The following is a 384,227-nucleotide window of genomic DNA, read 5'->3' on the forward strand; positions in this document are numbered from 1 at the left end:
AAAATCTTGTGCTGTCACTGGTGCATACTCTTCACCATCTGCTGTATACCATTTGGCGTCCTTACGAAGTTTGTAAGTATAAGTCAAACCATCTTGGGAAACTGTCCAATCCTCAGCTAATGAAGGAATGTAGTTCCCGTATTGGTCATTTTCCATCAAACCGTCTACCAAGTTTGTCACAACATCACCTGTTGTTGCACGATTCTCTAAGAGATAGTTTAGACTAGATGGATCGCTACTGTATACATAATTATATGTTTTAGTAGAACTAGCTGAGTTGCTACAAGCCGCCAATAGCAGACCTGCACTTAGGACAACGCCTGCTAACGTCAGATATTTTGCCTTAGACTTTTTCATAAACAGAACCTCCAAATTTAAATATTTGTATCATTATACAGCTATTGTTTTTTTTAGTCAAGTGATTTTATCTAATTTTTACCAAATTATAGATTTTTTTCTACTAATTTTATATTTTATCCTATTTTTTAAATAAAAAATGAACAATTTAAACTTTTTCGGATAGAAAAGTTCAAATTATTCATTTTATTTATAAATTTTTATGATAATTTTAATCGTGCTCGTAACTGATTTGCTTTTTCCTGTCCAATAACCTTATCCAAGAGACGAGTATAGAGACACATAACTCCGTAAAGCCCGCCACCGATTGTACCAATTAAGGCGACATATAGGAAACTCCAGAAACGTCCAGTTGGTTGGAAGACAAATCCAATAATCCATTGCAAGAGTCCTACTAGAATAAACATAACTAGAGTCAAAATAGTAACTAAGATTATTCTCTTCAGAATAATCTTTCGGCGAACACCTGTAATCTGACAGATCTCGCGATACATTAAAACAATTGGAATGATAAGTCCGATGGTCGTTGAAATGAGAGGACCATAGCTATGGAAAATCGCTATTGATGGTATTTGTAAGACGAGCTTGGCAATGGAACCGTAGAAAAAGTAAAGGATTGCCTTGCGGTTACGGAACATAGCCTGAAGCATTGGTGACAAGACCATGTACAAGCCTAGAATTGTTGATTGCAAGACCGCAAAGATAAATAAGCCCATAGCCAAGCCATCTGGCTTACCGTAAAAGACTGTATAGAGTGGTTCTCCTACCATAACTACTCCAACTGTTGCAGGTAATAGGAATAGGAAGAGCATGGTGATACTATCTTGCACCAAGCGAGAAGCTGCTGGTAAATCACCCTTTACATAGTTCTCAGTCAAGAGAGGCAAACCAACGCTACCGATTGATACTCCAACCGAAATCAAAATCATAGTGATTTTATTCGGATTGGCAGAGAAATAAGAGAACATGACAACAAGATCTTCATTACTATAGTTGGTAAACCACTTCATGCTATTGATGAAAGTCATCTGGTCCAAGATTTGGAAAAGCTGAATGGCAGAACCAGTTATGATAAAAGGAATAGCTTCCTTAATCGTATCAATTAGAAGACTCTTACTATCAATCTTATCTCGTGTTTCAAAAACTTTTTGGAGCAATCCTTCCTTATAAAGGAAATAAAGCAAGACTGCAAAACTAGCTACCATTCCCACAAAAGCAGCAAAAGTTGATTGGGTAACCGCTGATAGATAATCTTTTGAACCGAGCTTCATGATGATAAAGGTTGCTAAGAGCATCCAAATCACACGGATAACCTGCTCAGCAATTTGACTCATGGCATAAGGTTTAAGATTATTCATCCCTTGGAAAAATCCACGGATAACACTCATAGACGGGAAAATCAAGACAGCCCAAGCTAAACTCTGCATAATGGGAATCAAGTCCTTACCGACACCCGAAAGATCCGCTAACCAAGGCGCAAAGAGATATAAGATCAAAGCAAAGGCAAGTCCCAATACCGTCATAAAGCCTAGGAAACTCCGAATCAGGGCAAAACTATGCTCTTCCTCATGCATGGTATTGTATTTAGCGACCTGCTTAGCAACTGCAACTGGAATACCTGCTGTCGAAATCAACAAGAACCAGGCGTAGATATTATACCCCATGGTAAAGAGACCGTTAGCCGTTGCAGCATAAGTCCCCATCCAGATATACCAGGGAATAATGTAAATAGCCCCGAGCAAGCGACTGATAAAGTTACTAGCTGTAAGCCAGGCAGTCCCGCGTAACATCTGGGCCTGCTGATGATTATTTTCGTTAGACATAACTTCCTCATTCATTTTTAATAACTAGGAAATGTTCCTTACCTTCCATTATAAACTTTTCCTTGTTACTTGTAAAATTCAGACTTTCAGTTTACAATAGAAAGTATGATAAAGATTGAAACCGTATTAAATATTTTGAAGAAAGACGATCTCTTCCGTGAGATTATCGACCAAGGACATTACCATTATTATTACAGTGATGTCGTTTTTGATAGCATCTGCTATGATAGCCGAAAAGCAAAAGATAATAGCCTCTTTTTTGTCAAAGGAGCTGCTTTTAAGAAGGAATTTCTTCTTTCGGCAATCTCACAAGGACTCGGTTGGTATGTAGCCGAGCAGGACTACGAAGTAGGCATTCCTGTTATTGTCGTTAGCGATATTAAGAAGGCCATGAGTTTGATTGCCATGGAGTTTTATGGCAACCCTCAGGAGAAATTAAAATTACTTGCTTTCACTGGTACTAAAGGAAAAACTACGGCAGCTTACTTCGCTTACAATATCTTAAATCAGCAACATCGTCCAGCTATGTTATCAACTATGAATACGACTTTGGACGGAAAAACTTTCTTCAAATCTACTCTGACAACACCTGAAAGCATCGATCTCTTTGACATGATGGCCCAGGCTGTTAAGAATGGAAGAAGCCACCTTATTATGGAAGTTTCCAGTCAAGCCTACTTGGTGAAACGAGTCTACGGCCTCACTTTTGATGTAGGAGTGTTCCTCAATATCAGTCCTGACCATATTGGTCCTATTGAGCATCCAACCTTTGAAGACTACTTCTACCATAAACGTCTCTTGATGAAAAATAGCCGAGCAGTTGTCATTAATAGCGATATGGACCACTTCTCTGTCTTAAAAGAACAAGTAGAAAATCAAGAACATGACTTCTACGGTAGCAAATCTGATAACCAAATCGAGAACTCTAAAGCCTTTAGCTTCTCAGCTACTGGTAAATTAGCTGGCGATTATGATATCCAGTTGATTGGACATTTTAACCAAGAAAATGCCGTGGCTGCTGGACTTGCCTGCCTTCGTTTAGGTGCTAGTCTTGAAGACATTAAAAAAGGGATTGCTACAACACGCGTTCCTGGCCGTATGGAAGTTCTCACTCAGAAAAATGGCGCAAAAGTTTTCATCGACTACGCCCATAATGGTGATAGCTTGAAGAAATTGATCTCAGTCGTTGAAACACATCAGACTGGAAAGATTGCTTTAGTACTCGGATCAACAGGAAACAAGGGAGAAAGCCGTCGCAAGGACTTTGGACTTCTCCTCAATCAACATCCTGAAATTCAAGTATTCCTTACGGCTGACGATCCAAACTATGAAGATCCGATGGCCATTGCAGATGAAATTAGTAGCTACATCCATCGTCCTGTTGAAAAAATTGCTGACCGTGAGCAAGCTATCAAAACTGCGATGTCAGTTACAAGTCAAGAACTGGATGCGGTCATTATCGCTGGTAAAGGAGCTGACTGCTACCAAATCATCAACGGGATAAAGGAGGACTATCCTGGAGATGCAGCCGTCGCAGAACGTTATCTATAGTATATTTAAAGAAGGCTAGGAAATTCCTAGCCTTCTTCTATTATTTTATAAAGATGAGTCTTTCCTTATCAAATTCTACAGCTAACTCATATTTCCCATCTTCATTTTGAACAATATAACCTAACAAGACTAAACTATCAACAAAGATATCACGACGTTTCTGCATAAGCTGGTCTTTTTTGAGAAATTTGAGCAAAAATGTTGTCATGTACTTGAGAGCATACTCAGGATTGACATCCCCTAAAATTTCATACAGTCTCTGCTGTTCTTCCGTCAGTGGATACTGGAACTTGACCTTGTAAAAGTAATTAGACAAGGTCATCTTTTCCCTTGCAAAATCGGTGTGCTCTTCTAGGATAGCTGCATTTGTTTGATTGCGCAATACAGTTTGAAAATGTTTCTCCAGGATTTCTTGATAGATGGGGCTATCATCCCTCACAAAGACTTCTTGGTCTAGTTCAAGAGATTCTGTAGATTCTAGAAAGGGAAGATTGAGATAATAGCGTTTGTTTTCTCTCAAAATCAAACCCGCTTTAATATATTCCTCCAAATACTTGTCAACTAGAACCTCTGGAAACTTAGCTTTAATTTCGCGTAGAATAACTTCATCATGCTGATCAAGATAGTCCACCAAGTCCCTAAAAAATGGCTGTCGCGTTAAGCGAGATGGATTAAAAATCTGAATCATGAAGATTCCTTTCTTTACATACTAAAAGTGGAGAGGCTGCCAACTGACTGGGATTGGTCCCCGGCTGGTTCAGAGGCACAGGAAGTTCGAGTTTCTGGTAATACTCCCTCCAAAAATCACTGATTTCCTGTATATTATCCCCAAATTTCATGGGAATGGTCTCAGAGGATTTCTGCTACAAACTGGGAGCAATAGAAACCATCTCCATCTGGGTAAAAGGAAGCATTGTAGGGAGCCCCTAGAAAGCTCTCTGCCAGCCTTTTGACTTCTTTATGATTAAGCTTCGCATAGCAATAAAGGTCATAGACTTTTCCAGCTTCAAAGAAGTTCTCAGAAGCCTGAGCAAGGACGCCAACTTCCACCGTAGCATGATAGACCTGTCCGTCCAAAAAGATGGCCACATGGCTATAGTGACCAGTAGATTCCTGGATGGCCTGTCCTATATCCGAATCATCTTTCACAAAAATTAAATCGCCATTTTCTAACATACTTCTCTCCTAGCAAAAAAGGAGCCGAAACTCCTTTTTAACAATGGGCTTTCCCATCTATGATTATGCATTAAAGCTTTCAGTCAATTGTGGTACCACTTGTTTCTTACGTGAAACAGCACCTGGAAGGAAAGCGTGGTTGTTTTCAAGTTTGAAGTTGAAAGCTGCTTCTACCTTGTCCATATTAGCACCAAGAGCCAAAATTTCTGAGTTTGAGTTGACAATATCAGTAATCATCAAGACAAAGTCAGAGTAGCCGTTAGCTGCATTTGTGGCTTGGATAGCTGCTTCGATTTCAGATTGGCGTTCCAAGACTTCAGCAATATCAACTGTGTTCACTTGAGCCACACGAACATTGTTTCCGTTGAGTTCAAATGTCTTAGCATCGATATCAATCAATTCTTCAGCAGATTTGCTTGCCAAGTTTGTACCAGCCTTGAGCATGGCAAGACCGTATTCTTCCAAGTTCACACCAGCCAATTCAGCCAATTCAGGAGCAATGACTTTATCTGATGGGTGAGTGGTTGGTGATTTCAAAAGAAGGGTATCTGAAATCAAACCTGATAGCATCAAACCTGCGATTTCTTTTGGAACAGCTACACCATGTTCTTTGAACATGCGGTAAACGATAGATGATGCGGATCCAACTGGTTCCAAACGCATGTAAAGTGGGCTTGCAGTTTCAAAGTTAGCCACACGGTGGTGGTCCACCACACCGTAAACTTCTACTTCAGCGATATCTGAAACAGATTGTTGGAATTCATTGTGGTCTGTTAAGATGACTTGTTCTGCACCTTCTGCTTTAGCAGATGTGATCACGCGCGGTGCGTCTACACCAAAATAGTTCAAGACGAAAGCTGTTTCTTCATTTGGAGTTCCAAGAGCCACCGCTTCTGTGTCCAAACCGTATGCTTCTTTTGCAAGATAAGCAAAAGCTACAGATGAACCAATAGCATCTGAGTCTGGATTTTGGTGACCAAATACTAGAATCTTAGACATGATAATACCTCGTTTCTTTATTCTCTTTATTGTAGCATTTTTTTCAATTTTTGACAAAAATAAGAGGAGCCAAAGGACTCCTCATTACATATCAAAAGCATCGACTAAATTCTTATTTTGACACTCTTTGAGATAATGTTCTTTTTGCATGCGTGTCTTGCGCTTGAAAAGAGCTTCAGCAGACATGGCCTCTTCCTTGCTGTCAAAACCTTCTGCAAAGATGAGTTTTACTGGCAAACGAGCGCGTGTATACTTGGCACCTTTACCGCTATTATGCACGGCGATTCGTTTCTTCACATCTGTTGTATAGCCTGTATAGTAGGAACCATCACGGCACTCTACCACATACATATAAGCCTTATGATCCATAGTAAATCTTTTGAATTTCTGGTGTATAAGTACCATCACTATTATGAACAATGAGTGGTGGTAAAACCTTAAAGCCACTAGTGGAGCCGTCCTTGATAGCTTCAATCAAAAGCATATTAGCTTCCTTCTCCCGTTTAGGATAAACAAATTGCAGACGTTTTGGAGCCAGATTATGCTGTTGGAGCGTATCTAAGATATCTAATAATCGATCAGGACGATGAACCATTGCCAAACGTCCATTTGATTTGAGAATACTCTGGGCACTACGACAGATTTCCTTAAGATTGGTTGTAATTTCATGCCGAGCTAAAAGGTAATGCTCACTTTCGTTCAGATTAGAATTTGGATCCACTTTAAAATAAGGCGGATTGCATAAAATCAAATCAACCTTGCTCCCCTGAATGTGACTAGGCATATTCTTCAAATCATCACAGATGACCTGCATCTGTCCGTCCAGCCCATTTAAACGCACTGAGCGTTCAGCCATATCAGCAAGACGTTCCTGAATTTCTACAGATAGAATTTTAGCCTTGGTCCGGCTACTGGCAAACAGTCCAACAGCTCCATTGCCCGCACAGAAATCTACTATCAAACCATTTTTCGGGAAACGAGGGAAACGCGACAGGAGAACACTATCCACTGAATAGCTGAAAACCTCTCTATTTTGAATAATCTTGATATCTGTAGAGAAGAGTTGATTAATGCGCTCTCCTGATTTTAATAATTGTTCTTCGTTCATACTTCTATTATAGCAAAATATAATAACATCACAATGATTTGAGGGATATCAATTACTGTTTTTCTTTAAATGTTCCAAGGCTTCTCTTGTCCAAACAGGCATCATGCGACCAAGCGGCGCGAATCCATGTTTGATGCGATCATTCGAAAAACGTCTCCGTCTAGGAAGTTGATGTTTTTCTTCTTCCAAGGTACGAATGGAAAGGCTAGCCTTCCCTGTATATTCGTCAAAATCTACTACTTGTACCTGGACTTCATCACCGATTTTTAAAACCTCGTAAATATTTTCGATAAATCCTGTCCGAATCTCCGAAATATGAATTAGGCCTGTCACTCCTGTTTCTAACTCAACAAAAGCTCCATAGGGCTGAATCCCAGTAATACGGCCATTTAGCTTATCACCGATTTTCATTTTAGTCCTCAATTTCAATAGTTTCAATTACGACATCTTCAACTGGCTTGTCCATTGCACCTGTTTCGACACCTGCAATTGCATCCAGAACTTCATAAGAAGCTTCATCCGCAAGTTGACCGAATACAGTATGACGACGGTCTAGGTGAGGAGTTCCACCTTGTTCTGCATAAATCTCCGCAATTGGCTCTGGCCAACCACCACGAGCGATTTCTTTCTTAGAATATGGCAAGTGTTGATTCTGCACGATAAAGAACTGGCTACCATTTGTATTTGGCCCAGCATTAGCCATAGAAAGTGCTCCACGGACATTGTAAAGTTCTTCTGAAAACTCATCCTCAAATGACTCACCATAGATAGATTCACCACCCATACCGGTTCCAGTTGGGTCTCCACCTTGAATCATAAAATCTTTAATAATACGGTGGAAAATCACACCGTCATAGTAACCATCTTTTGACAGAGCAATAAAGTTGGCTACTGTTTTTGGTGCGTGATTAGGGAAAAGTTTGATACGCATATCCCCATGATTTGTCTTAATAGTCGCAATTGGACCTTCTACTGCTTCAATGTCTACTTGTGGAAAATGTAATTCTTTTTCTACCATACCGAATCCTTCTAAGGCATCAAAGATGCCATCTTCTTCTAATGTTTTTGTAATATAATCTGCTTTTTCTTTTATTTTGTCATGAGAAACACCCATGGCAATACTAATACCTGCATAATCAAAGAGTTCTAAATCGTTAAGTCCGTCCCCAAAAACCATCACATTTTCAGGTTTAAGACCTAATTGGTCTACCACTTTGGCAACTCCAGCTGCTTTAGAACCGGAAATCGGCACAACATCTGATGAATGTTCATGCCAACGTACCATACGTAAAGTCGATGCTAAAGCATCAGGCAATCTCAGGTCATCTCCCAGGTCCTCAAAGGTCCACATCTGATAAATATCTTCTTTTTGGTAAAAATCAGGGTCCACCTCTAAATCAGGATAAATCGGGTCAATCGCCTGGCTAATCATCTCTGTTCGCCTTGATAGTTTAGCAGCATAACTTCCCACCAAACCATAATCAATCCCAACTTCTTTGGTCCAAGTAATATACTCTTCAACCTTATCTTTAGCAATTTTGTTACTATAAATGACATTGCCCTTTTTGTCCTCAATATAAGCACCATTCAAGGTTACAAAGAAATCAGGTTTGAGGGCTTTAATCTCTGGGACGACACCAAAAATACCTCGACCAGTCGCAATTCCTGTCAAGATTCCTTTTTCGCGTAATTGTTTAAAAATCGTTGGAATAGTGCTTGGAATAAAGCCAGTCTTTGAATTTCGTAAAGTATCATCTATATCAAAAAAGATAATCTTAATCTTCTTAGCCTTGTATCTTAACTTGGCATCCATTATAATACCTCCTTCAATTCACTCTTTCCATTATACCATAAAGTAGAGAAATCCCACATCCCCAATAAAATCCTTGTCTCTTATCCGAATTCCTTTACTAGATACAAAACCAAATCATCATTATTTTGGCTAGTTGCATTTATTTCCAAAGGTTGATTTCGATACCAGACACCTGTCCCATCTGGAATGTAGCCCCGTCTGATATACAATCTCTGGGCAGGGCCATAGCCTAAGTGCAAACCTACACCAAGAGTGAGCTTACTCGAAACAAACTTGACTCGTTGTTCTGCTTCTTCTAGCAGTTGATTCCCAATCCCTTGATTTCGAAAAGGCTCAAACACATTAAAATCTGATAATTCTGGATAGACTTCTGCAAAAGGACCATGTTTAGCAGAGGGCAAAATGGTAACGTAGCCCGCTACAACACCATCAATCTCTGCAACTAAGACTTCTCTCTCCCCCCTTTCCTGTTCCAGAAAATATCTAGCCAAAATTTCCTCTCTACCAGGCCAACCCTGATTGATAAAACCTTGGGAGAGGTGTTTGATATCCGATTCAATCATTTTTCTAATAAAAGCGTTTCCCTTCATAAGATACTCCTTTAGAATTACTACTATCATTATAGCACGTTTTAGAGAAAGAAAAAAACAGCCGGATCTTGACTCGCTGAGCTCATGAAAAAGTGGGGCACCGGACCTCAACTCGCTCTCACATTACAATTCTCGTAAAAAAAAAAAGACCCAACCGGGTCTTAATTCGCTTTCTTATTTCCGAGCACATGAAAAAGTGGGCCACTAGACCTGAAAAAAAGACCCAACCGGGTCTTAATTCGCTTTCTTATTTTCAAGCTCATGAAAAAGAGGTCCCCCGGACCTCTTTTTTAATCTTCGTTTACGAAAGGCATCAAAGCCATTACGCGAGCGCGTTTGATAGCTGTTGTTACTTTACGTTGGTTTTTAGCTGAAGTTCCAGTTACACGACGTGGAAGGATTTTCCCACGTTCTGAAACGAAACGGCTAAGAAGCTCAGTATCTTTGTAATCAACATATTCAATTTTGTTTGCTGCGATGTAATCAACTTTTTTACGGCGTTTGAATCCGCCACGACGTTGTTGAGCCATGTTTTTTCTCCTTTATAGTATTAATTGTCCATTAGAATGGTAAATCATCATCTGAAATATCCAAAGGATTGGTTGATCCAAATGGATTTTCATCACGTGAAAAGTCTGGTACTGAATTTGTAGGTGCTGCATGACTAGCAGTTGGTGCAGAATAAGCTCCACCACTTTGTCCTTCACGAGCACTACGGCTTTCCAACATTTGGAAATTCTCAGCTACGACTTCTGTCACGTAGACACGTTGTCCTTGCTGGTTATCGTAACTACGAGTCTGAATTCGACCTGTAATCCCGACAAGAGAGCCTTTTTTAGCCCAGTTAGCAAGATTTTCAGCCTGTTGGCGCCACATAACGACATTGATAAAATCAGCCTCACGTTCGCCATTTTGACTCTTGAATGTACGGTTTACTGCAAGAGTAAAAGTCGCAACTGCTACATTTGATGGGGTATAACGTAACTCAGCGTCACGTGTCATACGCCCTACAAGTACAACATTGTTAATCATAATCTACCTTCTTACGCGTCAAGTTTGACGATCATGTGACGAAGAATGTCAGCGTTGATTTTTGAAAGACGGTCAAACTCTTTAAGAGCTGCGTCATCGTTTGCTTCAACGTTAACGATGTGGTAAAGTCCTTCACGGAAATCTTGGATTTCGTATGCAAGACGACGTTTTTCCCAATCTTTTGATTCAACAACAGTTGCACCGTTGTCAGTCAAGATAGAGTCAAAACGTGCTACCAAAGCGTTTTTCGCTTCTTCTTCAATGTTTGGACGAATGATATAAAGAATTTCGTATTTAGCCATTGATATGTTCCTCCTTTTGGTCTAATGACCCCAAGCCTTTGCAAGGGGTAAGTGAGGTTTGCTCACAATAAACTATTATACTAGAAAAAAGTTTTTTTCGCAAGCTTAAAGTAAGTTATATTTTTCTTTTTAGAGTTTTTTTGCAGAAGTTTTTGTAATTTCATCTACGAGAATATTTTCATCCTCGAATTTCTTTTTCAACGATGAAAGGTCAATGCTTCCCTCAATTTGTACTTCAATAACAATTTTACCATCCTTACGTGGAATGTTAACAGTGTGAGAGATATTAAGATTTTCCTCAACGATTAAAGAAACAATCTTACCTAAAACTCCAACTTCATTTTCTGTGATAAAACGAACACGGATTCCCTCTTCACCATAACCAGCGATTTCAAGAAAGGCACTGAATACATCACGATCTGTAATGACTCCATACAATTGTCCGTTGTCAACAACTGGCAAAATACCAATCTTATTTTTAAGCATGAGATAAGTTGCATCTTCTAAACTTGCATAGCCTGAGACAGTAACAACATCTCGAATCATGACGTCTTTTACTTTTGTCTTATTAAGTAGATAATTCATCTCGAAGATTGAAAGACTAGTCGCTTTTGAAGGACTAGCTTCAGCGATTGTCCCTTCTGTTACCAAGCCTACTAATTTATCATTCTCAATAACAGGGAGACGGTGCAAGCCTTGTTCGCGCATCAAATCTGCTGCGTGTGCAACAGTTGTATCAGGACTGATATAAACGACCTTGCGTGTCATAAAATCTTTAACTGCCATAGGAAATCTCCTTTATGTTTATAGTTTTATTATACACTTTTTACGGAAAGCTATCAAACGCTTTCATTTCTTTTTCAAGATTCAGAAAAATCTGAACGACTTTACGAAAAAGAGCTCAACTTAGAGCCCTTAATCTTATACTTATGTAGATTGTATGATTGCTTTGCAATCTTTATCCGCCGACTAAAAAGGTCCCCCAGACTAGATGTTAATTGCTGACGCAATTTTTATCCGCCGACTAAAAAGGTCCCCCAGACCTTTTTAGCCACCTAGATATGCTTTTCTGACTTCGTCTGATGCTGCGAGTTCTTTTCCTGTTCCTGATAGGACAATCTTTCCTGTCTCAAGAACATATCCTCGGTCAGCGATAGCTAGTGCTTTATTAGCATTTTGCTCAATCAAGAGAACTGTTGTTCCTTGTTTTTGAATATCTTGGATGATATCAAAAATTTCTTGGATAAAAATCGGAGCAAGTCCCATTGATGGTTCATCTAATAAAAGAAGTTTAGGCGTTGACATGAGTGCACGTCCCATGGCAAGCATCTGCTGTTCTCCACCAGATAGAGTAGCCGCATCTTGGTTTTTACGTTCTTCCAAACGAGGGAAACGAGAGAAGACTTTCTTCAAATTTGCTTGATTCTCTTCACGATTTTTCTTAAGAAAAGCTCCCATCTCCAAGTTTTCCATAACAGTCAAACCAGAGAAAACATGACGTCCTTCTGGAACTTGTGAAAGACCTGATGCCACAATCTTCTGTGCAGGCATTTTTTGGATTTCTTGTCCCAAAAATTCAATCTTACCAGAACTTGGACGTACAAGGCCTGATAATGTTCGAAGAATAGTAGTTTTACCAGCACCGTTGGCACCGATAAGTGAAACAACTTCCCCTTCATTAACTTCAAAGCTCACATCACGTACAGCTTGAATCATACCGTAGTGAACTGAGAGGTTTTCAACTTTTAACATAGACATCAGGCTTCACCTCCAAGATAAGCTTCGATAACACGTTTATTGCTCTTGATTTCATCTGGTGTCCCATGAGCAATCAAACGACCGTACTCTAGAACATAGATTCGCTCCGTAACTTCCATAACCAAGTTCATATCATGTTCAATCAGCATGATGGTGATCTTGAATTCATCCTTAATGCGACGGATCAACTTAGTCAATTCTGCAGTCTCTTGGGGATTCATACCAGCTGCAGGCTCATCCAAGAAAAGAATTTTAGGTTCTGTAGCAAGAGCACGAACAATTTCCAAACGACGTTGTTGGCCATAGGCTAAGTTTTTAGCTAAGGTTTCAGCATCACCATCTAAATCAAAGATTTTTAGTAATTCTAAGGCTTTAGCTTTTAATTCTTTTTCATTCTTATAAAAAGCTGGTAAGCGCAAGAAACTTGCAAAAACATGTTGTTTGTGATGGTTACTAAATGCAATAAGAACGTTATCCAAAACTGTCAAGTCTTTAAAGAGGCGGATGTTTTGGAAGGTACGTCCTAAACCAAGAGCGGCAATTTTATAGGGTTGCTTGCCATTTAATAAGTGACCATCCAAGGTTACTGTTCCTTCGCTTGGTTCATAAACTCCTGTCAGCAAGTTGAAGAGAGTTGTTTTCCCAGCTCCGTTAGGTCCAATCAAGCCAACAAGTTCACCTTCGTTCAATTCAAGAGTGACATCCCCAACAGCAGTCAGGCCACCAAAATGCTTGGTTAACTGTTTTACTTCAAGTAATGCCATTAGTTTTGTCCCTCCTTCTTACCTTTTTTAAAGAGTCTTGATAGACTCAATTCCCATGTTCCTAGAAGGCCTCCTGGTCTGAAGATCATAACAAGTACCAAGGCCAAAGCATAGATAATCATACGAACGCTGGCCACGTCTTGAAGAAGCATGTTCAAAATACCAAGAACAATCGCAGCAACAATTGCTCCTGTAATTGATCCCAAACCACCAAATACAACGATAATTAAAACGTTGATAGAATTGATAAAGCTATAATCCTTAGGCACAACAGAACCGATAAATCCTGCTTGAAGGGAACCTGCAATACTTGCAGTCATAGCTCCAAAGACAAATGCGATAATTTTGATTTTTGTTGTATTGACCCCGACAGATTCAGCTGCAATTTCATCTTCACGAACAGACAAGGTTAAACGACCGATTGGACTACGAAGGAAATTCAGCGTTGCAATCGTTGTAATCACGGAAAAAATGTATACCATTTGCCAATTAGTAAAGTTTGGAATACCAAGGATACCAGCAGCTCCATTTGTTAGGCTACCACCATTGACAATCAAGATACGAATAATCTCAGCAACCCCAAGTGTCGCAACTGCAAGGTAGTCCCCCTTCAAACGAAGGGTAGGAATTCCAACGACCAAAGCAACCAAACCAGCAATGATAGCACCAAGCAACATAGCTCCAAAAAAGGCACCATAAGTTGGAGATTTAGAACCAATAATGGCTGCTGCATAGGCACCGATAGCCATGAACCCAGCATGTCCAAGAGAAAATTGACCAGAAAAACCAACAATAAGGTTAAGTCCTACTGCAAGAATAATATTGATACCGATTTGTTCTAGAATCTGAATATGGAAAAGGTTTAAAATACCAAACGAAACTAATAAGCTAATCACACCATATCCAAGCAACAAAAGGAGCAACCAGAGAATATTAACTTTTAAATTTTCTTTCATTGTTTACACCTTCTCTTTCACATTCTTACCAAGGATACCAGCTGGACGAACAATCAAGATCAATAGCAAGATTCCGTACACGATAGCATCACGGAAATCTGACATTCCGAAGGCTGTTGCAAAAGTTTCCAATAGTCCAATTACAAAACCTCCAAGAGCTGCACCAGGAATAATACCGATACCACCTAAAACGGCAGCCACGAATGATTTAATACCCGGAGTCATTCCCATCAATGGTTCAAGAGAGTTGTAGTAAAGGGCAATCAAGACACCTGCTGCACCAGCAAGAGCTGATCCTAAGGCAAAGGTGAAACTGATTGTACGGTTTACGTTGATCCCCATCAACTGAGCTGCATCACTATCTACTGATACAGCACGCATTGCTTTCCCCATTTTTGTTTTTTGCACGATGAGTTGCAAAAGAATCATCAAAACAATTGAAACAGTCAAAATCAACAATTGAATATTTGTTAGACTGATCGGACCCAAGTCATAACGAACTGTTTGGATTGCTTGAGGGAAGGCACGTGTATTGGCACCTACTAGATAGACCATTCCATACTCAAGTAAGAAGGATACCCCAATAGCAGTAATCAATACAGAGATACGAGTTGAATGACGGAGTGGACGGTAAGCTAGAAACTCGATGATTACGCCGAGAATAGCTGAACCAATCATGGACAAAATTAAGGCTAAAAAGAAATTTAAATGGAGGGCATTAATCAAGAAATAACCCATGAAAGCACCCATCATATAGATATCACCATGGGCAAAGTTAATAAGCTTGATAATTCCATAAACCATAGTATAACCCAGGGCTAGCAAGGCATAGACACTACCCAAGATTAAACCATTGACAAGTTGTTGAAGCATATGGTTCACTCTTTCTAAGTTTTATTTTTAGGATTTTATAAAAAAATAATCCCTTTATAAATACCGAAACAGGGAGTGAGTAAAAGCTCATTCCCCATTTACGATATCTATAAAATTAAGGTTTTACGACTTCTGCCGCATCTACTTTACCATTATTCATGGTCATCATGAAGGCTGTTTTCACAGTGTTATGATCTGCATCAAAGCTTGTTTGACCTGTAACACCTTCGAAGTTTTGTGTTTTAGCAAGATTGTTCTTGATATCAACTGAAGTTTTTGCTCCTTTTGCTGCATTAGCTACAAGGTAAACTGAGTCATAAGCAAGAGCTGCAAATGTTGAAGGATCTTCGTTATATTTTGCACGATAAGCTTCAAGGAAGGCTTTTGCTTTATCTGAAACATCAACAGTAGTTGAGAATCCTGAGATGAAGTAGATATTTGATGCGCGTTCAGCAGTTGCTTGTTGAACAAATTCTGCACCGTTAAATCCGTCACCACCGATGATTGGTTTATCAATTCCCATACCACGAGCTTGGTTTACAATCTTACCAGCTTCTGTGTAGTAACCTGGCAATACGATTGCATCAAAGTCTTTATCTTTGATTTTTGTCAAAGCTGCTTGGAAGTCTGTATCTCCTGATACAAATGTTTCGTCTGCTACGATTTCACCTGTGAATGAATCACGGAAAGATTTTGCAATACCTTTAGCGTAGTCACTTGAGTTATCTGTATACAAGACCACTTTCTTAGCGTTCAATTTGTTTGAAACGTAGTTTGAGATGATTTTTCCTTGGAAACTATCTTGGAATGTTCCGATGAAGAGGAAATCTTGACCTTTTGTCAAACCATCTTGAGTAGCACTTGGAGAAATCAATGGAACTCCAGCTTGTGTAGCATTTGCTACTGCTGCTGCAGTCGCACCTGAAGTCGCAGGTCCTACGATAGCTGCTACCTTAGATTGAGTCACAAGGTTTGTTGAAACAGAAGCAGCTTCAGCAGTTTCAGATTTGTTATCTTTGTCGACTACTTCGATTTGTTTTCCATCGATACCACCTGCTGCGTTGATTTCATCAACTGCAAGTTGAGCACCCTTTTGCTCAGAAGTACCGTAAGATGCTACAGCACCAGTTTCTTCGAAGTTGAAACCAATTTTTACAACTTTTTCATCAATTGGGTTACCAGTTGTGTTTGAAGCTCCTGACTTCACTTCCCCACAAGCTGCTAAAAGAGCTGTACTTGCAAGAGCTACAAGTGACAATGCAAATTTTTTCTTCATGTTTATCTCCTTTTAATGTTCAATTTAAATTACATGTTAAGAATATACCGAATTATCAGAAAATTGTCAACAAGTTTCTCTCACTTTTTTAAATGATAACGTTTTCGCTTGTTTTATATAGGTTTCCAACGAAAGGAGTTTCCAATTCTTGGATATGACAAACTCTCACTTTCTTGATAAATTTCTCTTTTCCTAGACGGTTTACCAGCTCTTCTACTTCCTCTGTTGGGACATAAAGTTGTAGGTAACGATGTTTTTTTGAGTGGTAACAAATATCACCATAATTTGCGAGTTTTTTAGCATCGCGATTATAGTATAAATAGATAATCAGACCAGACCGATTCTCTTTTTGAAACATAATTCAACTTCCTTCTAACAATCTTCCTTCTATTATATCAAAAAAAACAAGCTCAGTCGAGCTTGCTTTAGTAGTTTAATTCAAAGAATTATTAGCCATAATTTCGTCAATAAAACCGTAGTCAAGAGTTTCTTGAGCGCTCATCCAGTAATCACGTTCAGCATCTTTATGAATTTGCTCAACAGATTTGCCAGAATTATCTGCTAGGATTTGCTCCAAAGTCTTACGGGTTTTAAGTAAGTGTTCAGCAGCGATGGCCATATCAGTCTGCTGAGTACCACCACCTGTACCACCCATTGGTTGGTGAATCATGTATTCTGCATTTGGAAGCATGAAACGTTTGCCCTTTGCTCCACTTGATGCAATGACAGTCCCCATTGAGGCTGCCATTCCCATAACGATAGTTTGGACATCTGCCTTGATAAAGTTCATAGTATCAACGATTGCCAAACCAGCTGATACAGAACCTCCAGGCGTGTTTACATAAAGGTAAATATCTTTTGTACTATCTTGGGCATCCAAGAAAAGTAATTGGGCGATAACTGAGTTTGCCATATTGTCTTCGACTGGTCCAGTCAACATGATAATGCGGTCTTTAAGAAGACGTGAGTAAATATCATACGAGCGTTCTCCACGACTTGTTTGTTCAATAACTACAGGAATCATTCATTTCTCCTTTTGATTTCTAATTTCTTTGTTAATAGGATTATTATATATCCTTGGTCAAAAAAGGTCAAATTTTTGCTCTATCCTACTAACAGATACAAAAATTTAACCTCCTTTCAAAACTAAGACTAGGCTTTAGTCTCAATATCACTTTAGAATCTTATTTTGTTCCGAACAAGCGGTCTCCAGCATCTCCAAGACCTGGAACGATGTAACCATGTTCGTTCAAGCGTTCATCCAAAGCTGCTGTAAAGATTTCTACATCAGGGTGTGCTGCTTGAAGTGCCTTCACACCTTCTGGAGCTGATACAAGGCAGACAAACTTGATGTTTGAAGCTCCACGTTTTTTGAGGGAGTCAACAGCCAAAATCGCTGATCCACCTGTTGCAAGCATAGGATCAACTACAAAAATTTGACGTTGGTCAATATCTTCAGGTAATTTTACCAAGTATTCTACTGGTTGAAGGGTTTCTTCGTCACGGTACATACCAATGTGACCAACTTTTGCTGCTGGAACCAAACTCAATAGTCCATCAACCATACCAATACCTGCACGCAAGATTGGGACAATCGCCAATTTTTTACCAGCCAACTGTTTTTGAACTGTTTTTGTGATCGGTGTTTCGATTTCTACATCTTCAAGTGGAAGATCACGAAGCACTTCATATCCCATCAACATTGCAATCTCGTCTACTAGTTCACGAAAAGCTTTTGTAGAAGTGTCAGTGCGACGCAAGATTGATAATTTGTGTTGAATCAGTGGATGATTAATAACTTCAAGTTTTCCCATTTTCAGAATTCCTTCTTTCAATTTATTCTTCTTATTATATCAAAAAATGGTTTAAAAAGCTTTCTAAACCATTTATTTTTTTATAATTTCTAGATTAGGTGAGCCTCTTGGAGAGCTGCCTGCACTGTTTCAAGTGGTAGGTGAGTTAATTCTGTTCCCTTTTCTTGATAAAGGTGTTGGGCATAGTCGTCCATACGGTATTGGTTGATATAAACAACACGCTCACAACCTACCTGAAGCAGTTGTTTTGTACAGTTGAGGCATGGAAAATGAGTAACGTAAGCTGTAAAGCCTCTAGGAACTCCACGTTCGGCTCCTTGCAGTATAGCATTCACTTCTGCATGAAGAGTGCGGACACAGTGGCCTTCAATCACCAGACAGTCATGATCGATACAATGCTCTGTTCCTGATACAGAACCATTATAGCCTGTTGAAATAACCTTGTTATCCTTGACTAAAACAGCTCCTACCTTGGCACGTTTACAGGTTGAGCGATTGGCAATCAATAGGGCTTGAGCAGCAAAATACTCATCCCAAGCTAGTCTTTTTTCTGTCATAGCATTTCTCCTCATGTTTTATTTTTTGAAAAATGGCAGGCGTAGATCTGCGATTTTTTCAGCAGGAACCTTCATCCCATCCTTGATCCATTTAAGCAAGACCGATACGATGGCCGAACTCCAAAAAGAATGCAGGTAAGAACTGACACCTTTTGATTTCCCATAGTATTTTTCTAGAAATTCTTGCATGGCTTGCACAAAGATTTTTTCTAAGTGATAGTCTAGGGCAAGCTGAATAACCTTGGCTTCTTTCTTGGCTTCTCTAAAGAGGTGAACCCATACGAGATAAAGGTCTGTTTTAACATCGTAATGACTCAATTGCTCCATGATATTATGGACGCTACGTTTAAAGACACTTTCTAAAATCTCTTCTTTTGAATCATAGTTTCGATAAAAAGCTGCACGAGAAACGCCAGCACGCTTGACTAACTCAGAAATGCTAATCTTAGCCAACTCCTTTTTCTCCAAGAGTTGCAAAAGAGCTGTTTCAATCGCTTCTCTGGTTAGCAAATTAGATTCTTGATTTGATTTTCTAAGGTTTTCAAGCGATTTTTCAGATATTTTGCGTTCAGACATAACAATTTCTTTCTACTTGTGACAACAGAGAGGTACTACTTTTGTTTCAAGGGCTTTCATGATATAATTGTAAAAAAAGACAGAACCTTTGTCAATGTATAAGTGATAAAGATGGAGAATTTCTATGACTTGGAAGATTGTAGCTGACTCTGGTTGTGATTATCGCCAACTGGCAAACCCCGCTTTTGATACTGAATTTGTCAGTGTTCCCTTAAAGATTCAGGTAGCAGATCAAGTCTTTGTCGATGATGCCAATCTGGATATCAATAAGATGATGGAAACTATGTATGCGACTTCTGAAGCTTCAAAATCAGCCTGCCCTAGTCCTGATGATTACTTACGAGCATTCGAAGGCGCCAAACATATTTTTGTAGTGACTATCACTGGAACTCTCTCTGGTAGCCACAATAGTGCTCAATTAGCTAAGAATATCTATCTCGAAGAACACCCTGATACTCAGATTCATGTCATCGATAGCTTATCAGCTGGTGGGGAAGTTGACCTAATCGTCGAAAAGATCAATGATTTGATCAACCAAGGACTTTCTTTTGATGAAGTCGTTGAAGTGATTACTACTTATCAAGAAAAAACGAAGTTGCTGTTCGTTCTTGCTAAAGTGGATAACTTGGTTAAAAACGGTCGATTGAGTAAGCTTATTGGTACAGTTGTCGGACTCCTCAATATTCGTATGGTTGGGGAAGCAAGTGAAACCGGAACCTTAGAACTCCTCCAAAAGGCTCGTGGTGCTAAAAAGTCTCTTCAGGCTGCTTATGAAGAGTTAATCAAAGCTGGCTACGCTGGTGGGCGTATCGTCATGGCTCACCGCAGCAATGAAAAATTCTGCCAACAGCTCTCAGAGCTCTTACGAGAAAAATACCCACAAGCTGACATTAGAATCATCCCAACTTCTGGACTCTGCAGTTTCTATGCGGAAGAAGGTGGGCTCCTCATGGGATACGAAATCAACTAATAAATCTGACAAGAGATGTCTAATCATCTCTTGTTTTTTTATGGTACAATACTCTTATGAAACATTTTGATACTATTGTCATCGGAGGTGGCCCTGCTGGTATGATGGCTACGATTTCCAGTAGCTTTTACGGGCAGAAAACCCTTCTCATTGAAAAAAATCGGAAACTTGGAAAAAAATTAGCTGGAACTGGTGGTGGTCGTTGCAATGTAACTAACAACAGCACTTTAGACGACCTACTAGCTGGAATCCCAGGCAATGGGCGATTTCTTTACAGTGTCTTCTCCCAGTTTGATAACCATGATATCATTAATTTTTTCACGGAAAATGGTGTTAAACTCAAGGTTGAAGACCACGGACGTGTCTTCCCAGCCAGCGATAAATCGCGAACCATAATCGAAGCCTTGGAAAAGAAAATCATTGAACTAGGCGGGCAAATTGCTACTCAAACAGAGATTGTTTCTGTTAAAAAGATAGACGACCAGTTTGTCCTTAAGTCCGCAGACCAGACCTTTACTTGTGATAAACTCATCGTCACAACTGGTGGCAAATCCTATCCTTCTACTGGTTCAACTGGTTTTGGCCACGAGATTGCCCGTCATTTCAAACACACCATTACCGAACTTGAGGCTGCTGAAAGTCCCTTATTGACTGATTTCCCGCATAAGGCCTTGCAGGGAATTTCCCTAGACGATGTAACTCTTAGCTGTGGTAAGCATGTTATTACCCATGACCTGCTCTTTACCCACTTTGGTTTATCTGGTCCCGCTGCTCTGCGTATGTCAAGCTTTGTCAAGGGTGGCGAAATCCTATCTTTAGATGTCTTGCCACAACTTTCTGAAGGCGACTTAATAAATTTTCTAGAAGAAAACCGTGAAAAATCCTTAAAAAATGCCTTGAAATCTTTGTTGCCAGAACGCTTGGCAGAATTCTTTGTCCAAGGATACCCTGAAAAAGTTAAACAGCTAACTGAAAAAGAACGGGACCAACTTATCCAGTCTATCAAGTCCCTCAAGATTCCTGTAACAGGGAAGATGTCCCTTGCCAAGTCCTTTGTGACTAAGGGAGGGGTCAGCCTCAAGGAAATCAATCCTAAAACGCTAGAAAGTAAATTGGTTCCTGGACTCCACTTTGCTGGCGAAGTACTAGATATCAATGCCCACACGGGTGGCTTTAACATCACTTCTGCCCTCTGTACTGGCTGGGTGGCAGGCTCAAACTTAATCTATAAATGATTTAGTATCTAAGGATGTTAGATAAGAAAGGAACTACTTTGGAACATATTATCTTACTAAGGGGAGTTACTCCTAATGGAAAAAATGCTATCCCTAAAATGTCTTATCTAGTAGATATCTTGATAGAGGCTGATTTTCAACACGTTCGAACCTATATTCAAAGTGGGAATATCATTCTTGAAAGTGACTTATCTCTGGAAGAAATACGAGAACAGGTTCACACTCTAATAAAGGAAAAAATTGGTGCTGATTTAAAAATGGTAATCAAGAACAAAAATGATTTTGCAAAAATTGTCCAAGAAAACCCATTTGGAAAACACTATCTTTTTGACCGAATACATGTGATCCTTTTTCAAAATGATATCCAAAGTCTACCATTAGAAAAATTGGATGGTGACTATGGGGAAGAAGAAATTTGTATAGGCAACCATTGTCTTTACCTCTATCTCCCTAGAACTGCAAAACGAAAAAAACTTAATACCAACTATCTTGAAAAGCTATTCGGCGTTGATCTGACCATGCGAAAATTAAACGTGGTAGAAAAATTACTAACAAAATAGGAAAAATAATATGATCAGAAGAGAATCAGTCGAATTTGTCAACATGTGCTTGATTAAAAATGGGGACAAGGTCCTAGTTCAAGACCGAGTTAGTCCTAACTGGCCTGGCATTACTTTTCCTGGTGGTCATGTTGAACGTGGCGAATTCTTTGTCGATGCTGTCATTCGCGAAGTGAAGGAAGAAACTGGTCTGACCATTTCTAAGCCTCAACTCTGTGGTATCAAAGATTGGTATGATGACGAGGACTTTCGTTATGTTGTCCTCTTTTACAAAACAGAACACTTTACTGGTGAGCTCCAATCTTCAGACGAAGGAAAAGTCTGGTGGGAGGCTTTTGAAAATCTATCTCATCTTAAACTGGCTACTGAGGATATGTCTGATATGCTTCGTGTTTTTCTTGAAGAAGATCTCAGTGAGTTCTTTTACTATAAGGATGGGGAAGACTGGTCTTACCAACTCAAATAACAGTAAATCGGCAGAGGTATCTCCGCCGATTTTTAGCTTGTCTAATCTTCAAGCTAGGTCTGTGTCCTCCAATTAAAATTCTGTTACTGGCTTTTTCAGTTCTAGCTTGGTCTTTGAGTTTTATCGAGTTTGTGTGCCTACATAGTGGGCAATAACATCTGAAGTGTATTGAGCTGTTCCCTTTCCAAACTTATCAATGTTTTCCTTGAACTCTGGATTATAGACATAGCCTTGGCCGATATAACCGAAGACCTCGATAGAGCAGTCAAATCCATAAGTACGAATAGCTTGTAAGAGCTTGGCTGCTTCCTCTTGATTTTCAGATTCTGTTATCGGTAGACCAGCTTTGAGATTTTGAGCCAAGGCTTGAAAGACTTGATTAAAGGCTGATGTAACCTCATCCTCTCGTCCTTTTTGACGATCAAGGGCTTGATCCATGACTTCTTGGCCATACTTGTCTACCGCCTCTTGGTGGTATTTTTGATTGTCTTGGTAGCTAAATCCAGTGAATTTTTCTTGAATGGTCATTTTTATTTCTCCTTTTTGTTCTTGAATGGTTTTTTGTAAGGTTGAAATTAAGGTATCCAGATGTTGCCTCTCCTGGGTTAAATAATCCAACTGTCTAGTTAAATGTGACAATATATCTGTCGTATCTTCCTTCAATAACTCTGCTATTTTTTCTAAAGAAAAGCCTAGATACTTGTAATAGAGGATAACCTGAAGTCGTTCTAAATCCTCTTGACTGTAAATTCGATAGCCATTTTCTGACTTTAACGGAACTAAGAGTCCTATCTTATCATAATGGTAGAGGGTCTTTACGGAGACACCTGAAAGTTGCGCAGCTTCTTTAATATGGTACATGATTTCCTCCTCACATGAATAGTATATCCCCTTACCTTAGGGTAGAGTCAAGTATTTTATCATATTTTTTATGAAAACTTGAAAATCGCTTTCTTGACAGGCTTCAGAAAACATGATAGGATAATCAAGTCTATCAATCAAATAAAAGGCTCTTAGAGAGCAATTGAGAGAGGGCTATTTGACAATTCAAGTAGCCTTTTCTTATTTTAAAAATAGATTGGAGTTTTAACGATGTCTGAAAAATCGCAATGGGGATCAAAACTGGGCTTCATCCTTGCATCTGCTGGTTCTGCTATTGGTCTTGGGGCTGTTTGGAAGTTCCCTTATATGACCGCTGCCAATGGTGGGGGAGGTTTCTTACTGGTCTTTCTTATCTCGACAATTTTAATTGGTTTCCCTCTTCTACTGGCTGAGTTTGCCCTTGGTCGAAGCGCTGGCGTGTCAGCAATCAAAACCTTTGGCAAGCTTGGAAACAATCAAAAGTACAACTTTATTGGTTGGATTGGTGCCTTTGCTCTTTTCATCCTTCTCTCCTTTTATAGTGTCATTGGGGGTTGGATTCTGGTATACCTTGGTATCGAGATTGGAAGATTATTCCACCTAATCGGAAATGGAGATTATGCCCAGCAATTCTCTTCCATCATTTCTAATCCAGTTATTGCTTTAGGAGCTCAAGCAGCCTTTATCTTCTTGAACATTTTCATTGTTTCACACGGCGTTCAAAAAGGTATTGAAAGAGCATCTAAGGTTATGATGCCCCTACTTTTTATCATCTTTATTGTTATTATCGGGCGTTCTCTCAGTTTGCCAAATGCCATGGAAGGCGTCGTTTACTTCCTCAAACCTGAGTTTTCAAAACTAACAAGTGCTGGACTTCTCTATGCACTGGGTCAATCTTTCTTTGCCCTATCCCTTGGAGTTACAGCCATGCTGACCTACGCTTCCTACCTAGACAAGAAGACCAAGCTGGTCCAATCAGGAATGTCCATTGTAGCCTTGAACATCTCAGTTTCTATCATGGCGGGACTTGCGATTTTCCCTGCGATGTCAGCCTTTAATATCCAATCTGAAGGTGGACCAAGTCTCCTCTTTATTGTCTTGCCGCAACTCTTTGATAATATGCCTTTTGGTACTATTTTCTATATTCTCTTTCTCTTGCTTTTCCTCTTTGCGACGATAACTTCCTCAGTCGTTATGCTTGAGATCAATGTTGGAAATATCACCAACCAAAACAATCGTAAGCGTGCTAAGTGGAGTATGATTTTAGGGGTATTGACTTTTGTCTTTGGTATCCCTTCGGCCCTATCCTATGGTGTGATGGCTGATGTCCATATCTTTGGAAAGACCTTCTTTGACGCCATGGATTTCTTGGTTTCCAACCTCCTCATGCCTTTCGGTGCTCTCTGCTTGTCCCTTTTTACAGGCTATATTTTTAAGAAAACACTGGCAATGGAGGAACTTCATCTTGATGAAACACCTTGGAAACAAGGACTTTTCCAAGTCTGGCTTTTCCTTCTTCGTTTCATCATTCCAATTATCATTATCGTGGTCTTTATCGCCCAATTTATGTAAATACAAAAAAGGACTTGAGAATATCTCTCAAGTCTTTTCTTTTTATGGATGGCTTACAATCAATTCTAGACCTTGCCCTTCCAAGGTCCAAGCTTCAACATCACTTGGTAAGATAAAGTGACTACCTTTTTGAATTGGATAATCTTTTCCGTCTACAGTCAGTTTCCCTTGACCAGCCAAGACGCTGAACAAGCTGTAATCAGCTGTCTTCTCAAATTCAACTTTTCCTGTGATTTCCCACTTGTAAACAGCAAAGAAATCATTAGAAACAAGTATAGTTGAACGCAAATCATCTACTTTGACAGTCACAGGACGGCTGTTTGCAGGCTCACCAATATTCAATACATCGATTGATTTTTCGAGGTGAAGTTCACGCAAGTTACCATTATCATCCTTACGGTCAAAGTCATAAACTCGGTAGGTAGTATCACTAGACTGTTGCGTTTCAAGGATTAAGATACCTGCACCGATAGCGTGCATGGTTCCACTTGGTACATAGAAGAAATCTCCGGCCTTAACAGGTACCTTTGTCAGCAAGGCATCCCAGTTCTTGTCTTCGATTTGCTGGCGGAGTTCTTCTTTTGACTTAGCATTGTGACCGTAAATAATCTCTGAGCCTTCATCTGCAGCGATGATATACCAACATTCTGTTTTTCCAAGTTCGCCTTCGTGCTCTAGTCCATAAGCATCGTCTGGGTGAACTTGAACACTGAGCCAGTCATTGGCATCAAGGATTTTTGTCAAGAGCGGAAATACAGGCTCTGGACGGTTGCCAAATAACTCACGATGTTCTGCATACAAAGTAGCTAGGTCTGTTCCCTCAAAACGCCCATTAGCTATCTTAGAAACACCATTTGGGTGAGCTGATATTGCCCAATACTCACCAATCTTTTCGCTTGGAATGTCGTAGCCAAACTCATCACGAAGTTTAGTACCACCCCAGATTTTTTCTTGCATTACAGAATTTAAAAATAACGGTTCTGACATGTTACATCTCCTGTCTAATTTTTCACCCTCATTATAGCAAAAAAAGAGTCCTAATTGAACTCTTTTTCTTATCTTATAAAGTAGGGAGAAGATTTTATAAAAATAGTAACGATATTGTTTTTATGCTTTAAAAAATCTACAAAAAACTATTAGTTCACAAGATTTGGAAGAATGAACACGATAAAGAAAGCTAGAGCAACCATCAGAAAAACAAGGAAATAAGCTAAACATTTAGTCAACCATGCATAACGACCTGGTTTTAGCGGTCTTTCTACGTAGGAATGTTTTGGTTTTTTAGGATCATAATAAACAGTTACCTTTCCTCCAATTGGAAATCGTTCCATTAAAGGTGATTTTGTTAAAGAGATGAAACTGTTCCTATAAATCTTGTATCTTAAAACCTGAGGAATTTCCCCATCTTCAAAATTATCCATTTTGACATCAGATACGATCGAACCCAAGGGAGTACTGATTGTATTTGAAATCGCATATAGAAATTTCGGTCCTAAAACCTTGTATTGGTTCCCATCAACAGTGTACTCGACAACTGGCAGGCTAATTCCATTATAAAGAGCATAGGAATATCGGATAATAACTCCTTCCGTTCTTTCGGTGCATCTCTTGGCATTTCTGTAATTACTAAAGATAAAAATGTCGAACATAAAATAGGTGAAGGCAGCAAAGCCTAACGACATTAAGCCAAATAATAGAAAGAATGTTGTTGGCATCTTTTTCTCCTTCAAACATGATGATGACTCTATTTTAACAGAAAAGATGGGAGAAAAAAAGACCGGATTGCTCCGATCTTTTAATAGTTCATATTCTCACATTCTGTTTTAAGAATCATTAAGGTTAATTTCAAATGACTAAGCATCCTATTTCATACAATAAAAATCAATGACTAGACCAGCAGGGCCTTCAACTAACAGGGATTCTGTTCCCCAATCCGTTTCACAAGGACCGTGTAAAATCTCGACACCAATCTCTTTTAACCGCTTTTGGTTCTGGTCGACATCCTCAACCTCAATGTGTAGAATGATTCCTGACTGAAAATTTTCCAAAGGAATCAAATGATTTTGGGATAACATGAGACAGTGACTGCCAATCGTGAACTGAGCAAAACTGTTATCAACATAGTCCGCCTTTTTATCCAAGATACACTCTAATTCAGCACAGACTTGGGGAACATCTGACACGATAATATCTAATTGATTTAAATTCATTTACTGTCCTCCACAAAAAGACCGGATTGCTCCGATCTTTTCAAGTTCCACTCTTTGAAAACCAAAGAATAAAATCTACAAAATTTACATGTGATTTTCGACGAGAGGAATTATTTAATTGCGCGTGATTGCAACCCTTCTTCTTCCAAGAAGAGGCGGAATGGTACAAGCTCTTCAGCTTCGTATTTTTCCTTGAAGGCTTTGATTGCTTCTTCTGAGTAAAGTTTTGGATCCAATTCAAGTACTTCTACTGGAAGTGGACGGTCTGGTGTGATGCGGGCATCGATTACAACAGTTTTACCTTCTTTGTTCAATTTAACAGCTTCTGCAACAACTGCATCGATGTCTTCGATACGGTCAACTGTAATTCCTACAGCACCTTGCGCTTCAGCGATTTTCGCATAGTCAGCATTAGGGAAGTCACAACCAAACAAGTGTTTGTTTGTGTCTTCGTATTTGTCCTTGATGAAGGCATATTTACCATTTGAGAAGACAACGTTGATAACTGGAAGGTCGTATTGAACGTTTGTGATAACGTCTGGGTAGCACATGTTGAATGCACCGTCACCCATGATGTTCCATACTTGGCGATCTGGATTGTCTTTCTTAGCAGCGATACCACCAGGAAGGGCAATACCCATTGTCGCAAAGAGTGGAGATGTACGCCACATGTTCTTAGGTGTCATGTGAAGGTGACGAGTAGATGTTTGAGTAGTGTCACCTACGTCGATTGAGTAGATAGCGTCTTGATCAGCATGTTTGTTGATTGCATTGTAAACTTGATACAATTGCAATTCACCCTCAGTTTTACCTTCGAGTTTGTTCATGTAATCGCGCCAGTTTTGGTTGTTCTTCACGTTTGCACGCCACCATGGAGTAGACTCAACTGGGTTTACTCTATCAAGGATAGCTTTCGCTGCTTGACCTGCGTCACCAAGGATTGAAGCGTCAAGGGCGTGACGTTTACCAAGTTTGTAAGGGTCGATATCGACTTGGATGAATTTTTCAGTGTTTTTGAATGCTTCGTAAACTTCAGCAAATGGGAAGTTTGAACCAAGGAAAAGAACTGTGTCTGCTTCAAAGACCACTTCGTTGGCTGGTTTCCAACCAACACGGTAAGCAGAACCTGTCAAACCTTCGTAGTTCCATTCGAAAGCTTCGAAGTTTTTACCAGTTGTGATGATTGGTGCTTTGATTTTACGTGACAATTCAGTAATCACTTCACCAGCTTTAACACCACCGTAACCAGCGTAGATCACTGGGCGTTCAGCGTTGTTCAAAATTTCAACAGCTTTGTCGATTTCAACTTCGTTCAAAGCAGGAGCGATGAATGAACGCTCGTATGAACCTGAACCGTAGTATGAGTTTTCGTCGATTTCTTGGAAACCAAAGTTTACTGGAATTTCAACAACAGCTGGACCTTTTTTAGAAACGGCAGCACGGCAAGCTTCGTCAATCACTTTTGGCAATTGCTCTGCGTAAGCTACACGTTTGTTGTAAACAGCGATACCGTTGTACATTGGGTTTTGGTTCAATTCTTGGAAGGCATCCATGTTCAATTCGTTAACTGGACGTGATCCAAGGATAGCAAGGAATGGAGTGTTATCCATAGCTGCATCGTAAACACCATTGATCAAGTGAGTTGCACCAGGTCCACCTGAACCAACTGCAACACCGATAGATCCGCCAAATTTAGCTTGCATAACCGCTGCAAGAGCACCTGTTTCTTCGTGACGAACTTGCAAGAAACGGATATCTTTGTCTTCAGCCAAAGCGTCCATCAATGAGCTGAGTGTTCCTGATGGGATACCGTAGATAGTGTCTACGCCCCATGTTTTCAATACGTTGAGCATTGCTGCAGATGCAGTAATTTTCCCTTGAGTCATAATGATAACTCTCCTTCAAAATAATTTCATATATTTACAAAAAACGCTTTTATATGTTATTTGAAAACGATTCAGTAAATTTACAATCCTAATTTATCACATTTGTTTTCAGATTCATAAGAATGTGCTCAGAAACTTTCATTCTCTATTACAGTACAGTTTGGAAGCGTTTTGAAAATCTGTTTTAGAATAGAAAAAAGCGGTTAAGACCGCCTTTTTAATCGACTTTAGTAAAATTAAGCATGAGAGAACTGATTAAAACAGATACTGAACTAAATGCCATGGCCAATCCTGCAAGTTCTGGATTGAGTACCAAACCAAGACCAGAAAACACTCCTGCTGCAATCGGAATACCAATGAGGTTATAGATAGAAGCCCAGAAAAGATTGAGTAGAATACGATTAAAGGTCTTCTTACTCATATCAAAAGCACGTGCCAATCCTAGTAAATTGTTGGTTGTAAGGACAAGATCTGCTGATTCGATGGCAATATCTGTCCCAGAGCCCATTGCAATTCCGACATCCGCTACACTGAGGGCCGGCGCATCATTGATACCATCTCCAACAAAGGCAAGTTTACCATTCTTTTGAAGCTTGTGAATTTCATGTGCCTTTTCCTCTGGCAAGACATTTGCGATCACTTCTTCGATCCCAATTTGCTCTGCAATCGCATGGGCTACTCCAGCATTATCTCCGGTAAGCATAACAGTTCTAAGGCCACGTTTTTTCAATTTGGCAATAGCTTCTTTGGCATTTTCCTTAGGGACATCCTGCAAGGCAATTAAGCCTTTTAACTGACCATCTACGGATAGGAAGACAACTGTTTTTGCTTCTTTCTCAAGCAAATCAAATCGTTCTTGATAATCATGTGGAATAGCAAGGTCAGCTAAAAGTTTGGCATTCCCCAGCAAGACTTGTTTATCATTAATAATCCCAGTCACACCTTTTCCATGCAAGGCTTGGAAGTTTTCCACTGGGTAAAGGCTAATTCCTAGTTCAGATGCACGATTAACAATAGCTTGAGCTAGCGGGTGTTGAGATACATCTTCCAGTGAAGCAGCCAAACTTAGCACTTTTCCTTCATCTCCGACAACATCTGTTACCACTGGCTTCCCTTCGGTCAAGGTTCCTGTCTTATCAAAAACAACTGTTTGGACTTTTTGGATTTCCTGTAAAACTGTACCATTTTTGAGAAGAATCCCCATCTTGGCACTTCGTCCTGTTCCAACCATGAGTGCTGTCGGTGTCGCGAGTCCTAGTGCACAAGGACAGGCAATTATCAAAACTGCTACTCCATAGAGGAGCGACGTCACAAAGCTTTCTCCTAAGAAAACAAACCAGATCCAAAAAGTAAGAAGTCCTAAAATGACAACTGCTGGTACAAAAATCCCAGAAATCTTGTCTGTCAAATCTTGAATAGGAGCACGACTCGTTTGCGCTTTTTTCACAAAGTCCACAATCTGAGCCAACATAGTCTCAGAGCCCACTTTTTCGGCTCTAAAAATGATCGTACCACTATTATTGATGGTTGAACCAATGACAGCATCTCCAACTGATTTATCGACTGGAATACTTTCCCCAGTCACCATTGATTCATCAATACTCGTTTCACCTTCTAAGACAATACCATCAACGGCAATTTTTTCACCTGGTCGAACGCGAATGAGATCCCCAACTTTGACTTGTTCTAGAGGTATTTGAACATAAACATCATCACGCAAAACCTCTGCTGTTTTTGCTTGTAGGTCTAATAATTTTTCGACTGCCTGCGAAGTATTTTTTCGCATTTTTTCCTCAAAAACTGCTCCCAAAAGAATGAAGAAGAGGATAAACGCAGCACTTTCAAAGTAAACGGGCAGACCAGTGAAGAGGGCTACTAAGCTATAGAAATAGGCCACTAGGGTTCCCAGAGCAACCAAGGTATCCATGTTGGAATTGTGCTTTTTAAAACTAGCCCAGGCGCTTCTGATATATGGAACTCCAGCTACCAGCATAATGGGTGTTGTGGCTAAAAAGGTGCCCCAACGCATGACTTGGTGACTAATTCCTCCTGTAGACATCCCAATCATGAGAATCACAAGAGGCACAGTAAAGATACTAGTAATCCAAAAACGTTGTAAAAGACTGAGAGACTTTTTAGTTTTTTCAACAACGGTGTAGGTCCCCTTTTGCATCTTCATGCCGCATGAAAATTCATGCTCGCCCAAGTCTTGAGGCGTAAAGCGAATGACTTTTTCCTCGTCTTGAGCGATTGGTTCTAGAATCCCTTCTTCTTCGAAGAGAATTTCCTTATAGCAGTTTGATGGTGTCACACGGTGAAAGGTAATCTCAGCAGGAATCCCTTTTTGCAGTTGAATGTGGGCTGGATGGTAGCCTTTGTCTGCCGTGATACGGATTTTTTGAACGCCATTTTCAAGGCTTGCTTTTACAATTTCTGTCATATCATTCTCCTATTCTACAATCATCTTACCGTGCATCATATTCATGCCACAAGAGAAACCATACTCACCTGCTTCTTCAGGAGTGATTTCAACCACATATTGGTCTCCCATAGGTAGATCTGCATGCACTCCAAAGTCTGGAAAAACGATTTGGTCCAAGCAAGGTGAAGGATCTTTTCGATCAAAAATAATGCGAGCAGGTTGCGATTTTTTGAGGATAATAGTTCCTGGAGTGTATCCCCCCATGACTTCCACTCGAATTTCTTGATAGCCATTTTTTTGCTGGGCTCTCTTAGCATCTTCTTGCGGTTTCTTGAAAAACCAAAAGAGGATAAAAGCAATCATTCCTAAAACAACAATAGATACAAATAGATTTAACATAGCGTCTCCTTTACATACAATTACATCTTACTTCTGTTACAGCACTTGCTTTTTTCTTTGAAATCACTTCTTCCAAGCCTTCCAAGTCAGCTAGGGTAAAGTCACATTCTTTGATCAAATCAGCAAGTAACTGCTTCATCCTGCGAGAACAAAGCTTATATTTGATATCCTGGACAAGTAACTTCCTACTATCTTCCTGCGTCAACAACGCTGAATAGATAAAGGACTTGCCCTGCTTTTCTCGAGTCAAACATTCTTTCTCCACCAAACGTGCCAAGAGTGTCTGGATCGTGGATTTGGACCAACTGAACCTTTTCTCTAATACTTTTATGAGATCAGTACTAGTCTGTTCTCCCTGCATCCAGATAATCTTCATGACCTGCCATTCTGCATCCGAAATCTGCATCAGCACACCTCCAAAATCTACATTTGTCAATTACAATTATCAGTATACTCTTAAAATCTACATTTGTCAACTAAATTTCCTAAATTTTTTTAAATTTCTCTTTCCAATAGATTTTGTCTATCATTGTGATAAAAAATACATATTATTCAAAGCTCTATTTTAATGCTACAATAACTGTATTATTTTCCTAGATAGGAGGTTCTACTTTTGGATTGGTCCATTGTTGAACAATATCTACCACTCTATCAAAAGGCTTTTTTTCTGACCTTGCATATTGCAGTTTGGGGAATTCTAGGTTCTTTTTTGCTGGGGCTCATCGTCAGCGTTATCCGACATTACCGCGTTCCTGTTTTCTCCCAACTGGCAACAGCCTATATAGAATTGTCACGAAATACTCCCCTTTTGATACAACTTTTCTTTCTCTACTTCGGTCTACCTCGAATAGGGATTGTTCTCTCTTCAGAAGTCTGTGCAACAATCGGGCTCATCTTCTTAGGTGGTTCCTACATGGCAGAATCCTTCCGTAGCGGGCTAGAAGCAGTCAGTCGAACCCAGCATGAAATCGGTTTAGCCATTGGGCTTACTCCATTTCAGGTATTTCGCTACGTGGCCCTTCCACAAGCGACTGCGGTGGCTCTACCATCTTTTAGCGCCAATGTTATTTTCCTCATCAAGGAAACTTCTGTCTTTTCGGCAGTCGCCCTTGCTGACCTAATGTATGTTGCTAAGGATTTGATTGGACTCTACTATGAAACAGATATCGCACTAGCCATGTTGGTGGTTGCTTACCTTATCATGCTTCTACCTATTTCACTAGTCTTTAGTTGGATAGAAAGGAGGCTCCGTCATGCAGGATTCGGGAATGCAAGTACTCTTTCAGGGAAATAATCTCCTGAGAATTTTACAGGGATTGGGCGTCACAATTGGGATTTCTATCCTGTCTGTCTTCTTATCCATGATTTTCGGAACGGTTATGGGAATTATCATGACCTCTCATTCTAGATTGATTCGCTTATTGACACGCTTATATCTAGAATTTATCCGGATTATGCCGCAGCTAGTACTCCTTTTCATCGTTTACTTTGGCTTAGCTCGAAACTTTAATATCAATATCTCTGGGGAGACTTCTGCTATTATCGTTTTCACCCTCTGGGGAACAGCTGAGATGGGGGACTTGGTTCGTGGAGCTATCACTTCCTTGCCTAAACATCAGTTTGAGAGCGGACAAGCGCTTGGCTTAACTAAAGTGCAACTCTACTACCATATTATTATCCCTCAAGTTTTGAGAAGGCTTCTACCGCAAGCCATCAATCTTGTCACTCGTATGATCAAAACGACTTCCTTGGTTGTTTTGATTGGAGTTGTTGAGGTTACCAAGGTTGGACAACAAATCATTGATAGCAATCGCTTAACCATCCCAACCGCTTCCTTTTGGATATATGGAACCATCCTAGTCTTGTATTTCGCAGTTTGCTTCCCTATTTCCAAACTATCTACTCATCTAGAAAAACATTGGAGGAACTAAATGTCTGAAACTATTTTAGAAATCAAGGAACTAAAAAAATCCTTCGGAGACAATCCAATCCTCCGAGGACTTTCCCTAGATATTAAAAAGGGAGAAGTCGTCGTCATCCTAGGACCATCTGGTTGTGGTAAAAGTACGCTACTTCGTTGCCTCAATGGCTTAGAAAGTATTCAAGGAGGAGATATCCTGCTTGATGGTCAGTCCATCGTTGAAAATAAAAAAGATTTTCACCTGGTTCGCCAAAAGATCGGTATGGTCTTTCAAAGTTATGAACTCTTTCCTCACCTAGATGTCCTTCAAAACCTCATCCTAGGACCTATCAAGGCTCAGGGAAGAGACAAAAAAGAAGTCACTGAAGAAGCTCTGCAACTACTGGAACGTGTCGGACTTCTAGACAAAAAACATAGCTTCGCTCGTCAATTATCTGGTGGACAAAAGCAACGGGTAGCCATCGTCCGTGCACTTCTCATGCATCCAGAAATTATCCTCTTTGACGAAGTAACTGCTTCACTAGATCCAGAAATGGTGCGTGAGGTCCTAGAGCTTATCAATGACTTGGCACAAGAAGGGCGTACCATGATACTGGTAACCCATGAAATGCAGTTTGCCCAAGCAATTGCGGATCGCATCATCTTCCTTGACCAAGGGAAGATTGCTGAAGAAGGAACTGCCCAAGAATTCTTCACAAATCCACAAACCAAACGAGCACAAGAATTTTTAAACGTCTTTGACTTTAGCCAGTTTGGCTCATATCTATAATCAACAAAGGAGATTATTATGAAACTACTTAAACCAATTCTAACTGTTTTTGCTCTAGCATTTGCACTTATCTTCGTCACAGCTTGTAGTTCAAGTGGAAGCTCTGATACTTCATCTACAAAGACAACTGCCAAAGCTCGTACTATTGATGAAATTAAGAAAAGTGGTGAACTTCGAATTGCGGTATTTGGAGACAAAAAACCATTTGGTTATGTTGACAACGACGGTTCTTACCAAGGTTATGATATCGAACTAGGTAACCAATTAGCACAAGACCTTGGTGTAAAGGTCAAATACGTTTCTGTCGATGCTGCCAACCGTGCTGAATACTTGATTTCAAACAAGGTTGATATCACCCTGGCTAACTTTACAGTTACTGACGAACGTAAGAAACAAGTTGACTTTGCCCTTCCTTACATGAAAGTTTCTCTCGGTGTTGTGTCACCAAAAGATAAAGTCATCAAGGACGTTAAAGAACTTGAAGGAAAAACCTTGATTGTTACAAAAGGAACCACTGCTGAAACTTACTTTGAGAAAAATCACCCAGAAGTAAAACTCCAAAAATACGATCAATATAGCGATGCCTACCAAGCCCTTCTTGATGGACGTGGAGATGCCTTCTCTACTGACAATACTGAAGTTCTAGCTTGGGCGCTTGAAAATAAAGGATATGAGGTAGGAATTTCTTCTCTAGGTAACCCAGATACCATTGCACCCGCAGTTCAAAAAGGTAACCAAGAACTACTTGACTACATCAACCAAGAAATCGAAAAATTAGGCAAAGAAAACTTCTTCCACAAGGCTTATGAAAAAACACTTCACCCAACTTACGGTGATGCTGCTAAAGCAGATGACCTAGTTGTTGAAGGTGGAAAAGTTGACTAACATCTAATAAATGTAACAAAAAAAATCAGGTAACCCTAATGATTACCTGATTTTTATATACCTTAAGCATTTTGCCAATTTTCTTGGTCTTCTTTAAAGCGTTTTAGGAGAGCAAGTCCTTCTGGTGTAATGTAGCCTTCTTCTTGGGCTAGGTGGATGAGCTCGCTGTAGTTTGAAAGAGTCACTAGTTTGACACCAGCATCTGCAAAATTCTTATCTGCTTTTGGTAATTGATAGCTGAAAATGGCAACAACACCAAGAACATCTGCTCCTTCACGTTTAGCAGCTGCTACAGCTTCAAGCACAGAACCACCAGTTGAAATCAAATCTTCCACAACGACCATTTTTTGTCCTTGAGCTACACGACCTTCGATTTGGTTTCCAGCACCATGATCTTTAGGTTTGCTACGGATATAAGCAAATGGCAGATTCATCTTATCAGCGATGATGGCACCGTGTGGGATACCCGCAGTCGCTGTTCCTGCAATCACTTCTACCTCTGGGAATTCTGACTTGATGGCTTCTACAAAACCATTCTCAATCAAGGTACGTGTCTCTGGGTAGGCAAGTGTTACACGATTATCCGTATAAATCGGTGACTTGATACCTGAGGCCCAAGTGAAAGGCTCTTCTGGTTTGAGGTAAACAGCTTGAATTTTCAATAGATGGCTAGCAATGTTTTTAGCAAGTGTCATGGGATTCTCCTTTGTATTTTATACTTTATTCTTATTTCCAGTCTTGTGTCCATTCATCCTTGATAGCATGATAAGCTACTACTGGATCAGTGGCTTGAGTGATTGGGCGACCGACAACGATGTAGTCACTACCAATATGATAAGCATCTGCAGGTGTCATCACTCGTTTTTGATCTCCAACTGCAGCCCCTGCTGGTCGAATACCTGGTGTCAGGCAAATAAATTCTGGACTGGTAGCTTCTTTGATGAGTTTTACTTCTTGAGCTGAACAAACCACACCATCTAATTCCGCTTCAGCAGTTTTCTTGGCATAGTGAATAACCGATTCTTGAAGACTGGTTTGAATATTTTGAAAGTCTCTCATTTGTTCTTCAGAAGTTGAAGTCAACTGGGTAACAGCAATCAATTTGGCTTCTTTTCCAAGACCTTCACGCGCAGCCTTCATCATCTCTACACCACCTGCGGCATGAACATTGGTCATATCAACGCCCAGATGAGACAAGACCTTCATGGCTGATTTGACTGTATTTGGAATATCATGGAGTTTAAGATCCAGAAAGACACTATGTCCCAAACCTTTCAGATAAGAAACAATCTCAGGTCCTGTAGCATAATAGAGTTCCATACCTACCTTTAGATAGAGGCTCTCTCCTGCTGGAAAAAGAGCTAAAAATTGCTTGACTGCCTCAAAACTTGGAAAATCAAGAGCAATAACTGGACGGGCTTCGCGCATACTTTTCTCCTTTTACCTTTGTTAGCTAGAGAGCATGAAAAAAGGAACCTGCCTACAGCAAGGTTCCACGAAAAATGGGCAGTCTCCACCCTTTCACCGTCTAACCTTAGCTGCCTCTCTGGACTGCTTTAAAGGTTTTTTACTATTCTATTATTTAAAGTGGTACTTGTCAAGTAAAAACAAGTAACTGTCTTCATCAACAAGAGGAGCAATCATCAAACTAAGTCATTTGAAGCTTAGTGACTCTGTGTCGTTTGAGTGGTTTGTGTCGTTTGATCCTGACTTCCTTGCTCAGTTTGTTTTTTCTTCTCTTCTTCCTGTTTTTTCTTTTCCTCTTCCTTGGCTTTGATTCTTTCGTCATCCAGAGCCTTATCCACTAGACTATAGCTATAGATACCAACCTCCATGTCAATTCCACTAGGCACTGTTAACTGTGGTTTTATCTTACTATAGTAGGGTAATTTCTTCCCTAGTTCAGATAAAGGAACCAAAATCTCATCCGTATCATACATGGTAATCTTTAGAAGGTCACTTGTTACCTTACTTGGTGCAAGTTCAATCTTCTCAATCTCTTGCTTAATTTCTGGACTAACTTCATTTAACTGAGAAATCAAACTTTTGATCTGTTCCTCATCGTTAAATAAAACAGATATATATTTCTCAGGTAAAGTATCAGCATTAACGGCTGTTGATTCAACGCTTCCACTAGATAAGATTGGATAATAGCTATCTCCAGAAACAGAGTAGGCTACAATTTCAAATTCTTTCACTTCAATAGTAAAGTGAACTGGGAATTGATAAAATATCTTAGCCGATTCAATCCAGTGATTTGATTTGACCATTTCCGCATGCTTATCTTTATTTAAGAGCAAACTGATTGTATAGTCGCTGTCACGAATGCCAGACGCTTCTCTAACTTGGTCTGCACTTGTCTGAACCGTCCCTGTAACTTCAATATGTTTCATTGTAGCTAGAGGGCTTAGAAGATAAATAGACAAGAATAAGATTATAAAACTTGGGACGAGGATTGTAACTGCTCGCCAGATATGTATAGAAGGAATGGGAGGTTTAGGAGCTTTACTCTTGGTTTTTACCTTTTTCTGTTTCTTAACCTTTTCGTCAGCTTTTTCTTTCTCTACTTGATCCTGACTCTTAGAGTCTTCTTGAGGAGTTTCCTCCGAATCTTTCTCTTCATTTGAAGTCTCATCGCTAGTATCCGAATCCTTCTCTTCAGATTTTTCGGATTCTTCGTCCTCTTCTTCAGAACTCGTAGATTTTTCTTCCGTTTTTTTACTCAAATACTCCTGGTGTTGTTTTTGCCATTCTGACACTTCTTGAGCGCTTTCAGAAGACTCTGATACTTGTTCTTCTTTTTCACGAGCTTCTTCGGCACGTTTCGCCTCTTCTTCAGCTTTTTTTTGAAGATATTCTTGATTTCGTTTTTGCCACTCTGACAATTCCTTGCCTTGAGTGTGCTGATTCTTTTTATCCTTTGACATCAATTTTCCTTATGATAAATCTTTTTTTAGTAACTCATAAAAATCTGCCACAGATTTTAATTCCTGAGAATTCTTCATCTTGTTTTGGTAAATCTCTTTGTTTGTCAAGAGTTGATTTACTTTTTCTTCTAAAGTTGACAAAGTCAAATCGCTCTCTTGCAACTCCTCAGCATAGCCTTTCTTCACAAAATAGGCTGCATTTTCAATCTGGTCTCCACGACTGGCTTCACGACCCAGTGGCACAATGACGTGCAATTTAGCCATAGCAAGGAGTTCAAAAATCGTATTGGCACCACCACGAGTGATGACCACATCAGCCATATTCATGAGTGGTTGATAGAGTTCCGTCGCATAGTCAACACGGTAGAGGTTTGAACTTAGTTCATTTAAACTAGCATCACCTGTCAGGTTAATGATATTATAGCGACTAGTCAGCTCTTCCTTGTGGTCTGTGACTAATTGGTTAAAGACACGCGCACCAGCAGAACCTCCGACGAAAAGAAGAGTTGGTAATTTGTCGTTGAAAGAAGTTCGGATATCCACCATTTCTTCAGGTTCTTCCATAACTGGACCAGAAACCTTGGTCACAGCTCCTACATGTTCTACCTTAGTGAGACTAGATGCTTGCTCGAAAGTAGAGTACATCTTAGTCGCAAACTTATAGGCAATTTTATTGGCCAATCCCATAGAGAGATCAGACTCGTGGATGAAGACTGGTACTCTGCATACTCGCGCTGCGATAACAGGCGGAACAGATACAAATCCACCCTTAGAAAAGAGGGCTTGTGGACGAACTCGAAGCATGATAAAGAGCGATTGAAGAATTCCAAAAGCAACCTTAAAGACGTCAACCATATTTTGCCATGAGAAATATCGACGTAATTTCCCTGTTGCAATCGAATGGAAGGTAACATCTAAACCTGACTTGAGAATTTCATGATGCTCAATCCCATTTTTATCACCAATATAGTGGACTTCCCAGCCATCTTCAATGAACTTAGGCATTAACAAAAGGTTGAGGGTAACGTGTCCAACCGTTCCCCCACCAGTAAATACAATTTTTTTCATATTATCCCTTTAACTCCGCTACAGTGTCGATGAAAAGATCTCCACGTACTTCAAAGTTAGCATACATATCCCAGCTTGCATTGGCAGGACTGAGGAGAACCACATCTCCTTCTTCTGCAAGTTCATAAGCCTTACGAGTCGCATCTGCAATATCAGTCGCGTCGACATAAGCCACACCAGCTTTATCCGCTGCACGTTTGACACGTTCTGCAGATTGACCGAGGATGACCATTTTCTTAAGTCCAGTAATATCAGGAACCAATTCGTCAAACTCATTGCCACGGTCCAACCCACCAGCAATCAAGATAACCTTGCTATTATCAAATCCTGACAAGGCTTTTTGAGTTGCTAAGATATTGGTTGACTTACTATCGTTATAAAATTTAACGCCATTGATTTGGTCTACAAACTGGAGACGGTGTTTAACTCCACCAAAGGCAGACAAGGTTTCCTTGATGGTTTCATTATCAACGCCACGCAGTTTAGCAACGGCAATGGTTGCAAGAGCATTTTCTACATTGTGGCTACCTGGAACACCAATTTCATCAGCTGCCATGACTTTTTCACCACGGAAGTAAAGAAGACCATCTTCAAGATAAGCACCGTCAACCTTTTCAAGTGTTGAGAATGGTACTACAGTCGCGTTTGTCTTTGTCGCAAGTTCTTTAGCTAATTTCTGGTTGAAGTTCAATACTAGGTAATCAGCTACTGTCATATTGCTTTGGATATTCCACTTGGCTGCCACATAGGCTTCAAAAGAACCGTGATAGTCAATATGTGTTGGCATCAGGTTGGTGATAACAGCAATTTCAGGATGGAATTCCTGGATTCCCATTAATTGGAAAGAAGAAAGTTCCATGACAAGGGTGTCCTTAGCTGTTGCAGTTTGAGCCACTTGACTAGCAGGATAACCAATGTTACCTGATAAAAGCCCATTTTGTCCTGCAGCAGTCAGAACTTCTCCAATCATAGTTGTGGTCGTAGTCTTACCATTTGAACCAGTAATACCAATAATCGGTGCATCAGAAATCAAGTAGGCCAACTCAACCTCTGTCAAGACTGGAATGCCTTTTTCTAGAGCTTTTTTAATCATAGGATGGCTATAAGGAATTCCTGGATTTTTTACCATGAGAGCAAAATCTTCATCCAACAATTCCAAAGGATGTCCACCAGTGACAACCTTGATGCCCTCTTCCAAAAGACTTTGCGCAGCTGGATTTTCCTCAAAGGGCTTACCATCATTCACCGTTACGATGGCTCCTAGCTTGTCCAAGAGACGAGCTGCAGACTCACCTGATTTAGCTAAACCTAGGACTAATACTTTCTTATTTTCAAATTGATCAATTCGTTTCATATCTAGAACTCCATTTCTACTCTTACTATTTTACCATTTTTATGAAAATAAAAAAGCCACAAAGGGCTTTCTTATTTGTTTTTTGTGTAAAAAACTATTCTACCGACTTGAGGGCTTCTAACATATCCACCTTTCTCAGATAATGATTGACAAAAACTCCTAGGATGGTCAAAATGACACTGACAGCTAGAACTGGAATGAGATAAACTTCCCAGCCGACCTTTGGTTGAAAACGGAAGGTACCGGGTGCAATCATCTGAATGAGAAATTGATGGAGATAAAAGCCTGATACCAATCCTACAATCATTCCAATTAGTGACAATAGGATAGTTTCCCGATAGATGTAAAGGGTCACTTCTTTGTTATGAAAACCAAGAACCTTGATGGTTGAGAGTTCCCGAATCCGTTCAGCAACATTGATATTGGTCAAATTATAGAGAATCACAATAGCTAGTAGCACCGATACCAGCACCAAAATCGCCATGGTATGATTTAGAGAATTAGCAAAACTTTCAAAGAGCTGAATGGTGGAGGCGTTTTGAACGAGGCCACTGACAGCTACCTGGTCCATAAATTCTCCTGCGACTCTTTCAGTATTCCCTTCACTTTTATCCTTAAGTTGGACCAGATAGGTGTTCATCTTGGGAGCTTGACCATATATCTCCTCATAGGTCGCCTGATTCATATAAACAAAGTGACCTACATAGTGCTCAGTAATAGCACCTACTTTAAAGGTTTTCCCATCTATTGTAAAGTTGTCACCAACAGAAACTCCAGCCAACTGAGCTAATTTATCTGTTAGGATGACTCCACCTGATAAGCTCAGTTTTTCTCCATTTTTTTCTAAATGGACAAAAGGTTCCAGGTCATCCTTATCCGTTACCATGATGGTCACTGTCTGAACTCCAGCCTTGCCTACATACTTTTCCTCAACCTGTTTGAAAGAAATTAAACGATAGTTTTCAACTACATCACTCTGCAATTTTTCTTCTAGTTTGGCCTTATCAGAATCTGAAGCTCGAGAATTGACAGAGAGAATCATCTGATATTGTTGCAGATCCTTAAACTGCCTATCAGCAACTCCTACCACAGAGGATTGAATACCAAGTCCTGCAAAGAGGAGGGCTACTGAACCTGCAACCCCAAAAATGGTCATCAGCATGCGTTGTTTGTAACGGAAAATATTGCGGGCAGTTACCTTTTGGGTAAAGCTCAAATAAGACCAGATAAAGGTTATCCGCTCCAAGAGAATCTTTGAGCCCTTGACTGGTGGCTTGGGTAGTAATAATTGTGCTGCTTCTTCATGCAATTCTCTGCGAGATACAAGGTAGGCAGGTAAAACGCTAGTTATTAAACTTAGTCCCAGAGCTAAACAACTATAGGTCCAGTAGAAATGCTGCTGACTCTCACCAACAATCATTCGCTCGGTGATGATATGTGAGATTGTGGGTGCTAAGACATAATGACCAATCAGAATTCCTAGAAGGGTGCCAAGAGTACCAGCAACCAGACCATAAATTACAAACTTAGCAATGATATCCTTGCTATGGTAGCCTAGAGCTTTGAAAATCCCAGCATTTGTTCTTTCCTCATCTACAAATCGAGTCATGGTGGTAAAGGTAACCATAGCTGCGACGGCATAGAGAACAACTGGAAAGATATTTCCCACGGCACGAATACTCATGGCTGAGTTACTATACATGAGATAACCTTGACCAGTAGGAGAGCTTTTTCGATTGTAAACATGATAGGTTGGCTCTGTCAGAGCATTGACTTCATCCTGACTGGTCTGCCATTTAGCCTTTTCATTAGTAAGATCTGTTTCGGCTTGGCTCAGCTTTTCCTTTTCTTGTTTCAGTTGTTCTTTTGCTTGTTCTATCTGGCTCGAAATTTGACTCTGCTGTGGTTCTGGAAATTGGCTTAACCGTGCCTCTTGACCTTGAAGCTTAGTATCGGTTTCCTGTAGACGTTTCTTGCCAGCTACCAGGTTGGTCTCTGCCTGGTCCAGTTGCTTCTTGCCCTCATCAAGGGACTCTTGGGCATCCTTCTTCATTTTCTCTAGCCGCGCTTGTCCATTATCAGCAACTAGTTCCTTTAAAGTCTCCTCTTCTTCCTCTAGCTTCTTTTCGTAATCACTAGAGAAAGGATTGACATCTGTTAGGCTAGCAAAACGCAGGCGGGCAATCGTGTAAACAGAGCTCTTAAAATTTTCTTCAGTTACAACACCATATGCTACTAAGTTCCCATTACCACTGGCTGAACTCCCCATATCTGATTTTGAAAAAATATCTGGAGAGTGGACAAAGCCTGTAATGGTATAACTATCCCGCTTTAATTGAGAATTACTGCCCTTTTTTTGACTCAAATAAATGACTTGACCAATCTGATAGCGATCTTTCCAAAAGTCCGCCAAGGCCAATTCATCCTCTTGCTCAGGCAAGCGCCCTTGGGTCACCTCAAATTTTGAAATCTTCTCTGTCTTGGAAAATATCCTTATAGCATCTTGGCTACCTTCTAGAGTTAAATCTGTCATATAACCAAACTCGACATCTGCTCCTGATAGAGTTTGCAATTCTGCCTGGTCTGCCTGATCAAGCCCATAATCTCCTATGACGGTCACATCTGCCGTATTAGTATCTTTCAGATAAGCCCAAGCTGTTAGCTCCATATTGGGACTAGCTACTTTGAGACCAAGCACGGCTAAAGAACCTAACATCATCAGAGTTAGGATGGATAAAAACCGTCCCTTTGAACCTGTGAAAGACTGGAGCAGGTCTTTCCAATATGTCTTTCTTTTCATCTTAATACTCCAAATCATCAATATCCTGTGGTTGAGGATTGATAACAACACTCTTGACACCAGCATCATGCATCTGAATCACGCGATCAGCTATAGGAGCAAGGGAAGCATTATGGGTCACGATGATAACGGTGGCCCCTTTTTTACGTGACATATCTTGAAGAATCTTTAGAACCTGCTTACCAGTCTGGTAGTCCAAGGCTCCCGTCGGTTCATCACAGAGGAGAATTTTAGGATTTTTAGCCACAGCTCTTGCAATAGAAACTCGTTGTTGCTCACCACCTGATAGCTGGGCTGGAAAATTATTGAGACGATGGCCTAGACCTACGTCCTTTAGAACTTGCTCAGGATCTAAGGCATCTAAGACAATTTCTGATGCCAACTCGACATTTTCTTTAGCAGTCAAGTTAGCAACCAAGTTATAAAACTGAAAGACAAAACCAACGTCATTTCTACGATAGTTGGTTCTCTGATGAGAAGTGAAATTCGAGATATTGATTCCGTCAATCCAAACTTGTCCTTCATCATTGGTATCCATTCCACCTAGAATATTTAAGACCGTTGACTTTCCTGCTCCAGATGAACCAAGGATAATGACCAGTTCTCCCTTTTCAATCTCGAAGTTGACGTCACGATTGGCTACAATTTCTGTTTCTCCAGTATGATATCTCTTATAGCTATTTTTCATTTCAATGTAAGCCATCCTATCTCCTCCTCTTCTATCCCTATTTTCATCTTTATTATAACTCTTTTAATAATAGAAAGAAAGTTAAGCCCTAAATATAAAACATAAAAAAGCGGACAAGATCTAGTTCTGTTTCTTGAAACTAGTTTGTCCACTTTTTATAGTTGAGATTGTTTTCTTGTCCAATCTCTATAATCTAAATACTGTCAGATTATTTTATTCTTCGTCTTTCTTCTTTCCCATTGCAAAGAGTCCAAGAAGCGCTCCCACAACACCTGCTGTTGCAAGGGTTGCATTTTCCTTAGTACCTGTTTCAGGGAGAATATGTTGACGGCTTGCAGGTACCTGATAAGTCTTGTCTTGTGACATAGCAAGGGCTACAATCGACTGCTCATCTTTGTACTCTGGTACTTCATTGACCGCTGCTTCGGCTGCGTTCACGCCACCAGTATATTCTGGAACTTCGTTCACCGCTGCAAAGACTGCATTGGCACCACCTTTGTATTCTGGCACATCATTGACTTCTGCTTCGGCTGCGTTCACGCCACCAGTATATTCTGGAACTTCGTTCACCGCTGCAAAGACTGCATTGGCACCACCTTTGTATTCTGGCACATCGTTAACCGCTGCCTCGACTGCATTCACACCACCAGTGTATTCTGGTACTTCGTTCACCGCTGCTTCAACTCCATTCACGCCTCCAGTGTATTCTGGTACTTCGTGAACTGCTGCTTCAACTCCATTCACGCCTCCAGTGTATTCTGGAATTTCGTGAACTGCTGGTTCTTCCCCATTCACACCGCCTGTGAACTCTGGAACTTCATGTATAGTCGGTTCTTCTCCATTCACGCCACCTATGAACTCTGGAACTTCGTGTACAGCTGGTTCTGTCTTAGCGCTTTCAGCATCTGCCTTAGTCAATTGAATGCGGTATTCCTTAATATGTTTACCACTTTCTGAAACAAGATGAATCAAGACTGGAAGTTTATCATCACCACTATCAACAATAGTTGCTGCTACGTTTTCGCCAGCTTCAACTGTTACTTGAGGACGATTTCCACTATAGGTTACTTGGTAATCTACACGATCTTCAGAGAAGTCAGCAATCTCTTTACCATCCACAAGAAGTTTTGCAGCTGTACTATCCTTAGGTTCTTCACTTGGAGCAATGAAGGTCATTTCTGTAATAGCTACACCCTTGGTATCAGCTTTTCTATCTATGCGCCATCTCATAGCCTTAGCTTTAACTGGAGCAAAGGTTACATGGATATCAGTACCTGCTTGAATCTCTTGATCCGCACGGTATTCAACTTTCTCCCAGTTAGAAGGAGTGTTGAATGGATGTTCTGGATCGTATGGTTGGTAGTTAGAGTAATATTCTGGCGAGTCAAATTCTGGTCCCACATAGCGCTCTAAGACTAGTTTAGAAGGTGCATCTGTACCACCATCTGAAAAGAATCGAATGCTTCCTTCAGCGACTGTACGTTCAACAATCTTGCCAGCTTCTCTAAAGATAACCCCTACTGAAACTTCTGGATTATCAGATGGAGTTGGAGACCAGTTGGTCCAACGACGGGTTTCATCATCAGAACCATCGTTAACATAGTCCACACGGTCATGAGAGTTTGGATCAATATCGTTAGTTGCTGAGGCAAATGAACGGTTGCTATCGTCGTCGAAGTCTGGGTTGTCTGATAGGTTTTCACCGAGTTTATCAGTCACACGTACTGCTACTTCGGCATTCAAATCAGTACCTAAAACGCGGCCACGAACTGTAAATTCACCTGCATTCGCTAGATTTTCAGCTGGAACTTCATCCCATTCAACTGCCAAGTCTTTGACTTCATAGCCATCTTTACCTGTGAAGTAAACAGCGACTTTCGCAGGTAACTCAAGAGTATGGCCCATAGCAACCAAGCGTGATGATTTCACAGCAACAACAGGTTTACTTGCTAGCAAGTCTTTATCATTTGTAAAGTGGAGACGGTATTCACCTAGAATATCTCCGTTTTCAGCCTTAACGACAACACGAACTGGATCCCCTTCACGCACGCTTGGAATCACTGTAGCAATACCATTATCTGATACACTTGCTGTTACAGTTGGTGCTTGGTCTTCTTTAGCTTCTAGATAATAGTCAGTCAAGCCAGGGTTAAAGTTTGGCAAATCTTTTCCATCTACTTGGATTTGAGCTTGGGCTTTCTTAGCTGCAGCTACTTGTTTAGAGAAGATTTGAATTTCTGTAATGGAAGTACCCCATTTACCATCTGGTCTAACCATACGGATACGAACCGCATAGGTATTGACTTTATCAAAGCTAAAGTGAGTCATTTCTCCAGCTCTCACTTGGTCTGGAGCTTTAAGATTTGTCACTTGTTTCCAGTTATTGTCATCGTTAAAGACGTGGTCTTCACTAGCTACAAAGCTTGGGTTCTTAGGAACTGTTGGAACATCTTTTCCTACATAGTATTCGATGACATAAGACTTAGGTGCACCAACACCGTGGTCTTCGTGGAAGGCAACATTGAGATTGTCAACCGAACGTTTAGACAGGATACCAGAATCACCAAAGAGGATTCCTACTGATGCTTCACTTGTACGTTTCCAGTTTGTCCAGCGGTTTGCCGGTTGATCATTAAATGAGATTAGTTTATCATTAACATTTGCTACCGAGTCACTTGGATTTGAGTCTGATGCAAAGGCAAGTGGTAACTCTGAACCTGTCCACTGGTCAGAAATATTGGCACCAGTTTCTGTCTGAGCAGATACACGAACATGAAGTTTTGTTGGTAACTGAGTACCTTCCACATGTCCTGTCACTGTAAAGCTACCTTCGTGTGCATACTGGCTTGGATCAATAGCATCCCAAGTCACTTTAGCTGAAGATACTTGTCCATTTGAATGGTAAGTACGGACGCTCTCTGGTAATTGAGGAGCTTCTGAAACTGGAGTTGTTGTAGTCACTTCTTCGACTGCAATGATACCTTCTACAGAAACTTTAGCATGAGCTTCGTTTTCAATTCCTTCTACTTTACCAAGAATATCAAAGCTATGGTATTTAGCAAGGTCTTCCTTAGCAACTGCTTGCCAAGTTACCTTGTGAACTTTTGGAAATCCTTTATCGTACTCTACCGTTACTGTATCAGGTAGACTTGGTTCTTGGTTCAAACCTGTCACGACACTTACTGGACGAATGGCCTGGACAACTTTATTTTCAGTATTTGCCTGAATGTTCAAGTCAATCTGACCTTCAGCTCCTTCAAATTGAGCTTTCAAAGTTACTTGACCAGGTTTATGCAATTCAAGCATACCTTTACGAACAGCTACGTCTCCTTCACCTGATGTTGAGAAGGTTACCTTGTCAGCTTTTAATACGGCCTGAGTTCCATCTTGATAATGAGCCAAGACTTTGATACCAACTGTTTGGTCTTCTTTCAGTGCGTCTGCATTTTCAACTTCTAGGCTTAAACGTTCAATCTGAGGAGCTTCTTGTAAGAATTGGATAGCATAAGTCTGAAGTGCTCCACCATCATTTGGTTGAACATAAATACTAGCACGCATACCATTTGCTTCGTTAGCTTGAATAACAGTAACTTGCGCATTTTCAGCTAAAGCTTTGACTTCAGGCAAAGTAGCTCCATAGGCAAGTTTATGATATAGAACTGGTTGGTCAGTTGAGAGCCCTTCTACAGGCTGGTCTGCAACAGTTACAGTCGGTACTACTGGTGAAGCCGCTTGACCTTCGGCGACCACAAAGGTCGCAGTGATTTCATCATCACCTGAAATTCCTTTAACTTGGATACGAGAGCCTAGGATAGTTAATTTAGCTTGATCTTCAGCTGCAACTTCCCACCTATCAACGTCATAGCTTCCTAGAGTACCATCTGACAATACATAGCTAACAGATGGATCAACCGTACTCAGGTCTGTAGTTGGTGCAATTCTCTTAACCACAGGCAATTCTGTTTGAAGAGCCAAGACTTCAACACGCGCTTCTACATCGCGACCGTCTGCCACACCTTTAACAGTAAAAATACCAGGTTGGTTGACATCAACTGCTGACCATTCTACTGGAAGTTTTGCACGACTGCCATCACTGTAGATAAATCCTACTTTTGAAGGCATTTTCGCTGCTTGACCGATTACTGTACGTACTTTAGGCACCTCTGTACCTAAAACAGTTTTTTCAGCTTGGTCTTTCTTACCTGTGAAGATAGTTGTTTGACCAGATTTCAAGAAATCAGAGTGAGCAGTCAAGGTGAATTTACCTGCTTGCTCAGTTGATTTAACAATCACAACACCCTTACCATTAAAGGCTTTGCGAATCCATGAACCATCTGCTTGTTCTTTGTAACGTTCACGGCTAGCTTGTTCCCCATTGTCCACCCCAACAATCTGACCTTGACCATGTAACTGGAAGCGAACAAGGTTATTGGCTGTAGGAACTACGTTACCTTTACTGTCAACAATTTCGTAATAGATATAAGTAAGGTCTTTTCCATCAGCTGCGATAGCATTTTCTTCCTTGACCAAACGAACTCCTGCAGGTTCTCCAGCAGTCACAATCTTATCACGAGCAACAATATTCCCAGCTTCGTCACGAGCTACTGCTTCTAATGTACCTGGTTCAAAAGCAACCTTCCATTCAAGGTAAAGTTCATTAGCGTTGGCACCTTCTTGGTAAGTGCGCCCATCGCTTGTTTGTTTTTTAGTAAATGTCTTCTTGCCTAGAGTTTCACCATTCAAATATAGTTCTACACTTGCAGCGTTAGAATAGGCACGAACAGGAATTTTACCATCTGCATCCGCTACATTCGCTTTTAGAGTAGGATTTTCCCAGTTCCAGTGAGGAAGCAAGTGAACCATTGGTTTCTTCTCAGCAGAAACCCATTGGCTTTGGTACAAGTAGTAATCATTCTTTGGAATACCAGCTGTATCTACGATACCAAAGTAAGAGCTTTTAACCGGTGTTTGGTTTTGGTTGTGCCATGGAGTAGGTTCACCGATATAGTCCGTACCTGTCCAGATGAACTGACCTGCATAACCAGCATTGTCACGGTCAAAAGTCCAAGATGCAGTAGCTGTTTTACCCCAACCAACACGGTCGTTACCGTAGTCTGATTGCTCATAATGTCGGTAAGCTTGATTGCTGTGGACCAATTCACGTTCTGGGCGGAAATAGCTTCCACGTGTACGAGTAGCTGAAGACGTTTCAGATCCGTAAATCAACCAATTTGGATGTTTTGCACGAAGTTTCTTGTAGTTGTCTTCTGAATAGTTAAATCCAACCGCGTCAAGTTCATTGGCAATCTTTTCATGATCACCACTACCATCACCAAAACGGAACTTATCTGCTCCCATAGTGACATAGCGTGTCTTATCAACAGCCTTAATAACTTGAACCAAGCGTTTAACAGTTGCTAAAGAACGAGGTTTCCCGTCTGCTTCACCGATTTCATTACCGATAGACCACATAACGATAGCAGGGTTATTTTTCCCTCTTTCAACCATGGTACGAAGGTCGAAATCAGACCATTTTTCACCTTTCTTAGCATCTGGGTGAGTGGCATCTTTGTCAAAGAAGCGACCGTAGTCATACTGTTTCTTACCACCATACCAAGTATCGAAAGCTTCTTCTTGGACCAACAAACCAAGCTCAGCAGCGATCTGCAAGGTCTGCTCACTAGCTGGGTTGTGGGTTGTACGGATAGAGTTGACACCCATATCCTTCATCTGTTTAAGACGACGGTATTCTGCTTTATAGTTTTCTTCAGCACCCAGAGCCCCGTGGTCATGGTGAAGAGAAACACCATGGAATTTAATGCGTTCACCATTCAAAGAGAAGCCTTCATTTGGTGTCCAGTTGTAGTAACGGTAACCAAACAAGTCCTTCTTAGCATCGACCAATTGACCATCACGATAGACACGAGTCACCAATTCGTAAAGAGCTGGTTTGTCGCTATGAACTGTCCAAAGTTTTGGTTTATCAACTTGTAAAATAGCATTCAAGCTGGCTGATTGATGAGCTTTCAAGACTTGACTAGCGGTACGAACTAGATCCGTTACAGCTTGACCATTACGTTCAATGATTTGATACTCAGCAAGAATTTCATGATCTTTATCATCAGTATTGACGATCTTACTTGTTACATGAGTATCTACCTTACCATTCTGTTGTTTTTCAAGGTCTGGAGTTAAGATAGTTGTTCCATTTTTCTCAGTATGGACCTTATCTGTGACTTGAAGGGTAACATCACGGTAAATCCCGCTTCCTGAGTACCAACGGCTACTTGGTTGTTTGTTGATGGCATGCACTGCTACGACATTCTCGCGACCGTCTTTATGGAGATAGTCAGTGATGTCATATGAGAATTGATTGTAACCATTTGGATAGTGACCAACTAGCTGTCCATTTACATAAACCTGAGAATCCATGTAAACCCCATCAAATGTGATACGAACATTCTTATTGAGGTCTTCTTCATCGAGTTTAAAGGTCTTACGATACCAAGCATCACCACCATTGAGTTGCCCACCTTCGTTTTGGGCAGGTGAGTCATGGTCAAAGTCATTGTAGATACTCCAGTCATGAGGAAGGTCTAATTTCTTCCAACTAGAAACATCGGCATCTGGCTTGACCGCATCTTTAGCATTGGCATTGAGCTTGAAATGCCAGTTTTGGTTGAATTCTACTTTTCTATCCTCAATCAACTGTTTTACCTCATCATTAGTTGCAGGTTTGAGCTCTGGTTTTTCTGTTTGAGCAGATTGATCCTGAGTCACAGCTGGAGCTTGCTTTTCTACATCAGAGGTTTCTTTTTTCTCAGGAGAAGTCTCAGTAGTTGGGGCTTCCACTTTTTTCTCTACTTCATGCTTAGCTTCTACTGCTTCACTGTTAACAGTTTCTGTTGTTACAGGTTGTTCAGAAGCTTTTGAATCTACAGCCTCCTCTTTAGGAGTTTCTTTCTCCACTTTTTCTGTAGCAACAGCGACTGGAGTTTCATCCGCAGATACAGTACTTGCACTAGCTAGATTTGCTCCAAATAAAATAGAGCAAGTCCCGATAAGTACCGAGCACGTTCCGACCGTAAATTTACGGATGCTATAGATACTTTTGCGATTCCAATAATCTTTTCCCATAGGGTTCTCCTTGTTAAGTAACCGCTTCCATTTTTATTGAAAGCGCTATACTTTTTTTTTGTAATGATTACTTCTATTTTATAAAATAATATAGGAAACTTCAATACTATGACTGTAAAAATCATACTTTTGATTGTTTTTTCTATATTTTGTAGAAAATAATAAAAATCTGAATGTACATTTAGAAAAATACGTCAAAACAGCTGTTTCTATAAGTGAAACAGCTGTTACTGAAAAACTATTCTGAATTTACCTTCGATTACTGATTATCCTTCTTTTAACATCTTGACCATCTCATTTTTACGCTCTTCTAGCTCGGCAATTTGATGGAGTAAAAGTTCTGAAAAATCACATTCAAGCTCTTCCGATTCGCCACTATTATACCAATCTAGAGCTACAATATGACTGTCCTTATCAAAGCAAAAAACCACATCTCCATCCCCGATGATAGACAGAAATGGAATATAATCCACAAAACCCAGAGCGTGTAATTCCTTGGTTTTAAGACGAATGTCTAAGAAATCTGGGATGCCATTTGCAATTCCCAAGACTTTAATACCTCGACAGAAGGTCCAAAATGGTGCTACATCGTAAGCCTTGGCTCTTGGCCATAGCTCTTCTCTGACTTCCATAAAGAGGCCTCCAAGAGCTGACATGGTGAATTCTCTAAAATCTTCTGGCAGAGAAATGCCGTATTGGTTTTCAAAATCCTGAACATCTTCTTCCGATGGTTCATTGCCCATGCAGGCGACAACTTGATAAGTTTCCTTATCATAGTGACGAAAATAATCATAAACTTCCTTGAGTGCCATTATTTTAATCCTTTTTTACTCAGAAATATAGACCACAAATCCATCTGGTAAGATGATTTGTTGTCCCTCCTTAACCTGACAATGACTAGACAAATCAACTGAATCTCTGTCCAAGACAAAATTTTCCTTAGACTGATTAAAGATAGCTTGAACTTCTTTTCGTTCGTAGGTCCATTCCAAGACAATAACATCTGGTTTCACTTCTTGCAAGCTATATGAACCATGCTGAATAATGCTTGCAACTTCCTTACGGACTTGGATTAATTTCTTCATGAAATTCAGCATATCATTGTCCTCAGACACGCGGTCCCAAGGCATGACACGACGGCAGTCAGGGTCTGGTCCACCTTTTAGTGCCAGCTCTGTTCCATAATAGATACATGGAGTTCCTCGCTGAAGGAAGAGGAAGGTTAGGGCAGCCTTAACATGCTGAATATTCCCATTGGCAGTTGTAAGGATACGCTCTGTATCATGAGAATCCAGAAGGTTAAACATCACTTCAGCAATTTGTTGCTTGTAGTACATAGACTGGCTGTTGATTTCTGAAATAAACTGCTCTGTCTTTTTACGCTGACGCAAGAAATAATCCTTAATACTTTCAGAGAGCGGGTAGTTCATGACCGCATGGAACTCATCCCCTTTTAGCCAAGGCTGAGACGTATGCCAGATTTCACCTAAAATATACAAATCAGGTTTTTTAGCTAGAACTGCCTTTCTAAAATCTTTCCAGAACTGATGGTCAATTTCATTGGCAACGTCCAAGCGCCAAGCATCAATATCAAAATTCTCAATCCAGTAAGTTGCAACGTTGAGGAGATAGTCCCTTACCTCCGGATTAGCTGTATTCAACTTAGGCATGTAGCTAGCAAAGGCAAAGGTATGATAAGGGAGTTGTCTTGGATTCTGAAGTTTATCCTCAGTAACTGGAAATTCTTGGATATGGAACCAATCTTTATATGGTGATTTTTCTCCGTTCTTTAGAACATCCTGCCATTGGGCAGACTGGTAGCCGATATGATTGAAAACAGCATCTAGCATAATCTTGATGCCACGTTTATGAGCTTCATCGACTAGATTACGAAAGACTTCCTTATCTCCAAAATGACGATCAATTTCAAAATAATCCGTTGTATCATACTTGTGATTGGTCGTCGCTTCAAAAATCGGACATAGGTAAAATCCTGTGATTCCCAAGTCTTTTAGATAGTCTAGGTGGTCGATAATTCCTTGCAAATCTCCACCAAAAAAGTCATCTCTACCCGGGGAAATCTCTGCATCCCACTCTCTAGCTCCATCTGGAGTTAGGTTAGGATTTCCATTTGCAAATCGTTCTGGGAAAATCTGATACCAAACGGTATTTGAAACCCAGTTAGGAACCTGACATCCGTCGATTTCGTGAATATAAGGAAGCTTAAAGCCGTTTCCATCAGCATCTAAGTTTTCCTGAGTATATTCTACACAACCCTTATCGCCATAGTAGACACCCTGACCTTCTGTATCAAGAAGTTCAAAGAGATACTGAATGCGAGCAAAATCAACTGATACCGTAACCTGCCAATAGTCAAATAGGGCATCTGAGGTTACTTTGGTCATTTCTTTCTTGGCTTCATACTTATCCTCAATGAAAATAAAGGGATCTCCATAGTGTAAGATAACCTTCTGGACATCATTTTTCTTTGTTCTAATTCGGATATGTAGCTGACCTTCTTTGTAAAGATAAGCATACTCTGATTCTGGTCTATGATAAATGGCTGTCAATTCCATGTCTTGTCTCCTAAATAATCATCATCAACAAAAACGCAAACGTTTTCATAACTAACAGAACTAGTATACTATTTTAAGATTCGATTTGCAATACTTGGTCAAATTTAACGAGAAAACAACTCAAAATAAATTCTGTAGACTAATCAAGAAATATCAGCACCTATCAATAAAAAGCTCCCAAATTCAGCCTCACAGCCTAGTCAATCTGACAAAGGGCAAGTTCTTTTAATCCTCTGTCGTAGAGGAAGGTTAAACAAAAGTTGTCTGTCATATTTTGAAGCTTGTGTTTACTCATTCCTCTAGGCAAGGCTATATCGCACCATTCTCTCGTTGCCAGAGAAAATAGCTTTTGCTTGCCCTTCCAATCATCATTCTTAAATAGGGGGTTCAGGATAAGATAAGGCGAATCTGTAAAAATTCCATTGACACCAGCTTTTTTACCTGAAGCCTTTAAATGTTCAGATTCTAATAACTTTTCGATAATACGACCATCACTAGAGATTTTAACAAGAGCATAATAGTCCATGCCCCATTTATTGACAGAGGTTTGACTTTCTCCAGAGGTAAAGGCATAGAGCTCTTGCTTCCAAGATTTCATACTATCGATTTTAGGACAAGCATCTGAGCTCATATCGTGGTGGCTTAAATCTTTTTTATCGATATGCGAATAAGTGGTCCACTTAGCCTGCTTGTTCTCTCTATCAAACTCTAAAAGGGCAAAGTTTCTGGCATGATTTGTATAAACTTGATCTTCAAAACACACGGGTATCTGGTCGCTATCTGATACTATTTGAAAATATCTCTCTTGTGCCTTTTTAGGAAGTATACCTTGCGGATCCTTTATATCAATGATTTCTGGATGAGAAAAATCACCAGCATAATAGACTATTTCCTTGCCAGACTTGATGATGCCAATATTTTGTCCATCTTTATAGAGCAGAGGCTCTTCCTCCCAAACATGGTCACAATTCCAAGCATCTATCTCCTTCACACCCAAAGGCGATACTTCAAGCAGACAGTAGCGATTGAAAGCTTCCTTCTCACTGGTCAAGACAACGGCTCGACCATCATGTAGCATGGCTGAGCTTAGGACAATACTATAATTCTTGTCAAGTTCCCATTTGTTCAATAGGCTTAACTTTAGCTTCCTCATTTTCTCTCTCCTAATCCATCACCACTCGTTGATGGCAAATAGAATGGCTAATCTAATATTTCTTAGCAACTGATCCGAAAGGTCATCGTATTGTTGACCAAGTCCCTTATCTTGTGCCAGCCATCCAGGTTCATCATTCCAGGAGCCCATTGCTCCAAAAACATCCGCTGCACTTGCAGCTCTAAATATGCTTAGATGTTGCGGTGGAATTTGAGGTTCTGCCAGTCCTTTACCAGATTCTGGGTCTAGCAAAAAGTTTCTAGCAGAGTGAAAGACTTTGGCAAAGTTGTCACATTCAATTTTAATTGCTAGATCTTCTATACGAGCCAATATGCCCTTAAATTCTTCGATATTATCTTCATAGTGGGGAATGTCTTGAGAAGACCTTTCCCATTCATACTCAGTGTAGGTCACATCCCAGCCCCTACCTGCGGAAGCAGATTCCCAATTTGGTAGGAAATAACTTGCCTTCCCATCTTTATAAAAACAGAGAATTGAACTCTGTGTCGTATTGGAAAAGCCTAAAATCCCTCTGTCTTCAACTGAAATAGGACAAAATAATTGTAAGTCCTTTAGACCTTTTTTCTTAAGGTTTTCAAACCAATCAGATACAGAAAGTTCTGTAGCTTCCCCATTTTCTGACGGCAAAATTTGAAAGCTCAACTTATTTGTATATTTTTCAGGCTTATAACATATTTCTTTACCACTTTTTAAAGCCTTCCTAGCTGCTGCCACGATACAGGCTATCTGATACATTTGTCCATTCATATGATTTCTTCCATTATCCCTTCAATCAGTTTTGTAAGACTTTCTACTACATAGATAATTTCATCAGGGTCATGGATGTAGCAAATAACCTGTCCTTCTTGACCCTCCTGGTCTGGATCAAAATCCAGCATAAGATAACAAGAGTCACAATACTGGGCAAAAGGAAGCCATTTTTTATTAAAAAGATAAGGCTTAATCCTGCTATCACGCATATTTTCCAGGTCTTGACTAGAAAAATAGTCGGGAAATTCGGTTAACAGAGCATCTCTATTTTGAAAGTACTTTTTACAAGTCTCAATTTCCTGTAGACTCATGAGAGAAAAAGTCAGATCTCTCTGGTCAATCACACAAGGTAAAATAGAGAGGTATTTACTCCCATTCTTATAGCTATAAAGCTCTTTGAAGTCACTAGGTAGACGAATACCAAATCTTTCCTCAAAGCCTTGAAGCTCTTCCTCGGAAGCACCAGAAATATCCTGATAATCTTCCAGATATCCTTCCTCTACAGGGTCATCCAAATCCCAGTCTTCAAAATACTCACAAATATAAGTTTCTATTTTTTTAACTTGGTCAATTAGTTGCATAAGAGCCCCCCTTTTTGATTTCTCTTAACCTTCAAGAATTTCTTGTAAGTGTCTAGACATATTGCAGATAAATTCTTTAAAGCTACAAATATCACTTATAGTTTCGTGTTCCTCATCGTAAAAAGCTACTTTATTTGTCTTTGGATGCCAAATGATATAGATATGAGTATAATCTCCGGTTGACCGTGAAATACGGAGAAATTTTTTACGACCTTTTTTTAAGGGAATTGTTTGCATGAGAGGGAAAAACTCTATCCACTTAAAATCACAGTTAGTAAGTTCAAAATATAAGTCTTGACTCATAAGAAAATCGGTAAGTTCCCGAGGCAGTTTAAATGGTTTTAGTTCATCCAATTTATTGCGTAAATTATGAAATTCTACTGGCTCTAGTTTTTGAAAGTATTCTGCCATCTCTTGATCCCCCTTTTCGATAGCGATACTATAAGGTCTCATACCATCTTTTTCAGTGAGAGTCACGTCCGCCCCGTGCTCTACAAGGTATTTACACATATCTAGGTCAACATATCTTGCAGCTACACAGAGAGGCGTTGGCTTAAAGGGATAAACCGAGTCGGAGGCATTATAGTTTATATCAACTCCATTTTTAATAAAAAAATCTAGCACCTGATAATTTCTATCTGCAACGGCTCTCCTAAATGCTTTTCCGCCATATTTTTCGACACTATGTCCTAATGCATGGATAATAGCTAGATTATCAAACTTATTTCCAAATAAGGCTTCTTGAAAGGCTTCCGACTTTACAGCATTTACACTATGAATCTTTGCTCCATGTTCCATAAGATACTTGATGAACGTACCATCACAATACCTGACAGCCAACAAAAATGAAGGGTTATTTTTTACATTTAAATGAGCCCCCTTTTCCACTAGCCATTTTAGGGAGTCAAAATTTCCTGTAATCAAGGATAAATCAATTGGGCTTAGAGAGGTATACTTGCTGATTTCTATTTCTTGGTCAATATCCCAACCACTTGCAAGATATTGGTCTAAGGCCAAGGTGTCTCCCTCTATGATGTCCTTAACAAGTTGTGGAACCGATTTAAATTCTCCAATATTTTTTAATGTAATCATTGTCAAACTCTTATTCTTTTTACCGATTATAACTTGGTTCTTTTAAGTCAATTGGGTTAGGATTTTGCTTAATCCATGCAAGAGCCAATTGGCAGAGGCGGTCCAGGCGAGGCTCGTCATCAAAATCTTTCCCATGAACTTGAGCAATAAGCTCTTTAGTCTCTGCTAATTCTTGATCTGAAAGAGAGATTCCTAGAGACAAGTATTGAGGCATAGCCTGAAGCATTTTTCTATAGTCCCTGTCCCAGTTGACCCCACCATTGCGATCCAGTTCATCTCGGACTCGACCTGGTATACGGATAACTTCTCCCTGAACAGTTTTGGCTGCTCCACTTGAAGGAATCAAGAAGGACCAAAGTTCCTCATACCGCTCCTCCCAGCTACCTTCTTTTACGAGAATCGGTGAAACTCCATCGTGGGTTATTCGTTTGGCTACCGGCTTGACATCAAAGAGCTCATAGAGCTTCGCTAAGCCTTTATCTGCTCCCTCGATGTAGTCTGGGTGGATACTTTCTCTATGAAATTCAAAATCCTTGCCGATTTGCTCAACTCTTTCCTTCATTTTAGAGGTTTTCTTAGCACCAGCATCCAGAAGCATAGATGCGATTTCAGCAGTTTGGGCAATATAAATCCCCCGACAAACCATCAAGACTGAAGCTAGTGGGGTTCTTCCCATATCATTTTTAGCATTGACATTTGCTCCCTTGTCAATTAAAAATTTGACAGTCTTAGGATGAAAAAATTCAGCTGCCATATGTAGAGGGGTATCGCCATAGGTATTGGGCTTTTCAATGTCTGCCCCCAATTCACACAAGAGTTTTACTGTATCTCTACCCAAGATTGCTTGACGGTATAAAGGAGTCGCTCCATAATAATCAGGGATATTGATATCCAAGCCCTGTTCGACAAGCCAGATAACCAATTCATCCGGGACTCCTCCCATATGCAGAGGTGTACATAAGCTAAATCTTCCATCATGAGCGGTTAATTCACAACGGTCATAGACTGCTTTAAGGGCTTCAATATTTCCTTCATCCATTAAATCCTTAAACTCTTTTGGTAATGTAACTCTTTTCTTTGCCATATTTAGTTCCTTTCTTCTGATTCAGCATCTAGGGCAAGCCAATGAAGTTTGTCAACAGTTTTCAAAGTCCGGACTTGTCCATCGTAATCATTTTTCAACTCAAGACCGTTTTGCTCAATAGATATATGATTGTACCAGTGGTCTAGACTGGCGTATTCCCCCATATGAATATTGATGAGTATACTGGTTATCGGATCCCACGTTCCTTTCTTAACAGTTTCAGCTAAAAGGTAGTAAGCATCTAAGAATATGAGATTTCTCCCATAGATCCAAAAGGGTAGTTCAAGCTCTAACAAAGGCAACTTGGCAGAAAAAATCTCATCACCGTGTGGTGGAACGGTTTCATAATGAAATTCTATCTCACTGCCATAATAGGCAATCAAGGCTCCCTGACATCCGATATTTTGAGGAATTCCCTCCTCAGCTACTATAAATTCCATGACCTGCTCCTTCTATTTTCAATCATAAAATCCGACCAGACTCTGCCAGAATATCAAACTGGACTCATGGCCTTTTCTAGTCATCAAGTGGATGAAGTCACTTTCACAATCCTTCCAAACTGCAGATTGAGCCGTTCCCATGGCTCTAACAAATGCTAGAAAATCTGGTGCCAGCCATATTTTTTCATCATAGGTCATCTCTGCATCAAGAGCATAGACAGTCCCAGATTGACAATCCAGCAAAATAGTGTAGGGATCTCCATTTGCAATGATGATCAAGCCACTTTCTTGTAGAGTCGAGTAATCATGGTATTCCAAATTGCGATTGATCAGCCAAGTAAGACTAGTGCCGTCCCCATATCCAAACTGGTAACTTAAAAAACCTATCTGCCCCCAGTTATAGGCCAGAATATTTTTCCTAAAAATCGGATCCAAATCTTGGATTTGAAGTTGGCTTTTCAAACGATCTAATTCGGACACTGGCAAATCTGTTTTATTCAGGACAATTCCTTCTCTTATCTCAGGGTCAAGCCCTTGTGTTACTTCTTCAATAATGGAAATGATTTGGTCAATTGTCAATAATTCCATTGTCGACCTCCGACTATAAATAATCCATTTTCTACAGCAAACTAGCTAGTTTAGGTCTTCTTTTTCCGATGAACTTTCTTATCACAATTATACTACAAAGCTATCAAATAGTGATAAACTACCAGTATTTTCAGGGATTATTTTTGACGAACAACTTCTCCGAATTAAAACAAAAAACCATTCCTCAAGGGAACAGCTTTTTCACTTATAATTAAAAGTTTCCCCAGCCAACTTATCGGCTAACTTGGGAAAGAGGGTATAAAATTTATGAGCTAAATTTAGCAAGGCTGGGAGATTGAGCTCGCGTTTGTTTTTGCCTATGGTCTTAACAATTTTTTTAGCTACTGCATCTGGCTCGAGTAGGAAGCTGTCGACCGATTTGAGGTAGGTCCCATCTGGGTCTGCCTGGTCAAAAAATCCTGTACGGATAGGTCCTGGATTAACAGTTGTCACATAGACACCATAAGGCATGAGCTCAAGGCGAAGAGCATTTGAAAAACCAATGGCCGCAAACTTGGTCGCAGAGTATAGACTAGACTTAGCAGTCGCAATCAAACCTGCTATACTAACGATATTGATGATATGGCCTTTTCGAATCTCCTTCATACGAGAAGCAACCAAACGTGATAGATTCATAAGAGCAAAGGTGTTAACCTCAAACATTTGATGAATGTCTTGATTAGAAATCTTGTTAAAATCTTCAAAAATTCCGTAACCAGCGTTGTTAATTAAAACATCAATCTTGCCATAACGCTGATAGAGTTCAGCAACTAGTTCCTCTAAGGCTTGAACGTCGGTAATATCAATTTCAATCAATTCTGCCTGAGGATGATTTCCGTATAGTTGAACTAGTTTTTCCTTATTTCTACCTAGCAAAATAAGTTGGTCTTGAGGTAAGAGTTTGACCATTTCTTGGGCTAGACCCCCGCTAGCACCTGTAATGAGAATGGTTCGCATGATTCTCCTTTCTCTAGTAACTAGATTTCCACTTCTTCCAAGTCTTTGACCACATGGACGTTTTCAAAAATCGTTGCAGCATCTTTCTTAAGCTGGCTGATATCTTTTGAAAGAAAACGGGCGCTGATATGGTTGAGCAAGAGTCGTTTGGCTCCCGCTTCTACTGCAACTTGAGCAGCCTGCATATTGGTTGAGTGACCATGATTGCGGGCAATTTTCTCATCACCTTTACCATAAGTGGACTCATGGACAAGGACATCTGCATTGACAGCCAGACGCACACTGGCATTGGTTTTTCGAGTGTCACCTAAGATAGTGATAATCTTACCTGGACGTGGAGCTGAGATGTAGTCTGCTGCCTTAATCTCAGTTCCGTCTTCTAGGATGACATCCTGCCCGTTTTTGATTTTACCAAAAAGCGGTCCAAATGGTACGCCGGCAGCCTTTAATTTTTCAGCATCCAGAGTGCCTTCTAGATCCTTTTGCATGACACGGTAGCCCACACAGAAAATAGTGTGATCCAACTCTTCCGCATATACTGTAAATTTATCGGTTTCAAGAATTTTCCCTAGAGAATCTTGGTCGAACTCATGGAAATGAATCTTATAGGGCAGGCGTGAACCTGACACTCGTAGACTGGTCAAGACAAAAGATTTAATGCCTTGGGGACCATAGATTTCCAAATCTGTCTGCTCTTCATTGGCTTGAAAGGCACGACTAGAGAGAAAACCAGGCAATCCAAAGATATGATCTCCATGTAAGTGGGTGATAAAGATTTTGCTGACCTTTCGTGGTCGAATCGTGGTTTCCAGGATGCGATTTTGCGTTCCTTCTCCACAGTCAAAGAGCCAGACTTCGTTAATCTCGTCCAAGAGTTTCAGGGCGAGACTTGAAACGTTGCGGGCTTTAGAGGGCTGACCAGCCCCCGTTCCTAAAAATTGAATATCCATTCGATACTTTCTAATTAATCAATATATAACATAGCAGTGCGATTTTCTGAGCGATAATAAAGCTTGCCAGAAAAAGCTCTAGCTTCTTGTAGTAAATCCTCTTGGCTATATCCCTTAAGTCGCTTTCTTCCATCTGCTAAATTTTCCAAATCTGTCAAAGCTGTGAGATTTTCCAGGCTGACTACTTCCTCTTCACCAATCGCCTTCATGTAAATCTTACCAGACTCTACAAAAACTAACTGATGGGGAAAAATTTGCGCAATCTCAAAGAGTAATTCATCCGTAATTGCTTCCTCGTGTTCTGAGAAAATGCGAGCTAGTCCTTCTTTCTCGTAGCAAAATCCAAAGGATTTACCAGATAGATTGAGGCGAATAAAGGGCTTGCTTTCTTCCGTGAAACTTGGTTCAACATTGTAAAGATTTAGTTCTTGGCTGACTTCTGCAAAATAATCGGTCGCAGCTTGAGGACTTTTTTTCTGGTAAAGCTCGGCAAAATAGGCATTCACTACGCTGGGTGGAGGTGTAATGAGAGCTAGTTGCTCCTCTTCAGACCTACCAGCTAAAAGTTGGTCCAGATAGACCTTGTCTAGACTTGTATAGCCAGCATACTTGAGTGCCAAAGTTTTGATATCAGTCATAAAATTCTTCTAATCTCCATTTATTTTTCTCAGAAATGTAGCCTCTGATGACCTCACAGTCATCTTGGTAGTCACGTTCTTCAAGAATCGCAACACTTTCCAAATCATGAATCTTGTAAGATTTAGAAAACGGCACGCGCAGGGTAAAGGGGTCAAAAATTTCCTTGATCTTATCTAGCAATAAAGCTTGCAACTGTTCTCGACTATCCTTGGACTTTGCCGAAATCAAGGCATAAGGCGTTTGAGTAGGCGTAAAGTCTTCCACCAAATCTGCTTTATTATAAAGGGTCAAGCGAGGAATATCCTCCATGTCCAAGTCTTTCATAATGGAGAGGACCGTTTTTTCATGTTCCTCATGATAAGGATTGCTGGCATCGATGACATGGACCAGGAGATCTACATGCTTGCTTTCTTCTAGGGTTGATTTAAAACTCGACACCAACTCTGTCGGTAGGTCTTGGATAAATCCAACGGTATCTGTCAAGGTTACCTGTAGATTGCCCCCCAGATGGATGCTCTTAGTCGTCGCATCCAAAGTCGCAAATAATTCATCTGCTTCATACTGGGTCTTGCTGGTCAAGGTGTTCATAATAGTTGACTTCCCAGCATTGGTGTAACCAATCAAACCAATCTTAAAGGTACTTGACTCCAAGCGTTTTTCTCGAACTGTCGCTCGATTTTTCTCAACTACCTTGAGTTGACGTTCGATATCTGTAATCTGATTTCGAACGCTACGACGGTTAAGCTCCAGCTGACTCTCACCTGGACCACGGGAACCAATTCCCCCTGCCTGACGGCTGAGCATAATCCCCTGACCAACCAAACGAGGCAAGAGATACTTGAGTTGTGCAAGATGAACTTGTAGCTTACCTTCATGGCTTCGAGCTCTCATAGCAAAGATATCCAAAATCAACTGCATACGGTCAATAACTTTAACACCTAAGACTTCCTCTAAATTGACATTTTGTCGAGGTGTCAGACGGTTATTGACGATGACTGTCGTGATTTCTTCTGCGTCCACCATTTGAGCAATTTCTTCCAACTTACCAGATCCGACGAAGGTCTTGGAATCGTATTTTTCACGTTTTTGTCTGTAACTATCGACTACAACTGCCCCTGCTGTTTTAGCTAGATTAGCCAGTTCTTCCATGGAGAGATCAAAATTATCCATGCCCTGGAGTTCAACACCAATCAGCAGGACTCGCTCCTCTTTTTTCTCCGTTTCAATCATTTAAAAACTCCTCAATCTGGCTTAAAATACGGTCTTTTACACCAGATTCTCCTATCTGATAAAAGGTCACCTGCATGCGATTGCGGAACCAGGTTAGCTGGCGCTTGGCAAATCGACGAGTCGCCTGCTTGAGACTATCGCTAGCCTCCTCCAAACTTTGCTCCCCTCTAAAATAAGGAAAAAGTTCCTTGTATCCAATACCTTTGGCTGCCTGCACATCTGGATAATGGTCAAACAACCACTTGGCCTCATCCAATAGTCCAGCTTCAAACATGAAATCCACACGATGGTTAATCCGTTCATACAATTGACTGCGCTCATCGTCCAAACAAATAACCAGTGGCTCATATAAAGTCTCTTGATTTTCCAAATCTTGAGCAAAATGGGCAATTTCCAAGGCACGCATAGCACGGCGACGATTAAATTGGGGAATTTCAAGGCCTGCTTGATCCACCAGATGTGCTAACTCCTCATCTGAAAAAGGTTCTAGACTAGCACGATAAGCTAAAATATCCTCATGGGGTGTCTCCCCACCAAGATGATAGCCTTCTAGCAGACTCTGGATATAAAGTCCAGTCCCACCAGCAATAATTGCAAGCTTACCTCGGCTTTGAATATCCTCAATAGCTGTCTTGGCCTCTGAAACAAAATCAAAAGCCGAGTAAGACTCGGTTACATCTCTCACATCAATCAAGTGATGAGGGACAGTTGCCTGCTCCTCTGGACTAGCCTTGGCCGTTCCAATATCTAGCCCTCGGTAGACTTGTTGGCTATCTCCACTGACTACTTCGCCATTAAATCGCTGAGCAACTTCAATGGCTAGTGCAGTCTTTCCAACAGCTGTTGGACCAACAATCACAATTATTTTTGTTTTCATCGTTTTTCCTTGAAAAATTCCCATTTTTTCGTTACTATTATTATATCACAAAATGGACAGGCAGAAAAATGCTATCTCTTAAGCTATTTCCGTCTGATTTATAAATAAAAGGAGGAAGACTCATGGCTAAAGGATTTGCTAAAGGTCTCGTAACAGGTGTTGCAGGAACTGTGGCTGCTGTTGCAGGTGCAGTATACGCATTCAAAAAGAAAGTGATTGAACCAGAAGAACAAAAAGCAGCTTTCATCGAAGAAAACCGTAAAAAAGCAGCTCGCCGTCGCGTATCACGCTAATAAACAAAAAGAAGTTGGAAATTCCAACTTCTTTTGTTGTTCTTAAATAGCCAAATCAAATTTCAATTGCGGTTTCACTGGATCATAGTCAACCAACTCAAAATCTTCTGCTTTAATATCAAAGAAGTTGGTCTTGTCTGGTACATTCAAGACCAAACGTGGTTGGCAATTTGAAGGTTCACGACGGAGCAATTCCTGAGCTTGTTCAAATTGATTGTCATAGATATGAAGGTTATTGATAAAATAGAAGAATTTTCCAACTTTCCAACCAAAGTGTTTGGCAATCATCATTTGAAGAGCTACATACTGCATGGCATTGATGTGATGAGCAACCAGCATATCGTTAGAACGCTGGGTCAAGGTTGCATCCAGGTAAATTTCCCCATCTACTCGACGGACATCAAACATGGTCTGGAAGGCACACGGAAGAAGGCCATCTGTTTCTTCGAAGGCTTGGTAGTCCCAGAGAGAGATGATATTACGACGGTTCCAAGGATTAGCTTCCAACTGTTTGAGAATCTTGTTAATGATGTCATGCTTCTTAACAACAGCCCCGTAACGCTCACCGATTGTCCCTGTATCTCCTACTTCCCAGTCATTCCAGTAGTGAACATTGTACTTATCATTGAGAACTTCCAGGCTATTTGATTGATCTTGGTAAATCCAGAGCACTTCTTTAATGGCTGATTTGATAGCAATTGGACGCAAGGTTGTAATTGGAAATTCACCCTTAGACAAATCATACTCTGCAAAAGCACCTGTAATGTACTTGGAGTTGGCAACTGTTCCATCCTTATACTTGGGACGAGCTTGTTCTGAAAAGACTCCTTCATTGAGAATTCGCTCAATATTTTCTTTAAAAATCTTATCTGCTTTTGTCATTTACTCTCTCCTCAACGTTTATTCTTAACTAGTATAGCATAAAAAAAGAAAGGAGGAAAATCACTCGCTTCAAGATAGTGATTTTCTCCTTCTTTTGTTTCTTATTGCAAGACAAGAGATGCTGCTCCGATAACTCCAGCGTCATTTCCTAGAGTCGCAAGAGCTAATTTCGTTGTTGTACGAACTTGTGGGAAGGTATTTTCATCATAAACCTTTTGCACACCTTGGAGAAGGAATTCCCCAGCAGCTGAAACTCCACCACCGATAACGATTGTTGATGGATTTAGGATAGAACCGATGTTGGCACATGCAATACCCAAGTAACGTGAGAAGTTACGGTAAACGATCAAAGCGAGGTCGTCCCCTTCTTTTGCCAAATCAAAGACGGTTTTAGCAGTTACTTCTTCTCCGTCATCAATCAAGCGTTTTAAGGCTGCATCACCTTCATACTCATCTGCATAACGACGAGTCAAGTTGACAATACCTGTTGCTGAAGCTACTGTCTCAAGACAGCCTTTTTTACCACAAGTACATGGGATTGGTTGGTCAAAGTCAACTGTGATATGTCCAAGTTCACCTGCAGCACCTGCAACACCGTGAAGCAATTTGCCTTCTGCCACGATACCGCCACCAACACCTGTACCAAGAGTCATAAAGACAACGTCTGGTTGGTTTTCACCAGCACCCATCCAACGCTCACCAAGAGCAGCTACGTTGGCATCATTATCAATGAAGAATGGAATACCCAAGGCTTTTTCAATCTTTTCTTTAATTGGTTGAAGGGTTTTCCAGTTGAGGTTGTAGGCACCGATAACAGTCCCTTTTTCACGGTCAACCACACCAGGTGATCCCATTCCAATGCCTCGGAAATCCGTAGCTGACAATCCAAGCAAGTTCAAACGATGTTGAATTGATTCAATCATATCGTCTACGATATGGCTCCCTTCATCCAAAATGTTAGTCTTAATAGACCATTTTTCTTGGATTTCTCCTTCTTGAGTTAAAATTGCAAACTTGACAGAAGTTCCACCAAGGTCAATTCCAATAATCTTTTGACTCATCTTTTTCTCCTTTATGATAATATCAACTTCCATATTATTTTATCAAACTTATTTCAGCAATTCAAGAAAACTTCTAGTTATTTCTGCAAACTCTTTTGGTTTTGCCCTATTTAGGACATGAGGTCCCTCAGAGATGATCTGAAACTGGGAATTTGGCATCAGTTCTTGAATAGCTTTCATTGAACTGAGATTAGGCTTATCCTGACTACCACAAATTAACAAGCTTGGATAGGGACAATTCCGTGCAATCTCTCTTAAATCAAGTGTTTTTAATTCTTCAGAAACTCCAACCATAAGAGCTTTATCTGCTCCCTGTTTCTCAAATATCCTTTTGGGGAGTAGTTTAAATATCAGCAACTGAATATAAAAAGGAATGTTACCAGCTAGTTTCAATGGACAACCTGACAAGACCAAGGCCTGAAGATTTGCCAAATCGTAACTTGAAAGCTCCAGTGCAAGTGCAGCACCTAAGGATAAGCCGATTAAGACAAAAGGTCCTGTCTCCTCTGACAAGTGCTGATAAATGCGCTCCTTAGCTTCTTGGTAGGTAGCAACTCCGGGAGGAAATAACTCTAGGGCTTCAGAGGGATAATCTGCAAGAAAATCCTGAACTTCTTTCCAACTATCTGCTGACTGACCTAGGCCATGTAAAAATATTAATTTCATTTAGTTCTCCTTTACTGACAACTCATACAAGCCTCTCACTGCATTACAGCCATAGATGACTTCTGCTTGCTTCAAATCTTCTACGGTCAAGACCTTCTCTTCTACCTGCCCGATTTCAAGTAAATGCTGACGATAAATCCCTGGTAAAATGCCAAGACTACTAGGTGGGGTATAGAGCTTGCTATTCATTTTTAAGACCAGATTACCAATAGAGGTTTCAAGCAATTTTCCATCAGCAGTGTGATAGATGATTTCCTGCTCTCCCACTGTCAAATGTGGTCGGTGTGTCGTCTTAAAGTAGGTAAAGGCCTGCTCCAAATCAGCTTCTTGCAGACAAAGTTTAGCCTGACAGAAGCTAGAACTAAGTGGTGTCAATACTTGTCGTTCAATTTCAATCTCTCCAGATTTGCTGAGACTGATTCGCAAACGGTAGTCTTGATGGAAGTCACAAGCTTGACACTCTTTCTCTATCTCTTGTTTCAGAACTTCTGGGTCAAATGGAAAGGCAAAATAACGACTAGCCTTTCGCAATCTTTCTAGATGTTGCTTTTCAAAGAGCAATTTTTTCTGGCTGATTTTCCCTGTCGTAATCAGCTGAAAACGAGGTTGTTTTTGGTAAAGAACAGCTGCCTTTTGATGGACTTCACGGTATTCTGACTCCCAAGTACTATCCCAAGTGATGCCACCTCCGACACCATAGATAGCTTGCCCTCCATGCAGTTGAATGGTTCGAATAGCCACATTGAAAATCCGTCGCCCATTGGGCAGTAAGAGACCAACAGTCCCACAGTAAACGCCACGCGCATGTGGCTCCAAGTTCTTGATAATTTCCATGGTCGCTATCTTGGGAGCTCCTGTGATGGAGCCACATGGAAAGAGCGAACGGAAGATTTCTACTAGATCAACATCCGGTCGTAACTGACTGTTGATAGTCGAAGTCATCTGCCAAACTGTAGAATACTGCTCAACTTGGCATAAACGCTCCACATGCTCAATACCAACCTCAGAAATACGATTCATGTCATTTCGCAAGAGGTCCACTATCATCATGTTTTCTGAACGATTTTTGGGATCCTGTTCCAACCAAGCCGCCTCTTTCAAGTCGTCATCGTTATCCAAACCACGTTTAGTTGTGCCCTTCATAGGACGAGTCGTCAATTCACGACCATTTTGCTCAAAAAAGAGTTCTGGACTCATGGAAATCACTGCCATGTCGTCATGCTCTACGTAAGCATTGTACCCCGCTTCCTGCTCGACAACCATACGATTGTAGATAGCAAAAGGATTGGCAGACAACTCCTGCTTGAGTTGAACAGTATAATTGACCTGATAGGTATCCCCTTGTCTTAAATGATGGTGAATTTGGGCAATTGCCTTTTCATAGTCCTCAGCAGATGTTAGTTCCTGCCAGTTTGATGGCAAATCCACCTCCTCATAAGCTATAGGAATGCTGGATGTTTCAACGCTGTCATGAACGGTGAAATAGAGGAGATACTCTCCTAACAAGGGACCTGAGCGTACTGCTAACTTCTCCTCAAAAGCAGGTGCAGCCTCATAGCTGACATAGCCTACCACATAATAGCCTTGCTCTTGGTAGCTTTCAACTTGTGCTAACAAGTCTGCCACTTCTGCTAAATCTCTGGTTTTTAACTCTTTAATAGGCTGGGTAAAGGTATATCTCTCGCCCAAAGACCTAAAATCAATCACTGTTTTTCTATGCATAACCTAAGTATACCATAAAAGCCAGATCCCAAACAGGAGATCTGGCTTTTAAACTTACATGGTTGAAAAAAATCATTCAACATAATCTAACAAATACCCATAACCCTTTTCTTCCATTTGATCCTTAGGAATAAAACGGATAGACAGGCTGTTAATACAATAGCGAAGCCCTCCCTTGTCCTGAGGTCCGTCTGTAAAGACATGTCCTAAGTGTGAATCACCAGTTCGGCTTCTGACTTCTGTTCTGACCATATTATAAGACTTGTCTTCCTTGTAGGTCGCAACATCTGGACTGATAGGCTGGGTAAAACTTGGCCAACCACAACCCGATTCAAATTTATCTTTCGAAGAAAAGAGTGGTTCACCAGTTGCTACATCTATATAAATTCCTGATTCAAATTTATCCCAGTAACGATTTGAAAAGGCCCGTTCTGTTTGACTATTTTGAGTCACTGCATATTCCTCAGGAGAGAGGAGTTTTTTCAATTCATCGTCACTCGGTTTTGGATATTTACTCGCATCAATAACAGGATAGGATGCTTGATTGACATTGATATGGCAATATCCATTTGGATTTTTCTGGAGATAATCTTGGTGATAGTCCTCAGCCACAATAAAATTTCTTAAGGTTTCCTTTTCAACCGCTAGAGGCTGGTCATACTTTTGAGCAACTTGCTCAAAGACTTGATTGATGACTTCTAGGTCCTGGTCGTCCTTATAGTAGACTCCAGTCCTATACTGGGTTCCCACATCATTACCCTGCTTATTCTTGCTGATTGGATTAATAATCCGGAAATAATGAAGCAAGATTTCTTTTAAAGAGATTTGATTGGCATCATAGGTCACATGAACAGTCTCAGCATGCCCCGTTTGGCCGATCAATTCATACTGGGTTGTTTCTCCTCTGCCATTCGCATAGCCAGAAACAGCATCTGTCACACCTGCTACTCTTGAAAAATACTCTTCAACTCCCCAGAAACAGCCTCCCGCTAGATAGATATCATGTAAGTCAGCATCTTTATCTGGCACAGTTTTTTTCGTGACCTTTTGCCCTTGACTAACTGCTACCTTCTCAATTTGAGAGGTATCGGTGTAGCTAGCGCTTCTTCTTTCCAAAAGAAACAAAATTCCGATGATGATGCAAATGATCACTCCAATTAAGAGTATTGTTTTTAATTTATCATTCATAATAAGCCTCTAATTCATAGTCTTTAAATTCTCTAAAATAGTTTCCTTGTCCATAAAGCCTGGCTGGGTCTTAACTAGTTTACCTTCTTTATCAATAAAAGCCTGGGTCGGATAAGAACGGACTCCGTAACTTGCTAAGAGTTTTCCCGAAGGGTCTAGAAGGACAGGGAGACTTCTATAGTCTAAACCTTGATACCATTTTTTGAAGGACTCTTCAGCTTGTTCTCCTTTTTGACCAGGAGAAACAACTGTCAAGATGACAAAGTCATCGCCAGCTTCTTTTGCCAGTTCATCGGTATCAGGGAGGCTGGCTAGACAAATAGAGCACCAAGATGCCCAAAATTTGAGATAGACTTTTTTGCCTTTATAATCTGATAGGCGATAAGTTTTACCATCAACTCCCGTAAGCTCAAAGTCTGGAACTTCTTCTCCTTTTTTTGCAGTTTGAGAGCTAACTTGTGCATTTTTGTCTCCATTTTGCTTATCAGCTTGATTCTCCATCTGATTGTTACAAGCCGATAGACAGACCAGACTAGCGCAGACCAATACAGTTGCTTGCCATTTTTTCATTTTCATCACCTTTCTCGCTCATCATATGAATATAGATATTGTATTATAGCTCTATTATATACCGATCACCCTAAAAAAACTTGAAATCTGTTTGGAAAATAAGGCATCTTTTGGGATACAAAAAACTCCCACCTGCTTAGCAGGTGAGAGTTGTCTACTTTTTATCTATATTTTTCTTATAAAATCTTGTGGATATTGAGCACGCGCCCCTCCAATCAGTTTTGGACGACTAGCGAGGGCAGTTACGTGGGCTTGACCGATTGATCTCAAAACTGGACGTATCGGTACTTGAACATGTTTGATATGCATCCCAATAGCCGTATCTCCAATATCGAGTCCTGCATCAGCTTTGATAAATTCGACCTCAACTGGGTCTTTCATATAGCGAAAGGCCGCCAATTGACCTGATCCTCCAGCATGCAAAGTCGGTAGAACACTAACAATCTCAAGATTGTATTTGATTGCAACCTCTCGTTCTACTACCAAGGCCCGATTGACATGTTCACATCCCTGAACTGCTAGGTGGATTCCTCTAGCTGATAAGATTTCTAAGATTCTTTTAACAATTAATTCGCCAATTTCTTGACTAGAGGCTTTCCCAATGTGGCCTCCTATCACCTCACTGGAAGATAAGCCCAAAACAAAGAGAGCTCCCTCATGGAGAGAAGCTTTTGTTAATACATCTTCAAGGATTTCCTCTACCTCTTTTTGTAATTGTCCTTGGTCCATACTTTACCTCACTTACTCCTTTCTATGATATCGTTTTTTCATCATTTTAGCAAGCTAGGGACATGGTTTCACTTCTTATCAACTGTTCACTATTTCTTTTAAAATTAAAAAAGACAGAGAATCTACCTCTCTGTCTCATTTATATATCTATTTATACTTTTTGGAGTCCTTGGACGGCATCGTGATTGATGATGACTTGACCGTATTCTTGGAGAACTGAACGGCTGATATCACTATCATCTGCAAATTCACGCATGCGAGCCAATAACCAAGCCGGATAAAGACTTGGATGATCCTCTACATCAACCAAGACAGTTAGATAGTATTGGTCGTTCATTTTGTAAAGTTCTGAAGTCTCCATCTGGTAATCAACTGTTTTCGCAAAAGAAACCAAACTAGTTAAGTCGTCAAAGCGTAGGATGTAGTAGATATAAGGTTCTCTTTTTCCTTCATCCACCTCAGCAATTTCATCAATCGCTGCTTCTTCCTCTTTTTCAACCTGCTCTAAAGATTGAATAGCTTCAATATCCTCTTTAGTTTTCTCTGCCATGGTTTTTTCTAATGTTTTCAAAAACTCATCTGGAGACATTTTCGCCAATTCATCCATATCTGGAAGGTCTGCCAAGTCCTCAAAATCCAAATTTTGGTCAATCTTAGACTTGGTTACAAAGACATCAACCTTATCAGGCTTCGGTGTCACTCGGAAGCTAAGCATACCTGTATCCAAGAAACTGTCTGGCATCTCTAACTCATCCAGAATGGCATAGAAGAACTCTTCTGTTTTTTCTTGTGGAACGAGAAAGTCTGCGATTTCCATTCCACGATCCATCAAATCTTCTAAAGACATAGTGATTTTTAAAGTCGTATCACTGATTTGTTTCATTTTCATAGTTCGTAACCTCATACTTTCAGTTCTATCTATTATACAAGATTTAAATGATTTTATCAAAAGAATGGCGTTGGAATTGGTTCTAAATATGCCCACTTGATGAATCAAGCGAGCATATTTACATCATCTGTTTATTCTACAAACTGACTATTTTCGATAGGCTTTTATACTATGGCTATACCACTCCTGCATTTCTTTTGATGGCGGAGTCATGTAATCACCATACATTTGTATCAAAAAAACATCATAGTTCTTTGGAATTGGCATCATTCTTCCTTCAAACTCTGTTACAATTAATTCTTTACAAGTATCTATTGGAAAAACACCCTTCATTCCCTCTTTGTCAACTCCAATAGCTCCTTCATAAGTAGGATTATCTGTCACACTATTTTTAACTAACTCATCTATTTTCTTATAGAAATATCTCGGATTAACTAGTCTAAGAGGATACCAAGTACACAAGCGAAGGAAATCTTTTAATTTGCTATCTCCGTGAACCGCACGTTCTTTTTTGATATAGGCAAGCTGACGCAAGGCAACATATTTATAACTCTTGTCAACGATGCTCAAATCTGAAAATTGATCAATCGGAAAGACATCAATGAACAAACTTGTATCATGACGCTTGTATTTTACGTTATCTTCAATAACTGTTGTTGTATCTAAAATAGCTGCAAAATTATGGAAATACCATGAAGAGGTATCGTAGGAAAGAACTCGATATACAGGATGTTGATCTTCCTCAATCGCTTTTAATAGACGCTCATAGTCTTTTCTATACAGTGAAATATCGATATCATCATCCCAAGGAATCATTCCCTTATGACGAACAGCTCCCAACATGGTTCCATAGCTAAGGAAATAAGGAATGTCATTTTTTTTACAAATTTCATCAACATAGTCCAAAATACCTAGTTGAATTTCTTTAATCTCATTTTTTTCTAAGTACTGCATTTAATCCTCCAATTTATAGGCTTCAAATTCGTGACTATAAAACTGTTTTTCTTTTGGTGGGAGAGTCATATAATCACCATAATATTGTTTTAAGACAGCATCAAATTGCTTGGGAGCTGGAAGAAGAAGATTTTCAAAAGGTATTTCAATCAGTTCATTAAATAAATCACTTGGAAAAACTTCCTTTTCCTTAGCTTTTGATGGTATAAAAGCTACGTGTTTCCCTTCTTCTACCCTATATTTTTTAATTTGCTTTTCGATTTGATTCGCGAAAAATCGCGGAGAAATCGGACGCACAAGAAGCCAGAAGAAGGTACGAATTAGGTCTTTTAACTTACTATCTCCATAAACAATATTCTTGTGCTTACTGAAAGACAATAATTTAAAACTTTCCAACTTATAGCAAACATCGATAACCTTAAGATCGTTGAATGAATCCATTGGAAAAATATCAATGAAAATACCAGAATCATACGTTTTTGTATTTCGTGTATCCACTATTTTCGTTGTCGAATCTATAACCTTAATAAAATTATTATAATATCGATCATTAGTTTCTAGGGCTAAAATCTTATATTTAGATTGTTCTAGATGAAATAACTGGATAAAACGTTCGTAGTTTTCACGTGTCATAGAAAGGTCTATATCATCATCCCAGGGGATAAAACCCTTGTGACGAATAGCTCCAATCAAGGTGCCATAATTAATAAAATAATCAATATCATGCTTCTTACAAAACGAATCAATAAAAGCTAAAATATCAAGTTCAATCTGCTTAGCTTCTTCAATACTTAATCTTCTCATCTAATCCTCCTAAGATTTTTTTATACGTCTTTTAAGAGAAACAAAATGTCCTAAAAATTCATAAAAGACACTATCTTTTGTCCAAACCAACAATCCAATATAACTAATGGCTGATAAAACCATGATAATCAGCATATTGACCAAGAAAGGTAGGTTGACAACCATTTTGACCGGATAAACAAAATTGACTAAAAAGTAGATCGGAACAAATGTCAATGCGAAAAGTGAATAACGCACCGTATATTTGAAGATATTTCCTAGGTTAATGAGCTTGGTCTTATGAATAAAGATAACATAAAGTATTAGTAGAAAACTTTCTGATATCATAGTTGTGATCAGATAATACTCGGGTGTAATGACGTTTTTTAAATAGAGTAGACTATCCAGAACTAGGTTCAATCCACCAGCAAATAAGGTATAAACTGTAATTCTTTTTTCAAATCCATTTGTAAAGAGAATTTGAGATCCTAAAATAGTTTCTAAAGCAAGAATAATGGTACGAAAAGCAAAGAGGGAGGTCAAGATTCCACCACCAATATATTTCTCACTACCATACAGAAGTATTGCATAGGGACCTAAAATCATCAAACCAAAACTAAGAGGGATGATGAAGAAGGTAAAAATGCGACTTCCCCGATTCACCAGATATACATACTCTTCTTTTTTTCCAATACCTAGATAGTAGCTCAATCGAGGAACACTGACTCCAATCGCACCAGTAACAACACCTGCGATAACAGTTACAATCCGTTGTGCCATCGTATAGTAACTGACATTTACATCAACTCCAGTTTTTACCAAAAAGAGACGATCCAGGAAGGTAAATAACATATTGGCATTTGCAAAGATCAGCATGGCTGTCAAAGGTAGGAAAAGAGGTTTAAATTCTTCTAATGTAACCTTAACAAACTGGATATCTCTTTTAATCCAAAAATAACTAATGAGATAATTGATGAGAGTTGAAAGACTCATAATCAATGTATAGGCAACAATATCATGCTCATTTTTCACAAAGAAAAAGATGGATACCAGCATGAGAATACGAATGAAGGCTGTTTTATAAAATAAAAAGCTATAATTCTCAAGCGCTTCATTCACCCATTCGATTGAGAAGATTTGTGCAATCAATTGGACTCCCATTACTAAAAAAATCTTTTTGATGACAGGATTACTATTAAAGAATAAGGGATAGGAGAAAAGATATACGATACTTGTAATAATCGTACAAGTGACACACAAATAAAAAAGACATGAAAAGACTTTATTTAATTCCTTCTTATTATCTTTTACATTACTAATAGCTCGAAGTCCGTAATTATAAACTCCATAGGTTGCAAAGGGCAAGAAAAAAGACAGAATGGTATCAACAGAGTTGAAATAACCATAGTCTGTTCGATCTAGAACACGTGCAACATAGGTACCCGTCAAAATTGGGAAAATAATATTTAAAACACGAATTCCCATATAAGCCAGGGCATTTAATTTTATACTTTTCATTCAATTTACCTCGTTGATTTATTATATCATAAAGTTAGTTAAAAAACCTATTTAACTGGGAAATCTGTTCCTCAGACCATATTTGTTCTCCCTGACGAAATCTTATCCAAATCATCTAGGAAATCTTTTCTACAGCATTCTTTTAAATCTGAATTTTTCACAAAGATAAAGAAGGACCATTCGAGTCCTCCTTTGTCTTGGATGATTTTTAATTCTTTATGTAAATCAAATCATTAGAGTGCAAAAGCAATAACACCTAAAACAGAACGATTGAGATTTCTTACTTCTTGCAAACTTTCCTCAAATTTCTTATAGCGAGTAAGACCATATTCTTCTACGAAAAGTACATTTTCAAATGCTAAAAGTTCTTTGATGTTTTGCAAATTGACAAAATGAACTCCTTCAAGATTCAACTTATACTCAGCTTTCAATTTATTCAAGATATGCTTATCTGAACTTACAATTGCTAATGGTTGGCCTTGGCACACATAACTTAGGAGTTCAGAAAGATTTTCAAGAGTTGTGATAGTTGAAACAAAATCTACTTGATAAGCAGAAAAATCACCTGCACGATTGATAGTTGGATTAAAGAGATATACTAGGATATTTGCTAAAATAACTAAGACTACACAGAGGACACCAATAATCACTAAGCGTAAAATAAGATTTTTCAAGTTAAATCCAAGAGCAACTTCTCCATTCGGAGTCAATTCTGTAGAGTTGACCGTTTCAAGTTTCTCAATCTTAACATCTGTAAAAGTAGACTTAAACTTATCAATCAAAGAGTCAAATTTACTCTCAAGGAAATCATTTACTTCCTTACTTGGAGTTAAAATTTTAACAGTTACACCTGCATCATCAATTAATGGATTGATCGTTAATTTTTTTGTCCAATAGTCACTTGCAGAATTCTTCAATGCTGTTTCTGTAGTATCTAAATCTTTTGCGATTTCTTTCATCTTATCAGAATCAACATCATTAAACAGAAAGGCACCATTGAGATTACCATCAATTAGTTTTGCATAGAAGTCACTATAGCCACCAACTTGATGATTTAAAATTGTCTTTGATGATTCTTCTGGAGCAGTTATCTTATAGGTAATATAAGTTGAATAGCTAGTAGAATCTTTGACTGTATTTTTACTTTTAACAGCTTTTAAAGTAAATGGTACAGCTATGAGAGCAAATAAGGCTAGTAAAGCTAGCAAATTTACTTTACGTTTTTTATAAAGATTTGCGAACAAATCAGCTACAGAATAATGTTCAAACATGTATTTCCCCTTTTTTGATTAAGTGATGATTTTCTTTTGTAAGCATTTTTGCCACGAAAATGATAATAAGAACAATTCCCCAGAATTGCATTGTAAAAAGATTAAAGAAACTTTCTGAGAAGCTACTTCTAGGCATAAAGAATAAATTATTCAAGATTAGCAAAGATAATGCAAATAAGATTGTTCTTGAGCGATATGCCACTTGCAACATAGCTATAAAGAGCATACCAAGTAAGATACTTAGTAGAAATAGTCCCAACATACCATAATCAGTATACAATTCCATGATATAACTACTTCCAATACCATGGCCTCTTAAATATTCTTTATTTAGAACAAGATAAGATAAATTGTGGGCATAACTATTACTGTCAATCGCTAGTTCAATACTATTTGTCGTATGTTCAAATGGTTTGGCACCAAATATGATTCCGATACTACCTCTCGCAAAATAGTCAACAACCGGACCAAAAGTGAAATTTCGGAAGTCTCTATAAGGAAGACTACTATTGTACAGGAATCCTCTAGCTAAAACTCCAAAACTAGTTCCTTGTTTATAAATGAAATCGAGTAATAAATCAAAAACTCCACTATGGGACACTTGAGCATTATCACGAACATAGTTTAATGCTCCCATCGCAAGCATGAGAACAGGTGTTCCAAGATAAATAGCCATTTTTTCTTTGAAACCGATCCATTTACCTTTCTCCGTTTGTTCACGCATAAAGTAGTAAACAAAGGCAAAAATCAAACTTAGAATAAAGGGATTTCTGGTACCAATTACTAAGTGAATCAAGTTAGCCGCGATATAGGCAACTAAAACCATTGTCGCATGTGACTTTTTAGGTTTGGTTGCTAAGTAAACACACATGGCATAAACCGTGAAAGTCGATAAGATATAGGTAAAGTAGGGCAATTGACTTTCAAAATTTGCATAATAATTGTAATAAGAAGTTTGCAAACGGTATAGCAAGCGCTCAAATAATCTAAGGAAATAAAATGGATAGGTGAGCAGAAATACACTCAATGAAACAAAGCGTAATTTTTTTATATAATTGACATTCGCTGTTTTTTCCACTTTTATAGGAGCTTTGCTTTTCCGAACAAGATAATAATTGGCTATAAAACCACCTATTGTTAGTCCTAAAATGGATACGATGACAGCTAGGAAAGCAAATCGATAAGCAATTGGTTGGTAAGTGTCAAGTGCTCCATCTCTGAAATAATCAATGGTGGGTCTGGATACCAAAAATATAAAAATTGTGATAAAGAATATAAAGTGAATCAAATAGTATTTGATATTATTCCAGCAAAGTAGCAGACTGCTAATTAAGAGCAAAAGCAAAGTTGTCAGAAGTCCTACGTTGTTACTGGTAAACAAATAAGTGATTCCACTTATTATGGTTACGATATAGCTTAGAATCGTAACCGTTAGCAACATTCGTTTGCCATCAATCATCTCAGCCCTCCTTTTCTAATTAATTTTTTTCGACTGCTCAATATTTTTAAACAATAATATTCTATACAATCTTACATTTACAAATAAGGCTAAAGCACTAATACGTCTTCCTTTTCTAAAAATGGTATTTTTGAAAATAGCAAAGGCATGTTTTTTCAAGTAGCCATAAATCCTTGGATAGTCTTTAAACTCTTTGAAATTATCATCTAGAAGCATTTTATCCAAGATAAAGAAATGTGCATATGCAAGTCTAAAAAAAGCTACTTCTGTTAAGTTTGGATATTCCTTAACGACTTCAGTATAAAATTTTTGATAAATATCAATGTAAGCCAAGTCTTTTTCCGCATATGGTTTGGTAGTAATACTATCTCCTCGATGGAAATAATAATAGTATGGATTGGTATTAACAACATACTTTTTAGCTACTTTAATGAGATCAAAATGATAGTAGGCATCTTCATAAATCAAACCTTTTGGAAAAGTTAACTGTGCTGCAACTTCCTTTTTGATGAGTTTGTTACAAATAGTACCAGGTATTTTCTCACCAATTAAATATTCTCTAAGGAATGTTTCGGTATCACATACAAAATAATCATCCTGATTTTCAGTTTGCGGACTCTCACTATTGGCATAGACATTCATAACACCACAGCTGGAAACATCCGCATCTTCTTTGACTAATTGTTGATATAAGCTAGCAATCATTTCAGAATGTATATAATCATCCGAATCTATAAAAATAACATAGTCTCCATGGGCTTGCTTCAATCCATCATTTCGAGCTTGAGACAAGCCTTCATTTTCCTTGTGATAAACCAAAACTCGTTCATCTTGCTCAGCAATTTGTTCACACAAGCGACCACTTTCATCTGTCGCCCCATCATCAACGAGAATGATTTCAAGATTTTGATAGGTTTGTTGCTGAATGGATGCTATTGATTTTTCAAGGTATTGCGCCACATTATAGACTGGAACAATGACACTAATTAATGCAGTTTCCATGCTACTCCTCTATTAGTTTTTCTACTTGTTCAATTTGTTTAGCAATCGTAAATTGCTGAATAAATTGACTGGCTTCATTGACATCAAAGCTTGATGTAGCTGTCATGTAGTTATCAATTGCTTGAGCTGCTTCTTGATTGCTTTCAATGATTTTACCAAATCGTCCTTCCTGAGATAATTCTTCTGCTCCGCCAACCTCGGTAGACACAAAGGGGACACCCAGACTCAAGGCTTCAACATAGACTCCAGGAAAACCCTCCTGTTTGGACATGGATAAAAGAACTTGCATCTTAGAAAGATACTGATATGGATTTTTTTGATAACCAAGGAAATGAACGTAATCCTCAAGTTGATACTCTTTGACTTGTTTTTTCAACTCCTCTTCCATGTCCCCAGCCCCTATAAAGTAGTGATGGTATTTCTTGCCTTGCTGGTGCAACAGTCGTATAACTTCTACTACTCGGTCAGAGCCCTTATTCTCTTCAATACGTCCAATAGTGCAGATACTCTGAGGAGCTATCTCAATAGCAATCTTTTCTTTTGATTTTTCCAAAATACTTTCAAAATCGTAACCATTATAGACTGTTACTAATTTCTGTGAGTAATCTGGATAAACTTCTTTGATAGAATTGCTGGTTTTCTTTGAAATTCCTACTATCCTATCAGCAGCATCCAATTGTCGTCTATGAGAATCACGCTTCGAACTATCTGTTAAAAATTCTTCAATACTTCCATGAATCCAAGAAATCTTCTTCACTTCTTGTCGTTTAGAATATAAAAGAGGAGGATTCATAATAGTAAAGGAAACCTCTGCATCATAGTGATCTTTTATAAGTAAGCGTCTTGTTAACCTTGGAAAATAAATTCTCAATCTCCATAAAAGCGCTCTTAACCATCTTGGTTGACGATAATCTTGAAAAGCTTTTAAAATTCTCACATTTTCAGGCACAGGTTCGTATCCTTTATCAAAATGTTCCATTTCAAGGATATCAATATCATACTTTTCCGGATCCAAGTTTGAAACAATCGTAGAAAGGATTTTTTCGGCACCGCCTCCTAGGGAGAAAGACCACATAAAAAATAAAATTTTCTTCTTATCCACCATATTCTCCCTTATATTCAGTGTAACTCTTATCCATATCTGCTATAAGGGCATCGTGGTGAGGCACTTGCTTGTCAGCTGGTGGTGGTGTCATGTAGTCACCAAAAGCTGTACTGAGATAGGCATCATAACCAACTGGAATAGGCATTTCTGTTCCTTCGAAAGGTAAGAAAATGTTGTCTTCAAAGGCTTGAATTGGGTATTTCTTCTTCATGTAACCTGGACCTGAGCATAACTCTGTGATGCCATCACTTTCAGCTGGTCCATACTTGGTCATTTCTTTCTCAGCCTTTTTCCAGATACGATAGCGAAGGGCTTTAGGAGTCAATCCTAGTAAAATGGTACTACCCCACTTCATGAGAGCTCCGTGCTTTTCTGGAATGGTTTGTGCACAAAAGAGAGAATAAATCAAAGCCCAACGTACCTGCTTCTTACGTTCAGCTGGGTTTTTAGGGTAGTAATCCAAGGGAAGAACATCCAAGGCCAAGCCGTGTGGTAAATCCAAATCTTGTTGATAAGGCTTGATACAAGTCGTCTCCTTGTCTCGAATAGTGATAAAGAGATTGCGGTCAACAAAGTCTCTATCACTTTTTGATAGGAAGTAACGCTCGTCCGCATAACGAGGCCATAGCTCTGCTAGTTTTTCATAATCCTTGCGAGGCATAAAGAAGTCTAAATCATCATCCCAAGGGATAAAACCTTTATTTCGTAGAGCTCCAATAGCTCCTCCACCACACAAATAACAGAGTAAATCGTGTTCTTTACAAAAGGCGACAAAATATTCAGCCATCTCTAGGCTACGAGCTTGAATTGCCTTTAAATCACTCATATCATTCTCTTCCTCTTCTATAGAATACATCATTCTATTATACCATAAAAATAGTTTATAAATCCATCTGACCATGTGAAAAATCAAAGCCCACGATACCCATTTTCATAGGTACCTCAAGCTCTGATTCATTTTACATTTTATCTAAATCCCATTTGGGCCAATTTATTTTGGTAAGCTTTTTGGTCCACTCGAAGGGATTGACCGCCGTATACGTCAAAGTCGTCTACCCAGTCTCCAAGTTCTGGGACTGTCAATCTTTCAATACCATTCTGCGCTCCTTCAAGGACTGATAAACCGTTGGTCAATAAGAAGGTATATGGAAGATTTGTAGAGGTCATGGCAAATACTTTTCCTAGTGCTTCTGAGCCTGTGAAAAGTTTTGTCGGGTCTTTAATTTGCTGTAAAACAGCTGTCATGACCTGCTGTTGTCGACGAGTACGACCATAATCCCCTTCATCATCATCACGGAAACGTGCATAGTTCAGAAGAGTTGACCCATTCATCTGTTGTTTTCCAGCTCGAATGGTTTGAGTCGGTGACTCAGTTTCCGTTGCATGCAAGTCATCGCCTACAGTCGCTTCTGTCACAGGAACCCCGTTTAGGGTTGAAAACTGGGCATCAATAGTCACACCGTCAGGGAAAAGCGTATCAATGGCTGTCGCAAAGGCTTGGAAATCGACAAGGGCATAGTACTTAATATCTAGACCAAAATTATCCTTGAGGACCTTGCGGACCATTTCAGCTCCTTGTTTACCTTCTTGTTCCCCTAATTCATAGGCCAAGTTTAATTTATGGTCGGTCTGTTTTTGACCATTGATGACTTGGCTATACCCATCAATATAGACTAGGTTATCACGCATAAAGCTAACGAGCTTCAATTTTTTATCTTTACCACTTACATTCAAAACCATAATGGAATCTGTCCGTGTTTCTGCACTATTCTGTCCAATACGGCCATCCGTACCCAAAATAAGAATATTAACCCCATCACGCGTATCTTGTCCATTGAAGACTTCAACCTGAGCAGCTTTGGCATCTTTGGGCCCATTTGAACTATTAGGGTTCGCCGATTGGAAGCCTTTTAAGAACATGACGATCATTCCTACTGCTACACAAAGCAATATCATTCCTAACCAAGCAAATAAGCGTTTAAAACGAAAACCTCTTTTTTTCTTTGGTTTCTTCTGCTTAGGAATCTTAGCTTTTGGTTGAGGCAGACTAGTACGTCGACTAGCACGGCTGCGATTCGTATAACTCGGAAGACCTGTGTTCAATTCAGTGTATTCTTGATTTTCTACTTCTTCTTGGACAACGGAGCGCACTTCTTGTTGACCATCCAGCTTAGCTTGTAAAAAAGCAAACTCTCGCTTTTCTTTATCATTTAGATAGTGGATGTTTTTTAATAGATAGTCGTAACGTAGTTTTTCATGGTGTGTCAGAGGATTTTCTCTAGTCATTCCTTCTCCTTCCCTTTATCCTGTATGGTATAGATAGGATAAGCACCTAGTACTTTATACTGGATTCCAATCGTTTCTAATTCTTTTTGAGCAAAGTGGACCAGTTCTTTATCAGCATAGTCCACATCAATGATGAAAAAGTATTCTCCCAGTGCTGTTTTTAAAGGACGGCTTTCAATCTTAGTCAGGTCAATTCCCCGCCAAGCAAAGGTGGAAAGAGCCTTATACAATGCACCAGGTAGATTATCTGGCAAGGTCAAGGCTAAGCTCATCTTTTCAGAATCTGCATTCAAGGGAATTTGTGGTAAGTTAGGTCCCAAAACCCAAAAACGCGTGAAATTAGCTTCCATTTCTTGAATATCTTGAGCGACTAATTCTAGTCCATATTCCTCAGCAGAGCTCTTGGGAGCAATAGCCGCAAAAGGCTGATCTGGATGCTCGGAAACATAGCGCGCAGCATAGGCTGTACTAGCAGTGACTTCTAGTTGAGTGTCTGGATAATGCTCATCAATAAATTTCTTCCCCTGCGCCAAGGCCTGCGGATGAGAAAAGATTTTCTCAATTTTAACTTGCCCTGGCACCGCCATCAACTGTTGATGAATTGGCTGCACAATCTCCGCCACAGCTTGAATTCGAGCCTGGTGGAAAAGATAGTCTAAGGTCTCATGAACACTACCTTCAATAGAATTTTCAACTGGCACTACTGAATAGTCAACCAAACCTTGTTCATATGCTTTGATAACGTCTGTAATATTTGAAAAAGGCTCTAGTTCCTCTTGAGGAAAAGCCGTTTGCACCACATGGTGCGAAAAAGATCCTTTAGGACCTAGATAGGCAATTTTCATCTCAGTTCCTCTATAATTTCTTCTGGGCTTAATCTTGCCACATCTACAACTCGACTAGCTACTTCCTCATACCAGGCCTGTCTTTCGTTAAAAATCGCAGCTAAACCTTCCTTGCTATTCTTTAAAAATAGTGGGCGTTGATTGTCCTTATCAGCTGAAATTCGCTGGTAAAGTGTCTCAAAATCTGCTTTAAGGTAAATGTTGTCTGGATTTTGCTTGAGCAAGGCACGATTACGTGGCGAAATAACAATCCCTCCGCCTGTAGAAATAACTTTATCTGTCTTTAGCAAGTCAGCTAGAACTTCTTCTTCTAGCTGGCGGAAGGCAGCCTCTCCTTTTTCTTCAAAGAAACGAGCAATCGGCATCCCCATTCGGCCTTCCAGCAAGGCATCCATATCTACGAAGTCAGAATCCAGCTTTCTAGCAATAGTAGTTTTTCCTGAACCCATAAAACCTAGTAAAACCTTAGCCATGAATCAAAGTCTCCAAATCATCAAAGAAGCTTGGGTAGCTTGTGTTAATAGCTTCAGCTCGATCCAATTCAACTTCTCCATCTGCAACTAAGAGAGCTGCAATGGCTGTCATCATACCGATACGGTGGTCTCCAAAGGTGTTGACTTTGGCTCCATGGAGGGTAGATTTCCCTTTGATAATCATTCCGTCTGCTGTAGGAGTAATAGATGCTCCCATGCTATTTAAAGCGTCTGCCACAACCTGAATGCGGTCTGTTTCTTTGACTTTAAGTTCCTCAGCATCCTTGATAACTGTTACACCATGTGCTTGGGTAGCAAGAAGAGCAATAATGGGCAATTCATCAATCAAGCGTGGAATCAAAGCGCCACCAATCTCTGTTCCTTTCAAATCAGAAGACTCAACAATCAAGGTAGCAGATTTAGCGACTGGATCAATTTCAGTTATTTCTAGTTTTCCATTCATGGCACGAATGACATCAATAATACCGGTACGCGTTTCGTTGATGCCGACATTCTTAAGCACCACTCGAGAGTTTGGCACAATCAAACCTGCTACCAACCAAAATGCTGCACTAGAAATATCTCCTGGTACGACAACCGTTTGTTCACTTAGTTTCTGTGGCCCTTGGACTGTGATTTTCTTGCCATCCACACTTAAATGACCACCAAATTGTTGTAACATATCTTCCGTATGATTACGAGTGCACTCTTTTTCGATAATAACAGACTCCCCCTGAGCCTGCAAGGCCGCAAACATCAAGGCTGACTTAACCTGGGCAGATGCAATTGGCAACTCATAATGAATAGGTCTTAGGTTTTTCGTCCCTTTTAAATGAAGGGGAGGCAAGTCTCGCTCAGTTTGCCCTGAAATTGTAACTCCCATTTTTTTCAAAGGAAGGGTCACACGATCCATGGGGCGTTTAGAAAGACTATCATCTCCAAACATCTCTACTTCAAAGTTTGCGCCAGCAAGGACACCTGAAATCAAACGAATAGATGTCCCAGAATTCCCCATATCCAGAGCTTTCTTAGGTGCTTTCAATCCATTCATCCCAACACCTTGAATGGTAACGACACCGTCCTTATCCTCAATCTCTACGCCGAGGTCACGAAATACCTGCATGGTTGACAAGACATCTTCACCACGCAAGATATCATAAACCTTCGTTTCACCCTCAGCCAAGCTTCCAAAAATGATAGAGCGATGACTGATGGACTTATCCCCAGGTACGCGAATACTACCATTTAAGTGCTTAATGTTTGTTTTTAATTTCATACCGGCCCTCATACTGACAATACTTTTTCTTATTTTATCATAAAAAGTCAGAAATTTCTTAAAAATTCCTGACTTTATGATAGTTAATAATATTTTTTCAATACACTTTTACCTTTTTGATTTATTTCAACTGAAGCTTTTTAATAGCAATTCTTTTTCACTTTCAATTTACCAGCTATCTGAAGAGCCACCACCATCAAATCCTCCGCCATCCCAATCATCAGAAGACCAAGATGAACTAGAACTACCAGTATCATATCTAGATGTAGAAGAATCTAATCTACCATAAGAACTTGACTGTACTCTTTGTGAAGCATAGTAGCTTTTTTTGAGCTCGGGAGTCCAAGAATCATTCTTCACAAAATCTTTATCGTTTGGATAGAGTTTTCCCTTCCCATTATAAGAGTATTGAGAGCGGTTCAGCCTATCTAGTTGCTTTCTTTTAACTTCTGCGTAGTATGCTTCTATCAGTAATGTAGTCCAAGTATCATTAGGCAGAAAACCTTTTGAGTCTGGATAGAGTTTGTTATATCCTGCGTAGTTATATTGAGACCTAATTAAACGCTTATTTTTTTTATAGTAAGATTTACGTTCTTCAGTCCACGTATCGTTAGGTACAAAGTCAGGAAAATCTGGATACAGTTTCCCCTTCCCCTCGTACTCATACTTAGAAAAGCGACATCTTTTTAAGTACCTGAACCACGTTACTAAACTCAGTAAAAGAAAGAACATTAGATAGAACAATATCGGAAACGGAATGTAATTGAAATACTTACTAAGTCCTTCATTATTTTTTAATAATTTTTCATCGATTTTTGGAAGCCAACTATTCTTATTCTCTTTCTTGTTTATGATTTCAGCTTTTCCAGATTCGGCTTTAGAGATACCTACTAGAATTCTGTTAAGAGCATCAGTGTATTTCCCTTCTTTCATGTAAGGCTTCGAATCATTTAGTAAAGAACGAGCCTTCGAGTCAGTAAGCCAAATTGCTGCTTCGTTGGATGTTTCAATACGAAACTTCCTATCCTTTATAGCAATAGCGATTAAAATTCCACTGTTAGAATCTTGTTTCCCAATTTTCCATTTGCGTGCAACCTCATTGGCTACCTCTTCGATACTGGAACCGTCCAGGGTATCTACAATGTAAATACCTACTTGGGTTTCACTTCCAGCATTCATACTCTCTAACGTTTCTGCAACACTAGTGGTTAAATAACCATTAGGATCGTATATACCATTTAAAGGCCGATCTGGAACAACCATATTAGCCGCCACTAGAGGCATAAAAAAGAATAAAGGGATAATTAAGAGTAAAATTAACTTTTTCATAGGAGATCCCCCACAAGACTAATCAGTTAAATTGATTTTAGGTACAAACTTTGCATCTTTATCTGCTCCAATTAACTCAGCTCTATAGTTAGAAACTTTCAAATTTGTTTTTCATTTTGTTTATTAGTATAGACAATCATTCCCACAGTCATTATTAAACAGTCTGGGCTAATAATTCTAGCTTACACAGTAGTTACCGATAATAAAAATACGATTGAAAAAATGCCAATAAATCATATACAAAATAATTTTTTTATTTTAGCAATTCTGAAATTGGTTCAAAGACAATTTTTTCAATATCAGAAAGGTAAATAGAAAGTTGTTGCTGTTTGGCAAAGAATTCTGACAAGAGAGAGTTTCCTTGAATCTGCTTGCCAAAGTCTTCCATTTTTTCTTGGAAAGAAGCATCTGGAATTTGACCAGTTTGTGCCATGATTTGGATTTCATGTTGAAAAGCAATATAATCTGCAAAAATTTTGCTTGCTTCTGCATCCGCTTGGATGGCATCTCTAGCTTCTTTAACTGCCTTGTATTCAGGCAATTTGCGTAGTCCACGACTTAGTGCATTTGCACTATCATAAATATTTGACATAATTGTCCTCCTTATTTAATAACGACTGTGTAGTCTGTATTTTCTGTAATGACTTGCTCAGCACGTTTTAAATCCTGAGCATTCTTAAAGGAAATTTGCAGAATCCCGTGAACATCCTCACGGTTTTCCTCATTGATATGGATATTGACCAAAGAAGTTCCGCGTAGCAATTCCAAGATGCGTAAAATCACATCTTCCTCATCGGGAACATCTACATAAAGGTCATAAGAACTATCTACACCACCACGTTTATGGATTTCCATAGCCTGTCGTTGTTCACGCGCTTGATTGAAAAAGTTCCAGATTTGGCTTTCATCACCCTTACTGATAGCTTGTCCAATTTCGTCCAAACGGTCCTTGAAGTCCTCGATGCGTTCAATAATGGTATCTCGATTGGATAAGAGGATAGAAGTCCACATACCTGGCTCGCTTTCGGCAATCCGAGTCATATCTCGAAATCCACCGGCCGCAAAGCGTCGCGCCATTTCATGCTCTTCAGCATAACTTGCAGTTTGTTCCATCAGGCCTGATGCTAAGATATGCGGAAAATGGCTAATCTGAGAAGTCACTCGGTCATGCTCTTCAGCATCGATTTCAATGAAACGAGCATGAAGACCTGATAGCAAGTCTCTCATTTCTTCGAGCGTATCCGGAGTTGTCAGACTAGATGGCGTCAAGATATAATAGGCATTTTCAAAGAGGTTGACATCGGCAGAGGCAGCTCCTGTCTTGTGGCTCCCTGCCATAGGATGAGCTCCAACAAAGCGAACAGACTTATCAGCAAAACACTTTTCAGCTGTAGCCACGATAGCTGACTTGGTCGAGCCACCATCAGAAATAATGACACCTTCTTTCAAGTCAAAGTTGGCCAATTCCTTAATAAAGGTAATGGTTTGCTTGATTGGCAGGGTAAGAATGATGACGTCTGCAAGTGGAGCAAAACTGGCAAAGTCATCCGTCGCTCGGTCAATCATTCCTCTCTCCAAGGCAATATCTCTAGACACTTGACTACGATTGTATCCTAAAATTTCATAATCAGGATGATCCCGCTTGATTCCGAGTGCCATGGAAGCACCAATCAAACCTAGTCCTGCGATATAGATGGTTTTTGCCATAAGAACTCCTTAATAATTCTTTGTATACTCCCGATGTTTCGCAACAGCTTCTTTTAATTCTTCCAGATTATCAGAGGAGAATTTCTCTAAGATTTCTTGAGCCAAAACCGTTGCTACGACTGCTTCCATAACGACACCTGCTGCTGGAAGAGCAGTAGGATCACTTCTCTCTACTGTTGCTTTATAAGGTTCATGAGTTTCAATATCGACACTCATCAACGGCTTGTAGAGAGTCGGAATTGGCTTCATAACTCCACGAACGATAATCGGTTGTCCGTTAGTCATACCACCTTCGAAACCTCCAAGGTTATTAGTCCGACGAGTATAGCCATCTTCTGATGACCAGAGGATTTCATCCATGACTTGGCTACCCTTAAGATGGCCTGCTTTGAAACCAAGACCAAACTCCACACCCTTAAAGGCGTTGATTGAAACAACTGCTTGAGCTAGTCTCGCATCTAGCTTCCGATCCCATTGGACATAAGAACCAAGACCAACTGGAACACCTCCGACAACTGTTTCCACAACACCTCCGATGGTATCCCCATCTCGCTTAATCTGGTCAATATAGTCCTTAATCTCCTGCTCACGTTCTTGGTTGACGATAGAAACTTCAGACTGGGCAGCCAGTTTCTTAATCTCTGAGACTGTTAAGTTTTCTGGAACATTGATTTCCTTACCACCAAAGACAACAACATGGTTAGCAATTTCGATATCAAGCTCAGCTAAAAGCCGCTTGGCTACTGCTCCAACTGCAACCCGCATAGTTGTTTCACGGGCAGATGAACGTTCCAAAGAATTTCGCAAATCATCAAAGCGGTATTTGATGCCCCCAACCAAGTCTGCGTGACCTGGACGAGGATGTGTGATTTTTCGTTTACTTTTGAGTTTGTCCTCAATATCCTCGGCAGACATGATATCTAGCCATTTTTGATGATCCTTGTTAATGACATCCATGGTGATAGGAGCCCCTGTCGTCTTCCCGTGGCGAACACCAGAAGTAAAGACAACTTGGTCACTTTCAATCTTCATACGTCCACCACGCCCGTAACCGCCTTGGCGACGTTTGAGATCCTCATTGATATCTTCTGCAGTCAAAGGCAGTCCTGCTGGAATTCCTTCAATAATTGCTGTCAGACGAGGACCATGTGATTCTCCTGCTGTTAAATATCTCATACATTCTCCTTATTTTACTAAGTAATCTTTCATTTCTTCGAGAGAAACTGGGTGAATCATCGCTGAACTAAGTTCTGGTACCAAAACTAACTTCATGGTATTACCACGCGCTTTTTTGTCATGAGTCAAAGCCTGATAGAGCTTGTCAACATCCCAGTTTTCATAATCAACAGGAAGACCAAATTTCTGACACATCTCTCGGATAGACTGGGTTATTCCCACTGGCATGAGGCCTTTTTCTTCTGCTACCTTAGAGACCTGAACCATTCCCATAGCTACTGCCTCACCGTGCATGACTTTTCCGTAACCAGCAGTTGCTTCGATGGCATGGCCAATTGTGTGACCAAAGTTGAGATATAAACGAATGCCATTATCCAACTCATCCTCAACCACCATCTTGCGCTTCACCTGGCAAGAATGCTCAATCAAACTCTCGGAATGTTCCAAAATGCTTTCCACAGAACCATCCATTTTAGATAATAGGTCCCAAAGCTCAGGATCTTCGATGAGGCCATACTTGATGACTTCACCCATTCCTTCAATCAACTCTCTCTTACCCAAGGTCTCAAGAACAGTTGGGTCAATCAAAACACCAGCCGGCTGAGCAAAAGTCCCCACCATATTCTTGGCAAAAGGGGTGTTTACACCCGTCTTACCACCGATAGAGGAATCAACCTGGGCAGTCAAACTAGTCGGAATTTGAACAAAGTGAATACCTCGCATGTAGGTTGAAGCCACAAAACCAGCCAAATCACCAACTACACCACCACCTAAAGCTACGATTCCGTCACTGCGAGTCAAGTCTTGCTTAACTAGAAATTCATAAGCCTTTTGAACCGTGGTTAGATTTTTTCGCTCTTCACCCTCTAGAAAGTCAAAAACTGCCACTTGAAAACCAGCATCCTCTAAGCTCAATTTAACCTTTTCTGCATAGAGTGAAGCCACACGGTTATCCGTTATGATAACAATCTTTTGTGGTTGCCAAAGTTCGCGCAACCATTTTCCTGCTTGAGACAAGCATCCTTTTTCAATCTGAATATCGTAAGGATGATGTGGAAGGTCTATTCTAATTTTCATAGCAGGTCTCCTTTTTATTTATTGGTACTTTTGTTTTAATAATTCCCAGATTTGATCTGTTGGCATTTCCTTGCCTGTCCATAACTCAAAAGCTTCAGCAGCTTGGTAAAGCAGCATGCCAAGGCCATTGATAGATTGATTTCCCTGGTTTCTTGCCCATTTTAAAAACGGTGTTTCAAAGGGTTGATAAATCACATCTGCTACCAAGAGCTTGTCTGGTAAAACGATGCTAGATGGGATTGGCTGAGAGGTTCCATCCATACCCACACTGGTCGCATTGACTAAGAGATCAGCATGAGTGATGCTGTCTTGAAGGTCTTGACGATCTTCTAAAGCAAATAAATCTACTCTAAATCCAGTCGCATTCTGTATTTTTTCTAAGTAAGGTCTTGTTTTTTCCATGGATGAAGAACGAACAAAGACAGAAATCTGACTCACTCCATCCAAGATTGCCTGTGCCAAAATTGCCTTGGCTGCACCGCCTGCACCTAACAAAACCAGTCTTTTCCTTGATATTTTAAAAGAAGGCAAGCTCTTAAAGAATCCCTTGCCATCTGTGTTATATCCAATTAATGTTCCTTCTCGATTCACAACTGTATTAACTGCACCAATTAAACAAGCCTCTTCGCTCAACTGGTCCAGATAAGGAATCACTTGTTCCTTGTAAGGCATGGAAAGATTGATTCCATACATCTGGTAGCGACGAATATTAGCAACTGTTTCTGCTAGTTCAGCCGCATCTACTTCCCAAGCAAGATAAACTCCATTGGTATTGGTTGCCTCAAAAGCGCTATTGTGAATAAAGGGAGAAATGGAGTGTTTGATAGGATTTGCGACTACAGCTGCTAAACGTGTGTAGCCATCAATCTTCATTTAGTATCTCCCGAATTTTTTTCATGCTAGATAGTGAAATTTGTCCTGGAGCACTAGCTTCATCTAGACTTGCAAAAGACCAACTAGAACCGGTCACATCTGAAGTAATACGAGAGACCTTGCCCACTTTTCCCATAGAAATCGTTACATATTCTTGTTCAGGATTCAGTGTTTTAAAGCCACGTGTAAAGTTCATCAGATCCAACACATCTTGTTCTGTATTAGCCATAACAGCTATTTTCACAACCTTAGGATTTAAACTTGTTAACTCAGACAAGATTTCCATTAGATTCTCAGGTGTTTCTTGGAAGTTATGGTAGCTCAAGACGAGATTTGGAAAGTCCAACATCTGATCAAAAACATCCTTGTAGCTAAAATACTCAAAATCAATATAATCTGGTTGATAAAGCTGTGCCACTTCCTTGATCATTTGAACATACTCTTCTGAAGAGAGCTCAATTTGACCACCCTCGGCACGAGTACGTAAAGTGAAAACAAGCTCACGACCTGCAAATTTTTCAAAAATAGCTGGCGCTACCTGCAAGATAGCTTCCTTGGGTAAGAAGTCTGCTCTCCACTCAATGATATCTGCATCATGATACCGCATAACATCAATAGCCTGAGCCTCTTCTATACTTCTTGGCATGACAGAAACAATTAATTTCATTTACTAACCTTCATGGTAATCACTTTGAGGTAATTACTACTTTCATCTTTTTCATTGTAGACAAAGTCTGCTGGAAGTCCATATTTATGAAGGACCTGATACTTTCTACCTGCAAATCCTTTGTCGATTTGTTCTGTGAATTTTTGACGGGAAACATTAGCCGCATTGGTACTAGCAATAATGATTCCACCTGGGTTTAAAATCTCTAGACTTTGGGAAATCAACTTATGATAATCCTTAGCTACAGAGAATGTTTGTTTTTTATTTCGGGCAAAGCTAGGCGGATCCAGAACAATCACGTCATAGCTTAAACCTTTTCTTTTAGCACATTTAAAATATTCAAAGACATCCTTGACAAGCAGTCGATGATTGTCTAGACTCAAACCATTGGCATGAAAATGAGCTTCTGATAGTTCTCTTGAACGTTTGGCTAGGTCTACAGAGGTTGTTTCACTAGCTCCTCCCATAGCTGCAGCGACTGAGAAGGCCGCTGTGTAGGAAAACATATTGAGTAAGGATTTCCCCATAGCCAGACCATCAACCAAACTCCCACGAACTTCATGCTGATCCAAGAAAATTCCTGTCATAAGACCGTCATTCATAAAGACTTGGTACAAGACTCCATTCTCAAGAACAGTGAAATATTCAGCTGCTTCTTGACCATAGATATGAGCAGACTCATAGTCTAGACCTTTAAAGCGAATCTTTTCATAGGCACCTAGGACTTCTGGAAAAACTTGATTAAAGGCTGCAATAATCTCTTGACGAATTCCATAGATATAGGAGTTATACCAGGAAAAGACAACATAATCTCCATAGAGATCCAGCGTCATTCCACCAAATCCATCGCCTTCTTGATTAAACAAACGAAAGGCAGTTGTCAACTCATCTTGATAGTAGGAAGAACGTTTTTGTTTGGCTTTTTCAAACAAGCTTTCAAAGAAGGTTTGTTTAAAAGAAATGTTCTGGTTAGATATAAACCAGCCAATTCCCTTATTTTGACGGGATAAATAAGCCTTTCCTAAAAATTCTTTGCTTTGGCTGAAAAGTTCAACTTCTTGATCAGTTTCAGATAAGTCTGAAAAATCAACTTCTTCCAAAAGAACCTGACCTTTGCGGAGCTTTTTTTCGACACGCCGACTAACGAATACTTTATTCATAGATACAATTATATCAAATTTGTTGAAAATTCACAAAGTAGAAAGTGATTTCTCCATTGATGTCATAGGAACTATCCAAACTTTTCGTTTCTGCTGATGATTTCTAAATGAGAATGGTCATTTGTGTTGAGAAATTTCATTCTATTACCGTAAAAATAGACATCCACATCCTAAGGTCTATTTTTGTAGCGCAAACGTTTGCTCATTTGCTTGCTTTGTGGTAAAATTATTCTCAAATTGTTAAGTATGAGGACTATCTATGAAAAATCAAACCCTAATACAATATTTTGAGTGGTACCTTCCCCACGATGGACAACACTGGACGCGACTTACAGATGATGCTGAGCACCTTGCAAATCTAGGAATTAGCCACGTCTGGATGCCACCTGCCTTTAAAGCTACCAACGAAAAAGATGTCGGTTATGGTGTCTATGACCTTTTTGACCTCGGTGAATTTGACCAAAAAGGAACTGTGCGTACCAAGTACGGCTTTAAAGAAGACTATCTTCAAGCCATTCAAACACTTAAATCACATGGGATTCAACCTATGGCTGACGTCGTCTTAAACCACAAGGCAGCTGCAGACCGTTTAGAATCCTTCCAGGTTATTGAAGTCGACCCAGAAGATCGCACAATTGAACTTGGAGAACCTTTTACCATCAATGGTTGGACAAACTTTACTTTTGATGGAAGACAAAACACCTACAATGATTTCCACTGGCACTGGTACCATTTCACTGGAACTGACTACGATGCCAAAAGACGGAAGTCTGGCATCTATCTCATTCAGGGAGAAAACAAAGGTTGGGCTCATGAAGAATTAGTCGATAACGAAAATGGTAACTATGACTATCTCATGTACGCAGACCTGGATTTCAAACACCCCGAAGTCATCCAGAATATCTATGACTGGGCAAATTGGTTTATCGAAACGACTGGTGTATCAGGCTTTCGCTTAGATGCAGTTAAGCACATTGACTCTTTCTTTATGCGCAATTTCATACGCGATATCAAGGAAAAATATGGTCAAGACTTCTATGTTTTCGGAGAATTCTGGAATCCTGATAAGGAAGCTAATCTGGATTATCTTGAAAAGATTGAAGAACGCTTTGATCTTGTTGATGTTCGCCTTCATATGAATCTCTTTGAGGCAAGCCAGGCAGGAGCTGACTATGATTTAACAACTATTTTTGATGATAGTCTGGCTCAAATCAATCCGGATCGAGCTGTGACCTTTGTCGAAAACCATGATACACAACGCGGTCAAGCCCTCGAATCTACTGTTGAAGAATGGTTTAAGCCAGCAGCCTATGCTCTTATTCTTTTGCGTGAACAGGGTCTTCCCTGTGTCTTTTACGGAGACTACTACGGTATTTCTGGTCAATTTGCCCAGCAAGACTTTAAAGATGTCCTTAACCGTTTGCTAGCTATCCGAAAAGAGTTAGCTTACGGTGAGCAAACGGACTACTTTGATGACCCTAATTGTATCGGTTGGGTCCGTTCTGGCACTGACAACCAATCACCTATCGCCGTTCTTATCTCAAATGCTCAAGAAAATTACAAAACCATGTATGTCGGTCAAGAGTGGGCAAATCGAACATTTGTTGATTTGCTTGGGAACCATCCAGAACAAGTAACTATTACTGCCGAAGGATACGGCGACTTCCCAGTTGCTGAGCGTTCAGTCAGTGTTTGGGGGATTACTTATTAAGAGCACAAAAAAACTTGCCTATGGCAAGTTTTTTCATTGCTAAATATTAGTCTTTCCAAAGGTCCATGGCATTTTTAAAATCAGATGAAACTTGAACATTTTGAGGGTTTGTTGCCTCTCTCTCCTGACGTTTCGCTTCTACCTGGGCTACACTCTTAATACCCTCATGTCGCCAGTTTCGTAGGATTGCTTGGATATATTTCCAGTTTGGTTTTCCATTCAAAACAGCTTCACGTAGAGCTTCTTTTATCAAATCCGCACTCGTCCCATCTTCTTTCAAACTCTTTTCCAAATCTTCGATTTCAAAGGGACTCAAGAGACGACCTAGCTCCTGTTGGAAAGTTTCCACCAAGCTCTTCAAGTCATTCTGAGCTGGTTTCACTTGATTTGGAGCTTGTTTTTCAAATAGTTGGTCTAGGCGCTCCAAGGCAAGGGTTGCGTCAAAAATAACTTCAATCTCTCCATTTAGCTCAATTGTACGATATTGGAGTAATCCTTTATCGGTCAATCGTGAAATGGCTTGATTGACTTCAGTGACCTCTTTGCCAATTTTTTCAGCGATTTGACTTGGCGACAACTCACCCAAAGCCGTTGTATTTTGTAGGTAAAAGAATTGCCAAATCAAGAAATCATCGCTTGACGAGAAGAGTTGATTGTAATTCAAAAGCAGATCACTCGGTAACACCAAGTTCCCTGATTTAAAAGCATCTAAATATGTCATAATTCCTCTTATAAATATCCAAAATGAGACACATCTTCTTCCGCACTTTTCCACTCAAAAGGCGTTTCTTGGTAAACTGCATAATTTACCCAGTTACTGAAAAAGAGGGCTGCAGATGAACTCCAGCGCATGCATGGAAGTTCGTGAATGTCATCATTTTTGAAATAATTTTCTGGTATATGTGGATCTAAACCAGCATCTAGATCTCTAAAATATTCCTTTGCAAGCGTATCGCGATCATACTCTAAATGCCCAAAGCTATATACTTCTCTCAAATCTCGACTCGCAAGGATAGAGATTCCCACCTCTTTTCCTGATGCTAAAATCTCCAGATTTGTTTTATTCAGGATATCTTCTTTGTGGACTTCTGTATGGCGAGAATGAGGGGATACATATAAATCATCAAAACCTCTCAGTAGAAGATGACCTTCTTTCAAAACATCTTGAGAATAAATCCCAGAAAGCTTCTGGTCCATCTGGTATTTATCTACGCCATAGCGATAGTATAGACCCGCTTGTGCTCCCCAGCAAATATACAGGGTTGAAAAGACATGAGTCTTAGACCAATCGATAACCTTAGTAAATTCCTCCCAATAGTCCACTTCTTCAAAAGGGAGATGTTCAACTGGAGCACCTGTAATAATCAAGCCATCAAAATACTGGTCTTGAACTTCTGAGAAGGTCTTATAAAAAGTCTTCATATGCTCAGAACGAGTTGTTTTCGACTGATGACTTTCCATATATAAAAATTCAATATCTAACTGCAAAGGAGTATTGGCTAAATGGCGTAAAAGCTGAGTTTCTGTAACCATTTTCAGTGGCATCAAGTTTAAAATCAGAATTTTCAGTGGTCGAATATCCTGATGAGCCGCCCTCTGGTCATCCATGACGAAAATATTTTCCGTTCGTAAAATCTCAACTGCTGGTAATTTTTTATCAATTCGAATCGGCATAGAAATCTCCTTACTGTATCATATTGGACTCAAGTAAACATGGTATCGTCAACGGGGAAAAATGCTGACGTTTCTCTTTCCCTTTATTATACTGTATGAAGATATAGTTTTCAATTATAGTTTTTCTCTAACTAGATATAGCTTATTTTTATATCAAATGAAGAGAAAACAGCCCTAGGGACTGTTTTTCATTAATAATGCATCAGCACTTTATAGTCGTAATCTCCGATAGCTTCACGACCTTTGAGTTCATCCAGTTCGATCAAGAAGGCACAACCTGCTACGACTCCACCCAATTTTTCAATCATTTCGATGGTTGCTTTAACAGTACCACCTGTTGCCAAGAGGTCATCTACGATAAGAACACGTTGACCTGGTTTGATAGCATCTGCGTGCATGGTCAAAGTATCAACACCATATTCTTTTTCGTAGTCAGCTGAAATAACTTCGCGTGGCAATTTTCCTGGTTTACGCACAGGTGCAAAACCAATTCCCAACTCAAAAGCGACTGGACATCCAACGATAAATCCACGCGCTTCTGGTCCTACGATCATATCGATCTTTTTGTCAGTAGCATATTGAACAATTTCACGAACAGCGTAGCTGTAGGCATTTCCATCTGCCATCAATGGGCTAATATCACGGAAAGTAATTCCTTCTTGTGGATAATTTTCAATACTTGCAATGTAGTCTTTTAAGTTCATAGCGTTTCTTTCTTTTAAAGTTTTTACTCCCTATTATACCATAATTCCTAGAAAAGCAAAATAGAAAGAAGCCTTGGAATATCCTTCCAAAGCCTCTCAGCCCTTCATAAAATTCGGAGATTCGCTCGCTCAATGAAATCTTTACTTCTTTTTGCTTTTAGAAGTTTGATTCCGTTGACGATTCTGTTGGATGCGCCACTCTCGCTCAAAGTAAGACATGGTTTCAAATACTCTCTCTGGCAAACCAACATCCAGCAAATAGATTGGGATTTTCAAAACGTTAGAATGTTTTGAACTTGTAAATCTACTTCGAAGACGATACCAGAAAGAGTTGGATTTTAAAAGTTCCTTGTCATAAAACCGAACCTCAATCATATAAAAATCCCTTGCATTTCTACTACCCTTAATTCTCGTGAGAGCAAACTTTTCTACCTGTCCCCAGGAATAAAACTGCCAGTCTTTCTTTGGATATGGTTTATAGGAAAATCCTTGAGCCGTACATTTCAAATACTCTTTATCAGAAAAAAGCCGTCGCAAATGTTGATACAAAATGAAGCCAACGATGATGATTAAGAAACCAATAAAGAGAATTAAAGCCACCAATCCCGCAGGTGCTTCTTCGGGATAGCTCATCAAAAACGAAAAAATCCAAAGTAGAAGAGCCAATTCTAGTAGGTAAAGAATAAGGCTCAAGACGATTTTCTTACTACTCCATTTAATAATTGTTTCTTCCATTATACTAACTCACTTAAATATTCATAGCGTTCATATTTTTCCAGCAAGTCTTCATTTTTCTCGTCTAATTCTTTTTGAAGGGTAGCTAGTTTCCCAAAGTCAGAACCATTTGCTAGCATTTCTTCCTCTATAGAAGAGATGCGGTTTTCCAAGGCTTCGATGTCACCTTCAATACTTGCCCATTCCTGCTTTTCTTGGTAAGTCATCCGTTTCTTCTCTTCACGGACTTTGACGACTTTTTCCTTGTCAGCCTTTTGGATTTGAGTTACTGCTTCTGCTTCAAAGGCCTTTTCATCTAGATAATCTGTATAATGGCCAAAGAAAGGACGGATGGTTCCATCTTCAAAAGCAAGAATCTTAGTTGCTACCTTATCAAGGAAATAGCGATCGTGACTAACTGTCAAGACTGGTCCTGCAAAACCTTGTAAGAAATTTTCTAGAACTGTTAAGGTCGCAATGTCTAGGTCATTTGTTGGTTCATCCAAGAGAAGCACATTGGGTTTTTCAAGGAGTAATTTGAGGAGGTACAGACGCTTCTTCTCTCCACCTGACAGCTTATCAATCAAGGTGCCGTGCGTTGAACGAGGGAAGAGAAATTGTTCTAGTAACTCAGCGATTGAAGTCGTAGTACCACCGCTAGTCTTAACCTCTTCTGCAACTTCCTGCAGGTAATTGATAACCCGCTTACTTTCATCTAAACCTTCGATTTGTTGAGAGAAATAAGCGATACGAACTGTTTCACCGATGATAACTTGTCCTTCAGTAGCTTCAAGTCTTCCTGCAATAAGGTTAAGAAGGGTTGACTTCCCAACACCATTGTCCCCGACGATTCCGATACGGTCTTTGGCTTGTACCAAAAGATTAAAATGTTTCAGAATTGGTTTATCGTCATAGGCAAAGGAAACATCCTTAAACTCGATAACTTTTTTACCGATACGGCTAGTTTCAAAATTCATGCTCAAGTCTGTCTCAAGGCTAGTATCTGAAACTTCCTTTTTCAAGTCATGGAATCGATTGATACGAGCTTGTTGCTTGGTCGCACGAGCTTGAGGTTGCCGTCTCATCCAAGCTAATTCTTGTTTGTAAAGTTGTTCCTTTTTGTGAAGAAGTGCTGCATCACGCTCATCCTGTTCAGCCTTGAGACGGACATAATCTTGGTAATTCCCCTGATACTCTGTTAATCCACCTCTATCCAATTCAAAAATTCGCGTAGAAAGAGCATCCAGAAAATAACGATCGTGGGTGATGAAGAGGACGGTCTTCTTGGAATTCTTCAAGAAAAGTGTCAGCCACTCGATGGTCGCAATGTCCAGATGGTTGGTTGGCTCATCAAGAAGCAAGAGATCATGGTTACCCAAAAGCACTTGTGCCAATTGAACCCGTCTACGAAGACCACCCGACAAAGCTCCAACAGGAGTTGATAATTCTTGAATGCCTAGTTTACTGAGAACAGTCTTGACTTGACTTTCGATTTCCCATGCTTGGAGAGAATCCATCTCCGCCATGACCCGTTCTAAACGAGCCTGCTTATCCTCACTATAGTTAAGCATGAGCAGTTCATACTCACGTATTAACTGGATTTCCTTGAGGTCACTGGATAAAACAGTATCCAAGACAGTCTTGCTATCATCAAATTCCGGATTCTGGGTCAAATAACCAATCTTGTAATCACTCTTTGCTGAAAATGGGCTTACGTCACCATCAAAACCTGAAACACCTGAAAGCACATCTAGAAGGGTCGTTTTCCCAGTTCCGTTGACACCGATAAGACCGATTCTATCCAGGTCATGGATGATAAAGGAAATATCCTTAAAGACAGTCTTGTCACCAACTGATTTGCTTAGTTTTTCAACGATAAAATCACTCATTTTCTCTCCCTTAAGTATGCATGAATGGCTTCCACTTCATTATCTAGATTACCATCCACAATAGCGTACTCAATTTCCTCTAAAACATCTCCTAATTCTGGACCTGGATGATAGCCATATTCCTTGATGAGAATGCCACCATTAATTTGCATTTCTTTCTTATCATGAATAGTCAAGCTCTCGTAGGTTTCTGTGATCGCTTGTGGATTGACTTCCTTCCCTTGAGCACTGCGAAGATTTTCAGCCTGCAGAAGCAAGTCCAAATCAAAACGGTAACAATCACGTTTACTTAATTTACCCTCTTCACGCAATTCCAAAATAGTTAGTAAATCCTGTACCTGCTTGGCAAATTGGCGTGAAGTCTTCCAATGTTTCAAAAATTGTTGAGCATCTTCCACTTCTAAAACCCATAAAAGTGCTGCCCAAGCTTGCTCAGAAGATTCAAAAGTAAAATCTTTTTCTAAATCAAACAAAGACCGGAGTTTCTCCTGACTGCCTACCATATCTGGAAGATAATCATAAGCTTGACTCTCAATCATAGATGATAAACCTACTCGCCAATAGGGAGCCAGTAAAAGCTTATCAAACTCGACAAAGGTGCGCTCCACAGAGATTTTATCTAAGAGTGGCGTTAAGGCCTTCATCGCTTCAAACGTTTCTTGCTCGAGTTCAAAACCAAGACTAGCTTGGAAACGAAAGCCACGCATGATGCGTAGCGCGTCTTCATTGAAACGTTCACTAGCTACACCAACAGCTCGCAGGACTTGATTTTCTAAATCTGTGAGACCATCAAATAAATCGACGATTTCCCCTGTCTCATCCAAGGCAAAGGCATTGACTGTGAAATCTCGGCGTTTGAGATCTTCTTCGAGTGAACGAACAAAAGAAACAGAACTTGGTCTCCGATAGTCTACATAGACATCCTCTGTTCGAAAAGTGGTTACTTCGTACTCTTCATCTCCATCTAAAACCAAAACGGTCCCATGCTCAATGCCGATATCAGCTGTGCGTGGAAAAATCTGCTTAGTCTCTTCAGGATAAGATGAAGTCGCGATATCCACATCATGGATGGGACGACTGAGTAGGGCATCCCTAACAGAGCCACCAACAAAATAAGCCTCAAATCCTGCTTCTTTAATTTTTTCTAATACTGGTAAAGCCTTCTGAAATTCAGAAGGCATTTTTGTTAATTTCATAGTAAGTGTTCTAATCCATAGACAAGCTCATGACGCTTGACAACTTCTTTGATTCCCAAATTCACCCCTGTCATGAAGGAGCTACGATCATAGGAGTCATGACGCAGGGTCAATCCTTCTCCTTGATTTCCAAAAATGACCTCTTGATGGGCTACCAATCCTGGTAGACGAACCGAATGGATACGCATACCATCAAAGTTAGCTCCACGTGCTCCCGCAATGAGTTCTTCCTCATCGCTAGCACCTTGTTGAATAGACTCACGAACTTGTGCCATCAACTCAGCTGTTTTGATTGCTGTCCCGCTCGGAGCATCTTTTTTCTTATCATGGTGAAGCTCAATAATCTCCACATTTGGGAAGTATTTAGCTGCCTGTGCTGCAAATTGCATCAGTAAGACAGCACCCAAGGCAAAGTTAGGAGCAATCAAGCCACCCAAGCCTTTGGAACGAGACAATTCTTTTAATTCTTCGATTTCTTGACTGGTGAAACCTGTCGTTCCTACTACTGGAGCAAAGCCATTTTCAAGAGCAAAGCGTGTATTCTCATAGGCGACAGCTGGTGTAGTAAAGTCTACCCAAACATGGGCATCAAAGCCTGCTAAGGCATTTTTATCATTGAATACTGGAATTCCTTGCCATTCAGATGCAGACTCAAAAGGATCCAAAACAGCTACTAGTTCAAGTTCAGGATTAGACAAAACCATCTGACAAGCAGATTGCCCCATTCTTCCCTTAAAACCAGCAATAATCACTCGAATACTCATCTTTACTCCTATCTAAGATACAAAGGACGTTAGCTGCCCATGAAAAATAGGGAATGGCGCCGACTTTCCATAAAAGGCAAGACTGGCATCTTTTTTCAAGAGGCAGATAGTCCGTGTTCAATTTTAAGATACAAAGCCTGTAAGAACAATCTAGACAATTGGTGTGTATGCCAAAGCGATGCTTCCTTCTCCCAGGTGGGTTCCAATAACACTACCAAAGGTTGCAATCTCAACATCTGTAGCTACTCCACTATCTAGCAATAGCTGACGTAAATCGGATGCTTTTTGAGAGGCATTCCCATGAATTACCATAATCTGGTAGTTTCCGTTACTTGTCACATCTTTGACAATTTCAACTAGACGTTTTGTTGCTTTCTTCTCTGTACGAACCTTCTCATAAACTTCGATAACACCTTGGTCATTGAAATATAGAATTGGTTTAATGTTAAGAAGATTCCCTAAAATAGCTGCGCCATTTGATAAACGACCACCTTTAACCAGATGATCAAGGTCATCTACCATGATAAAGGCAGAAGTATTTTCAATCTGTTCGGTTAACTTATCTAGTATAGACTGGAAATCATCTCCCTGATCAGACCATTGAAACACACTTTCCACCATAAATCCTAGGGGCGCACTTGTAATGCGAGTATCAGGAAAAGCAATGGTTAAATCTTCGAACTCATCCGTCATATACTGGATATTCTGGTGAAATCCTGAGATTCCAGAAGAAAGGAAGAGACCCAAAACATGAGTATAGCCTTTTTCTTTTAATGATGATAAAATTTCATCCAACTTTGCAATACTTGGTTGACTTGTTTTAGGTAGTTCAGATGAACGAGCCATTTTTTCATAAAATTCTTGAGCGGTTAGATTTACACCTTCAACATACTCCTGTCCGTCGATATTCACAGGAATGTCAAGCATAAATAAATCTTCTTTCCGCAAGGTTTCCGCTTGTAGAAAAGCAGATGAGTCTGTTATGACCGCTAATTTCATTCTTTTAAAACTCCAAATTAATTCCTGGTAAGTCTAGTGCAATTTCCGTTACTTCATAAGTCAAACGGTTTAGCATATCCAAAGAAGGACGAGCAAGCGTCTCAACTTCTTCTTGACTAAAGTCACTTGGTTGATCTACGATACGACCTTCAACGTGGTTCACTTGAGAAATAGTACCGCTGATAACAAATTTATCAAAGACAATCATAAAGCTCAAAACAACTACGAGAGAAGTCACTTGATTTTCTTGGTCATGTTGAAGTAGTTGGAAGTTCACATCAACCTTTGTTTCAGGAATTCCGTTCTCATTTTCCCATTCAAAATTACGCGCATCAAAGTGATACTGACTAACAAATTCTTGTTCACGTTTTAAATTCATCATATTCTCCATGGTTACAATTTACTTTGACATTGTAACATATTTTCTTATTTTCTGCTAACTTTCCTAAATTCCGATTTCTGCTTTCACAACTTCAGCAATGGTATCCACATAGTAATCTACTTCTTCAGTTGTTGGTGCTTCAGCCATGACACGCAAGAGTGGCTCAGTTCCACTTGGGCGAACGAGAATACGTCCATTACCTGCCATCTCTTCTTCCATCTTATCGATAATAGCCTTGATAGCTGGTACTTCCATGGCTTTGTCTTTCATGGTGTTTTCCACACGGATATTAACCAATTTTTGTGGGTAAATTGTTACTTCTGAAGCCAATTGAGATAAGCTCTTACCTGTTTCTTGCATGATCTTAGTCAATTGAACTGCTGACAACTGACCATCACCAGTTGTATTGTAGTCCATCAAGATAACGTGACCTGACTGTTCTCCACCGAGATTGTAGCCCGATTTTCTCATTTCTTCAACGACATAGCGGTCTCCAACAGCAGTGACAGCTTTATTAATGCCTTCACGATCCAAGGCTTTATGGAAACCAAGGTTGGACATAACTGTTGTTACAATTGTATTTTGTGCCAATTGACCTTTTTCAGAAAGGTATTTACCGATGATATACATAATCTTATCACCGTCGACAATTTCACCATTTTCATCAACAGCAATCAAACGGTCGCTATCACCATCAAAGGCTAAACCAATGGCAGATTGACTTTCTTTGACAAGTTCTTGCAAGGCTTCTGGGTGAGTCGAACCAACATTCAAGTTAATGTTCAAACCATCTGGATTTTCTCCAATGACAGTGATTTGGGCACCCAAATCTGCAAAAATTTGACGAGCACTTGTAGAAGCTGCTCCATTAGCAGTATCCAAGGCTACCTTCATCCCTTCAAGAGCTGTTCCAGTTGAAACCAGGTAGGCTTCATACTTGCGTAATCCTTCTGGGTAATCAACAACAGTACCTAATCCTTCAGCACTTGGACGTGGGAGAGTATCTTCACTGGCGTCAAGCAAGGCTTCGATTTCTGCTTCTTTGTCATCGTCTAGCTTAAAGCCATCTCCACCAAAGAATTTAATCCCGTTATCAAGGGCTGGGTTGTGGCTAGCTGAAATCATGACACCTGCGCTCGCTCCTTCAGTTTTCACCAAATATGCTACTGCAGGTGTAGCAAGTACACCAAGTTTATAAACGTGAATTCCGACTGAAAGGAGGCCAGCAATCAAAGCTGCTTCTAGCATTTGACCTGAAATACGAGTGTCACGTCCAACAAAAACCTTAGGCGCTTCTGTCGCATGTTGACTGAGGACATATCCTCCAAAGCGACCCAATTTAAAGGCCAATTCTGGCGTTAATTCTACGTTTGCTTCTCCACGGACTCCGTCCGTTCCAAAATATTTACCCATTTTATCATTCCTTTTCTAGTTTAATGTTTATTTTAAGATTCTGACTTCGTTTCTGCTGCTGTCGTTGAAGAGTTTTCGGTAGACGAACCATTACTTGTTGAGGTTGTACTACTTGTTGTTCTTACAGCTTTGGTCGTTACTTTCATAGTAGTTTCAAAAGGTGTAATCACTGTTGGTAAGACAGCTCCATTTTTATCAACAGCTTGCAAAGGAACTGATCCAGAATAGTTCCCTGTAATCTGTTCACTCGTTGGTAAAACTGCAACAATCCGATCAATCTTAGATAGTGTATCCGCATCACTAGTTACTGAAACTTTTTCATCAGAAACAGTCACACGTTCGATTATAATCTTCTCATCAATTTGACTAGAATTAATTTGAGGTACAACAGGTACATTATCTCGAGTAACTTTCTTACCAATCTTGACTGTGATCTTTTGTGGTGTTGCTACAGCTGTCAAACCACTTGGAAGATTTTCAATGGTCAAGGGAACTTCAATCGTTCCTTCTGTAGCCTGGGTCAAATCAGCAGTCACTTTAAATTTACGAGTGCTTTCCTGCATCTCACTAGCCAAGGCCACCCGATTTGAACCCGTTAGAAACACTGTCACTTCTGAGCTAAAACCACTGATAAAATACTGCTCACTATCATACTGAATATCAATCGGTACATTGACTACCGTATTGGTATAGGTTTCAGTTTTAGTTTGTCTTGCGTTGGTATTGTTTTGATAATTGATTGATGTTGCATAGATAAACAGGACACATGCAAAGAGGAGCGAGGAGATGATATAAAGACTATTTCTTTTCATTATTCCAGCCTCCTAATAGACGTTCTTTTAAGCTTGGTTCTTGTGCATCCTTAGGTATCAGAATACGACGTAGTTCTTCCTCGAATTCTTCCAAACTTAGATCATGTTTGAAGACACCGTTATAGGTGATGGATATACCTCCAGTTTCCTCAGATACAACAAAAGTAAGGGCATCTGAAACTTCTGATAAACCTATGGCTGCACGGTGACGAGTTCCGAACTCTTTGGAAATACCAGTGTTTTCAGTCAGTGGTAAATAGGCAGAAGTTACTGCAATCCGATCTCCACTGATAATGACTGCACCGTCATGGAGAGGCGTATTAGGGATAAAGATGTTAATTAATAACTCAGCAGAAATCTTAGCATCCAAAGGAATTCCTGTAACGATATACTCCTGTAAGGTTCTCACACGTTGAACAGCTACTAAAGCTCCAATCTTTCGCGGGCTCATATACTCAACCGATTTTACAAAAGCCTGGACCATTTTCTCTTCTGAACTCATAGGAGTATTTGAAAAGAAGTCCGTAGCTCGACCTAATCGTTCCAAACCTGTCCGAATTTCTGGAGAAAAGATAACAACCGCTGCGATAACTCCATAGGTAATCAATTGGTTAATCAACCAGGAAATAGTCGTCAAGCCCAAAAAATTAGCCGCAATCTGAGCTAAGATAAAAACTAAAACGCCTCGAACCAAAATCATAATCTTGGTTCCTGCAATTGATTTTGTAAATTGATATAAGATATAAGCGACGATTAGAATATCAATCACATTTATCGCAATACTCCAAGGACTGGAAAACAAACTAGACCAGTATTGAAGATTAGATAATTGCTGAAAATTCATCCTGTGTCCCCTCTCCAAAAAAGCTTCTCTTCATTATACCATTTTTAATGGAAATTTTCTCCCCCCTACCTCATTTTAAATTAGTAGAAAATATGATAGAATAAAATGATAAAAATGAAATAAGGAGAAACCATGTCTGAATTATATGATATTACCATCATAGGGGGTGGCCCAGTTGGTCTTTTCGCAGCCTTTTATGCAAATTTACGTCAAGCTAAAGTACAAATCATTGACTCTCTTCCTCAATTAGGTGGCCAACCTGCCATTCTTTATCCTGAAAAACAAATTCTTGATGTCCCAGGTTTCCCAAATCTCACTGGCGAAGAACTAACTAATCGCCTCTTAGAACAACTAAAAGGTTTTGATACACCAGCACATCTCAATGAAACTGTTCTTGACATTGAAAAAGAGAATGATGTATTTAAGATAACAACTACTAAAGGAATTCATAGTAGTAAAGCTGTCATTATCGCTATGGGTGGAGGTGCCTTTAAACCGCGTCCACTTGAATTGGATGGTGTTGATAGTTATGAAAATATCCATTACCACGTTTCTAATATTCAACAATATGCTGGCAAGAAAGTAACCATCCTGGGTGGAGGAGACTCTGCTGTGGACTGGGCCTTAGCTTTTGAAAAGATTGCTCCAACTACACTTGTTCACCGTCGAGACAACTTCCGGGCCCTCGAACATAGTGTCCAAACCCTTCAAGAATCATCTGTTAGCATCAAAACACCATTTGTACCAAGTCAACTTCTTGGAGATGGAAAAACTCTTGACAAGCTTGAAATCGCAAAAGTCAAATCCGATGAGACCGAAACTATTGAACTCGACCACCTCTTTGTCAACTATGGCTTCAAATCATCAGTTGGTAATCTTAAAAACTGGGGACTTGACCTTAACCGTCACAAGATTATCGTTAATAGCAAGCAAGAATCAAGCCAAGCTGGAATTTACGCTATCGGTGACTGCTGCTACTACGATGGTAAGATTGACTTGATTGCAACAGGTCTTGGTGAAGCACCAACTGCTGTCAACAATGCCATTAACTACATCGACCCTCAACAAAAAGTACAACCAAAACACTCTACAAGTCTATAAGAAAAGAACCACGAATCCTAGGATTCGTGGTTTTAAAGTTCTTGAGCACTTTGATGCAATCTTTCTGGTCTTGTATATCGTATTTATCTTTAGTATTGGTCAGCTTGATTATGTTCTCAGTTGCTTTCTGATTGCCTTTTACAGCTTGCTGAAAGATTGCAAAGGCTAGTAACGCCTCATTGTTGCCAGCCATACCTATTTCTTCAAGTTGTTTCTTGATTTTACTATCCGTCACATCCGAAGATAAGAGGGTTTCAAATGCTTTTTTAGATCAGCTTTTTCTCTTCTAGCTACGCTAGACGCTTTGCCTCCTTTTGAGCTAATAGCTCTTATTTAATCTTTGCTTCGTTCTGTAACTGGTTTTAAATTTTTAATCCCATCTCTAGATAATTTTCACCCTCCTTTCAAACAAAAAAATCACAAGCATTTTATACTTATGATTTCATTGTATATGGTAAAAAGAGGGTATGTTTACGCTATTCCTAACAACTTTTCAATTTTATTGAGCAAATCTCTATATTTTGTGTTGTCACTTTCATTATTGACAAGATATTCGTTTGCGACAATATTTAATGATTGATATAACCCGCCCATAATTCCGGATTGTTTCTCAGTCAGTTCAATCTTCTTAGCGTATTCATCATAATACATCTTGCAATTCTCATATATACGCTCATTCAACTTATTATAAAGATTAGTCATTTTCTATTGTACCTATCTATAGTTCATCAGCAATTTTATTGATCTTTCGCAATCTATGGTTGACACCGCTTTTGGTGAGTGGATTTGTCAAACTGTCAGCCAATTGCTGGATAGAGTAGTCCGGATGTTGGATACGCAAATGTGCTACTTCTTGCAAATCCACTGGTAGGCTATCTAGACCTACGGTATCAATGATTTTACTGATATTGTTGATGGTTTTCATGCTCGCAGAAACCGTACGAGCGATATTTGCTGTCTCTGCATTATTAGCACGATTGAGATCATTCCGAGTTTCTCGGAGAATCTTGACGCCTTCAAAAGTATCTCTCGCCTCCATGGCTCCCACCAAAATCAGGAAATCCATAATATCTTCCGCTCGCTGAAGATAGGTCACTGCCCCCTTTTTTCGTTCGATAACTTTAGCATCTAGCAAGAACTGCTGCAAGAGCGAAGCAATCCCTTGGGCGTGGTCTAGATAAACAGAACTAATTTCCAACTGATACTTGCCTGACTCAGGATCCCGAATACTCCCATTTGCTAAAAATGCACCACAGAGATAGGCACGACCTGCTTCCTCATCTCCTAAAATATCTGGATCAATCCCTGTTTCCAAACCAAAGAAAGAATCTGCTAAGCGTAAATCTGCTAAAAGTTCTTGGACTCGCTCATCCGTAAAAACAGTATAGACGCGATTTTTCCGTAGATTACTTCTCTGGTGGTGACGAATCTCAGACTTGATGCCGTAAAAGTGCAAGAAAGATTCATAGAGATGACGAGCCAATTTAGCATTTTCTGTAATGACGGACAAGGTCAAACCAGAGCTCGATAAACCAATACTACCCGACATCTTGATAATAGCTGACAATTCATGACGACTCAGGTGATGCTGACTTAAAATTTCTTCTTTTACTGCTACTGTAAAACTCATTTTCTCACCTTTATGATCCGCATGAGCTCATCTACGATTAAATCACCATCGTGAAAGGCTCCCCCATTTTCCAAACGTAGAAAGTTGGATGAAATGACACGTGGGACTTGCTTACGCAAACCTTCAAAATCATGCTCAACCTGCACCAAATACTCATCAAAACGGTTGGTATCCATATAGTCCCTCGGAACCTTTTCGATATTAACAAGGACAGTATCGATAAATGGACGGCCCAAATGACGATGCAAGACTGCTACGTGATCACTATCTGAGAAATGCTCCGTTTCTCCACGTTGAGTCATAATATTGCAGACATAGGCAATCTCCGCCTTAGTCTCTAGAAGAGCCTGTCCAATTTCTTCAATAACAATGTTTGGTAAGATGGATGTAAAGAGCGATCCCGGTCCCAAAACAATCATATCACTCTCAAGAATGGTATTGACAACACGACGGCTAGCCTGCGGTTTCTCATCGTCTAGAGTGTTTGTCACATAGACATGGTCAATCATACCTGGATGATCTGCAATGTGACTTTCCCCAGCTACTTCTGAACCATCTTTAAAGACAGCATGGAGTGTCAAAGGATGGTCACTTGATGGGAAAATCTTCCCTGTAGTATGGAAGAATTTACTCAGCAATTGCATGGCATTATAGGTCGAACCCTGCATTTCAGATAATCCAGCTATGATAATGTTTCCTAATGGATGACCTGCAAAAGCACCTGCATCCTCTGAAAAACGGTATTGAAAGACCTTTTCATAGAATTTTGGCATATCTGACATGGCTACAAGGACATTACGTAAATCCCCTGGAGGTGTCAACTGTTGAATATTTTTTCTTAGTTCACCAGAAGAACCACCATCATCCGCAACGGTTACTATGGCTGCAATTTCGACGTCTTTTTCCCGTAGACTATTTAAAATAACAGGGATTCCGGTTCCTCCACCAATTACCGTAATTTTGGGTTTTCTCATGAACGGTTTACCGTTTCCTTTCTTCGGTCTTTATCACGATGACTTTCATTTACAGGCCAACTTTTAGATAGGTCATTCGCTAAACGCTTGGCAAAAGCAACACTTCGGTGTTGGCCACCAGTACAACCAATCGCAATAGTTAAGACTGATTTGCCTTCTTTTTTATAGCCTGGTAGGATTGGTTCAACCAAGGCTAACAAATGACGGTAAAAATCTTCAGATTCTTCATGGTTCATGACATAGTCATAAACTGCCTGGTCCTCACCTGTCTGATTACGAAGTTCTGGCAAATAGTATGGGTTTGGTAAAAAGCGAACATCAAATACCAAATCGGCATCAATTGGAATGCCGTATTTAAACCCAAATGACATGACCTCGATACGGAAAGACTGCGTTTGTTCTTGGTCCGAAAATTGCTCTGCAATAGTCTTGCGAAGTTCACGAGGAGTTAACTCTGTTGTGTCAACCACATTTTGGCTCATGTTTTTTAATGGAGCCAAGAGTTCACGTTCCAGCTTGATACCGTCCAAGATACGACCATCAGCTGCTAGAGGGTGACTTCTTCTAGTTTCCTTATAACGTGCTACCAATTCCTTATCAGCCGCATCCAAAAAGAGAATCTTGAAGTCAAGATCATCTTGGTTTTCCAATTCATCCAAGACAGCCTGAATCTCTGAGAAGAAAGAGCGACTTCGCATATCCACCACTAGGGCTAACTTGTGGTCGTCATCCTTAGTCTCTACCAACTGCAAAAACTTTGGCAAGAGAGCTGGTGGCATATTATCAATCGTAAAATACCCTAAATCTTCAAAGGATTGAATGGCTACAGTTTTCCCTGCACCACTCATCCCTGTTACAATCACCAGGTGAAGTTGTTTCATTGTCATCATAGTCTCCTTATATCAAAAGAAGTTTGGAAGAACCAAACTTCAACTCGCTTATCCAATCTCTGCGATGACTTCAATTTCGACTTTTACATCGCGAGGAAGACGAGCCACTTCCACAGCTGAACGAGCTGGAAATTCCTTGTTAAAGGCTGTTTGGTATACCTCATTGAAAGGTACAAAGTCGTTCATATCGCTCAAGAAACAAGTCGTTTTAACAACATGGTCAAAATCTGTTCCCGCTTCTGCTAAAATCGCTCCAATGTTTTTCAAGACTTGTTCTGTCTGTTCTTGAATCGTTTCTCCTACGATTTCTCCAGTTTCAGGAGATAGAGGAACTTGACCGCTAGCAAACAAAAGATTGCCAACGATTTTTCCTTGAACGTAAGGCCCGATTGCCTTTGGAGCTTTATCTGTATGAATTGTTTTTGCCATATGTATTCCTCACAATTTACCTAAAATAGCATCCCAAGCTTGGTCCATTCCTGCTTTTGTTACGGATGAAAAGAGGATAAAATCATCACTTGGATCAAAGTTTAATTTCTTTTTAATAGCTGATTCGTGCTTGTTCCATTTTCCACGCGGAATCTTGTCTGCCTTAGTCGCCACAATGATGACAGGAATCTCATAATACTTAAGAAATTCGTACATCTGCACATCATCTGCTGACGGATCATGACGAAGGTCAACGAGACTGACAACTGCTCGAAGATTTTCACGAGTGGTCAAGTACTCCTCAATCATACGACCCCATTTTTCACGTTCCTTTTTGGAAACACGGGCATAACCATAACCAGGCACATCCACAAAACGCATCTTATCATCAATGTTAAAGAAATTAAGTAGTTGTGTTTTTCCTGGTTTTCCAGAGGTACGAGCTAGATTTTTACGATTGAGCATGGTATTGATAAAACTTGATTTACCAACATTTGAGCGTCCTGCAAGAGCAATTTCAGGAAGTTCATCCTGCGGATAGTGGGACTTATTGGCTGCACTCAGTAAAATCTCAGCATTGTGTGTATTGATTTCCATAGTCACCTCTAGGCTGTCTCTAGGATTGGCTTAGCCGTACCGTCAACCGCTTCTTTTGTGATACGAACTGTTTTCACATTTTCTTGACTTGGAACTTCAAACATAACGTCTAGCATAGTTTCTTCGATGATTGAGCGAAGACCACGCGCACCCGTTTTACGTTCGATGGCTTTATTGGCAATTTCCTGGAGTGCTTCGTCATCAAATTCAAGCTCAACATCATCATAAGAAAGCAAGGTCTGGTATTGTTTGACCAAGGCATTTCTTGGTTCCTTCAAAATGCGAACCAAATCATCTACAGTCAACTGCTCCAAGGCTGCAAAGACAGGCAAGCGTCCAATTAACTCAGGAATAATCCCGAACTTTTGAATATCTTCTGCGATGATTTCTTGCATATAAGAGCTGTTTTCGTCAATAGCCTTGTTGTTTTGTCCAAAGCCGATAACTTTTTCACCAAGACGCTGTTTGACAATCTCTTCGATGCCATCGAAGGCACCACCCACGATAAAGAGGATATTCTTAGTGTCCACTTGAATCATTTCTTGTTGTGGATGTTTGCGTCCGCCTTGAGGTGGCACGCTAGCTACAGTTCCCTCGATAATCTTGAGGAGGGCTTGTTGCACACCTTCACCCGAAACGTCACGTGTGATAGACACGTTCTCGCTCTTCTTAGCAATCTTGTCAATCTCATCGACGTAGATAATCCCACGTTCTGCACGTTCGATGTTAAAGTCAGCAGCTTGCAAGAGTTTGAGGAGGATATTTTCCACGTCCTCACCTACATAACCAGCCTCAGTAAGAGCTGTTGCATCTGCAATGGCAAAAGGTACATTCAAACTTCTAGCAAGTGTTTGAGCAAGGAAAGTCTTCCCTGAACCTGTTGGGCCAATCATCAAAATGTTTGATTTTTGCAAGTCCACATCTTCTGACTCTTCACGAGTGTCATGGAAATTGATGCGTTTGTAGTGGTTATATACAGCCACTGCCAAGGCACGTTTGGCACGATCTTGACCGATCACATAGTGGTTCAAGATGTTTAAGAGTTCGATTGGTTTTGGTACTTCAGACAAGTCTGCTAGAACTTCCTCTGCCAACTCCTCACGAATGATTTCCTGGGCTAACTCCACACACTCATTACAGATAAAAGCGTTGTTCCCAGCGATTATTTTTTTAACTTCTTCTTGGCTTTTGCCACAAAATGAGCAATAAACCATCATATCATTTTTCCTATTTGTAGGCATGATTCCCTTCCATTCTAATTATTCATTCTCTCTAAAATAAGGTCATATAAAAAGCATGAATGCTATTCACCAAGTTTGTAAAGGCATTTAGCCAAAGTAGAGTAGCAAGTCCAAAGCGCTTTTTACGAAAAGCGTGTGTTCCAGCTACAAGACAGACAGCACACAAAAGAGCTGTGAAAAATCCAAAAATACTACGCTCCATTAGACTTCCTTTCTCTTTCTATATTCGATGGTAAAATCATAGGCATTTTTCTCATCTCTAGTATAAGATTTGCTTGCAAGAGTCTCAAAAACAGTCAAGTCAAAATCTGCTGGGAAATAAGTATCCCCTTCAACTTGAGCATGGATTTGTGTCACAATAATCTCATCGAGATAAGGTTCAAAAAGCTGAAAAATCTGCTTGCCCCCGATGATATAGAGATTTTTATCCTGGTTCTGATACCAGTCTAAAACGTCCTCAACATTTTGGAAAACCAGAGCACCCTCAATTGACTCTTCAGGGTTGCGCGTCAAAATCAGGGTCTCACGTCCTGGAAGCAATCGTCGTCCCATTCCATCAAAGGTGACACGTCCCATCAAGATGGCATGATTCAAGGTTGTTTCTTTAAAATGTTTTAACTCTGCTGGCAAATGCCATGGTAAGCAATCCTCTTTTCCGATTACACCCTTTTCATCTTGTGCCCAGATGGCTACGATTTTCTTTGTCATGCTTTCATCCTTTTTATTGATAGTTCTATTTTATCAAAAATCTTGAAAAAAGACTGTTTTGGAACGCCCTCCGAAATAGAAAAAATCCGTAGAAAACTTCTACGGATTTTTAGAAAAATTCAGTATCTTACAAACCAGGTGCTTGTCCCAATTCTGCTGCAAGCATCCAGACAGTTTTTTCAAGATCTGCCTTAGCACCAACGAAGATATCGTTTGTTACATCATCACCTTCTTCATCAGTAACATCCAATGCTTTTTGGAAGAGTGTGATGAGGTAACGATAGATAGATAGAACACGCTCTAAACTTTCTTCTACGTTACGGAATTCTCCAACTTCTTCTTCGATTTCACTGTGTTGAAGGAATTCTGTCAAAGTAGAGTAAGGTTTGCCACCAAGAGTGATCAAGCGTTCGCTGATTTCATCTAGGTAACCATCAAGGCTATCCATGTATTCATCCATCTTAGGATGCCATACCATAAAACCACGTCCACGCATATACCAGTGTACTTGATGTAGAGCAATATGTGCTACGTACAAGTCAGCTACAGCTTGATTCAAAACTTCCTTTGTATTTACTAGCGCTTCTGCCGCTGGTTTAGATAATGTTGCTACGTCTTTTAATGCATCTTTTTTCAATTCTACCATTTTTCTCACCTCATAATATTATTTTTGCAACCATATTTATTGATTACTATCTCAGTATACTACACCTAGTAGACAAAAGCAAGAAAATTAACCCATATTAAAAAAGTTGTAATAGACTGATAATTTAAGAAAATGAGCAGATATCTTTTTAGTTATTTTCAGTATCTTTCCGAGAGAATTGGCTTTGATAAAGGTCATAATAAAATCCTTTTGCAGCCAAGAGGCTTACATGATTTCCCTGTTCAATTATCTGTCCATCTTTAAGTACCAAAATCTTATCAGCTTCCTGAATTGTCGAAAGACGGTGAGCAATGACAAAGCTTGTTCTTCCCTTCATCAAACGCTTCATAGCTTTTTGAATCAAGAGTTCTAAACGGGTGTCAACTGATGATGTCGCTTCATCAAGGATTAGAATTTTTGGATTGGCTAAGAGGGCACGCGCAATGGTTAAAAGCTGTTTCTGACCAAGAGAAATATTACTTGACTCTTGGTTCATCTCCATGTTATAGCCCCCAGGAAGAGTGCGGATAAAGTGGTCTACATTAGCAGCCTTAGCTGCTTCAACGATTTCCTCATCTGTTGCTTCAAGGTTCCCAAATCGAAGATTTTCCTTGATACTGCCTTCATAGAGCCAGGCATCCTGTAAGACCATACCAAACTGGCGACGATAGTCCTGACGAGACAGGTCACGAATATCTTGACCGTCGACTAAAATAGCACCCGCTGTTACATCATAAAAACGCATGAGCAGGTTGATTAAGGTAGTTTTACCGGCTCCAGTTGGCCCTACGATGGCTACCATCTCTCCAGGTTCAACATCTAGGTTGAAATTGCGAATCAATGGTTTATTTTCCACGTATTGGAAATCAACATTCTTGAAGCTAACCTGTCCTGTTAATGGTGGCAGTTCTTTTACTTTAGCAGTTTGAACTTCTTCCTGTTCATCCAAAACTTCAAAGACACGGTCAAGCGAAGATTTAGCACTTTGCATTTGTCCTGCTAACTGGGTGATGTTTTGGATAGGCTGGCTAACTTGCCAGACGTATTGGACAAAGGCCTGCATATTACCAATGGTTAAGCGTCCTGCAATAACCTGCAATCCTCCTAGGACAGCGACTATCAAATAAGTTAAGTCAGATACAATGTGTAAGGCAGGCATCATCAAACCTGAAATGAAGCTAGCCTTGAATCCAATTTGTTGCAATTCATCCGTAATTTTTTCAAATCCCTCTTGAGATTTCTCTTCACGTCCGAAAAGTTTAAGAACATTGAAACCAGTCAAGCTTTCCTGTACAAATCCATTCATTTGTCCCAGAATAGCTGCTTGCTGTTTAAAGTATGGTTGGGAGCGATTTAGAATGGTTTTAGCCCCAAAGTAAGTCACTGGAATCGACAAGATGACAACAATAGCCAACTGAAGATTTAGATAGAGGACCATTCCCATAACAAAAAGAATGGTAAAGACTGCATTGACAATCTGTAGGAAGGATTGTTGAAGAGCGTTTGAAACAGTTTCAACATCACTGGTAAAACGACCTAACAAATCTCCAAACTGGTGTTTGTCAAAGTAGGACACAGAGATGCGATTGATTTTTTCGCTCATTTCATTTCGCAAATCCTGTATCATGGACTGCACCGCATTGGTCATAAAGTAGTTTGAATAATATGACCCCAACTCATAGAGAAGACCACGCAAGAGATAGATAACCAGAATCATTGCGATATAAGGGGTATTAATACCTGCTCCTGCAACACCATTTGCCATGGCAAGGAGGTTGCTGGTTAACTCAGTGATAGCAAGCCCCAATACGAATGGCTCGATAACACTCATAATGACGCTGACTATTTTCAAAAAGACTGCAAAGAAAACAGAAAAACGGTAGGCTTTCAAATAGCTCCATAGACGAGCTAGACTAGATTGTTGTTTCATCCTTTACCTCCTATTCTTCTGTCAGAGACGCATTTTTCAACTGCGACTCAGCAATTTCTCGATAGATGTCATTGGTTTCCATCAATTCTTCATGACGGCCACGACCAACGATTTCACCTTTATCAAGGACGATAATCTGGTCAGCATCCATGATGGTTCCAACACGCTGCGCAACAATCAATACCGTAGCATCTTGCGTCACTTCCTTGAGACGACGGCGTAAGATTGCATCTGTACGATAGTCCAAGGCTGAGAAGGAATCATCAAAGATGTAGATATCTGGACCCTTGATAACCGCTCGTGCAATCGACAAACGTTGTTTCTGACCACCTGATAGGTTGCTTCCCCCTTCAGCCAGATGCGTCGCAAAACCTTCTTCTCGACTTTCGATAAAGTCTTTGGCTTGGGCTACATCAGCTGCTTGGTGCAAATCCTCATGACTGGCGTCCTCTTTTCCGTAACGGAGATTGTCTGCGATAGTCCCTGTAAAGAGCAAGGCTTTTTGTGGAATAAATCCAATCTTTTGACGGAGTGATTTGAGACGGTAATCCCGTACATCAACACCATCGACCTTGATTTTCCCTAGTGTAACATCGTAGAATCGAGGAATCAATTGAACCAGAGTAGACTTACCTGACCCAGTCGAACCGATAAAAGCAATGGTTTCTCCCGGTTTAGCAGTAAAGGAAATGTTGTGTAAGACAGGGCTTTCTGTTTCCCCAGGATAAGCAAAGGTCACATTATCAAATTCTAAGTAACCATGTGTTTCTGTTTCTTGAATTCCGTCCTCATTTGGATCAATGGAAATAGGCATATCCATGATTTCCTTCAAACGTTCACTGGATACGGCGGTTCTAGGATACATGGTAAAGAGGTTTGACAAGAAGAGGAAGGATAAGAGAGCGTGGAAACTATACTCGATAAAGGCAACCAAATCCCCAATCTGCAAATTTCCATGCTTCAGTGGATCAAGGGCAAACCAAACGATAGCCACAATCATGGCAATAATAATTTGCACAAAAAGCGGTTCCGTCAAACCAGTTAATTTAAACAAGCGATTCGAATTATCCGCATAGATTGCATTTTTCTCTTCAAAACGTTTTTCTTGGAAGTCTTCACGAGCAAAGGCACGAATCACTCTCAAACCCATCAAATTTTCACGGACATACTGATTAATCTTGTCCAGTGTTTTTTGTTGTTTTTCAGATAAGGGGCGCGTTTTTACAGCTACATAGACAACAACGACTGCTAAGAAAGGTACTGAAAAAGCTACAATCCAGGCCAGTGAAGGACTCGTCAAGAAAATCATGAGAATACTCGACAGCATCATCATGGGTGTGATAACACCCAACTTAAGCGTTTGTTCTGCAAACTGCATGAGGACAAAGGCATCACTGGTAATACGAGTAACTAGTGAAGATACACCGATTTGTTCATATTCGTGATGAGAATACTCTTGTAATTTAGCATAAACATCATTTCGCATGTCCTTAACCATATTGGTGGTCAGTTTACTAGCAGCGTAGGCTAGAACAATCCGCCCACATGTTCCCAGGACAATAATAACCAACATGATGATAGCCCAAAAATAGAGCTTATCCTTGTCTCCTTGGTTGATTCCCTGGTCAATCATGCGGGCCAGAACAGTCGGTAGACCCAGATTGACAATAACAAAGAAAATAGCTCCTAGGAAGTCTAAAACTAGCCATTTGGGATAACGCTTGAGATATGACCAAATATAAAGCATAATTCTCCTTTCTTTTTCTATTGAAACGTAGAAAAGAGCGTGCTTTCGCACGCCATTTTACCAAAAAGAAGACAGGCAGTCATAATCTCAAGAGAGGAAACTGTCTGTCTCAGATATTTGAGGCTTATTTTACAAAGTCAAGCAATGCCAAGAAGCTTTCTGGATCAAGTGATGCACCACCAACAAGAGCTCCATCAACGTCTGGACAAGCCATGTATTCTGCAACGTTTTCAGGTTTAACTGAACCACCGTATTGGACACGTACTTTGTCAGCTACTTCTTGACCGAAGTCAGCAGCTACAACGTCACGAACCACTTTACACATTTTTTGTGCGTCGTCTTGTGAAGCTGATTTACCAGTACCGATAGCCCAGATTGGCTCATAAGCGATAACTGTTGAAGCGACTTGTTCTGCAGTCAATCCAGCAAGAGCAGCTGAAACTTGAGCACCTACGAATTCTGCTGCTTTACCAGCTTCGTAAGTTTCAAGTGACTCACCACAACAGATGATTGGAAGCATACCGTTAGCAAAGATTGCTTTTGCTTTTTTGTTGATGTCTTCATCTGTTTCGTGGAAGTAGTCACGGCGTTCTGAGTGACCGATAACAACATAGTCAGTACCGATTTCTTTCAAAACTTGTGGGCTAGTTTCACCTGTGAAAGCACCTGCATTTTCAAAGTAGCAGTTTTGAGCAGCAACTTTAAGGTTTGAACCTTTAGCAGCAGCAAGAACAGTTGTCAAGTCAACTGCAGGAGCTGCAATACCTGCTTCAACAAGGTCTGATGAAGGAAGTTTTGATGCTACAGCTTCAACGAATGCTTTTGCTTCTTCTGGGTTTTTGTTCATTTTCCAGTTACCAGCGATAAATGGTTTACGTGACATTTCACATACCTCTTTTTTCATTTTATTTTCTACTTATTTTATCATAAATATAGGGAGCTTGCAAATCTTACTCTGTAACTAAAAGTCTTCTTTTCAAAAACTTTCCAGTTGTTCTTTCTATTTAGAAGCTGACTTACGCCTCGTTAATTTGACCACTGCTTCTGTTCTAGCCGTGTGTGGAAACATATCAACGGACTGGATATAATGTAAGTCATAAACCTCTAGCAAACGGACTAAATCACGCGCCAAGGTAGATACATTGCAGGATACATAAACCATCTTTTCAGGAGCGTATTTGACGATGGTATCCAAGAGCTTGTCATCTAAACCTGTACGCGGTGGATCAACAATCAAGGCGTCGGCACGATAGCCTTCCTTGTACCATCTAGGAATAATCTCTTCTGCTGTCCCTGCCTCATAGTGGGTATTACTATACCCCATACGCTGGGCATTTGCTTTGGCATCCTCAATAGCTTCTGGAATAATATCCATTCCTCTTAAGCTTTTGACCTTCTTGGCAAAGGCAAAACCAATGGTTCCAACACCACAATAGGCATCAATCAGATGGTCATTCTCATTTACGTCCAAGGCTTTAACGGCTTCACTATAGAGGATTTCAGTCTGTTCAGGATTGAGTTGGTAAAAAGCTCGTGGTGAGAGAGAAAACTCATAGTCTAATACACCCTCACGAATACTATCCTGTCCCCAAATAATCTCAGTCTTGTCCCCATAAATCTCACTAGTTTTAGCAGTATTGGTATTGACTGCGACAGTCACTACTTCAGGATAATCCTTGACTAGGTCTTTCACAAATTGAGTCAGATTTAATTGACGATTGGTCACAATGATAATCTGAACTTGCCCAGTTTTCCGTGCTCGACGAACCATGATGGTTCGAACCCCAAGGATTTTCCGTTCATCTGTAATTGGAATTTGATGATAGGTCAAGAGTTCAGCAATGCGATTGGCAATCGCTTGCGTTTCCTTGTCTTGAACCAGACAGTCTTTTAATTCAACCAGATAATGCGAATTCTGAGCATACAAACCTGCCTTGACTTGGCTTTTAAACTTTCGTGTCTGAAATTGTAGTTTAGCCCGATAATACTTTGGTTTCTGCATGCCAATGGTTGGTCTGATTTCAAAGTTTTCATAGCCAGCAGGGGCAAATTTCTTCAGTGCTTGATGGAGAAGATCTGTCTTGAACTCTAGCTGCTTGTCATAATGTAGGTGCATGATCTGACAGCCACCACACTCATTATAAATAGTACAGTCTGGAACCACTCGAAACTTAGATTTTTTATTGACCTCAAGGAGTTTAGCCTCAACGTAGTTACGCTTAACGGAAGTCACCTGACAATAGATATCTTCACCCTTGAGGGCGCCTGGAACAAAAACAAGGGTTTTCTGGAAAAATCCGATACCTTCCCCGTTGATCCCCATGCGCTTGATTTTTAATGGAATTTTTTGTTTGACTTTAAGATTCATATCCCTATCTTATCACAAAATACGCTATAATAGAAACATGAAAATCACAAAACTAGAAAAGAAAAAAAGACTCTATCTGCTAGAGCTTGATAGCGACAAAACTTGCTACATTACCGAGGATACCATTGTTCGCTTTATGTTGACCAAAGATAAGGACATTAGTCCCGAAGAGTTTGCAGAAATTCAATCCTTTGCACAATTTTCTTACGGAAAAAACTTGGCACTCTACCACTTATCCTTCAAGGCTCGTACTGAAAAAGAAGTCCGAGATTATCTAAGTAAACATGAAATCGATGAGAACATCATCCCCAAAGTCATCCAATCTCTAAAAGATGACAACTGGATAAATGACCGACAATATGCCTATACTATTATCAACTCTAATCAGCTATCAGGAGATAAGGGAAGCTATATGCTGATGCAGAAGATTTCTCAAAAAGGTGTTGCCAAATCCATTATCCAAGAAGTCTTACAAGAATTTGATCTGGCGGAAGTGGCAGAGCGTACAGCCGAAAAACTACTGAAAAAATATCAGGGTAAATTACCTGCCCGCGCTCTACAAGATAAGATTATTCAAAGCCTAACCAATAAAGGATTCTCATACTCAGAGGCCAAAACAGCCTTTGATCAACTGGATAGTCAGGTAGAAGAGGAAACTGTTCAGGAACTTATTTTTAAAGAGTTGGATAAGCAATATCGGAAATATTCACGAAAGTATGAAGGATACGAACTGAAACAACGTTTGACACAAGTTTTAGCAAGAAAAGGCTACGATTTTTCGGATATAGCCAGCGCTCTCAGAGAATATCTTTAATTTTTTCATGGAAAAACTAAGAACTTTAAACAAAAATATGATACAATAGTAAACGATAAACTTATAAATTGTAGAAAGTTGGTTAGTTATGAAACTTCCAAAAGAAGGCGACTTTATTACAATTCAAAGTTATAAGCATGATGGGAGTCTCCACCGCACTTGGCGAGACACCATGGTACTAAAAACAACAGAGAACGCTATTATCGGCGTCAACGACCACACACTTGTTACCGAAAGTGACGGTCGTCGTTGGGTGACTCGAGAACCGGCTATTGTTTACTTTCACAAAAAATATTGGTTTAATATCATCGCCATGATTCGTGATAATGGGATTTCCTACTATTGCAACATGGCTAGCCCTTATTATCTAGACGAAGAAGCTTTAAAATACATCGACTATGATTTAGATGTTAAAGTTTTTACAGATGGTGAGAAACGCCTCTTGGACGTCGAAGAGTATGAGCGTCATAAGCGTAAGATGAATTATCCTGATGATTTAGACTATATTTTGAAAGAGCATGTTAAGATTCTTGTTGACTGGATCAACAATGAACGAGGCCCCTTCTCAGAAGCCTATGTCAACATTTGGTACAAACGCTACGTAGAACTAAAGAATCGGTAAAGTTGTCAGAGGTCAGGAACAAAATCCTGACCTCGTTTTTTTATAAGCAAAAAACCTGCCTTGAGGCAGGTTTTCCTTTAAATATCTAACTTTGTAACAGTAAATTTGATGTGAGAATAATCTTTCTCGATATCCTTATCAACCATAAAGGCGGTTGCATCCTTCTTGACCTGTACCAAGTCAATATTTTGAGCTTGAGCTGCATAGACACAGCCACAGTAACATTGGCGATAAATGTCGTACTCTTCACACATTTCTACAGAGCGTTTATAACCTTGATTTTTCTTAAAATCACTCGGAAGATAGTGAGTGGTGTAGATTTTCTGCACATCAATTCCAATACTATTAATCGTTTGCGAATTTTTGTGAGGACTGATGGTTAGGGCTGAGCCAAAGTAGTCAAAGCCTAAGTCCATAGCCACTTGCGCTGTCTTGTCCAAGCGATAGTCAAAACAAACCTTGCAGCGATCGCCACCTTCAGGTTCTTCTTCCAAACCTCTGACCAGCTGACGGTATTCGTTGGGTTCATAGGGTGCTTCTAGATATTGAACCTTGTTGCCAGTTCGTTCATTGAAATCACTGACAAACTTTTTTGTCACATAGGCACGCTTATGATACTCAGCTTTTGGATGGATATTTGAATTTGCAAAATAGATGGTCACATCCGCATACTTGGTCAAATACTCTAGAGTGTAAGTGCTACAGGGAGCACAACAGACGTGCATGAGAATAGTTGGTCTCTCTTCATTTTTTTCCCAAACTTGAACCATCTTTTGCATGACACGGTCATAGTTGATCTTTTGATTGGGATTCATCTTACTTAGAATTTCTTCTACATCAATCATGCTCTTCTCCTTTTCTTCTTGCTATTGTACCACAGGATCTTTCTTTGGGCAAATAGGGTTTCGTGCTTTATTCAGTTTTTAAGTCCTGATTTAATAGCTTGCCCATCCTTTTTAGACCAATTCTTAAGATAGGATAGGTTAATAGTAAAATAAGACCTAGAACTAAAAAGACAGCTACCAGACCCCAACGATCAATCAACCAACCTGTCAATGGGAAAATGACAATCATAGATAAACTAAAGAGCATAGAATTGATACTAAGCATAGTTGCTCTTACACTGGACGGTAAATAGCCTTGTAAGTCATTAAAATAGATTGGTTGATAAACTGCATAGAGTGTATCGGTTAAAAGATATACGAGAAGAAAAGCAAAGGGAGTTCCAAAAAACACCAATAGCAAGGCTAAACCCGTTAGTGCAACAAGAGTCGGAAAAACTCGATTGCTATTCCATTTTTCACCAATTTGACTAGCTACATAAACTGCTATAAGATTTAAGCCACTACCAATAAGCATGACCAGCGATACCTGCCATCCTGCTAAGTCACTTATTTTCTGCTGATAGTAAAAGTAAAACATGCACATGAGTGTCCCGACTAGCTGATAAGTCAGCATCCAGTAAAAGAGTACTGGTTTTTCATTCCATTCTTTTCGAACTTGCAGGACAATCGTTTTAAAGGTTAAGGCTTCATTTTTTTCTCTCTTATCCATTGGTTCTTTCATCAAATAAATCAAGATTATAGAAAGAAAAGACAATCCAATAGCAATTAGATAAGTCCAAGCCAAGGCTCCGTGAATAAAGAAGCCTGCCACAACTGTACCTAGGGTTCGGGTAACTTCGGCCACACCAGACAAAAAGCTAGAAATTTGAAGATAACGTTCTTTTTGACCTGCTTCAACTGCTGAATCATATAAGAAAGCGGTGCTGGTCCCCGAATCAAAATTATAGGACCAAGCATTGACCATCATAGCTAGCGCATAGATCCAAAAATTCCCCTGACCAAACAAAATCAAGATAGAGGATACAATACTGGCCAAGCGAGCCAAATAGAGATTGGTCTTGTAGCTAAATCGATCGGCCAACATACCAGATGGGATTTCACATAAGAGACTTGTCCCATGAAAGATACTTTCTAGTAAACCGATTTGAAGTAAGGAAAGACCATTTTGGATAAAAAACAAAATCCAAAAACTGGTGATTCCAAAATAAGAAGTGAATTCCAGACCTGCTAGGAGTGGAATGTTGCGTTTGTAAGTTCTTTTAAACATCGTTTTCTCTCTTTCAATATATAATATGAGTTTTTCTAAAAGACTTACTTAGAGTTGCCTACATTTTCTCTACCTCTTTCATTTAAAGTAATACTCAATGAAAATCAAAGAGCAAACTAGGAAGCTAGCCGCAGGCTGTACTTGAGTACGGCAAGGTGAAGCTGACGTAGTTTGAATTTGATTTTCGAAGAGTATAAAAACGCCAGACGGCGTTTTTATGGCTATTAAGGTTTGATACGGTGCAACATACGTGGGAATGGAATGGCTTCACGGATGTGTTTTGTACCAGCTGCGAAGGTTACCATACGTTCGATACCGATACCAAATCCACCGTGTGGTACTGTACCGTATTTACGAAGGTCAAGGTAGAATTCATATTCTGTACGATCCATACCAAGTGATTCCATCTTCGCTACAAGGGCATCGTAATCTTCCTCACGCATGGAACCACCGATGATTTCTCCGTAACCTTCTGGTGCGAGCAAATCTGCACAAAGCACGCGCTCTGGATTTCCAGGAACTGGTTTCATGTAGAAGGCCTTGATATCTGCTGGGTAGTTCATGACAAAGGTTGGTACACCAAAGTGGTTTGAAATCCAAGTCTCGTGTGGTGAGCCGAAGTCATCTCCATGTTCCAAATGTTCGTAGTCCGCATCTTCATCGTTTTCATGCTCTTGCAAGAGATCAATCGCTTCATCGTAAGTGATGCGTTTGAATGGCTCTGCAATGTAGCGTTTCAAAAGCTCAGTATCACGTTCCAATGTTTCCAATGCTTGTGGAGCACGGTCAAGAACACCTTGAAGAAGAGCTTTGACATAAGCTTCTTGCAAGTCAAGTGACTCATCATGTGTCAAGTATGAATACTCAGCATCCATCATCCAGAACTCAGTCAAGTGACGGCGAGTTTTTGATTTTTCAGCACGGAATACTGGACCAAAGTCGAAGACACGACCAAGGGCCATAGCACCAGCTTCAAGGTAAAGCTGACCAGATTGACTCAAGTAGGCTGGTGTTCCGAAGTAGTCTGTTTCAAAAAGTTCTGTAGAATCTTCTGCAGCATTTCCTGAAAGAATTGGGCTATCAAACTTCATGAAGCCATTTTTATCAAAGAACTCATAAGTTGCATAGATGATAGCATTACGGATTTGCATAACAGCAACTTGTTTGCGTGAACGCAACCACAAGTGACGGTTGTCCATCAAGAAGTCTGTTCCGTGTTCTTTTGGAGTGATTGGGTAATCTTGAGACTCACCGATCACTTCAATATCTGTGATATCAAGCTCATAACCAAATTTTGAGCGTTCGTCTTCTTTGACAATCCCTGTCACAAAGACAGATGTTTCTTGGCTTAGGCGTTTGATGGTGTCAAATTTTTCAAGACCTACTTCTTCGCCGAATTTTTCGATAAAGTTTGGTTTAAAAGCCACACCTTGGAAAAAGGCAGTCCCGTCACGCAATTGCAAGAAAGCAATTTTTCCTTTACCTGATTTGTTGGCCACCCAAGCACCGATGGTCACTTCTTGACCAACGTAGTCTTTTACTTCGATAATTGTTACACGTTTTGTCATCATTTATCTTCCTTTTTCGTTTAACTTGTCCAAAGACATTATTACCCATTATTGTACCACAAATAATGGCTGATAGCTAGCTTGTTTGATAGAAATTCATAAGTTTTTAGCTACAAAAACCTCCGCCAAAAGGACGGAGGTTTAACTTCTTATTTTTCCATAAATTGGTGCAAACGACGAATGGCTTCTTTAAGTGTATCTAGATCTGTCGCATAGCTGAGACGAACATTCTCTGGTGCTCCAAATCCGGCTCCTGTAATCAATGCTAGACCAACTTCCTCAAGGATAGCCGTTGTAAATGCTGTTACATCGCTATAACCTTTCATTTCCATGGCTTTTTTAACATTTGGGAAGAGGTAGAAAGCTCCTTGTGGTTTAACAACCTCAAAGCCAGGGACTTCACACAAGAGTGGATAGATGGTATTCAAACGTTCTTCAAATGCTTGACGCATGACTTCTACAGAATCTTGCGGTCCAGTTAGTGCCTCGATTGTTGCGTATTGTGAAACAGCGGTTAGGTTAGAAGTTGTTTGACCAGTCAATTTGCTCATGGCAGCGATGATTGCTGGATCACCCACTGCATAACCTACACGCCAACCTGTCATTGCGTAGGCTTTTGATACCCCGTTAATGACAATGGTTTGCTTGCGAATCGCTTCTGATAGACTAGAGATTGGCACAAACTCATTTCCGTTATAGACCAAACGACCATAAATATCATCTGCTAGGATGAGAATATCATGCTCAACAGCCCAATTCCCAATGGCCAAGAGTTCCTCACGAGAATAAATCATCCCAGTCGGATTAGATGGTGAGTTAAGAACCAAGACCTTGGTCTTATCTGTACGAGCTGCTTCTAATTGCTCAACAGTCACTTTAAAGTGATTGTCTTCTTTGGTTTGGACAAAGACTGGAACACCTTCTGCCATCTTAACCTGATCCCCATAGCTAACCCAGTAAGGTGTTGGAATAATAACCTCATCTCCAGGATTAACCACAGCCATAAAGAAAGTGTAGAGTGAGAATTTTGCACCTGTAGCAAAAGTGACTTCGTTAGCCGCTACGGAATAACCATAATAACGCTCAAAATAGGTATTGACTGCTGCTTTTAACTCAGGCAAACCTGAAGCTACCGTATAGAAAGAAGCACGTCCATCTCGAATGGCTGCAACAGCGGCATCTTGAATATTTTCAGGAGTATGAAAATCAGGCTGACCTAAAGTTAAGAAAAGAACATCTTTTCCTTCAGCCTTTAACTTCTTTGCTCTTGCATCACTAGCCAGAGTGACACTTTCTTCCATTTCTAATACACGCTTGGATAGTTTCATAGCTTCTCCTTTTCGATTAAGGTACCAGATTCAAAATCTACTAGATAATAGTTTCCTCCAGACTTGATTTCCCAGACGGGCTTATCAGCGTACCGTCCAAAAGTAATCTTGTCAATTTCAGTTGCTCCTTTTTCCTTGACAACTGCTTCTGCTTTTTCTTGAGAAGTTCCATTTTCTAGTTGATATACGTAAATATTGTTGCTACTTTTCTCTATTAAGACAGCAACTGGTTTCTGGTTCTTATCTTGGCCAAGAACACTATAATAGCTTTCTAAACCATTGAAGATATCAATCTGGCTAACCGTTTCTAGATTTGCATACTGCTTAGCGAGTCTCTCACCTTCAACCTTTGCAGTTTGATAAGGCTTCATGCTGAGCCATACCAAGTAGAGAAAGGAAGAAGTGATGACTAGAGTTAACAAAGTTATACCAATAATGTACTGAAATAATAGGGAATTTTTTTCTTTTTTCTGTCTCTTTTTCACTCGTCTATTTTACCATCTATCCTAGTGAATTACAAGTGAAGTTAGGGGAGGAATCTGGATTTTCAATACGTTTTTAGGATATCATTACATAACTTCAAGCCGTGTTTTTATAGACTTTTCTACAGTCTTCATTTTTAATTAAAAACTTAGATTCTATTGATTTTATTTTCTGAGCATATCCCTTGCAAATGATTTTATCGTGTTGTAACATATATTATAACAACAGAGTGATTCTGATTAAAAGATTGAAATTTAAAGGAGACTCCCTATGTCTAAAAAAATATTGTTTATCGTTGGTTCACTTCGTGAAGGTTCATTCAACCACCAAATGGCACTAGAAGCTGAAAAGGCACTTGCTGGCAAAGCCGAGGTAAGTTACCTTGACTACTCAGCCATTCCTCTCTTTAGCCAAGACCTTGAAGTTCCTACACTTCCAGCTGTTGCAGCGGCTCGCGAAGCTGTTCAAGCTACTGATGCTATCTGGATCTTCTCTCCAGTCTACAATTTCTCAATTCCAGGGACTGTGAAAAACTTACTTGACTGGCTTTCACGCGCCATTGACTTATCTGACACTCGTGGAGCATCTGCTCTTCAAGATAAGATTGTTACAGTTTCATCTGTAGCAAATGCAGGACACGATCAACTCTTTGCGATTTACAAAGACCTCTTGCCATTTATCCGTACACAGGTTGTTGGTGATTTTACCGCAGCTCGTGTTAATGATTCTGCCTGGGCAGATGGTCAATTAGTCCTTGAAGATAGCGTTGCTGCTTCTCTAGAAAAACAAGCTGAAGACTTACTTCAAGCTATTCAATAATAAAAAAGATAGTAGAAAATCTCATTTCTACTATCTTTTTGTTTATTCAACAAATTCTCCAATCATACTATGTTTTAATGGTAAACTACACATTACTAAAAGGAAAATGAAGGAGGATTGAATCCAAAAGAGTGCCAAATCAAAAATTCCATGCACAGCAACTACTGTTAAGAATGAAAGATAAAGACCAACAATTGGACGCTTGCTCGGCTCCTGACTCATATCAATCAACATTCGAATTGGACCAGAAGAAGCTATTCCTAACAATACCGTTCCTACCACACCGTAACTCAATATCGTATCAATGTATATACTATGAGCATGTTCGTGATAAGGAGCAAAAATACGGGGATAGGAATGCATATAAGTTAGTGGACCTTCTCCCCAGAAGGGATTTTGTTTGAATAAGGTCATACCAGCATTCCAGATCGACACTCGTTCTTCCATAGACGAATCGAGCGTCCCCATTCGAACTCCCAAATCGCTCGAGAAGAGAAAGGCTAGACCAACACCGAAGACTCCGATACTGAGCCAGAAGGCACGCCAGTTCTTAATGGTAGTGAAAAGATAAATAATCGCACCAAAGATAATAGCTGGAAAAGCTGTTCTATTTTGGGTGAAATTCAAGCCAAACAAATTTGCAAAGATCGCAATGAGAGAGAAAATTCTCAACCATCTCAATCTAGTCGTACTAATTAGGTAAAATCCAATCATAATACAGAAGCAACAGATAATCCCATAATAATTAGGATTAAAGAAAGCTACCTCTGCACGGTTCTGATGCCAGACCTGCATCTTAGGTGATAAGAAAGTATAATCAAATTTCTTTACAATCTGAAAGTGCTCTAAAGCTGCAAAAACTGATGCTAGCACACTAAGCGACATAACCGATTGCAATACTAATCTGAAAAACTTAGGGGTTAAATGGGCTTGGTAATAATAAAAGAAAATTGCAAAGAGGAACATTCCTAAAGTGGAAACCATCCCCATCACATTTTTTGCTAAAAGAGAGATAACGCCACTATATCCGATAAATAAAAGTAAGATAGAATGGTGGGATAATCGTTTTAATATCCCCTTCATCTCTCCTGTAAATATTAAACCTATTAAGTAGGCGATAAAAATAATAACGAAAATATAAAAAGGCAAGAAAATACTTAGAATAACAGCTAGTAAGACTAGCTCTTGCTTGGATAAGCCTTTCAATTTTTCAATGATACCTATTGATTTCACAACAGTTCCTTTCTCTCTGCGCTATAAAGCTCAGATAAATAAACTATTAAAACATTTTACCATTTTTCAAATGATTTGAAAACCACTTTGTCCATGTCATCCTGACTAAAACTAGGTAAAATTTTATAGCGAGCTAAGATATCTCTCAAAGCGCGCATCCTTTTTTAAAAATATGGTACAATAAATCTAGTTGTTCCAGAAAGGACCTAGTATGAAATCCTACCAAGAAGTTTACAAAATCTTAGCTCATGAAACAGATTATTTAAGCGGAGAGAAAATCGCTGAAATATTAAACCTCTCTCGCACCTCTGTTTGGAAGGCTATCCAACGCCTCCAGCAGGAAGGTTTAGAAATTGACAGCATCAAAAACCGTGGCTACAAACTTCTTCACGGTGACCTAATCTTACCTCAAGAAATAGAAGCCAACAGCCCAATCTCAGTTCAATTTAAACCTATCACCAAATCAACCCAGAGTGATGCTAAGGAGGCCATGGAAGCTGGTGCCAAAGGAGACACACTCTACCTATCAACAGGCCAAACTATGGGACGTGGTCGATTTCAACGCCCCTACTATTCTCCAGAACAAGGTGGGATTTACATGTCTCTCCACCTCAAGCCCAATCTCTCTTATCTAGATCTACCAGCTTATACACTCCTGACTGCAGCCGCAATTTATAAGGCTGTTAAAAACCTTTGTCTGATTGATTTAGATATCAAATGGGTAAATGATTTATACCTAAATCATAAAAAAATAGCCGGTATTCTAACCGAAGCCATCACTTCTGTCGAAACCGGCCTTGTCACAGATGTTATTATTGGTGTTGGTATCAACTTTTCTATCGCTGATTTTCCAAAAAACCTACAAGGGAAAGCTGGAAGTCTCTTCTCTCAAAACAGCCCAATCACTCGCAACGAGCTGATTGCAGAAATCTGGAAATGTTTCTACGAAACTGAGGCCGATGAGCTGCTTTACCTTTATAAAAAACAATCAATTGTTTTAGGCAAAGAAATTTCCTTTAGGAAAGATCAAGAAATCATCTCAGGAAAAGCTTGTGATATCTCTGACCAGGGTCAACTACAGATCCAATTAGCTACTGGTGAGAAAATTTGGCTCAATAGTGGCGAAGTTTCGCTCACTAAATGGTGAAGATTTTTTAAAAATAAAAATCGACCTCTCTTTCGAGAAGGTCGATTTTCTTATCATTTATTTTTTCAAACGCTCCACATCACGCGCAATCACAAGTTCTTCATCAGTTGGGATGACAAGTACACGAAGTGTCGCAGCATCTGTAGAAATGTCTCCAGTTACTCCAAAGACATTTTTCTCTGGGTCTAGATCACAACCAAACCAAGAGATACCTGAAATAACTTTCTCACGCACAAGAGTTGCATTTTCACCAACACCAGCAGTAAAGATAATAGCATCTGCCCCGTTTAGAACTGCCAAGTATTGTCCAATGTATTTTTGGATACGGTCAACATACATTTCAAAGGCAAGAATAGCATCGTGATTGCCTTCGTTCACACCATTCTGAACATCACGCATGTCACTTGATAAGCCTGAAACTGCCTGAAGACCAGATTCACGGTTTAGAATACGACTAATATCGTCTGGAGTCTTGAAGTCCTCTGTATATTGCATTAAATAAGGAATGATGGCTGGATCAATATCCCCTGTACGAGTTCCCATCATAACACCACCAAGTGGAGTGAATCCCATTGATGTATCGATTGATTGACCACCTTTAACAGCTGTGATAGAAGCACCATTACCAATATGGCAAGTGATTAATTTCAATTCTTCTAGTGGGCGACCCAATAGTTTTGCTGCTTCTTGAGCAACATATTGGTGACTTGTACCGTGAGCACCGTATTTACGAACCTTGTTCTCTGTATAGTACTTAGTTGGTAATGGATAACGGTATGCTTTTTCTGGCATTGTTGTGTGGAATGATGTATCAAAGACAGCTACGCTTGTGATATCTGGCAACAATTCTTTGAAGGCACGAATACCAGCAGCATTTGCAGGGTTGTGCAATGGAGCAAGAAGTCCTAGTTCTTCAATTTTTTCCAAGACATCGCCTTCAACAACTGTAGACTCTTTGAAGTACTCACCACCTGCAACGACACGGTGTCCAACACCAGTAATCTCATCATAAGATTTAATAATTTCAAAACGAATCAAGTCATCAAGTAAAATCTTAACTGCCAAGGTATGGTTTTCAATATCAAGAACTTGTTCTTCAGAACGACCATCAAACTTAACTGTTGAAACAGAATCCTTCAATCCGATTCGCTCAATCAAACCTTTTGCAAGCACCTTTTCTTCTGGCATTTGATAAAGTTGCCATTTCAAGCTAGAGCTTCCAGCGTTAATTGCAATGGTTTTTGTCATAAATTTATTCCCCTTTTTAAGCGTTTTCAACTATTATATCAAAATTTACACTAGATTTCATGCCCTTGACACCAATTTTGAAAATTTTCCTTAAATTCCATCAAAATTTCAGGGTCGCGAAGACTGGTAAGTGGATAAACAAACGGTTCAACTCCTTCTCCCGTCTTCTTCTGGAGGACAAAAATGGTCTTAGATTGGGCTCCTTGAGCGAAGAGATCCTCTGGTAAGGCAATAATTGCCACTAGTTGAGCCTGCTCTGTCAGCCAGGATTTCAAAAGTTCACTCTGAGGACTTGTCAGGAGATCTGTTGGAGCTAGAAAAATCGCATAGCCTCCTGTTCTGAGATACTTGAGAGATTGTTCCATTAACAAATGATGAGCATAAGTATGTTCATTCTTAGCCGCTACTTGATAACGTGAGGCTGTCTGATCATCTGGATAGTAACCGACAGGCAGGTCGCTCACAATGATATCACTTTCTTTTAATACTTGTGGACGTACTGCATCTCCTTGGACAAAGCCCATTTGAAGATCCATTACTTCCGCCATGCTTGCCGCCAAGTCAATCAGGAGGTCATCAAGTTCTATTCCCAGGTAATCTACCTTTTTGTTCATGGACGTTAAGAAGCTAGCACCCAGAATTCCCATCCCAGAACCCAACTCTAATAGACTCACATTTTCAGCAGGAAAAAGTTGCTCTATGATAAAAATCATCAAGTGACCAACCGCATCCGGTGTGAACTGGTGGTTGGCTTGAAGAGGTTCTGTTTGCGCTGCCTTCATTAACAAAAATTGATAGGTCCGTAACCACTCCTCTTTTCGAAGTGCCAAACGTTTTATGGCCTGGTTATTTTTTTTGACTTGCTCCAGATTGGTTTGACTATCGAGATAGATCCCATTTTGTTCTATCAAGGCGTCATAAAAGCTAGTCGCCAAATCATTTTGAACGATTTGGACATTTTCTAATAAATAAGTATATGCTTGTTCAATTTTTTCAAAATCCATAATCTTATCTTACCAAATTCAGAGCTGATTTTCCAGATTTTCATAATACTGAAAACAAATTAAAAACCTCTGAGATGATTCTCAAAGGTTTATTCTACTATTTACTATTTTCAACAGCTGCTGTTACAAATGCAGTGTAGAGTTCTTCTGGACGATTTGGACGACTTGAAAGTTCTGGATGGTACTGACAAGCCACAAAGAATTTATTTTCTGGGATTTCAACAATTTCGACCAAGCGATTGTCTGGTGAAACACCTGAGAAAACAAATCCTGCTCCTTCAAACTGTTCACGGAAGGCATTGTTAAACTCATAACGGTGGCGGTGACGGCGTTGTACAACTTCTTTGTTATGATAAGCTGCCGCTGCCTTAGAACCACGTTTTAACTTAGAAGGATAAAGTCCCAAACGAAGGGTTCCACCCATGTCCTCAACATCAATCTGATCACGCATGATATCGATGATCGGATATTTTGTATCAGGATCAAGCTCTGCTGAATTAGCTCCTTCAAGTCCCAAAACATGACGGGCAAACTCGATACAGGTCAATTGCATTCCCAAGCAGACCCCCAACATTGGTACATCATTTTCTCGAGCATAGCGAATTGCTTGAATCTTACCCTCAGTGCCACGTTGACCAAAACCACCTGGAACGATGATTCCGTCAGCATCAGCTAGGAGTTCTGCTACATTGTCAGCTGTCACATCGTTAGCATTGACCCAATCAATCTTGACTTCTGTATCATTGGCATAACCAGAGTGTTTCAAGGCCTCTACGACAGAAATGTAGGCATCTTGCAGCTCGACATACTTACCAACAAGAGCAATTTTGACTTGTTTTTTGAAATTCATAACCTTATCAACCATAACTGACCACTCTGTCATATCTGCTGCCGGTGCGTCAATCTTCAAATGGTCACAGACGATTTGATCCATGCCTTGTGCTTGCAGATTAAGCGGGATTTGGTAAAGATGTTCGACATCCAATGACTCGATAACTGCTTCTGGCGCCACATCACAGAACTGGGCTAGTTTGTTTTTAATCCCTTGTCCTGCTGTTTTTTCTGTACGAATGACTAACATATTTGGCTGGATTCCCAAACCACGCAATTCTTTGACAGAGTGTTGAGTCGGCTTGGTCTTCATTTCTCCAGCCGCCTTGAGGTAAGGAAGCAAGGTTGTATGGATATACATGACATTTTCTGCTCCGACATCAGACTTCATCTGACGGAGCGCTTCTAAGAATGGAAGGGATTCAATATCGCCGACTGTTCCCCCAACCTCTGTAATAATAACATCAGAGTCAGTTGTTAGGGCAGCACGCTTGATTTTTTCTTTCAAGGCATCTGTAATATGAGGAATGACTTGGACAGTTGCACCGAGGTACTCCCCACGACGTTCCTTACGAAGAACTTCGCTGTAGATTTTACCAGTTGTCACGTTTGAGTATTTATTGAGATTGATATCAATAAAACGTTCATAGTGACCCAAGTCCAAATCTGTCTCAGCCCCATCATCTGTTACAAAGACTTCCCCGTGCTGGTAAGGGCTCATGGTCCCTGGATCGATATTGATATAAGGGTCAAATTTTTGGATGGTTACCTTCAAACCACGATTTTTCAAGAGCCGTCCTAGGCTCGCCGCAACAATCCCTTTCCCAATAGACGACACCACACCACCAGTTACAAAAATATATTTCGTAGACATAGATTCCTCTTTCTAAAATCCTCAAGATCTTGTTCACTAGAGGGGGACTAAGAAAACAAGACCTTCATCGACAACTACAATCAAGGATGATTATTTCCCTGGAAAAACAAAAATAGCTCCCTAGTAACTAGGAAGCTCCGACCTCAAAAAGAGGTGCCCGAACAATATCTTACCTCAATTTGGTACATTTGTCAAATGTCATTCTTTACTAGATTTATAGTTCTAATGCAGAAAAGAAAAACAACAAGGGAATTCCCTTGTTGTTTGGTATTATTCTTCTTCTTCCTCAGAATCTTCATCATCTTCTTCAACGAGTTCGACATCTTCCCCAAGATCATCTGGTGCGATTTCGTTGATTTCAGCGTCGTAGGCTTCTACTTCGTTCTTCTCATCGTCTGGATTTTCATCATCATAAGAAAGAGCTGGATCTTCTTCGTAGGCATCCTCATCCTCTGGATCATCTGCACCATAATCAATGGCATCCGTATCTCCATCCATAAAGGCATTAACACGTTTTTTCTTAGCCTTAGGTGCTACTTCTTCATCGTCACTTTCTTCAAGAGCAATGATTTCTTCGTCAATTTCATCTACTCCATACCATGAACGAAGGCCCCACTTGTTATCTCCAAGAGAGATGAAGCTACCATCAAAGTTCAACTCTGTATAGAACAAAGATAGTGCTTCGCGAATATCGCTATTAGAGGTACCAAGATAGTTTTGGATTTCATTAACCAAATCGCTAAAATGCATTTCGTGATCGCGACCACGGAGTTCCAAGATGGCACGAGCCACCTCAATCATAGATAGTTCACTTTTTTCTTGCCCAGCAAATACTTCTAATTCCAAAGCGTTTCTCCTCTTTTTTTACTACTAACGCCAGAGCAAATAAACTCTGGTCTCATTTTATCACGTACTCTTTATTGTACGATAATTTTCTTTATTAGTCAAAGGTTTAGAAGAAATTATTGTGAAATATTTCAGCTAAACGAAAGACCTGGGAGATACACTCACAGGTCTATTGATTTATTTATGACACAAGACCACAGCCCAATGCCAACCACAAACTGCCAGAGGATCCCTACAGAGATAAAGGACCATTTATTGCGCCAGATTAAGTAAAAGGCCCCTTTCAGGTCCTGCTAGTAACTCCGTTTCATCTCAATCCCTTTCCTTTCCTTTTCTTTCATTCCCCTAGAATAGCGGAAAAGCCTCCCTTGTCAATGCGTTTCAAAAGAAAAAGGCTGGGTAAGCCAACCTTTTCTATTTATTCAGCTAAGAGCACTTCTTTGATGGTTTGTTTTTGGAGTTTTCTGTTGGATAGATAAAAGAGACTTTCATAAACCACAGCAAAAACGATCAAAGTCCAAAAGCACACATTCCAGTCAAAGTTATGCTCAATCTTTTCAGGAACGGTGTCTTTGATCACACCAATCAAGATTTCCATGATGCCATATTGATAAGCCGTCCCAAGAACAAATCCTAGATAGGCCCAGAAACGATAGGGAGCGAGAATATGACTTTGGCATTCACGATCGGTGTAGCCAAAAGCCTTCATCAAGGCCAAGGTTTCGCGACTTTCTGAAACGACAATTCCCAATGACAACAAGAGAATAGAGAAAGAAAGGATCAAACCAATCATAATCATCATCGTTTGGATGATGTCATCTGTGTAGTCCCTTAGCCCAAAAGACAATTGAACCATGGCCGCGAAACACATGGAGCCAAAGACCACAAAAAACAGGATCGATTTTCTCCCCCAAATCAGCGACGAAGACAGCTCTTTTAGGAAGTCTTTCTCTTTCTTAGGAGCACTTTTTTTTCTTTTGACCTTAATCGGTGTTGGGTATTTTTTCAATAGGCGAAGGGCCGGCGTTTGTAGTTGTCTTCTAGCATAGCCAATCGCAAGAACCATAAAGAAAGTCGTTGGCAGTATCACTAAAGCGACCAGGAGCTGCCAGTGAAAATGAATGGTAATGTCTGGCAAAATCCCCTTCTCATTGCGAAAGTCATAAAAATGCCCCATCATAAGAAAAGAACCGAAATAGCCAAGAAGCGCTCCAACTCCAAAACTGAGCCCAAAAGCCCAAAATCGTTTCGCCAACTGGCCATTGCTATACCCCAAAGCCTTTAAAATTCCTAATTGTTCCTTGTGGTCATCGACAAATTGTTTGATATAAAAACACATGAGAAGGATCGACGTCAAGGACAAGACAACCCCACTGACCATGGCCACCATCCAAGATAGCGAAACCTGGGCATCATAGTAGGTCTGAATCATCGGATTGGTTTTAGAAATCTCCAACTGCTCGATATCCAGATAAAAATTCAAGAAGAGATTGGCCACAAAGACTGCACAAGCCCCAATGATACTGACGACAACTAATTTTCGAATATCTTTTACTGAAAACATGGCTTACCATCCAATCTCATAAGCTGTCTGTGGCTGATCATTGGTCACAACTTGAGTAATCTTGCCACTATTGACGCGAATGACGGTTCTGGCCATATCCGCAATATTTTGGTTGTGCGTCACCATGATGAGGGTAAAACCAAGCTTTTCCTTTAACTTCCAGATATAGTCGAGAATCTTGCGCCCTGTTTCTTCATCCAGGGCCCCCGTCGGCTCATCTAAGAAAAGAATCTCTGGCTTTTTGGCCAGGGCACGTGCAATGGAGACTCTCTGCTGTTCCCCACCAGACAATTCACTTGGATACTTGTCTAGCTTATCGCCAAGACCCAAATCTTCGATAATTTGCAAAAAATCATGATTGTTTGCCAGGTCAGCTCCCATCTTTACATTTTGTCTGACCGTCAAATTAAGCAATAAATAATACTGCTGAAAAATAAAGGCAATTTTTTCACGTCTAAAGGCTGTCAATTGAGCATCTGTGAGCTGCGATAAATCCTGTCCTTGAATGAGAATATGCCCCTCATCTACCTTTTCTAATCCCGACAATACGTTTAAGAGGGTTGACTTTCCTGATCCAGAAGGACCTAGGATAACTACATCATCCTGGTCTTGAATCTGCAAATCAATACCTTTTAAGACCTTGCTTTGGCCGTAGCCTTTGTGAACATTTTCTAGTTGAATCATTTCTTTCCTACCATTTCTTTGATGAGAGATTGACAAACTTCTGTCAATAAATCAATCACTTCTTCCATGCTGAACTGATAAATACCAGAAGCAACCATAGAGGCCATGCCGTGCGAGTAAATAAATAGATGCTGGTACAGGCGACTAGCCTCCACTAACGTCAACGGATAATCTGCGACAATCGAATCCAGAACCAATTGGTAACTATGATCCTTCATGGGAAGAAAATCTTGAAAGCGACGAATCGGATCTTTGCTATGATTTTGGAAAAGCAATTGAAAAAGTTGGGGCTCTTTTGAGGCGAACAGGATATAAGCAACCCCGACAGATCGAAAAGGCTTCTCATCTTCTAAAGCCTTTCGTATATACTCCACCACTACCATTTCCGCAGCAACAATAACCTCTGCTTGTAACTCAGCCATATTTGCAAATTGCCCAAAAATGACTCTTGGTGTGGCTCCCAGTTTTTCCGCTAATGCTCGAGCCGTCAAACTAGCTATTCCCTCTTCTCTCACCAATTGTAAAGCTGTCCCAATCATAGCCTCTTTACTAAATTTAACTTTTGGTGGCATACGACTCCTTTCGCGCAACGATTGTTGCGCAACACTTGTTACCTAAAAGTTTACCATAACAAAGAAAACTTGTCAAGAAAAATTTGTAAAGCATAGAACAAAAAAGCCAGCTAACTGATACAAGTGAAATCTGGTCTACTAAATCTGGTCCCTAAGATTAGAACAGTGCTTGAAAACTTTACCCAGCAGGACCTCACACTGGCCATAGCCATAGATATCCGTTAGGTCAAGGTGTTGATGCCAATCGACAAGGCCGCCTCCACCTCATCTTCACTCATCTGGATGATCAGCATCATCCTAAGGACAATGATTAACAAATGCTCATTTTCAGCAACATCCATATAGTTCATGGCCGCCTCCTTTTCATTCTTCTTTCATTATAAAGTAAAGAAGACCAGACAGCAATGAATTCGTAAAGCAAAAACACCTCCAGTATTCACTGAAGGTGTCTCTTTTAGTGATAGCTTAAAGCTCGTTTGAAGGTTTTCCAGATGCCTAAATCATCCGTTTGAAGGACTAGGCTGGCATACATACGTCCGATAAAGGCTGTTGCAGTCACAGCAAATACAACTGTTATCGCAAGAGAAATCCAAGCCTCGATACTATTTGCATAACCATTAATAGCTCTGAAAGGCATAAAGAAGGTAGAAATGAATGGGATATATGAGCCAATCCTCAAAACCAAATTATCGCCAGAAGTTCCTAAGGCGGTTACCCCAATAAAACCTACCATAATTAAAAGCATCAAAGGCGACAAGGCTTTACCAGAGTCTTCAGGTCGAGAAACCATTGAGCCCAGAAAGGCAGCCAAGACCACATACATAAAGAGACTGACCAAGACAAATAACAAGGTATTGACCGAAAAGGCTTCTCCCAAGTGGTTTAAAACACCTGAATTTGCTAATAAGGGCATATCTTTAAAGAATAAGAGAGCTCCAAATCCTCCAATGACGTAAATGCCAATATGGGTCAAAATGACAAGAAGTAAAGCAATCATACGTGCGTAAAAGTAATGGCTAGCTCGAATACTTGAGAAGACCACTTCCATGATTTTTGTACCTTTTTCACTGGCTACTTCTTGAGCGGTGACACTAGCATAAGTAATCAAAATCATATAGAGGAAGAAGCCTAGTCCTGCAGCCGCATAGGTTTGGACCATTTTTTTATTTTCCTTAGCTTCATCAATCTGCTCTGAGAATTGAATCGTTTGCGCCAAGTGTTGTTCCTGTTCCTGAGACAAATTTGCTTCTGAACGGTTGAGTTGGGATTGAAGTTCATTCAACTTAGCAGTCACAGCTAATTTAATACCACTCTCTAGTGAAGTCTCTCCATGATAGACCGCCTTTAACACACTATCTTCTTGATTAATAGTCAGATAACCTTTTATTTTCTCATCCTTGATGGCTTCTTGGGCACTTGCTTCATCCTTATAGTCAAAGTTAATGCCATTGGTCGACTTGAGCCCCTCTGTTACAGCAGGTATCGAACTAACCACTGCTACCTTATTATTTTGAGCTAGAGAAGAACCTTGGAGATACCCAATTCCTCCAGATAACCCGATAAAGAGAAATGGCGAGATTACCATAAAGAAGAAACTCCAGGATTTGACATGACGTAGATAGGTTTCTTTGATTACAACCAACATATTTCTCATACTTCCACCCCTGATTCTAGTTTAAAGATTTCATCAATTGTCGGAGCTTGCTGATCAAAGGTCGCGATATAGTGTCCTTGAGTCAAGATAGCAAAGAGCTCCTGTCCAGCATTTTCATCATCTAGGATGAGCTTCCAAATTCCCTGCTTGGTCAAGCTAGCATGAATGACATGTGGGAGTTTTTCCAAGTCTTCCTGACTCTTTTCACTTGCGACAAAGAGTCGCGTTTTGCCGTATTGATTACGAACATCTTGGACTGGTCCATGCAAGACGACACGCCCATCACGAATCATAAGAATATCATCACATAGCTCTTCGACATTGGTCATGACGTGGTCTGAAAAGATAATGGTTGCACCACGTTCTTTTTCTTTGAGGATAACCTGCTTGAGCAATTCGGTATTGACTGGATCCAGACCACTAAAAGGTTCATCTAGGATAATCAAATCTGGTTCATGCATTAAAGTAATGATTAGCTGAATCTTTTGTTGATTCCCTTTTGAGAGACTCTTAATCTTGTCTGTCAGTTTCCCCTTGACTTCCAGTTTTTCCATCCATTGAGGGAGTTTTTCTTTGACTTCTTTGGCATCCATGCCTTTTAAGGTTGCAAGATAGCGTACTTGTTCAAGAACTGTCAATTTAGGCATGAGACTACGTTCTTCGGGTAGATAGCCAATCCGAGCATAGGTTTCCTGACGAATTTCCTGACCATCAAACTGAATCTCGCCCTGATATTCTAAAAATTTCAAAATACTATGAAAAATGGTTGTTTTCCCAGCTCCATTTTTCCCAACTAGACCTAAAATTCTTCCAGGCTGAGCTTGAAAGTCAACTCCAAACAAGACTTGTTTGGGACCAAAATTTTTTTCAAGATTGCGGACTTCTAACATAATCCACCTCCTACTAATCTTATCCTCATTATACTCCTTTTTTGGGGCATTACAAGGATTTATGTACATTTTTATTAGTAGAATTTGCTTGGGTTTTTTCATACCAAAAATAATAAAATTTACATTTATTTATCTTTCCAATATTCGGCATTTGCAAAGATAAAAAATCCACCCCTAGGGATGGATTTTAGACTTTTAACGCACTTCTGCATGCACTTTTTCTTCGAGTGATGCTTGGATTTTTTCCATATAGCGTGCGACTTCTTCGTCGGTCAAGCTATCTTCTGGATTTTGGAAGGTCAAGCTGTAGGCCATTGACTTCATACCAAGTCCTAGTTTTTCACCTGAGAATACGTCAAAGAGTTTGATGTCTGTCAAACGTTTCACGCCCGCAGATTTGATAGCATCAACTACATCTTGGTGAGTCACTTCTGCTTTGAGAAGAAGAGCAATATCACGGCTAACTGCTGGGAATTTAGTGATTTCCACAAATGGAGCGGCTGGTTTAAGAGCTGTCTCAATAGCTGAAAGGTTGAGCTCTGCTACATACGTTTCTGGAATATCGTAAGCCTTAGCTGTAACAGGATGTACTTGACCGAGGAAACCAAGGACTTGGTCACCGAGTGAGATCAAGGCTGTACGTCCTGGATGAAGACTAGCAATTTCAGAGGTTGCTGTATAAGTCACTTCAAGACCCAAGCGAGCAAAGAGGGCTTCCAAAATTCCCTTAGCATAGAAGAAGTCAACAGGAACTGCTGCTGTTTGGAAGTCTTTTTCAGCAACTAAGCCAGTCAAGGCAAAGGCAAAGCTATTGATTTCGTTTGGCAATTCTTCTTTTGGATTACCAGTTTGCTCGAAGACTTTTCCAATCTCATAAAGAGCCAAGTTTTTGTTCTTACGCGCTACGTTGTAGGCAACTGTATCAAGGATACCAGAAACCATATTTTGACGGAGGACCGAACGATCCACGGTCATTGGCCACATGAGCTCTGTTAAATGACTTGGCTGAATCGTAAACTCAACCGCTTTTTCAGGAGTTGTAAGAGCGTAGGTGATGATTTCAGTCAATCCAGCCCCTTCAGCAATAGTCCGAACTTGACGACGGAGTTTTTGTGTCGCTGTTAACTCACCTGCTGTCCCATCGTCTTTTGGAAGACTAGTTGGCAAGCGGTCATAACCGTAGATACGAGCGATTTCTTCAAAGAGATCCGCTTCGATAGTGATATCCCAACGGCGACGTGGAACTCTTACTGTGAAGCTGTCAGCATTTCCAGAAAGGCCAAATCCAAGACGACGGAAGACATCTTCTACATCGGCGTAGGAAAGCTCTGTACCGAGGACACGGTTGACGTCAACAAGAGTTGAAGAAACTTCCACATCAGAAGTGTCAAGCTCACCTGCTGAAACGATCCCCTTACGAACAGTTGCTCCTGAAAGCTCTGCAATCATGCTCGCTGCCGCATCAAGGGCTTCATTGACAGTTGCCACGTTGATGCCTTTTTCAAAGCGAGAAGAAGATTCTGAACGAAGGTTGAGGCGACCACTAGTCTTACGGATAGATTTGCCATTGAAAACAGCAGCTTCAAGGACGACACGACTAGATTTTTCAGAGATTTCTGTAGCTTGACCACCCATAACACCTGCAAGGGCTACTGGTTTATCAGCGACAGTGATTACGAGGTCATTTATTTCTAACTCACGCTCTTCACCATCCAAGGTTACTAATTTTTCACCAGCACGCGCTTCACGCACACGGATGTCAGTCCCTTCAAAGGTATCCAAGTCAAAGGCATGCATTGGTTGACCAAAGTAAAGCAAGATATAGTTGGTCACGTCGACGACATTATTAATCGGACGGATGCCCTCGTTCATGAGGAGGTTTTGCAACCATTGTGGACTTGGTGCGATGGTCACATTGTCCAAGATACGAGTTGCATAATAAGGCGCCTTGTCTGTGTCAATGCTGACAGAAAGAGCATCAGTTGCAGCTTGATCAGTTTCAGTCAAAGTAAAGTCTTTAAAGTTGACTGCCTTGTCATAGATAGCGGCTACTTCATACGCCACTCCACGCATAGAAAGAGCATCTGCACGGTTTGGAGTGATGGAAAGCTCGATGATTTCATCATCCAAGTCTAGATAGGAGAAGACTTCCTCACCTGGAACAGCAGTTGCTGGCAAGATTTGGATCCCATCTGCAAATTCTTTCGGTACAACGGAGTCAGAAATCCCTAATTCACCAAGTGAGCAGATCATTCCGAGAGATTCCAAACCACGGATTTTCCCTTTTTTGATCTTGTAGTTGTCCGCGATGCGAGCACCTGGAAGAGCCACCATGACCTTGATGCCAGCGCGCACATTTGGTGCTCCACAGACGATTTGACGGGCTTCTTCTTTACCTACATTGACTTGGCAGACATGCAAGTGTGTTTCTGGCACATCTTCACAAGACAAGACCTCACCGACAACAATTTTTGAGAGACCAGTAGCTGGTGATTCCACACCTTCTACTTCGATCCCTGTGGTTGACATTTTTTCAGCCAACTCTTGTGATGGCACATCAATGTCCACCAATTCTTTTAACCATTTATAACTAACTAACATATGTAAGATACCAAGGGCCAAACTGAAATCTAGATGACTTTCCTAGATGTCTTTAAGCCCTAGTTTAGATCCTTTCATTTTGTGTTTTCCAGCTCGAGGCTGTCTTAGGAAGAGCTCTTATCTCTTACCATCTCTATAGAATAAAAGTTTTTAGCCACAACTCTGTGAACAAACTCTTTCTATAAAGTTACATTTAAATAGTAAAACTTAATTTCCCAATTAAGAACTATCTCATTTAACCTTCATAGAATGCTCAACTATTTTTTCACAACCACCTTGAATTAATTTTTTTAAATTTTGATAACCAGGATGATAAACAGCATAAAAACTAAGCTCAACGTTTAAATCTGAGTTTTCTGAAACTTCTTCTATTAATTCTTCTATAAAAAAAATAAAATCTTTACGCTTACTCTTCGACAAAGCACCACAAACATATATATTTAATTTATCTTCTTTTGAATCCTGGGACAATATTTCTAATTGTTCGATTAATTTTTTATATGATTGTTTTCTGTAGTCCTTTTTATTATCATCCTTTACTGCAGAAATTAAATTATTCATTACAGATTCAACAACATCAGAAAATAGATCAGTTACATATGATCCGTATAGATTTCTCCAAAATGTACTTGTTTTCATAGTTAAAAATCTTAAATGACGATCATTAATATTTGAATGATGAAATGAAGAAAAATTACTATCAGGAGATTGTTCTCTTTTAGCAGAGGGGTTTACCATAAGTATTATATTTGAAGGATTTATGCAGTCTTTTTGATGATTTTCAATAGCTTCTTCATAGGATATATTTTCAGATGTTGCTTTATCATTATTTTTAGATTCTTTATAAATCGCAAATGAAGATATATCACCAAACTTCTCTAAAAGTTTGTTATAGTTTTGTTCCGAAATCATAAAATATCCTCGCGTTTCAATCTTATTTAAACTGTTCTGAGAAGCGGACATCCCCTTGGTAGAATCCACGGATATCATTGATTCCGTAACGAAGCATAGCTACACGCTCTTGACCAAGACCAAAGGCAAAACCAGAGTAAACAGTTGCATCGATACCACTCATCTCAAGGACACGTGGGTGAACCATACCGGCACCCATAATCTCGATCCAACCTGTTTTCTTACATACGTTACAGCCGGCTCCTCCACACTTGAAGCATGAAACATCCACCTCAACAGATGGCTCAGTGAATGGGAAATAAGATGGGCGTAAACGAATTTGACGCTCTTCACCAAACATTTTTTGTACAATCAACTGGAGGGTTCCTTGAAGGTCAGCCATAGAGATATTTTTCCCAACAACCAAACCTTCGATTTGGTGGAACTGGTGACTGTGGGTTGCATCATCCGTATCACGACGGAATACACGTCCTGGTGAAATCATCTTCAAAGGACCTTTTGAAAAATCATGGGCATCCATAGCACGCGCCTGAACTGGAGACGTGTGAGTACGAAGCAAGATTTCTTCTGTGATGTAGAAAGTATCCTGCATATCACGGGCTGGGTGGTCTTTTGGAAGGTTCATACGTTCGAAGTTGTAGTAGTCTTGCTCCACTTCAAATCCATCCACGACTTGGTAACCCATACCGATGAAGATATCTTCGATTTCTTCACTAGTTTGTGTGAGGACGTGACGGTGACCAGTCGCAACTGGACGACCTGGAAGTGTCACATCGATGCTCTCACTTGCTAGTTGAGCTTCTACTTTCTTTTCTTCCAAGAGCTTAGCCGTTTCTTCAAAAGCAGCTGTTAAGACATCACGAGCCTCATTTACGTGTTTTCCAATAACTGGTCGCATTTTAGCTGATACGTCCTTCATCCCTTTAAGGATTTCAGTCAGTGACCCTTTTTTTCCAAGGACTGAGACACGCAATTCTTGCATCTCTTTTTCATTTTCAGCAGTAATCTGCTTCAAGCTAGCTAGCGTTTCTTCACGAAGCGCTTTTAATTGTTCTTCAATAGTTGACATAATTCCTCCACCAGTCACTCGTAAGATAAAAAGAAAACCACATGTCAAAAACCCCACTCGGAGCGTTGACACGCGGTACCATCCGTTTTCATCTGACAAGTCAGACCTTTATTTCTGAATCCATAAGCAAGTGAATTCACCCAGATTTCATATAGAGAGCTTTCAGTCACGGCTCTCCTCCCTGATATACTTCCCCTGAGATACTAGTCTTGCAGATTCCTATTTAATTATTATTCATTTTATCAAATTTTAAGTAATCTTGCAAGATGTTTTGCGACTAATCAACATAGTCCCCACCTTCAAAGCCGTAATACTCTTCCAAACTGAGGCCACTTGCTGCAATTTCTTTGGCTTCTTTACCAACATAGCGAAGGTGCCATTCCTCAGCCATATAACCCGTCTCCTTTTCCTTACCTTTGAGGTAACGAACGACAAAACCATAGTCTGCAGCATGGTCCAATAGCCATTGGGCAGCCTTTTCTTCTGTCACTAAGTTTCCATTTGTGCCGATAAGGTCAAATGCTAGTCCAGTTTGGTGTTCACTATATCCAGGTCGTGCAGAATAGCGGTCAGCCTCTGCCTTTCCGTCTTTGTTGACATAGTCCTGATAAAGTTGAGTTTGAGTTTCATAACTTCTGAAACCACTATAGTGGTCGCTGATTGGGAAACCTGCTTCCTGCATAGCAGCAATAAGCTTCAACAACTCAGCCTTTGCTGTAGGATTTTCTCCAGGATTATAGTCTTTAGACAAGGGATAATGCTTATTAGCGATAACAATCTCATCGTACTTCCCTTGAACGCTATAGTAATCTCCCTTATTAACTACTTCTGCCTTTTTCTGGCTTGCTTCCTGAGATTTACTACCGACAGTCCCTTCTTGGACGGTTTTTTCTTCAGTTGAAGTCTGCGTTTCTGAAGTCGCTGGCTTTTCTTGCGAACAAGCTGCCAATGTCAAGGCTAGCAATCCTGATAATACAAGGTATCTTTTTTTCATTGTTTATCCTTTCATTTCTATCATTTGGTCCAAAGTTTCAGATAAGCTTTCAACCAAACCTTCTAATTTGATTCCCTTAACCTGATATTCTTCAGCGACCATTTCTTCCCAAGGAACCCACCAAACTGGACCACGACCATTAAGACCGTGTCCCTTCATATCACCCTCTCGTCTTGGAAAAATATGCCAGTGGGCATGTGAATCTCCATTTCCCAATAACTTTACATTCATCTTTTGAGCAGAAAAAGCCTTAGAGACAGCTTCCTGAACTAGGCTCATTTCCTCTAGAAAGCGAAGTTTAACGTTTGGATCTAGTTGGTGTAGTTCTGTGACATGTTCCTTAGCTAAGAATAGAGTGTAACCTTCAAAATACTGGTGATCTCCAATGACAACATAGCCTGTTTCTAATTCCTTGACAAAGTAGGGATTTTCCCCTGCCTTAATCAATTCAATTCGTTGGCAAATCAAGCACATCTTAGTCTACCAATCCACTCTTGAGGTAAGCGTCCACCATACGCTCAGTAGCAACTACAGAATCAATATGAGTTCGCTCATAAGAGTGACTAGACTCGATACCCGCTCCTAGAAGAGCGTGTTTGACTTCTGCTCCAGCTGACATGGCTGCAGAAGCATCCGAACCGTAAAATGGATAGATATCGAGTTTAAATGGAATGTCCTGCTCTTTTGCTAGAGCAACCATATGTTGACGGAATTCATAGTGATAAGGACCTGAAGCATCTTTAACACAGATAGACACTGTGTACTCATCCGTCTGCTGGTCATCTCCCATCGCTCCCATATCTACTGCTAGATATTCAACAACTTGACTTGGGATACTTGAGTTAGCACCATGGCCCACTTCTTCAAAGACCGAGAAGGCAAAATGCGTAGTGACAGGAAGTTCAATCCCTTCTTCCTTGTACACCTTGAGGAGATTTAGAAGGATAGCTGCACTGACCTTATCATCTAAATGACGTGATTTGATAAAGCCTGTCTCAGTTACGACAGTTCGTGGGTCAAAGCTGATAAAGTCACCAACCTCAATACCAAGTGCGCGTGTTTCTTTTTCATTGGTCACTTTTTCATCCAAACGCACTTCCATATTGTCCTGCGTGCGTTCAGCAGTGCCAGCGTCCTTGTATACATGACAAGAAGTCTGGTGGATCAAAATCGTTCCAGATACCGTTTTACCTGTGCTAGCCACATGAACTGTACAGTTTTCGCCTTCAATCATATTCCAAGGGTAGCCACCAATACGGTCCATTTTAATACGACCATCTGGTTTAACAGCGCGAACGATAGCTCCCAAGGTATCCACATGGGCGGTCACATAACGCTGTTGCTCGTCATTTTTACCTTTGACAGTAACGTTGACGCCACCTTTGGCAGTACGGATTGGTTGATAACCTAGTTTTTCAAGAGTCTCAACCAAATAATTCGTAATTTCACGTGTAAAACCTGTTGGCGATGCGATAGCAGTTAGTTCTTTGATATATTCTACAGTTTGATTCATTTCTTCACCTCTTCCTAATATTATATCACTTTTCCCATTTTAGTATGTGTAAAAAGGAAAATCGAATATACTTTGATTGCAAAAGTATTTTATGATATAATGAAAAAAGTTCTTATGATGAAAGGAAAAAATATGAACAGATATTTCAAAATGACGCTTCTCTTAGCCTTACCTTTGGCATTCTTGTTGGGATGTTCAAAACAATCCACAACCACTTCTTCTAGCTCTTCTACACCAGAAACGACTGAGGTAAAAGCTTCTGAATCTAGCACTACTGAAAAGAAATCAGAATTAAAAACTGCTACCTTTGTGAACGATTCTCAGCCTGGTGTCGTATCAACCTTAACATATACGGTTGACGGTGATAATGTTGTCAAACAAACTGCTCATAATGTCGCTGATCCTGAAGTACTCAATAATACTGCAGATGCTGTAAAAAGTATTCTTGAAGAAACCTACAAAGGCTATAAGGGACTTAAAGGGGTAACTTTCTCAATCGAAGTTAAAGATGGTAAAGTCGTTCAAGATCTTGAAATCGATCTTTCAGTTGCAAGCATTGACGAACTTAGAAAAGCTTTACCAGAAGAATACTCAGGTGTTGGGAAAAACGTTAGCTTTAAAGCCTCTAAGAAAATGTTAACAGACCTCGGTTATAAGGAAAAAACGAACTAAGAGTAATAGAAAAAACTTGGCCAACGCCAAGTTTTTTTATTCCATTTCAAACGCTTCACTTTCTTGTTTATTTGGAAGGACAAGAGAAAGTAGAATACCAATAATAGCTGGTACTAACCATGGTAAGGAAGCCTTAGCAAATGGTAGAGCATTCACAATATTGGCAAGGAAGGTCACTTCAAATGAACTTCCCAAGACACTAGCTACGGCAATAGCTGTAACAAGACCCATCGTCAATTGCATGCCTGGTTTTGAAAGTGGTACAAACTTGTTCACAATCACAATCATAACAATCACAATGGTAATTGGATACAAGATAACTAGGACAGGGATAGAATATTTGATGATTGCATCAAGACCGAGGTTGGCAATTGCAAAACCAATCAAGGTAAAGACAGTCGCATAAACCTTATAGCTGAGTTGTGGGAAACGTCCGTTAAAGAATTCAGCAGTTGAAACAATCAAACCTACAGTCGTTGTGAAGCAAGTTACTGTTACCATGGCAGCTAGGAATAATTGAGCTGTTGAACCAAAGATTTCTTGGGTCGCTTGTGACAAGATATAAACCCCTGGAGTTCCACCCTTCATCGCTTCTTCTGTCATCGGGAAGTGATTTCCAAGGAAACCTAGGCCGATGTATAGAGCACTAAAGCCAAGCGCTACGACAATTCCGACTACCCAAATGGTTGAGATGTACTCTTTTTTACTCGAAAATCCAAGTTGTTTCAAGGTTTCAACCGCGATTACACTAAAGGCAACAGATGCGAGAGCATCTAGAGTATTATATCCTTCAAGGAATCCTGCTCCAAATGCTGAAGCTTGATAAGCTGCTGTAGCTGCTTGCGGTGCATTTCCACCATATTTGAGGGCTCCAAGAATTACCAAGATGATAATTAAGAGGGCAAAAACTGGTGTCAAAACACGACCGATACGATCCAAAATCTTTGAAGGATTAAGCGCGATTAAGAATGCTGCAACAAAGTAGATAAGGGTAAAGATAATCAAGCCTAGACCTTTGTCAGCATCTGCCAAGAGGGGACTAATCCCTACTGCATAAGAAGTTGTTGCAGTACGTGGAATGGCAAAGAATGGACCAATCGACAAGTACAAAACTGCTAGATAAATCGTTGCAAACCAAGGGGAAATCTTTGTAGAAATCTCATAGATATATCCCTTAGGATTTAAGGTCCCGATGATCAAGGTCAAGACGGCAAGTCCGACACCTGAAAGTACAAATCCTGCAATGGCAGGGAGAAAGTGTTCCCCAGATTGAGCACCTAGGGTAGGGGGGAAAATCAAATTACCCGCACCAAAAAATATTCCAAACAGGAGTAATCCTGTTAATGCACCTTTTTTAGCCATAAACTCTCCTTATAAAAAATAAAATACTTTCTTAGTATAACATGATTAAAGGCTTGAAAAGGCTATCTCGGAAAAATTTTAAAATGTTTTCAATTTTCTGATTTTTAGAGCAAATAAACTCCCTTTAAAACCTTTCTTATTTTCGGTCTTAAAGGGAGTTTTTTCTTATTCTAAAGCATCCATGCAACCTAGGACATTGATAACCTCATATCCTTGTTCTGCTAAAAATTGACAAGCGCGTGCTGAACGCATTCCTGATTTACAAATCACGTAGTAAAGATTATCCTTATCTAGTTGTTTATAAGTATCAGCTAATTGGCTGAGAGGTAAATTACGAGCGCCTTCTAAATGAAGAGTCTCAAATTCCTCTACTTCTCTCACATCTAATACAGAAAGCGACTCTTTCTGGTATAGTTGGTAAAAATCATTAAAAGTAATTTCTTTCATTTTTCTTCTCCGAGAATTTTTTGAATTCTTTCTTTCAAGTCAGGCAAAACATCTGCTTCAAACCAAGGATTTTTTTTCATCCAGATTTGGTTCCGAGGTGACGGGTGCACCAAAGGGTAATAATCTGGCAAATAATCCTTAAAGCGATGCACACGGTCTGTTACCTTGCCACTGACTTTCTCATGCAGATAGTAAGCCTGAGCATACTGACCAATCAAGAGCGTTAATTGAATATCAGGTAACTCTTTCAAGAGTTTTGGATGCCATTTTTCTGCAAAACTGGGTCTGGGCGGCAGGTCACCAGATTTCCCATGTCCCGGAAAATAGAAATCCATGGGCATGACTGCAAAGTAACCTGAATTGTAAAAGGTATCCTCATCCACACCTAACCACTCTCGCAAGCGGTCGCCACTTTTATCCTTCCAGTATAGCCCTGCTTCTTGGGTTTTGAGACCTGGCGCCTGCCCAATGATATTGATACGAGCTGTTTTTGGTGCTGCAAAGAGTGGCTCGATGCCTTGCTCGGTATAGCCGGCATTCTGTGGATCCGCCATGATAGCTTGCTTGATTTTTTCGATTTGAGACATCTGTTTCCCTCCAAAAAGAAGTCCAAGCATAGAATCTCAGACTTCTAGATCATTATTTGATCAATTCATAAATAGCTTCAGCGTAGATGGCTGCTGCACGGAAAAGATCGTCCAAGGCGATAAATTCATTGGCCTGGTGCATAGTATCGATAGAATCTGGGAACATAGCACCGTAGGCTACACCACGCTCTAATAGACGTCCAAAAGTTCCTCCACCGATGACTTGTTCGTGACCTTGAAGACCTGTTTGTTTTTCGTAAACATTCAACAAGGTTTGAACGAGTGGATCTTCCATTGGCACATAGTGAGGAGTGTGACCATGTTCAGAAAGGCTGACTGAAGCAACTGGCAAGGTTTCAAGAACTGACTTGATTTGCTCTGGACTTGTTCCTTTTGGATAACGGAAGTTAAGGGCAATGGTATTGTCAGCACTTGTTTCATCAAAGCGGAAGACACCAGCATTCATAGAAAGGGCACCCATCTTTTCATCCACATGAGCCACTTTCAAGTTTTTGCCTTCATGGTCATTTAAGAGAATCTTACCAGCAATGTCAAGGAAGTCTTTTGCAGGTCCTTCAAAGTCAAATTGGCTGAGGAAGAGAGCAAGGTAAGTCGCACCGTTGACACCTGAAGCAGGCATAGCACCATGAGCAGATTTACCAATTACAGTCACCTTGTATTGACCATTCTCTTCTTGAATGTCTCCTCTAAGTTTGTGCTCTGCAACAAAGGCATCTAGTTTCGCTTGCAAATCAGCCAAGTCCCCTGAAACAACTGCTGTTGCTGATTCTGGCACCATATTTTCACGCAAACCGCCTGTGAAACTGTGAAGACGAGCTGCACCCTTGTTTTCACCAGCAAAGTGGAGGTATTCTGTGATATTTCCTTTTTCACCATTAATAATAGGGAATTCAGCATCTGGAGAGAATCCAAAGTCTGGCTTTGCTAGTCCTACATGTTCAAAATAGTAGTCCATATCTGCCCAACCTGATTCTTCATCAGTTCCGACGATAAAGCGAACTTTCTTAGAAGTTGGAAGTCCCAATTCTTTGATGATTTTCAAACCATAGTAACAAGCCGTTGTAGGACCCTTGTCATCTGAAGCACCACGCGCATAAAGACGACCATCTTTGATAGTTGGAGTGTAAGGGTCCGTGTCCCAACCACTACCTGCTGGCACTACGTCCATGTGAGCAAAGATTCCGAGAACTTCTTCTCCTTGACCAAACTCGAAATGACCTGCATAGTTGTCGACATTTTTTGTTGGGTAGCCATCACGGTCTGCGATTTCGAGGAATTTCTCCAAGGCTTTTACTGGACCAGGTCCAAATGGATGCTGCGCATCTGCCTTGCTGTCATCACGTTCTGAGTTGATTTCCAAAAGGCTAAACAAGTCAGCCAAGAGGTCTTCTTTACGTTTTTCTACTTCTGCTGTAAAATCAATAACTGTCATTTTTACTTCCTATCTTTTCTCGATAATTTCATCTACTGGCAAGCGGTAGCTTGGTTCCAATTTCTCATCTGTGTATCCTACTGTAATCAAAAGCTCTGGACGGAAGCGTTCTTCAATTTCCAAAACTTCATTAGCTTTTGATTTGTCAAAACCAAGGATAATGTTTGAACCAATTCCCTGGTCAGTCAATGCAAGGACCAAGTTCATCGCAACTAATCCTGCATTAAGAGCCAAGTAGTCACTGACTTGTTGTTCATTGTAACGTGCATACTCAGCTGGAAGATTTTTCATAAAGTACTGAAGTTGTTCTTCTGAGAAGTTCTTTGCTCCACCAACACGGGCAATCTTGCGAGCTCGTTTAGCTAGGTCAGTATCTGTAAACAAGGCAATGGTTACAGGGGCAGATGCTACTTGCTCAAAGTTTGAACCGTAAGCCAATTTTGCTAGTTCAGCATTTCTCTCACGAACCACAACAAACTTCCAAGGCTGACTGTTGTGAGCGCTTGGTGCCAAGGTTGCGATTTCAATAGCAGTACGAACATCCTTGGGATCAACAGGTTTATCAATAAAATGCTTTGTCGCATGACGTTTTTTATTTAACTCAAGAAATTTCATAAGCAAGTTCCTTTTCTAATTCTACTGCTTCCATTTTACCACATTTTGAAAGAGCTTGCAGAGATTTTTCATAAGTAGAGACCTTTATCCCATCTCTTAACCAGGAATTACAAGCTTTTCGATTTAGTTGTAAGCTATAATAAAAACTTTCTGCACAAGAAAAAGTAGACGATTAGTCGCCTACTTTACTCATATTATTGCGCTGATACAATTTTACTTGCAGATTCAATCGCTTGTTTCATAGCATCACGTGCAGTCTTCAATTGTTGAAGGAAAACAGTACGTGCTTCTGCAGGCATTTCTGTATCGTCAGAACCTGCGCTTGACAAGCCATCATTAAATGCCTTTCTTGAAGTTTCTAGTGAGTTAAGAGCAGGTTCCACTTGTTGTTTATAAGCATCTTTTTGAGCCTCAGGAACTTTGTCACCGATTTCTTCAACATATTTCTTATAGTTGTCAATCAACTTACCAAAAAGAGTTTTCATATCTCCAATTGTTTTAGCGTTGTCAATTTCTTCATCTGTTAGAAGAGTAACTTCAGATGTGTTTGTCTTTGAGTTATCTGTTTTTGATGAAGCTGATGTTTGTTCAGTCGTGCTTGAAACTTTACTTGCAGAATCAGAAGATTTATTTCCACAAGCTGCTAAAGTTGCAACTGATAAGAGCACAAGGCCCGCAGTAAGAAGTTTTTTCATGACTATCTCCTTTAAATAGTTTTATGATACCTATATTTTAAAATAAAATAATTTTATTGTCAAACATTTACCGAATTATTGAAGCTAAAAAGCTCATTGAGTTCACTATTTTTAAAATCTATATTAAATTTATCGAAAATGTTCAAAAGATTATCCAAGACCGAGGTTTAGACTTGAACGTAGTCGACTTGGAAAGCAATGATAATCCAAATAACTACATTATCTTCTCAAGCGATGGAAAAGAAATTAAAGAACAATTTGACAAGGTCCTCAAAGAACTCTACCAAGACGGAACCCTTGAAAAACTCAGCAAAACCTATCTCGGTGGTTCCTACCTACCAGATCAATCTCAATTACAATAAGATATATTAAAAACGATTGGCTAGTCCAATCGTTTATTTAGTATCTGTTAATCAAAGCAACTCTTACAAAAAATCAAAATAATTCTTCACATCCTCCACATAGCCATGCTTTTCAATTAAACTAGCTAACAAATCTCTATTATGGCCTTGATAGTTGTCCTCTCGCCGCAATTCTTCATACATTTCGATAAAGGGAAGGCCCTTGGTCTTAGCTGATTCTAGCTCTGCTTCATAGTCATAAACAACCTTACGAAATTGGATATTGACTAATTCACCATTTTCAACCTCAAGTAAGGCATACTGGGCACGGTGATTTTTCAGCCCTACCCAGTCAAAATAAGGCATACCAATCGAACCTGGATTGATGATTTGTTGACCTTGGCTACCATAACGAAGCAACTGCTTGTGAACATGACCATAGACGGCTACATCAGTAGTTTCATCAAGTAGCTGGTCAAATTTTTCGGTATCATTTTCAACCAGCAAATCACCACCATAATTTTTCTCAGGTAAATTATGTGAAAGAGAAAAGCGCAAGCCTTCCACTTCTTTCTTGGCTACCATAGGTAGATTTCTCAACCAATCAATATGCTCTGGGTTTAGACGCTCCATCAGATACTGGGTCAATCGCATAAGCTGGATTTCTTGGGGATCCTCTAAACCATATTGCCCATCTAAAGCCTCTAACACACAATCATCCCAGTTGCCTCGAACAGATGCTGTAATGGGAAGGTCTTTCAAAAGAGCCACCAAGTCATTTGCTCCCGGCCCAGGAAGAAAAATATCTCCCAGAAGCCAATATTCAGTCGCTCCCAACTTTTTAGCGTCCTCAAGCACTCCAGCTAAGGCTGTCGTGTTACCATGAATGTCTGATAAAATTGCAATCTTATGGTTCATTTTCTGCTCTTTCTTTATTGGATAGCATTCAGGGTATCCAAATCACTCTTATTTTTCTTCATTATAGCATAAAATCGTAGAAGATTTTCACATAGAAATATTATCACCAAGATTCTTTTAAAAATATGTCAAAAATAGTTGACATTTTATTTTTTAAAAGATATACTATAGTCAAATATATGTGACATAATCAAATAAGGAGGAAGCATGAATCGTGTGAAAGAATTTCGCAAGGAATTGGGCATATCCCAGCTCGAACTTGCCAAAGATATCGGTGTCTCTAGACAAACCATCAACATGATTGAGAATGACAAGTACAATCCTACCCTGGAACTCTGTCTCAATCTCGCTCATAGCCTCCAAACAGACCTCAACAGTCTCTTTTGGGAGGACGAATTTTAATAAGGAGAAGAAAAATGAAAAAAGAAACTCTCACTGAAAAACTAATCAAACGCACATACGGCATTTCTGGACCACTTGATGAACACAAACAACGTGAGGCTGACCGCATCGGAAATAAACTCTTTATGGTTCTCTTCTACCTCATGGTTTTTGGCAATCTCATTCCCTTTGTCCTCGCTTATAAATATCCCCAAGTGGTCGCTTTCGGATATCCAATCATTATTTTTCTGGTTTCTATGGCTTGTGCTATCTATGTTTCCACTCAAACTAAAAAAACAGGTATTACTACTATTGATCCTGAAATGTTGACTTGTAAAGAAAAGAAACAATTGCACTACCCTGGACTTAAGGCTGGTCTAGTCTATGGAGTTTTTATGTTCTTTGGCATGCCACTTCTCAATGTCTTAACGGATAATGGCAAGAACTATTTCACCTCTCTTTTCAATTTCGGTCATTTCACATCAATTCTTTTCGCAGCATTCTTTTTCGGATTAATAATGCAACTTGTCGTCTGGCTTCGCATTCGAAAAGCCAAGGAAGATCAAGACGACTATTAGGAGGAATCATATGAAATCATTACAAACTTTAATTCTCAGTCATATTTTGGTCAGTATCTTTATGACCTTTTTCCTAGTTTATGGCTATATTACACGTCCTTTTCTGATCATCTTCCTGCTAGCCCTTCCTGTCTTGAACAAAGGACAAAGGTTTCAGAAAATCACATCAAAAAAAATACGCCTCTTAAACGCATCTCTCTGCTTTATCCTCGTATCTCTCCCACAACTAATTACGAATTCTATGGATTGGAGATATCTCCTATTTCTAACCATCTGTATAATTTTTAGTTTGGTCTACTTCTATACTCTCTATCAACTCTTTAAAGAAGTTAAGCAAAAAGAATGTTATTAATCGCTCTAAAAAACACCCCCCTAACACTTCTCAGTGCTAGGGGATTTGTTATTTTCTTAAATATCTCACATATTCTACTAATACGTAGATGAGGATTGTTAAACAAATGATAGTTTCTATCCAAACGAGTAGGTTAAGGGTTGGAAACTGTAGGATTCCCTGGGCCATTTTCAAGGAAGTTGCCGTGATGATGGTTGGGAAAGTTAGAGCTGAAAAGGATGGTTGAAATCCCTGTTTTAGAATTCTCGGCAAGCGACTAAGGACAAAGAAAAAGAAAGCCTGTGATGCAAGAATCATGACTAGCAAAATCCAGCTAGGAAGGTCTGGACCTCCTACTCTCACTAGTGCTGCTAATAGGAGAGAAAATGGAGCGCAATAGATCCCTTCTTGCCCTAGTAAAGGCAGTGGCAATGGATCTATTTTCAAATCTTTATAGATCAGAGGGTACAGGATAAGGGTTAAGATAAAACCAAAAATCCAAGCTCCATAGGCAATCCCAACAATGCCCACCACGGGGTAGGTCAAGCTTGCTACTGCTATTCCTACATAAAGAACAGTCCAGGTCGGTGTAGCACTAGCCCTTGGTTTAGCCTGAACGTAATTGATAGTAAAGTAAATGATTAAACCGACATCCAGTAGAAAGGCAAACCACCAGAGAACTTGCGCAATGATACTCAAGCTCATAGGTAACACGCGCAACAAATAAGTCGATAAAATCATCCCTGCCATGGGAAAGGTCGCCATTCCTGACAAGACGGGCGCTTTCTTCAGTTCTTGCTTACTTTCTTGCCAATCACTAAGATGACTGTAAAGAAAATAAAACCATAGAATCAAGCCTGACAAACTAAGCAAATGAGAAAGAAATGGGAAGGTATCTAAGATAAGATTTCCTGCACCAGCTAATCCCAATAAGCAACCTGAAAAGGCTAAGGGGAGTTTCTTCATGTTAACCTCCGAAAATAACGTTACTATCAGTATAGCATAATTAAAGCTCAGCTAGACAAGCCTTCATCAATTTTTTTTTGGCTATAAAACGATTGTCCCCTTTTAAAATACTCACTAACAATAATGATTAAAATAAATTCATCAAAAGAGTACCTATCACTTGATAGGTACTCTTTTAACATTTCATTCTATAGCTTGGTTAGCCTTTAAAGGTAACGATAGTCGCTCCAGAACCACCTGCATTTTGTGGCGCATAGCCAAAGCTCTTGACTTGCTTGTTTCTTTGGAGATATTTAGTTACTCCTTCACGGATGACTCCTGTACCAATACCATGGATGATGTCTACTTGAGCCATGTTGTTGAGCAGGGCTTGGTCGATAAAGGCATCCAAGGCTTCCATAGCCTCCTCATAGCGTTTGCCACGAAGGTCTAGTCGAGCCTGTGGACCTTTACCACCTGCCCGTTTAACAACGTTGACTTGTTTCTTCTTGACTGGTGCTTCTTGCTGAGCTTGTACCAAATCAAACTCTTTTTCCTCAAGTGTCATCTTGATCAAGCCAACCTGAGCTTCCCAACGACCGTCCTTGAGTTGATTGGTCAAGGTACCTCGTTGACCATAGCTTAAAACGATAATATCATCTCCGACTTTTGGAGCTCGTTTTTTCTTGGCCTTTTGAAGGACCTTATTTTTAGAAAGATCAACTTTTTCAGGTGCTAACTTCTTGAGTTTGGCCTTGGCTTCGATAATTTCATGTGGTTTTAGTTGAGATTTACTGTGAAGATTTTTAAGAATATCATCACTTTCAGCCAGAGCCAATTCAACGATTTCGGCAGCTTGCTCACGCGCCTTATTGAGTTCAGTCTCCTTCTCACGATTGAGTTCATTGTAGAGTTTTTTAAGCGCGCGGTTCATCTTGAGGTTTTCTTGCTCGACTTGGCGAATATTCTCAAGACGTTTGCGGCTTTCAAGTGTCTGCTCTTCCAACTGCTCTATGATGCGATTGACATCATTGTCTTGATTAATCTGCTTGCTAGCGTCACCTACAATGACATCCGACAAGCCTAGACGTTTAGCAATCTCAAAGGCATTGCTTCGACCTGGAACTCCCTGCATAAAACGATAGGTTGGGCGCAGGCTAGCTGTATCAAACTCCATGCTGGCATTTTGAACATAGGCAGTTTCAATTCCGTATGCTTTGAGTTCAGGATAGTGAGTGGTTGCCATAGTCTTGACCTGACGCAAACGCAAGTCTTCTAGGATAGACATGGCAAGAGCAGCCCCTTCTTGGGGATCTGTACCTGCTCCAAGCTCATCCAGTAGCAAAAGCGAGTTTTGGTTGACCTTACCAAGAATATCTACAATATTAGTCATGTGACTAGAGAAGGTTGAAAGACTTTGTTCGATGGATTGTTCGTCTCCGATATCCGCAAAGACCTCTTCAAAAATCCCTACACGACTTCCCTTATCGGCCAAAATCGGCAAACCTGACTGAGCCATCAATTGCGTCAAACCTAAGGTTTTAAGCATAATGGTCTTACCACCCGTATTGGGACCAGTGATGACGATGGCTGTTAGATCTTTACCAAAGTGTACATCATTAGCAACAGCATTTTGCACCAAGGGATGACGAACATGGAGGAGTTGAATCTCCTGGTCCTCAGAGACTTGAGGAACTACTGCTCCAGTCTCTTGGATAAAGCGAACCTTAGCACGAATCAAGTCCAAATGTCCAATAATCCAGGCATCATTTGCGATTTCAACTGCGTGCGGTCTTACTCGTTCAGAGAGTTCCTGAAGGATACGCATCATCTCATAGCGTTCGTCTGCACGAAGACTAGCGATTTCTTCACTCAGCTTGACTACTTCACGTGGTTCGATATAGACAGTGTTCCCGCTGGCAGAAATATCATGAACCACACCGGCAATCTTATTACGATAAGTGTTTTTGACAGGAAGAACCTGGCGACCATTTCTACTAGCGATGATGCCTTCTGTTAACATCTGAGCCTTTTGTTTGAGGAGGTCTTGCAAGACATCACGAACTTGGCTCTCGCTATCATGGATTTTACGGCGAATCCGTGCTAATTCTTCACTGGCAAAATTCTCGATAAAGCCTGCTTCATTGATAGCTTGGAGATTACCTTGTAGATGTGGGAAGTCGTGAAGTTTCTCAAACCAATATGCCAAGTGGTCCAAGCGTACATTTTCAAGATTATCATAGAAATTTTTCAGTTCACGGCTAGCAAAGATGACACGTTTGAGAAGGAGAAATTCCTCGATGTTGAGGTCAGCACCCATCTCCAAGCGTTTGCAGGTAGCCGCAATATCTTTTGTCCCCGAAATGCTGAAATGAGGATACTCGACAAAGAGTTCTTGCATCTCCTTCATCTCTGCAAAGGCTTGTCTAATTTTATCAGCTTTATCTGTTGGGACTAGCTCTTTTAACTGCTCTAGTCCTTGTTCCGTTAAAAGATGTGGCTCAAATAGAGCCTTGACCTTATTAAATTCTAACGTTTCTAGTATTTTTGTATTCATCTAATTTCCTTAGTAAATAAGTTATGACTTTTCTTATTTTCAACTTTTTTAATTCAATCTCTTACTTTTCGAAATTGTAAACAAAAGGCTAGGAATAGTTCCCGCCCTTTTTATCCGATTAATTTGGTAACCCAAAGCTGCTTAATCAAACTGGTTGTGAATGGAATGCTTTGGATGATATGTCTAGCTACAAAGCTATTTTCAAGTGAATTTTGAACAATTTGTAATGGCACAGTAGCGAGAATCGTTAGCATCATCTGGAGGACAAACAAGGTCACACCGACTGATAGCACACCCGCACCGATACGGTAGTATTTCCCATCAAGTATCTTACTTGGTACTAGGTTTAGAAAAAGACCAAGCAAACGGCCGATGCAGTAAAAAATCGTAAAGGCTAAGAGGAAGCCGACACCTGCATAAAAAACCTTATCTAGTTGGAAAAGTTGATTGGATGGGAAAAAGAATGTTCCCTGTCCTTCCTGCGGATTAGCATAAGGAATTAATAAATTGAACTTCTGCCCTAAAGATAGGTAATATTTGCTTGCAAAATAAGCAGAGACAATCGTTGCTACAAGATAATATGCTTGCAAAATAATTCCTCTGCGGTAGCCAATATAAAAGCTCCAAGCAAGGATTAATAAGAGTAGAATGGAAATCATAGGGAATCCTCAATCTTACTCTGCTCTTGTTTAGCCGCAACCACTTTATAACGGAGCGATTCTAACTCTTGCTCCTTATCATCAAATTCAATCTCACGGCTAAGCTGTGTTGACAAGCAGTTAACTGCTAAGAGAATAGCTACTGTCTCATCATCAGCTCCAGGCATTTGTTCTTTGATTGCTTCATACTTTTCCGTCGCAACTTTAGCAATCTCCTCCATGAAAAGATTGTCATGTTCAGTTGTCAGCGTTAATGTTTTTTTCCCAAATGTAAACTTGAATCGATTTAAATTTGCCATAAAATTCACCTCACGATATTATACCAAATTTCACTAAGTTTGTCAGTTTTTACCAATTCTAGCGCTTTTATGGTACAATAGAGACTATGGCAAGTATCACATTAACTCCGAGTGAAAAGGAAATTCAGGCTTTTGTTCAAAAGCATGAGCATGCCCTCACTCCTAGTAAAAATCCTTATATTCGCTACTTTTTAAAACTTCCTCAAGCCAGTGTTTCCGTCTATACATCTGGGAAAGTCCTCTTGCAAGGGGAAGCTGCTGAAAGCTATGCTAGCTTTTTTGGCTATCAAGTAGCGCAAGTTGTTAGCGGACAAGATTTCCCTTTGATTGGAACAGATGAAGTCGGAAATGGTTCCTACTTTGGTGGCCTGGCTGTAGTGGCGTCATTTGTAACTCCTGATCAGCATGACTTTTTACGAAAACTTGGGGTTGGAGATTCTAAAACACTAACTGACCGAAAGATTCGTCAGATTGCTCCCCTTCTTAAGGAGAGGATTCAGCATCAAGCACTCCTTCTTTCGCCAAGTAAGTATAACGAAGTCATTGGGGAACGTTATAATGCTGTTTCGGTCAAGGTAGCTCTTCACAATCAAGCAATCTATCTCCTCCTTCAAAAGGGAGTTGAACCTGAAAAAATTGTTATTGACGCCTTTACCAGCTCACAAAATTATGAAAAGTATCTAAAAAATGAAGCCAATCATTTTCCTAATCCAGTCACGCTAGAGGAAAAAGCTGAGGGCAAGTACTTGGCTGTTGCAGTTAGCTCCATCATTGCGCGTGATCTCTTCCTAGAAAATCTTGAAAACCTGGGACGAGAGTTAGGCTATCAACTTCCAAGTGGTGCTGGAGCTGCTTCTGATAAGGTAGCTAGCCAAATCCTTCAAGCATATGGAATGAAAGGGCTCGGCTTCTGTGCAAAGCTGCATTTTAAAAACACAGAAAAAGCTAAGCAACTTCTAGAAAGGTAAAAGTATGAATTATTTTAAAATATTTTTAAAAGAGTGGGGAATTTTCTTCCTGATTATTGCATTAATAGGTCTCAGCCGTCTCTTTCTCTGGAGCAATGTTCGTGTAGAAGGACACTCTATGGACCCTACTCTAGCTGATGGAGAAATTCTCTTCGTTGTCAAACATCTCCCTATCGATCGCTTTGATATAGTTGTCGCTCATGAGGATGAAGGGAATAAAGATATCGTGAAGCGAGTCATCGGATTGCCAGGTGATACCATCCGTTACGAAAATGATAAGCTCTACATCAACAATCAAGAAACCGATGAGCCTTACCTGGCAGATTATCTCAAACGCTTTAAAGAGGATAAACTCCAATCAACCTATACCGGAGATAGCTGGGATGGGAAAAAAGGCGAGTACTTCAAAAGTCTTGCTGAAAAAGCTGATGCCTTTACCTTAGATGTTAACTTCAATACTAGCTTTACCTTCACTGTTCCAGAGGGACAATACCTCCTACTTGGTGATGACCGTCTGGTATCTAGTGACAGTCGACATGTTGGTACTTTTAAAGCAAAAGATATTATTGGAGAGGCGAAATTCCGTTTCTGGCCACTCAAACGTATCGGAACATTTTAAGAACACTAAGAGGCCGAGAAATATAAATCTCAGCCTCTTCTCATTCTATTCTGAATGATAGATTGCATTCAGGAATGTAAAGGAATTATATGGAAGTCTATTTTACAGGTACGATTGAACGTATTGTTTTTGAAAATGTCAGCAACTTTTACCGTATTCTCCTTTTAGATATAGAGGATACCAATGCTGAGGACTTTGATGATTTCGAGATCATTGTTACAGGGACCATGGCTGATGTTATCGAAGGAGAAGAATACACTTTCTGGGGGCAGATTGTCCAACACTCCAAATACGGAGAACAACTGCAGATTTCCCGTTACGAAAGAGCAAAACCAACTAGTAAGGGATTGGTCAAATATTTCTCTAGCAGCCATTTCAAAGGGATTGGTCTCAAAACTGCCCAAAAGATTGTGGAACTCTATGGGGAAAATACTATCGATGAAATCCTAGAACATCCTGAAAAACTTGAGACTATCTCAGGGCTGTCTTCTAAAAGTCGTGAGGCCTTTGTATCTACACTCCGTCTCAACTACGGGACTGAAATGGTCTTGGCCAAACTTGCCAACTACGGAATCCCTAATAAATTAGCTATTCAAATTCAGGATACCTACAAAGAGGAAACTATCGATATCGTTGAAAATTATCCCTACCAGTTGGTAGAAGATATCAAGGGATTGGGTTTTACCATCGCTGACCAATTGGCGCAAGAATTGGGCATTGAAAGCCAGGCACCTGAACGTTTCCGAGCAGGACTCATTCATAGCCTTTTAAACGCTTGTATGGAAAGTGGGGATACTTATGTTGAAGCTAGAGACTTATTAGAAAAGACTCTAAATCTACTGGAATCCTCACGTCCTGTAGAACTGGAACCAAGTCAACTTGCTCAAGAATTGTCCAATCTCATTGAAGAAGAAAAAGTCCAACAAGTTGACACCAAAATCTTTGATAACAGTCTCTTTTTCGCAGAAGAAGGAATTCATAATCACCTCATTCGAATCCTTGAAAAAGAAGAAACTGATAAACAAGAAACAGAAATCATCCAGGAGCAGATCGCAATTGTTGAGGAAGAATTAGGCATTCAATACGATGTCATTCAAAAACAGGCAATCTGCGATGCTATCCAAAACAAGGTCTTTATCCTGACCGGCGGACCTGGTACTGGAAAAACCACTGTTATCAATGGGATTATTGCCGTCTATGCTCTATTAGAAGGACTGGATCTTCGAAAGAAAAGTAATCTACCGATTCTCCTTGCTGCTCCAACTGGTCGTGCGGCTCGTCGCATGAATGAACTAACAGGCTTGCCAAGTGCAACGATTCACCGCCACTTGGGTATGACTGGTGACGACGACACAAGCCATTTAGAAGATTATCTAGATGCTGACTTTATCATCGTAGACGAGTTCTCTATGGTAGATACTTGGCTAGCCAATCAACTCTTCTCAAATATTTCCTCTACTAGTAAAATTCTCATCGTTGGAGATAGTGATCAGTTGCCTTCGGTTAGCCCAGGTCAAGTTCTGGCTGACTTACTCCAGATTCCAAGTATTCCGCAAACACGCTTGGAAAGAATCTACCGCCAGAGCGAAGAATCAACCATTGTCACACTTGCGAGTCAGATTCGTCAGGGAATTCTACCTGCTGATTTCACTCAGAAAAAAGCAGACCGTTCCTACTTTGAAATCGCTAGTAACCAGATCCCAGCTACTATTGAAAAAATCCTAGACGCTGCCATCAGAAGTGGCATCCCCGCACGAGACATCCAAGTTCTAGCTCCTATGTATCGTGGAGCAGCAGGAATCGATGCCATCAATCAACTCATGCAAGAACTGCTCAATCCTCTTCAAAAGGGACAGATTAGTTTTGAAGCAAGTCAGTTTCAGTATCGTAGTGGAGATAAGGTCATTCATTTGGTTAACGATGCAGAAGTCAACGTTTTTAACGGAGACCTAGGCTACATCACGGACCTCATCCCTGGAAAATACACTGAATCTAAACAAGATGAAATGATGATTGATTTTGATGGGAACGAAGTCGTCTATCCACGCAACGAATGGTATAAAATTCGTCTTGCCTACGCCATGAGTATCCATAAATCTCAAGGAAGTGAATTCCCAGTTGTGTTTCTTCCCATCACCAGTGCTAGCAAGCGTATGCTGGAGCGTAACCTCATCTACACTGCTATTACTCGGGCTAAAAGCAAACTCATTCTACTCGGTGAACTTCAAGCCTTTGATTATGCGACTAAACATATCGGAACAGCTCGAAAAACCTATCTGATTGAACGTTTCAGCGACTTAACTGAAATCTCTGCGGAACTAAATGAGCCAATTCTTGAAACAGAAAATCAGATTAACCCTCATCAACCTTACATCCTAACTGAAGATAACTGGACTAGTATCCCAGCCATGATTGGGATTAGCCAAGATGATCTTGATGAGTTTTTCGGAAAATAAAGCACCAAAAAACCACCGAATCCGGTGGTTTTTTTATCTTTTCAGATTATTTTACTGTTGCAGTGCTTGTGATCAATTCAACAGCTTTTTTGATTGTGATATCGTGTTTCAACATGTCAGCTGAAAGCAAGCTTTGTACTTGGGCAACTTCCATGTTGTAATCTGCAGCCAATTGCTCGATTTCTTTTTGGATTTCTTCTTCAGTAGCGTCAAATCCTTCAGCTTTAGCAACTGCTTCGATAACAAGATTAGTCTTAGTACGTGACTCAGCTTCTGCTTCGTATTGTTTGTGAAGGTCTTCTTGAGTAGTTCCAGTGATTTGGAAGTACATGTCAGGGTTGATACCTTGACGTTGCAAGTTTCCAAGGAACTCATTTACTGAGCGGTGAACTTCTTCGTGGATCATTTCTTCTGGAAGTTCTACGATTTCAGCGTTTTCAACTGCTTTATCGATTGCTGCACCTTCAACGGCATCATTGTATGCTTCTTCTTTAGCAGCCGCCAATTCTTTGCGGTATTTTTCTTTCAATTCATCAAGAGTTTCAACTTCTTCGTCGATATCTTTTGCAAGTTCATCGTCAAGAGCTGGAACTTCTTTAGCTTTAACTTCGTGGATAGTTGTTACGAATTTAGCTTCTTTACCTGCAAGGTCTTCTGCTTGGTAGTCTTCTGGGAATGTTACGATAACATCAACAGTTTCACCAGCTGAATGTCCAACTAATTGGTCTTCAAATCCAGGGATGAATTGACCTGAACCAAGTCCGAGTGAGAAGTTTTCACCTTTTCCGCCGTCAAATTCAACACCGTCGATAGAACCAACAAAGTCGATAACAACAGTGTCTCCGTTTTCAGCAGCACCTTCTTTGATCACCAATTCAGCCAAGTTGTTGCGTTCACGTTCGATACGCTCTTCAACATCAGCGTCAGTTACTTCTTTATCTACATCAACTGATACTTCAAGGTTTTTATATTCACCCAATTTTACTTCAGGTTTTGTAACAACTTCAGCAGTGATAACCCAATCTTGACCTTTTTCCATAGAAGTTACGTCAATTTTTGGTTGAGCAACTACTTCAAGACCAGCTTCTTTAACTGCTGCTTCATAAGCGTCTGGTAAAAGAGCGTTCATTGCATCTTGGTAAAGTGCTTCTTCACCAAATTTTTGGTCGAAGATAGGACGTGGAAGGTGACCTTTACGGAAACCTGGAACGTTAAGAGTTTTCTTTACTGAGTTAAATACACGGTCCAATTCTGGTTTGATTTGGTCTTGAGAGATAGTGAAAGTCAAGACACCACGGTTTGTTTCTTTGTTTTCAAATGATACAGACATTCTGTCATTTCTCCTTAAAATTTTTAATACAGTCCATTATACCACATAGTAGCGAACTTTTTCAAGTAATGGATGCGCTTTTCGTCCATGCTTCAGTTATATCCTATGTCCCCTAAAATTCATCAGAACCCACCAGATGATGTTGAAAAGCATAAACTACTGCCTGGGTACGATCACTAACTTCAAGTTTTGCTAGGATATTGGAGACATGGGTCTTGACTGTCTTAAGGGAGATAAAGAGCTCATCTGCAATGCGCTGATTTTCATAGCCCTTGGCAATCAGTTGAAGGACATCGCGTTCTCGCGCAGTTAATTCTTCGTGAAGTTCCATATGATTGCGGTGATATTCTACTTTCTTACTCACCTCTTGTTCGATAGCTAGCTCTCCAGCTGCCACCTTTTGAACAGCATGGAACAATTCATCGGCACTTGATGTCTTGAGCATATAGCCTTTAGCCCCAGCATTCAAGACTGGCATGATTTTTTCATTGTCTAGATAAGAAGTCACAATCAAGATTTTAGCCTCCGGCCATTCTTTGAGAATAGCTAGAGTTGCGTCAATTCCGTTGACTTCAGGCATAACAATATCCATGACGATCACATCTGGACGAAGCTCCAAGGCCATGGAAATCCCTTCAGCTCCATTAGTTGCTTCTCCAACAACCTCTACATCATCTTGTAGTTCAAAATAACTTTTTAATCCAAGACGCACCATTTGGTGGTCATCTACTAATAATAATTTCATTTTATTTCCTTTTGTTAGTCAATCAAGCAAGGGGATCCGAATATCCACTGCCAAACCCTGCTTGGGTGCTGTTAATAGTTGTATGCTCCCTGCCATATCTTCCACTCGTTCTTTGATATTGCGCAGTCCATAACTTAGTTCATCAACATTATCTAACTGAAAACCACGGCCGTTGTCTACTACCTTTAACTGCAAGCCTGTTTCCGTTTGATAAAGGTAAACATCTAAACAAGAAGCTTGCGCATGGCGAAGGGTATTACTAATCAATTCTTGTACAATACGAAAAATATGCTCTTCAATTTTTTTAGGTAAAACTGTTACCTGATATTTAAAGCTTACCTTCAGATCACTTTTTTCTTCTAACTCTTTGAGGAGTACCTGAATCCCCTCCACCAAACTCTTTTGTTCGAGTTCAATAGGACGCAAATGCAAAAGTAGAATACGCAAGTCTCGTTGGGCTGTCTCTAAAATGGCAGTCACGCTTTGGAGTTGTGTTTGCATCTTCTCTTTGTCTAATCTGGAAGCTTGTTGACTGAGTCCTGATAAAATCATATGGGCAGCAAAAATTTCTTGGCTAACCGTATCATGCAAGTCACGCGCGATTCGCTTGCGCTCCTTTTCAACTATCTCTTCTTCTTTGACTAAAACCTGATTGTCCGCTTTTTGAATGGCTTCTGTCAGTAAACCAAGCTTGCCTGACAGGTTTCTAAAACTTGCGTCTAAATCAGCATCTCCAAGGCTTTTAATATCTTTACCAGTTAGCAGACGTTTAAGATTTGCTTGGATTCTTCTTCTTGAAATTTCATCAACCATTGTCCAAAATAGGACCAATAAAAAAGCAAGGGCAAGACTAAACATCAAAGCTAGAAATAGGACTTTTTCTGTCTTTTCTAAATCTTGGAAGAGAGAAGTCCATTCCAAATCTAAGACCTTAAAAATGCTTCGAAATAGAAAAGCAACAAAGAGAAATGAGGTGAGACCAATTAAAATATAGGGTTGCTTTTTCATCCTCTCACCACCTCAACATCTCCAACCATAGTTGTCAAAAGAATCTTAACACTCTTTGGACTCTTGAGATAATCTCTGGTTTCTTGATGAAATTGCTCATTACGCAAAGCACGTTTAGGCTGGTCAAAAAAGGTTAAATCTCCGTACAGAGAATTGACGCTTAGACTGACTTCAACATCCACTGGTACGATAATTCTAGTCGTACCCACCAGTTTTCTCAAGATGATGACATTATCATGATTGCTCAAAATCACGTGCTCTAGATGAATGGTATCCTTCCCCATAAGGCGAAAGAGATTGATATCATCAAAACGACAGGTCTGATAGCTAGAGAAGTGATGAAGATTTCCAAACCAGCGATTTTTCTCCCTCTTTACCGTCACTACTTCCTCAAAAACCAGATTGGTATCTTCTCTTTCCTGGTTCATCATAGGGTAAAGCAGGAACAGGCTGTATATCAAGGCAACAAAGATGGCTAAAATGACAAAGGGATTGAGCATGATGATAAAGAAAAATAAGATGCTCACCGCCACTAAAATAAAGTTATTTCCTTGTTTTCCAGTATAATAGCGAATCAGCAGTAAAAACAAGAGCAATATCAGTAGAAAACGGGAAAAATGCTCTGATACCATCATAATCAGAGCTCCTGTTAATAAACAAGCTTCAATAAATAGAAAAATTTGAAATTTTCGCATGTAACCGACCTCTCTATTTAATTGTATCACAAATCCCAAAAGTCACATCCGTCTGAGGAATGATAAAGAGGTCGGGACTAAAATCCTGACCTCTTTCTTTACATTTGTTCTTTTGCTTCTTTTAATTTTCCATAAAGGAGATAGTCGACCTCTTGCAAATCTTCAATTCTTTTACAATTAAGGGCACACATAATCAAGCGTAGGTCTTCCTTCCAGCTTTCAACAATGGAAATAACGACGTCAACAGAGTAATTTTCAACCAGCTCTAACATAGTGCGTGATAGACCAACTGCCTTGGCTCCAAACACCAAGCATTTGATGATATCTAGTGGATTGCGAACTCCTCCACTCACCAAAAGTTCCATCTTGTCTTTCCAGTCTTGGGCATTCAGAAGAGCTTGCATGGTTGATTGCCCCCAATCATTGAGGTAGTCACGTTGACCGCTACGACGATTTTCGATATAGGCAAAGCTAGTTCCGCCACGGCCAGATAAATCAACCGTACGTATCCCCATCTCGTATGCCTTAGCAATGGTCTTCACATCCATGCCAAAGCCGACTTCTTTTAAAACAAGAGGTACAGAAATCTGATCAGCATAATCTTTCAGATTATGCTGCCATAATCTAAATTGACGTTCACCTTCTGGCATGAGCAATTCTTGCATGACATTAACATGAACTTGTAAGAGGAGAGGATTCATCTCTTTCACTGTTTGTAATCCTAGTTCTACAGGTTTGTCTAAGCCAATATTGGTTCCAAGAAGGAGGTCAGGGTAACTAGTTTTGACTGAAAAAGAGTCATCTGAAGGATCCTTAAGAGCAGCACTGTAAGAACCTGTTACAAATAAAATCCCACAGGATTCAGCCACCTGAGCCAGCTTTTGATTGATTTCTCTCCCCTTATCGCTTCCACCCGTCATGGCATTGATATAAAAAGGAAAGTCCCATTTTCGCCCTGCAAATTCTGTCGAAAGATCAATTTCATCTAAGTCATATAAGGGTAGCGAAGAATGAATCAGTTCAACTTCATCAAAACTATTATAAGTACTGCTTTGTTCAAGGGCATAGCGGATGTGTTCATCCTTCCGATTTGTCGTCATGTCCTATCCTTTCTTGATATAAGAGCTCAATTCCTAGATCAGCCCATCGTTTTTTCAGTAGTGTGGTCGAATCTTGGTCAAAACTGAGGGATATACCACAGTCTCCACCACCAGCACCACTGCTCTTAGCAACAGCTTTCAAGTCTTGGCTGGCATTTTTTAATTGCCTGAGCGAAGGTGTGTAAATATCTGAACTCAAGCTTTCTAAAAGTTGGCTGGCTTGTTCCAGCAAGTCAATAATGGTTTCTTCTTGACCTACCTCCAAAGCCTTTACCAAGTTAGCTACTGTTTCTTTTGAAGCCTGTAAAAAGCTAGAGTTCATATTATCCTTGATTTGCTTGACCATATAACTTGATACAGCCACTTCCTTGGTCCAACCAACCAGAAAGTCAAATGTCAAGACCGGTTCAACACTCCTAATAGAAAATCCCCAGTCACGTGCTAATACAGCTTGCAAGTCTTCTTTTTCTAGCCAATCTGCCACTTTCTCACGGTCAAATGACTGATAGAGGACGAGGTCTTCTGATACGATACAGGCAATGTCCCCCATGGAGCCATTGTCCCCACGTTTAAGAAGTACAGCACTCGCCAATTTAAACAAGAGTTCTCTATCAGCTAATCTTTCATAGAAGGCAAGCATGGCCTTGATGACCAAGACAACTACACTACCACTAGAACCCAGACCAAACTTCTTGCCCTCGCGCTCCATTTTCCCACGAATCTCTAAAGAAAAAGGCTGCAGTTCAACTCCTTGGGTAGTTAGATACTCCTCCACCAAAGCTACTGTTTCTTGAATCAAGGCATATGAAGAATCCGGTCGCAAGTCTACACTATAGGAATACATATCTGAGTAGAGTCGATAATTATTAGACGCTTTAATCTCAGCCGTCATATAGATGGGAATAGCCTTGATCAAGGCCAACTGCCCCGGCTCTAAAATAGCATATTCACCAGCCCAATAGAGCTTTCCACAAGTTTTAACAAGCGTCATCTTGGCTCAAGTCCTTTGTCTTTGATACGATCAAGCGATAGCGTTGACCTAAAAGTTCTGATAAATGTTCCAAGTCCTCTTCCAAGCAAAGAACCTTGACATTAGGGCCCGCATCCATGGTAAAGTAGCAAGATTCTCCTTGTTCTCTAAGCTGACGAACAAAATCCATAGCCTCATAACTAGCATCTGTCAGATAAGAGAAGGAGGGAGTGGCTGTTTTTGTCGTAGCATGCATAGCCAAGGCGTTCTTCTCTGTCAATTCTCCAACTTTCTTAAAGTCATTCTCCTTGAGGTAGACTAACATATCCTTGTAATCTTGTTCAGATTGACGAATCCACTCATCAAAAGTCGTAGAAGTTTCGACACAAAGTTTCATCCCATCTCGACTGGAAATTGGTTTTTTCTGGTCTTCCAAGACCAACATAATCATAGCTAGTTTCAAGTCAGTTTCAACAGGATAAATCTCTCCACTATCCTTGTCCCAGGCTGCCAAGGGGCCATAAAAACTACGAGATGAAGAACCCGATGCAAACTTAGCTTCCAAGGCCAATTCTCTGCGATTCAGCCCAAGTTGGAAAAATGCGTTACAAGCTTTGACCAAGGCAGATAAACCACTGGAACTTGAAGAAAGGCCTGCTGCTGTTGGCATATTGTTCTTAGTATCGATACGAACAAAACCTGCTCCTTCAGGACGGTAGCGGTCAATGATTTTACTCATCTTGTCATGCTCAGCTTCGTTTTGCAACTGACCATTGATGTAAAAGGCATCCGCCTTTGCATCTGTTGGTAAAGGAGAAAGTGTCGTCTCCGTATACATATTTTCTAAAGTCAGAGAGATACTGCTAGTCGCAGGAACCATCTCTTTTTCTGCTTTCTTTCCCCAATATTTAATAATAGCAATATTGGCATAGGAACGTACTGTTACAGGCTTTCGATCCATGTCTGAACAGCTCCTTTCTCTTCTAATCTTTCAGCTAAATCTTGAGCTTGGTGATAGTCGGCTACTAAGGCTATGATACAGCCACCTAAACCACCACCACTCATCTTAGCACCTAAAGCACCATGTTGAAGAGCAGTTTCAACCAAGGCATCAGCCTCAAGGCTACTAACTCCTATTTCTTTTAGATTCTCATGTGCTTTTGTTAAAATCTCTCCCAGCTTCACGGCATCTTTTGTCTTTATTGCTTCTTCTGCTTGCTGGGTCAACTCTCCAAGTGCATACAAGAAAGGTAAAGCTTCCTTACCCTTGCTCTCTACAACTTGAATAGCTTCACGAGTGTGTCCATAGACTCCTGTATCTGCAATGACCAGATAAGCCGACAAGTCCATGGCTAGTTCTTCAAAACCAACATTCTTGATAAAACGAATAGGCTGGTCACTAAGACAGGTCTTAGCATCCAATCCGCTAGGATTCATATGAGCAATCATCTCTGCCCGATTGACTAGGATTTCTAGCACATCATGTGGAAGTTCTGCTTGGTAATAACCAAAAACCGCTCGAATGGCTGCAATGCTAATAGCTGCCGAAGAACCCATTCCCCGTTTTTCTGGGATAGCCGAGTCAATTTGACAACGGATGCAAGCATCTTTGATATTCAGATACTCGAGGGAAGCATAAACTGCCATGGACAAGGTGTCCTCTTCAAAAAGACGCCATGGTGTTGCTGCCGGTACAACCCGACAAGTCACCTCTACCTCTAAAAGAGGCAAAGAGATGGCTGGATAGCCGTAAACGACTGCATGCTCCCCTATTAAAATAATTTTACTATGTGCCTGACCGACACCAACTTCTTTTGTCATTTAATCCTACTATCAGACGAAAAGCGTCTGTTTCTAGATAAAATTTTAGAACTTTATTCCATTCTATTTTATTATATTTTCACAAAAAAAGCGATTGTTTCCTTTCAGTTTCACCAAGCAAGAAATATATTTATAATTTGACTTTAAAAAAAGGATTGACCTTGATTAGATATTAAAAAAGCAGTTACACAAGGTAACTGCTTTTCTATTCTTGCATGGTGTAACCCACACCGCGCACGGTTTTAATGTAACTTTTTTGACCTTTTACGTCAAGTTTGCTACGTAGATAACGGATATAAACATCCACGATATTGGTTTCGGTCGCACTTTCATACTTCCAAACACTTTCCAGCAACTGCTCTCGAGTTAAAACCTTCTTGCTTCCCATAAGGGTAGCCAAAAGGTCATATTCACGACGTGTGAGGGCGATCATTTCCTCACCACGATAGACAGTATGATGTTCTACGTCCATACGCAGATTGCGATAGGATGTCGGAACCTTCATTTGACTACAGTGTTGGTCGATAAAATCCCGACCTCGGAAAATTGCTGCAATACGAGCCACCAAATCATCAATAATGACTGGCTTGTAGATATATGAAACAGCGAAACGCTGGATTGTTTCAAGTTGGTCTTGCAATTCTTCTCGATGGTCCAAGACTATAATAACCGAAGCTGGCTTAGTCCGACTCAACTGTTCTGCAAAACCCTGGGCTGTCATATCCCCTAGATGAGCATTTAGTAAAATCAAGTCATAGTCAGTCTGAAGAGCCATGGAGAGGGCTTTTTGACCCTCTTCTACCAGATCAACTCGGTATTGCTCTTTTTGGAGTTCCAGACTTAAAAAATGAGCTAGATTTCTTTCTTTCTCAAGTAATAAAATCCGTTTCCCCATGGCTGACCTACTTATTTTTCGTCATACCAAGAGTAGTGGAATGTTCCTTCTTTGTCTTTACGTTGGTATGTGTGGGCACCAAAGTAATCACGTTGTGCTTGGATCAAGTTTGCTGGAAGGTCAGCTGAACGGTAGCTATCAAAGTAAGTGATGGCTGCTGAGAAGGTTGGTACTGGTACACCTGCTTGAACAGCAAGAGCTACGATATCACGAACAGATTGTTGGTACTTAGCTGTTACATCCAAGAAGTACTCATCCAAAAGAAGGTTAGCAAGATCTGCATCACGGTTGTAAGCATCTGTAATCTTTTGCAAGAAACGCGAACGGATGATACAGCCATCTCGCCAGATAGATGCAATATCTGCAAATGGCAAGTTCCAGTTATTTTCTTTAGAAGCTACACGCAATTGCGCAAAACCTTGTGCGTATGAGATGATTTTTGAGAAGTAAAGAGCTTGACGGATTTTCTCAATCAATTCAGCCTTGTCGCCTTCAAATTTGAAAGCAGCTGGTTTTGGAAGCACCTTGCTAGCGTGTACACGTTCTTCTTTGTAAGTTGAGATGTAACGTGCAAATACTGACTCAGTAATGAGTGACAATGGAACACCAAGGTCAAGAGCTGATTGGCTAGTCCATTTACCAGTTCCTTTGTTTCCTGCAGCATCCAAGATGTAGTCTACGATTGGTCCATCTTGACCTTCATCATCTTTACGGCTCAAGATATCAGCTGTGATTTCAATCAAGTAGCTGTCCAATTCACCCTTGTTCCACTCAGTAAAGATTTCAGCCATGTCTTCTGCTGAAAGACCAAGCAAATGTTGCATAAGATCGTAGCTTTCTGCGATCAATTGCATATCACCGTACTCGATACCATTGTGGACCATTTTCACGTAGTGACCTGCTCCATCAGGACCGATGTAAGTCACACATGGTTTTCCATCTTCTGGTGCTTTTGCAGAGATCTCTTCAAGAACATCTGCTACCAAGTCATAAGCTTCTTTTTGTCCACCAGGCATGATAGAAGGACCTTCAAGGGCACCTTTTTCACCACCAGAAACACCTGTACCGATAAAGTTGATACCTGAGTTCGCCAATTCTTCATTACGACGAATGGTATCTTTGTAGAAAGTGTTTCCTCCGTCGATCAAGATGTCGCCTTTATCCAAATGTGGAAGAAGGGCTTGAATCGTTGCGTCTGTACCAGGTCCTGCTTGAACCATGAGCATGATACGACGTGGTTTTTCAATTGAGTTTACGAAGCTTTCAATATCATAGCTTGGCACAAAGTTTTTATCAGGGTGGCAAGCAATCACATCTTCAGTTTTCTCTTTACTACGGTTATAGATAGCAACTGTGTATCCACGAGATTCAATATTAAGGGCAAGGTTACGACCCATTACGGCCATACCAACAACACCAAAGTTTGCTTTTGTCATGTGACACTCCTCTTATTTAATATGTTTTATTTTATCACGTTTATCTGTGAAAAGAAAGAATTTTATAACAATTTGACTAGTAGTCTAAATCATCCGCATGGCCAGAACCATTCCCAACAAAGTAACCTGTCTTACAGTTAAGGGTGAAGAGATAAGTTCCATCTGGTTTGTAAAGATTATAATAACCATTGCCATTAACGATATTTACAGGTTCCAAGATATATTGGTTTCCAGTGATATATCCACGTGCACGGGATGTCTCAAGAATTCTTTCAAGGACACCATCTGCAAATGTCCAAGCAGGGTTACTGCTGTCATTAACAGCTGATTGATTGTACGGTACTCGGCTCACACCTCTTTGCAAATTAACGCCTTCACTCGATAAGCCACCATTAGTAGATGCAGAAGAATCGCTTATTGAAGTAGAGGGACTGCTTTCTGTAGTTGGACTTGACACTTCCTGGCTAGCTGCTGTTGTCGAATCTGTCGTCGTACTTGCTAGTTGACTCTTACCAAGACTGATTGCTTTATCTAGCAATTTATCAATTTCTGTATTTCCAGTTTTGATATCTGTAAATTTCGCGTCTGCTTTGATTTTTGCGTTTGTATCCAAGACACCATCTGTAATAGCTGGAGTTTCAAATTGAGAATTAACTTCTTGAATTGCTTTTATCTGAGTTTCCAAGCTATCATATTTTGATTTGGCAAGAGTATATTCTCTCGCTCCCTCAAGTTTATCCAGAAGTTCCTTCAATTGATTAAGTTGACTAAACTGGCTATTTTTAAGAGCCGTTTTGTTTTCATCGGTATAGAATGTATCATAGAGAGTATTAAATTGTTCCAAAACTGACTGATTACTTACCAGACCTGAATCTGCCGCTTTCGTTTGAATTTCTTGAGAAGAACGAGAAATTTGGCGATAAACGTAATATGAACCTCCCAAAATTAAGAGGAAGAATAAAATAATGACTGACAGGATTGCCAATTTTTTCTTACTTTTTGGCTTCTCAATAGGCTGAACAGAACGAGACAAGAGTTGCAGTTGTTCGTCAGTTTCTTCATCAACTACTGCAGCTTGCGAATTAGCAACTTCAGCCATTTCAACAGCATCCAATTCGTCTTTAAAAGGTTGCTCGAGAACTTTTGTTTCTTCAGCATCAACTTCTTGAGCTACAATCTCCGTGGTCTCTGCAGCTACTGCGTCTGCAATTGTTTCCCCTTCTGAACTTGATGTATTTTCTTGTTCAGTCGTTTCTCTCACTTCTTGAATCATATCATCCAAGCTTTGAGCAGGCTGGTCTTTTTTTGTTTGTAAATTTTCAAACTTATCAGCTTCGATTTCTTCACGATGTTGTTTAATATATTTGTCCAAGACCGTATCTTCCGGAGTTACACCTGCCTCAACTTCTTCGTTCTTACGAATGGCCTGACCAACCGTTAAATCTTTCGCTTCTTCAAATTCAAATTTAGGTTCTTGCTCACCCTTATGATGGTGGTTACGTCTTTTCTTACTCATTTGCATTCCTTTCTAATTTGACATCTTGTCTTTTCACTCGTTGACCAAAATATTGATATAAATCAACTTTCAAGGTACCGTTATAGAGTTTCCGTTTTTTATCTGCCTGACTACCATATTTACTTTCAAAAGCTTCATCACTAGTCAGGATAAATTTACTCCATGTTTTAAGGGGGGCAAATACTTTTCCCATCTCAGTATAGAGCTTGGTTACTCCTGCATCATCTGACAAGCGTTCTCCATACGGTGGATTCGAAATAATAACTCCATTGATCTTGTCCGTTCGCAAATCCTGCACGCGCATCTGCTTAAAGTGGATATCCTTAGAAACTCCCGCAGCATGAGCATTTGCCTTCGCAATTTCTACCATACGACCATCAATATCGCAGCCCATGATATCTAGCTCAATCTCACGATTAATCTTCTTGCTAGCTTCCGTACGAATCTCCTGAATCAAACGATCACTAACCCAATTCCATTCTTCGAAAGCAAAGGAACGGCGTAAGCCTGGCGCCATATTACGAGCAATCATAGCCGCCTCAATACAGAAGGTTCCTGAACCACAGGTTGGATCAATCAAAGGTTTATCTGGATACCAGTTTGATAATTGCAGAATTGCTGCTGCCATGTTCTCTTTAATAGGAGCACCACCTTTTTCAGTACGATAACCTCGTTTGAAAAGACTAGAGCCACTTGTGTCAATCATGATAGTCGCAACATCTTTAAGAATTGAAACTTCTATTTTAAACTCTGGACCATTTTCCATCAGCGGAACACCTTCTGGTCGAGCATAATGTTTCTGCAATTTCTTGACAACTGCCTTTTTAGAAATAGCTTGAACACTGGGTTCATTATGAAGTTTTGATTTGACACACTTAGCCTTAGAGATTGGGAAACGCGCTCCGAGTGGAAGATAGTTTTCCCAATCTAAGGCAAAAACTCCTTGAAAAAGTTCTTCAAATGTTTTAGCGGGAAAAGTCCCAACAACAATCTTAATCCTATCTGCAGCTCTTAGCCACAAATTAGTTTCAATAATTGCCTTTACATCCCCTTCAAAGCGAACGCGACCATTCTCAACTTGACAATCATAGCCAAGTGCACGTACTTCACGACCTACAACAGCCTCTAAACCCGCTGCAGCAGTCGCTATTATATTAAATGTTTGTTTCATGTCAGTCTTTAAAGACCTTTCTCTTGTTCACCTTTAAAAAATGAGGTTGAGAAAATTTCTCAGCCCCAACCTATATGCAATTTTCTATAAGCCATGTTTTGTTCCAGAAGTGACTAGGACCACTTCTTTCGATAATCATCTGTCTACCACTAACAGCTAGAAGCTGCTAGCAGTCAGAGTACTACGTTCGTTTCCGCGCACTCCATGCCCCGACCAAAATTTGGGTTGCTAGCTTGAGGGGTTTACCGCGTTCCACTCTCTCTGTTTCCAGAAAGACTACGTCACTGTGGCACTTTCAGAGCTACTAAAACATATCCGAAAACTTAGTCTCTTCACTCGCCGTAACGATCTCTCGTCCCTAGGCTTATGGTTTCGCCTAGCACAAACACTACAGGCATCACAGCCTGTGCTAGCATGGACTTTCCTCATGAAAAGATAAACTTTCCACGCGATTATCCAAAAATTGCACTACTGAATGATTCTTAGAAATCTGAGTTTTCTACGATTTGTTTACCAAATACTTCTTTTTCAAGACGATTCAAGCGTTTCAAGATATCAAAGTTAGTCATAGAAGTCGTACTTCCAAGCTCAGCAGGTTCAGACGTTACAGATACAGGTGCCGCCTGAGGTTTGTTCGCCAATTCTTCTTTCAATTCTGCGACTTCCAAGCGTAGTGATTTAACCAACGCTGCATAGGTTTCATAATCCTTGATAACATCATCTAAGAATTCATCTACCTCTGCTTTACTGTATCCACGTACTTCTCTTCCGAAATCCTGCTCAAAAATATCCTTTGCTGTAAAAATAATACTTGCCATGTCTCTCTCCATTCTCAGTTACTAGTATTATTATATAAAAAAAGGCAAACAAAAAGCAAGGTCAAAGCCTCAATTTTCGGAAAAATTTTCTGCTATTTCGTTTAAATCCTCAAATGTTAATCTTTTTGTCATATAGTTGTCTTTCTTTTTCATCAGTTCGTAAAAAAATCTCAGTTTTGTTTCGTTTTCTTCATCGTAAAAAAGATAGGCTCCATCTGTATTTTCGAGTAAAAAAGTCTGATAATCTCTCAATTGGCCTTTGTGTTCATAGTTCGGATAGGCGTATTTAACAAAATCAACTTGTTTAAATCCACTAAGTTTGACCCGATTCCCCTCATTCCAGTTTTCCCCATGAGTCTCAAAATCAAAGATAGTCGCAAGTTGGAAACCAAAGTCATCTTTCATATCTCTGGCCACCTCCAAAACCCAGTGTTCAAATCCCAGGGTTCCCGTAAACACCAACCATTTCAACCCTTCGTCAGCCATTTTTTCCAAATCTCTACGAATGGCTTTTTTAATAATTTTTAAACGAATATCTTTGTCATTAAACAATCCTAAATCAAAGCTAGAATAGCCTAAAACCAAGACTGTATGCATTTTTTCACCCTTTCTGTTGACCTTTGTGGTATAATAGAGTGATGTTATTGTACCAATAAGGAGGACTATGGTCAACTATCCACATAAACTTTCATCTAAACAAAGTAAAACTTCTCTACCTCAAACTAAAAATTTCGCAAATCGAGGTATGAGCTTTGAAAAGATGATTAATGCTACCAATGACTACTATCTATCACATGGAGTAGCAGTTATTCACAAAAAGCCAACCCCAGTTCAGATTGTTCGGGTCGACTACCCTCAACGAAGTCGCGCTAAAATTGTTGAAGCTTATTTTAGACAAGCTTCAACCACTGACTACTCGGGTGTTTATGATGGATTCTACATAGATTTTGAAGCAAAGGAAACCAGACAAAAAAATGCTTTCCCGATGAAGAACTTCCATTCTCATCAGATTCAGCATATGGAACAGGTTCTCGAACAAAAGGGGATTTGCTTCGTCCTAATCCATTTTTCTTCTTATCAGGAGACATATTTATTACCGGCGATTGACCTCATCCGTTTTTATCATCAGGATATGGGGAAAAAATCAATGCCGCTTGATTATATTCGAGAGCACGGTTTTGTAGTTGAACAACAAGCTTTTCCTCAAATACCCTACCTCGATATCGTCAAACAACATTTACTAGGTGGTAAAACAATATGAACAAACAACTTATCTGGCGTATCGCTAAATATCTAGGAATTGGATTTTTAGCAGCCTTTATTGCTGCAATATTGATTGGTGGGAGTGTCTTCTTTTATTATGTATCTAAAGCACCAGAACTTTCGGAAAGCAAACTAGTCGCAACAACTTCAAGTAAAATTTACGACAGTAAAAACGAATTGATTGCTGACTTAGGAGCCGAGCGTCGTGTCAATGCTCAAAGCAGTGATATTCCTATTGAATTGGTCAATGCAATTGTCTCTATCGAGGATCACCGCTTTTTTAACCATAGAGGGATTGATAGTATCCGTATCTTGGGTGCTTTCTTACGCAACTTAACTAGTAGAGGTGGTCTTCAAGGTGGTTCAACCTTGACGCAACAGTTGATTAAGCTAACTTATTTTTCAACTTCTTCGTCAGACCAAACTATATCTCGTAAGGCCCAAGAAGCTTGGCTAGCTATTCAGTTAGAAAGAACTGCGACCAAACAGGAAATTTTGACATATTACATCAATAAGGTCTACATGTCAAATGGTAACTATGGTATGCGAACTGCAGCTCAAAGTTACTATGGTAAAGATTTAAAAGACCTATCAATTCCACAACTTGCTCTTCTAGCCGGAATGCCACAGGCACCTAACCAATACGATCCTTATTCTCATCCAGAAGAAGCAACAGAACGTCGTAATCTAGTCCTATCAGAGATGCAAAAGCAAGGCTATTTAACAGCTGAGCAATATGAAACAGCTATCAACACACCAATCACTGATGGTTTACAAAGTCTCAAAGGAAGCAACAGCTACCCTCCATATTTAGACAATTATCTCAAAGAAGTCATTGAACAAGTTGAAACAGAGACAGGCTACAACCTTTTAACTACTGGAATGGATGTCTACACTAACGTAGACCAAGACGTTCAAAAACGACTTTGGGATGTATACAACACGGATGAATATGTAAACTATCCAGATGATGAAATCCAAGCAGCTTCTACTATTATTGATGTATCAAATGGTAAGGTTATTGCTCAACTCGGCTCTCGCCACCAAGCTAGTAACGTATCTTTCGGTATTAACCAAGCTGTTGAAACTAACCGTGACTGGGGTTCTACCATGAAACCAATCACAGACTATGCCCCCGCATTAGAGTATGACATTTATGACTCTACTGCCTACATGCTGAAGGATGTACCATATAACTTCCCAGGCACCAGCACTCCAGTCTACAACTGGGATCGTGGCTATTATGGTAACATCACTCTTCAAACTGCTATCCAACAATCTCGTAACGTACCAGCAGTTGAGACTCTCGATAGAGTTGGACTCGATAAAGCCAAAAAATTCTTAAACGGACTTGGCATTGATTATCCAACCATGGTATATGCAAACGCAATTTCAAGTAATACGACTGAATCAGGTAAACAGTACGGTGCAAGTAGTGAAAAAATGGCTGCCGCCTATGCTGCATTTGCTAACGGTGGTATCTATCACAAACCAATGTATATCAATAAAATTGTCTTTAGCGACGGTAGTTCAAAAGAGTTTTCTGATCAAGGTACTCGTGCTATGAAAGAAACAACCGCCTATATGATGACAGAAATGATGAAAACAGTATTATACTCTGGTACAGGTCGAGACGCTTATATTTCATGGCTTCTACAAGCAGGTAAAACTGGTACATCAAACTACACTGATGAAGAGATTGAAAACCACATTAAAACAAGTCAATTTGTTGCTCCGGATGAAATGTTTGTTGGTTATACCCGTAAATATTCAATGGCAGTCTGGACCGGTTACTCAAACCGCCTTACTCCAATCGTTGGTGATGGCTTTACTGTTGCCACTAGCATCTATCGTTCTATGATGCAATATCTAGCAGAGGACGATCACCCTGGTGATTGGACAATGCCAGAAGGACTTTATAGAAGCGGTGATTATGTCTTTAAGAATGGGGCACGTAGCAACTGGGTTCAACAAACAACTCAACAATCCTCAACAACAGCTTCCAGCTCAACAACTGAAAATCAAACTTCAGTAGCTGAAACTACTAGCCCAAATACCGCTCAGAATCCAAATACTCCAAATACAAATCAAAACCCTCAACAAAATTCAAATCCGCAAGGACAACAATAATCATAAAAGACCTAGGAAGATTTTTCCTAGGTCTTTTTCTATCAAAAAAAGTGGAGTTAATCTCTAACTCCACCTTCTTTTATTTAACATGGTTTGCAAGATCTTCTTGCGCTTTTTTATTAGATTCTTCTTTTTCTTTCTTCCATTTATCTTGAGCTTTTTGATAGTCATCAGCAGTTACTGGTTTATCTTGAAGTTCAAGGTATTTGTACAAGAGAGCTTCACTTGTCCCCTTGTTACCTGAGTAAGCAAATGGAAGAGTGTATGGCACCATCTTAGACAACATTGGACGCCCAGTTTGAGAAGTTGTTGGAATAATCAATGCACTATCTGTCAACCAAGCTTGGGCAGCAGCATATTTATCATAACGTTTTGAAACGTCAGTGTCTTCGTTTCCAGCTTCAACAACCATCTTTTCGTAATCTTCCAAACCAACTTGTTTGGCAGCAGCATTGTTTGTTCCTGAATCAAATCCTAGGTAAGTCTTAGTATTTTCACCTACTGATGGCTTGATGATGTCAAGGTAAGTAGATGGGTCAATGTAGTCTGGAGACCAACCAACGTTATCTGAAAGGTCCCAATCTTCTCCAGCAGCCGTTTCAGCAAAGTAGGTAACATTGAGCACTTCATCTTTTTGAAGTTGTTGGACATCAACAACTACGTTATCAGCTCCTAATGTTGCTTCAAGTGATTGTTTTAACGATTGAACACGTTGTACTTTTGTAGTACTTGTTTGGTCAACAGGCATATCCAAGTGGATTGGGAATTGAACGCCTTCTGCTTGGAGTGCTGTCTTAGCTTTTGCAAATTCTGCTTTCGCTTTTTCAGGATTGTAAAGACCATCTTGAGCGTCGTCTAGATTAACATCTTTCCACTCGTCTCCATAGGTCACCAATTTTTCTTTAACTAATTCACCAAAGTTTTTACCGTCTGCTTGAACAAATGTTGGTGGTACGAACAAGTTACGAAGGAGTTTTGTTGCTCCACTTTCTCCATTAACTTGTGAAGCATAAGCTGTTCTATCAAAACCAAAGGCAAGGGCTTGACGGAAATCTTTGTTAAGGAGAGCTTTCTTAGTCGATGTCTTTTGTTCATCTGTAGTCTTAGAAGTGTACTTGTAAGATTGACGATCAATATTGGTACCAATCAAGTACGTTGAAGAATCTTGTGGTGTATAAACGATGTTGTCTTTAAACTCTTTTTCGAGTTCAGGATAACTTGCACTTGTTGGGAAGAGACGAGCCATTGAAAAGCTTCCATCTTTGAAGTTTTCTGCAAGTTTGTTATTGTCTTGACCATCCCAGAAAGATAGTTTTACTTTATCGATGTGAACATTGTCCTTATCCCAGTAATTTGGATTTTTCTCAAATTCTACTGAAGATTTAGCTACCAATGATTTCAACAAGAAAGGACCGTTGTAAAGAATACTGCTTGGATCAGTTGCTTTGGCAAAATCACTTCCTTTTGAAGTAAGGAATTCTTCATTGACCGGTGCAAGAACACCCATAGTTGTTTTAGAGTTCCAGAAACTTTCAGGTTTGTTCAAAGTGTATTGAACTGTCTGATCATCAATTGCCTTGATTCCAACTTCAGAAAAGTCTTTAACTTCACCTTTCACATATGCATCCAGACCCTTAATAGAATCTTGAACGAGATAAAGAGCTTCTGACTTGTTATCAGCTGCATATTTAAGACCTGTTACAAAGTCTTGAGCTTTCACAGCTGCGTACTCTTCACCTTCAGAAGTATACCATTTAGCATCTTTACGGATTTTGTAAGTGTAAGTCAAACCGTCTTGAGATACAGACCAGTCTTCTGCCATTGATGGCACAAAGTTCCCATAGCGGTCATTTTCCATCAAACCATCAATGACGTTACTAGTGATATTAGCAGTTGCAGCTTTACCAGTTGTCAAATAGTTGAGGTTGTCTGGGTCTGTTTCATAAACGTAAGAAAAAGTTTTCTCACCTTTTGCACTGGATCCTGAGCTTGAACAAGCTGCCAAAACACCTGACGCTAACAGAGTCACTCCTGCTAGGGCCATTACTTTTGAAAATTTCATAATAAACTCCTTTTTGACTTTTTATACATTATAGTCCCTTTTCAGCCAAGTGTCAATACAATTTTCAGAATTTTTCAAATTAATTTGAAAATATTTTATTCCTAGATTTCTAATGTGAAAATCTTTTTAGTAAAAATGCTATTATAGACATTTATCAAATATATCTTTATGATATAATGAAAGGAGAAAGTTGAAAGGAAATATCATGTCAAAAGAAGTTATTGTTGAAAGTTTTGAACTTGATCACACCATTGTCAAAGCACCTTATGTCCGTTTAATCGGAGAAGAAACAGGTCCTAAGGGAGATATCATTTCTAACTTTGATATTCGCTTGGTTCAACCAAATGAGGACTCTATCCCTACTGCTGGACTTCATACTATTGAGCACCTCTTGGCTAAGCTCATCCGTACTCGCATTGACGGTATGATTGATTGTTCCCCATTTGGTTGTCGTACAGGTTTCCATATGATTATGTGGGGACGTCATACTAGCGCTGAAATTGCTGCTGTCATCAAGGATTCACTAAAGGAAATCGCTGAAACAACAACTTGGGAAGATGTCCCAGGAACAACTATTGAATCTTGCGGAAACTACAAGGATCACAGCCTCTTTTCTGCTAAGGAATGGGCAAAATTGATTCTCCAACAAGGAATCTCAGACGATGCCTTTGAACGTCATGTCATCTAATAATAAAAAAAGGAACCAGCTTTTGAACTGGTTCCTTTTTTATACTCAAAATTTTAATTTAGGCTTTTTCACGAATGACCAAAACCCCATCTTCCATGTCAGCTTCAAGGTGTTTAGCATCAAGATTATCCAAGTGGAAATCTGTCACTTTATCACGGATTTGTTGTTCAACCACACGACGGAGAGGACGAACACCCATGACTTCATCATAACCTTCTTCAGTCATGTATTCTTTGGCAGCTTCGCTCACTGCCAAGTCGATTTCTTTCTTAGCAAGTGTCTTATTAACATCAATCAACATCAAATCTACAATCTTAGAAAGATCTTCCTTACTCAAGTGTGAGAATTCAATCACAGCGTTGAAACGGTTGAGGAATTCTGGACGGAAGTAAGGTTTCAAACGATCCATCAATTCTGGTTTGTCTGCATCTTCTGTCAAGTTTGCTTCATAACCAAAGCCAGCGTTTGAAGTTGCGATAATCACAGTATTCTTGAAGTTTACAGTGTTACCTTGACCATCTGTCAAACGACCATCATCCAATACTTGAAGAAGAAGAGTAATCACTTGAGGGTCAGCCTTTTCAATTTCGTCGAGAAGGACGATTGAGTAAGGGTTACGGCGAACACGTTCTGTCAAAGTATTGCTGTTGTCATCGTAACCAACATAACCAGCTGTTGTACCAATCAATTTAGAAACGGCTGTGCGGTCGCTATATTCTGACATATCTAAACGGATGATAGCATCTTTCGTTCCGAACATATCAAGAGCCAATTGTTTAGCCAACTCAGTTTTACCAACACCAGTTGGACCTACAAAGAGGAAGCTACCGATTGGGCGATTTCCTTCATCAAAACCTGCACGGTTCCGACGGATCGCTTTGGCAACGGCTTCAACAGCCTTGTCTTGACCGATAACTTTCGTTTGCAAACGATGACCCATATCTTTCAATCGTTCGATATCGGTTGCACCCATTTGTGAAACAGGAATACCTGTCATACGTTCTACAGACTCAGCTACGTCATTGACAGTCGCTGTCACCTTGTGATCTTCTGTATGGTTAGCAATTTGCTTTTCAAGTTCTTCGATACGAACTTTTGCATTTAAAGCTGCTTCATAATCTTCTTTAGCAGCCGCAGCTTCTTGTTTAGCTTTTTCTTCTTCAATTTCATGTTCCACAGCATGTACATCTGTTACTGGATGTTGTGCAGCTAAGTGAGCAGCTGTCACATCGACAAGGTCGATAGCCTTATCAGGCAAGCTACGTTGTGGAATGTATTGAACAGAGTAATCAACAGCTGCTTTCAATACTTCATCTGGCAAGATGACGTTGTGGTGTTGTTGATAAAGATCACGAATCCCTTGGAGAATCTTGAAAGTATCTTCAGCAGATGGAGCATTAACTTTTACTTCGTTGAAACGACGAGCAAGGGCTGCGTTTTTCAAGATGGTATTACGGTATTCATCTTGAGTTGTTGCACCAATCACTGTCAATTCCCCACGTGAAAGAGCAGGCTTCAAGATATCCGCAAGTCCTTTAGATCCTTGACCATCACCTGTGCTACCAGCACCAAGAATTTGATGAATTTCATCGAAGAAGAGGATAATATTCCCAGCTTCTTTGACTTCGTTTACCAAGTTTTGAATATTTTCTTCAAAGCTACCACGGTATTGCGTACCAGCTTCAAGACCTGAAATATCAATAGAGATAATTTCTTTGTTCTTGATTGCTGCTGGAACATCACCATTCACAATAGCTTGTGCAAGGCCTTCTACTACAGCAGTTTTACCAACACCAGCATCACCGACAAGAACTGGGTTATTCTTTGTACGACGAGAAAGGATTTCAGATGTTTCTTGAATTTCCTTGTTACGTCCAATAACCGGATCTAGCTTCCCTTCACGAGCTTCAGCAGTTAAATTACGTCCAAGTTTAGCAAGAATACCGTCTTGTTTCATACCTTTCCCTTGAACGTACTGAGCTTGATCACTTCCTTCGCTAGGAAGTTGACCTGTTTGACGGTAAATCGCGAATTCTTCAGGTGTTACTTCACGACCGTTAATCAAATAACGACGATTTTCAGAACTGTATCCACGCATACCACCCATCAATTGGTTAAACAAATCATCCATGTTGTTAAAGTTATTAAAGTTGTTATTCATATTTCATACCTCGTTAAATTCAAAATTAGTTAGTCAAATTAATTTGACTTTCTCTGACCTTTGTTTTAAAAATTTTAGACTAGCAATTTGCTACTCTACGTATAATTTCAGGTTTCTCTTTATCCAATACAGATTTTGTAATTGGATTTTCTAAAATACTAATGGTAAACATAGGTTGCACCTCTTTCTAGGTTTTACCCATACTTTAATCTTAAGATAAATTACACAATCACCTTAAAATCAAGGTTTTCTAAGGATTTTCTCATCCTTATGCTCTTAGTATATCACTTTGGTCAGTATTAGTCAAGAGATTTGACCAAAATTGACTAATTTTTTTAAAAAATTTTTTTATACCAAAAAACCAGTCAAAATGACTGGTTTTTATTTACTATTTGTGAATCTTAGCTCAATGCATCATCCATTGAAAGAACTTCGTGGAAGACACGTTGTGTTAATTCAGTTTTTTGTTCTGGAGTGAGGTATTTAGTGTTTACACAGTATCCAGAGATACGAACGATTACGTCTTCACCTGACATGATCTTTTCGTAAACATCGTTCAAGTCCATAACGTTCAAGTTAACGTGTTGTCCACCGTTTTCGAAGTAACCATCAAGGATTGTTACCAAGTTATCAACTTGTTCGTCACGAGTCTTACCAAGAGCACGTGGTGAAACTTGAGTTGTCAATGAGATACCATCAGCTGCGTAACCAAAGTCAAGGCTAGCAAGTGAGTTCAAGTTTTGCAACCATCCACCTTTAGCTTTGTTAGATGGGTTAGCACCTGGTGAGAAGAATTCAAGTTTAGACAAGTTCACTGAACCATCTTCGTTGAGGTATACACCTTTGTGGACTGGTGAGTTACCAGTTTGTTTAGAGTAAGCAACGTTAGATGTGATTGTCAAAAGTGATACAGTAGCTTCTGCGTCTTTGTAAAGTTTGTGGCTACGTAGACGAGTTGTGTAAGCTTCGATCAACCATTCTGCCAATTCGTTTGAACGTGGGTCATCTTCACCCCAACGTGGGTATTCACCGATTGTTTCATAATCGTAGATGTAGCCATTTTCGTCACGGATTGGTTTAACTGTAGCGTACTTGATAGCTGACAATGTGTCAACAGTGTTGGCGAATCCACAGATACCGAATCCCATGTTAGCACGTTGTTTAGTTGGCAAGAAGGCCATTTGAACAGCTTCGTAGTTGTACTTGTCAGTCATGTAGTGGATGATGTTCAAAGCATCTACATAAGTGTCAGTCAACCAGTCAAGAGATTTTTCGAAGTTAGCTTTAACTGATTCGAATTCAAGAACTTCGTCACGGATTGGTTCGATATCAAATACTTTGTAGTCTTTATGAACATCGTCATAACCACCGTTCAAACCAGTAAGAAGAGCTTTAAGAACGTTAACGCGAGCACCGAAGTACTGGATGTTGTGACGTTGTTCTTCGTTTTCTGGATCAAGTGGAGACACACAACATGAGATACAGCTCATTTCACCGTATCCATCTTTAGCCATTGTTGTAACACCTTCGTATTGGATTGAAGAGTGTTTGTGGCTCATGTGCATACAGTAGCGACGGAAGTTGTATGGCAATTTATCAGTCCAAAGAACTGTCAAGTTTGGTTCTGGAGAGTTACCGATATTGTCAAGAGTATTCAAGAAACGGTAGTCCATCTTAGTAACACGGTGACGACCATCGTTACCCATACCAGCCATAGAAGTTGTGATGAAGGTTGGGTCACCTGAGTACAATTGGTCGTAAGCTTTTGTACGAGCAAATTTAACTGTACGAAGTTTCATAACGAAATCATCAACAAATTCTTGGATTTCTGATTCAGTAAATGTACCACGAGCAAGGTCACGTTCTGCAAAAATATCCAATACGATTGGCACACGTCCAAGAGATGTAGCGGCACCGTTGATAACACGGCAGACAGCCATGAAGGCAATGTTTACCCATTGGATAGCTTCTTTAACGTTCATCGCTGGCTTACGAACATCAACTCCGTAAAGGTCACCCAAGCGAACAACTTGTTGCAATGCTTGGTATTGAAGGTTAATTTCTTCACGAAGACGGATTGTTTCTTCATCGATTTCTTCAATTGAGTTCCAGTCGTTTACTTTTTCTTGCATCAAGTAGTCTGCACCGTAAAGAGCAAGACGAGCGTAAACACCAATGATACGTCCACGTGAGTATGCATCTGGAAGACCAGTTACAGTGTGAGCGTGACGAGCGCGACGAATGTTTGAAGTGTAAGCGCGGAAGATACCGTCGTTAACAGTTGTTACGTATTTAGTGAAAATTTCGTGAACAGCTGGATCTGGTTCGTATCCATTTTCTTTCAAAGTAGTTTCAGCCATACGGATACCACCTTTTGGCATGAAGTTCAATTTGAAGAGTTCGTCGTTTTGGATACCATAAATCAATTCGTTTTCTTTGTCGATGAATCCTGCAGGGATGTCAGCGATAGAAGTTGGACGAGTGTCCATTGGGAAACGAGTTTCTTCGTAGTGTGCTTTAGTTTCTTCTACGATTTTTTTGATGTGAAGTGAACGTTCTGTTGGTCCTGCAAGGAAGCTTTCATCTCCATCATAAGGTGTGTAGTTAGCTTGTACAAAGCGTGATACACTTGCTTTTTCTTTCCAGTCAACACCTTTAAAGCCTTCCCAGGCTTTGTCAAAAATGTCCTGTGCTTCAACAACTGTCTTAACAACCATGTTAATGTCCTCTTTTATCTTTCTAGTAACAGTCATCTGTTACATTCATGTATTCAGTATACCACACAGTAAACGATTTCAACAAGTGAAATCACCTTTTTTTAACACTTTCTTTTATAATACAGTTGTTGTTTTCGCGATAACTGTATTATAGTTTTGAAAAAGATTTACTTATTTTCTATTTTTTCTGAAAAAGGTTATAATATAGCTAGTAATTCTATCAAAGAAAGGTCATTACATGCTCATATTTCCACTGATGAATGATTTATCTCGTAAAATCATCCATATTGACATGGATGCCTTTTTTGCTGCGGTAGAAATTCGAGACAATCCCAAACTAAAAGGGAAACCCGTTGTTATCGGTAGTGACCCAAGAAAAACAGGAGGTCGCGGAGTTGTTTCGACTTGTAGTTATGAAGCGAGAACCTTTGGCATCCACTCAGCTATGAGTTCCAAAGAGGCCTATGAACGTTGTCCACAAGCCGTTTTCATTTCCGGAAACTACGAAAAATATACTGCTATTGGTCAACAGATTCGAGCTATTTTTAAACGTTATACGGATAGGATTGAACCTATGAGTATCGACGAAGCCTATCTAGATGTGACTGAAAATAAGCTCGGTATCAAGTCTGCTGTCAAGATTGCTCGCTTAATTCAGCAGGATATTTGGCAAGAACTCCATCTGACCGCTTCTGCCGGTGTATCTTATAATAAGTTTTTAGCTAAAATGGCTAGTGACTATCAAAAACCTCGTGGTTTGACGGTCATTCTTCCTGATGAAGCCGTAGATTTTCTCCAACAAATGGATATCGCTAAATTTCACGGTGTTGGCAAGAAAACAGTTGAAAAACTCCATCAAATGGGTGTATATACGGGTACTGACCTTTTAGAGATTTCTGAAATCACTCTCATTGATCGTTTCGGAAGACTCGGTTTTGACCTTTATCGTAAAGCTCGAGGTATAGATAACTCTCCCGTTAAATCAAATCGTATCCGTAAGTCTATTGGTAAAGAAAAAACTTACAGTAAGATTCTAAGTCTAGATGAAGATATAAAAAAAGAGCTAACTCTCCTTTCGGAAAAAGTGGCCCTTAGTCTTCAAAAACATGAAAAAAGTGGTAAAATCGTCATTTTGAAAATCCGCTATGCTGACTTTTCTACTTTGACAAAACGAAAAACACTGAGCCAACAAACACAAGACTCTGAAGAAATCGCACAAAGCATTATCCAACTTTACGAAACACTTAGCGATAAAGACAAGGGTGTTCGCTTATTGGGAGTCACTATGACAGGATTTTAAAAACCTTGAAGGATCTTCCTTCAGGGTTTCTTTCTTATACAAATAATCGAACAAAGCTATAAAGTAGTAAGACACTACCAAGAACAATACGGTATTTACCAAACACTGTAAAGTCGTGTTTTTTGACATAGCTGGTTAAGAAACGAATAGAAACCATGCTGACTGCAAAAGCTACTACCATGGCTACCAAGAGTAAGAAGAATTGGCCAAAAGTCAAGACTTCTCCAGCCTTGATGAATTTAAAAATCTTCAAAGCGCTGGCTCCAAACATAACTGGAATTCCTAGATAGAAGGTAAATTCTGTTACCACTGAACGACTAGTTCCATTTAACAAACCACCTACGATAGTTGCTCCGGAACGGCTAGTCCCTGGTAGAAGGGCCAAGACTTGGAAAAGACCGATATACAATGCTGTTTTATAAGGTAATTTATCTAAATCAGTGACTGTTGGCTCAATCGCTTGCGCTTTATTACGTTTTTCAAGATATATGAAAGCAACCCCATAAACAATCAACATGATGGCTACTGAAACTTTGTTATAGAAATGGGTTTCAAACCAATCATCAAATTTAAAAACAGCTAATAAAGGAAGTGTCGCCACAAATACTTTGGACCATAATTGCCAAGTTCTACGAACTTGAACTTTATCCTTGCCTGGTTTAAAGGGATTAAGCTTGTTAAAGTAGATAACCATAACTGCTAAGATTGCACCCAGTTGAATGACGACATTAAACATAGACATAAAAGTTTCATTTTGATCTTTAAACTGGATAAACTCTTGTGCTAAAATCAAGTGGCCAGTACTTGAAATCGGCAGCCACTCCGTGATTCCTTCAACAATTCCAAAAAAGATAGCTTTTAAAATTTCAAAAAAATACATAGATTACTCCTTTTTTCTATCCTCCATTATATCATACTTTTAAAGGATGTGTTTAGTTTTCTTTAGAAAGCACCAACACTTCCACCACCGCCACCGCCTGAGAAACCACCCCCAGAGCTACCGCTTCCGGATGATACAGAAAAGGTACTTGCTGTATTTGCGACTGTTGCATAATGGTTTATATGAGAAGCTGATGCATGAAAGTTGGTATCCAATCCACAATATACATAAAGATTCATATCTGCATTTCTAAGCTGTATGTTATGGAGTTTCATGATTTTGTTCACTTTCTTGGCACATCCGTATAGAGTTGCATAAACCAAAAGTCGATTCCAAACAACAATACTCTCTAGTTCAGCCTTATCTAAATGGGCAATATCCCGAAGCATATTTTCAAAACTTGTCCAGAGATAAAATGCTTCTGCTCCTTCTTCATTTAAGACACCATCACGAGATGGCCCTCGTGTCGCAAAATGAACTAAGGCACTAGCAAGTAACCCCAGTAAACCGAGGGAAAGTAAAGGAATTGAGAAATAGCCACAGGTTCTTAGACTATAGTAAAAAATGAGAAGGCCGATAAGTCCTGTTACAGCTGAACAGACTTTCATTTTCTTCACAAGATTATTTTCTGTATCTGTCAAAGGGCGATAGTAGCTCGGAAGTCGTAAAATTTTTACCTTGTCTCGAACACAACTTTGCATACGTTGAAGTCGTCTCTCGAAAGAACGTTTTAGATGTAATCCGAATTCTCGAATATGTTTCTCATCAGCTTCCTTAGCACCATGGAACAAAGTTGAAGAAACTTGATATTCAAGGAAAAGGTCAGATAAAGCAATTTCTTTCTTAGTTGAAAGAGTCATGCGTAAACATTCCTTCTCAAAATTAGACAAGCCTTTTTCACTGTTAATTTTGATCCAAGGCTCTTCTTCACCTTGAAAAATGGATAAATGCCCTCGATCGACTAAATCTAACAAGGTTGCCTGGATTAGTTGTTCAAAGCTGAACTTACCAAACTTCTGCTTATTTAGAGGGCTAATTTCCTCTAAGGATGTTGAATAGATTGCTTCTGCCAAAACCATTGGAGGTAGGTCCATTGGGGGTTCGTAGAGACGATGATTCTTTGGATATACCTTTTTAAGAGTCGTATGCTGACGAAATTCTCTATAATAGTTGATTGTTAGTAGTAAGAGAGCCATAAAGAAGATTGGAAAAATCCATTTTATCATGACCTTGGCGTGCACTTTATCGGCTTTTATTTCTATCTCAACTCTTTTGAAGTTACTTAAATCATCTTCATTCAACCCTTGACTTGGAGCACTCGAGAAAGCTTCTCTCGGCCAATAGGCATGTAGTTCAACTTGACGTTTTTTAGGAAGATCCTTCATCTTCACCCAGTAGATATCATTGACTTTTTCGACACTTCCCTCATTGAGGAGTTCACCAGTATGGAAAAATAGTTTCTCTGCCGGACTATCTGAAGTTACTCGAAATTCCAGATCTTTGATATCCCCTGAACTATCTGTCAGTGGTTGCCAATTCAGCTCAGCAATATCCTGATATAAGAAAAGAAGATTTTTAAGTTGCCAAGTAACAGTCACACGAACAGTATCTCCTGCGTTTCCCGGATTAAAAATGGTGACCTTGTAGCCATCCTCTTCTTCCTTAGTATATGAGAGGACGTCTTGAACAATCTGGCCATTTTTGGATACTAAAACAGTTGGATCATCATCAATTTCAAATCCCTTCGGCATTTTCCCTGCTTTTCCGAGTCCAATCAATTGACCATTAAAATCATCATTAAAGTGGTAGGTGATTGTTTCTTTGAAAACCGCTGTATTATCTGCATGAATATTCAAATCACCCTTATAGGATAGAATATCGAAGTCTACTGCAAAAACTAGACGAGGCACAAATAGCAAACAGGTAAATACCAGAGCAAGAACCCATCTCTTTTTCATTTTACATTCCCTTTCATGTTTTTTCACTATTATATCATTTTTTAGAAGTTAAGGTTTACTTGTATTGAAAATCTTACCATTTTTAGATACAATAGAGGGAGCCATTTTTAGACTAGAAATAGGAGAAAACATGAAAAAATTATGCTTATCTATCCTTGCTAGCTTAGCCCTTACTTTAGGACTAGTTAGCCAGGTCCAAGCCGATGAATATTTACGCATCGGAATGGAGGCAGCTTACGCACCATTTAACTGGACTCAAGATGACGACAGTAACGGCGCTGTCAAGATTGATGGAACAAACCAATATGCTAACGGTTACGATGTTCAAATTGCAAAAAAAATCGCTAAAGATCTGGGTAAAGAACCACTCATTGTAAAAACAAAATGGGAGGGACTTGTTCCAGCTCTGACCTCTGGCAAGATCGATATGATTATTGCAGGTATGAGTCCAACCGCTGAACGTAAGCAAGAAATTGCCTTCTCAAGCAGTTACTATACCAGTGAACCAGTACTTTTAGTCAAAAAAGATTCTGCCTATGCAAACGCCAAAACACTAGATGATTTTAAAGATGCAAAAATCACTTCTCAACAAGGGGTTTACCTTTACGACTTGATTTCTCAAATTCCAAGCGCTAAAAAAGAAACTGCCATGGGTGATTTCGCACAAATGCGTCAAGCTCTTGAAGCTGGTGTCATTGACGCCTATGTTTCTGAACGACCAGAAGCCCTAACTGCTGAGTCAGCAAATGCAAAGTTCAAAATGATTCAGCCTGAACCTGGTTTTAAAACCGGGGAAGAAGATACCTCTATCGCTATCGGTCTTCGCAAGGATGACGAACGTATCAGCCAAATCAATGCTAGCATTGAAACCATTTCTAAAGATGAACAAGTTGCCCTAATGGATCGTATGATTAAAGAGCAACCTGTAGAAGCTACAACTACTGAAGAAAACAGCAGTAATTTCTTTAGCCAAGTTGCTAAAATTCTAACTGAAAACTGGCAACAACTCTTGCGAGGTGCTGGAATCACACTTTTAATTTCAATTATCGGTACCATCGTTGGTCTCGTTATCGGTCTTGCTATCGGAGTTTTCCGTACTGCGCCTCAATCTGAAAATCAATTTATCTACGTCATTCAAAATATAGTTGGTTGGATTCTCAATATCTATATTGAAATTTTCCGTGGAACTCCTATGATTGTACAATCTATGGTTATCTACTATGGAACTGCCCAGGCTTTCGGAATCAACCTAGACCGTACTCTCGCTGCTATCTTTATCGTTTCTATCAATACCGGTGCCTACATGACCGAAATCGTTCGTGGTGGTATCCTGGCAGTTGACAAGGGACAATTTGAAGCAGCTACTGCACTTGGTATGACTCATAATCAAACCATGCGTAAGATTGTTTTACCTCAGGTAGTTCGAAATATCCTACCTGCTACTGGTAATGAGTTCGTTATCAACATCAAGGATACTTCTGTATTGAATGTTATCTCTGTTGTAGAACTTTACTTCTCAGGAAATACAGTAGCAACACAGACTTACCAGTACTTCCAAACCTTTACTATTATCGCAGTTATCTACTTTGTCCTCACCTTTACAGTAACACGTATCCTACGCTATATCGAAAAGCGGATGGATATGGATACTTACACTACAGGTGCTAACCAAATGCAAACGGAGGATTTGAAATAATGAATCAACCCATTCTTGAAATCAAACACCTCAAAAAATCCTATGGTCAAAACGAGGTCCTAAAAGATATTTCCCTTACTATCCATAAAGGAGAAGTTATTTCTATTATCGGTAGTTCTGGTAGTGGTAAATCAACCTTCCTACGTTCGATCAACTTACTTGAAACACCCACTGAAGGTGAAATCCTTTATCACGGTGAAAATGTCCTCGAAAAAGGATATAACCTCACTCACTATCGAGAAAAACTAGGAATGGTCTTCCAGTCCTTCAACCTTTTTGAAAATCTAAACGTGCTTGAAAATACAATCGTTGCCCAAACAACTGTACTCAAACGTGATCGTTCAGAAGCAGAGAAAGTTGCTAAAGAGAACCTTGAAAAAGTTGGCATGGGAGAACGTTACTGGCAAGCCAAACCTAAACAACTTTCTGGTGGGCAAAAGCAACGTGTCGCTATTGCTCGTGCACTTTCCATGAATCCTGATGCCATTCTCTTTGATGAGCCTACATCAGCCCTTGACCCTGAAATGGTCGGTGAAGTTCTCAAAATCATGCAAGATTTAGCTCAAGAAGGCTTGACCATGATCGTCGTAACCCACGAAATGGAATTTGCTCGCGATGTATCACACCGTGTTATCTTTATGGATAAGGGTGTCATTGCAGAAGAAGGCAAACCAGAAGATCTATTTACTAATCCCAAAGAAGAACGTACAAGAGAATTTTTACAACGCTATCTTCGATAAGAAAAAGACTGCCATTGCAGTCTTTTTTTATATTCCAAAAAAATTAAAAGGCAGATTCTTTTCGAACCTGCCTATATCCAAAGACTAATCTTCAAATTTTTCATGATTTTTATTGTAGAAATCAATTAAGCCGAGGGCTGTTTCAAAGGAAATGTTTTTAACTTTTGCACGTCCTTGAGCCAAAGCAATGATAGACATCTCACGCGCATTCGTTTCCTTAGAAATACGATACCCTGTGATTTTCTTATCACGAACCCAGCTAACAACTGCTTCTACTTTTTCAAAGTTAGACTTAGCCATGTTATTCTCCTATTTTTTTCTTTACGCAACTTCATTCTATATGTTTTAATAGTATTTGTCAATTGAAACACATATATTAATAAAGTTATTGCGTTAAGATTATAATTATTTAGCTTTCAAAGCTGATAATATATGGGTTCGAATATCTTCAACTCCATTAGGATTTGCTGGCAAGAATATTGTATTATTTCCTTGTTTATCTGCAAAATTATTCAATGTATCCAAATACTGATTGGTTAATAGGATTGACATAATTTGTTCTTCAGTTAATTCGACATTGGCTCCTTTTAACTCTTTAATAGAATCAGCAAGTCCATCAACAATTGCTTTCCGCTGCTCTGCGATCCCCACACCATGGAGGCGATCTTTTTCTGCCTCAGCTTCTGCCGCTGTAACGATCTTAATTTTATCTGCTTCAGCCAATTCTTGAGCTGCCACTCTCTTACGTTGGGCAGCATTAATTTCGTTCATTGATTGTTTGACTTCTGCATCCGGCTCAACTTTGGTAATGAGCGTCTTAACGATAATATACCCATACGTTGACATTTCTTCCGCTACTTGCTTTTGAACTTCTAATGCAATTTCATCTTTTTTCTCAAACAATTCATCCAAAGTTAACTTAGGAACAGATGAGCGCAATGCATCTTCAATATAAGATTTGATTTGAGCTTCAGGTCTCATCAATTTATAGTAAGCGTCTGTAACGTTTAACTCATTTACACGATACTGAGTTGCGACATTCATAGTCACAAAAACGTTATCTTGGGTTTTGGTTTCAACCACGATCTCACTTTGTAAAAGGCGTAGCTGCACACGAGCTGCAATTTTGTCAATGCCAAATGGTGCCCGTAGATGAATACCACTATTACTTAACTTTTGATACTTACCAAATCGTTCGATAATTGCAACAGATTGTTGACGAACGACATAAACAGAGCTCACTAACACAGCTCCTACAATAAGCATTAGAATCACTAGAACAAGTAAAACTTGTAAAACCATGGGAATCTCCCCCTTTCTTCACTTACATTATAGCACTCATATATAGGTTAGGCAAATGATATGATAAAAATTTTATAGGATATTAAACAAGCATATTATATAGAGTTTCATTCCCATTCAAGTTAATATAAGACGGATCAAATTTCTCCATTCGGTGAATCAAGCCCGCATAATCGTGCTTGTTAGCAAGAGCAATCCCGATTAAGACTGGTCCTGTTCCCTTGCTGGCACGTTTAATATACTCAAAACGAGTGATATCATCATTTGGCCCCAAGATATCATTTACAAATTCTCGAAGAGCCCCTGGACGTTGTGGGAAGTTTACCACAAAGTAATGCTTGATGCCATCATAAATCAAGGCACGCTCTTCCATCTCTGGCATACGGTTGATATCGTTATTTCCTCCAGAGATAATACAACAAATGGTCTTTCCTTTTATATAGTCTGACAGTACTTCCAGAGCCGCCACACTAGCAGCACCAGCAGGCTCAGCTACAATTCCTTGTTTAGAATAAAGATCAATCAAGGTCTCAGAGATTAAGCCTTCGTCCACTCCGATAAGCGTTTCAACATTTTTACGGGTTGCTTCATAGGTCAACTGTCCAACCTTCTGCACAGCGATTCCGTCTGCAAACTTATCAATTTCTTTGAGTTTAACGGGACCTCCAGCCTCAAATGCCGCCTTCATGGAACGAGCTCCGTTAGCTTCTACACCAAGAACTTCAATAGCAGGATTCGTTTCCTTTATATAAGTAGAAACTCCTGCAATGAGTCCTCCACCGCCTACAGGCACCAAGACAGTATCAAAATCAATGGATTCTTTTCGCGCTTCTTCTAAAATTTCATAGGCTACCGTACCCTGACCAGCTTGAACATAAGGATCATCAAAAGGATCAATAAAGGTACGATTTTCAGCGACTGTAAACTCTTGAGCAGCCTTGGCAGATGCATCAAAGGTATCTCCTACCAATTTGATAGTTACAAAATCTCCACCAAAAAAACGAACCTGACCAATTTTCTGTTGAGGCGTTGTAATTGGCATAAAGATTGTTGCAGGAATCTTCATCTCATTACAAGTGTAGGCAACACCTTGAGCGTGATTTCCCGCTGACGCACAGACAACTCCACGCTCACGTTCTTCCTTAGTCAATTGTGAGATGGCATAATAAGCTCCTCGAATCTTAAACGATCGAACTCGTTGAGCATTTTCTTTTTTGAGATAAATTTTAGCTCCGTATTTTTCTGATAAGTAATGATCATATTCTAGTGGTGTATTGACTACTACACCACTCAGAACCTTGTGGGCCTTCACCACATCTTTTGCACTAAGCATAATCTTCTCCTTGATTCTTTTTCAAGATAAAAAGCGGGTTAGGTACCCCCCAACTCGCCTTCTATTTTTATTCTCAAAAATTAGTTGTAGATTTTGAATGCGTCATCGTCGTTTTTACCAACAAATGGCATTGCTTTACGCAATTCTGCACCAACCTTTTCAATTTCGAGGTTAGCTGCTTGTTCACGGTAAGCAGTCAATTTTGGACGTCCAGCTTTGTAGTCGTTGACAAAGTCGTTAGCAAATGTACCATTTTGGATATCAGCAAGAACTGCTTTCATATTTTCTTTCACTTGTTCAGTAATCACACGTGGACCTGACACGTAGTCACCGTATTCAGCTGTGTTAGAAATTGATTGACGCATTTTCTTGAATCCACCCTCGTAGATCAAGTCAACGATGAGTTTCATTTCGTGAAGCACTTCAAAGTAAGCCAATTCTGGAGCATATCCAGCTTCAGTCAAGACTTCAAAACCAGCTTCAATAAGGGCAGTCAAACCACCACAAAGAACTGCTTGTTCACCAAACAAATCTTCTTCGGTTTCTTCTTTGTAAGTTGTTTCCAAAAGACCAACGCGTGCTGCGCCAACACCTTTACACCAGTCCATAGCGATGTTTTTAGCATTTCCTGTTGCATCTTGGTAGACAGCGTAAAGTGCTGGAACACCAAAGCCTTCTTCGTAAGTACGACGTACCAAGTGTCCTGGCCCTTTAGGAGCACACATGAAGACATCTACGTCTGCAGGAACTTTGATGAATTCGAAGTGGATATTGAAACCATGCGCAAATCCAACTGCATTCCCACCTTCCAAGTTTGGAGCAATTTCTGCTTCGTACAATTCTTGTTGGATTTCGTCTGGTGCCAAAATCATGATAACATCAGCCAATTTAGTTGCTTCTGCTACTGTATAAGTATCAAAACCATCTTCTTTTGCCTTATCAAAAGATTTACCTGGACGAACACCGATAATCACATCGTGACCTGAATCACGCAAGTTTTGAGCGTGAGCATGACCTTGTGAACCATAACCGATAACAGCGATTTTTTTACCATCAAGTGCTGCTACTTTTACATCTTTTTCGTATTCCATTTGAACTGCCATAGTTTTTCTCTCTTTTCTATATTTATTGCCGGATAGGCTAGATTAACAAATTTAGGTTGGATTCTTTTACTCAATGAAAATCAAAGAGCAAACTAGGAAGCTAGCTACAGGCTGTACTTGAGTACGGCAAAGCGACGCTAACGTAGTTTGAATTTGATTTACGAAGAGTATTAATCGCGGGTAAAGCCAGTTGCACCAGTCCGTGCGATATTCTTGATACCGTATGGTCGAATAACCCGAATCAAGGCTTCAATCTTTTCTGCATTCCCAGTCATCTGAACAGTAATGGAGCTCGGAGCCACATCAACAACAGTTGCACGGAAAGGCTGGATAATAGCTAAAATTTCTGCTCGCTTCTCAGCTGGTGCTGCAACCTTTACCAAAATAACTTCGCGCTCGAGGTGCGGTTTATCTGTGATATCACGGACACGAATAACGTCGACCTGACGGTTGAGTTGTTTGATGATTTGCTCCACTTCATCGTGAGATGCAACATCAATGATAATGGTGATCCGTGACACATTAGGATTTTCTGTCGCCCCTACCGAGATACTCTCAATATTGACTTGGCGTCTAGACAAGACACCGGTAAAGCGATTGAGAACTCCTGACCGGTTTTGAAGTTTGGCTGTTAACATTCTACGCATTAAACTTCACCCCCAACATCTCATGATTACTCTTACCAGCTGGTACCATCGGTAAAACATGCTCTTTACGAGAAATATCTACCTCGATAAACATTGGTACATCTTCCAAGATGACTTCCAAATCCTTCTCCAAGGTTTCAGGATTATCAAATTTATAATTCTTAATCCCGTAAGCCTGCGCCATCAATTGGAAATCTGGAAGGCTATCAAAGACTGACTCTGATGTCCGACCATCGTAGAAGGCTTCTTGCCATTGACGCACCATCCCAAGTGAATGGTTATTAAGCATGATGACCTTGATTGGAATCTTGTAGATGTTCAAGATTGCCAATTCCTGATTGGTCATTTGGAAACCACCATCACCGACAAAGAGCACGACCTCCTTATCTGGATTAGCAATTTTTGCTCCAATGGCTGCAGGAACTCCAAATCCCATGGTTCCTAGTCCACCTGAAGTTACGAGTTGACGCTCGTTTTGGTATGGATAGTATTGAGCTGTCCACATTTGGTGTTGGCCGACGTCAGTTACGACAATAGCATCACCCTTAGTCAATTCGCCTATACGTTCAATAACTGCTTGTGGTTGGACGACACGCTCCTTCTTATCATAAGAACGAACACGATTCTTATCTTTGGTAACTTTTTCAATCCATTTTTCAGTATTGTTACGAACGATTGGCTCAGCTAGCAACTGCTGCAAGGCCTTTTTCGCATCTCCAACAACTGGGATATCAACAGCGATAATCTTACCAATCTCTGCTGGATCGATATCGATATGCGCTACTTTGGCACTCTTCGCAAATGTCTTAGGATTACCAGTCAAACGATCATCAAAACGACAACCAATCGAAATCATAAAATCAGCTTCTGTCATTGCGATATTAGCTGCAAAGGAACCATGCATTCCACCCATTCCCAAAAATAGTGGATGGCTAGTTGCAATTGTACCCTGTCCCAAAAGACTGGTAACAACAGGAATTTGATAACGCTCTGCAAATTCATTTAACTCCGCAGCGGCTTCAGCATAACTAATACCACCACCAGCTAGTAAAACAGGTTTTTTAGCCTTAGAGAGTTGTTTCAAGATTTTCTTGATTTGCATCTCATTAGGCTCAAGAGTTGGTTGATAACTTGGTAAATCTATTTCTGTTGAATAGACGAAGTCCGTTTCAAGAGCCGAAACATCTTTTGGTAAGTCAATAACAACTGGACCTGGACGACCCGTAGTTGCAATGTGCACAGCCTCTGTAATTACACGTGGAATATCAGCCGTCTCACGAACCTGGTAGTTGTACTTGGTAATCGGCATGGTAATTCCGACAATATCTGCCTCTTGGAAAGCATCCTTACCGATTCCCGCTCTTGCTACCTGACCTGTGAAGACCAAAAGGGGAACACTGTCACTCATAGCATCTGCAATACCTGTAATAGCATTCGTAGCTCCTGGTCCACTTGTGACAACTGCGACACCAAGTTTCCCTGTTGACTTAGCATAACCTTCTGCTTCATGAAGACAACCTTGTTCATGCCGACCTAGAATATGGCGAATGCCTTTAAAATTATAAATAGCATCATATAAAGGCAATACAGCCCCGCCTGGATAACCAAAAATCGTATCGATTCCTAGGTCACGGAGCGTTTCCAAAACGAGTTCCGAACCTGACTTTGGTGAGTCTAAAATGATTTTCTCCATCGTTCCCCTTTCTCTTCTCAATAAAATGACTTGTTTCTATAATACCATTTTTTCAAAAATTTTCAAGACAAAAGAAACAATTTTCTGAATTTTCTATCTAGATACTTTACAATATTAAATGAATTAGAAAGTTTATACGTATTTTTACCTTTTAATAGAAAAAGGTTGAGACAAAATGTCTCAACCTTTCGATTATTTACTGATTAAAGTGAGTTAACGTCAACCTTGATACCAACACCTTGAGTAGTTGTGATTGTCAAGCTTGTTACGTAAGTTCCTTTTGCTGTAGCTGGTTTAGATTTTTGGATTGTTTCGTTGAATGCTTTGAAGTTTTCAACTAACTTGTCAGCTTCAAATGAAACTTTACCGATGATAGCTTGTACGATACCTGCACGGTCAGCACGGTAAGTGATTTTACCACCTTTAGACTCTTCAACTGCTTTAGCAACATCCATTGTTACAGTACCAGTTTTAGGGTTTGGCATCAAGTTACGTGGTCCAAGGACACGTCCAAGACGTCCAACAAGAGCCATCATGTCAGGTGTAGCGATAACTACGTCGAAGTCCAACCAACCGTCGTTGATTTTAGCAACAAGGTCGTCTTCCCCAACGAAGTCTGCACCAGCTGCTTTAGCTTCTTCAGCTTTTGCACCACGTGCAAATACAAGAACGCGAGATGTTTTACCAGTACCGTTTGGCAATACCATTGCTCCACGGATTTGTTGATCAGCTTTTTTCACGTCGATGTTCAAGTTGTATGCAACTTCTACAGTTGCGTCAAATTTTGCAAAGTTAGTTTCTTTTGCAAGAGCTACAGCTTCTTCTACGCTGTATGCTTTTGTGCTGTCGATTTTCTCAAGAGCAGCACGAAGTTGTTTGCTTTTTTTAGCCATTTTCTATTCTCCTTGTAAGTGGTTCAATCGATTTTCATCTCCCACGTCACTTCTCGAAATGATGAAGTCTTGCGGGTTATATAGGGAAGTTATTGATTAGTCAACAACAGTGAATCCCATAGAACGAGCAGTACCTTCGATCATACGCATTGCAGACTCAATGTTTGCAGCGTTCAAATCTGGCATCTTAGTTTCTGCAATTTCTTGTACTTGTGCACGAGTAACTGTAGCAACTTTAGTTTTGTTAGGTGTACCTGATCCTTTTTCAACACCTGCAGCTTTTTTCAAAAGAACAGCAGCTGGTGGTGTTTTAGTAACGAAAGTAAATGATTTATCTTCGTATACTGAGATAACAACTGGAATGATCATACCAGCTTGATCAGCTGTACGAGCGTTGAACTCTTTTGTGAATCCCATGATGTTGATACCAGCTTGACCAAGAGCAGGTCCAACCGGTGGAGCTGGTGTAGCTTTACCAGCAGGGATTTGCAATTTTACAAGTTTTTCGACTTTTTTAGCCATTTTTAAATCCTCCTTTGTGGTTTTGGCGGTAATTTAGAGATTTTTACCTCCCACAAGTATGTTTTACACATACCCTACTATTATACACTAATCTATCTCAAATGCAAGAGAAAAATCCTATTTTTAGAGAAATTTTATTACTGAATTTGGCTATTATTTCTTTCGTGAAAGAGTTCTGAACTACAAACAAAAAACCGCTCTGTTTTGAGCGATTATAAGAAATAATAAAGTTTAGTAGGAATCCAGTTTTAAGAGCAGGCTTTTCCCTTTTTCAGTACTTCCACTTTCCACGAATCCAAGGGACTCAAAACATCTTCTAGAAATCTGATTAAAAGTGTAGATTTCCTGAACTTTCAACTGTTTCCACCCCTTTTGCTGGGCTAGATCAATTAAAGCCCTTAAAACCTTGCGTCCAATACCTTGATGCTGATAAGCTGGATTGCCAATCACAATAGGAAGATTCTCCTGAGATAAGGCTACATCACCAATTGGAAGCCACTCTCCCTTTTCTCGAAACTCAATCCAGAACAAATCCCCGTGTTCCTCTAAATAGGAATACATGGCATTTAATTTTTCCAAACTATAGGGAATTCTAATACCATCTACCAGTTCCACCAAATCCACATCTTGATACTAGGATAAAGCTGCATCACGATGATCTGCTAAAAAATAGGGAACTAGACGTAGGGAATCATCTATCTGAATAATCTTTGGCATCTTTTTTTACTCCTAACAACTGCTTCGCCGCCTGATTAAAACCATCACACCAGTTATACCATTTTGCTTCATACTCATCTTGGGTTAAGATACGATTTTTTAAATCCAGAATAGAATAAATCTTTCTTTCCTCGCAAGCTTGCGCATAGAGATGATATAGTTCATCACCACCATCTTTATCCCACTCAGCAGAAATCGTATTTTGACCTGCTAACAAAGCTTGGTAAGCTCTGTGATGCCCATCTGTAATCAGCAAGCGATCTCCAAATGCAAGAATACTAATTGGATCCATATTGATGATTTCAGCCGACTGATAAAGCATCTGGATATCTTGCAACTTCTTTTCTGATAAGTATAGTTGAGTCGGATGAAGATCTTTTATCTTGACTTCCATTTTTATCTCCTCAAGAAGGGCTAAACCCTACTTTTGTTTGCCTGTAAAGCGCCATTGAAAGCGAAGTTTGTCATAAAATGGAAATTCAATGAATAGAATTCCAAGACCCAGACAGAGACTGGCAAGAACATCTGATGGGTAATGAACTCCCAGATAGACTCTGGAAATGATTACACTTACTAGATAAATTCCCAGTAAAAACTGGAGAATGAGCTTTACAGTCCTATCTTTCACTCTCTGTCCCACAATGATAATTAGAGAACCGATTAGGAGGGTTACTGCTAGCGAGTGACCACTAGGGAAAGAAAATCCTTTTTCTTCGACCAAGTGTAAAATTTCAGGTCGGGGACGTTGATAGATGTGTTTTAAGGACACAATTAAAATTCCAGCCAAACTAAGATTGCCAGCTACTAAAAGGCTTTCTGACTTCCACTTTTTCAGATAAAAAATAGCAGTCAATAGAATTGCCCAAGAAATAACGATTGGTAAGTCAATCAGACGAGTAATCCCTCGAAAGATAGTTGTCAATATAGCTGGTAAATCTCCACGGATTGCTGTCTGGATAGACGAATCAAATGGTATCAATTGTTCCGGATAAAACTTAACGACATAACCCAGAATGACAAATAGTAAAAGGGCAAAAGAGCCCTTTGTTAAAAATGTTTGTTTATTTTTCATAGCGTTTCAAAGTTGGTTTTAGAAGGACAAATAATAACCAGAATGAGATGGCAAAAATAAGACCTTCAATCAAATTAAATGGCAAGACCATTGTCAACAAGTAATTACTAAGTCCTAAAATATTCTCAATATCGAAGTTAGCAAATTTTGCATACAAAGGTACAGCATAAACGTAGTTTAGAACGAGCATCGCTATAGTAAGACCAATCGTTCCGGCTAATGAAGCTAGGACAAAACGCATGGTTGTACGCTCTTTTTTCCAAATCAGACCAAAAGCAAGAACAAAGACTCCTAAGGCTACGATATTCATCGGCAAACCAATGTAGGTACTAACTCCTTGGTTGTTCAGAAGGATTTTCAGCAAGGACCGAAGGAATAGCACTCCTAAAGCTGCTGGTAAATCCAAGACCACCAAGCCCACAAGGACAGGTAAGATACTGAATTCAATCCTCAAAAAGGACGCCGCAGGCAAGAGCGGAAAGTCAAAGTACATCAACACAAATGAAAGTGCTGATAAAATTGCAATGGTCGAAAGTCGACGTGTGTTTGTCATAACAGGTTCCTCCAATTTTCTATAAAATCAGAAGAAGTTGGAAAGTTTCTCTCTATCTACTCTCTTAACTATCTCAAAAAATAACCTAGATTTCTAACAAAACCGGTTTTGTTTCTATTGTATGTTGAAGCAGAATAGACAAAGCTATCCTTTCGTCTTCTCCCATCCAGACTATACTGTCGGTTGTGGAATCTCACCACATCAGCTTGCGCTCGCGGACTTATTTGGCTAAGATATTTTAGATTTATCTAGATGTCTCAGTCGAAGATAATACTTAAAGTATATCGAGACAAGACAACGAAGAGAAAGCTAAAATAGCTAGTCAAATTTACCGCCGGTCGGGAATCACACCCTGCCCTGAAGACCCTTTTATGATAACAAAAAAAGCATGCAAGCGCAAGCTTTTGATATCTTATAACTATTTTATTTCAACTTATCTGTTTCATAGGTGTGAACCAATTCAAGACCTGCAAAGTTTTGATGACGGAGAGCCTCGTAGACAATCATACATACTGTATTAGATACATTTAGGCTACGAACATGTTCATCATTCATAGGAATTCTGAGAGCTTTTTCTGGATGTTCACGCATAAAATCTTCAGGCAAGCCCTTATCTTCGCGTCCAAAGAGAAAATAGTGACTCCCTTCTGCCGTAAAGTCTGCATCTGAGTAGACCTTTTCTGCAAATTTGGAAATCAGGTAAAGTTGACCATTCATTTTTTCCATGAATTCATCTAAACTATCATAGAAATAAATCTCAAGCTTGTCCCAATAGTCGAGCCCAGCTCGCTTCATTTTACGATCATCAATTGGGAATCCCATAGGTCTAATAATATGAAGGGGTGCATTCGTCGCTGCACAGGTACGAGCAATATTACCTGTATTTTGTGGTATCTGGGGTTCAAATAGTACAATGTGATTTGTCATGCCTTGCTTCCTCTCACTGGTGCAAAAAAATAGCCACACTGCCCGGAGTCAAGCTCAGCAAACAGCGTGGTTAAGGCATCGTTAACTTACCTCACAACAGGTTTGAAGTAAATCAGCGAAACTACTGTTTTAGTATATCACTTTCAGCCTGATTGTCAATAGAAATGACTTGATTTTTTTCATTTTTTTTACAAGCATATTTACAAAAGTTAAAAATTTAACTTTAAGGCAGCTATATCCTTGAATTTACCTAGATTGAGAATTTTCGGAACAAATTTTTTCATAAATAGATTTTGTATAAAGCAAAATATTCCTTCAAATCCACCGAATCCCTTTATTAAAGAAAGAAACAGTCGGTTGTTGAGTGCATTTTTTTCTAAAAAAAGGTATGATAAAGACATATTGAAAAAGTAGGTTTACTAACTATGAAGATTATTCTTGTCGGAGGGGGAAAAGTAGGTTCTGCCCTCTGTCGTTCACTTGTTGCTGACAACCATGATGTTGTCTTAATTGAACAGAACGAAACTGTTCTAAAATACTTGACTAGCCGTTTTGATATTATGGGAATCGCAGGTAACGGAGCTGACTTTGCTATGTTAGAAGCAGCCAATGTTCAAGATTGTGATATTTTCATTGCCATGACTCAATACGACGAGGTCAACATGGTTTCGGCTGTTCTCGCTAAAAAAATGGGAGCAAAAGAAACCATTGTTCGTGTCCGTAATCCTGAATATTCCAACCCTTACTTTAAAGAAAAAAATATTCTTGGATTTTCAGTCATTGTAAACCCAGAACTCCTAGCAGCTCGTGCTATCGCTAATATTATAGACTTCCCCAATGCTCTTTCTGTTGAGCGTTTTGCAGGCGGATTGGTCAGTTTGATGGAATTTAAAGTTCGAAATAATAGCAATATTTGTCAGATGTCTATTGCAGATTTTCGTAAAAAGTTTGGTAATGTTATTGTCTGTGCTATCGAACGCGACCATAAACTGATGATCCCTAGTGGAGATATGATTTTAGAAGATAAAGACCGTATCTTTGTGACAGGAAGTCGTGTCGATATGATGCTCTTCCACAACTATATTAAGTCCAGAGTTGTTAAGAGTTTACTCATCATAGGAGCTGGGAAAATTGCTTACTATCTCTTAGGTATGTTAAAAGACAGTCGTATCGATACCAAGGTTATTGAGGTCAATCCTGAAAGAGCTGCCTTTTTCAGTGAGAAATTCCCTAAACTCTACATCGTACAAGGAGATGGAACAACTAAGGATACGCTTTTAGAAGAAAGTGCCCAAAACTACGATGCCGTTGCAACTCTTACAGGCGTTGATGAAGAGAATATTATTACCTCTATGTTCTTGGATAGCGTAGGTGTTCAGAAAAACATCACCAAAGTAAACCGCACTAGCTTGTTAGAAATAATCCACGCAACAGATTTCTCAAGTATCATCACCCCTAAAACAATCGCTGTTGATACCATCATGCACTTTATCCATGGTCGTGTAAATGCGCAATATTCTGACCTTCAAGCTATGCACCACCTTGCAAACGGACAGGTAGAAACTCTTCAATTCCTAATCAAGGAAGCCAATAAAATGACTGGCAAGCCTTTATCTCAATTGAAGCTCAAAAAAGATGTCTTGATTGCGGCTATTATCCGCAATGGAAAAACGATCTTCCCAACGGGAGAAGATATACTCCAGGTCGGTGATAAGTTAGTGGTTATCACTTTGCTTTCAAATATCACCAAGATTTATGACTTGTTAGAGAGGTAAGCTATGAATAGAAGTATGGTACGCTTTCTTCTTGCAAAACTACTCTTGATTGAAGCCGGACTGCTATTAGTTCCAGTTGGTATCGCTCTTTACTATCGAGAATCTAGTCAAGTTTTTACAGCTCTTTTCTCTACCATCGGGATTCTTGTTGTCCTAGGTCTACTTGGAATCATCCGTAAACCTAAAAAACAACGTATCTATGCCAAAGAAGGAGTCTTAATTGTAGCTCTATGTTGGATCCTCTGGTCTTTCTTTGGTTCCCTTCCCTTTGTCTTTTCAGGTCAAATCCCCAATTTTATAGATGCCTTCTTCGAAACTAGTTCCGGCTTCACTACTACGGGAGCAACTATCTTAAATGACGTTTCTGTACTAAGTCGTTCGCTTCTATTTTGGCGGAGCTTTACCCACCTCATTGGAGGGATGGGGGTGCTAGTTTTTGCCCTAGCTATTATGGACAATGCAAAAAATAGTCACCTTGAGGTTATGAAGGCTGAGGTTCCTGGACCAGTATTTGGTAAGGTAGTGTCTAAGCTAAAAAATACAGCCCAAATCCTCTACATCCTGTATCTGGCAATGTTTGCCCTTTTTGTAGTGATCTATTACCTCGCTGGTATGCCACTCTACGATAGTTTTGTTATCGCTATGGGAACTGCTGGGACTGGTGGCTTCACTGTTTATAATGATGGCATCGCCCACTATCACAGTTCTCTCATTACCTATCTAACGAGTATTGGGGTTTTGATGTTTGGTATCAATTTCAACCTCTACTACTACCTCATGATTCGTCGTTTTAAAGAATTCTTTTTCGATGAGGAACTTCGGGCTTATCTCTTGATTGTAATCATTTCAACTGGCCTCATTACTCTTAACACACTTCACCTATATAGTGGGGTTTCGCAAAGCTTTGAGATGGCCTTCTTCCATGTTTCTAATATCATTACGACAACTGGTTTCGGTTACGGAAACATAACCAATTGGCCTTTATTTTCTCAATATATCTTACTGATGCTGATGGCCATTGGTGGTTCTGCCGGTTCTACTGCTGGTGGTCTCAAAGTTATGCGTGGAGTCATTCTAGCTAAAATTGCTAAAAATCAGTTTTTGTCCACCATTTCCCCCCACCGTGTTTTAACTCTCCATGTTAACCAAACGGTAATTGATAAGGACACCCAACACAAGATTCTCAAGTACTTTGTAGTTTACGTCATGATTCTACTCAGCTTAATTTTCATTATCAGTTTAGATGCTGACAATTTAATGATTGTTACGAGTGCCGTTTTCAGTTGCTTTAACAATATCGGCCCAATTCTCGGAACAACTGCAAGTTTCTCAATTTTTAGTCCATTTTCAAAACTCCTCCTATCCTTTGCAATGATTGCAGGACGTCTTGAAATTTATCCAATCATATTACTCTTTATGAAGCGAACCTGGTCTAAGCGTTAGCAATGTTATTATCAAAAAGCACATCCTTCAAAAAATGAGGGATGTTTTTTTCTGTTGATAAGATTTTTAAAAGACAGTTGAGAGTCAAAAAATAACACTTGGGAAAAAGATAATTTTTCATGAATCATTTTAGTTATAATTTTAAAAAAACGTAGGGGTTTTATATGGAAAAAATGAACAAATCAATCCAACTTCTTTTATTGATTTCCTTGGTCTACTTAGGCTGCTGTAGTTGCTTAGTTTGGCCTGGTATTGCTTTAACACTCAAACAATCCTGCTTTTACTTTTTACTCCTCTTAATGTTATTAGCAGGTATCTGTACATTTATCCACTATCTTTCAGGACATGATCACGTGAATAGACAGCTACACAATCGTAGTCGATCCTTCTTTTTATTGTATAGCAGCATGGTTATCATTAACGTTGCTGGAGTATGTTTTATTTTATTTGAAAGCATAAGCACTGACACTCTACTACAAAAAGAAATCGTTGACTTGTTACTCATCTCTTTCTTTTTCCTTTTCGGACTTGATATTGCTACCTTTCTGCCGTTAAACAAATGGAGAAAATTACCAACTCATAAAAAGACAGGCAGGCTAACAACCCTTATCTTTCTTAGTTTATTTTTTCTGCACAATCCTTTAACCATATTTTCTGTCAGTTTTTATATCCTTTTGGGAGTCAGCTTTCTAAACTTTTTATTTCCTAAAACCTTAAGACAAGATTTATCTTTCTATAGTCATTTAATTCGAAACATCTTACTTATTTTATCTACGCTTATGTTCTGGTAATTAATAGAATTCCTATCCAAAGTATGCTATAATGAAATAAATTTTTTAGGAGATATATGAATGAATTTTTTTAAAGATTATCGTAAACGATTGATTTGGCTAGGAATCTTTCTTGTGGCAATGGCCCTATCACAAGTTCCTATCGTGACTTTAATGTTACTTCAAAGAACTCAACTTGGATCCATCTGGTCATCTCTAATAGTGGGGCTTGTCTCTACCGCTATTGTTACACTCTTTTTATACGGTGCTCACAAAAGTAAGTTATTAAATTTAAAATCGAAACTCTTTACTATCAATGATGCTCCTCGAATCGCCCTTAGTTATGTAGCCATTGTCGCTGGAAATATGATTGGTGCGATTTGGTTGCAACTTCTGAAGCAAACAACTACTTCGAATCAAGAAGCTATTAATAGCATTATGTCAGGAAGTTCTCTAATTTCCAGCATTTTCGTGGTTGCAATCGTGGCACCTATTTGTGAGGAAATTATCTGTCGAGGTATTATTCCTAAAAAGCTCTTCGAAGGATACGAAAAAATTGGATATGTTTTCGGTTGGCTTCTTTTCACTATAGCGCATATTCCAAATAATCTCCCTTCATTCTTAATCTATGGCTGGATGTCTGCTGTACTAACTTGGACTGCTTATCGCACCAAACGCCTTGAGATGTCTATCTTACTGCATCTAGTGAATAATGGAGTCAGCATTCTATTGCTTATCCTCCTTACATTTCTTATCAAGGTTGTTGGTCTAGATGTTATTCAATAAATGAAGGTTCCACTACTAATAAAAAGACTAGGAATTAAATCGTTTCCTAGTCTTTTTTGCTTATCTACTATCAAAAACTTGATAACTTTGAGTATTTCCAAACTACGTTAGCAAGACCGCTTTCTTACTGTTACAACAGAAAAGCCCACGAATCTATACCATTCGTGGACCTTTCCTAGCGATGTGTTTAGGTAAACCGATTTTTACACTACGACACGGAGTTTGGCAAATCGATTCTATTTGCCAAACGTAGCTAGTAAGGCAGTTAGCTAGTTCGCCGAATAGCGACTAGCGTCCAACAATTAGGAACTTTAGTTCCAATTGTTGGTACTGAGTTACATTTTTTCTTCCAACTCCACGTCTGGATACTTGTCCGCAAACCAGCGGAGGGCAAAGTCGTTTTCAAAGAGGAAGACAGGCTGGTCAAAGCGATCCTTCGCCAAGATATTTCGACTTGAAGACATGCGCTCATCTAAGTCTTCTGGTTTGATCCAGCGAACGGTCTTTTTACCCATTGGACTCATAACCACTTCTGCATTGTACTCATTTTCCATCCGGTGCTTGAAGACTTCAAACTGCAATTGACCAACGGCACCTAGCATGTATTCACCTGTTTGGTAGTTGGTATAGAGCTGAATAGCTCCTTCTTGTACTAATTGCTCGATTCCCTTGTGGAAGGATTTTTGCTTCATGACGTTCTTAGCAGATACCTTCATGAAGATTTCAGGGGTAAAGGTTGGCAGTGGTTCAAATTCGAATTTGTTTTTGCCAACTGTCAAAGTATCTCCCACCTGATAAGTACCAGTATCGTAAACCCCGATGATATCTCCTGCTACGGCATTAGTGACATTCTCTCGACTTTCCGCCATAAACTGAGTAACATTAGAGAGTTTAGCTCCCTTACCGGTACGAGGGAGATTAACACTCATACCACGCTCGAATTCACCAGAGACGATACGGACAAAGGCGATGCGGTCACGGTGACGAGGATCCATGTTGGCTTGGATTTTAAAGACAAAGCCTGAGAAATCCTTATCATAAGGATCGACAAGTTCACCGTCTGTCTTCTTGTGGCCATGTGGCTCCGGAGCAAATTTGAGGAAAGTCTCAAGGAAAGTCTGTACCCCAAAGTTAGTAAGAGCTGAACCGAAGAATACTGGAGTTAATCCACCAGCTAAAATAGCTTCTTCTGAAAATTCATTTCCAGCTTCTTGCAAGAGTTCGATATCCTCTTTCACTTGTTCGTAGAATGGGTTGCTAGCAAAGAGCTTGTCTCCATCTTCTAGACTGGCAAAGCGTTCATCCCCTTTGTAGAGTTCCAAGCGTTGGTTATAAAGGTCATAGAGTCCTTCAAAGGCTTTCCCCATCCCGATTGGCCAGTTCATTGGATAACTTGCAATGCCCAACACTTCTTCCAATTCTTGCAAGAGGTCCAGCGGCTCTCGACCGTCACGGTCCAGCTTATTCATAAAAGTGAAGACTGGAATACCACGGTGTTTGACAACCTCAAACAATTTCTTGGTCTGGGCCTCAATACCCTTGGCTGAGTCCACAACCATGACGGCAGCGTCTACCGCCATCAAGGTACGGTAAGTATCTTCTGAGAAGTCCTCGTGCCCTGGTGTATCTAGGATATTGACCCGTTTTCCATCGTAGTCAAACTGCATGACAGATGAGGTTACCGAAATCCCACGTTGTTTCTCGATATCCATCCAGTCGGATTTAGCAAAGTTTCCTGTTTTCTTCCCTTTTACGGTACCAGCTTCTCGAATTTCTCCCCCAAAGTAGAGCAACTGCTCTGTAATCGTCGTTTTCCCCGCGTCCGGGTGGGAGATAATGGCAAAGGTACGGCGTTTTTTAATTTCTTCTTGAATACTCATAACTTCTCTTTCTTTTTTCTTTTTATTTTCAATGATTTCAATAGATAATCACTCTTTGTTACATTGGACTCTTAAATTCCTTTCAACACTCCATTATATCGGATTTTAGGGAGTTTTTCAATTGCTGATATCAGAAAAAGCAGGCCTATATACTAGACTTGCTTTTAAATAATGGATGTCTCAATTTATGCTTTACAATCGAATCTGTATTTTTTTAACTTACATTGGTTTTACGAAAGAGCTGATTCTAAAGCCATTTTCTTTTGCCAGCGTTTCTTAAACAAGATATCAAAGAGCACCAAGGCTGAAGAAAGAATGATTGAAACCAAAAGATACTTGATCCAAATAGGAGCATCTGGGATAAAAGGCGTGGTATTCAAAAGCCCGTAATTCCCACCCGTTACATGATTAACTCCGACTAGAAAAAGATTAAGAACAAAAGTGTAAGCGATGATGCGATACTTTTTCAGCAAGGTCTTATCGTAGTGATTCATGAGATAAACCAAGGAATTAACCAAAAGGGCATAATGACCAATCAAGAAAGAAAAGCTGGTAATATGTGGAAAATCATAGGGGTCGAAAACAGGGTAGCCCAAGGCAAATACTGCTCCACTAGCTCCCATAAGGGCAAAATACTGCTTGGTTTTCCATCTGTCTGGTAGGAAGACAACCGCGAACATAGCTAAACGACAATGGTAAAGAGGCAGACTATTTGAAAATGGAATGCTAAAACCAATATACCAAGTATAAAGAGCTAGCAGTTGCGCTATTTGAATCCACTTAAACAATCGAACAAATTTGGGATTTTTGTAGTAAGTAAGAGAAGCATAAATAGACAAAGCAAGAAGGCCTATCATGACTCCATACCAAAAAATGGAAATGGGAGGCGGTGTGGTTTGGGTTCTTGTGATAAAATGATGCATAAAATCTCCTTAAGGCAACGAATTCAGTTGTACATTAACTTTTCTTATGTTTGTATTTAACAAGTTGATTGATGAGTATGATAACTCCTGTCATCAAACTAGTTACTATCAAATAATTAACTAAGGCGCCATGATCCCCAATCACAGGGGGCTTACTCAGAAAGCCATAATTCCCTCCTGTCAAAAGATTAGCTAAAAAGATAATGGCATTAACTCCAAGAGTCATCCAGCATATTTTCCAAGTATCTCCTTTTTCAACTTTATAATATCTAACAAGATAAATCAAGCAGTTAGTCAAGAGGGCCCAGTGCCCGAAAACATTGTTCACAGACGAAACATGAGGGAAAGGAAAAGGATAAAAGACTGGATAAACCAAGGCCATGATGGAACCAAAGACTCCCAACAAGGCAAAATATTGCTTGAAGAAGGTCTTATTAGGGGCAAAAAGAATCATCCACATAGCCATGCGACTATGGTAAAAAGGGAGAGCCTCAGATAGGGGCAGACGTGCAGCAATATACCAAGTGTTGATAATGAGCAACTGAATCAATTGTCCCCAATACCAAAAGTTTCTGTAACCTTTAGATGATGCAAAACGAATCGATAAAACAGCTATGATTACCAAAGAAGTCGGTAATAAAAAGTACCATGTCCCCAAATGAGGAGGGACTGTCTTTTTACTGGTAAAAAGTAACTCCCAAAGCGTCATGTGTCATCCTTAACGTCTTCTAGTTGGGTTAATGATACATCCTTTTTACCAACTAAAAACGACTATTATTCTTTCTTCTAATTTTAACCATTATATCGAAATAAAAAGTATTTTTCAATTTCTGTTTCTTTTTAGCTTGACTTGCCTTATTTATAGGAAAATATGGTAAAATAGAACAGATAAAGAATCATCATTTCACGAAAGGATATCCGATGAAAATTACGCAAGAAGAGGTAACTCACGTTGCCAATCTTTCTAAATTAAAATTCACTGAAAATGAAACAGCTGAGTTTGCGACAACACTCTCAAAAATTGTTGATATGGTCGAATTGTTAAGTGAAGTTGACACAACTAGTGTCGCACCTACTACAACTATGGCTGACCGTAAAACTGTTCTCCGACCTGATGTGGCCGAAGAAGGAACAAACCGTGACCGCTTATTTAAAAATGTACCTGAAAAAGAAAACTACTATATCAAGGTACCAGCTATCCTAGACGACGGAGGAGATGCCTAATGACTTTTAATCATAAAACCATTGAAGAGTTGCACAACCTCCTTGTTTCTAAGGAAATTTCAGCAACAGAACTAACACAAGCAACTCTTGAAGATATCAAATCACGCGAAGAGGCTATCAATGCCTTCGTTACGATTGCTGAGGACCAAGCTCTTGCTCAAGCTAAGGCTATTGATGAAGCTGGAATTGACGCCGATAATGTCCTTTCAGGAATTCCACTGGCAGTTAAGGATAATATCTCTACTGACGGTATCCTCACAACCGCTGCCTCTAAAATGCTCTACAACTACGAGCCTATCTTTGATGCAACAGCTGTTGCCAATGCAAAATCTAAGGGTATGATTGTTGTCGGAAAAACCAATATGGACGAGTTTGCCATGGGTGGGTCTGGTGAAACATCTTACTACGGTACAACTAAAAATGCTTGGGACCACAGCAAGGTTCCCGGTGGTTCATCTAGCGGATCTGCTGCTTCTGTAGCTTCAGGACAAGTCCGCTTGTCACTTGGGTCTGATACTGGTGGTTCTATTCGCCAACCGGCTGCCTTCAACGGGATCGTTGGTCTCAAACCAACCTACGGAACAGTTTCACGTTTCGGTCTGATTGCCTTTGGTAGTTCATTAGACCAGATTGGACCTTTCGCACCAACCGTTAAAGAAAATGCGCTCTTGCTCAATGCAATTGCCAGCGAAGATGCCAAAGACTCTACTTCTGCTCCTGTTCGTGTAGCAGACTTTACTTCAAAAATCGGTCAAGACATCAAGGGCATGAGAATTGCTTTGCCTAAGGAATACCTTGGTGAAGGGATTGACCCAGAGGTAAAGGAATCTATCCTCAAGGCTGCTAAGCACTTTGAAAAACTCGGCGCTATCGTTGAAGAAGTGAGCCTTCCTCACTCTAAATACGGTGTAGCGGTTTACTACATCATCGCTTCATCAGAAGCTTCATCAAACTTGCAACGCTTTGACGGTATCCGTTATGGCTACCGTGCAGAAAATGCTACAAACCTTGATGAAATCTATGTAAATAGTCGTAGCCAAGGTTTCGGTGACGAAGTAAAACGTCGGATCATGCTTGGTACTTTCAGTCTTTCATCAGGTTACTACGATGCCTACTACAAGAAAGCTGGTCAAGTTCGTACCCTTATTATCCAAGATTTCGAAAAAGTATTTGCAGATTATGACCTCATCCTTGGTCCAACAGCTCCAAGTGTGGCCTTTGACTTGGATTCACTAAACCACGACCCAGTAGCTATGTACTTGGCTGACCTTTTGACCATCCCTGTCAACTTGGCTGGACTTCCAGGAATTTCCATTCCTGCAGGATTTGTCCAAGGTCTCCCTGTCGGTCTGCAATTGATCGGTCCTAAGTACTCAGAAGAGTCCATTTATCAAGCTGCTGCTGCTTTTGAAGCGACAACAGACTACCACAAACAACAACCCGTGATTTTTGGAGGTGACAACTAATGAACTTTGAAACAGTCATTGGACTTGAAGTCCACGTAGAGCTCAACACCAATTCAAAAATCTTCTCACCTACTTCTGCCCACTTTGGAAATGACCAAAATGCCAACACTAACGTGATTGACTGGTCTTTCCCAGGCGTACTGCCAGTTCTCAATAAAGGTGTTGTCGATGCTGGTATCAAGGCTGCACTCGCTCTTAACATGGACATCCATAAGAAGATGCACTTTGACCGCAAGAACTACTTCTACCCTGATAATCCTAAAGCCTATCAAATTTCTCAGTTTGATGAACCAATAGGTTACAATGGATGGATTGAAGTGGAACTAGAAGACGGAACAACTAAGAAAATCGGTATCGAACGCGCCCACCTAGAGGAAGACGCTGGTAAAAACACCCACGGTACAGACGGCTACTCTTATGTTGACCTCAACCGCCAAGGGGTGCCTTTGATTGAAATTGTATCTGAAGCAGATATGCGTTCACCAGAAGAAGCTTATGCTTATCTAACAGCCCTCAAGGAAGTTATCCAATACGCTGGCATTTCTGACGTTAAAATGGAAGAAGGTTCTATGCGTGTGGATGCCAACATCTCGCTTCGTCCTTATGGTCAAGAGAAATTCGGTACCAAGACTGAGTTAAAAAACCTCAATTCCTTCTCAAACGTTCGTAAGGGGCTTGAATACGAAGTCCAACGCCAGGCTGAAATCCTTCGCTCAGGTGGTCAAATCCGCCAAGAAACACGTCGTTACGATGAAGCCAACAAGGCAACCATCCTCATGCGTGTTAAAGAAGGTGCTGCAGACTACCGCTACTTCCCAGAGCCAGACCTACCACTCTTTGAAATCTCTGATGAGTGGATTGAAGAAATGCGTACGGAATTACCAGAGTTTCCAAAAGAGCGCCGTGCTCGCTATGTCTCTCAACTCGGATTATCAGACTACGATGCTAGCCAGTTGACTGCCAATAAAGTCACTTCTGACTTCTTTGAGAAAGCTGTTGCCCTCGGTGGTGATGCCAAACAAGTCTCTAACTGGCTCCAAGGTGAAGTCGCTCAATTCTTGAACGCTGAAGGCAAGACACTGGAACAAATCGAGTTGACTCCAGAAAACTTGGTCGAAATGATCGCCATCATCGAAGACGGCACTATCTCTTCTAAAATTGCTAAAAAAGTCTTTGTCCACCTTGCTAAAAATGGTGGAGGCGCTCGTGAATACGTTGAAAAAGCTGGTTTAGTTCAAATTTCAGATCCTGATGTTTTGATTCCAATTATCCACCAAGTCTTTGCCGATAACGAAGCTGCTGTTGCCGACTTCAAGTCAGGAAAACGCAACGCCGACAAGGCCTTCACAGGATTCCTCATGAAAGCAACCAAAGGCCAAGCCAACCCACAAGTAGCCCTCAAACTGCTTGCCCAAGAATTGGCTAAGTTGAAAGAGAACGAGTAAATATACTTTCGCTAATAGACTTTTCTACTAAAAAATAGAAAAGGAGAATAAATGAACAAATTTTTACGAGTACTATTTATTTTAGTTATCGTCGCCATGTTGGGTGCTTCTATTCTACAAATCTTTCTCCCATCATATATGGGAGAGCATTCTGGTTACGGTGTTTCTGCAGGATGGCAAAGAGAAATTGGAATTTGGAATCTAGCTGTCTTAATTATTATTCTTGCCGTTAATATTAAGTACGATTGGTTTTACCTGAGAATTGCCCTTCTTGCCCTCATTATTGGTGGTATAGGAATAGGAACAAATCATTTGTTAAATTTTATTGAATATCATTCTCCTGTTAATGCGATTGGTGCTATCGAGAATTATATACTCGTATTTGGTTGGATTATAGGGTGGTTTATTGAAAATAAAACTATAAAACTCCAAAACTCTTTATAGACATAAAATTTAGCAAAAACTATTTTTGTACTCACATAGTTAGGAGACATATGAAAAAGTTATATACTCTTATCGCTACTTGCTTGCTTCTTCTCTTTGTGACACCCCTACAATCCATCGATGCAGGTGTCGGACATTCTCGAAGTGGTAGCTCTAGTCGCAGTAGCTCACGAAGTAGTAGCAGTTCTCGCAGTAGTAGCTCTAGCCGAAGTCGTTCAAGTGGTAGTTCTTCTTCTAGAAGCAGCTATCGTTCTGGCGGTAGTTACTCAAGTTCAGACGGTTCTCTAGGGACAGGAATGACCATTCTGATCATGTTTGGTGTCGGAGCTTTCTTACTCTTCATGCTTATCAAATATCTGAATGACCAGAATTCATCATCTGGTAAATCTTATGAAAGTTCGACTAGCTACAATGCTGAACCAACACTTCACCGTCGAGTGATAAACAACACCTTGGCTATCGATCGTGTCCGTTCTGGGGACCCAAACTTTGATGCAGACACTTTCACTTCATGGGTTAAAGAAGTCTATATCCAATTACAGGCAGCCTGGACTAAAAAAGATTGGAATTTGGTGCGTTCTCTTGAAAGTGCCAGCCTCTACTCTCAACATAGTGCCCAACTGGAAGACTATATCCAATCTCAAACAACGAATATTTTGGAACGAGTTTATGTCGAGAATGTTCGAATCAAAGATTTCTACGAAAATCCAGATGGAAATGATACTCTAGTTGTTATCCTTTCATCTACTTTGAGAGACTATGTCATCGAAGATAAGACTCGTAAGGTTATTGAGGGAGACCCTCAAAAAGATTTATTTACAGTTTATCAAATGAACTTCATCCGCAAACATGGCAGTCAAACCGAAAGCTCTGTCCAAGATGAAGCCGTTAGCGACCGCTGTCCAAACTGTGGCGCTCCACTGAAAATATCAGCTATCAGCAAATGTGACTATTGCGGATCTGATATCACCCGTAGTCCAAACCAATGGGTTCTTGATACCTATGAAGTTGTGGATGAAGACGAACTATATAATTAGGAGGAAATTATGGGATTTATTCGTATGGCCAAAGAGCAAATTAAGGGAGTTGTTGATGTTGCCAAATCTGCTGGAATTAATAGTCTTAATGACAGTAAATTTAAGGAAGCCGTTGTACTTCCAGAACACGTATCATCAGAAGCATTAGCTGTTAAAGGAATTCTTCTTACAAAAGACCCTGACGGAGTTTCTAGACAAGGTAATCAACATACAGGACTTTTAACAGATGGTTCTGTCGTAATTGTGCCACAAGGTTATGTTGCTATCCTTGTAAATAACGGTACTTTCCTTGGTGATGTTTTAGAAGCTGGTAGCCATGAATGGCGCTCTGGCGAAAACGCTTGGCTTCTAGAAAAAGGGGGAATTAAGGGCACTTGGGAAAACTTCAAGCACCGCTTTTCATTCGCTGGTCAAGTCGTTACTCAACAAGAAATCATCTTTGTCCGTATCCAACCGATTGCGGGTAATAAATTTGGTACCCAAAACGCTGTAGAATACTTCAGTGAACGTTACCAACAATTGCTCAACATCCGTTTCTATGGTTTATTTGATATCAAGATTTCTGATCCAGTCCTTTTCTACGTTAGCTCAATCAGTCAACAAATTGAGGAACATAAACCATTTACACTCCAAGATATTGCTCAAGGAACACTTCGACAAAATATCTCTCCTAAAATCGCAATTGCTATCGCTAAGTATACCAATGAAAACAGAGTTGATATCTATAGCCTCAATGCCAACCAAGATACTTTCAATGAACTTGCTAAGCAAGAAGTCAACAAGGTATGGACAGGACTTTACGGTATTGAAGCAACCAATATCCTTCTTGAGGATTTGAGCTACGACCAAGAAAGCATGGAGATTGTACGTAAACTTGACAGCGAACTCGTTGCTATGAAATACAATACCATCGAGATTGAAGAACGTCGTGCTCGTAACGAAGCTCTTATTGCTGCAGCCAATAACGAAGGTAATGGCAATGGTATGAACATGATTATGGGTATGAACCTAGGACAAACACTTGGTGGTCAATTAAACCAACAAGCTCAACCTGTTAGTCCAAATCAAACTGTTCCCCCAGTACAACCTGCTGATCCAAACCAAGCATTTACTCCGGCCCAAACTGCAAGTCCTGAGCAAGTTGCTAGCCCAGTAGAAACTGTTATCCCTGAACAACCCGCTAACTCAGTAGAAACTACTAATCCAGAAGTAACAACTCCTGTTCAAGAATCTACAACTCAAGAAGTAACAACTCCTGCAGAAGAAACTACTAGTCAAGAAAAACCAACTAATAAAAACTTCTACATCGAAGTAGATGGTAAATATGTCTTGGTAACCAGAAATGAAAATGGGGATATTGTACCCGTCAACTAGGTCATCTTCTCTGATATTTGAGAATTCTAGGCTATTATGATACAATAAAGAGTAAACTATTTATAAAAGAGGTATAAACATGATTGAAGCAAGTAAATTAAAGGCTGGTATGACCTTTGAAACAGCTGACGGAAAATTGATCCGCGTTTTGGAAGCTAGCCACCACAAACCAGGTAAAGGAAACACTATCATGCGTATGAAATTGCGTGATGTCCGTACTGGTTCAACATTTGAAACTAGCTACCGCCCAGAGGAAAAATTTGAACAAGCGATTATCGAAACTGTACCAGCACAATACTTGTACAAAATGGATGAAACAGCTTACTTCATGAACACTGAAACTTACGACCAATACGAAATTCCTGTTGTAAATGTTGAAAACGAATTGCTTTACATCCTTGAAAATTCTGAAGTTAAAATTCAATTTTACGGAACTGAAGTCATCGGTGTAACAGTTCCTACAACTGTTGAATTGACAGTTGCTGAAACTCAACCATCTATTAAAGGTGCTACTGTTACCGGTTCTGGTAAACCAGCTACAATGGAAACTGGACTTGTCGTTAACGTTCCAGACTTCATCGAAGCAGGACAAAAACTCGTTATCAACACTGCAGAAGGAACTTACGTTTCTCGTGCCTAATCTCTAGAAAGAGGTCATTCTATGGGAATTGAAGAACAATTAGGCGAAATCGTTATCGCCCCACGTGTACTTGAAAAAATCATTGCTATCGCTACAGCTAAAGTTGATGGTGTCCACTCTTTTTCAAACAAATCAGTATCTGACACCCTTTCAAAACTTTCACTCGGCCGTGGTGTCTATCTAAAAGAATCTGAAGAAGAGCTAACAGCTGATATCTATCTCTATCTTGAGTATGGTGTCAAGGTTCCTAAGGTTGCAATGGCTATTCAAAAAGCTGTAAAAGATGCCGTTCGTAATATGGCTGATGTTGAACTCAATGCTGTGAATATTCACGTTGCTGGTATTGCACCAGATAAGACACCAAAACCAGCATTAAAAGATTTGTTTGATGAGGACTTCCTCAATGACTAGTCCATTATTAGAATCCAGACGCGAACTAAGAAAATGTGCCTTCCAAGCACTGATGAGTCTTGAATATGGTTCTGATATTGAAACAGCTTGTCGCTTCGCTTATACTCATGATCGAGAAGACGACGAGGTAAAACTCCCTAGCTTCCTAATCGATCTTGTATCTGGTGTTCAAGCTCAAAAAGAGGAACTAGACAAACAAATCACTCAGCATTTAAAGTCTGGTTGGACGATTGAACGTTTAACCTTAGTTGAAAAGAATTTATTGCGTTTGGGAGTTTTCGAAATCACTTCATTTGATACTCCTCAACTCGTAGCTGTGAATGAAGCTATTGAACTTGCAAAAAGCTTTTCAGATCAAAAATCAGCCCGTTTCATCAACGGACTGCTCAGCCAGTTTGTAACTGAAGAAAACTAACTATAGAAAAAGTGTTTGACTATTATCAAACACTTTTTTATGTTTTTAATATTTTCTAAAGCGTTGGTAACGATCTTCAATGAGTTGATCTAGTGGCAGTTTACCAAGTTCATCAAGTTCTGCTCGGAGTTGTTCTTTGACTTGCTTGATTAAATCTTTGCTTGATAGGCCCACCTCAGAAATAACCTTATCTACAATCTTCATATCTAGCAATTCGAAAGAAGTAATTTTCATCAACTCTGCAGCTTCCATGGCACGACTGCCATCCTTCCAAAGGATAGAAGCAAAACCTTCAGGACTGAGAACTGCATAGATCGAGTTTTCTAACATCCAAACACGGTCAGCTACGGCAAGAGCGAGGGCTCCACCAGAACCACCTTCACCAATAATAATAGCGATTATCGGCACCTTAAGATCGCTCATCTCCATGAGGTTACGAGCAATAGCTTCACCTTGACCACGCTCCTCTGCTCCGACACCAGGATAGGCACCTGCCGTGTTGATAAAAGTTACAACAGGACGGCCAAATTTTTCAGCCTGCTTCATCAAGCGAAGGGCTTTTCGATAGCCTTCTGGATGAGGTTGACCAAAGTTACGGTTAAGATTGTCTTGTAAACTTTTACCTTTTTGAATCCCAACAACAGTTACTGCTTGGTTTCCCAACCAACCGATACCACCAATAACAGCACCATCATCTCGGAAAGAGCGATCACCATGGAGCTCTACAAAGTCATCAAATATTCCTGTTGCGAAGTCCAAGGCAGTTAAGCGGGTTTGTTCACGTGCTTCTCTGACGATTTTTGCAATATTCATCAACAATCCCCCTTATGTAACCTTACTAATCGAGCAATCATATCTGGCAGTTCTCTCCGTTTAACAATCGCATCCACAAAGCCATGTTCTAACAAAAACTCTGCCTTCTGGAAATCCTCTGGCAAATCTTCCCTTACGGTATTTTCAATGACACGACGTCCAGCAAATCCTACCAAACTTTGAGGCTCTGCCAAGATAATATCACCTTCCATGGCAAAGGAAGCTGTAACACCTCCGGTTGTTGGATCTGTTAGGATAGTCAGATAAAAGAGACCTGCATTGGAATGACGTTTAACTGCTGCAGAGATTTTAGCCATCTGCATCAAACTCATGATTCCTTCTTGCATACGTGCTCCACCAGATGCTGTAAACAAGACGACTGGTAATTTTTCAGCTGTCGCGTATTCAAACAATCGGGTGATTTTCTCACCAACGACCGTTCCCATAGACGCCATGATAAAGTTGGAATCCATGATTCCGAGGGCTACCTTTTCCCCCTTGATCAAAGCAGTTCCTGTAACAACAGCCTCATCAAGCCCTGTTTTTTCACGCATAGAGGCTAATTTTTTCTGGTAGCCTGGAAATTCCAATGGATCCTGCGTCTCAATCCCAGTAAACATCTCTAAGAAGCTTCCCATATCGATGGTCAAAGAAAGACGCTCTTGAGCTGAGATACGGAAGGTATAGCCACAGTGAGGACAAATACGCTCACTCCCTAGATCTTTTTGGTAAATGGTGTGTTTACAACCTGGACATTTTGAGAAGAGTTCGTCTGGAACCTCAGGTTTAGCTTGGGGCTTTTCTCTAAGTGAACGATTGGGATTAATTCGTATATATTTATCTTTTTTACTAAATAGAGCCATACATCCCCCTTTTCAGTCTCATACTCTTTTTATATTATTCTTTTTCTTGATAGTGTGGTAAGAAAGTTTCCATCAAGAATGAAGTATCGTAGTCTCCTGCTATCACTCGACGATCAGAAATCAAATCGAGCTGAAAATCAGCATTGGTGACAACCCCTTCAATTTCGAGTTCATAAAGAGCTCGTTGCATTTTCATGAGTGCATCAAATCGATTTTCACCATGAACAATAATTTTAGCAATCATACTATCATAGTATGGCGGAATGCTATAACCAGGATAAACTGCTGAGTCAACACGCAAGCCCACACCACCACTTGGTAGATAAAGATTGGTAATCTTCCCTGGGCTTGGTGCAAAATTAAAGACTGGGTTTTCTGCATTGATACGGCACTCAATGGAATGTCCTTTTAGAACAATGTCTTCTTGTTTCAAAGTCAATGGTTGACCCGCTGCGATACGGATTTGTTCCTTGACAATATCTACACCTGAAACAAATTCGGTTACCGGGTGTTCCACTTGGACACGCGTATTCATCTCCATAAAGTAGAATTTGCCACTTGCTTCATCTAGTAGGAATTCAATCGTACCAGCATTTTCGTAGCCTACAGACTCCGCTGCACGAACTGCCGCAGCACCAATTTCATTACGAAGGGTTTTTCCAATAGCAATCGAAGGACTTTCTTCTAAAACCTTTTGGTTATTCCGTTGAAGCGAACAGTCACGCTCACCAAGGTGAATAACATGTCCCATTTGGTCAGCAAGAATCTGTACTTCAATATGGCGAGCAGGATAAATCACACGCTCAAGGTACATAGCTCCATTACCAAAGTTGGCTTTGGCTTCTCTAGAGGCTGTTTCAAAGGCTGACACGAGATCTTCTGCTTTTTCAACCTTACGAATCCCTTTTCCACCACCTCCAGCTGAAGCTTTCAGCATAACTGGATAACCAATTTTTTCAGCAATAGCAAGAGCCTCTTCTGCTGTATGGACCTCTCCATCTGATCCTGGAATGACAGGCACATTGGCCTTAATCATTTGAGCACGGGCGTTAATTTTATCTCCCATGACATCCATGACACGAGCTGATGGTCCGATAAATTTGATCCCAACTTCTTCACACATGGTTGCAAATTTGGAATTTTCACTTAAAAAACCAAATCCAGGGTGAATAGCTTCAGCTTCAGTCAAGACTGCAGCTGATAGGATGGCATTGATGTTCAGATAAGATTCTGTAGCCTTCCCAGGGCCGATACAGATAGCCTCATCAGCCAAAAGCGTGTGGAGAGCTTCCTTGTCAGCAGTCGAATAGACAGCGACTGTTGCAATTCCTAATTCTCGTGCCGCACGAATAATACGAACAGCGATTTCACCACGATTGGCAATTAAAATCTTACGAAACATGGAAAACCTCCCTAGTTTCCAATAGCAAAGGTTAGAGTACCGCTTGCTGCAAGCTTACCATCTACTTCTGCCTTCGCTTCTACTACGGCGATGGTGCCACGACGCTTGACAAAAGTTGCTGTCATGACAAGCTGATCACCAGGAACAACTTGTTTCTTAAATTTCACTTTGTCCATACCAGCATAGAAAACAAGCTTCCCTTTGTTTTCAGGTTTTGATAATTCCAAGACACCTGCTGTTTGTGCCAAAGCTTCCATGATCAAGACACCTGGCATTACAGGATAGGCTGGAAAGTGTCCGTTGAAGAAAGGTTCATTAATCGTTACATTTTTAATAGCAACGATTGTATCTTCACTGACTTCCAAGACACGATCCACTAAGAGCATCGGATAGCGGTGGGGCAAAGCTTCTTTAATTCCTTGAATATCAATCATTTGATACGTACCAAGCCTTTCCCGAACTCAACCATTTCTTCATTGGCAACAAGAATTTCTGTTACGACACCATCTTTAGGTGCTGGAATTTCGTTCATGACCTTCATAGCTTCGATGATGACCAAGGTTTGGCCTTTTTTAACAGTATCACCAACTGAAACAAAATTAGGTTTATCAGGTCCGGCAGCCAAATAAGCAACTCCGACAAGTGGACTTTCTACAAGGTCTCCTTCAGCTACAGACTCAGTAACACTTGATTCTGAAGCTGCTTCTGCAGCTGGTGTTGTAGTTGGAGCTTGTGGTGCAACTGTTGGTGCAGCTGCTGAAACCACTGGTTGAGATGCTGGACTTGTTTCTGCCACAAGTTTCGCTTCATTCTTACTGAAGACCAACTCGTCCGTTCCATTTTTATAAGAAAATTCTTTCAAGCTTGACTGGTCAAATTGTGCCATCAAGTCTTTGATTTCATTTAAATTCATTTTTACTTATTCTCCCAACGTTTGAAAGCAAGAACTGCATTATGCCCACCAAATCCAAAAGTATTTGAGATAGCATAAGGAATTTCACGTTCCAAGCCTTGTCCATAAATAACGTTTGCTTCAATGTAGTCTGACACTTCTGTGGTTCCGGCTGTCATTGGAACATAGTTGTTACGGATTGCTTCAATTGTTGCAATAGCCTCAACTGCGCCTGCTGCACCGAGCAAGTGTCCTGTAAATGACTTGGTTGAAGATACAGGTACTTCCTTACCAAGAACCGCTACAATCGCTCCACTTTCTCCTTTTTCATTAGCTGGAGTTGATGTACCGTGGGCATTGACATAGGCTACTTGGTCTGGTGTAATCTCAGCTTCATCCAAGGCAAGTTTGATAGCTTTAATAGCCCCTTGACCTTCTGGATGTGGTGAAGTCATGTGGTAAGCATCACAAGTGTTACCATAACCAACAACTTCGGCAAGGATAGTTGCTCCACGTTTTTCTGCGTGCTCTAAGCTTTCAAGAACCAACATACCTGATCCTTCACCCATGACAAATCCATTACGGTCTTTGTCAAATGGAATAGAAGCACGAGTTGGATCTTCTGTTGTTGAAAGAGCTGTTAAGGCTTGGAAACCTGCAATCGCAAATGGAGTAATAGATGATTCTGAACCACCAACCAACATGATATCTTGGAAGCCAAACTTGATAGAACGGAAGGCATCTCCGATAGCATCATTTGATGAAGCGCAAGCAGTATTGATAGATTTACAGATACCATTTGCACCAAAGCGCATAGCAACATTTCCTGCTGCCATATTTGGCAAAGCTTTTGGAAGTGTCAATGGTTTTACACGTTTTGGACCTTTTTCGTGAAGACGAAGCACTTGGTCTTCGATTTCTCTGATTCCACCGATACCTGATGCAACAATGACACCAAAGCGATCTTTATCAAGCGCTTCTACGTCAAGATTTGCATTGTTCACCGCTTCTTGAGCTGCATACAAGGCATATAAAGAATAATCATCGAAACGATTGGTATCTTTTTTTACAAAGTATTTGTCAAACGGAAAATCGTTAATTTCTGCTGCATTATGAACATCAAAAGCACTGTGATCAAATTTGGTGATTTCACCAATTCCAATATTTCCATTTTTAAGACTGTTCCAAAATTCTTCTGGTGTGTTACCGATTGGAGATGTTAATCCATAACCTGTTACTACTACTCGATTTAGTTTCATTTTCATACCTCTATTTTAACTCTTATTGCATGGTTAGTCCACCATCAATTGCAATGACCTGTCCCGTTAGATAATCTTGGCTTGCAAGAAAGGCTGTGACCTCTGCGACCTGCTCAGCTTGGCCAAATTGTTTCATCGGAATTTGTGCTAACATAGCATCTTTCACCTTATCAGATAGGACTGCAGTCATATCTGATTCAATCATTCCTGGTGCAATAGCATTGACACGCACATTACGATTGGCAACTTCACGTGCTACTGATTTAGTAAATCCAATTAAACCAGCTTTAGAAGCAGCGTAGTTTGCTTGACCGATATTTCCCATCAAACCAACAACACTCGACATGTTGATAATAGCACCTTCACGTGCTTTTATCATCTGTTTCAAAACAGCTTGTGTCATATTGAAGGCACCTGTCAAATTGATTTTCAAGACCTTCTCAAAATCTTCTTCTGTCATCTTCAGCATGAGGGTGTCTTGAGTAATCCCAGCATTATTCACTAGGACATCGACTGATCCTAGTTCTTTAATCGCTTGATCCACCATGCGTTTTGCATCTGTGAAGTCTGAGACATCACCAGAAATAGCAAGTACCTTCACACCATATGGTTTAAACTCGTTTAGAAGCTCCTCGGAGATTTCACCACGACTATTCAAGACAACGTTAGCTCCCAAGCTAGCAAATTTATGAGCAATGGCAAGACCAATTCCTCGACTTGAGCCTGTAATAAAGACATTTTTCTGTTTTAGTTTCATTTTTCTCCTTTCAGAACTTCTACCACATTAGTCTAATTTTCTAAGAGTGCTTGTAGACTCGCTTGATCTTCCACATTAGCAAGTTGAGCTGTTTTATCAATTTTTTTGACAAATCCTGACAAGACTTTCCCAGGGCCAATCTCGATAAAACGAGTTACACCAGCTTCTTGCATGACTGCAATGCTTTCATAAAAACGAACAGGTTCCTTAACTTGACGAGTCAAGAGTTCTGCAATTCGTTCTTTTTCCATGACCTTTGCTTCTGTATTACCAACAAGTGGACAAGCAAAGTCATTAAACTCAACATCTTCTAGGACTTGAGCTAATTTTTGACTAGCAGATTCCAATAAAGCTGTATGGAAAGGTCCAGAAACATTTAGCGGAATCAAGCGTTTTGCTCCCGCTTCCTGCAAAAGTTCAACTGCACAATCTACTGCAGCTACCTCACCACCGATAACAATCTGGCTTGGAGTATTGTAGTTAGCTGGAGTCACAACACCAAGTTGAGAAGCTTCTTGACAAGCTTGTTCAATAACTTCAACTGGAGTATTGAGTACGGCTACCATTTTACCAGACCCAGCAGGTGCCGCTTCTTCCATATAAGATCCACGCTTAGCAACTAGAGCCACCGCATCCTCAAAATCCAAAGCACCACTAGCTACGAGGGCAGAATATTCACCAAGAGACAGACCTGCCACCATATCTGGTTGGTAACCCTTCTCCTTTAGTAGTCGGTAAATGGAAACGGATGTAGCCAAAATAGCTGGTTGTGTGTAACGAGTCTGATTTAGCTTCGTTTCATCGTTATCAATCAAGTCACGAAGATCATAACCTAAGACCTGGCTAGCTTGGTCGATTGTTTCCTTGACGATAGCATATTGGTCGTATAGTTCACGTCCCATTCCAAGGTACTGGGCTCCTTGACCTGCAAATAGAAAGGCTGTTTTAGTCATTTCTTGTAACTCCTGCCCAACGAGCGGCTTCTTTTTGAATTTTCTCAGCTGCACCATAGTAGATATCTTTTAAGATTTCTTCAACAGTTTCTTCTTTCGATACCAAACCTGCAATCTGACCGGCCATTACTGAACCACCATCCACGTCACCATGGACAACAGCCTTAGCTAAGGCTCCAGCGCCCATTTGTTCAAAGATTTCCAAATCTGGATTTTCTTGTTTAAAGGCATCTTTTTCAGCTTGCTCGAAATCACGAGTCAATTGGTTTTTGATAGCACGAACTGCGTGTCCAAAATGTTGTGCTGAAATCGTTGTATCAATATCTCGGGCTTTTAAAATTTTAGCTTTATAGTTTGGATGAGCATTAGATTCTTTAGCAACTACAAAACGAGTTCCTACTTGAACAGCTTCAGCACCAAGCATAAATCCAGCTGCAGCTCCCTCGCCGTCTGCAATACCACCTGCAGCGATAACAGGAATTGAAACAGCCGCCGCAACTTGGCGAACCAAGGTCATAGTTGTTAATTTACCAATATGTCCGCCGGCTTCCATACCTTCAGCAATGACAGCATCCGCACCGATTTTTTCCATACGTTTAGCCAAAGCAACACTTGGAACTACAGGAATAACGGTAATCCCCGCTTCATGGAATCGCTCCATGTATTTACTTGGGTTTCCTGCACCAGTTGTGACTACCTTAACCCCTTCTTCAATAACGAGGTCAACAATATCATCAACAAATGGAGACAAGAGCATAATGTTTACACCAAAAGGCTTGTCTGTTAAAGATTTAATCTTATCGATATTGGCTTTAACTACTTCTTTAGGTGCATTTCCCCCACCAATGATACCAAGCCCACCAGCTTTTGAAACAGCTCCAGCCAAATCTCCATCTGCCACCCAGGCCATTCCACCTTGGAAGATAGGATATTTAATATTTAATAGTTCAGTGATACGTGTTTTCATAGTGCCTCCATAAGTCTTGCTTACGTAATAGTTCGACTTTATTATAATTTGACGGTCAAACTATTACCTAAACAAGAGGGAGCGGGTCTCCCCTACTCCTTCTTTATTTATTCTAATTATTTTGTTTGCTCTTCAACGTAAGCAACCAAGTCGCCAACTGTTTTCAAGTTGTCTTCAGCTTCGATTTGGATATCAAAAGCATCTTCGATTTCTGAAATAACTTGGAACAAGTCCAATGAATCTGCATCCAAATCATCAAAAGTAGATTCAAGTGTTACTTCTGATGCATCTTTTCCAAGTTCTTCAACGATAATTTCTTGTACTTTTTCAAATACTGCCATGATAGACTCCTTTAAAATAAATAGTTTTTTTATAACAATGTGATCGCCACATGATTACCTAAATTGTAACAATAAGTGTGCCCCATGTCAAACCTCCACCGAAACCTGACAAGAGAATTTTTTGGCTACCATCCAAATGGATGAGCCCTTCTTCTACACACTCAGAAAGTAAAATCGGAATACTTGCCGCACTGGTATTTCCATACTTCGTCATATTAGCAGGAAGTTTGTCACGATCGACACCGATTTTTCTAGCCATCTTATCTAAAATTCGAATATTAGCTTGATGAAGTAATAGATAATCGAGTTCATCTGCTGATATTGGACTTTTTTCGATGGTCTGTTTAATAGATTTAGCCACGTCTCGAATTGCGAAGTCGAAAACTGCTCTCCCATCCATTTTCAAGAAAACATCTGGTTCTTCTTGAATAGAAAATGGTGAAATCAATCCTGTCTTTCCATAGGTGAGACACTCACCACGAGAACCATCGCTATTGAGACTTTCTGATAAGAAATGTTCTTGATCACTTGCCTCAAGTAGCACTCCGCCAGCTCCATCTCCAAACAAGACAGCTGTTGAGCGGTCAGACCAGTCCAAAGATTTTGACATGGTCTCACTACCGATAACAAGACCTTTTCGATATGTTCCTGAAGAAATGAACTTCTCTGCCGTTGATAGAGCAAAGACAAATCCACTGCAAGCGGCTGTTAAATCATAGGCAAAAGCCTTATGAGCACCAATCCTTGCCTGAACACGAGCTGCGGTTGAAGGCATCATCGAGTCAGGTGTCATAGTAGCCAGAATAATAAAATCTAACTCTTCAGCAGAAATCCCTGCCTTGTCCAGAAGTTGTCTTGCAACCTCTGTAGCCAAATCTCCTGTTGATTCTGTTTTAGAAATATGACGTTCTTTAATCCCTGTCCGACTTGAGATCCATTCATCACTCGTATCCATGACCTGAGCCAAGTCTTCGTTAGTGATAATCTGCTCTGGAGCATAATGAGCGACCTGGCTTATTTTTGCAAAAGCCATTACTTCAAATCCTCCAAAAAGTGATAAAGATTAGTCAACCCTTTACCCATAACTTCCATCTCTTCAGGACTCATGCCTTCGATAATTCTTTCGACCATGGCCTTATGGAAACGTTTATGGAGACGATGTACAAGGCGACCTCTCTTTGTCAAATGAAGATGTACTACACGACGATCCTGATCTGAACGAATCCGTTCGATGTATCCTTTTCGCTCCAGATTGTTTAAGCTCGTTGTCACAGTCCCTAGTGTTACCATCAACTCTTTGGAAACTTGACTTGGAGTCACTTCTGGATACTTACCGATAACATCAATCGTGTGCATTTCTTTGATAGAGATATCTTTGAAACGACTACCTCGCAAACTTACTTCCTCGATCACTAGGACGTTGTTAAAAATTGATGTTAAATAGTCATTGACTTGTTGGTAGTCCATTTCTCTTCCCTCCTTACCAAAAAAAGTTTTATAATCAAAACATTTGACTAGAAAAGTATATCAAACTTCAAAGAATTGTGCAAGCATTTTTTTATTTCCCGACAAATTTTGGACGTCTTCTCTCAGAATGTGCACGTACACCTTCTTTAAAATCTTCTGTGTAGGATAGTGATTCTTGCAATTCTAATTCAAGTTTAGCGTATTCATGCCACTGTTTAAACTCACTTTCCCAAACAAGTTTCTTAATCGCAGCATAGGAATTTGAAGAACCACGTCTCAACTTCTTCAACAATTGTTCTCTTGTTTTTTCTAATTGTTCACTAGTACATAGACGATATAGAGCTCCTGCCTCCATTGCTTTTTCAGCGGTAAAGGCTTCACCTGTCATAGCTAATTGCGTTGCACGAGTTGCACCAAGTGATCTTGTAAGCAAGAATAAGCCGCCCGCGTCAGGAGCTAAGCCCACACCTACAAAAGCCTGGATGAATTTAGCTTTGTCAGATGCGATACAGAAATCAACTGCCAAGGCCATATTGGCTGCAGCTCCAGCAACTGCTCCATCAACTTCCATGATAACAGGTTTAGGAATCTGTTTAATCTTATAAGAAATAGTATTGACCAATTCAGCAATTCGAGTTAAGGAAGCAATATCATCCTCATCAACAGCACGTTTCATTTCAACTAAATCGCCACCGACAGAAAACACCTTACCAGCAGCATTGATTAGAATAAATGAAACTGAATTGTCTTTTTCAGCTAATTCCAGTGCTTCTAAAATTTCTTCACACATAGGAATATGGAAACCATTTGCCACCTCGGGACGATTTAATGTAATCACCGCTAAATCGTTTTGAATTTGAAAGATAATATGATTCATAGCCACTCCTTTAATTTAAATAGCTGATTAAATTGTTTTATCTTCAAAGTATATCTTTTTATTTCCATTTACACAAGCAAAAATCGATTAAAAGTGTATCAGCCGATTTTTAAAGAATTTTTTCTATACTTAAAATAGTTAGGTTAAGATAATCACGTTCATACCTCTAATATGATATAGCCTTTCCTATTGCAGATTGAAAAAAGCCCTTCTTTCTGCTATAATCGTATAAAATACTAACTGAGGAGTTTTTATGAAGGTTGTAAAATTTGGGGGAAGTTCACTCGCCTCTGCAAGCCAATTGAAGAAGGTTTTAAACATTGTAAAAAGTGACCCCGAACGTCGTTTTGTAGTTGTATCTGCACCAGGAAAGCGCGATGCTAAAGATACCAAAGTTACGGATGCTTTGATTAAATATTATCGTGATTATGTAGCGGGAAATGATATCAGTGCTAGTCAAAATTGGATTATCGATCGTTACGCTGCAATGGTTAGCGAACTAGGGCTTAAACCTGCTGTTTTAGAACGAATCTCTAAAAGCATCCGAACTCTCGCTACCCTTCCAATTGAAAACAATGAATTTCTTTACGATACCTTCCTTGCTGCAGGTGAAAATAACAACGCTAAACTGATTGCAGCTTACTTTAACCAAAATGGTTTAGAAGCGCGCTATGTTCATCCACGAGAGGCTGGGATTGTTGTTACAAGCGAACCTGGAAATGCTCGTATCATTCCTTCAAGTTATGATAAAATCGAAGAGCTCAATAATGGAACGGAAGTTCTGGTTATTCCCGGATTCTTCGGTGTGACTAAAGAGAATCAAATCTGTACCTTCTCACGTGGTGGATCTGATATCACTGGTTCAATTATCGCAGCTGGAGTTAAAGCTGACCTTTATGAAAATTTTACTGATGTTGACGGAATTTTTGCTGCCCACCCTGGTATCATTCACAAACCACACTCAATCCCTGAATTGACTTACCGTGAAATGCGAGAATTGGCCTATGCAGGTTTCTCTGTACTACATGACGAAGCTCTCCTTCCGGCCTACCGCGGGAAAATTCCTCTTGTTATCAAAAATACCAATAATCCTGAACATCCGGGTACTCGCATCGTTCTAAAACACAGCAGTGATGAATTCCCAGTAGTGGGGATTGCTGGTGATTCTGGTTTTGTCAGCATCAATATGTCTAAATACCTGATGAACCGCGAAGTTGGTTTTGGTCGTAAAGTGCTTCAAATTCTAGAAGACCTGAATATTGGTTGGGAACATATGCCAACTGGTATCGATGACCTATCTATCATTCTACGTTCACGAGAATTAACTCCTATTAAAGAAGAAGAAATCCTTCGTCAATTAGTTCAAAAAGCTGAAGTTGACCATGCTGAAATCGAACATGACCTCTCTATCATAATGATTGTTGGCGAAAAAATGAAGCGCCATATCGGGGTAACTGCTACAGCCACTCGCGCCTTGTCTGAAAATAATATCAACATTCAAATGATGTCACAAGGTTCTAGTGAAGTTTCGATCATGTTCGTTGTCCACAAAGACCAAGAAAAAGCGGCTCTAAAGGCTCTATACCATGCCTTTTTCGGTGAAAGTAAGGAAGACTAAACATGGCACAATCTCTCAACAAAGTCATTGACCTACAAACTACTGGAACCTCCTATCTTTCCATTTCAGGAAAGGTTGGAAAATTTCTGGTTGGAGATCAGGCTTTAGAATTTTACGCAGACCGTAATGTTGAGGATTACATTCAGATTCCCTGGTCCAGCGTTAACCAAATCGGAGCCAATGTCTCTAGGCGCAAGGTTAGTCGTCATTTCGAAGTCTTCACTGACCAAGGAAAATTCCTCTTTGCTTCAAAAGATTCTGGAAAAATTCTTAAAATTGCTCGTGAAAAGCTAGGTAATGATAAGGTCATTAAGCTTCCAACCTTACTCCAAATCATCGGTCATAAAATCAAAAATCTATTTGCAAAAAAATAGAAAGTTTAGTATAATCATAGAAACGGATAAGTAGGTTATCCTCTTCTTCCAGAAAGTCTGCGGATGCTGCGAGCAGATAGGAGAGATAGGTGAAATTCTACCGTTATTTCAAATCAAATACAGAATCAAGTGCACACCTGTGAAGTTGGATGGAACCGTGGCCCTGCCACTCCAACGCTTTGTCAGGTGTGCTTTTTTCATAAAGGAGTTCTTATGTTAGATATCAAACGTATTCGTACAGACTTTGATGCTGTCGCTGAAAAATTAGCTACACGTGGTGTAGATGCTACTATCTTGAATGAAATGAAGGAAATCGACGCAAAACGTCGTGACATCTTAGTCAAGGTTGAAACCCTCAAGGCAGAGCGTAACACGGTTTCTGCTGAAATTGCTCAAGCTAAGCGCAACAAGGAAAATGCAGACGATAAGATTACTGCCATGCAAACCCTCTCTGCAGAGGTAAAAGCTCTGGATGCTGAATTAGCTGAAATTGATGCTAAATTGACAGAATTTACCACTACTCTTCCAAACATTCCAGCTGATAGTGTCCCTATTGGTGCTGACGAGGATGATAACGTAGAAGTTCGCCGTTGGGGAACTCCTCGTGAGTTTGACTTTGAACCAAAAGCCCACTGGGATCTCGGAGAAGACCTTGGTATCCTTGACTGGGAACGTGGTGGAAAAGTTACTGGAGCTCGATTCCTCTTCTATAAAGGCCTCGGAGCTCGCTTGGAACGTGCTATCTACAACTTCATGTTGGATGAGCATGGTAAAGAAGGCTATACTGAAGTCATCACACCTTACATGGTCAACCATGATTCTATGTTTGGTACTGGTCAATATCCAAAATTCAAGGAAGATACTTTTGAGCTCAGTGATACCAACTATGTCCTCATTCCTACAGCTGAAGTACCTTTGACTAACTACTACCGTGATGAAATCATTGATGGTAAGGAACTGCCAATCTACTTTACTGCTATGAGTCCATCATTCCGTTCTGAAGCTGGTTCAGCTGGTCGCGATACTCGCGGTTTGATCCGTTTGCACCAATTCCACAAGGTTGAAATGGTGAAATTTGCTAAACCTGAAGAATCATACGAAGAATTGGAAAAGATGACAGCCAACGCTGAAAACATCCTTCAAAAACTCAACCTTCCATACCGTGTGGTTGCTCTCTCTACTGGAGATATGGGCTTCTCAGCTGCGAAAACTTATGACTTGGAAGTGTGGATTCCTGCACAAAATACTTATCGTGAAATCTCAAGCTGTTCAAATACAGAAGATTTCCAAGCTCGTCGTGCCCAAATCCGTTACCGTGATGAAGCTGATGGCAAAGTAAAACTCCTTCACACTTTGAATGGTTCTGGACTTGCTGTTGGACGTACCGTTGCTGCAATTCTTGAAAACTATCAAAATGAAGATGGTTCTGTCACTATTCCAGAAGTCCTTCGTCCATACATGGGTGGCGCTGAAGTCATCGCACCATAATAAAATAAACATAAAAAGAGGAAGCTCGACTTCCTCTTTTGCATTTCATGTAAAAAAACAGGTAGAACATCTTTCATTTCTACCTGTTATTTTTATCTTCTCTAGTAACCACCCATCATTGATGGATCCATAGCTGGTGCTGGGGCTACTGGTTCTGGTTTATTAGCCACAACTGCTTCTGTTGTCAAGATAAGACTTGCTACTGAAGCTGCGTTTTGAAGGGCCGAACGGCTAACCTTAACAGGATCGATAATCCCTGCCTCAATCATGTTGACCCATTCACCTGTTGCAGCGTTGAAGCCTGTACCAGCTTCTGCATTTTTCAAACGATCGATAACGATTGAACCTTCATAGCCTGCATTGTAGGCAATTTGGCGAACCGGCTCTTCTAAGGCACGAAGAACAATGCTACGTCCTGTTGCTTCGTCACCTGTCAATTCTAAAGCTTCAACAGCTGGAATGACATTCACTAAGGCAGTACCACCACCTGCAACAATACCTTCTTCCACTGCTGCACGGGTAGCGTTAAGGGCATCTTCGATGCGGAGTTTCATTTCTTTCAATTCAGTTTCAGTTGCAGCACCGACCTTGATAACTGCTACTCCACCTGATAATTTAGCCAAGCGTTCTTGGAGTTTTTCTCGGTCGAATTCTGAAGTTGTTGTTTCGATTTGAGACTTGATGACAGCTACACGGTTAGCAATCGCTTCAGGATTTCCTGCACCTTCAACAATGACTGTGCTATCTTTATCTACAGACACTTTAGCTGCTTGCCCTAAAGCTTCGATGGTAGCATCTTTCAACTCAAGTCCAAGGTCTTCAGTAATAACGGTACCACCTGTCAAGATTGCGATATCTTCAAGCATAGCTTTACGTCGGTCACCAAATCCTGGTGCCTTAACAGCAACTACGTTGAAAGTCCCACGAATCTTGTTCAAAACAAGGGTTGGCAGAGCTTCACCATCAACATCATCTGCAATAATCAAGAGTGGACGGCTACTTTGAAGAATACTTTCTAGAAGTGGCAAAATTTCTTGGATATTTGAGATTTTCTTATCAGTGATTAAAATGTATGGATTTTCAAGGTCTGCAACCATTTTTTCATTGTCAGTGACCATGTACTGTGATAGATAACCACGATCGAATTGCATTCCTTCTACAACTTCAAGCTCTGTTTCCATACCACGTGATTCTTCAATAGTGATAACACCATCTTTACCAACTTTTTCCATAGCTTCAGAGATGTACTCACCGACTTTTTCAGAACGAGATGAAACGGCAGCTACCTGCGCAATCGCTTCTTTGTTAGCAACAGGAATGGCATTGTTCTTCAAGGCTTCCACAGCAGTTGCAACCGCTGCTTCAATCCCTCGGCGGATACCAATTGGGTTCGCACCTGCGGTAACGTTCTTGATCCCTTCACGAACAATTGCTTGAGTCAAGACAGTTGCAGTTGTTGTCCCGTCACCCGCAATATCATTGGTTTTAGAAGCTACTTCTGATACCAATTTGGCACCCATATTTTCAAAGTGGTCTTCTAGTTCGATTTCTTTAGCGATTGTTACACCATCATTGGTAATCAATGGTGAACCAAATGATTTTTCAAGAACGACATTACGTCCTTTAGGGCCTAAGGTTACTTTAACTGTATCAGCTAGGATATCAACCCCACGGACCATTGCTGAACGTGCATCAGATGAAAATTTAATTTCTTTTGACATACTTACTTCCTCCTATTATTCTTCAACGATTGCTAAAATATTAGCTTCACCCACGATGATATATTTTTCATCACCATCTTTGACATCAATACCTACATGAGCTTCAACTAAAACTTGATCTCCAACTTTTACACTTGGAGCAACAAGTTCACCACTCAAGGTGCGAACACCTTGTCCAATAGCTACTACTTTAGCTGTTTTTGTTTTTTCTTGGGCTGATCCTGCAAGGACAAAGCCACCAACTGTTTGTTCTTTTTCTTCAATTTTCAAGACCACGCGGTCTCCTAATGGTTTCAACATCTGCTTTCCTCCATAAGATAATCATATTATTAGCACTCTTTGCATACGAGTGCTAAACCATAGTTCTATTGTATCACTTAGTCAGAAATAGTCAAGAAAAAAACACCTCAAAAATGAAAGAGATGTTCCTTTAATATTAATTGAGAATCGTCAACTTTTGATTGAAATCATCGATAACCTTTTGGAGATTGATCCGCCCGCGGTAGATACCATATCCAAAAACCACCATTCCTAATATTCCAATCAAGGCAAGTAAAATTCCGAAAATTAAGAGTGGGAGGAAGGTTTTATGAAAAAGATAAATCAATACCACACCAATACTAGCAGTGATAAAGAGCAAACTGAACCAACGACCCAAATTTTCAAGCATGTGGCGTTGATACTTAATTTCTGTTTCATATCCATTAACAAGTTCTTGTTTTGTAACCATGAAAATCCTCCTGATAAAAATTGAGAATGAAGTGTAAGAGAAGGAGATTAGTCTACTTCATTCTCAAAATTTTTACTAGTAAATATTGGGTTCTCTTGACCTTAGTAATTAAGATGTGGGTCAAAGATACCTAGAGCAACACCAATTAAGGCAACAACAACTAGAATTAACATGACTTTGTTTGGTGAAACTTTTTTCTTAGACATCAACCACCAGCAAATAGTGATGAAGGTTGCTGTCAAGAGACCTGGATAAACACCATCAATCTTTTCTTGAATTTTAAGGAAGGCTTCTCCATTAGCATTTTTGAATTCGAGTGCTGTTGTAACAGAGACCCAAGTCGCTGCTACGGCACCAATAACCATACCACCGACAACGCTGATTGCTTTACGAAGAGCTTGTCCTTTTGGTCCTACTAGGAATTCAACGGCTTTATCCCCTAATTGATATCCTTTGAAGAAGGCAAAGCGCATACCAAAGTAGACTAGGAAGTTCCATACGACGATGTAGAAGATAGCACCAGCGACGTTACCACCTTTAGAAAGACCAAGTGCAATCCCCAAAAGAACTGGAATCAAGGTACCAACGATCAAAGAGTCACCAATACCAGCGATTGGTCCCATCAAACCGGCACGCATCCCATTGATGGTTTCACCATCTACTGCATCTCCATTTGCACGTGCTTCTTCCAAACCAGCTGTAATCCCTACAACAAGAGATCCAAGTTGTGGTTCAGTATTGAAGAAGGCAGTATAGGTTTGCATAGCATCTTTTTGTTCTTCTTTTGTATCATACATTTCTTCTACGATTGGAAGCATAGAAGTCAAGTACCCAAAGGTTTGCATGTGTTCTTGAGAGAAACAAGTCAAATGACCATAATACCAATGATGAAATGCTTTTGCTAATGTTTTCTTTGAAATTTTCTTTCTATCAGCCATTTTAAATATCCTCCTCATCATCGTCTACGTAAACAACCCCAGCTGGAACAGCTTTCATAGATTTGATTACTTCAAGTTCATAGTAGATTACTGCAAAGATCAATGAAACAACCGCACTCGCTACCAAGTTCAAGCCGAGAGATTTAGCCAAGGTAAATCCAACAAAGAATGGAATGAAGTCAGTTGCTTTTGTAACAATTTGTTTCAACAAGATAGCAATACCGACACATGGGAGAAGAGCTCCGACTGTAAAGAGAGCTTTCATCCAGAAACCATCCATAGGAAGGTAAAGTTTCATCAAATCAACCATGTTTTCACCATATTTAGTGATAATCATAGTTGGAAGGAAAGAGAAGAGGAAGTGAGAGATCCATGGGTAAACCCAGTCAACTGCGTAGAGTTTTTTGAAATTTCCTTCTTCAACGGCTTTCCAACCAATGTGTTGCCAAAGCAAGTTCATGGTAGCTGTTCCGTAGAAAAGAACAGTACCGATTGTCCCAACGGCCGCACCGATTGGGGCTGCAGCTGCTGCAATTCCAGCTTCATCTGTGATGTTATTTGCATGCACAAACAAGATAGCAAGAGGAACACCGATATAAGAGATGGCACGAACATCGGCAGATACGGTTCCACCAGGTGTTACCAAGGCGATATAAACGACTTGAAGGGCAACCCCGACCATAATACCGGTTGTCACATCTCCAAGAATTAAACCTGAAATCAACCCACCGATCAAGGGACGACCGAGTGTATAGTTCCCGATACTGGAACCTCCCATACCAGGCATTGAAGACAAGCTGGCGAAAACAGCAAGCAAGATTGCTTGAATCCATGAAATTGTCATAACAAACGCTCCTTTTTGTTTGTAAATTTATTTACCTAACTAATAAAACTGTTAGGTTTAAAAACCAAATTTAGATTTGAAATCGTCCCAATAACCAATTGAGACATCCGGCAGCAATTGGAATTTAACCTTGTAACCTGCTTCCTGGATAGCCTGAAAGGCTTCTGCTTCTTCCTGTGTGATAGATTGGTTATTACCCAATTTCACTGCACCAGGTCGATCATTTGCAGGGCCAACGATGATTTCTTTAACATCTCCTGGGACAAAACCTTGATCCACCAAAATTTCCTTCATATCGATTGGGTTTTTGGTAATCAAGAAATACCGACTGTCAGATTCCGTTACTTTTGCTGACTTTTCTTTAAAGGCTTCTTTTGTCCATACAAAGGTTTTCTTGTCTGATGCTCCTTTGTAAGCTTGGATCAAAACCTTGTTTGATGCTGCTGCATCGTTTACGGCAATCAAACCATCACATGGTTTTTCTTTTGCCCAGCGTGTGACTGTTTGACCGTGAATCATGCGGTCATCAATCCGTACAAATGTTACTACCATAAGGTACCTCCCTATTAAATATCGTCATCATCTTCTTCAGCACTAGTGGCTGAAACTTCAAAAGGTTGTAGTGCAGATTGTGCTTCTGATAAGATAGTTGCTGACAAATCGTCTCCATCCAACACATCCTTCATCACAACTGCTGTCAAGGCCATGGTGAGGTTCATCCCACCAAGGATTAAAGCTCCATCTAGCTTTCCAGCTTCTTCTAGGACAGTGGCTGCCGTGGTTAATGGACTACCACCTACAATATCTGCCAAGACCAGCACAGAATCATCTGCTGTCAATTCTGAAATGCTCTCTCTAAAATCAACTGCAAAGTCATCAACGGATTTTCCTTCTTTGAGTCCAACTGCGATGACCTGATTCATCTTGTCACCAGCAAACATAGCTAGCGATGTTTTTAGCCCTTCTGCCAATCCACCATGACTGACTAAAATGAGGTATTTCATTTTGCTACGCCTCCTTTATTTGACTCTATTGTAGATTATTTGGAAGCGTTTTTACATTGTCAAATGTCACATTATAAACATGACATTTAGCAATAAAAAAATGACATCTGTCACTTGACACGATGTCATCTTTTTTTCTTTAAAATCCTACCTGGAGACTACTTTCAATCTCCCTTTGAATTTGCGGCAGGCGGTTCTCAACATCTTGATTGCGCAAGGCATTGCCAATCAAGTAGTCCAGTTTTTCTAACACTTCTTTCGAGACATTCTTGGGACTACTTTCTACAGCTTGTTCCATGATTCGGTTCAAGGTCTGATTGGTTAAGGAATCTGCCCCAAAATCATCCACTTGCAGAAGGTCTTTACTAGAACGACTCTTGACTACATCAGGCATGACAGAAATCCCTTGAGATTCAGCAAAAAGAGTTTGTTGGATTTCTGGATCCTCTGTCAACACTTGCATCAACTCCCAAGCCAACTTTGAATGAGGAGTCCGAGCAGACATGGCAAAAGAAGTCGTCGTAACCAAGGTCGCCTTAGTGGTTTTTGACTTAGCAGGCATAGGAATACAGGTCCAGGTGAAGTTTGAATATTTGGAAACATGATAGGGATAAGGTTTATAAGTCCTATATTGAGCCAAAGTCATGGGGTAAAACGCTACTTTCCCCTGGTCAAAATCTTTGGAACTCACCTTATAATTTTTATTTAACTCTTCCAATTTTTGCAGAAAAGTCAAAGATTCTTTGACTTCTGGAGCCGTAAGTTTGAGCATCCCACCTTGAAAGAGACTACCCCCATTTGCTGCCAAAGCTTCTTTCCAGGTGTATTCTGTACTCCCAAACTGATCCAATTGACCATCTCCATTGGTATCTTTGGTTAGTTTTTTACAAATTGTATAGAACTCTTCCAAGCTCCAACCTTCTTTGGGAACCTCAATGCCTTCCTTATCCAGCAAATCTTTATTGACACACATTAAAATAGGATTGCTTTCGTAAGGTAAAGCATAGGGTTGTCCCTGATAGACACAGGATTCAAATGCAGCAGTATAAAAAGTAGCCTGATCTTTTTGACTCATATAACCATTCAAATTTTCTAAAACGCCTCGCGCTGCCAATAAAGAAATATCTTGTTCAGAGACCATAAAGACATCCGGTGTCTTTCCTGAAACAATTTTTTCTGAGAGCCAGTTTGAATATTCAGACTGTGGAATTCCATTTTCATATTCCACACGGACATTGGGATGGGACTTTTCAAATTTTTCAATTGCTCGATCTAAAGCATGCGAACGTTGACTGGTTGGTACATCCCAACTAGAACCTGCATAAACTCCTATATGAAGTACGGTTGGTTGCTGTTTCCACCAATAAACCCCCGCACTTACACAGAGCATAATAAGGAGTCCAACCCCAAAATAAAGATGCTTTCGCTTTAATTTCATTCCGTATTTCCTTTTGAAAAATCGCGTCTGGTCACTCCTGTTTGGACTGACCAAATCGCTAATTGTGTTCGATCCCGTAGGTTTAATTTTGCCAAAATCGTTGATAAGTAATTGCGCACGGTTCCTTCTGACAAGAAAAGTTTGGCGGCAATTTCTTTGTTTGACTCGCCATAACCAATTTCTTGAATAATTCGCCATTCCGTAGTGCTTAAATCTTTGACATTATCTTCATCCACAGTAATAGAAAAGTTGGATTTAGCCATCTGTGAAAAAATTTGAAAGACTTTGCTAGCGATATTAGGGTTAATCATAGCTCCACCCTGATACACCACCTTAATAGCTTCGTAGAGCTCGTCTGTCGAGGTCCCTTTTAAGAGATATCCTGAAGCACCATATTTGAGCGCACTATAGATAAATTCATCATCATCAAAGGTCGTTAAAATAATAATTTTGATATCCGGATAATGCTCTTTTACTTCTTTTGTAGCCAAAACTCCATCCATACCTGGCATCCGAATATCCATCAAAATTAAATCAGGATGAGTTTGTGGGATGCTCGACAAGACATGATTCCCATCTTCTACTGTTGCTACCACTTCGATATCGGAGTGAGCTGACAAAATAATTTTCAGAGATTCTCGAATCAAAGACTGGTCATCTGCCACCATTACTTTTATCACCATCTCTTATCTCCCTTCTTTTTATTTCGGTAAACTGACTCGTGTGAAAAATCCATCGCGACTTTCAAATTGGAGCTGTCCTCCTAGGATAGAAATACGCTCCATCATCTGCTTGAGCCCATATCCATAGGTCAAGGTTTCAAACCCAACTCCATTGTCCTGCAATTCTATTATGTAATCTGCTTCATCCTCAAAAAAATGAAGTTCCATTAGACTAGCATGGCCGTGACGAACCGCATTGGTCATAGATTCTTGAATCACACGAAAAATCGTATCTTCAATCATGACGTCCATATCGACATCAACCCATTCATAGATTAAATCAACCTGTAAATTTGAAAGATTCTGATACTCATGAATCATCTTTTCTAAAGCATCTTTGAGAGTTCGTCCCTCAAGAGCTCCTGGCCGAAGGCGATTGAGAGAGCCTCTCACATCTTGAATCCCTTCGCGGACGACTTCTGACACATTTTTCACCTGTTCTTTTGCCCGATTAGGATCGATATCAATCAAGACTCCAACTGCATCTAAACCAGCTGAGATTCCTGTTAATGCATGCCCCAAGGTATCGTGAATCTCACGAGCAATCCGCTTACGCTCCCGATCCTCTGCAATTTTCTCAGATAAGGCCATATAGTTGTTCAACTCCGTATTAACTTTGGATACCATGGCCAATTCCTCTTCCACTTCGTGGTTCTCCGCAAGGACATTCATAATATAAAACAAAAGCGAAATAATGAAGAACACCAAATTTGAGGCATAGAGAGAATTCTTCAGAAAAAAGGCCAAAATTCGGAGGGAGGACGGATAAAACTGAATATACGTATCCAAGGACGGAATCGGAAAGAAAAGTGAAAAGACGTCTGAGTTGGTCACAAGAAGCATCAGGAAACTCACTAGTATAAACGCAAACCAATACTTGCGGTCTCGTTTAGTATTCAACTCTTTAGAACCATAGAAAATATCCGCAAAAACCAAGAGAATAATCCCATTATAAGCTATATTTTGAACCCACATCAAGAGCAACATCAGGAGAATCTCTAGAATATTTCGTTTATCAAAGATAGACCATCGGCTCGTTTGAGGACGATAACGAGCCATCGATATCAAGGCAATCCCAGCAAATAAGAGCGCAGACAACCAAAAGGTCAGAGAAGGCGCAAAAGGAACGCGATCTAAGCGTTCTACTAACAAAGAAGCTTGTCGTTGGACGATGATATAGTTGGTTGCTTGAAGATAGATAATACTATTGAGCATGACTGCAATAAAATTCACGATCATCAGGAGGGTCAAACTGTATCGCACACCTCTAAATTTTCTCATCACTGCCACCCATTCACATCGAATCGATCGATGTTTTCCTTTGTCATCATTTGAACTGGAATGGTTACTTCTTCAGAGTAGCTCTTCCCATCAACAATATCCTGGATGACTTCCATCACGCGATCTCCCATCTGCAAAGGAGACTGAGCAACTGTTCCCACAACATCATCTGTTGAATGCAATAAAGATTTCATATCTGGTGAACCATCAATTCCATAAATCGCAATGGGGTAGCTAATTCCTTTCTCCTTAATAGCAGCTAAAGCTCCTATAGCTGAACGGTCATTTAAGGCAACCAAGGTATCGATTTTAAATTCTAGTTGCAAGAAGTTGCGTACAGTTGGCATCGCAATTTCTGTCTGTCCCTTAGTTTCTAGTTCCGAGACAATCTGATAAGATTCGTGTCCTTCGATAGTATCCTTAAATCCCTGAATCCGTGTATCTGCTGAAATTGTTCCTTTATGCTCCAAGAGGAGTATTCGAGCACTAGAAGAGCGTTTCATCAGCTCTTTCGCAATCAATACTCCTGCTTGGTAGTTATCGGATACAATACTAGCATCAGGTTTAAAATTCTTCAACTGAGTATCTACTGCAATAATCTTAATCCCTTGTTTTCTAGCTTTTTCAAGAGCCCTTAAAATCAGTTGACTATCCCCCTTGACCGGATTAATCACAATCACATTGACTTTTTGAGCGCAAAAATCATCGATTTGTTGGCACTGTCTTTCTTCGTCCAATTCTGGATCTCGGACATAAACCAGAGCTCCCCTCTCGTCAGCAATTCGACTAATTTCCGAATGAATACTTTTATAGAACTCATTATTCATGGTCATATAGGTGACACCAATCTTAGTCTTTTCATTCATACTAGTCGTTTGACAAACTGTATAGACCCACAAGAGAAGACAGGCCACTGGAATCAGCAGTAATATCCGTTTTATCAACCATTTCAACTGTTCTTTTCTCTCTTTGTTTCCTTTCAAGATTCATTCCTTTTCTGAAAATTTTGAATATATTTTACTTTATTTTACTATTTTTTGAAAAAAAGTGCTTGATTTTATTGTACAAATGCATTTAACTATTTTATTTCTAGGAAGTAATTCCCGAATCATTTGACTATAATAAACTAAAAAAGCTGGTCTATTGACGAACCAGCTTTCTTTATTATTACTAGAAGGGAAGTTCCTCCTCTTCCAAAACCAGATCTGCTAAGTCTTGACCAGCATTATTTTCACGCATCGCGCGTTGAGCACGACTTTCCAAAAGTTGGAAGCCTGTGGCGAGAACTTCGGTCACATAGTTGGTCTGACCATTCTTCTCAAACTTACGGGTACGGAGCTCCCCATCTACAGAAATGAGACTGCCTTTAGTCGCGTAGCTAGCTAAGGTTTCAGCAAGCTTGCCCCAGACCACAATATTGATGAAGTCCGTTTCACGTTCCCCGTTTTGATCCTTAAAACGACGGTTAATGGCAATGGTCGCACGAGCTACCGACTTGTCGTTGTTGGTTTTGTGCAATTCTGGTGTAGACGTCAAGCGTCCAATCATGATAACTTTATTATACATTTTTCATCCTCCTACTTATCTATTCGAAGGAAATCGAAAAAAGTTACAACATTTGTAACTTTTTTTAAAATAATATTAATCTCTGTGAATCGTAAACCCAGTAGCTTGTTGATTGGCCATGATGGTCATATCTGTGATTTGTACACGATGTGGTTGACTGGTCACATAAACTACTGCATCAGCGATATCTTGCGCTTGCAAGGCCTCAAGCCCCTGGTAAACAGTCGCAGCCCGTGCTTCATCTCCATGAAAACGTACCTTAGAAAAATCCGTCTCTACAATTCCAGGTTGAATAGTGGTCACCTTGATATCTGTAGCAATGGTATCAATCCTTAAGCCATCCGAAAAGGTTTTAACTGCAGCCTTGGTTGCTGCATAAACTGCTGCACCCGCATAGGCATAAATACCTGCGGTTGAACCCATGTTAATGATATGACCTTGATTGGCAGCTACCATGGGAGGCAAGAAACACCGCGTAACCGCCATCAATCCCTTGACATTGGTATCTAGCATGGTCAACATATCCAACTCATCATAGTCCTGATATGGAGCTAAGCCTAAAGCAAGTCCAGCGTTATTAACTAAAACATCAATCGGACCTACTGCTTCAAGAATATCTGAACAAACCGTTTTAACCATTGTCATATCGGTTACATCTAGCGGAAAGGTCCAAACATTTTGATTCGGAAAGGCTTCTGCAAACTCAGCTTTTAAAGCTTCAAGTCTTTCTCTTCGACGTCCTGTGAGAACAACATTTTCACCTTTTTCTAGATAGGCACGCGCAATTGCTTCACCAATACCTGATGTTGCACCTGTAATCACAACATTTTTTGCCATCTTACTTTCTCCTATCTAGTTTAATAGATACTAGTTAGCAATTAAACTGTCCAGTGTTTAGCCGGATCGAATGGAGTTCCAACAACTTGGTCTTCTGACAATTCAATAACACCACGTTTTTGTGGAGCATTTGGTAAATGCAATTCACGAGGACTACACATCATCCCAAAACTCTTTTCTCCACGAAGTTCCCCTGGAAAAATGAGATTGCCTTTTGGCATCATCGCTCCTGGAAGAGCTACAATGGTTTTCAAGCCGACACGTGCATTAGGAGCACCCGCAACGATTTGTACTGTTTTGTCATTTCCAACAGCAACTTGGCAGATATTCAAGTGATCACTATCTGGATGCGCAACCATCTCTACAATTTCTCCAACGACAAATTTTGGTTCCTTGTCATTGATGATTTCTTCCGTAAACCCTTGAGCCTGTAGTTCTTGATTCAAACGAGCCACTTGGTCGTCTGTTAGAAATACTTGGCCACGATTCTCAATCTCAAATAAGCTAGAAACTTCAAAAATATTCCAAGCGACAGTTTCACCAGTTTCTTTTAGAAAAACACGCGCAATATTGCCTTTACGCTCAGCATCTAGCTTGGCGTCACCACTGTTTTTCACGATAACCATAAGGACATCGCCTACATATTCTTTATTGTATGTAAAAATCATTCTTTTCTCCTATTTCAATCCTGCTAAAAAGCGATTAATCTCTTCCTTAGTTTTACGGTTACGATTGACAAAGCGCCCAATCTCCTTGTCCTTGTCTAAAACAACAAGACTTGGAATCCCGTATACATCCCAAAGTTTAGCAAGTTCCATGTACTCATCACGGTCGACCCGTATAAAAGTGAACTCTGGATTTGCCGCTTCAATCTCTGGCAAGGCGGGATAGATATAACGGCAATCGCCACACCAATCCGCAACAAAAAGGAAGACCTTCTTGCCATCCTGCTCTACTAAATCCGCTAATTCTTCTAAACCGTTAGGAGAAATCATAAGACTTCCTCCTCGTAGATGAGATCTTCATCTTCATAGACAAAGGTATAGTGACGACCATCTTCAAAAATGACACCACCAACAAGACGTTCTAGGCTACTTTCGTATACTTGGACATAGAGAGTCCCAATCTCACCCATTTGTGAGAAATAGTCACGCACAATAGCAGTTAACTCTTCCTGTGTCTTCATGAGTTTATGATCATCAGCTACTTTCTTAGCACCAAAGGCAAGCGCTCCAAGCCCTGCCACGACTAAACCTGTTTTAATAATATTTTTCGTTTTCATGCTAACATTGTAACACAAAAAGGTTCTAGGAACAATGAAAAAGGGAGTTGAACTCCCTTTTTCATTGTTCCTAAATTTTAATAATGTCTCTCACCAAACAAATCTTCTGGCAATTCATGGAACCCCTTGCCTGCCTTGAAATTTTCAAACTTACCAAGTAAGAACTGATAGGCATCCAAGCGACTTTCGTAGCGAAGCATGGCATCTTTAGCGCGCTCATCTTGATCTTCTTCATAAACCTTTTGACTTTCCTTAAGAGCCATATCATTGATCATAATCTGGGTATTAACCCAGGCTTCAAATTCCTTCATAAATTCTTGCTCGTAACTCATTTTTTCTCCTTATTCTAATCCACGGAAAAAGTCTGTATCAATCTCACGGTAGGGTTGGATGTCCTGAACATACTCCAACACACCTTGAAATTCCCCGTTTTCATCATGTACTGCAGCGTAGGTGACATGGACAAACTTTCCACGTGATTCTGACTTGAACCACATCTCGTACTTGTCTTTTTTCCCTTCACGAAGACCTTGCATAATGGCTTTGACCTTCTCCAAATATTTTGGTGGATGACATAGTTCGACATTACGTCCAACTTGAGACGGTGTCCGCTTGAAAATCATTTCATCCGCTGGAGTATTGTCATTATAATACTGGAAAATATCATCCTTATTAACAAAGGTAATCTCCATCGGCAAATGATTAAGGATAAGATTCGCCTGTTCAACTGAGAGATAGCCATTGCCAAAAGCCTGCTGGCTATTGCGATCTAGCACCGTTTCCTTTTCCTTTGGTGTAAAGGTGATAGTAAATTGACCTTCTGGTGTATCGATCACTTGCTGAACTTGCCCATCTACAGTTTCTAGCTGAGTTGGTTCTTCTACATTTTTTTCCTCAACAAAACTTTGACGTTCAGGAACCCATTTCTCAGACGGACGGATAATTGCATAGCCATAGGCATCACTTTCCTCAGCAATCTGAATCCAGTCATCCTGGGTAAAGGATTCAAGCAGAATCATGAGAAGGATTGATTCTTCCTTAAAAATCATACTTTCAAACTCTGTTGCAAAAGCTTCAAAAGCTTCCTTTACGGTGGAAATTGGCACTTCTGGGAGCGACTTAGTTGCCACTAAGGCTGTTTGAAAGAGATCCCTAATCTGATCATCCACTCCCCACATAACTTTGGGAGGTGAATCATGGCCATAACGTTCCATGATAGGAAAGAAGAGCTCTTCCTTGCGCTGGTAGTGAATATCAAATTGACCAACAAGACCCATCTGACGTACCAAACCCTTACGCATTTCCGCCAGCATTTCCTCATCGTCCACAGATTCATAAGTCGAGAGTAATCTACGGACCCGAATCAAAGCAGCTCGGAGGGCTAAATTTTCATCCTTAAAGACACGCACAGGGTGTCCAGGATGATCGGTGTCCTCAACTTCGACACCCTTAACAGCATTTTTAAAAAGATTGGCATGCACATCACAAAGTTCCATGACATCTTCAAAGGTAACGCCTGAGTCAGAGTTCATCAACTCATGCTCCATAAGTGAAATCTCAATAGCAGATACACCTGTAAAAGTAGCATCAAATCGTTCCTGAACGGACTCTGGAGAAGCTCCATGATGCAATTCTAATAAAATATCCCGCAGGATATGAATACGTTCATCTGCCATTAGTCTAACCCGATCACTTCATAACCATTTGCTTCAAGTGTACGCACAATCTTATCCATAGGAGTTCCTTCAAGCTTTGAGCCTTGTTTGAGCGATACTTTTCGCCCAACCGTATTACGCATCAAGGGATTTGCAAGAGGTTTAAAACCAAGCTCAACCAAAATATCTAAAACTTCTGGATGTTTATCCACCACTTCCGCAACGGGAATAGATACGTCAATAATATTATCCATCACAACCTCCATTCTGTTTTCACACAGGATTTTCTTTTTTCATTATACCACAAGGGCTAGGATAAAAAAACTAGCAGTACAAGCCTACTAGTTTCTTCCTATTACTCTGCTTCGATGATTTCTGCTTCTTTTCGAATCGTTTCTACATCTCTTTGATACTGATCTTCACTATAATTGACTAGTTTGGATAATTCCCTTTGCAATCTTTCGCCCATGGGTTTCATAGTCGCATAGGTTAATCCCCCTGAAATAACCCCACCTAGAATAGGAATCGCTTTTCCCATTCCCTTTGCCAAGCCTCTCCTTGTAAGAGTAACCCCAAAAATTTTCATAACCTTTTTTAAAATAGGGTACCAGCCAGCTTTGGCTACGGCTTTCTGAGGTACTGTGGTCATTACATGTTTAGCGACTGTAACACCACCAGAACGAAGCAAGGCACCCGCTCCGTTTACCCCAAGCATGACCCCGAGATAGAGTAAGAGTGTATTTTTGGCTTCTTCACTCAATTCATTTCGTGAAGCCCAAAGATCATCATAACCATAAATATATCCCAATTCTTGGGCTAATTTCAAGGAAAAAGCATAAAACTGAGCTACATCCGTTGGAATAGTAAGCGCCATTAGAATACCTCCAGGTAGACCCGCTAGAACAGATGTTCCACTTGCTCGTAAAACATTATCCTTTATGCAGGACCTGGCTACCCTATCTAAGGTTTTCTGGGGTAATAATGAAGGAGGACCTTGTTCTAACAATTTGGCAATATCCTTCTTATCTAATTCTTTAGAGAACTTCTCCACTAAAAATTTTTCTCTATTTACTTTCACGACAGGAAGCTTTACAACTTGTTGTAAAACTTTTATAGCTATATCTTGTTTAGCCATCTATATCTCCATTTTATATTCAAGTTAAGCTTTATCATATCATACTATTAGAGATTTATACATTTTTTTAACCGACTTTTAAGAAGGGCAGCTAATTAATCTATCATCATGTTTAAAGTAACAAAAAAGAGGGTTGCCCCTCTTTCTTATTTCTTATCCAGATTGCGTAACATTTCGTCAATCTTGTTTCCATACTCGATGGATTCGTCTTTGACAAAGGTCAAGTCTGGAATTTTATACAATTTCAAATTGTGACCAAGCTCACGTTTGATAGTTCCGGTTGCTTTTTCAAGGCCAATTTGGGCCTTTTGATTATCTGAAGCAAGATTACTCAAAATGGTGTAGTAAACCTTAGCTACAGATAAGTCACCTAGCATCTGAACATCTGTGATGGTCACGCCTTGGACACGAGGATCACGGACTTTCTTTTGTAAAATCTCATTGACTTCACGCTTGATTTCCATGCCCACACGATCCGTACGGAAATGATTTCCCATGCTATTCCTTCCTCTCTATTGAATCAAAAGCTAGGCCAGCAGACCTAGCTATTTCTAGAAGATAGAGGAACTAGAGCCATTTGAATCTAGGAAACAAGCCTTAGATAGAACTAAGGGTTCATCAAGGCGCTGTTGACAACGAGTCAAATGAGCTATCGTTTCTCTATTATCGTTTGATTTCTTCCATGATATAGGCCTCAATCACATCATCCATCTTGATATCATTGTAGCCATCAATCATGAGACCACCTTCACGGCCGTTTGTAACTTCTTTGACGTCATCTTTATAGTGTTTCAAACTTGCAAGTTCACCATCGTAAATAACGACACCGTCACGAATAACACGGACTTTAGAGTCACGGGTAACTTTACCGCTAGTAACCATAAATCCACCGATTGTTCCGACTTTAGACACTTTGAAGGTTTCACGGATAATCGCTTCACCGATAACTTTTTCTTCAAATTCTGGATCAAGCATACCTTTCATGGCTTCTTCCATCTCTTCGATAACCTTGTAGATAATGCTGTGGAGACGGATTTCTACATCGTCTGCTTCTGCTTGTTGACGGGCTTGTGGTGTAGGACGTACGTTGAAACCAACGATAAAGGCATTTGAAGCTTCCGCAAGAGTCACGTCAGATTCGTTGATAGCACCAACTGCTGAGTGGACGATGGTAACTTTTACACCTTCCACGTCAATCTTTTGTAGTGAGGCAGAAAGGGCTTCAACTGAACCTTGTACGTCGGCTTTGATGATGACGTTAACAGACTTGAGTTCACCAGCTTTAAGAGTGTCAAAGAGGTTTTCAAGGCTAACACGCTGTGTAGCTTGACGTTGCTTCATAAGAGCACGTTTGGCACGTTCTTCACCAGCTGCACGAGCAGATTTTTCATCTTCATAAACGGCAAAGTGGTCACCCGCCATTGGCGCTTCGTTCAAACCAGTGATAGAAACTGGAGTAGATGGTCCAGCTACTTTCACACGACGGCCAAGGTCATTAGTCATGGCACGGACACGTCCGAAAGTATTACCAACAACGATTGGGTCTTGAACGTTCAAGGTACCTTGTTGAACCAAAAGGGTTGCAACCGCACCTTTTCCTTTATCCAAGCGCGCTTCGATAACCGTACCGATGGCACGAACTGTTGGATCTGCTTTGAGTTCTTGGATTTCAGCTACAAGAAGGACCGTTTCCAAGAGTTCATCGATATTTTGGTTGAACTTAGCAGAGATTTCTACAAACTCAGAATCTCCACCCCAGGCAGTTGACATAACCCCATGTTCAGCCAATTCACCGATGACACGTTCTGGGTTGGCACCTGGTTTATCGATCTTGTTAATAGCCACAATGATTGGAACATTAGCCGCTTTTGAGTGGTTAATAGCTTCGATAGTCTGAGGCATCACCCCGTCATCTGCCGCTACGACCAAGATGGTAATATCCGTAACAGATGCACCACGCGCCCGCATAGAAGTAAAGGCCGCGTGTCCAGGTGTATCCAAGAAGGTAATCTTCTTGCCATTTTCCACGATTTGGTAGGCACCGATATGTTGGGTGATTCCTCCCGCTTCACCTGTTGCTACACGTGAATTACGAAGGGTATCCAAAAGGGTTGTCTTCCCGTGGTCAACGTGTCCCATGATGGTGACAACTGGTGGACGCTCTACCAATTCATCTGGATTCAAATAGCCATCTTCGACGAAGAAGCGTTCGATATCCGCATTGTCCACTTCAACCTTTTTCTTGGCTTCAATTCCATAATCCACTAACAGAAGTTCAATGGTATCGCCATCTAAGGATTGGTTTTGTGTCGCCATCACTCCCATCATGAAGAGTTTCTTAACGATTTCCGCAGGCTCACGCTTAATCCGTTTTGCGATTTCCGCAACCGTCATTCCATCTGTGTACTCAAGTTCACTTGGCAACTCATGGAATTTACGCTCTGTTACTGGTTTTGGAGCTTCATTGCGGTTATTCTTTCCTTTTTTATTCTTTTTATTGTTGTTCCAGTTACTATTTCTTTGATTTCTCACTTGGTTTTGACTACTTCGATTCTTTTGTTGTTTTCTTGGACCATCTTCTTCATGATCGTAATCATCACGATCTTTGTCTGGTCGAGCTTGCTTTTTACGACGTGTATCCACTACAGCCTCTTTGACTACAGGAGCTACTTCAACTACAGGCTGAGTTTGTTCAGCTAGTTTGGCAGCTTCCTCAAAGATTTCCTCTGGCTCCTTGCGTTTATTAGCTTGAGCCAAGGCTTCTTTGGCAACTTGAGACTGTTTGAAGCGTTCCTCGCTTGAGCGTGCGTATTCTGCATTTTGCTCAGCCTTCAGAGCTGCTGCTCGAGCTTTAAAGTCAATACGAGGACCAGCTTGGTTGGGACGATTGTCCGCTTGTTGGCGGCGATCGTTCCCACGATTTCCTTGACCTTGCTGTTTCTTGGCTTGATCATTAAAACGACGATTGTCGCGGTTCCCTTGACCTGGTTTTCCACCATTACGGTTCTCATTCTTTTGACGGTTCCCGTTTTGTTGTTGGTCGCGGTTGTTGCCCTTGTTTTGCTTGCGTCGCTCTGCTTGCTCTTTTGCACGAGCTTCACGCTCTGCCTTGAAGTTTCGGCTTTGTGGTCTAGCAGCTACTACTTTTTCTTCCTTAGGAGCTACTGGTGTTTCAGATTTCTTTTCTACCTTCGCTTCACTTGCTTTTGGTGCTACAGGTTTTGCTTCTACTTTAGGGGCAGCAGGCTTAAAGCTAGCAACGATTTTTTCAGCAGCATCAGCTTCAACGCTTGACGAGTGGCTCTTCACCTCCAAGCCCAACTCTTTTGCACGCGCTACAACTTCTTTACTTTCTTTTCCAAGTTCTTTTGCGATTTCGTACAATCTTTTCTTAGACAAATCATGTCCTCCTCTTCTATTCCATAAGAGACCTCATTTTCTTTGTAAATCCAGCATCTGTCACAGCTAAAACCTTTCTTGATTTTCCAACTGCTATGCTTAATTCCAGTGTTGAAAACACGGTTACAACTTCTACTTGATAATAGTGACTTTTATCTTGAATCTTCTTGGTCAGGTTGGGAGCAGCATCATGCGCTAGAAATACCAGCTTGGCTTTCTGTTCCTGAATGGCTTTGACAACCATTTCTTCACCCGAGATAATTTTCCCTGCTCGTTGAGCAAGTCCCAAGAGATTACTTACTTTTTGCTTATTCAAGTCCTAACTCTCTTCTTTTTACTTTGTGATCAACATAGGCAATCAACTCGTCATAAAAACTTTCTTCAACTTCCATGTTAAAGCTACGGTTAAAGACTTTTTTCTTTTTAGCCTCTAGGGCTTCTGCATTGTCTAGCTTGATATAAGCGCCACGGCCATTAGCCTTGCCTGTCGGGTCGATAAAGACCTCTCCTTCTTTGTTCTTGACAATACGGAGTAAATCTCGCTTATCAATTACTTCGTTGGAAACAACAGACTTGCGCAAAGGGATTTTTCTTGTTTTCATCTTCCCCTCCTCTTGCAGCTTTTATTCTTCAGTCAATTCGTCTGTGTCAGCGAAATCAACTTGACCTGCTTCTTCCATAGCTTCAAATTCACTTGCAGACTTGATATCGATACGGTATCCAGTCAAGTGAGCTGCCAAGCGAACGTTTTGTCCACGACGACCGATTGCAAGAGATAGCTTGTTATCTGGCACAACCACCAAGGCACGTTTGCTGTCATTTTCATCAAAGATAACTTGGTCAACTTCAGCAGGAGCAATAGCATTGTAAATAAACTCAGCTGGATCTGCTACCCACTCGATAACGTCGATGTTTTCTTCTACAGGAATCATGCGGTCGCTCTTAGCATCGTAGCGAGCTGGATGGAATTTGCTAGTGATTTTCTTGATGTTCGCTCCACCACGTCCAACAATTGTTCCGATAGCATCCACGTTAGGATTGTGGCTACGAACAGCAACTTTCGTACGGTCACCTGCTTCACGGGCTACGCTCATGATTTCAACAGTTCCATCATATACTTCTGGAATCTCTTGTTCCATCAAACGTTTGATCATTTCTGGGTGGCTACGGCTAACAAAGACGTTAACTCCACGAGGGTTGTCTTCCACTTTGTAGACATAAACTTCGATACGATCATGGGAAGCAAACACTTCTCCAGGAATTTGGTCTTGTTTAGACAATTGGGCTTCGATGCTGCCAAGATTGACATAAATGAAGCGGTTGTCAAAACGTTCAACTGTACCTGACATGATTTCTTGTTCATGTTCTTTGTATGTATTGTAGGTAATAGCACGTGTTTGCTTGCGCATTTTCTCCATGATGGTTTGTTTAGCAGATTGGGCTGCTACACGACCAAACTCTCCTGGTGCTTCTTCAAATTTGATTTTATCACCAAGCTCATAGGCTGAATTAATGGCAAGGGCATCTTTCAAGCTAATTTCCAAACGGCTATCAAATACTTCATCAACAACTTCACGGACAGTGTAGACTGTAAAGTCACCTGTTTTTTCGTTGAAGTCGATAGCTACGCTATCTGATTGACCATAGCGTCTACGATAAGCAGAACGAAGTGATTCTACTACTGCGTCGATGATATCTTCTTTCTTGATTCCCTTGTCTTCTTCCAAAATGCGGAAGGCCTCTAGCATTTCTTTACTCATGTTCTTTTTACTTTTGAATTCTCAAAAGCTATCCTTTCTTTTCTATAATTTTACTGCTAAACGTGCTTTTGATACCAAGTTATATGGAATTTGGACTGTTTTCTTGCGCGTTTTATCCATATATTCCATTGTCAACTCATCCTCTTCAAAGGACAATAAGGTTCCTTCAAAAACCTTTTGCTTATCGATGGCTTGGTAGAGCCCGACATGGATGTATTTCCCGACCGCTCCAGTGACTGCTTCCTTGGTTTTCAAAGGACGCTCCAATCCTGGACTGGTAATTTCTAGGAAATATTGTTCTGGGAAGGGATCCGGCTTGATAGTATCTAGAACAGGACTGATAATTTCAGTCAAGTCTGCTGTATCATTCAAGGTGATTCCTTCAGGCTTGTCTACAAAAATACTAAGAATCATGTCACTGCCAATCTTTCCATACTCGATATCTACGAGTTCAAAAGGAGCTTCAATAACAGGTTCTACGACTTCTCTGACTAATTCAACGATCGTTGCGATTGCGTCCACCTCCTCATAAGCAAGAGGCGAAGATATCTCCCCGCCTCTCTTTCTTATATCCTTGCTATTAGTATAGCACTTTTATGTACTAATGTAAAGCATAAGCACCCAAATAGCTTGGATTCAAGCTTTTTCTTAAAATTCTGCTTCAACTCGATAGATGACTTGACCTTTGCTTGAGAACTTTTGTTCATACTCAGTCATGATATTTCCTTCAAAGTCGCTGGCATGTAAATCAAGCCAAACGCCATTTAGCTTCATGCCATATTGTGAAAAACTCACTAAACTATACTCAAACAAGCCACGATTATCTGTCTTGAAATGAATTTCACCGTGTTCAGGTAAGATTCGTTTGAAAGTGTCCAAGAAGCTCTTGTATGTCAAACGACGCTTCTCATGGCGTTTTTTAGGCCATGGGTCTGAGAAGTTCAAGTACAAGCGGTCAATTTCACCATCTTCAAAATAATCAGTCAACTCTGAACCATCAACCCATAAGAGTTTAATGTTAGGAACTCCAACTTCTAATACCTTGTCCAAAGCATAGCTTAATACAGACTTCTGAATATCAATTCCAATATAGTTGATATCAGGGTTTTGTTTAGCCATTCCTGATACAAAAGCACCTTTGCCACTACCAACCTCTACATGGATTGGATTGTCATTGCCAAACAAATCTCGCCACTTACCTTTAGCTTCTGCGGGATTTAAAACAACGTACTGCGGATTAGCCTCTAACAGTTCTGTTGCACCTTTACGATTTCTAACTCTCATTTCTTCTTTCCATACTTATCTCGGAAGGTACGCAAAGCATAGATCTCCCGATTTACATTATCCAAATCTTGATTTTCATAGTATTTGGTAATGAGGCTCAAAAATGACAGTTGAGCATACCAATATAACTTATTCAAGACAGTTTGATTATACTTATAGCCATAATTAGCTAGCCATTCTTGCCACTGATACTCTGGAATATAGTGACAGAGCAGATAGGCCACATCAAACATACGATCAGTCAAGCGAACAGAATCCCAATCTACTAAATAAATCAAGCCACTCTCTGTCTCAAACCAGTTGCTATGACGAACATCCCCATGGACTATGGTTGCATAGTCTTCCCTAAAGCCAGGAAGATTCTCACGCAAATCACCTAAAACCATACGTAGATACTGGTTGTTTTTTAAAGCATCCGGAGCCTTGTTTACCCATGACTGAAGTAAATCCGAAGGTGTTTCCATTGCATATCCCAATCGTGTCAACTGGGTCATTAAGGGACGTGAACAGTGTAAACGTGTCAAAATATCGATAATTTGTTTACGGTTCATATCACTTGGCGTCAAAATTTTTCCTGTCAACCATTCCTGAGCGGACATATCACGGCCGTCTGGTAAACGACGGCTCCAGAGCAATTGTGGTGCAATTTGCTCTCTCGCTAAACCAGGCAGGATTGGAGAAGTATTCATTTTTATAAAAACACGTTTTCCATCAGGATAACTTCCCATATAAGCTTTTCCGCTCTTCCCAGATATCGGGGTTAGCGTTAGCTCAATATCACCCAAGTCCATTTCTTTCCTCCGAATAAAGTTTCCTTATTATTCTACTAATTTTTATGCTATTCGTCAACCAATCTTCTCAGTTGATAAGGTACATAAAGAAATTGCAATACAAAGCCTGCTCCAACAAGAACAAAGATAAGGATTTTGTCCTTGAAAACAACCATTCCTATAAGACTTTCTAAGATCAGAACAAACAATCCAATCGCTCTTAAAATTTCCTTTAATCCTCGCTCTTTTTGCCCCTTTCCTACTGGAAATAATTGCGTCAAATATTGATAGTCAAAGGCATGATAAAGCGCTAAGAGCTGGAATAACAAAAGATAATTGAATAAAATTACAATTGCGACTGCAATCCAAGATTGCTCAATGAAGATGAGAGCGGTCAAAGATAGGATTATGAGTCGGAGACTAAGAGCGAATAAATCTCCATTTCTCAGATAGGAACGAAGATAGAGGTTCTGCCAGATTTTCCCTGGCACCTTCTGAACTCCTTTGAGGATAAAGTCCAGATAAGCTCGGCGCTTAACACTGTTTGAAATTCCCTTGACCTGGGTAAAGAGAGCAAAAAATCGAAGCAAGAACTGCTTGCGTTTGCTTTCCTGGGCAATGACATAATCCCAGTCAAGTCCATTTCCAAGGAAAAAGTTGCTAGACTTTTGGCGAAAAATCACGTATTTTACTATCCCCAAGACAAGGAGATAGACTCCAAAAATCGGCAAACCAAGACCCATGGCTAAGAACAAGGGAGCAATCAATAACAAGAACATCGTTTGAACACTAAGCCAAAAGATAAACGATAGGAGAGATTGCTTTTTGATATGGTCTTTTACCTTCTCCTCAGCCACCAAGAGGAAGAGTTTGTCAGGAGCTTCTAGATAGGTCGCAATACCACCCCAAAGCAAAAGCAAAATAGATATCATCCCAATCAAAATTAGGATTGGGAAATGATTATCAGGAAAGTGTTGGAGCAACTGGTTGTACTGGTAGGCCAAAAATCCTAACAACACCAACAAAAATAAGACAAAATGATCATTGAGCACATAACGGAGATAGCCCAAGCATTCCTTACGAAATTCCTGCTTTCGTTTTAAAAACAAGTCCTTCATAGCTCCTCCTCTTTGGTCAGAGCCAAATAGATATCATTGAGGCTTGCTTCTGGCATATCAAAGGCTTCTCGGAGTTGTTGGAGATTTCCTTTGGCTCTTACTTGACCTTTGTGAAGAATGACAAAAGAGTCACACATCTTTTCAGCAGAATCAAGAACGTGGGTACTCATAAGGATAGACTTTCCTTTTTTCTTTTCCGCTTCTAGAAGTTGAATCAAATCTGAAATCGCCAAAGGATCAAGACCAAGGAAAGGTTCGTCTACGATAAAGAGACTAGGATTCACGACAAAGGCACAGATAATCATAACCTTTTGCTTCATCCCTTTGGAAAAATGAACTGGAAACCAATCCAATTTTTGATCCAAACGGAACATTTTTAGAAGCGGCTCTACACGTTCAAAAGCTAGATTTTGCTCGATACCATAGGCCATAGCAACTGTCTCAATATGCTCTCTGAGCGTCAATTCCTCGTACAAGCTAGGAGTTTCAGGGATATAACCAATTTTCTTGCGATAGCTCGTAGCATCCTCTCTTAGAGTCAATCCGTCAATCTTAATCTCCCCACTATATGGCGTCAAAAGACCAATAATCTCATTGATAGTCGTAGATTTCCCCGCACCATTCAAACCTATCAAACCGACCAACTGTCCGCTCTCAACTGTAAAGGACACATCTTTCAAGACAGGGACATGAACATAGCCTCCTGTCAGATTTTTAATTTCTAACATATTTTCTCCGAATCTGGTATAATGTAGCTATATTATATCAAAATTCAATACACTAGAGGTGGTTTTTATGTCAGATTGTATTTTTTGTAAGATTATCGCAGGAGAAATCCCTGCAGCCAAGGTTTATGAGGATGAGCAAGTCCTTGCATTTCTTGATATTTCTCAAGTAACACCTGGTCATACCTTGGTTGTTCCCAAAGAACACCATCGCAACCTTTTGGAAATGGATGCCACTAGCGCTAGCCAACTCTTCGCAAAGATTCCGGTTATTGCTCAAAAGGTTATGAAAGCTACCCAGGCTGAAGGCATGAATATCATCGCCAATTGCGAAGAGGTAGCTGGACAAACCGTTTTCCATACCCATGTCCACCTCGTTCCTCGTTATGGTGCCGAGGATGACCTAAAAATTGACTTTGTTGCCCATGAACCTGACTTTGACAAACTTGCCCAAGTCGCTGAAACGATCAAAAACGCTTAAGGAGTTCCTATGAAACTATCAAATTTACTACTTTTTGCTGGATCAGCAGTCGGATCTTACCTCCTCGTTAAAAATCGTGAAGTTATCACCGAAGAGGTTTTAGATACAACTGATCGCGTTGAAGCAATCAAAGGTGATTTAGATGTTATCCAAAATAGCTTACAAATTATCAATCAACAAAAAGAAGTCATCAAAGAGTATCAAGAAGACCTAACCTATAAATTTAAAGTCCTAGAGAAAGACCTCCAAGCAAGACTTGCTGTGATAAAAGAACTACGAGAAACTGAAGAAAACTAAAAAAGAAAGCATCCAACTTTCCTTAAATCCATCTTGGATTACCAGCTCCTAACAGAAAAGGGAGGGACTAAACATGAAACCATTTTTAAAAGTCATCTTGATTATTTCTGGTTGTTTCTGTCTTTTTGTAACCCTAGCATTTCTACTTGTGGCCAATCTTTTCAAGGCCTCATCAAGTGATATCCGAGAGGGGAAGGAAGCCTTAAAACAAATCTTTATCTCCCTTGACCTGCCTCCTGAGAAAGTTGAATCAAACGGACACTATCAATACGAGGGGGGAGGATTAGATTTTTATGTCACTTTCTCGGATGAGGTTATCAATAGCCACGCTGTCCTTAAAGAAAGTCCTAACCTCACTAAAAACCGACTCAAAGTCTATGTCCTACAGACAGGAGATATTTCTTACTATAAAGTAGGGGATAACTTGTTCAATCATGGTTTAATACAATTTTTAGAGGAGGAAGGCGAGAAGCATTTCCGAGAAAACGGAAAGAAATCACATTCTTCTTACACAATTCTAACTTTGAATGATTCGGAAAGCATGAAAAAGGGAATCGCATTCTATGAAAAAGCGTTGACCTTGGTGGATATCCAGGATAATTCGGCGATTAAGCACATTGATACCGTCACCATTAAGCCTGGCAAGGAAGCCGAAATCAAGCAACTCATTCAGGATATGGATTCGGCAGGCTTGCTCACTCAACGTTCTGAGTAGCAAACTAATGGGAATTCCATTCTTCAATCCGAAAATAACAAAAAGAGCCCGAAGGCTCTTTTTAGTTTTTGCTTTATTCACCCTCAAAGGCATCTTTTATGTGATCAAAGAAACCTTTTTTCTTTGGATTTACTTTCAAATCACCTGCAGCTGCGAATTCTTTCAAAGCTGCTTTTTGTCGTTCGTTTAAGCCTGTCGGAGTCACGACATTGACAGTCACGTATTGGTCACCAACAGCACCACCACGAAGACTAGGAGCTCCCTTACCACGCAAACGGAATCGTTTACCCGTTTGAGTTCCCTCTGGGATTACCAATTCAACATCACCATGAACGGTTGGGATATCTACAGTATCACCGAGAGCTGCTTGGACGATGTTGAGGTTTAACTTGTAGAAAATAGTTGTCCCTTCACGTTCAAATTTATCGCTGGCTTCAACAGAAACTACTACATACAAGTCTCCATAAGGACCACCGTTAAAGCCTGCCTCACCTTGACCAGCTAGACGAATTTGTTGACCAGTTTCAACACCTGCTGGAATTTTTACATGGACACTGTGGGCTTGTTTTTCATGACCTGTTCCGTGACATGTTGTACATGGATCTTTGATTTCTTTTCCACGTCCATGACAGACATCACAGGTTACTTGACGACGCATCATGCCAAGAGGTGTTTGCGTATCCACATTGATAACCCCAGAACCATGACAGCGTCCACAAGTAACTGGACTTGTTCCAGGCTTAGCACCTGAACCATTACAAGTACGACAGCTGGCTTCACGATTGTATTTGACTTCTTTTTCAGTACCAAAGATAGCTTCTTCAAAAGTCAAATTCACACGGTACTGGAGGTCGTCACCTTGACGAGGAGCGTTCGGATTGCGAGAAGAACCGCCTCCGCCGAAAAAACTTGAGAAGATATCTTCAAATCCACCGAAACCACCTGCTCCGTCGAAACCACCAAAACCGCCTGCACCACCAAAGCCACCATTGGCACCAGCAGCACCATATTGGTCGTAAGCAGCACGTTTCTGTTCATCACTTAAAGTCTCATAAGCTTCTTGAACTTCCTTGTACTTTTCCTCAGCACCAGGCTCTTTGTTGATATCTGGGTGATATTTCTTCGATAATTTCCGATAGGCTTTCTTGATCTCATCTTGAGATGCATTCTTCGAAACGCCCAAACGGTCATAAAATTCAGTATTGTTCATTTAAGATACCAAGACCGTAAAATTCGACTGAAAAATAGGAAATCTGACGCAGGAGCGATGCTCCTAGACAGATTTATCTTTTTTCCGAGAATTTAGGTCGGGTTCAGTTCCTTTCTTTTATATTGAATTAGAAACTTTGGAACCCGTGTTCAGTTGCGAACACTCTTTGTTCCTTTCTGTAATTTTCATGTACATCTTTAGAGGGTGTTTTCTATACTCTGCTTCACTTGATCAAACTCTTGGTCTGATAGAGTAAATATCAAATCCTCTGTTGCATACTCGTTCTTTTCTTTAAAATAGTTGTCCGTATTCTCTGCCAATCCTAAACTTAGAATCACTTTTCTTGCAAACTCTTGATGTGCAAAACCGATAGCCGTAATGATTTGTTTATCTTGCACAAGAACTTTCGGTTGGAAATTTTCACGTGAAAGAAATTCAAAATAATCAAAGAAGTTTTGCCAAATGCCACCTGTAAATTTCGTATCCTTCAACAGACCTGCTTTCGCTAATAAAAGAGGGGCTGAAGAAATGGCTGCAATGAGGACATCTTGCCCACCAAGGTCCCTCAAGAACGAAATCAATTTCTCATCCTGTAGGGCAGGTCCTATGTTGACCATTCCTGGCAAAATCACGCAAGAATACTCTTCAATACGGATTTGATTTAGTGTTTTCGTTGGTTGACAGGGTAAGCCATCCTCAGAGACCACTATCGAATGATCTGAAGCGACATAATCAATCGTGACGTCAAAAGACAGAGCTAAAGTACTCGTTAAAGCGGTTATTTCATAAGGAGAAAAATTAGGATAAATCAAGCAAAGTACTTTTTTCATACGCAACATCCTCTATTTTACCGAAAAACAGAGGCTGGGTTGCAACCTCTGGATTTCTTCCTATCATTACGACATTCTAAAACAAAGTCGATTATACTTTGTTTTAGAACTAGTAAGGCTGAATTGAGTTTCGGCTTAAAGAAATCCTAAAATCTCGGAACCTTTCTTTATTTCAAGAGGTTCCGCTAAAACAATCCACTGGATTGTTTTACTTTTCCGTAAACTCTCCGTCTACGACGTCATCGCCTGCGTTTCCTGTTGCTTGTGCGCCTTCTGCTCCTGCTTGGGCTTGTTGCGCTGCTGCGGCTTGTTCGTAGAGTTTAACGGCAAGTCCTTGAGCTTTTTCGTTCAATGCTTCAAGTTTTGCTTTCATTTCGTCCAAGTTGTTGTCTTCTTGGGCTTTCTTAAGCTCATCAAGGGCAGCTTGTGCAGCATCACGTTCTGCATCGAAGCCTTTGCCTTCAGTTTCTTTGATTGTCTTTTCAGTCGCAAAGATGGCTTGGTCTACTTCGTTACGAAGGTCAACTTCTTCTTTACGTTTCTTATCTGCTTCAGCGTTAGCTTCTGCATCTTTCATCATGCGGTCGATTTCTTCGTCTGTCAAACCTGAGTTAGATTGGATAACGATTGTTTGTTCTTTTTGAGTTCCAAGATCTTTGGCCTTAACAGATACGATACCGTTCTTATCGATGTCAAATGTAACTTCGATTTGTGGGATACCACGAGGTGCAGCTGGGATATCAGTCAATTGGAAGCGTCCAAGAGTCTTGTTATCTGCTGCCATTGGGCGTTCACCTTGAAGAACGTGGATATCAACGGCTGGTTGGTTGTCCGCTGCAGTTGAGAAGACTTGTGATTTAGATGTTGGAATAGTTGTGTTGCGGTCGATGAGTTTTGTGAAGACTCCACCCATTGTTTCGATACCAAGTGACAATGGTGTTACGTCAAGAAGGACAACGTCTTTGACATCACCAGTGATCACACCACCTTGGATAGCGGCACCCATCGCAACTACTTCGTCAGGGTTTACTGATTTGTTTGGTTCTTTACCTGTTTCAGCCTTAACAGCTTCAACAACGGCAGGGATACGAGTTGAACCACCAACAAGGATGACTTCGTCGATTTCTGACAAGCTCAAACCTGCATCTGAAAGGGCTTGACGAACTGGAGTTTTAGTACGTTCTACAAGGTCACGAGTCAAATCGTCGAATTTAGCACGAGTTAAAGTCATTTCCAAGTGAAGAGGTCCAGCCTCACCAGCAGTGATGAATGGCAAGCTGATTTGAGTTGAAGTCACACCAGAAAGGTCTTTCTTCGCTTTTTCTGCTGCGTCTTTCAAACGTTGAAGCGCCATCTTGTCTGTTGACAAGTCGATACCATTTTCTTTCTTGAATTCTGCTACTAAGTAGTCGATGATTTTTTGGTCAAAGTCGTCACCACCGAGTTTGTTATCCCCTGCAGTTGCCAATACGTCAAAGACACCGTCACCGAGTTCAAGGATAGATACGTCAAATGTACCACCACCAAGGTCGAATACCAAGATTTTTTCTTCTTTGTCAGTCTTGTCCAAACCGTATGCAAGGGCTGCTGCAGTTGGTTCGTTGACGATACGTTCTACTTCAAGACCAGCAATTTTACCAGCGTCTTTAGTTGCTTGACGTTGAGCATCGTTAAAGTAAGCTGGAACGGTGATAACAGCCTTGGTTACTTTTTCACCAAGGTAGTCTTCAGCGTAACCTTTCAAGTATTGAAGAATCATAGCTGAGATTTCTTGTGGAGTGTATTCTTTACCGTTAGCAGAAACTTTTTCAGAAGTACCCATTTTAGATTTGATAGAGATCACTGTATCTGGGTTTGTTACTGCTTGACGTTTTGCAGCGTCACCAACGATGATTTCACCGTTTTTGAATGAAACTACAGATGGAGTTGTGCGGTTACCTTCTGGGTTTGCGATGATTTTGCTTTCAGTTCCTTCAAGAACTGCTACTGCTGAGTTTGTTGTACCTAAGTCAATACCGATAATTTTAGACATGTGTTTTTCTCCTTAAATTTTATATTCTATTTTTCTTTTTGATACTCTTCTTAGGTGACGGCGCCGTCAGAGCTTAACTTCGTTAATCTCTTTGACTAAACTTTGAGCCTAAGGTCTCAAAGTTTGCGTAAATAGCGTCACGGCGAAGAGTATCGCCAATGGTTCGCTTCGCTCACTATTGCAAAGCTGAATAATTTTTTATCTTTCTTCATAGTTTTCTGTCGTTTCGGACAAGGTTTTTAAGTTCTCTAGCCTAGTTATAGACAACTACCATGGCTGGGCGTAGGATGCGGTCATGTAGTTTGTAGCCTTTTTGGAAGACTTGTGCGATAGTGTCTGCTGGATGTTCATCATCAGCTGGGAGGGTTTGAATAGCCATGTGATAGTTATGGTCAAATTCTCCATCTGCTGGAATTTCTTCAATCCCTTCTTCTTTCAGAGCATGAATCAAGCTTTCTTGGACCATTTCTAGTCCTTTTTTGACATCATCTGTCAACCCTTCAACGGCAAGGGCGCGTTCAAGGTTATCAAGTGATGGCAAGATTGCTTTTGCCAAATCTTGGCTACGATAGCGTTGCAAGAGTTGGCGTTCTTCGTTGGCACGGCGCTGAATGTTTTGCATTTCTGCATGGGCACGAAGATATTTGTTTTCAAATTCTTCGGCACGTTCATTCGCTAAGTCCAATTCCGACTTCTCGGTAGTTGTTTCTTCTACTGGTTCAACAACTTCCTCTTCTTTTACTTCTTCATTTTTTATATCTTGGGCCATTTTCGCCTCCTTTAATGATTTCAATCTTAATTCACTTCATAGTGATTGCTGCTGAGATAGCGGTAAAAATCCGTCAACTTCATAGTCAGAACTCGATTAACAACATTGAGTTGATTTACCAATTGTTGATAATTCAAATTGACTGGACCTATAATCGCAAGAATTCCAAATCCACGATAGGGAATCAGGAACTTACTGCTAATCACTGCTAAGTCAGCAAGACAAGATTCTTTGCTATCCGCAACTCGGACACTTTGCATCTGGTCGCCAATCAGATTCTCTCGAATTTCCAAAGCAACCTTTTGTGGCTGATCAAAAAATTGATAGGCCGCTAAATTAGCGAAATTCAAAAGATTGACTTTCCCAGAAACCACGATGTTTTCATTGAACATTTCTTTGAAGATATGTTCGACGAGGTCCATGACGTTATCCGTTGTTGTAAAGTAACGTTGGATAATCTGCGGAATCTCTGTCCGAATCTTGTAGTGAATATCCAAAACAGTCTGTTGCAGGAAACGTTCCTGAATCATAGTCTTGAGACGATTTAAATCCTCCTGCAAGAAATTTCTCGGAATCAAAAACTGACTGGTAACTGTTCTAGACTCATCAAGCGTAAAAACAGCAAGAGCTGTATGTTGCCCGAGGACAACAATATCAAAAGCTGTTAGCTTCTGCCTACTTGGTTCTACATCCAGTGCTACAACCGTACAACCACTCAAGTCTGACAAGATTTTCGTTGCCTCTTGAAGAATATCCTCAAGCTTGAAGAATTCTTGATCAAAGGCTTTTACAATCTCATAAACTTGATTTTCAGCTAAACGGTCAAAGGATAGGGAGTGTTTGACATAGTATTGAAAACCAGCCACACTCGGCATACGACCACTGGAAGTATGAGCCTTTTCAAGCAAACCTTGCTTTTCTAGAGCTGCCATATCATTTCGAATGGTAGCACTACTAGAGTTGATAGACTCTTGCAAGGCTTTAGATCCAACAGGTTCGTGCGTTTTGGTAAAGATGTCAATAATCAGATTTAAAATATTCTGCTGACGTTCCGTAACCATCTCGTCACTCCTCTCTGATAGATCTTTTTTTAGCACTCGACACATCCAAGTGCTAACTTATGATTCTATTATACACCCTTAGAAAAGAATGTCAAGACAAAAACTCAAAAAATTAGCACTCTTTTATCAAGAGTGCTAAAAATCGGTCTGAGGACCTAGAAAATCATCTTACATTCTCAAGATATTTCTTTTTAAGTCTATAAAAACTATAGATTAGGTAAGAAATCATGAGGGCATAAAGGGCGAAAATAACAAAGAAAGACTGAGAGAGACTTTCGCGAAACAAGCTCATACAAATAACTAGACCGCCAGAGATAGAAACTGTAGATATACGAAGTCTAGATTTCACATCAGCCCATCGAAGACGATTGTCCATGAAAGATTGATCATTTAAATCTACATCACAAGTTGCTTTTCGAAAAACAGTATAAGAACAATTTTCCACAAATTCCCATCCTCTATCCTTAACACTTTGTAAATCTACCTCATTTTTTCTAAGGTAGCTGGTATTCCACACACGGTAAATCACATCATCTGGTCGGCATTGTTCAAAATAGAAAAAGCCAAAACGATTCGATTTAAATTTCCAACCTTTCAAATGCATCTCATGCAAATAATCTTCTACCTTATCCAAATCAAAAATGGTAAACATTCGAAATTGTACTTTGCTATTCATTGTCTAACCTCCAAAATGGTTTTATTTATCAGATAATTCTTTCCACTTTTGAAACAATCTCCAAAAAATATAAGAAATCTGAATCGTGAAAACTATCAATAAAGTACAGTCTATGATAACAATCAAAAACATTCCCCAACCGAAATAACCTCTTCCACTGACAAACTTTGAGAAAACCGGTAGTAGAGCTAAAAAGAGGAGCAAAATAGGAAGCATCCGCATTGTTAAAATCCGTTTGACATAAAAAAATCTTTATTTAAACAAAAATATTATGGTAAAATTTACGCCAATTTTTGAACGGCTGATGTAGATATTTTATACTTTCAAAATGTTTAAATGTGATTATTTATTTTTGAAAAATAGCTCACCAGCCCGACTGAAAGTGCTTGTAGAATGATAATAAGTCGCCTGCCGAAAACAGCGAAAAATAGCGGTGTTATGCGGAGATAATCTGACTCGATGCTAAAGTATATTGTATACTTATTTTCAACAATTTAGCAGAGTATTTTTATAAATATGATATAATAGAAGTATAATTTGTTCTGATAGTTTATTTTATGGAGAAGTAGATTTTTAGAATGCGGAGGGTTCAATATGGTTGAGTTTATAAAGTCTAAGAAAGAAATGAGTGAGGAGGATATTAAAGCAAATTTCATCACTCCTGCTATTGTATCCAAAGGATGGAAAAATGGTGAGCATATCGCTTACGAAGAATACTTCACTGATGGTCGAATTGAGGTTAGAGGAGATAAGGCTCGACGTAAAGAAGGAAAAAAATCAGACTACTCACTGTATTACCAATTTGGAACTCGAATTGCAATTGTTGAGGCAAAGGATAATAAACACAGCGTTCGAGCAGGATTACAACAAGCTATTGAATATGGAGAGATTTTAGATGTTCCATTTGTTTATTCTTCGAATGGTGATGGCTTTATTGAACACGACCGTATCACGAGAGAAGAACGTGAACTGGAGTTAGACGAATTCCCTACTCGTGAAGAATTATTTTCTCGTATGACGAAGGAAAAAGGATTGACGTACGAAATTACAGAAGCTATCTCAACTCCATACTATACAGACGCCTTCTCAATGAAAACGCCACGCTATTATCAGCAAATAGCTATCAACCGTACTATTGAAACAGTTGCCAGAGGACAAAAACGAGTAATGTTTGTGATGGCAACAGGAACGGGGAAAACGTTCATGGCTTTTCAAATTATTCATCGCCTTCGAAAAGCTGGTTTGGCTAAACGAGTTTTATTCTTAGCGGATAGAAACATCTTAGTAGACCAAACGATGGCTGAAGACTTTAAGCCATTCGAAAAGGTAATGACGAAAATTACACCAAAACTTTTGACTGCTCCAGAAAAATTAAATTCTTTTGAAATTTATCTGGGGCTTTATCAGCAACTAACTGGTGAAGATGGAACTGAAACACATTATCAAAAGTTTGACAAAGACTTCTTTGATTTAATCATAATTGATGAAGCGCACCGTGGCTCAGCTAAGGAAGACAGTAACTGGCGCAAGGTGATTGATTATTTCAGTTCTGCTACACAAATTGGGATGACCGCTACTCCTACAGAAACCAAGAATGCTTCCAATATGGAATACTTTGGTGAGCCAATCTATACTTATAGTTTAAAACAGGGAATCGAGGATGGTTTTTTGGCTCCATATCGTGTTATGAGGGTTAATTTAGATGTGGATGTGGATGGTTATCGTCCAGAAACTGGAAAAGTTGATACTAACGGACAATTAATAGAAGATAGGTACTACGGCAGGAAAGATTTTGACAAAACCATTGTCATTGATGATAGAACGCAAAGAGTTGCCAAGTTTGTTTCTGATTATATGAAGCAAAACAATGCACGATTTGATAAGACAATTGTTTTTTGTGTTGATATTGACCATGCCGAGCGAATGCGTGCTGCGCTTGTAAAAGAGAATCTAGACTTAGTCCAAGAAGACTATCGTTATGTCATGCAAGTAACTGGTGACAACGCTGAAGGAAAAGCTCAACTGGATAACTTTATGGATGTCAATTCTAATTTTCCCGCTATTGTAACAACGTCTAAATTATTAACGACAGGAGTTAATGCTAAAACATGTCGTTTGATTGTTTTAGACTCTAATATCCAATCCATGACTGAATTTAAACAAATTATTGGTCGTGGCACACGTCTTTATCCTCAAAAGGGGAAAGAATTTTTTACGATTATTGATTTTCGAAATGTTACCAATTTGTTTGCTGACCCTGATTTTGATGGTGAACCAGTGAAGGTTCTGGAAACGGGCGCAAAAACAAACAATGGTACTACACCTGGTTTTGTAAACGAAGGTGGTGACCCAGTAGAAAAATATATCGTTACAGATAAGCAGGTTACCATTCTTAATTCTACTGTTCAAGTATTGGACGAAAATGGGAAACTGATTACCGAAAGCCTGACCGACTACACTCGGAAGAATATCTTAGGTAGCTACGCCACTTTGAACGATTTTATCACAGTTTGGCATACGGCGGATAAAAAGAAGCTTATCTTAGACGAACTTTATAAAAAAGGAGTTTATCTAGATGCTATTCGAGAGTCGGAGGGAATATCAGAACAAGAAATCGATGATTTTGATTTACTCCTAAAACTTGCCTATGGTCAAAAAGAATTAACCAAAACGGAACGTGTCAATAAACTCAAACAAAGCGGATATTTATATAAATATAGTGAGGAAGCGCGTGCTGTTTTGGAAATTTTACTGGACAAATACATGGATAAAGGTATTGGAGAACTCGAAAGCATTGAAACATTAAAACTTCCAGAATTTCAGATATATGGTGGAACCTTCAAAATCATCAATACTTATTTTGGAGATAAAAAACGATATTTACAAGCAATTAAAGAATTGGAGAAAGAGCTATTTACAGTAGCTTAATGAAAGGAAAGTATGTCAATTACATCATTTGTAAAAAGAATTCAAGATATCACTCGAAACGATGCTGGTGTTAATGGTGATGCTCAACGTATTGAGCAAATGTCTTGGTTATTATTCTTAAAAATTTATGATAGCCGTGAAATGGTTTGGGAATTAGAAGAAGACGAGTATGAGTCAATTATCCCAGAGGAATTAAAATGGCGGAATTGGGCTCATGCTCAAAATGGGGAACGGGTATTGACAGGCGATGAATTACTTGATTTTGTCAATAACAAGTTATTCAAAGAGTTGAAAGAGCTTGAAATAACTTCAAATATGCCTATTCGAAAAACGATTGTTAAATCAGCTTTTGAAGATGCGAACAACTATATGAAAAATGGCGTCTTGTTACGCCAAGTCATCAATGTTATTGATGAAGTTGATTTCAATAGCCCTGAAGATCGTCATTCGTTTAATGATATTTACGAAAAAATTCTTAAAGATATTCAAAATGCTGGGAACTCAGGAGAATTTTATACGCCACGTGCAGCGACTGATTTTATCGCCGAAGTTCTTGACCCAAAACTTGGAGAATCAATGGCAGACCTTGCTTGCGGAACAGGAGGCTTCTTGACTTCGACTCTGAACCGTTTAAGTAGTCAACGTAAAACTAGTGAAGATACCAAAAAATATAATACAGCTGTTTTTGGTATTGAAAAGAAAGCATTTCCTCATCTTTTAGCAGTTACAAATCTGTTTCTTCACGAAATTGATGACCCTAAAATTGTTCATGGAAATACTTTGGAGAAAAATGTTCGTGAATATACGGATGATGAAAAATTTGACATTATTATGATGAATCCACCTTTTGGAGGGTCAGAATTAGAAACAATAAAAAATAACTTTCCAGCAGAATTACGGAGTTCTGAAACGGCTGATTTATTTATGGCTGTCATTATGTATCGTTTGAAAGAAAATGGTCGTGTTGGAGTTATTTTACCTGATGGTTTTCTATTTGGTGAAGGTGTAAAAACTCGCTTGAAACAAAAACTGGTAGATGAGTTCAACTTGCATACGATTATTAGGTTGCCTCATAGTGTCTTTGCACCGTATACAGGAATCCATACGAACATTCTTTTCTTTGATAAAACAAAGAAAACAGAAGAAACTTGGTTTTATCGTTTAGATATGCCAGATGGTTATAAAAATTTCTCGAAAACTAAGCCGATGAAGTCAGAACACTTCAATCCTGTTCGTGACTGGTGGGAAAATCGTGAAGAGATTCTGGAAGGTAAGTTCTACAAATCTAAATCATTTACACCTAGTGAATTGGCTGAGTTAAATTATAATTTAGACCAGTGTGGTTTTCCAAAAGAGGAAGAGGAAATCTTAAATCCCTTTGAGTTGATTCAGAATTATCAAGCGGAAAGAGCAACTTTAAATCATAAGATTGATAATGTATTAGCTGATATTTTGCAGTTGTTGGAGGACAAATAATGACACCAGAACAACTTAAATCAAGCATTCTCCAAAGAGCGATGGAAGGGAAATTAGTGCCGCAAAATCCCAATGACGAACCTGCAAGTGAATTGTTAAAGAGAATTAAAGCTGAAAAAGAAAAACTTATCAGTGAAGGAAAAATCAAACGAGATAAAAAGGAAACCGAGATATTTCGTGGTGATGATGGGAAACATTATGAGAAGTTCGATGATGGAAGTGTTCAAGAAATTGATGTTCCTTATGATATTCCTGATACTTGGGAGTGGGTGAGGTTGAGGAGAGTTATTAGCCTATTATCTGGGAGGGATTTAAACAAATCTAATTATTTTGATGGGAAAGTAGGTGGCACTCCGTATATAACTGGAGCTAGTAATTTTTCTAATGGTTTGGTAAATACTAATAGATACACTAATCATCCCACTGTCTTGTCTTATAAAGGAGACTTATTGATTACCGTTAAAGGTACTATTGGCGAACTAGCTTTTAATTATTTTCAAAAAGCACATATTGCACGACAAATTATGGCTATTCAGTCTACTCGCTTAAATCTAGTGTTTCTAAAATATCAATTGCAACAATTATTACCCAACATTAAACTACAGGCTCAATCCATGATTCCCGGAATTTCGAGAGAGACACTTTTAAACCTTCTCATCCCTCTTCCACCCCTCTCCGAGCAAAAACGCATCGTTAAAGCTATTGAAGAAGCCCTAGCTAAAGTAGATGAATACGCTGAGAATTACAATAAGCTTCAAAAGCTAGATAAAGAATTTCCAGATAAACTAAAAAAATCTATTCTTCAATACGCGATACAAGGAAAATTAGTTGAACAAGACCCAAATGATGAACCAGTTGAAGTCTTGCTTGAAAAAATACGAGCAGAAAAACAAAAACTCTTTGAAGAAGGAAAGATTAAAAAGAAAGATTTAGATATTTCAATTGTTTCCCAAGGAGATGATAACTCTTATTATGAGGAAGTACCTTATAAAATACCAGAAAATTGGGAATGGGTGAAACTAGGGAGTATTGGAATTTGGAATTCTGGAGCAACTCCTCCTAAAGCGAATTGTAGCTATTACTCCTCAGCTACAATTCCTTGGCTTTTGACTGGCGATTTAACAGATAGCTATATAACTAATATTCCTAATAAAATATCTGAATTAGCATTAAAAGAAACATCTGTTAAAGTAAACCCAACTGGTTCTATCCTGATTGCCATGTACGGGGCAACTGTGGGTAAGTTAGGTATTCTAACATTTCCAGCAACGACTAATCAAGCATGTTGTGCTTGCAGTAAATTATTTCAAATCGAAAAACTATATCTTTTTTACTTTTTAATGGCAGAGCGAAATAACTTTAAGTTTCGAGCTGAAGGTGGAGCTCAACCAAATATTTCAAAAAATAAGATAATAAATACGTTTATTCCTCTCCCTCCACTATCCGAACAAACTAGAATCGTTGATAAAATCGAAAAATCTTTCGCCATTATTGACGCACTAATTTAGTATAATAGTTTTACGTGCGGTGGAATTTCTATCAAACATAAGATAGGAGTTTTACATTGAAAGATTTTGAATTACATTTGAAGAAAGCTGGTTTAGCTGAAAATACTGTGCGTTCGTACCTTTATAGTGTTCGATTTTTCTTGGAGAATTACGAACTCAAAATGGAAGAATTATTTGAATACAAAGGATATTTATTAGACAATTTTAAACCTAAAACTGTCAATTTGCGACTACAAGGAGTAAATAAATATCTGGCTTTTATTGGTCATGATGATTTGAAACTAAAATTTGTCAAAGTACAGCAAAAACCGTTTTTAGAAGATGTCATTAGCCATGCTGATTACCTTTTTCTTAAACGTAGTTTGAAAAAAGATGGTATTTTAAAATGGCATTTTGTCGTTTGGTTTTTAGGTGCAACTGGGGCTCGTGTAAGTGAACTTATTAAACTAAAAGTAGAGCATGTAGAAATCGGTTATTTTGACATTTACTCAAAAGGTGGTAAAATTCGTAGACTGTACATTCCTAAAAAATTAAGAAATAGTTGTCTTAGTTGGTTAGAATCAGAAAATCGCCGAAGTGGTTATTTATTTTTGAATAAATTTAACGAACCAATTACAGCAAGAGGAGTTGCTCAACAGTTAAAAAATTATGCCGATAAATACAAAATGAATCCTAAAGTAATTTACCCTCATTCTTTTAGGCATTTATTTGCTAAGAATTTTTTAGCGAAGTATAACGATATTGCTTTGCTCGCAGATTTGATGGGACACGAAAGTATAGAGACTACTCGAATTTATCTAAGGAAAACAGCTACTGAACAACAAAATATTGTAGATAAAATTGTTAATTGGTAAAAAAATAGTAGGTGGTCAAACTGACTGCCTGCTATTTTTTGTGATTATGGCTCTTATTATGAGCAGTTACCGAGAAGCTGGATGCTTTCAACTCTAGATAGTGTCTCCAATCTCTACACTGGAAATAGTATTAACGCTACTGAAAAGAAAAAATATTTTTCTGGAGTAGATGGGATTAATTATATTGCAACTAAGGATGTCAATTTTGATAACACTATTAATTATGATAACGGCATTAAAATTCCCGATAACTATTTGTCAAAATTCAAAATTAGCTACTTCAATTCTGTATTGCTGTGCTTAGAAGGTGGCAGTGCCGGACGTAAAATAGGATTGTTGAAACAAGATGTCTGCTTTGGTAATAAGTTGTGTAATTTATCATTTTACTACGGAGAAAATAAATTTCTTTATTATTTTCTTCAAAGTCCACAATTTTTAAGTGATTTCCAAGAAAATAAATCTGGAATAATTGGAGGTGTTAGTATTAAAAATTTAGGTAATATCCCTATTCCTATATTACCCATAAACGAACAAAATAGAATCACTCAGAAAGTTGAGAAACTTTTTGAAAAAGTAAATCAATTTTAGCGACAATTCTCTTTTGTTCTAAAACTGAAGGAATACCTATTATTTTAGATTTTAGATACGAATAATGTCGAGCATAGCCCCTGTTCCTAACAAATAATAGCGTATAGTCTAAGTGGTATTTTAAAAATTTTGCAGATAAGCAAATTGGAGACAGAATTTTTACTCCGTCTGCACCAACAACAAAAGGGAAGTCTATAATCTTAAGATTTCTTGTATGGTCACCAAATATTACAACGTCTGTTTTATAGTCTAGAATCTTAGAAAAATTATTAGAAAATCCTTCAACTAATATTTTAGATTGACTAACTACTGGAATCTTGCCCTCTTTTACAATTTCAGACTGTTTTATTTGATAAGGCTTAGCTGAAATAGTTGTTACAATTTTTTCTAAAGGAGCTAGCAACCAAGTTGATCTTCTTGGAAAATCTATTTCAATTTTAATGTTATTCAGATAATAAGAGTTATCATCTCCTTGGGAAACAATTGAAATCTCTAAATCTTTCTTTTTAATCTTGCCTTCTTCGAAGAGTTTTTGTTTTTCTGCTCGTATTTTTTCAAGTAAAACTTCGACTGATTCATCATTTAGGTCTTGTTCAACTAATTTTCCTTGCATAGCATATTGAAGAATAGATTTTTTTAGTTTATCTGGAAATTCTTTATCTAGCTGTTCTAGTCTATTATAACTTTCAGCATATTCATCTACTTTTTCTAAAGCTGATTCGATTGCTTCTACTATTCGTTGTTGTTCAGCTAGCGGAGGCAATAACATAGGAACTTCATATTTTAAAAATTTTATTGAAGCTAAATTTTTTATCGCTGAACCTATAGAATGCTCTTTTAGTGTATTAATCAAACTCGTAAACATCCATTTAAAATACTGTGAATCTATTATATCTGAGTTTAACGTAAGTTTTAATAATGCTTGATTTATAACTCCATTATAATAATTTGAAGGTATTTGAAAGATTTCTCCAATAGTACCTGCACAAGATATTAAAATATCTCCTGCTTTTATTGAAAAATTTTTTAAACGTATATAATCACTCTCTTTTAACCAATAGTCTCCATAATCTATAGTTTTTCTTATAGCATTACCTTGTTCATAAACCTTATATGTATGTTCTCCTTTCGGAACAAACATTGACTTTGTTATAGAACTACCAAAAGGACCTCTTTTTATTGAGCCGTCCTCTAATGCACAAATGTCTGGTAAATAAACTATGGCCCATCCTTTAGGTATATTATGTTTAAACTCTTTTATACTTCCATCAGCAAACTTCTCATAATGTTTCTTATGTGCTTCAAATATATAAAAAGGCGTAAAAATACGCCTATAGATAATGGAATTAAAATAGGTTTATTGTTGATGAGATTGTAGATAGTTTAATTTTTCACTTCCAAACGAATATTCAAAACCTCCACTTTTTCTGCCTATAGTTGTTCGTCCTAAAATTCAATATTTTCAGGTTTTTTCGTTTGGCAACCTCGGCAGAAATATTCTTCTGGTCGTTCAAGATTCAAAAATCGACAAGCATAAATAAAACGATCGCCATCATCATTTATTGGGATAATATAGTAGATTGAAAGAAGATGTGAACAAATCGATTAGGAAAGTTAAATTAATTTCTAGAAATGTTTTAGCAGGTGCAGTGTCCTATTCTAGTCTCAATTCACAATAGGTTCAAATATATCTTTCAAAAAAATATTTACAGATGTGTAATTTTGAAGCTTGCAAAAGTTAGTGAGCTTGTAGATTTCGATTTGAGGCAGTTTGTTTTCTTTCCCGATGTTGTTTTCAAAATTGAATTTTTCTATAGTGACTCCTTGATTTTCTTCTACACGTTTGATGATAGATCTAATTTGCAAAAGAATCAAGAGGATTTTTCGAAAAATAAATAGCGACCGAAATCGCTAATTTAGGGGTTATAAGTATTCGATTGCTTAGACTGCTGTATGACTGCTTACCCTCAGACAATCTTTCTTCTCTATTAGTAAAGGTCTAAATAATTATCAATTTCCCATTGTGAAACGAAGGTTGCATAGCTTGCCCATTCAATTCGTTTAGCTTCAAGGAAGCTAGTGTAGATGTGTTCACCTAGAGCTGCTTTAACCACTTCGTCTTCTGTCAAAGCTTTCAAAGCGTTGTGAAGAGTTGATGGAAGGTCTGTGATGCCAGCCTCTTTACGCTCTTCTGCAGTCATGATATAGATGTTTTCTTCGATTGGCGCTGGTGCTTCGATTTTGTTTTCAATACCGTGCAAACCAACTTCCAAAAGCACAGCCATAGCGATATATGGATTTGCCATTGGGTCTACTGAGCGCAACTCCAAACGAGTTCCCATTCCACGAGTAGCGGGAACGCGTACTAACGGAGAACGGTTACGACCTGCCCAAGCGATGTAAACAGGTGCTTCATACCCTGGAACCAAACGTTTGTATGAGTTAACTGTCGGGTTCATGATAGCTGTGTAATTGTAAGCGTGCTTGATCAAACCACCAAGGAAATGATAGGCTGTTTCTGACAATTGCATTCCTTTTGGATCATTTGGATCAAAGAAGGCGTTGTTCCCTTCATCATCAAACAAGGACATATTGCAGTGCATTCCTGAACCAGCGATACCGAATTTTGGTTTAGCCATAAAGGTTGCATACAAACCATGTTTACGCGCAATTGTCTTTACAACAAGTTTAAAGATTTGAATCTTGTCACATGCACGAAGAACTTCATCATACTTAAAGTCAATCTCATGTTGACCTACGGCAACTTCGTGGTGACTGGCTTCTACTTCAAATCCCATCTTGGTCAAGACGTTAACAATTTCACGACGGGTATTATCAGCAAGGTCTGTAGGCGCCAAATCAAAGTAACCACCCTTGTCATTCACCTCAAGAGTTGGGTCTCCGTTTTCATCAAGCTTGAATAGGAAGAATTCTGGTTCCGGACCAAGGTTGAAAGATTTGAATCCAACTTTCTCCATGTGATGAAGAGCTCGTTTAAGGTTGCTTCGAGGATCTCCAGCAAATGGCTCTCCTTCTGTTGTATAGACATCACAGATCAATCCTGCGACACTACCGTTCTCATCTCCCCAAGGGAAGACAGTCCATGTGTCTAGGTCAGGGTACAAGTACATATCTGATTCATTGATACGAACAAACCCTTCAATAGAAGATCCATCAAACATAGCCTTGTTTGACAAGACCTTGTCTAGTTGTTCATCTGTAGCAGGAATTTCGACGTTTTTCATTGTTCCCAAAATATCTGAAAACATGAGACGGATAAAGGTTACATTTTTTTCCTTAACTTCACGACGAATATCTGCAGCTGTGATTGGCATGGTTTTTCTCCTTATATATGATGACTAGCGGTTGCCTAACCGCGACCAAAAGGTGATTGTTGAGAAGCAAAGCGACTTTGTTGAAGAACTTCATTCCGAAGGGCACGACGAACCTCAGTTTGACTAACTGGTTTCTTGGCTTTCGCCTCACGTTCGGCATATTTTTTCTTGATAGCAGCAATGTTCAGACCTTCAGAGATATAATCCTTAATCTCAAGCAATCGATCCATATCATTTAAAGAATACATCCGGCGATTACCTTCGTTTCGATCAGGTTTTATCAACTCCTGATCTTCATAATAACGAATTTGACGCGCCGAAAGATCAGTCAGCTTCATAACACTACCAATGGGGAAAACTGCCATATTGCGACGAAATTCTTTTTCCTTCATGTGCACTTCCTCTTCTTTCTGTCTATTATAGTCTAAAAAAAATCAATCGTCAATTGTTAATGTCATATCTTGTGACATTATTTTATTTTTTCTGTATGAGACTCCGCAAGCGATCAATATCATAATTTACTAGAATTGCTACAAAAACTCCCATAAAAGTCTCAAAAACTCGAGCAAACACGTACAAAACAGTCTCTCCGCTCGGAATTGATAGGGTAATAATCAGCATGGCTGCAACTCCCCCAATGACCCCTGACTTATTGTTCATGGCAACATTTGTCATGATGGTTAACATGGTACATATCGGAACCACAAGGAGAGTTACCCAAAAGGCTCCATGAAAAAAGTTATTCAAGAGAAAAAAAATCAGCGCATAAAAACCACCGATACTATTCCCTAAGATACGAGATGTCCCAAAATGGACACTCTTATCAAAGTCTTCTCTCAAGCTAAAAACGGCTGTAAGAGCTCCAATCTGAAGTCCCTTCCATCCAAAAAAACCAAAAATCATGAGGACCAAAAAAACAGCGATTCCTGTTTTAAAGGTGCGCATCCCCAACTTAAACTTAGATTTATCAAATCTATACTTTTTAAAATAACTCATCATTTCATCTTTCTTTTTTTCCATTTTATCATAATTTTACTTTTTTGAGAAAAGGATTCCTCAACTGAAGAAAATAGGAACTAAAAAGAGAAGGGTATAAATCCTTCTCTTTTATATTCCAATATTCTATTTTAGAATAAATACATGAAAGCCAAGGTGACGAGACTAGCAAGCAAGCCCACTCCCCAAAAGAAGAAATCGACTTTCCACTCACTCCAGGCTTGACCTTTACCAGAAAATCCACCCAACTCAAAATGGTGATGAACTGGTGTCATTCGAAAGATACGTTTCCCGCCAGACAACTTAAAGTAGGTAACTTGCATCATGACAGATGTTGTTTCAAAAACATACACTATACCAATCAGGAGTAGTGTCCATTCTTGGTGCAGCGCCATAGAAATTGCAGCCAACATCCCTCCAAGAGCAAGACTTCCCACATCTCCCATAAATACTTTTGCTGGTTTACGGTTAAAGATAAAGAAACCAAGAAGCCCACCAATCATGGCTATAATGACTAGCAAGATATCCACCTGATTTTGAACATAAGCAATGACTCCATAAGCAGATAAGCTAATCACTACTGAAATACTTGCCAAGCCATCAATTCCGTCAGTCAAATTAACAGCATTTGAAAAACCAACTAACCAGAAGAGAGCAAAGAATATATAAAGAAATCCTAAGTGCAATGGATACCCAAACACATTTAAAATATCTCCTCCTCTTTCATAAAAGAAATAGAAGATAACTCCTCCTATCAACTGAAGCAAGAGTTTTTGTTTAGGATTGAGCCCTTCGTTGATTTTACGGAAAACTTTGAGGAAATCATCTAAGAAACCAACCAAACCATATAAGACTAGGATAAAGAGGATCATTCCTACATTATTCGTTAGTTGATTGGTCAAAAGAGCAAGAACTAAACTAACGAAAACACTTGTTACGAGAAAGACAATCCCTCCCATTGTCGGCGTCCCAGCTTTAGCCTGGTGTTGTTTCACATCCTCGTGCATCTGCTGACCGGTAATTTGTGCTTTGTGGTAAAAACGGATAAAGGCTGGAATTCCTACTACTGTGAGAACAAAAGTAAGGATTCCAGGAAAGATAGAAACTAGCATCCTAATCTCCTAATGTTATTTTTATTTTTTGTAAATCTTTTAAAGCTGTATTAGAACGAACATTTTGTTTTTTAACAATTTCTCCTGAACCTTCAAATTCAACTTCAAGATTCAACCATTTGGCAAAGGTTTCAACATTTTTCTTAGACCAGCCATATAAGTCAGGCATCACTTCTACCTTATCTGAAAGGAGTAAGATTTGTTCGTTGGCATCTAGATTTGTTCCTTCTGCTACTGAACTGTCTTTGATTTTTGTCCCTGAACCAATAACGATCGGTTGAACAAGGTTGCGTCGCAGTTCCTCTGCCATGTCTCCAGGACTATAGTCTTTGGTCGCTGGCATTGCATAACTAGTTGTAGTTGTAACTTGATCCAGATTTTTAGCTGTTGACTGTAGATTAAGAGATTCTTTCATAGCAGAAGCTCGTTCAAGAATAGGATTAGCAAATTCTCCAAACCAAGGTGTAGAAAAGTGTTCTGGCTGTTGAACTGTCACATAGAGAATAAAATCAGGATTTTCAGAAGGATGCATGGTTACTACAGAAAAGATATAATTGGTTTTCCCAACTAAGTATCCACCTTTTTGCTCATCTGCAATTTGAGCTGTTCCAGATTTGACAGAAACAGTCTGACCAGGAACAGTAATTACTGGTTTATTATCATTACGATTATACATGGTCCCATAAATAGGGTCTGTACCAACCAAAATCATGTTTTCCCTAGTCAAACTAGCCGCTTCTTTAGAAACAGGATTCCCTACAACCTCTCTTTGTGATTTACGAACAGTCTGATCATTTGGATCATAGAGGGCACTAATAAACTTCGGTTCTAGCATAACCCCATCATTAGCAATGGCTGTAAAAGCGCGGAGCATCTGGGTGTGGGTAACAGAGATACCTTGACCAAAAGCACTCATGGCAATATTAACGACGTTATCTGCAGGTAGTTGTCCAGCATACTCATCGGGCATTCCAAAACGAGTTGGAACCCCAAACTTAAATCGATTGAGGTATTCTAACCAAGTAGCATCCCCCATCTTTTGTTCGAGCAAAGTCATACCCACATTACTTGAGTGAGCAAACCCTTGTAAGTAAGTCATTATACTTCCAGCTGATAAGCCATCATTAACATCCCAGTCCCTGATAGTTGCATCTGCCACCTTCAACTCACTGCTATTAAAATATTCTCCCCCGGAGAATGTTCCGTTGTCAATAGATGCCGCTAAAGTCATAACTTTCATGGTTGAACCAGGTTCGTAATTGCTCTGATATAAAAGGTCTCGCCAAACAAAATCCTCAGTAATACCTTCTTTTGTATCCGCATCAAAAGTTGGTCTCTGAGTCGTTGCCAAAATTTCCCCTGTCTTAGCACTAACCAAGGTAGCATTCATATACTTGCCTTTTAGTTTTTCTTGGAAGGCATCCATTTGACTTTCCATAAAGGACTGCAAAGGACTAGATAGGGTCGTATAGACGTCTTTCCCGTTTACAGTCTGTCGGGTAACTTGCTCCGTACCTGGAACAATATTTCCTAAGCGGTCTTTTTCATAGGTAATAATACCATCTGTCCCTGCCAATAAACTATTTAAGGAACTCTCAATACCCGATGTCCCAATTAGACTTTTAGTGCCATCTTCATTTTCATGTAGCTGGGCTAAACCAATAAAGGATGAGGCAAATTTCCCATTTGGATAACTTCGATTGGGACTAGTCGTAAAATTAACACCCTCGACCTTAGCGGCTTCCAAGTCCTGTTTAATGGACATCATATTAGCATAGGTAATCCCATTTCCTTTAGCACCAAAAGAAACTTGTTTGAGATTTGGTTGAGAGAGTTGGTCTTTGACGTAAGTCTCCTCCATATCTAAATATTTATGAAAAATTTCTGCCACTTTATTGTACTGAGATTCTTCTACATAAAGAACATCACCATTAGCTGACTTATATTCTTTATCTATTACAGCATAAACATTATAAGAGGTCGCATCTTCTGCGATGGGAGTTCCATTACGGTCATAAATGGTTCCCCTCTTAGCAGGAACTGTCAGAGTTGTTTGGTGAACCTTACTAGCTTCTTTGACCAGGTCAACGCCAAACTTCTTCCCCGTACCAATAATCACCGCAAAGTTAACCAAAAAAACAGCAAAGAGAAAGACGGCTAAGAGACTAAGGCTCTTCCCAACTCGTCTGCGGTTTTCAAGGGGAGATTTGCGATTCTTAATGGCAAAGTGTACTATTTTTTCTTTCCAGGTTTTCATATACTACTCCGCCGATCGGATATTTTCATTGTTTAGTTGCAGTTCTTGCGAATCCGCAATCCCTGACAGTCGTTCTGAACGGATCAATTCATTGACTTCTTGCTTAGCATCATCCAACTCCGTTTTCTTTTCTTCAATTTGAGCATTAACAGTCGTTAGTTCACTCTGGACTTGTAAAAGCTTGGTTTGCATATAGACCACACTGATGGCTAAGACAAGGGCTGTAATGGCAATTGAAAGGTAAAAGGCCTTTTCAACACGTGAAAATCTCTTGATACGAGCTTGCAGTAATTGGCTCGTCGTTTCTCTTTTGTCTACCATTTTATCCCCTTACTTGTGAATTTTTCGAGCTACTCGTAGCTTGGCTGAGTGGGAACGATTATTGGCCTCCAACTCCTCCTTGCTTGGTAGAATCGGTTTGCGAGAGACTAATTCCATCTTAGGCTTGAGATCATCCGGGATGAATGGCAAGCCTTTTGGAACTTCTACCGTCGAAGCTTCCTTGAACAATTGCTTGGTCAAGCGATCTTCCAGCGAATGAAAGGTAATGACTGAGATTCTTCCGTCCACTGCTAGTAATTCCATAGCTTGTTGGATGGACTCATCTGCAGCTCCAAGTTCATCATTGACCTCAATACGGATGGCTTGGAAAATTTGTTTGGCCGGATGACCTTTTTTCTTGAGTTCCTTGGCAGGCTTAGCAGACTTGATAATCTCGGCCAATTCTGTCGTTGTCTCAATCGGCTTCAGCTCACGCGCCTGTTCAATCTTCCGAGCGATCTGCTTAGAAAACTTATCTTCTCCATATTTGAAAAAGATTCTTACCAGGTCATGATAGTCATAATGATTGACAACCTCATAAGCGGTCAAACTAGCTTCCTGATTCATCCGCATATCCAGCGGCGCATCTTTTTTATAAGAAAAACCTCGCTCACGCTGATCCAATTGCGGGCTCGAAACTCCCAAGTCATAACAAATGCCATCAATTTCTTCTACACCTGCTTCCTGCAAACGTGCCTGCAAATGACGGAAGTTGTCCTTGATGAAGGTGACCATTCCTTTTTCGATATAAGGCGCCAGACGTTTTTGCGCATTGTCAATGGCATTCTGGTCCTGGTCAAAGGCATAGAGATGCCCCTTTTCACTTAATTTACTTAATAAATACTCGCTATGGCCTGCTCCACCCAAGGTCGCATCAACGTAAATGCCATCAGGCTTCACATCAAGCATATCAATGGTTTCATGGAGCATGACCGTTACATGATGAAATTCTTTTGTCATATCTTATCTATTTTACCACAATTCTGACTAGCTTGCACTCGCTAAAGCAAAAACCTTTTCTTACTACTTTATCACTTGTATTCAGCAGGTGACTCAGCTACCTGAGCTAGTTCTACTCGTTCTTGGGGATTCAAGTGTTGGTGAACAGCCTCTGCTACTGCTCTTGGTATGCCAACTTCCACAATTTCATCCACACTGGCTTCCTTGATTTTTGTCAGAGATTTGAAATATTTCATCAAGTTCTGCTTGCGTTTTGGACCCAAGCCTTCAATTCCATCCAATTGAGAGGAGAAAGAATTTTTAGAGCGCAGTTGACGGTGGAAAGTGATGGCAAAACGGTGCACCTCATCCTGAATGCGTTGCAGGAGGAAAAATTCTTGAGAATTGCGAGATAGCTCTACCACCTCAAGCGGATCTCCGAAGAGTAATTCATGAGTTTGGTGCTTATCATTTTTTTGCAGACCTGCGATTGGAATATCTAACCCTAACTCTTCTTGAATAACCTGCTTGGCAATATTTACCTGACCTTGCCCTCCATCAATGACAATCAAATCTGGCGGGGTCAAGCCATCACGCTGGACGCGACCATAGCGTCTGCGGATAACCTCTCGCATACTTGCGTAATCATCTGGCCCCACAACTGTCTTAATCTTATACTTGCGGTAATCCTTCTTGCTCGGTTTCCCATTGACAAAAACAACCATGGCAGAAACAGGACTAGTCCCCATGATATTGGAGTTGTCAAAAGACTCAATGCGGACTGGGGTCGGAATTTGTAGAAGTCGGCCAAGGTTTTCAATAGCACCTTGAGTCTTTTCAACTGATTTCTCTAACAGATTAAACTTCTGCTCTAAACTAACACGAGCGTTTTTGATAGCCAGATTAACCAGTTGCTTCTTCTCCCCTCGTTGGGGCTTGAGAACCTTTGTATCCACCAAAGCCTTGATAGCTTCTTCGTCAATATCTTGAGGGATCAGGATTTCATTGGGTATCAGGTGAGATTTCTCCTGGTAAAACTGCCCTACATAGGTCAGGAAATCCTCGTCTGGATCATTGTAGTAAGGGAAGAGATTGACGTCACGTTCAATCAGTTTACCTTGACGGACAAAGAAAACCTGAACACACATCCAACCCTTATCCACGTAGTAACCAAAGACATCACGGTTTTGGAGGTCTTTAGCCATGACTCGTTGCTTAGTCCGAAGGGTGCCAATAGCCTGAATCAAATCACGGTATTCCGCGGCACGTTCAAACTCCATACTTTGGGCTGCCACAGCCATCTTCTCCTTGAGGTCATCAATGATTTTATCGTCTTGTCCCTTGAGAAAATCAGAGACTTCTTGGGACATAGCTTTAAAATAGGCTTCATCCTTGCGACAAACCGTATGAGCCATGCATTGGCCTATGTGGTAATAAAAACAAACCTTGGAAGGAGGGTTGGTACACTTGCGAAAAGGGAAAATCCGATCCAATAGCCGTTTGATTTCATTGGCTGCCCCCACATCCGGATAGGGACCAAAATAGAGACCTCCGTCTTTTTTGACCTGACGTGTGATAATCAAGCGAGGATAGCGCTCATTGGTGATTTTGATGAAAGGATAGGACTTGTCGTCCTTGAGCATAATATTGTACTTAGGCTTGTTTTCCTTGATAAGATTAATCTCTAAAAGAAGCGCCTCAATATTAGACTCCGTGACAATAAACTCAAAATCTACAATCTCAGACACCAGGGCTTCTGTCTTGGTGTCATGGCTCCCACGGAAGTAGGACCGCACCCGATTGCGCAGATTTTTAGCCTTTCCTACATAAATGATAGTGCCGTTTTTATCTTTGTGAATGTAACAACCAGGGCTAGTTGGCAAGAGCTCCAGTTTTGATTTAATCAAGTTATTCATACTCTCTATTATAGCAAAAAAGAGAGGCTATGCTCCTCTTATAATGTTATGTCATATCATTCGTTTTAAATCGTCGTTTCATAAACTGTTAAAGGGTTTCGAAATTTCTAATGGAGATTTATAATTCGTTATCTAAAGTCTTTGACTTTCTTGTATATATGCTCAAAACAATTACAAATGACAACAACTGCCACAGAAGGATTCTTACTATCTGCAAACTATCTGCTTCAGAATTTGAAACCACGTGAACTAGATTTGAAGCAAGATTGTTTAAAAAATGATCTCCTAACCCAAACCATAAGGAACCTGTCATTTGGTAGAGTAAGGACCATTTGATACTCATCATTCCCGCTAAGATAACATAGCCAATGCCCATGACGATGAGATTTACGAGTGACGATTCTCCTTGAAGATAATCTCTTAAGGGCATTACCAAGTGCCATATTCCAAATAGGAAGGCTATAAAGAAGAGACTCTTGCGGTAAGAAAGCCCTTCAAGAATTTTTGTGAAAAGGCCACGAAATATTCCTTCTTCCATCCAGACATTTATCAGGTTAAACAACACACTTGAGAGAATAAGTAAGATTCCTGCTTGAGATACTTTTTCGTTTGTTAAGGAAAAACCACTGGCATAAAACGATAAGTGAACATTACCATGAAGAAACAAGAGAACAATGCACTCAACTGTATATGCAAAGACGGAACACACTAAACCAAAGAGCAGACCCTTCCCTATACCACTCACGGTTCCGTCAGAACTGAAACCAATATCTTTCCATCTTAATTTACAAATTGAAAGGATTCCCCACAGTAGAAGAATTCCAAAAAGCTTATGTAGAAAATTCTCAGATAAGAAGGTTTCATCTGTCCTAATATAAAAGTATTCAATTAGCCTTGCTACTGAGCAGATAACAAATATAATTGAACAACTTAAAATAGGTTTCTTTATTAGTTGATTTAGCATATCTTCCTTTCAAATAAGTCTTTTATAAAAGTTAATTTCAATATTTCACTCAGTCCAATTCCTTCTCTAGTTCTTTTAGAAAGGTGATTAAAAATTGATGGCGACTTTCTGCCATTTGTTTGACAGTCTCCGTGTTCATTTCATCTTTTAAGAGGAGCAACTTGTCGTGGAAATGTTGGACGGTATCAGTAAGTGGTCTCCCTTTGTGGCCACCATAGGAAAAAGTTCGCGCAATTCCTACAGCTCCTATCGCATCCAGGCGGTCTGCATCCTGGACAATCTTGCCTTCTAACGTTTCTGGATGTTTACCGCGATTTTTGCTGAAAGAAACAGCATTGATAACCCGACAAATCTCCTCTATCTGCCCTTTGAGGAAATCAGAACCCCCATGATCCATGCCCTTGAAATAGGCCTCATCCTTGTGGCAGACCGTGTAGGCCATACACGGCCCCAAATGGTATTAAAAGCAGACCTTGAAAGGCGGATTGGTACACTTACGGAATGGGAAAATCCGATCCAAAAGTCGCTTGATCTCATTGGCCGCCCCTACATAGATGATTGTGCCGTTTTTATCTTTGTGAATGTGACAACCAGGGCTAGTCGGCAAGAGCTCCAGTTTTGATTTGATCAAGTTATTCATAGTTCCATTATAGCAAAAAGTCCCCTGTATTGCTTAAATTAGAGAGCTCCAGTTTCCTTAGAAAATCACTTATTCCCCAGACTCATATAGTTCTTGAACTTCTTTTACATCTTGAGCTTGGATTCCATAATAGGAGCCTGCTGGTTGCATAACCGAAACTTCATTGGTGTGTTCCAAACCAATCGCATGACCTAGTTCATGCTCTGCTGTATGCATGATACGATCATAGGTATAGCCATAGTTTGGATTGGATAAATAATAATGATTCAAGCGAACGGTCACTGAAATGAATTGTTTGGTTAGGAGGTTTGTCTGACTCTCCGCCTCACCTGCTACAGCTGTCGAACCATCATTCATTTCGGTAGCGAAAATATCTGCCTGATCAGCTTCTGTTACAAGCTTAAAGTTAAAAGCCCCTGTCTGGTTCCAGTTAGCAATAGCTTCAAGGTAGGCCTTTTGGAAAGTGGCATCCATTTGAGGATCAATATAGATAGTTGCTTGCGCCTTTGACCATTTTGCTCCTGAATCTTGATGATGATCTGTCTGAGATAAACCTTGCAACTTGCCAGTTTCTTGCCATTGATTCCAACCTGCTTGGCCGACTCGAACCACTTTGCTAACTTGATTTAAAGTAGCAGGTAAATCACCTGTCACATACCAGAGAATCCCAAAAGTGATGAGAATGAAGAAGATAAGCGTCCATACAAGGCGCCAAAACATACGCAAAATCCATAGTAAAAACCGACATAACACACGAATAATCCAGCCCATAATTGCCCACCTTTCTAAAAAAACAAGAACCCATCTTTAAGCCATGGATTCCCATTCTAAAGATAGATTCTTAATTCTACTAAAACAAACTGAAAGAAAGCTAAAATTAAGACAAGCGTTCTTCCAACACAAAATCAATTGGCAGTGTAGCCAAAAACCGTTCCAATTGCTTTTCCCAATAATACCACTCATGGGTTCCTGCACTATGGCTATAGGTCACATCGAAACCAAGTTTCTTAAGATTTTTAACTGCTAGATTATTGGCAGAATAGAGATAATCTTGTTCGCCACACCAAACCCAGAGTTTGGTCTCCTTGTCTGACTTTTTGGCAAGAGTCTCAAGCGAGTAAGGGCTATTCACCCAATCATTAACTTTGCCAAAAACACCTCGCCAGTAGGCACGCGTTCCTAAATCTTGACTCTCAGGAGAAAACTCCTCGAAGCTAAGCGCCCCAGAAAAGCTAGCGGCATGGGAAAAACGGTCAGTTGACAGTGCTAACTTAAAGGAACCGTAGCCACCCATTGATAAACCAGCAATGAAGGTTTTATCTCGCTCGTTGGTCATATTGGGGAAGAAGCGTTTGAGCACCTTAGGCAATTCTTCTGCTAGAGCTGTGTAGTAGTTATAGCCATACTGAGTATCTGTATACCAGCCGTTGTTTGTATTTGGCATGACAACTATCAGATTGGTCCCACGTAGCAAGCGCTCCACATTGGTTCGCTTGAGCCAGCTATTATGATTTCCTGACATCCCGTGAAGGAGATAAAGAACAGGGATATCTGTTGAATCTGGCTCCTCAACTCGAGACGCATCGGGGTAGAGAACATTCACACCCCACTCCATATCTAAAATTTCTGAGTAGTACTCAATCTTCATTACTGCCATAACTTGCTCCTTATTCGTTTGAGATAAGAAAAAGCCGAAACTCGACTTTCTCTCTTGCTATTTAATCCTTATTTTGCTTCCATGACTACTGGTAAAATGGCTGGACGACGTTTCGTTTGTTCAAAAAGGAATTTAGCCAAATTGTCACGAACCTTACCTTTAAGATCAGCCCAGTCAAAGTCCTCCCCTTGGAGATAGTCTTCAACTGTTTGGTTCACCAACTCTGTACTTTCGCGCAGAATATCTCGACTCTTCTTGAGGTAGACAAAGCCACGTGTATGCACTCGTGCTTTGGCAATGATTTTCTTCTCGCGACGGTTAACAGTGATAGCCACGATGAAAATACCATCTTCTGACAAGACCTTACGGTCACGAAGAACAACATTACCAACATCCCCAATGGCATTTCCGTCAATCAAGACATCACCTGCAGCAACTGCACCAGACGGGACAAAGTCCCCATGTTCATAAGACATGGTTGTGCCCTTTTTCGGGATAAAAATGCGTTCTGGCAACAACCCAACAGCCATAGCAGCCTTGGCATGAGCGTCCAACTCACGGTATTCACCCTGGATTGGGAAGAGATACTGAGGTTGCAAAAGATTAATCATCAATTGCAGATCACGCGCATTCCCATGTCCTGATACACGCAAGCTTTGAGTGATCGGTTTAACGACACCACCTGCTTGGTAGACCATATTTTCTACACGTGCCATAACAGCTTCTTTAGCGATTGATGGCGTTGTAACGATATAAACCAAGTCTCCATCCTTGATTTCAACATAGCGGTGACGACCGATTGACATTTTACGGAGTCCATTAATTGGTTCACCCATACGACCGGTTTCAAGGATGATTAACTCGTGGTCTTCAAAACGAGACATATCTTTAGGTTTAATCAAGAGACTTTCGTTAGCCAATGACAATTTTTTCAAGCGAATAGCTGTACGAACGATATTTTCAATATCAAATCCAGTCAAAACAACACGACGTCCTGTCTCTGCAGCAGCATCAAAGACTTGCTGAATGCGAGAAAGGTTACTTGCAACAGCAGCTACAATGATACGTCCATCCCAGTCAGAAATGGTTTGTGTAATTTCATCACCAACTTCACTTTCGCTAGCTACTTGAATATTACTGTCTGCGTTTGCTGAGTCGCTTAGAAGAGCTAAAACTCCTTCGCGACCAATTTCTGCTAAACGACCAAAGTCAGTTGCATATGATTCGCTAGCCGTTTGGTCAAATTTGAAGTCCCCTGTATAAACGATACTTCCTTCAGATGTTTTCAAAACGACACCCAGACTCTCTGGGATAGAGTGAGTTGTGCGGAAGAAGGAAACCTCCGTACCGCCAAAGTCGATTTCTGTATTTTCATCAATAACATGGAAATCATCGAATTTTTTAGCGCTATCATTCCCCTTAACAAAAAGCTTAGCAAGCTCAATTGTCAACTCTGAGCCAAAAACAGGAACTTTCACTTCTGACAAAAGATAAGGAAGAGCTCCAATCGCATCCGCATGTCCGTGCGTTAAAAAGACACCTGCAATACGGTCACTATTTTCAAACAGATATTCCATATTTGGAATAACGACATCGACACCCAACTGCTCATTTTCAGGATATTTTAAACCTGCATCTAAAACGAAGATAGAGTCGTTAATTTCTGCGATGTACATGTTTTTCCCGTTTTCTCGAACACCGCCCAAAGTTGTTAATTTAATATTGGTCATTTTCCCTCCGAAGTATTACTATAACGTGTTTGTAGAGTCTTCACAACTCTCTTTTTTTAAAAGTCCAATTTACTTTTACCCGAATCTTTTCCTCTCATTATACCATTTTTTTACTAATTTTCAAAATGAAGATAGGATTTCAACTAGAGAACATTCACTCTAATAGCCACATCGGGCTTCCTTTGTTCTTTTTTAAGCTTCGTCTAAAATCATTAAACGATTAAATCGAATGAAGCTCCGAAATTTCTAGCTGACCAAAATCCTAAAAACTAGGCTGGAGTACATAAAAAAAGATTTAGAAGCTCTAAATCTTTTTAAGTATCTTTAATTTGGATAAATGTATCTTACAGTACCTCTTGATGCTATCGGATTAAACCATCCACGATAGTTTCCGATTGGTTGAGTTCCACTACCATCATAGTTTGCTTCCAATACCTGGATAGAATTTTCACTTTGTACATCTGTCACATAAGCAACGTGTCCATATTCACCACCGTCCCAAACGGCGATTGCGCCTACTACTGGAACATCTCCTACACGATAACCTTGAGCACTAGCATAAATCGCCCAAGTATTAGCATTTCCCCACCAGTTGCTAGCCCAAGGTGCCAATTCTTTTACGCCCCATGTACACTGACCAATAGGGTATGAGTTCCCGTAGTTTGTAGGAGTATTTATGACAACATCATCAGCTGCTACCCCATTCACAGTACTTGTTGCTTCATAAGCCGGAGCATTATATGTATAGCTAACTTGAGTTGGACCACTCACTTCTAGCACATCACCAGGGTGGATGGTATCAAAAATGCTTTTCCCATTATTAGCTGCCAACTCATAAGGATCCATACCATTTGCAGTAGCAATACCAAAAAATGAATCACCATCTTGGACAACGTAAGAAGCTGCGCTAACAGTTTGAGCACCAACCGTCGCAAAAATAGCTGTAGATGTTAAACCAAGAGTCAGTTTAGCAACTGTTTTTTTCATAACAATTTTCTCCTAAAATTTTATTGATAATTTTTTTTATGTTGATAAGAGAATCATACCTGATTTACATGTCAGTTGTTTTAGATTTTTGTTGTAGTCATGTTACAAATCTGTATACTTTTACTACATAAAGTTAAAAATCACTTACAAAAAGAGACTGAAATAGGTTACTTCAGCCTCCTTATATTTATTTTTTCATCAAGAAATCATAGATTTCCTGTACTGTACCTAGTGCCATCATTTCTTGGTCTTTAACAGTTTGCTTAATATTTTGATAAATCTGACTTTCAGCAATATCCCGCTTGGCAGCATCTTTATTTACTTTCATTACACCATTCTCAATTGTGACAAAACCAAGTTCTTCAAAAATCTGAATCATTTTGACTAGCAAGATCTGTTCTATCTTCAAATAAGCTGATAAGTCCTTGAGCTTATAACGAATATCAAATTCTGGGAACTGGTAGATTGTCTTATAAAGCTTAGCGAATTGCTCTCTTGTACCATAACCTGTCAAATAGTATGCTTTAGAGATATCATTTTTAAAGTAAATAGCAGAGAAATCCTGTTCTTGCAACACTTGTTTGAGAAGACTGAGATCCTCGGGAATATTTTTTACAACGATTGCTGGGCTAGAAAGCATTTCTGGTAAATCACTGGTAAAATCTAGGACAGGCACTCCCTCTGGTAGCTCTACACTCTTACTACGGATGTTAAAAAGTTGAACACCGTCCACACGGGCATCTACCATCATCAACTGGAGGGTTGTTTGCCCATTCCATTGGTTAACAGAAAGGGTAACTGCCAATTCCAGTTGTTTTACCTGAGAAAACTCTGTAGCCTTTGATCCTTGACCAAAAGCTACTACCTCAAAGCTCGCGGTCCCTTTGGAAATCTTTAATTTTAGATGACTATCTCCCGCTCCCATAGAACGAGCATTTTCAACTTGAAAATCTCGAATATAAAAAACAGGTTTTTGGTTATCCATTCCAAAAGGAGCTAATCGTTCAAAGCTTTTAACCGTCTCTAAACTTAGGCTTTCCAAATCTAATTCTTCATCTAGATATAATGTATTCTTGCCCTTGGCATCTATCCCTTTGTCTTTTACATAGGTTTCTAAAATTTCCGATAAGGCGTCTAGCTGTTCCGCTTCAAGTGTCATACCTGCAGCGCCTGCATGCCCACCAAAGGCGATAAAAAGTTCCCGATGCGGATCCAAGGCTTCAAAGATATCGACTGCTTCAATACTACGAGCACTCCCCTTGGCACGGCCATCTTCAATATTCAGAACAATAACTGTCTGCCCTAATTCTTCCAACAAGCGACCAGCTACAATCCCAAGCACTCCTGGGTTCCAACCTTCTTTGGCTAAAACTTGAACACTTTTTTTAGGGTCTACCAAACTTTTAGCTTCTTCATAAATGGCTTGAACGATTTCCTTGCGTTCTTCATTTTTTTCTTGAATCATGAGGGCAATCTCACGCACCTCTTCATCATCAAAGCCAGTTAGTAACTCAATAGCAGGATTAGGATCATCCAAGCGCCCTAGGGCATTCAAGCGAGGCGCCAACTGAAAACCAACCGTCTCTTCTGTAAGGTCACTACTAGAAATCCCTGCAATTTCAAATAGTTCTTGAAGCCCTATTCGTTGGGTGTTGTGTAAAACTTCTAGACCATATTGAACCATGATGCGATTTTCATCTGTCAAACTGACCATATCAGCAATTGTCCCAATAGCAACCAAATCAAGCAACTCAACCTGTACTTCCTCCAAGAGAGCACAAGCTAGTTTAAAAGCAACTCCACAACCTGCTAAATGTTTAAATGGATAATCTGCTTTTGGGTGTTCAGGATGAACGATTGCATAAGCATCAGGTAAGACCTCCGGTAGAGAATGGTGATCCGTTACAATAACATCTACTCCCATAGATTGAGCCAAGTCAATAGCCTCATGACCTGCAACTCCATTATCCACGGTTACAATCAAGGATATCCCTTGTTGCTCAATGAAGTACTTGTAAACACTGGCATTAGGACCATAACCATCTGTAAAACGATTAGGAAGATAGACTAAACACTCAGCTCCTAATTGTTCTAATGTTTCTTTAAGGATAGAAGCTGATGTCATCCCATCTGCATCGTAGTCTCCATAAACGAGAATAAATTCCCCCTGCTCTATAGCACGACGAATACGATTCACTGCCTTATCCATATCGTGGAGAAGATAGGGATCGTGTAAATCATCTAGACTTGGTACCAAAAAACGAGACAAACTATCTTCATCCTTAATACCACGGCTAAATAATAAACGAGCAGCTTCAGGCCCTAGCCCAGCTTTCTTGGCGATTTTTGTAAAATCTGCATCCTCAACTTGAGGTGCAAATTGCCAATTATAAGTCGGAATTATCACACAAATATCCACTCTTTCTTACGATTCTATTTATTTATTATAACATGATTTTTGTTTTTCTCTTGCTAATCTAACCACATTCCTGGCTAAATTCTCAGGCCACTTCAACTAACACCCAGCATATTTAATTACGAAAAAAGCACCTAAACAACCAAGCTTTTCAGCTTAGCAATTCAGGTGTACCTTATTTTAAAATTTATTCTTTTATTCTCGCTTCTGCATCTGCCACTACTTGAGCAAGACTGGTTTTGCTCAGCTCCTGCTCCATGGCTAGCTGAATCTTTTGTAATTTCTCATCTAAAACACCATGGATATTGGCTCCTACTGGACAGTCAGGATTAGGATTATCATGGAAACTAAAGAGTTGTCCAGTCTTTCCAAGGCATTCCATCGCTTGATAAATATCCAAAAGACTGATATCCTCAAGATTTTTGATAATTTCTGCCCCTCCAGTCCCACGCGCGACGGAAATCAAGTCTGCTTTTTTCAGTTGAGACAAAGTTTTTCGGATAATAACAGGATTGACTCCAACACTACTAGCTAGAAAATCACTAGTCACCTTGCTTTCCTTCCCTTTTAGGACAATGATTACCAACATATGTGTCGCAATGGTAAATCGGCTTGAAATTTGCATGCAGTCCTCCTTTATTATCAACAAAGCTCATTCTTCTCTTATATTTATTATATCTCCTAGAGTTGTAATGTCAAGAGTTACGACTAAGCCAGTCGTCCAATTCAACATCATGTCCTTGACTCTGGGCGATTTCATGCAACAAGTCCTGATTATGGGTATGGTGAATTCCATTGACTAAGCTTTCATAGTACACCTCATAGTAGGGCAATTTCAAATCTCTAGCCAATTGTAATTCTGACTCAACATCGTAATCAACGCGACGAAAATCTATATCCTTCAAACCTTTGTTATCAAATTCCAAAATCATATATTGGGCTCGCAAATCCTCACGTAGATTTGCAGATAAAAAGAATGGTTGCCCAATCGAACCTGGATTTAAAATAAGTTGCCCACCACTTCCATAGCGAAGAAACTGCTGATGAATGTGTCCATAGATTGCAATATCACAGTCAGGATTGGTTACCAAACGGTCAAAATCCTCCTGCTTGCCAAGATGGATCAGTTCTCTTCCCCAATTTTTATCCGGCAAATGATGGCTTATCCCTACCTTCAGATTTCCAAACTGGCGGTGTGTGTGCATGGGAAATGCCTGTAGAGCTTCAATATCATCTAGACTAATTTCTTCCATAATATACTGGCATTGGCGCAAGAGGTAGCGATGGCTAGGTCTACTTGTATCTAATTTTCGATGAGCAGCCCGCCATAAACTCTCTTCCCAATTCCCCAGAACTCGAATCGTAATCGGCAAGTCCTCTAATCGTCTGAGAATATTTTTTCGTCCTGTCCCAGGCATGAGAATATCTCCCAAGAGCCAATATTCCTCAGCGCCTGCCTTCTCTGCATCTGCTAAAACAGCTTCCAGTGCTCTTGTATTTCCATGGATATCTGAAAGTACCGCAATTTTTGTCATATAATCCCCTCTTGCCTTCTCTCCTTTAATTATAGCACTCTCAAAACTAAAGTCAAAAAGTCTCTTTTTTGCTATCATGTTTTACTTTACTTTTTTAGTGAAAAGGATTACAATGAAGGTGATAAGAAATGAGGAGGTTTTTGATATGACACAACGTTACGAAAACATCATGGTAGCAGTCGACGGTTCTAAAGAAGCTGATTTGGCTTTTATCAAAGGAGTTCAGTCAGCATTACGTAACCAGGCTAAATTAACCATTGCGCATGTAATCGATACTCGTGCTCTTCAAAGCATTTCAACATTCGATGCAGAAGTTTACGAAGAGTTACAAGTCGAGGCACAAGAGTTGATGGCAGAATATGAAAAGCGTGCAAGAGACGCTGGTCTTAAAGATATTCAAGTTGTCATCGAAATGGGAAATCCTAAAACTCTTTTGGCTAAAACAATCCCTGATCAAGAACACGTTGATTTGATTTTGGTTGGAGCAACTGGGCTTAACGCCTTCGAACGTTTGCTTGTCGGATCTTCATCAGAATATATCCTACGCCATACAAGTGTTGACCTTCTCGTTGTTCGAGACAAGGATAAAACTTTATAATGAGAACAAAAGAGGTCGGGAAAATCCCGGCCTCGCTTTTTATTAGTGATAGCCTTTTATATAGCGAGGACTATATTCGTCAAAAAATCCTAAACTAATCTGTAAAGTAAAGGAGAGGATGTTCAAAATTGACGGCGCTTTCAAAAAATGCTATACTAAAAACAACTGAGAATGTAATCACAGTTTAGAAAAGGAGACCCATTGTTTTGCCACTTGTTATAGACAACTTGGCATTTTTACGTCTAAGGGTATCATACATTTTGTTTTGAAACTACTTACTCCATTTTCCTAGTTCTCTATTAACAATCCCTCGGGAATATGAGCCCTTCGTTAACTAAATTAGCTAACCTCATCTATCATAGTAGCACTTTTCAAAGTTACTAATTCCGTATTCTTCTATCTTGAAGATGATAGATTGTTGTACACCTCCCTAAACTGTTACAATAATCTATGAGATTAATTCGAAAGGATTGTATATGTCAAAAACAAAGAAAATACTTTTACTTATTTTCTGTATTCTTATCTTGACAGTCTTTCTCCCCATCTTGGTTGATTACCAACAAGCAAGTGACCTAGGCATTCAATTGTTTAGCTGGAGAGAATGGAGTTTTGCTGCATTCATTTCTAAATACATCTTTTGGGGGACATTAATCCTATCAGTATTAGTTTTATCATCAATCCTAGTTATACTATTTTATCCTAAGCAATATCTGGATATTCAATTAGGTACTAAAGATGATAAGCTTAAACTAAAAAATTCAGCTATTGAAGGGTTCGTTAGATGTGTTGTTGATGAATATGAGTTGATTAAAAATCCAACTATCCGTGTAAATATCAGAAGAAATAAATGTTTTGTTTACGTGGAAGGTAGAATAATTACTTCAGACAACATCTCTACTAAGTGCCAGTCAATTCAAAATGAAATAACTCAAGGATTAAGGCAGTTTTTTGGTCTTGAACGTGAGGTAAAACTTGAAGTTTTGGTTAAAAACTATCAACCTCCAACTCAACACAAGAAAACTACAAGTCGTGTAGATTAAGGAAGTGAAAAGATGGAATTACTTAAAAAGTATCAGTATCCAATTTTATCAGGCTTAATAGGTATTATTCTAGCTTGTTTAATTATTTCCTTTGGTTTCTTCAAAACACTATTTGTTTTGATTTTCGGAGCTTTAGGAATTGTAATTGGATTATATATCCAAAAAAACTATATAAATAAATAATAAGGAGTTGCATATGTCAAACTTGGAAAAAAACGTTTCTACAGAAAAAAATGAATCTACTGCTACTACTCATGAAGTAAAAGGAAGCCTTACTTATGAAAATAAGGTTATCCAAAAAATTATTGGTCTAGCACTAGAAAAAGTACCTGGTCTTTTGGACGTTGATGGAGGATTTTTCTCTAATTTAACTGAAAAAATTATTAACACAGATAATGTTACTCGTGGAGTTAATGTTGAAGTTGGTAAGACACAAGTTGCTGTCGATTTGAATGTTGTTGTAGAATACAAAATTAACGTTCCTGAACTATACAACAAAATTAAAAAAGTTGTCACTTCTGAGGTTTCACAAATGACAAATCTTGAAGTTGTTGAAGTAAATGTGAACGTTGTTGATATCAAAACAAAAGAACAATTTGAAGCAGATTCAGTGAGTCTTCAAGATAGAGTAACTGACGTAGCAGAGTCAACAGGTGAATTTGCATCCGAACAATTTGAAAAAGTTAAAACTGGTTTCAGTAGTGGTGTATCAACTGCTAAAGAAAAAGCAAGTGAAGGTGTCGAAGCTGTAAAAGATGTAACATCTAAAGAAAAAAGTCGTGTAAACTAGCTCCAAAATCTAATATGAACAAAAATACCTATTGAATAAATCCAATAGGTATTTTAATTTTTCATCTTGGAGCTTCTAACTCATTCTATTTTCTCTTTCCTTATGACGTTCATAAGCCTTGATTTGGCGCTCTATTTCCTTTTTGATTGCAGGCTCTGGAGCGTACTTTTCTTTCCAGTTATCTGGTTTCAAGATTTTGTGGGTTACTGGATCAAAATGAGCCTTACCATCTGGGAAGATTTTACCCATGTTTGCTTGATGGACAATCTCAAAAATTCTCTCTGGGTCTACCCCCATTAAAACGAAACTTCCATAAGTAAAGTAGAGTGTGTCAATCAAAGCATCCACTTGACCAACGAGGGTTTTCTCAGCTGGTGTTGACTGAGATACTTTTTCGGCAGCTATATCAAGTGCTTGGTGTAAATCCTGCACAGCTTGTTGGAATTCCTCTTCAGAATTGCTTGCAGCACGGACAAATTCAACTAACTCTTCAATCTTAAAGCCAGCACGGTGGGTCGCCCCTTCTAAATCCCAAGCTATAGGTTCTTCTTGAGTTCGCTCATCCATCATACGATGGAAGGTCTTAACCTTATTAAAATGATAGTCACGACTGACAAAGACTTTTTCAGAAGACAAAACTCCAAAATATTCCAAAGCCTTGTGAATCCCATCGTTTTGGTTGCTGGCAGTAATATGCTTGGCAACTTCTTTTACGCTGCTACTACCATTTCCCATGGCAACAGACATCCCAACACCAGCCAACATTTCCAAGTCATTATCCGAGTCCCCAAAGGCCATGACTTGATTGAGTTCAAAACCATACTCTTTTCCGACACGACGGATACCCTCTAACTTAGAATTTCCTTGATTGATAATATCGGCCGCGAATGGATTACTTCTGGTGAACTTCAGATTGTTTAATTCTTCAGCAGCATGGTTAGTCTCCTCAGGCGTCATCAACATAAGCACCTGATAGATCGGTTGATTGATTAAGTCCAACAAATCATCTTCCTTCTGAGGAAGGGCCTTACTGACCATACGATTAAAGGAATGACTAACAGTACGAGTCAAAAATTTAGGTACAAATCGACTAACTAGCTGTGAAAGAGGGCTGAGTCCAAAGGACATAATCCGAGAACCGACAACGTCTTGTCGCGTTCCCATGGCAATCTCTTTTCTATTTTTCTTAGCATAAGAGATGATTTGTCTGAGGCTTCTCTTATCAATAGGGCTAGCAAAAAGAACACGATCTTTGTTAAAGATATATTGGCCATTGTAGGTCACTGCAAAATCCAGATCCAAATCATCCATCAAATCCTTAACAAAAAAAGGTCCTCGCCCTGTTGCTACACCAACAAGCACCCCTTGTTCTTTCACAATCTTGATAGCTTCCTTTGTGGACTTCAAAACACTCTTACTGTCATTTACAAGCGTTCCATCAATATCAAAAAACACAGCTTTGACTTCCATTCTATCTCATTCCTTTCTTTTATGATACAATGATTATACCACATTTCAGAAAAAGTGAGTGAATCATGACTAAGAAAATCCTTGTTTTACATACCGGTGGCACTATCTCCATGCAGGCAGATGAATCTGGAGCTGTAAGGACTAGTGCTGATAACCCTATGAATCATATCTCTAATCCTCTCGAAGGTATCGAAGTCCATTCCTTGGATTTTTTAAATTTGCCCAGCCCATACATCAAGCCTAAGCATATGTTAGCCCTCTACCAAAAGATTAAACAAGAGGCATCGGCCTATGATGGTGTTGTCATTACACATGGGACAGATACACTAGAAGAAACAGCTTATTTCCTCGACACCATGGAGGTACCTCATATGCCTATCGTCCTGACAGGTGCTATGAGAAGTTCCAATGAACTGGGAAGTGATGGTGTCTACAACTATCTTAGCGCCTTACGCGTTGCGAGTGATGATAAGGCTGCAGATAAGGGTGTGTTGGTCGTTATGAACGATGAAATTCACGCCGCCAAATATGTCACAAAAACGCATACTACTAACGTTAGTACCTTTCAAACACCAACTCATGGACCACTCGGACTCATTATGAAGCAGGAAATTCTCTACTTCAAAACGGCAGAACCTCGTGTTCGTTTTAACCTTGAGAGCATTCAAGGGTTGGTCCCTATTATCCCTGTTTATGCGGGCATGACCGATGAACTTCTCGATTTACTTCCTGTTGACCAACTAGATGGATTGATTATTCAGGCTTTTGGTGCTGGAAATGTACCAAAGGAAACAGCTGAAAAATTAAAATCTCTCAGTCAAGCAGGACTTCCTATTGCACTAGTCTCACGTTGTTTCAATGGAATTGCAGAACCTGTTTACGCCTACGAAGGCGGTGGTGTTTGTCTTCAGAATGATGGTGTATATTTTGTAAAAGAACTAAACGCTCAAAAAGCACGACTGAAGCTTCTTATTGCAATCAATGCTGGACTTAAGGGCGATGAGCTCCAAGCTTATATGGAAGGATAAAAAAATCCTAGGAAATCATCTGACTTCCTAGGATTTTTTTAGTCTTTTCGGGTTGATTTGCGCTCTGTCAAACCATGAGGTAGGAGGACTTCACGTTCTTCTAATTCCTCTTTATGCATAATTTTAGTTAACATACGCATACTAATCGCACCTAAATCATACAAGGGTTGTGCGATAGTTGTAAGGCTTGGTCGAGTAAAGCGAGCGATTTGAGAATCATCACTCGTAATGATTTCAAAGTCTTCTGGTACTGAAACTCCATGATCAGCCAAGCCGTTCAAGAGACCAGCTGCCAATTCATCACCAGTCACAATCGCTGCAGTTGCTTTTGAAGAAACTAAGCGCTCTGCCAGAGCATAACCATCATCATAGCGATATTTAGATTCAAATACAAGTCCTTCACTATAGTTGACTCCTGCTGCTTTCAAAGCTTCTTTGTAGCCAACCAAGCGAATTTTACCGTTAATATCATCTACCAACGGGCCACTCACAAAGGCAATTTTTTTGTTACGCTTCAACAAATGGCGAACAGCATCCGCAGTAGCATTCTTATAATCAATATTAACACTTGGAAGCTGGTGTTCTACATCCACTGTTCCTGCAAGAACTACAGGGGTACGTGAACGTGAAAACTCTGAGCGAATTTTCTCTGTTAAGTGATAGCCCATAAAGATAATACCATCAACTTGTTTTGAAAAGAGTGTATTCACTACTGCCACTTCTTTTTCATCGTCCTCATCACTATTCGCAAGGACGATGTTATACTTGTACATCTCTGCAATATCATCAATCCCTTTTGCTAGCGCAGCAAAATACGTGTTAGTGATATCTGGGATGACAACCCCAACAGTTGTTGTTCGTTTGCTTGCCAAGCCACGAGCTACTGCATTTGGGCGATAGTCTAGGCGATCAATCACCTCTAGAACTTTCTTACGAGTGTTTTCTTTGACATTCTTGTTGCCATTGACTACACGACTGACAGTTGCCATTGAAACTCCTGCTTCTCGGGCAACGTCATAAATTGTTACTGTATCATCTGTGTTCATACCGTTTCCTTTCTAATGTTGAAAATTTTGTTTTCATGTTTACACCACTACTAGTTTACCACTAATTGTAAGCATTTTCAAGGACTAATTAGACTTTCTTTGAAAAAATTTCACATATAATCATATTTTTGTAAATTAGTTTACTTTTCTTGATTTTTAGGCCAGTTTGCAGTATGATAATAAAAAATTAAGTAGGAGGCATGGATGGCTTTTACGGATTCACATAGACGTTGTGCCAGCTTTGGTGTGGTAACAAATCTTCCAGACGATGTGATTGACTCAATCTGGTACATTATCGATCATTTTTTAAAGCATGTTTTTGAATTAGAAGATGAGTTGGAATTTCAGCTCTTAAACCATGACGGCTCCATCACCTTCCGTTTTTCAAGTCAACATCTACCTACAACGATTGACTTCGATTTTAGTCACCCCTTTGATCCATTATATCCACCAAAAGTACTTGTCATGGATATGGACGGCAAGGAAACGATCCTTCTCCCTGAAGAAAATGACCTATTTTAAAAACTCTAGTCTCCTGACTAGAGTTTTCTTTTTCTAATAAATGGAGCGACTAACAACCAGACCATTGGGTTTTGTATACTCTAAGTCAAGGTAATCCTGGTAAGTCCCTGGCACAATGAAACCTTGGGGACTCAATATATCAGTCCCAGCTTTTCCCACGATAGAGTCTGCCAGTAAAACACAATTGGTACTGAGAACAAAGTAGGTCTTGAATTCAGATGAGCTGAATTTATAAAGCGTCGCATCTGCTTCCTGTTTCAGCTGGTAGGAGTAGGTATGCTTGACCTCGCCCTCTCTTCTTTTCATCAACTGCGAGCTTGGCTCCCAAGGAATTAACAGGCCTTCTATCTCTGCTAAACGATCCTGGATAGCAGCTTTCTGTTGGTCTGTCAAACTCAGACCATAAGCAAACAAGGTCTTTTGACTTTCCCTCTTACAAAGTTCAATATATTTTTCTCGATTGGCCTTAAACAAGACACCATCTCCGACCATGCCAAATAGACGCTCCGATTGGGGATCATACGAACCATAGGAAATAACCTTCCCTTGATAACAAATATCCACATGTCCCATTGCGAGGAAAAATGAGGTTTCTGAAGTATGGACAAAAATCTCCAGATCAACCGTCTGGTCGTTTTTTCTTTCTGAATGCACTTCTCCTTCTTGGCCTTCATGATTTGACAGCCACTTATTCAGTTTACGCAAGGTGCTGATAGGGATTAGAGTTGTCACAAAGATTGGCAAAGTCATTCGCATTCGACGCTTCAGCTTGGGATTGTTTTCAATCCTCTCAAAAAAGAAACCATCCCGAAGACTGCTTGCTCCTAGCATGAGCAAGTAACATCCAAGCAAGAGCAATTCAAAATTCGCCGCATCGTGAAAAGGAGAAATGCTATAAAGACCAAATCCTATCATCCATACAGCATCGAAGAAATGATGGAGTCGAGGGTGAATGGCATTTTTTCGATAGAGAAACCAGGTAACAAGACTAATGCCACCCGTAAACAACTGATAGCTCGCAATGACAAAAACTAGGAGATAAAGGGCGATGTCTTGCAAGATGATGGAGTCAAACACGAGAGCCGCAACCACCAGCTTAGCCAAGGTTACAAGGATATTTTCTCTACGTTTTTTATCCTGAAACCAGCGAGTCAATAATTGCCAAACCGCTGACAAGGAAAAGTAGCCGATCAGCAACTGGTACCCTATCCGTGGAACAACTTGTCCAAAACGAATCAAGAGAATCCCTAAAGTAATAGCAAGCAGTCCCTCCCCAATACTCTTCCACTTGCTATAGGTCTCGGATAGTTTAGGCATTTCCTTGCTCCAACTGGTTAAACAAGTGACGAATTGGTTGTCCCAAGACTGGATGGATAAAATGTGGGGCTATCTCTTGAAGTGACTCTAGGACAAATAAACGCTCAGCGATATAAGGATGTGGCAAGATAAGCTCATCTGTGTAGATGACTTGGTCCTCGACAAAGAGCAAATCTAAATCAATCAAACGAGGTCCCCAATGCACTTCCCTGACTCGTCCCATCTCTGACTCAATGGCCAACAAGGTTTCTAGCAAGATTGGAGCCGGCAACCAGGTTTCCACTTCAATGACCTGATTGGCAAAACTATCTTGCTCTACACCACCCCACGGATCAGTTGTAATCACACTGGACTCTTTGAGAATACGAATCCCGCGAGCACTCATGTTAGCAATCGCGTGTTTGAGATTAGCCTTTTTATCTCCCATATTACTTCCCAAGGCAATAAAGGCTCGCTGCTTACGGCGATGGATGGTTACTGAACAGGTCTCCAAGGGTAGATGAACTGGCGCCCAAGGTTTTTTAAGTTCTAGCTCAATCTCTTGAACGATAGGGTAAGTCTCAAATGTACGCTCGACAAGTTTGTAGGCTACTGTTTCAATCAAGTCCTCAGTGTTTTCCTGAAACCACGTCGTCCATTGTTGACATAGCTCTCCGTAATGGATAGAAGACTCTAAGTCCAATTCTGTCGCAGCCTTGGTCATATCATAGGATAAGCTAGCTGAAATGACAAACTTTTGCCCCAGTTCTTTCTCACTAGGAAAGAGTCCGTGGAAGGCAAAAATTTCTAGATTTTTAATCTGCAGTTGATCCATAACTAGTCCTTTCTAGAAACATCCGCTTGAAGCGAATGTTTTATAGTCCCATCAGACGATATGCTTGGTCTCGAAGATCCTTATCCGTCTCAAATACACCGCGAGCTACTGTGGTCAAAGTTGCAGTTCCTGGTTTTCGAACACCTCGCATACTCATACACATATGTTCTGCTTCAATAACAACGAAAGCACCTTTGGCACCAAGATAGTCCATCAAAGCATCAGCTACTTCGATATTCAAGCGTTCTTGAATTTGTGGCTTTTTAGCATAAACTTCAACTGTACGCGCAAGCTTCGACAAACCTGCCACGCGTCCATCTGGAATGTAGGCGATATGAGCTTTCCCATAAAATGGCAAGAAGTGGTGTTCACACATGGTATGGAAAAAAATATCCTTTTCCACTACCATATTGTTATCGATAATTTCAAAGGATTTTGACAAGTGCTCCTCTGCAGTTTGACCAAGTCCTGAAAAAATCTCTTGATACATGCGGGCTACACGAGCTGGTGTCTCCTGCAATCCCTCGCGGTTGATATCTTCACCGACTGCCTCGATAATCATTTTGACAGCCGTCTCAATCTTTTGTGTATCCATTCTCTAGTTTTTCCTCTCCATTAGATAGGCTCGCACCTGGCTCAAGAAATACAAGGAGCCCGTTACTATCCTAACTGTTTTTTTCTCTTCAATATCTATCATACTTTGGTCTAGAAATGCCTGCCAACTTTGGTAATTTAGATTTCTAGAATGAGCTACCTGTTTTAGCACCTCTTCGTCTGTCGCTCGACCATCATCAAAATGTGTTAGTGTAAGATTAGTATCTGGTAAGGCCTCTAATAAATCTAACATATCCTCTAAAGCCTTGGTTTTAATACAAGTAAAGAGGATTTCCTTGTGATAGTCAGTAAATCGTTCTTCTAGGGTAGCTAATAAAGCTTTGATTGCATGGGGGTTGTGTGCCCCATCTAAAATCATCAAAGGACTTCTAGAAACAACTTCAAAGCGTCCAGGCCATCTTGTTTCTTCTAAGGCTTGAGCCACTATGTTATTACTGGCTAATTCTCGACCAGTCTCCTGACAATAGGCATCCAACAAAGTTAGAGCCATCCCAGCATTTTCTACCTGGTGCAAACCCAGCAATCCTGTCTGAAAGCGACCTTGTCTAAGTGGGCTTGAATATTCAAAGACTTCTCCCGTCCCCACACTCTCTTGATGACTGACTTGATAATCTCTTCCATAAACAAGCCTAGAAGCCTCTTTCGCTTTCGCGATTTGGTTGATAACTGCTAGGGCTTCTGGGACAATATTCCCTGTTACCAAGGGAACTCCTTGTTTGATAATTCCAGCTTTCTGCTCCGCGATAGCTTCCAAGCTATCCCCTAGTAGAGCTACATGGTCCAACCCAATGGTCGTAATACCTGTTAAGATAGGCTGACAAACATTGGTACTATCCAAAAGTCCACCCATACCTACTTCCATAATGGCCACATCGACTTGCTCAGAAGCAAAATAGTCATAGGCTATAGCAGTGATAATCTCAAACTCTGTTGTCCCCTGCAAATCATGAACATGCTCCCCCTCAAGTAGTGAGCGATAGTCTACCATCAAGGTCTCTAATCTTGCTTCTGGGATAGATTCCTCATTAATGACAATCTGATCGGTATAATGAATCAGATAGGGTGAGCTAAAGACTCCAACTCTTAGCCCCATCTTTACCAACATATTCTTCAAAAAGGCTATAGTAGATCCCTTACCATTGGTTCCACCGATATGGATAACCTTGAGTTTTAGATGGGGATTGCCACGTAAAGCTAAAAGCTCTACCATTCTTTCCAAACCAAAATGAGGTTGGTCTGTCCGATAGTGGGCTATCCACTGATTCGTTTCGTTCTTATTCATCTTACTTATATTGTTTCAAATCTAAATTTTCCGCATCATCTGCCAGACGGATAGCAGACGCAATTTCGACCGCCATCTTGTGGCTAGCTACATCGTGCACGCGCACCACTTCCACACCTTGTCTAGTGGCGATACTGGTCACATGAGCCGAAGCAGTATCACGATTGCGGAAGCCTTCTTCAGTTTCCGGGTTTACTTCAAATCCATTTTCTTCTAGAATATTGATGACAAAGCGCTTGCGAGAGACTCCTAAAAAAATAGGATAGCTCATCTCGTGTAATTTATCAAGGTCACGTAGGAGAATGAGATTTTCCTTCTTGGTCAAGCCAAAGCCGATTCCCGGATCCAACATAATCTTGGCTTTCGAAATTCCTGCTTTTTCCGCTCTTGCCAGTGCACGATCAAAGAAAACTGTCATCAATTCTTCTACTGATAGTTGTTCAAACTCTTCTAAGTCTTCCTTTGTAAAAGGCTCTCCAAAGCCAAAATGAGGGAAGATAAGTGAACTAGGGTGCTGAGGGCGTGCCATTACTGGATTAAACATGATGACTACCTGAGCTCCAGCTTTGGCAACCACTTCCGCCATCTTCTCATCCCCCATAAGACCTGTAATGTCATTGACTATATGGGCCCCAGACTTTAGAGCTGCTTCTGCAACTTGACTTTTCCAAGTGTCTACCGAAATCAGAACATCACTTTCTTGACGGATAGCCTGAATGACTGGAACCACACGTTGGATTTCCTCTTCAATCTCAACATAGCTACTTCCAGGTCGAGTAGATTCTCCACCGATATCTAAAATAGTGGCACCTTCAGCAATCAATTTTCGAGCTTGTTTTAAAGCTTTTTCTACAGCAAAAAATTGGCCCCCATCAGAGAAAGAATCTGGGGTGGCATTGATAATACCGCAAATAGCTGTTTTTGTCTGATTGTCTCTTTTTTCCACGATTATCACTCAAATTTCATTTAGATTGGTATTCCTCTATTTTACTGTTTTTTTTGGATTCTGTCCAATTATCCCTCAGTACTCCCAAACTTTAAAAGAGCGCAAAAAAAGAGAGTGGGACAGAAATCGGTAATTCGTTAGAATTCGATTTCGTCGTTCCACCTCCGCACAGTTGAGTAGGGTTGTAAAAGCTGATGAAATCAGCGTAGTAGAGGCCACTCAACTACTGCGTCCTGCTCGACAACCCAAAGACAATTGAGAGGCTAGAACTTTTGTCCCAGCCTCTTTTTTATATTCTTATTTTTCAGTCAAAGCAGCAAGTCCTGGAAGTTCTTTACCTTCAAGGAGTTCCATTGAAGCTCCACCACCAGTAGAGATCCATGAGAATTTGTCTGCACGTCCAAGGTTGATCGCTGCAGCAGCTGAGTCACCACCACCGATGATTGATTTAACGCCTGGTTGTTTCACGATAGCGTCCATCACACCGATTGTACCAGCTTGGAAGTCAGGGTTTTCAAATACACCCATTGGTCCGTTCCATACAACTGTTTTCGCACCAGTCAATTCTTGGTCGAATTTAGCGATTGATTTAGGACCGATATCAAGACCAAGGAATCCTGGGTCTACTGCTTCACCTTCAGTGTCTTTCACTTCAGTGTAGTCAGCAAATGCATTTGCTTCTTTTGAGTCAACTGGCAAGATCAATTTGCCGTTTGATTTTTCAAGAAGAGATTTAGCAACATCCAATTTGTCTTCTTCTACAAGTGAGTTACCGATTTCGATACCTTGAGCTTTGTAGAATGTATAAGTCATCCCACCACCGATAAGAACTTTATCAGCTTTTTCAAGCAAGTTTTCGATAACACCGATCTTGTCAGATACTTTTGAACCACCAAGGATAGCTACGAATGGACGTTCTGGAGCTTCAACTGCTTCTTTGATGTAAGCAATTTCGTTTTCAAGAAGGAATCCAGCAACGGCTTTATCAACGTTTGCAGAGATACCAACGTTAGATGCGTGTGCACGGTGAGCTGTACCGAAGGCATCGTTTACAAAGATACCATCTCCAAGTGATGCCCAGTATTTACCAAGTTCAGGATCGTTTTTAGATTCTTTCTTGCCGTCAACATCTTCGTAACGAGTGTTTTCAACCAAGAGAACTTGTCCATCTTCAAGAGCGTTAATCGCTGCTTCCAATTCAGCACCACGAGTAACACCTGGGATAAATTTAACTTCTTGACCTAATTTAGCAGCCAAGTCAGTAGCTACAGGAGCAAGTGATTTACCTTCTTTGTCTGCTTCTTCTTTAACACGTCCAAGGTGAGAGAAGAGGATTGCACGTCCACCCTGTTCAAGAATATACTTGATAGTTGGAAGAGCTGCAGTGATACGGTTATCATTAGTGATCACGCCATCTTTTACAGGTACGTTGAAGTCAACACGAACGAGAACTTTTTTCCCTTTCAAGTCAACGTCTTTAACAGTCAATTTTGCCATTAGATATGACTCCTTCTTTTTTTTTACGTGTTAATTATATCACAAAATCAATAAAAGAGATAGCAAAACCTTACACTTTTATCCTGAAAGAAGTCTTTAATAAACAAGGATAACTCTTAAAGCATGGGCTGGGATTTCTATTTTTTCTCCTTATCCAGTCTAAAAAAGATTTGACTAGTAAAAGTCAAATCTTTTTTATTGTATAGTATCGATTATAGATACATTATCTAGCTTACTCTTCTTTTTTCTTTTGAGCTAGTAGTCCAAAACCACCTAGAACTCCGACCAAGCCAAGGGCAAGAAGATTTGCATCTGCTTCTTCACCAGTACTTGGAAGTTGTTTTCCTTCAGGTTTTTCAGCTTGTGCTTCTGCTTTTGCTGTTTCCTGCTTAGCTGCTTGTGCTACTGGAGTAGCTGCAAGAGGTTTGTCAGCTTGGACATCAACTTTTGGACCAATCTCCACAATCTCAGTTACAGCTTCTTTGACAAGCTCTGTTCCCTTAAGACTTCGATGCCCTTCAGCATCAACTTCTACAAGATTTCTGCGAAGTCCTTCAACTCCTGCTTGAACCAGGCGACGTTCTCCTGCCTGAAGACTAGGATTTACTCGTTCTTCATGGCCGTATGCAACCTTTTCTTCTTCAACAACTAATTCTGGATTGCTGATAGTCAAATCTTTAACTCCGTCTAGCGGTTGAACACGACTTTCTACCTTGGTACCAACTTCAGTAATCTCTGCAACTGCTTCCTTGACTACTTCTGTCTCAAGAAGAGTGCGGTTGCCTTTGGCATCAACTTCAATCAAGCGACGGACTTGCCCATCCTCACCAGCTTGAACCACATGGCGTTCACCTAACAAGAGGTCTCCTGATGGACGTTCTTGACGAGTGAAGGCTACCCCTTCTTCTTCAACCACTAATTCAGGTAGAACTTCAACTGTTGGAGCAGTTTCGCCCTTTTCTAAGCTACCAATGTGGTGACTTTCTTCTGCAGGAGCTAGTTTCTTATTCAGCTTTTCTTTCATGTCCGCAAAAGCTGCTGGAGTTGGCGTTTGTGAAGATAACAAAGCTTCAGCTTGTGCAATCAACTCAGATTGAGGATCTTTTTCAAGAACGGATTCGAGTAAGCTTTCCAATTCTTCTCTAGCAGCTTGATAACGTTGATTTCCATCCAAGTCTGCACCTGCTTGTTTCAAATCGTTCAAGGCTTGGTTGACTGCTTCTTGACTAGCATCGTGGTTTTCTAAGATGGCTTTTGCTACATCAAGCTTCTCAACAAGAGCTGCTTGTTTTGCTGCATCCGCAAATGTATAAGCTAGTGTTTCTTTGCGTCCTTGAGCAGAGGTGATTTCTTGTTTCAGATATTCGTCATTAATGGCTGCCTTAGGTGATACTAGAACATCAAACTCGACAGTTTGACCTTGATAGTGTAAGACAAGTTTTTGACGACCTGTTTTTTGAGAATCATAACCTGTAATTTCGACTCCTTGGTCTGTAAAGCTATGTTCTGTCTCAGTCTCATCATCATACAAGACCTTGAAGCGTCCTTCTGATAAGTCAAGAGTGTCGCCTACAAAGTAATTAATTTTAGGTTGTTTACTAATATACAAGCCTGCAACTTCTTTTGGACCAGTTTCTTCACCAGTTACTTGAACCTTGAAGCTTCCTGCAACCGGAAGGCCAAGATAGGTTACTGTTAACTCTTGTTCGCCATGATGGTGAGCATCATAGCCGTTGACCACAACACCTGCATGACTGAAGTTGATGACTTCATCTGCTTCTTCACCCTCATATTTGACACGAAGAAGACCACCTTTAAGATTCAATTCCTCACCATCTTGGTAAGTCGTCTTTTTAGGTACTGCTTCTAGACTGACAGACTTAATCTTTCTATCATCCTGAGGAATTGTTACAGCAAGAGTATTACTGATTTCTTTTCCTGGCAATTGTGTGCGGTAGTAAAGAAGGCTAGGACGTTTTTCAAAACTCAATGGGTCTGTCGCCAAATCCCCTCCAACTACCGTATTTAAGGTAGCGATTGGAGTTTGTGAATCTGCCTTGTCATAGACTGTGATAGTTGCACCCGCAGGAACTTCTGAGAATCCTAGCTGAATCTTATTGTCAGTTAGGACACGCGCTGCCACTTTAGCCATTGGAATGTTCTGACTCTCAGTATCTAGAGTTTCATACATCTTCCAGTTGTAGATGCGGATGGCTTTCCATGGCGTTCCATTGTCAGATGTGATGACATGCAAGCGCCAGTCTTGAGCTGTGATTGGGCTATCAAGGGTAATATCTGAAACATGGGCTTTATTACCACGAACAGCCTTAGCTAGTTTCCATTCTCCAGCTTCATCCTTGTAGTAAAGGTCGAAATCTTTAGTGTTCATCAAACCATCGTTGACAGATTCTCCACCAGCACCGGCATGATCCATGACCCATCTCACAACACGGCGTGGTTGTGTCAAACGAATATCAACGCTACCACTTAATTGTGCAGAAGACCATTTGTCAGATAGACTGGTGATGGTACCATTCAACATTCCTTCGATACCTTCGCCGCCTTCTGTGTCTGGGAAGGTACTTCCGATAACAGTCGCTCCTGGAACGATATTTTCTGCTAATGGTCTTGGAAGACTTGTGTCTTGGACAGTCATTCCCCATTCGAAGTTTGTAGTTGCTGCTTCAGAACGAAGGCCATTCTTACCAACTGCGACAACCTTCAACTCTTGACTAGTACCAGTTGCACTAGCTGAACGGCTAACTTTTGGTAGGTAGACAGTAGTGGCAGATGAGCCTGTCAATAGGTGCCAAGCATCGCCATCCTTCTCATAAACTTCATAGAAGTCAGCATCTTTATTTCCAGTAAATTGGACAATGGCTTCTGCTTCTTGAGCATTTTTCAGAGATTGTTTAGCTACTTTAAGAGCTGTTGGTGCTTGAGGAGCCTCTTGATTATCTGTTACAGTCAACTCACCCAAGTTAAATTGATAACCCTTAAGGGCAGCAGTATTTTCAAAAGTGAGCTTTATACCGTAAATAGTCTGACCTGCCAAGGCACTCAAATCAAATTCATCTTTTGTCCAATCGTCAGATAAAGTCAGCTCTTTGCGAGTATTCTCTCCACCATAAGTATAGTTTTTCTGAGTCGCAAACTCTACATAAACCTTGCTTCCCTTACCACCTTTATGGGCGACACGGAGTTTCGTTTTATCTGTTACTTCTAGTTTTGTAGAGTAGAGACGAACATCTTGGTTGGTATTTTCAGCTAAATCTCCTGCAAATTTGAGTGAATTTCCACCATTGTAAGCATCTTCAAAGTCATAGTCAGCTTGAAGTTTAGTGGCTGATGATGTCTGCCACCAGCGCCATGTAGGCAAGATACCTGATATAGAACGATAGTTCCATTCAGAATCCTTGGAAACTTTTCCGTCTACAAACCATTTTTTACCATGTCCTGTGTTAAAGGATGTTGTGAAGCTACGGCCTACTGCTGGTGTACGGTCAGCTACGAGGTTGGCAATCCCGTACCAGTCTTTATCATCTGGTTTTTGACCAGTTGGATCTCCTTGGTAACCTGTGAAGAAGATATTTTCATTCTTGTGATAATCTTCGCCTGTCTTACCAAGACTAGTAATCGTATCCGGCGCAAAGAGACCGAGTGACAAGCGAAGTTTGCCATTTTCATCAAAAAGGGCATCCCATTTCACTTTAGTCTTGTAGGAACCACCTTGTTGTAATTCCAAACCTGCAAAAACATCATACTGACTACGTCCAAGCCATTTTGCCATAGTTACAGAGTAATCATTTTTCTCTTTGGTCCAGTTAAAGTTGGCAAAAAAGTGATCCGCAGGAACCTTATCTCCTTCTTTTTCCATGAATTGGTAATTGTATTCACCCAAACCATCTTCATGATAACGGCCATATTCATAGGTCATGGCATCGTACCAAGAATATTTGACTGGATGGTTGACTTGAGCTGCATATTCCTTGGTATAGAGCATGAAGTCACGCATTTTCTTACCAAGGGGCGTTACGATATCTCCTGTTGTTTCTTGGTTAATAAAGTAACCATCAAATCCATAATATTTAGCCAAATCAACTAATTTACGAGCGATCGGGAAAGTACCGTCTTCATCTTGTTGAAGAGCAGCAGCAAATTTTTCTTGGTCTGCAATGCTATTTGACCAGTTGAAGAATAGGGTACCCAATACAGGAACACCATTACGGTGACCAGCATCAATCACGTCTGGAGTTGGGACGAGTCCTTCCCAGAAGACCATGGAATTCAAGTACTGCCAGTAATCAAAAGCGTAGGCTTTAAACTCTTCACCACCTACAGAAGCGTGGTCTTTAGCCTTAGAGTTAGTATTAGCAAGGGCTTCGACTTTGGCATCCTTATTGGCTTTTTCATTGATGACATGACCGCGGTAACGCTTAGCTAATTCTACTGAAGAGCGGTTAATAGCGTCATCTTCACGGGCACCTGGTTCCCATTTCAACAGGTCTTCCCAGGTGTCAAACTTAATTTCTTTAGGTCGGAGACTTTTTTCTTCCTTCTTAGGAACATCAGAAACAGTAGCTTTCTCTTCTGGCTTATTTTCGGTAGCTGCAGGCACTTCTGTTGCCTTTGGAGTTTCAGCAACTGGACTAGCTTCTTCCTTATTATCAGCCCCAGTCAATTGATCCAAGGTTGGTTTCTCTTCTGAAACAGGTTGCTCACTAACCTTGTTTTCAGTCTCCTCCAACTGTTTTAATACCTCAGGTGAAGTTGTAGTTGGTTGTTCTGTGGTTGTAGTTGGTTGTTCTGTGGTTGTAGTTGGTTGTTCTGCGGTGGCAGGTAATGGTTGCGCTGTAGCCACGGTAGTAGTCGTTGTTTCATTCGCTGGAGCAGCAACTTCTTCTGCGAGAGCTTGGTTGGCAAATAAAACCGAGCCAATCATCAAAGAGCAGGCACCCACTGATAATTTTCGAATACTATAGCGACAACGTTTCTCAAAAAATGGATTCTTCATCTTTTTCTCCTTTTACTTCCAAAAAGTAAGCGCTTTTATTTTTGTTTTAAAAAAGTTTCTGCCTCTCAAATAGCAGAACTGTTCATGTTTATTTTACGCTATTTATAAGTAGAGTCAACACTCATCCTAAAATATCTATAAAGGAGTGAATAAATGATATAAATTAGACAATCAACTGCACTTTTTCTAAATTTTAATGATGTTTTTCTAAAAAAACTGCGTTTACTACTTGTTAGATTGCTTGGAATCCTTTAAAATAGAATGGGAGAAATTCCGCGATTAGTTTTCGGAGGGAAAAGAAAATGTCCATTAATTGGCAGGAAATTGCATTTCACTTTTTAGGTGGTTTGGGACTATTCTTATATAGTATCAAAACCATGGGGGACGGTTTGCAACAAGCAGCTGGAGATCGTCTTCGATATTACATTGACAAATATACTAGCAATCCTTTCTTTGGAATTTTAGTTGGAATTGGGATGACTGCCCTGATTCAATCGAGTTCAGGTGTTACGGTTATTACAGTTGGTCTGGTTAGCGCTGGACTATTGACTTTACGTCAGGCTATTGGGATTGTTATGGGAGCCAATATTGGAACAACCGTCACATCCTTTATCATTGGTTTTAAATTGGGAGACTACGCATTACCTATGCTCTTTCTCGGAGCAGTCTGTCTCTTCTTCACAAAAAATAGAACTATCAATAACATCGGACGAATTGTCTTTGGTGTCGGTGGTATCTTCTTTGCCCTCAATCTTATGAGTGGCGCTATGGAACCCCTTAAAGATTTACAAGTCTTTAAAGACTACATGGTAGAACTTAGTAAAAATCCAATCTTGGGTGTTCTTGTCGGAACAGGTTTAACCCTTCTGATTCAAGCCTCCTCAGCGACCATCGGGATTCTACAAAATCTCTACGCTAGCAATCTGATTGACCTTCAGGGTGCCCTACCAGTTCTCTTTGGAGATAACATCGGAACTACTATCACTGCTATTATCGCTTCCTTGGGTGCTAATATTGCAGCCAAACGTGTGGCGGCAGCCCATGTGGCCTTTAACGTTATCGGGACTGTTATCTGTATTATCTTCCTCGTTCCATTTACAGGCTTAATCCAATGGTTTGAGAGCTTCTTAAATCTAGCTCCAGAAATGACCATTGCCTTCGCCCACGGAACTTTCAACATTACCAATACAATCATTCAGTTTCCATTCATCGGAGCTCTTGCCTTCTTGGTAACCAAGCTTATCCCTGGAGAAGACGAAGTTGTCAAATACGAGCCACTTTACCTTGATGAGCAACTGATCAAACAAGCTCCATCTATCGCTCTTGGAAATGCTAAAAAAGAACTTCTACACTTAGGTAATTATGCTGCGAAAGCCTTTGACCTCTCCTACGACTATATCATCAACTCTAATGAAAAAGTTGCAGAAAAGGGACATAAGACTGAAGAAGCTATCAATACCATTGATGAAAAATTGACTCGTTACCTCATTAGTTTATCTGGTGAAGCTTTGAGCCAAAAAGAAAGTGAAGTCTTAACCAATATCCTTGACTCTTCACGAGACTTGGAACGTATCGGAGACCACGCAGAAGCCCTGCTCAATCTTAACGATTACTTGCAACGCAAGAATGTTCAATTCTCTGAGGCTGCCTTAGAAGAACTAGCAGAGATTTATCTTAAAACTAGTGAATTCGTCAAAGATGCTCTTGAGAGTGTTGAAAATAATGATCTTGAACAAGCTCAAGCTCTTATCAAGCGACACGAAGACATCAACAACATGGAACGTGTCCTTCGTAAGACTCACATCAAACGTCTAAATAACGGAGAATGTTCTACCCAAGCAGGTGTCAACTTTATCGATATTATTTCACACTACACTCGTGTATCAGACCACGCTATGAACCTTGCTGAAAAGGTTTTGGCTGAACAAATTTAAAACAAAAAAATGCTTTGATTCTTTCGAATCAAAGCATTTTAAATAGCTCTCCAATCATAAAGGAAGATGCGGCTGCACCCCTGTATCTCGCTTCTTCCTTTTTGATAAAGCGGGCCAGATTGACTAACTCTGGCGAAGGTGTTCTAGGATTCTTGAGTAGTTCAAGTGTGACTAGCCCTGAAAGTCGGACTGCAAGCAAGCGCTCATTGGTGCTGGGCAATTGCTTAGCAGTCTCTAGGAGCGCAGCCACTAAATCCTCACTCAGGTTTTGACGGGCATGATTGTAAAGATCCCGTATCAAGGTTTCTAGGTTTGGTTCTTCCATCCCTATTACCTCCATCATTTCTGTTTAATAATTTTTGATTAAATCTACTGTAGAACGATCCAATTTTTTAACCAAAGCTTGTAAGAAAGCTTGAGCTTCAAGGAAATCGTCCATTGCATAAAGGGTTTGGTGAGAGTGGATATAACGGGCACAAACACCGATTGTTGTTGATGGGACACCACCATTTTTCAGATGAGCTGCACCTGCGTCAGTTCCACCTTTTCCACAATAGTATTGGTACTTGATACCAGCTTCTTCAGCTGTCGTCAAAAGGAAATCCTTCATACCTGGGAGAAGCAAGTGACCTGGATCGTAGAAACGAATCAAGGTTCCATCGCCAATCTTACCTTGACCACCATAAACATCACCAGCTGGCGAGCAATCCACAGCAAGGAATACTTCTGGATCAAATTTAGTTGTTGAGGTATGAGCACCACGAAGTCCGACTTCCTCTTGGACGTTAGCCCCAAGATAAAGTTCATTTCCTAGTTTTTGGCCTGACAAGTTTTCTGCCAACTCACTAACCATGAGAACTCCGTAGCGGTTGTCCCATGCTTTTGAGATGATATTTTTTGAGTTAGCTGTTAGGATTGCACTACTATCTGGAACAATGGTATCTCCTGGGCGGATACCATAACTTTCAGCCTCAGCCTTATCCGCAAAACCACCATCAAAGACGATATCTGAAATAGCTGGCATGGTTGGTCCGCCTGTTCCACGAGTCAAATGTGGAGGTACTGAACCTGAGATAACTGGAATTTCACGTCCTTGGCGCGTAAAGAGTTTAAATCGTTGGCTGCTGACAACCATCGGGTTCCAACCACCGATTTCAACTACTCGGAAGGTTCCATCTGGTTTGATTTCACTTACCATAAAACCAACTTCATCCATGTGAGATGCTACCAAAACACGAGGTGCATCGACTGCTTCTGAGTGTTTGATACCAAAAATACCACCTAGGCCATCTGTTACTACTTCATCCACGTGAGGAGTTATTTTCTCACGAAGATAAGCGCGTACAGGTGCTTCATGACCTGAGATAGCAGAAAGTTCTGTTACTTCTTTGATTTTAGAAAATAATGTTGTCATTTCTATCCCTTCTTTCTTTCAACCATTTTACCACTTTTTATAGGAGAAGGGTAGTGAAAATCATCAATCTATAGATCTATCTACACCAAAAAAGAATCACGACTGTGATTCTTTTTATTTTGAATTTCTCTTTAAAGAAAAGTGATCTGGTACGGGGTCCTTACCTATTTCAGACCAAGGATGACATCGTAAAATCCGTGCCAACCCCATCAGAACCCCCTTAAATCCATGCTTTTCAATAGCCTGAATCATGTAGTTTGAACAAGTAGGCTCAAATCTACAAGAAGGTGGGAATGCAGGGGATATAAAGCATTGGTAAAAGCGCACAGGCGCAATTAAAATTCGTTTCATTATTTGTTAGTTGTTACAGCCATGGTGTGTAGTTGGCTGATTTCTTTTTTGTTAAGACGACGGGATTCACCTGGACGGAGACCTGTTAAGTCTAGGTGTCCAAAACGTGTCCGAGACAACTTATCCACTTGAAGCCCAACTGCTTCAAACATCTTTTTAACCTGATGGTTACGTCCTTCATGGATGGTCAACTGTACAACAGAACGGTTTTTAACAGGATCTACTTTGAGAATTTCGTAGACGGCCGGCTTAGTCTTCTTGCCATCAATCTCAAGACCACGAGTTAAGGGACGAAGATTTTCCTTGTTAGCAATCCCTTTTACACGCGCCACATAAACCTTATCGATTTCATTACGTGGGTGAATCATCTCGTCTGTAAAGTCACCATCATTGGTCAAAATCAATACACCTGACGTATCCCAGTCCAAACGCCCCACAGGGTAGATACGCTCTTTAACATTCGGCAAGAGATCGACAACAGTCTTACGTCCCTTATCATCTGTCACACTAGAAATCACTCCGCGTGGTTTATTGAGCAGATAGTAAACCTTTTCTTCGTTGTAGATGGGTTGACCTTCAACTTCTACCTTATCACCAGACTTAATGGTTGTCGCTAGTTCGCGTACTACCTGACCGTTAACAGTCACCAAGCCTTGCTTGATCAACTCCTCTGCTTTTCTCCTACTGGCCACACCTGCGTGGGCAATATATTTATTGATTCTCATCTTCTTCTATCCTTTCACCAAATAATTGGCTTTCTTGTGCTTGAATGTCAAGCTCATCAATCACGGGCAACTCTTCCAAGTGATTAATTCCCATGTAATCTAGAAAATAATCCGTCGTTACATAGAGATTAGGGCGCCCAAGAACTTCTTTTTTCCCGTCTTCTCGTATCAACTCAAAGGCCTGTAACTTAGCTAGCGCTCCACTTGAATTAACCCCCCGAATAGCATCAATCTCAATCCGTGTGATGGGTTGCTTATAAGCAATAATGGACAAGGTTTCAAGCGCAGCGCGAGATAGACTCTGGTTGATGGGCGCCTTAGAATATTCCTTCAAAACACCTGCAAATTGAGGCTTGGTCACCAATCTGTAGGCCCCTCCTGTCTCAATCAGGGCCAAACTAGAATCCTGGTCTTTTTCATACTTTTTGGCTAATTTTTCTAAGCTTTGCTGAATTCCTGTTGGTGGAAGTGATAGAAGCTCAGCCAACTGGCGGACTCTAATCCCATCTTCCCCCGCTACAAACAGGAGCGCTTCTATTTTTGCTAAAGTACTCATACTTCCTCTCTATCAAGCCTAACTTTGCTCTACTTGACTTTCCTCATTCTTTTTTATGAGATAGATATCTCCAAAACTCTCTTTTTGAATCAAGAGAATTTCTTGGGTTTTAATCAACTCCAAGGTCGCTAAAAAAAGTGTGATGACCTCTTGTAAATCCTTGGTTTCCTTAAACAAATCTTGCAGACATAGTTGTTGCCCTTCTACCAAGGCTTCCCGAACAATGCCCATCATATCCTCAATCTTATACTCATCTCGTAAAATGGTTGTATGGTTTTTCGAGAATTCTTCCTTTTTCTTGGTCAATAAAGTTGAAAAGGCTAAGAAAAGATCGATCGTGGTCTTATCATGCACAAGTTCAGCATCTTCGTAAATTAACTCTGTCGGTGCTTTTGAGTAATACTGGGCTCGATCTTGGTGCTTCACTTCCAACTGCTCTCCCAAAAGTTTAAACTTACGGTATTCTTCGATTTGAGAAAGAAGGTCCTGTTCAAGATCATCTTCTAAATCTGTCACTTCCGCAACCTTTGGCAAGAGCTTACGACTTTTGATCAGCATCAGTTGGCTAGCCATCACCATATATTCACCTGCCACTTCTAAACGCATGGCTTGTAAGGTTGATACATAGGCTAGATACTGCTCAATAACTTCTGTAATCGGTACATCATAGATATCCATCTGATACTTTGAAACCAAGTGTAAGAGCAAGTCCAAAGGCCCTTCAAAATCTTTTAATTTAATATCCATTATCTATACTTTTCTAAGGTCATGACTGTTTTTAATCCCAATTTTTTAGCGATTTCATACAAGTCAACCTTCTCTTCAATTTGTCTCAGTATAAACTGTTCTCTCAATCCTTGAGCCGATAAATCTGCAAAACCTTTTTCCTTTAGAAAGGATTCTAACTGACGAAAGGCCCATTGACGAGAGTAGGGCTTACCAGTTTTTTCAAAGATGTAGGTCTGTCCCATCAAGGGTTCTAACTCTGCAAGTAATTTTGTGGGAAGACTCAAGATTCTTTGTTGAGAAGCTTTATTGATTCTCAACACTTGAAAATCTAGATTCACATCACTTATTTTTATGGCTAGAATTTCACTAGGCAAGAGGCCCAATTCAACTATCAATAAGGCTATTAAACGCCCTTCTGGATAGGTACTTTCTTGCCAGAAAGAACTCAAGTCTAAAAGCTCTGACTTGACTTGTTTTTTCTCAGCCTGTTTCGGCAATTCCAAACGATAAAAGGTGCCAATCTTTCCTTTCTGGTATAAAAAGTAAAGAAATTGATTACAAGCAGAAACTTTACGCTTTTGGGCACTCATTTTAAAATTTGATAATTGAGCTTGGTAGATTTTTAAACTTGTCTCAGAAATTCGTTCTCCAATAAAATCTAAAAACTGCTCCAAGTCATACTTATAAGACTGTTTAGAATTACTAGATAGATTTTGTTTTTCTTCTAAAAATACTGAAATCCATTCTCTCATTTGCTTCGAATCTCATATTCCTTACTAAAATCATGCAGAAGGGCATTGACAGCCTTAAGGATTGATTTCCGTGTAATAATCCCTTGGAAGATTCCATCCTTATCAACAACTGGTAGGAATGATTCATCCACTAACTTATGTAAAACATCTGTCAATGTATAATCTGGAGCTACCACTGCAACATCCTTCTTGGTCATGTGTACGATATCCGTATCTGCCATGGCTTCCTGACTCAATCCCTGCTCCATTTGATATGCAAAAATATCTCTAAGCCCAATGGTTCCAACAAATTTTTTCTCAGCAGTCACGACTGGTACTCTGGTATATGTCATCTGGCTAAGGAGGAGAATTGCATGATCTGCATTGTGAGTATCAATGAGCACAGCCAAATTTTCAGCAGGAGTCAAAAAGGTTTCCTCTTGCTCCAGTAAAAATAGTTCAAATTCCTTGGCAATCATCGAGCAAACTCCTTAGACAAGCCTGGATATACCTCATGATTACGTGTCAAAAAATCTACTTTGAAATAGCTATCATCAATTTCCACACGAGCGTAGAGACATTCTCTGATGGTTCCACGTGGTTGGCTGATAGAACCTGGATTTAGAAAGAGGGTCTTTCCTTCCATCCATGCATTTGGTACATGCAAGTGACCATAGAGACAGATATCTGCATCTTCTTCCTGAGCCCAGAAATCTAGTTTCTGGAAATTAAAGTTAATGTCAAATAAGTGTCCGTGAGTCTGGATAATCTTGGTAGGACCCAGTTGAGTCACTAAGCGTTCTGGATAGTCTGAGTAAAAATCCATGTTTCCTCTGACTACCTGGATTCCTTCCCAGAGTGGTGAATCTGGGCGAAGTTCCGAGTCACCATCGTGAAAAATAGCATCGACTTTCCCAAGATAGCGATCACGTATTTCTTCTACAATCAAGCTATCTCCATGGGAGTCACTCATTACAATGATGGTTTGCTTTGCCATGATGGAAATACCTCCAAAAGTTTCTTAACGGCTAAGGCACGGTGAGATTGACTATTTTTTTCTTCAAGGGTTAATTCAGCTGATGACTTGCCTGTTTCTCCTACTAGGAAAAGAGGATCATAGCCAAAACCATTTTCACCCTTAGGTTCAAAGTTAATGTAGCCTGGCCAATCAGCTTCGACCACCAAACTTTCCTTACCTGGGCTAGCCACAACCAAAGTGGTGTGAAATTGTGCTGAACGGTCCTTGAGTTCAAAGACCATGGCTAATTCGTGTAAGAGTTTAGCATTGTTTTCCTGGTCAGTGGCTCCCACTCCTGCAAATCGAGCTGACCAAACTCCTGGCAATCCACCGAGGACATCGACTTTAAGACCAGAATCATCTGCTAGAACCATCTTGCCTGTCAATTTGGAGATGGTTTCAGCCTTGAGGCGAGCATTTTCTTCAAAGGTCATACCAGTTTCAGCAACTTCAGGCAGATCTGGATAATCATTGAGATTCTCCACATCATAGCCTAGCTTGTCAAAGATAGCACGAAATTCCTTGGTCTTCCCTTCATTACGAGTCGCAATCAGCAAAGTTTCTCTGACCTTGTTTGTCTCAAAGTAGGCTTCCACATCGACTCCTTCTTTAGGTAATTCCACATGCAAGAGTTGTCCATTTTCAACTAAGAGCAAGGTCCCTTGTCGTTGAATGACTTCCAAGTTTCGGCCGCCTTCTGCATTTAAAATCTCAACGATAAAAGATAGCAAGCGGAAGTTGGAAGACCAGCGCATTACCGTAATCGTGATTGGAAAACCATTTTCCTCATCACGGAAAATGCGAGCCAAATCCATAAAATCGAGATCAAGAGGATCTTTTATGAGGCTATAGATTCCACCGTAGACGTCCCAGACACCTACATACCAGTCCTGGTCATCCTTGTATTCATAAATGTTGTTTGTCATAATGTTACATGCTCCACATGAATCTCTTTTTCTAGCCATTCCGCTCCAATCTGAGCAAAACTATGGCTATTTGCAGTCGTATAAAAACGGTGTTGTAGAGGCCCTGCATCACGGCCACGATTAATCTCGAAATAATTAAGTAAGACAGAGATATCCCGCACGCACTCTGCACCACTATCAATCAGTTTTACGTCAGGCCCCATCACATTCTGAATAATAGGTCTGAGAAGCGGATAGTGGGTACAACCCAAAATCAAACTGTCTACCTTGCCCACTAAGGGACGTAGGGTTTCATAGACCACTTTCTTGGTAACGCTCGTCGAAAGTGCTCCTGACTCAACCAAAGGAGCAAACTTGGGACAAGCCAAACTTTCCACCTGCAAATCTGGATCCAAATCATGGATTTTTTGTCGATAGATATCTGATTGTACGGTCATCGGTGTTCCAATCACTCCGATTTTCCCATCCTGACTTGCTTTGATAGCCGCTGAAGCGCCAGGTAAAATCACTCCAAGAACAGGAATATCTAACTGGGCTTTAATTTCTTCCCAGACGACTGCTGTTGCTGTATTACAAGCAATGACAATCATCTTGACATCCTTGGTCAAGAGAAAGTTGACCAACTGCCAAGTATATTCACGAATTTGCTCAGCAGGACGGGGCCCGTAAGGTGCCCGTGCCGAATCTCCAATATAGACGATTTCTTCATGAGGAAGCTGGCGCATGAGCTCCCGTACGACGGTCAAGCCTCCAACACCAGAGTCCAAAAAACCAATTGGTCGATTATCCATACAGTCTTCTTTCTAGTCTTATTTTTCTGATTGATAGTTCATTATCATTACATTTCTCGCTGAAATTTCTGACAGACTGGTAAACTTCAGACTATCTCCCTCTTAATCATAATCAAATATCAATAGAATGCAAGGAAAAAGTCTTATCCTTAAATATCAGTTGAACATAGTGAGAAGTCTGGAATTTTCATCCCAGACTTTTCCTATTTATTTCTTTTTATTGTTAGCGAGGGCTGCTTTTTGTTGGCGAATGATTTGGTGGTAAACTTGTTGCACCTTAGCTTCGCTTGGTTTTTGACCATTTGCACTCAAGAGAGTACGAACGGCTTCTGCATTCAAACGTGGGTTATCTGCAAATTCTTTTTCAATTTGCTTGCGCACCAAGTACATTCCACCAAGAGCTCCAACTAGAAAAGCCAAAACAATCAATACAATTGCTAAAATAAGGTCCATAATATTTCTCCTGTTTCTTTTTGAATCTTCTATATTATACCATAAAGTCCTACGCCTGACTAGTTTGAGTTACGCTTTCAAACGGCTAATTCCTCATATTTCATTTAATATCTAATCATTTTTAAGTTCGATTTTTATAAAAAAATAAAAGCACTAAAATTTGGTAAAATAATACAGTTTTTCCGAAAAAACCTTGCAATGGTTGGATTTATTTGCTATATTAAGATTATACAAATCAAAGGAAACATCTTTCTGCAAGGCTTATTTTTTTACCAAAAAATGTATGCGCTTACAGATTTGAGAAAGGAGTTTTTATGGAGAAGAGCTATTGGGAAAAATCCTGTAAGTATAGCATCCGAAAGTTGACCGTTGGAACTGCTTCTGTTCTACTGGGAGCTGTTTTTCTAGCGACACAGAATGTAGCTGCTGAAAGCCTTGAAGTGAAGGACAATCAAACGAATGTTAGTGAGACGACGGTTAAAGTAGATGTCAAAGTAGAGGAACCAAGTCAAGCAAAGACGGAGAATCAGCCAAGCACAGACACTCATCATTCTACTGAATTAGCTGACAAAGAGGTAAAACCTGAAAAGGAATTACCTCAAACACATCATCAATCAGAGACTAACGCTGTAGTTGAACCTTCTGAAAATAAGGAGAGTGAAAAGCCAGAACTTCCTATGACTAAGCAAGAAAACTATCAACTTCATTACGACCAGCCAACTGCTCCTTCTTATGACGGCTGGGAAAAACAAGCCTTGCCAGTCGGAAATGGAGAAATGGGGGCAAAAGTTTTTGGGCTCATCGGTGAAGAAAGAATCCAATACAATGAAAAAACTCTCTGGTCTGGTGGGCCACAACCTGATAGCACTGACTACAATGGAGGGAACTATCAGGACCGCTATAAGGTTTTGGCAGAAATTCGTAAAGCTTTGGAAGAAGGAAACCGCCAAAAAGCCAAACAATTAGCAGAGCGTAACCTAGTAGGACCAAACAATTCTCAGTATGGTCGTTACTTATCTTTTGGTGATATCTTTATGGTCTTTAACAACCAAAAGAAAGGCTTGGAGAATGTTACCGACTACCATCGTGGCTTAGATATTTCTGAGGCCATCTCGACCACTTCATATACCCAAGACGGTACAAACTTTAAGCGCGAAACCTTCTCTAGCTACCCTGACGATGTTACTGTCACCCACTTGAGTAAAAAAGGGGATAAAACTCTTGATTTTACCCTTTGGAATAGCTTGACAGAAGATTTACTTGCTAATGGTGACTACTCTTGGGAATATTCGAAGTATAAACAAGGGGCAGTCACTACCGATTCAAATGGTATTTTGCTCAAAGGAACTGTCAAAGACAATGGTCTGAAATTTGCTTCCTATCTCGGAATCAAGACAGACGGACAAGTCACCGCACAAGATGGCTATTTGACTGTCACTGGAGCCAGCTATGCGACCCTTTTACTCAGTGCCAAGACCAACTTTGCTCAAAATCCAAAAACCAATTATCGCAAGGATATTGACGTAGAAAATACTGTTAAGTCTATCGTAGAAGCTGCCAAGGCAAAAGATTATGAAACCCTAAAAAATAACCACATCAAGGATTATCAAAGTCTCTTCAACCGTGTTCAACTAAATCTTGGCGGTAGCAAGTCTAGCCAAACTACAAAAGAAGCTCTACATACCTACAACCCAGAAAAAGGGCAAAAACTAGAAGAGCTCTTCTTCCAATACGGACGTTATCTACTCATCAGTTCTTCTCGTGACCGGACCGATGCCCTTCCTGCCAACTTGCAAGGAGTCTGGAATGCTGTAGACAATCCACCTTGGAACTCAGACTACCACCTCAATGTCAACCTTCAGATGAACTACTGGCCTGCCTACATGAACAATCTTGCAGAAACGGCTAAGCCAATGGTCAATTATATTGATGACATGCGCTACTATGGTCGTATCGCTGCTAAAGAATATGCAGGTATCGAATCCAAAGAAGGCCAAGAAAACGGTTGGTTGGTTCATACTCAGGCGACACCATTTGGCTGGACCACTCCTGGTTGGAACTACTATTGGGGCTGGTCTCCGGCTGCCAATGCTTGGATGATGCAGAACGTCTATGACTACTATAAATTCACCAAGGATGAAACTTATCTCAAAGAAAAGATTTATCCAATGCTCAAGGAAACAGCCAAGTTCTGGAATTCCTTCTTGCACTACGACAAGGCTAGTGACCGTTGGGTTTCTTCTCCATCCTACTCGCCGGAACATGGAACTATCACGATTGGAAATACCTTTGACCAATCTCTAGTTTGGCAGTTATTCCACGACTATATGGAAGCAGCCAATCATCTCAATGTCGACCAAGATTTGGTGACAGAAGTGAAGGCTAAATTTGACAAGCTCAAACCACTTCATATCAACCAAGATGGCCGTATCAAGGAATGGTACGAGGAAGACAGCCCTCAATTCACTAATGAAGGAATTGAAAACCATCACCGCCACGTTTCTCATCTGGTTGGACTCTTCCCAGGTACTCTATTTGGCAAGGATCAGCCTGAATATTTGGAAGCTGCACGCGCAACCCTAAACCACCGTGGAGATGGTGGAACTGGTTGGTCTAAGGCCAATAAAATCAACCTCTGGGCTCGTCTCTTAGATGGAAATCGTGCTCACCGTTTGTTGGCTGAACAGCTCAAGTCTTCAACTCTAGAAAACCTCTGGGATACGCACGCGCCTTTCCAAATTGATGGAAACTTTGGTGCAACCAGCGGTATGGCAGAAATGCTCCTTCAGTCTCATACTGGCTACATTGCTCCATTACCAGCCCTTCCAGATGCATGGAAAGATGGTCAAGTCTCAGGTCTAGTAGCTCGTGGTAACTTTGAAGTCAGCATGAAATGGAAAGAAAAAAATCTTGAAACGCTATCTTTCCTTTCTAATGTAGGTGGAGACTTAGTCGTAGACTATCCAAATATCGAAGCTAGCCTTATCAAGGTTAACGGTAAGGAAGTACAAGCTACCCACATCAAAGACAACCGCATTCAACTTGCAACTCAAAAGGGTGATGTCATTACCTTTGAAAACTTCCCTGGTCGTATTACTCATCTGACTGCCCAACGAAAAGATACAACGACTGCAGAACTTAATTTCAATGCTGTTGAAGGGGCGACTCATTATGTCATCCATCGGGAAAGTAGGGATGAAAACAGTCAAACTTCTACTGTCCGTGAGTTTACAACCAACCAAACTCGCTTTATCGACCGTTCTATTGATTCAAGCCATGCCTATACTTATACCGTTAAGGCTATGCTAGGAGACCGTTCAACACCTGTTTCTGATGTTGCTTCAATTTCCGCCTTTAGTGAGCTCATGGACGATCGTGACTCTCGCATTCAGTATGGCGCTGCCTTTGGAGACTGGTCTGACTCAGAACTCTTTGGCGGAACAGAAAAATACGCCGATATCTCAAATGGGAATTATTCCGATAAAGATGCAACAGCAACCATTCCTTTCAATGGCCCTGGAATTGAAATTTACGGACTCAAGTCTTCTCAATTAGGACTTGCTGAGGTTACAATCGATGGCAAATCTGTTGGAGAACTTGATTTCTATACAGATGGAGCTACTGAAAAAGGTGTCCTAATCGGTCGTTATACAAATCTTTCTTCAGGTCCTCACCTCATGACTATCACTGTTAAACGAGAACATAAGGGACGAGGAAGTGAACGCTCAAAAATTTCCTTAGACTACTTCAAGGTCTTCCCAGGTCAAGGAGAAACAGTTGAGAAGATAGATGATCGTGATTCTCGTATCCAGTACGGCTCAGCATTTAAAGACTGGACTGATGCGGAACTCTATGCTTCTACAGAGAAATATGCAGATATTAATGCAGACGACAGTCTTGCTCCTGAAGCAACTGCAAGAATTCCATTCTCTGGTACAGGTATCCGTATCTATGGACTGAAAACATCTGCTCTTGGTAAGGCACTTGTGACTCTCGATGGAAAAGAAATGCCAAGCCTTGACTTTTACACTGCCGGAGCTACCGAAAAAGGAGCATTGATTGGCGAATTCACTAATCTAACAGATGGCGACCACGTCTTAACTTTAAAAGTGGACCCAGATTCTCCAGACGGTCGAAAGAAAATCTCCCTTGATTCATTCGATATTCTAAAAGCTCCATCAGTATCATTAGATACACCAAGCCTCGAACCTATAAAGGTAGAAGATAAGACAGTTACCCTAACTTTACCTACTGGTAACTGGGATGCTGTTGCTGTGACATTCCCTGGTGTTACAGATCCCCTACTCCTAAGAAAAGTCGATGAAAATCATCTTGTCACTTCTGGCGAGCAAACAGTATTAAGCATAAAGGATAACAAGGTAGAAATCGACATTCCTGAAACTACGGAACGTAAAACCGGCAATCCAATAGAAGCTTATGCTATCCTAGGAGAAACACGAAGCAGTACTATTGTAACAGTCTTTCCAAAAGGGGAAACTGCGCCTGTAGAAGATCAAGTTGTTACAAACAAAGGTGACGAGCCTGCTCCAGTAGTAACCATTCCTGAATATACTGACCCAATTGGTACTGCGGGAGAACAGGAAGCTCCTATTGTGGATATTCCTGAATATACTAAGCCTATCGGTACTGCGGGAGAACAGGAAGCGCCTACTGTAGATATTCCTGAGTATACTGAGCCTATCGGTACCGCGGGAGAACAGGAAGCGCCTGTCGTAGATATTCCTGAATATACTAAGCCTATCGGTACTGCAGGGGAACAAGCGGCGCCTACTGTAGATATTCCTGAATATACTAAGCCTATCGGTACTGCGAGCGACCAAGTGGCGCCTACTGTAGATATTCCTGAATACACTGGCCCTATCGGTACTGCGAGCGACCAAGCGGCGCCTATCGTTGAAATTCTTGAATACACTGAACCTATCGGAACTGCTAGTGATCAAGCAGCGCCTATCGTTGAAATTCCTGAATACACTGAACCTATCGGAACTGCTAGTGATCAAGCGGCGCCAAGTATCTCTCTTCCTGAGTTCAAACTCAAAGTCTTAAAAGATCAGGCTACTGGAGTTCAAGTCATTAGCGGAACAAATGAACTAGAAGGAGCAAGCTATCTTGAAATTCAGAAAGTAGAAAAACTGGAACTCTTAGGCAAGAAATATGATGCCTATAACCTTCAACTCAAGAATGAAAATGGTCAACCTATCCAAACAAAAGGTGCTATCCTCGTTCGATTACCAATTTCTGGAACAGTCCAAGAATTCTATCGCTTTAATTCACAAAAAGACTTGAAAGCACAAGATTTCACGATTCGTGATGGCATGCTTGAGTTTCTCACTCTTGACTTGACTACTTATGCCATCGTCTACAAGACGGACACAGTAGCTGAGCCAGCAAATTCAGATCAACTCGAAGAAGTTAGTCCATTAGCAAATAAAAACCAGATTAATGGTGAAAATTCTACAAATGACAAACAGCTTCCTGCCACTGGAGAAGAGTCCAGTCCACTCCTTTTCATGGCAAGTCTCAGTCTAGCTTTAACTTCTGCCTTCTTGCTAAAAGGTAAAAAAGAGTGATCCCAATAAATCTATAAAGATTTAGATAAATAGAAAAAGGATGAGTAAATTACTCATCCTTTTGATTTCTTTCAGAGTCTTTTAAAATAAACTAAAAAGCCAGTTATAAATCCAGTTAAAAATCGAATATAACAAATTTAAAAGGAATTCATAAAAAAATAAACAAATGTGATACCAAATGAATTCTACAATCGTAATCAGTGGCTTGACTAGGATATAAAATAAAATATCCCAAATAAATTTCATTTTTTATCTTCCTTTCTAGGAAGTCCCGCAATCCAAGGTAAGGAAGATAGCAATTTATAAGCCGTCAAAAATTTAGCAACCTTTACCACTTCCGATTCAGATTCCTTCTTCTCAGTCAGTACTTCCATTCCTTTTACCCAGAGGCATGTCCCAATAATTCTAGCCATTCCTGTAAAAAAATTTGGTTGGTTGTCCATGTGATTCTCCCTTGATTACTCCGACTATTGCTATTCTATTTTTATTGTATTCAGTATATCAAATTCTTATAGATAATCAAGCTTTTATCTGTAAAATAAAAAAGTTTCATAATCTTACTAGAATCCTTCTAGCTAGATTATGAAACTTTAGTGATTATTTCATTTCTTTTTTATAGCGTTCCAATTCTGCTTGGTTAGCCCAAACAAAATGACCTGGACGAATTTCTACCATTGAAGGTTTATCAGTTTCGTAGTCATGTTGATCTGGATCATAGACTTTCAAAACTTTTTTACGTTCCAAGATTGGATCTGGGATTGGTACAGCTGAAAGCAGTGCTTGTGTGTATGGATGAACTGGATTGTTAAACAATTCTTCAGTTTCAGCCACTTCAACAATGACACCCTTATAAATTACCGCGATACGATCAGAGATGAAACGAACTACTGACAAATCGTGAGCGATAAAGAGATAAGTCAAGCCCAATTCCTTTTGGAATTTCTTGAGCAAGTTCAAAACTTGGGCACGCACTGAAACGTCCAAGGCTGAAATTGGCTCATCCGCGATCACGAAGTCAGGTTGCATAACCAAGGCACGAGCAATCCCGATACGTTGACGTTGTCCACCTGAAAACTCATGTGGATAACGAGTCAAGTGTTCAGCCAAAAGTCCCACTTCACGAATGATGTTTTGAACTTTTTCTTTTCTTTCTTCTTCGTCTTTAAATAAATGGTGGTTGTAAAGACCTTCAGAGATGATATAGTCAACTGTTGCACGTTCATTCAAACTTGCGGCTGGGTCTTGGAAAATCATTTGAATGCGACGGATTAATTCCGCTGCTTGTTCACGTGATTTTTTACCATTGATTTTTTGTCCATCAAAGATGATATCCCCTTTGCTGGTATCATTAAGGCCAATAATGGCACGACCAATTGTTGTCTTACCACTACCAGATTCTCCAACGAGTGAGAACGTTTCACCTTTGTTGATAAAGAAGTTTGCATTTTTAACGGCTACAAACTTTTTGCTTCCTTCTCCGAAGGAAATCTCTAAGTCTTTAACTTCTACTAATTTTTCAGACATTTCCTTCCTCCTAGTCCTCAAGATGAGCAAAGCCCATCTTTTCACGAATCTTATCGTGTAAATCTGCAATTACTGCTGGTTTTGCAACTTTTGGAGCTTGTTCATCAAGCAACCATGTTTTAGCCCAGTGAGTATCAGATACTGCAAACTGAGGAGCTTTTTCTTCGAAATCAATCTTCATCGCATAATCTGAACGAAGAGCAAAAGCATCTCCCTTCAATTCAGTATACAGTGATGGAGGTGTTCCCGGAATTGAATACAATTCTCCTTTATCGTCAGCCAGCTGTGGCAAACTTGATAAGAGGCTCCATGTGTATGGGTGACGTGGATCGTAGAAGATTTCTTCAACTGTACCATACTCAACGATTTCACCAGCATACATAACTGCAACTTTATCAGCAATACTTGCTACAACACCAAGGTCGTGTGTGATAAAGATAGTTGTAAAGTGGTATTCCTGTTGAAGAGTTTTCAACAAGTCAATAATCTGAGCTTGAATAGTCACATCAAGGGCTGTTGTTGGTTCATCACAGATCAAAACATCTGGACGACACGCAAGGGCAATCGCAATAACAATACGTTGACGCATTCCTCCAGAATACTGGAATGGATATTCATTAAAACGTCGCTCAGCGTCAGGGATACCAACTTTATTCATATAGTCAATCGCCAAGTCTTTGGCTTCTTGAGCTGTTTTCCCTTGGTGTTTAATGATAACCTCAGTAATTTGGCTTCCGATTGTTTTGATTGGATCCAAACTAGTCATCGGATCTTGGAAGATAGTTGCAATCTTTGCCCCACGAATTTGTTCCCAATCCTTGTGAGACGAAAGTGCTGTTAGGTCTTGTCCACGGTAATCGATGCTCCCCTGAGCGATACGCCCGTTTTCTTCTAACATTCCTGTAAAAGTTTTTGTCAAAACTGATTTACCCGAACCAGATTCTCCAACCAAGGCAAGAACTTCTCCTTCAATCAACTCAAGAGAAACTCCGCGAATAGCGGTCAAAACTTTGTCACGAACATCAAATTCCACGACAATATCTTGAGCAGATAAAATTACATTTTTATTGTTCGTCATTTCTACTCCTATCTGTGTGTACGTGGATCACTAGCATCGGCTAAGTTTTGTCCAACAATGAAAAGTGATAAGGAAACCAAAACCAAAATTGTCAATGGAATCCAGAAGAGGTAGGCATTTGTAGTTACGTTCTGAGAATAATCTGAGATCAAACGTCCCAAACTTGGTACTGTGATTGGTAAGCCAAGTCCAAAGAATGATAGGAAGGCTTCATATGAGATAAATGCAGGGAGCATTTGTGACATAGTCGTAACAATAACAGATACCAATTGAGGCATGATGTTTTTTATGACGATTTTGTAAGTTGGTGTTCCGAGTGTACGTGAAGCAAGGTTGTACTCCAAATCACGGTAACGCATGATTTGAATACGGATTGAATAAGCAATACCAATCCATGTAGTCACACTCATGGCAAAAATCAAGTTCCAGAAACCTGCTCCGATAGAGTAAGTCAAAACGATAACGATCAATAGCGATGGAATATTGTTGATAACGTTGTAGACTTCCATCATGATACGGTCTACCGATTTTGAAATACCCCAAATTCCACCTACAATCACACCGATAACAAGGTTGATAAAGGTCGCAATTACAGAAATTAAGATAGAGTTACGAGCTCCAAACCAGACACCATCAAAGAGAGATTTCCCGTTACTATCTGTACCGAACCAATATTCACCATTCGGTTTGATATAGCGAGCACTAAAATCATTTACCTTACTAACATCGTTAAAGTCAAAATCTGAGAACATTGGATAGATGAAACTCATCAAAACGATGGCAATCAAGATACCGAGCATGATGACTGTTGATTTTTTCTTGAAAAACTGTCTAAAGACAGAACCCCAGTATGAATAGGCAGGAGTATCAATTGCTTCAGAGGCAAAATCATCACGTTTTACAAATTGAAATTTATCATTACTAATTGTAGACATTATTTGCCTCCTTTCTCTGTCAGTTTAATACGTGGGTCAATCATAGTCATCCAAATATCCCCTACAAATAATGAGAAGATAGAAATACATGTAAAGATAAAGACAAGACCAACAACCATATTGTTGTTTGATGCTTTTACAGAGTCAATCAGCATTTTACCCATACCAGGGAAAGCGAAGACTGTTTCTGTAAGAGTTGCTCCACTGATAACACCAATAATAGAACCTGGAATACCTGAAACGAGTGGTACCATAGCGTTCTTAAAGATGTGTTTGTTTGAAATTTCTTTCTCAGAAAGACCTTTTGCACGAGCAAAACGAACGAAGTCTTGAGATTGTAAGTCAATCATATAACGACGAATCCAAATTGCCATACCAGGTGCACCCAACAAGCCCAAAATCACTGCAGGAAGGACATAAGAACGCCAATCTCCAGCACCCAAAATTGGGAATGAATCAGGGAATCCGATAGATGAACCAATCAAACGAATGATATAAACCAAGGCAATGGTTGGAAGGGCAAGCAAGAAAGTCAAAACTCCTGTTGAGAAACTATCAATCCAAGTATTCTTGAATCGAGCCATTGCAGAACCAAGTGGAATTGCAATCGCGTATGAAATAGCAAGACCAATCAAACCTGTGATAGCAGAACTTGCAATCATTGAAGGATACTGATAATTGCTTTCAGTAGCTGTATAAGGATCATCCTTACCATAGTTTGCTACTTCACGTGCATCTGCTTGACTTGGAGATTTGTAGGTTCTTGAGTAAATGTTGACTGATGAAGTTTTCTTACCTGTTGGGAATTGAACTTCTGAAGTCTTGGTTTGTCCTTGACCTTGTGTGATAACTTGAAGAACAGGAGTATTGGCATAAGTTGGGTAAGAATCTCCTAGGTTCAAGTTCACAAAGTTCTGATGAACAAATGGGAACTGACTGTTGAAGTACAAGAGGTATTTATGTTTAGTCCCTGAACCTACTAAAGACCATCCGATAGCTGGATCGTTTTCAAAACGCAAATAACGCTCTAAGTTAGGATTTTCTGGGTCTTGAATCTTGTTTGTATGGTCAATATCAAGCAAGTTTGCATAGAATTTGAACACACGCTCGAAAATAGGGATTTCACGAGTAGCATAGAATTGTCCGCTCTCTGTAAACTCACCCAAAGTCCAACCGTTTCCAATTTGTTGGATGTATTTTTCGTAGATAGCTTTATTTGTATCGTTTGCATCAACGGTTACAGAAGGGTCAATGCTACTAGCTTTTTCCTGCAACTCTTTCGTATCGTAATATTCGATATAACCCATACGCTCAAAAACGGTATTTTCATAGTTATCACGTTTATCAGCTGTTGTTGCAATTTTATTGTAGTTAGTATCTTGTTTGAAGATCAACTTCCGTGGAACCATCGTATAGATGATTGTGTAAATCAAGGTCGTTACTAAAAAAATAGAAACTAACGACCGCAAGATACGCATAAAAACATATTTTTTCATATTATTTCCTTTAAAATCCCAAAAGAACCTTCTCCTCTTGGAGAGAAAGTTCTGATGAGCATTATTTATTTCACGTGGCTCGCTAATTCTTTTTGAGCTTTTTCATTTGATTCAGCTTTTTCTTTGAGCCATTTTTCACGAGCTTTTTGGTATTCTTCTTTTGTAAGAGGTTTTTCACCAACTTCAGTGTACTTCAAGTAACCTGAGGTTTCTCCTTTAAGACCCGCAACTGAGTATGAAGAAGTAAATGGAATAACTTTAGATACAAATGATACAGCAGTTTCTTTCGGACCTGCCATTACAGGAATTGTCAAACCGTTGTCTGTTAACCAAGCTTGTACAAGGGCATATTTTTCATAACGTTTTTGAACGTCTTGATTTTCTTTGTTTGCTTCATCAAGTAATTTTTCATAGTCAGACAAACCAAGTTTTTGGATAACTGATGCATCAGTATCTTTATCGATACCCATAATCAAACGAGTATTACCACCTTTAATCGTGAACTGGTCTAAGAAAGTTGATGGATCTTGGTAATCAGGATTCCATCCAGTCAAGGTATGAATATCCCAGTCTTGTTCTTTAGCTGTTGGAGCACTAAATGAAAGTGGTAATGCTTCTGCTTGAGTCATTTGTTGAAGATCGATGACAACATTGTCAGCTCCAAGTACGTTTTCAATAGACTGTTTAAGTGATTGAACACGGTTTACAACTGCTGTAGACTCTTGGATTGTTAGAGCATCCAAGTGAATTGGGAATTCTACCCCTTCTGCTTTCAAGCTTTCTTTTGCTTTAGCAAAGGCAGCTTTAGCTTTTTCTTCGTTGTAAAGACCATTTTGCGAATCAGCAAGCGATACGTTTGACCATGTGCTTGAGTTTGTCTTCGCAAGACTTTCTTCTACAAGTTTACCAAACTGTTTGTCTCCAACTTGAAGATCATATGGTGAGAATGTATTACGGATTGCAACTGCAGCACCATCTGTACCATTTGTCTGAGCTGAGTAAGAATTACGGTCTACCGCAAAGTTAAGGGCTTGACGGAATTCTTTGTTTAGCAAAGCTTTTCTTGTAGATTCTTTTTGGCTATCTGTTGTTTTTGAGGTATGGTTATAAGTTGTACGACCATAGTTCACACTTACAGTAGCGATAGCTGATCCTGGTTCGTTAAAGAAGATATTATCTTTGAACTCGGAAGCATATTTTTCATATGTTGAGCTAGTAGGATAGATACGAGCTTTACTGTATTGTCCTTCTGAGAATCCTTTAGCAACGATATCTTGGTCTTTCCCATCCCAGTAAGTAAATTTGATGTTTTGAATTTTAACAGCATCTTTATCCCAATAAGCGTCGTTCTTAGCCATTTCAATTGATGATTTAGCTGTGATTGATTTCAAAACAAATGGTCCATTGTACAAAATAGAAGATGGATCTGTAGGTGCACCAAAGCTTTCCCCTTTTGATTTAAGGAAATCTTCGTTAATTGGCATCATCACGCCGTTTGTTGTTTTGTCATTCCAGAAAGTTTCTGGTTGGTTCAATGTATATTCAAGAGTGTTGTCGTCAACTGCTTTTACACCAACCGTTGAAAAGTCGTTTGTTTCACCGTTAATGTAAGCGTTGAGTCCTTTAATTGAAGAACTAATAACTGACAAACCTTTTGATTTGCCTTCTACCGCGTGTTTCAAACCTGTCACAAAGTCTTGGGCTTTAACTGGAGCATATTCTTCTCCTTCAGCAGTAACCCACTTAGCATCCTTGCGGATCTTATAAGTGTAAGTCAAACCATCTTGTGAAACTGTCCATGATTCAGCAATCGATGGCACAAGGTTTCCATATTTATCATTAGCAAGCAAACCATCTACCGCATTTGTAGTGACAAAAGAAGTAGAGTCAACGTTGTTAACAACATAATCCAATGTTTCAGGATCAACTGAATAAACGTATTTATAATCTGATGCTAATTTTGTGTTGCTTGAACCTGCATTTGAATTTGAACATGCAGCAAGTACTCCGACAGCAAGCAAGGATACTCCCGCTACTGCAAGAATCCGACTTTTTTTCATATTTATAAACTCCTCGTTTTAAATTGTGGATATTGAAGATTATACCACAGTTTTTTTAAAAAGTAAACGAATTTTCAGAATATTTTGTCGCATGTTTTTTTAAACATTTGAATCTTATGTTTTCAGAAAAGAAAACTATTGACGAGAAACAATTTTCAAGGTATAATAATAAAAGTTAAGGCGGTATAGCCAAGTGGTAAGGCACGGCTCTGCAAAAGCTTGATCGTCGGTTCAAATCCGTCTACCGCCTTTTTTATACTATTTTATAGGAATTTATCCGAAAAGAAAGCCCGATTTTAAGGTTTTTTTTATTTTTTTTAGGATAAAAAAGGATAACTTTAAAAAACTTTTGGGGCGAGTTTGGGGCGAGTTTGGGGCAAGGGTATTTTTTAGAGCTTGGATTTTAAATCCAAGCTTTCAGGGTAAACAAAAAAGACCGCTCAAAAAAGCTTTATCAGTTTTCTCTGATAAAGCTTTTGTTTTATTCAGTTTCTTCTTCTGATTCAAGTTCTTGAATTTGAACCTTAAGCTTGGTAACACGACCATTTTTTACCTTGTCATTTGTCAAGGTGATATGCTTGTTGCCACTATCTAACTCATAACTGAGTTTTTCTGATGTTGGAATAGTTCCCACACCTGTCAAATAATAACCAGCAATGGTATCTACATTGTCACTTTCAAGCTCGACATCAAAATAATCATTGAAATCGTTCAAATTCATTGTCCCTTGGACAATATGAGTGTCCTCGCCGATAGTATGAACATAGACTTCAGCACGGTCAGTTTCATCATCAATCTCACCAACAATCTCTTCAAGGAGATCCTCAAGTGTTACCAAACCAGCCATTCCTCCGTATTCATCAAGAAGAATAGCCATCTGTCTTTGTGAATTTCTTAGTTCTTTTAACAAATCGTCCACAAAAATGGTTTCAGGCACAAAGAGTGGATCTTGTAAGATTCGCTTCCAGACGATATTATCGAACCCACTGACAAAGGCTTCTTTAAGGAGACTCTTTGTATGAATCAAACCAATGACATTGTCCTTATCGCCGTCATAAACAGGAATTCGAGAAAAGTTTTGTTTTAAGATACTTTCGATAATGGTCTGAGTGTCATCTTGGATATCTACCATGAAAGCATCTGTTCGAGGAACCATGACTTCACGCGCCATAAGCTCATCCAGTGAGAAAATCCCCTGCAACATCTCGATTTCATCAGCATCCAAAGTTTCTTCGCTTTTAGTCAGCATGTACTCAATCTCATCACGAGTCATTTTTTCGTCTGCATCGTCAAATGTCATCGGCGTCAAACGGCTCAAAAGATTAGTTGATGCAGATAGCAACCAAACAAAGGGACTCACAATCTTACCGATAGCAATAATAAATGGTACAGTTCGGATTGCCAAGGCATCCTTAAGATTTAGAGCAATGCGTTTAGGATAAAGTTCGCCAAAAACGATAGAGATATAGGTCAAGAAAGCAAGTGACAGGAAGCTTGCGATTGCGTGCGCAGTTTCGCTATTTCCCATCCATGAGGCTATCAATTGTCCTAGAGAGTCTGCTAGTTTAGCCCCTGACAAGATTGTAATTAAAGTAATACCAACTTGAATGGTTGATAAAAAGTGATTGGGGTTTTCAAGTACCTTTAGCAAACGGATATAGCGTTTATCCCCCTCTTCAGCCTTTTGTTCAACACGTGAGCGACTAAGAGAAACCATAGCCATCTCTGTAGCAGAGAAAAAAGCATTTAAAAAGGTCAAAACAACTAATAATACAAATTGCAGTAACAAATCCTGACTGCTCGGGTCTTCCATTTTCCTTCTCCTAAAAAGTATAATTGTGACTATTATACCATATTTTTCAACTTCTACACATTAAATTGTGATTTCTATAGTAAATCCCCTACCGAAACAATAAGGGACCGACTATCTATTAGTTCTTTGTAACAGTTACTTTTCCTGTTCGGTAATCTAACTGAATTCCCTTTTGAACGTTAGGAACCACGACGTTAAACTCCAATTCACCATCAGATGATTTGGCTTCAATTTGAGATGCAGAAGGAACCAAATCTTCTTCTGTAGCGTAGAGCAATGTGACACGGTAACGCACGCGCTTATTTTGATCCAAAGCCTTTCGAACTAAACTTTCATAGTAGTTTTGTCCAGTCGAATCTTCTGCGCGTGCTTGGTTGGCCCAGGCTGTTTGTACAGCGATATTTTTGGGATTGCTAGTAGATGCATCAAAACCATCTAAACCACCAATCAAGGCATAGCCTAATAAATGTCCTCTATCTACAGCGTGATTATAAGTCCCTTTTAAGTTTTTGACCTGATGCCATCCTGCCGGGGTCCAAGAAGTCGAACCATTCCCGGTTTCTTCACGGTCTTTGTACTGTCTTGTTGCTTTTGACATAAGGGCATTAGCAACAGTTGGGACCGTCTCCCCACCTACAGTTTTTGTCTTGTTATCGGCATAGGGTTTACTTGAAACCTTTGCATCTAAGTTCGTTTTGTTCCCATTTACGATAAAGGCACCTGCTCCATTCCACTCAAGAGTACCCTTTATTTGTTTTTTTACCGAATCAGTCAGTACACTCTCGGCCAATTTTTGACTTGGAGTATCAAGCGACTGGGATTTCTGGTTGACCTGTGTTTGCGGTGTAGCATTGGAAGCCTGCATTTCTTTTATGTAGTAACTTCCTGCCGACAAAAGTAGGAAAAGCAGAAGACCTATGAGTGCCTGCCTTGTTTTTTTATTCATCTTTTCTCCTTAGTTTTGTTCTTAGAAAAGAAGCTGGGACAAAAGTCCTAGCCTCTCAATTGTCTTTGGATTTTCGATCAAGACGCAGTGGCTGAGTGGGCTCTACTACGCTGATTTCATCAGCTTTTACAGCCCTACTCAACTGTGCGGAGGTGGGACAACGAAATCGAATTCTAACGAATTACCGATTTCTGTCCCACTCTCATTTCCCTGTAAATTTCGCAATTAACTCATGCCACTTTTCTGGAGCTAAAATCGCCCATGGATCTTGGCCCTTGCCTAAGATACCGTAGCCAATCATCAAGCCAATTCCAAGTGCTAAGACACCTAAAAGTAAAACAATGATGACTAAAAGAAATCGACGCAGCACATAAGATACTTCTTTATTCATCTTCATCTTCATCAGCTTCCACACTTACCCGTTCAATATTAGCTCCTAACTGAGCTAATTTTTCATGAAAACGATAATAACCTCTATCCAAATGGACAAGTTTCCCAACAACAGTCTCCCCTTCAGCTATTAAACCTGTCAGAATCAAGGCTGCACTGGCACGAAGGTCCGTAGACAGCACTTCTGCCCCTTGGAGAGGTTGCCCGCCAACGATACGAGCTGTATCACGGATAATCTCAGAATGCAAGCCCATGCGACGCATTTCCTCTAGATGTTGGAAACGATTCTCAAAGACTGTCTCAACCATAGTTGATTCTCCTTGAGCAACCGTCATAAGAGCAGTAAACTGCGCCTGCATGTCCGTAGGAAACCCTGGATGTGGTAAGGTCTTGACATAAACTGCTTTTAGTTTGTCTCGTTGAGAACGGATGCGGATTCCTTCATCCTCATCGATGACTTCAACACCCATTTCTTGTAATTTCGCCAACAAGGGACGGTTGTGTTCCCAGATAGCATCTTGAATCAGGACATCTCCACCTGTCATTGCAGCAGCAACCATGAACGTCCCTGCTTCGATGCGGTCTTGAACAACGTTATGGGTTGCACCATGCAAGTTTTCAACACCAGTGATAGTAATGCTCTCTGTTCCCGCACCTTTGACTTTAGCACCCATTTTATTTAAAAGAACAGCCAAGTCTACAATTTCAGGTTCACGCGCAGCATTTTCGATAACAGTTACGCCATCAGCTAGCGTTGCAGCCATCATCAAGTTTTGGGTTGCTCCAACACTAGGAAAGTCCATATAGATATGGGCCCCATGCAAGCGTTCTGCCTTAGCTTCGATATAGCCAGCTGTTTGGGTAATCTTAGCCCCCATTGCTTCCAAACCTTTAAGGTGAAGGTCAATCGGACGACTACCGATCGTACAACCACCTGGCATCGAAACTTTAGCGTGACCAACCCTAGCCAGAATCGGACCCAAGACTACAATAGAAGCACGCATCTTGCTGACATACTTATAGGGAGCTTCTTCTGTGATATCATCTGTCGCATCCACTTCAACAACGTGTGCATCTTGATCAAAATTAACTTTCGCATTTAATCCACGAACTACTTGGTTCATGGTAAAGACATCCGATAGGATAGGAACATTTTTTAAAACTGTTTTTCCTTCACTTGCTAAAATCGTCGCCGCAAGTAGTGGCAAAACTGCATTTTTCGCGCCCTCAATTGTAACACTTCCGACAAGGCGATTATCGCCACCTCGAACTACAATTTTTTCCATAAATATTTTCCTTTACTTTCGAATTTAGAATAATGTCCGTACAGCTTCTTGCCATAATTGGTAGAGATTTAGGAAAAAAGAACTGATTAGATATCCTAAACCGATACTACACAATACTACCAAAAGTCGTACCTTCCTCGCATTGTCCTTGGTCACCTTCAAAATTTGATCCCATTTGACTAAATCTTTCAAAAGTTGAAAAACTAGGTAGATAAAAAACATATGACTACTTAGGGTAAAAAACAATTGAATCATCTGCCTATTATACCATCTTCTTTTTTTCTACGCTAGTCTATGGACTTGCACTATATTCTATGGGTTGTTTTTCAAGTAATCAATTGCATCCTGAAGTGTTTTTACAGGAACAATCTTCATGTCTGTTTTAATCATTTCAGCAGCTTCTACAGCCGTGTCATAATTACTTTTAGCATTAGGATTGGCCTTTTTAGCTTCTTCAGTTACTGGATTGTTAGGAGCAAAGAATACAGTAGCTCCTTTTTTTGCAGCAGCAACAACTTTTTTGTCAATTCCACCAATATCACCAACATTTCCATCTCTGTCGATACTTCCTGTACCAGCAATAATACGTCCATTTCGAAGAGTTGGATCTGCAATTTGCGTATAGATGGATAAACTAAACATCATTCCTGCACTCGGACCACCAATGCCAGCAGTTGAAAACTTGATTGGCACATCACTTGACACTTCTGTGCGGTCAATCAAACCGATTCCAATACCGTTTTTCCCATTTTCCAGAGTAATGATTTTTCCTTCAGCGGTTTTGACTTTCCCATCTTCTTGATAAGTAACTTTAACCTTGTCGCCTAGAGTTTGAGAATTGACGTAGTCGACCATCTCCTTAGAACTCTCAAAAGTCTTATCATTGACAGCTGTTACTGTGTCGGCAATATTAAGGATCCCCTTGAAGGTTGAGTTATCTGTTACGGTCAAAACATAGACTCCCAGGTATTTGAGTTCTATCTCCTTGCCCGCCGCCTTCAGACCTTGATATTTGGCCATGTTCTGCGAAGTTTCCATGTAAAACTGGTTGATTCGCATAAATTCTGCATCTGAAGAACCACCTGTCATTTCTTTTGCACTACGAATATCTGTAAAAGGTGTTAGCCAAGCATAAACCAAGTCCACCATTCTGGCGTGTTTAACTCCTACCGTCACAAATTGGTAAGAACCTTCTTCTTGGTCAGATTGGTTATTAACTTGTAAAACCTTTCGAATATCTTCTGAAGTCCCTGGCACCTCAATGTAATAAGGAAGTGGTACCGTAAAAGCTATAAAAGTGATCATGAGCCCGATGATTAAATATATGGGCCATCTAGTTTTTTTCTTCATTCTTTAACTCCTCCAAGACTACATTTGGTACATACTTGCTAATATCTTGTTCAAACTTCAATAGTTCTCTCACAGCTGAAGAGCTGATATAAACATGCTCTGGGCGACTATGGAGATAGACTGTCTCAATCTCTCCTGCTAATTGATGGTTGTAAAAATCAAAACTGGCTTCATACTGAAGATCAGTAGCGTTACGCAAACCACGAACAAGAACATGGACACCCAGTTTTCTAGCAATATCAACGACTAATTCATCATGAGAGGATATGACCTGGACATTTTTTAGGTGTCCCACCGCTTTTTCAACCGTCTCTAGCCGACTTTCTATCGGTAAAAATCCATTTTTGTGTGGATTATAAAAAATCCCCACATACAATTTATCAAAGAGCTTACTTGCACGCTCAATGAGATCCATATGCCCATTTGTCATTGGATCAAACGAACCTGTGAATAGCCCGATTTTATCTGACATAAACCGTCACCTTACTAATCCCATATATTTTTTCCTTCCAGATGCCTAAACAGGCGATTTCTTCTGGAAGCTCTACTGATTTATCGGTCTCGCAGACCACCATGACATCTTCTGAGAAAAGATTTCTCTCAGCCATTTTTTCAATGTCGGATACGATTTGCTCCTTGGCATAGGGAGGGTCCAAAAAGATGAGATCAAAGACACCATCCACTTGCTCTAATGCACGACTGGATTCCATTTTCAATAATTGAAATTTAGAGGTTTCCTTGGTCATCAGAATGTTTTCTGCCACAATATTCTGTGCTCGACGATCCTTCTCAACTAGGACAGCGCTCGACATCCCTCTTGAAACTGCTTCAATGGATAAGCCCCCACTACCAGCATAGAGATCTAGCACACGTCCTCCTTCAAAGTAAGGGCCAATCATATTGAAAATAGCTCCGCGGACCTTGTCCGATGTCGGCCTCGTTGTTTTCCCGTCCAAGGTCTTTAAAGGACGTCCTCCGTAGATTCCTGATACGATTTTCATAAGGTATATTATACCAAATTCTGATGAAATAAGAAAATCGAACCTCTCGGTTCGATTGATTAAAGAATATTCTCGTAAGTATCTCTGACTTCTTGTGGCCAAACACTGGTTTGAACTTCACCGATGTGCTTCTTACGAAGTAAGAACATGGCCATACGAGACTGTCCAATTCCTCCACCGATTGTCAAAGGGAAGAGTCCGTTTAAGAGAGCCTTATGCCATTCAAGAGATAAGCGGTCTTCATCTCCGGTAATAGCTACCTGACGACGAAGAGTGTCTTCATCGACTCGAATCCCCATTGAAGACAATTCAAAGGCTGCACCCAAATTATCATTCCAAACAAGGATATCTCCATTTAGGCCCTTGTAGCCATTTTCAGATTCTGTTGTCCAGTCATCATAGTCCGGTGCACGTCCGTCATGAGGTTTTCCATCTGACAATACACCACCGATACCAATTAGGAAGACCGCACCGAATTCCTTACAGATAGCATTTTCACGTTCTTTTGGAGTTAAGTCCGGGTAGCGTTCTACCAATTCTTCAGTATGGATAAAGGTAATTTGCTTGGGCAAAATTGACTCAATATCATAGCGGGCTTCGACTGCTAACTCTGTTAAACGAATGGCCTTATAAATCTTTTCAACGGTTTCCTTGAGGTAGGCTAGATTACGGTGCCCATTAGGAATAACCTTTTCCCAGTCCCACTGGTCCACATAAACCGAGTGAGTCGCATCTAGTGAATCTTCGTCTGGACGAAGAGCCTTCATGTGAACAAAGAGGCCTTCTCCCTCACCAAAACCAAAACGTGCCAAAGTATGGCGTTTCCACTTAGCAAGCGAATGCACCACTTCATAGGTTTCATTAGGAATCTGCAAAACCTTAACTGAAACTGGATTTTCAATACCTGAAAGGTTGTCCTGCATTCCATCACCAACCTTACTCAAGATTGGTCCTTGCACTTCTACTACTTCTAACTTATCTTTTAAATATTGGGTAAAGGTATTTTTTACAAAGGAAATTTCTTCCTGTTGATGGATAAAACTTTTCTTCATACATCTCTCCTTTTGAATAATAAGATGATTATACCCTTTTACCAGTAAAAATAAAAGTAAAAATTTAAAAAAGAGCTCATTTGAGCTCTGAAAGTATTAATCGTCTCTTCCAAAGATACGTAGGAAGCTAAGGAAGAGGTTGATAAAGTCGAGGTAGAGGCTAAGTGCTAAAGAAATTGCCCAGCCTGTAGCTACCTGTCCATCTGACTCTTCGTAAACATAACGAATTTTTTGATTATCCCAAGCAATCAAACCTGCAAAAACAAGCACCATAACAATACTAATAATGTAGTCCATTAGGCCACTATTTAAGAAGATATTAACAACCATGGCCAGTATCAGACCAAATAAGGCTGCAATCAAAGCACGACCGATTCCACTCAAATCCTTTTTAATGACTACTCCTACGATAGCCATCACAAAGAAGAGGGCTGCACTGGAGATAAAGGCTGTCAAAACTGTCCCAGGAAGATAGAGCGAAACAATGAAGCTTAGTGAAAAACCATTAACCGCTGAGTAGAGCAGAAATATTGGAAAGGTTGCTGGACTATTCTTTACCGCTAAACCACTCGCAAAAATCACTAGAGCTACTTCTACAATTCCTGTTACGATTAGCCATATACGGGCGTTAATCATTAACTGAACAAGAAGATCTTGGAAGGTTGTTAACATCAAGGCTGAAACAATTGCAGATAAGGCAATCCCAATCCCGACAAAAGCATAGACTTTTGCATAAAATTGATTCAGACCAGAACGTTCTTGAATAATTGTTTGATTCATATCTTTTTTCTCCTTATGAAATCTTTTTACTTATTATAACAAAAATAAAACAATTTAACTCAAATAAAACATGAGTATTCCTGCAGCAATGGCAACGTTGAGACTTTCCGCTTGCCCTTTCATGGTAATATGAACCAGTTGATCTGCCTGATTTGTCATGAATGGACTAATGCCTTGACCTTCATTTCCCATAACCAAGACGAAATCTGCTAGCTGAGCAAGCTCACGATAATCTTTAGAGTTTTGGGACAAAGTAGTTGCCAGAATTGGTAAATTGCCCTTTTTAGCCTCTTCAACAAAAGTTTCAATAGGCATCCGATAAATCGGTAAATGAAAATGACTGCCCTGCATGGATCGAAGAGTCTTCAAGCTATAAATATCTGCTGACTTGCTTGAAACAACGACTCCCGAAAAACCTGCCGCATCTGCCGTTCGGATCATTGTGCCAACATTTCCAGGATCCTGCACGTCTTCCAAGAAAAGATATTTCCCTTGGCTCAAATCCGGCAACTGCTCTTCTTCCTTTTGAACAATGGCTACAATGCCCTGAGGAGTTTGTGAATCTGCTAAATCAAGCAAGATTTCTTCGGCCACAAAGACAGTCTGAGGGTAGTCCGTTAATTTTTCACCATACTCTGAAAGGGCAAATATTTTCTCAATCTTTGCACCAGCCTGAACAGCCTCTTCAAACAAATGCCATCCTTCAATTAAATAAGAAGATTTTCGATATTTTTTTTGATGCAATTTCTTGGCATTTTTTACCACAGAATTGGCTTTAGAGGTTATAATAGTCATAGGAGTATTATAACACAATCAAGGAGGTTTGGTATGCAAAAGGTCAAAATGATCGCACAGGGTCGCGTTCAAGGCGTTGGTTTCCGCTGGGGCGTCTATACCCTTGCCCTCGAAATAGGTGGAATCACTGGTCGTGTCCGGAACAACGATGACGGAACCGTTGAAATTCTTGCCCAAGCAGAGTCTTCAGCTATCATGGCTAAGTTCATCCAAGAAATCCGAAAAGGACCTACTCCCTTCTCAAAAGTAACTTATCTAGATGTTCAATTGAGCAACTTCCCATCCTATTCAGATTTCAAAGTAGCAAATTAGGTCTCTAGAACTATTGTATATTTTCAAAAAAAACAGTAGAATAGAAAGGTATCATTTTTAAGAAGGAATTAAAACAGTGAAATCAATTAAACGAATCGCCCTCTCTATCATGGGAGTGGCTATGCTATTAGTCTTAACAGGCTGTGTCCAGGTTGATAAAGCAACTGGACAACCAACAGGATTTATTTGGAATACAATCGGAGCACCTATGGCTGAAGCCATCAAGTACTTTGCTACTGATAAAGGGCTAGGCTTTGGGGTCGCTATTATTATCGTAACCATCATCGTCCGCTTGATTATTTTGCCACTGGGTATCTATCAATCTTGGAAGGCAACGCTTCACTCTGAAAAGATGAACGCCCTCAAGCATGTTCTTGAGCCACATCAAACTCGTCTCAAAGAAGCAACTACTCAAGAAGAAAAACTGGAAGCCCAACAAGCTCTCTTTGCTGCTCAAAAAGAGCACGGTATCAGCATGTTTGGCGGAGTAGGATGTTTCCCTCTCCTCATCCAAATGCCTTTCTTCTCAGCGATCTACTTTGCTGCTCAAAATACAGAAGGTGTTGCTGAAGCTAGCTTCTTAGGAATCGCACTTGGTTCTCCAAGTTGGATTCTTATCGCCTGTGCAGGTGTTCTCTACTACGTCCAATCGCTCCTTTCACTACACGGAGTTGAAGATGAGACTCAAAGAGAACAACTCAAGAAGATGATTTACATGAGTCCAATGATGATTGTCATGTTCTCAATCTTTTCACCAGCCAGCGTTACGCTTTACTGGGTTGTCGGTGGTTTCATGATGATCCTTCAACAATTCATCGTCAACTACATCATTCGTCCAAAACTTCGTAAAAAAGTACGTGAAGAATATGCCAAGAACCCACCAAAAGCAAGCAAAACTTCAGGTGCTCGTAAAGATGTAACTCCTGAATCAGCAGCAGTTATCTCAACTTCTACTAAGAAGAAAAATAAAAAACGCAATTCTGGAAAACAACATTCTAGATAAAAAATAAAAGGCTTAGCATTCTAGCTAAGCTTTTTTTATATCAGAAAAGCCCGATGTTCCCATCAGGCTTCTTTTTATCCATGTACACGTTTCATGTAATCTTGATAACTTTCTGTATCCATCAATTCCTTAGCATTCTTCACACGATCTGCCGTTGGAGGTTTAACCCCTTCAAGAGAATACGGAATGCCAAGCTCGCGCCATTTGAATTCTCCCATAGTGTGGTAGGGTAGGATTTCAAACTTATCAACGTTTTTAAGAGTTTTTACGAACTTACCAAGCTCAATCAAATCTTCATCACGGTCTGTCAATCCAGGCACAAGAACGTGACGAATCCAAACAGGTTTCCCAATATCTGACAAGTACTGAGCACATGCCAAGATATTTTTATTGGTTTGACTGGTTACAATCTTGTGCTGTGCTTCGTTGATTTCCTTGATATCAAGGAGAACCAAGTCTGTCACGGCCATGAGTTTGTTGAATTTCTCTAAATAACGTGGCTTATTACGGAATGGAAGGGCACAAGTATCCAAGGTACAGTGGATTCCTTTTTCTTTTGCTTTTGTAAAGAGAGCAATTAGGAAATCAATCTGCAAGAGAGCTTCTCCTCCACTGACTGTGATGCCTCCCTTGTCTCCCCAGAAACCACGATAACGAAGCGCTTCTTCTAGAACATCATCTACTGTTCGTACACGAGATTTATTGGTTTCCATCGCCCACGTGTCAGGGTTATGGCAATATTGGCAACGCATCTGACAGCCCTGCAAAAAGACAATAAAACGAATCCCAGGGCCATCTACCGCCCCAAAACTCTCTGTCGAATGCACCATTCCTGTCACTTGTCCATAGTCAATTGTTTCTTCAGACATCACGTCACCTTCCTTGAAACCGTTTTATAGCTTTATTATATCATGCCTGAAAAGAAAAACCACAGATTTTGTCTATTTTTTAGAAAACAAACTGTTTTTCACTTTCAACTTTCATGATTTTCAAAAATTCTTCTAATCCTTGTCAAAGTCGAATCCATAGAGAGTTGCAAAATAGTCCTCAGGTCGCTCTGCTCTACGGATTAGTCGTGCACTACCGTCCTCTGTATAGAGGACCTCTGCTGAACGAAGTTTGGCATTGTACTGGTAGCCCATAGAGAAGCCATGCGCACCTGTATCATGAATGACTAACAAATCACCAATTTCTGTTTGAGGTAGTTCACGATTAACTGCAAACTTGTCGTTGTTTTCACAAAGAGAGCCAACAACATCAACGACTTCCGTCTGACCGTCAGGATTCATCATATTGGTGATGTGGTGATAAGCTCCATACATAGCCGGTCTCATAAGATTGACAGCTGATGCATCTACTCCGAGATAAGTTCGGTAGGTTTTCTTTTTATGGGTTACTTTAGTCACTAGAGTTCCATGAGGCGCTAACATAAAACGTCCTAGTTCTGTAAAAATCTTAACTTGACCAAGACCTACTGGCGTAAGAACTTCTTCATAAACCTGACGAACCCCCTCACCAATTAAAGCAATATCATTTGGCTCCTGGTCCGGACGATAGTTGACCCCGATTCCTCCAGAAAGATTGATGAAGTCTAGCGAAATACCTAACTTTTCCTTGATTTCTACAGCCAGTTCAAAAAGCTGGCGCGCCAATTCTGGATAATAGAGATGAGTAACAGTATTGGAAGCTAGGAAGGAATGAATCCCAAAAGTTCTTGCTCCCTTTTCTTTCAAGAGAGCAAAGGCTTCAAAGAGCTGTTCCTTAGTCATCCCGAACTTAGCTTCACCAGGATTATCCATAATATCCGTTCCTAATTCAAATACGCCACCAGGATTGTAACGGCAAGAGATAATCTCAGGGATGCCTGCTGCACGTTCTAAATGGGCGATATCTTCAAAGGCATCCAAGTTGATAGTCGCCCCTAATTCGCGGGCATAGGCGTACTCTTGGTCTGGTGTATTGTTAGATGAAAACATCATCTCCGACCCTGTAAATCCAAGCTTATGACTCATCAAGAGCTCTACATAACTAGAACAATCCACTCCACATCCTTCTTCTTGTAAGATTTTTAAGATAGCTGGAGTTGGAGTTGCCTTAACTGCGAAGTATTCTTTAAAGCCTTTATTCCAAGAGAAAGCTTCATTAACTGCGCGTGCTTTCTCGCGAATACCTTTTTCATCGTAGAGATGGAATGGAGTTGGAAACTCTTCAACAATCTTTTCTAAGTCTTCACGTTTAATAAATGGCGTCTTCATAGGGCTCCTTCATATTCATTATCAAAGAAAGGCTGGGACGAAAGTTCCAACCTTTAAGCATCTTATTCTCTCTTATTTTTCTGTTTCGAAGATGTTCCCAACTTCAACTTCAATTTGTTGGTTCTTCACATCAATATTGGTAACTTTTAAGAGTGATTTGTAGTCAAACTGCTGTTCACGATCTTCCTGCGCATTATCAGCAAAGACAGCTACACCAGCTAACTCAGAGTCAAACTCTGTTAAAAGGCTAATCATACCGTTAATCGTTCCTCCGCCTTTCAAGAAGTCATCAACAATCAAGACACGACTTCCTGCTTTAAGGCTACGTTTTGAAAGGAACATTTTTTCAATACGGTCACTAGAACCTGAAACATAGTTAACACTCACAGTTGAACCTTCTGTGATTTTCAAGTCACGACGGACAATGACAAAAGGTACGTTGAGAACATTTGCTACTGCATTTGCAAGCGGAACCCCTTTGGTCGCTACCGTCATAACAGCATCAATCTTTTGGTCCATAAAACTCTTGGCAATAATACGTCCAATATTTTTTAAAATAGCCGGAGTACTAAGGAGATCAGACAAATAAATGTAGCCACCTGGCAGAATGCGGTCACTCTCTGAAAGTTTATCGCGAAGCTCTTGGATGATTGTTTTGGACTCAAGGGTAGAGATAGATGGTGTGAAAATAACCCCACCACCAGCACCTGTCACCGTTTGAATATGGCCGATTTCAATTTCTTCAAAGGCGCGCTTAATAATGACAATATCTTCTGAAATAGAAGATTTGGCAGATTCATACTTTTCCGCAAAGGTATTGAGACTGGTTAATTTGTATGGATTGTTAATCAAATAATTGGAAATAACAACCATCCGATCACTTCTTCTTAATTTCATTAGTTATTCACCATTCTTTTTAATTAGTCTTTTTCTCATTATAACACACTAAAGCAAAAAAAACGAACTTTATTGTCTAAATAAAGCTCATTTTTTTAGTTTCTAGTCTAATTTTGGCTTGTAGAAGGAACGATTGTCCATTGCAAAGACTTTATTGGTCATTTCACCCTCATCAACAAGAGCCAGAGCTGTTGACATCATCATCATACTCGCATCCAAATTATCAATCATATGAATAATTTCAGCTTCCATCACACGAGGACGAACTGGACTACCATACTCGAGTAATCCATGGTGACTGAGAATCACATGGCGCAGAAGCACCACTTCTTCTCGAGTGTCATCGATACCAAGTTCCATAACTGCTTTGGTAATCTCGCTATCAATCAAAGCGATATGGCCGATAAGATTTCCTCTCACTGTATACTCTGTCTGGTCCGGACCTGTTAACTCAATAACCTTAGCCAGGTCATGAAGCATAATTCCCGCATAGAGCAAGCTCTTATTGAGCTGTGGGTAGACATCTGCAATTGCCTCTGCTAAACGAACCATAGTCGCTGTATGATAAGCAAGCCCTGTTTCAAAGGCATGGTGGTTGGTTTTTGCAGCTGGATAAGAATAAAATTCTTTATCATATTTGGTATAGAGGGCCCGAACGATTCGTTGCCAGATGGGATTTTCAATCTTGAAAATCATCTGTGCCATGTACTCACGGATTTCTTTAACATCCACTGGTGATTTGACCTTGAAGTCTGCTGGGTCATTGGGTTCGCCAGGCTGAGGTAAGCGAAGGGTGATTTGATTTACCTGTGGAGTGTTGTTGTAAACTTCACGACGTCCTTGCATGTGGACAACTTTTCCTGCAGTAAAGGCCTCAACGTTATGAGGTTGGGCATCCCAGAGCTTTCCTTCGATTTCCCCGCTATCATCTTGGAAGGTGAAAGCTAGGTAATTTTTCCCAGCACGCGTCTGTCTCAGATCGGCTGATTTGATCAGGTAAAAGCCTTCGAACAGTTCATCTTTTTTCATGTGACTAATCTTCATATTCTTCCTCATCTTCTTGGAACTGGAGCAAATCAAGCATAGGCTCACCTTCTGACAATTCAATATGTCGGAGAGTTCGCTCGATAGCTGAAGTACGTCGGTTTAACAATTCATCAATATTACCAGTGGCATGTTGGAGGTGTTTTTGCGCTTTAACCAGAATGCCACCAAACTTGCCAAATTCGGTTTTGACGTTGGCTAGAGTTTGGCTAATATGGTCAGCACTCTTTTGGATATTCAGAGTCTTGAAGCCGACCGATAGGGAGTTAAGAAGGGCTGACAAGGTACTTGGTCCCGCAACGATAATCTGCTCTTCCCGTCTCAAGCCATCAAAGAAAATAGGATTTCTAACGATTTCTGAGTAAAGACCTTCTGTCGGAACAAACAAGACTCCAAAATTGGTTGTCCGAGGTGGCGCCAGGTACTTACTCTTAATATCCTTAGCAAAACGCTTGACGCTTGCTAGGAGAGACTTACGACAGCGCTCAATCTCGTCCTTGTCACCTGCTTCATAGGATTCTTCCAGACGGTAATAATCTGCCAGTGGAAACTTAGAATCAATCGGTAGATAGACATATTCTTGGTCGCCTTGTCCAGGCAACTTGATGGCGTACTCGACTCGCTCACTCGAATTTTCAACCGTTGCAAATTCTCGTTCATACTGAGCAGGTGTCATGATATCTTCGATAATCTGCCCCAGTTGTAATTCTCCTAAAATTCCTCGAGTTTTTGTACCAGATAAGACCTTATTAAGAGCGCCGACATCACGGGCAACCGTCTGCATTTCTCCAAGGCCGCGATTGACAGATTCCAGTTGTTTTGAAACTGTCTCGAAAGACGCTTGCAAGCGTGTCTGCAAGGTCTTTTCTAACTTTTCCTCGACCGTTTGGCGCATCTGCTCTAAACGTTGCTCATTTGATTCCTGCAAGGCCTGTAGTCGTTGGTCGGTCTTATCTCTGGTTTGGAGGAGGTTTTCATTCATCTCCTGTCGAACCTGAGTCAGACCTTGGTGCAATTCGATTCGCACCTCCTGCAAACGATCGCTAACAGCCACTTCTAGATTTTTTTGGTCCAGCTGGCTTGCTTGTCGCGCTTGTTCAAATCGATAATCTAACTGGTCTGAAAGGTTATCTGCCTGGTCTTCTAAATTTTTGGTCAGGTATTTCTCCTGCTTTTCCTGCCTCTGCCAAATAAGAAAGAGGCCGGCTAGGTTAGCAATTAGTAACAGTAGTAATATAATCTCCATCCTATCTCCTGTCCTTACTATGCAGTATAACCACATAGCCATCTGGGCAAGTCACCGAAACTTCCCTATCTATATATTCGTTAGAAGCGTAAACTTTCTTAAAGAAAAAATTCGCCTCAGTCAATTCATACTTGGCTCCGATAATAGTCAACTGACTATCCCGAACCGGCATAAAGGCCAGATAATCGTAGTCCGAACGTGGCTCTAGTTGACTGGTCCCTTCTGGGCAATAGCTAATCAAGTTTTGCCCATCCTCAATCTCTATTTGGCGCATATAGGGTGCCAATTTGGGATTGCTGGGTAGAAAGACATTGGCCAGCATATGATCAATACGACCACCTAGGGCACCAAAAATGGTCACCTGAGCCTGAGGATTTTTTTCAAAAATCGTTAACAGTGCTAGTTCCAAATCGGTATCATCCTTCTCTGGCTGAGCTTGGACAAAGTGCTGGGCACGTTCTTGAATCAACTGACCTTCTTCTACAGTCACAGAATCAAAATCTCCGACTGCTAGAGCAAGAGGAAGTTTTTCCTCTAAAACCCAGAGCGAGCCTCGATCCACACCGACATAGCAATCAAAATCTGTTCGATAGTGACCACGGTCTCCACCAGCAAAAACTGCAACTCTAGTCCAGTTCTTTTCTGAGAGCTTGCACTCGTTCATTGACATCTCCCTTAAAGACATAGGATCCTGCTACAAAAACTGTTGCACCAGCTTCTTTGGATTGAGCAATGGTTTTATCATCAATCCCACCATCCACTTCGATCTCAAAGTTCAAATCTTTTTCCTCACGAAGGGCCACCAACTCACGAATCTTATCCATGGTTTCTGGCAAAAAGGCTTGTCCACCAAATCCAGGGTTAACCGTCATGACCAAGACTTGATCAACTAAGTGAAGCACGTGCTTGATAGCTTCAACAGGCGTTCCAGGATTGATAACAACCGATGGTTTGACACCTAGAGAACGAATCTTTTGAAGAGCACCATGAATATGAGGTGTCGCTTCAACATGGATGCTAATGATGTCAGCTCCTGCACGCGCAAAATCCTCTAAATGATGTTCTGGGTTAGAGACCATCAAGTGGCAGTCAAAGACCATCTTACTATGAGGTCGAAGACTTTCGACTACACCTGCACCAAAGCTGATCTGAGGTACAAAGTGACCATCCATGATATCGATATGGGCGTATTCTGCCCCAGTTGCTTCAAGGCGTTTAATTTCACGTTCAAAGTTGGCATAATCTGCTGCCAGAATTGACGGAGCAATCTTGTATTGAGACATAGGTTTCTCCTTATTTTGGAATTTTTTTGCTGACTTTTTTATAGGTTTCTCTGCGATTTTCAATCTCACTGAGGAATTGCAGATAGTTGTCGAAACGGAAGTTTGCAATGATGCCCTCTTCTACTGCTGGTTTCACTGCACAAGATGGCTCATGGGTATGCGTACAAGTGCGGAACTTACAGTCGCGACTGACTCTAGCAATCTCTGGAAAGGCCTGATTAAGGTCCTCTGCTGTTGACACTTCATAATCCAGAGATGAAAATCCTGGTGTATCTGCGATTTTGCCTCCATTGAGGTTGTAAAAACTAACAGCTCGAGTGGTATGACGACCGCGTCCTAGACTATCAGAGATTTCTCCCGTCTCTAGATTGAGGTCAGGAGCAATTTTATTAAGGAGGGTTGACTTCCCGACACCTGTCTGCCCCATAAAGACTGTCACTTTTTCTGTCAACAAGGGTAGTAGCTCCTCTTTACTAGTCACAAAGTCGTAACCAATAGCACCATAGGTCTGCTTGTAAAAATCCAGTTCTCCCCCATCTTCCAGTAAGTCCATCTTGGAAATATAGACGATAGGATGAATGCCCTTATGCTCTAAAAGAACCAAGAAGCGATCCAGCAAATTGCTATTAAAGTCAGGTTCTTTAACGGACATAATGACAACGGCTTGGTCAATATTGACAATGGGTGGACGAACCAGACTATTTTTTCGTTCGTGAATTTTGAGGATATAACCTTCGGAATTTTCCTCCGCAGAAAAATCTACCCAATCCCCAACATAGGGTGTGTGGCCTTTTTTACGAAAATTTCCACGCGCGCGTGTTTGATAAACCTGGCCATCACTCTCCACATAGTAGAAACCCGCCAAAGCTTTAATGATTTGTCCCTGCATCTTAGAGTCCTTGTCCTTTAAGCGCATCTGCTAAACTGGCAAATTCTGCCAAGCTGAGAGCTTCACCACGTACAGATGGTGACAAGCCTGCTTGGTCCAAAGCCTTGGTCAATTTATCCTTGACTTCTTCAGACTTCCCAAAGTAACCTGTCAAGTTGTTCCACAAGGTCTTGCGACGATGAGTAAAACTAGCCTTGGAGACTTTAAAGAAGAAGTTCTCGTCTTCAACTGCTACAGCTGGTTCTGGACGGCGCACCATTTTCAGGATAGCTGAGTCCACGTTGGGCGCTGGCACAAATACTGTACGAGGCACGATAAAGGCAACCTTGGCCGTCATATAATACTGAACTGCAATTGACAAGCTACCGTAAGCCTTAGTATTTGGCTTAGCAGAGATACGATCTGCCACTTCTTTTTGCATCATGACCACAAACTCACTAAAAGAAATGCCACTCTCGATCAAGTGCATGAGAATAGGCGTCGTGATATAGTAAGGCAAGTTGGCTACTACCTTAATAGGCAGGTCAGGGTTTTTAAAATTCTGGATATGTTGCGGTAGATCGACTTTTAGAATGTCCTCGTTGACTACGGTCACATTGTCAAAATCACGCAGGGTATCTGCTAGAATTGGTACCAAGCGGTTATCAATCTCAAAGGCCATAACTTCAGCCGCACGCTCAGCCAAAAATTCCGTCAAAGCACCTATCCCTGGCCCGATTTCGATAACATTGACCTGATCATCAATCTCAGCCGTATCCACGATTTTTTGAAGGATATTGGTATCAGTCAAGAAATTTTGCCCGAAGGATTTTTTAAAGGTAAAACCGTGACGCTCCAGCACTGCCTTGGTCACGCTATAATCTGCAATTCTCATTTATTCTCTTTTCTAATATTAAAGAACTTTCTAATCTCGAGCTCTTCCTTCTTGTTCCTCACTAAGCTTTTGCATGTCTCTAAAAGCTGTTAGGCTAACATAGGCACCCGCTTCATAGTATTCCGTTGGGTTTATGGCATAATCAAAGCCTTCAATCATGCCTCCAGCTTCTTCAATCATGCCATTCCACTTTTCATCAAAGACCATTCTCAGACGTTTCCAATCGGTAAAGACTGGGACGGAATTTCGTCCATCTTTTCCTTCTCTAACGGGAATATTAAAGTTAGCGTCTTTTTCCAAAACAAAGGAATTTGCTTCCTGACCACCCTCTGGGAATCCTGATGCTGCATCTAATGGAAGCAAGAATTTTGCTTTAGGCATAGCCATAGAGAAGAACTTGTAGTAAAGTCCATAAACTAGTTCTTGCTCTTCTGTAGTCGGTTGGTCCATCTGCCCCATCAAGAGCATCCACCTTACCAGATCGGGATTCATGACAGGCACTTGTATTTCTGGTAAATCAGAAAAATCTGGTTTTTGGACTAAGGCTGAAGCACTGATACTTACTTCCTTACTATTAAAGAAAGCACCTAAAGCACCGTTTAAATAAAAGGCTGTCCCTAGGAAATTTTCAATCCCTTTTTTATCTTCTGTATTTTCAATTAGTTTTACGACTGAATTTGGTCGGCTGTCAATGGTTTCCTTGAATTGGCGATACCAAGATGGTGTCAAAAGCATGATCATGGGATCAGTGCAGAGATACCCTTCTTCTCCTCTGTCATAGGTCGTTGAGAAAAGATAGGGTTCTCCTGTTTTTTCCGAATAAACAGCATAAATTGAATCTGCTGCTAATAACTTGTCCTTGACGATTTCCGCTAGACGTTCCAACTTGCGAGTGTTGGATTGATAGCTTTCTTCACTTTCAGTTTCCTGATTTTGACGGCATTTCCATAAAAAGAGATGTAAAATCTCTACGCTGTCATCAAGGGTAGCTGCCAAATAGTCTTCATTTGTTAACTGGCCCTCTTGGATGGCTACAAAAGCACGATAAAGAGCATCTGAATAGCTAGATAATTTTTGCTCTTCCTCAATACCTGAACTAAAGAGCACACTTCCTTTTTTCAGTTTATCCAAAGAAGGAATCCTATCAACCACTAGATGGGCAAGAACTTCATCAGTTAGACTATCTGTATCTTTGTTTTGACTGCTGAGTTTTTTGACTTCTACAGTACCAAGAGCCTCCATTCCTTGGTCGGGATTGCAAAACTGCAACTGATCCCCAACCTTGAGACTACCTTCTAAACTCCCAACAATCAATAATTGATTCGTTTCCTTCATCGGGAACAAATCTAGAACACCCACGCAAGCATTGCCTTTCGCCCCTTCTGCTTCCTTATTGGATTCAGTTGTTTTTGTTGCTTCTATCTTTTTTAAAAAATCAAAGATTCCCATAACTTTTCCTCATCATCTCCACTTAGCACAATTTCTATGGAGTCACTTTTCTAATGCTTGCTACCAAGCCTGATTAAACCGTATATGATTACTTCTATTGTATCATATTCCCTCCACATTTTGGGGGAGTTTCTCAATTCTCGTATGATTTCATAACATCTTCAACTTCAGCTAGACTTATCCCAAATAACTCTAAACGTTTAAGGAGTTGTTTCCCATTGGAATAACCGATACGAAGACTTTCTCCTAGATATTCTCTGCGTTTTCGGCTATCTGCTCCGGCTAGAAAACCAAGGCGAATCAAGTCACTACGGCTAATATCAAAGTCGCTTTCTACTCCAAACTGTTCAGTTACTTGTTCTAGCGCTGTTCTCAAGTCTTCGTAGTTGGCATGTTCGATTCCCAGTGAACGTCCCTTGGTCTTAGACTTAGGCGCTGCCTCGTCTCGTTTGAGAAAGGCGTGTTGCACTGTCGGAATGGTCGTCATAATCATACGACGGATTCGCTCCCCATTAAAATCAGGATCTGTAAAGACAATCACCCCATGACGTTCATGTAAACGTTGGATTCGTTCAAGATCTTGTTCATTGATCGCAGATCCACGAGTCTCATAAGTCTCCACATCAAAGTAGCGTTTTAAATTAGCCGTATCGTCACGTCCTTCTACCACGATGACTTGGGTAATTTTCTCTTTCATGATTTACTTTCCAATCCAAAGATTCGTTCTGCATTGGCACTTGTCACTGCTGCCAATTCTTCTGTCGTCATACCACGCAAGTCTGCAATAAAGTCTACTACATAGCGCGTGTAAGCTGTCTTATTCTCACGTCCACGCTTGGGAACTGGGGCTAAATAAGGTGCATCTGTCTCTACCAAAATCTTATCCAAAGGTAACTCCTTGGCTGCTTCCTGAATATCTGTCGCCTTCTTGAAAGTCACCACTCCAGAAAAGGAAATAGTCATCCCAAGCTCCACAAACTTTTCAGCCCATTCCAGAGAACCAGAGAAGGAATGCATGATGCCGCCACGTGGACCAACTCCTTCACTCTTGATAATCTCATAGGTGTCTTCTAGCGCATCACGGGTGTGAACTACAAAAGGTAAGTCCAGTTCCTTAGAGAGCTGAATCTGACGACGAAAAACCTTTTCTTGAACTTCCTTAGATGCCGTCATCCAGTGGTAGTCCAAACCAATCTCGCCCAAGGCAACAACTTTTGGATGTTTTAGTTTTTCTAGCAAGTAATTCTCAACATCCTCTGTATATGTTCCTGCTTCCGTTGGATGCCAGCCAATCGTCGCATAGAGTTGGTCATACTTGTCCACTAGTTCAAGAGCACGCTCAATAGTCGGTTTGTCAAAACCAACAATATTCATCCGAGTTACACCCATTTCAGCCGCTAAGGCAAGTTCTTCTTCTTCGCGTCCCAAAAATTCTTCCACATTCAAGTGGGTATGAGTATCAAAAATCATTTATATTTCCTCGTTTTTTCTACCTTCTATTATACCAAAAAACTAGTCTCATCCTTATAGGAAAAAATATTTTGAAATCATTCATTTTTTCTTGACGACTTTTTTTCATAGCAGTATAATAACTCTTGTTGAATTTTTAAGAAAAGGAAAGAAAATGTTTACAAAACTAAAATATACCTTTATTGGTCGTCCCCTTAAGTCCTTAACTGAAGGCGAGGGAGGACTACTTGGAAAAACGCAGGCACTCGCAATGCTATCAAGCGATGCTCTATCATCTATTGCGTACGGGCCTGAGCAGGTCGTCCTCGTATTGGCTAGTCTTTCTCCGCTTGCTATCTGGTGGAGTCTCCCTATTGGCATCTTTGTCCTCTTACTATTAGCTAGCCTGACGATATCTTATCGACAAATCATCCATGCCTACCCTCAAGGCGGGGGAGCCTATATGGTAACTCGAGAAAATCTATCTCCTGAGCTAGGTTTGATTGCTGGAGGAAGCCTGCTTGTTGACTATATGTTAACAGTAGCCGTATCCGTGGCTGCAGGAGCTGACGCTATCACTGCTGCACTTCCCGCCCTCCATCCTTACAACCTCCACATCTCCATTTTTCTAGTATGTTTGCTCATGCTTTTAAATCTAAGAGGTTTGAAGGAATCTGCCAGTTCTCTGATGATCCCAGTTTATCTCTTTATCTTTAGTACAGTCTTCCTCTTATTGTTTGGTATCTTCCAACTATTGACAGGTTCTCTCAGTTATCATGCAACTTCTGCAATTGGTCAAACTATCCCAAGTCTGTCAATTGTCCTAATCTTAAGAGCATTCACCAGCGGTTCAGCTTCACTAACAGGGGTTGAAGCCATCTCAAATGCTGTCCCATTTTTCAAGACTCCAAAAGAGAAAAACGCAGCCCAGACGCTTACTATCATGTCTCTAATTCTTGGATTTCTATTTGCAGGGATTACCTTCTTAAACTACTGGATGGGGATTACACCTCAACACGGAGAAACAATCCTCTCACAAATGGCTAAAGGGATTTTAGGAGATTCAGCTCTCGGTCAGATTGTTTATTATCTCTTCCAATTCTCAACTGCCCTAATCCTAGCCGTTGCTGCAAATACTGGTTTTTCTGCCTTTCCAATGTTGGCTTACAATATGGCTAAGAACAAGTACATGCCCCATCTCTTTATGGAAAAGGGAGACCGCCTTGGTTACTCAAACGGTATTTTAACCTTAGCTTTTGGTGCCATAATCCTTCTGCTCATTTTCAACGGAAATACAGAACGCTTGATCCCTCTTTATACTATCGGAGTTTTCGTCCCCTTTGCACTTTCTCAAACAGGTATGATTCGCCACTGGAAAAAAGAAAAAGGCTCTCATTTCTTAAAATCTGCCATTGCTAACATCCTCGGTGCTATCATTTGTTACGTTATCGTTCTTATCCTACTCTTCTTCAGACTTGGAGATATCTGGCCCTTCTTCCCAATTATCCTAGTCTTAACCTTCCTCTTTTTGTCCATCCACAGTCACTACCAAAAAGTGGCGAAACAACTTCGACTTTATGAAGGAATTCAAAAGAAAACTTACGATGGCAATGTCGTACTTGTCTTAGTAGGAAATGTTACTCGAGTCAGCGTCGGAGCGATTAACTACGCTCAAAGCATCGGAGACGAAGTTTTGGCTATGCACATTTCCACCAAGGAAACTGAGAAAAAAGACCAAGAAATCCTCCAAGAATTTGCCGACTACTTCCCAAATATTACTCTTAAAAACATTAATACCAGCTATCGCGATATTATCACACCTACAGTTCGATATGTTCGAAAGATTTCACAAGAAGCCAAGAAAAAGAACTACACGGTTACAGTTCTTGTACCCCAATTTATCCCTAACAAACCTTGGCAAAATACCCTCCACAATCAAATGAGCCTTAAATTAAAATATGCTCTCAGATGGCACGAAGATGTCGTCGTTGCTAGCTACTCTTATCATTTGAAAGAATAAAGAAAAGCTCAAAATCAGAGAAATTATCTTCTGATCTTGAGCTTTTTCTATATGTGATTTTTTCAAGACGTCTTCTAAAATGTTTATTCTCAATCAATAACTTTAGAAAACAATCTTTTTAAATAAAAGAAAAATCAGTAGGCTCGAGTTCCTACTGACTTCTTTGTTTCATTTGTTTGGATTATGCAGCCAAAACTTTGCGTCCTTTACGACGACGAGCTGCCAATACGCGACGACCGTTTTTAGTTGACATACGGTTACGGAATCCGTGTTTGCGCGCACGACGAAGTTTACTTGGTTGATAAGTACGTTTCACGATGAATACCTCCTCATAGATTTTGTATTCGTTTAGCCGGCTATAAAGTGATCAGTTACTAAACATACTTTACTATTCTATCTGATTCTTACTTATTTGTCAATAGCTCTGACAAATGTTTCCAGCTTTTTTGCTATGAAAGCCTTATCTACGATACTGCTTCAAGAAGCGAGTCATCTTTTCCTGTATTTGGGCTAACTCATCGACACGTGGTAGATAAACGATACGGAAGTGATCTGGTTCTTTCCAGTTAAAGCCACGTCCATGTACCAAAAGCACTTTTTCTTGCTTCAAGAAATTAAGGACAAATTGTTCATCATCGTCGATACGATACATATTGCGGTCAATCTTCGGGAATATATAAAGACCTGCTTTTGGTTTAACAGCAGACAAACCAGGGATATCTTGAATGGCATTATAAATAAAGTTTCTTTGTTCATAGATACGACCACCAGGAAGAAGCAACTCATCCACTGACTGGTGACCACCTAGTGACGTTTGAACAACCTGTTGAGCAAGCACATTCGAACAAAGTCGCATGTTTGAGAGCATGTTGAGACCTTCAATGTAGCCCTTTACATGGTGTTTAGGTCCAGACAAGACCATCCAACCAACACGGAAACCAGCGATACGGTGAGATTTAGACAGACCATTCATGCTGACACAGAAAAGGTCTGGAGCCAAACTTGCGACTGGTGTGTGAACATTGCCATCCATAACCATACGGTCGTAAATTTCATCCGCAAAAATAATCAAGTCGTTTTGACGAGCAATCTCAATGATATCTAGCAAGAGTTCTTTAGGGTAAAGAGCCCCAGTTGGATTATTTGGATTGATCAAAACAATAGCCTTAGTATTTGAACTAATCTTAGACTTAATGTCATCTAGGTCTGGATACCATTCCGCTTCTTCATCACAGACGTAGTGAACGGCATTTCCTCCAGCCAAGCTAACTGCAGCAGTCCAAAGAGGATAGTCAGGCATAGGAACCAAGACTTCATCGCCGTTATCCAAAAGCCCTTGCATAGACATAACGATTAGCTCACTAACCCCATTTCCAAGGTAGATGTCATCGATACCCACATTTGGAAAGTTTTTCAGTTGGCAATATTGCATAATCGCTTTACGAGCTGAAAAGATTCCTTTCGAATCTGAATAACCTTCGCTATCACGTGCATTCATAATTAAGTCATGAATCACCTCATCTGGTGCTGTAAAACCAAACTCAGCTGGGTTTCCTGTATTCAAACGGAGAATTTTTTCTCCATTTGCACGCATACGCATGGCTTCTTCCAAAACTGGACCACGAATATCATAAGCCACATGCTCTAATTTGATTGATTTATTAAATTCTTTCATTTGAGTTCCTCTATTCATCAGGATAGTTAATATTATACCACTCCAAAACGAAATCGTAAATTTCCTAGCGCTTTTCCTCAAAAAAACCTTGCTTAATGCAAGGTAACAGAGCAAGGTCGATTTCTTTCTGTATTTGGAGAAGAAAGAGTAGAAAAACACCCTATAAGTTGACCAAATTCGACCAAAATCTTTCTAGAGTAACTCTCATGATCGAAAACAAAGTTCTTATAATGGATGGTAACTGCATGGACGGAAGAGCCTATCCTCTCATCCAGCAAAACGCAAAGAAAAAATAAGTAGACTGACCAACATTAGGAATAATGTTAGACTAAGCCGAGTCTAGTTGTAAAAATACCATCTCACCAACTTATTTCCTTGCCCTGTCAATTCATATTATACACTAAAATCTTTGCATTTTCAAACAAGTATACATATAAAAAGAACTCAATATTTGAGCTCTTTTTGTATGCTATTTCGCAATTTCTGCCAACATTTTTTCGATGTGTTGGATGGATTTTTCACGTCCAAGCAAGTAGATGGTATCTGGCAATTCAGGACCATGCATTTCACCTGAAACGGCAATACGGATTGGCATAAAGAGATTCTTCCCTTTGATCCCAGTTTCTTTTTGAACCGCTTTGATTTGTGGGAAGATATTTTCTGCCACAAACTCATCGTCTGACATGGCTTCCAATTTCGCTTTGAAGGCTTCCAATACTGTTGGTACTGTTTCACCAGCCATGACTTCTCGCTCAGCTTCTGTCAATTCTGGGAAGTCTGAGAAGAAAAGGTCTGTCAACGGAACGATTTCGTCCACTGACTTCATTTGTGGTTTGTAGAGTTCCACCAATTTCTCAGCCTTGTCTGTCAAACGACCTGCTTCTTCGAGGAATGGTTTGGCCATTTCAAAGATAGTCGCAAGATCCGCATTCTTGATATACTCATTGCTCATCCAGTCCATTTTCTTTTGGTCGAAAGCTGCTGGAGACTTGCTGAGACGGTTTTCATCAAAGAGGTTAATGAGTTCTTGACGAGAGAAGATTTCATCTTCTCCTCCAGGATTCCAGCCAAGAAGGGCGATGAAGTTAAAGACTGCTTCTGGAAGGTAACCTTTCTTGCGGTAATCTTCGATAAATTGAAGGGTATTGGTGTCCCGTTTAGACAACTTCTTACCTGTTTCAGAGTTGATGATCAAGGTCATGTGCCCAAACTCTGGCGCTTCCCAACCAAGAGCTTCATAGACCATGAGCTGTTTTGGGGTATTGGCAATGTGGTCATCTCCACGGATAACATGAGAGATTTGCATATCGTGGTCATCGATGGCAACGGCAAAGTTGTAAGTTGGGTAGCCATCTTTCTTCTGGATGACCCAGTCACCACCGATATTGCCACCTTCAAATTCGATATCACCTTTAACCATATCATGCCACTTGTAGATACCTGACTCATTGACAGCCAAACGAACAGTTGGGACGATGCCTGCCGCTTCACGTTCTGCAACATAAGCTGCTTTTTCTTCTTCGCTCATACCAAGGTATTCGTTAATGTAGCGAGGTGTTTCACCAGTGGCTTCTTGGCGTTCACGTTCTGCTGCCAATTCTTCTTCTGTAACATAAGATTTGTAGGCTTTTCCTTCAGCTAAGAGTTGGTCGATATATTTTTGATAGAGTTCCAAACGCTCAGACTGGCGGTAGTTTTCATGAGTCTCTGGACTTTCATCCCAGTCCATGCCTAACCAACGAAGGTTTTCAAGCTGTGAACGTTCTCCGTCTTCGACATGACGTTTGCGGTCAGTATCTTCGATACGGATGATAAAAGTTCCACCATGGTGGCGTGCATACAAATAGTTAAACAATGCTGTACGGGCATTACCGATGTGTAATAGTCCAGTTGGACTTGGTGCATAACGCACACGAATATCTTTTGACATATCTTCTCCTATAAAGTCTCTAGGCGTCTGCCTTTTTGCTCTCTATATTATATCACAAGTCTTGCCAGAGTCCAATTTCTCTTTTCAAGAAAAAGCAAAAAGAGTGGTAAAACCACTCTTTTTTATTCTATTATAGGCGAGCGTTAAGTTCTTTGCTCAATTCTTCAAATCCTGGTTTACCAAGAAGGGCAAACATGTTGCGTTTGTATGCTTCAACACCTGGTTGGTCAAATGGGTTGATGGCATTCAAGTAACCTGAAAGGGCGATGGCCAATTCGAAGAAGTAGATTGTGTAACCAAGAGTGAAGGCATCTTGCTCAGGAAGAGTCACGTACATGTTTGGTACGTCACCGTCAGTGTGGGCAAGAAGAACACCGTCAGTCGCTTTTTTGTTTACAAAGTCAACATCTTTTCCTTGAAGGTAACCAAGTCCGTCAAGGTCTTCTTCCAAAGTAGGGATGATCACATTCTTACGTGGTTTGTCAACACGGACAACTGTTTCAAACATGATACGAGTTCCTTCTTGGATAAATTGACCCAATGAGTGCAAGTCTGTTGAGAAGTTAGCTGAAGTTGGGTAAATCCCTTTTTGGTCTTTCCCTTCTGACTCACCAGCCAATTGTTTCCACCATTCTGAGAAGTATTGAAGTGATGGCTCGTAGTTTACCAAGATTTCAGTTGCATAACCTTTACGGTAAAGGATGTTACGAACAGCTGCATATTGGTAAGCTTCGTTTTCAGAGATTTTATCTGAAGTGTAGTCTTTACGAGCTGCGTTAGCACCTTCCATAAGGGCTTTGATGTCTGCACCTGACGCAGCGATTGGAAGCAATCCAACTGCTGTCAATACTGAGAAGCGTCCACCGATATCATCTGGAACCACAAATGTTTCCCAACCGTTAGCATCTGCTTCAACCTTAACAGCACCTTTTTGGCGGTCAGTTGTTGCGTAGATACGTTTGTTAGCTTCTTCTTGTCCGTATTTCTTAACCAAAAGTTCTTTGAAGACACGGAAAGCGATGGCTGGCTCAGTTGTTGTACCTGATTTAGAAATCACGTTCACTGAGAAGTCTTTATCTGAAACATACTCTACCAAGTCAGCAAGGTAAGTAGATGAGATTGAGTTTCCAGCATAAAGGATTTGTGGAGCTTTGCGCTCTTCTTTTGTTTGCAAGTTTGCAAAGTGGTGGTTCAAGAAGTCAATGGCAGCTTTCGCTCCAAGGTATGATCCACCAATACCGATAACGACCAAAACATCGCTGTCTGCTTTGATTTGTTCAGCAGCTTTCAAGATGCGGTCAAATTCTTCGCGGTCATAGTTTTCAGGAAGGTCCAACCAACCCAAGAAGTCGCTACCAGCACCAGTTCCTTTACGGATCAATTCGTCTGCTGCTGTAACTTGTGCTTGCATGTATTCCACTTCATGTGGTGCAACAAATTTGTCTAATACTTTTGAATAATCAAATTTAATATGTGACATAGTATTCCTCCAAAATTTCTTCTTTTCTATCATAACGCTTACCTTGGATTTTTTCAAGTTTTTATACTGAATTTTTCCAAATTTTATCATAATTCAAACGTTTGCGTAAAAAATGTTACAATATTAAAATTTGAAGAAGCAAAACAAAAAAACGACTAGGTTTCTAGTCGTTATAATTCATTCAATAAATACTCAAATAATTCTAAGTTGCCATCTTCTTCATTGACCAAAAATTCTGGATGCCACTGGAGACCAATAATACGGTGTTCATCAATGGATTCAATTGCTTCAACAGTTTGGTCACGTGGATCTACAGCCGTCACACGGAAATTTGGTGCCAAGTCTTTAATGCTCTGACGGTGCACTGAGTTTACTTGACTTTCTTTACCAAACAATTTTGACACAACACTTCCATCAACTGTCTCAATGGAATGTGAAGTCCCAAAGGGTAGACCTTGCCAATGACCTTCAATCTCCTGATTGAGTGTACCACCAAAGGCAACATTGACAAGCTGAACCCCACGGCAAATGGCTAAGATTGGCTTATTCTGACGCAAGGCTTCTTGTAGAAGAGCGAGCTCAAACTCATCACGAGCTAGGTTATAATCATCACTATCAATCGTTTTTTCCTCACCATAAAACTGAGGGTGAACATTTTGTCCCCCAGTCAAGATGAGCTTATCAATCATTTCTACATAGTCATGGACCACCGACTCATCACCAACCGGAATGACCAAAGGAAGTCCGCCAACCTGACGAATACTCTCAGCAAATTTACAAGAGACTGATGAATGAATATTTTTACCTTCTGCGTCCACGGGACATAGATTTGCTGCAACTCCAACAACTGTTCTTGCCATTACTGATTTCCTTTCATCTTCTATTGATAATCTTATCTTATCATCCTTCCCCACTCCTGTCTAATATGTATTTTTTAAGTCCGTGATAAATTTTTTTTATCAGAAAAAGCTACCCCAAACTAGGACAACTTTTTTGCTTATACTCAATGAAAATCAAAGAGCAAACTAGGAAGCTAGCCGCAGGTTGCTCAAAACACAGTTTTGAGGTTGTGGATAGAACTGACGAAGTCAGTAACACATATACGACAAGGGGACGCTGACGTGGTTTGAATTTGATTTTCGAAGAGTATTATTCAAAGACAAATTGATTATGGTACAGTTCGGAGTAAAAGCCTCCAAGCTTGAGTAATTCGTGATGGTTTCCTTGCTCAATAACTTCACCATCCTTAAGGACAATAATCTGATCTGCATTGAGAATAGTTTTCAAGCGATGGGCAATCACAAAACTAGTTCTTCCTGCCACAATAGCTTCCATGGCATTTTGAATCTTACTTTCCGTTACAGTATCCACGTTTGATGTTGCCTCATCCAAGATTAAGACCTGGGGATCTGTCATCAAGGTACGAGCGATGGAAATCAACTGTTTTTGGCCAGTTGAGAATACGCTCTGATCATCATTAATCAAAGTATCATACTTATCTGGCAGGCTTTCGATGTAGTCATGGATATGCGTAGCCTTAGCAGCTGCTTCAACCATCTCCTGACTGGCATCTGGTACACCAAAACGAATATTGTCTCGGATGGTTCCACTAAATAAAACTGAATCCTGTAGGACAATTCCTACCTTACTTCGCAAACTGTCTAAATCAAACTCGCGAATATCTGTTCCATCAAAGCTGATACTACCTGCATCCACATCATAAAAACGATTGATTAAGTTCATGATGGTTGTTTTCCCTGAACCTGTGGGACCAACAACCGCAATCATTTTTCCTTTTGGAGCTGAAATGCTAACATCTTTCAGAATCGGTTTCCCTGGGAGATAGGAGAAGTCTACGTTACGAATCTCCACACCATCTTTTAATTCGTTAAAGACTGGAGCATCTTTAGGACGAATTTCTTCTTCGGCATCAAACATTTCTTGGATACGGTCTGCACCTGTAAAGGCCAGTTGCAAACTTCCCCAGCTCGCCGCTAATTGGATAATGGGCTGGTAATACTGTTGCGAAAACTGAGTAAACATGACAATTAAACCCAGAGCAGTTGCTGTCTCGATATTCTGATCATTCAGTAAGACAGCTGAACCGACAAAAATAACAATAGCTGTATTGACCAAGCTCATTCCGTTCATGACAGGAAAGAGAATTCCTGAAAACAGTCTTCCCTTAAAGGTTGCTTTTCGAACCCGTTCATTTTGCTCAACAAAACCTGCAATCACATCATCTTGAATACCTTGAACAATAACGGCTTTCTGACCCGAAATACTCTCATCCATATAAGCATTGAGCTTCCCAACTTCTTTCTGTTGGAGATTGGTATATTTTCTTGCCAATTTCAAAATGACAATCAACATGATGACAGCTATCGGAGTGCTAGCAATCGTAATCAAAGCCAAGGTCACATTTTTTGCGAACATGACAATCAACAAACCAATATAAAGCGCAATATTGGTCATAACAGACACCAGACTTTCATTGAAAGCTTGTAGGATGTTATCCAAATCACTGGTGAAACGTGACAGAATATCTCCGTCTTGATGGCGGTCAAAGAAGGATACAGTCAAGCGAGAAAGCTTGCCAAAAAGGCCCTTACGCATCTCATTTGTCGATTCGGCAATAATACGGCTCATCAAAACCATATAGATAAGACTCGACACCACGAGCACAATCAAAATATAAGCAAGATTAATCAAGAGTCCTAATAGACTTTGCCAAACCATATTAGGATTTCCATTTTGATAAGCTATAACCAAATTAGCCAGTTCTGTGACTGTTTGACCTGCAAATACTGGAAAGAGAGCTTGGGCTACCGTTGCAATGATAATCATAGCAATAACAACGACAAAGGATATCTTATAAACTTTAAAATAGTTCCAAAAGAATTCAAATGTCTTCATCCTACTCCTCCTTTCCTTTTTGCGTCTCGTAAATTTCACGATAAACTGGGTTTGTTGCAACCAAGTCAGCGTGTTTGCCTTGACCAATCAAGCGACCTTGGTCAAGCACTAAAATTTTATCAGCATGCACAACAGAGCTAATCTTTTGTGCGATGATAATCGTAGTCGTCCCCTTCAAATCCTTGTTGAGGGCTTCTTGAACCAAACGTTCCGATTTGGCATCAAGGGCAGAGGTTGAATCATCAAAAATCAAGATACGAGGATTGCTGACAATCCCACGCGCAATAGACATTCTTTGTTTTTGTCCACCAGAAAAGTTAGTCCCACGTTCCTCAACCGGACTTTCAAAGGCTAAGTCCATACGACTAATAAATTCACTGGCCTGGGCGATACGAGCTGCGCGTTCCATTTCTGAAACTGTCGCATCTCCCTTACCTTGTCTGAGATTATCTGCGATGGTTCCACTAAAGAGAATGGCTCTTTGTAGGACGATAGAAACTGTCTTACGAAGCGTCCCTTCACTAACTGTCCGAATGTCCTTTCCACCAATCTTGATCGAACCTTGCTGAGGATCAAATAATCGTGGAATCAACTGAGCTAAGGTTGATTTCCCTGCACCAGTTGCTCCGACAACCCCAACCATTTCACCAGCTGCGATATCGAAGGATACATCTTTTAGGATAGGTTCTTCATCATTTGGATAAGTAAAGGTCACATTTTCAAAACTGAGACTTCCTTCCAATTCTTCATCTTCCACATCATTGAAAGTCATAGCTGGTTCTGTATCAAGGATTTCACGAATACGACGAAGGGAAATCATGGCACGAGTAACTGAGTTCCCCAAAAATCCAACCATGACGATGGTAAAGATAATCTGACTCAGGTAGTTTACAAAGGAAGCAATGGAACCAACTACTGACGGATCTGACTCTGCCATACCTGCTACAAGCCAGATTGAAAGAAAGACAGCCCCGTATGAAATCATCATCATTACAGGTTGAACGATAGAAAATGCATAACCGATATAAAGGTTTTCTCCCAACAATTCATCTGACACCTGCGTAAATTTATCAAACTGATCTTTTTCTCGGACAAAAGACTTAACCACACGCACACCACGCAAATTTTCTTTAGCAATGGCATTGATACGCTCTAGTAAGGTCTGGAATTTTGCAAAGCGTGGTCCCACAACTCCCATCATAAAACCCATTATGGCAACAATCAGAACGACCATGAGAACTAGCACCCACCACAGAGAAGGTAGGGTGACAACTGCTAGAATAAAGGAACCGATAAATAAAATCGGTAGTCGAAAGAGGATTTGGAAGGTCATCATAACGACGTTTTGAATCTGGTTGATATCGTTGGTCATACGCACAACGAGGTTCCCTGCATTAAACTTCTCAATATTGGCGTATGAAAAAGTTTGAATCTTACGAAAGGCATCTTCACGTAAGTCAGACGAAACTCCTTGAGCAATGTAAGCTGCTAACACTACATTGATCCCACCTGCAACCAAACCAATCAAGGCAACTAGAATCAACCAAAAACCGATACTATAAATAGCCTCATTATCACCTGTTAGCAAGGCCTCTAAAACTTCCTGTAAATAACGTGGCTGCAGGAGTGAACTCGTTACCATTAGACCTGTCATAATTAAGGAAGCCAGAGCCTGCCATTTATAGGCTTTTATTTTCTGAAACAGCATATTTCCCCCTTATAAGATAGACAAAAGGGAACGACAGCTCTGTCAGTCCCTTCTTATGCTTTCATGTTGATGCTATTCTAACAAAAAAGAATGCTATTGTCAAAGCACTCAGCTCTCGCAAGCTTGTGAATCAAGACATTAGCATCCTATTAATCATTTTCATTTAGTACTGAATTTTATTGTTCTGAACTATCTTGCTCGTCTAATTGAGCTCGTCCAATTTCACGGTAGCTACGGTCCCCAACAATCTCAACTGAGAACTGACCATCTTGGTACTCGAGAATCGTCACACTTCCATTATCAAGACCATGCGGATGCATGCCGTTGATAAGATAGACAATGGTTCCGATTGTCATTCCATGGCTAACTACCAGAGCATTTCCTCCCCCATTAGCTTCCATTTCCTTGGCAATGGCTTCAAAACCTTCCCAAATACGACCACTTAGTTTTTCCCAGCCTTCAGCCCAGCCTGCTGTATCCACTTCTACCAGACCTTCAGCCAGCTCAGCATAGGACAAACGATGCACATGATCGACATTAAAGATACGAGGAATAATCCCCATAAATAAGTCCCCATCATAAGCACCATCAAAACTACCAAAGCACCATTCACGAATTCGCTTATCCATGCGATAAGGAATTTGCCCTGTCAAACCAAGTTCTTCAAGGATAATTCCCATTGTCTGAATGGTCCGCCCTGAGTCACTTGAATAAGCACGCTCAAAGGTTAAGCCAGACTCACGCAAACCAATCCCTAATTCATGAATGCCTCGTTCTCCCTCAGCTGTTAGGGGAGTATCACTCCAACCTTGAGCACGACCGATTGTATTAAACATTGTTTTCCCATGTCGTACTAGATACAATTTTACACTTGACATATTCTGTCCTCCATATGTATCTATTATAGCATGATTTCAGGTAAAAACCTCGTCCTAACTTCACTGGCCTTCAACCTCACAATTGAAGCAAAAATCCAAGCTATTCCGTATCTTTCTTTGAAGGAGTAACTTCAAAAGACTTTGCAGTTTCTTTTTTGACCTGTTCTTCTTTTTTCTCCTCATTTCCTTCTTTGGACTTATTTTCTATCTTCTTAGTCTTTTTATCGGTCTTTTTCAAAGGAGAAAAGTGAAATTCAAACTGATTTTTTCCAGTGTTAACAGTTGTTATGAAGCTCTTTTCATCATAATGATAAGTTGACTTTCCTATGTCAAATGACTGTTCTCCACTTTCAGAACTAGCTTTTTCATAAGTTCTTTTAGCCATTGCAAATGCAAGAAGCTTTTCTTTATTAAGGGCATAATCCTGATGATGAGCCACTTGTCGATTCAGATAAAACTGCAATAAGAGACTAAAAATTCCAGCAATAGTAACGGCGTAAAGGAGAACTCCAGCCCTAACTTTTTTCTTTTTCCACACGATAGATAAACTCCCTCTCAAGTCCCTTTTCAAACTGAAAATAAAAATGAACATTTTGCCCTTTTTGGTAAATATGAGCTGATTTCAGACCGTAGATCATAGGTTGATAACCACGTCCACTAGCATCTGTTTTCCGAAAATCATTTGACTTTGATTTACCCATAGAGATAGATTTCCCATCCTGTTTAAGGTAAAGTCTATCATTCTCCACTTTTTCAAATTGAGTTCGATTCAACTCTGCTTCCAGCTGATCCACAAATAAGAGCCATTCCTTCTGCTCACTTTTCTGCTGGTAGCGAACTTCTGAAACCAAGAGTTGACTCATAGATTGAAAAAGAAGTAAACTCCCACTAATCACAATAAGAGCAACCAGGGATTCTAAAAGAGTAAAGGCTCTGACTCTACTTATCTTGAATCGCCAGTAATTTTTCAGTTCCATGATACACCTCCAAACCTCGCTCATTCGAGACAACATCAACCGTAAGCCCATTAACCGTCAACTGCTTTTGTCCAGTCTGCAAAGCCATACGGGCCACTCGCAAAACTTCTTCCTGTTTTAGAAGTTCTGCTTCTCTCCTTCTACTTTCTTGAATCTGTCCTAGCAAGAGGGTTGCAATACTGGCAAAAATAGCGAGTGAAATCACTGCCTCCAGTAGAATGACCGCCTTAATTTTTTGCTTCTTGAATACGTTTAATCTTTCCATTTCCTAGATATAGTTGGTAGCGAACCACTTCTTTCCTTGTTTGAAATCTCACGCTAGCCAGAGACGAATTCCCACCAGCCTTGTCAAAGGAAATTGACTGATTAGACTGCAATTGAATTCCTTTAGGGATGGCTAATTTCTGATAGCCATTTCCAATACTTCTCTCTTCTAACATTAAGTTGATCTTTTGCTGACCAGCCAGACTCCGTTTCTGCGTTGCTCTATATAGTTCCTCAAACTCCATAAAGAAAATCTGCTCCTCCACAGCCGCAAAAGTGGACTGAACTGAACTTGACAAGCCCAAAGCTAACAGACTGACTATTCCTAATACCAATAGACTTTCTAGCACAGTAAAAGCCCTAATCCGCAACTGTTTGACTTGTCTTTTGCTTTGCATGATATTCTTTATAGGCTTTTGCTTGCTCAGCAGTGATACGTCCATCTGCCTGTAATTTACTTAGACTGGCATCTTCATTTTTATCCAGACTATAGAGTTCTGCCTGACTTTCTACCACCTTGACGACAGCCGCTTTCCCCTTGTCATTCACTGCATCCTTTTGCTTCGTCAGATTTGGCACAAAAAGCAAGAGTAGGACGCTAATGATAAGAAGAACCACTAACATTTCGATCAGAGTAAAAGCTTTTACCTTTGCTTCTTTTAATTTCATCATCATTTTTTTCATCTAAAAATTCACCTCCATATTTTGATACATGGGCAGCAACATAGCTGCGTACAATAAAACGATTAGTAGGGCTACAAAAATAAATACCATGGGTTGTACTAGATTCATAGTCCGATTGACTCGGGTAAAGAAGGATTCCCACGTTTTTTCCGCATAGATTTCCAATTCGCTTCCCAACTTGGATTTAACCTCTCCATATTCAATGATTAATCCCAACTCCCTTCTAAAGAAGGGATAGATCTGAACAACCTTAGAAAATTCATGCCCATTTTGCAAAGACTGATCTAAATCGTATCCAATTTCCTTAAAAAGAGGATTCCCTTGCTCTTGCATCATCTGGAAAATCTGTGCCAACTCTAAACCTTGTCCAATCATATTGCCCCATTCTCGAGCATAATAGGCAGTTAGAAAATACTGAACAAACACACCTAGAAAGGGAATCCTAGCCAGATAAGAAAAGACCTGTATCTTCCTAGATTTCCTGTAGAATATCAGTCCTGTTAAAAATGCGAGACCTAGCGTCAGAGCAAACCCAAGAAAAATCTGTGGCAGGTTACTAATCACTAAGGTAGCTATGTTGCTACTATCCAGTTGGGGCAAAAGATAATTCCGCAAACCCAACATAATAAGCAGTAAGAAAACTAACAAAATGACTGGATAGGTCGCAACTTCAATTAACTTTTTCTTAACCTTAGCTAGATTATCCAGATATTCTTCAATTTTCCCCAAACTCAAATGGAGATTCCCATGAACTTCAGCCAGCGAAAGTTGCGTGACAATCGCACTCGAAAAACCTAAATTCCCCATCATTTCCGAGAAAGACTTCCCTTGCGAGAGCCCTAGGCGCATCTGCGATACATATTCCTTTTCCAACAAGAGACTTCTATCTAGAAAGGAAATGATTTCTACCAAGTGAAAACCACTCGAGAACAAATTGTTAAAGAGAGTGATGATTTTCTTCTGTTTACTGATAGCTAATTTTCTCCGTTTCAGCTTGAAGGGCAGTGATATGTCCATCTTTAAAAAGTTGGTCAATTTGCTCATTCCACTTGTTTGCTTGGTGTTCTTGATAATTTTGGTTTGCAAAATCAATAATTCCTCCTCCCCCGATTAGCCTCTGGTAGCAAACACCTTGTAAAACAACTGCCAGTTCATCTTCGCTGACACCAAGTTCTAAAAGACGCTCATAAACTCCACGAATACTTTTGGCATGAATGGTTGAAAATACTGTGGCACCTGTCAAACTAGCTCGTACAACTGCACGGGCTGTTTCGCTATCTCGAATTTCCCCAATAATCAACAGATCTGGTCGATGACGAAGGGATAGTTTTATCAGATTTTCATAACTCAATCCAATAGCTTCATTGAGTTGTAATTGCAGCATCTCTTCTTGCTTTATCTCGACCGGGTCTTCAATGGACATGACCTGTTGCCCCTTAAACAATGACTTAGCTAATTCATGCATCAGAGTCGTTTTCCCACTTCCTACAGGGCCTGCAAAAAGATAAAGCCCGCGTTGCCTAAAGCCCTTTTCCAGTTCCTTAAGGTCCTGAAACCAGAAGTGCAACTCTTGTTCTTGGTCATGTAAAAGTCGAATAACTAGACTCTCATGCCCACGATAATCTCCTACAGTTGACAAACGTAGTGAAGAAATCTTGCCATCATGCTGATAATCACAGGAACCCAGCTGACTACGACGCTTTTCGCCAACGTTCATCCCCGCAATAAACTTAAAGTGACTAATGACAGCACCCAACTTTTCAAAATCATAGGTATCAATTAGACATCTTTCATCTCCAATTCGCATATGTAGCTCATAAATCTGATTCTTAGGAACAAAATAAATATCCTGAGCTCCAGATTTTTTTGCGAGACTAATCAATTCTTGTGCAAGTGCTTGTACCATATCTCCTCCTCAGTTTATTATTCGAAGAAAATATAAAAAAAGAACAACTTTATTAAAAAGTTGTTCCATCTTTTTTGATACGACAAGTTCGGTGGATTTCTATACCCGTTTGTTTTTCATAACCCGGTCTGAATTTTTCGTCTGGGATAACTTGACCATCTTCTAGTAAAGCCAGCGAATGATATTGTTGCAGAAATTCATCACATTCCTCACACCAACGTTTATCATCTGGATCCCAAAATATGGTCATCAAGTCCCCACGACTTTTGTAAAGTGGAATTTTCTTTTCCAACTCAAACCAACAAGATTTATAATACTTCAAGGCGTCATAGTAATTTTCAAATTTCTTACTCCTAGTGACGTCTTCTTCCCATCCATCTATGAACCACCAAGGTTCAAAATCTCCATACATTTCTATAACACGATACATAGTTTCATTTCCTTTGTACCGTATATTATAGCGAAATTTCGAGAACAATGAAAGAAATCTGCTCGTTTTCAGTAACTACCTTAGAATATTTCTCATTGATTCAATCACCCTTTAAAACTTTCTAAAACTAAAAAGCAGCAACTAAGATTAGTCACTACTTTATGATTTTATGCTTGATAACGTTTTTCACCATCAAGATAAGTTGCCACCAATTCCAAATCCTTATCAAGAACGATAAAGTCAGCATCGTAGCCTTCACGGATTTGTCCACAGACATCGTCAATATGAACAGATTTTGCCGGGTTAAGACTGGCCATCATGACTGCTTCATGCGGATTTGCAATTCCCCATTCAACAACATTTTTTAAACCGTCTTTCAGTTTGAGAATAGAACCTGCCAAGTTGCCAGTAGATTTGAGGCGCGCAGTTCCATTTGCAACCACAACCGGGAATTCTCCGAGCATGTAGTCACCATCTTGCAAACCACCCGCTGTCATACAGTCAGTGATAAGGGCAATATTTTCAGTACCTTTTTGTTTAAGTAGGATATCACAAGCTTTAGGATCAACGTGATGACCATCACAAATCAATTCAGCATAGGTATGTGGTAACTCATACATAGCACCAACCATTCCAAGCTCACGATGAGTTAAGCCACGCATACCATTATAAGCGTGAACCCATACACTAGCACCAGCATCAACAGCCTTTTTAGCCTGATCAAATGTTGCATTTGAGTGACCAAGAGCAACCGTCACACCTTCGCCAGTGATTGTGCGTACAAAGTCCTCAACCCCTTCACGTTCAGGTGCAAGTGCAATTTTATTAAGAAGGCCATTAGCAGCCTTCTGCCAAGCACGAAATTCATCCATCCGAGGATCTTTCATGTAAGCAGGGTTTTGAGCTCCTTTAAATTCCTCAGTAAAGTAAGGTCCTTCAAAGTAGATCCCACGAATCTTAGCTCCAGAAGCCTCTTGGTAACGTGCCCCAATGTTTTCAGTAACAGCGAGTAATTGTTCGTAAGAAGAAGTTAAAGTAGTCGGTAAAAAGCTTGTAACACCTGTGCTAAGAAGTCCTTCACTCATTGTATGAAGTGTTCCTTCAATATTATTGTCCATGACATCCACACCACCGAAACCATGGATGTGAGTGTCAACAAGACCAGGTGCGATACTATAACCACTATAGTCAATAACTTCAGCCCCATCAGAAACTTGATCTACATGTTTACCAAACTTCCCATCGACAACTTCTAAGTAACCACCACGACGAACTCCATGAGGATAGAAAAATTGGTCCGCTTTAATATATTTAGGCATAATGATAACCTCCGTAAATGAATTTTTCTAATATTTATTATGTCAATTACATTATAAACCTTTATTAGAAATTTGTAAATGGTATAGACCTGTTATAGTTAAAAATAGCAAGAAATAAATTAAGATTTAGTAAAAATAAAGTAAAATCTATTGAATAAACCATTGTACATAAATCATTATGAAATGAAAAAAGTAATTTAAAGTAACTCTAAAGAAAAAATAAAAAGACAAGGCTCGAAAACCTTGTCGTTATCACTATACCGGCGGCCGGGGTCGAACCGGCACGTCCTTGCGGACACTGGATTTTGAGTTCCATAACTCCATTATTTAAATCTTACAACCCTGATTTAATAGGGTTTTAAGCCTTTTGAATCTTGCAAAATAGACTCATTTTTCAAATTTTAGTAACTTTTTGGTAACACTCCATACCTTATCGTTCTAAGAGCATCATCAGAGAATAGACGATATGTCCCAACAGGTTATATTCATCCAGAGGTATTCAAGACACTTGTACGATTAACAGTTAATGTAATCATTTTATTTTCTCCTTTAATTAGGGTAAGTGTTTTTTATTATTTTAACAAAAATAACTCTTTAGCCCAAGAATTTGATAATTCATTTTCTAACAAAACTTTTTTTTTTAAATTTATTTTATGATATACTAAACTTATCAGCTATTGGTTCTGAAAAAGTGTCTGCCACAGTTTTACTACAAATTCTCATGACTTGTGCCAAGATTTATAAAAAACGGATAGCTATAATAGCTCTTAGAGCAAAAACATGACATATAGGAGGTTAAAGACATGTCATACTTTTATCTTTTTATCGCCATTGTAGGAGAGATATTGGGAACTAACCTTTTGAAATTATCAGACGGTTTTACAAAGCCTATTCCAACCGTTTCTGCCCTACTTAGCTATGGCGTTTGTTTCTATTTCTTATCACTAGCAATGCAAAAAATTCCTGTAGGAATAGCTTATGCAACATGGTCAGCTGTCGGTTTAGTTTTGATAGCCTCTATCTCAGTAATGATTTTCAAAGAAACACTAAATGTTTATAGCATTATCGGTTTAATTTTGATTATCATTGGTGTTGTCATGGTTAACTTATTAGGAAATGCAGGACATTAATAAAACCGGCTCTATACTATTTGTAGTGGGTAAATCCCCTATGGATATTATGGAGCCTATTTTGTTGTAGAAAAAAAGTTCCATAAGAACTATAATGAAAAGCTAGAATTCTGTCAATATTTTGGACACATTTTGGGAGGGAATTTTGAAGACTAGCGTCCTCCTAATTTTCCCAATAAGTTTTAACTTCTTCAAAAATCTTATTCAAAAGTTCTGCATCTTTTTCTGACAACTGATTTTTTTCTATAACTCTATCTTTTAGTTCTGTTGCCTTTATTTTATTTCTTGCCACCGAAACTGCTATTGAATGTTTCAAAATATCAAACTCATCCTTTGAAAAGTTTGCAATATTGGTAAGATCTAATTGTTCTAGAGGTAAACTACTGATAATTGAATAAGGTTTTTGTCCCAGCAAATAATCTGTAGTAGTCCCAAAGATATTTGCCAATTTCACAACGAATTCTAATCCTGGTTCTAACGTTCCATTCTCCCACCGAGAATATGTCCCTTGTTGAACTCCAATTAATTCCGATATTTGTACTTGAGTTAACTTTTTTGATTTTCTGAGAGTTTTTAACCTCTCTGAAAATTTATAATCCTCTGTATACATAATTCTCCTATAGATATTCTTATTCGTATATTTTAGCTTGACAAAATATTCCAAACGGTATAAAATAGAATTATTCCATAAGGAATATTTATTTTGAGATTGAATATTCCATTGAGAATATTATAGCATAAAAGGAGGTAAAAGCGTATGTAACTAGTAGTCGATTTAAAAAATTTTAATAAAGGAGGTAAGATTCGACAAAATAAAAAATCTTGAAACAAATGTGCCGTTCGTTCCAAGATCAAAACATATTATGTAACAATTATACCACAGAAAACTCTTCAGTTGCACAAGAAAATTTCGGAGGTTTCACAAAAAGATGACCAATAAAGAGTTAGTCAATCAAATTTCTGGCCTAAACTCTACCTCTACTCTTAAAAATTGGATTCAACTGATTAAAGAGATAAGTGGCAAGGAATTTAAGAAAATTAAAGTTCCTATCAGTAGAAATCCCAGAACTCATCAATTAAGTTATACAGTTGCCTATGATTTTACAGACGAAGACCTTAGACAATTTCAAAAGTTAGCTAAACTAAAACTTGAAATAGGTCTAAAAGAGGCTATACAAGCCGTATTTGGGAGTCTAGCAGACAATGAGCATGAATCCCTAAACCAAGTAATAGATGAGCTCTACGATGAACTGAGCGCCTTAAAACAGGAATTTAAGCGAGAAATGCGACTGATAAAAATTGAGAATTCCAACCTAAAAAAGAAAATCCAAGATATTGAAGAGTCGATGCAAACCGGCTTACTAGGGTTTGTTAACGAGAGGTCAAAAAATAGGTTCGGCTAATAGCGAGTTTTCGGCTGAGCCATGAGGCAGAAAGCCGAAAATGAGCGTAGATGCGGACGGACCATTTTTGACCGATAGGGTGTGTAGTAACACCACCCTCTGCAAGTTAGGTGTACCATCGAAAGAATTCAGTATTTCCAAGGGTTTCAGAGATTTTAAGGGTGGCAAAATTAGGCAAAAAGTTGAATCAAAATCTATGGCAAAAAATGAACATTTACGTTCTGTATTTGACTGGATTCAAATTCAGTTTGATAAGACTGAATTTTCGCCAAGAGAAATAATCGAAGACATTCTATTTCTTGACTATGACCTATTTATTGAGAATAAAGGGAGCCTTAAATACTATAACTATGATAGCCAGCTTCATTATGGGAATATCCGTATCTACTATGGAGCGAAAGAGTCGTCCTACATGCTTGTCATGTCAGGACAGGCACTCGAGTTCTATAGAGATATGGTATTAGATCCAAATAGTCTGTCCGAAAGACAGTTTCTGAACAACCTCTACTACAATTACAATCAATTTTCAGTAAGACGAATTGATATTGCAATAGATGATTTTAATGAAACACCCTATTTCACTCCTAATCAGCTTCTAAAGATTTGTCAGAAGAAACGCTTTATATATGGAAAAAGCACCTACTACAATACCTACGGAGATGAAACAATCGGTCAGACCTTATATTTGAGAAAACCCAATGATGATGAAAGACTTAGAATTTACGATAAACGCTTAGAAAGAGCTGAGAAGCTCGGTATCAGCAAGCGGTATATAGAAAATTGGATAAGAACGGAGTTAGAACTTAGGAAAGAAAAAGCTCACTACTTCATTCAAGAATGGTTGCATTCAGAAATAGATCTTCTCAACTTTACCAAGGGATATCTCAAAGAAAAAGTGAGGTTCTATAGTGATAGTCACTTCTCAAAACCTTTGAGATCTTGGGAAAAGTTTTTAGGACACTCAAGACCTGTCTCTATCATTATTTCAAAACCAAAAACAGAACTGGAACAAAAATTAGAATGGTTTACCTACAAAGGTTCAGGAGCTATTCTAAAAGCGTATAAATTTCTATACGACAATAACTTACTGCATGAGTATGAGAAATCTAACTATCTCGCACTCAACAATATGGAATATCCACCAGATTTAGCAAGTGGATTAATAGAAAGGGCAATACTCTTTAAAAGAGAGGATTTGATCCCCACAATCAAAGAAAATATCAAAAGGAGAAATTAACTATGGCAAAAATGCTTTCACAAAATGACTGGAATTTTAATAACATTGGAACAAAATTTGAATTGGATGAAGTCATTCCAAAATTTGAAACGGAAGTCCGAGCTGATGCAAACGGAGAAATTATCAAAAACCGAGATGGTAGCGAAAGACGTTTTAATACCAATAAAATCATTGGTTGGAAATACAATGTAACGATCAAGGATGGACAATTCAAAAAGAAATCAACCCAAGTCTCAGTAGACAATCCAGAAGCTTTAGTCGATAATGACTATATCCAAGCAATGGATCAAGTACCAGTTACATTTGACAATTTACAAGCTACTATGATTAGTTCAACGATGTATTACAAGGCGGATGCTATCCATTTAGTAGATGTAAAACAAAAATAAGTATAAGACAAGGGGAGTTAATCCTCCCCGTACTTAATCTAATTAGAAAAGGAGAGCACATGATTAAAACTGTAACAAAAGATGACCTTATCGAACTTGGATTTGCTCCAGGAACTGCAAGAAAGATTATCCATACCGGCAAATTACTATTAGTGAATCGTGGTTTTAACATCTACGATAACAAACGGATTGGTACAATTCCAGCCAGTGTCGCTGAAGAACTACTAGGAATTGAACTCCAGAAAGAAGCATAATGAATGACTATTCGTAAAACTAAAAGTGGTAAATGGACTGTTGATGTTTCTAACGGTTTCCACCCAGTCACACAAAAAAGAATACGTATTATTCGTAAAGGATTAAAATCTAAAAAGGAAGCCCTAGAACTTGAACAACATATTAGAGTTGTAGAATTAAAAGAAAAACAATTTGACTTTGTAGTAACAACGGATATGTTATTCGACTTACTTGAAGAAGATGATTTGAAAAATGGCAGAAAAGTAAGCTACACAAGTACACAAAGAAATAATTATGAGCGTCATATTAAGCCATATTTTAAAAATACAAATTTAAATAAATTAACGTATGACCATATATTCGAATTTCGTGAATACCTAAAAACAAAACCTAAAAAACAAAATGAAAATGAAGTTTTAAGCTATAATACAATTAATAAGGTTCTGATTCTACTTAAAAAAATTTTTGATACTGGTATAAGAAAATCACTCATTGATAAAAATCCAGTTAAGAATCTGAGAAAATTACCAATTAGGAAGCCTGATATTAAATTTTGGAGTATAGAAGAATTCACGAGATTTAGAGGACTTATTCGAGATGATGAAATAAGTTATGACCTGTTTTTCGTAATTGCTTTCTTTACTGGAATGAGAATGGGAGAAATCCTCGCATTGAACTGGAATGATATAAATCTTTTAACAAATACGATTTACGTTACCAAAACGGTATACTTTGTTAATAATACAAGCTACATTAATACAACAAAAACACGATCAGGAACTAGAAATATAACAATAAATCAGAAATTAGCAGAAATGCTAATAGATTGGAAAGTAAAACAAAAAGAAAAACTTGAGGAATTTACGAAAAATACTGAAGAACTTCAAATAATACAGAGTACACCAATATCAATTACAAAAAATATGATTGATAAGAAGTTTAAGCAAATACTAGAAAGGGATAAAGATTTAAAGAAAATAAGAATTCATGATTTAAGACACTCTCATGCATCATTACTTATAAATCAAGGAGAAGATTATCTTGTTGTCAAAGAAAGATTAGGACACGCATCTATTACAACAACAATTGATACTTATTCTCATTTGTACCCTAGCAAACAGAAAACATTGGCTAATAAACTTGATGATTTATTTTAAAATGGAAAAAATTGGTAACTCAACAAAAACAGAGAAAAAAAGACAAGGTCCGAAAACCTTGTCTTTTTTACTATACCGGCGGCCGGGGTCGAACCGGCACGTCCTTGCGGACACTGGATTTTGAGTCCAGCGCGTCTGCCAATTCCGCCACGCCGGCAAATAGTAACTGGGGTAGCTGGATTCGAACCAACGCATGAGGGAGTCAAAGTCCCTTGCCTTACCGCTTGGCTATACCCCAATAATATAAAATAGGCGAGTGATGGGGATCGAACCCACGCATGCCAGAGCCACAATCTGGTGTGTTAACCACTTCACCACACCCGCCATACTATTAAACACGGGCAGTAGGAATTGAACCCACACTGAAGGTTTTGGAGACCTTAGTTCTACCTTTAAACTATGCCCGTAGAGGATGGAAGGGGAGGGATTCGAACCCCCGAACCCGAAGGAGCGGATTTACAGTCCGCCGCGTTTAGCCTCTTCGCTACCCTTCCGTATGATTTAAAAAATGGCGCGAGACGGAATCGAACCGCCGACACATGGAGCTTCAATCCATTGCTCTACCAACTGAGCTACCGAGCCAATATTGCGGGAGCAGGATTTGAACCTACGACCTTCGGGTTATGAGCCCGACGAGCTACCGAGCTGCTCCATCCCGCGTTAATAATAAATAAAGGAGGATGTGGGATTCGAACCCA

General features: G+C 40.0%; 378 protein-coding genes, 9 tRNA genes, 1 other RNA gene, 11 pseudogenes and 1 riboswitch (2 of these 400 cut by a window edge). Of the genes and pseudogenes, 74 read left to right on the forward strand and 325 right to left on the reverse strand.

Features of this window, described 5'->3' with window-relative positions; all coding sequences use genetic code 11:
- Both ACVAMZ_RS06370 and ACVAMZ_RS06375 read right to left on the reverse strand, forming a co-directional pair.
- A protein-coding gene (locus ACVAMZ_RS06370; protein WP_461684366.1) for a peptide ABC transporter substrate-binding protein crosses the window boundary here: on the reverse strand, positions 1-357 show its start. Its footprint begins 1,602 nt before the window's first position; only the first 357 of its 1,959 coding nucleotides appear in the window; its start codon is at positions 355-357; its stop codon lies off the left edge, out of view.
- 200 nt (positions 358-557) lie between these two features.
- Positions 558-2,180, reverse strand: a complete 1,623-nt coding sequence (locus ACVAMZ_RS06375; protein WP_461684367.1) for a putative polysaccharide biosynthesis protein — start codon at positions 2,178-2,180, stop codon at positions 558-560.
- 105 nt (positions 2,181-2,285) lie between these two features.
- Between ACVAMZ_RS06375 and ACVAMZ_RS06380 the strand changes: the two genes are divergently transcribed.
- Complete coding sequence (locus tag ACVAMZ_RS06380) at positions 2,286-3,731, forward strand: UDP-N-acetylmuramoyl-L-alanyl-D-glutamate--L-lysine ligase (RefSeq protein WP_461684368.1); 1,446 nt, start codon at positions 2,286-2,288, stop codon at positions 3,729-3,731.
- Between the two features lie 40 nt (positions 3,732-3,771).
- On the opposite strand, the gene ACVAMZ_RS06385 is transcribed toward ACVAMZ_RS06380, so the two are convergent.
- From ACVAMZ_RS06385 to ACVAMZ_RS06490, 22 genes and pseudogenes are all read right to left on the reverse strand, one after another.
- Positions 3,772-4,419: a DUF1803 domain-containing protein gene (locus tag ACVAMZ_RS06385; RefSeq protein ID WP_461684369.1), complete on the reverse strand. Its 648-nt coding sequence runs from the start codon at positions 4,417-4,419 to the stop codon at positions 3,772-3,774.
- Positions 4,403-4,907, reverse strand: a pseudogene (locus ACVAMZ_RS06390) (YiiX/YebB-like N1pC/P60 family cysteine hydrolase). Before ACVAMZ_RS06390 ends, ACVAMZ_RS06385 begins: the two are co-directional and overlap by 17 nt.
- A gap of 63 nt (positions 4,908-4,970) precedes the next feature.
- Complete coding sequence (locus ACVAMZ_RS06395; protein WP_461684370.1) at positions 4,971-5,906, reverse strand: manganese-dependent inorganic pyrophosphatase; 936 nt, start codon at positions 5,904-5,906, stop codon at positions 4,971-4,973.
- Between the two features lie 84 nt (positions 5,907-5,990).
- On the reverse strand, positions 5,991-6,275 hold the full coding sequence (locus ACVAMZ_RS06400; protein WP_004252384.1) for a GIY-YIG nuclease family protein: 285 nt from the start codon (positions 6,273-6,275) through the stop codon (positions 5,991-5,993).
- Positions 6,265-7,014: a tRNA1(Val) (adenine(37)-N6)-methyltransferase gene (locus tag ACVAMZ_RS06405; protein WP_461684371.1), complete on the reverse strand. Its 750-nt coding sequence runs from the start codon at positions 7,012-7,014 to the stop codon at positions 6,265-6,267. The genes ACVAMZ_RS06400 and ACVAMZ_RS06405 overlap by 11 nt, the downstream gene beginning before the upstream one ends.
- A gap of 48 nt (positions 7,015-7,062) precedes the next feature.
- Positions 7,063-7,425 (reverse strand): S1 RNA-binding domain-containing protein, encoded by a 363-nt coding sequence (locus tag ACVAMZ_RS06410; RefSeq protein ID WP_004252382.1) that lies wholly within the window; start codon positions 7,423-7,425, stop codon positions 7,063-7,065.
- Between the two features lies 1 nt (position 7,426).
- Positions 7,427-8,827 (reverse strand): bifunctional Cof-type HAD-IIB family hydrolase/peptidylprolyl isomerase, encoded by a 1,401-nt coding sequence (locus ACVAMZ_RS06415; protein ID WP_461684372.1) that lies wholly within the window; start codon positions 8,825-8,827, stop codon positions 7,427-7,429.
- 80 nt (positions 8,828-8,907) lie between these two features.
- Complete coding sequence (locus ACVAMZ_RS06420; protein ID WP_461684373.1) at positions 8,908-9,417, reverse strand: GNAT family N-acetyltransferase; 510 nt, start codon at positions 9,415-9,417, stop codon at positions 8,908-8,910.
- Positions 9,418-9,707: 290 nt separating this feature from the next.
- Positions 9,708-9,947, reverse strand: a complete 240-nt coding sequence (gene rpsR / locus ACVAMZ_RS06425; RefSeq protein WP_000068664.1) for a 30S ribosomal protein S18 — start codon at positions 9,945-9,947, stop codon at positions 9,708-9,710.
- Between the two features lie 31 nt (positions 9,948-9,978).
- Positions 9,979-10,449, reverse strand: coding sequence for a single-stranded DNA-binding protein (locus tag ACVAMZ_RS06430; RefSeq protein WP_036755226.1), 471 nt, complete (start codon positions 10,447-10,449; stop codon positions 9,979-9,981).
- A gap of 11 nt (positions 10,450-10,460) precedes the next feature.
- Complete coding sequence (rpsF, locus tag ACVAMZ_RS06435; protein WP_002896497.1) at positions 10,461-10,751, reverse strand: 30S ribosomal protein S6; 291 nt, start codon at positions 10,749-10,751, stop codon at positions 10,461-10,463.
- 129 nt (positions 10,752-10,880) lie between these two features.
- Positions 10,881-11,537, reverse strand: coding sequence for a CBS domain-containing protein (locus tag ACVAMZ_RS06440; RefSeq protein WP_006148127.1), 657 nt, complete (start codon positions 11,535-11,537; stop codon positions 10,881-10,883).
- Between the two features lie 261 nt (positions 11,538-11,798).
- Positions 11,799-12,509 carry an ABC transporter ATP-binding protein gene (locus ACVAMZ_RS06445; protein ID WP_075228228.1) on the reverse strand — a complete coding sequence of 237 codons (711 nt, stop codon included), beginning with the start codon at positions 12,507-12,509 and terminating at the stop codon, positions 11,799-11,801.
- Entirely contained in the window at positions 12,509-13,273 is a 765-nt protein-coding gene (locus ACVAMZ_RS06450) for an ABC transporter ATP-binding protein (protein ID WP_461684374.1), read from the reverse strand. Before ACVAMZ_RS06450 ends, ACVAMZ_RS06445 begins: the two co-directional genes overlap by 1 nt.
- Positions 13,273-14,229: a branched-chain amino acid ABC transporter permease gene (locus ACVAMZ_RS06455; protein WP_461684375.1), complete on the reverse strand. Its 957-nt coding sequence runs from the start codon at positions 14,227-14,229 to the stop codon at positions 13,273-13,275. Before ACVAMZ_RS06455 ends, ACVAMZ_RS06450 begins: the two co-directional genes overlap by 1 nt.
- A 3-nt stretch (positions 14,230-14,232) precedes the next feature.
- Positions 14,233-15,102, reverse strand: coding sequence for a branched-chain amino acid ABC transporter permease (locus tag ACVAMZ_RS06460; protein WP_004252371.1), 870 nt, complete (start codon positions 15,100-15,102; stop codon positions 14,233-14,235).
- Between the two features lie 115 nt (positions 15,103-15,217).
- Positions 15,218-16,378, reverse strand: a complete 1,161-nt coding sequence (locus ACVAMZ_RS06465) for an ABC transporter substrate-binding protein (protein ID WP_195184153.1) — start codon at positions 16,376-16,378, stop codon at positions 15,218-15,220.
- 88 nt (positions 16,379-16,466) lie between these two features.
- Entirely contained in the window at positions 16,467-16,736 is a 270-nt protein-coding gene (locus tag ACVAMZ_RS06470; protein ID WP_004252368.1) for a YlbG family protein, read from the reverse strand.
- 75 nt (positions 16,737-16,811) lie between these two features.
- Entirely contained in the window at positions 16,812-17,402 is a 591-nt protein-coding gene (clpP, locus tag ACVAMZ_RS06475) for an ATP-dependent Clp protease proteolytic subunit ClpP (protein ID WP_004252366.1), read from the reverse strand.
- Positions 17,403-17,562: 160 nt separating this feature from the next.
- A complete protein-coding gene (upp, locus tag ACVAMZ_RS06480) occupies positions 17,563-18,192 on the reverse strand; it encodes a uracil phosphoribosyltransferase (protein ID WP_004252365.1) in 630 nt (209 codons plus the stop codon).
- 89 nt (positions 18,193-18,281) lie between these two features.
- Positions 18,282-18,749, reverse strand: coding sequence for a deoxycytidylate deaminase (locus tag ACVAMZ_RS06485; RefSeq protein ID WP_461684376.1), 468 nt, complete (start codon positions 18,747-18,749; stop codon positions 18,282-18,284).
- 18 nt (positions 18,750-18,767) lie between these two features.
- Entirely contained in the window at positions 18,768-19,325 is a 558-nt protein-coding gene (locus tag ACVAMZ_RS06490) for a TetR/AcrR family transcriptional regulator (protein ID WP_004252362.1), read from the reverse strand.
- A gap of 124 nt (positions 19,326-19,449) precedes the next feature.
- On the opposite strand from ACVAMZ_RS06490, the gene ACVAMZ_RS06495 reads away from it, so the two are divergent.
- The 4 genes from ACVAMZ_RS06495 to ACVAMZ_RS06510 are packed head-to-tail and all read left to right on the forward strand — an operon-like array spanning position 19,450 to position 22,556.
- A complete protein-coding gene (locus tag ACVAMZ_RS06495; RefSeq protein WP_461684377.1) occupies positions 19,450-20,295 on the forward strand; it encodes a DegV family protein in 846 nt (281 codons plus the stop codon).
- A gap of 56 nt (positions 20,296-20,351) precedes the next feature.
- A complete protein-coding gene (locus tag ACVAMZ_RS06500; RefSeq protein ID WP_461684378.1) occupies positions 20,352-21,530 on the forward strand; it encodes a BaiN/RdsA family NAD(P)/FAD-dependent oxidoreductase in 1,179 nt (392 codons plus the stop codon).
- 38 nt (positions 21,531-21,568) lie between these two features.
- Entirely contained in the window at positions 21,569-22,090 is a 522-nt protein-coding gene (locus tag ACVAMZ_RS06505; RefSeq protein ID WP_025170160.1) for a DUF1697 domain-containing protein, read from the forward strand.
- 10 nt (positions 22,091-22,100) lie between these two features.
- A complete protein-coding gene (locus tag ACVAMZ_RS06510; protein ID WP_461684379.1) occupies positions 22,101-22,556 on the forward strand; it encodes an NUDIX domain-containing protein in 456 nt (151 codons plus the stop codon).
- Between the two features lie 120 nt (positions 22,557-22,676).
- Here the strand turns inward: ACVAMZ_RS06510 and ACVAMZ_RS06515 are convergent, their stop codons facing one another.
- A complete protein-coding gene (locus ACVAMZ_RS06515) occupies positions 22,677-23,417 on the reverse strand; it encodes a MerR family transcriptional regulator (RefSeq protein ID WP_461684380.1) in 741 nt (246 codons plus the stop codon).
- A gap of 231 nt (positions 23,418-23,648) precedes the next feature.
- On the opposite strand from ACVAMZ_RS06515, the gene ACVAMZ_RS06520 reads away from it, so the two are divergent.
- Positions 23,649-24,989 (forward strand): sodium-dependent transporter, encoded by a 1,341-nt coding sequence (locus ACVAMZ_RS06520; protein WP_075232231.1) that lies wholly within the window; start codon positions 23,649-23,651, stop codon positions 24,987-24,989.
- Positions 24,990-25,031: 42 nt separating this feature from the next.
- Here ACVAMZ_RS06520 and manA read toward each other — a convergent pair whose 3' ends face one another.
- From manA to ACVAMZ_RS06555, 7 genes are all read right to left on the reverse strand, one after another.
- Positions 25,032-25,976, reverse strand: a complete 945-nt coding sequence (gene manA, locus ACVAMZ_RS06525; RefSeq protein WP_461684381.1) for a mannose-6-phosphate isomerase, class I — start codon at positions 25,974-25,976, stop codon at positions 25,032-25,034.
- A 149-nt stretch (positions 25,977-26,125) separates the two neighbouring features.
- On the reverse strand, positions 26,126-26,704 hold the full coding sequence (locus ACVAMZ_RS06530; protein ID WP_016466606.1) for a DUF3592 domain-containing protein: 579 nt from the start codon (positions 26,702-26,704) through the stop codon (positions 26,126-26,128).
- Between the two features lie 147 nt (positions 26,705-26,851).
- Entirely contained in the window at positions 26,852-27,199 is a 348-nt protein-coding gene (locus tag ACVAMZ_RS06535; RefSeq protein ID WP_461684382.1) for a VOC family protein, read from the reverse strand.
- A gap of 110 nt (positions 27,200-27,309) precedes the next feature.
- Positions 27,310-29,085: a pyruvate oxidase gene (gene spxB / locus ACVAMZ_RS06540; protein ID WP_461684383.1), complete on the reverse strand. Its 1,776-nt coding sequence runs from the start codon at positions 29,083-29,085 to the stop codon at positions 27,310-27,312.
- A gap of 217 nt (positions 29,086-29,302) precedes the next feature.
- Positions 29,303-31,525: a heavy metal translocating P-type ATPase gene (locus ACVAMZ_RS06545; RefSeq protein WP_461684384.1), complete on the reverse strand. Its 2,223-nt coding sequence runs from the start codon at positions 31,523-31,525 to the stop codon at positions 29,303-29,305.
- A 9-nt stretch (positions 31,526-31,534) separates the two neighbouring features.
- Positions 31,535-31,906, reverse strand: a complete 372-nt coding sequence (locus ACVAMZ_RS06550) for a cupredoxin domain-containing protein (RefSeq protein WP_004252344.1) — start codon at positions 31,904-31,906, stop codon at positions 31,535-31,537.
- 10 nt (positions 31,907-31,916) lie between these two features.
- Complete coding sequence (locus tag ACVAMZ_RS06555; protein ID WP_461684385.1) at positions 31,917-32,312, reverse strand: CopY/TcrY family copper transport repressor; 396 nt, start codon at positions 32,310-32,312, stop codon at positions 31,917-31,919.
- A gap of 207 nt (positions 32,313-32,519) precedes the next feature.
- On the opposite strand from ACVAMZ_RS06555, the gene ACVAMZ_RS06560 reads away from it, so the two are divergent.
- Genes ACVAMZ_RS06560 through ACVAMZ_RS06575 form a run of 4 tightly spaced genes read left to right on the forward strand, consistent with a single transcriptional unit; the run spans position 32,520 to position 35,481 of the window.
- Positions 32,520-33,200, forward strand: coding sequence for an amino acid ABC transporter permease (locus tag ACVAMZ_RS06560; RefSeq protein WP_461684386.1), 681 nt, complete (start codon positions 32,520-32,522; stop codon positions 33,198-33,200).
- Positions 33,160-33,837 (forward strand): amino acid ABC transporter permease, encoded by a 678-nt coding sequence (locus tag ACVAMZ_RS06565; RefSeq protein WP_461684387.1) that lies wholly within the window; start codon positions 33,160-33,162, stop codon positions 33,835-33,837. The genes ACVAMZ_RS06560 and ACVAMZ_RS06565 overlap by 41 nt, the downstream gene beginning before the upstream one ends.
- Entirely contained in the window at positions 33,838-34,596 is a 759-nt protein-coding gene (locus ACVAMZ_RS06570; protein WP_461684388.1) for an amino acid ABC transporter ATP-binding protein, read from the forward strand.
- An 18-nt stretch (positions 34,597-34,614) separates the two neighbouring features.
- The gene (locus tag ACVAMZ_RS06575) at positions 34,615-35,481 is read left to right on the forward strand and encodes a cysteine ABC transporter substrate-binding protein (RefSeq protein WP_461684389.1); all 867 of its coding nucleotides are present in this window, start codon (positions 34,615-34,617) and stop codon (positions 35,479-35,481) included.
- 62 nt (positions 35,482-35,543) lie between these two features.
- Here the strand turns inward: ACVAMZ_RS06575 and pyrE are convergent, their stop codons facing one another.
- From pyrE to miaA, 23 genes and pseudogenes are all read right to left on the reverse strand, one after another.
- The gene (gene pyrE, locus ACVAMZ_RS06580) at positions 35,544-36,176 is read right to left on the reverse strand and encodes an orotate phosphoribosyltransferase (RefSeq protein ID WP_461684390.1); all 633 of its coding nucleotides are present in this window, start codon (positions 36,174-36,176) and stop codon (positions 35,544-35,546) included.
- A 31-nt stretch (positions 36,177-36,207) separates the two neighbouring features.
- Entirely contained in the window at positions 36,208-36,909 is a 702-nt protein-coding gene (gene pyrF, locus ACVAMZ_RS06585) for an orotidine-5'-phosphate decarboxylase (RefSeq protein WP_178895270.1), read from the reverse strand.
- A gap of 236 nt (positions 36,910-37,145) precedes the next feature.
- Complete coding sequence (locus ACVAMZ_RS06590; RefSeq protein WP_461684391.1) at positions 37,146-38,408, reverse strand: cell division protein FtsQ/DivIB; 1,263 nt, start codon at positions 38,406-38,408, stop codon at positions 37,146-37,148.
- 9 nt (positions 38,409-38,417) lie between these two features.
- Positions 38,418-39,476 (reverse strand): UDP-N-acetylglucosamine--N-acetylmuramyl-(pentapeptide) pyrophosphoryl-undecaprenol N-acetylglucosamine transferase, encoded by a 1,059-nt coding sequence (locus tag ACVAMZ_RS06595; protein ID WP_036755417.1) that lies wholly within the window; start codon positions 39,474-39,476, stop codon positions 38,418-38,420.
- Position 39,477: 1 nt separating this feature from the next.
- Positions 39,478-40,830 carry a UDP-N-acetylmuramoyl-L-alanine--D-glutamate ligase gene (murD, locus tag ACVAMZ_RS06600; protein ID WP_461684392.1) on the reverse strand — a complete coding sequence of 451 codons (1,353 nt, stop codon included), beginning with the start codon at positions 40,828-40,830 and terminating at the stop codon, positions 39,478-39,480.
- Positions 40,831-40,924: 94 nt separating this feature from the next.
- Positions 40,925-43,630, reverse strand: a complete 2,706-nt coding sequence (locus ACVAMZ_RS06605; RefSeq protein ID WP_461684393.1) for an FtsX-like permease family protein — start codon at positions 43,628-43,630, stop codon at positions 40,925-40,927.
- Between the two features lies 1 nt (position 43,631).
- Positions 43,632-44,333, reverse strand: coding sequence for an ABC transporter ATP-binding protein (locus ACVAMZ_RS06610; protein WP_247921744.1), 702 nt, complete (start codon positions 44,331-44,333; stop codon positions 43,632-43,634).
- 198 nt (positions 44,334-44,531) lie between these two features.
- Positions 44,532-45,062: an SIALI-17 repeat-containing surface protein gene (locus ACVAMZ_RS06615; protein WP_461685179.1), complete on the reverse strand. Its 531-nt coding sequence runs from the start codon at positions 45,060-45,062 to the stop codon at positions 44,532-44,534.
- Between the two features lie 18 nt (positions 45,063-45,080).
- Positions 45,081-51,455: pseudogene (bgaA, locus tag ACVAMZ_RS06620) on the reverse strand (LPXTG-anchored adhesin/beta-galactosidase BgaA); the annotation flags it as partial.
- 266 nt (positions 51,456-51,721) lie between these two features.
- Positions 51,722-52,267, reverse strand: coding sequence for an SMI1/KNR4 family protein (locus ACVAMZ_RS06625; RefSeq protein WP_461684394.1), 546 nt, complete (start codon positions 52,265-52,267; stop codon positions 51,722-51,724).
- Positions 52,268-52,282: 15 nt separating this feature from the next.
- Complete coding sequence (locus ACVAMZ_RS06630) at positions 52,283-54,031, reverse strand: glycoside hydrolase family 13 protein (RefSeq protein WP_461684395.1); 1,749 nt, start codon at positions 54,029-54,031, stop codon at positions 52,283-52,285.
- A gap of 196 nt (positions 54,032-54,227) precedes the next feature.
- Positions 54,228-55,184: a hypothetical protein gene (locus ACVAMZ_RS06635; protein WP_461684396.1), complete on the reverse strand. Its 957-nt coding sequence runs from the start codon at positions 55,182-55,184 to the stop codon at positions 54,228-54,230.
- Between the two features lie 18 nt (positions 55,185-55,202).
- Positions 55,203-55,952, reverse strand: coding sequence for a hypothetical protein (locus ACVAMZ_RS06640; RefSeq protein ID WP_247921751.1), 750 nt, complete (start codon positions 55,950-55,952; stop codon positions 55,203-55,205).
- The gene (locus ACVAMZ_RS06645; RefSeq protein ID WP_461684397.1) at positions 55,949-56,536 is read right to left on the reverse strand and encodes an SMI1/KNR4 family protein; all 588 of its coding nucleotides are present in this window, start codon (positions 56,534-56,536) and stop codon (positions 55,949-55,951) included. The genes ACVAMZ_RS06640 and ACVAMZ_RS06645 overlap by 4 nt, the downstream gene beginning before the upstream one ends.
- Positions 56,537-56,560: 24 nt before the next feature.
- Positions 56,561-57,628 carry an ankyrin repeat domain-containing protein gene (locus ACVAMZ_RS06650; RefSeq protein WP_247921753.1) on the reverse strand — a complete coding sequence of 356 codons (1,068 nt, stop codon included), beginning with the start codon at positions 57,626-57,628 and terminating at the stop codon, positions 56,561-56,563.
- A 19-nt stretch (positions 57,629-57,647) separates the two neighbouring features.
- Complete coding sequence (locus tag ACVAMZ_RS06655; RefSeq protein WP_247921754.1) at positions 57,648-58,712, reverse strand: ankyrin repeat domain-containing protein; 1,065 nt, start codon at positions 58,710-58,712, stop codon at positions 57,648-57,650.
- 2 nt (positions 58,713-58,714) lie between these two features.
- The gene (locus tag ACVAMZ_RS06660; RefSeq protein WP_247921755.1) at positions 58,715-59,152 is read right to left on the reverse strand and encodes a hypothetical protein; all 438 of its coding nucleotides are present in this window, start codon (positions 59,150-59,152) and stop codon (positions 58,715-58,717) included.
- A gap of 18 nt (positions 59,153-59,170) precedes the next feature.
- Positions 59,171-59,740, reverse strand: a complete 570-nt coding sequence (locus ACVAMZ_RS06665) for an SMI1/KNR4 family protein (protein WP_247921756.1) — start codon at positions 59,738-59,740, stop codon at positions 59,171-59,173.
- Positions 59,741-59,941: 201 nt separating this feature from the next.
- Positions 59,942-60,697 carry an SDR family NAD(P)-dependent oxidoreductase gene (locus ACVAMZ_RS06670; RefSeq protein ID WP_461684398.1) on the reverse strand — a complete coding sequence of 252 codons (756 nt, stop codon included), beginning with the start codon at positions 60,695-60,697 and terminating at the stop codon, positions 59,942-59,944.
- A gap of 20 nt (positions 60,698-60,717) precedes the next feature.
- Positions 60,718-61,647, reverse strand: coding sequence for a ribonuclease Z (gene rnz, locus ACVAMZ_RS06675; protein WP_461684399.1), 930 nt, complete (start codon positions 61,645-61,647; stop codon positions 60,718-60,720).
- Between the two features lie 14 nt (positions 61,648-61,661).
- Entirely contained in the window at positions 61,662-62,285 is a 624-nt protein-coding gene (locus ACVAMZ_RS06680) for a cystathionine beta-lyase (protein WP_461684400.1), read from the reverse strand.
- Positions 62,278-63,516: a GTPase HflX gene (gene hflX / locus ACVAMZ_RS06685; protein WP_461684401.1), complete on the reverse strand. Its 1,239-nt coding sequence runs from the start codon at positions 63,514-63,516 to the stop codon at positions 62,278-62,280. The genes ACVAMZ_RS06680 and hflX overlap by 8 nt, the downstream gene beginning before the upstream one ends.
- Complete coding sequence (miaA, locus tag ACVAMZ_RS06690; RefSeq protein ID WP_461684402.1) at positions 63,509-64,393, reverse strand: tRNA (adenosine(37)-N6)-dimethylallyltransferase MiaA; 885 nt, start codon at positions 64,391-64,393, stop codon at positions 63,509-63,511. Before miaA ends, hflX begins: the two co-directional genes overlap by 8 nt.
- 122 nt (positions 64,394-64,515) lie before the next feature.
- Here miaA and ACVAMZ_RS06695 point away from each other — a divergent pair, with 122 nt between their 5' ends.
- Positions 64,516-64,686 (forward strand): DUF3042 family protein, encoded by a 171-nt coding sequence (locus tag ACVAMZ_RS06695; protein WP_001051780.1) that lies wholly within the window; start codon positions 64,516-64,518, stop codon positions 64,684-64,686.
- A gap of 42 nt (positions 64,687-64,728) precedes the next feature.
- On the opposite strand, the gene ACVAMZ_RS06700 is transcribed toward ACVAMZ_RS06695, so the two are convergent.
- From ACVAMZ_RS06700 to ACVAMZ_RS06835, 28 genes are all read right to left on the reverse strand, one after another.
- Positions 64,729-65,568 (reverse strand): thymidylate synthase, encoded by an 840-nt coding sequence (locus ACVAMZ_RS06700; protein ID WP_225750584.1) that lies wholly within the window; start codon positions 65,566-65,568, stop codon positions 64,729-64,731.
- Positions 65,569-65,669: 101 nt separating this feature from the next.
- Entirely contained in the window at positions 65,670-66,629 is a 960-nt protein-coding gene (locus ACVAMZ_RS06705) for an ROK family glucokinase (RefSeq protein WP_461684403.1), read from the reverse strand.
- Positions 66,630-66,677: 48 nt separating this feature from the next.
- Positions 66,678-67,295, reverse strand: a complete 618-nt coding sequence (locus ACVAMZ_RS06710; protein ID WP_049494769.1) for an alpha/beta fold hydrolase — start codon at positions 67,293-67,295, stop codon at positions 66,678-66,680.
- Positions 67,296-69,017 (reverse strand): aminodeoxychorismate synthase component I, encoded by a 1,722-nt coding sequence (gene pabB, locus ACVAMZ_RS06715; RefSeq protein WP_461684404.1) that lies wholly within the window; start codon positions 69,015-69,017, stop codon positions 67,296-67,298.
- A 72-nt stretch (positions 69,018-69,089) separates the two neighbouring features.
- Positions 69,090-70,205, reverse strand: a complete 1,116-nt coding sequence (gene msrB, locus ACVAMZ_RS06720) for a peptide-methionine (R)-S-oxide reductase MsrB (RefSeq protein WP_461684405.1) — start codon at positions 70,203-70,205, stop codon at positions 69,090-69,092.
- Positions 70,206-70,214: 9 nt separating this feature from the next.
- Complete coding sequence (locus ACVAMZ_RS06725) at positions 70,215-70,775, reverse strand: TlpA family protein disulfide reductase (RefSeq protein ID WP_461684406.1); 561 nt, start codon at positions 70,773-70,775, stop codon at positions 70,215-70,217.
- 165 nt (positions 70,776-70,940) lie between these two features.
- Positions 70,941-71,504, reverse strand: a complete 564-nt coding sequence (locus ACVAMZ_RS06730) for a TIGR01440 family protein (protein WP_461684407.1) — start codon at positions 71,502-71,504, stop codon at positions 70,941-70,943.
- Between the two features lie 151 nt (positions 71,505-71,655).
- Complete coding sequence (mecA, locus tag ACVAMZ_RS06735) at positions 71,656-72,393, reverse strand: adaptor protein MecA (RefSeq protein ID WP_006148076.1); 738 nt, start codon at positions 72,391-72,393, stop codon at positions 71,656-71,658.
- A 147-nt stretch (positions 72,394-72,540) separates the two neighbouring features.
- Complete coding sequence (locus ACVAMZ_RS06740; protein ID WP_461684408.1) at positions 72,541-73,347, reverse strand: LicD family protein; 807 nt, start codon at positions 73,345-73,347, stop codon at positions 72,541-72,543.
- Entirely contained in the window at positions 73,348-74,151 is an 804-nt protein-coding gene (locus tag ACVAMZ_RS06745) for a LicD family protein (protein WP_461684409.1), read from the reverse strand.
- A 9-nt stretch (positions 74,152-74,160) separates the two neighbouring features.
- The gene (locus ACVAMZ_RS06750; RefSeq protein WP_461684410.1) at positions 74,161-75,648 is read right to left on the reverse strand and encodes an oligosaccharide flippase family protein; all 1,488 of its coding nucleotides are present in this window, start codon (positions 75,646-75,648) and stop codon (positions 74,161-74,163) included.
- Positions 75,649-75,881: 233 nt separating this feature from the next.
- Positions 75,882-76,919: a teichoic acid biosynthesis protein TarQ gene (gene tarQ / locus ACVAMZ_RS06755; protein WP_461684411.1), complete on the reverse strand. Its 1,038-nt coding sequence runs from the start codon at positions 76,917-76,919 to the stop codon at positions 75,882-75,884.
- Positions 76,912-78,378 carry an O-antigen polysaccharide polymerase Wzy family protein gene (locus ACVAMZ_RS06760; protein ID WP_461684412.1) on the reverse strand — a complete coding sequence of 489 codons (1,467 nt, stop codon included), beginning with the start codon at positions 78,376-78,378 and terminating at the stop codon, positions 76,912-76,914. The genes tarQ and ACVAMZ_RS06760 overlap by 8 nt, the downstream gene beginning before the upstream one ends.
- 15 nt (positions 78,379-78,393) lie before the next feature.
- Positions 78,394-79,380, reverse strand: a complete 987-nt coding sequence (locus tag ACVAMZ_RS06765) for a glycosyltransferase family 2 protein (RefSeq protein WP_461684413.1) — start codon at positions 79,378-79,380, stop codon at positions 78,394-78,396.
- A gap of 1 nt (position 79,381) precedes the next feature.
- Positions 79,382-80,485 (reverse strand): glycosyltransferase, encoded by a 1,104-nt coding sequence (locus ACVAMZ_RS06770; RefSeq protein ID WP_461684414.1) that lies wholly within the window; start codon positions 80,483-80,485, stop codon positions 79,382-79,384.
- Entirely contained in the window at positions 80,475-81,311 is an 837-nt protein-coding gene (locus ACVAMZ_RS06775; protein WP_414257943.1) for a LicD family protein, read from the reverse strand. Before ACVAMZ_RS06775 ends, ACVAMZ_RS06770 begins: the two co-directional genes overlap by 11 nt.
- 140 nt (positions 81,312-81,451) lie before the next feature.
- The gene (locus ACVAMZ_RS06780) at positions 81,452-82,771 is read right to left on the reverse strand and encodes an LCP family protein (protein WP_461684415.1); all 1,320 of its coding nucleotides are present in this window, start codon (positions 82,769-82,771) and stop codon (positions 81,452-81,454) included.
- Positions 82,768-83,616 (reverse strand): prephenate dehydratase, encoded by an 849-nt coding sequence (gene pheA / locus ACVAMZ_RS06785; protein ID WP_461684416.1) that lies wholly within the window; start codon positions 83,614-83,616, stop codon positions 82,768-82,770. The genes ACVAMZ_RS06780 and pheA overlap by 4 nt, the downstream gene beginning before the upstream one ends.
- Entirely contained in the window at positions 83,613-84,089 is a 477-nt protein-coding gene (locus tag ACVAMZ_RS06790; RefSeq protein WP_461684417.1) for a shikimate kinase, read from the reverse strand. Before ACVAMZ_RS06790 ends, pheA begins: the two co-directional genes overlap by 4 nt.
- The gene (gene aroA, locus ACVAMZ_RS06795; protein ID WP_461684418.1) at positions 84,082-85,365 is read right to left on the reverse strand and encodes a 3-phosphoshikimate 1-carboxyvinyltransferase; all 1,284 of its coding nucleotides are present in this window, start codon (positions 85,363-85,365) and stop codon (positions 84,082-84,084) included. Before aroA ends, ACVAMZ_RS06790 begins: the two co-directional genes overlap by 8 nt.
- 168 nt (positions 85,366-85,533) lie before the next feature.
- Entirely contained in the window at positions 85,534-86,694 is a 1,161-nt protein-coding gene (locus ACVAMZ_RS06800; RefSeq protein ID WP_461684419.1) for a TPM domain-containing protein, read from the reverse strand.
- A gap of 253 nt (positions 86,695-86,947) precedes the next feature.
- Positions 86,948-87,286: a YlbF/YmcA family competence regulator gene (locus ACVAMZ_RS06805; protein WP_461684420.1), complete on the reverse strand. Its 339-nt coding sequence runs from the start codon at positions 87,284-87,286 to the stop codon at positions 86,948-86,950.
- 11 nt (positions 87,287-87,297) lie between these two features.
- Positions 87,298-88,401: a prephenate dehydrogenase gene (locus ACVAMZ_RS06810; protein WP_461684421.1), complete on the reverse strand. Its 1,104-nt coding sequence runs from the start codon at positions 88,399-88,401 to the stop codon at positions 87,298-87,300.
- A gap of 9 nt (positions 88,402-88,410) precedes the next feature.
- Positions 88,411-89,577, reverse strand: coding sequence for a chorismate synthase (gene aroC, locus ACVAMZ_RS06815; protein WP_006151452.1), 1,167 nt, complete (start codon positions 89,575-89,577; stop codon positions 88,411-88,413).
- Between the two features lie 9 nt (positions 89,578-89,586).
- The gene (aroB, locus tag ACVAMZ_RS06820; RefSeq protein ID WP_461684422.1) at positions 89,587-90,654 is read right to left on the reverse strand and encodes a 3-dehydroquinate synthase; all 1,068 of its coding nucleotides are present in this window, start codon (positions 90,652-90,654) and stop codon (positions 89,587-89,589) included.
- Positions 90,655-90,672: 18 nt separating this feature from the next.
- Positions 90,673-91,527, reverse strand: coding sequence for a shikimate dehydrogenase (locus ACVAMZ_RS06825; protein ID WP_461684423.1), 855 nt, complete (start codon positions 91,525-91,527; stop codon positions 90,673-90,675).
- A complete protein-coding gene (gene aroD, locus ACVAMZ_RS06830) occupies positions 91,517-92,194 on the reverse strand; it encodes a type I 3-dehydroquinate dehydratase (RefSeq protein ID WP_461684424.1) in 678 nt (225 codons plus the stop codon). Before aroD ends, ACVAMZ_RS06825 begins: the two co-directional genes overlap by 11 nt.
- Entirely contained in the window at positions 92,191-93,354 is a 1,164-nt protein-coding gene (locus tag ACVAMZ_RS06835; RefSeq protein WP_461684425.1) for a class I SAM-dependent rRNA methyltransferase, read from the reverse strand. Before ACVAMZ_RS06835 ends, aroD begins: the two co-directional genes overlap by 4 nt.
- A gap of 259 nt (positions 93,355-93,613) precedes the next feature.
- On the opposite strand from ACVAMZ_RS06835, the gene ACVAMZ_RS06840 reads away from it, so the two are divergent.
- Complete coding sequence (locus tag ACVAMZ_RS06840) at positions 93,614-95,065, forward strand: alpha-amylase (protein ID WP_461684426.1); 1,452 nt, start codon at positions 93,614-93,616, stop codon at positions 95,063-95,065.
- 46 nt (positions 95,066-95,111) lie between these two features.
- On the opposite strand, the gene ACVAMZ_RS06845 is transcribed toward ACVAMZ_RS06840, so the two are convergent.
- The 12 genes from ACVAMZ_RS06845 to cdaA form a co-directional block, all read right to left on the reverse strand.
- Positions 95,112-95,786: a DnaD domain-containing protein gene (locus tag ACVAMZ_RS06845; RefSeq protein WP_006145172.1), complete on the reverse strand. Its 675-nt coding sequence runs from the start codon at positions 95,784-95,786 to the stop codon at positions 95,112-95,114.
- An 8-nt stretch (positions 95,787-95,794) separates the two neighbouring features.
- Positions 95,795-96,739 (reverse strand): homoserine O-acetyltransferase MetA, encoded by a 945-nt coding sequence (metA, locus tag ACVAMZ_RS06850; RefSeq protein WP_461684427.1) that lies wholly within the window; start codon positions 96,737-96,739, stop codon positions 95,795-95,797.
- Between the two features lie 191 nt (positions 96,740-96,930).
- Positions 96,931-97,443: an adenine phosphoribosyltransferase gene (locus ACVAMZ_RS06855; RefSeq protein ID WP_006154681.1), complete on the reverse strand. Its 513-nt coding sequence runs from the start codon at positions 97,441-97,443 to the stop codon at positions 96,931-96,933.
- A gap of 141 nt (positions 97,444-97,584) precedes the next feature.
- A complete protein-coding gene (locus tag ACVAMZ_RS06860) occupies positions 97,585-98,178 on the reverse strand; it encodes a hypothetical protein (protein WP_461684428.1) in 594 nt (197 codons plus the stop codon).
- Complete coding sequence (locus ACVAMZ_RS06865) at positions 98,178-100,046, reverse strand: ABC-F family ATP-binding cassette domain-containing protein (RefSeq protein WP_461684429.1); 1,869 nt, start codon at positions 100,044-100,046, stop codon at positions 98,178-98,180. Before ACVAMZ_RS06865 ends, ACVAMZ_RS06860 begins: the two co-directional genes overlap by 1 nt.
- Entirely contained in the window at positions 100,043-101,242 is a 1,200-nt protein-coding gene (locus ACVAMZ_RS06870; RefSeq protein ID WP_461684430.1) for a CCA tRNA nucleotidyltransferase, read from the reverse strand. The genes ACVAMZ_RS06865 and ACVAMZ_RS06870 overlap by 4 nt, the downstream gene beginning before the upstream one ends.
- Entirely contained in the window at positions 101,239-102,006 is a 768-nt protein-coding gene (dapB, locus tag ACVAMZ_RS06875) for a 4-hydroxy-tetrahydrodipicolinate reductase (protein WP_461684431.1), read from the reverse strand. Before dapB ends, ACVAMZ_RS06870 begins: the two co-directional genes overlap by 4 nt.
- A gap of 150 nt (positions 102,007-102,156) precedes the next feature.
- Entirely contained in the window at positions 102,157-103,005 is an 849-nt protein-coding gene (locus ACVAMZ_RS06880) for a DegV family protein (protein ID WP_223333460.1), read from the reverse strand.
- 4 nt (positions 103,006-103,009) lie between these two features.
- Positions 103,010-103,384, reverse strand: coding sequence for a DUF1149 family protein (locus tag ACVAMZ_RS06885; protein WP_004252208.1), 375 nt, complete (start codon positions 103,382-103,384; stop codon positions 103,010-103,012).
- 66 nt (positions 103,385-103,450) lie between these two features.
- The gene (glmM, locus tag ACVAMZ_RS06890; RefSeq protein WP_461684432.1) at positions 103,451-104,800 is read right to left on the reverse strand and encodes a phosphoglucosamine mutase; all 1,350 of its coding nucleotides are present in this window, start codon (positions 104,798-104,800) and stop codon (positions 103,451-103,453) included.
- A 32-nt stretch (positions 104,801-104,832) separates the two neighbouring features.
- Positions 104,833-105,612, reverse strand: coding sequence for a CdaR family protein (locus ACVAMZ_RS06895; protein WP_461684433.1), 780 nt, complete (start codon positions 105,610-105,612; stop codon positions 104,833-104,835).
- On the reverse strand, positions 105,599-106,456 hold the full coding sequence (gene cdaA, locus ACVAMZ_RS06900) for a diadenylate cyclase CdaA (protein WP_461684434.1): 858 nt from the start codon (positions 106,454-106,456) through the stop codon (positions 105,599-105,601). The genes ACVAMZ_RS06895 and cdaA overlap by 14 nt, the downstream gene beginning before the upstream one ends.
- A 132-nt stretch (positions 106,457-106,588) precedes the next feature.
- On the opposite strand from cdaA, the gene ACVAMZ_RS06905 reads away from it, so the two are divergent.
- Positions 106,589-107,557 (forward strand): NAD(P)/FAD-dependent oxidoreductase, encoded by a 969-nt coding sequence (locus tag ACVAMZ_RS06905; protein ID WP_461684435.1) that lies wholly within the window; start codon positions 106,589-106,591, stop codon positions 107,555-107,557.
- Positions 107,558-107,597: 40 nt separating this feature from the next.
- On the opposite strand, the pseudogene ACVAMZ_RS06910 reads toward ACVAMZ_RS06905, so the two are convergent.
- The 15 genes and pseudogenes from ACVAMZ_RS06910 to rlmD all read right to left on the reverse strand — a co-directional run.
- Positions 107,598-107,890: pseudogene (locus tag ACVAMZ_RS06910) on the reverse strand (stress-induced protein); the annotation flags it as partial.
- A 138-nt stretch (positions 107,891-108,028) separates the two neighbouring features.
- Positions 108,029-108,208 carry a hypothetical protein gene (locus ACVAMZ_RS06915; RefSeq protein ID WP_414259469.1) on the reverse strand — a complete coding sequence of 60 codons (180 nt, stop codon included), beginning with the start codon at positions 108,206-108,208 and terminating at the stop codon, positions 108,029-108,031.
- Positions 108,209-108,275: 67 nt separating this feature from the next.
- Positions 108,276-109,187: a DNA-binding protein WhiA gene (whiA, locus tag ACVAMZ_RS06920; RefSeq protein ID WP_225750617.1), complete on the reverse strand. Its 912-nt coding sequence runs from the start codon at positions 109,185-109,187 to the stop codon at positions 108,276-108,278.
- Entirely contained in the window at positions 109,184-110,161 is a 978-nt protein-coding gene (locus ACVAMZ_RS06925; RefSeq protein WP_461684436.1) for a YvcK family protein, read from the reverse strand. The genes whiA and ACVAMZ_RS06925 overlap by 4 nt, the downstream gene beginning before the upstream one ends.
- Positions 110,158-111,048 (reverse strand): RNase adapter RapZ, encoded by an 891-nt coding sequence (rapZ, locus tag ACVAMZ_RS06930; protein WP_070677118.1) that lies wholly within the window; start codon positions 111,046-111,048, stop codon positions 110,158-110,160. The genes ACVAMZ_RS06925 and rapZ overlap by 4 nt, the downstream gene beginning before the upstream one ends.
- A 51-nt stretch (positions 111,049-111,099) precedes the next feature.
- On the reverse strand, positions 111,100-111,480 hold the full coding sequence (locus ACVAMZ_RS06935) for a RidA family protein (RefSeq protein WP_001140424.1): 381 nt from the start codon (positions 111,478-111,480) through the stop codon (positions 111,100-111,102).
- Positions 111,481-111,489: 9 nt separating this feature from the next.
- Entirely contained in the window at positions 111,490-112,077 is a 588-nt protein-coding gene (gene yihA, locus ACVAMZ_RS06940) for a ribosome biogenesis GTP-binding protein YihA/YsxC (protein WP_461684437.1), read from the reverse strand.
- Between the two features lie 8 nt (positions 112,078-112,085).
- On the reverse strand, positions 112,086-113,318 hold the full coding sequence (clpX, locus tag ACVAMZ_RS06945) for an ATP-dependent Clp protease ATP-binding subunit ClpX (RefSeq protein ID WP_006145154.1): 1,233 nt from the start codon (positions 113,316-113,318) through the stop codon (positions 112,086-112,088).
- A 31-nt stretch (positions 113,319-113,349) separates the two neighbouring features.
- Positions 113,350-113,520 (reverse strand): hypothetical protein, encoded by a 171-nt coding sequence (locus ACVAMZ_RS06950; protein WP_000442255.1) that lies wholly within the window; start codon positions 113,518-113,520, stop codon positions 113,350-113,352.
- Positions 113,520-114,026, reverse strand: coding sequence for a dihydrofolate reductase (locus tag ACVAMZ_RS06955; RefSeq protein WP_461684438.1), 507 nt, complete (start codon positions 114,024-114,026; stop codon positions 113,520-113,522). Before ACVAMZ_RS06955 ends, ACVAMZ_RS06950 begins: the two co-directional genes overlap by 1 nt.
- 127 nt (positions 114,027-114,153) lie before the next feature.
- Positions 114,154-114,672: a Dps family protein gene (locus tag ACVAMZ_RS06960; protein ID WP_254726363.1), complete on the reverse strand. Its 519-nt coding sequence runs from the start codon at positions 114,670-114,672 to the stop codon at positions 114,154-114,156.
- A 148-nt stretch (positions 114,673-114,820) separates the two neighbouring features.
- A complete protein-coding gene (locus ACVAMZ_RS06965; protein ID WP_461684439.1) occupies positions 114,821-116,602 on the reverse strand; it encodes an ABC transporter ATP-binding protein in 1,782 nt (593 codons plus the stop codon).
- Positions 116,603-116,612: 10 nt separating this feature from the next.
- On the reverse strand, positions 116,613-118,349 hold the full coding sequence (locus ACVAMZ_RS06970) for an ABC transporter ATP-binding protein (protein WP_461684440.1): 1,737 nt from the start codon (positions 118,347-118,349) through the stop codon (positions 116,613-116,615).
- Positions 118,350-118,473: 124 nt separating this feature from the next.
- Complete coding sequence (gene tpiA, locus ACVAMZ_RS06975) at positions 118,474-119,232, reverse strand: triose-phosphate isomerase (RefSeq protein ID WP_006150433.1); 759 nt, start codon at positions 119,230-119,232, stop codon at positions 118,474-118,476.
- 117 nt (positions 119,233-119,349) lie between these two features.
- Positions 119,350-120,717 (reverse strand): 23S rRNA (uracil(1939)-C(5))-methyltransferase RlmD, encoded by a 1,368-nt coding sequence (gene rlmD, locus ACVAMZ_RS06980; RefSeq protein ID WP_461684441.1) that lies wholly within the window; start codon positions 120,715-120,717, stop codon positions 119,350-119,352.
- Positions 120,718-120,754: 37 nt separating this feature from the next.
- Between rlmD and recX the strand changes: the two genes are divergently transcribed.
- Together recX and ntdP are read left to right on the forward strand one after the other, a co-directional pair.
- Positions 120,755-121,531, forward strand: coding sequence for a recombination regulator RecX (recX, locus tag ACVAMZ_RS06985; RefSeq protein ID WP_461684442.1), 777 nt, complete (start codon positions 120,755-120,757; stop codon positions 121,529-121,531).
- Between the two features lie 88 nt (positions 121,532-121,619).
- A complete protein-coding gene (gene ntdP, locus ACVAMZ_RS06990) occupies positions 121,620-122,153 on the forward strand; it encodes a nucleoside tri-diphosphate phosphatase (protein ID WP_004252157.1) in 534 nt (177 codons plus the stop codon).
- A 77-nt stretch (positions 122,154-122,230) separates the two neighbouring features.
- Here ntdP and ACVAMZ_RS06995 read toward each other — a convergent pair whose 3' ends face one another.
- From ACVAMZ_RS06995 to ACVAMZ_RS07015, 5 genes are all read right to left on the reverse strand, one after another.
- Positions 122,231-122,998 (reverse strand): epoxyqueuosine reductase QueH, encoded by a 768-nt coding sequence (locus tag ACVAMZ_RS06995; protein WP_000567559.1) that lies wholly within the window; start codon positions 122,996-122,998, stop codon positions 122,231-122,233.
- A gap of 67 nt (positions 122,999-123,065) precedes the next feature.
- Positions 123,066-124,265, reverse strand: coding sequence for an MFS transporter (locus ACVAMZ_RS07000; protein ID WP_461684443.1), 1,200 nt, complete (start codon positions 124,263-124,265; stop codon positions 123,066-123,068).
- Positions 124,266-124,489: 224 nt separating this feature from the next.
- Positions 124,490-125,833 (reverse strand): asparagine--tRNA ligase, encoded by a 1,344-nt coding sequence (gene asnS, locus ACVAMZ_RS07005; RefSeq protein WP_461684444.1) that lies wholly within the window; start codon positions 125,831-125,833, stop codon positions 124,490-124,492.
- Positions 125,834-125,982: 149 nt separating this feature from the next.
- Positions 125,983-127,161 (reverse strand): pyridoxal phosphate-dependent aminotransferase, encoded by a 1,179-nt coding sequence (locus tag ACVAMZ_RS07010; protein ID WP_461684445.1) that lies wholly within the window; start codon positions 127,159-127,161, stop codon positions 125,983-125,985.
- Positions 127,158-127,646 (reverse strand): cell wall elongation regulator TseB-like domain-containing protein, encoded by a 489-nt coding sequence (locus tag ACVAMZ_RS07015; protein WP_461684446.1) that lies wholly within the window; start codon positions 127,644-127,646, stop codon positions 127,158-127,160. Before ACVAMZ_RS07015 ends, ACVAMZ_RS07010 begins: the two co-directional genes overlap by 4 nt.
- Positions 127,647-127,914: 268 nt before the next feature.
- Between ACVAMZ_RS07015 and ACVAMZ_RS07020 the strand changes: the two genes are divergently transcribed.
- Entirely contained in the window at positions 127,915-128,463 is a 549-nt protein-coding gene (locus ACVAMZ_RS07020) for an NADPH-dependent FMN reductase (protein WP_006152321.1), read from the forward strand.
- 42 nt (positions 128,464-128,505) lie between these two features.
- Here ACVAMZ_RS07020 and ACVAMZ_RS07025 read toward each other — a convergent pair whose 3' ends face one another.
- Positions 128,506-129,696: an O-antigen ligase family protein gene (locus ACVAMZ_RS07025; RefSeq protein ID WP_461684447.1), complete on the reverse strand. Its 1,191-nt coding sequence runs from the start codon at positions 129,694-129,696 to the stop codon at positions 128,506-128,508.
- A 211-nt stretch (positions 129,697-129,907) separates the two neighbouring features.
- Here ACVAMZ_RS07025 and birA point away from each other — a divergent pair, with 211 nt between their 5' ends.
- Complete coding sequence (gene birA, locus ACVAMZ_RS07030; RefSeq protein ID WP_461684448.1) at positions 129,908-130,843, forward strand: bifunctional biotin--[acetyl-CoA-carboxylase] ligase/biotin operon repressor BirA; 936 nt, start codon at positions 129,908-129,910, stop codon at positions 130,841-130,843.
- A gap of 57 nt (positions 130,844-130,900) precedes the next feature.
- Here the strand turns inward: birA and ACVAMZ_RS07035 are convergent, their stop codons facing one another.
- From ACVAMZ_RS07035 to ACVAMZ_RS07110, 16 genes are all read right to left on the reverse strand, one after another.
- Positions 130,901-132,091: an acetate kinase gene (locus tag ACVAMZ_RS07035; RefSeq protein ID WP_461684449.1), complete on the reverse strand. Its 1,191-nt coding sequence runs from the start codon at positions 132,089-132,091 to the stop codon at positions 130,901-130,903.
- A 50-nt stretch (positions 132,092-132,141) separates the two neighbouring features.
- Positions 132,142-133,095, reverse strand: a complete 954-nt coding sequence (locus ACVAMZ_RS07040) for a class I SAM-dependent methyltransferase (protein ID WP_461684450.1) — start codon at positions 133,093-133,095, stop codon at positions 132,142-132,144.
- Positions 133,096-133,192: 97 nt separating this feature from the next.
- A complete protein-coding gene (locus ACVAMZ_RS07045; RefSeq protein WP_461684451.1) occupies positions 133,193-134,800 on the reverse strand; it encodes a CTP synthase in 1,608 nt (535 codons plus the stop codon).
- Between the two features lie 270 nt (positions 134,801-135,070).
- Positions 135,071-135,646 (reverse strand): DNA-directed RNA polymerase subunit delta, encoded by a 576-nt coding sequence (gene rpoE, locus ACVAMZ_RS07050; protein ID WP_461684452.1) that lies wholly within the window; start codon positions 135,644-135,646, stop codon positions 135,071-135,073.
- Between the two features lie 418 nt (positions 135,647-136,064).
- Positions 136,065-137,210 carry an FtsX-like permease family protein gene (locus tag ACVAMZ_RS07055; RefSeq protein ID WP_461684453.1) on the reverse strand — a complete coding sequence of 382 codons (1,146 nt, stop codon included), beginning with the start codon at positions 137,208-137,210 and terminating at the stop codon, positions 136,065-136,067.
- Positions 137,211-137,213: 3 nt separating this feature from the next.
- Positions 137,214-137,894 (reverse strand): ABC transporter ATP-binding protein, encoded by a 681-nt coding sequence (locus tag ACVAMZ_RS07060; protein WP_461684454.1) that lies wholly within the window; start codon positions 137,892-137,894, stop codon positions 137,214-137,216.
- On the reverse strand, positions 137,891-138,466 hold the full coding sequence (locus ACVAMZ_RS07065) for a TetR/AcrR family transcriptional regulator (RefSeq protein WP_247921818.1): 576 nt from the start codon (positions 138,464-138,466) through the stop codon (positions 137,891-137,893). Before ACVAMZ_RS07065 ends, ACVAMZ_RS07060 begins: the two co-directional genes overlap by 4 nt.
- Positions 138,467-138,687: 221 nt before the next feature.
- The gene (locus ACVAMZ_RS07070; protein ID WP_006155734.1) at positions 138,688-138,816 is read right to left on the reverse strand and encodes a hypothetical protein; all 129 of its coding nucleotides are present in this window, start codon (positions 138,814-138,816) and stop codon (positions 138,688-138,690) included.
- 104 nt (positions 138,817-138,920) lie between these two features.
- Positions 138,921-140,120, reverse strand: coding sequence for an ABC transporter permease (locus tag ACVAMZ_RS07075; protein ID WP_461684455.1), 1,200 nt, complete (start codon positions 140,118-140,120; stop codon positions 138,921-138,923).
- Positions 140,117-141,010 carry an ABC transporter ATP-binding protein gene (locus ACVAMZ_RS07080; protein ID WP_414272608.1) on the reverse strand — a complete coding sequence of 298 codons (894 nt, stop codon included), beginning with the start codon at positions 141,008-141,010 and terminating at the stop codon, positions 140,117-140,119. Before ACVAMZ_RS07080 ends, ACVAMZ_RS07075 begins: the two co-directional genes overlap by 4 nt.
- A gap of 195 nt (positions 141,011-141,205) precedes the next feature.
- Entirely contained in the window at positions 141,206-143,611 is a 2,406-nt protein-coding gene (pheT, locus tag ACVAMZ_RS07085; protein ID WP_414272609.1) for a phenylalanine--tRNA ligase subunit beta, read from the reverse strand.
- A gap of 231 nt (positions 143,612-143,842) precedes the next feature.
- Positions 143,843-144,523, reverse strand: a complete 681-nt coding sequence (locus ACVAMZ_RS07090) for a hypothetical protein (protein WP_414314258.1) — start codon at positions 144,521-144,523, stop codon at positions 143,843-143,845.
- 22 nt (positions 144,524-144,545) lie between these two features.
- Positions 144,546-145,592 (reverse strand): phenylalanine--tRNA ligase subunit alpha, encoded by a 1,047-nt coding sequence (gene pheS, locus ACVAMZ_RS07095; protein ID WP_461684456.1) that lies wholly within the window; start codon positions 145,590-145,592, stop codon positions 144,546-144,548.
- A 277-nt stretch (positions 145,593-145,869) separates the two neighbouring features.
- Positions 145,870-146,586, reverse strand: coding sequence for an LD-carboxypeptidase LdcB/DacB (ldcB, locus tag ACVAMZ_RS07100; protein ID WP_461684457.1), 717 nt, complete (start codon positions 146,584-146,586; stop codon positions 145,870-145,872).
- A gap of 3 nt (positions 146,587-146,589) precedes the next feature.
- A complete protein-coding gene (locus ACVAMZ_RS07105) occupies positions 146,590-147,060 on the reverse strand; it encodes an HIT family protein (RefSeq protein WP_461684458.1) in 471 nt (156 codons plus the stop codon).
- Position 147,061: 1 nt separating this feature from the next.
- Positions 147,062-148,099 (reverse strand): M42 family metallopeptidase, encoded by a 1,038-nt coding sequence (locus ACVAMZ_RS07110; RefSeq protein WP_461684459.1) that lies wholly within the window; start codon positions 148,097-148,099, stop codon positions 147,062-147,064.
- A gap of 132 nt (positions 148,100-148,231) precedes the next feature.
- On the opposite strand from ACVAMZ_RS07110, the gene ACVAMZ_RS07115 reads away from it, so the two are divergent.
- Complete coding sequence (locus ACVAMZ_RS07115) at positions 148,232-148,771, forward strand: DUF1307 domain-containing protein (RefSeq protein WP_461684460.1); 540 nt, start codon at positions 148,232-148,234, stop codon at positions 148,769-148,771.
- Positions 148,772-148,807: 36 nt separating this feature from the next.
- Here ACVAMZ_RS07115 and brnQ read toward each other — a convergent pair whose 3' ends face one another.
- From brnQ to ACVAMZ_RS07145, 6 genes are all read right to left on the reverse strand, one after another.
- Positions 148,808-150,133: a branched-chain amino acid transport system II carrier protein gene (brnQ, locus tag ACVAMZ_RS07120; RefSeq protein ID WP_461684461.1), complete on the reverse strand. Its 1,326-nt coding sequence runs from the start codon at positions 150,131-150,133 to the stop codon at positions 148,808-148,810.
- Between the two features lie 165 nt (positions 150,134-150,298).
- Complete coding sequence (locus ACVAMZ_RS07125; protein ID WP_461684462.1) at positions 150,299-150,580, reverse strand: rhodanese-like domain-containing protein; 282 nt, start codon at positions 150,578-150,580, stop codon at positions 150,299-150,301.
- Positions 150,577-151,167: a uracil-DNA glycosylase family protein gene (locus ACVAMZ_RS07130; RefSeq protein ID WP_461684463.1), complete on the reverse strand. Its 591-nt coding sequence runs from the start codon at positions 151,165-151,167 to the stop codon at positions 150,577-150,579. The genes ACVAMZ_RS07125 and ACVAMZ_RS07130 overlap by 4 nt, the downstream gene beginning before the upstream one ends.
- A 52-nt stretch (positions 151,168-151,219) precedes the next feature.
- Complete coding sequence (gene pepV, locus ACVAMZ_RS07135; RefSeq protein ID WP_461684464.1) at positions 151,220-152,620, reverse strand: dipeptidase PepV; 1,401 nt, start codon at positions 152,618-152,620, stop codon at positions 151,220-151,222.
- A 9-nt stretch (positions 152,621-152,629) separates the two neighbouring features.
- Positions 152,630-153,235: a nitroreductase family protein gene (locus ACVAMZ_RS07140; RefSeq protein WP_045614292.1), complete on the reverse strand. Its 606-nt coding sequence runs from the start codon at positions 153,233-153,235 to the stop codon at positions 152,630-152,632.
- A 194-nt stretch (positions 153,236-153,429) separates the two neighbouring features.
- A complete protein-coding gene (locus tag ACVAMZ_RS07145) occupies positions 153,430-153,930 on the reverse strand; it encodes a hypothetical protein (RefSeq protein WP_178895351.1) in 501 nt (166 codons plus the stop codon).
- 137 nt (positions 153,931-154,067) lie between these two features.
- Between ACVAMZ_RS07145 and ACVAMZ_RS07150 the strand changes: the two are divergent.
- Positions 154,068-154,292, forward strand: a pseudogene (locus ACVAMZ_RS07150) (amino acid ABC transporter substrate-binding protein); the annotation flags it as partial.
- Positions 154,293-154,355: 63 nt separating this feature from the next.
- Here ACVAMZ_RS07150 and ACVAMZ_RS07155 read toward each other — a convergent pair.
- The gene (locus ACVAMZ_RS07155) at positions 154,356-155,189 is read right to left on the reverse strand and encodes a metallophosphoesterase family protein (RefSeq protein WP_178895352.1); all 834 of its coding nucleotides are present in this window, start codon (positions 155,187-155,189) and stop codon (positions 154,356-154,358) included.
- 207 nt (positions 155,190-155,396) lie between these two features.
- Here ACVAMZ_RS07155 and ACVAMZ_RS07160 point away from each other — a divergent pair, with 207 nt between their 5' ends.
- Genes ACVAMZ_RS07160 through ACVAMZ_RS07170 form a run of 3 tightly spaced genes read left to right on the forward strand, consistent with a single transcriptional unit; the run spans position 155,397 to position 156,500 of the window.
- The gene (locus ACVAMZ_RS07160; RefSeq protein WP_178895353.1) at positions 155,397-155,591 is read left to right on the forward strand and encodes a helix-turn-helix transcriptional regulator; all 195 of its coding nucleotides are present in this window, start codon (positions 155,397-155,399) and stop codon (positions 155,589-155,591) included.
- Positions 155,592-155,605: 14 nt separating this feature from the next.
- Complete coding sequence (locus tag ACVAMZ_RS07165; RefSeq protein ID WP_461684465.1) at positions 155,606-156,148, forward strand: DUF3278 domain-containing protein; 543 nt, start codon at positions 155,606-155,608, stop codon at positions 156,146-156,148.
- Between the two features lie 10 nt (positions 156,149-156,158).
- Positions 156,159-156,500, forward strand: coding sequence for a hypothetical protein (locus tag ACVAMZ_RS07170; RefSeq protein WP_178895355.1), 342 nt, complete (start codon positions 156,159-156,161; stop codon positions 156,498-156,500).
- Positions 156,501-156,548: 48 nt separating this feature from the next.
- Here the strand turns inward: ACVAMZ_RS07170 and ACVAMZ_RS07175 are convergent, their stop codons facing one another.
- The 4 genes from ACVAMZ_RS07175 to zapA all read right to left on the reverse strand — a co-directional run bounded on the left by ACVAMZ_RS07175 (position 156,549) and on the right by zapA (position 160,939).
- Positions 156,549-157,445 carry a TDT family transporter gene (locus ACVAMZ_RS07175; protein WP_461684466.1) on the reverse strand — a complete coding sequence of 299 codons (897 nt, stop codon included), beginning with the start codon at positions 157,443-157,445 and terminating at the stop codon, positions 156,549-156,551.
- 199 nt (positions 157,446-157,644) lie between these two features.
- Positions 157,645-159,981: an endonuclease MutS2 gene (locus ACVAMZ_RS07180; RefSeq protein WP_461684467.1), complete on the reverse strand. Its 2,337-nt coding sequence runs from the start codon at positions 159,979-159,981 to the stop codon at positions 157,645-157,647.
- 110 nt (positions 159,982-160,091) lie between these two features.
- Positions 160,092-160,640, reverse strand: coding sequence for a CvpA family protein (locus ACVAMZ_RS07185; protein ID WP_461684468.1), 549 nt, complete (start codon positions 160,638-160,640; stop codon positions 160,092-160,094).
- Entirely contained in the window at positions 160,637-160,939 is a 303-nt protein-coding gene (gene zapA / locus ACVAMZ_RS07190) for a cell division protein ZapA (RefSeq protein WP_004252047.1), read from the reverse strand. The genes ACVAMZ_RS07185 and zapA overlap by 4 nt, the downstream gene beginning before the upstream one ends.
- An 86-nt stretch (positions 160,940-161,025) precedes the next feature.
- Here zapA and rnhC point away from each other — a divergent pair, with 86 nt between their 5' ends.
- The 3 genes from rnhC (at position 161,026) to recD2 (ending at position 164,982) form a co-directional block, all read left to right on the forward strand.
- Positions 161,026-161,907 (forward strand): ribonuclease HIII, encoded by an 882-nt coding sequence (gene rnhC, locus ACVAMZ_RS07195; RefSeq protein WP_461684469.1) that lies wholly within the window; start codon positions 161,026-161,028, stop codon positions 161,905-161,907.
- Positions 161,908-161,911: 4 nt separating this feature from the next.
- A complete protein-coding gene (gene lepB / locus ACVAMZ_RS07200) occupies positions 161,912-162,526 on the forward strand; it encodes a signal peptidase I (RefSeq protein WP_461684470.1) in 615 nt (204 codons plus the stop codon).
- 89 nt (positions 162,527-162,615) lie between these two features.
- Complete coding sequence (gene recD2, locus ACVAMZ_RS07205; protein ID WP_461684471.1) at positions 162,616-164,982, forward strand: SF1B family DNA helicase RecD2; 2,367 nt, start codon at positions 162,616-162,618, stop codon at positions 164,980-164,982.
- Positions 164,983-165,028: 46 nt separating this feature from the next.
- Here recD2 and tig read toward each other — a convergent pair whose 3' ends face one another.
- From tig to ACVAMZ_RS07280, 15 genes are all read right to left on the reverse strand, one after another.
- Positions 165,029-166,312 (reverse strand): trigger factor, encoded by a 1,284-nt coding sequence (gene tig, locus ACVAMZ_RS07210; RefSeq protein ID WP_247912737.1) that lies wholly within the window; start codon positions 166,310-166,312, stop codon positions 165,029-165,031.
- Between the two features lie 112 nt (positions 166,313-166,424).
- Positions 166,425-167,057 (reverse strand): response regulator transcription factor, encoded by a 633-nt coding sequence (locus ACVAMZ_RS07215; protein WP_004252035.1) that lies wholly within the window; start codon positions 167,055-167,057, stop codon positions 166,425-166,427.
- 18 nt (positions 167,058-167,075) lie between these two features.
- Positions 167,076-168,065 (reverse strand): envelope stress sensor histidine kinase LiaS, encoded by a 990-nt coding sequence (locus ACVAMZ_RS07220; protein WP_461684472.1) that lies wholly within the window; start codon positions 168,063-168,065, stop codon positions 167,076-167,078.
- Positions 168,062-168,760 (reverse strand): cell wall-active antibiotics response protein LiaF, encoded by a 699-nt coding sequence (gene liaF / locus ACVAMZ_RS07225; protein WP_281137748.1) that lies wholly within the window; start codon positions 168,758-168,760, stop codon positions 168,062-168,064. Before liaF ends, ACVAMZ_RS07220 begins: the two co-directional genes overlap by 4 nt.
- 98 nt (positions 168,761-168,858) lie before the next feature.
- Positions 168,859-169,860, reverse strand: coding sequence for a type 2 isopentenyl-diphosphate Delta-isomerase (fni, locus tag ACVAMZ_RS07230; RefSeq protein WP_461684473.1), 1,002 nt, complete (start codon positions 169,858-169,860; stop codon positions 168,859-168,861).
- Positions 169,838-170,851 carry a phosphomevalonate kinase gene (locus ACVAMZ_RS07235; protein ID WP_461684474.1) on the reverse strand — a complete coding sequence of 338 codons (1,014 nt, stop codon included), beginning with the start codon at positions 170,849-170,851 and terminating at the stop codon, positions 169,838-169,840. Before ACVAMZ_RS07235 ends, fni begins: the two co-directional genes overlap by 23 nt.
- Positions 170,838-171,791, reverse strand: coding sequence for a diphosphomevalonate decarboxylase (gene mvaD / locus ACVAMZ_RS07240; RefSeq protein WP_461684475.1), 954 nt, complete (start codon positions 171,789-171,791; stop codon positions 170,838-170,840). The genes ACVAMZ_RS07235 and mvaD overlap by 14 nt, the downstream gene beginning before the upstream one ends.
- Entirely contained in the window at positions 171,773-172,651 is an 879-nt protein-coding gene (mvk, locus tag ACVAMZ_RS07245; RefSeq protein WP_414292949.1) for a mevalonate kinase, read from the reverse strand. Before mvk ends, mvaD begins: the two co-directional genes overlap by 19 nt.
- 205 nt (positions 172,652-172,856) lie before the next feature.
- Positions 172,857-173,546, reverse strand: a complete 690-nt coding sequence (locus ACVAMZ_RS07250; RefSeq protein WP_414311856.1) for a response regulator transcription factor — start codon at positions 173,544-173,546, stop codon at positions 172,857-172,859.
- An 11-nt stretch (positions 173,547-173,557) separates the two neighbouring features.
- Positions 173,558-174,982 (reverse strand): NADP-dependent phosphogluconate dehydrogenase, encoded by a 1,425-nt coding sequence (gene gndA / locus ACVAMZ_RS07255; RefSeq protein WP_461684476.1) that lies wholly within the window; start codon positions 174,980-174,982, stop codon positions 173,558-173,560.
- A gap of 76 nt (positions 174,983-175,058) precedes the next feature.
- Positions 175,059-176,498, reverse strand: coding sequence for a cell division site-positioning protein MapZ (gene mapZ, locus ACVAMZ_RS07260; RefSeq protein ID WP_461684477.1), 1,440 nt, complete (start codon positions 176,496-176,498; stop codon positions 175,059-175,061).
- The gene (locus ACVAMZ_RS07265) at positions 176,491-177,669 is read right to left on the reverse strand and encodes a THUMP domain-containing class I SAM-dependent RNA methyltransferase (RefSeq protein WP_461684478.1); all 1,179 of its coding nucleotides are present in this window, start codon (positions 177,667-177,669) and stop codon (positions 176,491-176,493) included. The genes mapZ and ACVAMZ_RS07265 overlap by 8 nt, the downstream gene beginning before the upstream one ends.
- An 82-nt stretch (positions 177,670-177,751) precedes the next feature.
- Positions 177,752-178,133: RNase P RNA component class B (gene rnpB / locus ACVAMZ_RS07270), an RNA gene on the reverse strand.
- An 18-nt stretch (positions 178,134-178,151) separates the two neighbouring features.
- Entirely contained in the window at positions 178,152-178,487 is a 336-nt protein-coding gene (gene gpsB / locus ACVAMZ_RS07275) for a cell division regulator GpsB (RefSeq protein WP_324248683.1), read from the reverse strand.
- A gap of 69 nt (positions 178,488-178,556) precedes the next feature.
- Positions 178,557-179,084 (reverse strand): SLOG family protein, encoded by a 528-nt coding sequence (locus ACVAMZ_RS07280; protein WP_461684479.1) that lies wholly within the window; start codon positions 179,082-179,084, stop codon positions 178,557-178,559.
- Between the two features lie 67 nt (positions 179,085-179,151).
- Between ACVAMZ_RS07280 and recU the strand changes: the two genes are divergently transcribed.
- Both recU and pbp1a read left to right on the forward strand, forming a co-directional pair.
- The gene (recU, locus tag ACVAMZ_RS07285) at positions 179,152-179,748 is read left to right on the forward strand and encodes a Holliday junction resolvase RecU (RefSeq protein WP_461684480.1); all 597 of its coding nucleotides are present in this window, start codon (positions 179,152-179,154) and stop codon (positions 179,746-179,748) included.
- Positions 179,745-181,880 carry a penicillin-binding protein PBP1A gene (gene pbp1a / locus ACVAMZ_RS07290; protein WP_461684481.1) on the forward strand — a complete coding sequence of 712 codons (2,136 nt, stop codon included), beginning with the start codon at positions 179,745-179,747 and terminating at the stop codon, positions 181,878-181,880. Before recU ends, pbp1a begins: the two co-directional genes overlap by 4 nt.
- A gap of 79 nt (positions 181,881-181,959) precedes the next feature.
- Here the strand turns inward: pbp1a and ACVAMZ_RS07295 are convergent, their stop codons facing one another.
- Positions 181,960-183,942, reverse strand: a complete 1,983-nt coding sequence (locus ACVAMZ_RS07295) for a peptide ABC transporter substrate-binding protein (RefSeq protein ID WP_461684482.1) — start codon at positions 183,940-183,942, stop codon at positions 181,960-181,962.
- Between the two features lie 205 nt (positions 183,943-184,147).
- Here ACVAMZ_RS07295 and ACVAMZ_RS07300 point away from each other — a divergent pair, with 205 nt between their 5' ends.
- Positions 184,148-184,630: an S-ribosylhomocysteine lyase gene (locus ACVAMZ_RS07300; protein WP_006151868.1), complete on the forward strand. Its 483-nt coding sequence runs from the start codon at positions 184,148-184,150 to the stop codon at positions 184,628-184,630.
- A gap of 58 nt (positions 184,631-184,688) precedes the next feature.
- On the opposite strand, the gene ACVAMZ_RS07305 is transcribed toward ACVAMZ_RS07300, so the two are convergent.
- Both ACVAMZ_RS07305 and pflB read right to left on the reverse strand, forming a co-directional pair.
- Complete coding sequence (locus ACVAMZ_RS07305) at positions 184,689-186,791, reverse strand: AAA family ATPase (RefSeq protein ID WP_461684483.1); 2,103 nt, start codon at positions 186,789-186,791, stop codon at positions 184,689-184,691.
- A gap of 401 nt (positions 186,792-187,192) precedes the next feature.
- A complete protein-coding gene (gene pflB / locus ACVAMZ_RS07310; RefSeq protein WP_049527379.1) occupies positions 187,193-189,508 on the reverse strand; it encodes a formate C-acetyltransferase in 2,316 nt (771 codons plus the stop codon).
- A 238-nt stretch (positions 189,509-189,746) separates the two neighbouring features.
- Here pflB and dinB point away from each other — a divergent pair, with 238 nt between their 5' ends.
- Complete coding sequence (gene dinB, locus ACVAMZ_RS07315; RefSeq protein ID WP_461684484.1) at positions 189,747-190,808, forward strand: DNA polymerase IV; 1,062 nt, start codon at positions 189,747-189,749, stop codon at positions 190,806-190,808.
- Between the two features lie 34 nt (positions 190,809-190,842).
- On the opposite strand, the gene ACVAMZ_RS07320 is transcribed toward dinB, so the two are convergent.
- Both ACVAMZ_RS07320 and ACVAMZ_RS07325 read right to left on the reverse strand, forming a co-directional pair.
- Positions 190,843-191,688, reverse strand: coding sequence for an undecaprenyl-diphosphate phosphatase (locus ACVAMZ_RS07320; RefSeq protein WP_461684485.1), 846 nt, complete (start codon positions 191,686-191,688; stop codon positions 190,843-190,845).
- A gap of 62 nt (positions 191,689-191,750) precedes the next feature.
- The gene (locus ACVAMZ_RS07325) at positions 191,751-193,646 is read right to left on the reverse strand and encodes a DUF2207 family protein (protein ID WP_461684486.1); all 1,896 of its coding nucleotides are present in this window, start codon (positions 193,644-193,646) and stop codon (positions 191,751-191,753) included.
- Positions 193,647-193,776: 130 nt separating this feature from the next.
- On the opposite strand from ACVAMZ_RS07325, the gene ACVAMZ_RS07330 reads away from it, so the two are divergent.
- Positions 193,777-195,342, forward strand: a complete 1,566-nt coding sequence (locus ACVAMZ_RS07330) for an ABC transporter substrate-binding protein/permease (RefSeq protein WP_461684487.1) — start codon at positions 193,777-193,779, stop codon at positions 195,340-195,342.
- Positions 195,342-196,082 (forward strand): amino acid ABC transporter ATP-binding protein, encoded by a 741-nt coding sequence (locus ACVAMZ_RS07335; RefSeq protein ID WP_006151554.1) that lies wholly within the window; start codon positions 195,342-195,344, stop codon positions 196,080-196,082. The genes ACVAMZ_RS07330 and ACVAMZ_RS07335 overlap by 1 nt, the downstream gene beginning before the upstream one ends.
- Positions 196,083-196,166: 84 nt before the next feature.
- Here ACVAMZ_RS07335 and ACVAMZ_RS07340 read toward each other — a convergent pair whose 3' ends face one another.
- The 13 genes and pseudogenes from ACVAMZ_RS07340 to ACVAMZ_RS07400 form a co-directional block, all read right to left on the reverse strand.
- Complete coding sequence (locus ACVAMZ_RS07340; RefSeq protein WP_004251963.1) at positions 196,167-196,382, reverse strand: capsule biosynthesis transcriptional regulator; 216 nt, start codon at positions 196,380-196,382, stop codon at positions 196,167-196,169.
- A gap of 105 nt (positions 196,383-196,487) precedes the next feature.
- Positions 196,488-197,384: an SPFH domain-containing protein gene (locus ACVAMZ_RS07345; RefSeq protein ID WP_178895385.1), complete on the reverse strand. Its 897-nt coding sequence runs from the start codon at positions 197,382-197,384 to the stop codon at positions 196,488-196,490.
- Between the two features lie 82 nt (positions 197,385-197,466).
- Positions 197,467-198,717, reverse strand: coding sequence for a threonine ammonia-lyase IlvA (gene ilvA, locus ACVAMZ_RS07350; RefSeq protein WP_178895386.1), 1,251 nt, complete (start codon positions 198,715-198,717; stop codon positions 197,467-197,469).
- An 80-nt stretch (positions 198,718-198,797) separates the two neighbouring features.
- Positions 198,798-199,820 (reverse strand): ketol-acid reductoisomerase, encoded by a 1,023-nt coding sequence (gene ilvC, locus ACVAMZ_RS07355; protein ID WP_461684488.1) that lies wholly within the window; start codon positions 199,818-199,820, stop codon positions 198,798-198,800.
- 170 nt (positions 199,821-199,990) lie between these two features.
- A complete protein-coding gene (ilvN, locus tag ACVAMZ_RS07360; protein ID WP_461684489.1) occupies positions 199,991-200,467 on the reverse strand; it encodes an acetolactate synthase small subunit in 477 nt (158 codons plus the stop codon).
- Entirely contained in the window at positions 200,460-202,160 is a 1,701-nt protein-coding gene (locus ACVAMZ_RS07365; protein WP_461684490.1) for an acetolactate synthase large subunit, read from the reverse strand. Before ACVAMZ_RS07365 ends, ilvN begins: the two co-directional genes overlap by 8 nt.
- 203 nt (positions 202,161-202,363) lie before the next feature.
- Complete coding sequence (gene rplA, locus ACVAMZ_RS07370; RefSeq protein ID WP_178895389.1) at positions 202,364-203,053, reverse strand: 50S ribosomal protein L1; 690 nt, start codon at positions 203,051-203,053, stop codon at positions 202,364-202,366.
- A 96-nt stretch (positions 203,054-203,149) separates the two neighbouring features.
- Positions 203,150-203,575 carry a 50S ribosomal protein L11 gene (gene rplK / locus ACVAMZ_RS07375; RefSeq protein ID WP_001085808.1) on the reverse strand — a complete coding sequence of 142 codons (426 nt, stop codon included), beginning with the start codon at positions 203,573-203,575 and terminating at the stop codon, positions 203,150-203,152.
- A 231-nt stretch (positions 203,576-203,806) separates the two neighbouring features.
- A pseudogene (locus ACVAMZ_RS07380) lies at positions 203,807-204,292 on the reverse strand (GNAT family N-acetyltransferase).
- Positions 204,267-204,686: a ParB N-terminal domain-containing protein gene (locus tag ACVAMZ_RS07385; RefSeq protein WP_461684491.1), complete on the reverse strand. Its 420-nt coding sequence runs from the start codon at positions 204,684-204,686 to the stop codon at positions 204,267-204,269. Before ACVAMZ_RS07385 ends, ACVAMZ_RS07380 begins: the two are co-directional and overlap by 26 nt.
- A 27-nt stretch (positions 204,687-204,713) precedes the next feature.
- Complete coding sequence (locus tag ACVAMZ_RS07390; protein ID WP_461684492.1) at positions 204,714-205,364, reverse strand: phosphatase PAP2 family protein; 651 nt, start codon at positions 205,362-205,364, stop codon at positions 204,714-204,716.
- The gene (locus ACVAMZ_RS07395) at positions 205,354-205,917 is read right to left on the reverse strand and encodes an ECF transporter S component (protein WP_214262338.1); all 564 of its coding nucleotides are present in this window, start codon (positions 205,915-205,917) and stop codon (positions 205,354-205,356) included. The genes ACVAMZ_RS07390 and ACVAMZ_RS07395 overlap by 11 nt, the downstream gene beginning before the upstream one ends.
- A 150-nt stretch (positions 205,918-206,067) precedes the next feature.
- A riboswitch (FMN riboswitch) is annotated at positions 206,068-206,286 on the reverse strand.
- A gap of 54 nt (positions 206,287-206,340) precedes the next feature.
- The gene (locus ACVAMZ_RS07400) at positions 206,341-206,844 is read right to left on the reverse strand and encodes a tRNA (cytidine(34)-2'-O)-methyltransferase (protein ID WP_461684493.1); all 504 of its coding nucleotides are present in this window, start codon (positions 206,842-206,844) and stop codon (positions 206,341-206,343) included.
- Positions 206,845-207,269: 425 nt separating this feature from the next.
- Between ACVAMZ_RS07400 and trkA the strand changes: the two genes are divergently transcribed.
- From trkA to ACVAMZ_RS07415, 3 genes are all read left to right on the forward strand, one after another.
- Positions 207,270-208,619 (forward strand): Trk system potassium transporter TrkA, encoded by a 1,350-nt coding sequence (gene trkA / locus ACVAMZ_RS07405; protein WP_461684494.1) that lies wholly within the window; start codon positions 207,270-207,272, stop codon positions 208,617-208,619.
- Between the two features lie 3 nt (positions 208,620-208,622).
- A complete protein-coding gene (locus ACVAMZ_RS07410) occupies positions 208,623-210,062 on the forward strand; it encodes a TrkH family potassium uptake protein (protein ID WP_461684495.1) in 1,440 nt (479 codons plus the stop codon).
- Positions 210,063-210,913: 851 nt separating this feature from the next.
- Complete coding sequence (locus ACVAMZ_RS07415) at positions 210,914-211,618, forward strand: lysostaphin resistance A-like protein (RefSeq protein WP_461684496.1); 705 nt, start codon at positions 210,914-210,916, stop codon at positions 211,616-211,618.
- Between the two features lie 335 nt (positions 211,619-211,953).
- Here ACVAMZ_RS07415 and ACVAMZ_RS07420 read toward each other — a convergent pair whose 3' ends face one another.
- From ACVAMZ_RS07420 to ACVAMZ_RS07430, 3 genes are all read right to left on the reverse strand, one after another.
- Entirely contained in the window at positions 211,954-213,498 is a 1,545-nt protein-coding gene (locus tag ACVAMZ_RS07420) for a peptide chain release factor 3 (RefSeq protein ID WP_254726500.1), read from the reverse strand.
- Positions 213,499-213,728: 230 nt separating this feature from the next.
- Positions 213,729-214,421 (reverse strand): YwaF family protein, encoded by a 693-nt coding sequence (locus ACVAMZ_RS07425; RefSeq protein WP_458625310.1) that lies wholly within the window; start codon positions 214,419-214,421, stop codon positions 213,729-213,731.
- Positions 214,422-214,455: 34 nt separating this feature from the next.
- Positions 214,456-215,130: a YwaF family protein gene (locus ACVAMZ_RS07430; protein ID WP_461684497.1), complete on the reverse strand. Its 675-nt coding sequence runs from the start codon at positions 215,128-215,130 to the stop codon at positions 214,456-214,458.
- 212 nt (positions 215,131-215,342) lie between these two features.
- Here ACVAMZ_RS07430 and gatC point away from each other — a divergent pair, with 212 nt between their 5' ends.
- The 9 genes from gatC (at position 215,343) to nusB (ending at position 222,877) form a co-directional block, all read left to right on the forward strand.
- Entirely contained in the window at positions 215,343-215,645 is a 303-nt protein-coding gene (gene gatC / locus ACVAMZ_RS07435) for an Asp-tRNA(Asn)/Glu-tRNA(Gln) amidotransferase subunit GatC (protein ID WP_461684498.1), read from the forward strand.
- Positions 215,645-217,111: an Asp-tRNA(Asn)/Glu-tRNA(Gln) amidotransferase subunit GatA gene (gene gatA / locus ACVAMZ_RS07440; protein WP_461684499.1), complete on the forward strand. Its 1,467-nt coding sequence runs from the start codon at positions 215,645-215,647 to the stop codon at positions 217,109-217,111. The genes gatC and gatA overlap by 1 nt, the downstream gene beginning before the upstream one ends.
- A complete protein-coding gene (gene gatB / locus ACVAMZ_RS07445) occupies positions 217,111-218,556 on the forward strand; it encodes an Asp-tRNA(Asn)/Glu-tRNA(Gln) amidotransferase subunit GatB (RefSeq protein WP_461684500.1) in 1,446 nt (481 codons plus the stop codon). Before gatA ends, gatB begins: the two co-directional genes overlap by 1 nt.
- Positions 218,557-218,607: 51 nt before the next feature.
- Positions 218,608-219,000, forward strand: a complete 393-nt coding sequence (locus ACVAMZ_RS07450; protein WP_049494237.1) for a hypothetical protein — start codon at positions 218,608-218,610, stop codon at positions 218,998-219,000.
- A 50-nt stretch (positions 219,001-219,050) separates the two neighbouring features.
- On the forward strand, positions 219,051-220,037 hold the full coding sequence (locus ACVAMZ_RS07455) for a zinc-ribbon domain-containing transport protein (RefSeq protein ID WP_461684501.1): 987 nt from the start codon (positions 219,051-219,053) through the stop codon (positions 220,035-220,037).
- Positions 220,038-220,046: 9 nt separating this feature from the next.
- Positions 220,047-221,411: an SPFH domain-containing protein gene (locus tag ACVAMZ_RS07460; RefSeq protein ID WP_461684502.1), complete on the forward strand. Its 1,365-nt coding sequence runs from the start codon at positions 220,047-220,049 to the stop codon at positions 221,409-221,411.
- Positions 221,412-221,490: 79 nt separating this feature from the next.
- On the forward strand, positions 221,491-222,051 hold the full coding sequence (gene efp / locus ACVAMZ_RS07465) for an elongation factor P (RefSeq protein ID WP_006150235.1): 561 nt from the start codon (positions 221,491-221,493) through the stop codon (positions 222,049-222,051).
- 21 nt (positions 222,052-222,072) lie between these two features.
- On the forward strand, positions 222,073-222,462 hold the full coding sequence (locus ACVAMZ_RS07470) for an Asp23/Gls24 family envelope stress response protein (RefSeq protein ID WP_006150382.1): 390 nt from the start codon (positions 222,073-222,075) through the stop codon (positions 222,460-222,462).
- Positions 222,455-222,877, forward strand: coding sequence for a transcription antitermination factor NusB (gene nusB, locus ACVAMZ_RS07475; RefSeq protein ID WP_004251901.1), 423 nt, complete (start codon positions 222,455-222,457; stop codon positions 222,875-222,877). Before ACVAMZ_RS07470 ends, nusB begins: the two co-directional genes overlap by 8 nt.
- 45 nt (positions 222,878-222,922) lie before the next feature.
- Here nusB and ACVAMZ_RS07480 read toward each other — a convergent pair whose 3' ends face one another.
- From ACVAMZ_RS07480 to ACVAMZ_RS07540, 13 genes are all read right to left on the reverse strand, one after another.
- Positions 222,923-223,690, reverse strand: coding sequence for an acetyl-CoA carboxylase carboxyl transferase subunit alpha (locus tag ACVAMZ_RS07480; RefSeq protein WP_235083812.1), 768 nt, complete (start codon positions 223,688-223,690; stop codon positions 222,923-222,925).
- The gene (accD, locus tag ACVAMZ_RS07485; RefSeq protein ID WP_006150078.1) at positions 223,690-224,553 is read right to left on the reverse strand and encodes an acetyl-CoA carboxylase, carboxyltransferase subunit beta; all 864 of its coding nucleotides are present in this window, start codon (positions 224,551-224,553) and stop codon (positions 223,690-223,692) included. Before accD ends, ACVAMZ_RS07480 begins: the two co-directional genes overlap by 1 nt.
- Positions 224,554-224,587: 34 nt before the next feature.
- On the reverse strand, positions 224,588-225,955 hold the full coding sequence (gene accC, locus ACVAMZ_RS07490; protein ID WP_461684503.1) for an acetyl-CoA carboxylase biotin carboxylase subunit: 1,368 nt from the start codon (positions 225,953-225,955) through the stop codon (positions 224,588-224,590).
- 11 nt (positions 225,956-225,966) lie between these two features.
- A complete protein-coding gene (gene fabZ, locus ACVAMZ_RS07495; protein ID WP_006145014.1) occupies positions 225,967-226,389 on the reverse strand; it encodes a 3-hydroxyacyl-ACP dehydratase FabZ in 423 nt (140 codons plus the stop codon).
- On the reverse strand, positions 226,386-226,868 hold the full coding sequence (accB, locus tag ACVAMZ_RS07500) for an acetyl-CoA carboxylase biotin carboxyl carrier protein (protein ID WP_461684504.1): 483 nt from the start codon (positions 226,866-226,868) through the stop codon (positions 226,386-226,388). Before accB ends, fabZ begins: the two co-directional genes overlap by 4 nt.
- Before the next feature lie 2 nt (positions 226,869-226,870).
- Positions 226,871-228,106 carry a beta-ketoacyl-ACP synthase II gene (fabF, locus tag ACVAMZ_RS07505; RefSeq protein ID WP_461684505.1) on the reverse strand — a complete coding sequence of 412 codons (1,236 nt, stop codon included), beginning with the start codon at positions 228,104-228,106 and terminating at the stop codon, positions 226,871-226,873.
- A 22-nt stretch (positions 228,107-228,128) separates the two neighbouring features.
- Positions 228,129-228,863 carry a 3-oxoacyl-[acyl-carrier-protein] reductase gene (fabG, locus tag ACVAMZ_RS07510; RefSeq protein WP_461684506.1) on the reverse strand — a complete coding sequence of 245 codons (735 nt, stop codon included), beginning with the start codon at positions 228,861-228,863 and terminating at the stop codon, positions 228,129-228,131.
- Positions 228,864-228,895: 32 nt separating this feature from the next.
- Positions 228,896-229,816, reverse strand: a complete 921-nt coding sequence (fabD, locus tag ACVAMZ_RS07515; protein ID WP_461684507.1) for an ACP S-malonyltransferase — start codon at positions 229,814-229,816, stop codon at positions 228,896-228,898.
- Entirely contained in the window at positions 229,809-230,783 is a 975-nt protein-coding gene (gene fabK / locus ACVAMZ_RS07520; RefSeq protein ID WP_016466762.1) for an enoyl-[acyl-carrier-protein] reductase FabK, read from the reverse strand. Before fabK ends, fabD begins: the two co-directional genes overlap by 8 nt.
- Positions 230,784-230,899: 116 nt before the next feature.
- The gene (locus tag ACVAMZ_RS07525) at positions 230,900-231,124 is read right to left on the reverse strand and encodes an acyl carrier protein (protein WP_000257840.1); all 225 of its coding nucleotides are present in this window, start codon (positions 231,122-231,124) and stop codon (positions 230,900-230,902) included.
- Between the two features lie 58 nt (positions 231,125-231,182).
- Complete coding sequence (locus tag ACVAMZ_RS07530) at positions 231,183-232,157, reverse strand: beta-ketoacyl-ACP synthase III (RefSeq protein WP_414254348.1); 975 nt, start codon at positions 232,155-232,157, stop codon at positions 231,183-231,185.
- Positions 232,157-232,591, reverse strand: coding sequence for a fatty acid biosynthesis transcriptional regulator FabT (gene fabT / locus ACVAMZ_RS07535; RefSeq protein WP_414254347.1), 435 nt, complete (start codon positions 232,589-232,591; stop codon positions 232,157-232,159). The genes ACVAMZ_RS07530 and fabT overlap by 1 nt, the downstream gene beginning before the upstream one ends.
- 91 nt (positions 232,592-232,682) lie before the next feature.
- A complete protein-coding gene (locus ACVAMZ_RS07540) occupies positions 232,683-233,468 on the reverse strand; it encodes an enoyl-CoA hydratase (RefSeq protein ID WP_461684508.1) in 786 nt (261 codons plus the stop codon).
- A gap of 253 nt (positions 233,469-233,721) precedes the next feature.
- Between ACVAMZ_RS07540 and ACVAMZ_RS07545 the strand changes: the two genes are divergently transcribed.
- The 3 genes from ACVAMZ_RS07545 (at position 233,722) to serS (ending at position 236,948) form a co-directional block, all read left to right on the forward strand.
- A complete protein-coding gene (locus ACVAMZ_RS07545) occupies positions 233,722-235,086 on the forward strand; it encodes an aspartate kinase (protein WP_461684509.1) in 1,365 nt (454 codons plus the stop codon).
- Between the two features lie 2 nt (positions 235,087-235,088).
- Positions 235,089-235,460 carry a DUF956 family protein gene (locus ACVAMZ_RS07550; RefSeq protein ID WP_414254344.1) on the forward strand — a complete coding sequence of 124 codons (372 nt, stop codon included), beginning with the start codon at positions 235,089-235,091 and terminating at the stop codon, positions 235,458-235,460.
- Between the two features lie 213 nt (positions 235,461-235,673).
- Entirely contained in the window at positions 235,674-236,948 is a 1,275-nt protein-coding gene (gene serS, locus ACVAMZ_RS07555) for a serine--tRNA ligase (RefSeq protein WP_461684510.1), read from the forward strand.
- Between the two features lie 101 nt (positions 236,949-237,049).
- Here the strand turns inward: serS and groL are convergent, their stop codons facing one another.
- The 30 genes from groL to ACVAMZ_RS07705 all read right to left on the reverse strand — a co-directional run bounded on the left by groL (position 237,050) and on the right by ACVAMZ_RS07705 (position 261,160).
- Complete coding sequence (gene groL, locus ACVAMZ_RS07560; RefSeq protein ID WP_414311881.1) at positions 237,050-238,669, reverse strand: chaperonin GroEL; 1,620 nt, start codon at positions 238,667-238,669, stop codon at positions 237,050-237,052.
- 15 nt (positions 238,670-238,684) lie between these two features.
- Positions 238,685-238,969, reverse strand: coding sequence for a co-chaperone GroES (gene groES, locus ACVAMZ_RS07565; RefSeq protein WP_049494252.1), 285 nt, complete (start codon positions 238,967-238,969; stop codon positions 238,685-238,687).
- A 136-nt stretch (positions 238,970-239,105) separates the two neighbouring features.
- Positions 239,106-239,399 carry a hypothetical protein gene (locus ACVAMZ_RS07570; protein WP_000256768.1) on the reverse strand — a complete coding sequence of 98 codons (294 nt, stop codon included), beginning with the start codon at positions 239,397-239,399 and terminating at the stop codon, positions 239,106-239,108.
- A gap of 101 nt (positions 239,400-239,500) precedes the next feature.
- On the reverse strand, positions 239,501-240,355 hold the full coding sequence (locus tag ACVAMZ_RS07575; protein WP_029689583.1) for a PTS system mannose/fructose/sorbose family transporter subunit IID: 855 nt from the start codon (positions 240,353-240,355) through the stop codon (positions 239,501-239,503).
- Positions 240,339-241,181 (reverse strand): PTS mannose/fructose/sorbose/N-acetylgalactosamine transporter subunit IIC, encoded by an 843-nt coding sequence (locus tag ACVAMZ_RS07580; protein WP_049494253.1) that lies wholly within the window; start codon positions 241,179-241,181, stop codon positions 240,339-240,341. The genes ACVAMZ_RS07575 and ACVAMZ_RS07580 overlap by 17 nt, the downstream gene beginning before the upstream one ends.
- A gap of 57 nt (positions 241,182-241,238) precedes the next feature.
- Complete coding sequence (locus tag ACVAMZ_RS07585; RefSeq protein ID WP_049494254.1) at positions 241,239-241,733, reverse strand: PTS sugar transporter subunit IIB; 495 nt, start codon at positions 241,731-241,733, stop codon at positions 241,239-241,241.
- Positions 241,734-241,747: 14 nt separating this feature from the next.
- A complete protein-coding gene (locus ACVAMZ_RS07590) occupies positions 241,748-242,185 on the reverse strand; it encodes a PTS sugar transporter subunit IIA (RefSeq protein WP_214262372.1) in 438 nt (145 codons plus the stop codon).
- Positions 242,186-242,324: 139 nt separating this feature from the next.
- A complete protein-coding gene (locus ACVAMZ_RS07595; protein WP_461684511.1) occupies positions 242,325-243,623 on the reverse strand; it encodes an ABC transporter substrate-binding protein in 1,299 nt (432 codons plus the stop codon).
- The gene (locus ACVAMZ_RS07600) at positions 243,620-244,303 is read right to left on the reverse strand and encodes a response regulator transcription factor (protein WP_025173290.1); all 684 of its coding nucleotides are present in this window, start codon (positions 244,301-244,303) and stop codon (positions 243,620-243,622) included. The genes ACVAMZ_RS07595 and ACVAMZ_RS07600 overlap by 4 nt, the downstream gene beginning before the upstream one ends.
- A 21-nt stretch (positions 244,304-244,324) precedes the next feature.
- A complete protein-coding gene (locus ACVAMZ_RS07605) occupies positions 244,325-245,626 on the reverse strand; it encodes a sensor histidine kinase (protein WP_016466775.1) in 1,302 nt (433 codons plus the stop codon).
- A complete protein-coding gene (locus ACVAMZ_RS07610; RefSeq protein WP_235083788.1) occupies positions 245,626-246,609 on the reverse strand; it encodes a substrate-binding domain-containing protein in 984 nt (327 codons plus the stop codon). Before ACVAMZ_RS07610 ends, ACVAMZ_RS07605 begins: the two co-directional genes overlap by 1 nt.
- A 187-nt stretch (positions 246,610-246,796) precedes the next feature.
- Positions 246,797-247,192 carry a single-stranded DNA-binding protein gene (locus tag ACVAMZ_RS07615; RefSeq protein WP_461684512.1) on the reverse strand — a complete coding sequence of 132 codons (396 nt, stop codon included), beginning with the start codon at positions 247,190-247,192 and terminating at the stop codon, positions 246,797-246,799.
- A gap of 75 nt (positions 247,193-247,267) precedes the next feature.
- Positions 247,268-248,029, reverse strand: a complete 762-nt coding sequence (locus ACVAMZ_RS07620; RefSeq protein WP_461684513.1) for an SDR family NAD(P)-dependent oxidoreductase — start codon at positions 248,027-248,029, stop codon at positions 247,268-247,270.
- A 41-nt stretch (positions 248,030-248,070) separates the two neighbouring features.
- Positions 248,071-248,697, reverse strand: a complete 627-nt coding sequence (gene ytpR / locus ACVAMZ_RS07625; RefSeq protein WP_461684514.1) for a YtpR family tRNA-binding protein — start codon at positions 248,695-248,697, stop codon at positions 248,071-248,073.
- Between the two features lie 9 nt (positions 248,698-248,706).
- On the reverse strand, positions 248,707-249,024 hold the full coding sequence (locus tag ACVAMZ_RS07630) for a thioredoxin family protein (protein ID WP_461684515.1): 318 nt from the start codon (positions 249,022-249,024) through the stop codon (positions 248,707-248,709).
- Entirely contained in the window at positions 249,021-249,311 is a 291-nt protein-coding gene (locus ACVAMZ_RS07635) for a DUF4651 domain-containing protein (RefSeq protein WP_461684516.1), read from the reverse strand. The genes ACVAMZ_RS07630 and ACVAMZ_RS07635 overlap by 4 nt, the downstream gene beginning before the upstream one ends.
- A gap of 77 nt (positions 249,312-249,388) precedes the next feature.
- Positions 249,389-249,643 (reverse strand): DUF1912 family protein, encoded by a 255-nt coding sequence (locus ACVAMZ_RS07640; RefSeq protein ID WP_461684517.1) that lies wholly within the window; start codon positions 249,641-249,643, stop codon positions 249,389-249,391.
- A 9-nt stretch (positions 249,644-249,652) separates the two neighbouring features.
- Entirely contained in the window at positions 249,653-250,987 is a 1,335-nt protein-coding gene (locus ACVAMZ_RS07645; RefSeq protein ID WP_461684518.1) for a DUF438 domain-containing protein, read from the reverse strand.
- On the reverse strand, positions 250,987-251,220 hold the full coding sequence (locus ACVAMZ_RS07650) for a DUF1858 domain-containing protein (RefSeq protein ID WP_000368732.1): 234 nt from the start codon (positions 251,218-251,220) through the stop codon (positions 250,987-250,989). The genes ACVAMZ_RS07645 and ACVAMZ_RS07650 overlap by 1 nt, the downstream gene beginning before the upstream one ends.
- A 101-nt stretch (positions 251,221-251,321) precedes the next feature.
- Complete coding sequence (locus ACVAMZ_RS07655) at positions 251,322-252,101, reverse strand: hypothetical protein (protein WP_074324358.1); 780 nt, start codon at positions 252,099-252,101, stop codon at positions 251,322-251,324.
- A 146-nt stretch (positions 252,102-252,247) separates the two neighbouring features.
- Positions 252,248-252,598, reverse strand: a complete 351-nt coding sequence (rbfA, locus tag ACVAMZ_RS07660; RefSeq protein ID WP_004251823.1) for a 30S ribosome-binding factor RbfA — start codon at positions 252,596-252,598, stop codon at positions 252,248-252,250.
- A 166-nt stretch (positions 252,599-252,764) separates the two neighbouring features.
- Positions 252,765-255,500 (reverse strand): translation initiation factor IF-2, encoded by a 2,736-nt coding sequence (gene infB, locus ACVAMZ_RS07665; protein ID WP_461684519.1) that lies wholly within the window; start codon positions 255,498-255,500, stop codon positions 252,765-252,767.
- Positions 255,501-255,516: 16 nt separating this feature from the next.
- A complete protein-coding gene (locus tag ACVAMZ_RS07670) occupies positions 255,517-255,816 on the reverse strand; it encodes a YlxQ-related RNA-binding protein (protein WP_178895425.1) in 300 nt (99 codons plus the stop codon).
- Positions 255,809-256,102 (reverse strand): RNase P modulator RnpM, encoded by a 294-nt coding sequence (rnpM, locus tag ACVAMZ_RS07675; RefSeq protein WP_006144965.1) that lies wholly within the window; start codon positions 256,100-256,102, stop codon positions 255,809-255,811. The genes ACVAMZ_RS07670 and rnpM overlap by 8 nt, the downstream gene beginning before the upstream one ends.
- A 21-nt stretch (positions 256,103-256,123) precedes the next feature.
- Positions 256,124-257,260 carry a transcription termination factor NusA gene (gene nusA, locus ACVAMZ_RS07680; protein ID WP_461684520.1) on the reverse strand — a complete coding sequence of 379 codons (1,137 nt, stop codon included), beginning with the start codon at positions 257,258-257,260 and terminating at the stop codon, positions 256,124-256,126.
- Between the two features lie 42 nt (positions 257,261-257,302).
- Positions 257,303-257,782 (reverse strand): ribosome maturation factor RimP, encoded by a 480-nt coding sequence (rimP, locus tag ACVAMZ_RS07685; RefSeq protein WP_373113735.1) that lies wholly within the window; start codon positions 257,780-257,782, stop codon positions 257,303-257,305.
- Between the two features lie 126 nt (positions 257,783-257,908).
- A complete protein-coding gene (gene trmB, locus ACVAMZ_RS07690; RefSeq protein ID WP_461684521.1) occupies positions 257,909-258,544 on the reverse strand; it encodes a tRNA (guanosine(46)-N7)-methyltransferase TrmB in 636 nt (211 codons plus the stop codon).
- Positions 258,541-259,335, reverse strand: coding sequence for a cell cycle regulator CcrZ (gene ccrZ, locus ACVAMZ_RS07695; RefSeq protein WP_214262385.1), 795 nt, complete (start codon positions 259,333-259,335; stop codon positions 258,541-258,543). The genes trmB and ccrZ overlap by 4 nt, the downstream gene beginning before the upstream one ends.
- Before the next feature lie 47 nt (positions 259,336-259,382).
- On the reverse strand, positions 259,383-260,432 hold the full coding sequence (locus tag ACVAMZ_RS07700) for an ABC transporter permease (protein WP_461684522.1): 1,050 nt from the start codon (positions 260,430-260,432) through the stop codon (positions 259,383-259,385).
- Positions 260,429-261,160 (reverse strand): ABC transporter ATP-binding protein, encoded by a 732-nt coding sequence (locus ACVAMZ_RS07705; protein WP_461684523.1) that lies wholly within the window; start codon positions 261,158-261,160, stop codon positions 260,429-260,431. The genes ACVAMZ_RS07700 and ACVAMZ_RS07705 overlap by 4 nt, the downstream gene beginning before the upstream one ends.
- A gap of 67 nt (positions 261,161-261,227) precedes the next feature.
- On the opposite strand from ACVAMZ_RS07705, the gene ACVAMZ_RS07710 reads away from it, so the two are divergent.
- The 3 genes from ACVAMZ_RS07710 (at position 261,228) to ACVAMZ_RS07720 (ending at position 262,650) form a co-directional block, all read left to right on the forward strand.
- Positions 261,228-261,638: an HIT family protein gene (locus ACVAMZ_RS07710; RefSeq protein WP_461684524.1), complete on the forward strand. Its 411-nt coding sequence runs from the start codon at positions 261,228-261,230 to the stop codon at positions 261,636-261,638.
- A gap of 9 nt (positions 261,639-261,647) precedes the next feature.
- Entirely contained in the window at positions 261,648-261,935 is a 288-nt protein-coding gene (locus tag ACVAMZ_RS07715) for a hypothetical protein (RefSeq protein WP_004251799.1), read from the forward strand.
- Positions 261,936-262,008: 73 nt separating this feature from the next.
- A complete protein-coding gene (locus ACVAMZ_RS07720) occupies positions 262,009-262,650 on the forward strand; it encodes a hypothetical protein (RefSeq protein ID WP_461684525.1) in 642 nt (213 codons plus the stop codon).
- Positions 262,651-262,723: 73 nt separating this feature from the next.
- Here the strand turns inward: ACVAMZ_RS07720 and dnaJ are convergent, their stop codons facing one another.
- From dnaJ to ACVAMZ_RS07755, 7 genes and pseudogenes are all read right to left on the reverse strand, one after another.
- Positions 262,724-263,860 (reverse strand): molecular chaperone DnaJ, encoded by a 1,137-nt coding sequence (gene dnaJ / locus ACVAMZ_RS07725; RefSeq protein WP_461684526.1) that lies wholly within the window; start codon positions 263,858-263,860, stop codon positions 262,724-262,726.
- 197 nt (positions 263,861-264,057) lie between these two features.
- A complete protein-coding gene (locus ACVAMZ_RS07730) occupies positions 264,058-264,690 on the reverse strand; it encodes a DJ-1/PfpI family protein (RefSeq protein ID WP_461684527.1) in 633 nt (210 codons plus the stop codon).
- Between the two features lie 208 nt (positions 264,691-264,898).
- Entirely contained in the window at positions 264,899-266,722 is a 1,824-nt protein-coding gene (gene dnaK, locus ACVAMZ_RS07735) for a molecular chaperone DnaK (RefSeq protein WP_414259561.1), read from the reverse strand.
- A 253-nt stretch (positions 266,723-266,975) separates the two neighbouring features.
- Positions 266,976-267,491, reverse strand: coding sequence for a nucleotide exchange factor GrpE (gene grpE, locus ACVAMZ_RS07740; protein ID WP_461684528.1), 516 nt, complete (start codon positions 267,489-267,491; stop codon positions 266,976-266,978).
- Positions 267,492-267,517: 26 nt separating this feature from the next.
- Positions 267,518-268,552 carry a heat-inducible transcriptional repressor HrcA gene (gene hrcA, locus ACVAMZ_RS07745; protein ID WP_461684529.1) on the reverse strand — a complete coding sequence of 345 codons (1,035 nt, stop codon included), beginning with the start codon at positions 268,550-268,552 and terminating at the stop codon, positions 267,518-267,520.
- 163 nt (positions 268,553-268,715) lie between these two features.
- Positions 268,716-269,228: a DUF2812 domain-containing protein gene (locus ACVAMZ_RS07750; RefSeq protein WP_461684530.1), complete on the reverse strand. Its 513-nt coding sequence runs from the start codon at positions 269,226-269,228 to the stop codon at positions 268,716-268,718.
- 21 nt (positions 269,229-269,249) lie between these two features.
- A pseudogene (locus ACVAMZ_RS07755) lies at positions 269,250-269,468 on the reverse strand (DUF2812 domain-containing protein); the annotation flags it as partial.
- Positions 269,469-269,822: 354 nt separating this feature from the next.
- On the opposite strand from ACVAMZ_RS07755, the gene hsdR reads away from it, so the two are divergent.
- The 6 genes and pseudogenes from hsdR to ACVAMZ_RS07785 all read left to right on the forward strand — a co-directional run bounded on the left by hsdR (position 269,823) and on the right by ACVAMZ_RS07785 (position 276,582).
- On the forward strand, positions 269,823-272,156 hold the full coding sequence (hsdR, locus tag ACVAMZ_RS07760) for an EcoAI/FtnUII family type I restriction enzme subunit R (protein WP_006147897.1): 2,334 nt from the start codon (positions 269,823-269,825) through the stop codon (positions 272,154-272,156).
- A 12-nt stretch (positions 272,157-272,168) separates the two neighbouring features.
- The gene (locus ACVAMZ_RS07765; protein ID WP_000029046.1) at positions 272,169-273,632 is read left to right on the forward strand and encodes a class I SAM-dependent DNA methyltransferase; all 1,464 of its coding nucleotides are present in this window, start codon (positions 272,169-272,171) and stop codon (positions 273,630-273,632) included.
- Positions 273,633-273,673: 41 nt separating this feature from the next.
- Positions 273,674-274,291 (forward strand): annotated as a pseudogene (locus ACVAMZ_RS07770) (restriction endonuclease subunit S); the annotation flags it as partial.
- Positions 274,283-275,140: pseudogene (locus ACVAMZ_RS07775) on the forward strand (restriction endonuclease subunit S); the annotation flags it as partial. The pseudogenes ACVAMZ_RS07770 and ACVAMZ_RS07775, both read left to right, overlap by 9 nt.
- A gap of 56 nt (positions 275,141-275,196) precedes the next feature.
- A complete protein-coding gene (gene psrA, locus ACVAMZ_RS07780; RefSeq protein WP_461684531.1) occupies positions 275,197-275,994 on the forward strand; it encodes a tyrosine-type DNA invertase PsrA in 798 nt (265 codons plus the stop codon).
- Between the two features lie 81 nt (positions 275,995-276,075).
- Positions 276,076-276,582: a restriction endonuclease subunit S gene (locus ACVAMZ_RS07785; protein ID WP_461684532.1), complete on the forward strand. Its 507-nt coding sequence runs from the start codon at positions 276,076-276,078 to the stop codon at positions 276,580-276,582.
- Between the two features lie 445 nt (positions 276,583-277,027).
- Here ACVAMZ_RS07785 and ACVAMZ_RS07790 read toward each other — a convergent pair.
- Both ACVAMZ_RS07790 and ACVAMZ_RS07795 read right to left on the reverse strand, forming a co-directional pair.
- Positions 277,028-277,723: pseudogene (locus ACVAMZ_RS07790) on the reverse strand (restriction endonuclease subunit S); the annotation flags it as partial.
- 524 nt (positions 277,724-278,247) lie between these two features.
- Positions 278,248-278,397, reverse strand: coding sequence for a cell envelope (locus tag ACVAMZ_RS07795; RefSeq protein WP_080555153.1), 150 nt, complete (start codon positions 278,395-278,397; stop codon positions 278,248-278,250).
- On the opposite strand from ACVAMZ_RS07795, the gene ACVAMZ_RS07800 reads away from it, so the two are divergent.
- Entirely contained in the window at positions 278,344-278,481 is a 138-nt protein-coding gene (locus tag ACVAMZ_RS07800) for a glutamine synthetase (RefSeq protein WP_247912891.1), read from the forward strand. The genes ACVAMZ_RS07795 and ACVAMZ_RS07800 overlap by 54 nt on opposite strands.
- An 89-nt stretch (positions 278,482-278,570) precedes the next feature.
- On the opposite strand, the gene glnA is transcribed toward ACVAMZ_RS07800, so the two are convergent.
- From glnA to ACVAMZ_RS07890, 18 genes and pseudogenes are all read right to left on the reverse strand, one after another.
- The gene (gene glnA / locus ACVAMZ_RS07805) at positions 278,571-279,917 is read right to left on the reverse strand and encodes a type I glutamate--ammonia ligase (protein WP_461684533.1); all 1,347 of its coding nucleotides are present in this window, start codon (positions 279,915-279,917) and stop codon (positions 278,571-278,573) included.
- A gap of 35 nt (positions 279,918-279,952) precedes the next feature.
- Complete coding sequence (gene glnR / locus ACVAMZ_RS07810) at positions 279,953-280,309, reverse strand: transcriptional repressor GlnR (RefSeq protein WP_000659542.1); 357 nt, start codon at positions 280,307-280,309, stop codon at positions 279,953-279,955.
- Positions 280,310-280,391: 82 nt separating this feature from the next.
- A complete protein-coding gene (locus tag ACVAMZ_RS07815; protein ID WP_075568048.1) occupies positions 280,392-280,913 on the reverse strand; it encodes an FUSC family protein in 522 nt (173 codons plus the stop codon).
- 131 nt (positions 280,914-281,044) lie between these two features.
- Positions 281,045-282,025, reverse strand: a complete 981-nt coding sequence (gene mraY, locus ACVAMZ_RS07820) for a phospho-N-acetylmuramoyl-pentapeptide-transferase (RefSeq protein WP_461684534.1) — start codon at positions 282,023-282,025, stop codon at positions 281,045-281,047.
- 1 nt (position 282,026) lies between these two features.
- The gene (gene pbp2x / locus ACVAMZ_RS07825) at positions 282,027-284,282 is read right to left on the reverse strand and encodes a penicillin-binding protein PBP2X (RefSeq protein ID WP_461684535.1); all 2,256 of its coding nucleotides are present in this window, start codon (positions 284,280-284,282) and stop codon (positions 282,027-282,029) included.
- A gap of 3 nt (positions 284,283-284,285) precedes the next feature.
- Positions 284,286-284,603: a cell division protein FtsL gene (gene ftsL / locus ACVAMZ_RS07830; RefSeq protein WP_461684536.1), complete on the reverse strand. Its 318-nt coding sequence runs from the start codon at positions 284,601-284,603 to the stop codon at positions 284,286-284,288.
- Between the two features lie 9 nt (positions 284,604-284,612).
- Entirely contained in the window at positions 284,613-285,563 is a 951-nt protein-coding gene (rsmH, locus tag ACVAMZ_RS07835; RefSeq protein ID WP_075228524.1) for a 16S rRNA (cytosine(1402)-N(4))-methyltransferase RsmH, read from the reverse strand.
- Positions 285,564-285,634: 71 nt separating this feature from the next.
- Complete coding sequence (gene uvrC, locus ACVAMZ_RS07840) at positions 285,635-287,458, reverse strand: excinuclease ABC subunit UvrC (RefSeq protein ID WP_461684537.1); 1,824 nt, start codon at positions 287,456-287,458, stop codon at positions 285,635-285,637.
- 118 nt (positions 287,459-287,576) lie between these two features.
- Positions 287,577-288,422, reverse strand: coding sequence for a CPBP family intramembrane glutamic endopeptidase (locus tag ACVAMZ_RS07845; RefSeq protein ID WP_461684538.1), 846 nt, complete (start codon positions 288,420-288,422; stop codon positions 287,577-287,579).
- Between the two features lie 49 nt (positions 288,423-288,471).
- A pseudogene (locus ACVAMZ_RS07850) lies at positions 288,472-288,792 on the reverse strand (HD domain-containing protein); the annotation flags it as partial.
- A pseudogene (locus ACVAMZ_RS07855) lies at positions 288,772-289,062 on the reverse strand (hypothetical protein); the annotation flags it as partial. The pseudogenes ACVAMZ_RS07855 and ACVAMZ_RS07850, both read right to left, overlap by 21 nt.
- A 69-nt stretch (positions 289,063-289,131) precedes the next feature.
- Positions 289,132-289,833 (reverse strand): M57 family metalloprotease, encoded by a 702-nt coding sequence (locus ACVAMZ_RS07860; RefSeq protein WP_461684539.1) that lies wholly within the window; start codon positions 289,831-289,833, stop codon positions 289,132-289,134.
- 106 nt (positions 289,834-289,939) lie between these two features.
- The gene (locus tag ACVAMZ_RS07865; RefSeq protein ID WP_461684540.1) at positions 289,940-290,719 is read right to left on the reverse strand and encodes an alpha/beta hydrolase; all 780 of its coding nucleotides are present in this window, start codon (positions 290,717-290,719) and stop codon (positions 289,940-289,942) included.
- Positions 290,720-290,787: 68 nt separating this feature from the next.
- Complete coding sequence (locus tag ACVAMZ_RS07870; protein WP_004251767.1) at positions 290,788-292,449, reverse strand: ribonuclease J; 1,662 nt, start codon at positions 292,447-292,449, stop codon at positions 290,788-290,790.
- A gap of 324 nt (positions 292,450-292,773) precedes the next feature.
- Positions 292,774-293,436, reverse strand: coding sequence for a COG3942 and LysM peptidoglycan-binding domain-containing protein (locus ACVAMZ_RS07875; protein ID WP_461684541.1), 663 nt, complete (start codon positions 293,434-293,436; stop codon positions 292,774-292,776).
- A gap of 187 nt (positions 293,437-293,623) precedes the next feature.
- The gene (recJ, locus tag ACVAMZ_RS07880; RefSeq protein ID WP_461684542.1) at positions 293,624-295,843 is read right to left on the reverse strand and encodes a single-stranded-DNA-specific exonuclease RecJ; all 2,220 of its coding nucleotides are present in this window, start codon (positions 295,841-295,843) and stop codon (positions 293,624-293,626) included.
- 196 nt (positions 295,844-296,039) lie between these two features.
- Positions 296,040-296,477, reverse strand: a complete 438-nt coding sequence (locus ACVAMZ_RS07885) for an Rrf2 family transcriptional regulator (protein ID WP_461684543.1) — start codon at positions 296,475-296,477, stop codon at positions 296,040-296,042.
- A 70-nt stretch (positions 296,478-296,547) separates the two neighbouring features.
- Positions 296,548-297,387, reverse strand: a complete 840-nt coding sequence (locus tag ACVAMZ_RS07890; RefSeq protein ID WP_461684544.1) for a metallophosphoesterase family protein — start codon at positions 297,385-297,387, stop codon at positions 296,548-296,550.
- A gap of 145 nt (positions 297,388-297,532) precedes the next feature.
- Here ACVAMZ_RS07890 and ACVAMZ_RS07895 point away from each other — a divergent pair, with 145 nt between their 5' ends.
- The 4 genes from ACVAMZ_RS07895 (at position 297,533) to ACVAMZ_RS07910 (ending at position 299,815) form a co-directional block, all read left to right on the forward strand.
- The gene (locus ACVAMZ_RS07895; protein ID WP_006155803.1) at positions 297,533-297,985 is read left to right on the forward strand and encodes a universal stress protein; all 453 of its coding nucleotides are present in this window, start codon (positions 297,533-297,535) and stop codon (positions 297,983-297,985) included.
- Positions 297,986-298,461: 476 nt separating this feature from the next.
- Positions 298,462-299,025: an alkaline shock response membrane anchor protein AmaP gene (amaP, locus tag ACVAMZ_RS07900; protein ID WP_461684545.1), complete on the forward strand. Its 564-nt coding sequence runs from the start codon at positions 298,462-298,464 to the stop codon at positions 299,023-299,025.
- 12 nt (positions 299,026-299,037) lie between these two features.
- Positions 299,038-299,208, forward strand: coding sequence for a DUF2273 domain-containing protein (locus tag ACVAMZ_RS07905; RefSeq protein ID WP_006144923.1), 171 nt, complete (start codon positions 299,038-299,040; stop codon positions 299,206-299,208).
- A 13-nt stretch (positions 299,209-299,221) separates the two neighbouring features.
- The gene (locus tag ACVAMZ_RS07910) at positions 299,222-299,815 is read left to right on the forward strand and encodes an Asp23/Gls24 family envelope stress response protein (protein ID WP_461684546.1); all 594 of its coding nucleotides are present in this window, start codon (positions 299,222-299,224) and stop codon (positions 299,813-299,815) included.
- 75 nt (positions 299,816-299,890) lie between these two features.
- On the opposite strand, the gene ACVAMZ_RS07915 is transcribed toward ACVAMZ_RS07910, so the two are convergent.
- On the reverse strand, positions 299,891-301,285 hold the full coding sequence (locus ACVAMZ_RS07915) for a Cof-type HAD-IIB family hydrolase (RefSeq protein WP_461684547.1): 1,395 nt from the start codon (positions 301,283-301,285) through the stop codon (positions 299,891-299,893).
- A gap of 65 nt (positions 301,286-301,350) precedes the next feature.
- Between ACVAMZ_RS07915 and ACVAMZ_RS07920 the strand changes: the two genes are divergently transcribed.
- On the forward strand, positions 301,351-302,313 hold the full coding sequence (locus ACVAMZ_RS07920) for an asparaginase (protein WP_461684548.1): 963 nt from the start codon (positions 301,351-301,353) through the stop codon (positions 302,311-302,313).
- A 38-nt stretch (positions 302,314-302,351) separates the two neighbouring features.
- Here the strand turns inward: ACVAMZ_RS07920 and ccpA are convergent, their stop codons facing one another.
- Positions 302,352-303,359, reverse strand: coding sequence for a catabolite control protein A (ccpA, locus tag ACVAMZ_RS07925; protein ID WP_247921901.1), 1,008 nt, complete (start codon positions 303,357-303,359; stop codon positions 302,352-302,354).
- Between the two features lie 204 nt (positions 303,360-303,563).
- On the opposite strand from ccpA, the gene ACVAMZ_RS07930 reads away from it, so the two are divergent.
- Complete coding sequence (locus ACVAMZ_RS07930) at positions 303,564-303,881, forward strand: DUF960 domain-containing protein (RefSeq protein ID WP_247921903.1); 318 nt, start codon at positions 303,564-303,566, stop codon at positions 303,879-303,881.
- 33 nt (positions 303,882-303,914) lie between these two features.
- On the opposite strand, the gene ACVAMZ_RS07935 is transcribed toward ACVAMZ_RS07930, so the two are convergent.
- From ACVAMZ_RS07935 to ACVAMZ_RS07965, 7 genes are all read right to left on the reverse strand, one after another.
- Positions 303,915-305,198, reverse strand: a complete 1,284-nt coding sequence (locus ACVAMZ_RS07935; protein WP_461684549.1) for a DUF308 domain-containing protein — start codon at positions 305,196-305,198, stop codon at positions 303,915-303,917.
- Positions 305,191-306,012 (reverse strand): 2-amino-4-hydroxy-6-hydroxymethyldihydropteridine diphosphokinase, encoded by an 822-nt coding sequence (gene folK / locus ACVAMZ_RS07940; RefSeq protein ID WP_461684550.1) that lies wholly within the window; start codon positions 306,010-306,012, stop codon positions 305,191-305,193. Before folK ends, ACVAMZ_RS07935 begins: the two co-directional genes overlap by 8 nt.
- 40 nt (positions 306,013-306,052) lie before the next feature.
- Complete coding sequence (folE, locus tag ACVAMZ_RS07945) at positions 306,053-306,607, reverse strand: GTP cyclohydrolase I FolE (RefSeq protein WP_414278195.1); 555 nt, start codon at positions 306,605-306,607, stop codon at positions 306,053-306,055.
- A 3-nt stretch (positions 306,608-306,610) separates the two neighbouring features.
- Positions 306,611-307,909, reverse strand: coding sequence for a bifunctional folylpolyglutamate synthase/dihydrofolate synthase (locus tag ACVAMZ_RS07950; RefSeq protein WP_461684551.1), 1,299 nt, complete (start codon positions 307,907-307,909; stop codon positions 306,611-306,613).
- A gap of 1 nt (position 307,910) precedes the next feature.
- Positions 307,911-308,855, reverse strand: coding sequence for a dihydropteroate synthase (gene folP / locus ACVAMZ_RS07955; protein ID WP_461684552.1), 945 nt, complete (start codon positions 308,853-308,855; stop codon positions 307,911-307,913).
- 297 nt (positions 308,856-309,152) lie between these two features.
- Positions 309,153-310,352 carry a phosphoglycerate kinase gene (locus tag ACVAMZ_RS07960; RefSeq protein ID WP_461684553.1) on the reverse strand — a complete coding sequence of 400 codons (1,200 nt, stop codon included), beginning with the start codon at positions 310,350-310,352 and terminating at the stop codon, positions 309,153-309,155.
- A gap of 232 nt (positions 310,353-310,584) precedes the next feature.
- Positions 310,585-315,366 carry an endo-beta-N-acetylglucosaminidase gene (locus tag ACVAMZ_RS07965; RefSeq protein WP_461684554.1) on the reverse strand — a complete coding sequence of 1,594 codons (4,782 nt, stop codon included), beginning with the start codon at positions 315,364-315,366 and terminating at the stop codon, positions 310,585-310,587.
- A gap of 302 nt (positions 315,367-315,668) precedes the next feature.
- Here ACVAMZ_RS07965 and ACVAMZ_RS07970 point away from each other — a divergent pair, with 302 nt between their 5' ends.
- Complete coding sequence (locus tag ACVAMZ_RS07970; RefSeq protein ID WP_461684555.1) at positions 315,669-317,300, forward strand: Na/Pi cotransporter family protein; 1,632 nt, start codon at positions 315,669-315,671, stop codon at positions 317,298-317,300.
- 28 nt (positions 317,301-317,328) lie between these two features.
- Here ACVAMZ_RS07970 and ACVAMZ_RS07975 read toward each other — a convergent pair whose 3' ends face one another.
- The 12 genes from ACVAMZ_RS07975 to ACVAMZ_RS08030 form a co-directional block, all read right to left on the reverse strand.
- Positions 317,329-317,625, reverse strand: coding sequence for a bacteriocin immunity protein (locus ACVAMZ_RS07975; protein WP_070677023.1), 297 nt, complete (start codon positions 317,623-317,625; stop codon positions 317,329-317,331).
- A gap of 24 nt (positions 317,626-317,649) precedes the next feature.
- Complete coding sequence (gene pepA / locus ACVAMZ_RS07980; protein WP_254724564.1) at positions 317,650-318,714, reverse strand: glutamyl aminopeptidase; 1,065 nt, start codon at positions 318,712-318,714, stop codon at positions 317,650-317,652.
- Positions 318,715-318,828: 114 nt separating this feature from the next.
- On the reverse strand, positions 318,829-319,065 hold the full coding sequence (yidD, locus tag ACVAMZ_RS07985) for a membrane protein insertion efficiency factor YidD (protein ID WP_461684556.1): 237 nt from the start codon (positions 319,063-319,065) through the stop codon (positions 318,829-318,831).
- Entirely contained in the window at positions 319,065-319,790 is a 726-nt protein-coding gene (locus ACVAMZ_RS07990; protein ID WP_004251725.1) for a pseudouridine synthase, read from the reverse strand. Before ACVAMZ_RS07990 ends, yidD begins: the two co-directional genes overlap by 1 nt.
- Positions 319,777-320,346, reverse strand: a complete 570-nt coding sequence (scpB, locus tag ACVAMZ_RS07995) for an SMC-Scp complex subunit ScpB (RefSeq protein ID WP_461684557.1) — start codon at positions 320,344-320,346, stop codon at positions 319,777-319,779. Before scpB ends, ACVAMZ_RS07990 begins: the two co-directional genes overlap by 14 nt.
- A gap of 18 nt (positions 320,347-320,364) precedes the next feature.
- Entirely contained in the window at positions 320,365-321,093 is a 729-nt protein-coding gene (locus ACVAMZ_RS08000) for a segregation/condensation protein A (protein ID WP_461684558.1), read from the reverse strand.
- Positions 321,093-321,827 carry a site-specific tyrosine recombinase XerD gene (gene xerD / locus ACVAMZ_RS08005; protein ID WP_461684559.1) on the reverse strand — a complete coding sequence of 245 codons (735 nt, stop codon included), beginning with the start codon at positions 321,825-321,827 and terminating at the stop codon, positions 321,093-321,095. Before xerD ends, ACVAMZ_RS08000 begins: the two co-directional genes overlap by 1 nt.
- On the reverse strand, positions 321,824-322,285 hold the full coding sequence (gene cbpB / locus ACVAMZ_RS08010; protein ID WP_461684560.1) for a cyclic-di-AMP-binding protein CbpB: 462 nt from the start codon (positions 322,283-322,285) through the stop codon (positions 321,824-321,826). Before cbpB ends, xerD begins: the two co-directional genes overlap by 4 nt.
- Positions 322,282-322,803 (reverse strand): metallophosphoesterase, encoded by a 522-nt coding sequence (locus ACVAMZ_RS08015; protein ID WP_004251713.1) that lies wholly within the window; start codon positions 322,801-322,803, stop codon positions 322,282-322,284. The genes cbpB and ACVAMZ_RS08015 overlap by 4 nt, the downstream gene beginning before the upstream one ends.
- Positions 322,779-323,789, reverse strand: a complete 1,011-nt coding sequence (locus ACVAMZ_RS08020; RefSeq protein ID WP_461684561.1) for a nucleoside-triphosphate diphosphatase — start codon at positions 323,787-323,789, stop codon at positions 322,779-322,781. The genes ACVAMZ_RS08015 and ACVAMZ_RS08020 overlap by 25 nt, the downstream gene beginning before the upstream one ends.
- Positions 323,747-324,541, reverse strand: coding sequence for a glutamate racemase (gene racE / locus ACVAMZ_RS08025; protein WP_414254288.1), 795 nt, complete (start codon positions 324,539-324,541; stop codon positions 323,747-323,749). Before racE ends, ACVAMZ_RS08020 begins: the two co-directional genes overlap by 43 nt.
- A 207-nt stretch (positions 324,542-324,748) precedes the next feature.
- The gene (locus ACVAMZ_RS08030; protein ID WP_461684562.1) at positions 324,749-324,994 is read right to left on the reverse strand and encodes a YneF family protein; all 246 of its coding nucleotides are present in this window, start codon (positions 324,992-324,994) and stop codon (positions 324,749-324,751) included.
- A 314-nt stretch (positions 324,995-325,308) separates the two neighbouring features.
- On the opposite strand from ACVAMZ_RS08030, the gene ACVAMZ_RS08035 reads away from it, so the two are divergent.
- Complete coding sequence (locus tag ACVAMZ_RS08035; RefSeq protein WP_461684563.1) at positions 325,309-330,585, forward strand: SIALI-17 repeat-containing surface protein; 5,277 nt, start codon at positions 325,309-325,311, stop codon at positions 330,583-330,585.
- Between the two features lie 242 nt (positions 330,586-330,827).
- On the opposite strand, the gene ACVAMZ_RS08040 is transcribed toward ACVAMZ_RS08035, so the two are convergent.
- The 6 genes from ACVAMZ_RS08040 to ACVAMZ_RS08065 all read right to left on the reverse strand — a co-directional run bounded on the left by ACVAMZ_RS08040 (position 330,828) and on the right by ACVAMZ_RS08065 (position 337,678).
- Positions 330,828-331,028 (reverse strand): mechanosensitive ion channel protein MscL, encoded by a 201-nt coding sequence (locus tag ACVAMZ_RS08040; protein WP_263394060.1) that lies wholly within the window; start codon positions 331,026-331,028, stop codon positions 330,828-330,830.
- Positions 331,029-331,182: 154 nt separating this feature from the next.
- Complete coding sequence (locus tag ACVAMZ_RS08045; protein ID WP_006150242.1) at positions 331,183-332,109, reverse strand: ATP-binding cassette domain-containing protein; 927 nt, start codon at positions 332,107-332,109, stop codon at positions 331,183-331,185.
- Positions 332,110-332,119: 10 nt separating this feature from the next.
- Complete coding sequence (locus ACVAMZ_RS08050) at positions 332,120-333,187, reverse strand: ABC transporter ATP-binding protein (protein ID WP_461684564.1); 1,068 nt, start codon at positions 333,185-333,187, stop codon at positions 332,120-332,122.
- Positions 333,188-333,195: 8 nt separating this feature from the next.
- Positions 333,196-334,122: an oligopeptide ABC transporter permease OppC gene (gene oppC / locus ACVAMZ_RS08055; RefSeq protein ID WP_006151488.1), complete on the reverse strand. Its 927-nt coding sequence runs from the start codon at positions 334,120-334,122 to the stop codon at positions 333,196-333,198.
- The gene (locus ACVAMZ_RS08060) at positions 334,122-335,618 is read right to left on the reverse strand and encodes an ABC transporter permease (RefSeq protein WP_223333778.1); all 1,497 of its coding nucleotides are present in this window, start codon (positions 335,616-335,618) and stop codon (positions 334,122-334,124) included. Before ACVAMZ_RS08060 ends, oppC begins: the two co-directional genes overlap by 1 nt.
- A 65-nt stretch (positions 335,619-335,683) precedes the next feature.
- The gene (locus tag ACVAMZ_RS08065; protein ID WP_223333780.1) at positions 335,684-337,678 is read right to left on the reverse strand and encodes a peptide ABC transporter substrate-binding protein; all 1,995 of its coding nucleotides are present in this window, start codon (positions 337,676-337,678) and stop codon (positions 335,684-335,686) included.
- 179 nt (positions 337,679-337,857) lie between these two features.
- On the opposite strand from ACVAMZ_RS08065, the gene ACVAMZ_RS08070 reads away from it, so the two are divergent.
- A tRNA-Cys gene (locus ACVAMZ_RS08070) sits at positions 337,858-337,928 on the forward strand.
- 231 nt (positions 337,929-338,159) lie between these two features.
- On the opposite strand, the gene ACVAMZ_RS08075 is transcribed toward ACVAMZ_RS08070, so the two are convergent.
- From ACVAMZ_RS08075 to ACVAMZ_RS08125, 11 genes are all read right to left on the reverse strand, one after another.
- Complete coding sequence (locus ACVAMZ_RS08075; protein WP_461684565.1) at positions 338,160-339,491, reverse strand: hemolysin family protein; 1,332 nt, start codon at positions 339,489-339,491, stop codon at positions 338,160-338,162.
- A gap of 118 nt (positions 339,492-339,609) precedes the next feature.
- On the reverse strand, positions 339,610-340,437 hold the full coding sequence (locus tag ACVAMZ_RS08080; protein WP_004251670.1) for a DNA/RNA non-specific endonuclease: 828 nt from the start codon (positions 340,435-340,437) through the stop codon (positions 339,610-339,612).
- Between the two features lie 202 nt (positions 340,438-340,639).
- Positions 340,640-340,834, reverse strand: coding sequence for a DNA-directed RNA polymerase subunit beta (locus ACVAMZ_RS08085; protein WP_052689733.1), 195 nt, complete (start codon positions 340,832-340,834; stop codon positions 340,640-340,642).
- Positions 340,821-342,113, reverse strand: coding sequence for a UDP-N-acetylglucosamine 1-carboxyvinyltransferase (gene murA / locus ACVAMZ_RS08090; RefSeq protein ID WP_223333786.1), 1,293 nt, complete (start codon positions 342,111-342,113; stop codon positions 340,821-340,823). Before murA ends, ACVAMZ_RS08085 begins: the two co-directional genes overlap by 14 nt.
- Before the next feature lie 24 nt (positions 342,114-342,137).
- On the reverse strand, positions 342,138-342,368 hold the full coding sequence (locus ACVAMZ_RS08095) for a DUF1146 family protein (protein ID WP_414265216.1): 231 nt from the start codon (positions 342,366-342,368) through the stop codon (positions 342,138-342,140).
- A 57-nt stretch (positions 342,369-342,425) separates the two neighbouring features.
- Positions 342,426-343,463 carry a SepM family pheromone-processing serine protease gene (locus ACVAMZ_RS08100; RefSeq protein WP_461684566.1) on the reverse strand — a complete coding sequence of 346 codons (1,038 nt, stop codon included), beginning with the start codon at positions 343,461-343,463 and terminating at the stop codon, positions 342,426-342,428.
- Positions 343,447-343,935, reverse strand: coding sequence for a pantetheine-phosphate adenylyltransferase (gene coaD, locus ACVAMZ_RS08105; protein ID WP_414265217.1), 489 nt, complete (start codon positions 343,933-343,935; stop codon positions 343,447-343,449). Before coaD ends, ACVAMZ_RS08100 begins: the two co-directional genes overlap by 17 nt.
- Entirely contained in the window at positions 343,925-344,464 is a 540-nt protein-coding gene (rsmD, locus tag ACVAMZ_RS08110; RefSeq protein ID WP_414265218.1) for a 16S rRNA (guanine(966)-N(2))-methyltransferase RsmD, read from the reverse strand. Before rsmD ends, coaD begins: the two co-directional genes overlap by 11 nt.
- Before the next feature lie 59 nt (positions 344,465-344,523).
- Positions 344,524-345,516: an aspartate--ammonia ligase gene (gene asnA, locus ACVAMZ_RS08115; protein WP_254724577.1), complete on the reverse strand. Its 993-nt coding sequence runs from the start codon at positions 345,514-345,516 to the stop codon at positions 344,524-344,526.
- Between the two features lie 96 nt (positions 345,517-345,612).
- A complete protein-coding gene (locus ACVAMZ_RS08120) occupies positions 345,613-346,296 on the reverse strand; it encodes a Bax inhibitor-1/YccA family protein (protein ID WP_036752231.1) in 684 nt (227 codons plus the stop codon).
- A 54-nt stretch (positions 346,297-346,350) separates the two neighbouring features.
- On the reverse strand, positions 346,351-347,091 hold the full coding sequence (locus ACVAMZ_RS08125) for a TrmH family RNA methyltransferase (protein ID WP_036752228.1): 741 nt from the start codon (positions 347,089-347,091) through the stop codon (positions 346,351-346,353).
- Positions 347,092-347,124: 33 nt separating this feature from the next.
- Here ACVAMZ_RS08125 and ACVAMZ_RS08130 point away from each other — a divergent pair, with 33 nt between their 5' ends.
- Together ACVAMZ_RS08130 and yidC are read left to right on the forward strand one after the other, a co-directional pair.
- Positions 347,125-347,403, forward strand: coding sequence for an acylphosphatase (locus tag ACVAMZ_RS08130; protein WP_461684567.1), 279 nt, complete (start codon positions 347,125-347,127; stop codon positions 347,401-347,403).
- 76 nt (positions 347,404-347,479) lie between these two features.
- Complete coding sequence (gene yidC / locus ACVAMZ_RS08135) at positions 347,480-348,406, forward strand: membrane protein insertase YidC (protein ID WP_461684568.1); 927 nt, start codon at positions 347,480-347,482, stop codon at positions 348,404-348,406.
- Positions 348,407-348,480: 74 nt separating this feature from the next.
- Here yidC and pflA read toward each other — a convergent pair whose 3' ends face one another.
- The 12 genes from pflA to ACVAMZ_RS08195 all read right to left on the reverse strand — a co-directional run bounded on the left by pflA (position 348,481) and on the right by ACVAMZ_RS08195 (position 359,813).
- Complete coding sequence (gene pflA, locus ACVAMZ_RS08140) at positions 348,481-349,275, reverse strand: pyruvate formate-lyase-activating protein (RefSeq protein WP_004251620.1); 795 nt, start codon at positions 349,273-349,275, stop codon at positions 348,481-348,483.
- 132 nt (positions 349,276-349,407) lie between these two features.
- The gene (locus ACVAMZ_RS08145) at positions 349,408-350,661 is read right to left on the reverse strand and encodes a diaminopimelate decarboxylase (protein ID WP_461684569.1); all 1,254 of its coding nucleotides are present in this window, start codon (positions 350,659-350,661) and stop codon (positions 349,408-349,410) included.
- Positions 350,662-350,733: 72 nt separating this feature from the next.
- Positions 350,734-351,558 carry a pur operon repressor gene (gene purR, locus ACVAMZ_RS08150; protein WP_006147832.1) on the reverse strand — a complete coding sequence of 275 codons (825 nt, stop codon included), beginning with the start codon at positions 351,556-351,558 and terminating at the stop codon, positions 350,734-350,736.
- 102 nt (positions 351,559-351,660) lie between these two features.
- Positions 351,661-352,602, reverse strand: coding sequence for a 3'-5' exoribonuclease YhaM family protein (locus ACVAMZ_RS08155; RefSeq protein ID WP_006152067.1), 942 nt, complete (start codon positions 352,600-352,602; stop codon positions 351,661-351,663).
- On the reverse strand, positions 352,592-353,848 hold the full coding sequence (locus tag ACVAMZ_RS08160) for a DNA recombination protein RmuC (protein WP_461684570.1): 1,257 nt from the start codon (positions 353,846-353,848) through the stop codon (positions 352,592-352,594). Before ACVAMZ_RS08160 ends, ACVAMZ_RS08155 begins: the two co-directional genes overlap by 11 nt.
- A gap of 1 nt (position 353,849) precedes the next feature.
- Complete coding sequence (locus tag ACVAMZ_RS08165; RefSeq protein WP_461684571.1) at positions 353,850-354,512, reverse strand: thiamine diphosphokinase; 663 nt, start codon at positions 354,510-354,512, stop codon at positions 353,850-353,852.
- Positions 354,475-355,131: a ribulose-phosphate 3-epimerase gene (rpe, locus tag ACVAMZ_RS08170; RefSeq protein WP_461684572.1), complete on the reverse strand. Its 657-nt coding sequence runs from the start codon at positions 355,129-355,131 to the stop codon at positions 354,475-354,477. The genes ACVAMZ_RS08165 and rpe overlap by 38 nt, the downstream gene beginning before the upstream one ends.
- Before the next feature lie 10 nt (positions 355,132-355,141).
- Complete coding sequence (rsgA, locus tag ACVAMZ_RS08175; RefSeq protein WP_006151675.1) at positions 355,142-356,020, reverse strand: ribosome small subunit-dependent GTPase A; 879 nt, start codon at positions 356,018-356,020, stop codon at positions 355,142-355,144.
- 1 nt (position 356,021) lies between these two features.
- A complete protein-coding gene (gene rsmA / locus ACVAMZ_RS08180; RefSeq protein ID WP_006151930.1) occupies positions 356,022-356,894 on the reverse strand; it encodes a 16S rRNA (adenine(1518)-N(6)/adenine(1519)-N(6))-dimethyltransferase RsmA in 873 nt (290 codons plus the stop codon).
- Between the two features lie 30 nt (positions 356,895-356,924).
- Positions 356,925-358,343, reverse strand: coding sequence for an SseB family protein (locus ACVAMZ_RS08185; RefSeq protein ID WP_461684573.1), 1,419 nt, complete (start codon positions 358,341-358,343; stop codon positions 356,925-356,927).
- Positions 358,344-358,476: 133 nt separating this feature from the next.
- Positions 358,477-359,040 (reverse strand): ribonuclease M5, encoded by a 564-nt coding sequence (gene rnmV / locus ACVAMZ_RS08190; RefSeq protein WP_074324303.1) that lies wholly within the window; start codon positions 359,038-359,040, stop codon positions 358,477-358,479.
- A complete protein-coding gene (locus ACVAMZ_RS08195) occupies positions 359,037-359,813 on the reverse strand; it encodes a TatD family hydrolase (protein ID WP_461684574.1) in 777 nt (258 codons plus the stop codon). The genes rnmV and ACVAMZ_RS08195 overlap by 4 nt, the downstream gene beginning before the upstream one ends.
- 154 nt (positions 359,814-359,967) lie before the next feature.
- Between ACVAMZ_RS08195 and ACVAMZ_RS08200 the strand changes: the two genes are divergently transcribed.
- Positions 359,968-361,812, forward strand: coding sequence for an APC family permease (locus ACVAMZ_RS08200; protein ID WP_461684575.1), 1,845 nt, complete (start codon positions 359,968-359,970; stop codon positions 361,810-361,812).
- A gap of 181 nt (positions 361,813-361,993) precedes the next feature.
- On the opposite strand, the gene rpmH is transcribed toward ACVAMZ_RS08200, so the two are convergent.
- From rpmH to nagA, 17 genes are all read right to left on the reverse strand, one after another.
- Positions 361,994-362,128 (reverse strand): 50S ribosomal protein L34, encoded by a 135-nt coding sequence (gene rpmH, locus ACVAMZ_RS08205; RefSeq protein WP_000831905.1) that lies wholly within the window; start codon positions 362,126-362,128, stop codon positions 361,994-361,996.
- Between the two features lie 144 nt (positions 362,129-362,272).
- Positions 362,273-363,487 (reverse strand): pyridoxal phosphate-dependent aminotransferase, encoded by a 1,215-nt coding sequence (locus ACVAMZ_RS08210; RefSeq protein WP_049494525.1) that lies wholly within the window; start codon positions 363,485-363,487, stop codon positions 362,273-362,275.
- 469 nt (positions 363,488-363,956) lie between these two features.
- On the reverse strand, positions 363,957-365,417 hold the full coding sequence (gltX, locus tag ACVAMZ_RS08215) for a glutamate--tRNA ligase (protein ID WP_461684576.1): 1,461 nt from the start codon (positions 365,415-365,417) through the stop codon (positions 363,957-363,959).
- Between the two features lie 130 nt (positions 365,418-365,547).
- A complete protein-coding gene (locus ACVAMZ_RS08220; RefSeq protein WP_004251578.1) occupies positions 365,548-366,897 on the reverse strand; it encodes a glucose-6-phosphate isomerase in 1,350 nt (449 codons plus the stop codon).
- A 170-nt stretch (positions 366,898-367,067) separates the two neighbouring features.
- Positions 367,068-367,757 (reverse strand): gamma-glutamyl-gamma-aminobutyrate hydrolase family protein, encoded by a 690-nt coding sequence (locus ACVAMZ_RS08225; protein ID WP_045614750.1) that lies wholly within the window; start codon positions 367,755-367,757, stop codon positions 367,068-367,070.
- Between the two features lie 289 nt (positions 367,758-368,046).
- The gene (locus ACVAMZ_RS08230; RefSeq protein ID WP_461684577.1) at positions 368,047-369,813 is read right to left on the reverse strand and encodes an ABC transporter ATP-binding protein; all 1,767 of its coding nucleotides are present in this window, start codon (positions 369,811-369,813) and stop codon (positions 368,047-368,049) included.
- 1 nt (position 369,814) lies between these two features.
- A complete protein-coding gene (locus tag ACVAMZ_RS08235) occupies positions 369,815-371,521 on the reverse strand; it encodes an ABC transporter ATP-binding protein (RefSeq protein WP_461684578.1) in 1,707 nt (568 codons plus the stop codon).
- Positions 371,522-371,697: 176 nt separating this feature from the next.
- On the reverse strand, positions 371,698-372,399 hold the full coding sequence (locus ACVAMZ_RS08240) for a histidine phosphatase family protein (protein ID WP_414254261.1): 702 nt from the start codon (positions 372,397-372,399) through the stop codon (positions 371,698-371,700).
- Between the two features lie 100 nt (positions 372,400-372,499).
- Positions 372,500-372,937, reverse strand: coding sequence for a competence type IV pilus minor pilin ComGG (gene comGG, locus ACVAMZ_RS08245; RefSeq protein ID WP_461684579.1), 438 nt, complete (start codon positions 372,935-372,937; stop codon positions 372,500-372,502).
- Positions 372,915-373,376, reverse strand: a complete 462-nt coding sequence (gene comGF / locus ACVAMZ_RS08250; protein ID WP_254726639.1) for a competence type IV pilus minor pilin ComGF — start codon at positions 373,374-373,376, stop codon at positions 372,915-372,917. The genes comGG and comGF overlap by 23 nt, the downstream gene beginning before the upstream one ends.
- The gene (comGE, locus tag ACVAMZ_RS08255; RefSeq protein WP_461684580.1) at positions 373,339-373,641 is read right to left on the reverse strand and encodes a competence type IV pilus minor pilin ComGE; all 303 of its coding nucleotides are present in this window, start codon (positions 373,639-373,641) and stop codon (positions 373,339-373,341) included. Before comGE ends, comGF begins: the two co-directional genes overlap by 38 nt.
- Positions 373,604-374,038 carry a competence type IV pilus minor pilin ComGD gene (gene comGD / locus ACVAMZ_RS08260; protein ID WP_461684581.1) on the reverse strand — a complete coding sequence of 145 codons (435 nt, stop codon included), beginning with the start codon at positions 374,036-374,038 and terminating at the stop codon, positions 373,604-373,606. The genes comGE and comGD overlap by 38 nt, the downstream gene beginning before the upstream one ends.
- Entirely contained in the window at positions 374,001-374,324 is a 324-nt protein-coding gene (gene comGC, locus ACVAMZ_RS08265; RefSeq protein WP_235083713.1) for a competence type IV pilus major pilin ComGC, read from the reverse strand. The genes comGD and comGC overlap by 38 nt, the downstream gene beginning before the upstream one ends.
- A complete protein-coding gene (comGB, locus tag ACVAMZ_RS08270) occupies positions 374,325-375,341 on the reverse strand; it encodes a competence type IV pilus assembly protein ComGB (protein WP_461685180.1) in 1,017 nt (338 codons plus the stop codon).
- Complete coding sequence (gene comGA, locus ACVAMZ_RS08275) at positions 375,289-376,230, reverse strand: competence type IV pilus ATPase ComGA (protein WP_461684582.1); 942 nt, start codon at positions 376,228-376,230, stop codon at positions 375,289-375,291. The genes comGB and comGA overlap by 53 nt, the downstream gene beginning before the upstream one ends.
- A gap of 52 nt (positions 376,231-376,282) precedes the next feature.
- Complete coding sequence (locus tag ACVAMZ_RS08280; protein ID WP_214262509.1) at positions 376,283-376,660, reverse strand: DUF1033 family protein; 378 nt, start codon at positions 376,658-376,660, stop codon at positions 376,283-376,285.
- 167 nt (positions 376,661-376,827) lie between these two features.
- A complete protein-coding gene (gene nagA, locus ACVAMZ_RS08285) occupies positions 376,828-377,979 on the reverse strand; it encodes an N-acetylglucosamine-6-phosphate deacetylase (RefSeq protein WP_447264050.1) in 1,152 nt (383 codons plus the stop codon).
- Between the two features lie 803 nt (positions 377,980-378,782).
- Here nagA and ACVAMZ_RS08290 point away from each other — a divergent pair.
- Entirely contained in the window at positions 378,783-379,109 is a 327-nt protein-coding gene (locus tag ACVAMZ_RS08290) for a DMT family transporter (protein ID WP_049505554.1), read from the forward strand.
- A 163-nt stretch (positions 379,110-379,272) separates the two neighbouring features.
- Here the strand turns inward: ACVAMZ_RS08290 and ACVAMZ_RS08295 are convergent, their stop codons facing one another.
- Complete coding sequence (locus tag ACVAMZ_RS08295) at positions 379,273-379,719, reverse strand: helix-turn-helix transcriptional regulator (protein ID WP_000287814.1); 447 nt, start codon at positions 379,717-379,719, stop codon at positions 379,273-379,275.
- 319 nt (positions 379,720-380,038) lie between these two features.
- Between ACVAMZ_RS08295 and ACVAMZ_RS08300 the strand changes: the two genes are divergently transcribed.
- From ACVAMZ_RS08300 to ACVAMZ_RS08320, 5 genes are read left to right on the forward strand one after another with little or no spacing between them, the layout of a single operon-like run.
- Positions 380,039-380,512 carry a hypothetical protein gene (locus ACVAMZ_RS08300; RefSeq protein WP_075227842.1) on the forward strand — a complete coding sequence of 158 codons (474 nt, stop codon included), beginning with the start codon at positions 380,039-380,041 and terminating at the stop codon, positions 380,510-380,512.
- Between the two features lie 40 nt (positions 380,513-380,552).
- Positions 380,553-381,749: a replication initiation factor domain-containing protein gene (locus tag ACVAMZ_RS08305; protein ID WP_201087770.1), complete on the forward strand. Its 1,197-nt coding sequence runs from the start codon at positions 380,553-380,555 to the stop codon at positions 381,747-381,749.
- 2 nt (positions 381,750-381,751) lie between these two features.
- Positions 381,752-382,138: a hypothetical protein gene (locus tag ACVAMZ_RS08310; protein WP_461684583.1), complete on the forward strand. Its 387-nt coding sequence runs from the start codon at positions 381,752-381,754 to the stop codon at positions 382,136-382,138.
- Between the two features lie 59 nt (positions 382,139-382,197).
- On the forward strand, positions 382,198-382,392 hold the full coding sequence (locus ACVAMZ_RS08315; RefSeq protein WP_000598356.1) for a DUF3173 domain-containing protein: 195 nt from the start codon (positions 382,198-382,200) through the stop codon (positions 382,390-382,392).
- 3 nt (positions 382,393-382,395) lie between these two features.
- Positions 382,396-383,529: a tyrosine-type recombinase/integrase gene (locus ACVAMZ_RS08320; protein ID WP_004182166.1), complete on the forward strand. Its 1,134-nt coding sequence runs from the start codon at positions 382,396-382,398 to the stop codon at positions 383,527-383,529.
- Positions 383,530-383,602: 73 nt separating this feature from the next.
- On the opposite strand, the gene ACVAMZ_RS08325 is transcribed toward ACVAMZ_RS08320, so the two are convergent.
- From ACVAMZ_RS08325 to ACVAMZ_RS08360, 8 genes are all read right to left on the reverse strand, one after another.
- A tRNA-Leu gene (locus tag ACVAMZ_RS08325) sits at positions 383,603-383,686 on the reverse strand.
- A 9-nt stretch (positions 383,687-383,695) separates the two neighbouring features.
- Positions 383,696-383,767 (reverse strand) — tRNA-Gln (locus ACVAMZ_RS08330).
- A gap of 13 nt (positions 383,768-383,780) precedes the next feature.
- Positions 383,781-383,853, reverse strand: a tRNA-His gene (locus ACVAMZ_RS08335).
- A 12-nt stretch (positions 383,854-383,865) separates the two neighbouring features.
- Positions 383,866-383,936: transfer RNA gene (locus ACVAMZ_RS08340), tRNA-Trp, on the reverse strand.
- A gap of 6 nt (positions 383,937-383,942) precedes the next feature.
- Positions 383,943-384,023, reverse strand: a tRNA-Tyr gene (locus tag ACVAMZ_RS08345).
- Between the two features lie 15 nt (positions 384,024-384,038).
- A tRNA-Phe gene (locus ACVAMZ_RS08350) sits at positions 384,039-384,111 on the reverse strand.
- Positions 384,112-384,115: 4 nt separating this feature from the next.
- Positions 384,116-384,189: transfer RNA gene (locus tag ACVAMZ_RS08355), tRNA-Met, on the reverse strand.
- 14 nt (positions 384,190-384,203) lie between these two features.
- Positions 384,204-384,227: transfer RNA gene (locus tag ACVAMZ_RS08360), tRNA-Ser, on the reverse strand; it runs 66 nt beyond the window's last position.

The organism is Streptococcus sp. KHUD_017 (genome assembly GCF_054861245.1).

What these genes read in the sequence shown, in the direction of transcription:
- ACVAMZ_RS07115 (WP_461684460.1), top strand. Translation starts at nt 148,232, where the DNA reads ATGAACAGATATTTCAAAATGACGCTTCTCTTAGCCTTACCTTTGGCA.
- racE (WP_414254288.1), bottom strand. Translation starts at nt 324,541, where the DNA reads ATGGATAATCGACCAATTGGTTTTTTGGACTCTGGTGTTGGAGGCTTG.
- glnA (WP_461684533.1), bottom strand. Translation starts at nt 279,917, where the DNA reads ATGCCAATCACAGCTGCAGATATTCGTCGTGAAGTTAAGGAAAAAAAT.
- aroA (WP_461684418.1), bottom strand. Translation starts at nt 85,365, where the DNA reads ATGAAATTAAAAACAAACATTAAGCACTTAAATGGTAGTATTCGCGTA.
- ACVAMZ_RS06550 (WP_004252344.1), bottom strand. Translation starts at nt 31,906, where the DNA reads ATGTTAAATCTATTTGTATCTATTGTTGTTTTAGGAATGATTGCTTTT.
- ACVAMZ_RS08080 (WP_004251670.1), bottom strand. Translation starts at nt 340,437, where the DNA reads ATGAATAAAAAAACAAGGCAGGCACTCATAGGTCTTCTGCTTTTCCTA.
- nagA (WP_447264050.1), bottom strand. Translation starts at nt 377,979, where the DNA reads ATGCCTAAATATATTAAAGCGGACCAATTTTTCTATCCTCATGGAGTT.
- rapZ (WP_070677118.1), bottom strand. Translation starts at nt 111,048, where the DNA reads ATGACAATGAAACAACTTCACCTGGTGATTGTAACAGGGATGAGTGGT.
- ACVAMZ_RS08230 (WP_461684577.1), bottom strand. Translation starts at nt 369,813, where the DNA reads ATGAAGACATTTGAATTCTTTTGGAACTATTTTAAAGTTTATAAGATA.
- ACVAMZ_RS06870 (WP_461684430.1), bottom strand. Translation starts at nt 101,242, where the DNA reads ATGAAATTAACAAAAATGCCTTCTGAATTTCAGAAGGCTTTACCAGTA.
- amaP (WP_461684545.1), top strand. Translation starts at nt 298,462, where the DNA reads ATGTCAAAAACAAAGAAAATACTTTTACTTATTTTCTGTATTCTTATC.
- ACVAMZ_RS08195 (WP_461684574.1), bottom strand. Translation starts at nt 359,813, where the DNA reads ATGATTTTTGATACTCATACCCACTTGAATGTGGAAGAATTTTTGGGA.
- ACVAMZ_RS07045 (WP_461684451.1), bottom strand. Translation starts at nt 134,800, where the DNA reads ATGTCTACGAAATATATTTTTGTAACTGGTGGTGTGGTGTCGTCTATT.
- ACVAMZ_RS07615 (WP_461684512.1), bottom strand. Translation starts at nt 247,192, where the DNA reads ATGTATAATAAAGTTATCATGATTGGACGCTTGACGTCTACACCAGAA.
- ACVAMZ_RS06935 (WP_001140424.1), bottom strand. Translation starts at nt 111,480, where the DNA reads ATGGCAAAAACAATTCATACAGATAAAGCTCCAAAGGCAATCGGGCCT.
- ACVAMZ_RS08085 (WP_052689733.1), bottom strand. Translation starts at nt 340,834, where the DNA reads ATGAAGATGAATAAAGAAGTATCTTATGTGCTGCGTCGATTTCTTTTA.
- ACVAMZ_RS06950 (WP_000442255.1), bottom strand. Translation starts at nt 113,520, where the DNA reads ATGGAGCGTAGTATTTTTGGATTTTTCACAGCTCTTTTGTGTGCTGTC.
- ACVAMZ_RS06800 (WP_461684419.1), bottom strand. Translation starts at nt 86,694, where the DNA reads ATGAAAAAGTTAATTTTACTCTTAATTATCCCTTTATTCTTTTTTATG.
- ACVAMZ_RS07585 (WP_049494254.1), bottom strand. Translation starts at nt 241,733, where the DNA reads ATGGTAGTAACATTTGTACGGATTGATGACCGCATGATTCACGGTCAA.
- ACVAMZ_RS06955 (WP_461684438.1), bottom strand. Translation starts at nt 114,026, where the DNA reads ATGACAAAGAAAATCGTAGCCATCTGGGCACAAGATGAAAAGGGTGTA.
- ytpR (WP_461684514.1), bottom strand. Translation starts at nt 248,697, where the DNA reads ATGATTTTTACATACAATAAAGAATATGTAGGCGATGTCCTTATGGTT.
- pbp1a (WP_461684481.1), top strand. Translation starts at nt 179,745, where the DNA reads ATGAACAAACAACTTATCTGGCGTATCGCTAAATATCTAGGAATTGGA.
- ACVAMZ_RS06965 (WP_461684439.1), bottom strand. Translation starts at nt 116,602, where the DNA reads ATGAAACAACAATCTAGTCTAGCTCGTCTATGGAGCTATTTGAAAGCC.
- clpP (WP_004252366.1), bottom strand. Translation starts at nt 17,402, where the DNA reads ATGATTCCTGTAGTTATTGAACAAACAAGTCGTGGAGAACGCTCGTAT.
- ACVAMZ_RS08280 (WP_214262509.1), bottom strand. Translation starts at nt 376,660, where the DNA reads ATGTATCGTGTTATAGAAATGTATGGAGATTTTGAACCTTGGTGGTTC.
- clpX (WP_006145154.1), bottom strand. Translation starts at nt 113,318, where the DNA reads ATGCCTACAAATAGGAAAAATGATATGATGGTTTATTGCTCATTTTGT.
- gatC (WP_461684498.1), top strand. Translation starts at nt 215,343, where the DNA reads ATGAAAATTACGCAAGAAGAGGTAACTCACGTTGCCAATCTTTCTAAA.
- trkA (WP_461684494.1), top strand. Translation starts at nt 207,270, where the DNA reads ATGAAGATTATTCTTGTCGGAGGGGGAAAAGTAGGTTCTGCCCTCTGT.
- ACVAMZ_RS08045 (WP_006150242.1), bottom strand. Translation starts at nt 332,109, where the DNA reads ATGTCTGAAAAATTAGTAGAAGTTAAAGACTTAGAGATTTCCTTCGGA.
- fabG (WP_461684506.1), bottom strand. Translation starts at nt 228,863, where the DNA reads ATGAAACTAAAACAGAAAAATGTCTTTATTACAGGCTCAAGTCGAGGA.
- ACVAMZ_RS06670 (WP_461684398.1), bottom strand. Translation starts at nt 60,697, where the DNA reads ATGCGAACCATTCTCATTACAGGTGCTAGCGGGGGTCTAGCCCAAGAA.
- ACVAMZ_RS06865 (WP_461684429.1), bottom strand. Translation starts at nt 100,046, where the DNA reads ATGAGTGATTTTATCGTTGAAAAACTAAGCAAATCAGTTGGTGACAAG.
- ACVAMZ_RS06530 (WP_016466606.1), bottom strand. Translation starts at nt 26,704, where the DNA reads ATGCCAACAACATTCTTTCTATTATTTGGCTTAATGTCGTTAGGCTTT.
- ACVAMZ_RS06700 (WP_225750584.1), bottom strand. Translation starts at nt 65,568, where the DNA reads ATGACAAAAGCAGATAAGATTTTTAAAGAAAATATTGAGCGAATTCTC.
- comGD (WP_461684581.1), bottom strand. Translation starts at nt 374,038, where the DNA reads ATGCAAAGCAAAAGACAAGTCAAACAGTTGCGGATTAGGGCTTTTACT.
- pyrE (WP_461684390.1), bottom strand. Translation starts at nt 36,176, where the DNA reads ATGACACTTGCTAAAAACATTGCTAGCCATCTATTGAAAATTCAAGCT.
- ACVAMZ_RS07060 (WP_461684454.1), bottom strand. Translation starts at nt 137,894, where the DNA reads ATGATTCAACTAGAAAATGTTCACAAAGGCTACGGCCAAAGCAAGGTC.
- ACVAMZ_RS06960 (WP_254726363.1), bottom strand. Translation starts at nt 114,672, where the DNA reads ATGGTAGAATTGAAAAAAGATGCATTAAAAGACGTAGCAACATTATCT.
- ACVAMZ_RS07425 (WP_458625310.1), bottom strand. Translation starts at nt 214,421, where the DNA reads ATGCATCATTTTATCACAAGAACCCAAACCACACCGCCTCCCATTTCC.
- cdaA (WP_461684434.1), bottom strand. Translation starts at nt 106,456, where the DNA reads ATGAATTTTCAGCAATTATCTAATCTTCAATACTGGTCTAGTTTGTTT.
- yidD (WP_461684556.1), bottom strand. Translation starts at nt 319,065, where the DNA reads ATGAAACGAATTTTAATTGCGCCTGTGCGCTTTTACCAATGCTTTATA.
- fni (WP_461684473.1), bottom strand. Translation starts at nt 169,860, where the DNA reads ATGACGACAAATCGGAAGGATGAACACATCCGCTATGCCCTTGAACAA.
- ACVAMZ_RS06405 (WP_461684371.1), bottom strand. Translation starts at nt 7,014, where the DNA reads ATGAACGAAGAACAATTATTAAAATCAGGAGAGCGCATTAATCAACTC.
- ACVAMZ_RS07715 (WP_004251799.1), top strand. Translation starts at nt 261,648, where the DNA reads ATGAAACTATCAAATTTACTACTTTTTGCTGGATCAGCAGTCGGATCT.
- dapB (WP_461684431.1), bottom strand. Translation starts at nt 102,006, where the DNA reads ATGAGTATTCGAGTGATTATTGCTGGTTTTAAGGGAAGAATGGGGCAA.
- ACVAMZ_RS07295 (WP_461684482.1), bottom strand. Translation starts at nt 183,942, where the DNA reads ATGAAATTTTCAAAAGTAATGGCCCTAGCAGGAGTGACTCTGTTAGCG.
- ACVAMZ_RS07395 (WP_214262338.1), bottom strand. Translation starts at nt 205,917, where the DNA reads ATGACAAACACACGTCGACTTTCGACCATTGCAATTTTATCAGCACTT.
- ACVAMZ_RS07905 (WP_006144923.1), top strand. Translation starts at nt 299,038, where the DNA reads ATGGAATTACTTAAAAAGTATCAGTATCCAATTTTATCAGGCTTAATA.
- fabZ (WP_006145014.1), bottom strand. Translation starts at nt 226,389, where the DNA reads ATGATTGATATTCAAGGAATTAAAGAAGCTTTGCCCCACCGCTATCCG.
- ACVAMZ_RS08200 (WP_461684575.1), top strand. Translation starts at nt 359,968, where the DNA reads ATGTTTACAAAACTAAAATATACCTTTATTGGTCGTCCCCTTAAGTCC.
- birA (WP_461684448.1), top strand. Translation starts at nt 129,908, where the DNA reads ATGAAATCCTACCAAGAAGTTTACAAAATCTTAGCTCATGAAACAGAT.
- tarQ (WP_461684411.1), bottom strand. Translation starts at nt 76,919, where the DNA reads ATGTTTGAACATTATTCTGTAGCTGATTTGTTCGCAAATCTTTATAAA.
- ACVAMZ_RS07895 (WP_006155803.1), top strand. Translation starts at nt 297,533, where the DNA reads ATGACACAACGTTACGAAAACATCATGGTAGCAGTCGACGGTTCTAAA.
- ilvA (WP_178895386.1), bottom strand. Translation starts at nt 198,717, where the DNA reads ATGCTTAGTGCAAAAGATGTGGTGAAGGCCCACAAGGTTCTGAGTGGT.
- ACVAMZ_RS07450 (WP_049494237.1), top strand. Translation starts at nt 218,608, where the DNA reads ATGAACAAATTTTTACGAGTACTATTTATTTTAGTTATCGTCGCCATG.
- ACVAMZ_RS06410 (WP_004252382.1), bottom strand. Translation starts at nt 7,425, where the DNA reads ATGAAAATCGGTGATAAGCTAAATGGCCGTATTACTGGGATTCAGCCC.
- ACVAMZ_RS06650 (WP_247921753.1), bottom strand. Translation starts at nt 57,628, where the DNA reads ATGATTACATTAAAAAATATTGGAGAATTTAAATCGGTTCCACAACTT.
- ACVAMZ_RS06780 (WP_461684415.1), bottom strand. Translation starts at nt 82,771, where the DNA reads ATGACTAGAGAAAATCCTCTGACACACCATGAAAAACTACGTTACGAC.
- mecA (WP_006148076.1), bottom strand. Translation starts at nt 72,393, where the DNA reads ATGAAAATGAAACAAATCAGTGATACGACTTTAAAAATCACTATGTCT.
- ACVAMZ_RS08020 (WP_461684561.1), bottom strand. Translation starts at nt 323,789, where the DNA reads ATGGCTAGAAAAAGAGATTCATGTGGAGCATGTAACATTATGACAAAC.
- ACVAMZ_RS08035 (WP_461684563.1), top strand. Translation starts at nt 325,309, where the DNA reads ATGGAGAAGAGCTATTGGGAAAAATCCTGTAAGTATAGCATCCGAAAG.
- ACVAMZ_RS07645 (WP_461684518.1), bottom strand. Translation starts at nt 250,987, where the DNA reads ATGGCAGATGAACGTATTCATATCCTGCGGGATATTTTATTAGAATTG.
- comGA (WP_461684582.1), bottom strand. Translation starts at nt 376,230, where the DNA reads ATGGTACAAGCACTTGCACAAGAATTGATTAGTCTCGCAAAAAAATCT.
- ACVAMZ_RS06825 (WP_461684423.1), bottom strand. Translation starts at nt 91,527, where the DNA reads ATGAAGATTGATGGCTACACACGTTTAGCAGCTGTAGTCGCAAATCCT.
- pepV (WP_461684464.1), bottom strand. Translation starts at nt 152,620, where the DNA reads ATGACAGTTATTGATTTTACAGCAGAAGTAGAAAAACGTAAAGAAGAC.
- serS (WP_461684510.1), top strand. Translation starts at nt 235,674, where the DNA reads ATGTTAGATATCAAACGTATTCGTACAGACTTTGATGCTGTCGCTGAA.
- pheA (WP_461684416.1), bottom strand. Translation starts at nt 83,616, where the DNA reads ATGAAAATTGCCTATCTAGGTCCTAAAGGATCTTTTTCGCACCATGTG.
- ACVAMZ_RS06665 (WP_247921756.1), bottom strand. Translation starts at nt 59,740, where the DNA reads ATGGAATTATTGACAATTGACCAAATCATTTCCATTATTGAAGAAGTA.
- rplK (WP_001085808.1), bottom strand. Translation starts at nt 203,575, where the DNA reads ATGGCTAAAAAAGTCGAAAAACTTGTAAAATTGCAAATCCCTGCTGGT.
- cbpB (WP_461684560.1), bottom strand. Translation starts at nt 322,285, where the DNA reads ATGATTGCCAAGGAATTTGAACTATTTTTACTGGAGCAAGAGGAAACC.
- ACVAMZ_RS06655 (WP_247921754.1), bottom strand. Translation starts at nt 58,712, where the DNA reads ATGGCAAAGAAAAGAGTTACATTACCAAAAGAGTTTAAGGATTTAATG.
- ACVAMZ_RS07580 (WP_049494253.1), bottom strand. Translation starts at nt 241,181, where the DNA reads ATGACAATTTCATGGATTCAAGCAATCTTGCTTGCTGTTTTCGCCAGC.
- ACVAMZ_RS06640 (WP_247921751.1), bottom strand. Translation starts at nt 55,952, where the DNA reads ATGAATGGACAAATGTATCAGATAGCCTGTATCGTGGCAGCAGCTAGG.
- mvk (WP_414292949.1), bottom strand. Translation starts at nt 172,651, where the DNA reads ATGACAAAAGAAGTTGGTGTCGGTCAGGCACATAGTAAAATTATTTTA.
- ACVAMZ_RS06885 (WP_004252208.1), bottom strand. Translation starts at nt 103,384, where the DNA reads ATGAATTTAAAACGTGAACAAGAATTTGTTAGTCAGTATCACTTTGAT.
- ACVAMZ_RS08015 (WP_004251713.1), bottom strand. Translation starts at nt 322,803, where the DNA reads ATGGCAAAGCAAACCATCATTGTAATGAGTGACTCCCATGGAGATAGC.
- ACVAMZ_RS07630 (WP_461684515.1), bottom strand. Translation starts at nt 249,024, where the DNA reads ATGATTTCTCCTAACGGTTTAGAAGAATTAGCGGATTTAGTAGAGCAG.
- ACVAMZ_RS06450 (WP_461684374.1), bottom strand. Translation starts at nt 13,273, where the DNA reads ATGGCATTACTTGAAGTAAAACAGTTAACCAAGCATTTTGGTGGCCTG.
- ACVAMZ_RS08210 (WP_049494525.1), bottom strand. Translation starts at nt 363,487, where the DNA reads ATGAAAGAATTTAATAAATCAATCAAATTAGAGCATGTGGCTTATGAT.
- rplA (WP_178895389.1), bottom strand. Translation starts at nt 203,053, where the DNA reads ATGGCTAAAAAAAGCAAACAACTTCGTGCTGCTCTTGAGAAAATCGAC.
- rlmD (WP_461684441.1), bottom strand. Translation starts at nt 120,717, where the DNA reads ATGAATCTTAAAGTCAAACAAAAAATTCCATTAAAAATCAAGCGCATG.
- ntdP (WP_004252157.1), top strand. Translation starts at nt 121,620, where the DNA reads ATGAAACTTCCAAAAGAAGGCGACTTTATTACAATTCAAAGTTATAAG.
- gatB (WP_461684500.1), top strand. Translation starts at nt 217,111, where the DNA reads ATGAACTTTGAAACAGTCATTGGACTTGAAGTCCACGTAGAGCTCAAC.
- hflX (WP_461684401.1), bottom strand. Translation starts at nt 63,516, where the DNA reads ATGATTGAAACGGAGAAAAAAGAGGAGCGAGTCCTGCTGATTGGTGTT.
- ACVAMZ_RS08290 (WP_049505554.1), top strand. Translation starts at nt 378,783, where the DNA reads ATGTCATACTTTTATCTTTTTATCGCCATTGTAGGAGAGATATTGGGA.
- ACVAMZ_RS08305 (WP_201087770.1), top strand. Translation starts at nt 380,553, where the DNA reads ATGAGCGTAGATGCGGACGGACCATTTTTGACCGATAGGGTGTGTAGT.
- dinB (WP_461684484.1), top strand. Translation starts at nt 189,747, where the DNA reads ATGCTCATATTTCCACTGATGAATGATTTATCTCGTAAAATCATCCAT.
- scpB (WP_461684557.1), bottom strand. Translation starts at nt 320,346, where the DNA reads ATGAGTACTTTAGCAAAAATAGAAGCGCTCCTGTTTGTAGCGGGGGAA.
- ACVAMZ_RS06470 (WP_004252368.1), bottom strand. Translation starts at nt 16,736, where the DNA reads ATGTTTCAAAAAGAGAATCGGTCTGGTCTGATTATCTATTTATACTAT.
- ACVAMZ_RS06680 (WP_461684400.1), bottom strand. Translation starts at nt 62,285, where the DNA reads ATGACTGATATCAAAACTTTGGCACTCAAGTATGCTGGCTATACAAGT.
- ACVAMZ_RS07335 (WP_006151554.1), top strand. Translation starts at nt 195,342, where the DNA reads ATGAATCAACCCATTCTTGAAATCAAACACCTCAAAAAATCCTATGGT.
- ACVAMZ_RS08050 (WP_461684564.1), bottom strand. Translation starts at nt 333,187, where the DNA reads ATGACGAACAATAAAAATGTAATTTTATCTGCTCAAGATATTGTCGTG.
- hsdR (WP_006147897.1), top strand. Translation starts at nt 269,823, where the DNA reads ATGGTTGAGTTTATAAAGTCTAAGAAAGAAATGAGTGAGGAGGATATT.
- ACVAMZ_RS07400 (WP_461684493.1), bottom strand. Translation starts at nt 206,844, where the DNA reads ATGACAAATCACATTGTACTATTTGAACCCCAGATACCACAAAATACA.
- ACVAMZ_RS07220 (WP_461684472.1), bottom strand. Translation starts at nt 168,065, where the DNA reads ATGAAAAAGCAACCCTATATTTTAATTGGTCTCACCTCATTTCTCTTT.
- ACVAMZ_RS08165 (WP_461684571.1), bottom strand. Translation starts at nt 354,512, where the DNA reads ATGAACGAGTGCAAGCTCTCAGAAAAGAACTGGACTAGAGTTGCAGTT.
- gpsB (WP_324248683.1), bottom strand. Translation starts at nt 178,487, where the DNA reads ATGGCAAGTATTATTTTTACAGCAAAGGATATTTTTGAGCAGGATTTC.
- trmB (WP_461684521.1), bottom strand. Translation starts at nt 258,544, where the DNA reads ATGAGAGTTAGAAATCGTAAAGGTGCAACAGAACTGTTAGAGGCTAAT.
- ACVAMZ_RS06400 (WP_004252384.1), bottom strand. Translation starts at nt 6,275, where the DNA reads ATGGATCATAAGGCTTATATGTATGTGGTAGAGTGCCGTGATGGTTCC.
- ACVAMZ_RS06925 (WP_461684436.1), bottom strand. Translation starts at nt 110,161, where the DNA reads ATGAGAAAACCCAAAATTACGGTAATTGGTGGAGGAACCGGAATCCCT.
- ACVAMZ_RS07700 (WP_461684522.1), bottom strand. Translation starts at nt 260,432, where the DNA reads ATGAAGGACTTGTTTTTAAAACGAAAGCAGGAATTTCGTAAGGAATGC.
- ACVAMZ_RS06760 (WP_461684412.1), bottom strand. Translation starts at nt 78,378, where the DNA reads ATGATTGATGGCAAACGAATGTTGCTAACGGTTACGATTCTAAGCTAT.
- ACVAMZ_RS07875 (WP_461684541.1), bottom strand. Translation starts at nt 293,436, where the DNA reads ATGAAAAAAACAGTTGCTAAACTGACTCTTGGTTTAACATCTACAGCT.
- ACVAMZ_RS06730 (WP_461684407.1), bottom strand. Translation starts at nt 71,504, where the DNA reads ATGGACCAAGGACAATTACAAAAAGAGGTAGAGGAAATCCTTGAAGAT.
- ACVAMZ_RS08310 (WP_461684583.1), top strand. Translation starts at nt 381,752, where the DNA reads ATGGCAAAAATGCTTTCACAAAATGACTGGAATTTTAATAACATTGGA.
- ACVAMZ_RS07720 (WP_461684525.1), top strand. Translation starts at nt 262,009, where the DNA reads ATGAAACCATTTTTAAAAGTCATCTTGATTATTTCTGGTTGTTTCTGT.
- comGC (WP_235083713.1), bottom strand. Translation starts at nt 374,324, where the DNA reads ATGAAAAAAATGATGATGAAATTAAAAGAAGCAAAGGTAAAAGCTTTT.
- ACVAMZ_RS07530 (WP_414254348.1), bottom strand. Translation starts at nt 232,157, where the DNA reads ATGGCTTTTGCAAAAATAAGCCAGGTCGCTCATTATGCTCCAGAGCAG.
- ACVAMZ_RS06490 (WP_004252362.1), bottom strand. Translation starts at nt 19,325, where the DNA reads ATGTCTGAACGCAAAATATCTGAAAAATCGCTTGAAAACCTTAGAAAA.
- murD (WP_461684392.1), bottom strand. Translation starts at nt 40,830, where the DNA reads ATGAAACGAATTGATCAATTTGAAAATAAGAAAGTATTAGTCCTAGGT.
- comGB (WP_461685180.1), bottom strand. Translation starts at nt 375,341, where the DNA reads ATGGACATATCACTGCCCTTCAAGCTGAAACGGAGAAAATTAGCTATC.
- ACVAMZ_RS06565 (WP_461684387.1), top strand. Translation starts at nt 33,160, where the DNA reads ATGCAGGATTCGGGAATGCAAGTACTCTTTCAGGGAAATAATCTCCTG.
- ACVAMZ_RS07035 (WP_461684449.1), bottom strand. Translation starts at nt 132,091, where the DNA reads ATGACAAAAACCATTGCAATTAACGCTGGAAGCTCTAGCTTGAAATGG.
- rpsF (WP_002896497.1), bottom strand. Translation starts at nt 10,751, where the DNA reads ATGGCTAAATACGAAATTCTTTATATCATTCGTCCAAACATTGAAGAA.
- ACVAMZ_RS08065 (WP_223333780.1), bottom strand. Translation starts at nt 337,678, where the DNA reads ATGAAAAAAAGTCGGATTCTTGCAGTAGCGGGAGTATCCTTGCTTGCT.
- rnmV (WP_074324303.1), bottom strand. Translation starts at nt 359,040, where the DNA reads ATGAAAGAGAAAATTACCCAAGTCATCGTGGTAGAAGGACGTGACGAT.
- pepA (WP_254724564.1), bottom strand. Translation starts at nt 318,714, where the DNA reads ATGACAACATTATTTTCTAAAATCAAAGAAGTAACAGAACTTTCTGCT.
- ACVAMZ_RS06515 (WP_461684380.1), bottom strand. Translation starts at nt 23,417, where the DNA reads ATGTACCATATTAAAGAAGCTGCGCAACTTTCAGGTGTCTCCGTAAAG.
- ACVAMZ_RS07970 (WP_461684555.1), top strand. Translation starts at nt 315,669, where the DNA reads ATGTCCATTAATTGGCAGGAAATTGCATTTCACTTTTTAGGTGGTTTG.
- ACVAMZ_RS07340 (WP_004251963.1), bottom strand. Translation starts at nt 196,382, where the DNA reads ATGGCTAAGTCTAACTTTGAAAAAGTAGAAGCAGTTGTTAGCTGGGTT.
- ACVAMZ_RS07990 (WP_004251725.1), bottom strand. Translation starts at nt 319,790, where the DNA reads ATGAGAATCAATAAATATATTGCCCACGCAGGTGTGGCCAGTAGGAGA.
- ACVAMZ_RS07915 (WP_461684547.1), bottom strand. Translation starts at nt 301,285, where the DNA reads ATGGAAGTCAAAGCTGTGTTTTTTGATATTGATGGAACGCTTGTAAAT.
- oppC (WP_006151488.1), bottom strand. Translation starts at nt 334,122, where the DNA reads ATGTCTACAATTAGTAATGATAAATTTCAATTTGTAAAACGTGATGAT.
- ACVAMZ_RS07235 (WP_461684474.1), bottom strand. Translation starts at nt 170,851, where the DNA reads ATGACGCTTGTTAAAACTTGTGGAAAGCTCTATTGGGCTGGTGAATAT.
- ACVAMZ_RS07960 (WP_461684553.1), bottom strand. Translation starts at nt 310,352, where the DNA reads ATGGCAAAATTGACTGTTAAAGACGTTGACTTGAAAGGGAAAAAAGTT.
- rbfA (WP_004251823.1), bottom strand. Translation starts at nt 252,598, where the DNA reads ATGGGAAATCATTTCCGTACGGATCGTGTGGGCATGGAAATCAAGCGT.
- ACVAMZ_RS07130 (WP_461684463.1), bottom strand. Translation starts at nt 151,167, where the DNA reads ATGTCTCAAATCGAAAAAATCAAGCAAGCTATCATGGCGGATCCACAG.
- ACVAMZ_RS08300 (WP_075227842.1), top strand. Translation starts at nt 380,039, where the DNA reads ATGACCAATAAAGAGTTAGTCAATCAAATTTCTGGCCTAAACTCTACC.
- ACVAMZ_RS06840 (WP_461684426.1), top strand. Translation starts at nt 93,614, where the DNA reads ATGAAAAATCAAACCCTAATACAATATTTTGAGTGGTACCTTCCCCAC.
- accB (WP_461684504.1), bottom strand. Translation starts at nt 226,868, where the DNA reads ATGAATTTAAATGAAATCAAAGACTTGATGGCACAATTTGACCAGTCA.
- ACVAMZ_RS07250 (WP_414311856.1), bottom strand. Translation starts at nt 173,546, where the DNA reads ATGGGGAAACGGATTTTATTACTTGAGAAAGAAAGAAATCTAGCTCAT.
- ACVAMZ_RS07415 (WP_461684496.1), top strand. Translation starts at nt 210,914, where the DNA reads ATGAATTTTTTTAAAGATTATCGTAAACGATTGATTTGGCTAGGAATC.
- ldcB (WP_461684457.1), bottom strand. Translation starts at nt 146,586, where the DNA reads ATGAAAAAAAGATACCTTGTATTATCAGGATTGCTAGCCTTGACATTG.
- ACVAMZ_RS08315 (WP_000598356.1), top strand. Translation starts at nt 382,198, where the DNA reads ATGATTAAAACTGTAACAAAAGATGACCTTATCGAACTTGGATTTGCT.
- ACVAMZ_RS07815 (WP_075568048.1), bottom strand. Translation starts at nt 280,913, where the DNA reads ATGAGTTATTTTAAAAAGTATAGATTTGATAAATCTAAGTTTAAGTTG.
- grpE (WP_461684528.1), bottom strand. Translation starts at nt 267,491, where the DNA reads ATGGCCCAAGATATAAAAAATGAAGAAGTAAAAGAAGAGGAAGTTGTT.
- dnaJ (WP_461684526.1), bottom strand. Translation starts at nt 263,860, where the DNA reads ATGAACAATACTGAATTTTATGACCGTTTGGGCGTTTCGAAGAATGCA.
- fabT (WP_414254347.1), bottom strand. Translation starts at nt 232,591, where the DNA reads ATGGACTACCAACAAGTCAATGACTATTTAACATCAATTTTTAACAAC.
- ACVAMZ_RS07635 (WP_461684516.1), bottom strand. Translation starts at nt 249,311, where the DNA reads ATGAAAACGAAAAATATTATTAAAACAGGTTTAGTCGTGGCAGGGCTT.
- ACVAMZ_RS06725 (WP_461684406.1), bottom strand. Translation starts at nt 70,775, where the DNA reads ATGAAAAAATGGCAAGCAACTGTATTGGTCTGCGCTAGTCTGGTCTGT.
- ACVAMZ_RS07605 (WP_016466775.1), bottom strand. Translation starts at nt 245,626, where the DNA reads ATGAGAAAATTTAGAGGTGTGCGATACAGTTTGACCCTCCTGATGATC.
- ACVAMZ_RS07320 (WP_461684485.1), bottom strand. Translation starts at nt 191,688, where the DNA reads ATGTATTTTTTTGAAATTTTAAAAGCTATCTTTTTTGGAATTGTTGAA.
- ACVAMZ_RS07935 (WP_461684549.1), bottom strand. Translation starts at nt 305,198, where the DNA reads ATGCCTAAACTATCCGAGACCTATAGCAAGTGGAAGAGTATTGGGGAG.
- ACVAMZ_RS07910 (WP_461684546.1), top strand. Translation starts at nt 299,222, where the DNA reads ATGTCAAACTTGGAAAAAAACGTTTCTACAGAAAAAAATGAATCTACT.
- ACVAMZ_RS07330 (WP_461684487.1), top strand. Translation starts at nt 193,777, where the DNA reads ATGAAAAAATTATGCTTATCTATCCTTGCTAGCTTAGCCCTTACTTTA.
- nusB (WP_004251901.1), top strand. Translation starts at nt 222,455, where the DNA reads ATGACTAGTCCATTATTAGAATCCAGACGCGAACTAAGAAAATGTGCC.
- ACVAMZ_RS06495 (WP_461684377.1), top strand. Translation starts at nt 19,450, where the DNA reads ATGACTTGGAAGATTGTAGCTGACTCTGGTTGTGATTATCGCCAACTG.
- ACVAMZ_RS07845 (WP_461684538.1), bottom strand. Translation starts at nt 288,422, where the DNA reads ATGCTAAATCAACTAATAAAGAAACCTATTTTAAGTTGTTCAATTATA.
- zapA (WP_004252047.1), bottom strand. Translation starts at nt 160,939, where the DNA reads ATGGCAAATTTAAATCGATTCAAGTTTACATTTGGGAAAAAAACATTA.
- ACVAMZ_RS08095 (WP_414265216.1), bottom strand. Translation starts at nt 342,368, where the DNA reads ATGATTCAATTGTTTTTTACCCTAAGTAGTCATATGTTTTTTATCTAC.
- nusA (WP_461684520.1), bottom strand. Translation starts at nt 257,260, where the DNA reads ATGAGTAAAGAAATGCTAGAGGCCTTCCGCATTTTGGAAGAAGACAAG.
- ACVAMZ_RS08125 (WP_036752228.1), bottom strand. Translation starts at nt 347,091, where the DNA reads ATGACTATTATAACCTCTAAAGCCAATTCTGTGGTAAAAAATGCCAAG.
- ACVAMZ_RS07410 (WP_461684495.1), top strand. Translation starts at nt 208,623, where the DNA reads ATGAATAGAAGTATGGTACGCTTTCTTCTTGCAAAACTACTCTTGATT.
- ACVAMZ_RS06770 (WP_461684414.1), bottom strand. Translation starts at nt 80,485, where the DNA reads ATGGTGGATAAGAAGAAAATTTTATTTTTTATGTGGTCTTTCTCCCTA.
- pflB (WP_049527379.1), bottom strand. Translation starts at nt 189,508, where the DNA reads ATGGTTGTTAAGACAGTTGTTGAAGCACAGGACATTTTTGACAAAGCC.
- yihA (WP_461684437.1), bottom strand. Translation starts at nt 112,077, where the DNA reads ATGGAAATCAATACACACAATGCTGAGATTTTACTGAGTGCAGCCAAT.
- ACVAMZ_RS07155 (WP_178895352.1), bottom strand. Translation starts at nt 155,189, where the DNA reads ATGAACCATAAGATTGCAATTTTATCAGACATTCATGGTAACACGACA.
- ACVAMZ_RS06705 (WP_461684403.1), bottom strand. Translation starts at nt 66,629, where the DNA reads ATGAGTCAAAAGATTATTGGAATTGACCTTGGTGGAACTTCTGTCAAG.
- ACVAMZ_RS06810 (WP_461684421.1), bottom strand. Translation starts at nt 88,401, where the DNA reads ATGGCAAAAACCATCTATATCGCAGGACTAGGTTTGATTGGTGCTTCC.
- ACVAMZ_RS07750 (WP_461684530.1), bottom strand. Translation starts at nt 269,228, where the DNA reads ATGAATAGCAAAGTACAATTTCGAATGTTTACCATTTTTGATTTGGAT.
- ACVAMZ_RS07480 (WP_235083812.1), bottom strand. Translation starts at nt 223,690, where the DNA reads ATGAATATTGCAAAAATCGTCAGAGAAGCACGTGAACAAACCCGCTTA.
- rnpM (WP_006144965.1), bottom strand. Translation starts at nt 256,102, where the DNA reads ATGAAAACAAGAAAAATCCCTTTGCGCAAGTCTGTTGTTTCCAACGAA.
- ACVAMZ_RS07055 (WP_461684453.1), bottom strand. Translation starts at nt 137,210, where the DNA reads ATGTTTTCAGTAAAAGATATTCGAAAATTAGTTGTCGTCAGTATCATT.
- pflA (WP_004251620.1), bottom strand. Translation starts at nt 349,275, where the DNA reads ATGTCTGAAGAAACAATTGACTATGGACAAGTGACAGGAATGGTGCAT.
- miaA (WP_461684402.1), bottom strand. Translation starts at nt 64,393, where the DNA reads ATGAAAACAAAAATAATTGTGATTGTTGGTCCAACAGCTGTTGGAAAG.
- dnaK (WP_414259561.1), bottom strand. Translation starts at nt 266,722, where the DNA reads ATGTCTAAAATTATCGGTATTGACTTAGGTACAACAAACTCAGCAGTA.
- ACVAMZ_RS08320 (WP_004182166.1), top strand. Translation starts at nt 382,396, where the DNA reads ATGACTATTCGTAAAACTAAAAGTGGTAAATGGACTGTTGATGTTTCT.
- ACVAMZ_RS06860 (WP_461684428.1), bottom strand. Translation starts at nt 98,178, where the DNA reads ATGGAAGAAACAATTATTAAATGGAGTAGTAAGAAAATCGTCTTGAGC.
- ACVAMZ_RS07860 (WP_461684539.1), bottom strand. Translation starts at nt 289,833, where the DNA reads ATGGGCTGGATTATTCGTGTGTTATGTCGGTTTTTACTATGGATTTTG.
- ACVAMZ_RS07570 (WP_000256768.1), bottom strand. Translation starts at nt 239,399, where the DNA reads ATGGTTACAAAACAAGAACTTGTTAATGGATATGAAACAGAAATTAAG.
- ACVAMZ_RS08145 (WP_461684569.1), bottom strand. Translation starts at nt 350,661, where the DNA reads ATGAAGACGCCATTTATTAAACGTGAAGACTTAGAAAAGATTGTTGAA.
- fabD (WP_461684507.1), bottom strand. Translation starts at nt 229,816, where the DNA reads ATGACTAAAACAGCCTTTCTATTTGCAGGTCAAGGAGCCCAGTACCTT.
- ACVAMZ_RS07540 (WP_461684508.1), bottom strand. Translation starts at nt 233,468, where the DNA reads ATGAATCATATTATCTTTCAAATTCAAAACGATTTAGCGGTGATTACA.
- rsgA (WP_006151675.1), bottom strand. Translation starts at nt 356,020, where the DNA reads ATGCAGGGACAAATCATTAAAGCTTTGGCGGGTTTCTACTATGTGGAG.
- purR (WP_006147832.1), bottom strand. Translation starts at nt 351,558, where the DNA reads ATGAAATTAAGAAGAAGTGATCGGATGGTTGTTATTTCCAATTATTTG.
- ACVAMZ_RS06635 (WP_461684396.1), bottom strand. Translation starts at nt 55,184, where the DNA reads ATGAGGAAGCTAAAGTTAAGCCTATTGAACAAATGGGAACTTGACAAG.
- ACVAMZ_RS06880 (WP_223333460.1), bottom strand. Translation starts at nt 103,005, where the DNA reads ATGAAATTAGCGGTCATAACAGACTCATCTGCTTTTCTACAAGCGGAA.
- ACVAMZ_RS07385 (WP_461684491.1), bottom strand. Translation starts at nt 204,686, where the DNA reads ATGGAAGTCAAGATAAAAGATCTTCATCCGACTCAACTATACTTATCA.
- ACVAMZ_RS07785 (WP_461684532.1), top strand. Translation starts at nt 276,076, where the DNA reads ATGCTTTCAACTCTAGATAGTGTCTCCAATCTCTACACTGGAAATAGT.
- rnz (WP_461684399.1), bottom strand. Translation starts at nt 61,647, where the DNA reads ATGGATATTCAATTTTTAGGAACGGGGGCTGGTCAGCCCTCTAAAGCC.
- ACVAMZ_RS07575 (WP_029689583.1), bottom strand. Translation starts at nt 240,355, where the DNA reads ATGAGGAGGATATTTAAAATGGCTGATAGAAAGAAAATTTCAAAGAAA.
- ACVAMZ_RS07965 (WP_461684554.1), bottom strand. Translation starts at nt 315,366, where the DNA reads ATGAAGAATCCATTTTTTGAGAAACGTTGTCGCTATAGTATTCGAAAA.
- brnQ (WP_461684461.1), bottom strand. Translation starts at nt 150,133, where the DNA reads ATGGCTAAAAAAGGTGCATTAACAGGATTACTCCTGTTTGGAATATTT.
- ACVAMZ_RS06855 (WP_006154681.1), bottom strand. Translation starts at nt 97,443, where the DNA reads ATGAACTTAAAAGACTACATTGCAAGTATTGAAAATTATCCACAAGAA.
- ACVAMZ_RS06660 (WP_247921755.1), bottom strand. Translation starts at nt 59,152, where the DNA reads ATGGAATTTATAGTAGCTGAGGAGGGAATTCCTCAAAATATCGGATGT.
- ilvC (WP_461684488.1), bottom strand. Translation starts at nt 199,820, where the DNA reads ATGGCAGTTCAAATGGAATACGAAAAAGATGTAAAAGTAGCAGCACTT.
- ACVAMZ_RS08225 (WP_045614750.1), bottom strand. Translation starts at nt 367,757, where the DNA reads ATGGCAAGAACAGTTGTTGGAGTTGCAGCAAATCTATGTCCCGTGGAC.
- rsmA (WP_006151930.1), bottom strand. Translation starts at nt 356,894, where the DNA reads ATGAGAATTGCAGATTATAGCGTGACCAAGGCAGTGCTGGAGCGTCAC.
- pheS (WP_461684456.1), bottom strand. Translation starts at nt 145,592, where the DNA reads ATGTCAACTATTGAAGAACAATTAAAAGCGCTTCGTGAAGAAACGCTA.
- ACVAMZ_RS07165 (WP_461684465.1), top strand. Translation starts at nt 155,606, where the DNA reads ATGAAAAAAGAAACTCTCACTGAAAAACTAATCAAACGCACATACGGC.
- ACVAMZ_RS07065 (WP_247921818.1), bottom strand. Translation starts at nt 138,466, where the DNA reads ATGCCACCAAAAGTTAAATTTAGTAAAGAGGCTATGATTGGGACAGCT.
- ACVAMZ_RS06455 (WP_461684375.1), bottom strand. Translation starts at nt 14,229, where the DNA reads ATGAAAGAAAATTTAAAAGTTAATATTCTCTGGTTGCTCCTTTTGTTG.
- ACVAMZ_RS07160 (WP_178895353.1), top strand. Translation starts at nt 155,397, where the DNA reads ATGAATCGTGTGAAAGAATTTCGCAAGGAATTGGGCATATCCCAGCTC.
- ACVAMZ_RS08240 (WP_414254261.1), bottom strand. Translation starts at nt 372,399, where the DNA reads ATGTCAAGTGTAAAATTGTATCTAGTACGACATGGGAAAACAATGTTT.
- ACVAMZ_RS06545 (WP_461684384.1), bottom strand. Translation starts at nt 31,525, where the DNA reads ATGACAGAAATTGTAAAAGCAAGCCTTGAAAATGGCGTTCAAAAAATC.
- hrcA (WP_461684529.1), bottom strand. Translation starts at nt 268,552, where the DNA reads ATGGTTACGGAACGTCAGCAGAATATTTTAAATCTGATTATTGACATC.
- ACVAMZ_RS07010 (WP_461684445.1), bottom strand. Translation starts at nt 127,161, where the DNA reads ATGAAACTATCCAAGCGTGTATTAGAAATGGAAGAAAGTGTCACTCTG.
- groL (WP_414311881.1), bottom strand. Translation starts at nt 238,669, where the DNA reads ATGTCAAAAGAAATTAAATTTTCATCTGATGCACGTTCAGCAATGGTC.
- ACVAMZ_RS07040 (WP_461684450.1), bottom strand. Translation starts at nt 133,095, where the DNA reads ATGGATTTTGAAAAAATTGAACAAGCATATACTTATTTATTAGAAAAT.
- ACVAMZ_RS07020 (WP_006152321.1), top strand. Translation starts at nt 127,915, where the DNA reads ATGTCTAAAAAAATATTGTTTATCGTTGGTTCACTTCGTGAAGGTTCA.
- ACVAMZ_RS07950 (WP_461684551.1), bottom strand. Translation starts at nt 307,909, where the DNA reads ATGAATAAGAACGAAACGAATCAGTGGATAGCCCACTATCGGACAGAC.
- ACVAMZ_RS07300 (WP_006151868.1), top strand. Translation starts at nt 184,148, where the DNA reads ATGTCAAAAGAAGTTATTGTTGAAAGTTTTGAACTTGATCACACCATT.
- ACVAMZ_RS06740 (WP_461684408.1), bottom strand. Translation starts at nt 73,347, where the DNA reads ATGCAGTACTTAGAAAAAAATGAGATTAAAGAAATTCAACTAGGTATT.
- ACVAMZ_RS08295 (WP_000287814.1), bottom strand. Translation starts at nt 379,719, where the DNA reads ATGTATACAGAGGATTATAAATTTTCAGAGAGGTTAAAAACTCTCAGA.
- ACVAMZ_RS06430 (WP_036755226.1), bottom strand. Translation starts at nt 10,449, where the DNA reads ATGATTAACAATGTTGTACTTGTAGGGCGTATGACACGTGACGCTGAG.
- ACVAMZ_RS06445 (WP_075228228.1), bottom strand. Translation starts at nt 12,509, where the DNA reads ATGTCTATGTTAAAAGTTGAAAACCTCTCAGTTCACTACGGTATGATT.
- ACVAMZ_RS06555 (WP_461684385.1), bottom strand. Translation starts at nt 32,312, where the DNA reads ATGCAGATTTCGGATGCAGAATGGCAGGTCATGAAGATTATCTGGATG.
- ACVAMZ_RS07710 (WP_461684524.1), top strand. Translation starts at nt 261,228, where the DNA reads ATGTCAGATTGTATTTTTTGTAAGATTATCGCAGGAGAAATCCCTGCA.
- ACVAMZ_RS07090 (WP_414314258.1), bottom strand. Translation starts at nt 144,523, where the DNA reads ATGATTTCGGAACAAAACTATAACAAACTTTTAGAGAAGTTTGGTGAT.
- mvaD (WP_461684475.1), bottom strand. Translation starts at nt 171,791, where the DNA reads ATGGATCGAAAGCCTGTAACAGTACGTTCCTATGCCAATATTGCTATT.
- rpe (WP_461684572.1), bottom strand. Translation starts at nt 355,131, where the DNA reads ATGTCTCAATACAAGATTGCTCCGTCAATTCTGGCAGCAGATTATGCC.
- gatA (WP_461684499.1), top strand. Translation starts at nt 215,645, where the DNA reads ATGACTTTTAATCATAAAACCATTGAAGAGTTGCACAACCTCCTTGTT.
- coaD (WP_414265217.1), bottom strand. Translation starts at nt 343,935, where the DNA reads ATGTCAGATAAAATCGGGCTATTCACAGGTTCGTTTGATCCAATGACA.
- ACVAMZ_RS06695 (WP_001051780.1), top strand. Translation starts at nt 64,516, where the DNA reads ATGGCTAAAGGATTTGCTAAAGGTCTCGTAACAGGTGTTGCAGGAACT.
- comGF (WP_254726639.1), bottom strand. Translation starts at nt 373,376, where the DNA reads ATGGAACTGAAAAATTACTGGCGATTCAAGATAAGTAGAGTCAGAGCC.
- ACVAMZ_RS06535 (WP_461684382.1), bottom strand. Translation starts at nt 27,199, where the DNA reads ATGAATTTAAATCAATTAGATATTATCGTGTCAGATGTTCCCCAAGTC.
- fabF (WP_461684505.1), bottom strand. Translation starts at nt 228,106, where the DNA reads ATGAAACTAAATCGAGTAGTAGTAACAGGTTATGGATTAACATCTCCA.
- gltX (WP_461684576.1), bottom strand. Translation starts at nt 365,417, where the DNA reads ATGTCAAAAGATATTCGTGTGCGTTATGCACCAAGTCCAACTGGACTA.
- ACVAMZ_RS06590 (WP_461684391.1), bottom strand. Translation starts at nt 38,408, where the DNA reads ATGTCAAAGGATAAAAAGAATCAGCACACTCAAGGCAAGGAATTGTCA.
- ACVAMZ_RS08235 (WP_461684578.1), bottom strand. Translation starts at nt 371,521, where the DNA reads ATGCTGTTTCAGAAAATAAAAGCCTATAAATGGCAGGCTCTGGCTTCC.
- metA (WP_461684427.1), bottom strand. Translation starts at nt 96,739, where the DNA reads ATGCCGATTCGAATTGATAAAAAATTACCAGCAGTTGAGATTTTACGA.
- glmM (WP_461684432.1), bottom strand. Translation starts at nt 104,800, where the DNA reads ATGGGTAAATATTTTGGAACGGACGGAGTCCGTGGAGAAGCAAACGTA.
- ACVAMZ_RS07470 (WP_006150382.1), top strand. Translation starts at nt 222,073, where the DNA reads ATGGGAATTGAAGAACAATTAGGCGAAATCGTTATCGCCCCACGTGTA.
- ACVAMZ_RS07870 (WP_004251767.1), bottom strand. Translation starts at nt 292,449, where the DNA reads ATGACCAATATTAAATTAACAACTTTGGGCGGTGTTCGAGAAAACGGG.
- pheT (WP_414272609.1), bottom strand. Translation starts at nt 143,611, where the DNA reads ATGTTAGTTAGTTATAAATGGTTAAAAGAATTGGTGGACATTGATGTG.
- ACVAMZ_RS06630 (WP_461684395.1), bottom strand. Translation starts at nt 54,031, where the DNA reads ATGGAATTGACAGCCATTTATCATAGACCAGAATCAGAGTATGCTTAT.
- ACVAMZ_RS08155 (WP_006152067.1), bottom strand. Translation starts at nt 352,602, where the DNA reads ATGAAGATTAGTCACATGAAAAAAGATGAACTGTTCGAAGGCTTTTAC.
- ACVAMZ_RS07550 (WP_414254344.1), top strand. Translation starts at nt 235,089, where the DNA reads ATGGCACAATCTCTCAACAAAGTCATTGACCTACAAACTACTGGAACC.
- ACVAMZ_RS08160 (WP_461684570.1), bottom strand. Translation starts at nt 353,848, where the DNA reads ATGGAGATTATATTACTACTGTTACTAATTGCTAACCTAGCCGGCCTC.
- lepB (WP_461684470.1), top strand. Translation starts at nt 161,912, where the DNA reads ATGAATTATTTTAAAATATTTTTAAAAGAGTGGGGAATTTTCTTCCTG.
- ACVAMZ_RS07545 (WP_461684509.1), top strand. Translation starts at nt 233,722, where the DNA reads ATGAAGGTTGTAAAATTTGGGGGAAGTTCACTCGCCTCTGCAAGCCAA.
- ACVAMZ_RS07140 (WP_045614292.1), bottom strand. Translation starts at nt 153,235, where the DNA reads ATGAAATTTCTTGAGTTAAATAAAAAACGTCATGCGACAAAGCATTTT.
- ACVAMZ_RS07590 (WP_214262372.1), bottom strand. Translation starts at nt 242,185, where the DNA reads ATGAAATACCTCATTTTAGTCAGTCATGGTGGATTGGCAGAAGGGCTA.
- ACVAMZ_RS06805 (WP_461684420.1), bottom strand. Translation starts at nt 87,286, where the DNA reads ATGTCAAATATTTATGATAGTGCAAATGCACTAAGTCGTGGACTACGC.
- ACVAMZ_RS06835 (WP_461684425.1), bottom strand. Translation starts at nt 93,354, where the DNA reads ATGAATAAAGTATTCGTTAGTCGGCGTGTCGAAAAAAAGCTCCGCAAA.
- ACVAMZ_RS06460 (WP_004252371.1), bottom strand. Translation starts at nt 15,102, where the DNA reads ATGCTTCAACAACTTGTCAATGGTTTAATCTTGGGTAGTGTCTATGCC.
- aroD (WP_461684424.1), bottom strand. Translation starts at nt 92,194, where the DNA reads ATGAAATTAATTGTTTCTGTCATGCCAAGAAGTATAGAAGAGGCTCAG.
- aroB (WP_461684422.1), bottom strand. Translation starts at nt 90,654, where the DNA reads ATGAAAATTAGAATAGACCTTCCACATCATCCTTACGATATTCAGATT.
- tig (WP_247912737.1), bottom strand. Translation starts at nt 166,312, where the DNA reads ATGTCTGTATCATTTGAAAACAAAGAAACAAACCGTGGTGTCTTGACT.
- ACVAMZ_RS07655 (WP_074324358.1), bottom strand. Translation starts at nt 252,101, where the DNA reads ATGGCTAAACAAGATATAGCTATAAAAGTTTTACAACAAGTTGTAAAG.
- ACVAMZ_RS06510 (WP_461684379.1), top strand. Translation starts at nt 22,101, where the DNA reads ATGATCAGAAGAGAATCAGTCGAATTTGTCAACATGTGCTTGATTAAA.
- comGE (WP_461684580.1), bottom strand. Translation starts at nt 373,641, where the DNA reads ATGGAAAGATTAAACGTATTCAAGAAGCAAAAAATTAAGGCGGTCATT.
- ACVAMZ_RS07105 (WP_461684458.1), bottom strand. Translation starts at nt 147,060, where the DNA reads ATGTGCTTGATTTGCCAACGAATTGAATTGATTAAGGCAGGGGAAAAT.
- ACVAMZ_RS06645 (WP_461684397.1), bottom strand. Translation starts at nt 56,536, where the DNA reads ATGCAACTAATTGACCAAGTTAAAAAAATAGAAACTTATATTTGTGAG.
- ACVAMZ_RS07460 (WP_461684502.1), top strand. Translation starts at nt 220,047, where the DNA reads ATGGGATTTATTCGTATGGCCAAAGAGCAAATTAAGGGAGTTGTTGAT.
- ACVAMZ_RS06845 (WP_006145172.1), bottom strand. Translation starts at nt 95,786, where the DNA reads ATGACATATTTAGATGCTTTTAAATCAGGGAACTTGGTGTTACCGAGT.
- ACVAMZ_RS06520 (WP_075232231.1), top strand. Translation starts at nt 23,649, where the DNA reads ATGTCTGAAAAATCGCAATGGGGATCAAAACTGGGCTTCATCCTTGCA.
- ACVAMZ_RS06610 (WP_247921744.1), bottom strand. Translation starts at nt 44,333, where the DNA reads ATGGCTTACATTGAAATGAAAAATAGCTATAAGAGATATCATACTGGA.
- ACVAMZ_RS06605 (WP_461684393.1), bottom strand. Translation starts at nt 43,630, where the DNA reads ATGAAAAGAAAGACATATTGGAAAGACCTGCTCCAGTCTTTCACAGGT.
- xerD (WP_461684559.1), bottom strand. Translation starts at nt 321,827, where the DNA reads ATGAGAGAATGGATTTCAGTATTTTTAGAAGAAAAACAAAATCTATCT.
- ACVAMZ_RS07430 (WP_461684497.1), bottom strand. Translation starts at nt 215,130, where the DNA reads ATGACGCTTTGGGAGTTACTTTTTACCAGTAAAAAGACAGTCCCTCCT.
- mapZ (WP_461684477.1), bottom strand. Translation starts at nt 176,498, where the DNA reads ATGAGTAAGAAAAGACGTAACCACCATCATAAGGGTGAGCAAGAACCT.
- uvrC (WP_461684537.1), bottom strand. Translation starts at nt 287,458, where the DNA reads ATGAATAACTTGATTAAATCAAAACTGGAGCTCTTGCCAACTAGCCCT.
- rnhC (WP_461684469.1), top strand. Translation starts at nt 161,026, where the DNA reads ATGGCAAGTATCACATTAACTCCGAGTGAAAAGGAAATTCAGGCTTTT.
- tpiA (WP_006150433.1), bottom strand. Translation starts at nt 119,232, where the DNA reads ATGTCACGTAAACCATTTATCGCTGGTAACTGGAAAATGAACAAAAAC.
- ACVAMZ_RS07325 (WP_461684486.1), bottom strand. Translation starts at nt 193,646, where the DNA reads ATGAAAAAGAGATGGGTTCTTGCTCTGGTATTTACCTGTTTGCTATTT.
- ACVAMZ_RS07000 (WP_461684443.1), bottom strand. Translation starts at nt 124,265, where the DNA reads ATGTTTAAAAGAACTTACAAACGCAACATTCCACTCCTAGCAGGTCTG.
- ACVAMZ_RS06995 (WP_000567559.1), bottom strand. Translation starts at nt 122,998, where the DNA reads ATGATTGATGTAGAAGAAATTCTAAGTAAGATGAATCCCAATCAAAAG.
- ACVAMZ_RS06500 (WP_461684378.1), top strand. Translation starts at nt 20,352, where the DNA reads ATGAAACATTTTGATACTATTGTCATCGGAGGTGGCCCTGCTGGTATG.
- ACVAMZ_RS07345 (WP_178895385.1), bottom strand. Translation starts at nt 197,384, where the DNA reads ATGGTTTTACAAGTTTTACTTGTTCTAGTGATTCTAATGCTTATTGTA.
- ACVAMZ_RS06575 (WP_461684389.1), top strand. Translation starts at nt 34,615, where the DNA reads ATGAAACTACTTAAACCAATTCTAACTGTTTTTGCTCTAGCATTTGCA.
- pbp2x (WP_461684535.1), bottom strand. Translation starts at nt 284,282, where the DNA reads ATGAAAACCTGGAAAGAAAAAATAGTACACTTTGCCATTAAGAATCGC.
- efp (WP_006150235.1), top strand. Translation starts at nt 221,491, where the DNA reads ATGATTGAAGCAAGTAAATTAAAGGCTGGTATGACCTTTGAAACAGCT.
- ACVAMZ_RS06915 (WP_414259469.1), bottom strand. Translation starts at nt 108,208, where the DNA reads ATGTATTATGATGAATACGCTAAGAAGATTGAACTGACTGAGAAACAA.
- ACVAMZ_RS06745 (WP_461684409.1), bottom strand. Translation starts at nt 74,151, where the DNA reads ATGAGAAGATTAAGTATTGAAGAAGCTAAGCAGATTGAACTTGATATT.
- ACVAMZ_RS06465 (WP_195184153.1), bottom strand. Translation starts at nt 16,378, where the DNA reads ATGAAGAAAAAATTTGCATTGTCACTTGTAGCTCTTGCAAGTACAGCT.
- ACVAMZ_RS06415 (WP_461684372.1), bottom strand. Translation starts at nt 8,827, where the DNA reads ATGGATGCCAAGTTAAGATACAAGGCTAAGAAGATTAAGATTATCTTT.
- ACVAMZ_RS07640 (WP_461684517.1), bottom strand. Translation starts at nt 249,643, where the DNA reads ATGAGTTACGAGCAAGAATTTATGAAGGAATTTGAAGCCTGGGTTAAT.
- ACVAMZ_RS07125 (WP_461684462.1), bottom strand. Translation starts at nt 150,580, where the DNA reads ATGAAAGAAATTACTTTTAATGATTTTTACCAACTATACCAGAAAGAG.
- asnA (WP_254724577.1), bottom strand. Translation starts at nt 345,516, where the DNA reads ATGAAGAAAAGTTTTATCCATCAACAGGAAGAAATTTCCTTTGTAAAA.
- ACVAMZ_RS07865 (WP_461684540.1), bottom strand. Translation starts at nt 290,719, where the DNA reads ATGGCAGTAATGAAGATTGAGTACTACTCAGAAATTTTAGATATGGAG.
- ACVAMZ_RS07525 (WP_000257840.1), bottom strand. Translation starts at nt 231,124, where the DNA reads ATGGCAGTATTTGAAAAAGTACAAGAAATTATCGTTGAAGAACTTGGA.
- ACVAMZ_RS08100 (WP_461684566.1), bottom strand. Translation starts at nt 343,463, where the DNA reads ATGAAGAAAAAAACTAGATGGCCCATATATTTAATCATCGGGCTCATG.
- ccpA (WP_247921901.1), bottom strand. Translation starts at nt 303,359, where the DNA reads ATGAACACAGATGATACAGTAACAATTTATGACGTTGCCCGAGAAGCA.
- ACVAMZ_RS06375 (WP_461684367.1), bottom strand. Translation starts at nt 2,180, where the DNA reads ATGTCTAACGAAAATAATCATCAGCAGGCCCAGATGTTACGCGGGACT.
- ACVAMZ_RS06595 (WP_036755417.1), bottom strand. Translation starts at nt 39,476, where the DNA reads ATGAAAAAAATTGTATTTACTGGTGGGGGAACGGTTGGACACGTTACC.
- ACVAMZ_RS07215 (WP_004252035.1), bottom strand. Translation starts at nt 167,057, where the DNA reads ATGAAATTATTATTAGTAGATGACCACCAAATGGTGCGTCTTGGATTA.
- ACVAMZ_RS06895 (WP_461684433.1), bottom strand. Translation starts at nt 105,612, where the DNA reads ATGAAAAGAAATAGTCTTTATATCATCTCCTCGCTCCTCTTTGCATGT.
- rsmD (WP_414265218.1), bottom strand. Translation starts at nt 344,464, where the DNA reads ATGAAAATCGTATCAGGAATCTACGGAGGACGTCCTTTAAAGACCTTG.
- ACVAMZ_RS07975 (WP_070677023.1), bottom strand. Translation starts at nt 317,625, where the DNA reads ATGGAAGAACCAAACCTAGAAACCTTGATACGGGATCTTTACAATCAT.
- ilvN (WP_461684489.1), bottom strand. Translation starts at nt 200,467, where the DNA reads ATGCGTAGAATGTTAACAGCCAAACTTCAAAACCGGTCAGGAGTTCTC.
- gndA (WP_461684476.1), bottom strand. Translation starts at nt 174,982, where the DNA reads ATGACAAAAGCAAACTTTGGTGTTGTTGGTATGGCCGTAATGGGTCGT.
- liaF (WP_281137748.1), bottom strand. Translation starts at nt 168,760, where the DNA reads ATGCGAAAATTTCAAATTTTTCTATTTATTGAAGCTTGTTTATTAACA.
- groES (WP_049494252.1), bottom strand. Translation starts at nt 238,969, where the DNA reads ATGTTGAAACCATTAGGAGACCGCGTGGTCTTGAAAATTGAAGAAAAA.
- recU (WP_461684480.1), top strand. Translation starts at nt 179,152, where the DNA reads ATGGTCAACTATCCACATAAACTTTCATCTAAACAAAGTAAAACTTCT.
- ACVAMZ_RS06790 (WP_461684417.1), bottom strand. Translation starts at nt 84,089, where the DNA reads ATGGCTAAGGTTTTACTAGGTTTTATGGGTTCAGGAAAAACTACTATT.
- ACVAMZ_RS07765 (WP_000029046.1), top strand. Translation starts at nt 272,169, where the DNA reads ATGTCAATTACATCATTTGTAAAAAGAATTCAAGATATCACTCGAAAC.
- recD2 (WP_461684471.1), top strand. Translation starts at nt 162,616, where the DNA reads ATGGAAGTCTATTTTACAGGTACGATTGAACGTATTGTTTTTGAAAAT.
- ACVAMZ_RS07595 (WP_461684511.1), bottom strand. Translation starts at nt 243,623, where the DNA reads ATGAAATTAAAGCGAAAGCATCTTTATTTTGGGGTTGGACTCCTTATT.
- ACVAMZ_RS06625 (WP_461684394.1), bottom strand. Translation starts at nt 52,267, where the DNA reads ATGGCACTCAAGGAAGTTTATGATTATTTTCGTCACTATGATAAGGAA.
- fabK (WP_016466762.1), bottom strand. Translation starts at nt 230,783, where the DNA reads ATGAAAACACGTATCACTGAACTATTAAATATTAAATATCCTATCTTC.
- folE (WP_414278195.1), bottom strand. Translation starts at nt 306,607, where the DNA reads ATGGATACACAAAAGATTGAGACGGCTGTCAAAATGATTATCGAGGCA.
- msrB (WP_461684405.1), bottom strand. Translation starts at nt 70,205, where the DNA reads ATGAATGATAAATTAAAAACAATACTCTTAATTGGAGTGATCATTTGC.
- ACVAMZ_RS06385 (WP_461684369.1), bottom strand. Translation starts at nt 4,419, where the DNA reads ATGATTCAGATTTTTAATCCATCTCGCTTAACGCGACAGCCATTTTTT.
- ACVAMZ_RS08060 (WP_223333778.1), bottom strand. Translation starts at nt 335,618, where the DNA reads ATGAAAAAATATGTTTTTATGCGTATCTTGCGGTCGTTAGTTTCTATT.
- ACVAMZ_RS06440 (WP_006148127.1), bottom strand. Translation starts at nt 11,537, where the DNA reads ATGGCAGTTAAAGATTTTATGACACGCAAGGTCGTTTATATCAGTCCT.
- ACVAMZ_RS06775 (WP_414257943.1), bottom strand. Translation starts at nt 81,311, where the DNA reads ATGAGTGATTTAAAGGCAATTCAAGCTCGTAGCCTAGAGATGGCTGAA.
- recX (WP_461684442.1), top strand. Translation starts at nt 120,755, where the DNA reads ATGAAAATCACAAAACTAGAAAAGAAAAAAAGACTCTATCTGCTAGAG.
- ACVAMZ_RS07170 (WP_178895355.1), top strand. Translation starts at nt 156,159, where the DNA reads ATGAAATCATTACAAACTTTAATTCTCAGTCATATTTTGGTCAGTATC.
- ACVAMZ_RS07365 (WP_461684490.1), bottom strand. Translation starts at nt 202,160, where the DNA reads ATGGAGAAAATCATTTTAGACTCACCAAAGTCAGGTTCGGAACTCGTT.
- ACVAMZ_RS06905 (WP_461684435.1), top strand. Translation starts at nt 106,589, where the DNA reads ATGTCTGAATTATATGATATTACCATCATAGGGGGTGGCCCAGTTGGT.
- ACVAMZ_RS07175 (WP_461684466.1), bottom strand. Translation starts at nt 157,445, where the DNA reads ATGAAGAAACTCCCCTTAGCCTTTTCAGGTTGCTTATTGGGATTAGCT.
- spxB (WP_461684383.1), bottom strand. Translation starts at nt 29,085, where the DNA reads ATGACTCAAGGGAAAATTACTGCATCTGCAGCAATGCTCAACGTATTG.
- ACVAMZ_RS08130 (WP_461684567.1), top strand. Translation starts at nt 347,125, where the DNA reads ATGCAAAAGGTCAAAATGATCGCACAGGGTCGCGTTCAAGGCGTTGGT.
- ACVAMZ_RS07185 (WP_461684468.1), bottom strand. Translation starts at nt 160,640, where the DNA reads ATGATTTCCATTCTACTCTTATTAATCCTTGCTTGGAGCTTTTATATT.
- ACVAMZ_RS08185 (WP_461684573.1), bottom strand. Translation starts at nt 358,343, where the DNA reads ATGGGAATCTTTGATTTTTTAAAAAAGATAGAAGCAACAAAAACAACT.
- ACVAMZ_RS06750 (WP_461684410.1), bottom strand. Translation starts at nt 75,648, where the DNA reads ATGAAAAGTATAAAATTAAATGCCCTGGCTTATATGGGAATTCGTGTT.
- ACVAMZ_RS08075 (WP_461684565.1), bottom strand. Translation starts at nt 339,491, where the DNA reads ATGGAAGACCCGAGCAGTCAGGATTTGTTACTGCAATTTGTATTATTA.
- ACVAMZ_RS06395 (WP_461684370.1), bottom strand. Translation starts at nt 5,906, where the DNA reads ATGTCTAAGATTCTAGTATTTGGTCACCAAAATCCAGACTCAGATGCT.
- ACVAMZ_RS07730 (WP_461684527.1), bottom strand. Translation starts at nt 264,690, where the DNA reads ATGAAAAAAGTACTTTGCTTGATTTATCCTAATTTTTCTCCTTATGAA.
- ACVAMZ_RS07180 (WP_461684467.1), bottom strand. Translation starts at nt 159,981, where the DNA reads ATGAATACAAAAATACTAGAAACGTTAGAATTTAATAAGGTCAAGGCT.
- mraY (WP_461684534.1), bottom strand. Translation starts at nt 282,025, where the DNA reads ATGCTAGTTTCTATCTTTCCTGGAATCCTTACTTTTGTTCTCACAGTA.
- ACVAMZ_RS08000 (WP_461684558.1), bottom strand. Translation starts at nt 321,093, where the DNA reads ATGGATATTAAATTAAAAGATTTTGAAGGGCCTTTGGACTTGCTCTTA.
- ACVAMZ_RS06380 (WP_461684368.1), top strand. Translation starts at nt 2,286, where the DNA reads ATGATAAAGATTGAAACCGTATTAAATATTTTGAAGAAAGACGATCTC.
- ACVAMZ_RS07650 (WP_000368732.1), bottom strand. Translation starts at nt 251,220, where the DNA reads ATGGATAATATTATTGACGTATCTATTCCCGTTGCGGAAGTGGTGGAT.
- upp (WP_004252365.1), bottom strand. Translation starts at nt 18,192, where the DNA reads ATGGGAAAACTTGAAGTTATTAATCATCCACTGATTCAACACAAATTA.
- ACVAMZ_RS07070 (WP_006155734.1), bottom strand. Translation starts at nt 138,816, where the DNA reads ATGAACTATATGGATGTTGCTGAAAATGAGCATTTGTTAATCATTGTC.
- ACVAMZ_RS07145 (WP_178895351.1), bottom strand. Translation starts at nt 153,930, where the DNA reads ATGAAAAAACTTCTTACTGCGGGCCTTGTGCTCTTATCAGTTGCAACT.
- ccrZ (WP_214262385.1), bottom strand. Translation starts at nt 259,335, where the DNA reads ATGGACTTGGGTGATATTGAGCTAACGCTAACCCCGATATCTGGGAAG.
- ACVAMZ_RS07420 (WP_254726500.1), bottom strand. Translation starts at nt 213,498, where the DNA reads ATGAGTATTCAAGAAGAAATTAAAAAACGCCGTACCTTTGCCATTATC.
- ACVAMZ_RS07930 (WP_247921903.1), top strand. Translation starts at nt 303,564, where the DNA reads ATGGCTTTTACGGATTCACATAGACGTTGTGCCAGCTTTGGTGTGGTA.
- ACVAMZ_RS07305 (WP_461684483.1), bottom strand. Translation starts at nt 186,791, where the DNA reads ATGAATAACAACTTTAATAACTTTAACAACATGGATGATTTGTTTAAC.
- ACVAMZ_RS08040 (WP_263394060.1), bottom strand. Translation starts at nt 331,028, where the DNA reads ATGGACAACCAACCAAATTTTTTTACAGGAATGGCTAGAATTATTGGG.
- ACVAMZ_RS07455 (WP_461684501.1), top strand. Translation starts at nt 219,051, where the DNA reads ATGAAAAAGTTATATACTCTTATCGCTACTTGCTTGCTTCTTCTCTTT.
- pyrF (WP_178895270.1), bottom strand. Translation starts at nt 36,909, where the DNA reads ATGCGCGAAGCCCGTCCAGTTATTGCTCTTGATTTTCCAAGTTTTGAG.
- ACVAMZ_RS08120 (WP_036752231.1), bottom strand. Translation starts at nt 346,296, where the DNA reads ATGAATCAAACAATTATTCAAGAACGTTCTGGTCTGAATCAATTTTAT.
- aroC (WP_006151452.1), bottom strand. Translation starts at nt 89,577, where the DNA reads ATGAGATATTTAACAGCAGGAGAATCACATGGTCCTCGTCTGACAGCA.
- asnS (WP_461684444.1), bottom strand. Translation starts at nt 125,833, where the DNA reads ATGACAAAACGTGTAACAATTATCGAAGTAAAAGACTACGTTGGTCAA.
- manA (WP_461684381.1), bottom strand. Translation starts at nt 25,976, where the DNA reads ATGTCAGAACCGTTATTTTTAAATTCTGTAATGCAAGAAAAAATCTGG.
- ACVAMZ_RS07920 (WP_461684548.1), top strand. Translation starts at nt 301,351, where the DNA reads ATGACTAAGAAAATCCTTGTTTTACATACCGGTGGCACTATCTCCATG.
- ACVAMZ_RS08030 (WP_461684562.1), bottom strand. Translation starts at nt 324,994, where the DNA reads ATGGACCTTATTTTAGCAATTGTATTGATTGTTTTGGCTTTTCTAGTT.
- accC (WP_461684503.1), bottom strand. Translation starts at nt 225,955, where the DNA reads ATGTTTCGTAAGATTTTAATTGCCAATCGTGGTGAAATCGCTGTTCGT.
- ACVAMZ_RS06970 (WP_461684440.1), bottom strand. Translation starts at nt 118,349, where the DNA reads ATGCTTTATATTTGGTCATATCTCAAGCGTTATCCCAAATGGCTAGTT.
- ACVAMZ_RS07280 (WP_461684479.1), bottom strand. Translation starts at nt 179,084, where the DNA reads ATGCATACAGTCTTGGTTTTAGGCTATTCTAGCTTTGATTTAGGATTG.
- murA (WP_223333786.1), bottom strand. Translation starts at nt 342,113, where the DNA reads ATGGAAAAAATTGTAGTTCGAGGTGGCGATAATCGCCTTGTCGGAAGT.
- ACVAMZ_RS07110 (WP_461684459.1), bottom strand. Translation starts at nt 148,099, where the DNA reads ATGAATCAAACTGTAGAATATATCAAAGAACTAACTGCTATCGCATCG.
- pabB (WP_461684404.1), bottom strand. Translation starts at nt 69,017, where the DNA reads ATGCATAGAAAAACAGTGATTGATTTTAGGTCTTTGGGCGAGAGATAT.
- ACVAMZ_RS07390 (WP_461684492.1), bottom strand. Translation starts at nt 205,364, where the DNA reads ATGAAAAATAAACAAACATTTTTAACAAAGGGCTCTTTTGCCCTTTTA.
- rsmH (WP_075228524.1), bottom strand. Translation starts at nt 285,563, where the DNA reads ATGACAAAAGAATTTCATCATGTAACGGTCATGCTCCATGAAACCATT.
- ACVAMZ_RS07705 (WP_461684523.1), bottom strand. Translation starts at nt 261,160, where the DNA reads ATGTTAGAAATTAAAAATCTGACAGGAGGCTATGTTCATGTCCCTGTC.
- ACVAMZ_RS07620 (WP_461684513.1), bottom strand. Translation starts at nt 248,029, where the DNA reads ATGGCAAAAAATGTTGTGATTACAGGTGCAACATCAGGTATTGGTGAA.
- glnR (WP_000659542.1), bottom strand. Translation starts at nt 280,309, where the DNA reads ATGAAGGAAAAAGAATTTCGTCGCAATATGGCAGTTTTCCCCATTGGT.
- ACVAMZ_RS07075 (WP_461684455.1), bottom strand. Translation starts at nt 140,120, where the DNA reads ATGAGAAATATGTTGGTTGTAATCAAAGAAACCTATCTACGTCATGTC.
- ACVAMZ_RS06765 (WP_461684413.1), bottom strand. Translation starts at nt 79,380, where the DNA reads ATGGAAACTGCATTAATTAGTGTCATTGTTCCAGTCTATAATGTGGCG.
- ACVAMZ_RS06420 (WP_461684373.1), bottom strand. Translation starts at nt 9,417, where the DNA reads ATGAAGGGAAACGCTTTTATTAGAAAAATGATTGAATCGGATATCAAA.
- ACVAMZ_RS06710 (WP_049494769.1), bottom strand. Translation starts at nt 67,295, where the DNA reads ATGAAATTAATATTTTTACATGGCCTAGGTCAGTCAGCAGATAGTTGG.
- rpsR (WP_000068664.1), bottom strand. Translation starts at nt 9,947, where the DNA reads ATGGCTCAACAACGTCGTGGCGGATTCAAACGCCGTAAAAAAGTTGAT.
- folK (WP_461684550.1), bottom strand. Translation starts at nt 306,012, where the DNA reads ATGGATCAACTGCAGATTAAAAATCTAGAAATTTTTGCCTTCCACGGA.
- ACVAMZ_RS07080 (WP_414272608.1), bottom strand. Translation starts at nt 141,010, where the DNA reads ATGTTAGAAGTCCGCAATCTTGAAAAAAATTTTGGTCCCAAACAAGTC.
- ACVAMZ_RS07265 (WP_461684478.1), bottom strand. Translation starts at nt 177,669, where the DNA reads ATGAAACAAACATTTAATATAATAGCGACTGCTGCAGCGGGTTTAGAG.
- accD (WP_006150078.1), bottom strand. Translation starts at nt 224,553, where the DNA reads ATGGCTCTATTTAGTAAAAAAGATAAATATATACGAATTAATCCCAAT.
- whiA (WP_225750617.1), bottom strand. Translation starts at nt 109,187, where the DNA reads ATGAGTTTTACAGTAGCAGTAAAAGAAGAAATTTTAAGTCAGCATCAC.
- ACVAMZ_RS06485 (WP_461684376.1), bottom strand. Translation starts at nt 18,749, where the DNA reads ATGACAGAAAAAAGACTAGCTTGGGATGAGTATTTTGCTGCTCAAGCC.
- ftsL (WP_461684536.1), bottom strand. Translation starts at nt 284,603, where the DNA reads ATGGTAGACAAAAGAGAAACGACGAGCCAATTACTGCAAGCTCGTATC.
- ACVAMZ_RS07890 (WP_461684544.1), bottom strand. Translation starts at nt 297,387, where the DNA reads ATGACAAAAATTGCGGTACTTTCAGATATCCATGGAAATACAAGAGCA.
- ACVAMZ_RS07885 (WP_461684543.1), bottom strand. Translation starts at nt 296,477, where the DNA reads ATGCAAATTTCAAGCCGATTTACCATTGCGACACATATGTTGGTAATC.
- ACVAMZ_RS06570 (WP_461684388.1), top strand. Translation starts at nt 33,838, where the DNA reads ATGTCTGAAACTATTTTAGAAATCAAGGAACTAAAAAAATCCTTCGGA.
- ACVAMZ_RS08220 (WP_004251578.1), bottom strand. Translation starts at nt 366,897, where the DNA reads ATGTCACATATTAAATTTGATTATTCAAAAGTATTAGACAAATTTGTT.